This window comes from Microbacterium sp. CGR1 (assembly GCF_051062835.1).
GTDB lineage: Bacteria > Actinomycetota > Actinomycetes > Actinomycetales > Microbacteriaceae > Microbacterium.
In genome coordinates this window covers 2264586-2713733 of record NZ_JAOTPG010000001.1, presented here as the reverse complement: position 1 = coordinate 2713733, position 449148 = coordinate 2264586, and the positions used below count along the sequence as shown (strand labels likewise).

Sequence of the window (449148 nt, the reverse complement as noted above, 5' to 3'; positions counted from 1 at the left end):
TCGAGGTCTTCGAGCTCGACGCGCCAACCCCTGGGCTGCAGCTGTTCGGTGAGACCGCGGCGCACGCGCACGCGCTGCCATCCCTCCGCTACACAGCACCTGAAGAGCACGAAGGCGTCATGCTGTCGGAAGCGGACAAGCGGAAGCTCGAGGAGCTCGTCGCGCCGAAGTTTGAGGCGATCATCCTCGGTGGCATCGCCCCGGAGGGGTACCCAGAGAGCACGCGACTCGTCTTCCAGGACCTCCTGGACTACGACGAGCGTTTCGTAGCCGAACAGAACCGAATCGCAGGGTGGGTCGAGAAGCTCCCGCGCACGAAGCTCCCCAACATCATGGTCGCGACGGCCATGCAGGACATGCTCGAACCTGCGATCGAAGCGGCTCAGGAGTTGGGCGTCGCTCCCGAGGCACTCGTCGAGGCGCAGAACGTCACCCGACTCATCGAACACATGCCTTCACGCTGGGTCGAGATGAAGCTTCGCCACCTCAAGCAGGCCAACCCCCAGAAGCGTTGGGAAGGCAACGACCTGAATGACATCACGGCGTTGGCAATAGCCGTGCCCTACTGCGACGTCGTGGTCACGGAGAAGTTCTGGTCTTCGATACTCAACAACGCCAAGGTGCCGCAGCGCTACGACACCTTGGTCACCCCCAGTCTGCAAGACGTCGTTGACCTGCTCGGGCCCCCGAACTAGCTGCCCGTGGGAGGCGTTCCCTTGGCCGCCGACGCGGCGCAGCGGCATGCCGATATGTAGGAATACAACGTCGTGCCGCCTCGACGCGGGGCTGAAGCGGACTCTATCTTTGGCGCAACTTCATCATCTTGAAGAACCATTGACCGGAGGAAGATCGCAATGTCGAGATTGACCATCAAGAGAAAGTGGGGCGGCATAGCTGCGGCATTGGCAGTCACGGCCAGCATGCTCATTCTCCCCGCACAAGCCGCCTCGGCATGCACCATCAGCCTCACCCACACAGCAAGCAGTGCAAACGTATCGGTCCAGAACGACTGCATCGGTTCGATCGAGAAGGTTCAAGTCCGCCTATACCGCTACTACAACAGCGTGATCAACACGTTCTACGGTGCTGAAGGAACGTGGAGCTCCACGGTGACGAACGGCACTGGCACGCAGGCGGGTCAGGCCTACCGCCAGAAGTCCGCGATCTCGCACAGCTGGTCGGGGTATATCTCGTACACGTCCTGAGTAGCCCACGAAACCAGACGAGTGCAGGTAGGTCGCCGGTTAGCGACCTACCTGCACTCACGTGTCGTCACAGGAGATGACTTGAACTACACCTACACTGACCGGATGCGACTCTCAGCGACGATTCTTGTCGGCGCCCTTGCCCTCGCGGCTCTCGCTGGTTGCACTGCCCCCGAGGCGGCCACGAACCCCTACGGCGATCGGATCGAAGAAGCTCAGAGCCAGGCAACCACCGACTTCGAGAAGCAGGTTTTCGATGATGGGGAACTGACACGGGTCGAGTACGAAGAGGCGGTGAACAGGTACGTCGAGTGCATGGAAGCTCAGTCCGTTCAGATCACACCACTCGAGCAGACCGGCTACTTCGTGTTCAGTACCTCGTCGGACTCCGCCGCCTATGACGCTTCGGACGAGCAGTGTCGGCCGGGAACATTGGAACTCGTCGAGCCTCTCTATGTGGACATGACGATGAACCCGGAGAACCGTCCGTTCACCGAGGTCGTTCGCGAATGCTTGGTTGCCCGGGATGCGATCGATGACGGCTTCACAACGGATGACCTCAATAAGGAGATGTCACGCGGTGGCCCCCTGACCGAGACTGAGGACTACACCACGTGCATAGCCAACCCCTCGTACTCGTCCGATGAAGGGTAGACGCTCAGGCGCACGGTTCTTCGCACTTGGCGCAGTTGCTCTCCTTATAGGCGCACTGGGAGGAGTTGCTGCGTGGACATCACTGCAACCTAGGACGGTAGAAGATGAGCCCCTGTCTAGCCAAATGGTAGTCCTGGAGCAGTATGCTGCCCCAGTAAATGTGTCGCTCAAGCCGGTGTACGGGTCACCTATGAGTCCGCGGCTGTACGCAAGCGGCGTGGTCAGAGCGTTTGATTGCGTCCCCGAATCCCCTTGGATATCAGGTGACTCGAACATCACAATCGATGACCGTACGCTCCGCAATCTCGTGCTCCCAACACCACCGTGGCGTTCCCTCCGCGTTGACGATCGTGGAGACGACGTACAAGAGCTCCAGGAGGCGCTGCGAGGTCTCGGATATGCGATCGACGCCGATGGCGTGTTTGGGCAACACAGTCTCGAAGCGTGGCGCGCGTTCACCAACAATCCGAAGGCTGAGACCGCTGCCCTCGAGGACTTCGTGTGGGTGCCGTCAAACTTCGTGTCGAGCAAGTGCGAGCTGATCCTTGGCGACTCGGTGACAGGCCCCATGTCGCCCGCCTCCGGCGATGCGACAGTCGCCAGATTCTCAATCGTCGGGACAATCCCTGACGCCACGAGTGAACGAGTGGTCGTCGTCGGCTCGGAGCGAGTTTCCGCGTCCGGCTCTGTCATCAGCGATCCGTCCGCGATCGCCACGTTGATGGAACAGCCGGTAGTGATCGCCGCTCTGGAAACAGAGGATGCGGCGGTGGCCGCAACTCTCGAGCTGGTGACCCCGGTTGAAGCCGCGCGCGTGTCCGCGGCCGCGATCATCACTGACGGCGACGAGGTGTGCGTCGCTCACGGCGCTACTACCTATGGCATCACCATCATCGATTCTGCGCTGGGACGCACGATCGTCACATTCGACGGCGAGGTCCCGCGCGAGGTGGATCTAGACCGGCGCATCAATCGGTGCTGACATGCCCGACATCCGCGCCGATGGCCTTGCCTTTCAATACCCGGATCAGCCTCCGCTGTTCGAAGATCTGACGTTTCGCATCGGCCACGGAACGACCGCTCTAACGGGACCATCAGGCTCGGGAAAGAGCACGCTGCTGGGCATCCTGGCCGGCTGGCTGCGCCCGTCGCATGGAGACGTCAGTAATCTTCCGAGCCGAACTCAATGGGTCCTTCAGAGTCCGATCGGGTCGCCGCGCAGGAGCGCCCTGAGTCACGTAGAACTTCCTCTGCTCGCCGCCGGCGCCCTGCTACAAGATGCTTCGGCCGAGGCGTACGACATTCTCGCTCGGGTGGGACTCGACGCCGTGGCAGAGCGACCGTTGCGTCACCTGTCGGGTGGTGAGGCGCAACGGCTGATGCTCGCCCGAGCAATGGCGGCCAAGCCGGAGTTGATGCTCGTCGACGAGCCGACAGCATCGCTCGACGCTACCAGCGCCGCGACCGTGATTGAGGTCATACATGCGCTGGCCGATACCGGCATGCCCATCGTGATTGCCACTCACGACCTGCACCTTGCTGACGCCTGCAGGTCCCGAATCGAGGTACGGCGTTGAAACCGTCGATTTGGTTCCGAGAAGCGATCGAAGACAGCAGGACGGGTGCATCGCGGCCGTGGCTGTGGGGGCTCACCTTCCTCCTTCTGCTCGCGGCAGTGTGCGGCTGGGATATCTGGTCAATCTCTCGGGTGTCCGAGGGAGCGTCAGCTTTCAAGAGCTCAGGATCTTCGATCTGGATCACGGACAGCATCACTGGGATCGATGGTCGCTCCTGCGACGCCCTTGCTTCGTCAGAGGGGGTGGGCCACTCAGGCGCTATGGCCGGCACGGCCAACACCAGACTCCAGATCATGCCGAACACTCCCGTGTCGACCTTCCGCGTGACGCCGGGGTTCGCTGAACTGATCGTCGGCACAGATCTTGCTGTGACTCCGGGCGCGCTAATCTCGCACGACCTCGCCGCGGAGATCCACGCGACTGAGAGCGCAACTTTCGAAAGCGCTATCGGCCCCATCACATTCGATGAGATCTACGAGTACCCGAGTGACGGCCGGCTCGCCAGCCTGCAGAATGCCATCCTCATCGTCGACGATGAAGGCGCGACGTTCGATGCCTGCTGGTATGAGGTGTGGCCCTTTACCGAGACAGCGGCCGGTATCGGCATCATGACGGCGGAGGACCCGTCGGTATCAAAGCAGTCACAGTTGAACTCGCGCAACGGGATCGAGTTTGACCTCACCGCTGAAGTGGAAGGTTTGAAGGTGTGGTTACTCACCTGCGCCACGTTGGTGGTGTCAGGCGCGATGGGTTGGATCGCAACGCGGAGCCGTCGGAGTGAGCTTGCCAGCGCATTGCATTCCACTGTCGCTCGCAGCGATCTCTCCATCATCATCGCGCTAGAGACCCTGATCTGGACGCTCCCTGCCAGCATGCTCGCAATCGGTGCGAGCACGCTGGCAACTTCTCTCCTCCCGCCAGGCCCCGTCCCTATTTCGCCCGCGTCCGTAGGTCTCGTCTCGGCGGCTGTCGCGGGAGCAGTCTCGGGCGCACTGCTCGCGACACTGTCCGTTCGCTCCCACAGACTCTTTGCCTATCTGCGCGACCGTCGGTAGAGGGCGTGTTCGCGTACAGCGGCACCGAGATCTACCACCAGCCACCGTGAAAGCTAGACCGTGACGCTTCCTAGCGAATGGAGCACCTCATTCGCTACTGTTCGCATCTGAACATGAAGCAGGTCTCGCTGGTGCGCGACCTGATCCTCTCCTTGCAGTTCGGCATGGTTCTCGCGAACGAATGTTGGTGATGATTCAAAGAGCGACGTGATGTGCCGACCCGAAAGGTCAACATGGGCACCCCCGTCTTGATTTGCCAGCCCTAGGACGAGTTGCTTTCGAGTGACATGGCCATCGCTGAACTGCACAACCGGCTCCCCCGCCCACCAATCCTCATATGACACCTTCCGGCCATCTGGGCCGAAGTCCAGCGGCATCAGGAACATGGATCCGCCTTCACCAAAAGCCAAGCCATGCAAGGAAGAGCCGAAGGCGTGAGTACCCGGCGGCATCTCGGAGGCAAACGGAATGTAGAAGGACCGCCACTGCATCCCGGACTTCGCGCCCATCTGCATCAGAATGCTGGATCCTCGGCCCTCGTCGTACGAGAGGGTACGGATTGCTGTGGCCATCCGCAGCGCTTCGGCATGATCACCGCAGTCAAAAGCCTTGGCGCTCTTGGCTAGAAATCCTAGATTTTCGCGATATCGGACCGTCAGTGCCGCACGTTCGAAACGCCCGTGGGGCTCGTCATCTTCGACCATACGCTGACAGTTGATCGCTCGGTCGGTCGTCAGAGTGCGCCCGTGAGCGCCGCGATGCCGACCAGCACCGACACCAGTGCGAGAACCAGGGCGATCGCGATCAGCACGGCGTGCACCTTGAGGAACGTCGTGGCCTTGCCGTCGGCATCCCGTGCCCGCGGGTCGGTTGCGACGCGCTTGTAGAAGCGGGGCCACACCAGCACGTTGAAGGCGGCGTTGAGGAAGAGGACGACAGCGAGGGCGATCACCCCTCCACGGTATCGCGGTCGGCATCCCTCCTCCCGCCAGCCGTCGCCCGCCTTCAGGCATCCCGATCTTCCGACGCACCTTCAGGCCCAGACACAGATGCAGGCCCAGATTACAAAAGCAGGCCCAAAATACGGTTTCCGGTCCTGCATCCGTGCGTCCGTCCTCCATTCGGCACGACGCCCGACCCGCCAGCCCGGAGCCCAAACCGATATTCAGGAAAACTGACCGAGTCCATGTATCACCAAACGCTTGCCGTGCTCCTTGATGGTGTGATCACAATGGGACTCATGATCGACGGCGCACCCGACGGCGCCGCCCTCGATCCTGCACCGGACGACGGCGCGGCACGCTGGAGGCGAGCCGCCGACTTCTTCGACGCATGGCGGGACGGCGACAGCCGCGCGATGGACGATCTCGTGCGGTTGATGACGCCTGTCCTCTGGCATGTCGTGCGCGCCTACGGTCTCGAGCGGACGCTCGCCGAAGATGTGATCCAGACGACCTGGCTGCAGCTGGTGCGCGGGCACCGCTCGATCGCCGATCCGAAGGCCGTCTCGGCCTGGCTGACGACCACAGCCCGCCGCGAAGCCTGGCGTGCGGGCAAGGCCCACAACCGACTCGACACGACAGAGGCGGATGCTCTCGACGCATTGCTTCCCGAGCAGGCCTCCGCCGAAGACCATGCCGCCACCGGCGACGAGAACCGCCGACTCTGGACTGCCGTGCAGCGTCTCGCCGAGAGATGTCAGCGTCTGTTGCGCGTGATCGCGTTCGAGGAACGACCGGATTACGCACGCCTCGCCGCCGACCTCGGTATGGCCGTGGGCAGCATCGGTCCCACGCGCCAGCGCTGCCTGGCGAAACTGCGCGACCTGCTCGATGCCCCGACACCACGGCCGGGAGGCACCTCATGAGCGAGAACGACGGCAACAACGGCGGCGACAACCATGAGGATGCCGAGCTCTTCGCGCACCTCCGCTCGCTGTGGCTCGACGTCGACCCGATGCCCGCCGCGCTGATCGATCGCATGATCGCGGCTGTCGCGACCGAGGGCCTGTCGGCGGAGTACGCTCTGCTGACCCTGGTCGACCAGCCGCTGGGCGCGGTGCGCGGAGGCGCGGACGCGCTGACCCTGCAGTTCAGCGACGGCACGACGAGCATCCTCCTGCACGTCACGGGCACCGCGAGCGGCGCGCATCGCATCGACGGCTGGGTCGACACAGCTGCCGGCCTGATCGAACTCGCCCAGGGCGAGCGGATCCGGACGACGTCCGCGAGCGATACGGGCCGCTTCGTGTTCGACGACGTACCCGACGGGCTGACGCTCGTGCGCCTCACCACCACGGTCGGCGACGAGCAGCGCACCCTGTCGACCCCGCAGTTCGAGTTGTGATCCACCGCGGGGCGACCCGCTCACACCGCGGGCCCGCCCGCACACACCGCAGGGCAAGTCCCGCACCTCGCAGGATTCCCCGCATAGGACGCGGGTCCGCCCGCGAGGAGAGGACCGACGATGGAGCAGCCCAAGGGGTGGAGCTGGCAGGACCGAGCGGAGGGGTCGATCCGTCGAGGGACGGCGCTGGATCCGTCCGTCGAGCCGGTCGACGGTGTCCGCGCGTTCCCGACCGCGTATCTGCAGGAGCGTCTGCTGATCACGCAGGACCAGGTCGACAACGGCCAGGAGGCGTACGACGCGGAGATCCGTGAACTGCGGGCGGCAGCCGGATCTTTCGGCTGGAATCTCGACATCGAGTCTCCGGATGCTGTCCGCGCCGCCGACCCGCTGGTCCCCGGCGTACCCGGCTTCCTCCGGGCCCATCTGACGACCCCCGATGAACCCACGCGCGGTGAATCACCCGTGCCACCCGACGCGTGGCGAGTGCTGCAGCGTGCACGGCGCAGTTCGGGAACCCCGATGCCCCGGACCAGCCTCGAGCACGTGCTGTCGATCGACCCCGTGGGTCTCAATCCGTTCAGCCGCACGAATCCCTTCAGCCGCACGAACCCGTTCAGCCGCACCAACCCGGTCCGCGGCGCCGGAGGGGGCGCGGGAGGCAGCGATGACTACCTCGAACCAGGACGCGGCGCGCGTCAGCCGGTCGCATGGCTCGGCCCCGCACCACAGCGCACCGCGGCTCCGAAACGCGGCCGTCGCCCGGTGGTGGCGGTGCTCGACACCGGATGCGGCGTGCACGACTGGCTGCCCGACGACATCGTCACCCGGCACATCGAGCTCGACGGCGTGCCCGTCGGGCTCACGGACGACGCGGACCCCGAGCGCTATCCCGATCTCTACGGACAGCTCGACGGCGAGATCGACGCGGTCGCGGGTCACGGGACGTTCATCGCAGGCATCATCCGGCAGACCGCCCCGGAGGCCGACATCCTGTCGATCCGCATGGCCGGTGCTCTCGGCGTGATCGACGAGAGCACGTTCCTCACGACGGTCGCGCAAGTGGTCGAGCTGCTGCGCCGCCACCGTGAGGACCCGAAGACCGGGCATCCGATCGACGTCCTGAACCTCTCACTCGGGTACTACCACGAGTCCCCGGTCGACGGTCAGTTCAGCAAGACACTCCACGCGCTGCTCACGAAGGCCCGGGAGCTCGGCTGCGTGGTCGTGTGCTCGGCGGGCAACGACGCGATCGATCGGCCGTCGTTCCCGGCATCGCTGTGGCCGTGGCCCGGCGCCGACAACGGCATCCCTCGAGACAAGGATGCACCGCACGTCTCGGTCGGCGCCCTCAACCCCTCGGCCCGCTCGGTCGCACTGTTCTCGAACGTCGGCCCCTGGGTGCAGGTGTATGCGCCCGGCGCTGCGGTGGTGAGCACCTCGCCGGCGTTCGTCGGCGGCGAGCAGGCCGCGACGAGGGCCGACGTCGACGGGCTCCGCCGCGAGACGATCGACCCCGACGACTACCGCGGCGGCTTCGCGATCTGGAGCGGCACGTCATTCGCCGCTCCGTACGTCGCGGGTCGCATCGCGGCGCAGCTCGGCACCGTGCCTCCGCAGGGGGTGAAGGCGGATGCCGCGGCCAAGGCCGTCGCCGCCGTGCTCAAGACGCTGCCGACACCGGTCGAGCGGGGGTAGACGCGGGCGGATCTGAGCGCAGATGCATGCTCAGATCACGGATGCGGTCGCAGACCTTCCCTGAGACCGAACTGACCGGCATTCTGGTTGGATGCCCCTGTCTGCGCGCGAGCTGCACCGGCGCGGCGTCGACGCGGCCAACTCCCGACGGTTCGCTCAGGCGCGGCGCGCTCTTGCTGCGGCATCCGCCCGCACCGATGACGACGACCTGCGCGCCCGCATCGACGGGACTCTGGCATACGTGCTGGCTCAGACGGGCGAGCCAGCCGAGGCCGAGCGACTGTCGCGCGCGGCGCTGTCGCGACCGGGGCTGAGCGCCGAGACCGTCGCCCTCGCGAACGGACAGCTGGGCACCCTGCTCATGCACGGCGGTCGCCTCGACGAGGCGGACGAGTTCCTGACGCGGGCGATCGACGGCCTCGACGACGGGTCGATCGAGAGCGCGAACCTGCTGATGAGCCGATCGATCGTCAGCATGCAGCGCCACCGCCTCGACGACTGCACCGCCGATCTTCAGCGCGCGATCGCCGCCTACGAGGCGCACGACCAGCAGGAGCCGCTCGCCGAGGCGCGCCACAACCTCGGCTACGCCGCGCTACTGGGCGGCGACCTCGTCACCGCACTGGGGCTGATGACGAGCTCGCGCCCGATCCTCGCGGCCACCAGCGACCTCGCCGCGGCGATCAGCGACCTCGACCGCGCCGAGGTGCTGCGCGATGCAGGCCTGACGACCGAGGCCGAGCAACTGCTCGGCGCCGTCGCCGTGCAGTTCGGTGCACAGCGCATGCGGCAGGCCCGCGGCGAGGCCGAGTTCCACCTCGCCCGATCCCTTCTGCGCCACGACGCGCCCTCGGCCGAGCGCGCCGCCGCGACGGCATCCCGCCGGTTCACCGCCCTGGGGAGCGAAGGCTGGGCCGCTCGCGCCGAGGCCGTGCGTCTCGAGGCCCGGCTGCGCGCCCGCCCGACGACGCGGCCCGTGGCCGAGGACTTCGCGCGCACCGCCGCAGCGCTCACTCGGGGCGGCTTCCGCACCGAGGCCGCCGCACTGTCGTTGACGGCACGGCTCGCCGACGGAGGACGGATGCCGCGACTCACCGCCGACGCTCCGACTCCGCTGCGACTGCGGGCCCACGAAGTGCGGGCCGTACGAGCATCCGTCGCGGGCAGGGATGCCGACGCCCGCCGCTTCGCTGCAGAAGGCCTCGACCTGCTCACTGCCTGGCAGCAGTCGTTCGGCGCCCTCGACCTGCAGGCATCCGTGGCGATGCACGGCACCGAGCTGATGTTCACAGGGCTCGCCGCCGCTGCACGATCGCGTGACCCCGAGGTGCTGTTCGAGTGGTCGGAGCGCGCCCGGCATCTGAGCCAGCAGGTCGCGCCCGTGCGTCCCCCGCACGACGCGGACCTGTCGTCGGATCTGGCCGAGCTGCGGATGCTCCGCGCCGACCTGGCCGGGTCAGACTGGACGACCGACGCTCGGGTGCGCGAGCTGCGCGACCGCGTGCGCGACCGGCAGTGGTCCTCGACCGCGGCAGGTGCCAGCCGTGAGCGCCTGGGTCTGCTCGAGACCCAGGCGCGGCTTGACGACGAGACCGCGATCCTCGCCTATGTGTTCACCCGCGACGAGCTGCTGTGCGTCGTGGTGACGGCATCCGGCTCGTCGATCGTCGAGCTGTCACTGCCGCGCATCGAGGCCGCGCTCGACGGACTCCGCGCCGATCTCGATGTCGCCGCCCTCACACAGGCCGGCCCGATGGCGGCCGTCGTGCAGCGGTCGCTCGACGAGAGGTTGCGCCTGCTCGACGACGCCCTGCTCGCGCCGGCGCGCAACGCGTCCGGCGGCGCTGCGCGACTCGCGCTGACCGTGCCCGGCATTCTCGGGGGCATCCCCTGGGCGATGCTCCCGGGCATGGCCGGCACGCCGTTCACCCTCGCGACCTCCGTCTCGCGCTGGCTGGGCGACTCCGACCGGCCCCTCTACTCCGCACCGAGGAGGCAGGCGGGCTTCGCGACCGGCCCCCGCGTCGCGCGCGCCGAGGAGGAGGTGCGCAGGGCGGCAGGGGCCTGGAGCGACGCGACGATCCTGACCGGCGACGAGGCTCGCGTCTCGGCCGTCACCGAGCTCGCCGCGCACGTCGATGTCCTCCACATCGCCGCACACGGACGCCATGCGGTCGACAACCCGCTCTTCTCGGGCTTCGAGCTCGTCGATGGCACCCTGTTCGGCTACGACGTCGACCTGATCCCGCGGGCCCCCGACACGGTCGTGCTGTCGGCCTGCGAGCTCGGTCGGTCCTCCGTGCGGTGGGGCGAGGAGGCACTGGGGATGACGCGGGTCTGGCTGCACGCGGGCACCCGGTGCGTGATCGCGGCCCCGGTGGTCGTGCCCGACGACGTCGCCTGCGAACTGCTCGGAGCGGTGCACACCGAGCTCGCGAACGGTGTCGCGCCCGCCGTCGCGCTGGCCGCGGCATCCGACTCCACCGGGGTGAAGGCGCCGTTCCAGTGCCACGGAAGCGGCCTCTGAAAGTTTTCTCCAGTCGATGTATCAGAACATCGACACCCTGCTCCTTATCTGCAGAAGGTGCCACGCGGAGGGCTTCGGAAACGAAGCGCGAGGGAGGCGCAGTCGAACTGGGGAAACCCTCGTGCACTGGGGAGTGTGAGGGAACGACAGGACACCATCTGCTCCGGGGATGTCGCGAGAGGGGTCGCGGCATCCCCGCAAGGAGTTCAGCAGGAGAAGGAGACCGCGGGATCAGGCGGTCAGCACCTCGTAGCCGGCCGCGCGCAGACTGGCGAGGGATGCGGCGTCCGCGCCGTCGTCGGTGAGGAGAACAGGGAACAGTTCCGAGCCGCCGACGGCCGCGAACGCGACGGTGCCGAGCTTGCTGCTGTCGGTGACGACCACCGCTCGACGAGCACGCTCGGCCATCATCCGGTTAACGGCGGCCTCGCGTTCATCCTGCGTGGTGGCGCCGGCGTCGGCATCCATTCCGTTCACGCCGATGAAGGCGATGTCGAGGCGCACGCCGCGCAGCAGCTGCTCGACGAACGGCCCGACGAGTTCGTAGCTGCGCGAGTGGATGACTCCGCCCGTCACGACGACCTTGATGTCGGGTCGCGTCGCGAGCTGTGCGGCGATGTTCACCGCGTTGGTGACGACGGTGATGCCGGGGCCGGCCGCGAGGTCGTCCCGCGCGGCGAGCGCTGCGGCGATCGCCGTGGTCGTCGTTCCTCCGGAGAGCCCGACGACCATGCCCGGCGCCACGAGTGCTGCGGCGGCGTACGCGATGCTCTCCTTCTGCTGCGAGCGCTGGTGGCTCTTGTAGCGGATGGGCAGCTCATACGCGACGGAATGGGCGACCGCGCCGCCGTGCGTGCGGGTCAGCAGACGCTGCTCGGCGAGCGAGTCGAGGTCGCGGCGGGTGGTGGCGGCCGACGCTCCGAAGCGCTCGACGAGCTCGTCGACGTTGACCTCGCCGTCGGCGGCCAGAAGGTCGAGGATCGCGTTCAGGCGGGCGGCGCGCTTCATGTCACCATCCTGCCCGGTTCGCGCAGCTCACCCCGCCACCTCGGCGGTCTTGAGGGCGAACAGGCGCAGCATCCGTGCGGCCTCTCCGGCGAGCGCGTCACGGGCCGGGCTCAGGTACTTCCGCGAATCGACGAGCTTCTGGTCGGCGTCGAGCGTCGAGCGGACAGCCCGGGTGAAGAAACCGTTCAGGTGCGTCGAGACGTTGATCTTGGTCATGCCCGCCCGCACCGCGTCGGCGATCACGGCGTCGGCGACGCCCGATGAGCCATGCAGCACGAGGGGCACGGGCAGCGCCTGGCGCAGGCGGGCGATGAGCTCGAGGTCGAGGGATGCCGTGCGGGCGGTCATCGCGTGCGACGACCCCACTGCCACGGCGAGCGCGTCGACGCCGGTCGCGGCGACGAACGCGCGTGCCTCGTCGGGGTCGGTGCGCACTCCCGGCGCATGGGCGCCGTCTTTGCCGCCGACCTCGCCCAGTTCGCCCTCGATGTAGACGCCGGCGGCGTGCGCGCGCGCGGCGACGGCCGCGGTGATCGCGACGTTCTCGTCGTAGGGCAGCGCACCGCCGTCGAACATGACCGAGCCGAATCCGAGGGCGATGGCCTCGTCGACGAGCTCTGACCGCTCGGCGTGATCGAGGTGCACCGCGACGGGCGTCGCGGCCCGACGGGCGATCGCGAGAGTCGCCAGTGCGATCGGCTCGAGACCACCGTGGTAGTCGGCGCAGTTCTGTGAGATCTGCAGGATCAACGGCAGCCCCGATTCGGCGGACGCACGCACCAGCCCCTCGGCGGTCTCGAGGTGGATCACGTTGAACGCGCCGATGCCGGTGCCGCGGGTCGCGGCATCCGTCACCAGCTCACGGGCGGAGACCAGGGTCACAGACGTTCCTCTCGAACGGTGGGGATGAAGGGGGCGACGACGAGACGGTCTTCGAGCGCCTCCCAGTCGTCGGAGATCTCGCCGGCAAACGGCATGAGCACGGCGGCGGCCGACCAGGCGGTCGCTCGGCGGAGGATCTTCTCGGGGTCGCGGATGCCGTCGGCGTAGAGCACCGCGCAGGCGGCCACTCCGGCATCGCCGGCTCCGGTCGGGTTGCCGGCGAGCGGCGCGTCGAGGCGCGCGTGCAGCACGTCGGAGGCCGTGACCGCGAGCATGCCGTCGGCTCCGAGCGACAGCAGCACCAGGTCGACGCCGCGCTTGATCAGCGACCGAGCGCCCTCGACGGGGTCGGTGATGCCGGTCGCCTCGACGAGCTCGGCGGCGTTGGGCTTGACGACGGATGCTCCGGCATCCGCCGCGAGCAGCAGAGCGGGGCCCGAGGTGTCGGCGATCACGGGCACGCCCGCATCCCGTGCCGTGCCGATCAGCAGAGGCAGCAGCGTCTCGGGCGCCCCAGGCGGAAGGCTCCCCGAGATCACCAGCACCTGTGCGCCGGGGAGGGCGTCGACGACCTCGCCGAGCAGCGCCGCCCATTCGGGATCGGTCGGGTTCACCCCGCGCTCGTTCACGATCGTGGTGTCACCGAGCTCGTGGTCGACGATCGCGACGCTCTGTCGTGTGGCGCCGACCACCGGCACGAGCCGATGCGGAACACCGCTCGCTCCGAGCTCGGCGGCGAGTTCGACACCGCTGCGTCCGCCCGCCGTCGAGACGGCCAGCACCGACGCGCCCTGGGCGTGGGCGACTCTCGCGACGTTCAGGCCCTTGCCCCCGGCGCGGCTGGCACCGGCATCCGCTCTGTGCGTCTCGCCGAGGGTGAGTCGATCGACGTGCCAGGTGAGGTCGAGCGCCGGATTCGGGGTGACCGTGAGGATCATGCGAGCTCCCTCGCGCGCAGCGCCGCCCCGAGGATGCCGGCGTTGCCCGACAGCTCGGCGGGGACGAGTACGGGGATGCGGTGGAAGCTCAGCCGTTCGGCGAGCCGGGCGCGCAGTTCGTCGAACAGCGCGCCACCCGCGCGGGAGAGGCCTCCACCGATCACGACGGCCTCGGGCGCGACGACCGCGGTCAGCTGGGCGAGTGAGAGCGTGAGGGCGTCGAGCGCCGAGTTCCAGATCTCGGCGGCGATGCGATCGCCGGCCGCTGCACGCGCGATCACGTCCTTCGCGCCGTCGGGCTCGGTGCCTGTCGCCTCGCGATACCGGCGTGCGATCGCGCCCGCGGACGCGACGGCTTCGAGGCAGCCTCGGGCGCCGCACGCGCAGACGGGACCGTCGGCGATCGGCGAGTGGCCGATCTCTCCCGCGTAGCCGCCGGCCGTGTAGGGCTCCCCTCCGACGAGCAGAGCACCTGCGATGCCGGTGCCGATGACGAGCACCACCGAGTTCGAGTACGCGCGGGCACCACCGAGGCGATGCTCCGCCCAGCTCGCGGCACGCACGTCGTGGTCGAACGCCACGGGGAGCCCGAGCTTCGCCGAGGCGAGATCGCGCAGCGGGGAGTCGTGCCAGCCGAGGTTGCTGGCGAAGACACCGAGTCCGGCATCCGCGTCGACGATCCCCGGCACCACCAGCCCGACCGCCTGCGGCACGACGCCGGGGTGGTCGGCCTGCAGTTCGGCGGCGAGCACACCGAGCCGCTCGATGAGCACCTCGGTGCGATCGCCCTCGGCGACCGGAGTGGGCGTGCGCCGCAGGCCCAGGGCCGTGCCGTCGCCGTCGAACAGCGCCGACTTGATGTCAGTCCCCCCGACATCGAACGCGAGCACGGGCGCGCCCGCGCCGATCGTCCGCGCTGCGGCCAGCCGCTCGCCCGACGCATCGCTCACGACATCGCTCACGCCATCGGCGCTGCTCTCCGCATCCTCAGGACTGGTCATCGACTGCTCCGCGGGTGGGTCGGGTCATGCATCCAGGATGACGGATCGCGTGAGGTTGCGCGGCTGGTCGGGGTCGAGTCCGCGGGCCACGGCACGGTCGAGTGCCACGCGGTGCAGACGCACGAGGTCGGCCAGGGGATCGATCGGATGCTGCACGAAGCGCGCACCCGTGGCCTCGACCTGCGCGGCCAGCCCCTCGGGCGCCTCGCCGAACTGCCAGGTGACGCGGCCGGGTGCGGCGATCGCGATCGGTCCGTGGCGATACTCCATCGACGGGTACGACTCGGTCCACGACTGCGACGATTCGCGCATCTTCAGTGCGGCCTCGTGGGCCAGACCCACGGTCCAGCCGCGGCCGAGGAACGAGTACTGCTCGGCGTCGCGCAGCTCGTCGTCATAGTCGGCGGCGAGCACAGCAGCGGCATCCCCGATCGCGCCGGTGAGGTCTTCTCCGAGCGACGCGCGGAACAGCGCGAGAGCGGTGGTGGCGAATCGGGTCTGCACGACCGACTTCTCATCGGCGAAGGGCAGCAGCACGGCCTCGTCGACGAGAGAGACGAGCGGCGAGGTCTCGTCGCCGATCACGCCGATCGTGGGGACGCGGCCCTTGATGCGGTCGACCAGTTCGAGCACCTCGGTCGTCGTACCGGAACGCGTCAGCGCGACGACGGCGTCGTAGCCGCGATCGACGAAGGCCTCGGATGCGGCGAACGCGTCGGTCTCACCCTGACCCGAGGTCTCACGCAGGAACGCGTACGACTGGGCCATGAACCACGACGTGCCGCAGCCGACGACGGCGACGCGGGCTCCGGAGGCGGGCAGCAGTGCCTGCGCATCGCGGAGATCGGCGGCGCGAGCCCAGGTCTCGGGCTGCGAGGTGAGCTCTTCGCGCATGTGTGCGCCGGGCAGAAGTTCGGTCATGACGGGCCCTCCGGACCAGATGTTGCAAGTTTGTGATTGTTTCAATGCTAATTCGATCATAGTATTTCGACACAAGGAAATCTCGCAAGGTTCCTCTTGATTTGTTTATTCTCCTGACAAATAATCGAACAAGTTCCACCGCCCCTCCGGCGACCCGGTCCATGGAGGGTTCTCCGAGCCGACCCGGCTTGACCGATCGCCCAGCCACCCAGGGAAGGCGATCACACGCACCGTCGCGTGAGTTGTGCTTGCGACTGTGCACCACCTACACAGTGAGGAATGCAATACACATGAAGAAGTCACTGCGATTCGGCGCCGTTGCCCTGGCGGCAACCGCCACTCTCACGCTCGCTTCGTGCGGGTTCGGCGGCTCGACCGGCGGCGGTGGAGACGCAGAGGGCGAGACCACTCTCAACCTCCTCGTCCCCAGCTACTCCGACGCCACGAAGGGCCTGTGGGAAGACGTGATCGACGGATTCGAGAAGGAGAACCCCGACATCAAGGTCGACCTCGAGGTGCAGTCCTGGGACAACCTCGAGAAGGTCGTCTCCACCAAGATCCAGGCCGGCGAGGCCCCTGACATCTACAACGGCGGCCCGTTCGCCGGGTTCGTCGGCGACGAGCTGCTCTACCCGGTCGAAGACGTCGTCTCGGAAGACACGTACTCAGACTTCCAGGCCGCCTTCCTCGCGAACGCCGAGGTCGACGGCACCGCCTACGCCCTGCCGCTGATCGCATCGGCGCGTGCGCTGTTCGTCAACAACGCGCTGCTCGAGCAGGCCGGCGTCGAGGCTCCGAAGACCTGGGACGAGCTGCTGGATGCCGCGACCAAGGTGTCGGCACTCGGTGGCGGCGTCGCCGGCTACGGCATGCCGCTCGGTTCCGAAGAGGCGCAGGCCGAGGCGGCCGTGTGGCTCTGGGGCGGCGGCGGCTCGTTCGGCGACGCATCCGAGATCACGATCGACACCCCCGAGAACCTCGAAGGTGCTGAGCAGATCAAGAAGATGATCGACGCCGGCGCCACGCAGGCCGACCCCGGCTCGACGCAGCGCTCGCCCCTGATGGACATCTTCATCCAGGGCAAGATCGGAATGCAGGTCGGCCTCCCGCCGACAGTGGGCCAGATCGAGGAGGGCAACCCCGAACTCGACTACTCCATCGTCCCGATCCCGACCAAGGACGGCTCGCCGTTCACGCTCGGCGTCATGGACCAGCTGATGGCGTTCCAGAACGACGGCGACAAGCAGGAAGCTATCACCAAGTTCTTCGACTACTACTACTCGGCAGACGTGTACGTGCCGTGGGTGCAGGCCGAGGGGTTCCTTCCCGTCACCAAGTCCGGTGCCGAGCAGCTCTCCGGCGAGGAGGCTCTCAAGCCGTTCCTCGACGTGCTGCCCGACGCGCAGTTCTACCCGTCGACGAACGAGAAGTGGTCGGCCACCGACGGCGCCTTCAAGTCGCTGTTCGGCCAGCTGCAGACGAAGTCCGCGCAGGATGTCCTGACCGAGATCCAGGCACAGGTCGACGCGGGCTGATCCCCGCCGACCCTGCCCACACAAGCGACGGAGAGGTTCGGATATTCCATGAGCCAGACGACAGAATCCCCGAACCTCGCGGGGGCGGCCACCGGCCGCCCCCGCACCCCGGGCCGCCGATCGGGTGCCGCCCGCGGCAGGCCCGGTGGGAAGGACCTGCTCCAGGCGCTGCCCTGGATCGCACCGGCCCTGCTCCTCATCATCGGCGTGGTCCTGTTCCCCGCCGGGGTGATGTTCTTCAACTCCACCCGTGACATCTCGCTGTCGGGCCTCGACAAGGGGTCGGTCGGGTTCGACAACTTCGTGACCGTGTTCACGTTCGCGGAGTTCTGGCCGATCATGTTCCGCACGATCATCTGGGTCGTCGCGGTCGTGACCTTCACGGTGCTGATCTCGCTCGGCCTCGCGCAGATCCTGAACAAGGCCTTCCCCGGCCGGCAGATCGTGCGCATGGCCGTCATCGTGCCGTGGGCCGCATCCGTCGTGATGACCACCATGGTCTTCTACTACAGCCTCGAGCCGTACTTCGGGGTCTTCAACAAGTTCCTGTACGACATCGGACTGTCCGACGATGCGGTGGGCTACGGCTGGACCAAGAACCCGGCCACCGCGTTCGCCTGGTCGATCGTGATCGCGATCTTCGTCTCGCTGCCCTTCACGACGTACACGATCCTCGCGGGGCTGCAGACGGTTCCGGCCGACACCCTCGAGGCCGCGAAGATGGACGGCGCCGGAGCCACCCGCACCTATTGGACCGTCGTCGTGCCGCAGCTGCGCAGCGCTCTCGCGGTCGCGATCCTCATCAACATCATCAACGTCTTCAACTCGTTGCCGATCCTGAAGGTGATGACCGGGTCGATCCCGGGCTACGGCGCCGACACGATCATGACGATGATCTTCAAATACATCGAGCTGCAGAAGAAGGTCGACGTCGCCAGCGCGCTGTCGGTCGTGGCCTTCCTCATCGTGATCGTGATCGTCGCGATCTACGTCAAGGCCGTCAAGCCCATGAAGGAGGTCTGATCATGACCCTGACCGAGACCGCCCTCGTCACGACCGCCGGAGACGACGCCGCTCCCCGCATCCCCGGACGCAAGCGCCGCTACACCGAAGATCAGGTCACGCTGCCCCGCGTCATCCTGCGCATGGCCGCCGGCATCCTCGTGCTCGCGATCTTCGTGCTCCCGTACCTGATCATGTTCTTCGGCTCCGTGAAGACGAAGTCGCAGATCCGCTCGGTCGATCCGACCTACCTGCCCATCGAGTGGCACTGGGAGAACTACATCTCGATGTGGTCGACCCCCGAGACACCGCTGCCGTACAACCTGATCTCGACGATCATCATCGCCGTGTTCGCGACGCTGCTCGTGCTGCTCGTCTCGCTGCCCGCCGCGTACTACACCGCCCGGTTCAAATTCCCCGGACGCATGGTCTTCCTGTTCCTCGTGATCGTGACGCAGATGCTCCAGCCGGCCGTCCTCACCTCCGGCCTGTTCCGCCAGTTCACGACCCTGGGACTCGGCGACACGTGGGCGGCGATGATCTTCATCAACGCCGCATTCAACCTGTCGTTCGCGGTGTGGATCATGCACTCGTTCTTCGCCGGCATCCCGAAAGAGATCGACGAAGCCGCGCAGATCGACGGCGCCGGACGCTTCACCGTCCTCTTCAAGATCAACCTGCCCCTCGTCTGGCCGGGCATCGTCACCGCGATCGTGTTCACGTTCGTCGCCTGCTGGAACGAGTTCGCCGCCTCGCTGGTCATCCTCTCCACCGACAAGAACCAGCCGCTCTCGGTCGCGCTGACCAAGTTCGTCGGTCAGTACGAGACCAGCTGGCAGTACGTGTTCGGCGTCTCGATCGTCGCGATCCTGCCCGTCGTCATCCTGTTCATGCTCATCGAGAAGCGTCTCGTCGGCGGGCTCACCGCCGGCAGCGTCAAGTAGAACCGTCGGAACGGATGCGGGGCGCCACCGTCGTGGCGCCCCGCATCGTCGTCTCAGGAGAAGTCCGGCGGGGCGGTCGCTCCACCACGACGGGACCGGCCGGGCCCACCCACCCGGATACGCTGGCACGGCCGACTCCGCCATCCGCGCGGTGCGACAGGGGGGATCACATGACCTGGCAGGATGCGGGGCGCGTCGAGAGGCGACCGACGGACGACGCTCACCCCGGATGGGGATGGGGCGTGGTGCTCGTGCCCGTGGCGGTCGGGCTCGCGGCTCTCGGGCTGTTCTTCATCCGAGAGCTCGACCCCGGGATGGGCACGCTGATCGGCGTCGCCCTCATCGCCTGGGCGGTGTCTCTCGCGATGCCCTTCTTCGTCATCGCCTGGTACGCGGCGCAGGCGGCGTGGAAGGCGTCGCGCGAACAGCGCGGACGAACGTTCGCCGCGCCGTCGCACGCGCTGCGGCGCATCGGGTTCGGCATGCGCTGGAGCTTCCGCGCACGCGGAGTGCTCTTCAATCCCGCCTCCTACGACGGGCCCGACCTTCCGATGCTCGTCGCCGGAAAGATCGTGCACATCCTCGCGATCGTGGTCCTGGTGATCGCCGGGCTCGTCGCCGCCCTCGTCGGCATCGCTTCGCCGCGCTGATCGCGATCCCGCGTCCTCGGAAGCGTCGGTATCGGTCCTTCGATCACGATGCCGGAACGGATGCTGCGCGCAGCTGCGCCGGGCTCCAGCGCACGCCCAGCGCGCTCGACAGCGCCACCTGAGCGACTCCGGTGGAGATCGAGGCATCCGCGTCGGCGTAGCGCACCGGAACGTTCGTGGTGCCCGTGGCGGTGTAGTCGGCCTCTGCCTCTACGAGCCGGAGGAACGGCGCGCCCAGCGCCCGCGCCGGACCGCCGATCACGACCTCGGCCGCGTCGAGCACGGCAGCGATGAGCTTGATCGTGCGAGCCAGCGCCCGCGCCCCGTCGGCCAGCCGCTCCTGATCAGCCACCGCGGCGAGCGCATCGATCGCCTGATCGTCGAGCGCGTCATCGAAGTCAGCACCGAGCATGGCGGTCATCGATGCCACGGATTCCAGGCATCCCTGTCGTCCGCACCGGCACGCCCGCGCGTCACCACCGAACTGCACCTGCACGTGACCGATCTCTCCCGCACGGTCGCGGGGGCCCGGGGCGAGCTCTCCGTCGAGGGTCACCGCCGCACCGATCCCGGTGCCGATGTGGATGAACAGCCGATACCCGGCCGGCTCGTCCTCCCTGGCGGCCTCGGCGATCGCCTCGGCATCCACGTCGTTGACGAGCAGCACCGGAGTCCCGAGCAGCACTTCGAAGCGCTCCGCGAGCGGCACGTCCGTCCATCCCAGTTGCACGCTCTCGAACACCCGGCGTCCGTCAGTGGTGCCCGGCAGCTGCACGCCGGCGACGAGCAGGCGGCCGGCATGGTCGGCCGCGATGTCGGCCAGGGCGGCGTCGAGCACGCGGTCCCGCGACTCGTCGGAGAACGCGACCCTGCGCGTCTCGACCTCGGTGCCGTCGAGCGCGACCAGCGCGATGCGCGCATCGGTCGGCCTGATCACCAGCACGAGGATGAGGTGGTGCCGGGCATCGATGCTCAGGGTGGTCGCCCGCTTGCCGCCGGTGCTGGCTGCCTGGGCGCCCTCCACGATGAGCTGGAGTTCGATGAGTTCGGCGACGAGCGACGACGCGGTCGCTGCCGTGAGACCGGTGGCGCGGGCGATGCCCGCCCGCGTCTCGGAGCCGGGGCTGCGGAACACCAGCTGCAGCGCCCGCCGCAGGTTGGCGCGGCGCACGGATGCCTGCGTGTCGAGTGCGTCGTCGCCGTTCAGCATGGAGCCGGTCCTGTTGTCCGAATCGATTGACAGACCAGGGGTTTCTGCGTACCCTCGGTCATAGTTTATTCAATAAACTTAGTTCGGTCCCCGGGCGGGTGAGTGCTGCACACACTGTCACTCGCCCGGAAGGCCGGATCATCGCCCTTCGGCGGCTTCCGTGTGATGGCGAATCACCTCGGCCACCACGAAGTTGAACCACTTCTCGGCGAACTCGGGGTCGAGGTGCGCATCCTCAGCCAGGGCCTTGAGGCGCGCGACCTGCTGCTCTTCACGACCCGGATCGGATGCCGGCATCTCGTGCTCGGCTTTGAGCTGACCGACCTGCTGCGTGGCGCGGAAGCGCTCGGCGAGCATGAAGATGAGTGCGGCATCGATGTTGTCGATGCTCGAGCGCAGTCGGAGGAGTTCAGCCCGGGGATCTTCGGCGGCGGTCATGCCCCTACTCTACGGAAACACGCGGCAGGACGACCCCACCCCATCCGGGGGATGCCTCCCGGATCGCACCTCGGTCGGACGCTATCGTGAGCACATGAGCCGAGAAGAGCAGGATCCGTCGTCGAGCGCGTCCGCTGACGCATCCGACCCGTCCTCGCAGCCCCAGCAGCCCACCTCGACTCCCGACGCATCCGCCGGAACCGAGGCATCGCCCGGCATGTCAGGGGCCGGCGCATCCGAGCACCCCGCTGCTGTGACGCCCGCTCCCCTCGCGCGGTCCGATTCTCACCCTCCTCGCACGGGGGTCGTCGAGCCGATGACGCCGAGCCGGTCGTTCTGGACCCGCATCGATCGCCCCTTCGTCTTCGGATTCCTCGTGACGCTCGGCGGCCTCGCCGCCATCGTGCTCGGCCTCGCCATGGCGAACCTGTCGACCGTGCTCATCTACATCGCGCTCGCCCTGTTCGCCGCCCTGGGACTCGACCCCACCGTGCGATTCCTCGAGCGACGCGGTCTGTCACGCGCTCTCTCCGTGGTCGTCGCGATCCTCGGACTCATCGTCGTCGCAGGCCTCGTGATCTGGATGGTGCTGCCCGTCGTGATCGAGCAGATCGCGAGCTTCATCCGCTCGGTGCCCGCCATGATCCAGGAGTTCATGCGCAGCGACATCTACGCGACCCTCGAGGATCAGTTCGGCGACCAGTTCGAATCCCTGGTCAACGACGTGCAGAACTTCCTCACCGACCCGGGCAACATCGCCGCGATCGGCGGAGGAGCGCTGCAGGTCGGTGCCTCGATCGCCAGCGCCATCTCGGGAATCATCGTGGTGCTCGTGCTCACGCTCTACTTCGTCGCGACTCTGCCCTCGATCAAGGCAGGGATGCTGCGCCTCGCTCCCGCCCGTGACCGCGCTCGTGCGAGCGACATCACCGACCAGATCACCGACTCGGTCGGCGCCTACGTCATGGGGATGGTCGTGCTCGCGTTCTGCAACGCCGTGCTCACGTTCCTGCTGTACCTATTCCTCGGCCTGCCGTTCCCTCCGCTCATGGCGACCGTCGCGTTCTGCATCACCCTGATCCCGCTGGTCGGATCGGTGATCTTCTGGATCATCGGCAGTGGACTCGCGCTCTTCAGCGACCCCCTCGCTGCTCTCGTGTTCGCTCTCATCTACGTCGTCTACATGCAGATCGAGGCGTACGTCATCACTCCTCGCGTGATGAACAAGGCCGTCGCCGTTCCGGGGGCCCTCGTCGTGATCGGCGCCCTCGCCGGCGGGACCCTGCTCGGGCTGCTCGGCGCGCTCGTCGCAGTGCCGGTCGCGGCATCCATCCTCATCATCATCAAGCAGGTGCTGATCCCCCGGCAGGATGCCCGGGTCTAGACCCTCGGCGACACCGACGCCCGCAGCTCACACGCAGAAGTGCCCGGACCCCTGAGGGCCCGGGCACTTCTCATGAGAGCTGCTCGCGATCAGACGAGGTCGTTGTCCTCGAGCCACTTCTTGGCGATGTCGGCCGACGACTGCTGGTCGACCGTGCTCAGCACGTTGAGTGCGACGAGCTCCTCGCCGGTCAGCTTGGCGCTGATGGCGTTGAGCACGTCCGACACGTCGTCAGCGATGTCGCTCGAGACGATCGGCACGACGTTCGACGAGATGATCAGGTTCTCGGGGTCTTCGAGAGCGACGATCTCCTCGGTCTCGAACGCGGGGTCGGCCGTGTAGATGTCGGCGACCTGGATCTGGCCGGCGAGCAGCGACTCGAGCGTGGTCGGGCCGGTGGCCGAGAACGCCAGGTCGACGCCATAGACCTCCTTGGCCTTAGCCGGGCTGTAGGGACGCTGCTCGAACTCGGGAGCCGCGCCGATCGTGACCTGCGAGGTGACCTTGCTGAGGTCGCCGATCGTCTTCAGGTCGTTCTCCTCGGCGAAGCTCTTGAGCACCGTGTAGGAGTCCTGGTCGGTCGCCTCGGCGAAGTCGAGGGCCGTGAGGCTCTCGGGCAGCGCATCCTGCAGCGCCGCGTAGACGTCGTCGGGGCTGGTGACATCGATCTCGTCGTCCGAGATGTACTCGAGCAGGCTGCCCGTGTACTCGGGGAAGACGTTGATCGCACCCGACTCGACATCGGGCATGTACGCGTCGCGCTGGCCGATGCTGAGCTGCTTCTCGACGTCGAAGCCGGCGGCTTCGAGCGCCTGAGCGTAGATCTCGGCGATGATCTCGTTGGAGTAGTACGCCTGCGAGCCGACGACGATCGTGTCGCCGCTGCCGGAGCCCTCGCTCGAGTCGGACGGCTCGTCGAGCGGGTTGCTCGACGAGCAGGCCGACAGGGCGAGTGCCGCCGCGGCGACAAGACCGACGGCGAAGACAGAGCGCTTGCCTCGTGCTGTGAACATGGACTTTCCTCTTCTCTGGGACTGCTGTGGGGGACTGCTGCTGTGTGGAACTGCTGTGCGGGATGGAGAGATCGGGGCGCTGTCAGGCGGTCGCGGGAGCCGCGGCGGGCGCGAGGTCACGAGACCGACGACGCGTCGGGCGGCCGGCGCGAAGCCCGGCCGGCACAGCGGCATGCTGAGCCGCGGCGAGGAGGAGGTCGACCAGCAACGCGAGCGTGGCCACGAGGATGGCGCCGGCCAGCACCTGATCGAACTTCTGCAACGGGATGCCCTGGATGATGGGCCATCCGAGGCCGCCGAGGTTCACGTAGGCGGCGATCGTGACGGTCGCGATCACCTGCAGGAGGGCCGAGCGGATGCCGCCGACGAGCAGAGGGAGCCCGAGGGGCACCTCGACCTTCCAGAAGATCTGCCAGCCGGTCATGCCCATGGCCTTGGCCGAGTCGATCACGCGGCGATCGATCGCCTCGAGCCCTGTGTACGCGCCCGCGAGCAGCGACGGGATCGCGAGCAGCACGAACGTGATGATCGCTGCTTCGGGAACGCGGAGCACGCCGAGCAGCAGCACCAGCAGGATCATCAGACCGAACGCCGGAATCGCGCGCGCCGCACCAGAGATCGCGACGGCGACCTCGCGCCCCTTGCCCGTGTGGCCGATGAGCCAGCCGATGGGCACGGCGATCACTGCGGCGATCAATACCGAGACGGCGGTGAGCACGAGGTGCTCCGCGAGCAGCTTGGGCAGCGCGTAGTTGCCCGTCCACTGAGCGGGGGCGAGCATCCAGGCGAAGGCCTCGGCGAAGAGATTCATGCGGGAGCTCCCACCGTGACGGGCCGAGCGGCCACCTTGCGTGATGCCGCACGGGTCCACGGCATGAGCGCGCGGCCGGCCAGCAGCAGGAGCAGGTCGATCACGAGCGCGATGATGACGACGGCGATGACACCCGCGAAGACCTCGGCGATGATGCGTCGGTCGAGGCCGTTCGTGAACAGATAGCCGAGGTTGGTCACGCCGATGAGGATGCCGACGGTCGCGAGCGAGATGGTGCTGACGGCGGTCACACGCAGGCCCGCGAGGATCACCGGTCCTGCCAGCGGGAACTCCACGGCCCAGAACCGCCGGAACGAGGCGAACCCCGTGGCGGTGGCCGCCTGTCGCACATCGTCGTCGACCGAATCGAGCCCGTCGGAGACCGCACGCACCAGGATCGCGATCGCGTAGATCGTGAGCGCGATCACGAGGTTCGTCTCGCTTCGGGCCGAGTACCCCGCCACCGAGGGCAGCAGGATCAGCAGTGCGAGCGACGGGATCGTGTACAGCAGCCCGGTGAGCACGATGATCGGTCCGCGCACCAGGCGGAACCGCCAGGCCACCCACCCGAGCGGCAGCGACAGCACGAATCCGAGCACGATCGGGATGATGCTCTGACGCAGGTGCACCAGCGTCAGCTCGAAGATCAACCCGAGGTTGTCGACGACCCAGTTCACGTACGCTCGCTCCGCACAGCGCCGAGAGCGGCGGCATCCGGTCCTGCGAGAGGGCCGTCGGCCTTCTCGGCGTCGGCCACGATCGCCCCCTGGGTGCGGCCCTCGGAGTCGACCACGACGGTGCCGTGCGGTGTCTCCTTGAGATGCAGTGCCCGACGGCCGCGATCGGCTCCGATGAACGATGCGACGAAGTCGTCTGCCGGATTCTCGATGATCTCGCTCGGGCTGCCCACCTGCACGATTCGAGCTCCCTTGTCGAGGATCACGACCTGGTCGCCGAGCAGGAACGCCTCGTCGATGTCGTGCGTGACGAAGACGACCGTCTTGTCGAGCTCGTGCTGCAGGCGCAGGGTCTCCTGCTGCAGGTCGGCGCGCACGATCGGGTCGACGGCACCAAACGGCTCGTCCATCAGGAGGATGTTCGGATCGGCCGCGAGCCCACGGGCGACGCCCACACGCTGCTGCTGTCCGCCCGAGAGCTGGCTCGGGTATCGCTCGGCCAGCGACTGGTCGAGGCCCACCGTCTTCAGCAGCTCACGCGCACGCTCGTGCGCGGGGCCCTTCTTCACACCGGTCAGCCGCAGGACGGTGGCCACATTGTCGATCACGGTGAAGTGCGGCATCAGGCCCGAGTTCTGCATCACGTAGCCGATGCTGCGGCGCAGGGCGACCGGGTCTCCGCCCAGAACGCTCTCGCCGTCGATCTCGACCTCACCCGAGGTCGGTTCGACCATGCGGTTGATCATCCGCAGCAGAGTGGTCTTTCCGCAGCCGGACGACCCGACGAAGACGGTGGTCTTGCGGGACGGCAACACGAGGCTGAAGTCCTTCACGGCGGTCGTGCCGTCGGGGAACTGCTTGGTGACGTTGCGGAACTCGATCATGATTACTCTCCGGTCGATCGATCGACGAGACGGGCGTCAGCGCCTCGGCTGCGGCATACAGAGGTCATGCCGAGACTTCGACCCTCGGGTCGAAGGCGACGAAGCCTGAGAAGTCCTTGCCGACGCGGTCGAAGGCGCTCGGGAACGGAGTCGGGTACGACCAGGCGTAGTCGGTGTGCAGTTCGCCGCCCGCCTGCACCGAGAAGTACTGCGCGGCGCCCTTCCACGGGCACGTGTACGGGGTCGGGCTCTCGACGAGCGCGCCCTCCGTGATCGATGCGGGCGGGAAGTACCAGTTGCCCTCGATGCGCGCGAGATCGCTCTCGTCTGCTTCGGCGATGACGGTTCCTGCGAGTACAGCCTTCATGGTCCTGCCTCCTCGGATGTGGATTCGAGCGTATAAGACGGGTGCGACATCCGTCCCGGGCTTGCGCTCCGGGGCGTCAATATGAGAAACAAACCTGCTCCGGGCATGCCGGACGCTCCCGATCTCTCTCCGTCTGTTCGGAGCGGATGCCAGGACGGATGGTTCGGGCGGTCATGCCGAATCCCGCCCGTAGCCCTCCAGCAGCCGAAGCCAGATCTCGCTGATCGTCGGGTAGGCCGGAACGGCATGCCAGAGCCGTGCGATCGGCACCTCGCCGACGATCGCGACCGTCGCCGTCTGCACCAGCTCGGCGACCTCGGGCCCGACGAAGGTCGCACCGACGATGACGTCGCGCTCCTTGTCGATCACGATCCGCGCCTGGCCCTCGAAACCGTCCTCGTAGAGGCTCGCCCCGGCCACCCCGCCGAGGTCGTAGTCGATCACGGCGACATCGAGCCCGGCTTCGCGCGCCTCGGCTTCGGTCTGACCGACCGATGCGACCTCGGGGAACGAGAACGTCACCTGCGGAGCCGCGGACTTGTCAGCAGTCGCCACGTGCTTGCCCCAGGGCCGATCGTCGACATCCGCGCCCTGAGCACGTGCCGCGATCACATCGCCGGCCGCACGCGCCTGGTACTTGCCCTGGTGCGTGAGCAGCACACGCCCGTTGACGTCGCCGACCGCGTAGAGCCAATCGGAGCCCGGCACACGCAGGGTGTCGTCGACCGTGATCCAGCGCCCCGGCTCGAGGCCCACGACGTCGAGCCCGATGTCTCCGCTGCGCGGCGAACGGCCCGTCGCGACGAGCACCTCCGCCGCGGTGACCGTCGATCCGTCGTCCAGCACGATCGACACCCCGTCGTCGCCGCGCGTGACTCGGGTGGTGCCTGTGTCGGTGCGCACGTCCACTCCGAGCTCCTTCAACCCCGCCGCGACGCGCTCACCCGCGAACGGCTCCATCGTGCCGAGCAGACCGCTGCGGGCGATGATCGTCACCGTCGAGCCGAGGGACGCATACGCCGTCGCCATCTCGACCGCGACCACACCTCCGCCGATCACGACCAGGGACTCCGGCAGCTCCTCGGCGCTGGTGGCCTCGCGGCTGGTCCATGGAGACGACTCGCGAAGCCCCTCGATCGGCGGGATCACCGCATCCGAACCCGTGCTGATAGCGACGGCATGGCGGGCGCGCAGCACGCGGGTGCCGCCGTCGGCATCCGTCACCGTCACCTCGCGCTCGCCCGTCAGGCGTCCGTGGCCTCGAGCCAGGTCGATGCCGGCCGAGTCGAGCCATTTCACCTGTCCGTCGTCCGACCAGTTGCTCGTGAACGAGTCGCGGCGGTCGAACACCGCCCGCACGTCGAGCTTTCCGGTCACCGCCTCCTTGGCTCCTGCGACGTGCTGCGCCGCGCGCAGCGCCTGCCCAGAGCGCAGCAGCGCCTTCGACGGCATGCACGCCCAGTACGAGCACTCGCCGCCGACCAGTTCGCTCTCCACGATGATCGCGGTCAGTCCGTCCTGCACGGCGCGGTCGGCGACGTTCTCGCCCACCGGACCTCCGCCCAGCACGATCAGGTCGTATTCGTCGGTCTTCTCAGCAGTCATGGGGTGCACCTCTCCGTCGACCAGTCTTGCTCAGAAGCAACGCCGAGTCACGGGGTGGTGTTCCGCCGGAGCTTGTGCAAGAGCGCTCCGGGCGCGTCGTGCCGGCTGTGTTCGTCCCGCGCGTCACTCACTCCGAGGGGCGACGCGGGGTGCGAGCACCGCCGCAGCGAGCGCGATGACGCCGGCCAGGGCGAAGACCGCGACGAACGGATCGGCCACCGCCGCGAGCCCGGTGAACAGCACGCCCGTGACCGCGAGCGCAAGGGCGCTTCCGAAGGAGTCGGCCACCGTCATGGCCGCACTGTTGAAGCCCTGGTTCTCGGGCGCCGACATCTCGAGGGTCAGAGCGCTGGTCCGCGGACTCATCAGCCCCATGCCCGCCCCTGCGACGATCCACGCGACGATGATGACGACGACCGGTGCGGTGAGCACCGCTGCGGCGAGCGCGAGCACGACTCCCGCGACGACGAGGAGCGTGCCGATCCGCACGGCCGTGACGCTCGAGAGGCGCACGCCCATGCGCCCCTGCAGGGTGGCGGCGGCCGACCACGCGAGGGCACCGCCGGTGAGGGAGAGCCCCGCGATGGTCGGCGACACCTCGTATCGATCGGTCAGCAGATACGGGATGTACACCTGGGCGCCGAAGAACCCCGCGGCGGCGAGTCCGCGCACGAGCAGCACCGAGGGCAGACCGCGTCGGGCACGCAGGGTTCCCGTGGGCAGCAGCGCCCGGACCGCGACGAGCGCCACGACGACTGCTGCCGCCGCGAGCACGGGGCCGACGCCGGGGACGTCGCCGACGAGATTCAGTCCGAGCACCGCGACCGCGGCGAGCACCGACCATCCCAGCCGACCGAACGCCCAGGGGATCGTGGCATCGCCGTCGCCCGAGAGTCCGCGGAGCGCGGGGACGACCATCAGCAGGGCGGGGACCACGAGGAAGACGACGCCGAGGAACACCCAGTGCCAGCTCCACAGCTCTGTGACGGCTCCGGCGACGGTCGGCCCGACGAGCGACGGCACGACCCAGGCGGCGGCGAAACCGGCGAAGATCGCGGGATGCAGCTCGCGCGGGTAGACCCGGGCGACGACCACGTACAGCGCCACCATCAGCCCGCCGTTGCCGAGGCCCTGGGCGAAGCGCCCGGCGACGAGCACCTCCATGGTCGGTGCGAGGCCTGCGACGAGGAGTCCGACGACGAACAGCGCCACCGACGCGTAGAGCGGGGCGACGGGTCCGCGGCGATCGGCCCAGTTGCCCGCCACGACCATGCCGATCACCCCGGTGGCGAGCGGCCCCGCGAAGGCGAGCGCATACAGACGGTCACCGTCGAGGTCGGCGCTCACCGCCGGCATCACCGTGGTGACGGCGAGGGATTCGAACGCCCCGAGGAACACGAGGGCGCAGGCGCCGATCGTGATCCAGAGGTAGGCGCCGCTCATGATGCCGGGGGCGGCGACCTTCGCGGTCTGCGCCCCACCCGTGTCGATGGTCATAAGCACGACCGTAGAACCTCAACAAAGGTTGAGGTCAAGCGGGATCAGCGGGTGCGCCGGGAAGGAGATCACCCCGCGGGCGTCAGCCCCACGCGCCTTCGCCTTCAGGATCGCAGGCGAAGATCGCGTCCTCGATCGCCTGCGCCGCGGCATCACGCTCGTCTTCCGGCGGATCCTCGCCCGTGATCACCAGCTGCAGCGTCTCGTCGGATATGTCCGACGCGTAGAGCTCTTCACCGATGCAGGGGTAGAAGTCCGGCATGTCGTCGTAGTTGGTGATGCCTTCCGACTGAAAGGTCTGCTCGACCTGCAGCGCGATCTCCTCCGGCGCGGGCCGGTCGCCGCCCGCACCGGCCGAGGGCGATGACGGCGCGGGCTGCGTCGTGGGGGCCGACGGCGCGGGGTCGGCAGGGCCCGCCGAGCCGCCGGGGCCCGCGAGGGTCGCAGCGACGATGACGAGGGTTACCACGGTGCCGACCACCCCGCCCACGATCGAGAGGATCATCCCGACGATCGACGGCCATTTCGCGGCGTTGCGTGCGAACACCCCGATCAGCGAGACCACGAAACCAGCGACCAGAGCGATCAGGCCGATGACGAAGGTCAACGGGATGCAGGCGAGGACCGTACCCACGACGGCGAGCCCGAGTCCGACGAAGCCGAGCACCGGTGCGACGCGCGTGGCCGACTCGGGACGACCGATCTCAGCGCTTTCGTAGCCGGTCATATGGTGCGGTGTCACCTGCCCCGTGGGGGCGACGGTCGCGTCACCAGGGGCGAGGTGCTCTGTCCAACGCGCGCCATCCCACCACCGCTGGCGTCCTGACCCGTCGTCGTACCATCCGGCCGGCATGCTCATGAGTCCCCCTCGTCGATCCACGCCATACCAGGATGCCAGACGCGCGCGATCGCCCCCCGACTGCCGATCTCACGACCCGCGTTTGCAGACGCCGGGTCGGCGCATCGGTGTCAGCGAGTGCGCGTCAGCGGACCGGAAGGAAGTGCGTCGGCGTCGGCGCCTGGGCGGTGCGACGGATGCCGAGCGGCGCCCCCGAGCGCTCATCGAGGTCGAGCAGTGCGACGGTGTCGGAGCGCTGTCCGGCGACCAAGAGCTTTCCCTGGTGCACGAGGTGATGCCGCGGCCAGTCGACGCCGGAGTCGGCGAGCGCGATCGGCTCGAGGCTCTCTCCTCCGCCCCGCACGCGCAGGGCCGCGATCGTGTTGCTGCCGCGGAGTGCCGTGTAGAGGAACTGCGCATCGCGCGTGCGGGCGAGCTCGGCGGGGAAGTCCACGCCGAGCTCGGCGATCGGGCTCGCCAGCACCGACGACGCCACCCCCCACGTGCCGTCTCGGCTCGCGGCGAGCGTGAACACCTCGCACGAGTACTCGGTGACGACGTGCAGATGACCGCTGGGGTGCACGACCATATGCCGAGGACCGGTGCCGAGCGGCAGCACGACCTCGTGATCGAGCGCGAGCCCGCCGGCGGTCTGACGCCAGATCCGCACGAGATCGAAGCCCAGGTCGGTCGTGGCGATGCGGCCGTCGGGCAGGAACGCCGAGGCGTGCGCATGCGAGACACGCGGCTCTCCGCCGGCCGTGAGCTCACCGGAGTACGGGTCGGATGCCGCGGCGGCGACCCCCGCCGGCGCCGACGCCTCGATCGGTTCCCCGAGGAGCGCCGCACGCAGCTCGGCAGCCTTGTTCACGGCATCCGGCACCAGGCGTCCCTGCGCACCGATGCCGATGCGCACCACCCGTCCGTCGCCATAGCAACTCGCGATCAGGGATGATCCGTCGGGCGACACCGCGACGTGGCAGACCGAATCGCCCGCCTCGACGGGCTCCCCGAGCGGCCGCAGCGTCGACTCACCGCTCCGTGAGAAGGCCTGCACCGCGGCATCCCCCTCGAGCGCCGCGTAGATGACGTCGAGGGTCGGATGCTGCGCCAGCCACGAGGGCGACGGGGTCTTCGTGACCGCGCCTCGGTACTCGAGGGCGGTCTGCCTGTCGGCGTCGCCCGCCAGCAGGCCGATGCCGTCGGCAGAGCCCTCCATCGCGGAGCCGTATCCGCCGAGCCAGAACCGGGTCACGTCGCGCTCAGTCGAGCAGGTCGTGACGCACGATGACCTGATCGCGCTCGGGGCCAACCCCGATGACCGAGATGCGGGTGTTGCTCATGCCCTCGAGCGCGATCACGTAGTCCTGCGCGTTCTTGGGCAGGTCGTCGAACGTGCGTGCGGTCGAGATGTCCTCGCTCCAGCCCGGGAAGTACTCGAGCACAGGGGTCGCGTGGTGGAAGTCGGTCTGGTTGACCGGCACCTCGTCGAAACGCCGGCCGTCGACGTCGTAGGCGACGCACACCGGGATCTGCTCGAGGCCCGTCAGGATGTCGAGCTTGGTGAGCACCAGGTCCGTGATGCCGTTGACGCGGGTCGCGTAGCGGGTGATCGGCGCGTCGTACCAGCCGACGCGACGCGGACGGCCGGTGGTCGTGCCGAACTCGAAGCCGCGCGAGCGCAGCCACTCGCCCTGCTCGTCGAACAGCTCGGTCGGGAACGGGCCCGAGCCGACGCGGGTCGTGTACGCCTTGACGATGCCGACGATGCGGTCGAGCGCACCGGGGCCGACGCCCGAGCCGGTCGAGGCGCCACCGGCGGTGGCCGACGACGACGTGACGAACGGGTAGGTGCCGTGGTCGACGTCGAGCATGGTGGCCTGGCCGCCCTCGAACACGACGACCTCGCCGCGGTGCAGCGCCTCGTCGAGCAGGTAGCCGGTGTCGGCGACCATGGGCCGCAGGCGCTCGGCATACGAGAGCAGGTCTTCGACGATCTCGTCGGCCGTGATCGCACGGCGGTTGAAGATCTTCACCAGGAGGTGGTTCTTCTGGTCGAGCGCGCCCTCGACCTTCTGGCGCAGGATGTTCTCGTCGAACAGATCCTGCACGCGGATGCCGACGCGGTTGATCTTGTCTGCGTAGGCCGGGCCGATGCCGCGGCCGGTCGTGCCGATCATGCGCTTGCCGAGGAAGCGCTCGGTGACCTTGTCGAGCGTGCGGTGGTACTGGGTGATGATGTGCGCGTTGGCGCTGACCTTGAGACGCGAGACGTCGATGCCGCGGCCTCCGAGGGCCTCGAGCTCGCTGAAGAGCACCTCGAGGTCGATCACGACGCCGTTGCCGATCACCGGGGTGACCCCGGGCGACAGGATGCCCGACGGCAGCAGGTGCAGCGCGTACTTCTCGTTGCCGACCACGACCGTGTGGCCCGCGTTGTTGCCGCCGTTGAACTTGACGACCCAGTCGGTGCGCTCGCCGAGCAGGTCGGTGGCCTTGCCCTTGCCCTCATCGCCCCACTGGACGCCGACGATAACGATTCCTGGCATGGGTATCCCCCTTGCTTTCGCCGGGTTTGCACCGGCTGATGAGCTGGCCCTTGTCGGGCGACTCCATCCTACCGAAGGGCTGTTTCGCGGCCGTTTCGGGTCTGTGGACGGGCGGGCGAACCCCGCGCGGATGCCGTCGGACCATGCGCACCCCACTCCCGTCGCAGTTCGTGCCGCTCCCACAGGCGCGAGGCGGCACGAAGTGCGACCGGAGCGTTCGGACTGGCACGACGCACGGCGGAGCTCTGACAGAAAAGCGTCGGATGCTGTCGCTCCGGCGCATCGCCGATGTCGGTGGCCGGTGCCAGGATCGAAGGATGCCGAAGACCGGTCGCGTGCAGCGCGACGACAGCCTGAATCCCGCGACGCCCCGCACGCAGGGGCCGCTCGTGCTCGTCGCCGCCCTCGTGACGGTCGTGCTGTGGGCGTCGGCGTTCATCGGCATCCGCGGTGCGGGTCCGCACTTCGACCCCGGCGCCCTGGCGCTGCTGCGCATGGCCGTGGGCAGCGCCGCGCTCGCGATCATCGCGGTGCGGCACGGCATCCGTCTTCCCGAGCGCCGGCACTGGTGGCTGATCGCCGTGTGGGGTGTGGGCTGGTTCTGCGTCTACAACCTCGCGCTCAACGCCGCCGAGCGCACCCTCGATGCGGGCACAGCGGCGATGGTCGTGAACCTCGCACCCCTCATGGTCGTCGTCTTCAGCGGACTCTTCCTTCGAGAGGGCTTCCCGAAACCGCTCATCATCGGCGCCCCGATCGCGTTCCTCGGCGTCGTGCTGATCGGCATGAACTCGTCGACGAGTGAGGGGCCAGACATCACCGGACTGCTGCTCGCACTGTTGGCCGCAGTGATGTATGCCGGATGCACGCTGCTGCAGAAGCGCCTGCTCAGCGCCGGCACCGACGCGACCACGCTGACGTTCCTCGGTGCAGCCGCCGGCACCGTCGCACTGCTGCCCTGGGTGGGAAGCCTGATCGGCGCGCTGCAGACCGCGCCGCTCGACTCGACGCTGTGGGTCGTCTATCTCGGCATCTTCCCGACCGCGATCGCGTTCACGACCTGGGCCTATGTGCTGCAGCGCAGCACCGCCGGGCAGACGTCGGCCACGACCTACATCGTTCCTGCGATCGCGATCCTGATGTCGTGGGCGATCCTCGGCGAGGTGCCGACGCCGCTCATGTTCGTGGGCGGTGCGCTGTGCCTGCTCGGCGTGCTCGTCACCCGGATGCGGTGGGGCCGCCGCGCGCGCTGACCCAGCCGCGCTGAGCAAGCCTCAGCGCGGTGAGACCGACCGGCGCTGACGGATCGACCCGCGCCGCTTGCGTGGCTCCGTGGTCGTCGACCCTGCCGTGCCCTCGCTCATATGCCCCTCCCGGCCGCGCGATGTGCTCTCCCGCTGACGCTATCGACATATCGACATATCGACATATCGGTCTAGCGACGACGACACTTCGTGACCGATAAAGTGTGCGCGGAGGCGAATATGACGACCTGGTGGCCCTTTGCACGACTCGCAGCAGCCGTGCTCGGACTCGCGGCGATCGTCGGGCAGCTCGCCCGCAGCATCCAGAACGCGCTGAACGCCACCACCGAGTGGGGCCAGCACATCCCGACTGTCGCCGCGAACTTCCTCAGCTTCTTCACGATCCTGTCGAACGTGCTCGCGGTGATCATTCTGGCGATCGGCGCGATCTGGGCACTGCGCCACCGCCGCGACACCGCGCCGGAGCCGACGTGGTTCGCGATCGTCCTGGCCTGCGTGAGCACCTACATGATCGTCACCGGCATCGTCTACAACACGCTTCTCCGCAACGTCGAGCTGCCCCAGGGCGTGACCGTGCCGTGGTCGAACGAGGTGCTGCACGTCGTCATCCCGCTGTTCCTCCTGGCCGATCTGCTGTTCGCCCCTCGCCGACAGGCACTCGGCTGGAGCGCCGTCGCCATCGTTGCGATCTTCCCGATCGTGTGGGTCGTCTACACGATGATCCGCGCGAACTTCGTCATCGCCCCCGCCACCGGCGAGGCGTGGTGGTACCCGTACCCGTTCCTCAACCCGCACCTCGTGCCCGGCGGCTACCTCGGCGTCTCGGGGTACATCGTCGGCATCGCGATCGCCATCATCGGCGTCGCGTGCTTCGTGGTCTGGGTCGGCCGCCGGCGCGGCAGCGCGACGGACGCGGCTAGCGGATCGCGCCCTCAGGGCTGAACACCGAGAGCACCGGAGCACTCACATGCTGCGGGGTTGTGGCCACGGCCTCCCGCGGATCGAGAAGTCGACCGGGCACCCGGTCGCCGCGGAGCTCCTCCCGCGTCGACGGCTCCAGTCGATAGAGGCGAAGCGCGAGCCACAGCAGCGTTCCGTCCACGCCCAGCGCTGAGGGGTCGACATCGATCACGCCGCGCCTGCGCGAGAACGGATGACGCCACCGCTCGCGATAGCTGACGGCCCCGGGACGCACGGCGACCTTGAGCACCATCGAGTTGTTCATACCGACGCCGAGGTCGATGCTCTGGATGTCGTCCCAGTGCACTTCGGCATCGAGGTGGAAGGTCGCGGACCCGAGCCCGCGGGAATGCAGGAACAGTCGCCGAGGCTGCCGCAGCGAGATCAGGTGACTGACGATCGGACCGAGCAGCAGCACCGCGAACAGTGCCCAGACGATGCGCCACACACCGCTGACGGTCACCGCCACGACCACGAAGGTCGACGCCGCGGCGAGCGCCGCGACCAGCGTCATCGCGGGCACGAGCTTCGATCCGGGAAGGAGGATCCCCCCGGGGACGCTCGCACTCGCCCGACTGATGTCCTCCGCGCTGACGCGTCGGCGAGACAGGGTCGTGAGCCACAGCGTCACCGCGATCACCCACCAGAGCGCGGGGACGGCGATGAGCACCCCCAGGATCGGGCGCATGGATGCGGTGTCATGCAGATACGTCCAGACACACAGCACAGTGGCGACGGCCGCGAGGATCACGTTCAGCACGAGCACGGCCACCCACAGCGGTCGTCCGATCGCGTACTCGAGCGCACTGCGCGGCATCGTTCTGGGTCGCTTCATCGTTCCCGCATCATCCGAAGATCGAGTGTTCAGCTAACCACGGGTTCATCGCGCCCGCCGATATACGCATCGCCCCCGCGCGCATCCCCGACACATGCAGGCCGGAATCACGAATGCATGGCGCACAGGCCGTTCTGAGCATGCATCCGTGATCTCGACCTGCATCCGTATCCGGGGCGGAGCGGGGAGACCGGATGCGGTTACGCTGGTCGACGGGGGATCGTCGACGCGTCCCCGTGGGAACGAGGAGACACACCGATGAACGAGCCCTACGCGCCCGGCCCCTCCGCAGGTTCGACGCCGCCGCCTCCGCCGGCGCCCTCCACACAGGCCGTGCCCCCGGCTCCGCCCGCCCCCACGACCCGTGCCGCCGCGGCGGCCCCGGCATCCGCGGCGGCCCCGGCATCTGCGGCGGCCGCGGCCCCCGCGGCATCGTCGTCGGCGTCGAAGAAGTCCGAGGCTCCCACCGAGGCCGAGCTCCGCCGTGCGAGCGAGGTGCTCAAGACGGTCTCCGACGCCTACTCCGCGAAGATGGTCGGCCAGGAGCGGCTGCGCATGAGCCTGCTGATCTCGCTGATCGCGGGCGGCCACATCCTGCTCGAGAGCGTCCCGGGGCTCGCGAAGACCACCGCGGCCAGCACGTTGGCCGACACGGTCAAGGCGCAGTTCAAGCGCATCCAGTGCACCCCCGACCTGCTGCCCAGCGACATCACCGGCAACCAGATCTACGACGCCGCGACCGGATCGTTCCGCACGGTGCTCGGCCCCGTGCACGCCAACTTCGTGCTGCTCGACGAGATCAACCGGTCGAGCGCCAAGACCCAGAGCGCCATGCTCGAGGCGATGCAGGAGCACCAGACCACGATCGGCGGCGAGGTGCACCACCTGCCGAAGCCGTTCCTCGTGATCGCGACCCAGAACCCCATCGAGCAGGAGGGCACGTACGAGCTGCCCGAAGCGCAGATGGACCGCTTCCTGCTCAAGGAGATCGTCGAGTACCCGAGTCCCGCCGAGGAGTTCGAGATCCTCGGACGCATCGACTCGGGCGTGCTCGACCCCGACCGTCACGTCTCGAGCGCGATCAGCCTCGACGACGTGCACATGCTGCAGGACGTCGCGAGCCGCATCTACGTCGACCCCGCGATCCGCAACTACATCGTCTCGATCGCCTACGTCACAAGGAACCCCGCGCCCTACATCGGCGAGGACCGCGCCCGCTTCATCAAGTACGGCGCGAGCCCCCGTGCGAGCATCGCCTTCCTGCAGGCATCCCGTGCCCTGGCTCTCCTGAACGGACGCGCTCACGTGCTGCCGGAGGACATCCGGTCGCTCCGCCACCTGGTGCTCCGTCACCGCGTTCTGCTGACCTTCGAGGCCGACGCCGAGGGCATCCGCAGCGAGGAGATCATCGACCAGATCTTCGCGTCCGTGCCCACGCCCTGATCCCGCCATGGCCAGCCTGATCACCCAGGTGAAGAGCAAGCTCTTCATCCACTCGTCGCGCAAGTCGCTGCACGCGCTCGACGGCGCCTACGCGTCGCTGCTGCACGGCCGCAGCCTCGACTTCGAGGATCTGCGCAAGTACGAGTACGGCGATCAGGTGCGTGACATCGACTGGCGGGCCACCGCACGACTGGGCACTCCGCTGGTCAAGAGACACCGTGCGATGCGGATGCACACGATCCTGTTCGTGGTCGACACGGGCAGGTCGATGGCCGCCCTCGCGCACGACGAGAAGTCGAAGAAGGATCTCGCGATCCTCGCGACGGGCGTGCTCGGTGTGCTGGCGCTGCGCCACGGCGACGACTTCTCGCTCGTCTACGGCGACTCCGACCGCGTGCGCCGACGTGCGCCCGGCCGCAGCGAAGGCGCCCTCGAGCACGCGCTGCGCACGATCGACCAGGCGATCGACTCGAGCACCGCATCGAGCGACCGCGACGCCCTGCTCTCGTACGTCACCCGCACGATCTCGCGGCGCATGATCGTCTGCGTGATCACTGACGAGGCCCCCGTCACCGACGAGACCGAGCGGATGCTGCGCCGACTGCGCGTGCAGCACGACGTGCTGTGGCTCACCGTGAGCGACGCCGATCCGGTGCTCGACCACACCACGAACACGATCCGCAGCGACGTCGACAGCATGTGGGAGGTGCCCGACTTCGTGCAGGGCGACCTCGACATCATCCGCGAGCTCACCGCCCAGACCGAAGCCGATGCCGCCCGTCTCGCCGAGGTCCTCAAGCGCATGGAGATCAGCCACAGCGTTCTGGCCGGTCAGGACGACGCCGTCTCGCAGCTGCTGCAGCTGCTGAATCGGAGGTCGAATGCCCGGCTCTGATGAGCTCTACCCTCCGGCCCAGTACGGCTGGGGCTGGATCCTGCTCGCCTTCGGCATCCTGATCCTGCTGATCTCGGCCGCCTGGCTGCTGGTCGCCCTCACGCGCCCTCGTCGCGATCTCACCCTCACGAAAGAGGCGCAGGGGCCGCAGCTGCTCACCACGGATGTGCTGTCGCAGCTGCGCGTGGAGTATCTCGACCGCATCCAGCGCATCGAGGACGACTACCGCGCCCGCACGCTCTCGGCGCGCAACGCGAACCTCGAGTTCAGCCGCGTGGTGCGCACGTTCGTCAACGAGTACAGCGGGCTCGAGGCTCCGGTGCTCGCACTCGACGACCTCGTCTCGCGCGGGGTGCATCCCGCGCTGATCGATGCGATGGGCCGCCACTACTACCCCAGCATCTTCCGTCAGGGTCCCGCGATCGACCCCGTCGCCGGTGCCGAGGCCGCGAGAACGGTGGTGCGCACATGGCACTAGCGAACTGGTGGCTGATCCTCGTCGCCGCGGGCGTCGTGATCGTGGCGATCGTGGTCGGCGTGATCGTCGGGCTGCGCAGCGGCGCGAAGACCGAGGAGCACGAGCGGGCTCGGGTCGCCCGCGCCGAGCGCCTGCGCGCACTGCCGACGTTCCGCACCGCGCTGAACCGCCGAGTGCTCGCGCTGTCGAGCATCCTGCTGCTCGGCGTGGTCGCGGCCCTCTCCGCCGGCGTCGTGTCGGCGCGACCGATGTCGTCGCAGACGATCCAGCCCGTCAACACGAGCCGCGACATCATGCTGTGCCTCGACGTCTCGGGATCCATGAGAGAGGTCGACGTCGAGGTGCTCACGGTCTTCGAAGAACTCCTCGAGGACTTCGAGGGCGAGCGCATCGGCCTGACGATCTTCAACAGCTCGCCCGTGCAGATCTTCCCGCTGACAGACGACTACGAGTTCATCCGCGGTCATCTGCAGAGCATCCGCGAGAGCTTCGACTTCAACGAGTCGATCCCCGAGCACTGGGTCGGCACGCTCAACGGCAACGGCGCATCGCTGATCGGCGACGGCCTCGCCGCCTGCACGATGGCGTTCGACCACCCCGATGACGAACGCTCGCGCTCGATCATCTTCGCCACCGACAACGAGATCAACGGCGCCTCGATCGTGACCCTCGACGAAGCCGCCGCCTACGCCGATTCGATCGACGTGCGGGTGTTCGCGCTCAACCCCGTGCAGGGCAAGGACGCCGACGTCAGCGCCGAGCTCACGAAGGCCGCCGAGGCCACGGGGGGAGCCGCCTACGGACTGCGCGACACCACCACGGTGAGCGACATCGTCGAGCAGGTGCAGGAGCAGGAGGCGACCGAGCTGAAGGGCCAGGCGCAGGTCGTCTGGACCGACACCCCCGACCTCTGGATCGTCATCCTGATGATCTCGATGCTCTCCTTCATCGTGGTGCTGTGGAGGGTGAAGCTGTGATCTTCCAGCCCGTGCTCAACATCTTCCTCCTGGTGCTGCTGTGCGTGCCCGTTGCGACTCTCGCCGTGATCGCCCTGACGAAGGCGAAGGGCCGCGACAAGGCGCTGTGGGTCATGCGGCTCGTGATGCTTCTGGCGTGCTTCTTCATGTTCCTGCGCCCCGGGATCCCCGGCGGGGTCACGCAGACGCTCGCGACGGACACCGACATCGTGCTCGTCGTCGACACCACCGCGAGCATCGTCGCCGAGGACTGGAACGGCGACGAGCCCCGCCTCGACGGAGTGCGAGCCGACGTGCAGACCATCGTCGACGAGTACCCCGGAGCCCGCTTCGCGTTGATCACGTTCGACGCCTCGGCCGACCTGCGGATGCCGCTCACCACCGACACGACCTCGCTCGTGTCGTCGCTCGACGTGCTGCAGCCCGAGGTGACGAGCCAGTCGCGCGGCAGCTCGATCGGCATCGCGAACCAGCTGCTCGCCGACACCCTCGCGAACGCGGCGGCATCCTCGCCCGACCGCTCGCGCATGGTCTTCTACTTCGGTGACGGCGAGCAGACCGTCACCTCGGCGCCCGAGCCGTTCGACGGCAGCGAGAACTTCACGGATGCCGGAGCCGTGCTCGGCTATGGCACGACTGAGGGCGGCCCGATGCAGCTGACCACGGGCAGCCTCGACGGAGCGGGTTCGGGCGAGTACATCGAGTATCAGGGGTCGAACGCCCTGTCGGTGATCGACGAGGGCAACCTCGAGGCGATCGCAGCCGAACTCGGCGTCGAATATCAGCACCGCACCGCGGACACCGAGCTGGAGCTTCCCGAAGCGCCGTCGACCACGACGGACTACGCCGAGTCCGGGTCGGTCGGCAACGTCACCGAGCTCTACTGGATCGCCGCCCTCGTGGTCGTCGCCCTGCTCGGTGTCGAACTCGCGCGGGCCAGCATGCTCGTCGCCCGGCTGCGGTTGCTGCGGGCGCCGTCCGCGAGCACCCGCACCCGCACCCGCACCCGCAGCGAGAAGAACCCCATCGACGGAGGTGCCGCATGACCGACCTGTCGACCCGCGAGGGCGTGGCGCCCTCCGCCGGCCCGGACGACCTGAGGGCGGCCGCCGCGGCGGCGCTGCTCGCGTCGAATCGGCGCCGCCGTCGCATCCGCCGCTGGGTGGCGATCGGCACCCTGCCGCTCACGCTCGCCGCGCTCCTCTTCGTCGGCAAGATCCTGAGCATGTACGCCTTCGCGCATCAGTCGATCACCGCCTATGTCGCCGATGACTTCTCGGGGTCGGAGTCCTCGGCGCGCGGCCAGGAGTTCCTCAACTGGTTCGAGCCCTACAAGGCGCCGTTCAATGTGGGCACGGCTCTCGCCGGGGCCGAGATGCTGCCCGAGGCGCGCGGCAAGCTCGAGGAGTCGCTCGACCTCGCGACCGGCCTCGAGGTCTGCAGCGTGCGCATCAACCTCGCGCTGGTGATCGAGCGGATGGGCGATGCCGCCCGTGCTGACGGCGACGGTGCGGGCGCCGCCGCACTCTACGGCGAGGCTCTCACGGTCACGACCGAGATGCCCGAGGAGTGCAACAGCGACGAGGCGCAGCAGCAGACCTCCGACCCCGACCGCGATCTGCAGGAGAGCAAGGAGGGCCTCGAGGACCGCCTGAAGCAGAAGCAGCAGAGCGAGCAGGAGGCTCCTCCCGAGGAGCAGCAGGGAGAGCCCGAGCCGCAGCCCTCCGAGGACAAGCTCGAAGAGCTCAAGGACAAGCTCGAGCAGGGCACGCAGGAGCGCGATCAGCAGCAGGGCGACGACGGCGGCGGCTCGGGGACGGACAAGCCATGGTGATGGATCACGAGAAGCAGCGCGCGCGCTACGTCGCCGGCACCGAGGGGGCGCCGCCCGTCCCGCCGCCCGGTGGCTACCGCAACGCACGCCGCCAGGCAGGAGCCGTCACACAGCCGCAGTACGGTGCGCCGGCTCCCTCGGCCACGGCCACCGCGTCTGCACCCGAGACGAAGAAGCCGGCGAACGCGCTCGGCTGGATCGCCCTGGTCGTCGGCATCCTGTTCGCGCTGATCCTGCTCATCACTCTCGCCGTCGGCGCGACCGACACCCTCTACGGCGTCACCATGCTCGCTCTGCAGCTCGTGGTCGTCGCCGTGATCATCGGCACCCTGTTCACCTCGCGCGGGCGGACGCTCGCCGCGGTCGCCCTCGGAATCACACTCGTCTTCAACGTCGCCACGGTCGGCGGCATCGGCGCACTGCAGACCTCCGCGTCCGGCAGCTACGACGGCATGAAGAGCGAGGAGCAGAAGCACGAAGAGGCCTACCCCGGCATCAAGGGCACCGATCCGCAGGATGCTCTGCAGCAGCAGTCGCTCGAAGAGGTGAGAGCGGAGGCCGACGGCCTGTTCGCCGAGATCCGCGAGCGCATCACCGCGGAGTACGGGTACGAGTGGGTGCAGGTCGGCGACGAGGACCTGCGTCCGGAGCGCAACGGCTACGGCGGGGAGTCGATGCTCGTCGAGTACACCTCGATCGGGTGGGCGACCACCGAGCCGATCCAGGACTACAGCACCAAGCTCGACGTGATGGCGACGATCGACTCGGTCGTGGCCGAGCACGGACTGCCCCCGCTGTACTCGTTCAACGGCGAGTTCTCGGGCATCGACCCGACGATGATCGCGAAGCTCTACGGCAGTGAGGACCCCCGCGAGCAGCACACCTGGGAGTACTACACCGACAACTACCCCGACCCGATGCGGCTGTACGCCAACATCTACGACCTCTCGAACGATCCGACGGGCGACTTCCTCAAGACGCGCGAGGCGCAGAACGCCCGCACCGGAGAACCGCTCGAGGGCCTGCAGATGGTCGTGATCGCGAGCGCAGTGCTGAGCGAGGGCGACCAGGCGGAGTTCGAGGAGAAGTTGAAGGACTACCCGGGATTCCAGTGAGGTCTGTCGTGGGAATGACACCGCGCGAGGCGAAGGCTGCCGCAGTGTGCCTCAGTATGGAGCAGGCGGAGTGCGGGTGAGAGACAGGATGATGCGCGAGGTCGAGAGACATTGCCGTGCCGCTATGCCCGTAGAGCTCCCGCGCGCCTCATGGGGTGAGGGCTGAGATGGAATCGAACTGTGGCATCTCCGGGGTGTCGTAGCTCGTGGCGTTCGGGTTCGGGATTGCTGCCGTCGCGCTGAGCCCCTGGCTGGTGTTGCGCGCGCGGGCGGCATACCGGGAGGGCCCCGCATTCCAGCGCGGCCTCTGGAATGCAGTGCCTCTCTGGGGAGCAGCGACGACCGGCGTTCTCTGCATGTTCGCCAGCGGGGGTTCATTGGTGGAATGGGTGGACCGGTGCCTCCCTGAGACGGGATGGAACGCTCCCGGAGTCGTGGTCATCGCTCTCGGCATAGCTGTCGCATTACTCGCGATGGTGCGGATGATCCTCGGTCGCATCCGCGTGGGCAGTGGAGTCGAGCGAAACGAGAGCGGCGAAAGCAGCGACGAGAGTCTTCAACAGCAGTCACCAGGCCCTGATTCGACGAAGACCGCCACGAACAAGATGCCCGCCGAATGGCGGCGCGTGATCGTCGCATATGCGCTCACATACGGAGCGGCAGCCATTGTCATCGTCGTAGGCGCCGGACTTGCGTGGTAAGCGTCGAGCGGAGGAGCTACGAGGTCATCGGATCTTCATCTACGCCTCGACGATGCATCCCGAATTGAGCTCGTCCACCCGCTCGACGCGCTCACAGAGTCCCGAGCGAAGTTCTGGCGTCGGGCGTACATAGAAGGCTCGGCCTCTGAGACGGACCACCCCAGCGGGGTGAACGCCGCGTTCTCTTCGGGATTCGGTACAACCACCGGACTAGGGGCGGACTGCGCGGTAATGTTCAACTTCTACTGGTGATGGGTGCGATGGATTCGAGTTGTGTTCCGGCAGGGACAGCGCATCTGCTGGCATTCGGGGCGGGGATCGCTCTAGTCGTGCTCAGCCCTTGGCTGGTGCTGTGGGGGCGGGCTGTGTATCGGGATGGACCTGCGCTCCAACGTTGGGTCTGGAATGCGGGGCCACTATGGGTGCTGTCGACGACCGGTTTCATCGTGTTGTTGGGATTCGGATGGACATTCGCGAGGTGGGGGGATCTGTGCCTCCCGGGTCGCGAATGGAATGCGGTTGGCGTGCTGTTCATCGGGATCGGGGGCGCTACCGCGCTGATCGCGATGGCGCGGATGATCGTCGGCCGCATCCGAGTGGGAAACGGGGCCAGGCAGACCGAGAACAGCGACGAGACGAGCACTCAGCCAGCTCACTCCGTCGAGACCGCTCCGCGCGCTCGCACACGTAACATGCCTGTCGAACAGCGGCGTGTGATCATCACCTACGCGCTTACCTACGCACCAGCCGTCATCGTCACTATCGTGGGCGTCGGGCTCCTGTAGCGCGCGGGACACCGCTTTCAGTTGATTGAGGGCAGGGGTACAGGTAGATCTTGGATCCAGCACAGAGTCCGAGAGTGGCCCATACAAAGGACTACCCGGGGTTCCAGTGATCCCTGTTCGATCTGCCGTTCCGACGGTGCTGATGCGGATTCACGCGGTCATGCGATTCAGTCGGAGAGCGTGAACAGCATGCGGGCGAGCACGTATCTGGCGTGCCCGCGCGACGTCCTCGGGTCGTAGCCGAGGACGTCGATCAGAGCCGTGAGGCGGTCCTGCACGCTGGAATGGTGACGCCCCAACCGCACCGCCGCGGCACGGACGCTCAGCTCGTCGACCACGGCATCGAGCAGATCCCGACTGCGGGGGTCGAGGCGCGCGAGTGCCGCAGCGTCCGGATGCACGTCGCGCGACTCCGCCGCGGTGGCGACCAGCAGCAGTGCACCGAGATCGCCTGCGGCCACGACGGGCTCGGAGTCGGTGGTCAGCCGCGCGGCGATCAGCGCCTCCTTCCACGAGTCGGGGAGGTGCTCCCCGGACCCCGATGTCCCGATGCCCACACGCAGGCCGCCAGCATCCGTCCACACCTGATCCACGGGCGCTCCAGCGGCGACGATCGTCGCCCGGGTCAGGCCGTGCCTCGTCGCGACCACGACGGAGGGATGCTGCGCGGGTGGCGAGGGGTCGGGCGGCGAGGCCACGACCGCCACCGGGCCGACCGGAAGCCGCAGCCTCGCCAGTGCCGCGGCGCGCTCTCCGTCACTGGCGAACTCGCTGATCGCCAATTCGACCGCGCTCCCGGGATCACCTGCACGGCGAGCCCGGAGGATACCGAGCGCGAGAGTGAGACGCTCGAGGATCATCCCATCATTGGTGTGCGGATCGCCCTCGCGCTCGATCCAGACGACGACATCCGGGCCGCTCTCGCGCAGCATCCATCTGCCGCCGGGATCGATCGGGTCGATGCGCACCCCGTCGGCGCGGACGCGGATGATCTGCCGGGGGTCGCGTTGCCCCACCGTGGCGCCGCTCAGCACAGCGGCGCCTCGCAGCATGCTCTCGACCCCGACGGCGCGGGCGATGAGCGTGTCGAAATAGGAGACGACCTTGAGGGTCTCGCTCGCATCCGGGTCGAGGGCGGTGAGCCGCCCCAGCAGATCTTGCATGTCGGGCTCCATCGCGCGGGGCTTCCACCCTACGTGGTCGTCGAGCGACCCCGTAGGGTGCGGGATTCACCCGAGCAGCCGGGTCACCCAGTTGTCGCGAGCGGCCAGCATCGCCTGCGCGACGGCGGCGTGCGGTGCGAACATGTCGAAGCCGTGAAAGCCGCCGGCCCAGACATGAAGCTCTGCCTGCACCCCCGCCTCCCACAGCTTGGTGGCATAGGCCACGTCTTCATCGCGGAACACCTCAGCGCTGCCGCAGTCGATGAAGGCGGGCGGAAGACCGGTCAGATCGGTGGCGCGGGCCGGAGCCGCGTAGATCGAGACCGCCTCCGTGCCCTTGCGCTCGCCGAGCAGAGCGGACCAGCCGGTGATGTTCGACCCTCGGTCCCACACCCCGATCCCGTCGATCTGCTTCGTCGAGACGCTCTCGTCGCGGTCGTCGAGCATCGGGTAGATCAACAGCTGTCCGATGAGTGCAGGGCCGCGACGATCCCGCGCGAGCAGGGCCGTTCCGGCGGCCAAGCCGCCGCCGGCGCTGCCGCCACCGATCAGGATCCGGTTCGGATCGATTCCCAGCTCCGCAGCGTGCTCCGCCGTCCACGCCAGCCCCGCGTAGCAGTCCTCGACCGGGTACGGATCGGGGAACTCCGGGGCCAGCCGATACTCCACCGTCACGATCACGCCGTTGAAGCGCTCCGCCCAGTCGAGGAATCCCACGACTCCCAGCCAGCGGTTGCCGATGATCATTCCCCCGCCGTGCGTGTGGAAGAAGCCCGGCCCTGTACCGGTGCGATCGGCCTTCTCGACCACGGAGACGACGATCTCGTCACCGTCGTGCCCCGCGATCGTCACGTCGCGGCGAGTGAAGCCGCGTTCGTCGAGCACGGCGAAGATCTCATCTTCGCCGCTCACCGGGGACTGCCGCAACAAGGGGATCATCTCGGGGGTCAGCGTCGAGGGCAGCGTGTCTCCGACCAGCGCGAGCGCGGCCTCCAGCTCCGGGTCGAACGGTGGGCGAAGCGTCGTTTCGGTCATCAGAACTCCTTTGTTCTCGGCCGCGGTCACAGCGGCGTTCCGCCAGCCTTCCGGAGGTCCCACCCGAGCGTAACCCGCCAGACGGGGCAGATCCGCGGCCCAGTGGCCGACAGATGGCGGGCGCCCGGCTGAAGCCTGCTGCCTGCTAGGACGCGAGCGACAGCCCCGCGGCGAGCGCGAAGCCCAGCACTGTGGCGAGCCCCGTGACCTGCTTCGCCTTCTCCTGCGCATCCGGCACCATCGAGTCGACGAGCATCACGAGCAGGGCACCGGCCGCGAAGCCGCTCGCCCCGGCGCGGAACTCGTCGCCCGTCGCACTCGCCAGCCCGAAGCCCGCGACGGTCGCCAGTGCGCAGATCACCGAGATACCCGCCCAGAGCAGCAGCACGCGCGACTTCGCCATCCCGCCCTTCAGCAGATCGGCGGCGGAGCCGATCGACTCGGGAAGGTTCGAGACGACGATCGCCACCACCAGGGCGATGCTCACAGGCTCACCGGAGGCGAGTCCGATGCCGAGCACCAGCTGTTCGGGGATGCCGTCGAGCAGCGCCCCGAGCGCGAGAGGAACCCCGGCCCCCGACCCCTGGTTCGTCGACTTCGCGGCACGGGCATCCAGGATCCGGTCGGCGATGAAGTAGGCCAGGGCACCGCCCACGACGCCGACGATGAGCGGGATGGGACCCGCGAGATCCAGCCCCTCCTCCCACAGCTCGAAAGCGATCGATGCCATGAGGGCTCCCGCACCGAACCCGAGCACGATGCCCAGCCAGCGCGGCGGCCAGGTGCGCAGCAGCGCGAGCGCCGCTCCGATGATCAGAGGCGACGCCGCGACGACGCCCCACAGAATCGCTCCGCCCATGTGCCGCCTCCTTCAGGGACACTCTGCCACCGCGCGGGCGGAAACTGCAGAGGCGCGGAGCGCGGTTCAGTCGCTCGGGACGCGATGGATGCCGAGGTCGGTGCGCCCGGGGAGCAGATCCTCCCGAAGCGCTCGGGTTCCGTGATACTCACCGTCGCGGAGCCGGCGGTACGGGCTGCTCGGCGATTCGTCGCGGATCCCGGCGAGCCGTTCGATGAGCCGCGCGCTCTCGCGGTCGATGTCCGCCGATGCCAGCCCGTCGGCATCGTGGACGACGTGCAGGTCGAGCGGCTCTATGCCGGTGTACCAGAGGGTGCCGTGGGTGAGCGGGAACAGCAGCGAGTCCAGGTCTCCGCTCACGCCCCGTTCTCCGATCGAGCGGTCGTCCTCGCCGGCCGTGACGATCACCAGGGCTCGACGACCCGACAGCAGCCCCTCGCCGTACCGCAGGGGAAGACCCGTCTCGGGGTCGGCGGGACCGTACGCGAAGCCGTTGGTCAGCACGCGATCGAACCACCCCTTGAGGATCGCCGGCGGCCCGTACCACCACAGCGGGAACTGCAGCACGACGAGATCCGCGGCCTCGAGCTTGCGCTGCTCCTCGCTCACATCCGACGGCAGCTCGCCCGCCGCGTACGCCTCGCCCATGAGGTCGACGACGCTGCCGTCCCGTCCGAGAGGCTCGCCCAGGTCGGGGGCGGCGAGAACGGGATCGAACCCCTGGCGGTACAGATCGGTGATCTCGACGTCGTGGTCGCGCGACAGCGCCTGCACTCCGTCGCGGAACAGCCGGGCGTTGAACGATTTCTCCTGGGGGTGGGCGTAGATCCAGTGGACGGTCGGGCGTGATGCAGACAACGGAGAGCCTTTCTTCAGCGGGGGTCGAGGATCGGAGGCTTCGGTGCGCGCCTCCAGAGCGGCAGAAGCGCCGCCGCGACGACCAGACCGGTCGCGACGAGAAGCGCGACGACGAAACCGCGAGACCCGGTGATCGAGGCGATCGTGCCGAGCACGGCGATCCCGAGGCCGCCGCCGAGCGCGAAGCCGACCTCCTGGATCGCCCCCACCTGACCGGCGTCGTCTTCGGTGGTCACGTCGAAGAGAGTCGTCGCGGCGAGCGTGGCCGCGACGCCGAATCCCACCCCGACCAGCACGAGCGGGATCGCGACGAGGTCGACCCCGGTCGACAACCAGGCGAGGCCCGCCCCCTGCACCACGAGCGCGAGCACGGTCAGCGTGGGAGACGAGAGCCACCGGAGGAACACCGGGGCGAGCACTCCGCCGAGAGCGATCGCGACCGCCTGCGGAAGGATCGCGATGCCGGCTTCAGCCGCGCTGAATCCCCGGGCATCCTGCAGGTGCAGGCTCACCAAGAGCACGGATGCCGTCGACACGCCGCTGCTCGCCACGATGCGCACGATGGCAGGGCTGAACCCCGGCACACGGAAGAGCCGCATGTCGATGAGGGGTTCGGCGAGGAGCCGCTGGCGACGGATGAAGAACACGAGCGTCACGACCGCGACGACTCCGGCGATGCCGGCGGCCAACGGAGCCGCGAGCACCTCGTGCAGGGCGAAGACGAGGGCTCCGAGGGCGACGATCGACGAGAGGATGCTGAGGACGTCCCACGACGGGGGCCGCGAGCTGCGGGAATCAGGGACGAGCCAGATCGCGAGCACTCCTGCGACGACCGCGAGCGGCACGCTGCCCAGCAGCAGCCAGCGCCACCCCGGACCCTCGGTGACGATGCCCCCGAGCACCGGGCCCAGAGCACTGCCGGCTCCGAAGGTCGCGGTCCACAGCCCGTAGGCCAGCACGCGCTGCCGTGCGTGATAGTGCGCACCGATCGTGGCGACGACGCCCGCCACGACGAACGCCTCCGCGACACCGAGGAGAGCGCGCACGACGATCAGCAGCATCCCGTCCTGGGCGAATCCGCCGACGACGTTGAGCACCGCGAAACCGGCGAGGCCGAACAGCACGATCCGCTTGCGCCCGAAAGAGTCGCCGATGCGGGCGGCGACGATCAGCGTCGCCGCAAGAGAGAGCGCATACACGTCGACGAGCCAGAGCGCGCCGCTGTCGCTGAGGACGAGGTCGCCGCGGATCGCCGGAAGCGCGGTCGACATGCTGCTGATCGCGAGCGCGCCGATCAGGATGCCGAGGAGCAGGGGGATCATGGCGAGCCACGGATGCCGAGTCGTACGAGGTCGAGCGGCTGCCGTGGAGGAGGGGAAGGTCACTGCCTCAGTCTCGCGCCGCAGGTACACTTCAGACAAGTACGGTCATTCAGGGTACATAGTGACCATCTGGATACTATAGGCAACGAAGGGCGGACCCATGAGGGAGAAGACGGAGCGCATCGTCCGTGAGTGGGGAGATGCGTGCGACGCCGAGGTCTCGATCGCGGTCCTCGGCGGGGCCTGGAAGCCCAGCATCCTCAGTCTTCTCGGCGAGCACGAGGTGCTGCGATTCGGTGAGCTCAGCAGACTGCTCGACGAGCCGACCGCCCGCGTGCTGACCCGCCAGCTGCGCGAGCTGGAGGACGACGGGCTGCTCGTCCGCACGGTCTATCGGCAGGTCCCACCCAAGGTCGAGTACCGGCTGAGCGACCTCGGCCATGGATCGATGCCCCTCATCGAGGCACTGACCGACTGGGGCGGCGGATACGCGGCGCACCAGCGTCGCGAACTCGAGCGACTCGCTGCCGAGCCCGAGGCTCTCGACGCGGTCGTCACGCACTGACCCGCATCCCCGTCCGAAACAGCCGACACGCCGCCGATAGACTGGGAACCATGTCCAAGGTCCTCCAGTCACTTCCCGTCGGCGAGCGCGTCGGCATCGCCTTCTCCGGAGGACTCGACACCTCCGTCGCCGTCGCGTGGATGCGCGACAAGGGCGCCGTCCCCTACACGTACACCGGTGATCTCGGTCAGTACGACGAAGACGACATCGAGTCGATCCCCGGCCGCGCACTCGAGTACGGCGCCGAGGCCTCGCGCCTGATCGACTGCAAGACCGCTCTGGTCGAGGAGGGTCTCGTCGCTCTCTCGTGCGGCGCCTTCCACATCCGCTCGGGCGGCAAGACCTACTTCAACACCACTCCTCTCGGCCGCGCTGTCACGGGCACGCTGCTCGTGCGCGCCATGAAGGAAGACGGCGTCGACATCTGGGGCGACGGCTCGACCTACAAGGGCAACGACATCGAGCGGTTCTACCGCTACGGCCTGCTCGCCAATCCGCGCCTGCGCGTGTACAAGCCCTGGCTCGACGCGGACTTCGTCACCGAGCTCGGCGGCCGCAAGGAGATGAGCGAGTGGCTCCAGGCGCACGACTTCCCGTACCGCGACTCGGTCGAGAAGGCGTACTCGACCGACGCCAACATCTGGGGTGCGACGCACGAGGCGAAGACCCTCGAGCACCTGGACGTCTCGCTCGAGACCGTCGACCCGATCATGGGCGTCAAGTTCTGGGACCCGTCGGTCGCGATCGAGACCGAAGACGTCACGGTCACGTTCGAGGCAGGGCGCCCCGTCGCCATCAACGGCGTCGAGTACACCGACCCGGTGGCCCTGGTGCAGGAGGCGAACACGATCGGCGGACGCCACGGCCTCGGCATGAGCGACCAGATCGAGAACCGCATCATCGAGGCCAAGTCGCGCGGCATCTACGAGGCCCCGGCCATGTCGCTGCTCTTCATCGCCTACGAGCGCCTGGTCAACGGCATCCTGAACGAAGACACCCTCGCGACGTACCACGAGCAGGGGCGCCGCCTCGGTCGCCTGATGTACGAGGGCCGCTGGCTCGAGCCGCAGTCGCTCATGCTGCGCGAGTCGATCCAGCGCTGGGTCGGCCTCACGATCTCGGGCTCGGTCACGATCCGCCTGCGTCGCGGCGACGACTGGACGATCCTCGACACCACGTCGCCGAACCTGTCGTATGGCCCCGAGAAGCTGTCGATGGAGCGCGTCGGCGACGCCGCGTTCGGCCCGGTCGACCGCATCGGACAGCTGACCATGCGCAACCTCGACATCGCGGACTCGCGCTCGCGCCTCGAGCAGTACGCAGGTCTCGGCCTCATCGGCGGCGCCACGGGCGAGCTCGTCGGCAGCGTCACCGCTGGAGAATCGCGCGAGATCACGGGTGCCGTCGAGGGCTCGGTCTCCGAGGCCGACGAGAACCTCGCCGACGCGGTCGACACGGCCTCCGAGGGCGCGGCCTTCGACTCCGGCCTCGACTGATCTCTCACTGCTGACGAGGGGGTGGGTGCTTCGGCATCCACCCCCTCTTCTTCTGCGTCCTGCGATCCGCGGCGTGTGCTCCTGTGAGTCCGCCGAGTTATCTTGCACACAACTGTGCACATTAAGTACGATGAGTGCATGACCACCCGTGCTCCCCGCCGCGACTCCGTCGAGAATCGCGCCGGCATCCTCGACGCGGCCCGCGCCACACTCGCCGTCGACCCCCGAGCCTCGATCGACGTGATCGCGCGCAACGCCGGTCTCTCGCGCCGCACCCTCTACGGCCACTTCGACGACCGCGAGGCACTGATCCGCGAACTCATCTCCGTCGGTGCGCAGCGCTTCAACGCGATCGCCGAGTCGGTGACCGACGCCGATCCTCGCCTCGCGCTCGCCCGTCTCGCCGCCCGTCTCTGGCAAGAGGCCGCCCACGTGCAGGTCGCCGCCGCCCTCGCCCTCGACGAGGCGCATGTCGAGCACACCGCCGAGGCCCTCGCCCCGCTGCGCCGCACTGTCGCCGCCCTCGCCGAACGCGGCCAGAGCGACGGCAGCTTCCGCACCGACCTCGCCGCGTCCACGCTCGCGCGGCTCATCGAAGAGGTGGCCCGCACGGTCGTCTCACGCACAGACGCGGCGAGCACCGGCGCCGACAACATCGCCGTCCGCACTCTGCTCAGCATCGCAGGACTCTCCTGGCGCGAGGCTGACGAGCTGCTCACCGCCCACTCCGACATCGTCACCACCCAGGAGGTCAGCGCATGAGAGTTACTCTGCACGACGTCAGCAAGGGCCGCGGCGGCCAGGCGCTGCCGACGACGAGCCTCGAGTTCCACACCGGCGCCGTGCGCTTCGCACTCGCCGAGACCGAACAGCGCCCGAGCGTGCTCGGCCTGATCGCCAGCGGACGGATGAAGCCCGACACCGGTCGCGTCACCGTCGACGGCACGACGAACAACCGGATGCTCCGCCGCGCGGTCGCACTCGTCGACGCCCCCGACGTCAGCGACCCGCACGCCGACATCACGCTCGCCGGGGTCGTCGGCGAGGAGCTCATGTTCGCGGGCGTCGGAGCGACTCCCCTGCATGCCCGCCGTTGGCTCACCCAGCTCGGATTCGGGGAGCTCGCGGGAGTGCCGATCGGCAGCGTCGACCCGGCGGCCCGCGTGCGCATCCTGTGCGAGCTCGCCGTGCTGCGCGAGGGCACCGAGGGCATCGTGCTCGTCTCCCCCGACCGCCATGGCGGCAGCCCCGACGGCTGGTGGCGCATCGCGTCGGAGTTCGCCGACCGCGGCTACGCCATGCTCGTGATCATCGGTGGATCCGCGGCAGTCGCCCTCGAGCGGATGCACGAGCTCGAGGCCATCAACGCCTCAGGCCCCGTGCAGCCCCTCGTGCTCGACGCGCCCGCCGCCGATCCCGACGCCGATGCCCCTGCATCCGACAGCGACGCCCCGGCATCCGACGCCGACTCCCCGACATCCGAGTCGAAGAACCCGGATGAGCCGGTCGACGCAGCGAGCTCTGATGACTCTGGTTCTCCGCACGAAGAGGACCCCCGGTCGTTGAGCGAGGATGCCGAGGCCGACCGCGACGACACACCAGACGACGACGCACCAGACACCGACACCGACACACCCGCAGACACGACCGAGAACGGAGCCGAGCGATGAAGGTTCCCTCCATGATCGCCGCCGAGCTGCGGCGCCTCACCGCCAGCAAGATGGGCATCATCGCCCTGATCGCGCTCGTGTGCGTGCCGATCCTCTACGGCGGTCTCTACCTCTGGGCGAACCAGGACCCGTATGCCAAGTTCCCCGACGTCCCCGTCGCCCTCGTGGTCGACGACGAAGGTGCGGCGACCCCCACCACCGGCACGGATGCTCCGACCGGCGAGACCGTCAACTACGGCGAGGATGTCGCCGAGAACCTCATCGAGGGCAACGCGTTCGACTGGCAGCGCATGTCGGCCGATGAGGCGGCGGATGCTCTCCGCGAGGGCACCGTCGACTTCACCGTCACGATCCCCACCGACTTCTCTGCCGCACTGACTTCCGCCTCGGGCGACGACCCTCACCAGGCGCGCATCGAGCTCGAGACCAACGACGCCAACAACTACTTGGCGTCATCGATGGGCACGCAGGCCGTCGAGAAGATCCGCAGCTCCGTGGCCGAGATGGTCGGCAGCGAGGCAGCCGAGCGGCTGCTCACCGGGCTCAGCGACGTGCGCGACAACCTCGTCACCGCCGTCGACGGCGCGAACCAGCTCACCGACGGCGCGAACACGGCCGCCACGGGCAGCGCGACCCTGGCCGACGGCACGAGCCAGCTCGCGGCCGGCACCTCGCAGCTCGCCAGCGGAGCGACCACCCTCGCGTCGGGTGCGCAGCAGGTGAGCGACGGCAACCGCCAGCTCGCCGACATCGCCGATCGCGCGGGCTCCGCGGTGCAGCAGGCGACGAACGCGCTTCCTCAGGTGCGCGAGGACATCACCACTGTCCTCACCGACCAGGGCCTCACGCCCGAGGAGATCGACCAGGTCCTGACCACCCTCGACCCGCTCGGAACGCGCCTCGAAGAGGGCAACACGACCGTGCAGAACGCGGTCGACAAGGTCGATCAGCTCGCGGCGGGCGCCGCCTCCGTGGCATCCGGCGCTTCGCAGCTCGCTTCGGGCGCGCAGACCGTCGCGACGGGAGCGGCGGCTGCGAACGACGGTGCCGCCCAGCTGCGCGACGGCCTCGGCACGCTCGCCTCCGGCACGGCCGAGCTGCGCGACGGCCTGGCCGACGGGGTCGAGCAGATCCCCGTGTCGACCCCCGAGCTGCGCACCCAGCAGGCCGACACCATCGCCGACCCGGTGAAGGTGTCGAGCGACAAGGTCGCCTCAGCCGAGGACTACGGCGCAGGACTCGCCCCGTTCTTCGCCGCGCTCTCGGCATGGATCGGCATCTACGCGCTGTTCCTCATCGTCAAGCCGATCTCCCGTCGAGCCGTCACCGCCCTGCACTCCCCGATCCGCGTCACCCTGGCGGGCTGGCTGACCCCGGCCATGCTCGGTGCGGTGCAGATGCTCGGCCTCATGGGGATCCTCGCGATCACCCTCGGCTTCACGTTCAACAACCCCATCGGCACGCTCGGGGTCATGATCTTCGCATCGGCGACGTTCGCCGCGATCATCCTGGCGCTCAACGTCTGGCTCGGCTCGGTCGGGCAGTTCCTGGGACTCGTGCTCATGGTGCTGCAGCTCGTCACAGCCGGCGGAACCTTCCCCTGGCAGACGCTTCCCGCCCCCCTCGCCGCCCTCCACCATGTGCTCCCGCTCGGCTACGTCGTCGACGCGATGCGGCAGCTCATGTACGGGGGCAACCTGGGTCGAGCCGGCTGGGACCTGGTGGTGCTGGGCATCTGGCTGGTCGGCGCGCTGCTGCTGGCGGCGATCGGCGTGACGCGGATGACGCACCGGCGCACGCTGCGAGACCTGCAGCCCAGCCTCATCGGCTGATCGGGGTCGCACGAGAACAGTCCCCGGAATCCGAGGGTTGTGGGTAGTATTCCCAGAGTGCGTCCTTGGGACGCGCTCTGGGACTCTCTGGGACTGAGTCCCACCCTGCCTTCCCGAAAGAGTTCTCGAAGATGACAACTGATTCGCCGGAGATCGTCGACCCTGCGCGCCCGTCACTGGGTGCGCGCATCGGCCGCATCGCATTCCTCGTCGTGGCGACGATCGTCGTGATCGCCGTCGCCGCCGCGTTCTTCGTCACGTGGACGATCCAGCGCTCGTTCCCCCAGACTGACGGCTCCCTGCCCCTCGACGGGCTGGAGGCCGAGGTCACCGTGCAGCGCGATGACCGCGGCATCCCCACGATCACCGCCGACTCGACGCACGACCTCTTCTACGCCGAGGGCTTCGTGCACGCGCAGGACCGCTTCTTCGAGATGGACTTCCGCCGCCACGTCACGGCGGGTCGGGTGGCCGAGATGTTCGGGGAGTCGCAGGCAGGGACCGATGCGTTCCTGCGCACCCTGGGCTGGCGCACGGTCGCCGAAGCAGAGGTCGAGGCTATGGACGACGTGACCCGCGGCTACTACGAGGCCTACGCCGACGGGGTCAACGCCTACCTTTCGTCGCGGTCGGGCGCCGAACTGTCGCTCGAGTATGCCGTTCTGGGCATACAGAACCCCGAGTACGCACCCGAGCCCTGGGAGCCCGCGGATTCCGTCGCCTGGCTGAAGGCGATGGCGTGGGACCTCCGCGGCAACGTCGAGGACGAGACCGAGCGGGCGCTGCTCGCGGCGGAACTCTCCTCCGGTTCTGCGGATGCGACAGAGACGCAGGCCACGCTCGACACCCTCTACCCCGCGTATCCGTTCGACGAGCATCCCGTGATCGTCCCCGAGATCTCGACCGTGCCGGCACTCGGGACGGACGCAGAGCCTGCCGCGTTCACCACCGACGAGAACGACGACGAGATGCAGCAGGCCGCCACCACGATCGAGTGGCAGGAGGCGTCCGGCGTGATCGAGGCGGCGAGCATCCTGGTGGGCGACGTCGGAGAGGGGATCGGATCGAACTCGTGGGTGGTCTCGGGCGACCTCACCGAGACCGGAATGCCCCTGCTCGCGAACGACCCGCACCTCGGCGCCTCCCTGCCGTCGGTCTGGTATCAGGTGCAGTTGAAGTGCAGCGAGGTCACCGACGAGTGCCCGTTCGATGTGGGCGGCTTCTCGTTCTCGGGCCTTCCCGGCATCGTGATCGGCCACAACCAGCACGTCGCCTGGGGGTTCACGAACCTGACCACCGACGTCACCGACCTGTACATCGAGCGGATCGAGGGCGACCAGTACTGGCGCGACGGCGCTCTCGTGCCCCTCGAGGAGAGCACCGAGACCATCAAGGTCGCCGGCGGCGACGACATCGAGCTGACCATCCGCTCGACAGTCCACGGCCCGATCATCTCGGGTCTGACCGACGACTTCACCGCGATCGCCGGCGACCCCGAGCCCGGGCTCGCGGCCGGCGGGGCGACGGGGACTGCTCCGACCGGCGACGGCTCCGAGTACGCCGTCAGCCTGCGCTGGACGGCGCTGGATCCCGGCACCGCGGCGACGGCGATCTTCGCCCTCTCGACCGCGCAGGACTTCGAGGAGTTCCGCTACGCCGCGTCACTGTTCGACGTGCCGGCCCAGAACCTCATCTACGCCGACACCGAGGGCAACATCGGCTACCAGACGCCGGGGCGTCTGCCGATCCGCGGTGCGGGAGACGGATGGATGCCGCAGCCCGGATGGGACAGCAGCTACGACTGGACCGGGTTCATCCCGTTCGAAGACCTCCCGGTGTCGTACAACCCCGCCGCCGGGTACATCGTGACCGCGAACAACGCGATCGTCACCGATGACTACCCGTACTTCCTCTCGCGGGACTGGGACTACGGCTACCGCGCGGCGCGCATCGCGCATCTGATCGAACGACAGGCCGCAGCCGGCCCGCTCACCGCAACGGACATGCGCGATATCCAGATGGACAGCGAGATGTGGATCGGCAAGCGCCTGTCGTCCGCGATGGGCGATGTCGACGTGAAGGGCGCAGGGGCCGAGGATGCCGTCGATCTGCTGCGCTCGTGGGATGCCCAGAACGAGGCATCCTCCGCTGCCGCCGCATACGCGAACGTCCTCTGGTCGAACCTCGTGCAGAATCTGTTCGCCGAACGCGACCAGCCCCTTCCGATCGACGGCCAAGGGCGCCTGTTCACCGTGGTGGCCGACCTGCTCGACGACCCCGCCGATCCGCTCTGGACCAACTCGGCCCTCGACGTGTCGAGCAGGGACGAGATGCTCGCGCTGTCGGCCGAAGAGGCCTATGACGAGCTCTCCGCGCTGCAGGGCACGACCGTCAGCGCCTGGAGGTGGGGAGATCTGCACGTCATCACCCTGACGAGCGACACCCTCGGCTCGTCGGGCATCGCGCCGATCGAGATGCTCTTCAATCGCGGGCCGTTCGCCGTGAGCGGCGGCGCCTCGGTGGTGAACGCGACGGGATGGGAGCTCGGCACATCGTACGCGACGACCACGGTGCCCTCGATGCGGATGGTGGTCGATCTGTCGGACTTCGACGCCTCGACCTGGATCCACCTCACGGGGGCCTCGGGGCACGCGTTCGACGAGCACTACATCGACCAGACCGCCGATTGGGCGGCCGGCGTGCAGAAGCCCTGGGCCTTCTCGGAGAAGGCGGTGGACGCAGCGGCCAGGCATACGCTCCTGCTGATCCCGGCGGGGTAGGGCCAGGCGTCGACTCGCCCCTCAGGCAGGCGTGGGTTCGGATGCAGCGGCGCGGCATGCGATCAGCCGGATGCCGACGGCGGCGGCGAGGAAGATCCCCGCGAGCATCACCCATCCCGCGAAGCCGAACGTGATCGCCGTGGCGTTCACGACGATGGGCGACGCCAGTGCACCGAGCGAGAAGCCCATTCCGAAGACGCCCTGGTAGGCACCGGCGCGCACGGGGTCTGCGAGCTCGAAGCTCAGTCCCCAGGCGCCCGCCTGCGACAGGATCTCGGCGAACGTGTGCGCGACCATGCCGACGATGAGGATGACGATTGCCGCCCAGGCGGGCAGACCCGCGGCGAGCGCGTAGACGATGCATGCGGCGACCATGAGCCAGCCGGCGATCATCGTCACCCGGCCCGCGATGCGGACGTCGTGCGTGCCCCGGGAGGCTCGCACCTGAAAGAGCACGACCAGCGCGGTGTTGATGATCAGCAGCACGGCGAAGGTCGCCTCCGGCGCGTTGGTGTTCTCGGTGATCCACAGGGGGACGCCGAGCTCGGCGACACCGAACTGCATGCCGAACACGGCCGACAGACCGCTCAGCAGCAGATAGCGGGGGTCGCGCCACGGCGAGCGGCGGTTCCAGTCCCGGCGCTCCGCCGACGCCGCCGCGGTGGCATGGGTGTCGATCGATCCGGTCTCGGTGTGCAGCACCTTCACTCGCGCGCGAGCCGGCGCGTCGACGGCCGAGGTGAGGCGCAGCAGGGGAAGGGACCCGAGGGCGCAGATCACTCCGGCGCAGGCGATGACCGTGCGGTACGCCTCCGGCGTGCCCAGGGCGAGAGCGATCGCGCCGATGCCGGAGCCCGCGGCGATCGCGAGGTTCGTCACTGTGCGCAGCACGGCTCGGGCGTGCACGCGCTTCTCGGGAGCGAAGCCGCGGGCGATGATCGCCGACCGCGCGGAGTGGCCGAGCGTATCGAAGAAGCCGGCGAGGCTCGCGAGGAGGAGGGCCGAGGCGAAGTCCCCCACGAAGGCGTAGGCGGCGAGCAGAACGCCCCCGGTCAGTTCGAAGCCGAAGGCGAGACGCCGGGCACTCCACCTGTCTGCCAGCCACCCGCCGAGGAACGACGCCACGACACCGCATCCGCTCGACACCGCGAGCACGACAGCGGCCTGCGCGGGCGACAGGCCGATGACCTGCGTGAAGAAGAGCACCGTGACGGCGAGGAAGACGCCGCGGCCGACTCGGGAGACCGAAGTGGCCGTCACCAGCGCCCGCAGGACCGGGTCGCTCATGCCGGCGGACAGGCGGGCGACGACGCTCTTCGTCGCGGCTGTGTCCTCGCCGTCCTTCCCGACCAGGTCGGGATGGGGATCGGGCGAAGACACCCTGTCATCCTCGCACGGCTCCGAGACGCGTCCCCACGGACGCCGGTATGCGATGGGTTAGCGTTGACGGGTGGTCTCCAGCTATCTCGCCCCGAAGGGCACACCTGTCACACTGCTCGAGTTCGACCACGCCGGGGCGACCCTCATCGCGGAGACCTTCGGCGAAGGCGCCCACACCTTCCTGCTGCTGCACGGCATCGGCATGGGTCGCAGCGTCTACCTCGACGTCGTACAGAGGTTGCGCGGCCGGGTCATCGCGCTCGACCTCCCCGGATTCGGCGAGGCCCCGGAGCCCACCCGCACCTTCACCATGGAGCGTCACGCCGATCTCGTCGCCGCCTACCTGCGCCACGCCGGTGAAGGTCCGGTCGTCGTGATCGGGCACTCGATGGGCAGCCAGATCGCGGCGGAGCTCGCCGCACGGCATCCGTCGCTCGTCGAGGGCGTCGTGCTCGCAGGCCCCACGGTGAACAAGGCCGCCCGCAACGTGGCCGCGCAGGCGAGCTATCTGCTGACCGACCTGATCGGCGAGCGCCCCCTCGTGATCTGGCGCGGCGCCCGGGAGTACCTCCGCGGCGGCCCCCACCTGATCCGCAAGATCCGGGCGACCATCGTGCACCAGCCCGAGAAGGCGTTCGCGCGCATCGACCAGCCCGTGCTCGTGCTGCGCGGTGAGAGCGACCCGCTGGCACCGATGAGCTGGTGCCAGGAGATCATCGACGAGATCCCCGGTGCCGACCTGCGGGTGATCCCCGACCACGGTCACGGCACGCTGATCAGCGACTCCGAGCCGGCCGCGCGTCTGATCCAGGGCTTCGCCGACAACCTCTGACCGCACCGACGAGCGCGAGGAGACCCACTCAGCGCAGGGGCGGCGGCGATGTCGGCAGGAGCATCGCGTTGCGGCGCGAACGGGTCAGCAGCAGGGTGAACGCGGCCAGACCTCCGAAGAGGAGGGTCACGATGATGCCGATCGCGATCATGGCTCCCGAGTACGGCCCCTGTTCGATGACCGATCCCAGCACGGAGACGATCAGACCGGCGACCGCGAGCGCGGCCACGCACCACCCGACGATCATCGACGCGAGATAGCCCCGAGGACCGGCGTGCCCGGGGCGAACACCGAACTTCGTGCCGATGTACCAGCTCCACCGGGATCCGGTCCACCAGCGACTGACCTGTGCCGTCATCGGATACCACCCGGCTTCGGGTCCTTCGACCTCACCGGGCAGCGGCTGCACGGCGGCGCCCATGATCGGCGCCGACTGCGGAGCGGAGAGCGTGCGCACGCGGCGCGAGTACGCAGCGCCGACGAACCAGATCGCGGCGGCCGTCAGCAGCAGGACGGGGAGGACGAAGTTGCCGGGGTTCTGCGTGATCAGCGCCGCGCTCAGCTGCAGCATGGCGAGCACGAAGAACAGGATGCCGAGGAAGAACCCCATCTGAGGAGGCTCGACGGCCAGAACGTCGGGCCGAGGACGGCCATCGCGGATGCGATACGGGGACCAGACGGTTCCGTCCCACCAGCGGACGTCCGAGGTTCCCGGCACCTGATACCAGCCCATCCACGCCGCCGTCGGCCCGGACACCGCCGTCGGCGGGATCTCCCGCTCATGTGCGGTCCACTGCACGCCGTCCCACCAGCGCTGAACACCCGGCGTGCCGGCGTCGTACCACCCCTGCGGTGCTGACATCGTCCCCCCTCTTCGACTCTCAGCCCGCGCCGGGAGGAGTCTGCTTCGAGTCTGCGAGCTCGTCGACGACGAGGCTGCGCTCGTCGGTCGTGCCGTTGCGATACGCCTGCCGGCCGACGATGTGCGCCGACAGAGGGGCTGTGGCGAACTGCATGAGCACGATCGGGGCGACGAGGGCGAGGCCCACGAGGATCCCTCCGACCGTGCGCAGCGACAGCGCGATCGCGAGACAGATCAGGATGAGCCCCAGCACCTGGGGCTTGGTGGCGGCGTGCAGCCGAGACGGCACGTCGCGGAAGCGCAGCAGTCCGACGGCGGCCGAGAGGCAGAGCAGGGCACCGAGCAGGATCAATACGAGGACGGCGACGTCGATGACGCCGTCGGGGATGCTGAGGCCGAACACGTTCATGGCGTCGTGTTGTCCCTTCTGGCGACGAACCGGGCGACCGAGATCGACCCGAAGACGCCCACCGCGGCGATGATCAGCAGCACCGGGATGTTGCGGGTATGCCCGTTGATCGCCATCTCGGCGCCGAGCACGCACATGACCTCGGTGAGCAGCACGTCGGAGGCGACGGCGCGGTCGAGGATCGACGGGCCCCGCACGATCCGGATGATCGTCAGGATGGCCGCGATGCCGAAGACGACCATGATCGCCAGCAGGAGGATGTTCATCGGGCACCGCCCTTCTTCGCGCCACCGGCCGAGCCGACGGAACCGCCGGCAGAGGCGGCGCGCGCTGCGCGCTCGTCCGCCTTGAGGGCACGGTACTGCTCCGGGGCGCCGAGCGCACGCACGACCCTGCGCTCCCAGCGGAGCACACCCTCACGCTGCTTCTCGACGTCTGCCAGGCTGCGCACGCCGATCACGTGCAGGTACAGCACCTGGCGGTCGCGATCGGCCTCGACGACGAGAGACCCGGGGACCAGCGACGAGACGACCGACACGTGGGTCATCATCAGATCGTCGGCGTACTTGAGCGGCACGGCGATGATCGCGGCCCCGGGCTGACGCCGGAAGTCGAAGACCTGCACGGTCACCGCGAGCGCGCCCTGCAGCACCGCGAACAGGAACTGCACGACCAGGATCGCGGCGTACCAGACGTTGATGCGCCCCGAGAGTTCGACCGTCGGCAGTCGGAAGACGCGGGTGACGAAGACCGCGACGACGAGTCCCGAGAGGAAAGCGAGCACCGTGAACTGGCTCCACAGCAGCATCCACAGCACGACCAGCCACGCGAGGAACGGAAGCTGCACGCGGATGTCGCGCCAGAAGTGACGGCCGGTCTCGGTGGGGCTCATCCCTCCACCTCGTCTTCCAGCTGGATGAGGCTCACCGGGTCGAGCAGAGCCTCGCCGATGCGGTCGCACAGCGCGTAGAGAGGGCCGGCGAAGACTGTCAGCGCCACGGTGACCCCGACCATCCCGGCCGTCGCGACGGTCATGATCCGGGGGATGCGGCGACGCTCCTGCTGCTCGTCGGCCGCGGGAGCGTTGCCCAGGTACGAGATGCGTCCCTCGGTCTCGGCCGAGTCCTCCTCCTCGCGCCAGAACGCGAGGTTCCAGGCGCGCATCAGCGCGTAGAGGGTGAGGAGCGAGGTGACGATACCGCCGGCGATCAGCACGATCATCAGGGGGGTGCCGACGGATGCCGCCGCCTCGAACAGCGCGAACTTGCCGATGAACCCGGAGAACGGCGGGAGTCCACCGAGGTTGATCGCGGGGATGAAGTAGAGCACGGCGATCACCGGCGCGACCTTGAGCAGCCCCTTCACCCGGAGGATCGACGTGCTGCCCGCTCGACGCTCGATGAGTCCGACCGCGAGGAACAGGGTCGTCTGCACGATGATGTGGTGGACGATGTAGTACACCGTCGCGCCGATCGCGGCGGGCGTCGCTATCGCGAGACCGAAGATCATGTACCCGACATGGCTGACGAGCGTGAACGACAGGATTCGTTTCAGCTCCGCCTGCGCGACGGCGCCGAGCACTCCCACGATCATGGTCGCGAGCGCGATGATCAGCAGCAGGGTGTCGATGCTGTTGTCGGCGAACAGCTGCGTCTCGGTGCGGATGAGCGCGTACACGCCGACCTTCGTCAGCAAGCCGGCGAAGACCGCGGTGACAGGGGCCGGAGCCGTCGGGTACGAGTCGGGCAGCCAGAACGACACGGGGAAGATGGCGGCCTTGATGCCGAAGGCGATCACCAGCATGAGGTGCAGCACGAGCTGCGTCTCTTGCGGGAGCTCGGTCATCCGCTCGGCGATCTGCGCCATGTTCACGGTGCCGAGGGCTCCGTAGATCATCGCGATCGAGGCGAGGAACAGGATCGACGAGACCAGGGACACGACGATGTAGACGGCGCCGGTGCGGATGCGGGACTCGGTGCTGCCCAAGGTGATCAGCACGTAGGACGCGACGAGCAGGATCTCGAATCCGACGTACAGGTTGAAGAGGTCTCCCGCGATGAACGCGTTGAAGATTCCGGCGGCGAGGATCAGGTACGACGGGTTGAAGATCGAGATCGGCGTCTCGTCGGTGCCGTCTGCCGCGCCCTGACCGATGGAGAACAGCAGCACGGCGAGCAGCACGATGCTCGAGATGAGCACCAGGAGCGCGGCGAGCCGGTCGACGTACAGGACGATGCCGAACGGCACCGGCCAGCCGCCGACCGAGACGGCGAGGGGAACACCGGCGTCGACGACGACCAGCAGCACCGCGGCGATGACCGAGACGATGGCCAGGGTCGCGACCGTGACGAAAGCCTGGAGGCGGGGGTTGCGGCCGAAGATCAGCGTGACGGCGGCGCCGAGCAGCGGCAGCGCGACGAGCAGTGGGACGAGGGCGCTCATCGGCGGTCCTCCCCGTCTGTCGTCTCGTCCGACTCGTTGTGCTCGTTCTCGTCCTCGGGCGGAGCCGATTCGTGGGCGAGGGTGGATGCCACGGCATCCGCATCCTCCTCCGCCTCCGGCCCAGCCGCCGCGGGCGCCGGGCGAGGGGCGGTCGGGCGATCAGTCGGCGCGTCGTCGTGGATCGCGGGGTGGTCGCGCATGTGCAGCACGGTGATCGGAGCCGTCTGGACGCCCACGAAGTCGGTGGTGGCCTCGTCGTCGGCGGCGTCGGCCTCGTCGTCCATGAGATCCTCGTCGGCATCGGTGCGCTCGCGGAGCGCGATGTCGGCCTCGTCGTCCTCGACGGTGTCGGCCTGGCCCAGCTGCCAGGAGCGGTAGATGAGCGCCAGGAGGAACGCCGAGACGGCGAACGTGATCACGATGGCCGTGAGCGTCAGGGCCTGCGGAAGCGGATCGCTGAGCTCGCCCTCGGTGCCGAAGAAGGGCGCGTTGCCCGGGACACCCATCACGATCAGCAGCAGGATGTTCGTGGCATTGCCGAGCAGGAGGAATCCGATCAGCACCCGGGTCAGGCTGCGCTCGAGCATCGCGTAGACACCGCAGGCGAACAGCACGGCCATGATCACGATCAGGGTCAGGGAGATGTCCATCAGATGGTCACCCCCCGCTCGCGGAACTCCTGCGCCTGGCGGTCGACCTCTCCGCCGAGGCTGCGCAGCACGTCGAGAACGAGACCGATCACGACGAGGTAGACGCCGATGTCGAAGATGGTCGAGGTGACGAACTCCATGTGTCCGATGCCCGGGATCTCCCACTCCCAGAACGTGCTGGTGAGCGGCGCCATCCCGAAGAACAGCGGAACGACGGCGGTGCCGACGGCGAGGATGAGCCCCGTGCCGAGAAGTCGTCCGGCATCCGTGGGTGCGGCTGCTCCGAGCTCCCAGCGCCCGCCCGCGACGTACCGCATGACGAGAGCCATGCCGGCGACGAGTCCGCCGGCGAAGCCACCGCCGGGGAGGTTGTGCCCGGCGAACAGCAGGAAGATCGACACCACGATGATCGTGTGGAACAGGACGCGGACGATGACCTCGAGGAGGATCGACCGATTCTCGGGCTTCATCTTCTGACCGCCGACGAGCCAGGCACGGGGGCTGCTCTCGTTCTCGGAGGTCTGGAAGCGCACGCCCTCGGTCGTCTCGACCAGGGGGCGGCTGAGCGTGCGACGGCGACGGGCCTTGGGCAGCGTCTTCGTCGCCGAGAGCATGTCGGCCCGGTGCGTGACGAACACCAGCGAGGCGACTCCCGTGGCGGCAAGCACGAGCACCGAGAGCTCGCCCATCGTGTCCCACCCGCGGAGGTCGACGAGCGCGACGTTGACGACGTTCTTGCCGTGGCCGATCTCGTACGCGAGCTTGGGGAAGGCCTCGGAGATGGGATCGGAGACGCGCGACTGCGTCGCCACGATCGCGACGAGGGCCATGGTGAGGCCGACGCCGACGCCGAGGAGCGCCCGAGGGATGCGGCCGACGGATGCGTTGTGCTCACCCATGCGCGCCGGGAGGCGCCGGAGGACGAGGGCGAATGTGACCATGGTCACCGTCTCGACCAGGATCTGCGTGAGCGCCAGGTCGGGCGCGCCGCTCGTCGCGAACAGCACGACCATGCCGAGGCCCGTGATCGAGACGAGCACGACGCCGGTGTAGCGCTTCTGCGCGCGGACGGCCATGACGGCTGCGGCCGCCATCATCGGCGCCACGACCAGCTGCGCCGGCGTGTGCCATGCCGAGAGCTGGAACCGGTCGACGTCGCTCGCCAGCAGCGCCGTGATCTCGGCGGCCACGAAGACGACGAAGATCGTGCCGACGTAGACGGGGAGCGAGCCTCGCTGGGTCAGGGTCGTGCTGAGCACCGAGAGCCGGTCGACTCCCCGCATCACCAGGTAGTAGACGTCTGCCGCGGTGAAGCGGATCAGACGCGCCTTGCGGTCCCACCCGGTGCGCACGGTGAGCAGGAAGAGCCCCGCACCGAGAAGGATCGAGAGGATCGAGATGCCGAGCGCAGGTTCGAGCCCGTGCCAGAGGGCGAGGTGTCCTGGCCCCTCCGTCGCGACGCCCTCCGCATCGAGCCCGGGGGTCGCGGTGAGCGCGTATCCCTGCAGGGCGATGTCGATCGCGGGTGCGCCGATCCCGGCGGCGAGCGTGATGCCGGCGAGGATGATCGGCGCCGAGAGGAAGCCGACCGGCGGGTCTGGCCAGGCGGTGTCCGGCAGGCGGTCGCCGACTGCATCCCGTTTCTTCCAGAAGGCACCCCAGAGGAAGCGGATGCCATATGCCGCAGTGAGAATGGATCCGAGGCTGACGCCGATGATCGCGACGAGGCCCCATGGAGACCCGTGCATCGCGTCGTCGAGGAGCGCGGTGAGCGTCGACTCCTTGGCGACGAAGCCGATGGTCGGGGCGATGCCCGCCATCGAGGCGACCGAGATGAATGCCGCGGTCGCCATGACCGGGGCCTGTCTGCCCACCCCGCTCAGCTCGTCGATGTCTCGGGTCGACAGCTGACGGTCGATCACACCGACGATCAGGAACAGCGCCGACTTGAACAGCGCGTGCCCGATCACGAGCGCAAGGCCGGCCAGGGCGCTCGCCTGCGTGCCGTAGCCGATCACGATCGAGAAGAACCCGAGCTGGCTCACGGTGCCGAAGGCGAGGATGCGCTTGAGGTCGGTCTCGCGCAGGGCCTGGATGCCGCCGATGAGCATCGTGACGATTCCCAGCGAGATGATGATCGGCCGCCAGGGTCCGGTGAACGCGAAGATCGGCGCGAAGCGCGCGATCAGGTAGATGCCCGCCTTGACCATGGCCGCCGCGTGCAGGTAGGCGCTCACCGGCGTCGGAGCCGCCATGGCACCCGGCAACCAGAAGTGGAAGGGGAAGATCGCCGACTTGCTGATGGCTCCGATCAGGAGCATCACCACTGCGGCGTCGACGATGGGCCCGGTCGGGGCGAGCTCGAGGATCTCGCGGATGCTGGAGGTGCCGGCGTCGACCACGAGCAGGACGACCCCGACGAACATCACGAGGCCGCCGAGGGTGGTGACCAGGAGTGCCTGCAGGGCCGCACGTCGGCTGGCCGCGCGGCGGCGGTAGTGCCCGATCAGGAGGTACGAGAGGATGCTCGTCACCTCCCAGAACATGACGAGCATGACCAGGTCGTCTGTCAGGACGAGGCCGTACATCGCGCCGGCGAACCCGAGCAGGACGGCCGCGAACTGGCCGATGCCCGCCGAGTCGTCGTGGAAGTACCACCGGCAGTAGAGCAGCACGAGAGCGCCGACGCCCGTGACGATCAGGGTGAGCACCCAGCCGAGCACGTCCATGTTCATCGACAGGTTGAGCCCGAGCTGCGGGATCCACTCGACCGAGACGAACGGCGTCGGCCCGTCGAGCACCTGAGGGGTGAGGACGAGCGCGTGGACGAATGCCGCTGCGGGAATGAGGGCGGCGATGGCGAATGCCTGGGAACCCAGCCAGCGCACCAGCACGGGCATCACGATGGACCCGAGTAGGAACACGGCGAGGAGCGTCAGCATATACGCGGCTCCTCGAAGCTCGTCGGCCGGGGGTGCGGCGCAGGCGGGCGGGTGTCGATATCCAGTTTACCTTGCAATTCCGGCATTCCGGGCCGCTGTTCCCGCATCCGAATCACGTGAATGATCGGTTTTCCCTGATTTTCCGGGCAGTTTGCGCGATCTGAAATCCGCGATCAGATCATTCGGATGCGTCGGCGGTCCGTCGAGCGAGGGCTGGGCCGAGCCTTTCGTACGAATTCTCGATGTGGGCGCGCATCGCCTCGGCGGCGGCGTGCGCGTCCCGTCGCCGCAGCGCGTCGAGGATCCTCTCGTGCTCGCTCACCGTGTCGGCCTCGAAGTCGTGGCGGAAGTTCAGCCGGTAGAGGTGCATGTGCGAACGCAGCCGGACGATCGCCTCCGAGAGCAGCGGGCTCTGCGCATGCTCGGCGATCAGATGGTGGAAGTGCAGGTCCTCGTCGATGAACCGGCGGTAGTTGCGGAAGCTCTCGTCCTCATCGGGGGCGGATGCTGCACGCATCTGCACGACCGACTCGGCGAGCTCGCTCTCGGTGTCGTCGTCGAGATGCGTCGAGGCGCGACGTGCGGCCTCGGGTTCGAGCAGTTCGCGCATGTCGTAGAGGTCTCGAAGACCCGCCTCGTCGAGCAGAGCTGCGGCGACGTAGCCCTTGAGCGCACGCTTGGCGACGAGGCCCTCGGACTCGAGCCGGGTCAGCGCCTCGCGCACCGGGGTCGGCGAGACGTCGAGATCGCGGGCGACCGCGTCGATGTTCACTCGGGCTCCCGGTTCGATGACCCGGTCCATGAGAAGGCCGAGTACCGCGTCGTACACGTCATCGACGAGGGCGCGGCGCGCCGGGAGCGGCCGCGGTCCGCGTGCCTCGTCGTCGCCGAACATGAGTCTCATCGTACGGGGTGCCCCTCCAGGCCCACGGCCTGCCGCGCGGGGCCGACTTCCTGGCTGATCAGGCCTCGTTCCCGCAGCTCGCCCCAGACGTCGTCCCCGACGGGGCGAGCGACGAGGCCGCTGTTGCGCGCGACCTGCTCGGCACTCGCGCCGCCCATCACGACCGCCCCGACTGCCGGATGCGTCAGCGGGTACTGGGCGGCCAGCTCCGGGAGCGTCCGTCCATGGCGGTGCGCGACGCGCGCGATCGCCTGCGCACGATCGACGACCGAGCGGTCTGCGGGGCCGTAGTCGAAGGTCGAGCCCTGCCCCGGAGCGTCCGTCGCGAGGATCCCCGAGTTGAACACGGCGGCGGCGAGCACCGTCACGTCGCGCTCGTGTGCGGCGGGGAGCAGGTCGTCCGCGGCCGACTGGTCGAGCAGCGTCCAACGACCCGCGATCATCATCACGTCGCCGTCCGTCTCGCGCACGAAACGGGTGGGCATCGCGCTCTGATTCATGCCGGCCCCGAAGGAGCGGATCACACCCTGGTCACGCAGCTCGCTGAGCGCCGGGAACGCACCCTCGAGCGCCTCGCGCTCGTGGCCGTCCGGGTCGTGCACGAGCGCGATGTCGATGCGGTCGAGACCGAGACGCCGAAGCGACTCCTCGATCGAGCGCAGCACACCGTCGCGCGAATAGTCGCGCACCCGACGGTGGTCGGCGGGAACGTCGAACAGGTTGTCGATGTCCGTCCGGCCCGCGGCATCCTGCGGAACCAGGAGTCGCCCGACCTTGGTCGAGACGACGACCTCGTCGCGGGGCAGCGCCCGCAGACTCTCCCCCAGGCGCCGCTCGGCGAGACCGAGCCCGTAGTGCGGCGCGACATCGAAGTACCGCACACCGCTGGCCCATGCCGCGGGAACGATCTCCGGCCATTCCTCTTCGCCGAGCGCCTGATAGAGGTTGCCGAGGGCTGCAGCTCCGTAGGCGACGGGCGGAGCCGCGAGTCCGCCGCGCCCGATGGCGGCGGACTCCGGGGCGGAGACGGGAGGACTCATGCGACGGACAGCTGCCCGAGCGACGGGTGGTCCCAGGCGATCCCGAGTCCCGCATCCGTCGGCGCCCAGCCGCGCCCGTTCTCGATGCGGATCTCGCCGGTCGTGACCGCCCGCAGCTGCGGGATGTGCTCGAGGTACAGGGCGTTGGGGATCGCGCAGACGAGCGACACGTGCAGCTCCATGAGGAAGTGCGGAGCCACAGGGGCGTTGAAGGACTCGGCGAGGTGGGCGATCTTGAGCCACGGCGTGATGCCTCCGACCCTGGCGACATCGGGCTGCACGATCGACGCGCCGCCTCGTTGCAGATGCTCGCGGAAGTGGCCGAGCGAGTACATGCTCTCGCCGACCGCGATCGGCACCGAGGTCGAGCGGGCGAGCAGACGGTGGCCCTCGATGTCCTCCGCCGGCAACGGCTCCTCGAACCAGAAGACGTCGACCTGCTCGAACAGCCGCGCTCGTCTCACGGCTTCCGCCACCGAGAACGACTGGTTGGCGTCGACCATGATGTCCATGCCGGGGCCGACGGCATCTCGCACGGCTCGCAGTCGCTCCAGATCCTGGTGGCCGCGAGGCTTGCCGACCTTGATCTTCACCCCGCCCATGCCTCGCTCCTTCGCATCGACCGCGTGCGCGACCAACTCGTCCGTGCGGAAGTGCAGCCACCCGCCCTCGGTGTCGTAGACCGGGACGGACGGTGAGGCCCCGCCCGCGGCGACCCACAGCGGCAGGCCGGCCCGGCGGGTCTTCGCGTCCCACACGGCGGTGTCGACCGCGGCGAGCGCGAGTGCGGTGATCGGTCCCACGGTGGTCGCGCGGGTGATGCCGAACAATGCGAGCCACACGGCCTCGGGGCGTTCGGCCTCGAGACCGATCAGCGCGGGGAGCAGCGTCTCGCGGAGCAGACTCAGCACGGCTCCTCCTCCGGTGCCGATCGTGTAGCTGTAGCCGGTGCCCTCCGTGCCGTCTTCCGTGCGCAGCCGCACGAAGATCGTCTCCTGCTTCACGAACGTCTGCAGAGCATCCGTCCGCTCGGTCTCGACGGGCAGATCGCACAGCTGCGCCTCGGCGTGCACGATGCGGCTGCCCGCGGTCGCATCCGCCGTGACCTCGAGGAGGCTCCTGGTGGTGTCATGTGTCGTGGTCATCAGCGTCCTCCGAGTCCGCCCAGGGTGACTCCCTTGATGAGCTGCCTCTGCAGCAGCAGCACGAGGATCAACGAGGGGATGACGGCCAGTGTCGACGCGGCCATGAGCAGCGACCACTGCGTGCCGAACTGACCGGTGAACATGCCGAGCCCGAGGGGCACGGTGGCCATGTCCTGTGTGTTGATGATGATCAGCGGCCACAGGTACGAGTTCCAGTAGCCGATGAACGAGAAGACGGCGAGCACGCTGAGCGGGGCGACGAGCTGCGGCAGCAGCACCGACCACAGGGTGCGCAGACGCGAGGCGCCGTCGATCAGCGCCGCTTCCTCGTACTCCATCGGAATGGTGAGGAAGAACTGCCGCATCAGGAAGGTGCCGAAGGCGGTGAAGGCGAACGGGATGATGAGGGCCGCGAAGCTGTCGTTCCACCCCCAGCTGTTGATCATGATGAACAGCGGAACGACGAGCACCTCCTGCGGCAGCACGAGCGTGAGCACGAACAGCAGGAAGAGCTTGTCGCGGTACTTGAAGCGCAGCCGTGAGAACGCGTAGGCCGAGAGCACGGCGACGATCACCGAGAGCAGGGCGCCGAGGATCGCGACGGTCAGGCCGTTGAGGATGAACCGGCCGAACGGCACGACCGTCCAGGCCTCGACGAAGTTCGCCCACCGGATCTCCGAGCCGAAGATCTGCGGAGTCGCCGTGAACACCTCGTTCTCGGGTTTGAGGGCGGTGAGGAACATCCAGATGAAGGGGAACGCGAAGATCAGCGCCACCACGGCGATCGCGGCGGTGTTGAGCCATTCCTTGAGGGATGCGCGGCGCTGGCTCGCACGGCGGGGCAGGCTCACGACGTCACTCATAGTTCACCCACCTGCGCTGGCCCACGAACTGCAGGGCCGTGATGAGCATCACGACGAGGAAGAGGATCCACGCGAGGGCGGATGCATAGCCGAGCCGATCGAAGACGAAACCGTTGCGGTACAGGTAGAGCACGAACGTGTTGGTGCTCTCGCCGGGTCCGCCCTGCGTGAGGAAGAGCGGCTGCACGAACACCTGGAAGGCTCCGATCATCGTCATCGTCGAGCAGAAGAACAGTGACGGCGAGAGCAGCGGGAGGATGATGAAGCGCAGCCGCTGCCACGCCGAGGTGCCGTCGATGCGCGACGCCTCGAGCAGCTCCTTCGGGATCGCGCTGAGACCTGCCGACAGGACGATCACGTTGTAGCCGAACGACTGCCACACCGACATCGCGATCACCGAGGGCAGCGCCCACGCCGAGTCGGAGAGCCAGTTGGGGCCGTCGATGCCCACGGTCGCGAGCATCGAGTTGACGAGACCGTCCTGCGAGAGCAGCAATCGCCACACGAGGGCATTGGCCACCATCGGGGTGATGACCGGCAGGAAGAAGATGACCCTCCATGCGCCGGCCGCCTTCATGCGGGTGTTCAGCCAGAGCGAGATCGTGAGAGCGACGAAGAGGTTCAGCGCGGTGTAGACGATCGCGAAGATCAGCGTGTTGCCGAGCACCGTGTAGAACGTCGGGTCGCGGAAGAGCTTGACGTAGTTCTCGAACCCGATGAAGTCGGGGCTGCCGAACAGCTTCCAGTCGAACAGGCTGATGAACGCCGAGCCGAACAGCGGGGTGAGGATGAAGAGGACGAACCCGATCAGCCCGGGTGCGAGGAATGCGACCGCCACCCAGCCGTCGCCGCGTCCCCTGCGCGGACGGGGCGCCCGCAGGGCGGGAGTGCCGAGGGGCACCCCCGCCGCGCCGGGCATCGGGGAGGAGACCGTGGTCTCTCTCCGCTCGCTCATGATCGCCATCCGCTCAGCCCGCCACCGAGTTCTCGATCGTCTTCATGATCTCCTCAGCGGTCAGCTCACCCCGGTAGCCCTGCACTCCGTACTGGGTCATCAGGGTCTCGACCTGGTTCCAGGTCGAGGTGGTGCGCTGCGGGGTCGCGTCGGCGAGCAGAGCCTCGACGACATCGGCCGCGCCCTCCGTCTTGCCCTCGGCCCATGCGGGGAGCGCCTCGATGCGCGCCGGGACGATGCCGCGGGCCTCGGCCTGCTTCTCCTGCACCGACAGCGAGGTCAGCGCCTCGATCGCCGCGAAGGCCTCGTCGGGACGCTCGCAGTTCGCGGCGATGCCGAAGCCCGAGCCGGCGGTCATCGCGGCGGCCTCGCCACTCGTCGACGGGACGATCGTGACGCCGAGCGTGAAGTCGGCGGCGTCGGCGAAGCTGCCGTACATCCACGGACCCTCGATCAGCATCGGGACCTCGCCCGAGGTGAACGCCTGCTGCGAGACCTCGGATCCGTCGGCGGCCTCGGGCGCCTTGGCGACCTGCTCGACCGACACGAGGTCGAAGAAGCTCTGCACCTGGTCGACGAAGTCGGGGTTGGTCAGGTCGAGCTCGCCGTCTTCGGTGACCGCGGGAACGCCGTCGGCGAGCGACCAGGCATTGGGGATGAAGATGCCGGGAGCGAGCGCGAGGCCCTTCTTCTCTCCGTCGGTCAGTGCCTTGGCATCCGCGATGAACCGGTCGCGCGTGTACTCGGTGCCCGGCAGCTCGAGGCCCGCGGCCTGGAACGCCTCGACGTTGTAGAACAGCACGATCGGCTCGGCGTCATACGGGATCGCTCGGATCGTGCCGTCGACCGTCATGCCGCTGAGCATCGAGGCGTCGATGCTGTCGATGTCGAAGCCGCTCTTCTCGATCAGGTCGTCGAGCGGCATCAGCAGGTCGCCGAGCTCCTGGGCCCTGGCGGCCTGCGTGGTCAGCAGGCAGGGCGGGTTCGAGCCGCTCAGGCGTGTCTTCACCTTGGTCCAATAGTCCGAGAAGCTCGGACCTTCGACCGTGATGTCGAGGTCGGGGTCCTCGGCCTTGGCGCCGTCGATGAAGTCGGCCCACTGCGCCTGATCTCCCTCGCTGGCGGCCCAGGTGTACAGCACGAGAGGACCGCCGGCGTCGCCGCCTCCGCCTCCCGAGCCGCTGGCACAGCCGGCGAGGGTGAGGGCGGTGAGGCCCGCGACGCCGGTCAGGATGACACGCTTCGCGCGTCGGGATGAGAGTGCATTCATTCTGTCTGCCTCCTTCATTGGATGCTGATTCGATGCGATGGGTGAGGGGGTGATGCTTCGGTGTTCGGTCACTCGGGTCATTCGGAGAAGTCGATGGCGATGACGTCGATCAGGGCGCCGCTGGGCGAGGGGGCCACGATGCGCAGCTCGCCGAGGTCGTCGCCCGCCGTGGAGGCCTCGTGCACCTCGAAGCTCGCGTCATGCTGCAGTTCGAGATCGTCGGCGAGTCGGTGCACCCGTGTGATCCTGCGCACCGGGAGGCCGCGCACGATGATCTCCTCGACGGGCAGCGCGGTCAGGTGCAGATAGAGGCGGCCGGCACGGGCGGTCGTGGGTCCATGGAAGTCGATGCCCGTGGTGGGTTCGACGCCGATCACGGACTCGGCGTGCGCCCGCATCCATCCGGCGAACTCCTGCAGCCGCTCCTGCTCGACCGTCGGCAGCGTGCCGTCGGGTCCCGGGCCGACATTGAGCAGCAGGTTCCCGCCTCGGGCGACGACGTCGATGAGGGTGACGAGCAGCGACCGTGCCGACTTCTCGTTGTCGGGCCCCTTGCGCCACGCCCAGTGGTCGCCGATCGTGAGGCACAGTTCCCACGGCCCCGATGGCGGGCTCAGCGGAAAGCCCTGCTCGGGTGTGCGGTAGTCGCCCTGGCCCGGCAGACGGTCATTGATGACGACGTCCGGCTGCAGGTCCTTGATCAGTCGACGCAGACCGGGCGAGGTCCACTCCACCGCGGAGCGCTCCCAGTCTCCGTCGAACCAGAGCAGGTCGATCTCCCCGTAGTTCGTGAGCAGCTCGGTGAGCTGAGCACGCACGTAGTCGAGGTAGCGCCCCCACTCCTCCGGCGAGGACCGACGGTGGCGGTCGGTGGCGTCCGGGGTGTCCGCGAACTCCGCGAGGCCGGCGGCGGGCCAGTGCTCGAGCTTGTAGGGCAGGTCCTCATCGCGGAAAGCCGGATAGTCGGGGTGATTCCAGTCGGGAAGGCTGTAGTAGATGCCGACCTTCAGCCCTTCCGCCCGAACGGCATCGACGAATTCACGCGTGATATCGCGCCCGAAGGGTCCGTGCTCGACGCCGAAGTCCGACTGCTCCGTGAAGAACATGTTGTATCCGGCATGGTGACGGGCGGTGAAGACGACGTAGGTGGCGCCCGCCTCGCGCACGCGCCGGGCGAGATCCGCCGCATCCCACTCCGTGGGGTAGAACGTCGGAGCGGTCGCCTGGTACTCGGCGACGGTCACCGCATCCTCGACCGCATCCTCTCCGGGGATGATCGAGCGCCCGACCAGCGGCCAGGAGATCTCGATCCCCTGCTGCGATGCCTGGTCCCAGTGCACGAAGATGCCGAAGCCCGCGCCGCTGAACCACTCCCCACCGGGAATGCGTTCTGTGGGCCGTCGGAAGCCTGCGTCCGTCATCGAATCTCTCCTTTGAGTTCAAGATTTCCTATAGGATACGTGATAGACGAAACAGTTCACAAGGGTGTGAGAGAAGGTGCCGATCATGGCGATGTTCAAGGCAGATCCCGTCCGTCCCGAGGCGTATCGCGAGTTCGAGCGACCGCTGCCCGAGTGGTTCCGCGGCGCGGCGCTCGGGATCTTCGTGCACTGGGGCCCCTATTCCGTGCCCGCCTGGGCTGAGCCGACGGGCGAGCTCGGAGCGGTGCCGCGGGAGGAGTGGTACGCGCACAATCCCTACGCAGAGTGGTACGCCAACACGATGCGCATCGAGGGCTCCCCGGCGCACGCGCACCACGAACGGGTGCACGGCGGCGCCCCCTATGACGACTTCCTCGACGAGTGGAAGGCAGAGGACTTCGACGCCGACGAGGTGCTCGCGGTGGTCGCTGCGACGGGCGCCGGCTACTTCATCCCGACCACCAAGCACCACGACGGCGTGACCCTCTGGGACGCACCGGGAACAGACGGGCGCAACACCGTCGCGCGGGGCCCGCAGCAGGACCTGATCGGTGCATTCGCCGACGCCACCCGCGCGGCCGGACTCCGCTTCGGCGTCTACTACTCGGGCGGACTCGACTGGCACTTCTCGGGCCTTCCTCCCATCGAGCGCGACGACGACCCCGCCCCCGACGACCTCGCGTACGCCGAATACGCCCACGATCACGTGATCGATCTGATCGACCGCTACCGCCCCGACATCCTCTGGGGCGACATCCGCTGGCCGGACGCCGGGATCGAGCCGGGGCCGAAGAGCCTCGCTCACGCGTTCCGGACGTTCTACGAGCGCGTACCGGACGGCGTGGTCAACGACCGCTGGGGCGAATCCCATTGGGACTTCCGCACCAGCGAATACGTGCACGGCACAGCGGTCGAAGTCGGCGAGGCGTGGGAGAACACGCGCGGCATCGGGCTGTCGTTCGGGCACAACCGCAACGAGACGAGCGAACACCTGCTGTCGGCCCACGAGGCCGTGCGCCTGCTCGTCGACGTCGTCTCGCGCGGCGGCAACCTGCTGCTGAACATCGGACTCGAGGCTTCCGGTCGCATCCCCGAGCTGCAGCGCCGGACCCTCGAGGGCATCGGCGCGTGGAACGCCCGCTACGGACATGCGGTGTTCGGGGCACGCCCCGAACAGCGGATGCGGGCGTCGGACTCCCCGTGGATCCGGTGGACGCGCACGGATGACGCGGTGCACGCCGTCGTCGATGAGAGCGGTCGAGTGCTCGTGCCCGACCCCGACCGGGTCCTCGACGAGGGCACGGCGCGCATCGCCGACCGTGCCGTTGCGGCGGAGCGCGTGGATGGTGGGATCCTGGTCGATGTGGCGGATGCCGCGACCCCCGTCGCGATCTCCTTCCGCCCCCGGGACTGACGAGAGGCCTCTTCATGCGCATCGCCCTGCACTCCGAGATCCGCGACGGCGCGATCGATGACTACCGCACGAACCACGCCCGCATCCCGGATGCCCTCGCTGCGACGTTCGCCCGCATCGGCATCCACGACTGGACGATCTGGCGGTCGGGCCACCGCCTGTTCCACCTCGTCGACTGCGACGACTGGGATGCTGCGGTGGCGGCTCTGAAGGACGACCCCGCAGACCACGCCTGGCAGGCCGACATCGGCCGGTTCGTCGAGGTCTTCCGCGACGCCGACGGCGGCGAAGGCACCGCGCCCCTCGAGCAGATCTGGGATCTGAGGGCTCAGAACGCCTAGCGCAGTGAGAGCTGATCGCGGGTGGGGATGCGGGGTGCACAGCCCCAGCTGAGCACCCCGCAAAGACGCGCCCGCCGGGGGAATGGCGTGCACATCGGGGTGGGGCAGTGTTCCCTACTCTCTGCCGCGCCCTCCACCATGACACCGACCCCCTGCGCAGCGGAAGGGGGGTGAAGATTGCCTGGCTAGAAGTTTCCGGTATCGCTAGCCGCTCGCCGAGCGTGACGACAACGCCGTGGCAGAGTATCCCCGTGACGCGGGTGTGGATGCGGGAACTGATGGGGTGGCTGCTCGCAGCCTCCGTCGCCCTCATCACCGCGGCCACGGTGGCCACTTCCGCACGCGCCGACCTGCTGTTCCGCGACGGGGACTCGCTGATCGTCGCGATGCTCGCCCGTTCACTGCTCGCCGGCGACGACCTCGACTGGGCCATGTCGAGCGTGCTGTTCGTGCCGGAGTCGGCCGCGTTCACCGCACTCGAGGCCGCTCTCCCCCTCGGCGTCAACGATCTGCTGGTCGTGAGCGCGGTGCTGAACCTGCTCACGCTGTACGGTGCCGTGCGCCTGGCCGCCGGACGCACCTGCGACGGCCGAGCGCCGGTGACCTGGTCACTCGTCGCCATCTCGGTGTTCGGCGCCCTGGCGATGACCGAGTCGTCGGCGTCACGCGATGCCCTCGACCTCGCTTCGCTGCAGCTGACCACCACCTACTATTCCGCGACGGTCGTCGCTGCTGTTCTCACCGTCGGCATCGCCCGCCGGATTCTCGATCGCGAGCGGCACAGCCCTCTCCTCCTCGTGTGCCTCGGGGCGGTCGGCCTCGTCTCGACCTTCTCCAACCCGCTGTATGCGCTGTGGACGGCGGTTCCCCTCGGCATCCTGCTCGTCGTCTCCGCACTCAGCCAGGCGCAGCTCACTCGCGCATTGACCATGCTCGCCGTCGTCGCGGGCGGCACCGCATCGGGGCTCCTCGCACGTATGCCGTGTGCGGCATGGATCACGAACACGGGTGCCGGTTACGTGCAGCCCGGCCTCTGGCGAGAATCTCTCGACTACTACGGGCAGCTCCTCGGCGACCGTCTGCAGACCCCGCTCGGCGTTCTCGCGCTGCTGATCACCCTCGCTCTGATCGCCCTCGCCGTCGTCCGAACGGTTCGTGCGGGCGATGCCGGGTCCCGTCTGGTCGCGACTCTCGCGTGGGCGATGCCGTTGGTGGTGGTCGCCGGAGCGATCGCACTCGGAACGCACGCGGCCCGCTACCTGCAGCCCGTCGCCTTCGCCCCCGTGCTCGCGCTGGTCGCCTCCCCTCGTGTGCTTCGCCTACCCGTCGGCGTGCGGCGTCCGGCTGCGGCGATCATCGGGGTGCTGCTCCTGATCGGCGGCGGGCTGAGCATCCCCCGGCTCGCAGATGCCGCGCAGGCGTCGGACGCCGATCTCGCCTGCGTCACGACCTGGGTCGATGAGTCGGGGCGCACCGGTGCCGGTCAGTTCTGGACGGTCCGCCTGCCGAAGCTGCACCTCGACGATCCGTCACGGCTCGTGCAGGTCGATCATCAGCTCAACGGATACGCCTGGCTGGTGAATCGTGCCGACTTCGACGTCGGGAAGGTCTCGTTCCTCGTAGAGGACTCGCAGACGGTGCCCTGGGATCTGCCGGAGCCGATCACCCCCGATGACGTGGTCGATTGCGGCAGGTACTCCATCCTCGACTTCGGCGACGCGACGCTGCCCCTCGGCCCGGCACACAGCTGAAGATCAGCGCGCAGGTGGTGCCGTCGTGGTGCCCTCGCGGAACCGACACGTCAGATGGAGCGTGAGCCCGGGCTCGCCGCGCAGCATGCGGGCGACCTGTTCGCCCGCCGCACGCCCCTTCTCGACGGCGGGTTGCACGCTCGTGGTGAGCACGAGATCGCCGAGGCCGTCGGCGGCGATGCCGTCGAAGCCCGCCACCGACAGGTCTTCCGGCACCCGCAGTCCGAGTTCCTCCGCCGCGCGGACGATGCCGACCGCGAGGAGGTCGCTCTGGGCAAGGACCGCCGTCGGCCGCGACGCGGCATCCGCCAGCAGGATGCGTCCGGCGAGTAGACCCTCGTCGATCAGGCTGCTGCCTGCCGAGATGGCCGGAGCATCCGGGAAGACCTCGCGCATACCTGCGAGGCGATCGATCGTGACGTCGACGGTCGCGGAGTCGATGCGCTCCTGTGTGACAGGGCCCCTCTCACGCCCGGTGTCGAGGGGCAGGGTGACCAGGGCGACGTCGCGATGTCCCAGGTCGCGCAGATGCCGGGCGACATCCGCCGCCGCCGCGGCGTTGTCGAGCGTGATCCTCGGGATCCCCTCGCCCGCATCGCCCTCGATCACGACGACCGGAAGACCGCGGCTGCGCACGATGTCGAGCGAGGCCTTCGTCCGACCGGAGCATCCGATCAGCACGACCGCATCGACCGGGGCGTTCGAGAGCGACGATCCGTCGTCGCCCGGCTCGTCGCGCATGAGCAGGATGCCCGCGCTGAGGTCGGCCATCCCGTCGGTGAGGCCGTCCATCATGGCGGTGGTCACCGGATCCAGGAACGCCGCGCGCAGATGGCCTTCGAGCACCACGGCGACGATGCCGCTGCGTCCGCGGCGCAGCGAGGCGGCGCGCGGGTCGGGTCCGGCGTAACCGAGTTCGGCGGCGACCGCGAGCACCCGCTCACGCGTGGCCGGTGCGACGTTGGCCTTGCCGCTGAACACGACGGATGCGGTCGACGTCGCCACTCCGGCCGCGCGTGCGACATCAGCGATCGTCGCGCGGCGTGTGGTCTCATGACTCGTCATACTCCGAGGATAGCTCCCCCGGTTCCCGTGCATCGAATCGATTCGATATGCTGTCGATCATGGACACGGCTCTCTCCCGATCACAGTACGTGCGCTGGCGCACGGCGATCTTCGCGATCTTCCTCGCCAGCGGTCTGTCGATCGCGACCTGGGCATCGCGTGTCCCCGACATTAAGCTCGCTCTCGAGGTCGACAAGGCACAGGTCGGCATGCTGCTGCTCGGCGCGGGAATCGCGTCGATCATCGGAATCTCGACCAGCCCCGCAATCATGGCACGCACCGGCGCGCGCCTCGGCATGATGGTGTCGATCTTCACCTTCGCGTCCGGCGTGGCACTGATCGGCATCGGCGCCAACGTGCTCGGCTCCTACGCGGTCGTGCTCATCGGCCTGGTGCTGTTCGGACTCGGCAACGGATGCGTCGACGTCATGATGAACGTCGAGGCCACCGCGATCGAGCAGCACTCGGGCAAGACGATCCTCCCCCTCTTCCACGCGTTCTTCAGCTTCGGCACGGTCATCGGGGCCGGGCTCGGCGCCCTCGCCGCACAGCTGCAGATCAATGTCTTCACGCACACCCTCGTCATCGCGGTGCTGATCGCCGCCATCGGTGTCGTCAGCATCGCGAGCGTCCCCCGACGCCAGGAGGCGCTCGACCCGAGCGCGGAGGATGGCGAGAAGCCGCACTGGCGGGATCGGATGCACGTCGCGCTGTCTGCCTGGCGCGAACCGCGCACCTACGCGATCGGCGTGGTGATGCTCGGCATGTCCTTCGCGGAGGGCGGAGCGAACGACTGGCTCGCGCTCGGCGTCGCCGAGGACCACGGCGGCGGAACCGCTCTCGGCGCTGCCGCCCTCGCCACCTTCTCGGTCGCGATGACCGTCGTGCGCGTCTTCGGCGGACCCCTCGTCGATCGGTTCGGCCGCGTGGCGGTGCTGCGCATCCTCGCGGTGGCCGCAGCATCCGGCATCCTGTTGTTCATCCTCGCGCCCAGCCTCCCGCTGGTCTTCGCGGGTGCGGCGCTGTGGGGCATCGGCGCATCGCTCGGCTTCCCGCTCGGAATGTCCGCCGCAGCGGACGACCCCGCGAAGGCTGCGGCGCGAGTGAGCGCTGCCGCGACGATCGGCTACATCTCGTTCTTGGGCGGCCCGCCGGTGCTCGGCTTCATCAGCGAGCACATCGGCCTGTTGAACACCCTGTTCATCCTGGTCGGCCTCGTCGTGCTCTCGGGTCTGTTCTCGGGTGCAGCCCGCCCGCTGCGCCAGGACGAGATGTCGACGCCGCCCGTCGCCGTGACCAGAGAGGTCCGATGAACGGACGGGAGCCCACGTGACATGGCGGAATGCCGAGTCACTCAGGCTCCCGCACCCCGGTACAGCAGAAGGAGTCGACCGGACGAAGTAGGCTCGACGGGTGCGTCTCGTCATCGCCCGCTGCTCCGTGGATTACACCGGGCGGCTCAATGCTCATCTCCCGCTCGCCACACGCCTGCTCGTGCACAAGGGTGACGGGAGTCTGCTCGTGCACTCCGACGGCGGCAGCTACAAGCCGCTGAACTGGATGAGCCCGCCGTGCTCCCTCGCCTCCGAGGAGCCCGGTGAAGAAGAGTCGATCGCCGGCGTCACCGAGGTCTGGCGCGTCACGCACAAGAAGACCGGCGATGCGCTGCGGGTGCAGATCTACGAGATCCTCAGCGACACCACCCATGAGCTCGGCATCGATCCCGGCCTGCAGAAGGACGGCGTCGAGGCCGACCTGCAGCGACTCCTCGCCGAACAGGTCGAACGCATCTCCGACGGCGCGACGCTGGTGCGTCGCGAGTACCCGACGGCGATCGGCCCGGTCGACCTCCTCGTGCGGGATGCCGACGGCGCGGCCATCGCGGTCGAGATCAAGCGCCGCGGCGACATCGACGGCGTCGAGCAGCTCACCCGCTACCTCGAGCTGCTGGGTCGCGACCCGCATCTCGCCCCGGTGCAGGGAGTGTTCGCCGCGCAGGAGATCAAGCCGCAGGCACGTGTGCTCGCCGAGGATCGCGGCATCCGCTGCCTCGTGCTCGACTACGACGACATGAAGGGCATCGAGTCAGGCATCCCGCGTCTCTTCTGAGGCGAGCTGCACAGATGTTCATCGCGGTCGGCCGCACCGTGCACTACCCATAGGCTGGAAAGCATGGCTTCTTCCCCTTACTCCTGCGTGCTCTGGGACGTCGACGGCACGATCGCCGACGCATCGGTCGGCATCCTCCGTCGTCTGAACGTCGCCCTCACCCACTTCGGGCACCCGGCGCCGACGCGCGAGGAGCTGGTGCACTGGATCGGTCCGCCGATGTTCGAGTCGTTCCAGGCACAGGCCGGGATGACGCCGGAGGAGTCCGCCGAGGCCGTGACCTTCTATCGCACGCTCGGCAAGGCCGACGGCTACACGACCGATGTCGCGACCTACCCCGGCGTGCCCGAGATCATCCGTGATCTGCACACCGCCGGTGTGCCCCAGGCGACCGCGAGCTCGAAGCCCGAGATCCAGGTCGACGCGATCGTCGACTTCTTCGAGCTGCGCCCGTACTTCCTCACGACCGTCGGTGCGACGCCCGACGAGTCGACCCTCGCATCGAAGACCGACATCGTGGCCGAGGCCCTGCGTCGGCTCGCCGAGCGAGGTGCGGACGTGTCACGGCCGGTGCTCATCGGAGACCGCCACCACGACGTCGAGGGCGGCAACGCGAACGGCGTTCCCGTGATCTTCGTCGAATGGGGCTTCAGCGACGCGCACGAAGGCGACGAGGCTGCGTTCCGCGCAGCATCCGCCGACGAGCTGCGCGCGCTGCTCCTCAGCTGACCGCCGAGACCGGCCTTCAGAAAGCACAGAACTCCCTGCCAGAGGTCGCAACGAATGCGGACCCCCGGTCAGGGAGTTCTATTGACGTCCGCTCTCAGAGCGGACGGATGTTCTCAGCCTGCAGGCCCTTGGGGCCCTGCGCCACGTCGAACTCGACTCGCTGGTTCTCTTCAAGAGAGCGGTAGCCGGATGACTCGATGGCGGAGTAGTGCGCGAAAACGTCAGCGCCGCCGTCGTCGGGGGAGATGAAGCCGAAGCCCTTCTCCGAGTTGAACCACTTAACCGTGCCCTGGGTGCTCATGTACTGCCTGTTCTGCTGGAAAGAAGCCGACGCAGGATGCCCCGACGTGCTCCACGCTAGTGGAGCACGCGCTGAGCGGAAGTCCCGAGGTCAGCCCGTAACCCAAATGTTGCATGAGCGGTAACCGTCGGTCACACACGGGGCACGCGTCTCTGCATCGAGTGGGCCCGAAAAATGGTGTGGCCCTCACCGCGGGGGGAGCGATGAGGGCCGAAGACGACCGGAGGGTGCGTCAGATTCCAGCCTAACCCCTCCGGCACCCATTTGTCCCCCATATGGGGGACAAATGGGAAAAAAGTCGAAAGACGGGCGATCAGCGGCCCTCTCGAGCAGCCCGTTGGGGACGGAACCGCTCGAGAGGGCCCAATCGCGTGCACGGATCGCCTTTGCCTCTGGGGAAGGCAGCCCGTCATCTGGGGTAGACGGAGACGATCAATCCCCTGTGCACGCACCTTCACACTAGGGGAGCCTGCTCCGCGACGCCATGGGGGTTGACCTCGGGCGATCTCGGTGAAGGCCTTTCGCCCGGTCGCGCGGAGATTCCGCGAGTACCCTGGGTCGGTGACCATGCTGAACAAAGACATGACGCTGTGCATCTCGCTGTCCGCGCGCCCGAGCAACAACGGAACCCGCTTCCACAACTTCCTCTACGAGGAGCTCGGGCTGAACTGGATCTACAAGGCGTTCGCGCCGACCGACCTCGGGCAGGCGATCGCCGGCGTGCGCGGTCTCGGCATCCGAGGATGCGCGGTCTCGATGCCCTACAAAGAGGACGTCATCGCACTCGTCGACCGCATGGACCCGTCGGCGACCGCCATCGACTCCGTCAACACGATCGTGAACGACGAGGGCGTGCTCACCGCCTACAACACCGACTACAGCGCCATCGCCCAGCTGATCGAGCGGAACACCCTCGATCCGTCTTCCTCCGTGCTCCTGCGCGGTTCCGGCGGCATGGCGAAGGCCACGGCCGCCGCCTTCCGCGACGCCGGGTTCTCCCGCGTCACGATCGCGGCGCGCAACGAAGAGCGCGGCCGCGGGCTCGCCGACCTCTACGGGTTCGGCTGGACGGCGGATGCGGATGCAGTGACCGCCGACGTGATCGTCAACATCACCCCCATCGGCATGGCCGACGGCGCTGACGAGCACACCGTGTCGTTCTCGGAGGCGCAGATCGCGGCGGCATCCGTCGTGTTCGACGTCGTCGCTCTTCCTGCCGAGACTCCGCTGATCGCGGCGGGGCGCGCGGCCGACAAGACCGTCATCACGGGAGCCGAGGTCGCGACCCTGCAGGCGCTCGAGCAGTTCGTGCTCTACACCGGCATCCGCCCGACCCCCGAGCAGGTCGCGGCCGCCGAGGAGTTCATGCGGGCGCAGTAAGCACCGCGCCCGCACGACCCGATCGGCTCAGCCGTTGAACTCCGCCGGGTGCGGCCCGGTGCGACCGTCGTTCTCGAGGGCGTCGATCGTCGCGAGTTCCTCGGCCGTGAGCTCGAAGTCGAACACGTCGAGGTTCTGCGCGATACGCGCCGGGGTCACCGACTTGGGGATCACGACGCGCCCCTGCTGCAGGTGCCATCGCAGCACCGCCTGCGCAGGAGTCTTGCCGTGGCGGTCGGCGATCTCGACCACGGAGGCGTCGCCGAGCACGGCGCCCTGCGCGAGGGGGCTCCACGCCTCGGTGACGATTCCCCGCTCGGTGTTCGCCGCGGCGACCGCGCGGTTCTGCAGCGCCGGGTGCAGCTCGACCTGGTTCACGGCGGGCACGATGCCCCCGTCAGAGGCGATCCGCTCGAGGTGCTCGGGTTCGAAGTTCGACACACCGATCGCGCGTACGCGCCCGTCGGCGTAGAGCTTCTCGAGGGCCCGCCACGTCTCGGGGTACGTTCCGAGAGCCGGCGTGGGCCAATGGATCAGGTACAGGTCGAGGTGGTCGAGGCCGAGGCGCTCGAGGGACTCGTCGTACGCGCGGAGCGCGGCGTCGTAGCCGTGGTCGGCGATCCAGACCTTGGAGGTCACGAAGAGATCGCTCCGGTCGATGCCCGATTCGCGGAGCGCTCGGCCGACGCCCACCTCGTTGCCGTAGATCGCCGCGGTGTCGATGCTGCGGTATCCGGATTCGAGGGCTGCGGCGACGGCGGCCGTCGTCTCGGCATCCGGCACCTGGAACACGCCGTAGCCGAGCTGCGGCATCTCGATGCCGTTGTTCAGGGTGACGGTGGGGATGGTCGGAGTCTTCACTGCTGTGTCCTTCATGTTCTGTAGACGGTTCGAAATCGGAGCGTCAGGCGCTGACGGCCTGGAGGGTGCCTGTGGCTGCCGGCGAGGGCCGACGCGCGGTGACCACCGCGATCGCCATCACGACGAGGGCGGATGCCGTGATCGCCGCGCCGATCCAGATGGGTGAGGTGTAGCCGAGGCCCGCAGCGATGCCGAGGCCGCCGGCCCAGGCGCCGAGCGCGTTGCCGACGTTGAACGCACCGATGTTCGCGCCCGAGGCGAGGGTCGGCGCTCCGCCGGCGTAGTGCATGATGCGGCTCTGCAGCCCAGGCACCGTGCCGAATCCGAACGCTCCCATCAGCACGAGAATCCCGATCGTGGCGGGCTGCGACCACGCGAAGAAGCCGAAAAGCACGAGTACGACGACGAGGGCTGCGATGAAGATCAGGAGGGTGCGGTCGATCGAGCGATCGGCCAGGCGGCCGCCGATCCAGTTGCCGGCAACGAGCCCCACCCCGAAGAGCACGAGAAGCCACGGCACGGTGGTGTCTGCGAAGCCCGTGACGCCGGTGAGCGTGTACGCGATATAGGTGAAGGCGCCGAACATGCCGCCGAACGCGAGTGCGGTGACGATGAGTGAGAGCCAGACCTGGCCGGACCGGAAGGCGCGGAGCTCGCTCCGGAGGCTCACCTGCTCGCCGGTGACTTTCGGGGCAGTGACGAGCAGGGCGATGCCGGCGAACGCGATCACGCCGATGGCCGAGATCACCCAGAACGTCGAGCGCCACCCGAACTGCTGGCCGAGGAACGTACCGAAGGGAACGCCGAACACGTTGGCGGCGGTGAGGCCGGTGAACATGATCGCGATCGCCCGCGCCTTCTTCTCGGGGGCGACGAGCTCGGCCGCGACCACCGAGCCGATGCCGAAGAACGCGCCGTGGCACAGGGCGGCGATGATGCGGCCGATCATGGCGATCGTGTAGTCCGGGGCGAGAGCGGTGAGGGCGTTGCCGGCGATGAAGAGCACGATCAGTCCGAGCAGCACGGGCTTGCGCGGAAGTCGCGTCGTGGCGGCGGTGAGGCCGAGGGCGCCGACGACCACGCTCAGCGCATAGCCCGAGATGAGCCATCCGGCGGTGGCCTCGGTGACGCCGAAGTCTGTGGCGACCTCGGGAAGAAGGCCCATGATCACGAACTCGGTGAGTCCGATCCCGAAGGCGCCGATGGCGAGTGCGATGAGTCCGAGTGGCATGGGTGTGCTCCGAAGTCCTCTGCTAAAGTAGTTGCAGACGCGGGATATTGCGTCACGAGGGATAATCATTGCACACGCAAGTATCCCGCGCAAGCAACTACTTCGGAGGTCACTGTGGGCATCTCAGACGACGCAGTCGAGATCCGTGCTCGGGGCTGGCGGACGCTCGCCGCGCTGCACGGCATCATCGAGGCCGACCTCGAGAAGGCGCTCGGCGCATCGGTGGGCCTGTCGGTCGTCGAGTACACCGTGCTCGACGCGCTCAGCAGGCAGGACGGCTGGCACATGCGGATGCAGCAGCTCGCCCGCGCGACGGCGCTGAGCCCGAGTGCGACGACCCGGCTCGTGACGCGCCTCGAAGACCGCGGGCTGCTCACCCGCATCCTCTGCGCCGACGACCGTCGAGGCATCTACACCGAGCTCACCCCGGCCGGCCTGTCGCTCTACGAGCAGGCGCACCCGATCCATGACGACACCCTCGAACGCGCGCTCAGCGATGCGGTGACCCAGCCCGAGCTCGCGCCGGTCGTGCACGCGCTGCAGGGTTCGACGGTCGACGCCTAGTCGCCGAAGATCGGGTCAGGATCCCGTTCGCGCCACGGTGACCTGGATGCTCTTCATGAGCGGCTGATCGCTCTGCACGCTGAAGTCCTTGCGGCCGATCAGCACGTTCATCTCGGGCATGTAGCCGGCGGCACTGCCGCGCGGAAGGTCGTACGGCACGGCACGGAACGCCCGGAGCATCCGCGTCGATCCGTCCTTCGACGTCGACACGATGTCGACGAGGTCGCCCTCGACGAGCCCCCGATCGCGCATGTCGTCCTCGTGCAGGAACACGAGCTCACGGAGGTTCTTCACCCCGCGATAGCGATCGTCGTTCGAGTAGATCGTCGTGTTCCACTGGTCGTGCGAGCGGACGGTCTGCAAGACGAGGGTATCGGCGGACTCCGGGATGACGTCGGGCAGCGGTGCGTGCGAGAACTCCGCACGGCCCGACGGCGTCTGGAACACCCGTTCCCTGGCCGGCTGCGGGATCCGGAATCCGTGCCTGTCGCTCACGAGCTCGTTGAACCCCTCGAAGCCCGGCAGTACTTTCGCCATCACGTCGCGGATGCGGGCGTAGTCGCCGATGTACCAGTCCCACGGAGTGGCGGTGTGCGGCAGGGTCGCCTTCGCCAGCCCCGCGATGATCGCGGGCTCCGACTTCAGATAGGCCGACGCCGGCTGCTTGCGACCCATGGAGAGGTGCACCATGCTCATCGCATCCTCGACCGTGACACCCTGCGGGCCCTGCTCCTGCTGGTCGCGCTCGGTGCGGCCGAGGCAGGGAAGGATCAGCGCCTTCTCGCCGTGCACGAGATGGCTGCGGTTGAGCTTCGTGCTCACCTGCACCGTGAGTCGGCACTTCTCGAGCCCCTGCGCGGTGAACGGGGTGTCGGGCGCGGCCAACACGAAGTTGCCGCCCATCCCGACGAACACCTTCACGCGTTCGTCATGCATCGCCTCGATGGTGCGGACGGTGTCGAGACCCGGATGCCGGGGCGGATCGATGCGGCAGACCTCGGCGAGGCGATCGAGCCAGGCATCCGTCGGCCGGTGGTCGATTCCGCACGTGCGGTTGCCCTGAACGTTGCTGTGGCCGCGGATGGGCGAGGGGCCGGCGCCACGACGGCCGATATTGCCCCGCAGCAGCAGCAGGTTGACGATCTCGCGCACGGTGTCGACGCCGTGCTCGTGCTGGCTGACGCCGAGGCACCAGCTGATGATCGTGCGCTCCGACGCCAGGTACACGGCGGCCGCTGCGCGGATCTGCTCCTCGGTCAGCCCCGACTGGGTGACGAGGTCTGCCCACGGCGTGGCCTCGACCAGCGCGCGGTACGCCTCCACACCCCGGGTCAAGGCACCGAGGAACTCGGAGTCGAGCACCGACGGGTCATCCGCGGCGGCCTCGAAGACCGCCTTCGACATGCCGCGGATCAGTGCGAGGTCGCCCCCGGGGCGCACCTGAAGGTTCATCGTGCTCGTGCCCGTGGCCTTGAATCGCGCCATGTCGACGAAGTCGTGTGGCACGATCGTGCGGGTGGCGCCGGCCTCGACGAGCGGGTTGACGTGCACCACCTGGGCGCCGCGCTTCACGGCATCCGCCAGCGCCGTGAGCATGCGCGGAGCATTGGATGCCTCATTGACCCCGAGCACGAAGAGGGCGTCGCAGTCGTCCCAGTCGTGCATGTCGACTGTGCCCTTGCCCGTAGCGATAGAGGCTTTGAGAGCACGACCGGAGGCCTCGTGGCACATGTTCGAGCAGTCGGGGAGGTTGTTCGTGCCGTACTCCCGCACCATGAGCTGGTACAGGAACGTGGCCTCGTTGCTGAGGCGACCTGATGTGTAGAAAGCCGCTTCGTCGGGGCTGTCGAGCCCCCGCAGCTCGTCGCCGACGAGCGCGAACGCATCGTCCCACGTGATCGGCACATAGTGATCGGTGGCCGCGTCGTAGCTCATCGGCTCGGTCAGGCGCCCCTGATCCTCGAGATCGAAATCCGGCCAGGTGGCGAGCTCGGTGACCGTGTGCTCGGCGAAGAAGCGACGGTCGACGCGCTTGCGCGTCATCTCCCACGTCACATGCTTGATGCCGTTCTCGCAGATGTCGAGCTTCAGGTTGCCGAGATCGTCCGGCCACGCGCAGCCGGGGCAGTCGTAGCCCGATACCGGATGGTTCATCTGCAGCATCGCGAGGGGGCCCGCGATCGGCTCGCGCTGGTCCAGCACCACGCGCCCCACGGACGCCGCGGCTCCCCATCCCGCAGCGGGGTGACCGTACGGCTTGCGCGACCATGCTCGATCGGTGCGGGGGCCGTAGCCTCCCTGGCGCGGTTCGATCGGCATCAGACCGAAGGCGGTTCCCGAGGTTCCCTGGCTATCGAGCACGGCTCGCTCCCTCCGCGGCGGGCTCGGACGCGCCGGTCCCCACGCCGTCGACGCGCACCCGATGCGCGTGCGTATAGATGTTCATCGATCGCCCACGGACGAATCCGACGAGCGTCACCCCCGACTCGTCGGCGAGCTCGGCGGCAAGCGAGGAGGGAGCAGAGACGGCGCTCAGCAGCGGGATGCCCGCCATCGCCGCCTTTTGCACCAGCTCGAAGCTCGCTCGCCCCGACACCTGCAGAATCTGCCGGCGCAAGGGAAGTCGATCGTTCAGCAGCGCCCAGCCGACGACCTTGTCGACCGCGTTGTGCCTGCCGACGTCCTCACGCAGCACGAGCATCTCGCCGGTGTCGACATCGAACAGCGCCGCCGCATGCAGACCCCCGGTCTTGTCGAATGCGGCCTGCTCGGCACGCAGTCGCTCAGGGAACGCCGCGATCCGCTCAGGTTCGATCCGGATGTCGTCCTCGGCGATCGGATGCTGTGACACGGTGCGCACGGCATCGATGCTCGCCTTGCCGCACACGCCGCAGGAGCTGGTCGTGTAGAAGCGACGAGCGGCCTCTGGGTCCGGCAGCGCGACTCCCTGCGCGAAGCTGACGTCGAGCACGTTGTAGGTGTTCTCCTGGCCTCCGGTGCCCGGGCCGCCGCAGTGGATCGCGGAGCGGAAGTCGGATGTCTGCGCGATGATCCCCTCGGACACGAGGAACCCGGCCGCCAGTTCGACGTCGTGCCCCGGGGTGCGCATCGTCACGGCGAGCGGCGCACCCGCGACCCTGATCTCGAGCGGCTCCTCGACGGCGAGCGTGTCGGCGCGACGACTCGCACCCTCGCCGAGGGTGAGTTTCATAATCGGTCTCCGCGTCGTGATCCGCCCCACACGAGCGAGCGTACCTCGCAGGTCGCCGGATCGGGCGGGTCACCGGATCGGGTCGGTCTCGAGAGCAGACGGATCACGAGATCGGACCGATCCGTGATCGTGGGCGCGATACCTGGGTAGCCTAGGCGCATGAGCGCGCCCCGCAACGCACGACGGACACCCGCCGCCCTCGCCATGGCGGCGATCGTCGCCCTGGCATTGACCGCCTGCACCGGCGGTGGCGGCGAGAACGGCACCACGAGCGACGGCGGACAGGGCTTCCCCGACGACGGCTGCACCCACATCGCGGTCGCGACCTCGTCGGAGAAGGTCAACATGCTCGACGAGCTGGCGAAAGCCTTCAAGGACTCGCCCGAGCACAAGGGGCTCGAGACCTGCGCGACGGTGCGTCCGACGAACGTCTCCTCGGGCAACGCGACGCGCTTCCTCACCTCGGGCGACGACTGGCCGAGCGACGACCGGTCACTGTGGCCGACGCTGTGGTCTCCGGCATCCACCGTCTGGACCGACCGGGTCGCGGCAGCCGCATCGACCGGCCTCGTCGGCGAGCCGAAGTCGTTCACCCGCACCCCCGTCGTGTTCGGGATGCCGGAGCCGATGGCCACCGCGCTCGGCTGGCCGAACACCCCGATCAGCATCACGGACCTCGAGAACCTCTGCCAGGACCCCGCCGGCTGGGGCAGCGTCGGCAAGGACATCTGGGGGGCATTCAAGATCTCGAAGACGAACCCGAACACCTCCACCACGGGCCTCTCGACGATCCTCATGCAGTCGTACGAGGCGACCGGCAAGGCCGAGGGTCTCACCTCCGCCGACGTCGAGGCGTCGGCCGACTTCTCCCGCGTGTTCGAGGAGTGCGTCATCCACTACGGCGACACCACAGGCAACGTCCTGTCGACGCTCTACGACGAGACCCAGAACGGCTCGAACGGCTCGGCCTACGTCTCGGCCGTCGCGCTGGAAGAGACCTCCCTGCTCAACTACAACCAGGGAAACCCCGACTCGCACACCGTGCAGCCGGGCGAGACCCTGACCCCGCCGAAGACGAAGCTCGTCGCCGTCTATCCCGCGGGCGGATCGATGTGGTCGGACAACCCGATCACCGTGCTGGGTGCCGACTGGGTGACCGCCGAGCAGCGGACTGCGGGCGAGGCTTTCGCCGAGTTCGTGCAGACCACCGCGGCGCAGGAGATCCTCCCGGATTACGGGTTCCGTCCGCTCGACGAGTCGGTGCCCCTGGGCGACCTGTTCACCGCGAAGTTCGGTGTCGACCCCGCACAGCCCGCAGTCACCCTTCCGAAGCCCGAGGTCGACGTGATCTCGACGGCGATCGACCAGTGGACGCAGGTGCGCAAGCCCTCATCCGTGCTCGAGCTCATCGACATCTCAGGCTCCATGGACGACCCGATCGGCGACGGCCGTTCGCGCCTCGACGGAGCGATCGAGGGCGCGCAATCGACGCTGAACCACTTCCGCTCGACCGATGAGATCGGCGTCTGGGCGTTCACGACCGGCATCTCCTCCGACGAGGGCGAGGGCATCCAGGTGCTCCGCGACGTCAGTGCCCTCGGATCCGATGGCGAGAAGCTCGACTCCTCGCTCGACGACCTCCGGTACGCGCAGCGCAACGGCACGCCTCTCTACGACTCGATCCTGCTCGCCTACGAGGCGATGAGCGAGCGCGCGGAACCCGGGCGTATCAACGCGATCGTCGTGCTGTCGGACGGCGAGGACACCGACTCGAGCATCTCGCTCGACTCGCTCATCGCGAAGATCGGCAAGAGCACGAAGGAGGGCGGTGACGACGCTCCCGTGCGTATATTCCCGATCGCGTATGGAGAGGGTGCCGACACGTCTGCGCTGCAGCGGATCGCCGACGTGACGGGCGGCCAGCTCTTCGACGCCTCGAACGCCGAGCGGATCGACCTCGTGTTCGCCTCCGTGATCAACAACTTCTGAGGGTCGCGATGCCGTTTCTCTCCGCGTCGAACAACCCTTGGATCGATGATGCCGTCCAGGGCATATCCGGGCAGAACATCTACGTCGATCCGGACGTGTCAGGAGGCCAAGCCATAGCCGACGCGCTCTCCGGCGTCGTCCCGGGCGACGGCTCGATCGCGGTGGTCGTGCTCCCCGCGGATGCTGCGCGTGACACCCCGTACAACACCTACATCCTCGATCAGCTCACCGCGGGCTCGAGCCAGAAGACCGTGATCGTCGCGATCGGGGATGACCTGCAGGCGGCGTCTGCGGCGATCCCGAGCGACGACGCGCTGCGGATCGCGAACGAGAATGAGGCGTCGGGTTCGAACCTCCAGGATCAGCTCGTCGAGACGGTGCAGGAGATCTCGGCCGAGACGCCGACCTCATCGGGCGAGGGCGCCTTGGTCGCCAACCCCCTGATCCCGCTCGTGATCGGTGGGGTCGTGCTCGTCGCGGCCGCCGTGACTGCTTTCGGCCTGATCGCCCGCCGCCGACGTCGCACGTCCCCGGCCTCGACGGACCCGGTGCCTGCCGGCATCCGTCTTCGAGTGAACCGTCTGCGCGAACTCCGAGCCGACTACGCCGCGGTGCCGGGCAGCCCCGTCGCTGCCGAGACCGCCGCGGGCATCGACGCCCTCGCCTCGCACGTCGAACAGCTGTTCATCCGCCTCGACGCCAAAGCGGGCGAGGATCAGAGCGTGCTCGCCGAAACCGAGTACTCCGACAAGCTCGCCCGCCTGGTCGCCGCCCTCGATCGCGACTACCTGCTCGACCTGCTGACCCGCCCGGACCTCTGGGATGCCCCCGACGAGCGCATCGCCGAGGTGCGCGAAGCTCTGTCGTCGGTGACCACCCAGATCGTCGACAACATCAAGCAGGTGAACGCCCGCAAGGGACTGCTGTTCCAGGTGTCGCTGGACTCGCTCATCGGTCGCAGCGAGCTGCGCGACTGGGAGCGTCAGTTCAACCAGAACTCCGGGGACTAGCCGGCTCTCGGCGCGTCGGAACTGCCGCGGCGTCGACGACACGACCGTCAACGAGGTGCAGCACCCCGTGCATGCGCGGGAGGTGCACGAGGTCGTGGGTCACGAGCAACGTCGACGTGTTCCGCTCGTCGGTGAGACGAAGGATGAGGTCGATGATCTGAGCCCCGCGCTCCTGATCGAGCGCGCTGGTGGGCTCGTCGACCAGGAGCACGCTCGGATCGTTCATCAGTGCTCGAGCGATGTTGACGCGCTGACGCTGCCCGCCGGAGAGCTGGTGCGGCCTCTTGTGACCGTGCTCGGCGAGGCCGACAGCCGAGAGCAGCTCATCCGCGCGGGAGGCCGTGCGGGAACGATGGCGCCGGCTGTGCGGGGCGCCGAGCTCGTTCATGACGCTCAGCTGCTCACGGGCAGTCAGCGAGGGGATGAGGTTGGGCTGTTGGAAGACGATCCCGATCCGGTCTCGCCTGAGACGCGTGGCCTCGGCTGGGCTGAGAGCCGTGACGTCGCTCCCGTCGATGAGGATCTCGCCGGAGTCCGGGCGCAGAAGGGTGCCGGCGACGGCCAACAGACTCGATTTGCCCGAGCCGCTGGGCCCGGTGATTCCGGTGACGGTTCCGGGGTGGGCGGTGAGGGAGACGCCATCCACGGCGGTCACCCGGGAATCACCGTCGGGAAAGGTCAGGGTGATGTCGTTCAGGCGGATCATCGGTTGCTCCCGAGGGCAGTGAGGGGGTCGGCGGAGGTGACGGAGCGCAGGGCGAAGGCGGCGCCTGCGAGGCCTAGGGCGATCATGATGCCGCCCGGAAGGATCGTCGTGACGGGGCTCAGCAGGAACGGAAGGGCGCTGCCGGCGAGCAGTCCCAGCGCGGTGACCAACCCCAGACCGATGCCGATGCCCACCAGCAGGACGATCAGCGCCTGTCCCAGAGCGTCGCGGATCAGGGATCGCGTGCTCGCGCCGAGCGCCTTCAGGACGGCGACGTCGCCCTTGCGCTGCATGGTCCACACGGTGAAGAAGGCCCCGATGACGAGTCCCGAGATGCCGAAGAGCATGGCCACCATGAGGAGGAGCGATCCGATCTCGGAGCGGAAGGCGCTCAGCGCTGTCAGGGATCCGAGGGTCGTCTCGGAGATCGTGTCGTTCGCCGTGTCCGCGGCATCCCAGTCGGGGGCGCCGGAGACGGCGAGGACCGTGGCGTAGGCGTCGGGGTTCCCCGTGGATGCCGAGTACGCCTGCCAATCGTTCAGAGTCATCTGCACGACCGGGGTATGGCTGTACCAGGCATCCCCCTCGATCGTCTCGACGTCGTAGGAGACACCGGCGATCTCGATCTGCTCACCGACCTTCACGGCAAGCGCATCCGCGGCGGGCACCGACAGGCGCAGCCGCCCGTCTGCGGAAGGCGCGCCGGCATCGAAGCCCGGCTCGACACCGAACACCGCGATCGCGGCACGGGTGTCGTCGGTCTCGGCGCGGGTCTGGCTGATGCCGAGGGGACGCGCATCGGTCACGCCGGCCGTCGCCGCCCAGCCCTTCGCCTGCTGCTCGGTGATGGCGGAGTCCGCGAAGCTGGCCGCGCCGTCGCCGCCCGAGGGGGCGGAGAACACGATGCGATCTGCGGGGAGCGCGAGCACACCCGAGACGTTCTGGATGGCGAGGCCTCCCGTGAGCCCGCTGAGGAACCCGACGAGCAGGGTGATGAGGGCGACGACGGAGCCGATGAGGATGAATCGCCCCTTGGCGAAGCGGAGATCGCGTAACGCGACGAACATGGTGTGGCCCTTCCTGTCGCCGATGCGGCGACCATTCCACTTTCGCCGTCGATGTCGACGTGGTCATCGGCCACCGGGACGGGCTTTCGCGCCCAGGATGAGGACGCCTCGATCGTCCTTTCGGACGATGCCGCGCGCGGTGCGGCGGCGTAGAGTTCGATCCATGGCGCATACCGCTCTGACCCCGGTGTTCGTGGGTCTGCGGACGGGTCTTCACGTTCTCTTCTTCGCTCTGACGGGGGTCGTCATCGCCCGTGCGGTGCTCGACCCGTCGGAGTCGAGCGTCGCCGCGATCGTCCTCGCCGTGATCGTCGCGGCGACATACGCATCGGGGATCCTCCTCACTCGCGTCTCCCGCGGACGACGGCTGATCTCGCTGATCTGGCTGGCCCTGCTCTCGGCGGAATGGCTAGGGCTGCTCTGGGTGAGCGCCGACGCCGCCTACCTCGTGTTCCCGCTGTTCTTCCTGTTCCTCCACCTGCTCGGGCGCTGGGCGGGATCTGCCGCGATATTCGTGTCGACGATCGTCGCGGTCTGCGCACTCGGCATCCGTGGCGGGTGGAGCGTCGGCGGGGTGGTCGGCCCGTTCGTCGGTGCCGCGGTCGCACTCCTGATCGGCCTCGGCTACCAGGCTCTGGCGAGAGAGGCGCAGCAGCGAGAAGCGCTGGTGCGCGAGCTGCTCGCGACCCGTGGACAGCTCGCCGCGCGTGAGCATGAATCAGGCGTCCTCGCGGAGCGCGCCCGGCTCGCCCGCGAGATCCATGACACGCTCGCGCAGGGGCTTTCCAGCATCCAGATGCTGCTGCACGCAGCGGAACGGGCCGACGACACCCGCCCGGGGATCGAGCACATCCGGCTCGCGCGCGAGACGGCCGCCGCGAACCTCGTCGAGGCGCGACGGTTCATCCGCGAGCTGACACCTCCGCAGCTCGACGACCAGACCCTCGGCGGGGCGCTGCGTCGACTGGCCCGAACGCAGTGGGCAACGCAGGGGCTCGACGTGCAGGTGCGGGTGTCCGACACGATCGTCCTGCCCATGCACCTGCAGACAGCGCTGCTGCGCATCACGCAGGGCGCGATCGCCAATGTCCTCCAACACGCTCACGCGACGACGGCGACGGTCACCATCAGCATCGATGGCGACCGCCTCCACTTCACCGTCGACGATGACGGCACCGGATTCGATGCGGAGCTCCCTGAACCGGGGACCGCCGAGAAGTCCGATTCCTTCGGTCTGCGCGCCACCGCCGAGAGGGTGCAGCAGTTGGGCGGCAGGCTCGAGATCGACACTGCGTCGGGGCGCGGAACGACACTCACGGTAGACCTCCCTCTCACGGAGTCCGCATGATCCGCCTCGTGATCGCCGACGACCACCCCATCGTCCGCGCCGGCCTCATCGCCCTGTTCAGTCTCGAAGCGGACCTGGAGGTGGTCGCAGAGGCATCGACACCCGATGAGGCCGTCGCCTGCGCTGAGCGCGAGAATCCCGACGTGGTCCTGATGGACCTGCAGTTCGGCTCGCAGTCCCAGGCCACGGGCGTGGATGCGACGCGACGCATCCGTGCGCTCGAAGCTCCGCCCTACGTGCTCGTGCTCACGAACTACGACTCGGATGCCGACATCCTCGGCGCCGTCGAGGCCGGCGCGAGCGGCTATCTGCTGAAGGATGCCCCGCCACATGAGCTGACCGCCGCGGTGCGCGCGGCGGCCGCCGGAGAGAGCGCGCTCGCGCCGGTGATCGCCTCCCGGCTGCTCGACCGCATGCGCGCGCCGCGCGTCAGTCTCAGCAGCCGCGAGATCGAGGTCCTCGAGCTCGTCGCCGCCGGACGATCGAACAGCGAGGTGGCAGAACAGCTCTTCGTCAGCGAGACGACCGTGAAGTCGCATCTCGCACACATCTTCTCGAAGCTCGATGTCACCTCACGCACCGCCGCGGTCTCGGAGGCCCGCCGGAAAGGCATCCTCCGCTAGACATCGAGCGTCCCGCGAGATCCAGGCCGGATCGAACGCTCACACGGGGGCGAGCGGTTCACCGGCTCCGGCAGGGATCTCCACCATGATCGGATCTCCGGGCTTCACGACACCGCCGGCGAGCACGACGCCCATCACTCCCGCCTTGCGCACCGTGCGACCTTCGGAGTCGGTCCCGACGACCTGCTTCAGCAGACCAGACTTGAAACGATCGATCTGCAGACACGGGTTCCTCAGCCCCGTCACCTCGACCACGGCGTCCGCTCCCAGCCGCAGCAGCGTTCCTCGGGTGAGGGCGAGGAGATCGATCCCCTCGGTGGTGATGTTCTCGCCCAGTTCACCCGGAGAGACATCCGCGTCGACCTCATCGAACAGTTCTCGGTGCATGAGATGAACCTGGCGGAGATTGGGCTGCGTAGGGTCGCGTCGAACTCGGGAGAGATGCTGCACCGTTGCACCGAAATGCGCGTCCCCCTCCACCCCCAGGCCGGCGACGAGGGTGATCGCCTCACGGCGGAGCTTGGTGAAGCGGTGCTCGTCATCACTGCTGACGGAGACGACGTGGGGGGTTGTCATGGGACCAGTCTCCCCCTGCGTGGTGTTCACGCGAAAACCCACGACCGCGGCCGTAAAGACCTCCGGAAACAGCTCGCATCACTCACTGTCGAGGCGACGTCTCCCGAGGCAGAGCGCATCATGTTCTCAGCCGGGCGTTCCGCTGATCGGGAGACGGCGCACACGCGGCCTCAGGCGGCGCCGAGCAGTTCTGTCATCTTGGCGTAGAACGCGGCAGGGTCCCCCGCGAGCGATGCCTTCACCATCGCGCTCCAGTCGTCGACGATCACCTCGATCGAACCGTCCGCAAGGCCGTCGAGCGACTGGCGGGCCACGTCGCGAGGATCGATCTTGGGCCCGTCGTAGTTCGCCATGAGATCCGTGTCGGCGGCACCGAGATGCACGCCCTGCACGAGGGTTCCCTGACCGGCGAGCTCCAGCCGAACCCCGTTGGTCATGTTCCACGCCGCAGCCTTCGCGGCGGCATACCCTCCGGCACCGGGAGACGAGAACCACGACAACGCCGACAGCACGTTCACGACAGCGCCGCCGCCGTTCGCCGAGAGCACGGGGGCGAATTCGCGGATCACGTCGAGGGTGCCCCAGAAGTGGGTGTCCATCTCGCGGCGCAGATCCGGCAGGTCGCCGGTCACCAGGCCGGCACCCGTGGATATCCCCGCGTTGTTCACGACGACAGTCACGTCCTGTGCCACGCCGGCCGCCTCGACGATCGAGTCGTGGTCGAGCAGATCGAGCCGCACCGGCACCACGCGCCGGTCGTCGAAGTCGAGAGTGTCGGTGCGGCGGGCGGTCGCGTACACGGTTCGGGCACCGCGTTCGAGCAGTTCGAGCACGAACTGACGGCCGATTCCGCGGTTTGCTCCGGTCACGAGGGCGATCTGGTCGGTGACGTTCATGGGTTCCTTGCTTCGCTGGGATTCTGCGCTCTCCGGCCCGATCGGGCCGACACCACTACGCTAGAACTTGACGTTGACGTCAAGGTCAAGTGCCAAGTACGAACACGGAGGCAACGGATGCGGATCGGCGAGGTCGCACGTCAGGCAGGGGTCAGCACGAGGGCGCTCCGCTATTACGAAGAGCAAGGGCTGCTCGCCTCGGAGCGCACACCCAGCGGACAGCGCGAGTATGCCGCGTCGGCCGTGGAACGAGTCAGACTTGTTCAGCAGTTCTTCACCGCGGGGGTGCCGAGCCGCACGATCGCGCAACTGCTGCCCTGCGTCGACACCGGACACGGCTCCCCTGAGGCCTTCGCCCTGCTGGCAGCGGAACGCGACCGCATCACCGGCGCCATCGAGGGGCTCACCGCCGCCCGCGATGCCCTGGACCTCATCATCGACATCGCCCACCACCCCACCCCGGAACACTGCCCGGCACTCCGGCATCCAGCGTGGGAACCGCACGTCACCGTCGAGGCTGCCGCAACCAGGCACGCCCGGATCTGAGCTCGCTGAAGGGCCTCAGCGACCAGGGGCGACCGCGGCAGGCGCTCAGATGTCGTAGACGGCGCGTCGATGCGCGACGCGGACGACCGTCACCAGCACCTGCTCATCGATGACCTCGTAGAGAACCCGATAGTCGCCGACTCGGATTCTCCAGGCGTTGTCGTACCCGGCCAGCTTGCGGCATCCGTTTGGACGCGGATCGTGCTCGAGATCGGCCACCCCGCCGAGTATCCGTCTGCGGATCTGCGGGTCGAGCTTGCGGATCTCTCTGGCAGCCGCCGTCGTGAACTCGACCCGAAAGCGCGTCACGCGACTTCTGCGCGCAGTTCATCCAGTGACACCCGCTGACCGTCATCAGCCGCTCGAGCGGCCGCGAACTCGGCGGCGTCGCGGGCGGCTTCGAGCTCTTCGAGCAGCTCGAGGTCATCGACGCTGATCACCACGGCCGTCAGCTTGCCATGACGCGTGACGCCCACGCGCTCTGAGCCGTAAGCGACCCCGCCGAGTACATCGGCAAGGCTGTCACGCAGATCCTTCGACGGTACGCTGCGGGTGATCGTATTCATAGGTCAAGAATATCACTTATGTACATAATGCCGATATTGTACGTCGCTGGCTCACGCCTGCGGCTCCTCTGCGACTCGCCGCGCCTTGCGCGCGCGGCCATCTTGACGAGGTCCACCGGAGAGAGCGTGCGGCCTCTTGTGTCCGTGCTCGGCAAGGCCGACTGCGCGCAGCAGTTCATCCGCGCGGATGGCCGCCCGAGGGTGCGCCGCGTAGCGACGCCCGACGCCACCCACACCATGAGAGGGCAAGAGGAATCAATGCCACCAGCCAGGACGCGGGCCCGCTGAGCGCAATGGTCAGGATCCCCCCTCCCAGGACAGTGAGTCCCGCGCACAGGGACTTCGCAACCAGTTCACCCAGGTAGCGGGTGCCGCCAGATCGGTGCGTCGGGTTCATCAGGGAACCGATACCCAGGTAGTTGGTTATCCTGGCACCCATCGTGACATTCGGTGCCCTGAGCGCCCTGGATTCGCCCCGGCGATCAAGTATTCGGACATTGCCTTTGCGACTGCAACAGGCTTCGGCATCGAAGTGGCAGCAGCGTCGAGATAGAGCAAAACGTACCCCCCTGGGTCATAACCATCGATGACGCCAAGATAAGAAGGATCCTGAACAAAAGCAATATACGATCCGGTCCTCGCATCTCCGAGGTCGGAACCCGTCGGTTCAGGGGGCGGGAGCAGCGGTCGACGCGCGCACGATCAACTGCGACCCCAGCGTCACGACGTCGTCGATCGCGGTGCCGCTCATCGCCTGTAGCAGCAGGTCGACGGCGAGGGCACCGCTGCGTTCGATCGGCATCCGCACCGTCGTGAGCGCGGGGGTGACCGCACCCGCGAGGTCGATGTCGTCGATGCCGACGATGCTGATGTCGGCCGGGCAGCGCTTGCCGAGCTCGAGAAGTCCGGCCTCCAGCCCCAGGGCGACGAGGTCGTTGTAGGCGATCACGGCCGTGGCGCCGCTCGCTGCGGCAGGGGCGGCGGCAGCGCGGCCACCCTGAATGGATGCCGCGTGGTGGCTGAGCCCGGTGAGGCGGATGCCGTGGCGCTCGCACGCCCGGGCGACGGTGTCGGCACGGCGCACATCGGCCCAGGAGCCCCGCGGGCCGGCGGCATACGCGATGTGCGTGTGCCCGAGGGCGGCGAGGTGCTCGATCGCCTGTGCGGGCCCGTGCTCAGGGTCCATCAGCACGCACGATGCGCCGTCGATCTGCCGGTTGACCACGACATAGGGAGTGTCTCCGACGAGTTCGAGAACGTCGGCATCGGGCAGACGAGGGCTGCACAGCAGCATCCCGTCGAGTTTGCGGGCCTGCTCGATCTGCTCGCGCTCGCGGCGCAGGTCTTCATCGGCGTCGAAGAGCACGATGCGGTGGCGGCCGTGCCAGGCCTGCCCCTGGATCGCCTTGAGCAGCGTCGCGTAGACGGGGTTCGAGACGTCGGGGACGACGACCCCGAACGTGCGGGTCGCCGTGGCCGACTGCGATGCGGCGTAGCCGAGCTCTCCCGCAGCCTCGAGCACACGGCCGAGGGTGTTCGGGGCGAGGCGATCCGGCTCCCCGAAGGCGCGGGACGCGGTCGCGATGGACACGCCTGCACGCCGTGCCACATCTGTCAGCGTCGCTGCCATGTCGATCTCCCGCCCTCGCAGGCAATCCTACGATCCTCGCCTCCGATGTAAAACGGCTTGACAAGTTTGTACAAACACTGCACACTGATTTTCATGACGATCAACGCCGATCACCCTCAGCGGTGCGCGGCCCCGAGCGAAGGAGCCACCGCGTGAGCATCCCAGCACCGGCCCTGAGCCGCACCACCTCTGCGACCGCATCCCCCCTGGTCGCCCCGACCGCTGCAGGCATCCTGCACCTCGGACTCGGCAGCTTCCACCGCGCACACCAGGCCGTCTACACGGCAGCCGCCCTGCAGTCAGCGGGCGGCGACTGGGGGATCATCGGCGTCGCCTCGCGTTCACGCTCCATCGTCGACGCGATGCACGCACAGGACATGCTGTACTCGGTCGCGACCATCGCGCCGGGCACCACGTCGCTCACCATCCCGGGGGTGCACACCGACGCGTTCGTCGGCGCCGAGCAGCCCGAGCGCGTGATCGCGCAGATCGCCGACCCCGGCATCCGCATCGTGACCCTCACCGTCACCGAGAACGGCTACAGCTACTCCCCCGCGACCCAGCACCTCGATCTCGACGACGACACGGTGCGCGCCGACCTCCGCGGTGGTGCGGCTCGCTCGACCATCGGCCAGCTCGCCCGAGGTCTGCAGGCGCGTGCCGCGGCCGGCGGCGCACCGATCTCGATCCTCAGCTGCGACAACCTGTCGTCGAACGGCGCCCACACCGAGAAGCTCGTTCGCGAGTTCCTGCACGAGCTGCCGGGCTCGGAGGGCGCAGATGCGCTCGCGTTCCTCGACCGCTCGGTCTCGTTCCCCTCGAGCATGGTCGACCGCATCGTGCCGTCGACGACCGCCGAGCTGCGCACCCGCGTGAGCGCCCTGCTCGGCGCCCGCGACGACATCCCTGTACCCGCCGAGCCGTTCACGATGTGGGCGATCGAAGACCGCTTCGCCGGCGGCCGCCCCGCGTGGGAGGCCGGCGGCGCCGTGTTCACCGACGAGGTCGGGCGCTACGAGCAGATGAAGGTGCGGCTGCTCAACGGCACGCACTCCCTCATCGCCTATCTCGGAGCACTCAGCGGAGTCGGCACGATTCCCGAGGCCATCGGACTCGACGGCATCGAGAGCGCCGCACGCGCGGTGCTGCGTGACGAGTACGAGCCCTCGATCGAGGTGCCGTCCGGCGTCGACATCCGCGCCTACGAGACCGAGCTGTTCGAGCGCTGGGCCAACAGCGCACTCGGTCACCGCACGAGCCAGGTCGGAACGGACGGATCGGTCAAGCTGCGTCAGCGCATTCCCGAACCCGCGCTCCTCGCCCTCGGCAAGGGGGAGATGCCCCACCTGATCGCCCTGACGGTCGCCGGCTACCTGTCGTGCATCGCTCCGCTGCCCGGGTTCGATCCCGGCCTGCACGCCGCCGCGATGACCGACGGCGCCCGCGAGCGCCTGGCGGGCTACGCGGCGAGCGCCCGCAACGGTCGCGAGCTGGCACAGCGCGTGATCGGCGAACTGCACCTGTTCGGTGATGGACTCGGATCTCAGGATGCGTTCATCGCCCGCGTCGGCGAACTCGTCGACATCATCCAGCGAGGCGGCGTCGATGCCGCGATCGCCGATGCCGTCTCGGCATCCCAGACCAGCACGAAGGAGATGCAGCCATGAAGGCTCTCGCCATCCACGGCAAAGACGACATCCGCTGGGAGGACCGCGAGGTTCCGACCCCCGGTGACGGCGAGGTGCGCCTCCGCGTGAACTACGTGGGCATCTGCGGCTCCGACCTGCACTACTACTTCCACGGCGCCAACGGCGAGTACACGATCCGCGAGCCTCTGACTCCCGGTCACGAGCTGTCGGGGGTCGTCGACCTCGACCCCTCGGGGCGCTTGGCTCCCGGCACCCCGGTCACGGTTCACCCCGCGCGCTACGGCCCCGAGGTCCCCGGCCTCGAGGACCGTCCGCACCTGCGCCCCGGCGGCGACTACTTCGGCAGCGCCGCGGCGAACCCGCACCGCCAGGGCGGAGCATCCGAGCTGCTGATCGTCGAAGAGCAGATGATCCGCGTGCTGCCGGCATCCCTCCCGCTCGAGCGCGCAGCCCTCGCAGAGCCGCTCGCGGTCGCGATCCACGCGGTGAACCTCGCCGGTGACATCACCGGCAAGCGGGTGCTCGTGATCGGCGCCGGCCCCATCGGCCTCCTCGTCGTGGCCGCTGCGGTCAAGGCGGGGGCATCGGTCGTCGGTGCCAGTGATGTGCGCGAAGAGCCCCTTGATCGTGCGAAGGCACTCGGCGCGACCGAGGTCTCGCTCGTCGGCCGCGACACGATCGAGAACGAGTCCTACGACGTCGTCTTCGAGTGCTCCGGCGTCGGAGTCGCGCTCACGCAGGCGGTGCGCGCCGCTCGTCGCGCCGGCACCATCGTGCAGGTCGGGATGCTCCCCAATGCCGACATCGGTGTGAACCTCGCCCCGATGCTCGCCAAGGAGCTCACGATCCGCGGCGCCTTCCGCTTCTCCACCGAGATCGACGACGCGGTCGCCCTGCTCGCCGAGTCCGATGCTCTCGACTCCGTCATCTCCCACGTCCTCCCGGCATCCGACGCCGTCCAGGCCTTCGAGCTCGCTCGCGACTCGTCGGCCTCGGCGAAGGTCCTGCTGTCCCTCTAGCCGCATCCCCTCCGCGCCACCCCGCGCACCCCACCTGTTCCTGGTCCGAAGGAGTACCTCCCATGTCAGAACCGCAGACGACGGCCACGGCCGCCGACCCCACCGCGAAGAGGTCGGTCAAAGACCTCGTTCGCGCCGCCATCTCGGGATGGCTCGGCACGGCCCTCGAGTTCATGGACTACCAGCTCTACTCGCTGGCCGCCGCGCTCGTCTTCGCCGACCTGTTCTTCTCGTCCGAGAACCCGGCAGTCGCCGTCGTCGCCGCGATGGCCACCTACGGCGTCGGCTACGTCGCCCGCCCGGTCGGAGCGTTCTTCTTCGCACGCCTCGGCGACAAGACCGGTCGCACGAAGGTGCTGTTCTACACGATCCTCCTGATGGGTCTCGCGACCACCCTCATCGGCTTCCTGCCGACGTACAACCAGGTGGGCGTGCTCGCTCCGATCCTCCTCGTGCTGCTCCGCATCGCACAGGGCTTCGGTGCGGGTGCCGAGATCTCGGGTGCGGGCGTCATGCTCGCCGAGTACGCACCGGCGAAGCGCCGCGGCATCATCGCCTCGCTCGTCGCCCTCGGCACGAACTGCGGCACGCTGCTCGCATCCGGCATCTGGGCGATCCTGCTCGTCGCCTACAGCGAGCAGGAAGTCATCGACTGGGCATGGCGCATCCCGTTCATCGGCAGCGCGATCATCATGCTCTTCGCGATCTGGGTGCGGTTCAACCTCAAGGAGACCCCGGTCTTCGAGGAGCGCGACGACGTCGTCGACGGCAAGGCGCTCTCGCGCGAGGAGACGATCCAGCTCGCCACCGAGACCGGCGACGTGCGCACCCTCGAGGCGATGGAGCGCAAGCCCTGGAAGGCGTTCTCGATCGCCCTTCTGCTGCGCTTCGGCCAGGCCGGCAACTCCGGCATGATTCAGACCTACCTGATCAGCTACATCACCGTCGTGCTGCTGCTCGACCGCTCGATCGGCGTCAACGCCGTGATCGTCTCGTCGCTCGTCGCCTTCATCACCGTTCCGCTGTCGGGCTGGCTCGGCGATCGCTTCGGCCGCAAGCGCATGTACATGATCTGGTCGATCATCGCGCTCATCATCATCGTGCCGACGATGCTCATGATCAGCAGCGGTGTCACGCTGCAGGTCTTCATCGGCTACGTCGTGCTGCACAACCTCGCGGTGATGAGCTTCGCGTCGCTCGAGAACCTCACGCTCCCAGAGCTGTTCGGATCGCGCAACCGCTACACGTTCACGGCCATGGCGCGTGAGATCGCCGCCATCATCGCGACCGGTGCGGGCCCCGTCATCGCCGCCGCGTGGGTGTCGGCAGTCACCGGCTCGTTCATCCCGATCATCATCATGCTCTTCATCTTCACCCTGAGCGCGCTGATCGCCTCGATCTGGATGCCCGAGGTCGCCGGCCGCGACCTGACGGACCCCCGCGACGCGATCTGATCGCCTCGCACATCACGACCAGGGGTGCGGACGCCCGAACGTCCGCACCCCACACCTCGCCCCGCATCTTCAGGAGAACGACATGACCATCGAGATCGTCGACGTCAACATCACCAGCCCCGGACGCAACTTCGTCACGCTCAAGATCACGACCTCCGACGGAATCGTCGGCCTGGGTGACGCCACGCTCAACGGCCGTGAGCTCGCCGTCGCCTCGTACCTCTCCGACCACGTCGCCTCGATGCTCATCGGACGCGACGAGGACCGGATCGAGGACACCTGGCAGTACCTCTACCGCGGCCCGTACTGGCGTCGCGGCCCCGTGACGATGGCGGCGATCGCCGCGGTCGACATGGCGCTGTGGGACATCAAGGCCAAGAAGGCCGGGATGCCGCTGTACCAGCTGCTCGGCGGCGCCAGCCGCGAGGGCGTGCGCGTCTACGCCCACGCCTCCGGCACCGACTACGCGGCGCTCAAGAACGCCATCACCGGCTACGAGGAGCTCGGCTACACCGCGGTGCGCGTGCAGACCGGCGTGCCCGGCCTCGGCCAGATCTACGGCGTCTCCTCGACCGGCCCCGGTGTGCGCTACGACTACGAGCCCGCCAAGCGCTCGGGCGACCGCCCCAGCGAAGAGACCTGGGACACCCGCAACTACCTCAATCACATGCCGGGGATCTTCTCGAAGATCCGTGAGGACTTCGGCACCGACCTGCGCATCCTGCACGACGGACACCACCGGATGTCGCCGATCGAGGCTGCCCGCTTCGCGAAGGACATCGAGCCCTACGACCTGTTCTGGCTCGAGGACTGCACCCCCGGTGAAGACCAGACCGCGCTTCGCCTGGTGCGCCAGCACTCCACGACGCCGCTCGCGATCGGCGAGGTCTTCAACTCGGTCTTCGACTACCAGACCCTCATCACCGAGCGTCTGATCGACTACGTGCGCTCGGCGGTCACCCACACCGGCGGCATCACGGCCATGAAGAAGCTGCTCGACTTCGCCGCGATCTACGGCATCAAGTCCGGCATTCACGGTCCGACCGACATCTCGCCCGTCGGCATGGCTGCGGCGCTGCATCTCGACCTCGCGATCCACAACTTCGGCATCCAGGAGTACATGCCCCACAACGAGCAGACGCTCGAGGTGTTCCAGACATCCTTCACGTTCGACAAGGGCTTCCTGCACCCCGGCGACAAGCCCGGACTCGGAGTCGACCTCGATGAGGATGCCGCGGCCGGCCACGAGTACACCAAGGCGTACCTGCCGGTGAACCGCCTGCTCGACGGAACCGTCCATGACTGGTGAGGTGCGCCGGGTCGCCCTGTCGCCGCGCACGGTCGACTCGCGTCTGATCGTCGTCGCCCGCGCGAAGCGGGCAGAGGACTACGACGCCGTGCTCGACGTGCTCGTCGATGCCGGCATCCGCAGCGTCGAGTTGACGCTGACCACGCCCGGGACGTTCGAGCACTTCCCGCACCTGCTCGCGCGGTTCGGCGACACGATCGACCTCGGCATCGGCACCGTCACGAACACCCTCGACCTGGCACGGGCGATCGAGGTGGGCGCGGCCTACATCGTGACCCCGATCACATCGACCGACTTCGTCACTCAGGCGACGGATGCCGGTGTGCCGATCGTCCCGGGTGGACTCACACCGACCGAGCTGTTCGCCTCGTGGTCTGCGGGCGCCTCTGCGGTCAAGATCTTCCCGGCAGGGCAGGTCGGCCCCTCGTACCTCAAGGACCTGCGGGGGCCGTTCCCCGACCTGGTCGCGGTCCCCTCGGGCGGCGTCGACCTCGCCGGGGCCGAAGCCTGGCTGCGTGCCGGTGCGGTCGCGGTGAGTGTGGGCGGACCGCTGCTCGGCGACGCCTTCGCCGGCGGCGACCTCGTCGCGTTGCGCGAGCGGGCCGCGGCGTTCGTCGAGGTGTGCGCCCGGGACTCCGCGTGAGCATGCCGTCGGTGGTCACTCTCGGCGAGACGATGGCGCTCGTGCGCACGACCGAGATCGGCTCTCTGCGGCATGCGAACTCGCTCGCCTTCGGCATCGGCGGCGCCGAGAGCAATGTCGCGATCGGGCTCGCTCGCCTCGGTGTGCAGAGCTCGTGGCTCGGCCGCGTCGGAGACGACTCCCTCGGCGAGCGCGTCGCCCGGGAGATCCGCGGTGACGGCGTCGATGTGCGAGCGATCGTCGACCCGGATGCCGCGACCGGCCTGATGGTGAAAGAGCGGCCGTCTGCCGCATCCACCGCCGTGCACTACTACCGAGCGGGGTCTGCGGGCTCCCGTCTGCGCCAGGACGATCTGCCCGACGGCTGGGTCGAGGGCGCAGCGCTGCTGCACATCACGGGCATCACTCCCCTGCTGTCGGAGACCGCTCGCGACGCTCTGCACGCGGCGATCGACCGCGCGCGGGCAGGCGGTGCGTTCGTCAGCTTCGACATCAACTACCGCTCGGCGTTGGCGTCGCCCGAGGCAGCCGGCCCTGTGCTCCGGGAGCTCGCGGAGCGGTCCGACATCGTCTTCGGCGGCGAGGAGGAGTTCGCGATCCTGTACCCGGGCGCGTCACCTGCTGAGGCCGCCGCAACCCTGCGGGATGCCGGATGCGCGACGACCGTGCTGAAGCTCGGCCCGGACGGCGCCTCCGTGTTCGCCGAGGATGCGGAGGTCGCGGGCTCCGGGTTCCCGATCACCCCGATCGACACCGTCGGCGCGGGTGACGCGTTCGTCGCCGGATACCTGAGCGGCCTGCTCGACGGGCTCGATCTCGACGCGATCCTGCGCCGCGCCAACGCGTGCGGCGCGATGGCCTGCCTGGTGCCGGGCGACTGGGAGGCGGCGCCCACGATGCGTGACCTCGAGCGCTTCCTCGACGGCGATTCCGACCCGGTGCGGCGGTGATCCGACTCCGCTCGATCGAGGCCGCGCGACCGGGAGCCATCGCCATACCGGAATCCGTCGAGCGCGTTCCGCGGCACCCGCAAGCGACAGCCGGTGAAGGCGCGTAGCCTCGAAGCATGTCGAAAGTCGCTGCATCCCCGTCCGCGGCTTCCGCCCTCCCGGAATCCGACCGTTCGCGCACTCCGCTGTTCGCGCATGCGGCGCTGAACTCCCGTCCGGTCGCTCTGGTCTACCGCGTCCTCGCCCTCGCGATCATCATCACCGGAGTCATACGCCACTCCGACGTGCTGACCGGCGCTCCGAACTGGACGACGCTGCTGTTCTACACGATGGTCAGCAACCTGCTGTGCCTCGTCTGGGTCGCGCTGCTCGTCGTCCGCACGGCGCAGGATCTGGGTCGCCGTGGCCCGGCCGGCACCTCCACGCCGAGCGCACGGGCGAGCGGGGCCGTGATGATGGCGATCACCGTCACGATGCTCATCTATCTGGTCGTCCTCGTGCCGACGAGGTTCGCCGACGGCGACTCCGACATCTTCTCGCTGACCGACAACCTCATCCACATCATCACGCCGCTGCTCGTGATCGGGGACTGGCTGCTCTTCGTGCCGAAGGGGTCGTTCCGGTGGACCGACCCGCTGCTGTGGACGCTGATCCCGTACGCGTACCTGGTGTGGGCCTTCGTCTACGGAGCCGTCGGCGGGGAGTTCACGCCGGGTCAGAAGTATCCGTACCCGTTCATGGACGTCGACGCTCTCGGAATCGGCGGCGTCGCTCAGTGGATCGTGGCGCTGACGCTGGCCCTCATCGTGGTCGGCCTGGTGCTCGTGGTGATCGACCGCGCACTCGCCGCCCTCGCACGGCGCGTCGCCCGCCGCTGACTCGGCTCAGTTGATGATCTCGCCGCGCTCGTCGTCGCGGATGGCGGCCAGCCGCTCCCGCCAGGTGGCGAGTGCCTCGGGCGTCAAGCGCGTCCAGTCGTGCACCTCGCGGATCACGCGCAGCGGCTCACTGCTGCGGTACGACCGGGTCGGGTTGCCCGGGAACTTCTTGTCGGTCACGTTCGGATCGTTCTCGAACTCGCCCGTCACCTCGACCTCGTAGACGCGCGGATCCCGCTCGCCGGGCGCGAGCTCGGCCGCGAGACCCGCGCCATCCGCCACCGCCGTGAAGTAGATGTGGTTCATCACGATCTCGGGGCGATAGTTCGAGTGGAACCCCGCCGTCAGCAGATCGCCCGGTCGCAGATCTGCCTTCGTGCCGTGGAAGAAGGGACCGTCATCCAGTGCGTCGCTCACCGCAGAAGCCTACGACGGCTCCTCGTGCTGCGGAAGGATGCTGCAGTCAGTGACCCGAACGGCGGGTGCCCACACCCGGTTCGTCGTTGTGCACCGACTCGTCGGCCACGGATGACTCCGACGACGGATCTACGCGCACGGCACCGGATCCGCCGGAATCCGCACCGGCCCCTCCCGCAGGAGTGTCGGTCACGTGCCCGGGGTCGTCGCCGTCGCGCTCCTCGATCAGTGCGGCGATGCCCTCCGCAGAGGGTGAAGCCCCGTCCGGAGCGACCGATTCATCTCGGTCGTGCTCGGTGCCGCTCATTCCGTGCCGTCGCGGAGATCGCGCGGGGCGTCTCCCCCGTCGGCATCCGTTTCGTCTGCTGGGTCGAGGTCGCCCTGTCCGTCGTCGCCCAGCTCGGCGTCGAGCGGCTCTTCGCCCTGGCTCTCCGGCTGCGACGTGTCGGTCGGGAACGTGCCGTCGCTGAAGTCGTCGACCGGTGGGATGCCCGGCATGTTCGGGGGGAAGCTGTTGGCGAAAGCGTCGATGTTCGACATGGTGCCCTCCTCTGGTGTCGTCCGAACCACCATCATCCGTGCGAACCGCGGCGAGCGCAGGGCGGTTGACAGTTCTGCTCAGGACGAGGAAGATTCCCGCCCCGCCGACTCATGGGTCGGGGCATGCAGACCGAGCAGGCGCAGCACATCGTCGACCTGTGCGTCGATCTCCGCCGAGGTCGGGGTGTCGACGAGCCCCAGAAGCCGACGACGATGCGGCTCTCCGAGGAGTGCGGCGAAGAGGATTTCCGGCGACACCTCGGCGTTTGTCGGGAGGTGCGCGGCGAGGAAGTCCTGGGCGCGGCGGGGACCGTCGTCGTAGAACTCCGCCGCCAGAGACGGATGCCGGGCAGCAGCGGCGATGATCGCTCGGTGGATGCCGACCGCCTCGTCAGCGAGCAGCTGCACGAGAATCGCTCGACATGCCGATCGCAGATCGGCGACGCCGTCCCCTGCATCGGCGAGGTAGGGATGCTGTCTGCGTATCGCCGCCCGCACGAGGCCTTCGCGATCACCGAACACCCCGTACAGGGTGCGCTTGGCGACGTGCGCCTCAGCAGCGACGCGATCGAAGGTCAGGGCCTCGAACCCCTCCGCGGTGAGGAGTGCGATCACGACGTCGACCACGCGCTCGTCCCGAGCGCTGGCCTCGGCGGCGGAGGGCCGTCCTCGTTTTCCCGTCATAGGCTTACTCTAGCAATAATGCTACGCAACCGTTTCATTAAAGGAGCCATCGTGACCGACCTCATCCACCACATCGCCATCCAGGATGACTGGGAGATGAGCCGAGCGTTCGGCGAGTACTCCGTCGCGACCCGGGGCGTGCACGTCGATGACGCCGGCTTCATCCACGCCGCCACCGCAGAAGGCCTGGATGCCGTGATCGCCGCCCGCTACAGCGACCTCGCCCTGCCGCTGCTCCACATCGCGATCCGCCCCGAGGCCCTGGCCGCGGAGGGAATCGTCGTCGAGTGGGTCGACGGACGCCCTCGCATCCTCGGCGCCCTCCCGATGACGAGCGATGTGGTGGCCTCGGAGACGCTGATCGCGCGGTGATGGCAATCGCGGTGGTCGGGTCTGTCACACTCCGCCGGGTGCGCTCGTCTTAGGAGAAGGACGTGCAGCCGACTCGGATGCGCGCCGCACGACTCCTCGAAAGGCTCCCCATGGACTTCGCCGCAGCTGCCGCCGATCCCGCGTTCCTCGCCATCGTCGGCGGGCATATCCTCGTGCTGTTCCTCGCCGTGCTGCTCACCGTCTTCCGCCGCTACTCGGTCGGCGGGTTCTTCGCCTGGCTCGCGACGATCGCCTCACTGCTGTTCGGCCTGTTCTGGTTCCTCGTGCTCGGCGGCGGGCGCAAGAACTCGCAGGCCGACGAGTCGGTGCAGTTCGCGCTCGACCCGAACGGCGGACTCTGGATCACGCTGTACATCGTGGGCGCGCTCATCGTCGCCTACGCCATGACGTGGATCTGCAAGCGCGGACGCGAGAAGGCCCTGGCGGCGAAGGCCGCACCGATCGACGCCTGACCTCAGACCGCGGTGGACTTCCGCAGGTTGCCGCAAGCTCCCAGCATCCGACTCTAGGCTCGCCGTCGTGGACACCGAGATGACGGTCGTGGAGCGACGGGCCAAGCGCGTCGAGATCACCGCAGAGATCATCACCCTGGTGATCGGCCTGGCGGCGGCAGCCGCCGCGGTCTCGACCCTCTTCCCGGCAGTGCTGACGTGGATCCAGCACCTCCCTCTCGCCGTTCCTGGCGTCATGACGGCCGCGCAGGCGGTCGCCATGGTCTTGGCCGCGTTCGTCAGACGCAGCGACCTGGTCAAGGGAGGGTTCGCTATCCTCCTCGTGATCTGGGTGCCTTTTCTCGGGCAGGTCATCTGGTTCGCCCTGGTCATCCTGCTGTTCAGATTCAGCTGACCGACGCGCCTGACAGTGCGCTCCCGTGAGAGCATCGACCTCAGACCACGACTCGAGGGAGATTTCGGATGCTCGATACGGCAGACAGCGTGAGACTCGGCGGTTCGGGACTCAGGATCTCGAAGGTGGTTCTCGGCTGCATGAGCTTCGGCGCACCGGACCGAGGGGCGCACGGGTGGTCGCTGGACGAGGAGACCAGCCGCCCACTGATCAGGCAGGCTCTCGAAGCCGGGATCACGACGTTTGACACGGCTGACGTGTATTCCGACGGTACGAGTGAGGAGTTCGTCGGCCGGGCACTCGGCGACTTCGCTCGGCGCGACGAGATCGTGATCGCGACCAAGGTGCACGGGCGCATGGGACCGGGCGCGAACCAGGCGGGACTCAGTCGTGCGCACATCCTGTCGGGGATCGATGCGAGCCTGAGGCGACTGGGGACCGACCGCGTCGATCTGTACCAGATCCACCGGTGGGATCCGCAGACGCCGATCGAGGAGACCATGGAGGCGCTGAACGACGTCGTCCGTTCGGGCAAGGCCCGGTATATCGGTGCGTCGTCGATGTGGGCCTGGCAGTTCGCGAAGGCCCAGCACACGGCTGCGCAGAACGGATGGGCGCGGTTCGTCTCGATGCAGGATCAGTACAACCTGCTGCAGCGCGAGGAGGAGCGGGAGATGCATCCGTTCTGCCTCGACTCGGGTGTGGGCGTGCTCCCGTGGTCGCCGCTGGCTCGCGGCAGGCTCACGCGCGACTGGGACGAGAAGACCGCGCGCACCGCGACGGATGCCTTCGGCGCGACCCTGTACCGCCGCGAGGAGGAGTCGAATCGAGCGATCGTGGATGCGGTCGCGCACGTCGCCGAGGCGCGCGGCGTCTCCCGCGCGCAGATCGCGCTCGCGTGGGTCGCGCAGCAGTCCGCCGTCACTGCACCGATCGTCGGCGCGACGAAGGCAAGTCACATCGACGATGCGGTCGCCGCCGTCGGCATCCATCTCGAGGATTCTGAGCTGGAGACGCTGCAGGGCGCGTACACGCCGCGGGAGCCCGAAGGGTTCTGACGCGCGGCCGTCTACTCGATCTGGCCGATGGGCTCGCGCTTCTCGGCCTGGAACTGATCCTCAGCGCGGCCGCGCGCCCAGTAGGCCGAGATCGACAGTCGCTCCCGCGGCACATCGCGCTGCTTGAGCAGGGCGCGGACCTCTTTGATGGTTCCGCGCTCACCGTGCGCGAAGACCCCCGGATGCCCGTCAGCCCACGGCAGGTCGGCGAGAGCGGCGAGCAGCTCGTCGTCGGTCTCGGTCCAGCGCAGAGTCACGCCCGAGGGGACTTCGGGAAGGATGCGGTCCGCGGGATCCGCCACCGTCAGGACGACGTGCCCGACAGCATCCGCCGGCATCGCCTCGATGGCCGAGGAGATCGCGGGCAGCGCCGTGTGGTCGCCGATGAGCAGGTGCCACGGCAGCTCGGGCTCGGGGAGGTAACCACCGCCGGCTCCGCTGACGACGATCGTGTCGCCCGGCTGCGCCTGTCGAGCCCAGGGACCCGCGACGCCCTCGTCACCGTGCACGACGAAGTCGATGACGAGTCGTCGCTCCTCCGGATCGGACGAGCGCACCGTGTAGGTGCGTCGGGTGGGCAGCTTCTCGGGACTCTCCTCGCGCAGCTGCGCCAGGTCGTACGGCGGAGTGAGCGCGTGCTGCGGGTCGGCGAAGAGGATCTTGACGTACTTGTCGGTGTAGACGTTATCGGTGAAGCCCTCGTACCCGTCGCCGCCGGCCGTGATCCGCACCAGGTCGGGGCTGATCTGCTCCACCTGCTCGACGGTGAGCACTGCTTGGCTGGGGGTTCGACGAGGCTGTTCCGGCATTGCGTCTCCTGAGATCACGGAAGGAATTCTTCTCCAGTCTGCCCGCCCCGCAGTGGAGCGGGGTCGAGGATTCCGAGCAACTCGCCGAGCATCCGCCGGCTCAGCGCGTGCGGAAAGCCGCTCGATACTGACTCGGCGTCGCGCCGAACGCGCGGCCGAAATGCTGACGGAAGAGCGCCGTGCCGCCGAAGCCGGCTGTCGCCGCCACTGCATCGATGGGCAGGGTGGTGGACTCCAGCAGTTCCCGCGCCGCACCGAGCCGCTGCTCGAGCACCCACCGCGCGACGGTCGTGCCCGTGTGGGCGCGGAACGCCCGCGTGAAGGAGCTCCGGCTGAGATGAGCTCTGGCGGCGAGCGTGTCGATCGACAGGTCCGCTTCGAGGTTCGCCGCGCTCCAGCGCATCACGTCGGCCAGTGGATCGCCTCCGGTCTCAGGGATAGCACGTTCGATGAACTGCGCCTGTCCGCCTGCGCGATGGGGTGCCGCGACGATCCTCCGCGCGACCCGGTTGGCGACGCGCTGCCCCTGCCTCCGTGCGAGAAGGTGCAGGCACGCATCGATTCCGGCGGTCGCGCCGGCACCCGTGATGATCGGGCCCTCGTCGACGTACAGCTCGTCGGGTGCGAGTGCGACGAGCGGGAACCGTTCGCGGAACACGTCTGCCCATTTCCAGTGCGTCGTCGCCGAACGACCGTCGAGCACCCCGCTGTCGGCGAGAGGGAACGCGCCGAGGCACAGCCCCAACAGCTCGGCTCCGTCATCTCGGGCATCTCGCAGCGCGATCGACAGTTCGTCCGGCGCCGCGCACTCGGGCTCACCCCACCATGGGACGACGACCACATCCGCGCCTCGCACGGCCTCGAGACCATGCTTCACATCGATGTCGAAGTCAGCGGAAGTGCGCAGAGTCCCCGCTCGCAGAGCCGCGACGCGGATCGGCCACGGCTCGATCTCTCCCGCAGGACTCTCGCCGCCCCAGACCAACGAGGGCACGGAGAGATGGAAGGGACTGATGCCGTCGACGGCGATCACGGGCACGCGCGGCGGTGCCATCTCATCTCCTGTCGGCGCATCGGTCACGGCCGATACCGTCGCCTGCTGACCCGAAATCATCTGTTCAGATGAGTTCGGGTCACCCAGACTACAGATGACCACCGAGAAAGGACTCTCAGAATGACCACCTCCGCCACCCTCCGCGCACTCAGCGGCGTCGCCGACCAGCCCGCGGACCTCGCGACCTCGACCGTCGTGCTCGTCGACTTCCAGAACACCTACACGCGCGGCGAGATGGAGCTCGAGGGCTGGGATGCGGCTCTCGATGCCGCGGCCGACCTGCTCGCCCAGGCCCGCGAATCAGGCGCGACGGTCATCCACGTGCAGCACGACGGCGGCTCCGGATCGGCGTACGACATCCGCGAGGACATCGGGGCGATCCATGAGCGCGTCGCTCCGCGAGACGGCGAGGCCGTGGTCGTCAAGAAGGCACCGAACTCGTTCGTGGGCACCGACCTCGGCGACCTCGTCGACGCCGCGGGTCACGAAGACGTCGTGATCGCCGGGTTCATGACCCACATGTGCGTGACCTACACGACCGAGGGCGCGTTCCTGCGCGGCAACCGGCCCACCGTCGTCGCCGCCGCGACCGCCACCCGCAGCCTTCCGTCGGTCGCCGGCGACGTTCCCGCAGAGCAGCTGCACCGCGCGGCTCTCGCCGGCATCGCCGACCTCTACGCCACGGTCGTCCCCACCGTCGCCGATCTCGGGCGCTGACGGAAAGAACGGATGCAGTCACCGCATCCGCTCGGATCAGCCTGCGCAGAGGTCGGTGTCAGCGCTGCGGTTCACGGCATCGACCGGGCGTGACGGTGCGGGGGTGGCCTGCGGCTGGGACGTCAGGTTCTCGTAGTCGGCGCCGAGCAGGAGCTGCACGCCGTCGACGTCGCCGACCGTGACCGTCACGCCGATGCCGAGCTCGGTGGCGAGTGCCTGCGCCGTCGCCTGCGCCTCGGGGGTGTCGGCGGCGACGATCGTCGTGACATCGACGGCCTCCGCATTGGCGAGCCCCGACACCGTGTATCCGTAGGCGGTGGCGTCTTCGGAGACGCGTGATGCCAGACCCGCGACACCCGCGCCGTTGAGGATCTCGATGGGCGCGGTGCGCACCGTCGCATCCGGCTCGACAGCATCCGTCGTGAGCACGACGGGAACGTCATCGACCAGAGCGCGGAAGATGACGTCGGCATCTTCGGTGGGCACGACGCGGTTGGCGTCCTCCGGGGCCTCGGTCGTGGGCATCGTCAGGAAGGTGACGCTGCTCATGGGGACGTTCGCGACCCGAGCGGCGAGGCCGGCGAGATCCGTCAGAGCACCGAGGCCGGGGTCGACCGTCATCGACGAGGTGGCGGCGTCGAGGAACGCGTACAGACGATCGGGGCGCACCAGCACGTCGGACTTGGTCGCCTTCTGCACGATGGCCGAGAGCACCATCTGCTGGTGCCCGAGACGTGCGACATCGCTGCCTTCGGCGAGCGCGTGCCGCGTGCGTGCCAGTGCGAGCGCCTGGGTGCCGTCGATGGACTGCGCGCCGGCGGGCAGATCGAGCTGCGCGTGCCCGTCGTTCAGAGCTTCCGGGAGGCATACGTCGATGCCTCCCATGGCGTCGACGACGCCGATGAAGCCTTCGAAGTCCATCTGCACGAAGTGATCGATCGTCACGCCTGCCAGCTGCTCGACCGCCGCCACAGAGCAGGCGGGTCCGTACTCCAGTGCGGAGTTCAGCATCCCGTAGCCGCCGTCGTAGGATCCCCGCCCGGTGTCCTCGCAGGCGGGCAGGTCGGCCAGTGTGTCGCGCGGCAGCTGCACCGCATCGATCCGCGAGCTGTCACTGGAGATGTGCACGAGAACCATGGCGTCGCTGCGCTGACTGCCGTCATCCTCGCCGAATCCACCCGATGCGAGTGCCCGGGTGTCGGACCCCAGCACGAGGATGTTCAGGTCTCCGGTCGCGAGCTCCGGCTCGCCGTCGCCGTCGTCGGAGCGCAGAGGCGCGGTGCTGACGTTGCCCTGCAGCTGTGCGTAGGCGATCGCCCCGACGGCGACCAGTGCCACGACGACGAGCGCGCTGATCCAGCCGATCACCTTTCCACGCCGACGGCGAGGTCGGATCGCCTGGGGGGAGTCGGGAGTGGGGTCCGGAATCGAGTCGGTCGGGGGGAATTCTGGCCGTCGCACTGGTTCACACCATCATGAGGGGGAGGTGATCTCAAAACGCAGCGCCGGATTCACAGGACCTGTGCGGGGTACTCCAAGGTGCGTTCAGCGGTGCGAAGGTGCTGGAGCGCACATCCCACAACACTTGCCATATTGGAAAGTGACGACTAGCTTTCCAGTATGGAAAGTGAACGGGATGATCCTCACGCCACCCTGGCCCGACTCGACGCCGTGGCGACGACATACACCGACGCGCCCCGCGGTGAAGGGTGGTATCACCTTGTCCTGGGCCTCGGCGCGGGGATCTTCATCGCTTCTCAGGGCCTCCCCCAACCGTGGGCGCTCCTCGTCGCCGTGGCGTTCATTCTCGTCATGCCCGCGTTCATCGCCTGGTGGCGGCGAACCCACGGCTGGTGGGTCTCGGGCTACAACGGCGGCGCGACCCGGTGGGTGACGGCACTGATGCTGGTGGCTCTCGTCGCGACCGGATTCTGGTCGTATCTGAGCACCGACATCTGGTCCAGCATCGCTGCAGGGCTGACCGCGTGCCTCGCTGTCTCCGCGTCCGGCTTCGTCTGGCGTCACCGACTCCGGACGCAGGAGGCGGCATGAGCGGACTCGATCCTGCCATCCACGCAGTCACTCGGCTCGAGCTGTGCGGCCTGCTCGCGCCCGTCGACGACGCGGAGTTCTCGTTCCTGCGTGAGCGGTTGAAGGTCTCCGACTCCGTGCTCTCCAAGCACGCGAAGGCTCTGGAACAGGTCGACTACCTCCGCATCGACAAGGTCACGCGCAACGCCCGTCAGCGCACGCTGCTGTCGCTCACGCCCGCAGGGCGCCACGCCTTTCGGGAGCACGTCGCGGAGCTTCGACGCCTCGCATCGATCGCGGACGCATCGCACGAGGTTGCAGGCTAGATCTCGCCCGCGGGAGAGACTGGAGCGATGAGATCCGCCGAGCCGTTCCGTGAAACCCTCATCGGACCGCGCTGGCTGGCGGTCGCCGGCGCGCTGACACTCGTCTTCCTCGTGGTCGTCACCGCGATCTCAGCGCCCGTCGCGATCGGCCGCGCAGATGAGGTCGGCGCGTGGACGATCGCTCTGTTCGTCGTGGGCTTCTTCCTCATCCTCGCCGCCGGGCTCCTGGCGATCACCCGACGCATCACGATCGCGGTGAGCGATACGCACATCGATGGCCGCCTGACGCCGTTCCGCGTCATCCACTTGCCCCTCTCCGAGGTCGATCGGGTCGAGGTGATCGAGATCACAGTCACCCAGGCCGGTGGCGTGGGCTGGCGCCTCGCGGGCTCGGAGCAGTTCCTGCTGTGGTCTGCAGGCGCTGCGGTCAGGGTGACCACGACAGGCGGGCGCGCGAGGGTGCTCGGAACCGAGCATCCCGAAAAGTTAAGGGCCGCCATCCTGGGCGCTTTGCGCGCGATGCAGGAGTGAAGGGCAGAGAGGGCTCCGCTCCCTCGCGCCACGTAGACTCGCTTCAGGTCAGGAGATCGACCGTGACGTGTGAGGTGAGATCGTGTCGGAACCCGGCGGGCCGAGCGACGGCGAGCTCCTCTTCCGAATCTCACGCGGCGACGAACCGGCCTACCGGATGCTGCACGACCGACACCAGATGCCGGTGTTTCGGCTGTCGCTCGTGCTCATGCACACCAGCCGAGAGGCGGAAGAGGTCGCAGCGACCGCCTTCTTCGAACTCTGGCGACGGCGCGACAAGGTCCGCATCGTCGACGGATCCGTCCTGCCGTGGCTCTTGGCGACCACCTCGTTCGCGGCGAAGAACAGCTTGCGCTCACGCCGCCGGTATCAACGACTGCTGCATCGCATCCCTCACGACGGAGACGTTCCGGATCATGCAGACGAAGTCGCTCGCGCGATGGACTCACTCAAGATCACGGAGAACGTGCGCGAGGCTCTGCGCGAGTTGAACCCGCGCGAAGCGAGTGTCGTGATCCTCTGCCTCGTCCATGAGGTTCCGATCGCTGAAGCAGCCGTCGTTCTCGGCGTTCCGGAAGGGACCATCGAATCGCGATTGTCGCGCGTGAAGACGCGGCTTCGCGGTGAGCTGCATGAGTATGCTCCGAGACCAGAGGAGGCGAACGCATGAGTGACCGGATGCCGCACCACCGGGAAGTGCAAGACCTCCTCATCGAGCAGATGCGCCGCGATCTCGCGCACCCCAAGTGGTGGAACACGATCTGGGGTCGCCTCACGATCGCCGGCGGGATCCTCGCGGTGGCGGGAGCAGGCGTCGCGGCGGTCGTCCTCCTCGAGGAGCGCCCGGTCAGCGAGACCAGTGTCGTGCACTGTCTGGAAGGCCCGTATCGGAACCCCGACGGCACGCTGTCCGGTGCAGCGGCGAGCGTCGCCACACCGGACGGCGTCATCGCCATCGAAGATGCTGAAGCTCTCTGCACTCAGATGTGGGAGGGTGGGGCGTTCGCTGACAACGACGAACTCTCCGCCACACCCACTCCGGGATCAGCGCCCTCGGAATTCACGACCTGCGTCACCGACGAAGGTGAAGCCGCTGTCGTCCCCGGTCGAATCGAGTGCTCGGTCCTCAGGCTTCATCCGTTCCAGGAATAGACACGATCAGTCACCCCCAGGTCCCTGCGGGGCGCTAGACGATGGACGAGGTCTTGCCTGCCAGTGCCCCCATGGTCGCGCAGTAGGGCGTGCATGTCAGCTTGCCGCGTCTTCTTCACTGGCGCTTTCCCCGCTGTTTGTCATCGCCCGCTGCGACGATGAGGATGCGCGGTCATTCTGGCGTGCGTTGGCCACGGTCGCGCTGCTGTTCCTGGGGCCCGCTCTCTTCTACTGGCTGTGGCGCGGCCGGTACTCGTGGTTCGAGGTGGCCGCACTCCGAATCAAGAAGGCCCTACGCGCGTCGATTCAGGACGACGAGGACCGTCTGAGCCGGTTGTCGGCACCTGCACCTGTGGGTGGTCCCCACCGAGGCCACGCCGGTTCTGCGGATATCGTTCCTCGAACTAGGCATCTATGGTGACGGAATCCGCCTACCCCCAAGTCGAATCGGCTTGCGAAAAGAGTCGACGCCGCTACTACTGCGGGAGGTCCCGCGAAACGGAGATGGAGAGGTCGTACGGCATGCCTCATCTATACGCAGTGTGATGCCGCGGGCGGCGACGCAACCTGACTGAGCAGCAGAAGCGGTGGTTAGCCACGAGACCTGACGCATAGGATGAGGCATGGGGATCCGGGGGAACATGACCATCACGCATACCGTGCAGACGACGCGTAGACGCGACGCTCAGCACGCCCGTAGCCGCTCAAGTGACTTCACGCGCACGTCCTGGGTGCTGGAAGGCACTGCAGATGAGCAGGCCTCACAGATGATGGAGCTGATGACATTCCGCCTCCGCGCCGCAGACCGGGCCGCCGCGCAGCTGTCCCGACGCAGGCGCATCCAGGCACTGTTCCTTTTCGGCACCGGCATCGTCTTCGCACTGGTCCTGGGGTGGATTGCGTTGCAAGGCGGGGTCCTCGCCGGTACAGAGGTTGATGCCTCCGCTGGCGCGACGACGTTCAACCTCATTCTCTTCGCGGTGCTCGGCGCCACAGCGGCTGCCGTCGCGGGTCTGAGCCTCTACAACCTCATCCGCCAGCGTCAGCTTGAGGAGGCCCTCCTTGCCGCTCGCCTCCGCGCGTACAGTGAGGCCCGCTCGGTCGCCGCTCGCCGTGCTGTGGCCGCAGCGCAAGAGGCCGCGGCATCGACTCGCCTCCGTCTCGACAGCGAGCTCGCGTCGTGACCTCGGCAGCTCCCGCGTCGTCCAAGACGGACGACGCGGTCCTTCCGCCGCCGTTCGACGATGGTACTGAGCTTGCACTCCAGTCGCCTGACGGGGAGGAGAAGTACCTTTCCCGCGTCTTGGAGATTCGCGCCCAGGTAGAGGCACGCTCTCGACGGCCGTTGAAGGTAAACCCGGAAGTCGTCGCCGAAGCGGAGATCATCGGCCAGCGGTTCAGCGCCGACCTCATTCGCCTCGCGGTCCGCAGAGCACGCACTCACCCGAATGACCGTGTGTTGCTGATGGAAGACCTCGCGTGGGCGCGAAAACTGCTCGTGAACGGGGCGGGTAGTGGCGTCGCCGTCCTCATCTGCACCACCCTGGGCGGTCTCGTCATGGGTGTCGGTGCGCCGATGCTCCTCGGTCCCATCATCACGGAGACAACTGACAAGATGACCGCGGCAACCCTCGGCTGGGGTGGCGGCGGCATCGCCCTCGGCGCGGTGCTGCTGACAGCAGGCTTCGTCATGGCGATCCGCCGCGGCTAGTCGTGCCACACGTCCGCCGGCTGCCGGCTGCCGGCTGCCGAGATCATTCTCAGTTTCGTCCTCGCCAATCGACCTGGACGAGTAGCCGACCGGGGCACTGACAACCGACGACCCCGATTCCTCCCGATGAGAGAGTTCATCGCACCTCTCTCGTCTGCGCTGAAGAACTGCTTGGTCTCGTTCGAGACCACGTCCCCGGACGCCGTCGTTCGTGTGAAAGCTAGCCTGCTCCGCACGGGCTTCGTCGCGAACTACGAGTTCGTGTCCGACGGGCTCCCGACGTTCGAGATGCACAACCCGGTCGCAGACCTCGTCGTTACATCCTTGTTCGCCGAGAAGCGGGACAAGAACCTCGTCGGCCCGATACTCATCATCGTGGGGATCGTGCTCGGCGCCTTCGGGCTCGTGTCCGGCATCCTTACTGCGGTGCTAGTGCATGTCGATGAGACAACTTTCACCTGGATGAGGGACTGGTTCTGTGTGATCTTCGTCTGCCTCCCTGGCGGGGCGGCCTGCGTCGGCGCGGGAGTATCGGCTTCCCTCGACGAGCGAGACTCGCGCGGAAAGCCCTGCGCAAGCGCGGGTTCCGCGATGCTCTCGATGACGAACAGATCCACCACCTGACGCAGGATCCGGTCTAGGAAGAACCAGCGCGCGCAAGCGGAAGAATGCGCGTGACCAGGCTCATCAGGAACATGCCGGGTTTCTCATGCATGCACAGATGTGCCGAGTGTTCGAACCAGATCACGTCCTTCACGGGAGCGTGGACTCCGCGGAACCAGCGCTCCACCGGGCGCGTGGGTGTGGTCCAATCGTGTCGACCAAAAAATTGCACCACCCGCACCTGGATCGTCAACGCCTGCGTCAGGTCGACGTCGATAAGTCCGACAGTACGTGCCGCGCCGTAACATCTTGGCCTACGCCTATGAGGTCGAGGTCCTCGTCCGAATAGTAGGAGAACAACTGCGCGGATCCGAAAAGAAGTCCGGACTCTGAACGGTAGGCGGAGAGACCTCCATAGTGCTGGGCCCATCGCCGGCGGACCGCGATCCTCCCGAGCGTCAACGCGCAGCGCGCTGCACCCTCCCGAGGCTGCGGCTTTCCGTTGTCAACGGAGGGTTCGCGAGTACGGCGAGCAGGACCCAACCACGGTCGCTCACTAGGCAGAGCGCTTCGCGCGGGCCGCTTCACGCCGCGCACGGATGCCGTCGATGTCGACAAGGGTCGCCTGCGCGCGTCCTTCCTCGACCCAGGGACGCAGTCTGAAGGCGGTGATCTGCAACGTTTCGGCGAAGACCACCTGTCCGGCGTCCCTCACGAGACTCATCACCACGCCATACTCTTCGACGAAGACGTCCTGACCGTTGTAGTAGAGAACGGCGTTTGACAGGCCTGACTGGAACGAGTCCCGCAGTCGTTGCTCAACAGTGGTCACCAGCTGGAGAGAGCAGCCGGCGGCGCGAAGCTCCTTGATCGCACGGAGGACCACCAGGTCTTCGACCGTCCAGTATCGCGTCGCACGTTTCCCCGAACCAGCATCCAGCGTCGGCGTGCAGAAGCCCTTGTCCACCCAGTAGTTCAGAGTCGAGGCGGGGATTTTCAGCAGGGCAAGAAGAGTTGGCGTGTCCAGTGCCAGAACTTCTCCCTCCCCAGTCATACACGCCAGAATAATGGTCGAAAACGACTAGTGACAATAACTAGGTTTGTCTTAATGCACGATAGAATGAGAGCGGCAACCAGCCGCGTACTATACAGGTGAACCGCATAGATGTCGCAATAGACTCGCTCGTTGCGACGGCCATACAATGAGTGGTCCCCGGAAGGAGCCGCATGCCCGGCGTAATCGAGAACATGCCCGCTGAAGCCCGCCTCGAGCGCCTGCGCGCACTGGCGGAGGCGATCCTCAGCATCGTTCGAGAGCGAGGGTCGATGACTCTCATCGATGCGCTGAGTGCTACCGCCGCCCGACTTCGGACCGCCGTGTCCCAGGTGAAGCAGGGTCTCAACTATGCGCTCAGCAACAGCATGCTCCGCCTGACCGGCGATGACATGCTGTCGGCTACCGCGTAAGCCATGCCCGCGGAGCTCCCGGCTGCCCGAGGGGCGGCCGGTGACGTCGGCCTGCTCGAACTCAGCGACGGCTCACTCGTCCATCCCGACAGGTTCGACGACCGATACGGACGCGGTGTGCGCGCGCCTCATCTTCGGAGCGAAGATTCGAGGACCGAGACGGAGCGGGACCGCGGCCGGCTCGGATACTCGTCGTCGCTTCGCCGGCTGGCAGGCGTGACTCAGGTCGTGTCCCCCGACCTGGCGGCTGCGCGGATGCACAGCCGGGAATCCCACACCCATAAGGTCGCGCTCGTTGCCCGAGAGCTCGCCGAGCTGGTCGTTCGACGCGCCCGCACAGACCAGGCCGTCGCTTCCCTCATCCACCAGGTCGGCGGACTCGATATCGCCGCGTGCGAGGCTGCCGGCCTTGCCCATGATCTCGGACACGCGCCGTTCGGTCACGCCGGGGAAGTCGAGCTGCACAACCTGCTGCTGGCCCGCACTGACGACGGGTTCGAAGGCAACCCGCAGTCGTTCCGCATCGTCACTCGCCTCGACGGCCGGACTCTGAAGCGGACGGACTTGGATCTCACCAACGTCACGCTCTGCGCGATCCTCAAATACCCGTGGGACAAGGAGGAGGCGTCCACAGACCCCGCCGCACCCACTCAGAAGGTCCAGAGGCCCCCGAAGTACGGTGCGTACGCGGAAGACCGTGCAAAGTTCACCCTCGTGCGAAGCAAGGTCATGGGCGAGGGCGCCGCCACAAACCGTCGCCAGAGCCTGGAAGCGTCCATCATGGACCTCGCCGACGACATCGCCTACGCGATCCACGATCTCGAAGACTTCTGCGCGGCCGGGATGATTGACCTGTACGACGTGCGGCTCAAACTCGAGGACGCACTGGGCGCGGTGTCCGACGTCCACGAGACGAACAAGTTCGAGACGTCCCAGAGCTCCGACCCGTTCACTCTCGCCACCCGCAAGCTCCGCAGCACGTACGACGGACTATTCGACGACACCGAGTTCTACTTCGCCGTCCAACGCACCCGGTCGCTCATCAACCAGGTGATTCAACGCTCCGGCGACGAGGACGGCATGCCCGTCGTTCTCCGTGACTATCTCAGCGGCAAGATCGGCGAGTACTTCTCGACGCTGGAGATCAGCGACGCTCTCCCCTACTCCGAAGCCGCATACGTGCGCCTGAGCAAAGCGTCGTGGCATGAGGTGCAAGTCCTCAAGGTCATCACCCGCCACTGGCTGATCGGGTCCCCACAGATGGGAGTCATTCAGCGAGCGCAGACTCGAGCCATCCGGACTCTCTTCGACAGCCTCGTCAACTGGCTCGAATCTTCCCCGGACGCGGTCACCGTGCCGAAGGCGCTTCATGAAGCCCTCACGAACGCGGGCGTGGACCTGAACCAAGAGGACGTCGGCACACTCGACAATCGCCACTACCGGGCCATTGGTGACTACATCAGTGGCCTGTCGGACTCTGAGGCACTGCTCAGGAGCAACTGGTTCGCAGGGCGCGACATTCCGGGAATGACCGTCGTCGCCGAAGCGTACTGAGCCTGAGCATCCTCGAGGCGTCAGCGAGGACGAGCGGGCTCCAGCCAGTTCTTCGCGAGATCAAGCCACGCGTCAGCGGGAACCCCGTCTGTCAGATGCTCCGCGATCTCTTCCGCGGTCCAATCCGAACCGAACTAGCGGGATAAACGGCCACGAGCCGTCCCAGTACGTTGCCCGGGTGCTTCGACGTCCGGCCGAGTCCCTGAGGATGTGAAGAAAGTCGTCGTGGCGCGGACCGGCCTGAATCACCGGGAACAGGTCCCGATACCTCCAGCTTCGCCACGCCCGACGAAAATCGAACTCGAGGGCCTGCTTCTGACCGTGGACCTCGTCGACGCCCAACATCAGGGCGCCGAGCGCCAGACCTTCCCCGATGATGGTCTGCTGTCTGGCTCTGGTGAGCGACATGATTCGACGATAGGCGACGGGAGCGAATAGCGCCCTCAGAGCAACAGAAAGACCAGGTCTGCGACGAAAAGGGCCCGGCTTCCTGAAAGGAACCGGGCCATCTTCACATCTACTGCTCGCTGTGCGCGAGGGGGGACTTGAACCCCCACGTCCATAAGGACACTGGCACCTGAAGCCAGCGCGTCTACCATTCCGCCACTCGCGCGAGTCTGTCGGGCTCCGAAGAACTCAACTTCCCAAAGATATCACGCGATCCGCCCCACGAAGAAACCGAGGCCGCGCCTGAGCATCCCCTCCGGAGGACTTCTGCTCCACGGGAGGAGAATCTCCCCGGATTCCTCCTCTTCAGACGCAGATCTTCTCCCGAACGGCACACGAAAGACCACCGCGAGACGCCTCCACCAGAGCACCACCGCCTCCCCCACTCCCCCGGAATCTCGGGGTTCTTCCGCCCTGCGAGGGCGTTCACCCAGGACACCTGGCTACGATGTCCCTACCGGTCGGCATGCCAGAGGAGCCCAGTGGGACTACTTGACAGCTTTGAGAAGGGTCTCGAGCGCGCTGTGAACAGCGCCTTCGCGAAGACCTTCCGCAGCGGCATCCAGCCCGTGGAGATCGCTTCGGCCCTTCGGCGCGAAGCGGACACCAAAGCGGCTGTGGTGAGCAGGGACCGCATCATCGCGCCCAACAGCTTCGTCGTGCGCCTGAGCACCGACGACGCAGACCGCATGCTGAGCCTCGGCGGGGCGCTCACGGACGAGCTGCACGCGCTCCTCACGAAGCACGCGAAGTCGCAGGGCTACAGCTTCTCGGGTCCGCTCTCCATCAGCCTCGAGGGTGACGACAAGATCGCCACCGGCACGATCAATGTCAGCTCGGGCACGGTCGAGGGCCGCGTCAACTGGCAGGCCGTGATCGACGTCGACGGACGTCGCCACTCGCTCACCCGCGCCCGCACGGTCATCGGCCGGGGCACGGATGCCGACATCACCATCGCGGACGCCGGATCCAGTCGCAAGCACGTCGAAGTCCTCTGGGACGGCGAGCGCGCCATGATGCGCGACCTCGGCTCGACCAACGGCACCAAGGTGAACGGCGACAAGGTGCGCGAAGCCGCACTTCCCACCGACACCACCATCACCATCGGACGCACCGATCTGGTGTTCCGCATCGTTCCCGTCGCCTCCCCGTCACGCCCGCCGCGGCCGCGTGACGACGACGCGACCCGTGCGTTCGGAGCCCTCTCGTGAGCACTCCCAGTGAACTCGTCCTCCTTCTGCTGCGCATCGGCTTCCTGCTGCTGCTCTGGTTCTTCGTGTTCGGAGTCGTCTACTCGCTCCGAGCCGACCTGTTCGGCATGAAGGTGCGCAAGCTCCCGGCCGAGGCCGCTGCAGCGACGCCGGCGCCCGCACCGGCGCCTGCCGCCGCCCCCACGGCATCGCGCCCCTCTTCGGCGAAGCCCAGCACCGGGCCCGCGACCGTCGCGACCGCCAAGCGGCTCGTGATCACCTCGGGCCCCAAGGCCGGGCTCGAGCTGCCGCTGGGCACCGACACCCTCACGATCGGACGCTCGAGCGAGTCCGCCCTCGTGATCCGCGACGACTACACCTCCAGCCACCACGCGCGCCTGCTGCTCCGGGGCGACAGCTGGGCCATCCAGGATCTCGACTCGACCAACGGCACGTTCGTCGCAGGTCAGCGGGTGACCGGCGGTCCGGTCGGTCTCGCTCTCGGCACCCCGATCAAGGTGGGCGCCACGACCTTCGAGCTGCGAGCCTGACCCCGGCATGGTCTTCGAAGGCTCGAGCGCCGCGATCTCCCACACCGGGAAGGTCCGCTCCAACAACCAGGATTCCGGCTACTCCGGCGCCAACCTCTTCGTCGTCGCCGACGGCATGGGCGGTCACGCCGGCGGTGACGTCGCCTCGAGCATCGCGATCCACCGGATGGAGCCGCTCGACCAGCCGTACACATCGGTCGAAGACGCGCAGGCCTCCCTGCAGGCCGCAGCGACCACGGCCGCCGGCGATCTGATCCGCGCCGCGAAGGACCGTCCAGAGCTCGCCGGCCTCGGCACCACCCTGAGCGCGATCATCATGGTCGACGACTACGCGGTCATCGGCCACATCGGCGACTCGCGCATCTACCTCTACCGTGACGACGTGGTGACGCAGATCACAGCCGACCACACCTTCGTGCAGCGACTCGTCGACTCGGGGCGCATCACCCCCGAAGAGGCCCGCTATCACCCGCGCCGATCGGTGCTCATGCGCGTGCTCAGCGACATGGATGCCGATCCCGAGCTCGACAACTTCGTCATGCACACCCAGCCGGGCGACCGCTGGCTGCTGTGCTCCGACGGTCTCTCGGGAGTCGTCGACGAGGCGCACATCCTCAAGGCGATGCGCATGGGCATGGCGCCGGGGCGCACGGCCGACAACCTGCTGAAGCAGGCTCTCGACGGCGGAGCACCCGACAACGTCACCATCGTCCTCGTCGAGGTCGGCGGACAGCACGCCATGCACTCGGGAACGGCGACGATCGTCGGATCGGCGTCGAACCCCGCCAATGTCTCGGTGCCGCCGGTGCGCGCGCCGCGCGGCAACTGGCTGCACCCAGTGCGTCAGGCCGCGAACGAGCCCAGCCACTTCGAGCCGGCTCCCGAGTACCTCGAGGAGCTCATCGAAGAGGACCGTCGGCGCGCCAAGCGTCGCCGCTTCGGCTGGATCGCCGGGATGCTCGTCGTCCTCGCGATGCTGGTGTTCGCCGCCTTCGCCGCCTACAGCTGGACTCAGACCCGCTACTTCGTCGGCGCCGACGAGGACAGCGTCGTGATCTACCAGGGCGTGCAGCAGAACATCGGACCGATCACACTGTCGACTCCGCTGCGCGACACCGACATCCTGCTCGCGAACCTGCCCCCGTACCAGCGCGACTCCGTCGAGCGCACGATCACCGCCCGGTCGTTCTCCGACGCCGAGGCGATCGTCGCGAGGCTGCAGGCCGGCGCTGATCGCGTCATCGGCGAGACCCCGCTGCCCACTCCCCTGCCGACGCCGACTCCGACGGAGGACGCAGGATGACCACCGACGTCACGGCCGACACCAGCGTCATCAAGGCGCTGAAGCGCATGCGGATGCCGCAGACGCAGCGCAACCGTGAGTTCTGGCTGCTCCTGTTCGCCGTCGCGATCAGCGGCGCGGCCCTCACCCTCGTGCAGCTCGGCGCACTCGGCCTGATCGACCCGATGATCCTCGCGATCGGCGGCGGCCTCGCCGTTCTCGCCTTCGCCGTCCACTTCGTGCTGCGGGCGGTCGCCTCGGCCGCCGATCCTTTCCTGCTGCCGATCGCGACCCTGCTCACAGGCCTCGGCATCGCGATGATCTACCGCATCGACATCGCCAAGTCGCTGACGGGTTGGAACGCGTACTCGACGAAGCAGCTCGCCTGGACCGCCATCTCGCTGGCCGGCGCCATCGCCGTCGTGATCATGCTGCGCAACTACCGGGTGCTGTTCCGGTACACGTACATCTTCGGCCTCTCAGGAATCCTGCTGCTCCTGCTGCCGTTCGTTCCGGGACTCCGCATCCCCGATGCGAACGCCGCGGTGTGGGTGTCGCTCGGCGGCATGTTCGCCTTCCAGCCGGGCGAGCTCGCCAAGATCTGCCTCGCGATCTTCTTCGCCGGCTATCTCGTGCGCACGCGGGAGAGCCTGACGTCGGTCGGCACGAAGTTCCTCGGCATCACCTGGCCGCGCATGCGCGAGCTCGGGCCTGTGCTCGTGGTGTGGGCCATCTCCCTGGGCATCATCGTGATCCAGCGTGACCTCGGCACCGGAACGCTCATCTTCGGCATGTTCGTCGCGATGCTCTACGTCGCCACCGGCAAGACCAGCTGGGTGCTCATCGGTCTCGGTCTCGTCGCCGCGGGCGTCGCGGTCGCGACCCAGATCCTCAGCTACGTGCAGGGTCGCTTCGTGAACTGGCTGTTCCTCTTCGACCCCGACAAGGTCGACCCCGACGGCGCCGGGTTCCAGCCCATGCAGGGGCTGTTCGGCCTCGCGCACGGCGGTCTGCTCGGCACCGGGTGGGGTCAGGGCCGCCCTGACGTCACCCCGCTCGCCCACAGCGACTACATCATCACCAGCCTCGGCGAGGAGATCGGGCTGATCGGGCTCTTCGCCATCCTCTGCCTGTACATGGTGTTCGTGAGCCGCGGAGTGCGCATCGGTCTCGCGGGTCAAGACGACTTCGGCAAGCTGCTCGGCATCGGCCTCTCGTTCACGATCGCCCTGCAGGTGTTCATCATGGTCGGCGGTGTGACCCGGGTCATCCCCCTCACCGGTCTGACCACCCCCTTCCTCGCCGCCGGTGGTTCGTCGCTCGTGGCCAACTGGTTGATCGTCGCGATCCTGCTGCGGATCTCCGACGGCGTCCGCAGCCAACCGAGGGCGGTGATCGGCTGACATGACGAAAGAGCTCCGCCGTCTCAGCATCGTGATGCTGTTCATGTTCATCTCGCTCTTCGCCGCGACCAGCTGGATCCAGGTCGTCGAGGCCGATTCGCTCGCGCAGAACCCCAACAACCGTCGCACGCTGCTCGACAGCTACGAGATCCAGCGTGGATCGATCATCGTCGACGACGTCGCGATCGCGTCCTCGACCCCGTCGGATGACAAATACCAGTTCCAGCGCGTCTACACGGATGCCTCCGTCTGGGCGCCCGTGACCGGGTACTTCAACCCGGCTCTGCAGTCGGCCACCGGCATCGAACGGGCCATGAACGCCGACCTCTCGGGTACCGGGTCGAGCGCGTTCTTCGCCGAGATCGAGCGGATCCTGTCGGGCCAGCCGCAGAGCGGATTCAGCGTCGAGCTGTCACTCGACACCGCCGCGCAGACCGCGGCGTACCAGGCCCTCGACGGACTCAACGGCGCGGTCGTGGCGATCGAGCCGAAGACCGGACGCATCCTCGCGATGGTCTCGACCCCCGGGTTCGACACGAACCAGCTCGCGACCCACGATGCGGATGCCGCGAACGCGACCTACGATCAGCTCGTCGACGACCCCACCAAGCCTCTGTCGAACCGGGCGATCGCCGGCGACCTCAACCCTCCGGGGTCGACGTTCAAGCTCGTCGTGGCCGCCGCAGCATACGCGTCCGGAAACTGGACCCCCGACTCGACCCTGCCGAACCCCGCGCGGTACACCCTCCCCGGCTCCACGAACACCGTGGCGAACGCCTGGGGCGGCACGTGCGGCAGCGGCGACACCGTGACCATCTCCGAGGCCATCCGGCTGAGCTGCAACATCCCGATGGCCGAACTCGCCGTCGAGCTCGGCGACGACGCGATCCGTGAGATGGCGGAGAAGTTCGGCTTCAACAAGAGCTTCTCGACGCCGCTGGAATCCACGCCGTCGAGCTACCCCCGGGCACTCGACGACGCGCAGACCGCGCTCACCGGCTTCGGCCAGGGACAGGTCACCGCGACTCCGCTGCAGATCGCGATGGTCGCCGCCGGAATCGCCAATGACGGCGTCGTCATGAACCCCCGTCTGGTCGACACCGTGATCGGCAACGACCTCTCGGTCGTCAGGGCGTACGACGACTCCGAGTTCGGCCGCGCGTTCGATGGCACGATCGCCGATCAGATCACGGCATCCATGGTCGCCAGCGTCTCGAACGGGGCTGCGCAGGGTGCAAGAATAGACGGGGTCGATGTAGCCGGGAAGACCGGTACGACCGAGAACGGGAACAAGCCTTACACGTTGTGGTTCACCGGCTTCGCGCCGGCGAACGACCCCGAGGTGGCAGTAGCGGTCCTCGTCGAAGACGGCGGTGGACAAGGGCAGTCAGGATCCGGCGACACCATCGCCGCTCCGATTGCAAAGAAGGTCATAGAGGCGGTGCTGGGCAGATGAGACCGACGCAGGGTGTGTCGTTCGGTGGTCGCTACGAGCTGCAGTCGCGTATTGCGATCGGCGGCATGGGCGAGGTGTGGGAGGCGACGGATCACGTCATCGGGCGCACCGTCGCGATCAAGATCCTCAAGGACGAGTACATGGGGGACCCCGGGTTCCTCGAGCGGTTCCGCGCTGAAGCGCGCCACGCCGCACTCGTCAACCACGAGGGCATCGCGAGCGTCTTCGACTACGGCGAGGAGAACGGCAGCGCCTACCTCGTCATGGAGCTCGTGCCCGGCGAGGCCCTGTCGACCGTTCTCGAACGTGACGGCGCGCTGAGCGCCGACAAGACGCTCGACATCGTCGCCCAGACGGCATCCGCCCTTCAGGCCGCCCACGCGGCCGGTCTCGTGCACCGCGACATCAAGCCGGGAAACCTGCTGATCACGCCCGACGGACGCGTGAAGATCACCGACTTCGGCATCGCCCGCATCGCCGACCAGGTGCCGCTGACGGCAACCGGTCAGGTCATGGGCACCGTGCAGTACCTCTCTCCGGAGCAGGCCTCAGGACACCCGGCCTCCCCCGCGACCGACACCTATTCGCTGGGAATCGTCGCGTACGAGTGCCTCGCGGGCAAGCGTCCGTTCACGGGTGAATCGCAGGTCGCGATCGCGATGGCGCAGATCAACGAGCAGGCTCCGCCCCTGCCGCCGACCGTGCCGATCCCGGTGCAGAACCTCGTCATGGCGATGATCGCCAAGAAGCCGGCCGATCGTCCGTCCTCGTCCGCCACGGTGGCGCGCGCGGCCCAGGCCCTGCGTCGCGGTGACCTCAACTCCGCCGCGATCGCCGTTCCGGCCATCGCGACCGGTGGTGTCGCCTCCGACGACGCCACCCGGTTGCTCACTGCTTCGGGTGACGACGGCACGACCCGCATCCTCCCCACGACGGCTCAGCTCCCCACAGGAGAAGAGGCCCCGGAGGACGGCGAGAAGAAGAAGCGCAGCCCGTGGACGTGGCCGCTCATCGCTCTCATCGCCCTGCTGGTCATCGTGCTCGGCGGAACGGTCTTCGCGCTGATGAACCAGGGCGACGGCGACCCGAAGCCGACCGATTCGGCGACGACCAGCCAGACGCCGAAGCCGACGCCGTCCGAGACGCCGACGCAGGAGCCCGAGCAGGTCGACGTCGATGCCCTGGGCCTCGAGGGCATGCAGTGCGAGGCAGCGCGTGCGGCTGCGGTCAACGCAGGTCTGCAGGCCGAGTGCGTCGTCGGCAACACCGTCGCTCCGAGCGCCAACCAGGTCGGGACCGTCGAGTCGGTCATGCCCGGCGGGAACGTGCCCGAGGGCACGCTGCTCACCCTCACGACGTACAAGGAGCAGGTCCAGGTCGGCAAGCCGACCGGAACCCCGACCATCGCGGGCACCGCGACCGAGGGCCAGGCCGTCACGCTCAACTGGCCGAGCTTCGAGTGCCCGTCCGGCACCCCGGCACGCTCCGCCTTCGAGGTGACGCTGACCAATGCGACGTTCTCGGGCGGCAACCCCGGCGAGTCCATCCGCAGCTTCGGTCCGAGCGTGCTGTCGACGCAGATCATCCCCGGCACCGCCGGTCAGAGCATCACGGCCACGTACCGCGTCTTCTGCGGAAGCGACATGCCGTCCGCTCAGTCGGACGCCATGCAGGGCGTGATCATCCTTCCGGCTGCGCCGACTGACGGCGAAGACGAAGGCTGATCCGCCGCACGCAACGTAGTCTGGGACAATTCATCAGGTCGTATCAGGGGGTCAGTACGTGTCGACAGAGCAACGCGTTCTCGCGGGTCGCTACCGCGTCGACGAGCTCATCGGTCACGGTGGCATGGCGAAGGTGTACCGCGGGTACGACCTGACCCTCGGCCGCGCCGTCGCCATCAAGATCCTCGACCCCGAGCTCGCCCGCGACACCGCCTTCCGCACGCGCTTCCGTCTGGAGGCGCAGTCGGCGTCCCGCATGTCGCACCCGTCGATCGTGCGGGTCTACGACGCGGGCGACCCGTCGACCACCGACAGCAGCACGGATGAGCCTCCGTACATCGTGATGGAGCTGATCAGCGGCACCCTGCTGAAGGACATCATCGCGAAGGGCCCCGTGCCCGTCGATGACGCCGTGCGCTACGTCGACGGGATCCTCGAGGCTCTCGACTACTCGCACCGGGCAGGTGTCGTGCACCGCGACATCAAGCCGGGCAACGTCATGGTCACCGACAAGGGCCAGGTCAAGGTCATGGACTTCGGCATCGCCCGAGCCGTGTCCGACTCCTCGTCGACGGTCGCCGAGACCACGCAGATCATCGGCACCGCTGCGTACTTCTCGCCCGAGCAGGCCAAGGGCGAGCCCGTCGATGCACGAGCCGACCTCTACTCGACCGGTGTCGTGCTCTACGAGCTGCTCACGGGACGCCAGCCGTTCCGCGGCGAGTCCCCCGTGGCCGTCGCTTACCAGCACGTCAGCGAGACCCCGGTGCCGCCGACCGAGGTGAACGAGGACTCCCCCGGAGCCCTCGACCCGATCGTGCTGCGCGCGCTCGCCAAGGATCCGTACCAGCGGTATCCGGATGCTGCGCACTTCCGCGCCGCGCTGGACTCTGCGGTCTCGGGCCACGCGCCGAGCCGCAAGGAGCTCGGCGCTCTCACGAGCGAGCTCTACGGCCCCAGCCCGCGTGCGGCGCAGGAGACCGCCCGCTCGCTGCGGCAGCTGAGCACCGACACGACCATGGCGCGCACCCAGTCGGGTCCGCCTGTCGCGTGGATCTGGGCCGGTGTCGCGCTGCTGGCGGTGCTGCTCGCATCCGTGCTCTTCTGGGTGTGGACGATCAGCATGCGCCCCGACGAGATTCCCTCAAGCTCACGTGTCGTGCCGGATCTCGTCAACGTCTCATCCGAGCGCGCTCAGGAAGACCTCGGCAAACTCGACCTCACCGCCAAACTCGTGCTCGAGTCGAGCAGCGACATCGTCGAGGGCAACGTGATCCGCACCGATCCCGAGGGCGGCACAGCCGTCAGCGAGGGCGATTCGGTCACGGTCTACGTCTCGTCGGGCAAGGAGACGGTGGTGGTCCCCGTGTTGGAGGGTCTGTCGCTGTCCGCCGCCAAGGATGCTCTGGCCGCCGCCGGGCTCCAACTCGGCACGGTGATACAACGCAACGACAAGGGTCTCGCTGCCGAGACCGTCATGGAGGCCAGCGAGACCGCCGAGAGCGAGGTCGCGCCGAAGACGGTCGTGAACCTCGTGGTCGCGAGCGGGCGCGTCACGCTGACTGACGTCACCGGCTGGACCATGGAGGCCGCTCAGGCCGAGCTCGAACGCATCGGCCTGGCCGCGAGCCCGGTCGAGCTGACGGACTGCGCGCCGACCAACCCGCCCACCGTGGCGTCGATGTCGGCCGCCCCCGGTGACGTGGCGATCGGGTCGACCGTCGAGCTGCGCTACTGCGTCGCCGCAGGCTGATCAGGTTCGCGACAGCGGACCCAGATCGGCTGAGCGCGCGACGGCATCGCCGTCGCCGCACAACTCGAGCCAGTTGGCGAGCAGCCGGTAGCCACCCTCGGTGAGCACGCTCTCGGGGTGGAACTGCACACCGAGGATGGGCAGCTCGGTATGGGCGAGCGCCATGACGGTTCCGCTCTCGCTGCGGGCGGTGACGATGACGTCGTCCGGGAGAGCCGATTCGGCGAGCGCGAGCGAGTGATAGCGTCCGACGGCGAACGGCGAGGGGATCCCTGCGAACAGCGCCGAGCCGTCGTGGGCGGCCTGCGACACCATGCCGTGCATCAGCTCAGGCGCCTCTGTCACCGGAGTGCCGAACGCCTCGCCGATCGCTTGGTGCCCGAGGCACACGCCGAGCAGCGGGATCCGCATCCGGGCGGCGATGCGCACGGCGTCGAGCGACGCTCCGGCGTCAGCCGGCCTGCCGGGTCCTGGCGAGAGCAGGAGGGCGTCGAACCCGGGGAGCATATCTTCGAGTCCGGCGGCGTCTGTGGCATCCGCCTCGATCAGCGTGACATCGGCTCCGAGCTCGTGAAGGTACCCGACGAGGGTGTGCACGAAGCTGTCGTGGTTGTCCACGACGAGCACGTGGGTCATTCGAGGTCGACCTCGCCCGGCGTGATCAGAGGGCTCACCCAGGGGAACACGAACCAGAACAGTCCGTAGAGCACGGCGGCGATCAGCACGAGCAGGAGGAACAGCTTGAGCCACCACGGACCGGGCAGCAGGCGCCAGAGTGCGGCGTACATGAGTCGTCTCGTTCCGTTCGGCTAGATCGACGGCGCAGCCGGCGGAGGGGGCGGGTCGGTGAGAGCCGCAGGCGGACCTTCGGCGCGAGGCTGGAAGCTCTCGTACACCCCGTAGGCGACGATGCGCTCGGCGAGCGAGTAGAGCGGAGAGCAGGCGGTGAGCGTGATGTACTTCTCGCCGGTCTCGACTCCGGGCATCTGCGGCACGTCGAGGAGGACCTCGGTCTGGGTCGGCTTGACGTACTCGAGTGTGCGGAACCGGTACGTGAACCAGCCGTCAGGCGTCTCGACGACGATCGCGTCGCCGACCTGCAGCTTGTCGAGCTGGTTGAACGGCTTGCCCCAGGTGGTCCGGTGGCCCGCCATGGCGAAGTTGCCGACTTCACCGGGCATCTTCGAGTCCGTGTAGACGCCGATGCCGAGCTTGTCGAGCGTGCGGGCACGGGTGGTGCCGCCGTAGATGCCGACGTTGTACTCGGATCCGAATCGCGGCACGTGCATCTGGCCCAGCAGCTGGGTGTCGGCCGGAGGGGCCGGGATCACCGGCTCGTACATCGTCGTTCCGTCGTCGGCCTCGACGACCGGAGGCAGCTCGGGCGTCGGTCCGCTCGCCCACTCCTGCGAGACCGCTGCACCCTCGTCGTTCTTCTGAGCACTGATGATGATGTCGCCGATCCACATCTGCCACGCGACGAACAGGAGCACCAGCACGCCCGCGGTGAGCAGGAGCTCACCGAGCACGCTCGTGAAAGTGGCGCGCGATCGAGGGCGGCGGCGGTGTGCGCGTCGCTCCCCCGAGACGACGGATGCAGTCATGGCGCGATCTTATCCTCCTGACCTGAAGTCCAGCCCTGGTCGCCCGACTTTCCGTGGGATATATGACTTTTGGGTACACTGTGGGAATGGCACGCGACCGCAAGACCGAAGAACCCGAAGCTCCGCGCAGCGAAGGCGAAGCCGCGCCCAATGCCGTGTGGTTCAAGCCGGTGATGGTCGGCTTCATGCTGCTGGGTCTGGCGTGGATTCTCGTGTTCTACATCTCGGGCATGCAGTTCCCGATTCCGGGGCTGGACAACTGGAACCTCGCGATCGGTCTGGGCATCGCCCTGATCGGCTTCCTCATGACCACTCGCTGGCGCTGACGCCCGCCCCTCTTCTTCAGAAGGCCCCTCTCGCTTCGGCGAGAGGGGCCTTCTTCATATTGTCGTCGAGAGGGTTATCCACAGGTTATCCCCACCCTGGGGAGAATTACACCCATGTTATTCACACCCGTTAACAACCCTGTTAACAACGTTTGATCAGGAGTAAACCGTTGCGATCAGGAACGGGGGCAGGAAGGCGACGATCAGAACCAAGGCCACGACGACCGCTGCGAGCAGCACGATCTGCAGTGTGCGCTGCTCTCGACGACGAGTGCGGGTGAGGATGAACGCGACGAGCGCGCCGACGATCACACCGCCGAGGTGCGCCTGCCAGGCGATGTTCTGTTGGAACACGAACCCGATGACGAAGTTGATGCCGAGGATCACCAGGATCCCGGTCACGTTCGCGCCGATGTGCCGGCCGATGATGAGCAGGGCGGCCATCAGGCCGAAGACCGCTCCAGAGGCGCCGACTGTGGCGCCCGATGGGTCGAGCACGGCGAGCGCCACCGAGCCGCCGAGCCCGCTGATCAGGTAGAGCGACAGGAATCGGACCCGACCGAGCATGGGCTCGAGGCTCTGCCCCAGCATCCACAGGGCGAGCATGTTCAGAGCGAGATGCAGGAACCCGCCATGGGCGAAGACGGCCGTGAGAAGTCTCCACGGCTCGAAGGGAAGGAGCGAGAGATCGGGGTACAGGTACCTCGGGGCGAACAGCAGCTGCTGCGTGAGGAGATCACCGACCCCGGGGATCAGCTGCAGCAACCCGATGAACGACGTGACCGCCAGCAGCACATAGGTGACGATCGGCCGGCCGCTGCGCACGGTGGCTGTCGCGGTGTTGCGCCCGCCCCAGCGGCGCTCGGCCTTCTTCTGGGCCGGAGTGCGGTTCTTGCGCTCCGCGGCCATGCACTCGGGACAGATGACCCCGACGGCTGCCTGTGTCTGGCACTCGGGGCAGATGGTGCGCAGGCACCGCTGGCAGAGCACGAAGCTCTGCCGATCCGGATGCCGGTAGCAGAAGTTGTCGCGGTTGTCCGCGAACTCAGGCGTCGTCATCCGGATCGGCCAGCGTCGGCGTCAGGCCGCGACGATGTCGATCGACTGCAGCACGACCGGCTCGATCGGGCGGTCGCCCGCTGCGGTCGGCACGGCGGCGATGGCGTCGACGACGGCCCTGGAGGCGTCATCGGCGACCTCGCCGAAGATCGTGTGCTTGCCCTGGAGCCAGGGGGTGGGGTCGGTCGTGATGAAGAACTGCGAGCCGTTGGTGCCCTCGGCCTTGCCGGTGATGGCGTTGCGACGCAGGCCCGCGTTGGCCATGGCGAGGATGTAGGGCTCGTTGAAGTTGAGCTCCATGTTGATCTCGTCGTCGAAGTTGTAGCCGGGGCCGCCGACGCCCTGTCCGAGCGGGTCGCCGCCCTGGATCATGAAGTTCGGGATGATGCGGTGGAAGATGACGTCCGAGTAGAGCGCGCCCTCGCCCGGCTTGCCGGTGGCGGGGTCGGTCCAGGACTGGGTGCCGTCGGCCAGGCCGACGAAGTTCTTGACCGTCTTCGGAGCGTGGTCGCCGAAGAGGTTGATGACGATGTCACCGTGGTTGGTGTGCAGGGTTGCGACATGAGAAGCGTGAGCCATGCACCCATTCTCGCAGAGCTTCCCATGAGTTGGCCCGCCACTACCGCTGTTCAGCCCTCGGCGCAAGGGTTCGGCGATTCCCTCCCCCCATCCAGGGTCGCGTGGCAAGATGGGGAACCCGTACTCCAATCGACAGGAGAGCATCGTGAGCATCAGCCGCAAGCGGAAGAAGGAACTGCGTCGTCTTCAGGCCGACGCTAACCAGCTGTGGGAGAACCAGCAGGTCCTGGTCGGCCACGCCGCCGACGTCGCCCGCGAGGCCGGACGCCAGCTCGGCCACTTCGGCCGCGAGCAGGTCGGTCCTGTCGTGCAGGACACCTACAACCGTCGCGTCGCGCCGGTCGTCGATCGCGGGGTGCGCTTCGGCCACCACGTCGTCGATGACAAGGTCGTTCCGATCGTCGGAGGCGTCGTCGGCACCGCACTCACCGCGTGGGACGTCGCGAACGCCAAGCGCGAGGGTGTCGTCAAGAAGGTCAAGAAGGCCACCCAGCCCGAGCCCAAGGGCCCGAGCGTCGGTTCGGTCATCGCCCTGATCCTCGGAGTCGCGGCCGCTGCAGGCGTCCTTTACGCCGCCTGGCAGGCACTGCGCGCCGATGACGAGCTCTGGGTCGCAGACGACCCGCTCTCCGCTCCCGACGCGTGACCTCGACATCGGAGCCCCCGGCCGCTGAGCCGGGTGGTCTCCATGCCCGGGTGAGGGATGCCGCGGCTTCACGCGGCCTCGACATAGAGATTCGTGAGCGGCCCGCCGCTCGCAGTCTCTTCGAGGCGGCGGAGTTGCTCGGCATCCTTCCCTCCGGAATCGTGAAGACGCTCGTCGTCAAGCGATCCGACGACACCTACCTGTTCGCGCTGGTGCCCGGCGGCCGGTCGATCTCGTGGCCCAAGCTGCGTGCGGTCGTCGGTGTCAACAAGCTCCGTCTCCCCGAGCCCGATCTCGCCCTCGCGGCGACGGGCTACGAGCGCGGCACGATCGTCCCGATCGGCAGCACCACAGACTGGCCCGTCTTCGCCGATGAGTCCATCGTCGGACAGCGCATCGCCATGGGCGCCGGAGCACACGGGTACAGCCTCTTCGTCGACGCAGACGACCTGATCGCGGCCTACGGCGCGACCGTCGCCGACATCACGGTGCCCGAAGAGTCCCGCGACTGACCTCCGTCGCGCTCTCTCGTCAGAGGATGCCGGCCATGCGCAGCGCGATGTCGACGAGTTTGACGCGCTGCAGCTCGGCGACAGACTTGCGGGTGAACCACTCGGCCATGTCTGTGGAGCCGTCGGTCTCGTAGCGCAGCTTGCCTCCGCTGACCGTCGCCCGGTAGACGATCCGCAGTGTGTGCAGCGGCTGATCGGACGGGGTCACCCGCTGACTCGCCGGGATCACCCGCGAGTGGATGCCGAGCAGTTCGCCGACTTTGACCGTGTAGCCGGTCTCCTCGCGGAGCTCTCGCCGAACCGCGTCCTCTGGGGACTCACCGGGCTCCAGACCGCCGCCGGGCATCGTCCAGGCGACTCGGCGCCCCTCGATCCAGCGCGCCAGAAGTATGCGTCCGTCGTCATCGGTGACGACCGCGTATGCCGCGACCCGCATGTCCATGCCCTCACCCTAACGCCACGCCCCTGCCCTCACGCGACGTGTGTCGGCGGCCCGCACCGGACGTTCCAGGATCGATCAGGAATCGAGAAGCACTGCGGGCCACCGCATCCGTAGTGTGAGATCCATCGCAGATCACCCCGTGAAAGGAGTCGGCCATGGCTGACAAAGAGAACAACTTCAGTGCCGAAGAACGCGAGGCCATGAAGGAGGCTGCTGCCGACAAGCGCAAGTCGCGTTCGCGTGCGAAGAAGACCCCCGAAGAGGTGCGGGCCGAGGGAGTCGCCGACCTCGAGGCGGCGGTCGCGAAGCTGCCCGATGACAAGGATCGCGAGCTGTCGCTGGCGTTGCACGCCCTCGTGACCGAGGTCGCTCCCGAACTGATGCCGCGCACCTACTACGGCATGCCGGCGTGGGGCAAGGACGGCAAGGTCCTCTGCTTCTTCCAGCCGGCGAGCAAGTTCAAGGTCCGCTACGGCACCTTCGGGTTCGAGCCGATCTCGAATCTCGACGACGGCACCATGTGGCCGACCGCGTACGCGCTGCTCGACCTCACTGCCGCGAACCGCAAGGTCCTCACCGACCGCATCCGCCTCGCTGTGAGCTGAGAGCCGTTTCCGGGCGGCCGCTCGCGCAGTAGCGTGGATGCCGTGAGCACACTGCCGTTCCCCGCCTCCGTATACGCCGCCCGACTCGACCGCGCAGCATCCCTCGCCGCCGACGCCGGTCTCGACGGGATCATCGTGGGCCCCGGGCCCGACCTGCAGTATCTGGTCGGCGTCGAGGGCGACACCATCGAGCGGCTCACCGCCCTGGTGCTCGGACCAGGGCTCGCGCCCACGATCATCGTTCCGCGGATGGAGCTGGCGAAGGTCAGGACCACCGCCGTGGGCGAGCTCGGGCTCGCGGTGTCCGACTGGATCGACGGCGAGAACCCGTACGACCTCGTGGCCGCCGCCCTGGGCGCGGTCACCCGTGTCGGCGTCTCCGACGCGCTCCCCGCGCTGCACGTGATCCCGATCGCCGAGCGGATCGGCGTGCGGGTCGAGCTCGCGACTCCGGTGCTGCGCGAGAGCCGCATGGTCAAGGATGCCGAAGAGATCGCCGAACTGCGCGAGGCGGGCGCGGCCATCGACGCGGTGCACCGGCGGGTCCCCGAATGGCTGCGTGCGGGACGCACGGAGCGTGAGGTGGCTGCCGACATCGCCGAGGCCATCGTGTCGGAAGGACATCGCACGGTCGAGTTCGTGATCGTCGGCTCGGGTCCGAACGGCGCCGACCCCCATCACGAGGTGTCGGATCGGGTGATCGACGATGGCGACGTCGTGGTCGTCGACATCGGGGGAGCGGTGCCCAGCGGATACAACTCCGACAGCACCAGGACGTACGTGGTCGGGACACCCGACAACGACGCCGCCGAGCGGATCGGCGTGCTCGTGCGCGCTCAGCAGGCGGCCGTCGACGCCGCTCGCCCCGGAGCGACGGCGGAGGAGGTCGACGCCGCCGCTCGACAGGTGCTGGCGGATGCCGGACTCGGCGAGGCCTTCCTGCATCGCACCGGCCACGGCATCGGCGTCTCGGTGCATGAGGAGCCGTACATCGCACCGGGTAACGACCTGGTGCTGCGCGAGGGAATGGCGTTCAGCATCGAACCCGGCATCTATTTCGCCGGGGAGTGGGGCGCGCGCATCGAGGACATCGTCGTCGTGACCGCTGACGGATGCGAGCGCCTGAACATCGCGCCGCACGACCTCAGAGCCGTCTGACGATACAGGGGTCGTCGGATCAGCCGCGAAGCGACACCAGCGCTGCATCCACCGACACCAGATCAGCCATCGTCATCGGCTGAGGCGCGGCATCGACCGCCCCCCTCCGCCGCGAGAGCCGTCAATCGTCCGGTGGCCTCGGACTGGCCCCGTCCGCTCACCTGCATCCGCGCGCCCGACTGCCGGGCCTGAACGATGATGTGCCAGGCATCACTGCCGACGTGCGGCGCCGCGGCGAGCGCGCCTCGCAACACCGGCATCCTCCCGACGAGATCCAGGGCGGCGGTCATCGGCGCCGCGCCGAGCGTCAGATACGTGCGGAATCCGCGATCACGGGTCCCGAGGAGCAGGTGGTCGGGAAAGTCCGCGCGCAGATACCGACGGCGCCGCCCGTCCGGACCCACAGCTCGCCTGCTCTCACGGAAGTTGCGCACACTCCCTCCTTCGGGTGGCCCGAAGAGGTCCGCGCCGACGAGTGCAGCGGTCCAGGCCACCGCGCCCGGCCCGTGCTTCTCTCCGGTTCCCAGCATCACGAAGATGTCGATGTCGCCATCCGACTCGGCCGCGAGCGAGCGTGCGAGCACGGTGCTGAGCCCCGGCACGAGGCCGGCTCCGAGGACGACAGGCCCGCGCGCCACGGAGCGCAGCGCGTCGAGGTACGAGCCGGTGGCGGAGATGTCGACCAGGGGGATGCCGTCGATGGCCGCCGCGAGATCTGCCCTCTCCACCCCTGATGCGTTGACGATCACATCGTGATCGGCGGCGATCCGGGTCAGGGGGCGGAGGTCGCCGCGCAGGTCGATGCGCGAACCTCCGGCCTCGGCGCGACCGGCGGACGTGACGTGGTGACCGTGCCTCTGCAACTCTCGGCGGATCACAGAGCCCACCGCGCCGCGGGCTCCGAGCAGCAGAGCCCTCATCGGACCGGCTCGAGAATGTGCGCTGCGATCATGCTCTTCCTCCCTCTACGGCGGTGATCCGCCGACATCCATAGTGTTTCTGCCGAGGACCTGTCACCCCATCAGGTTGCGGATTCTGCAAAGATGACCCGATGGATGCCGAGATCGACGCGACGCTCGCCGCGATCGGCCCGCGTCTGCGTCGGCTGAGGCAGAACCGAGGGCTCACCCTGATGGCGGTCGCCGTACTCACCGGACTCTCCGTCAGTGCGCTGTCGCGCATCGAGACCGGTCATCGCCAGCCCACGCTCGACGCGCTGATCCCCTTGGCGCGCGCCTACGAGGTGACGCTCGACCACCTGATCGCCGCGCCACGGACCGGGGATCCTCGTGTGCACCTCGAGCCGCGGCGTCTCGCGACCGGAGGTGTGGCGGTGCCCCTGACCCGGCATCCGGGAGGGGTGCAGGTGTTCAAGCACGTGCTCGGACCGAGGGAGCCTGCGCTGGTGTCGCACCAGGGCCACGCGTGGATCTACGTACTCGCCGGCCGACTGCGGCTGCTGCTCGCGGCCGACGAGCACGTCCTGGATCCGGGAGAGAATGTCGAATTCGACGCCTCGACTCCGCACTGGTTCGGGCCGGCCGACGCTCTCGCGGTCGAGATCCTGCATATGTTCGGCCCTGAGGGACAGCGTCCCCTCACCCGCATCGTCGATTGAGGTTCCGCTCCGCGCTCGTCAAGACCCTGGAAAGGGCGGCGCGACGGAGGCAGACTGCCCGCATGGCATCCGACAGCGGCGCACCATCCGACGAGAAGACCGGTCCTGAGCGCACAGCCGACGGTCATCACATCATCATCGACGGCCGACGCTGGCGGGCCACCGATCCATCGATCCCCGACGGATTCCGTCAGGAGCTGGTGGACGAGCTCATGGCGGCGCGGCGAGCGGTGAAGTCGTCGGAGGCCGACGCGAGGCGCCGAGTGAACGATGCGAAGACCGCGCTCGGCGAGCGCGGAGCACCGTGGTGGGAAGAGCGGGCGGGTGACGCGTTCGACGAGCGCATCGCGGCAGCCATCCGGTCTCTCACGCGAAAGCGCGAGCAGTCTTCGATCTGCCCCAGCGACGTCGCCCGCACGGTCGGAGGTGAGTCCTGGCGGTCGCTGATGCCCGACGTGCGGCGGGTGGCCGCAGGGCTCGCAGACCGCGATGAGATCGTGGTCACCCAGAAGGGCGAACCCGTGAGCATCAGCGAGGCTCGCGGGCCGGTGCGGATCGTTCGCGGATCCGCGCTCTGAACGGCCATTCCTCGCGCACGCCTGTGGCCGCGGTGTCAGTGCCGCACGGCCGAGGCTGTTCGTCGTAGCGACGCAGACACCGGTCGCGTGACCTCTAGAGGCCCGGCGGCAGCCATCGTGGTGACCGGATCGGGAGTCGCTCCCCTCCTGTGGACGATACGCAGAAGCTCGGTGAACTGATCCGGCGGGACGGACGGATGCTCCGGATGCCACTGGACACCCAGGAACGGCAGCGATTCATGCTCGACAGCCTCCACGACACCGTTATGGGAATGGGCGATGGCGCGCAGCCCTCGCCCGAGCTCATCGACGGCCTGATGGTGCGTGCAGAGCAGCGGTTGCCGGAGCCTCGGCGAGACTGCCCTGAGGTCGTTCAGATCTGTCGCGACGAAGGGATCGGCTCCCATGCTGCGGTGCCCGCCGACATGCTGGTGGAGCGTCCCGCCCAGTGCGACGTTCATGAGTTGCATCCCCCTGCACACCCCGAGCAGAGGACGCCTCGATCGCACCGCCTCCATGACGACGGCGATCTGCGTACGGTCCGCGCGACGCTGGTAGGCGGTGCGCTGAGGCCGGCGGTCGGACTGGCCGTAGAGCAGAGGCTCGATGTCGTCACCCCCGAGGAGCACGATGACATCCGCCTCTCGCGATGCCCTCCTCAGCTGCGGCTCGGGAGCCTCGCCGGCGGCGTGCAACGAGGCCGTCCAGCCCACCCGCTCGATCGCCTGCACGGCCGAGGCGTTGAGGCTGTCGAGGAGTGCCTGATAGGCGGCCGCGGCCGCCTGGCGTCGGGTGCGCACATGGAAGAGGGCGACATGCACGCTCATGCTGCGACCCTCGATGCGGTCATGGTGCTGGTCCCTCCATCACGTACTGCTCTCCAGATAACGCCTCGCGACAATCCCAGGTCAAATACGTTTTCCTCGTCGGATTGATAGCGATTTGCTCGCAATGCGCACGTAACGCCGCGGTAATACATCGCACGTATCGTTCCGAGATGGAACTCCGTCAGCTGCGCTACTTCATGGCTGTCGCCGACGAGCTCCACTTCGGACGTGCGGCGCGTCGGTTGCACATGTCGCAGCCCCCGTTGAGCGTGCAGATCGGGCGCCTCGAGCGCGAGGTGGGTCTGCCTCTGTTCGACCGCAGCACCCGACGCGTGGCTCTGACTCCGGCCGGTCGTCACCTGCAGGAGCGCGCGAGGAGGATCCTCGATGAGGTCGACGCCGTGCGAGCCGAGATGCGCGACTACGTCGACGGGCTCGCCGGCCAGCTCACCGCCGGATTCGTGAGCTCGGCGAACTACACGGTGCTCCCCGAGGTGGTGCGGCTGTTCCGATCGCGTCGCGACCGTGTCGCGCTGTCACTCGTCCCTCTCACATCGGGAGAGCAGATCGACCGGCTACGCGAGGGCACCCTCGACGTCGGCCTCGTGCGAGACGAGTTCCCGCGAGCGGGTGCGCACTCTTCCGAGCTGATCGCCGAAGTCGTGTTCGAGGAGCGCCTCGTGATGTGCGTCCCCGTCACACACCCACTCGCGACCCACTCGGAGGTGACGACCGCGCAGGTGCTCGACGTGCCGATGATCGTCTACCCGCACTCGCTCATGCCCGGCTACGTGGATCGCGTGCACGAGGTCCTGGGGATCGCCCCGGACGCCATGCGGATCGCCGAGGAGGTCGTGCACCAGGAGACGGCACTCGGATTCGTCGCGGCCGGCGTCGGTGCGAGCATCCTTCCGGAATCCGTGCGGCAGGTGGTTCCGCCATCGATCGCCGTGATCCCGCTCGCCGGGTCGCCGACCACGCGGCTACTGGCTGCGAGGCGTGTACGAGCGGATGAGAGCGCGACGTGCGCGGCCTTCATCGAGTGCCTCCACGACGCGGCTGAGGCCCTCACCACCGCTCGACCCGCCTGAGCGGCGAAGCTCAGAGCACGTCGTAGTACCCGCTGTACGGGAAGTCGATGTCACCCGTGTCGCGAGGGTCGTACGCCACGGTCGACACACTGATGGCAACGCGAGTCGTCGGCGTGATGAGAACGCTGACCGCTCTGTTGCCGACGACGACCACATCGACGAATGTGCCGCCCGTTCGCGCGGCCTCCTCGATGCGATGTCGGAGGTCTCCGACATCCTGGTCCTGGGCGAGCAGGTAACTCGTCCCATCGAAGACCACTTCTGTCTGGGTCATCGTCTTCGCGTCGCTCATGCCGGGCAGGCTACGCCGGGGCTCCCGACCTGAGAAGGGGGGTTGCGAACCAGCCGCTCCCGTGAGACGGGAGTCGCTTCACACCCTCTGATCGTCGGACGGCCATGTTCTTCCTAGGACATCCGAGTTGTTAACATATCCATCCACACCTGTGGAATCAGGGGTCAGTTCAGGCGCGCGGTCTCTGCGACGAGGTCGAGCCGATCGAGCAGCACCTGACCGGCGTTGCCCATGACCGTGAACGCATACATCGTCACGACGAGCGCGATCAGAGTGAAGAAGATGACGCCCGGGAGGCTGCGGAGAGAGACCACTGTGATCACGAGGGCGGCCACCGCGCCGCCGATGGCGATCGTCTGCCCCGCGACGGTCGCGAATGCCATCCGGATCGCGCTGTCAGCCGTGAGCGGTCCGTAGCTGTTGAGCAGCGCCGAGATCGCGAACGGGATCACGAACAGGCTCAAGATCAGCACGGCACGACGGCGCACGATCCACCTCCTTCGGCCGGTGGAGGGTTCCGTCGTAGCGCGCACCGATGAGCTCATGCCGTGATCGTATCGTCACCCGTCAGCCGGGTCGGAAACCGCGCATCCGGAGCCGCGGCCGCGTTGTTAACAGGCTTGTCCACACCTGTGGAATGGGGTGCCGACGATCTCCATGAGATGGCGAAGCACGAGCCGCCGCAGAAACGAGAAGGCCCCGCCAATGGCGGGGCCTTCTCGAACTGTCTCAACACAGTGTGGAGCCTAGGAGATTCGAACTCCTGACATCCTGCTTGCAAAGCAGGCGCTCTACCAACTGAGCTAAGGCCCCGTGAGGGAAATATTGAGTTGAGGAGTGGGCCCACCAGGACTTGAACCTGGGACCTCTTCATTATCAGTGAAGCGCTCTGACCGCCTGAGCTATGGGCCCGTCAACCTCCGAAACTTTACCGGAGATTTCCGGAATTACCCAATCGAGGGCGGGGACCCCCACGGATCCCCGCTCTCGAGTGAGGTCAGCTGCCCGGACGGATCGTCACGCTGCCCGCGGAGAGCGAGACGTCGATCATGCGCCGAGTGCCCGAGGACTGGTCGACCTTGGCGTCCAGAGAGCCCGCGCTGACGTCCTGGGTGATCGTGTACGACTCGTCGGGAACCGTGAGGTCGAGTGACCCGGCACTCACGTCGATCGTCGTCTGAGACGGCGCAGAGCCGGTCAGCTCGACGTTGAGGTCTCCGGCGGCGACGGTGAGATCAGCCCGGTCGACGCCGTCGAGTGTCGCGTCTGCACGGCCGGCGCTCATGTCGATCGTGAGACTGCTCGCCGCACCTTCGACATCGAGCGCACCCGCGTTGACGGTGATGTCGAGGGCACCGAAGTCGCCGACCACATCGAGGCTCCCGGCATCGAGGGTCAGCTCGGCATCCAGTGCACTCTCCCGCAGGCTCTCGGGGAGGGTGAGCACGGCCGACTGGTCGTCGCCGAACCAGCTCCCGAACCACCAGCCGAACTCGAACTCGGGGCTGCGCACGACCAGCGAGTCGCCGTCCCGTTCGAGGGTCCATGCCGGTCCGCGACTGTTGGTGACCGCGAGTTCCGCGTCATCGATATCGCCGAACTCGATGCGCATGTTGCCGGCATCCACGTCGAGGTCGATGTCCTGGATGCCCGAGGCGTCCTCGGACAGCACCGAGTCCGTGCCCTCGGTCGACGATGCGACCAGACTGCCGGTCGCGGCGACCGCAGCGGTCGCTCCTGAGCCGATCAGAGCCATGCCGCCCACCACCGCGGTGAGGATCATGACTGCCGTCGCTCCTGACGAGCGGCCTGTGTCACGGTTTCCGGACGCAGAGGGCGCCGGTGAAGGTGCCGCCGCGGGTGTCTGCGCTTGCGGGGCGGAGGCCGGCGGGGGAGTGAGCGGGGTGTGCCCGCCCGGGAAGTCGTCGTTCGTGGTCATCGTCCCACTCCTGTCTGTCCGGTAGGCGTCGTGCCGCCCGTGTTCTCGATGTGCGCGAGCGCCGCCAGCACGCGCCGGTTGCCTGACTCGCCCTGCTCGAAGCCGAGCTTCTGGAAGATCGCGGTGATGTGCTTCTCGACGCTGGCCTCCGAGAGGAACAGCAGCCCGGCGATCGCCTGGTTCGACTTGCCCTCGGCGATGAGCGCCAGCACGGTGCGCTCGCGTTCGGTGAGCCGTTGCATCCGATCGTCTCTGTTGCGCCGCGTGAGCAGCTGCGCCACGACCTCAGGATCGAGCACGGTCGCCCCCTCGGAGAGCCGCTGCACGGAACCGAGGAACTCCGACACATCGGCCACCCGGTCCTTCAGCAGATAGCCGAGCGGCCCGCCCTGGGCCGCGATGAGATCCGACGCGTAGCGCTCCTCGACGTACTGTGAGAGCACGAGCAGCGGAAGCGCGGGGTTCGTCGCGCGGAGTCCCAGAGCCGCCCGGATCCCCTCGTCGGTGAAGGTCGGCGGGAGCCGCACATCGAGGATGCAGAGCTCTGGGTCGGTCTCGGCCACCGCCTCGACCAGGCCCTCGGTGTCGGGGAGTGCCGCGACCACGGTGTGGCCGGCATCCTCGAGCAGTCGCACGAGTCCTTCGCGCAGCAGGACGGAGTCCTCGCAGATCAGGATGCGCATGGCACGTTCACCTCCAGGCTGGTCGGACCGCCCACGGGGCTTTCGAGGCGGAAGGTTCCGCCGGCGGCGAGGATGCGGTTCGCGATGCCGTCGAGGCCACCCCCGGGCTGCACCTGAGCGCCGCCCATGCCGTTGTCCTCGACGCGGGCCCACAGCACCCCGCCTTCACGCAGTCGCACCGTGACTCGCGCCTCACTGGCACGCGAGTGCTTGGCGGCGTTGGTGAGCGACTCGGCGATCGAGAAGTAGACCGCAGCCTCCGCCTCACGGCTGCAGCGTCCGTCCATCCGCACATCGAGGTTCACGGGGATGTGCGACCGACCGGCCAGCGCCGACAGTGCCGCATCGAGACCCCGGTCATCGAGCACGGAGGCGTGGATGCCACGGGCGAGCTGTCGCAGCTCGGTGATGGCGGCCTTGGTCGAGGTGTGCGCCTCGGCGATCAGCTCCTTCGCGGCATCCGGGTCGTTGTCGATCTTCTGCTGCGCGAGGCCCAGCGTCATGCCGACCGAGACGAGCCTCGGCTGGACACCGTCGTGCAGGTCGCGTTCGATGCGGGTGCGCTCCACGTCAGCGGCGCGCACCGCACCCTCCCGCTGCGCGGTGCTGGTGCGCACACGCTCCGTGAGCTCGGCCTCGCGACTGCGGATCACGATGGACAGCGAGAGCACCCGGTGCAGCAGAGCGAGGCCGATCATGCCGGTGATGGATGCGGCGATGCCGAGGATGCCGATGAGCGGCGCCCAGGCCGCGTCGATCCCCCCGCCGCCGAAGGGGCCCATCACGGCGTCGGTACCTGCGAGGGGAGCGAAGCAGATCACGATCGACCACACGAGGGCCCATGCCAGGCGCAGCACGATCCACCCCAGCACCGCGGTGATCGCGAAGTTCGCGAGCGCCCGCCACATGCGGCCGTCGATCGCCTGGCGTCCGAGTGAGCGCAGCCACCCGACAAAGCCGGGCCGATCGCGCGGTCGCCATCGCAGAGGGGCGATCGGCGTCTTGTAGAGCGCCCCGACGCGGGCGACTTCGAACCAGCCGACACCGAAGAGGGCGTAGACGAATCCGACGAGGAGCACGACGCCGACACCCGCGGCGAAGAGCAGCCCGAGGCCGGTACCGAGGAGTCCGGAGAGGGTCGCGAAGATGAAGCCGCCGATGACTCCGATGCCCGCCAGATGCAGGATCGAGAGCAGGATGCGCAGCGGCGGCTTCGAGGCCGTCGCCGGTGGTGGCGTGGCAGTCTGTGTCGTCATGGTTCCAAGGTACGGCGGCGCCGATCGCGCCGACACCGAGGCAACCCGACACCCGGCTTCGGGTTTTCCCTACCGTGCGTCAGGGAACGCAAGAGGGGCGGATGCGATCCGCATCCGCCCCTCTTTCGATCCGGTGGATCAGTTCGACATGAACCCGACGAGCAGTCCGCCCGTCACCTTCACGGCGACGTTGTAGATGCCCGCGATGACCGCGCCGAGCACCGTGAACACGATGAGGTTGAGGATCGAGACGACGGCCGCGAAGGCCATCACCTGCGGGAGACCCGCCACCTCGGAGATGCGCACCGAGTTGTCGGTGATCGTGCCGATGAACTCGTCGGCCTGAGTGAGGATCCCGGTCGCCTGCAGCACGAGGTAGATCAGGAAGAACGACACCATCGTGACGATGGCGAGCGCGACGGCTCCGAGGAACGAGAGCTTCACAGCCGACCAGAAGTCGACGTAGACGAGGCGCAGGCGAACCTGCTTGCCCCCGGTCTTGCGCGTGGACTTCTTCGCCAGCTTGTCGGCTACTGTGCTCATGCGTCTGCTTCCTCAGGGTTCTCGTTCGTCTCGGGGGCGGTGGACTCGGAGTCCACCTCAGCCTCATCCGATTCGTCTTCGTCGGTGAGGCCACGCTCACCGTTGCGGGCGATGGCCAGGATCCGGTCGGCTTCCGTCGTCCGTGCGAACACCACTCCCATGGTGTCGCGACCCTTGGCGGGCACCTCGGCCACGGCAGAGCGTACCACCTTGCCGCTGGACAGAACCACAAGGACCTCGTCGTCGGCAGAGACCATCAGACCGCCCGCGAGAGTGCCCCGATCGTCATGGAGCTTGGCCACCTTGATGCCGAAACCACCGCGGCCCTGGACGCGATATTCCTCGACGGCCGTGCGCTTCGCGTAGCCGCCATCCGTCACCACGAACACGAACTGACCGGGAGCCGCGACCGATGCCGATAGCAGGCTGTCGCCCTCGCGGAACTTCATGCCCTTCACTCCGGCGGTCGCGCGTCCCATCGGGCGCAGCGCATCGTCGGTCGCGCTGAACCTGACCGACATGCCTCGGCGGCTGATGAGAAGGATGTCGTCCTCGGCGTTGACCATGAGCGCCGAGACCAGTTCGTCCTCGTCGTTCAGGCGGATCGCGATGACGCCGCCCTGGCGGTTGGTGTCGTAGGTGTCGAGACGCGTCTTCTTGACGAGTCCGTCGCGGGTCGCGAGCACGAGGTAGTCGGCGACCGCGTAGTCGCGGATGTCGAGCACCTGCGCGATGTTCTCGTCGGGCTGCAGAGCGAGGAGGTTCGCGACGTGCGTGCCCTTCGCGTCTCGGCCTGCCTCGGGGACCTCGTAGGTCTTGGAGCGGTAGACGCGACCCTTGTCGGTGAAGAACAGGAGCCAGTGGTGCGTCGTCGTCACGAAGAAGTGCTCGACGATGTCATCCGCTCGCAGCTGCGCGCCCTTGATGCCCTTGCCGCCGCGGTGCTGCGACCGGTAGTTGTCGCTCCGCGTGCGCTTGATGTACCCGGCGCGGGTGATGGTGACGACCATCTCCTCTTCGGCGATGAGGTCTTCCATCGAGACGTCGCCGTCGAAGCCGTGCAGGATGTGCGTGCGACGGTCGTCACCGAAGCGCTCGACGATTCCCGTCAGCTCGTCGCGGATGATGTCGCGCTGCAGCGACTCATCGGCGAGGATCGCCTGGTACTCGCCGATGAGCCGCTCGAGCTCGGCGGCCTCGTCGAGGATCTTCTGACGCTCGAGGGCGGCCAATCGACGCAGCTGCATGTCGAGGATCGCCTGGGCCTGGATGTCATCGATGTCGAGGAGCTTCTGCAGGCCCTCGTTCGCATCCTGCGTGGTCTGCGATCGACGGATGAGGGCGATGACCTCATCGAGCGCGTCGAGTGCCTTGAGGTAGGCGCGCAGGATGTGCATGCGCGCCTCTGCCTTGGCGAGGCGGAAGCGAGTGCGTCGGACGATCACCTCGAGCTGGTGCGTGATCCAGTGGGTCACGAAACCGTCGATCGCGAGCGTGCGCGGCACGCCGTCGACGATCGCGAGCATGTTCGCGCCGAAGTTCTCCTGCAGCTGCGTGTGCTTGTACAGGTTGTTCAGCACGACCTTGGCGACCGCATCGCGCTTGAGCACGACCACGAGACGCTGACCCGTGCGGTCGGACGACTCATCGCGGATGTCCGCGATGCCGGTGATCTTGCCGTCACGGGCGAGGTCGCCGATCTTCACCGCGACGTTGTCGGGGTTCACCTGGTACGGCAGCTCGGTGATCACGAGGCACGTGCGGCCCTGGATCTCCTCGACGTTGACGACCGCGCGCATCGTGATCGAGCCGCGACCCGTGCGGTACGCCTCCTGCACACCCTTGGTGCCCAGGATCTGCGCGCCGGTCGGGAAGTCAGGACCGGGGATGCGCTGGATCAGTCCTTCGAGCAGCTCCTCGCGGGGGAGACCGGGGTTGTCGAGCGCCCAGAGCGCAGCAGCCGAGACCTCACGCAGGTTGTGCGGGGGGATGTTGGTCGCCATGCCGACCGCGATGCCGACGGATCCGTTGACGAGCAGGTTCGGGAAGCGCGCCGGGAGGACCGTCGGCTCCTGGGTCTGGCCGTCGTAGTTGTCGGTGAAGTCGACCGTGTCCTCTTCGATGTCGCGCACCATCTCGAGCGCGAGCGGGGCCATCTTGGTCTCGGTGTATCGGGGAGCAGCGGCGCCCATGTTGCCGGGAGAGCCGAAGTTGCCCTGGCCGAGAGCCAGCGGATACCGCAGCGACCACGGCTGCACCAGACGGACCAGGGCGTCATAGATCGCCGAGTCACCGTGCGGGTGGTACTGACCCATGACTTCGCCGACGACACGAGCGCACTTCGAGAACGACTTGTCGGGGCGGAACCCACCGTCGTACATGCCGTAGATCACGCGGCGGTGCACGGGCTTGAGCCCGTCACGCACGTCGGGCAGCGCGCGGCCGACGATCACGGCCATCGCGTAGTCGAGGTAGCTGCGCTGCATCTCCGACTGCAGGTCGACCTGGTCGATCTTGCCGTGGTCGTGTGCCGGCTCGGGGCGTACTTCGTCAGTCATGTGTGTTGTCGATTCCGGTCGTTGTCGAACGAATGCAGGCGCGGGGGACGCGTCAGATGTCGAGGAAGCGGACGTCCTTGGCGTTGCGCTGGATGAAGCTGCGTCGCGACTCGACGTCCTCACCCATCAGCACGCTGAAGATCTCGTCCGCTGCGGCGGCGTCCTCGATGGTCACCTGGCGGAGCGTCCGCGTGGTGTGATCCATCGTGGTCTCCCACAGTTCCTTGGCGTTCATCTCGCCGAGACCCTTGTAGCGCTGGATGCCGGCATCCTTCGGGATCCGCTTGCCGTTCTCGAGTCCGTGCTTGAGCAGCGCATCGCGCTCGGCGTCGCTGAACACGTATTCGTGAGGCTGGTTCGTCCACTTGAGACGGTAGAGCGGCGGCATGGCGAGGTAGACGAAGCCTGCCTCGATGAGCCCGCGCATGTAGCGGAACAGCAGCGTCAGCAGCAGCGTGGTGATGTGCTGGCCGTCGACGTCGGCATCCGCCATCAGCACGATCTTGTGATAGCGCGCCTTCTCGATGTCGAACTCCTCGCCGATGCCCGTGCCGAAGGCCTGGATCATCGCCTGGACCTCTTTGTTGCCGAGGGCCTTGTCGAGGCGCGCGCGCTCGACGTTGAGGATCTTTCCTCGCAGCGCCAGGATCGCCTGCGTGTGCGGATCGCGGCCCTGCACGGCGGAGCCGCCGGCCGAGTCACCCTCGACGAGGAAGATCTCGCTGATCGAGGGGTCCTTGCTGGTGCAGTCCTTGAGCTTGTCGGGCATCGCCGCCGACTCGAAGACGCTCTTGCGACGAGCGGTCTCACGGGCCTTGCGAGCTGCGAGACGAGCGGTCGCGGCGTCGATCGCCTTGCGGATCACGTTCTTGGCCTGGATCGGGTTGCGACCGAACCAGTCGCCGAGCTGATCGCCGACGACCTTCTGGACGAAGGCCTTCGCCTCGGTGTTGCCCAGCTTGGTCTTGGTCTGACCCTCGAACTGCGGCTCGCCGAGCTTGATCGAGATGACGGCGGTGAGTCCCTCGCGCACGTCATCGCCCGAGAGGTTGTCGTCCTTCTCCTTGAGAAGGTTGTTGGCCCTGGCGTACTTGTTCACCAGCGTGGTGAGTGCCGCACGGAAGCCCTCTTCGTGCGTGCCGCCCTCATGCGTGTTGATCGTGTTCGCGTAGGTGAAGACGTTCTCGGTGTACGAGGTGGTCCACTGCATCGCGACCTCGAGCGAGATCTTGCGCTCGGTGTCCTCGGACTCGAACGCGATGATCTCGTCGTTGACGACCTCGGCGTGACGCACCTTATTGAGGTACTCGACGTAGTCGACGAGGCCGCGCTCGTAGAAGAAGACGTCGTTCGGCTGCGTGAGCGTCGCCTGACCGTCGACCTCGACCTCGTAGGCCGAGGCGGGGCGCTCGTCGGAAAGCTCGATGCGGAGTCCCTTGTTGAGGAACGCCATCTGCTGGAAGCGCGTGCGCAGCGTGTCGTAGTCGAAGTCCGTGGTCTCGGTGAAGATCTCGGCATCCGGCCAGAAGGTGATCGCCGTTCCGGTCTCGTCGGTGGGCTCGCCCTTCTCCAGCTGCTGCTGGGGCGCACCGCCGTCGGCGAAGCTGTGCCGCCAGACGAAGCCCTTCTGTTTGACCTCGACGTCGAACCTGGTCGACAGCGCGTTCACGACCGAGGAGCCCACGCCGTGCAGTCCGCCCGAGACGGCATAGGCGCCGCCGCCGAACTTTCCACCGGCGTGCAGGATCGTCAGCACGACCTCGACGGTCGACTTCGTGGGGTCGGAGGAGTGCGGGTCGACGGGGATGCCGCGGCCGTTGTCGATCACGCGGACGCCGCCGTCTTCGAGCAGCGTCACGAAGATCGTGTCGGCGTACCCGGCGAGGGCCTCGTCGACGGAGTTGTCGACGATCTCGTAGACGAGGTGGTGCAGACCACGTGGCCCCGTGGATCCGATGTACATACCCGGGCGCTTGCGGACGGCTTCGAGACCCTCGAGGATCTGGATGGAGTCGGCACCGTACTCACCGGGCTGCTTCACCTTGGGCGAGATCTTGTTCTCAGTGCCGGGGGTCTCCCCGGTGGTGGATTCCGTCTCGTCAGCAGGGGATTCAGGCGTCATCAGAGGGCATTCTCCACATCGATATCACGAACTCCCAGTCTAGCGGCTTTTCGTGTCGATATGCGGCTCAGCGGCCACCTGTGGCCCTCTGAGCGTGTCGGACCCCATCTGTGGTGTCCTACCCGTAGGTATCGCGTGGGCCCCGTCCTGGAACGACTCTGGGACCCCATTTCCAGGAGGGTACGTCCGGTCCGATGAAGCGGAGGTTCTCGACACCGGCATCGGGATACCGGCGACCGATCTCGGTGAGGATCGTCCCGCGCATGTACTGGAGATTCTTCGCCCAGGCCGTCGAATCGCACTTCACGGTGAGCACTCCGCGCTCGAGCGAGACCGGCTCGGAGTGCTTCGCCGTGTCGGATCCTGCGAGGTCGGCCCACTGACGCACCAGGTCTTCGCGTGCCAACGTCTTCTGCCATCCGGAGTCCCGGCTGAGCTTGTCGAGCACTGCGCCGAGGGCGCCGGGATCACGTCCAGGGGTGAAAGGGGCGTTGTCGTCGTCGGTGACGATGCGCCGCTTGCGCTTCCACGACTTCGAGCTCGGCGCGAGGCCCCGCAGACGCAGGTACGTGGCGACGGTCTCCGGAGTCTCGGGGGCCGGAACGGCTGCGATGTCAGTCATCGGCCACCTCCCTCTCGTCGCTGATGGTTCCCGCAGAGATCCGCACCACGTGGGCATGGAGAACCTCGGGGATATCCTCCTCCACCGCCGCGGTCACCACCACCTGCTCGTACCCCGCGGTCAGTGCGGCGAGACGCTGGCGGCGATCGGCGTCGAGCTCGGCGAACACATCGTCGAGGATCAGCACAGGGTCGCCGGCGGGGGATTCGCTGCGCAGCAGCTCGGCGGAGGCGAGACGCAGGGCGAGCGCCACCGACCACGATTCGCCGTGCGAGGCGTAGCCCTTGACCGGAAGACCACGCACGCGCAGCACCAGATCGTCGCGATGAGGGCCGGTGAGAGTGAGGCCCCGGTCGAGTTCGTTGGATCGCTTGGCGAGCAGTGCGGCGTCGAACATCTCGGCGATGTCACCCGACGTCTCAGCCGGAGCATCCACCCCCTCTTCGGGATCCGCTCCCCGAACCGAGAGCGCCCAGTCGAGCTGCGGGCGATGGTCTTCACCGGCGATCGCCGCATAGGCCTCGGCCACCGGCTGCTGCAGATCGGTCGCGAGCCGCTGTCGGGCCGTGATGATCTCGGCCCCGAGCGAGACGAGCTTGTCGTCCCACACGTCGAGCGTGCTGAGTCCCTCGCCCTTGATGCCGCGGGCACGGGCGGATTTGAGCAGGGCGTTGCGCTGTTTGAGCACCCGGTCGTAGTCCGCGAGGACCGACGACATGCGCGGGGTGCGCTGGATGAGAAGCTGGTCGACGAAGCGTCGCCGCGCTGAGGGGTCGCCGCGGACGATCTGCAGGTCTTCGGGGGCGAAGAGCACGACGTGCGCGTAGCGGGGGAGTTCGTTGGTCTTCGACGGCGAGCCGTTGATACGGGCTTTGTTCGACCCCTGCTTGTTGAGCTGCACCTCGACGAGCACTCGACGCTCGCCATGTGACAGGCGCGCGCGGATGATCGCGAAGTCCTGTCCCTCGCGGACCATCGGCGCATCGGAGGAGACCCGGTGCGAGCCCAGTGTCGCCAGGAAGACGACGGCCTCCGCGAGATTCGTCTTTCCCTGACCGTTTCGCCCGACGAGGACGTTGGGTCCCTTGTGCAGGGCGAGATCAGCGGTCGCGTAATTGCGGAAGTCGACCAGGCTCAGGTGTTCCACAATCACGGTGTCAGCCTACCTTCGGGGTCTGACATCGAACTCGCGGTCGGGTGCTCGCGCCGAGGCGATCCCCTGAAGTCGCGGAGTGAGATCAGCGCAGCAGGAGGTTCGGCTGCAGCAGGTACTTGAACGAGTCGAGACCGGCCTGATCGACCGAAGTCTGGCTCGTGATCAGCACGGGGCTGAGCTTGTTCGCGTTGTCGCTCGAAGTGAACGTCACGCGCACGAACTCGCTCTTCACAGCGCCGAGTGCCTCGATGAGGTACTGGGGATTGAGGCCGAGAGTGACCTCGTCGCCGCCCGAGAGGATCGCATCGACGGACTCGGAAGCCCTGGCGTGCTCGCTGCCGGAGGCATCCATCGTGACGCCGTCGCTCGAGAACGTGAACCGCAGCGGAGCGGCGCGGTCGAGAACCAGGGACACACGGCGCACGGCCTCGACGAGGTCTGCGGTGTTGACGACCGCGTAGTGCTCGGTCTGCTCGGGGAAGAGGCGGCGGACGGGCGGGAAGTTGCCCTTGATCAGCAGCGATGTGACGGTCTTGTTGCCCGCCGTGAACGCGATGATCTCGCGGTCGCCGGCTCCCGAGAACGCGATCTGGATCGTGCCGGCGTGACCGAAGGTCTTTCCGACCTCGAGGAGCGTACGTGCCGGAACCAGTGCGGTTGCCTCGACGGCTTCGCCGTCCCATGGCACGTCACGGAGCGAGACGCGGTAACGGTCTGTGGCGACCAGGCTCAGCGTGTGGCCGGAGACTTCGAGCTGCACACCGGTGAGCACCGGGGTCACGTCGTCGCGGGATGCGGCGAAGCCGACCTGCGCGATCGCCGTGCCGAAGTCATCTGCCGGAACGACACCGGAGGATCCCGAGACCTCGGGGATCGAGGGATATTCCTCGACAGGCATGGCCGCGAGCGTGAAGCGGGCCGACCCGCAGCTGACGGTGATGCTGCCGTCGTCTTCGACGGCGATCTCGATCGGAGCGTTCGGAAGTCGGCTGGCGATGTCGGAGAGCAGGCGACCGTGAACCAGGATCGTGCCCGGTGTGTCGACGGTCGCCTCGATGGTCGTACGTGCGGACGCCTCGTAGTCGAAGGCTGAGAGCGTGAGGCCTGAGCCGTCCGCTTCGATCAGGACTCCGGCGAGGATCGGCTGAGGATTGCGCTGCGGAAGCAGCTTGACGACGAACGAGACAGCCTCGCTGAAGACATCGCGGTTGACCTGAAACCTCACGGGTGCTCCCTTGTCGTCGTTCTGAGACGTGTCGTCATCGTTCCTGCCGGTGCAGGGCTTCCCATGCTAGCCCCACAGTCGGTCGGATCCCTACGGCCGGGGCGAAGCTCGGGTCTGTCGGAGTTTCCCCACCGTCTGGTGATCGGATCGCCCCTGAATTGAATTAACTCCTTAACGGTGTTAACACCTGTGGATACTGTGGATAACTCGGTGGAAAGCAGACGCGAGTAGGGAACTACACGGTTGTCAGTTGTGGAATCCCTGAGGAATCCGCGGGTGGAGGGGGTCTGCCGGTCGGAGCGCTCTCCCACAGTTATCCACAGGTTCGCCTGTTTCCCACACATTCGTCCCGACCTGAGAGCGATCCATCCACAAGTTATCCACATGTGCAAACTGGCATCTATCCATGCTCGTGGATGCCCCTCAGACGAACGAGAAGGGGGTCGCAGCGTCCCATCGGACCCTGCGACCCCCTTTTTCGAGGCTTCGTGCGCTCAGCGGCGACCGAGCTGCGTGGTGATCTCGGTCACCTGGTTGTAGATCGAACGGCGCTCCTTCATGAGCTCGCTGATCTTCTTGTAGGCGTACATGACCGTCGTGTGATCGCGATTTCCGAACAGCTGTCCGATCTTGGGCAGCGAGAGGCTCGTGCGTTCCCGACAGAGATACATCGCGATCTGTCGGGAGGTCGCGATCTGCTGCGAGCGGCTGGAGCCGTACAGATCGTCGACTGTGAGCTTGAAGTACTGCGCGGTCGCCGTGATGATGTCCGTCGGCGAGATGATGTTGTCCTCGGCGGTGTCGATGATGTCGCGAAGCACCGTCTGGGCGAGAGAGATGTCGAGGGCCGAGCGATTCAGGCTCGCGAACGCCGAGACGCGGATCAGCGCTCCCTCGAGTTCGCGGATGTTGGAGGAGACGACGGTCGCGATGTACTCGAGTACCTCGTCGGGAATATGGAGCGCCTCGCTCTGCGCCTTCTTGCGGAGGATCGCGATACGCGTCTCGAGGTCAGGCGCCTGCACATCCGTGATCAGACCCCACTCGAACCGGCTGCGCATCCGATCCTCGAACCCGGTCAGGTGCTTCGGTGCCACGTCGCTCGTGATCACGACCTGCTTGTTGTGATCGTGCAGGGTGTTGAAGGTGTGGAAGAAGGCTTCCTGAGTCTCGGCACGACCCTGGAGGAACTGGATGTCGTCGATCAGCAGGATGTCGACGTCGCGGTACCTCGCCTGGAAGGCGGCACCGCGGTTGTTCGCGATCGAGTTGATGAAGTCGTTCGTGAACTCCTCACTCGAGACGTACCTGACCTTCACCCCTGCATAGAGGGACTGGGCGTAGTCGCCGATCGCGTGCAGGAGGTGGGTCTTCCCGAGTCCCGAGTCTCCGTAGATGAAGAGCGGGTTGTATGCCTTGGCCGGCGCTTCCGCGACCGCGACCGCCGCCGCGTGAGCGAAGCGGTTGGACTGGCCGATGACGAAGTTGTCGAAGGTGTACTTCGGATTCAGGCGGGATTCGTGGCGGAGCTGTGTCGGCTGCTCCATCGGCGACTCGACCCGGATCTGCTCCTGGCGGCCGTAATCGGCCACTGCGATCGGTGCCGTCGGCTGCTCGGCGAGTTCGTGGTTCACCACGACGCGGTACGAGGTGACCTCCTGGCCGATGTGCGAGAGCGCCTCCATGATCGGGAGGCGCAGGCGCTTGTTGATCTGCGCCGCGGTGAGGTCGTTGGGGACCTCCAGATAGAGCGTCGCTGACATCACGCCGGCGGGGACGGCGAGGCTGAGGAATCCCTGCAGCTGCGGGGTCACCCGGTCATCCGCCTCGAGCAGGTCCTGCACCGTGGTCCAGATCGGAACGTCGGGCTGGGCAGGTGATGACATGACGCTCCGTGCTGGGGGATTCGGAGGGCGTCGAGAACGGCGTCCCCCCTGTGGATAACTTCGGATGCCACGGTAGTCACCGCGGCTGGGAACGGCAACCTGCCTACGGGAATCCGCGCGCGTGTTGCGCATACGTGCATGCCACAGGTTGTGGATAATAGCTGTGCGGATCGTGCCGGAGGTCGAGGTCGAAGCGCGCAGATTTGCTCTGCGCGCCGTCAAGACGTACCCTTAATCGGTTGACTTATGCCTGAATGGCAGATCCCTATGTCTCCGGTCAAATCGATCCCGGTGGCAGCATTCCCGGAGTGATTTCATGAGCAAGCGCACTTACCAGCCCAACAACCGTCGTCGCGCCAAGAAGCACGGCTTCCGCCTTCGCATGCGCACCCGCGCCGGCCGCGCCATCCTGTCGGCTCGTCGCGCGAAGGGCCGCACCGAGCTCTCCGCGTAGATCGCTGTGCTCGCCCGCCCGTTTCGTGTGACCCGCGGGAGCGACTATCGACTGGTCGTTCGACGCGGATCCCGTTGTGGCGGAGCCAAGGTCGTCACCTCGATGCTGGCGACGGGCGAGAGCAGAGCCGCGAGGTTCGGATTCATCATCAGCAAGCAGGTGGGCACCGCTGTGGTGCGCAACACCGTCCGTCGGCGACTCAAAGCCGTCTGTGCGGAGGCGCTTCCGCGGGTACCCGAGGGCACGGATGTCGTCATCCGTGCCCTTCCTGCGTCCGCTACCGCCAGTTACGCCGAGCTGAGTGCCGAAGTGAACCGGTGCCTCGACCGTCTCGGGCAGGCGCGAGCATGACGGCTCTTCCGGCATCCTCGATCGGCACGGGGCACATGCGTGCAGGGGATCTGCTGCGCAGCATCCCGCTGGCGCCGAGGAATGCCGTGCTCGGCTTCCTGGCCGGCTACCGCAAGGTGATCTCTCCGATGTACGGAGATGTCTGTGCCTATTACCCATCCTGTTCCGCTTACGCTGTAGGTGCGGTGCAACAGCACGGCGCTGTGCGGGGAACGATGCTCTCGGCATGGCGCATCCTCCGTTGCAACCCCTGGAGCCACGGCGGCGTCGATGACGTCCGTCCGCACGAACATTTCCGCTATGACCTGACCGCTCACGGTTTCGTCGTCCCTTCCCGAAAGGACTGATCGGTGGGTCTTGACCTTCTGCTCGCCAGCACCACCCCGTCGCCGGCGCCCGCCTCCGGCGGCTTCGACCTGATCGGAACCATCCTCTGGCCGCTCAAGTGGCTCGTCGAGATGGTGCTCGTCGCCTGGCACTGGCTGCTGACCGCGGTCGGTCTTCCTGCGGCGTCCGGACTCACCTGGGTCCTGTCGATCGTCGGTCTCGTCATCGTCGTCCGTGCGGCACTGATTCCGCTGTTCGTGAAGCAGATCAAGAGCCAGCGAAAGATGATGGAAATTGCTCCTGAGCTGCGAAAAGTTCAGGAGAAGTATCGAGGGAAGAAGGATCAGCTCTCTCGTGAGGCCATGAGCCGCGAGACCATGGGGCTGTATAAGAAGCACGGCACGACGCCGATGTCGAGCTGTCTTCCGCTGCTGGTGCAGATGCCGATCTTCTTCTCCCTGTTCAGCGTGCTGAGCGACGTCTCGAAGCACCACAACCTCGGTGTCGGTGGTGTCGGTCTGCTGAATGCAGAACTCACCGAGCAGTTCTACAACGCTGAGCTCTTCGGTGTGGCCTCTCTGCACGAGACACTCGGCAACGCGGTGGACGCTGGCAACACCACGGCGATCGTCATCCTGGTCACGCTGGTCGTGCTCATGATCGCGTCGCAGTTCTTCACTCAGCTGCAGATCATCTCGAAGAACCTGTCGCCCGAGGCCAAGACCGGCCAGGCGTACCAGATGCAGAAGATCATGCTCTACATCCTTCCCCTGGGCTTCATCTTCTCGGGTATCTTCTTCCCCCTCGGCGTCGTCGTGTACTGGTTCATCTCGAACCTCTGGACGATGGGTCAGCAGTTCCTCGTCATCCGTGAGATGCCGACTCCCGGCTCTGAGGCCGCCAAGGCGCGCGAAGAGCGTCTGGCACGCAAGGGCAAGGCGATCGACTCGTCGGGCAAGGTGGTTCCGATGGCCGCATATGAGGCAGAACAGCAGCGGATGCTCGAAGAGGCGGAGCGTGCGAAGGCACAGACTCCCAAGCGTCAGCAGCCCGTGGGCAAGAAGCGTTCGAAGAAGAAGGGGAGCGGTTCGTGACCGACAACGTGACTGAGATCGTGGAGCCCACGGTCGCCGAGCTGGAGAACGAGGGCGATGTCGCAGCCGACTACCTCGAAGAGCTCCTCGACATCGCTGACATCGACGGCGACCTGAACCTCGATGTTCGCCAGGGACGTGCGTATGTCTCGGTCGAGGCCGAGGGTGACGGACTTGCTCTGCTCTCGGCCCCTGACACCGTGCAGGCTCTTCAGGAGCTGACGCGTCTCGCCGTGCAGAGCAAGACTGGTTCGTTCTCGCGTCTGATCCTCGACATCGGCGGATCCCGCGACACCCGCCGCCGTCAGCTTGAGACTCTTGTCAACGCTGCGGCTGCGAAGCTCGATGACGGTGCCACCCAAGCGTCGCTGCCGCCCATGTCGAGCTACGAGCGCAAGCTTGTGCACGATATTGCCGCTGACCAGGGACTTGTCTCCGAGTCGTACGGTGAAGGTGCTGACCGGCACACAGTTCTTCGTCGTCGCTGACGTTTCACGTGAAACATTCGTAGGGATGCTGTTGTGAGTGCTGTCGAGGTGGAGCCCACCGTCGCCGTCGAGCTCTTCGGCGATCGGATCGAGCTGGCCAGGCAGTTCACCACAGCACTCGCAGAGCATGGAGAAGAGCGAGGGCTGATCGGGCCGCTCGAGCTTCCCCGGCTGTGGACGAGACATGTCTTGAACAGTGTTATCGCTGCGCCGCTGTTCCACGGGTCTGTGGCGGACATTGGCTCAGGGGCAGGGCTGCCCGGTATCGTCCTGGCAATCGCACGTCCCGACGTGCAGTGGACTCTCATTGAGCCTATGGAGCGTCGCGTGATCTGGCTGAATGAGCAGGTCGCAGCCCTGGGTCTGGATAACGTCGAAGTCCTTCGTGCTCGTGCTGAAGATGCTCACCGACCCGAGGGCTTCGACGTCGTGACGGCGCGCGCCGTGAGTGCCCTGAAGACCCTGATCCCGCTGACCGCTCCGCTCGTTCGTGACGGGGGAGAACTCGTCCTGCTCAAGGGGATGAACGCTGCGAACGAGATCGACGCCGCACAGAAGCAGATCAAGAAGTTCCGTCTCACGGACGTCCGGGTCGAGGTTCTCGGTGAGGACGTGCTGCCGGAGTCGACCCGTGTCGTGCGGGCCGTGGTTCGCTAGGCAGATCCCGCAGTTCTGGGCGTGGGTTCTAACCGCGCCCACCATTCTGCTGAGCGCGATTCATCGTCGGGTCCTATAACGGCTGTCTATCCGCCGCACGAAGTGCGGTCGTCGCGGTAGCTTATCTCCGCATGGCTCAACGGTGGCGTCGCACTTCGCTGTGTGGTGCAGCGAGTCTCCCCGCGTGCCGTGGTCCCGGTTGTCACCGATGATGTTTCACGTGAAACGCGTTTCCTGAGGACAGGGACTCTACGTCTATAAGCGGGGCCGCGGTCGCCGGGCATCGGTGGTTGACGTTACGAGCAGCCAGCGCGCCGCGGGGTGTGTGCACGTGCGCCCGTTTCACGCACGTGCGGATAGGTCACACCTATGTATGAGAGCGAGGCTCGTGAAGATGATCCGGGCTCCCGGTGCCTGGGTGCCTGGGTGCCTGGGTGTCTGGGTGTCTGGGTGCCTGGGTGTCTGGGGCCAGCGTGGCATGGGTGTCCGAGTGGCATGGGTGAATGCTGCGATGTTTCACGTGAAACGGCCTGCCTCTGTCGAGATCGTCGAGTGGTGCTGGATAGTGCTCGGTGAGTGACGCAGGGACCGGCATCCCCGGTGCATCACTACTAGGTTGAGGAGGATCCGCAGGCGCTCCGCACGCTGCGTCGTTGGAGACCCGGGCGCAGTGTTTCACGTGAAACACCCATCTCTCCGCCCGCCGGCCCGAATGGTAGAGACCGAGTCGTGTGCGCGAAGCGCAGCAAGCACCTCTGCTCGTCGGTGTTTCACGTGAAACGATCCGCGCGCTGGAGGAGATGAGTCTGCGAAGGTTCCTCGATTGCATGGCCCTTGTGGCGGAGTCGTCTCTCCGGTTGGAACCGTGACTACCGTCCTTGCGGGGAGATGGAGCGGGCACCGCTGTCACCTGCGGGGGATGTTGGGGCTGGAGGTGCTGGGGCTATTGGTGTGGCTGTGCTCGGTACAGGCTTGGCGTGTGGGGTTGGTGCAGGTTAGGGGCTGTGGCTGGTGTGTGGAGTCCGTCCCCTGGAAGTTGGTGAGTGGGTGTGCGCGTAGGTTCGTTGGTTTGCAGCGACATTGTGTGGTCGCTTGGAGCTAGGTGACGGCATAGACCTGCACCGCGCAGGGGCAGGGGCAGGGGCAGGGGCAGGGGTGTGGGGTGTGGGGCGTGGGATGTGGGGCATGGGGCTTGGCGCCTGGGACCTGCTGCTTGGTGCTTAGGGACTGGGTCTTGGTGCCGGGGACCTGCTGCTTGGTGCTTAGGGGTGGGGGCTTCGTGCTTGGGGGCTGAGGGGCTTGGGGGGATTGCGCCTCGGCTTGGCCCTCCACGCTTGCGTGGTGGAGGTTTGTGCGGTGGACCTCGAACCTTGGGATTAGCACTTGGGGTGCGACTGGGGCCGGGACCTTCACCCCGGGGCGTTGGGTTGTGGGCCTCGATCCTCTCGGCCTTCGGGCCGGTTGACGGGTAGCCGCGTCGGCCCAGTGTCGGTTCGTGTGTTGGCTGGAAGTGTGGACCGTGGCAGTCGGGCCTGTGGCTGTGGCTGTGCCTGTGCTGTGTTTGTGCTGTGCCTGTGCTTGATAGGGGGACCGGACGCATGCTCCACACAGGGGGCTGGGTTGGTTCCGGGTGGGTGACTGGGCCTTGGAGTCCGGACTCCTACACTCATGAGCGTGTGGCTGTGGCTGTGGCTGTGGCTGCGGCTGCGGAAGGCGGGAAACTGGCGAGGAAGCAATGCGCTTAGGTGCGATAGAGACTCCCGAGTCAGCCCCCCTTCGGCGATCGGGACGGACGGCTGTGCTTTCAGCCCAGGATTCCTCTCGCCAGGCACGGTGACCCTCACCGTCGCCGACGACAAGGGCACGAAGCTATGCGGTGGAGGTGGGAGTGATCCTCGAAGCATCATGATGAGACGAGCCGTGACCCCTTTCGACCCGCATCGGTGTTTCACGTGAAACGCTGAGGTCCCCCGGCACACTGCAGGCCCTCCAGGCCCAGGCGTTGCAAATCGGGAGACGTAGCAGGCATCTCTTAGCCGGTTGGGGGAGAGGAAGCCTGGTCACACGGCTAAACTCGACACCTTGCCTTCGTGGCCGACTGCCTCCCGTAGCGTTCTGTAGGCCATCGGCACGGTAGGGGCGCCAACAGTGCCACGATGTCCCATCGACTCATCTTCTTCAGTTCGCCCACGGGGCGATGAAGCGCATCTCCTCGGGTGGACGGATCGTGCGTGAAGGATGGAGGGCTCCACATCGATGTCGCCGAGGGGCCGCCTGGGGAGCCGTGAAAGTGATTCGCGTGATTGGCCCGAATCATCGCGTGGCAGTGATCATCGCTCCTATGCCCTCCGAGTGACCATCGCGAGCCGCATCTCGTGCAGTAGAAAGCTCGAGCGGGCGGCCGGGAACGAACGCCGGTCTACACTCGCGCATCGCGCGGGCTCACTCACGCATGACAGGGACCCTGATACCGGGCCAGAAAGCGTGTTTCACGTGAAACCTGAGGGCTATGTCGGCAGATCATGAGTGGGGAGCGGGCGTGGGGCTCCGCTTCCACGACCAAAGTGACTATCCCGACGGCCCTCCAGGTGCGACTCGACGACGTGTTTCACGTGAAACACGGATACCGTGGACGAATGGCCCGGGTTCTCATCACAGGAATGTCAGGCGTAGGGAAGTCGAGTGTTGTCGCCCTACTGGGGGAGGGGGGAGTACCGGCGATCGACACTGATTACGGGAGCTGGAAGACCCAGGCTGGCCTGTGGGACGTGGACCGGCTGACTGCACTACTCGAGGAACACCCTGATCTCGTGGTGGCCGGGACCGTCGAGAACCAGGGCTACTTCTACGATCACTTCGATCACGTGGTGCTGCTCTCGGCACCTGAGGCGATCCTCCTCGAGCGCGTACAGCGGCGTGTGACGAATCCCTATGGTTCCACGGAGGGGGGGCGAAGCGAGATCCGTGAGAACCTTCGGTCGATCGAGCCCCTTCTGCGCCGAGGCGCAACACTCGAGATAGATGCGACAAGGCCGCTCGTCGACGTGGCGGGGGAGATCATGTCGCTCGTGCTCCCGTGAATGTTCCACGTGAAACATGGCGCTCAAGACTGCTCGAACACTGCCCTACCCAAAGAGAAGCATCCGGAGCACGGCCGACAGTAAGCAACGTCCGTCACAGCGATTAGAGTGGAACACGGCCCCGAAAGGAGTGGATGTTTCACGTGAAACAGCCCGAAAAGGCATCACCGAAGGACTCCTTCGGGATGGACACGCCGCTCGCGCGGGAACTCGCGGACCTCTCAGCTCGCCGCAGAGTCCTCGAAGCAGTGAACATCGACTTCAGTGGGGATACCCGCATCCTGACGGTCTCGAACCAGAAGGGTGGGGTCGGAAAGACCACCAGCGCTGTCAACGTCGCATCCGCTCTCGCTGGCCTCGGCGCGAAGGTCCTCGTGATCGACCTCGACCCCCAGGGAAACGCCTCCACGGCTCTCGGAGTACCGCACAACGCGGAGACCCCGAGTGTCTATGACGTGCTGATCGAGGAGGTGCCGCTCGCCGAGATCGTGCAGCAGAGCCCCGAAGACGAGAATCTCTTCTGCGCCCCGAGCACGATCCACCTCGCCGGCGCCGAGATCGAACTCGTGGCTCAGGTCGCACGAGAGCACCGCCTGCGCCGCGCACTGGAGGAGTACCTGGTCGACAACCCGATGGACTTCGTGATCATCGATTGCCCGCCCTCGCTCGGTCTCCTCACTATCAACGCGTTCACCGCGGCGAACGAGGTTTTCATCCCCATCCAGTGCGAGTACTACGCACTGGAGGGACTCAGTCAGCTTCTCGGCAGCATCCAGATGATTCAGAAGCACCTGAATCCGGGGCTCCATCTGTCGACGATCCTCTTGACCATGTTCGACGGACGCACGCGTCTGGCGCAGCAGGTGGCTGACGAGGTCCGTACCCACTTCCCCGATCAGGTGCTCGACACCGTCATCCCGCGTTCCGTGCGGGTGTCGGAAGCGCCGAGTTTCGGTCAGACCGTGATCGCCTACGATGGGCAATCCGCCGGCGCTGTCGCCTACCGCGAGGCCGCCGTCGAGATCGCGTCGCGCACCGCGGCGCAGAGCAAGGAGAAATGATGGCGAAGCGCACTGGACTGGGCCGGGGCATCGGTGCCCTCATTCCCACCGCTGATCAGTCCGAGCGTCCCGTGGATGTCTTCTTCCCCGGCGCGAACCTGCGTCCAGCGACGGCGCAGACGAGCGATCAGCCCGCGGCAGAGGATCTCGAGGTCGTCCCCGGCATCCACCTGATCCAGATCGACCCGCAGAAGATCGTCCCGAACCCTCGCCAGCCGCGCACGCACTTCAACCCTGAGGACCTCGCCGAGCTCGTGCACAGCGTTCGAGAGTTCGGCGTGCTGCAGCCTGTCGTCGTCCGTCAGAACAGCGACGGCGAGTACGAGCTCATCATGGGGGAGCGGCGTACCCGCGCGGCTCGTGAGGCCGGACTGGCAGCGATCCCCGCCGTGGTCCGCGAGACCGCCGACGAAGACCTCCTGCGAGACGCCCTTCTCGAGAACCTGCACCGCTCGGAGCTGAACCCTCTCGAAGAGGCCTCCGCTTACCAGCAGCTGCTCGAAGACTTCGGGATCACCCAGGAGGAACTGGCGACCCGCATCGGCCGCTCGCGTCCTCAGATCAGCAACACGATCCGTCTGCTGAAACTGCCGGTACCCGTGCAGCAGCGGGTGGCGGCCGGAGTGCTGACGGCAGGACATGCCCGCGCGATCCTCAGTCTCGACACCCCCGAGGCGATGCAGCGCCTCGCCGACAAGGTCGTGAACGAAGACCTATCCGTGCGCGCGACAGAGGTCGCGGCGAAGACGGAGCCGGCCGCTCCCGGCCGCACGGCGAAGCCCACTCCCGGAGCCCGTCGCGCCTACCTCGACGAGGTCGCCGGCAATCTCGGCGACCGTCTGAACACGCGCGTGAAAGTGTCACTCGGTGCGCGCAAAGGCCAGGTCATCATCGATTTCGCTTCGATCCAGGATCTGAACCGCATTCTCGACGAGATCGGGCAATCGGGGTACGGATCGGCGTGATTCCCCCTCTCAGCGACTGAGCGGTCGTAGACTCGCCAGGTCGCGACGATGAGAGGGATGCCATGTCCAAGCCACTGAATCCAGAGGGTGTCCGTCGCCGAGTCATAGCGGTCAGCATCGCCGCCGCGCTCGGTGGCTTCCTGTTCGGCTTCGACACGGCGGTGATCAACGGAGCGGTCGATGCTCTCGCCGGCACCGTCTCAGGTTTCGACCTCGGAGTCGGCCTCAAGGGCTTCGCGGTCTCATCGGCGCTCATAGGTTGCGCGGTGGGCGCCTGGTTCGCGGGCCCGATCGCGAACAAACGCGGTCGCATCCCGGTCATGGTCGTCGCGGCGGCGATGTTCTTCATCTCCGCGATCGGCTCGGGTCTCGCATTCAGCGTCGTCGACCTCATCATCTGGCGAGTGATCGGCGGCCTCGGCGTCGGTGCAGCATCCGTCATCGCCCCGGCGTACATCGCGGAGGTCTCTCCTGCGGCGATCAGAGGACGACTCGGCTCTCTGCAGCAGCTCGCCATCGTCACCGGTATCTTCGCGGCGCTGCTGTCGGATGCCCTGCTCGCGAACCTCGCCGGCGCGGCGGATCAGCCCCTGTGGGGCCTCACCGCGTGGCGCTGGATGTTCATGGTCGCGGCGATCCCCGCGCTCGTCTACGGGCTCATGTCTCTCAGGCTCCCGGAATCTCCGCGATATCTGGTGCGAAAGGGCGATATGAAGCGCGCTGCGGAGGTCTTGGAGACCGTCACAGGCGCCGTTGACGTCGACGCGAAGATCAAAGAGATCACGAGCACGATCGACACGGAGCGCAAGGAGTCCCTGCGCGACCTCCGCGGCAGCCGCCTGGGCCTGAAGCCGATCGTCTGGGTCGGCATCCTGCTGTCGGTCTTCCAGCAGTTCGTCGGCATCAACGTGATCTTCTACTACTCGACGACGCTGTGGCAGTCCGTCGGGTTCGACGAGTCGAGCGCGCTGCTGACCTCCGTCATCACCTCGGTGACGAACATCGTGGTGACCATCGTGGCGATCCTGCTCGTCGACAAGATCGGCCGCCGCATCATGCTGCTCGTCGGCTCGGTCGGCATGACCGTGACGCTGGGCCTGATGGCGCTGGCGTTCTCGTTCGGCACGCTGGATGCCGAGGGCACGGCCACGCTTCCCGACCCCTGGGCCACGGTGGCGCTGATCTGCGCGAACGGCTTCGTGGTGTTCTTCGGAGCCACCTGGGGCCCGCTCGTCTGGGTGCTTCTCGGAGAGATCTTCCCGAACTCCATCCGTGCCGGCGCTCTCGCGGTCGCGGCGGCGGCACAGTGGGCGGCGAACTTCTTCATCTCGACGACGTTCCCGATCTTCGCCGACATCGGCCTCACGTTCGCCTACGGCTTCTACGCCTTCTTCGCGCTGCTGTCGTTCTTCTTCGTGTACTTCAAGGTTCCGGAGACCAAGGGCAAGGAGCTCGAGGAGATGACCGACGAGCTGAAGGTGGAGCGCCGGGGCACCCGCAAGGCCACGTAGGCTGGAAGCATGACCGAGCACGTTCCCCGTCGCGCCAGCCTGGAAGTGCTGCGAGCAGAGGCGTCGGACGAACTCGCGGTGCTGATTCAGGAACGCCTTCTCAGCGGCGAGGATCCCTGGGAGTTCATGGAGGAACTGCCGAGCGTCGACGAGCTCGTGGTGTACCTCCTGCGGGCCGACAACATCACCGCGAACGACGGGGTGCGTCCCAACGCGGCTCGTCACTACCGGGTGCTCCGCCAGATCGCCCTGGAGTACCCCGAGCTCACACCGGCCGTGTGGGGGCTGCTCGATGAGAAGCAGCGTCACCGCCGCTGGGACCCCACGGTCGCAGACGCGTCCTGAGGATTCCGTCGCTATGCCGCGGATGCTTCTCACCTATGACCCCGCCTGGGCGGATCAGTTCGCGAGCATCGCCTCGGAGATCACCACTCTGTCGGATGCCGACTGGCTGATCGAGCACATCGGATCGACCGCGGTCCCGGGGATGCGGGCGAAGCCCATCATCGATCTGGCGATCAGGGTCCGGGACCTCCAGGACTTCGGTGCGTGCCTGCCCGCGCTGGAGGCCGGAGGATGGCGGCGGGGGAGTGCGGTGCGCACGCATCCCGTCATGATCCGTGAGACCGACGGCGTCCGCACTGCGATCGCGCACTTCTTCGTCGCGGAGGACTGGGATGCAGCGAACCAGCGCATCCTCAGGGATTGGCTGCTCGCACATCCGGATGATGTGGATCGGTACTCGCATGCGAAGTGCGACGCTGTGGCGGCTGAGGCGCGGGGACAATCGGCTTACAACGCCGCGAAGACGCCCGTGATCCAGGAGATCGTCGACCGCGCTCGTGCAGCCCGCGGACTGCCGTCGGTGCCCGTGTACGGCAAGTAGTCGGGGCGGGAGGACACAGAAAAGGCCGCCACCTCCGAAGAGGTGACGGCCCTGAAATCCTGATCAGCCGATGAAGGCTGCGAGATCCTGCTCGAGGGCCGGCTTCGGCTTGGCGCCGATGATGGTCGTCTTGACCTCACCGCCCTGGAACACCTTCATCGCGGGGATGGAGGTGATCTGGTACTTCATCGCCAGCTGCGGGTTCTCGTCCACGTTCAGCTTGAGGATGGTGATCTTGTCGGGGTTGTCCGCCTGGATCTGGTCCAGAACGGGGGCGACCATACGACACGGTCCGCACCACTCGGCCCAGAAGTCCACGAGGACGGGACCTTCGGCCTGCAGAACGTCCTGCTCCCAGGTCGCCTGGCTCGTAGCCTTTGCACTCATCAGAGTTCTCCTTGATTCGAGGTTCGCCTGCTACAACAGCGGGCGAGGTGAAACTGTTCCCGACCGCTCAGGCGGTGATGATCTCGGCGGCTTCCGCAGCCGGGAACTCGACGGAAGCGTCGTCAAAATCCGCGAGGAAGTGCTCGGCATCCAGGGCCGCGACCGTGCCGGATCCGGCGGCGGTGATGGCCTGACGGTAGGTCGGGTCGATGACGTCGCCCGCGGCGAACACACCGGGAACCGAGGTCTTCGACGAGCGGCCGTCGACCCAGATCGTTCCCTCGGCCGTGAGGTCGAGCTTCTCGTGCACGAGGTGCGTGCGCGGGTCGTTGCCGATCGCGATGAACAGACCGTCGAGCGCGAGATCGCTGAGCGTGCCGTCGACCGTGTTGCGCAGCTGGACGCCCGAGACGGAGTCGCCACCGAGGATCTCGGCGACCTCGCTGTTCCACACGAACTCGATCTTCTCGTTCGCGAAGGCGCGCTCCTGCATGATCTTCGAGGCGCGCAGGGAGTCCTTGCGGTGGATGACGTAGACCTTCTCGGCGAAGCGGGTGAGGAACGTGGCCTCTTCCATCGCCGAGTCGCCGCCGCCCACGACAGCGATCGTCTTCTCACGGAAGAAGAAGCCGTCGCACGTGGCGCACCACGAGACGCCGTAGCCCGAGAGACGCTCTTCGCCCTCGATGCCGAGCTTGCGGTACGCCGATCCCGTCGCGTAGATGAGCGACTGGGCCTCGTGCACGGTTCCGCTGCCGAGCGTGACCTTCTTGACGGGGCCGGCGAGATCGAGCTCGGTGACGTCGTCGTAGACGACCTCGGTGCCGAACTTCTCGGCCTGCTCCTGGAACTTCGCCATGAGCTCGGGGCCCTGGATCCCCTCGGGGAAGCCCGGGTAGTTCTCGACCTCGGTGGTGTTCATCAGCTCTCCGCCGACCTCGACCGTGCTCGCGATGAGCAGCGGCTTGAGGTTCGCGCGCGCCGCGTAGATGGCGGCGGTGAATCCGGCAGGACCGGAACCGATGATGATGACCTGACGCATGTGCTCTCCGTCGTAGATGCTGAGACGCCGAAAGACGTTCGACTGCTTCAACCAATGGTAACCGCGCGACATTCCCGCGCGCGGATGCTCAGCGACCGGGCAGGAAGCGGCGCAGCAGGGAGCCGGCGACCTTGAGCTCCGGCGCCCGCAGAAGGGCCAGGATGCCGATGTAGACGACGACCACGGCGACACCGATGATGCACGTGCCGAGGGCCCCGAAGAGCTGGCTCCGGAGCGTCCACCCGTCCTCGCCGCCGAGAAGGAGGAAGACTCCCCATCCGGCCGCGGCCGCGGGGATAGCCGCGAGCGCGAAGCGGCCGATGGACAGCATCCAGGATCCGATCTGCAGCCCGCCGATCTTCCGGTGCAGCAGCCAGATAGCGAGAAGGGTCTGGATCGTGCTCGCGAGCGACTGCCCGAGCGCGACCGCTGCCGCCAGCAGGCTCGCGGGCAGCACGTCGGCGGTGTACAGGAAGGAGGCGAGCAGTGCGGTTCCGACGACGAGGGTGCACTGGAGGATCGTGAACCAGAACGGCGTGCGCGTGTCGTCGTAGGCGTAGAACGTGCGCTGCACGATGAACAGGATCGTCAGCGGCAGGAGCCCGATGAGGTAGGCGATCAGCACCGGCGCGGCCGCGAAGGTCTCATCGATCGATCTCGTGAACACCCGAGAGGCCGGAAGAGTGGCAGCCGCCACGGCAGCGATCGCGGCCATGATGAAGAACACGAGGGTGCGGATGCTGCGACTGATGTCGGCACGCACCTCGTCGTCGCGACCGGCCGCCGCGTGCTCGCTGATCTGCGTGAAGTACGGGGTGCCGATGGACAGAACGATGACCGAGTACGGGAGCATGAAGACGAGCCAGGCGTTCGCCATCACGGTCGTCGAGGCGTCGGTGCCCGACACCGCCGTAGCGATGCTGGTCTGGAAGAAGCCCGCGGCGATTCCTGCGAGAGCCATCAGCAGCGTCCACCCGGCGAGTCGCCCGACCGTGCCGAGTCCAGCGCCTCGCCAGCGGAAGTCAGGGCGCAACGAGAGCCCGGTGCGCCGCCAGAAGATCAACAGCACGAGTGCCTGAAGGATGATGCCGAGCGTCGCCGTGCCGCCGAGCATCGCGGTCATCTCGGGGGTCCAGGCCGCCGCTCTCGTGGGAACGTTGCCGAACAGTGCACCGAGCGCCAGGAAGCCGGCGATCGAGACGACGTTGTTGACGACGGGCGCCCAGGTGAAGGGGCCGAAGATGCGGCGCGCGTTCAGTGTCTCGCCGAGGAGCGCGTAGACGCCGTAGAAGAGGATCTGCGGAAGACACCAGTAGGCGAGCGCGGTAGCGAGAGCCCGCAGCTCCTGCTGCTTCTCGGATGTGGCGAGCCACACCAGACCGGGAGCCGCGATCATGGCGATCGCGGTGCAGATGAGGAGCACGACGACGCCGAGCGTGAACATCTTCGAGATGAACGCCCCACCGCCGTCGGGCTTGGCCGTGGCCTTGACGATCTGCGGCACGATCACCGCTGTCAGCACACCGACCGAGATGAGCTGGAAGACGCTGTTCGGGAGCTGATTGGCCACGGTGAACGCGTCCGCCGCCTGCGAGATCGAACCGAGGACGCCGACCAGGACGATGCTGCGCAGCAGACCGGTCACTCGCGACACCATGGTGCCGGCGGCGATGACGGCGCTCGCGCGGCCGAGACTACTCATTCGACTCCTCGACGGCGTCCTTCTCCGTACCCGCTTCACGGCGGCGACGGCGGACGGTGCGGATGATGCCGAGACCGAGGAGCAGCACGATGAGACCGCCGAACACGGCGAGACCGATCGTCTCCCACTCGGCGCGCACAGAGACGCGCACCGTCTCGGGTGTGCTGATCGCCACCCCGCTGGGGCTCGAGAGCTCCAGCTTCAGCGCGACCTCGCCGCTTCCGACCCGCGCCGAGACGGGAACCTTGACTCTGCTCGTGGTGCCGGGCTGGATCGTCGCGGGGGTCACCGGCTCGACCTCGAGACGAGGATCGCTCGGCTTGACAGACAGGTTGATGTTCACGGGCCAGGGCAGGTCGTTGCGCACCGAGAACGGCAGATCGGCGTTGGCGGAGAGCAGCTGGATCGTGCTCGCCGGCGGGATGTCGACGGCCTCAAGGGTGTCGGTGGTCGCGGTGTTCACGTCGGCGACGGCGTCGTCGAATCCGTCTTCGGTGAGGCCGACCGCCGTCGCCCGCATGATCTGGATGCGCTTGGGGCTCAGCAGCAGCTGTCGGTCGTCGAGGATCGTGGCGAACTCTCCGAGCACGACCTCGCTGTCGAGCATCCGCTGCATTGCCGTGGCGCGGGTCGCGTCCGGTTCCGTGGTGAGCGCAGCGGAGACGGCGGGGGTGGCCAGGACCTCCGCGAGCCCGAAGCCGAGGGTGTCGAACGAGGTGATCGTCTCGTTGAGTGCGTCGGCGGTGCGCGTCTCGTCACGGTCGAGTCCTACGAGAAGAGGTGCGGTCGGATTCGTCTGCGCGGAGAGTGCCAGGTGGGCGCTCGCCTCGGCGAGAGATCGCTGGCGGGCGACCTCGTCGTCTTCGCCTGCCGCGTCCGATAGAGCGGCGGATGCTGCCGCATCCGTGACGAGGGCGGTGCGCTCGCCCACCGTGACGTGGGCATCGTCGGCTCCTCCGACAGCAATCGACGACAGGACGGTGATCGCCTCGCCGCCCATGTATGCGGAGAAGGCGTCGAGGTCGGCGGTCGAGGCATCGCTGCGCGGCCACAGGATGCCGGGGGAGGCGCCCTGGATGACAGAGAGGTCTGCGTCATCCGGCAGTTCAGGGCCGTCGGTGGGCGCCGGTGTGGGCTCGGGGGTCGCGGTGGGCGTCGCTGCGGGAGTCTCATCCGGGAGCGTGAGGAAGTTGCTCGGGCTGAGGAACGGCGCGAGCGTCGTCGGCTGCAGAAGTTCGGGGAGACCGGCCTGGGCCTGCGTCGTGGCGTCCGCGTCGCCGAACTGCAGCGCGAAGCGCTCGTTCGGGAGGGCGTCGAGCTGACGCAGCCATTCGCGTGCGCTCTGAGGCGCGGCGGATCCGAGAGCCCTGATCGCCGCGGGGATCGACGGATCGATCGCGAGGATGGCCGAAGTGCCGCGGACCCCTTCGAGCACCGCGGTGAGTGCGCCGTCCGCAGCGGTGAGGACGGTCAGCTCCTCGGCCGTCAGAAGCGCGCCGCCGACCGGGGTCGCGGTGATCGGCACCATCAGGGCGACCGGCGGGTTCTCAGCAGCGGTGATGACGAGGACGGTCGTCGAGGTCACGGACTCGGCGTCATTCTGAGCATCGGTCTGCGCCCCGCTGAGCGTCGCACGCAGCGGATACACGCCGGGCGCGAGGTCGCCCAGTGCCTCGGGCGGGATCATGAGGCTCGTCGTCACCGATGCTTCGGCGTCGACCGGCGCGGTGAGGTCTGCGCCGAGCGAGTCGAATTCTCCGGGGGCCTCCGAGTCGTCCAGCCACGCCGTGACAGCGGCATCGTCGGTCAGAGGAGTGCGGTTGATCTCCACGGACACCCGCCCGGCCGAGAGAGCCGACTTCGCGTCGTTCTGCACCGTCAGCGATGCCGTCGTCGCGCTTCCGGGCGAGACGGTGCCGCGGACTCCTGCGGACAGCAGCAGCTCGACCGCAGGGGCGTCGTCGGTCTCGGAGTCGCTGGCCGCGAACGCGTTTCCCGCTCCCACGCCGCACATGCCGAGAACGATCGCCGAGATGACGGATCCGCGTGCCAGGTGCTGCAGGCGCGTGCGGAGGCCGTTCTCGGGGGTGGTCGCGGTCATGAGAGTCTTCCTCGGACGCCGGTGATCTCAGGCGTCCGGCGAGTGCTGACCTTGTGATTCTAGGCGGCTGGCTGAATGAGAACCCTGAAGACGCGTAGAGTGACGGCCGTGTCCGCCACCCTCGCCCCCGTTCCCGACCCGCTTCGCAGCTCCGCGCTCGCCGCAGATCTCGACGCCGCCGACCTCCGCTCGGAGCCGCTGCGCCGCCTGTGGGGAGAAGAAGAGGACGACGCCTTGGGCCGCGGGATGCGCGAACCCATCCTGCGCGCGATCGCCGGTGACGACGGTGTGCTCGCGACCCTTGGTCGCCTCCTGGTGCTCGGGATGCCGCAGCCCGTGGCCCCGGTGGCCGCTGCGCTGCCGCGGCTCGGCGTCGATGGCCTGGTCGCTCTGGGCCTCGCGCGCATCGACGGTGACGCGGTCGTTCCCACCGCGCTGCTCCGGCCGCAGTCCTTCGTCGACGCTGACGGGATCGGCGAATGGTGGATCGCCAGCGATCTCGACGAGGTGGCGCTCGACGGTGCGCTGCCCGCAGATCACGTGCTCGGAGTGGGCGGGGCCTCTCGCACCCTCGCCGAGATCATCATGCCGATCGAGGTCGACCGAGCCCTCGATCTCGGCACCGGATGCGGCATCCAGGCACTCCTCGTCGCCCGGCATGCCGGTGCCGTCGTCGCCACCGACATCTCGGCGCGGGCACTCGCCTACGCCGAACTGAACGCTCAGCTGAACGGCGTCTCGAACATCGAGTTCCGACTGGGCAGCATGTTCGACCCCGTCGAGGGAGAGGCCTTCGACCTGGTCGTGTCGAACCCTCCCTTCGTCATCACGCCACGAGCCGAGGGCGTGCCCGAGTACGAGTACCGCGACGGCGGCCTCGTGGGCGACGCGCTGGTCGAGCAGTTCCTGCGCGCTGCTCCGTCGTTCCTCACCCCCGGCGGCGTCGCCCAGCTGCTCGGAAACTGGGAGTCGCGCGGAGCCCAGCGCGAGCTGACCGGCCGCGTCGGCCTCGATCGGGTCTCGTCCTGGGTTCCCGCCGACCTCGACCTGTGGGTCATCCAGCGCGAGGAGCTGTCTCCGCTCGGCTACGCGGAGCTGTGGATCCGCGACGGCGGCACCACCCCGCGAGATGCCGGCTTCACCCCGCTGCTCACCGCCTGGCTCGACGACTTCGCCGCACGCGGAGTCACCGCCGTGGGCTTCGGCTACATCCTGGTGCGGCGACCGGCGGCATCCGGTGAGGGTGCACCGCTGCGTCGTCTCGAGCGCCTGTCGCAGCCCGTGTCGAACGTCGGCGGCGCGCTGCGTTCGGGTCTCGCCGCCCATGACCTGCTCGTCGACGGACTGCCGTCCACCCTCTTCACGGCCCCCGATGTCACCGAGGCCCGTCACCTGCTTCCGGGCAACGACGATCCCAGCATCATCGAACTCCGGCAGGGCGGGGGCTTCGCGCGCACGATCACGGTCGACCCCGCGGTCGCCGCGTTCGTCGGCGCGTGCGACGGAGATCTGACCGTCATGCAGATCGTGGGGGCGCTGGCCGACCTGTTCGAGGTGCCGCTCGTCGACCTGTGGGCCGATCTCGAACCGCGCATCCGTCAGCTCGTGCTCGACGGTCTGCTGGTGTCGGAGGAGTGATGAGGGAATACGCATCCGTGTCTATGCGTTCGAATACACCATGAAGGCTTTCGGATTCCTCTCTTTCGGTCATTACGCCGATGTGCCCGGTTCGGCGACCCGCACGGCGGGCGACATGCTGAAGCAGACCATCGAGATCGCAGAGGGCGCCGACGAGATCGGGGTCAACGGAGCATCCGTGCGCGTGCACCACTGGGCGCGTCAGGCCGCGTCTCCGATGCCGCTGCTGTCGGCGATGGCCGCACGCACGAAGCGCATCGAGGTCGGCACCGGCGTCATCGACATGCGCTACGAGAACCCGTTCCAGTTCGCCGAAGAGGCGGCGGCTCTCGACCTGATCGCCGACGGGCGAATCGCGCTCGGAGTGAGCCGTGGTTCACCCGAGACGGCACTGCGCGGCTACGAGACATTCGGCTTCCACGACGAGGAGGACCCGGAGCGCGGCAGCGTCATCGCCCGTGAGAAGTTCGACCTCTTCCTCCGCGCCATCGACGGAGAGGGCCTCGCTCCCGGCGACCCCCGCATGGTCGGTGCAGGGCGCTACCTCGCGATCGAACCGCAATCGCCGACTCTGCGCGACCACATCTGGTGGGGCTCGGGTTCCCGTGCCACTGCCGAGGAGACCGGACGCAAGGGGCTCAACATGATGAGCTCGACGCTTCTCACCGAGGCGACGGGCGTGCCGTTCCATCAGCTGCAGCGTGAGCAGATCGACCTGTTCCGCAGTGCCTACAAAGAGGCGGGTCACACGGGCACGCCCCGCGTCTCGGTCAGCCGCAGCGTTTTCCCGCTGGTGTCCGACATGGACAGGGCGTACTTCGGCCTGCGCAGCGAGGAGAACGCCGACCAGATCGGCATCATCGACGGCTACCGCTCGACGTTCGGCAAGACCTACGCGGCCGAGCCCGACGTGCTGATCCAGCAGCTGCTCGCCGACGAGGCGGTCATGTCGGCCGACACCCTGCTTCTGACGATCCCGAACCAGCTCGGACCCGCGTACAACCTGCATGTGCTCGAGTCGTTCGCGACCCACGTCGCCCCGGCGCTCGGCTGGAAGCCGAACACCGAGGGCCCCGTGCAGGGAGATCCGGTCTGAGAACCGGATCGTACTGAGAGACCGGAGAAGGGGCGGATGCGCGCAGCATCCGCCCCTTTCCGCATGCCCACCCCTGGCCGTCCGACCCTCGCCGTTGTCGCGATATGCCGATACGCTGGCCGCATGCGTGCGGCTAGAGGCGGACTTCTCGCAGGAGCGATCGTGCTGGTCGCAGCGCGGGTTCCAGGACGGCCTCAACTACTGCGCGCCCGGAGTCGTGGGTAAGCCCTCGTGCACGGGCGACGCGGCGGACGTGCCCACCTGGGACGCCACGACGCAGACGCTCACCGGCAACGCCGCCGCCCTCGACACGAGCGGCGCGGCCGCCTGGTTCGAGCCCAATGTGCCGATCACCTCGCTGACCTTCTCGTTCACGCGCCGCTCCGGGTTCCCGGTGTACCAGACCTGGTTCGCGTCGATCGCGCGCGACATCACCGGTGTGATCTCCGATGTCACCGACGTCCCGCAGCCGCTACCGGGAGCGACCCTCACACTGACCGACGCGAACGGCGACGTCGTCGCGACCACGACCAGCGGTGCGGACGGCAGCTACTCGTTCCCCGGCGTCGTCGCGACGACCGGATACACGGTGCGGGTGACGGCTCCTGCGGGCATGATCCCCGAGGGCGCGACCTCGGCGGCTGTGGATCTCACGACCGCCGACGGTGTCGCCGACTTCACCGTGCGCGACATCATCCCCGTGGCCGTCTCCGGACGAGTCGTCGACAACGACGGCAACCCGGTGCCGGGCGCGACCGTGACGGTCGACGGAGCACAGACCACGACGACGGATGCTCAGGGCAACTACCTCTTCGACGAGGTCGCGGTGGGTCCTCACACCGTCGTCGTCACGCCGCCGCCCGGATACAGCACGACGGATCCGACCGAGCCGCTCGTGGTCCCGCCGGGCAGCGAGGTGCCGATCACCCTCGCGGACTTCGTGCTCGCCGAGAACCCCGACCTGACCGGTGCTGTGCGCGCGAACGGAGCGGGCGTCGCGGGCCTCACCGTGACCGCGACCGGACCCGGCGGGACGACACTCACGACCGTGACCGGTGCCGACGGCAGCTACTCGTTCCCGCGTCTGCCCTCGGGTGACTACGAGATCACCGTCACGACGCCCGACGGATATGTGGCCACAGGGGCGACCTCGCAGAGTGAGACCGTCGCGACGGCGGATGTGGCAGACGTCGACTTCGAGCTGGCCAGGCTCGGTGGGCTCTCGGGTGTCGTGCGCACAGACGGTGGCGCTCCGGTCGCCGGTGCGATCATCACCCTCACCACCGACGAGGGGGACCAGCAGCTCATCACGGATGCCGACGGCGCGTACGGCCTGGGCGGCCTGCCGCCCGGCACCTACACGCTGACGATCACGGCGCCCGCGGGGACCACGATCGTCGGCGCGTCGACGCTCACGGTCGAGGTCACGGCTGCAGGTGAGACCTTCGTCGATCAGGACTTCACGCTCGCCGCGATCGTCGTGACCCCGACGGATCCGCCGACCACGACGCCCACCCCCTCGACGCCGCCGAGCACCGGTGGTGGACGCCTGCCCGGCACCGGGCTGGGACCGGAGACCTTCACGTGGGCCGCCGTGGGCGGAGGCGTGCTGGTGCTCGGAGCAGTGCTGTTCCTCGTCTCGCGTCGCCCCTCGCACCGCGACTGACCTCCCCGCCCGACCGACCAGGTCGGTTCGGAGGGTCGGGAGAAGACAGCATCCCCAGACCCTCTACGGTCAGGAACCCTTCGCCGGGCCGAACAGCTCGTCGCCGTGCTCGTGCAGCAGGCGGTAGGCGTCGGCGAACGTCTCTGGCTCCGGTTCACCCGGCTTGCCGTACTTCGCGAGGAGCAGGCCCAGCAGCCCTCGTGCGGGCGGGGTGAGCGGCTTCATCTGATCCGCCTCTCCCGGCTTCGGTGCACGCTCCTCGGGGTTCGGCGGGGTGTAGGCGGGCGTCGTGACGGGCCAGTCGGCCGGATGCCGGGGCTTGTCGAGGTTCACGGCGTTGAAGAGGGTGTTCGCCGACTGGTCTCGGTCGTTGAGCGGCTTCAGCCCGTGCAGCCGTGAGAGGGTCGCGGTCACCGAGCCGTGATGCATCTCGTCGTGCAGGATCGTGCCGCGTTTCGTGTAGGCCGAGATCGCGATGGCGGGCACCCGGCATCCGAGGCGGTCGAAGGTGAAGCCCATCTCGCCGGCCTCGGTGTCCTTCGTCGGCTTCGTCGCCTGGGGCGGAGGCACGTGGTCGTAGCATCCGCCGTGCTCGTCGAACGTGACGAGCAGCAGGGTATTGACCGCGTTCGAGCCCTTCGGCGACGCGCTGGTGCGGACGGCTTCGTAGATGTCGTGGATGAGCCGGTCTCCGGCCCTGACGTCGGAGATCGCGCTGTCGTACACGGCTTCGCCGTCGACCTCGCTCTCGCGCGGCGACCCGAACGGCGGGTGGAAGTCGTTGTGGTCGTAGACCATGCGCGGCTCGATGAACGCGTAGGCCGGCAGCGTGCCGTTCTTCGCATCCGCGTAGAAGTCCTCCATGGTGCCGAAGTGGTCGGTGCGCCAGTACTTCTCGAGCACGGCGGCGTGCAGCATCCCCGTGAACGAGACGAGCTGCAGCTTGTCGATGTAGATCTTCCAGCTGACCTTCTCGTCTTCGAGACGGTTGAACACGGTGGGCGCCGCCGGGGCGTCGAGCCACTTGCGGTAACCGCCTCCCGCCTGATTGGTGACGAAGCCGTGCGAGGTCGATGCGTGGAAGAACGACCGGTTGCAGAACGTCTGCGACGGCACCCCCGCGAACCAGTGGTCGAACACCGCGAACTCGGACGCGAGAGTGGACAGCACCGGAAGCATCGCCGGCGAGAACGAGCCCATGATGTGGGCCGCCTCGTCGGGCTGCGGCTCCGCCCCCTTGCGCAGCCGACGGAAGTTGATGATGTAGTCCTCGAGGAACCCCGACATCGTGGCCTTCTCGCCATGGGTCGGGGCGTTGAAGGGGGCCGTCATCTGGTCGACGAAGAGATCGGCGTTGTCCTTCGGGTCGACGGTGCCGAAGATCTGCGTGTTGACGTGCGGATACTCCTCGCCGGGGTCGGGATCGGGGAGGCTCATGATCCGGTCGGTGTCGCCGGTGTAGATGTGTGCGTCGACGACCGTGCCGTCGGACGCGGTGTTGCTGTGCGTGCCGAAAGCGAGACCCTCGAACTTCTCGCCCGCAGGCAGCGTGTCCTTCGAGTACAGGTATCCGAGCAGGTTGTCGAAGGAGCGGTTCTCGCCCATCACCACGACGAGGTGGTCGAAGCCGGGCTCGCTGCGCGGCGTCAGTGCGGCGAAGGGGTCGGGGTCGGATGCGAACCCGTTGCGATGGTTGCCGACGTTCGCGCCGATCGCGGCACCGGCAGCACCGCCGACCACCACTCCTGCGAGAGCGGCGCCGCCCATCTTGAGGAACCCGCGCCGGGACGTGTCCGGTGCGGCGGGGGAGGAGTGCTGCTCTTCTGAGGCCACGGTGCCGATCCTAGGACGGGACGGTGCCCGGCGCACGGGTGCGGCATATCGGAATGAAAGGGCGCCGCCGGGACCGAAGTCCCGACGACGCCAGAACAGCGGATGCGGTCTGCTACTCCGCGGACTCGGTGCTGCCCGCGTGGCGGCGGCGCCGCATCGCGAACAGGCCGAGGCCGAGGGCGAGCAGCACGACCGCTCCGACGAGGTACGGCGTGCTGTCGGCACCCGTGGTCGCGAGCGAGCCGTCGATCGCTCCGCCGGTCCCGCCCGGAGTGGTCGCCCCACCGCTCGCGGCAGCGGTCACGGTCACCGGCGAGGTCACCTCGGTGCCGTCGGCGAGGATCACCGCGAGCGTGTGCATGCCTGCCGGGGTGTTCGCCGGGATCGTCAGCGTGCGGCTGAAAGCGCCGTCCGCATCGGCGGTGGCGGTGCCGAGGTCGACAGGGTCGGAGCGCAGCTCGAAGCGCAGCGCGGCATCCGCCTCGAATCCGCTCCCCGAGACGGTGAGCTTTCCGCCGGCGACCACGGATGCGGCACCCAGCGTGACTTCGGGCGCGGCGGGCTCCTCGATCACGGGCGGCGTGACCCCGGCCTCGGTGACCCACTTCTCACCGGCATCCGACTTCGTCACCGTGAAGGTGTCGTAGACCGAGCCGACCGGGAGGTCGGTCGTGGCATCCGGCTGCTTCTCCGCGAGGTATGAGCGGTAGACGAGCTGGTTCTTCGAGACGTCGATGACCTGGTAGGTCGTCACGCCCTGACCGCGCAGCACCTGGGTGGCGCCGTTGTTGGTCCAGACGTTCTTCTCGGGGGTCTCGAGCTCATAGTGCTTCGCACCCGAGTTCGACACGACGTACACGGGGCCCGAGGTCATGCCGGGGGTCTCGGTCGCATCGGTGTTCACGTAGCCGCGTGCGTAGGTGTGGTCGTGGCCCATGAGCACCAGGTCGATGTCGTTGCGCTGGAAGACGGGCAGCCATTCGGCGCGCAGCACCGGCTCGTCGCGACCCTCGGATGCCGAGAACACCGGCTGGTGGAAGGTGACGACGTTCCACTTCGACGGGCTGTTCTGCAGCAGCAGGTCGAGCCAGGCCGCCTGGAAGCGGGTCCACAGCACGCCGATCTGCGTCGAGGGGCACTCGGCGCTCGTGCACGACGGAAGACCCGCAGGGGTGAGGAAGGTGGTGTCGCGGGTCGCGTTCAGGGTGATGAAGCGCACGCCCTGGTAGTCCGTGTAGTACGCGGTCTCGGCGGCGAAAGAGCTCCAGTGGTCGAAGAACGCGCGGTACTGCTGCGCGACCGGGGAGTCGCCCTTCGCGAGGTCGGCGAGCTCGCCGATCGTGCTCGTCGACGGGTTGTTGTGCGGGTACTCGAACGCCGCCTTCCATGCGGTGAGCAGCTTGTCGCCCGAGTACTCGTGGTTGCCGGGGGCGGCCATGACGTTGGTGCGCACGGCCGAGTCCTCCATGCCCTTGAACCAGTTGAGCCACTCGTTCTCGTTGCTCGAGGTGTTGATCAGGTCGCCGGCGTGCACGGATCCGATCGAACGCGGGGCCTGTGCCTCAGCCTGCTTCACGACGCTCGGCCAGGTGGTGTCGAGGCCGATCTGGGCGTCGCCGTAGTAGATGAACTGGAAGTCCGTGGCGCTCGGGTCGGCCGTGCGGAACTCGAACCAGTCGCTCCAGCTGCCGGGGAGACCGACACGGTAGCGGTAGGCCGTCGCCGGCTGAAGACCGGTGACCGTGGCGGAGAAGTGCTTGTTCGGGTTGCCGTTGACGACACCGGCGTCGTAGGCGTCGACTGTGCGCGCCTCGCCGCCGGCCGCCGGGGCGATCTCGACCTGGCCGATGGTGTGCGAGGCGTCGCCCGCGAGCCACGAGAACGACTGCGACACGGCGGGCTGCTCGGTCGGGGTCAGGATCACGCGGGTCGGCGGAGCCACGACGGGCGAGCCGGGGTCCGATGCCTCGACGAGCGTGAGCGACGACATGTCGAAGTAGATGTCGGAGCTGGTCTCGCGGTCCTGGAACAGCGCGACGGCGATGTCGTTCGTGCCGTCGTGCAGCAGCTCGCCCTCGGCGCTGAACGTGCTGGTGAGAGGGTCGCCCCCGCTGTCCCCGGCGTACTCGACGTTGACGGTGTCGGTGATGCGGCCGTCGACGTAGCGCGCGACCTCTTCGCCGTTGATCCAGACGATGATCGCGTCGTCATAGGTGATGGTGCTGCGCAGCGCCGCGACCTGCTCGGCCACGCCCGCCTCGAGCTCGAATGTCGTGCGGAAGAAGTAGGTGGGCACCGCGGGAGCCGCGGCTCCGTCGATGTAGTGGTTCAGCAGCGTCTTCGGGGTGACTGGCCCGACCGGCGCGAGCGCGCCCTTCTTCGCTCCGAACGAGCCGGGTGCCGACTTCCAGGCGCTGTCGTCGTAGTCGGGGAGGGTCCAGTCGCGGAGTGCGGCGGGTGCGGGCGACGGGTCGGATCCGTCGTCGAGGTAGCGCCATGTGGTGTCGCCGGTGATCAGCGAGTCCGTCGGCACGTCGGGCTCGCCGGCGGCGGTCGCGATGGGGGCGACGACGGCGCCGCCGAGCAGGGCGAGGACGGCGGCGGACGCGAGTCCGTAACGCCGCCACCGCACCGCAGGGGTGGGGGAGGTCATGAGTGTCCTTTGTGAGGGTGGGGGTTTCCGTGCTCAGCCGCACGGGGCCCGGCCAGCCCATCGAAGGAGGATGACGCCGGGGTTGCCGCAGGACGACCGGAGGGTGAACGCCGCTACGGTGGGGGCATGAGCTACGCAGGCGAATCGTCGATCGAGGCACGCGTCCGGGCCGTCAATGCCGATTTCGGCAGGCGTCAGACGCGGCTGTTCATCACGTTCGCGCTGATCGAGGGACCGGTTCTTCTGCTGCTCGCGGTCGCGATCTACGGGTTCGAGATCATCGATCCCGAGGTCGGCATCTGGTTCATCGTCGCGATCGCCGTGGTCGGCGGGTTCCTGATGAGCGCTCTGCTCGTGCGGCTGATGCAGGCGCGGGTCCGCGCCATCGCCCAGGCCAAGGGCGAGAACCCTCTGTTCTGACCCCCGGTACGCTGGAACCCATGCTCAACATGGCTGACGGCCTCGACCGTCTCGGCGCGCTCGCCGAGAATCCGGTCGTCCGCACCCTCGCCGATGCGTTCGCGGCGGCGGGTTTCGACCTCGCCGTCGTCGGCGGTCCCGTGCGCGATGCGCTGCTCGGCCGCCCCACGCACGACCTCGACTTCACCACGAACGCGCTGCCCGACGACATCCTGCGCATCATCAAGCCGATCTCGACCGCGCAGTGGGACATCGGCCGTGCGTTCGGCACGATCGGCGCTCGGGTGCAGGGCGAGCAGGTCGAGGTCACCACGTACCGGGCCGACAGCTACGACGGGGTGACCCGCAAGCCGACCGTCGAGTTCGGTGACACGATCGATGCCGACCTGCACCGCCGTGACTTCACGGTCAATGCTATGGCGCTGCTGGTCCCTGCCGTCAAGCTCGTCGACCCGACCGGGGGAGTCGAAGACCTCATCGCCGGAGTTCTCCGCACGCCCGCGGATCCGCAGGTCTCGTTCGGCGATGACCCGCTGCGGATGCTGCGCGCGGCGCGCTTCAGCGCCCAGCTGGGCTTCCGCATCGACGACGCCACATTCGATGCGGTCACCGAGCTCAGAGCGACCCTCGAGATCGTGAGCCCGGAGCGCATCCAGTCCGAGCTCGTGCGCCTGATGCAGACGGAGGACCCGGTGCGTGGCATCCGCGTGCTGGTCGACACCGGCCTGATCGAGGAGTTCCTGCCCGAGGTCAGCGCACTGCGACTCGAGGTCGATGAGCACCACCACCACAAGGACGTCTACGAGCACTCGCTCACGGTGCTCAGCCAGGCGATCTCGCTCGAGCAGTCGCGCAACCCCGGTGCCGATCCCGACGTCGCACTGCGCATCGCCGCGCTTCTGCACGACATCGGCAAGCCGCGCACCCGCAAGCTCGAAGACGGAGGGGTGGTCACGTTCCACCACCATGACGTCGTCGGTTCGCGCATGGCGCGCAAGCGTCTGCAGGCGCTGCGGTTCGACACCGACACGACCGATGCCGTGTCGAAGCTGATCGAGCTGCACCTGCGCTTCTTCGGGTATGCCGAGGGTGCCTGGACGGATGCCGCGGTGCGCCGCTACGTCCGCGACGCCGGTGACCAGCTCGAGCGCCTGCACATTCTCACCCGTGCCGACGTCACCACTCGCAACAAGCGCAAGGCCGGTCGTCTCGCCTCGGCGTACGACGACATCGAGTCGCGCATCGCCGCGCTGCGCGAGCAGGAGGAGCTCGACTCCATCCGCCCCGAGCTCGACGGCAATCAGATCCAGCAGATCCTCGGCATCGCGCCCGGCCGCGAGGTCGGTGAGGCCTACAGGTTCCTGCTCGAGCTGCGTCTCGATGAGGGAGTCATCGGCACGGATGCCTCCGAGCAGCGCCTCCGCGAGTGGTGGGCCGCCCGGGCCTGACTCCGGTCGGGTCGTGCACATCTGCGTGCCCGGATCACACCTGCATGCCCAGACCGCGGATCTCGACCTGCATCCGTGATCTGAGCATGCGTCTGTGCATGCGTCTGTGACCGCGGCACCGGAATATCGCGGGTTCCGTCCGCGGCATCCGGCTCCTACACTGAGGTAACGCTCCACCACCGACGATCGGAGACGCTGTGGCTGCGTCGTGGCAGGTGTCACGTGATGGTCGACCTGAGGCCTCTCGTCTGCTGATCGAGCGTGCGCATGAGGAGCTCATCGCCGGCAATCTCGACGATCATCGCCTGCAGCAGGTGCGTCCGCTCGTCCGTGAATCCTGGGTGCGGTCGTGGCGCGGTCGAGTCGCACCCGAGGCCGCACCGTCGATCGAACTCGTCACAGAAGAGCTCGAGGCCTACCGGCTCGCCCACCCGCTGGCATCCGCGATGGACATGATCCGCGCCCTGCTGCTGCCAGGCACCCCGGAAGAGTCCGGAGTCGTCATCGCTGTCGGCGATCAGGCCGGACGCCTGCTCTGGATCGAGGGCGACCGCCAGCTGCAATCGCTCACCGAGGGCATGGGATTCGTCGCAGGAGCGAACTGGGCAGAGGATGCCGTCGGCACCACCGCACCCGGAACCGCGCTGACGCTCGGGCATTCCGTGCAGATCCGCGGTGCGGAGCACTACAACCGCCTGGTGCACCCGTGGTCATGCACCGCGGCGCCCGTGCGCGACCCCGAGACCCAGCGTGTGCTCGGAGTCATCGACATCACGGGGGGCGACGAGGTCGTCTCTACCCAGGCTCGCCTGCTCGTCGATGCCACGGCACGCGCCGTCGAATCCGAGCTGATGGTCGCCAGGCTTCGGGCACGGAGCGAAGCGCCCCGCCCGACGACGATCTCGTCACGGGCTAAACCGACCACGCGAGCGACGCTGCATGTGCTGGGACGAGACAGGGCGCGGCTCGAGAGCGAGACCGAGCTCGAAGAGTCCGTGATCGAGCTCAGCGCGCGTCATGCCGCGATCCTGCTCATGCTCGCGGTCAACCGCCAGGGGCTGTCCGCCGAGCGGTTGAGCGAGCTCGTCTACGGACCGGAGGCATCCGCCGATACGCTGCGACCCGAGATGGTGCGCCTGCGCAAGGTGCTCGAGAAGCACGCCCCCAGTCTCGTGCCCGAGTCCCGGCCGTACCGGCTGACAGTTCCCCTCGAGACCGATGCGCACGACGTACTCTCGCTGCTCGACCGAGGAGCCCATCGCGTCGCGCTCACCGCCTACCGAGGTCCGGTTCTGCCGGAGTCGACCTCGCCGGGTGTCGAGGAGTTCCGCGAGTCCGTCAGGGCGGCGCTGCGCGAGGCGATGCTGTCGGAGGCGAGCCTCGACGTGCTGCTCGCCTACGCCGAGATCCCCGAGGGGCAGAGGGATGCCGCAGCGCTCCGCCTCGCGCTCGAGATGCTTCCCGCGCGGTCGCCGAAACGCGCGGGGCTGGTCGCGCGGATCGAGCGCCTCGAAGAGGGCTGACCGGCTCGCAACCTCGCGCAACGTTGCGCATTCGGGCGCAACGTCCGCAGACGTACCGTCGGAGGACAGCCGCGCAGCACCGACGCCCGCGGCCCGTCGAAGGAGTTCCGATGACGATCGTCGAAGAAGACGTGTCCACCGCCCCCGCATCCTCCGCGTACGCCGCTCCCGGTCAGCCGGGCGCTCTCGCGACCTACCGGCCGCGGTACGGGCATTACATCGGGGGCGAGTTCGTGGATCCGGTCAAGGGCCAGTTCTTCGAGAACGTCAGTCCGGTCAACGGCAAGCCGTTCACCGAGGTGGGCCGCGGAACCGTCGAAGACATCGACCGCGCCGTCGACGTCGCCTGGAAGGCGTTCGCCACCTGGGGCAAGACCAGCCCCGCAGAGCGCTCCGTCGTGCTCAACAGGATCGCCGACCGCATCGAGCAGCACCTCGAGGAGATCGCCGTCGCCGAGACCTGGGAGAACGGCAAGCCGGTGCGCGAGACGCTCGCCGCCGACATCCCCCTCGCGGTCGATCACTTCCGCTACTTCGCCGGCGTGCTGAGGGCGCAGGAGGGCGGCATCAGCCAGCTCGACGAGAACACCGTCGCGTACCACTTCCATGAGCCGCTCGGAGTGGTCGGCCAGATCATCCCCTGGAACTTCCCGATCCTGATGGCCGTGTGGAAGCTCGCGCCGGCGCTCGCCGCAGGCAACTGCGTCGTCATCAAGCCGGCGGAGCAGACCCCGGCATCCCTGCTGTTCCTCTTCGACATCATCGGCGACCTGCTGCCGGCGGGCGTCGTGAACATCGTCAACGGCTTCGGCATCGAGGCGGGTGCACCGCTCGCGCAGCACAAGCGCATCCGCAAGGTCGCCTTCACGGGTGAGACCACGACCGGTCGCCTGATCATGCAGTACGCATCGCAGAACCTGATCCCCGTGACGCTGGAGCTCGGTGGCAAGAGCCCGAACGTGTTCTTCGAGGACGTCGCCCGCGACACAGCCGACCCGTTCTACGACAAGGCGCTCGAGGGCTTCACGATGTTCGCGCTGAACCAGGGCGAGGTCTGCACCTGCCCGTCGCGGGCGCTCATCCAACGGTCGATCTACGACGGCTTCCTCGCCGACGGACTCGAGCGCGTCGGAAAGGTCGTGCAGGGCAACCCGCTCGACCCGGCCACGATGATCGGCGCGCAGGCGTCGAACGATCAACTGGAGAAGATCCTCAGCTACATCGACATCGGCAAGCAGGGCGGCGCCCGGCTGCTCACAGGCGGCGATCGCGTCGACCTCGGCGGCGACCTCAGCGAGGGCTTCTACGTCGCTCCGACCGTGTTCGAGGGCACGAACGACATGCGCATCTTCCAGGAGGAGATCTTCGGGCCTGTGCTCTCGGTCACCTCTTTCGACGACTTCGACGATGCGATCTCGATCGCGAACGACACGCTCTACGGACTCGGCGCCGGGGTGTGGAGCCGCAGCGGCGACACGGCCTATCGCGCGGGTCGTGCCATCGAGGCCGGTCGCGTCTGGACGAACACGTATCACCAGTACCCCGCGCATGCGGCGTTCGGAGGATACAAGCAGTCGGGTGTGGGTCGCGAGAACCACAAGATGATGCTCGACCACTACCAGCAGACCAAGAACCTGCTGGTCTCCTACGCAGAAGGACCGATGGGCTTCTTCTGAGCTCGACCCCGGGCGGGCGCTGCACCCTCAGCGCCCGCCCGGAACCATCTGCACCCGAACCACCGGCAGGAAGGCACGGACCATGGTGAGCATCGGCACCTACCAGCGGGTCGACGTGACGGATGCCGCGGCATCCCTCGTCCGCGACCTCACCGTGCAGCACGGGCCCCTGATGTTCCATCAGTCGGGCGGATGCTGTGACGGCTCGTCGCCCATGTGCTACCCCGTGGGGATGTTCATCACCGGGCCTGGGGACGTGCTGCTGGGGGCGCTCGACGTGGGGCTCGAGGCCCCAGTCGAGGTCTTCATGTCGGAGTCGCAGTTCGAGTACTGGAAGTACACGCACCTCACCATCGACGTCGTGCCGGGGCGCGGCGCCGGATTCTCGGTCGAGGGGCCGACCGGCATGCGGTTCCTGATCCGCTCGCGGATGCTGAACGACGCGGAGCTCGAGTACTTCGGCCTCGCGCCTTCGGCGGGTTGAGGGGCACCGACGTCGGCCACGGGCCGTCAGTACGTCATGCCCATCGCGGCTCTCACCTCGTCGAGCGTGTCGTCAGCGACGGCCCGCGCGCGCTCATTCCCTTCTCGCAGAACCGCGGCGGCGTCGCCGATCGTGAGCGCCGCCCGGCGTGCACGGTGGCCAGCGAGGAACTCGTTCACAGCCTCGGTGGTCAGGCGCTTGAGCGCACCGGCCCCCGCGCCTCCGACCTCATCCGCGATCTCCTCCGGAGTGCGGTCGAGAACGACCGCGGCCGTCGCGAGCAGACCCGAGACGCCCGGCCGGTTCGTGGGGTCGTAGGTGATGACGCGCTCCGAATCGGTGGGGGCCAGTCTGATGGCTTCGGCGGTCTCGTCTGCGGACATCCCCAGTGCGATGGCGTTGCCGTAGCTCTTCGACATCTTGCGCCCGTCGAGGCCCGGAAGCTCAGGGGTCTCGGTGACGAGCGCGTCAGGCTCGGGGAACACGCGGCCGTATCGCTCGGTGAAGCGACGGGCGATCGTGCGCGTCATCTCGACGTGCGGGAGGTTGTCTTTGCCCACGGGAACGAGGTTGCCTTTGCAGAACAGGATGTCGGCCGCCTGGTGGACGGGATAGGTGAGCAGCAGGCCGCTCAAAGTGCGACCGGACGCGGCGAGCTCGCTCTTCACCGTCGGGTTGCGATGCAGCTCTGCTTCGCTGACCAGGCTCAGGAAGGGGACGAGCAGCTGGTTGAGTGCAGGAACGGCCGAGTGGGTGAAGATCGTGGTCGAGGTCGGATCCAGACCGGCTGCGAGATAGTCGAGAACCGCGCCGTATACGGCGCCGCGCACGTCGCCGGCCGCGTCACGGTCGGTGATCACCTGGTAGTCGGCCAGGATGACGAACGTCTCGACGCCGGCATCCTGCAGACGGACACGTTCGCGAACGGTACCGAAGTAGTGACCGAGATGGAGTCGCCCGGTGGGGCGCTCCCCGGTGAGAACGCGGTATCTCTCGGGGTGCTGCTCGATCGCCCTCCGAAGGTCGGGCATGCGAGCGAGGGTTGCGGCGTACGAGTCCATGATCTGCTCCTGATTCGAAAAGGAGCTGCACGGAACATGGATCCGCGGAGGGTCGCGGGCTGCCGTGCAGCCCGCGCGTCAATGCGTTACGGCTGCTCGTGCAGCCACCACGACGAAACGGTGAAACGCATAGGTCGAGGATAGTGACGTTCGGCGCTCGAGGCGACCGGCAGCGGATTCCCCTGGTTACGCGGAGATGACCCATACGTTGGTCGCACTACGAGAGGCCTGGCACGCGTTGGGCTGAGATCAAGATTTCCGGAATGCAATCCGGCTGAGCCGACGATAAGCGCTCAGTCTGCGTAGACTTGAGTTGCAGGCCCGCCCCACTCTCGTGGACAAGCGGGTCTCGCTGCTTGTCAGGGCAGCTCGATCGGATCTCCGAGCGGATTCAAGTCTCTGAGGTAGTCGTCGTACCAGGTCCACGCGAACTCGTTGCCCGCGTGAGGGTTCAGATGAGTAAACCCGGACCAGGCCACGATGTCCGCGATCTGAGTCCATTGAGACCGTCGAGAACTGTGAAACATCGGATCCCCGATGATCCGACGCGTGGAAAGGCTCAACGCTCGGTGCGCACTGTAGTAGATGGGATCAGTTCCATCCCCGTCCATCCCGAAATCATGCGAAGCGCGCAATTGCGAATCCCACAGGGCGACGAGGGATGAGTACACAGCTTCACGGTCCTGATTGATCGCCCGGTTTCGAAGGGGCGACCTTTTGAAACACACACCGATCTCGATGTGCGGGCAATCGCGCACCGCTTCGAGACATCGCAACGCAACCTCGCGTCCGAAGGGCTTCCACAGCGCCTCACCATTCCTCACGAAGCGAGAAGGCGGTGTGGAGGAGACACGGCCGCGGCCGTTGACGAGCGCAGTCGTGTGCAGTTCCTCTGATGTCGGTATTCCGTAGTCGGCGACAAGTCTCTTGCGAAATGTCAGCCAGTAGGTGAGCACTGAGTCCCAGTGCGCGACTGCGAGTTCGACCCATCCGTAGACGATCCATCCGTCGTCGATATTGCCAGAATCGTCCGCGTAGAACATGTGTGAAATCGGTCCCGCCACCCCGAAAATGTATACGCGTGCCCCGGACGATCGAGCCGCCAGCTAGGGACGGTGGACGAAATACCGGAACTCGGTTTCAGATCCGGCGTCGCGAGACGAGCGCCTGATCCGACTAGCGGGGGAGGCGCGGAACCGCGTCGACCAGGGCGCGCGTGTAGGGGTCCTGCGGGGCGTGCAGCACGGATGCCGTGGCGCCCTGCTCGACGACCCGACCGTTCTGCAGCACGAGCGTGCGGTTGCACGCCGAGGCGATCGCGGTGAGGTCGTGCGACACCATGATCAGAGACAGGCCGTTCTCCCGACGCAGGCGGTCGAGCAGCTCGAGCACCTGCACGCGCGTCGTGACGTCGAGCGCGCTGACCGGCTCGTCGGCGAGCAGCACTCGCGGGCGCGAGACCACGGCCCTGGCGATCGCGATGCGCTGCCGTTGCCCGCCCGAGAACTCGTGCGGATAGCGGCGGGCGGTGTCGGCGGGGAGGCCGACCGACTCGAGCGCCTCGGCGATGCGGCGCTGCGCGTCGGCCCCCGAAGCGAGACCGAGCGAACGCAGCGGCTCGCCGATGATGCGATCGATGCGCTGACGGGGATCGAGCGACGAGTACGGGTCCTGGAAGACCGGCTGCACACTCGCACGGAAGCGGCGCATCTGCGCGCGATCGCGCAACGAGAGCGGTGCTCCCTCGAACAGCACCTGCCCGTCGCGAGGGGCGGCAAGCCCGAGCAGCAGCCGGAGGATCGTCGACTTGCCCGCGCCGGATTCGCCGACGAGGCCCAGCGAGTCGCCCGCGTCGAGGCTCAGCGAGACGTCGTCGAGGACCCGGCGGGATCCGTACGAGAACCCGGCGGCGCGCAATTCGAGAAGGCTCATGCGCCGGCCTTCTTCGCATCGAGGAACGCGTCGAGCGCGCGGGCGCTGTCGACCAGCATCCGCGTGTACGGCTCCGCCGGGCTCTGCAGCACCTGCGCGACCGTGCCCTCTTCGACGACGAGGCCGTCTCGGAGCACGACGATGCGATCGACCATGCGCGACACGACGGCGAGGTCGTGGCTGATGAACAGCAGTGCCATGCCACGCTCGGCGACGAGGCGCTCGAGCAGGGCGAGCACGGCATCCTGCACCGTGACATCGAGGGCCGTCGTCGGCTCGTCGGCGATGAGCAGCTGCGGACGAGCGGCGAGAGCGATCGCGATCGCCACGCGCTGGCGCTGACCACCCGAGAGCTCGTGCGGGTACGCGCGTGCGAACCGCGGTTCCGACAGCGCCACCTCGTCGAGGGCGGCCGCGACGGCGGCGCGCAGCTCGGCACCCCGCAGGCCGAGGTGCCGACGCAGCGGCTCGGCGATCTGGCGGCCGACCCGCATCAGAGGATCGAGCGCGGTGAGCGGCTCCTGGAACACGATCTGGGCGACGGGTCCGCGGAGCGGGCGGAGGTCGGCATCCCGCGCACCGACGACCTGGTGCCCGTCGAGCAGCACCGACCCCGAGGCGACGAGAGAATCCGGCAGGAGTCCGGTGACCGCGAGCGACGTGAGCGACTTGCCTGAACCGGATTCGCCGATCAGCCCCAGGCGCTCGCCGGGCTCCAGCGAGAACGAGACCTCGCGCACCAGGGCTCCGGATCCTGAGCGCACCGTGAGGCCGGTGACGTCGAGAATGCTCATCGGCTCCTCCTGCGGGTCGGGTCGGCGAGGTCGCGCAGGCCATCGGCGAGGAAGTTCACGCCGAGCACGAGCGCGATGATCGCGATGCCGGGGGCGATCGCCCCGACGGGTGCGGTCAGCACCGTGCCCTGGGCCTCCTGCAGCATCCGACCCCACGAGGCGTTGGGCGGCGGAGCGCCGAGCCCGAGGTACGACAGGCTCGCCTCGGCGAGCACGGCGGCACCGAACTGCAGTGCGAGGCTGACGGCGAGGGTCGGCGCGATGTTGGGCAGCACGTGCTGGAAGACGATGCCGAGGACATTCGTGCCGCTGGTGCGCGCTGCGGTGATGTACTGCTCCTGCAGCACGCGGCGCGCCAGGATGCGGGTGAGGCGCGCGACGACCGCAGACATCGCCAGGCCGATGGCCAAGACCGCCGACCAGAGGGACGCTCCCTGAATCGCGACCACGAGCATGGCGAGCAGGAGCACGGGGAACGCGATCACGACATCGAGTCCGGCGGAGAGGGTGTCATCGACCCAGGGGCGGGAGAACGCGGCGATCAGGCCGATCACTGTGCCGAGAACGGCCGCGATCGCGACCGAGCAGATGCCGACGATGAGCGCGATCCGTGCGCCCCACATGAGCTGCGAGAGCAGATCGCGGCCGAGGCGGTCGGTACCGAGGAGGTGCAGGCCGCTCGGTCCTTCGAGGCGACTGCCGCTGGTGTCGGCGAGCGGATAGGGCAGCCAGAACAGCGACACCAGGGCGATGAGCACGATGACGCCGGTGAGCACGAGCCCGATGAGCAGGGTCGCCTTCGGCCGCCTCCGCACGGGCACGGAGTCGGTGATCAGCTGCTCGGCGACGCGGCTCATCGGTTGCCCGAGACGCTCGTGCGCAGGCGCGGATCGATCAGGCGCTGCACGATGTCGGCGGCGAACCCGACGAGCAGCACGAAGAGGGTGCTGACGACGAGGACGCCCTGGATCACCTGGAAGTCGTGCTGCTGGATGGCCGAGAGCAGCAGGCTGCCGAGACCGGGAAGAGTGAAGACGCTCTCGACGACGACCGCGCCGAGCAGTGTGGTGGACAGCTCGATGCCGAGGATCGCGACGACGGGCACAGAGCCGTTGCGCACACCGTGACGCAGCAGGGCCTCGGACATCCCCGATCCTCCTGCCCGCGCGGTGCGCAGGTAGTCGCTGCCGATCACGTCGAGCGTGGCCGAGCGCACGTAGCGGCTGAGGGAGGCGCTCATGACGATCACGATCGTGATCACGGGGAGGGTGAGCGATCGCAGCGCGTCGGCAGGATCCTCCCAGTCGTCGCGCGGGAAGCCGCCGGACGGCAGCAGACCGAGCCCGAGTGCGAAGACCCACACGAGCACGACGCCGACCCAGAACACGGGCACCGCGACGCCGAGCTGCGCGAAGCCGGAGAGCGCGACGCCGTACCAGCGGTCGGACTTCACGGCGGCGGTGACGCCGATCACGAGTGAGACGAGCAGGGCCGCGGTGAACGCGATGAGCGTGAGGGGCAGGGTCACGGCGAGACGAGACGCGATGTCGGGGCCGACTGGACGCGAGCTCAGGAAGGACTCGCCGAGATCGAAGCGCAGCAGCTGACCTGCCCACGTCGAGAACTGCTGCAGCAGGGGCTGATCGGAGCCGACCTGCGCGCGGGCGGCGGCGATCTGCTCGGGGGTGGCGTTCACCGAGAGCAGCGCGTTCGCCGGGTCGCCGGGGAGCAGGCGCAGCAGCACGAAGATCGCGATCATCGCGACGACGAGCGACACCACGAGGAACGCGAAACGGCGGATCAGGTAAGCGAGCATGGCTGTTCAGGATGTGGAGGGGGATGCCGACGCGCGGCATCCCCCTCGCGCGTCAGGACTTGACGATGTCGTAGGCGAAGAACTGCGAGTTCAGGCCGTTGACCGGGTACCCGCTGAGGTCACTCGAGGCGACCACGATCTGCGGGTAGAGGTACAACCATACGCTCGCTGCATCTTCGGCGATCTTCTCGTTGACCTGCTTGAGCAGAGCCGTCTGCTCGTCGGTCGTGGCGGCCTGCTCGGCCTCGGCGACCCACTGCTGCACGTCGGCGTCGTTGTAGCCCCAGTAGAAGTCGGGGTTGCCGTACCAGACCACGTCGCGGTCGTTCACGTGCTCCTGCAGAGTGGCCTCGAAGTCCTGCTCCTTGAAGACCTTCGTGTACCACTCGTCGGCGCTGATCGTGTTGATCTCGACCGTGATGCCGACCTCGGCGAGCTGTGACTGCAGGAACTCCGCCACGGCGGGGTGCGGGTCGTAGCTCGGGGTGTCGAGCGTGAACGTGAAGCCGTCGGCGTAGCCCGCCTGTGCGAGCAGATCCTTCGAGAGCTCGACGTCGTACGGGTTCACGGTCGTGAGGTCCTCGTACCAGGGGTCGGTCGGCGGCACCATCGAACCGATGAGCGTGCCGTAGTCGCCCCAGATGGACTCGAGGAGCTTCTGGGTGTCGATCGCCGAGTAGATCGCCTTGCGCACGAGTGCGTTGTCGAACGGCGCGACCCGGTCGTTGAAGGCGAGCAGCTCCTTCGTGGTCGAGGTGCCCTCGCTCACGACGTAGTCGTCGGAGTCGAACTGCGTGAGCGAGTCGGGGCTCTGCACGCTGGTGATCACGTCGATCTCGCCGGTGACCAGAGCGTTGTTCTCCGCGGTCGCGTCGGTGAAGTACGTGTAGACGACCTCGCCGTTCTTGGCAGGCTCGCCCCAGTAGTCATCCCAGCGCTCGAGGGTCAGGGTCGAGCCCTTCTTCCACTCGTCGAGAGTGTAGGGGCCCGTGCCGTCTTCCTTGCCGGTGATGTCGCCGGCCTCGTCGTTGACGATCCAGACGTAGCTCAGGTTGTAGAGGAACGAGATCGACCGCTGCGACAGCGTGAAGACGACGGTCTGGTCGTCGGGCGTCGCGATGTCGGCGATGGTCTTGAAGCTCGACTTGCGGGCAGAGACCGAGTCCTCGGCGGTGACGGCCTCGATGCTCGACTTCACGTCGGCGGAGGTCAGCGGGTCACCCGAGTGGAAGGTCACATTGTCGCGGAGCGTGATCGTGTAGGTGAGGCCGTCGTCGGAGACCTGGGCGTCTTCGGCGAGCAGAGGCTCGACCTCTCCGTCATCGGTCAGGCGGTAGAGGCCCTCGTAGACGTTGCCGGTCAGCGCCTCGGTCACACCCTGACCGCCACCCTGCGTGTTGCTCAGATTGGTCGGCTCGTACAGCGACCCGATGAAGATGGTGGCGTCTTCGCTCGCGGCGTCGTCTGTGGCGCCCGACGCGCAGCCGGCCACGAGGGTGAGCGTGGCGACGGCACCGAGCGCGCCGAGAATGCGGGTTCTTCTCATGAGTACTCCAGGGTGAGAGTGTGCGGCGTCACGCCGCGTAGATGTCGAAGCCGTCGCGGAAGACGACGTTCTTCTCGCCTGCTCGGATAGGCAGGGGGAAGCGGTTGGATGCCGGCGGCAGCGGGCAGTTGTACTGGGCGCTGAACCCGCACGGCGGCACGAAGGCGCGGTTGAAGTCGAGCACGACGGTGCCCTCGTCGTCTCGCAGCTGCACGAACAGGAAGCGGCCTGACCCGTAGGTCTCGGAGCCGTTCGTCTCGTCGCCGAACACGAGCAGCAGCGTGCCGCCGTCGTCGAATGCGGCGAGGTCGTACTCGCGGCCGTCGAGTGTGAGACGGATGTCACCGGGGACGACGAGATCGCGCGTCCCGCCGTTGTCGCGGATGTGCTCGAAGGACACGCGGCGATCGCCGGACACCGGGGTGAAGTGGCCCTCGAGCACCCACGCGGGGTCGTACTCGTACGTGTCGATGCGGTCGAAGGCGCGGATGGCGGGTGAATCGGCATCCCACACCCGCAGCCCGTGCTCGGCCGCGCCGGTCTCGATGTTCGTGCGCTGGATCGGCGTCACGGTCACTGTGTCGGATGCCGCCTGCTGCTCGGCATCCAGATCGGGCAGATCGCCTGTCCAGCGGGTCTCGATCAGTGCGAGGTTGCCCGTCGCAGACGTGACGGAGGCACGGCGCTCGGCCTGCCAGTGGGTGTGATCTTCGCGTTCAGACATCACCTTCCATTCTCTTGCATGCAGAACGGAGAGGGGCCGTGGCCGTCACTCGGGGTAATGCCCGGGGAGAGACCCTCGCGGAGGATGCACGAATGCCGCCTTCCGAAGGGCCTTTCGGTCCGCATTTCGTGCATCATTTCGCGGGATTCGACCGGTTCGGTCGACTCTCTCCGACGCAATGGAATGCAACGTATGCCGGTATACCATTACTCATATACGCGCAGAGCTGTCAGTCCCCAGCTGACCCGCGCGTGGACGGTTCGACCGTCCTGCGGAGGGAGAGTCAGATCTTCTTCTGATCCCGAGGGGGGATGGGGTGGGAGCGCTGATCCCCAGTCAGCACCCACCCCCACAACCCACCCTCGGGGGTTCCGCTCAGAACGATCTGGACCAGAACCAGAACGCCGCGAAGCCGATCACGACCACGAACGGCAGCCACGGGAAGCTCTTCTTCAGACGTCGCCCCTCGTTCGCGACGCCCGGTGGCGGCGAGAGCAGGCCCACGGGCGGAGCGAACGGCAGCCGTCCGCTCGCCGGTTGTGGCGCAACACTCGAAGCAGCCGCGGCCGCCGCCGGGTACTCGAGCTGCAGCCGTTCGTCGCGCCAGCGCTCCCACTGGTCGAGCTTCGTGATCACCGCGCCCACCGCGCCGAACAGCCACGCCCAGGTCGCCGGGTCGAGCGTCGAAGCCTTGCGCTGCGTGTAGAGGAACAGCCAGTCGTCGACGATCTCGACGTCGAGCTCGGCGGCGTTGTCGATGAACCGGGCCATGATGTCGGGCGTGAACAGATAGAGCGCATCGCGTTCATAGCCCTCGGGGCAGTAGAGCGTGAAGTACCGGTCGAAGTCTGCCTCGAGCGACAGGCGCTGCTCCCGCTGGAACGACGCGGGCAGGTTCGAACCGAAGCCGTTGTTGCCCTTCGCGTCGAGCACGATGTTGGGCAGGGGCACGTCGAGCTTGACGGCGACGTAACCCCAGCGGTGGGTCGTCGAGTTCTTCCCCGACCCGGTCGTGTACTGGTAGTTGCCGAACTCGACGAAGCGGGGCTCGGTGCCGCGCACGAGGTCGGTGGACTCACGGGACCGTCCGAGGCCGAACAGCATGCCCGGCAGGGCGGGGTTCGCGACGCTGGGCTCATACGCCATGCCGTTCGCCCGGGCGAACGCGTCAAGGCGGTAGCGGGCGACGCGAGAACGGCGCCAGCTGACCACGGCGATGGTGATGCCGACAGCCGCCGCTGCGAGGATGCCGAGACCGGCGAACGACGACGCCCCAGGATCGGTGAGCATCGAGACCATCGTCGCGCCGACGAGCGTCACGGCGGCGACGAACACGAGGCCGAAGACCACGATCGCGATGATCGAAGCGGCCGAGACGCCCGAGGACCCGCGCGCGCGGAGTTCGGTCTGGAAGGCGCTGACGGCCCGGGGATCGACGGGGTCGGTCAGCGGGCGGGCGTCGAACGACGGGGCCGACTGCGGGGCGCTCATCGGTTCACCTCGTCGGCATCCCAGGTCAGGTCGGCGTTCTCGGGGATCGAGAAAGCCTCGAGACGCTCGTCGGCGCAGATCGCGGCGACGAGTTCGGCGGACCCCGCGACGATGGTCGAGTCGTAGTCGATCTCGCTCACGAGGGTCCACGCGTGGTCGTCCGGCCACAGGATCGTCGGGCTCTGCGCCGACGGTGGGAAGCCGTGCTCCTCGCCCGGACGGTCGCGCCAAGGTGCGTCGAGCACCCAGTCCGCGCGGGCGAAGTCGCTGACCGCCCCGCGGAACAGCACGTGGTCGCGCCCGGGGAGGCGGAACCGCGGTCCTTCCGAGATCTCGCGTGACAGGATGCCCTCCTGCCAGGTGGGCTTGCGGAAGGCGTTGTTCAGAGGGTCGCGGATGCTGCGGTCGAGCATCGCCTGATGGTTCGGGTCATCGCTGAACGTGAGGAAGGCGCGCGAGGGGCCGTGGCCGAGGAAGCCGACCAGACCACCGCGGCCCTCCCAGAGCGCCGCGAAGCCGGCATCCGGAGTCGTGGTGTGGGAGACGAGGTGCGCGGCGATGATCGACAGCGTCTCCGGGGCGATCTCCCCCTCCATCGGAGCCGTGAACTCGCGACCGTCGGGGGAGAGCCGCAGGTTCCAGTCACCGTCGGTCGGGGTGCGCACGATGCGCTGCCACTGAGCCAACGGGTGCAGGGTCGTGCCGAAGGCGGATGCCGTCTCCGCCCACGTCGCGGGCTCATCGACGTACTGGTCGATCAGGCCCAGGTGCTCGGCCTCCGACATCCGCTCGTACTCCTCGAACGAGGGCACGGGGCGGTCGGGCAGCGAACGGACGATCGCGGGATGCAGGATGCGGGCGTAGGCGGGGAAACCGTGCGGCACGACGTCGTGCATCGTCGCTTTCCACGGATCGTCGAGGCGATCGCGCAGCCAGTCGCCCGCCGAGGTGTCAGAGATCCACTGCATGCGACCCACGGTACCTGCGACGAATCGCTTCACCCGGGGGCGCGGCGGACGGGCAGAATATGCGGAGGAGTGCGCGCGACACGTCGCAGACGGGCGCGTGGAACGAGACGGTTCGGGAGGGCGTCCGATGATCGATGGTGTCTCTGTGGTGTCCGGCGAACGTGTCTTCCGACGGCATCCCGGTCGTGCGTTGGTGAGTGCGGTCCTGCTCTCGGCGGCCCTGTCGGCGGCGGCGCTGTTCATCCTCCCGCAGTTCCTGCCGAGGGGGATGAACATCTCGACCCGCGGAACGATCGTGCTGGTCGTCGCGATCGCTCTGACGCTCCTGATCTTCGGGTCGACCTTCTGGCTGCGCAACACGCGCGTCGTCGTGCGCGCCGACAGTGTCGAGGTCGGGCGCCCGGGGAGCCGCGAGGTGTTCGACCGCGCGACCACCGGCTTCCGCTCGAAGATCACCGAGCACCGCACCAACGGCATCCGCAGCGGCATCACCCGCGCCCTGATCATCCACAACGGCGGCAGGGAGATCACGGTCGAGCTCGCCGGCTTCACGCGCGCGACGTTCAACGATCTGATGGCGATGCTCAATCCGATCGCCTCGCCGCCCACGGCCGACCCTGTCGCCGCAGCGCGGGAGCGAGCCCAGCTGCCCTCGTCGTTCACCGTCGATTCGTCGGGCGAGCGTCGGCTTGTGAGCGGACTGACCATCGGAGCGGTGGTGCTGCTCATCGTCGCCGCGCTCGTGGGCGCGCTCGCCGCGTCGCCCGGCTTCCTCGACGGGGAGCTCTCGGCGCTGGTGCTGGTGGTGCCGCTCGCCGGGGTCGCGGGCATCGGGCTCGCGATCGGGGCGTTCCAGCGTCGGCGCGTGCTGAAGGCGATCCCGGCGCGTATCACGGTGAGTCACCACGGCATCCGCTTCGATGACGTCGACCTGCCGTTCGCGCAGCTGACCCGCATCTGGCTGACTCCGGCGGGCTACCCGGTGCGGCGCATCCGGTTCGAGCGGGCAGCCGGCCGCGCGACCTCGCACGTGCTGGGTTCGCCACGCGTGCAGATGACTCCGGAGTACACGGCCTTCCTGCTCGCGGTGCGGGCCGAGACCGCTCAGCATCCCGAGCTGCTCCGCCTCGACCTCGAATGAGGGGTCAGACGAAACGGTGACGACGATGAGTGCCGCCGCCGTTTCGTCTTGCATCGTTCGCTGCACGGTCGGCCGTGCCAGACGGTTGACGGGCGGTTCTGAGCCCTTCCGGAACGCCCTCCATAATCGGATCATGACGTCCTCCGCATCCATCCCCTCGCTCGACGGCCGCCGCTTCACAATGGTGTCCTCGACCACCTCGGTCGTCGACGCCGACGCCCCCAGCGAGTTCGTCTACCGAGAGAAGGACGGCGCGATCTGGGGTGACTACTCGGGCGACACCGTGACCTTCGGCCGCTTCGTCGGCACCCGCACCGGCGACACCATCTGGGTCTCCTTCGTGCACGTGCTCGTCTCCGACGGCACGGTCGTCACCGGGGACGGCGAGAGCGAGCTCGAACTCACGGATGACGGTCGCATCCGCCTCGTCGAGCACTACGAGATGCACGGGCTGCCCCAGCTCAGCGTCTGCGAAGAGCCCCTCGCCGCCTGAGAACGGTTCCGCGTCAGCGCGGAGGGAGCGTGTCGCGCCCCGGCGTCGCGGGCGTCCAGCGAGTCATGCCCAGCGGCGTCGCCAGGTCGCGCTCGGGAAGATCGCTCGGCAGCAGGTAGGCACGGCGGATCACCTCATCGAGCACCACGACGCTGACGACCGTGCGCACCTCGGGGAGCTGCGCGATGACACCCGTCGTGAACTCGTGCACGCCGCTGACGTCGACCGCGCGGATCAGCAGCATCGCGTCGTGCTCACCGGTCGTGATCGCGCACCACTCGATGTCGGGCATCTCGAGCACGCTCTCGCGGAACGACGCCCACGCCTGAGGGTGCACCGTCACGAAGACCAGGGCACCTATCGACAGGCCGGCCTTGGACTGGTCGACCCGCGCGCTGAAGCCCGTGATGACTCCGTCCTGCATCAGCGATTCGACACGCGTGTACGCGTTCGCCCTCGAGATGCCGACCGTTTCGGCGAGCGCAGCGATCGAGATACGACCGTTATCACGGAGCGTCTCGAGGATTCTGTATCCGATGTCGTCCAATGGGGCGGCACTTCGTCCAGCTTGCTTCACTGCTTCGTCGGTCTTCGTGGACACAATGCTCCTCACGTGCGAACTCTCTGACAGACCGTGATCGTGATCTGCATCATCGCTGGACACATCGTCCCATATGATGCGAATCTGATCACCGGTCGTCCACCCGATGTCGACCAAATCCGATGAACTCCTCGCCCTTGGAGGCCCATATGTCGTCACGTCGCAGCACGTCCGTCATCGCGATCGGAGCCGTCGCGCTCTTCGCTCTCGCAGGTTGCTCCGGTGGCAACTCCGCGAACAACGGCGGTGAGTCCTCGGGCTCGGATTCGCTCGTCATCGACACCGCGTTCTCGATCGAGACCGCCGACCCGGGTCACACCTATGACCCGACCGGCAACATGATCGCGAAGGCGCTCTACGAGACCCTCGTCGACTTCGAAGGCTCCGACGTCTCGACCCCCGTTCCCGGTCTCGCCTCGTGGGAGCAGAACGACGAGGCGACCGAGTTCACCTTCACGCTCGAGGGCGATCGCGTCTTCTCCGACGGCTCGCCGATCGAGGCCAAGGACGTCGTCTTCACCCTGCAGCGCATCCAGGGCATGGAAGACGCCAAGCCGAACTTCCTCCTGGGCGGCCTGACCATCACCGAGGTCGACGAGAAGACGATCTCGATCACCTCTGAGACCCCGCTGCTGCAGCTGCCCGCGATCCTCGCGAACCCGGCTCTCGGCATCGTGAACTCCGATGTCGTGATCGAGAACGGCGGGGCGACCGACGGCTCTGACGGCGCGCAGAAGTTCCTCGACGGCACCTCTGCGGGCTCCGGCCCGTTCGTGCTCGACACCCTCGACCTCTCGTCGCAGGTCGTGCTGACCAAGAGCGACGAGTACAACGGCGACGAAGAGGCCGCGTACGGCCGCGTCGTCGTGCGCAACGTCTCGGAGAGCGCCACCCAGCTCGCGAACCTCAAGGGTGGCGACTCGATGGTCGCGATGGACCTCAACGGCGACCAGGTCTCAGGCCTCGGCGACGGACTGAACGTCGAGTCGGTGCCGTCCGGCCAGACCATCTTCCTGCTGCTCAACCAGTCCGAGGCCGTCGCGGGCGACCTCGCGAACGTCAAGATCGCCGAGGCGATCCGCTACGCACTCGACTACGACGCGCTGCTCGAGCTCGCAGGTGCGGGCGCGGTCCAGGCGACCGGCGTCATCCCTCCCGGATTCGAGGGCGCCCTCGACAGCGGTGTGGAGCAGGACCTCGAGAAGTCGAAGGCCGCTCTGGCGGAGGCCGGCTACACGGGTCAGACCCTGAAGCTGCAGTTCCCGAACGACTACCCGGTCGGCGGCGTGGAGTTCACCCCGCTCGCCGAGCGGGTCCAGGCCCAGCTCGAGGATGCCGGCATCACCGTCGAACTCGCACCGGCGCCGTTCGCCACCGAGCTCGACGCCTACGTCAACGGCACCGAGGGCTTCGGCCTGTGGTTCTGGGGACCGGACTACGCCGACTCCGCGAACTTCCTTCCGTTCGCTCCCGGCCTGAAGGTCGGTCTGCGCGCCGGATGGGCGGCTGAGGCGAACCCCGAGATCGCGGGCATCGCGGCAGGTGCCGCGGCCGCGACCGACGAGGCCCAGCGCAGCGAGGCTTTCACCTCGTTCGCCGAGGCGATGCAGGCCGAGGGGCCGTTCGTGCCGCTGATCGTCCCCGGTCGCAACATCGCCACGGCTGATGCCGTCACCGGCGCCGTGTACAACTCGGTGTGGGAGATGGACATCGCCGAGATCACGCCCGCCGGCTGATTCGGGGCTGACTCATGACGACGGTGGCCGTGCGACGGCAGGCACAGCGTCGCAGGTCGCCGCTCGTCGGATACCTGCTGCGCCGGATCGGCACTTCGCTGCTCCTGCTCGTGGGGGTCACGATCGTGACCTTCGCGCTGACGAACCTCGTGCCCGGCGACCCCGTGTCGGCGGCGCTGGGCGAGGGAGCATCCCAGAACCCCGCGACGCGCGAGGCGTTCATCAAGGAGCACGGCCTCGATCAGCCGCTGTTCGTGCAGTACTTCATCTACATGGGGAACCTCCTCCGCGGAGACCTCGGCACGTCGCTGGTGACCGGTCGGCCGGTCACCAGCGACCTGGCCACGGCGGTGCCGGCGACGATCGAGATCGCGATCGGCGCCATCATCCTCAGCCTCGCGGTGAGTGTCGTGCTCGGCACGCTCGCGGCCTACCGCCGCGGACTCGTCACCGACCAGGTGATCCGCATCGTGACGCTGATCGGACTGAGTGTCCCGACCTTCTGGCTCGCCCTCGTCAGCTTCTACGTGTTCTTCCTCGAACTGCGGATCGCGCCCGGATCCGGTCGCATCTCGCCGTCGATCACCCCGCCGCCCCGCATCACCGGTCTCTACACGGTCGACTACCTCCTCAATGGAGACGGCGTCGGCTTCGCGGATGCTCTCGCCCACCTGGCTCTCCCAGTGATGGTGCTGTCGCTCGTGACGATCGGTCTGCTGACCCGCTTCATCCGCACCTCGGTCCTCGAGGTGCTCGGCAGCGACTACGTGCGGGCTGCCAGGGCGAAGGGCCTCCCGGCGATGCGCGTGATCCTCGACTACGTGCTCCGCGGAGCATCCCTCCCGATCCTCACCGTCGTCGGCGTCGCCTTCGGATCCCTGCTGTCGGGCACCGTGCTCGTCGAGTCGGTGTTCGCGTGGCCGGGCCTGGGCACCTACGCCTACAACTCGGCGGCGAACCTCGACCTCCCCGGCATCATGGGCGTGGGGCTCGTCGTCGGATTCATCTACCTCCTCATCAACTTCGTCGTCGATCTGCTCTACGGCGTCCTCGACCCGAGAGTGAGGATCGCATGAGCCGCATCGACTCGGCATCCGGCCCCTGGCGGTTCCGGTTCCGCTGGCCCCGTGCCTGGCGCACGCCACTCGGCGTGATCGGCACCGTGATCGCGGGCGCCTGGATCATCGTCGCCTTCACCGCGCAGTGGTGGGTGCCGTACGGCCCCAACGCGCAGGTGCTCCCTCGTCTGCAGGAGCCGGGAATCGACACCCTGCTCGGCACCGACGGCAACGGCCGCGACATCTTCTCGCGCCTGATGACGGGTGCGACCGTGAGCCTTCCGCTCGCGCTCATGCTCGTGATCGCTGCGATGATCATCGGCACCGTGATCGGGGCCGTCGCCGGCTACTTCGGCGGATGGGTCGACGAGACGCTGATGCGCATCACCGACCTCTTCATGGCGTTCCCGACGGTCATCCTCGCCATGGTCGTGGCGGCATCGCTCGGCCCGTCGCTGTTCAACGCGGTGATCGCGGCGATCGTCGTCTCGTGGCCGCAGTACTCGCGAGTCACCCGCAGCATCGTGCTCGGACTCCGTGGCCAGAACTACGTGATCGCGGGTCGTCTGCTCGGGCATTCTCCGCTGCGGACACTGTTCGTCGACATCCTCCCGAACATCGCCGGCCCCGTGCTGGTGCTCGCGACGCTCGACATCGGTGCGGCGATCCTGCTGCTCTCGGGCCTCTCGTTCCTGGGTCTCGGCGCACAGCCGCCGACGGCCGAGTGGGGATCCATGATCTCCGCCGCCATGCAGAACTTCGACGCGTGGTGGCTCGGGGTCTTCCCGGGGCTCGCGATCCTCACCGTGGTGCTCGCCTTCAACTTCCTGGGGGACGCGATGCGCGACATCCTCGACCCGACGGCCGAGGTCACGCACGAGAAGCAGGCCGACCACGCCGCGTCGGCGAAGGGGGTGGCAGCATGACCGCGTCTGTCTCGACGAGTGCCCTGAGCATCCGCGATCTGACGATCGATATCGGCCGACCCCTCGTGCACGGCATCTCGCTCGACCTCGAGGCCGGTCGCATCCACGGCCTGGCCGGCGAATCGGGATCGGGCAAGACGCTCACCTCTCTCGCGGTGCTCGGACTCCTGCCGCGGCAGGCGCGCACCGGCGGATCGATCACGCTCGCGGGCGAGGAGCTGGTCGGCATGCGTCGGCGGGCTCTCAACCGCATCCGGGGCAAGCGCATCGCGATGATCTTCCAGGATCCGTCGGCGTCGCTGCACCCGCAGCTGCCGATCGGCCGCCAGCTCACCGACCACATGCGCGTGCATCTCGGCCTGCGCGGCGAGGCCGCGAGGGCCCGGGCCGTCGAGCTGCTCGAGACGGTGCAGGTGTCGAATCCGGATGCCGCGCTCAAGCGCTACCCGCACCAGTTCTCGGGCGGTCAGCGGCAGCGCATCGCGATCGCCTGCGCTCTCGCGTGCGATCCCGAGGTGCTGCTGGCCGATGAGCCGACCACCGCGCTCGACGTCACCGTGCAGGCCGGCATCCTGCGTCTGCTGCGCGACCTCGCGACCGACCGCAACCTCGCCGTGCTTCTCGTCACGCACGACCTGGGCGTCATGAGCGCGATCGCCGACGAGGTGGCCGTGATGAAGAACGGGCAGATCGTCGAGCGGGCCGACCGCGAGACCCTGTTCCGCTCGCCGCAGCACGAGTACACCCGCACGCTGCTCGCCGCGCTGCCGGGGTCGAAGCTCGAGATCGCGGATCCCGACGTCGCGATCCTGGATCCCGTGCTGTCGGATGCTGAGCTGTCGGATGCTGCTGAGGGGGCCAGAGATGAGTGAAGTCGCCGTCCTCGATGCGAAGGACGTGGTCGTCCGCTATCCAGGCAGCCCGCCGGTCGTGGCCGTCGACGGTGTCTCGCTGACCGTCGCGCCGGGTGAGACCGTCGCGCTGGTCGGAGAGTCCGGCAGTGGCAAATCGAGCCTCGCCCGCGCTGTCGTGGGCATCGAGAAGCTCGCCGGGGGAGAGGTGCGGTTCCGCGATGCGCCCGTCACGCCGCTCGGCATCCGCCGTCGCAACGTGGCGCTCACCGGCATCCAGATGGTGTTCCAGGATCCGTCGACGTCGCTGAACCCGCGCCGTCGCGTGGGGGACCAGATCGCCGACGGCATCGCCACCGCCCGTGCACGCGGGGCGGAAGGTTCCACCGTCGAGGAGTGGCTCGAACGTGTCGGGCTGCCGACCGAGGTCGCCACACGCTTCCCGCATCAGTTCTCGGGCGGACAGAAGCAGCGTCTCGCGATCGCCCGGGCGCTCGCGGCACGACCGTCGCTGCTCGTCGCCGACGAGCCGATCTCGGCCCTCGACGCATCGACCCAGACCAGCGTCGCCGGTCTCATGCGCGACCTCGTCGCGGAATCCGGTGCGGGGATGCTGTTCATCTCGCACGACCTCGCCGTGGTCCGACGCATCGCCGACCGCACCTTCGTGATGTTCGCCGGCCGGGTGCTCGAAGCCGGGGCCACCGACCGCGTGTGGTCTGCTCCGCAGCATCCGTACACGCAGGCGCTGCTCGCCGCGATCCCCGAGCCCGACGGTGCCGGCCGCATCCCGATCGCGCCGTCGACGAACGAGCGCACGGTGTGGTCGGAGATCGCCCCGGTCCTCGACTGAGCCGCGCTGGGTCGGTCGGTCGCGCACGCAACGAAGGAGATGTCTCGCAATGAAGGACGGATGCGGCGCATTGCTCCTTCGATGAGTGCGATCTCCTTCGCAACGAGGGTGATCCGCGAGCCCGTGTCCCCGCGACGCACCTCCGGGAGGAGAACTGCGCCAGGGGAGGATGCCTGCGGCTCATCGTTCCTCCCGAGGGCGGGTCTTCCTCCCGAAGGGCAGGCCGAAGTCCTCGCCTGACGCGGAATCAGCCCCCGAACGCACTGCGGGCCGAGGCGATCGCCCCGGCCCGCAGTGTCTGCTCGTGGATCAGAGCGGCGCGACGATGTCCTGCTCGACGTCCCACTCGGTGATCTCCAGCGAGGTCTCGATGGTCTGGCCGGCGGCCTCGGTGGTGCCGGTCGTGGCGAGCACCACGTAGTCGCTCGTGACCTCGAAGGTCACGTCGACGGCCACGCCCTGCGCCTCGGAGGTGCCGGTCAGGAGGTAGACGTCCTGGCCCAGGCGCGTGCCCGTGCCGGTGACGGTGAACTCGCCGGTGAGGGCGCCCGCGGCGGTCGCGGGGTCGGTGTCGGCGGCGGTCTTCGCACCGCTGCTCAGGGCGGCGATGATCGGGTCGCTCGAGTTGGGGTCTGCGACCTGCCACTCGCTCGTGGCCGTCTTGACCCAGGCATCGTCACCGATCACGATCAGCGATCCCATCGGCGTGATGGTCTCGACGGCATCCGTTCCCGGGTTGTACCGGGCGGTGGTGTCCATGCCCAGGATGCTGGTCTTGGCAGCGTAACCGGCGGTGTCGGTCATCGCCTCGGTGATGCAGGCGCCGAGCTCTGCGCCGTCGACGGTCGCGCCTTCGGACAGCTCGGGGCAGTCGGACTCGGGTGCGGTGGTCTCCTCCGCAGCCCCGGTGGGCTTGTCTTCGGCAGGCTCGTCAGAACCTGCGGTACATCCGGTCAGCACTACGGCGGCGGCGAGCATGACGCCGACACCCCACTTGTTCACGCGCATGGCGTTTCCCCCTTCGGTCGTTGTCGTGCATCGCCTGTCGGCACGCACGCATACCAGCATGCCAACTCCGGGGCGATGTGTGTGGAGGCAGCCCGAAGTTTTCTCCGCTACACTGTCAAGGTTGTCTGCCATCAGGCACCCACTCGGGTGGCTCGGCGGATGACGTGCACACACCCTCCTGCTTCCGGGAAAGTCCCGGAAGCCGTTCTAGTCCGAAGGAGGTGGGTAAGTGACGCACCAGTACGAACTCATGGTCATTCTGACCCCCGAGATCGACGAGCGCCAGGTCGCCCCTACGCTCGACAAGTTCCTGAAGGTCATCACCAACGATGGTGGCTCGATTGACAAGGTCGACATCTGGGGCAAGCGCCGTCTGGCTTACGAGATCCAGAAGAAGAACGAGGGCATCTACGCCGTCGTCAACTTCACCGCCACCAGCGCGGCCACGCAGGAGCTCGACCGTCAGCTGAAGCTGAACGAGCAGATCATGCGTACGAAGGTCCTTCGCTCTGAGGAAGCTCAGGCGATGGTCGCTTCGGAGGCCAAGCGGTCTGAAGAGAAGGCTGCCCGCAAGGCCGCCAAGGCTGCGAAGGCCTGAGTCCGATGGCCGGCGAAACAGTCATCACCGTGGTGGGAAACCTCACGGCCGACCCCGAGCTGCGGTACACGCAGAACGGACTGCCGGTGGCGAACTTCACCATCGCTTCGACGCCTCGGAACTTCGACCGCGCCGCCAACGAGTGGAAGGACGGCGAAGCGCTGTTCCTCCGCGCGTCGGTCTGGCGTGAGTTCGCCGAGCACGTGGCGGGTTCGCTGACCAAGGGAATGCGCGTCATGGCGCAGGGCCGTCTGCGTCAGCGCTCCTACCAGGACCGCGAGGGCAACCAGCGCACCGCGATCGAGCTGGAGGTCGACGAGATCGGCCCCTCGCTTCGGTACGCGACTGCACAGGTCACTCGTGCGGCCTCGACCGGTGGCGGCGGCGGTGGCGGCGGACAGTCGCGCCCCGCTCAGCAGCAGCAGGTGTCGGAAGAGCCGTGGTCCACGCCCGGCTCGTCGACCAGCGCAGATGCCTGGAGCACTCCGGGCAGCTTCGGCGACGACACCCCCTTCTGAAACAGGATCTCCGGATGCTTCGGCATCCGTCTCAAAACTAAGGAAAAACAATGGCTGGAAAGTCGAGCGGCGACCGCCGCAAGCCGCGGAAGGGTGGCAAGCCCACCGCTCCCGCGAAGTCGATCCGGGTCGGAGTCATCGATTACAAGGATGTCTCCACCCTCCGTAAGTTCGTCTCGGAGCGCGGCAAGATCCGCGCCCGTCGTATCACCGGTGTTTCGGTGCAGGAGCAGCGTCTGATCGCCACCGCGATCAAGAACGCACGCGAAATGGCGCTCCTGCCCTACGCTGGCGCCGGCCGGTAAGGGGTAACGAGATGGCAAAGCTGATTCTCACGAACGAGGTCGCCGGGCTTGGTAGCGCCGGTGACGTGGTCGAGGTCAAGAACGGGTTCGCCCGTAACTACCTCATCCCCCAGGGCTTCGCTACGGCGTGGACCCGCGGTGGCGAAAAGCAGGTCGCTTCGATCCAGGCTGCTCGTCAGGCGCGTGCGATCCACGACCGCGACGAGGCTGTGGCCCTGAAGAACTCCCTCGAGGGCACCAAGGTGCGCCTGGCCGTCAAGGCCGGTAACGAGGGTCGCCTCTTCGGTTCGGTCAAGACCGATCACATCGCGGATGCTGTCGCAGCCGCGGGTCTCGGCTCGATCGACAAGCGCAAGGTGCACATCCCGTCGGCGATCAAGTCGACCGGTGAGCACGAGGCCACGGTTCGTCTGCACGACGACGTGACCGCAGTCATCACGCTGCAGGTCGTCGCCGCCAAGTAAGGCGCGACGCTCTCGAACGCCCCCTGTCCTTCGGGACAGGGGGCGTTCTGCGTGTGCGGGTCAGACGAGACCGAGCTCTGCGGCTCGGCGGGGGTTCGCTGGCGACGTGCGATCGACGTCGGCTGCACGTGACCACCCTGCGTCATCCATTGCGACGCCACGGGAGCGGATGAGACGCAACGCCTCCTCCACGGCGTCGATGAAGTCACCACCGATGTGCGAACCGGCCACGAGTGAGACGATCACCCGAGCGGAGTCCGGACCGTGCTCACCGACCCAGACGACGACGACGCCGTGCACCGAGAGGGGGCCGATTCGGGTCGTGATCGCGGAGAGGCCGCTTCCCCCGATGAGCACATCGCCCAGGGCTGATCCGCGTCGGTAGACCCGCAGTGCACCAGGGTCGTCTCGCGGCGCATCGGCGCGGAACTGCGAGGTCCGCATCACACGGTCGATCTCGGCGAGAACGGTGTGAGTGGCGGGCGTCGACACGTCGAATGCGTGAGCGCCGTTGACCGCCCACCGCAGACCCTGGGGGCTGCGAGTCACTGGAGCCGCTCCGAAGGGGGAGCCATTCGCGTGTGCGGTCGCGGACTTCTGCGCCGTATCTGAGGCGCGAGTTCCAGCTGACGGTGATCGATCCGCATGGTCACCTCCTGGAGCGAGTCTAGACACGCGACCCCGGTCTCCGGACTGAGTCGCGTGCGAGGGCACGACGGATGCCCCGCGCTGGGGACGCGGGGCATCCGTGAACTGTGCGGCATCGTAGACCGCGGGCTGGGCTGGGGACCCTTGCTCACCGCGTCACGGGATCCGCACACCGACGGTGCCGCATCTCCTCCCCCGAGGATGACGACACCGCCGGGGTCTGGGCTATGCCGTCACGTGGCGACGGCGCAGCATCCCGGCTCCGAGGAGGAGCAGGAGTCCGGCCACCGCGGCGTATCCGAGCGAGGACGAGCCGCCGGTGGCGGCGAGTCCCTGCGCGGATCCGGCTGCGGTCACCGAACCGCCGCTGGTGAGTGCCGCAGAGAGCGTCATTCCCGAGTCGGTGCCCTGGGTCGTTCCGGGGTCCGTTCCCGGGTCTGTCCCGGGGTCCGTTCCAGGGTCGGTTCCGGGGTCCGTGCCGGGATCCGTCCCCGGAGTGGTGCCCGGGGTCGTCACCGTGCTCTCTCCGAGGACGGAGATGGCGTTGCCACCGATCGTGATCGGAAGCGCGATCGGTGCGGTGACCTGGGTGCCGCCGAGGATGCCGTCGTCACCGGTGGTGGTGCCGCCGGTGGTCGTACCTCCTGTGGTCGGTGCGGTGGTGCCGGTGCCGCCGGTGACGGCGCTCTCTCCGAGGACGGAGATGGCGTTGCCGGTGGCGGTCACGGGTGCGGTGACAGGTGCGGTGACCTGGGTGCCGCCGAGGATGCCGTCGTCACCGGTGGTGGTGCCGCCGGTCGAGCCACCGCCTGCGGCGGGTGCTGCGGATCCGGTTCCGCCGGTGACGGCGCTCTCTCCGAGGACGGAGATGGCGTTGCCGGTGGCGGTCACGGGTGCGGTGACGGGAGCGGTGACCTGGGTGCCGTTGCCGATCCCGTCATCGCCCGACGTTGCGGCTCCCGTCGCGGGACCAGTCGAAGCGGCGGGAGTGGCCGGAGCCGTTCCGCCGGTGACGGCGCTCTCTCCGAGGATGGAGATGGCGTTGCCCGAGACGTTCACGGGTGCCGTGACCGGTGCGGTGACCTGGCTGCCGCCGAGGATGCCGTCATCGCCGGAGGTGCTCGTCGCCGTGGTGGGCGATGCGGCGGGGGAGGCCGGAGCCGTTCCTCCCGTCGCCGTGCTCTCTCCGAGGAGCGAGATGGCGTTGCCCGAGACGTTGACAGGCGCCGTGACCGGTGCGGTCACCTGCGTCCCGCTGCCGACGCCATCATCACCCGACGTGGTCGGGGCGACGGAGCCGCTCGTCGGGGCGCTCGAGGAGGCCGGTGCTGCGGCATCCTGTCCGAGAGTCTCGCTTTCGCCGAGCAGTGCGACGGAGTTGCCCGACACGGTGACGGGCACGTCGACGTGCAGCAGGGCCTGGGTGCCCGACAGCAGTCCGTCGATGCCGTTCGTCGTGATCGACGGAGCCGGAGCGGTGGGGGCCGGGGCCTGGGGAGCCTCAGCCGGCACTGCCGGAGCCGCGCTGCTCGACGAGTCGCCGAGCACCGTGATCGCGTTTCCGGTCACCGTGACGGGCAGTGTGACGTCCACGACGGCCTGGGTGCCGGATGCGGCGCCGGAATCGCCGCTCGTGGTGGGAGCCGGAGCGGGCGCAGGAACCGGAGCCGGAGCGGGCGCGGGGGCCGGAGCGGGCGCCGGGGCCGGGGCAGGCTGCGCGGAGGAGTTCCCGAGGATCGAGACCGCGTTGTCGACGATCGTGACGGGCACCGAGATCGGTGCAACCGCCTGAGTGCCCGAGAGAAGACCGTCTTCTCCCGAGGTGTCTGCCGCATTGGCGGCCGTCGCGCCGAGCAGGGTGATCCCGCCGGCGAGAAGCGTGCCCCACAGGGCCCGCTTGATGAAAGTACGCATGATGACCTTCTCCTGACTGAGTTGGGTGTGTCTGGATGGGTGCACGCGAAAGAGCGAGTGCGCGCGCAGCACGGCATCTGTCGTTCACAAGGAACGACCGGACAACCCGTCAGTCAGGAGAGACGTCGGTGTCGGCGACCAGAGACGTCGGCAGGACGTCGTCGGGTGCACCGGGGGTGCGTTCCACAGCACGGAACGCGGCAACTCCCACGTCGCTGAGACGCGCGTGGGAGAGAGCGGATGCTCCGCCGGAGCCGGCAGAGGAAGACGGCACCACCGGCGCGCCGACGGGCGGCGTGATGGGCGCGGTGTCGCCGGATTCGGGCGCACTCGTGGCCGGGGCAGCGGGGGGAGCCACCGGCAGAAGAGCGGATGCTGCGGAGGCACCGGATGTCTGCGCGCGAGTGGGCGCAGGGGCGGCCGGAAGCGTTGTCACGGGACTGCCTGCACCGGTGATGGAACCGAGGAGATCCACGCCGGGAAGCAGGGGGCCGTTGTTCTCGGAGTGGTCAGGGTCGAGGGCGGTGAGCACGGGAGGAACGGTGTTCTCCACCACTCCGCCGACCAGGTCGGTCGTCGCGTCGACGACACCGACGACGTCACCGAGCAGCGTGTTGACGCCGAGTTCTTCGATCAGATGTCCGACGCCCGGGAGGGCTGCGAGAGCATCCTGCACCGGAGTGACGATCTGAGAAGCCGGAGCATCGGTGAGCAGATCAGTGACCGGAGTGACCACGGCCTGCGCGGTGTCGGTGACCGCGTCGATGACGGGAGCTGCGGCGGGCCCCACGACGGGGACCTGCGTGATCGTCTCGGAGACGTGCTCGACGACCGGGGGAGCGGCCTGCTGCACCGGTGCGACCACCTGGGTCACGACGGGTGCGACCACCTCGGTGACGACCGGCTGCACGACCTGTGTGACGATCGGCGAGGTCACGGCGTTGACGGTGTCGCCGACCGTCGAGACGGTCTGGCTGACGAGCGACGTGACTCCGTCGAGCAGGGGAGCGTCGGAACCCTCGTCGGCGTGCGCGGCGGATCCTCCGGTGAGGACGGTGATGGCCGCCCACGCGAGCGCGCCCACGCCACCCCAGAGGGCGATGGCCGGAAGGCCGTGCCGGGTTGCCTGAGCGTTCACGTCGACTTCCCTCCCCCGAGAGACGATCGTTCGTTCGATGCACATCGCGTCGAGTGGGGGCGACGATACTCCCGGTATTCCGGCATGTCTAGAGTGATCTGCTGGAAAACGCTGACATCGAGCCACATTTCCGGGGGTTGCGGAGTGTGACGCGCCCGGTGAAATCTCGGCTTGACTTTCCCCAGGTTCTACACATCCCGTACCGGATTCGATGAACCTTCAATGCGCAGTTGAAGCACTTTCCCATCCACAGGGTGGGGAAACTGAAAAGCCCAGGTCGGGGGGATAAAGAAAAGTCAGTTTCGAGGTAGTCCACCGGGTTATCCACATGTGTTCTGCACAGACTCTCCGGACTTGTTCGCACGCTTTCCACAGAGTTATCCACAGGCTGTGTTGCGACCGAAAACCCTCGCTCGTAGCGTGGTGCAGCGACCCGATGTCGGAAGCACCTGGTTTGCTGCGCAGAAGGCTTCGAAAAGGGCCGCGACTGCGCAGCACGAGACCCGGGCACCACCTCAGCCCCATCACGCTCGTCGCATCGAAGGGAACACTGTGTCGATCGCTGACATCTCCGAGGATCGCCTCGGCAGCAAGCGTCCGCCCGAGCGGACCCCTCCGCACGACCTCCTGGCGGAGCAGAGCGCGCTCGGTGGAATGCTGCTGTCGAAGGATGCCGTCGCAGATGTGATCGAGACGCTCAGGGGCGCCGACTTCTACATCCCCAAGCACGAGCTGATCTTCGAGGCGATCCTCTCGCTCTACTCGCACGGCGAGCCGACCGACGTCGTCGCCGTCACCGACGAGCTCATCAAGACGGGCGAGCTCAGCCGCGCCGGTGGGGCCGACTACCTCCACACGCTCACCTCGATCGTCCCCACCGCGGCCAACGCCGGCTACTACGCGGGCATCGTCTCGGAGCGTGCGATCCTTCGCCGTCTGGTCGACGCCGGTACCCGCATCGTGCAGCTCGGCTACGACGGGCAGGGTGACGCGACCGACCTCGTCAACAACGCCCAGGCCGAGATCTACTCGATCACGGGCTCGGAAACCACCGAGGACTACGTCCCCCTGCAGATCGCGGTCGACGCCGCGCTCGAAGAGATCGAGGCGGCCAGCGGCCGCGACGGATCGATGACGGGCGTCCCGACCGGCTTCAAGGAGCTCGACGAGCTCACCAACGGCCTGCATGGCGGACAGATGATCGTCGTCGCCGCTCGACCCGCCATGGGTAAGTCGACGCTCGCGCTCGACTTCGCACGCGCGGCCTCGATCGGCCACAACCTCCCCTCGGTCTTCTTCTCGCTCGAGATGGGCAAGAGCGAGATCGCGATGCGTCTGCTCAGCGCCGAGGGCCAGATCCCCCTGCAGAACATGCGAAAGGGAAACCTCGATCCTCGCGACTGGACGACGGTCGCGGCGACCCGAGGGCGCATCAACGACGCGCCGCTCTACATCGACGACAGCCCGAACATGACCCTGGTCGAGATCCGCGCGAAATGCCGTCGGCTCAAGCAGCGCGAGGGCCTGCGCATGGTCATCATCGACTACCTGCAGCTGATGACATCGGGAAAGCGCGTCGAGTCCCGTCAGCAGGAGGTCTCCGAGTTCTCCCGAAGCCTCAAGCTCATCGCCAAGGAGCTGCAGGTTCCGGTCATCGCGCTCTCGCAACTGAACCGTGGTCCCGAGCAGCGCCAGGACAAGAAGCCCGCCATCAGCGACCTGCGTGAGTCCGGCTCGATCGAGCAGGACGCCGACATGGTCATCCTGCTGCACCGTGACTCGGTCTACGACAAGGACGTGCGTCCTGGCGAGGCCGACCTGATCGTCGCCAAGCACCGTAACGGTCCGACCGCGACGATCACCGTGGCCTTCCAGGGCCACTACTCGCGCTTCCACGACATGGCGCCGGGCGGCGACTTCAACTGATGGACATCCACGACCTCGCACGGGCCGTGGATGACGGAGCGACGGTCCCCATCTGCTTCGAGCCGTGACTCATCAGAGCGTCGTTCGCCGAGAGTGTCAACGAGGACTATGCGTGAACGATCGTACGCTCGTGCGTTTATTCACGGTAAGTTGGCCCGTTGAGGGGGTCCGATGATCAACCAAGTGACGATTGAACGCATCGAATCGCTTCGCGCCCGCTATCGGGATCTGACCTCGCGGCACCCGGGGGCGCTCGCGCAGATCGCACGGGGTGAGACAGCGGAGTCCGTTCATCAGTCGAACGCGATCGAGAACTCCACCCTCACGCTCGAGGACACCGAGCGGATCCTCGCCGGGGGCCTGCCATCCGCGGCGCACGACCTTCGAGAGGTGTTCGAAGCGAGCAATCTCGCCGGCGTCACAGAGGATCTCCTGAATCCGACAGTCGAGGACGCAGGCGGCACGATGACCGTCGATCGCATCCTCCGCTGGCACGGTTCTCTCCTGAGGGGCATCCGCGATGACGTCGCGGGACGGTTCCGGCAAGGAGACGAGTGGGTACGGGTCGGCAGTCATCTCGGTGCGAATCCTCTGTTCGTGAGGGACCTCGTCGACCGGGCCCTCGATCGATACGTGACCGGCCCGCCGGTGAATGACATCGAGAGGATCGCCTGGTTCCACTGCGAGTTCGAGGTGATCCATCCGTTCGTCGACGGCAACGGGCGCATCGGTCGTGTCCTGATGAATCACCAACTACTCGGGCAGGGGCTGCCGCCCGTCATCGTCCGGGCGCGGAACAGGCGCGTCGAGTACTACCCGGCGCTCGACGCGTACTCTCGCGCGAATCGCCACGACGAGATGACGAGGTTGCTCGCGCTGCTGGTGCTGGAGGCGCTTCACAAGCGCATCTCCCTCCTCACCAGTCCAGAGGTCATCCGGCTCTCGCAGTGGGCGCGAAATGTCGGGATGCGTGGCAACGTCGCGGCGAACCGCGCCAAACGACAAACGCTTCCCGCGTTCAGGGTGAGGGACAGATGGATGATCGCTGCTGATCATCGCGACTGAATCCAGGGGATGGACGGGACGCCCCCACCACGGGGGAGGCGGCAGAAAGGGCGCCCCATCCGATGCCGTCATATGGGCGGCACCCCAGCTGTCGCGTTACAGCGCGACAGAGCTGTGACGTAAGCGTGACACCAGCGAACGCCTCGCGCAAGCCCTATTGTCGACCGGTATTTCGGGCAGCGGACAGGGGGGCGCGATCACGCCGTCCGCGATTCAGGCGAGCGCCTCGGCGTGACGACGAAGCCCTCGGCGGTTCGAGACGTCGAGCTTGCGCATGATCCGGTGCATGTGGCTCTCCACGGTGCGCACGCTGAGCACCAGGCGGGAGGCGATCTCAGCGTTCGACAGCCCGCTCGCGGCGAGGCGCCCCACCTCCTTCTCGCGATCGGTGAGCGTGACCGCTGTCGCCCCGAACCGCGCGAGATCGAAGTTCCGCCCGGGGTGGCGCGCGCGGATCCGCTCCTCTCGTTCGAGTGCCTGCCGCTGCCCTGAGTCGTCACCGGCCTCGGAGTACCACGTCCGTGCGAAGCGACAGGCGGACAACGACGTTCCGGTGAGTCCCCGAGCATCCAGCTCATCGGCTGTCGCCAGGATCGTTCGCGGGTCGTGATCCACCAGTGCCGTCACGAAGGCGGCTTGGGCGGCGAGCCCGGTGGCCTCCGGCACTTGCGTCAGGTGCGCCAGTGCGACTGCGAGTCGCGCCGGCGTCGGCTCGAGCTCGACCGCAGAGAGCTCCGCGGTGAGCCCGGCCAGGCGTGCACCGCGGTTCCAGAGGGTCCCACCCGAGCGGGCGAGCAGCTCGGCCGCCTTCTGAGTGTTCCCGTCGAAGGCGAGCAGCTGCACCTGTGGCCAGGCGCGGCTCTGTCCGGGAAGAGGGCCGTCTTCGGCTCCGAGCTGCTCCAGGTCGGCCGCGAGCCGCTCACCGGTCGTGAGCTGACCCCGGCGGATGGCGACCACAGCGGCGATCGCCAGCAGCGACAGCTGCACGCCGGGCGGCAGGGGCGAGGGTTCTCCGGCGGAGAAGATCACCTCGAGCAGGTCGTCGACCGCCGCATGGTCGCCGGACGCCAGATGGCAGAGCGCCGCGGCCGTGCCGAAAGCGCGCACCGCGTCGATGTCGAGATATCCGTGCGCCTCGTCGAAGCCGCGCTGCAGCACGTCCAGAGCTCCGCTCGCGTCGCCCTGACCGAACAGGGCCATTCCGAGGAGCACCCGCGGTGTGTGCCGCTGCTCTTCGTTGTCGAGATCCTCGATGAGCGTGTTCACACGCAGGGCGTCGGTGAAGCGTCCGAGGCTCACGAGCACACTCATCTGCGTCTCGAACATCACCAGCTTGACCGTCGAGGGAAGCTCGTCCGAGACCTCGAGGCGACTGCTGAAGTCGTCGGGTACCGCGCCGAGATTCGCGAGCAGTTGCACCTCGACCGCCCGCAGCATCCCGGCATGCATGCCGACGGCGGAGGCATCCTCCCGCAGGTGCGCGACAGCGCGATCGAGGTCGTTGTCGACGTAGGCGGTCCACTCCGCCTTGAGGGCGGCGAACTCGGCGCGACTCGCGTCATCGCCGAAGCGAGCATCGGGAGACGAGAGGATCTCGGCGATCACATCCCTCACCTTCGCGGTGTGCGTGTGCATGAGAGCGCGGATGTAGCGGACTGCGCTGGCAGCCGTCGGGTTGGCCTCCCATTCGGCGGCCGTGACGATGCGTCGTGCGCGGGCGCGCTCCTGCAGCAGGCGGACGAACAGAGCATCCTGACCGCTCGCGGTCGTGGGTGAGGACTGCGAGTCGGTGAGCACCGACCAGACCGATTCTGGCGTGCTCAGCTGCCGCACGATCTGCCCCGTGAGCCGTGTGCGTCGCGCGGTGAGCGGCTCATGCCGGAAGAACTCGACCAGCAGAGGCGGCATCACCGCGACGAGCTGCCGGTCACCGCTGGGGATGAACGTGATCATCCGGCGTTCCTCCAGCAGCTCCAGGGTTCCCCAGTCGACGAGTTGGCTGGCGGTGTCGATGTCGGCGACGCCGACGATCGCGATGATCTCGAGGGCGTCGCGCGTCGCATCGTCGAGGCTCTCGAGGTGCGCCTCCAGCACGGCGCGCAGACCGCTGCTCCACAGGTCTCGGGTCGCGGTCCATTCGCCGCCGCGCAGCACGAGGCGCTGCTCGCGGATGGTCGCGTCGACGAGACTCAGCGCGAGACCGATGTTGCCGCCCGACTTCGCGAAGATCCGGCTCATGGTGCTCGCCTCGATCGGGTGCGCGAGGTACGTCTCGAGGGCCGTCTCCATCTCTTCGAAGCGCAGCGGCGTCATGTCGATCACATACGACGGCTCGAGGGTCGATGCGGGAAGACCGCTCGGTGTGTGTCTGGCACGCAGACCCTGCAGGCGCGACAGGACGATCGGCACCCCGTATTCGCGTCGCACGGACTCGGCGACGCCCCACGACGACTCGTCGAGGTCGTCCCAGTCGTCGAGGAAGAGCACCGACCGCGAGGCGCGGAGCGCCTGCCGCAGCGAGTCGGCCGTCTCATGGAGATTCGGACCCGGCCGCTGCGTGCTGGTCGCACCGATGCCGGCGAGATGCAGAGCGGCGAGCGGATGCTGGCGCAGCGAGGCGATCCCACGCACCGAGACCACCGTCCACTCGTCCTGTTCCACCCGGGCGCGCAGTGCCTTGAAGAACGCGCTACGACCCGACCCTCTGCTGCCGACGATATCGATGCTGACGCCGGCCTGGATCAGGTCGACTGCTGCGGCGAGACTCTCTTCGCGACCGACCACCATGAGTTCCCGCCTCCTCACGTGCTGTACCTATGCAAAACGTACTCTCCTGGACTCCGCAGAGATAGGCGCACCGGCGGCGGCCGATGCGGCCGCCCTGCCAGCTCTGATCCTGTCGCTCCGAGCCCCCGAAGATCACGGTGAGCGCGCCGCGTACGCGGGGGGAGCGCCGAGCTTGCGTACTTCCGGGCGCGCCAGAGCAGAGGTTGTGGTGCAGGGCAGTACCCGGACGGCCGGTACTGAGCATCCGCGATACCGAATCCTCAGGTCTGCGCGCATCCACTACGCAAGGGACAGCGAGGGCCACTGAGATCGACGCGGCCGAGTGCTGACGTGACCGGAATCCCGGTCTCCGGCAGGCTGCGGACCGCAGTCTTACAGTCACCGCCCATCTGCGCACATCGTGCCCCGCGGTCCTACCCCTCCCGAGAAACAGCGTGACGTCAGCGCGCGCCCGAATACATGGAGACGACAACCGTGAGCGAGAGCCCTCGATTACCAGGCCGTCGAACGCTGCGCCGGCGGCGCCGGATGGCGTGGCGCGTGCGTGTCGCTGCCGCGGTCACGGCATGCCTCGGCCTGATCGCCGGTGCTGTCGTGGTGGCGGGGCCCGCGATGTCCGCACCGAGCCATGAGCTCGTGATCACCAGCATCGCCTTCTCGGGGATCGATCAGACGCCCGGCGACGGCGTCTGCAGGACCGCCGCGGGAACCTGCACCCTTCGCGCGGCGCTGGAGGAGTCGAACGCCCTGAAGGGCGCCCCCGGTGACGTGGTCATCACCGTGCAGCCCGGTCTCAGCGGCACGATCCGCCCTGTCATGACGCGCTCCGCCGCGAACTGGATGCAGACGTCCGCCGTGTCGAACTGGGACGACGGTGCCTTCTATCGCATCACCGCACCGGTGACCGTCGACCTCGACAACCGTCTTTCCATCATCCCCACATCGGAGTCGACGGAGGGGGCGGCGTTCGAGATCGCAGGGACGGATGTGGTGCTGAAGAACTTCACGAACATCCTCTCCAGCGGCACCTCGATCGTGATGAGCGAGCAGGCGAAGCGAGTCAGCCTCACGGGCGGTTCGACCGTGACGAAGGAGAACTACTACCCCGAGCGCTTCGTGGTCTACCGCCAGGGTGCGAGTGACATCTCGGTGAGCGACTACTCGCTGCAGGGGTTCTTCCATGAGGGCCAGCAGACCTCGGGGCTGTTCCTGTTCAACGCCACGACGACGACGCCGATGAAGAACATCACCATCTCGCGCGTCTCGGTGAACTACACCTCCGGCGGCACGTGCAACGGATCCGACGGCTCCGGCTGCCGCACCAACCTGACCACCTTCTCGCCGCGTGACTCCAATGTCGTGCTCGACGGGTTCTCGTTCCAGGACTCTGTGGTGAAGAACCTCAACGGGGCCACAGGGTTCAAGTTCTCGAACGGCGGCAACTCGGGCGTCCGGCTGTCGAACCTGACGATCTCGGGCAACAAGTTCCTCAACTCCACCGGCGACGGGTCGGGAGACGAATACGCATTCATCACCCTTCCTCCGGGCACGCTCAGCGGTGAGAACCGGATCTCGCGCAACGACATCGTGCGCGCGGCCTCGGGCCAGAGCATCGCGATCCGCTGGGATGGACTGACCCGCAGCGGCACGGTGCCGAGCGGACTCAGCATCACCGACAACTTCATCGACGGCTACGACTCCAGCATCCGACTCTCGCGCAGCGGTCTGACGACCGTCTCGGGGAACACGTTCGGAACCCGATCGGGCTCGCAGGGCCGGCCTGCCACGAGTGAGGAGACGGGTGACGGGGGCGCACTCCTCGTCGACAACAACGGCACGGACTCCAACCTGTCGGTGGCGACCTGGTTCCCGACGTCGAACGCTGCGGTGGTCGCCGCTCCGTCGAGCACCGCGCTGGTCGCGGCGCCGCGAGCCGGGTTCACCGGAGGGACGTGTGCGGCGGAGTTCGCCGTGCAGAGACCGGTGACCGGGCAGAACATCCCCACCGGACCCGTCTCGCTCGACCTCTACTGGACGGCCGATCGCACCGCAGAGATCTACCTGGGGCGCGTGACCGGAGTGACGGCGGCCACGGCATCCGTCGCTGTGTCGTTGCCCGTCGGACCGCAGGCGCTCGCCGGCGCCACCGCGCCCACCTCTGCGCAGGCCGTGAACGCCACGACCGGTGACGTCTCGGGGTTCGTGCGCGTGCAGACGCACGGCGAGACCACGCCGCAGCTCACCTCCTCGCAGTTCAGCCGCACGGTCGCCGTGACAGGGAACTGCCGGCCGAGTCTCGTGCTCGAGCAGGCGGCAGGTCAGAACGACCCCACGATGAGCCGGGATCTGCGCTACCTGCTCACGTCGTCGTTGCCCCTGGATCCGTCGACCGTCACCCCCGATGACGTCCACCTGAACGCCACCGCCACAGCGGAGACCATCGACACGGCGCGGATCGCCCCTCGAGTCGTCTCCGTGACGCCTGTCGCAGGGAAGAACGGGCTCCAGTTCGAGGTGGTCGCGCGAGTCGACGACTCTGCCGCCGTGTCTGCGAGCATCGCTCCCGGGCGTGTGACGTCGACCTCCGGGCTCACCAACACCGCGGCCGCGATCTCGGCAGATGCCGGCATCACCTTCCTCAATCCGCTGCAGGTGACAGCGCCCCGCTTCACCCTCGTGACAGGCGAGAAGAAGGGCAAGACGTATGCCCTGATGCTCCGTGCGGGCGCTCCGGTGCCGACGGCATCGGTGACGTTCTCGTCGCAGATCGACGCGGTGGGTGTCGAGAACGGCGTCCACCTGTCGACCGATGCGCCGGTCATCGCCCCCGGTGGCCGTTCGTCCGAGCCGGTCGTGGTGAAGGCGAGTGCCGGAGATGTCCGGGCCAACACGAAGGCCACGATCGCGGCGACCGTCGCGTCGAGCGACACGAACTACGACGGGCTGGCCGTGCCGTCGGTGAACCCTTTCCTGTTCGCCACCGATCCGACGATCGACATCGAGAAGCGCGCGTTCGCCGCGGTGACGGATGCCTCGACACCCGCGACGATCGAGCAGACGGGGACTCCGGTGCTCACCGGTTCGAGGCTCGTCGACGGGCAGGCCGTGTGCTTCGTGTACACGGTGACGAACCGCTCGGCGGATGACTGGGTCACGAACCTGCACGACATCCTCGTCACGGACTCCGACCTGCGTCTCGGCACCGACGGTCTCATCGGCTCGATCTCGCAGCTCCCGATCGGGGACAGCAAGAAGGTCGCCGCGTGCGGCACGATCTTCTCGAACGGCACCGCTGACGGGTGGCGCCGATGATCGCGGTCGACGCGCCGCCCCGCGCGAGGCGGGCGCCCCTTCTCGTCAGTGCCGTCGCGGTGGCGGCGCTGACCGCCGCCGCGATCGGTGCCGGAACGTACGCCCTGTGGTCGTCTGAGGACACGTTCTCGGGCTCGCTGTGGCGGGCGGGTGATCTGGCCATGACGACCGAGGCCGCGTCGTGGCGGCAGATAACCCCGGGCGTGACCGAACCCCGATCCGGAGAGTTGACGAGCACCCCGCCCGACTTCTTCACGATGCCGGGCGACGTCATCGAGATCACCCAGCCTCTCGAGACCTATCTGTGCGGAGAGAATCTGGCCGGTGCCCTGAGCGTCGAGTTCGCGTCGCCTCTCGAGGTGCAGGCGCAGGTGGACGCGGGCGACGTCGCCGTGACGCTGCGTGTGGAGGATGCCGAGGGCGACGTCGTCGCGACCGGCTCTCCCGACGGCGGGCCGCTGGCCGTGCCCGGACTCGTCGGATCACCGCAGGGCGAGACCGACCGGTGGACCGTGGTCGTGAGGGTCGACGTGCGCGGTGACTACGTCTGGACGGACAGCGACGTGCGCAGCGCCGCCGGCATCTGGGCCGCGGGCGATCTGATCGTGCGCCTCGATCAGGTGCGGGAAAGCGGGGCCGGAGCATGAGGCGGCGTACGGTCCTCTCGCTCACCGTCGCGATCGCCGGTGTGATGGCTTTCGGCGCCGTCTCGACCGCGCACGCGCTGTGGACCACGAACGATGCCGTGGTCGTGCCCGAGCTGCGCACGGGGGCGGTGACCTTCGGAGCGTCCGCCGAGTCGCAGCGAGTGCTGTCGGAGTCGGGCGATCCGGTGGAGATCACCCTGCCGGGCAGTGAGATCGCCACGGTGCTCGATCAGGGCGGTCTGCGGACCGAGCCGGTGATCTGGCGATTCCAGGTGTCCGGTGCTGCCCTCGGCATCGCCGGGCTCGACTACGACGTCACGATCGGCCCTCAGGTCTGGGGCGATGGCCGCACCGCCGACCTGATCGACGGCTCCGCCGAGGACGGCACGCTGCTCGCGGACTCGACGGTCCGGATCTATCCGGCGGGCCTCGGCGACGACTGCTCGGTGATCCCCGAGGGTCCCGATGGTGCCGAGGCCGCGGCGAACATCCACCTGACCGATGCCGTCGATCGGACGCTTCAGGAGCCTGCGACCAATCCCACCGGCACTGAGATCGGCCAGACGTGGTGCGTCGCGATGCTCTGGAACCACCGAGCGGACGGCCTCTACGTCTCGGAGGCGAGCGCCCACGGAATCGCCGTCGACGGCAGCGAGAACCGCGACTTCGACACCTGGGAGGCCGCAGTCGCGTTCCCGGCGTCGCTGAACGCCATCGGGGTCTACGACCACATCGCGTGGGCGGAGGGCACCGGTGACGACGGCACCCTCTCGCGCGACGACTCGTCGTGGAGCGGAACAGTGCACCCCGACCCTGCGGGGGAACCAGGTCTCGTCATCCGCATCGACCCGCGCGTGACCAACGCGAACCCCGCCGTCGCACCCGGCGACCGCTCCACGCGGTAGCCCAGGCATCCACCATCCCGCCGGCCGGACCAGACGTCCTGTCGCGCGACACCCGACCACCATCACAAAGGAGCACTCGCATGAGTACCGAAAACCCCCAGATCATCGTCGTGACCGAAGAGAAGAAGAAGCGCCGCGGCGCACTGCTCCTCGTCGCCGGCGGCGCCGCGGCCCTGCTCGCGGGCGGATCGACGTTCGCCCTGTGGACCGCGACCGACGGCTTCAGCGGAGGACAGATCACCGCCGGTGACCTCGACGTCGTGCAGACCGCTGACACGACCTTCTGGGATGTGTCCGCAGACCGCGACGACGCGACCGCCACCGTCACGGGTACCGATGGATCGCAGCTCGGTCACGCTCTCTCCCCGACGGATGCGTCGACCTGGCGCATCGTTCCCGGTGACAAGGTCGCTGCCTCGTTCTCGGCCGACGTGACCCTGGAGGGAGACAACCTCGTGGGTCGGCTGGCACTCGACGGCCCGGCGCTCAACGAGTACGACATCACGGGCATGACCTACACCTACGAGGTCTACCAGGACGGTGCGCTCGTGCAGACCGAGACCGCACTGCCCGTCACGGCAGACGCGACCCTTCTCTACCTGTCGGCACCCGTAACCGGACAGGACGCGGGTCTCGAAGACGCGAACGGCACCACGGTGCTCTCGATGGCCGCAACCACGGAGGACCTGACGGTGGTCGTCTACGGGACCTTCTCGTCGACGGTCACAGACCGCACCGACGTCACCCTGGCCGACACGCTCTCGGGCCTGAACCTCAGGCTCGAGCAGGTTCGCGACACCGGCGAGCAGTTCTAAGCACCCCGGCAGGGAGGCGCCCCACAAACGGGGCGCCTCCCTCGACCACCACCCGACCGATGAGAGACGGACGCATGCGCACCGCCGGCAGGATCCAGAAGAGCTGGTACGAGTCGCCCTGGCGCATCGCCGGGCGAGCCGTGTCGCTCGCGTTCGTCGTGACGGTGGTCGCGCTCATCGCCGCACTCCTCGTGGTGCCGCGAGTGGCCGGGGGGTCCTCGCTCACCGTGCTCACCGGTTCCATGGAGCCGACCCTCGCGCCGGGCGACGTCGTGGCCGTGCGAGGCGTCGCTCCCGATCGGGTGTGCACCGAGATCGGCGTCGGCGACATCGTCACGTTCCTGCCGGAGCCGGGGAGTCCGGCGCTCATCACCCACCGGGTCGTGGGCAAGACCGTCGGCACGTTCGACGACGGCACCGACTGCCGCCTCATCACCCAGGGCGATGCGAACTCGGCGGCGGATGACCCTGTCTCGCCTGAGCAGGTGCGAGGCTCATTCCTCTACAGCCTCCCCACGGTCGGATGGGTGCGCCAATGGGTCTCCGAGAACCTCATGGTGCTCGGCATCGCGCTCGCCGCAGGTCTGCTCGGGTACGGCCTCTGGAGCACGTTCAGGAAGCCGCGGACCCGCGTGGTCATGACCTCGGGGTCGGGCGGGGTCGCTGCGGTATCCGCTCCCGCCCCCGCAGCCGAACCATCGCCCGACGACCTGCGGGTTCGGGAACTCGATCTCCGCGAGCGTGAACTCGCGGTCCGCGAGCAGGAACTCCAGCTCGCACGACTGCGACTGCTGCCGTTCGACGAGCACTCCTTCCGAGAGCTGCTGCCGACCACGACGAATCCCGAGAGAGACCAGTGATGCCGTACCCGCACCCCGCACCCTCGACTGCGCACCCCGCATCCGGAGATCTCGACGACCTGCTCGCGGACTCTCGTCGGCGGAACCGCCGGGCGTCGTTCGTCTCGTGGATCCTCGCTCTCATCCTCTTGCTCACGCTGGCGGGCGTGCTCTCGGCCGCGGGTGTGCTGCCGCCCTTGCCGTCGGGCGAGCCGACCCGGATCGCGGTGACGGGCGGCTCAGCAGACGCGGCGCCGGCGCCGGCATCCGACGATCGGATCGAGCCGTGGGATGCCGTCGCGACGGCCACCTGGGACGGCGCGGCGACGCACCTGGACTGGTCGGGCCACTCGTACTCCACCGCCGAGGCCTCGTTCGTCGGCGACCGGGTCGCGTCGCCCGGCGACCGCACGCGACGCACACTGCTGCTGACGAACTCCGGTCCCTCCCGTGCCGACCTGGCCGTGTCGCTGCGACTCGGCGAGTTCGTGCCCGAGGGCGCCTCGAATCCTGACCTCGCTGACGATGTCGAGCTGTTCTGGAACGTGGGCGGCGTCGAGGGGCAGCATTCCTACTCCGCTCTGCGTGACCGATCCGCGGGCGTCGTGGAGATCGCGCAGGTGCAGGTCGCTCACGGTGAGACGGTGGCCGTGGAGATCGGCTTCGAGCTTCCGCCATCGACGACCCAGCACCGCAACGAGGGGAGCGAGTCGACGGAGCTCGCCTTCGACGTGGTCGCGACGATGTCGGGGGACGTCTACGCCCAGCCCCAACGCCTGGCGGCCACCGGCGCGGACTCCCTCGTGCTCTTCGGCATCGCCGCGGGGCTGTTGATGCTGCTCGGCCTGCTCCTCGTCGCCCGTCCTCGTCGCCGGTGCGACGACTGCTCGAGAACCATCGGCAGACGGGAGTCGTGGACCGATCTGACGCGCCACGATGTCGGCCGGTATCGAGTGTGCCCGGACTGCGCAGAGCTGCACAGGGCGCTGGCCGCCGTGGCGTGAGGAGCCGCGACTACATGCGCGGCGGGTTCAGCGGCAGCCACTCCTCCAGCGTCGTCTCGAAGATGTGGGCGCCCTCGACCGGGATGAGGGTGCGCTCCTCGATCTGCGCTCCGTAGTACGGGGCGCTGTCATCGCGGACCACCGTGCGGGCATCGCCGCGGAACGTGAGCGCCCGGCGTGCGAACTCGTCCATGCCGAAGGCTTCAGGGCCCGCGATCTCGATGTCGCCGGTCGGCTCACCGGCCGCGGCGCGGGCCACGGCGGTGGCGACGTCCTCTGCGGCGATCGGCTGGATGAGTGCTCCCGGCAGCGTCACGGTGTCGCCCTCGGTCGAGATGTCGGCGATGCTGCCGACGAACTCGAAGAACTGCGTGGCGTGCACGAGGGAGTAGGCGATACCGGAGTCGCGGATGAGCTTCTCCTGAGCGACCTTCGCAGCGAAGTATGCGATGTTCTGCGGGCGGTTCGTGCCGACGATCGTGAGGGCGACGTGGTGCCTCACGCCGGCCGTGGCCTCGGCGGCGAGCAGATTGCGCGTCGACGTCGTGAAGAACTCGAGCACGTCCTCCGGAGCGAACGACGGCGAGTTCGAGACGTCCACGACGACATCCGCGCCGACCAGCACGTCAGCCAGCCCTTCGCCGGTCAGGGAGTTGACGCCGGTGTTCGGTGACGCGGCGACGGCGTCGTGGCCGTGCTCGGTCAGCTTCGTGACGACCTTCGAGCCGATGAGGCCGGTGCCTCCGATGACGACGATCTTTGCCATGTCCAAGCCTTTCGTAGAGGTGACACCGGGGTGGCGTCTGTCAGGTATGACCGCGCAGCGGCCGCGGGTGTGACGCGGCGGCGTCTCAGACGACGGCGGGTGTCCGCACGCGCCAGTCGTGGTACTTCGTCGGCGCGATCGTCGCCGTGGCCTCGGGGAGCAGGTCGCGCGCGGCGAGGTGCGCGCCGAAGTAGGTGCCGAGAGCATCCGCGACCACTTCGCGCTCGTCCTGACGCGCCCGCAGGTCGAGGGCTGCGAGCTCCGCGAGGCTGAACACCTCGGGCCCGCCGAACTCGATCATCCCGAAGCGGGGCTCGGCGAGTGCCGCCTGCGCCACGGCGGTCGCGACGTCGTCGGCAGCCATGGGCTGCACCAGCACATCGGCGACGTGCGCGGCACCTTCCCGCAGGGCGTGATCGGTGATGTTGCGGATGAACTCGAAGAACTGCGTCGCGTGCACGAGGGAGTATGGACGACCGGATGCCGCGATCAGGCGCTCCTGCTGCTCCTTGGCGATGAAATACCCCCTTGGGCCCGCGCGAGGCGATCGGTGCCGACCACGGAGAGCGCCACGTGATGGGCGACGCCCGCCGCTTCGCCGTAGCTGAGCAGGTTCATGGTGGAGGTGTAGAAGAACTCCTGGGCCGCGGCCTCGTCGGTGTACGACGAGTTCGACACGTCGACGACGACGGCCGCCCTCGAGAGGGCGTCGTCCAGTCCTTCTCCGGTGAAGGAGTTCACCCCGGTGGCGCGCGATGCGACGACGATGTCGTGCCCTGAATCGCGCAGGCTGCGCACGACCCTGGTGCCGATCAGTCCGGTTCCGCCGATGACCGTGATTCTCATGTCGCTCCTGTGATCGATGGGATGACGCGGGGCCCGCGCCTACCTGTTCTGACCGGTGAGGTGCGTCGGATGTGACGGGATGCGCGTCGTTCGTCACAGATGCGTCGTCCCTTCGGTCATCACTGATGACGGATGCCGAAGTCGCACCGTCGTGCTCGGAGGGGATGCGGTGATGCGGCAGGCAGTGGAGAGTGAACACGTGACGGCGATGACGGAAGACGGCGGGCGGGACGGCGACCTCGACACTGCGGTGCAGATCTTCGCCGCGCAGCGGCGGCGGCTGTTCGGCATCGCCTACCGGATGCTCGGCACGGTGGCCGACGCGGAGGACATCGTGCAGGAGACATGGATCCGCTGGCAGAACACCGACCGGATGCAGGTGAAGGAGCCTGCCGCCTTCCTGTCGACCGTCACCACCCGGCTCTCGATCAATGTGCTGCAGTCCGCCCGCGCGAAGCGGGAGACCTACATCGGCCCGTGGCTGCCCGAACCGGTGAACACCGACGACGACCCCGCCCTCGGCGCCGAGCGTGCGGAGGCGCTGCAGTTCGCGATCCTTCTGACCCTCGAGAAGCTCACGCCCACCGAGCGTGCGGCGTACATCCTGCGCGAGGCCTTCGACTATCCGTATCCACGCATCGCCGAGGTCGTCTCGTCGAGTGTGGTCAGTGCGCGGCAGCTGGTCAGCCGCGCCCGCGCTCATCTGACCTCGGCCACGCAGACCGAGGTCGAACCCTCGCACCAGCGCCGGCTGCTCGAGGCGTTCCTCACCGCGGCCCAGAAGGGCGACGCGCAGGAGCTCGAGAAGCTGTTCGCCGACGACGTGGTCAGTTACACCGACGGCAACGGGGTGAAGCTCGCCGCGAGGATCCCGGTGATCGGACGGGGGCGGGTGGCGAAGTTCGTCGCGGCGTTCGCGCATCACTTCTGGGCGGGCAAGACCATCGACTGGGTCTCGGTCAACGGTCAACCGGCGGCGACGCTCACCGAGGACGGCGAGGTCACGACGATGGTGACCGTCACGACGTCCGGCGACGGCATCGAGCAGCTGCTCTGGGTGATGAACCCGCAGAAGCTCGGACACGTCACCGCGGTCGGCGCATGACACGCAGGCAGTACCCGGCGTGGGTGCGCCGGCGACGTCGTGGAGCCGCAGACGGGACGATCATGCACGACCTGGCGATCGCGTTGACGGCCGGCGACCGGCCCGGCATCCGCGCGATGCTCCGGTTCGACGTCGTTCTGGTCGTCGACAGCGGCGGTCTGATGCCGGAGTCCTCGACCCCCGTCGAGGGGCGTGCTGCAGCATCCGCCCGTCTGGTGGCCCTGCTGACGGCAGAGACTTCGGCGACCCTGGCGTCGATCAACGGTGTTCAGGGGCTCGTGCTCCTGCGAGACGGTGCGGTCGTCGCAGCGATCACCGCAGAGAGCCGTTCGAGGCTGCTGTCGAACGTCTGGGTCGTCTGCAATCCCGACAAGCTGAGGCACTGGAACCGGGGATCCGACGGCTAGAGGGCGATGTCGTCGGACGCGGTGAGGGGGATCCACTCGGTCGATCGGATGCTGCCTCGACGAAGCACGTCGGCATCGGACAGCCCTCCGAGGTCGACGCCGGAGATCCGCGAGACCTCGGCGACCGGAACCTGGAACGTGCGGAAGGCCCCCAGTGGCGGCGCGGCGACGAGGCCGCGGCTGATCTTCACGAGGTCGGTCTGATCGAGGACGAAACCGGCGGATGCCAGGCCGTCGGGCCCCTGCCACGCGGCCACCTTCCAGAATCGGAGGGGGATGCGGATGCCGCGATACGCAGGATCGTCGTCCGCGAGCACGGGTGCGGTGAAGACCGAGAGGCGCTGATCGGTGGTCTCGGCATACTCGATCACGTGGTCTTCAAGACCCAACCAGAGCTCTTTCGACTGGTTGAACCCGGCCGCCTGGGGAGCCGCATTCGGATAGAAGAACGTGGCTTCGGTCGCCGCGCGTGCCTCGGAGGCATCGCCCCAGCCGGGGTCGCGCCGCCGCACGAGGTGGCCGCGGTCGAGATCGTTGCGTGCGTAGACCTCGGGACCGGTCTGCCGGTCGGCGTCGACCCGGGGGTCGAGACGCCACTCGCCGGTGCGCGGCAGCTCGCGCAGCAGCGCACCGTCGATGTTCACACCCGTCACGACCGCCAGCCGGCGGGAGGTGTCGAGCAGCACCGTGAAGCGCGGGTACGTCAGCTCGGTCGCATCCTGCGCCGGCTGAGGCAGGGGGATGCGCGTCGGAAGGAAATCGAGGTCGTATCCGTCTGTCATACCGACATATTGCCTTGCGTCGCCGACATCGGGGCCGGCATCGACGAGGGGGTTGTCGCGCGCAGCGACGCCCCTTCCCGATCGTCTCGGGAAGGGGCGTCGGCATTCATCGACTCACGGGGTCGGCATGCCGCCGTTGACGTTGAGCGTCTCGCCGGCGACGTAGCTCGACTCCGCGGAGGCGAGGAACACGTAGGCGGGCGCGAGCTCCGCAGGCTGACCCATGCGCCCGAGCGGGGTGTTCTCGCCGAACTCGTCGAGCTTCTCCTGCGGCTGTCCGTCGCTGGGCTGCAGAGGCGTCCAGATCGGACCCGGCGCCACGGCGTTCACACGGATGCCCTTCGGTGCGAGCTGCTGCGCGAGCCCCTTCGTGAACGCGTTGATGGTCGCCTTGGTCGAGGCGTAGTCGACGAGGATGTCCGACGGCGAGTACGCCTGGATCGACGTGGTGTTGATGATCGCGGAACCAGCCGGAAGGTGCGGGAGCGCCGCCTTCGTGATCCAGAACATCGCGTACACGTTGGTCTTGAACGTGTCGTCGAACTGCTCGTCTGTGATGTCGGTGAGCGACTCCTGGTAGACCTGCTTGCCGCCGTTGTTGACGAGGATGTCGAGGCCGCCCAGCGCTCCGACCGCCTCGGCGACGAGCGTGCGGCAGTACTCGGGATCCCGCAGATCGCCGGGGATCGTGGCGACGGTCGCGCCGGCATCGCGCAGGATGCCGGCGATGCGCGCCGCATCCTCTTCCTCCTCCGGAAGGTATGAGAGCGCGACATCCGCACCCTCGCGTGCGAACGCGATCGCGGTGGCCGCTCCGATGCCGGAGTCGCCGCCCGTGATGAGGGCCTTGCGACCGGTCAGGCGGCCGGTGCCGCGGTAGCTGTCCTCGCCGAGGTCGGCCTTCGGCGCCAGATCCGCATCGAGCCCGGGTTCTGGCATGTGCTGCTTCTGGGGCTCGATGTCGGAGTAGAGCTCTGCGGGATTCACGAAGGTGTACTGGTCACGAGACATAAGGGTTCCTCTCGGTCGCGGGTGGGGGTATGGCTCCAGCGTGCGCCGACGTCGCGATCTCGACCAGCGCCTTGCGCCTCGAGGCCCTGGTCGCTAGGGGCGGGGAGGGGTCGACCCGCTCGAGCGCCGGGAGTAGCCTCGCCGCATGGGCCGACTCATCTACTCCATGATCACGTCGCTCGACGGGTACGTCAGCGGGCCCGACGGCGGGTTCGACTGGGCGCTCGACGAGGAGCTGCACGACTTCATCAACAGGCAGTTCGCCGACGTGGGCACCTACCTCTACGGGCGGCGCATGTACGAGACGATGGTCTATTGGGAGACCGCGCATCTCGAACCCGATCAACCGCAGGTGGGGATCGACTACGCGCGCGTGTGGCAGGCGGCCGACAAGGTGGTGTTCTCGACGACCCTGGCGGAGGTCTCCAGTGAGCGCACGCGTCTCGAGCGCTCTTTCGATCCCGCGGCGGTCGAACGATGGAAGGCCGAGTCCGAGGGTGATCTGACGGTCGACGGCCCGACCCTGGCGGAGACGGCGATCCGTGCCGGACTGGTCGACGAGTTCGGACTGTTCATCGGTCCAGGGATCGTCGGAGGAGGCAGGCCGTTCTTCCCCGAGGGGGTGCACGTCGATCTCGAACTGCTCGAGGATCGCCGGTTCAGCAGCGGCGTGATGTTCTTGCGCTATGCGACGAAAAGACCGTGAACGGTAGCGGTCTCAGGGGCGGACGCGCACCGTTCGGCCCTCGAAGGTGACGAGGTCGCCGTCGTGCAACTGACGCCCACGACGGCGATCGACCTCGTCGTTCACCCGCACGAATCCGTCGATCACGACCTCCTTGGCGTTGCCGCCGGAGTCGAGAAGCCCTGAGAACTTCAGGAACTGGCCGAGGCGGATCATCTCTCCGCCGATGGAGACGTCGTCGATGCGGCCGGAATTCGTCATGACTGAAATGGTAGCCGCCGCAGACGCGTCGAGCCGCCGACCCCGAGGGGCCGGCGGCTCGAAGAACGACGCGGACGCTCAGTCGTCGATGTCGGTGCCGACGACGGCGTAGTCCGCACTGAAGTCGATGTCGATCGAGCGGTTGTCGCTCGTGAGCACCGAAGCGTCGTAGGGGCTCACGCTGTCGTTGTCGGCGTCGAGGTCGGTGATCATCCCGTCGGCCTCTGCCAGCGCTGCGTCGACCAGAGCGCGGATGGCCGCCTCGTCGAGCGTGTGGGTCGGAGCGGAGTCGTCGTCGTCCTGTTCGGTCGAGACGACGGTCGTCGCGAGGTCGGCGTCCACGCGGACCTCGGTCTCGCTGCCGTTCGCGGCGGTCAGCTGGACCTCCCACGTGCCGTCGCGCTTCGCGTCGATGGAGGTGACGTCACCCTCGGCTGCTCCACGAGCGGCGTCCGCGATCGCGACGAGCTCGTCGGCCGAATCGGTGCCGATGCCGGTGACGGGGCCTCCGCCCTGCGGTGCGCCCTGCTGGTCGTCGCGGTCGCCGCCACGGTCGTCACCGGGCTGGCCTCCGCGATCATCCGAGTCTCCGCGCGGGCCGTCGGAGATCGACGGACGGTCGTCGTCGTCACCGAACTCGTCGCCGACGGCCGCACCCAGGGCCACGCCGCCTCCGACGAGGACGACGGCTGCGGCGATCCCGCCGCCGATCAGGAGAGCGCGCTTGCGTCCGGGCTTGGCGGGGGCGGCCGGAGCGGATGCCGGAGCGGCCGTTGAGTCCGCGGCGAGCGGCGCGACGGGCACGGTCTCGGCGTCGTGGGCGGGAGCCGCCTGAGGGGCAGGCGGTGCGGGCGGCGCCGGCGGGGTCGGGTTCGACGGGAGGTTCTCGGGCGTCTGGTCGGGGGTCGGGTTCTTGTCGTTCATGTCTCGATGCTCTCGCGCCGGTGCTGAAGCCACCCTGAAGCCTCCTGAAGCGATCTTCAGGAACGGGATCCGAGATCCGCGGAGAACGGACTCAGCCGCGGATCGCGCTGGCGACGTCGGGGAAGGATGCGGGAACGTAGCCGCCGTGCGCCTGCTCGCCGTGCACGAGCTCTCCCGTTCCGGTCTCCGCACTGCCGAGAACACTCCAGGGGTCGACGATGCGGACGTCGTGACCGTCGAGATGCAGGCGCCGGACGCCTTCGAGCAGCATCCGCTTGGCGATGTCGTTGGCGCGCTGAACCCGGTCGAGGTCGACGATCACGGGGTCGTCGCCTTCGGGCTCTTCCGCGAACCCCCGCAGCACGCGCTCAGCCTCCATGAAGTGCAGGTCGCCGGCGATCTCATGCACGGTCGCGCCGTCGTGCTCGACCCGGCGCGACACGGAGCGGGCCACGTCCGTCGAGGTCATCAGGTGCAGGCCGAGATCGTGGTTCATGCGCTCGAACATGCGCACGCCACGGGTGCTGTTGCCGTGCGGGTCGAGTCGCGGCGAGAACACGGCGATGCCGACCTGCCCCGGCAGCACCCCCATCAGGCCGCCTGCGACGCCGCTCTTCGCGGGGATACCCACCGAGGTCAGCCAGTCGCCCGCCGAGTCGTACATGCCGCAGGTGGTCATGACGCTCAGCACCTGCCGGTTGATGGCGGGGTCGATCACCTGTTCGCCGCCCGACGTGCGGCCCCCGGCGGCGAGCACCGACCCCATGCGGGCGAGGTCGCGCACCGTGACAGACACAGAGCACTGCCGCGTGTAGCCGCGCACCACATCCGCCGGGTCCGCGTCGAGCGTGCCGACCGTGCGCAGCATGTAGGCGAGCGCCATGTTGCGGTCGGCCGATGACAGCTCGGAGGCGAAGACGTCCTCAGCGATGGAGAGCCGGCGACCCGCGAGACGGCTGTAGAGGTCGAGGATGCGCTCGGTGCGGGCATCCGCATCGGCCCCCTGCACGAGCGCGTGGGCGGCGATCGCACCCGCGTTGATCATCGGATTCCGCGGGCGACCGGTCTCGGGCTCGAGGGAGATCTCGTTGAACGCGTCTCCCGAGGGCTCGACGTCGATCCGCTCGAGCACGCCGTCGAGGCCTTGGTCGGCGATCGCGAGCGCATACGTGAACGGCTTCGAGATCGACTGGATCGTGAACTCCACCTCGGCATCCCCCGCGACGTAGACCTCCCCGTCGAGCGTCGCCACCGCGATCGCGAGCCGGTCGGGGTCGGCGTGCGCGAGCTCGGGGATGTACGACGCCACCTCACCCGCGTCCGCCCCGCACGACTCGAGCAGCAGGTGGAGGTAGTCGATCATGGGGGTCTGCATATCGACCATGCTCCCACGCGATGCTCCGGCGGCTCCCGGCCGCCAGGTGTGCTCAGGCCGACAGGGGGAGTGTGACGACGAACCGGGCGCCGCCCCATCGGGAGGCATCGACGGACACGGTGCCGCCGCTGGCCGTCGCGATGCCGTGGACGATGGCCAGGCCGAGGCCGCTGCCTCCGGCATCCCTGCTGCGTGCTTCGTCGAGCCTCACGAAGCGCTCGAAGATCCGCTCGCGCTCGTCTGGGGGAACGCCCGCGCCGTCATCCTCGACGGTCACGAACACGTGAGCATCCTGCGGGATGACGCTGATGGCCACGTGCCCGGCGCTGTGCCGCGCGGCGTTGTCGGCGAGGTTGCGCAGCAGCTGGCCGAGAAGCCGCGGATCGCCCTCGACGCGGGCCGCGCTGATGCCGGAGCTGTCGACCTCGATGCCGCGCGAGCGCAGCCTCCGCACCTCGCCCAGGGCGAGATCATCGAGGTCGACGGCCTCGTCATGCGTGCCGCCGCCCTCGTCGAGCCGAGCGAGCAGCAGCAGGGACTCCACGATGCCCTGCAGACGCAGGCCCTCGTCCGAGACGACCTCGGCGAGTTCTCCGATGCTGGTCGTGGCCGGATGCGCCTGCGCGAGCTCGGCATGCTGGCGGATCGTCGCGAGGGGCGAGCGCAGCTCGTGCGACGCGTCCGAGACGAAGCGGCGCTGGGCTGTCGCCGAGGCGTCGAGGCGATCGAGCATCCGGTTCATGGTGGTCGCGAGTGCCGCGATCTCGTCAGCCGACCCGGGGACCTCGACCCGATTGTGCAGGTGCTCGGCGGTGATGCCGTCGACCTCTTGGCGGATGCGCGTGACCGGCCTGAGAGCTCGACCCACGACGAGCCACGTCGTGACCGCGACGAGAACGAGGAGGAGGGGGACGGCGACCGCGAGCAGCACGACGACGGTCGACAGCGTCTCGTCGTCGTCTTCTATGGGCACGGCCAGGACCAGGGTCTCGTCGTTCTCGAGGTCGTCCGAGACGACGAGCATCGGCGTGCCGTCGATCGTCACCGTGAGCGCATGGTCGGCGATCGGGAGCGCACTCGATCCCAGATCGTCGCGGGCGTCCTCGCTTGCCGAGCGGATCGAGCCGTCCGCCCCGATGATCTGCACGAGTTCGTCGTCGAGGGTGTCGATGCCGCGGCCCCCGCCCGGACCGCCACCTGGTCCGTCCAGGCGCTCGGTCAGCTCGTCGAGCCGCTGTTCGGCGGCGCGCTCGGCGCTGGCATGGATGCTGGAGCTCAGGATGCCGTAGAACGAGACCGCCCCGATCAGCAACGCGGCGGCCACCACGAGCGTCGCGCCGAGGGTCGTCCGCGCACGCACCGACTTCCACGGGCGGCTAGCCACCGTCGGCCGCCAATCGGTAGCCGGCACCGCGGATCGTCTCGATCGCCTCGCGTCCGAAGGGCTTGTCGAGCTTGCGGCGCAGGTGCCCGACGTAGACCTCGACGATGTTCGGGTCTCCGTCGAAGTCGTCGTCCCAGACGCCCTCGATCAGCGCGCGCTTCGACAGCACCTGGCCGCGGTGGCGCATCAGGTACTCGAGCACGGCGAACTCGCGGGCGGTCAGGGTGACGGGCGTCTCGCCGCGCCAGACGTGGTGCGACGAAGGGTCGAGCTTCAGGTCTCCGGCCTCGAGGACAGCGGGGCGGGCGACGGCACCACGACGCACCAGCGCACGGATGCGGGCGACGAGGATCGCGAACGAGAAGGGCTTCGTCACATAGTCGTCGGCGCCCGTCTCGAGGGCCTCGACCTGATCCCACTCGCCGTCCTTGGCGGTGAGCATGAGCACGGGCGTCCAGTTCTCTTCGGCACGCAGCGCCTCGCACACCTTCCAGCCGCTCATGCCGGGCATCATGAGGTCGAGCACGATCGCGTCGTATCGGGTCTCACGCGCACGCCACAGCCCGTCGACGCCGTTGTTCGCGACGTCGACCGCGAAGCCCTCGGCCTCGAGTCCCCGGCGGACCGCGTCGGCCAACCGCACCTCGTCGTCAACCACCAGGATCCGCATTCCTCCAGTGTGGCGGGCGCACGCTGAATCCGCGCTGAAGCGAGGTCGTGGCGCGCGAGGAGCGCGGTTGCGGGCACGCGGGAGAGGGTTGGCTCGCGTGCATCCCTGTGGTTGCATGAGGCTATGACCGGAATCCGGGGGGACAGGTCGAGAGGTGCACGGCTGCTTCTCGTCATCGCTGCGACTGCGCTGCTCGTGGGGTGCGCGTCGGCGGGCCCCGCACCGCTCGGAGCACCACTGTCGGAATCGCCGACTCCCACCCCGACCGCAGCCTGCCCGCAGGTCGAGGGCGTCGATCTGCCGCCGGACTGCGCGCCGTACGACCCCGACAATGCGATGGCTCAGAACGAGCGCTATCGCGACCGGGTGGATCTTTCGGATGACAGCCGTGCGGCGGCCGAGAAGCCGGCGAACGACGTCCGCACGGCGCTCGAGACGTTGCGCACCTCAGGAGACCTGTCTGTCACGGCAGTGGAGGATGCGATCGCGTCTGCTGGCCTCACCGACATCCAGACGCTCGGCGACGAACGAGCGGTGGCGTTCGGAGCAGCCGCGCCACAGGGCGGGTGCATCTTCGGAGAGGTCTCTGCCGACGTGCTCACGGTCGATATCGGCGGCGTCATCATGGATGGCGGCTGCCTGCCGGCCGTGGGCCACTGACCGCGACCGACCGGCAGCGCCTGCCCCGCTCAGGCATCGGTCCGGAATCCCGCGGCCTTGTGCGTGCCGTCGCAGAACGGCTTGATGGTCGAGAGCCCGCAGCGGCAGAGCGCCACCGTGCGGCGTGTGACCTCGATCGGCTCGCCGTCGGGTGACTCGAACACGGCGGCGCCGCGTACGAGCAGCGGACCGTCGGGGTAGGCGGTGATGGTTACGGCATCCTCGCGCGCGCTCATCGATCCGCCCTCGGTCGCAGCGACGATTCGCCGCGCATCCAGGAGTCGAGCATGTGCCCCGCCGCCCATCCGTCGACGGTGAGGCAGGCGGATGCTCCGAACATGATGTCAGGCAGCAGCTCGGGGTGATCCTCGGCCAGCCCGCCCGCGAGGTCGCGCGCCGCGATCTGCTCGTGCACGGCATCCGCCTCGACGTGCTCGTCGAAGTAATCGGTGACGTCTGCGGTGAACCCGAGGCGCCGCAGGCCGTCGGCGTACAGGCGATTGGGGATCGACGACGTCATCTCGAACGCCGCGAGATGGCCGACGATGGCGCCGACGAGGCGGCGGTTGAGGCCGAACATCGACATCGAGTTGAGCGAGGCGAGGGTGATCGCCGGAACGTCGTCGACGTAGCCGCCGTAAGTGTCGTCGAGGCCGGCGCCGCGCATCGCCCGAGCGAAGATCGTCGCGTGCACCCGGTCGGGTCGCCCTGCGCCGTACTCGTCGGATTGGATCTCGACGAGCGCCGCCTTCGCCCTGCCGCTGAGACGGGGGATGGCCCAGGAGTGCGGATCGGCCTCACGCAGCGTGTAGATCGAGCGCTGCATGAAGAACTCGTGCATCTGCTCGTCCGTCGCCTTCTTCGCGACGTAGCGCGACAGGCTCGGGCCGGTGTCGGCTTCGGCGAGGGCGAACAGGGCGCGCCCCACTGCATCCACGGTCGGCTCGGGGAGCTCGGGCATCGGCACCGACGCTCGCAGCGCCTGCTCGAACGCCCGCTCGAGCAGCCCCCTCGTCGCGATCACTGCGGTGTCCCATTCGAGGGTCGGGTCGAGGTCGGGCAGCGAGCCGTACGACGACGCGTAGAGCACGAAGAGGGCGAGCTGAATGTCGTCGTCGCGCACGACGTCGGCGCTCGCCGCGAGCGCGTACTCGGCGCGGGCGCCGAGATCGCCGCCGTCGCCTCCGGTCAGTCGGCGGATGACGGCATCGCTGAGCGGACCGCGCGCGGTGATGCCGTGGAGGGCGGACGGAGTGACTGCTGGCGCGGACATGAAGAAGCTCCCAAAGATCGGATGCTCGCAGTCTCGCCCCGGTTCCGCCCACCCGTGAAGGGTCTTGACGGCGACGCTCGGATGCCTCAGCATCCGCCCCGTGCCGTTCAGCGCTGAGCTCAGCGCTCAGCGCTCAGCTCAGACGTGCGGTGACGTCCGCACCCCCGCCTAGGCTGGAACCATGAACAAGAACTCGCTCTGGACCATCGTCGGCGTCGTCCTCGCCGTGGTGATCGCCTGGTGGATCGTGAGCGCGCTGTTCTCGATCCTGTGGTTCATCGCCAAGCTCGCGATCGTGCTCGTCGTCGCGGTCGTGGTGTTCCTGGTGCTGCGAGGACTCTTCAGCTCGAAGGCCGAGTAGCGCCCGGGAGCGCCGGTCAGGCGACCGGAGCCTTCGCGCCGATCCGGTAGCGGGCTGCGCGATGCGTGTCCTGCACGCGATCGCCCTTGCCCTGCAGCTTGTTGCGCAGCGTGCCCGGCGTGTACTCGTTCGGGTAGACGCCGCGTTCGCGGAGCACCGGGATGACGTGCTCGATCACGTCCTGCCACGTGCCGGGGGTGACCGCATAGGCGAGGTTGAACCCGTCGATATCGGTCTCCTCGACCCACGACTGCAGTTCGTCGGCGATCTCGACTCCCGAGCCCACGATGGTGGGGCCGAGGCCTCCGATCGCGTTGTGGCGGCCGAAGTCGCCGACTGTCCACTCGCGTCCGAGGTCGGCCTCCTCCTTGAGGTGCTGCAGCACCGACTGGATCGCGTTCGACTCGACGTTGCCCACGGGCTCGTCCTCGGCGTACTGCGAGAGGTCGACACCCATCCAGCCGGACATGAAGGTCAGCGCGCCTTCGGGGCTCGCGTATGAGAGGTACTCGGCGTGCTTCGCCGCGGCATCCTCGCTCGTCGCCCCCGTGATCACGGTGAGCAGCGTGTAGATGCGGGCGTCGTAGCGGTCGCGCCCGGCGTCTTCGAGCGCGTCGCGGATGCGCTTGACGGTGCCGGCGAGCACCTCTTTCGAGGGAGCGGCGACGAAGATCGCCTCCGCATTCTCCGACGCGAAGCGCACGCCGCGGGGGCTGGCCCCCGCCTGGTAGATCACGGGGGTGCGCTGCGGCGACGGCTCGGAGATGTGGATGCCGGGAACGCTGAAGTGCTTTCCCTCGTGGCCGATCGCGTGCACCTTCGACGGATCGGTGAAGATGCCGCGCTCACGGTCCTCGACGACCGCGTCGTCTTCCCACGACCCCTCCCAGAGCTTGTAGAGCACCTCGACGTACTCGTCGGCATGGTCGTAGCGGTCGTCGTGAGCGAGCTGGTCCTCCTGGCCCATGTTGCGGGCGGCGCTGGGCAGGTAGCCGGTCACGACGTTCCAGCCGACGCGGCCGTTGGTCAGGTGGTCGAGGGTGCTGAGTCGACGCGCGAAGGGATACGGGTGCTCGAAGGCCGTGCCGGCGGTGATGCCGAATCCGAGGTGCTCGGTGACCGCGGCCATGGCGCTCACGAGCAGGATCGGGTCGTTCACCGGAACCTGCGCGCCGTTGCGGATAGCCGCCTCGTTCGTGCCGCCGTAGACGTCGTAGGTGCCGAGCACGTCGGCGATGAAGATGCCGTCGAAGGTCGCGCTCTCGAGCAGCTTCGCGAGGTCGGTCCAGTACGAGATCGTGTTGTACTGACGCGAGCGGTCGTCCGGATGCCGCCACAGACCTGACGACTGGTGGGCGACGCAGTTCATGTCGAAGGCGTTGAAGCGGATCTGACGGCTCATGCCGTCAAGCAAACCCGTCGATCGACCGCCCGGCCAGTGTCGGCGACACGTGCCGACACATTCGCGACGGGTCCGCCTTCAGTCCCGGTCGCGGTCGACGGTCTTCACCGTGGAGGTGATCGGGCGAGGGTCGGGCATGATCGTCTCGACCTGGGGTTTCGCATTCGCCTGCGCGCGGCACCAGACCACGAAGCCGACCGCGGTGAAGACGCCGTAGAACACGTACATCAGGCCGGTGGCGTAGAAGCCCGAGCTGAACAGCAGCGGCACGCCGACGACGTCGACCGCGATCCAGATGAGCCAGAACTCCGTCCACCCCTTGGCCATGCCGTAGGTGGCGAGCAGGGATCCGACGAAGGTCCACGCGTCGGCCCAGACGGGCTCCCACGATCCGAGTGCGCGGAAGAGGGGAGTGAGGGCGATCGTGCCGATCACCATCACGAGCACCAGGCCGATGCGGGCGCTGTTCGGAGCCCACCGAGGGGTCACTCGTCCGCCGTTCGAGGCCGCCTGGCGCCAGCGCACCCACCCGTAGATCGCGACGATGATGAACATCACCTGACGACCGGCCTGGCCGAGCAGGTGCGGCAGCTCATGGTCGGGGTTGAGGATCGACCCGAGGAACACGGTGAGCAGCAGCAGGTTGCCGACGATGCCGACCGGCCACGCCCAGATCTTGCGCTGCATGCCGCCGAGCGCGCTGGCGAGGCCGAAGATGTTGCCGACCACCTCGCGGATCAGCAGCACCTGGCCGCCCGGAAGCACCCACTGCGAGTTGAAGGCGTCGGCGAGCCAGAGCAGGGCGTTCATCGGATCTCGTCGGGGAAGGGGCGCTCGTCGAGCACCAGCTGCAGGAACGTGAGGTCGAGCCAGCGGTCGAACTTGGCGCCGACCTGCGGCATCCGCCCGACCTGCATGAAGTCGAGGCGCTTGTGCATGATGATCGAGCCCGTGTTGCTGCTCTCGATCGCGGCGACCATGACGTGCTTGCCGAGCGTGCGGGCGCGGTGGATGAGCTCGATCATCAGCGCCTTGCCGATGCCGCGACCGCGCTGACCGTCGCGCACGTACACCGAGTGCTCGACCGTGTGGCGGTAGCCGCTGTGCGGGCGCCAGTCGCCGAACGTCGCGTATCCGAGCACGCCGGATGCGTCGACGGCGACGAGCACCGGGTAGCCGCGAGCGGTGCGCTCCGCGAGCCAGGCGGTGCGGTCCTCGACCGTGACCGCCTCTTCGTTCCAGATCGCGGTGGTGTTCAGCACCGCATCGTTGTGGATGGCCGTGATGGCCTCGAGATCGGCGGTCTCGGCATCCCTGATCTGGTGATCGCTCATCGGGTCTCCTGCATCTGCGCTCGGGTGCGCACTGGACGACGGTAGCAGGATGCCGGGGCGGGGGATGCGGGAGACTGGCGACATGTCTCTCGCTGAAACGGTCCGCGACCGCATCGTCCGTGCGATCGACGACGAGCAGCTGGGTGCCTACGGGCTTCATGTTCGCATCGGTCACGAGTCGGCCCAGCATCGCTGGCGCAGCGATGATCGGGTGAACCTGTACTCGGTGTCGAAAGGTGTGAGCGCGCTCGCCGCCGGGATCGCCGTCGATGAGGGCATCCTGGCGCTCGACAGCCGAGCCTGTGACGTGCTGAACGTGCCCGCACCCGGTGCAGGCGGCGAAGCGGTGACGCTGGAGCATCTCCTCTCGATGACGAGCGGAATCGACTTCGAGTGGTTCGGTGACCAGGAGGTGCCCTGGCCCGACCTCGCCCACGAGATGCTCGCTCGTCCGAGCCGAGGTCCTGGCGAGCACTTCCAGTACTCGGATGCCAGCACCTACGTCGCCATGAGGATGCTCGGCGCAGTCGTCGGCGATGTGCGGGACTGGTTGATGCCCCGGCTCTTCCAGCCGCTCGACATCCACAACCCGCAATGGTCGAGATGTCCGCTCGGATGGATCGTGGGCGGAAGCGGGCTCGAACTGCGCACGGAGGAGCTGGCTCGGATCGGCCGCGTCCTGCGGGATCGGGGGCGCTTCGGGGATGAACGCATCGTGAGCGGGCGGTGGGTCGACCGGATGCACTCCGACTGGGTCGCCTCGGGGGCACGGGGCCTCTACTCCTCGTACGGACTCGCCGCGTGGCGCGGGCCGCGCGAGGGCTGGCGGCTCGACGGGCGATACGGGCAGTACGTCTTCATCGACGACGCTGCGGATGCGGTCGTCACGATCACGGCGCACGAGGAGAAGAGCGATCAGCGGCTCGTCGAGATCGCGGCTGACGCCGTCGCCGATGGATCCGTCGTCGCGGGATCCGTCTCGGTGGACGCCCGCGCGAGGCCGTGACGCGAATGTCTTCTCGTGGGTTCAGCCGCGCAGCCAGTACGACAGCTTGGCGGGGTTGAGAACGATCCACATCTGCGTGATCGCGCCGGAGTCGACGTGCACGTTCATGACCGAGACCACCTCGCCGTCTTCCCGGAACACGAAGCCGAGGCCATCGCCGAACTGCTGCTGCTCCATCACCATGGTGGGGCGCTTGGCGGCGATGCCCAGCAGGAAGCGCGCGACATTGTCGGCGCCGCTCACGACGTTGCGGGCGGCGCTGACCACGCCGCCGCCATCGCTGCGCAGTTCGACGTCGGGGGCCAGATAGCGCAGCAGTGGGGCGATCTCACCCGAGTTCGCCGCCTCCTGGAAGGCCCGCACGACGCGGTCGTGTTCGGCCCGTGGAACTGCGGCGACCCTGTTCTCGCGGACGTGTCGACGAGCGGATGCCGCGAGCTGGCGCACCGCGGTGGAGGAGCGGCCCACGGCCTCGGCGATCTCGTCGAACGGCACGGCGAAGACGTCATGCAGCACGAAGGCGACGCGCTCGGCGGGTGTCATCGCCTCGAGCACGACGAGCAGCGCGGTGGAGACGTCGTCGTCGAGGGTGATGCGGTCGAGGGGATCCTCCGACCTCGATGCCGTGCGCGACCCGATCGCTCCGGCGAACAGCTCGGCCGGAACAGGCTCCGGCAGCCACGGCCCGACGTACTGCTCGCGCCGGCGCCGGGCCGAGCCGAGAAGGTCGAGGGCGACGCGTCCTGCGACGGTCGTCAGCCAGCCCGCCGGATTCGCTATCGCCTCGCGCTCGGTCTCGGTGAGGCGGTACCAGCGCAGGTACGTCTCCTGCACGACATCCTCGGCATCCGCCAGCGTTCCCGTCATCCGATAGCCGAGAGCGAGAAGGCGTCGCCGTTCGCGGAAGACGTCGTCGAGCTCGTCGTCCATGCTGTCTCCTTCGGGGTGTTGCGCGTGCGCGGGCGCCTTCGCAGGATATGACGATGCGAGGTCGCGAAGTGTGAGGCCTCACATTCTCGGATTCCGTCCCGTCATCTCTTGCAGAGGGATGCGGCGGACGCACCCCTGTGCGGGCCCGTGAGCTCGAACGGAGAGGAAGTCGGATGAGGATCGCAGTCGCAGGAGGAACGGGTGTGGTCGGTCGGCACGCTGTCGAGGCCGCGCGGGCTGCGGGGCACGATGTCGTCGTGCTCTCGCGTGCGAAGGGTGCCGACGTGGCGACCGGTGTCGGCCTCGTCGACGCGCTGCAGGGGGCGGATGCCGTCATCGACGTCACGAACACGACCACACTGTCGAGGGTGAAGGCGGTCGTGTTCTTCGAGACGGCGACCCGCAATCTGCTCGACGCAGAGGCGAGGGCGGGCGTCGGGCATCATGTCGCGCTGTCGATCGTGGGGATCGACGGGATCGACTCCTCGTACTACGCGGGCAAGCTGGCGCAGGAGCGGGCGGTGGCTGCCGGGTCGGTGCCGTTCACGATCGCTCGGGCGGCGCAGTTCCACGAGTTCGCGGGGCAACTGCTCGCGCGCATGTCGGGTCCGCTCGCCGTGATGCCGAAGCTGTTGATGCGGCCTGTGGCGGCGCGCGAAGTCGGGGAGCACCTGGTGCGGGTCGCCTCGGGGGCGGCTGTCGGGCGTGCGCGCGATCTCGTCGGGCCGCGCGATGAGGTTCTCCTGGATGTGGCGCGAAGGCAGCTGGCGTTCGACGGGGAGCGGCGGCGGGTGCTGGGTGTGCGTCTGCCCGGCGCGTACGGCAAGGGGCTGGCATCGGGATCGTTGCGTGGCGGGCCGGATGCGTTGCAGGGTGTGGCCACGTTCGACGAGTGGCTGGGCAGTGAGGACCATGTGCGTGAGGAGTGAGGCGCGCCTTCGATCTCATGTCGGCATACCGACCGAGATTCGAACATATCTTCTAAACTGTAGCTATGTCGAATCCCCGCCTGGCGCCGCTGCTCGAGGCCATCGAGCGCCTCGGCGATGCCTGGGCGGATGCGGAGAGGGGCGTCGATCTGTCGCGGGTCGAACTGATCGGGGCGCATCGTGCGGTAGGTGAGGTGCAACGCTGTCTCGACGGACTGCACGCCGAACTCGCCGCGGCGATCGCTCACGAATCCCGACCGGAGCTCGGACCCGACGGGCTCGCGAAACAGCAGGGATACCGGAGCGCGGCGGCGATGATCGCCGCGACGACCGGCGGGTCGCCGGGCGATGCGAAGCGCCTCATCACGGTCGGGCAGGCGGCAGCACCGCGCACGAACCTGTTGGGCGAGGCGCTGCCGGCGAAGTATCCCGCGCTGGCGACAGCGCTCGCCGCAGGGGAGATCTCCGTGGCCGCTGCCGCGATCATCGTCGCGCTGCTCGAACGCGTGCGCCTCAAGGTCGGGTCGGCCCGGGTCGAAGAGGCCGAGCGGCTGCTCGTCGAGCGCGCCGCCGGGATGACGCTCGACGATGTGCGCACGCTCGTCGCGCGCGCCGAGGCCTGGCTCGACCCCGACGGCGTGGCTCCGAAGGAGCGAGAGGCGCGCGATCGCCGGTCGCTGACCATGTTCGAGCGTGACGGCTCCCTGCACCTGAACCTGCAGACCGACATCGCGTCTGGCGCGCCCATCAAGGCGGCGATCCAGGCGTACGTGACGGCGACCTTCCAGGCGCGGATCACCGCGCCCGACCCGGGTGCGCCCGACGCCGATCGTCGCACGGTGGCGATGATCCAGGCTGACGCGCTCGCCGCCATCTGCGAGCACGCGATCGCGTGCGACAACGGAGGAATGCCCGCCACCGGTGCGACCGTGGTGGTGCGCGTGAACCTCGACGACCTCACCGCAGGGCTGGGCACCGCGGCGATCGATGGCAGTGACCGTCCCGTGAGCATCACGACCTGTCGCAGGATGGCCGCGGGCGGCGGGATCATCCCGGTCGTGCTCGGGTCTGAGGGCGAGATCCTCGACTGGGGCCGCGAGAAGCGACTGTTCACACGGGCGCAGCGCCTGGCTCTCGTCGAGAGGGATGGCGGGTGCGCGATGTGCAGTCTTCCGCCTCAGATGACCAAGGCGCATCACCTGAGATGGTGGCAGCGCGACACGGGGCCGACCGATCTGAACAACGGAGTGCTGTTGTGCGAGTCGTGTCACCACCGCATACACGACAACGGGTGGGAGATCCGCATCGAAGGCGTCGGTGTCGCCGCGCGAGTGTGGCTCATCCCGCCGCCGCACGTCGATGCGGCGAGGACTCCTCGCCTCGGGGGGAGGGCCCGCTATGACATCGCAGCCTGAGGGCGCTTCTGTGGCGTCGGCGTCAGAGTCGGCGTCAGACGTGCACGTCGGCGGGCGATTCCTCGCCCTCGTGGAAGCTCGGCTTCTTGCCGATCAGGCGTCCGATGCCCAGGATGACCCCGACGATGATCAGTCCGGCGATCAGTCCGGCGATGGCCGAGATCAGGGTGTCGCCGATCCAGACGATGACTCCACCGGCCGGCTCGAGGAAGTGCTCGATGCCGTGCAGGATGTCTGCTCCGAAGTGCACGCCGACCTCACCGAGGTTGACGAGAAGCAGGTGGCCACCGACCCACAGCATCGCGACGGTGCCCAGAATGCTGATGAAGCGGAACACGCCGGGCATCGAGCGCACGATCCGCGTTCCGGTGTGACGCACGCGCTTCGACGGGTTCTTCGCCATCTTCAGGCCGATGTCGTCGATCTTCACGAGCAGCGCGACCGCGCCGTAGACGACGCCGGTCATGATCAGGGCGATAACCGCGAGGATCGCGAGGGTGGTCCAGATGTCGAGGCCGGCCTCGAGGTTGGCGAGCGAGATCAGCATGATCTCGGTCGAGAGGATCAGGTCGGTGCGCACCGCACCCCAGACGAGCTTGTTCTCGTTCCGATCGCTCTCGTCGGCGTGGCCGTGCTGCACACCGAACCACTCGAGCACCTTCTCGGCACCCTCGAAGCACAGGTACGCACCACCGAGGATGAGGAGGTACGGAAGCACCCACGGGGCGAACGCCGTCAACAGCAGCGCGATCGGGATGATGATCACGAACTTGTTCGCGAGAGATCCGACGGCGATCTTCGCGACCACCGGCAGTTCGCGAGCGGGAGTGATCCCCTGCACATACTGAGGGGTCACGGCGGCGTCATCGATCACGACGCCCGCAGCCTTGGCAGATGCCTTCATCGCCGCGCTGAGAATGTCATCGACGACGGCGAGCAGTCCAACAGACATGTGCGTCTCCCTGTGGTGTGTGTGGCTGAGCAACTCTATCCACTTCCGCGAAACTCACAGCCCGCTCACAGTCCTGCGGGACCAAATCCGGGGTGCCGCTGGTTCTTCTCTATGACGCTGCAGCCAGCCGCGTCGGACAAGGAGTCAGATCATGTCGAACGAGTACAGCAAGACCCCCGAGGCCGTCAGCGACCTCACGCATCTGCAGTACGAGGTCACGCAGGAGGATGCCACCGAGCCTCCCTTCCGCAACGCGTACTGGAACAACCACGACGACGGCATCTACGTCGATGTCGTCTCAGGTCAGCCGTTGTTCGCATCGACCGACAAGTTCGAGAGCGGCACCGGATGGCCGAGCTTCACCCGCCCGATCGAGCCCGACGCCGTGACCACTCGCACAGACCGTACGCTGTGGATGAAGCGCACCGAGGCGCGATCCAGCGGTGCCGACAGCCACCTGGGTCACGTCTTCGACGACGGGCCACGCAACGCCGGAGGCCTGCGTTACTGCATGAACTCCGCAGCCCTCCGCTTCATCCCGGCTGACAGCCTGGAAGATGAGGGGTACGGTCGCTACCGTCACCTCTTCGCCACCCCGAACACTGAGGAGAACTCATGACCGACACCGGAACCATCACCCGCACCCCCGGGACCGAGACCGCCGTGCTCGCCGGCGGCTGCTTCTGGGGCATGGAAGACCTCATCCGCCGCCAGCCCGGCGTGCTCGACACCCGTGTCGGCTACACCGGCGGCAGCAACGACCACGCGACGTACCGCAATCACCCCGGTCACGCCGAGGCCGTGGAGATCGTCTTCGACCCCACGAAGACGACGTATCGCGACATCCTGGCGTTCTTCTTCCAGATCCACGACCCGTCGACCAAGGACCGTCAGGGCAACGACATCGGATCGAGCTACCGCTCGGCGATCTTCCCGCTCACGCCCGAGCAGGAGACCGTCGCCCGCGACACGATCGCCGACGTCGACGCCTCGGGTCTGTGGCCGGCCAAGGCCGTCACCACGATCGAGCCCGAGGGCCCGTTCTGGCAGGCCGAGGAAGAGCACCAGGACTACCTGATCAAGTACCCCAATGGCTACACCTGCCACTTCCCGCGTGCGGGATGGGTGCTGCCGAAGCGCGAGCAGAGCGCCGCGGTCTGAGTCCGATCAACTGTCTGCGAGGAAGGCCAGTGCTGCTTCCTTGAAGGCGCGGGATCCCGGAGCGTTGAAGTGATTACGATCCGGGATCTCGAAGAATCTGCCCTGAGGTGCGGCTGAGGCGAGCGCACGGGATCCCTCGATGATCGCGTCCTTCGACCCCGTCGCGAACAGGATCGGGCCGGCCGGCGCATTCGCCGGATCGGGATCGATCGTCCGTGACGACCGCATCCCCTCGGCCAGCGCCACCAGGGCCGCGAGATCATTGCCCGGCACGCGCTCGGTCAGCGCGATGTAGTTCTGCGTCGTCGGGTCCGACACCGGTGTGCCGTCTGCCAGGTACGCGCGCACCTGATCGAGATCGAGACGGGCGAGAGGGATGCCGTCCGGCACACCGCCCAGCACCGCGCGGCCGATGCGATGCGGCAGATCGCGCACGACCTCCCACCCGACCCGTGCTCCGAGCGAGTACCCGACGTAGACGGCTTCGTCGACGAGATACGTGTCCATGACCGTCTCGACATCGGTCGCCAGAGTGCGGATGCCGTAGGCGTCGGCCTGATGCGGCTTCTCGCTGAGGCCGTGGCCGCGCTGATCGAGCGCGAGCACCCGATAGCCGGCCCTGGTGAGCTCGCGCACCCACCCCGTGAGAACCCAGGTGTCGCGGGCGCTCGACGCGAAGCCGTGCACGATCACGACCACTGGGGCGTCGAGGTCACCCCACGTGTACGTCGCGAGGCGAGTGCCGTCAGCGGCGTGCACCTGCTGGGGTTCGGGCATGTTGGTCAGGTCGGAGAGAGGGACGGCCACGGCATCCATTGTCCTCCTGCTCCGGGGGCGGATACGCCGAGACCCACCGGCCCCAAGGGGACGATGGGTCTCGGCTGTCAGCGGATGCGACTCAGAAGCGAGCGCGCAGCGCGTCACCCAGCGACGCGTCGACGTTCGTCCAGTACTGGAAGAAGCGCTCACGGATCGCGTCGATCGTGATGCCCTGGCCCTGACCGGTCAGCGTCTCGAGGAAGCGAGCGCGCTGCTCGTCGTCGAAGACCGTGCGGTACAGGGTTCCGGCCTGGCCGAAGTCGTCGTCGTCCAGGTGCAGGGTCGCAGCGGCGCGGATCAGCTCGCCGTCCGACTCCCAGCTCGCCTCGACACCGGCTGCGGGATCGGCGGTCGGACCGCCGGCTGCGCCGTACGAGTTCGGCGTGTAGACACGGTGCTCGGCCGGGTTGAACTTGTACTGCATCTGGCCTTCGTGCATGTAGTTGCGCACCTCGGCCGCATGCGGCTGGTTGACCGGCAGCTGGTTGTAGTTCGCACCGATGCGGTAGCGCTGAGCATCCGAGTACGCGAACACGCGAGCCATGAGCATCTTGTCGGGCGAGATGCCGGTGCCGGGCACCTGGTTGCCGGGCGAGAACGCGGCCTGCTCGATCTCGGCGAAGAAGTTCTGCGGGTTGCGGTCGAGCGTGAACGTGCCGACCTTGATGCGCGGGTAGTCCTTCTTCGACCAGGTCTTCGTCAGGTCGAACGGGTTGAAGCGGTACGTCTTGCCCTCGTCGTACGGCATGATCTGCACGTAGACGTCCCACGAGGGGGCATCGCCGCTCGCGATCGCGTCGAACAGGTCGCGACGGTAGTAGTCGGCATCCGATCCTGCGAGCTTCTCGGCCTCTTCGGCGCTCATCGCCTCGACGCCCTGCTTCGACAGGAAGTGGTACTGCACCCAGAAGCGCTCTCCGGCGGCGTTGACCCACTGGTAGGTGTGCGAGCCGTAGCCGTTCATGTGGCGCCAGCTGCGGGGCAGGCCTCGGTCACCCATGAGGTAGGTGACCTGGTGGGCGGACTCGGGCGAGAGGGTCCAGAAGTCCCACTGCATGTCGGCGTCGCGCAGACCCGAGTCGCCGAGGCGCTTCTGCGAGTGGATGAAGTCGGGGAACTTCATGGCGTCGCGCAGGAAGAACGTCGGGGTGTTGTTGCCGACGATGTCGAGGTTGCCCTCGGGCGTGTAGAAGCGCAGCGCGAAACCGCGCACGTCGCGCCAGGTGTCGGGGGAGCCCTGCTCGCCGGCGACCGACGAGAAGCGCAGCAGAGTCTCGCTCTGAGCGCCGGGCTGGAAGGCCGCTGCGCGGGTGTAGGCCGAAACGTCTTCGGTGACGGTGAACGTTCCGAATGCTCCGCCGCCCTTGGCGTGCGGGTTGCGCTCCGGCACGCGCTCGCGGTTGAACGAGGCCAGCTTCTCGACGAGGTAACGGTCGTGCAGGACCGTGGGGCCGTCGGCGCCGACGGTGAGCGAATGCGCGTCGCTGGCGACGGGCGTTCCCGTCTGCGTCGTGGTCGCAGGTGTGGTCGATGGGTCGGTCATGTTCTTCTTCTCCTTCTGCACGCAGGTACGACAAGCACCCCGGCTGCCCGGGTGGGACGTCGGATGCTACTGCGCGGCGTTCTGGCAACTGGGGCACAGGCCCCAGAAGGTGACTTCGGCTGTTCGGACGGTGAATCCCCCCGCCGAAGACGGGGTGAGACACGGCGCTTCGCCGACGACGCAGTCCACATCGCCGACCGCACCGCACCGGGTGCAGACGACGTGATGGTGGTTGTCGCCGATGCGCCGTTCGTAGAGCGCCGCGGAGCCTGCCGGTTCGATCCGGCGGAGCAGGCCCGCCGTCGTCAGGTCCGCGAGGATGTTGTGCACCGACTGGATCGACGTCGTCGGAAGCACCTCGGACACGGCGCGGTAGACCCGTTCCGCATCCGTGTGGGCCATGGATTCCATCACCTCGAGCACAGCGACGCGGCCCGCGGTCGCCCGCAGCCCCGCATCGCGAAGCGCGGAGTCGAGGTCGGTGTCCATGCCTCGACTATACCTGCTGTTTTTAGTTATTCAAAAGATCGGCGTGTCGGCGGAGGCGGTTGCGCGCTCCGGGCAGAACCGTAGCGTGGAGGGATGGACACGAGACGAGCGGCGACGATCGGACTGATCCTGGCGGCGGGTGTGGCGCTCGCCGGATGCACGGGGGAGCCCGTCGCATCACCGACCGGATCACCCTCCCCGTCGACTCCCGCTCCCACGCCCACTCAGAACGCGGCTGACGCCGACGAAGCACTGCTCCCGATGCCCGTCGACGAGATCAGGGACTGGGCCGAGACTGCGGTGCCGAACACCGGTGACAACGGCCCCAGTCCGATATTGTCCGGATGGCTGAGCGAGAACACCTCCGCTCACCACGTGACCGACCTGACGACTCAGGCGGCGGGTGCCTATCAGGCGCAGCTCGCCTGCCGAGGCGACGGCATCCTCACGCTCACGGCCGGCGAGCTCGACGCGGAGCCCTCTGCCGAGCCGATCGTCTGCGCGAATGAGACGATCGCGTTCGACATCACCACCGCGGCCACCGGGATGCAGATCGTGATGGACCTCGACGGCGATCCGACGATCTACGCCCTGTCGCTGAAGCAGATCAGCTGAGCCGAGGTCGTGGGCGTCAGGACTCTGAGGGCACGAGGGGCAGTTCGAGGCCGTAGTTCCACGTCAGGATCGCCGGCTGCTCTCGGTAGAAGCTGAGCACCGACACCGATCCGGCATCCAGCGTGATCTGAGCGCCGAAGCGCGGAGCCAGTCGCAGGTAGACCGCGGTGAGGATGCGGAGGAAGTGCCCGTGCGCGACCAGCGCCACATCACCTTCGGTCAACGCCGGCAGCACGCGGGTGAGCACGCGGGAGGCGCGGGCCGCGACCTCTTCGACGGTCTCTCCCGGCGTCGCGCCGCGGATCACACCGTGAGTGAAGGCACTCCAGTCGTAGCCCAGCTCTTCGCGGATGTCCTTCGTCGTGCGACCCTCGTATCCGCCGTAGTCCCACTCGACGAGCAGCGGATCGACCTCGGCGTGCAGCCCCGCGAGCTCGGCGGTGCGCCGGGCACGCTCGAGCGGTGAGCACAGCACGAGAGAGAAGTCGTAGTCGGCGACCAGCTGTCCCGCGCCGCGGGCGAGATCCTCGCCTCGCGCGGTGAGCGGGATGTCAGTGAGGCCGGTGTGCAGGCCCGCCTTCGACCATTCCGTCTCTCCATGGCGCAGGAGCACGAGCTTTCCCTGCGGATTGTCGGGCGCGGGGTGATCGGGCAGCGGGTCGTATTCGGGGATCGCGGGCACACCGCAACCGTAGTCCGGTGACCCGGAACCCGTCACCGGGTGATCGTGAACCCGCCTCCGCGCACCCGCACCTGGCCACCCTGTACGGCCTGACCGCGCTGCGATCCGTCGGCGTCGTACGAGCGTCCCGCACCACCGGCGAGAGGCGCGACCCGCTGATCGCGGCGGCCCCCGTTGGCGTAGAGCACCGCGGCACCGGAGGTCGTCGCGTAGACGGCCGAAGCGACCGCAGGCTGGATCACCAGGGCATCGAGCCGCACGTCACCGCGGCTCGTGCAGCGCACGGTCACCGCCTCGGACGGCAGGTCTCCGCCGAGCAGCTGGGGAACCAGCATCCCGTCGGCTTCGGTGAGGCCTCGATCGCCGGTTCCACCGGCGGGGGTGCGTGCACTCCAGAGCCGCTTGCGACCGCGGAACACCTCCCACACGGCTTCTCCGGCATCCGCAGCCTGGCGCCAGATGAGCCCGTGCAGGATGCCGCCGGCCTCGGTCACGTCGAACTCGACGGACTCGCCGGCGGGCACCCGTACGTACGCGGCGCCAGAGAGGTTGCCCTCTCCGATCCACGCGCCGCCCTCGGGGCGCACGATCTCGCAGCCCGCCGAGAGTCGAGCGTTCTCGGCGTCGATCACCCGCAGCCCCGAGAACGAGGACAGTCCGGTGATAGACGTCGCGATGCGGGCGATGTCGCGGTTCGCATCGAGCAGGAGCATCGTGAGAAGCCCGTGGATCGTGGATTCCGCACCGGAGTTGCGATTCACGCGGCCGTCGGTCTCGACGCCGTCGAATGTCACGCCGGTGGCGGGATCGTAGACCGGGATGCCGGCGGTGTTGGCCCCGAAGAACCAGCCCGCCGCGAGCCCTGCGAGCACGCGCAGTCCCTCCCCTCCGACAGTCGCGGCCTGCACGGCCCCGGCGACGCGACCGTGCGCGCCGTAGGCGATCTGCGCTTCGGCGGGCAACGGCGCCCACGCGTTGTGCGGCCCGCCCGAGGCGAGCACCTGCGGCGTGAACGTGCCGGCATCCGCGACGGCCGCGGCCCTCCAGTCGCGCCGACGCAGCAGCGCTCCGGCCCTGGCCAGGGCCTCGGGCGCAGCCGCACCCCACGCGTGCCAGAACCCGAGCGACCCGGTCCACGGCAGCACGGCGCCGAACGGCCAGCCCTTCGACGGATCGGTGGCCATCGCGCCCACACCCTCGCCATAGGTCTGCAGGGCCTGGCGGCTGCGCGCATCGCCTGCCTCGGTCGCGGCGGCGAGCCCGAGCATCGCCTCGGCCGTGGCATCCGCTCCGCCGGCGATCAGCCAGGCGGGCAGATCCTTGCCGTCGCTGCGCACCCACTGTCCGGCGCGCGACAGCGATTCGCGACCGAGAGCATCGAGGGCGAGATGCAGGCGCTCGAGCAGGAACGCCGCGAAGGCGGCATCCTCCCGGCGGAACGCGGCATACCCCTCGCCGAACGCCCACACCGTGCGGGCGAGCCAGTACGACTCCGCGGAATCCGAGGGGTCGGGCAGCTCGACGGGGATCGCGCTGGGGTTCAGCGTGCCGTCCTCCTGCTGCCACAGCACGACGCGGCCGGCGTTGTCGCCGCTCGTCGTCTGCAGGAACGCGAGCGAGCGCAGCACATCACGCGCCTCGTCTCGGCTCTGCGGGTCGCCGGTCGCCGTCCAGTCCCGAAGGAACACGATGGCCGCGCGGGCGATGTCGTCGGCGTTGTACGCGCCCTGCGTCCAGTACCCGGTGACAGCGTCCCGCGTGCCGCCGCCGACCGGGCGGTATCCGCCCGCGCCGTCGGTGTCGGCATACGTCCACGGCGCGAGCACGCGCGGTGAGGCCTCGATGCCGAACGTGGTGTGCGTGGCACTCGCGACCACGGGCACCTCGGCGAGCAGGAACCGCAGGTGGGCGAGGTTCGTGAGTCGCGCACCGCGCGCGGTGTCCAACGGTGCGGAGCCCCAGGGGCGAAGACCGGCGGATGCCGTGGCCTGCGCGGTGTGGGCGTCGAAGGGCAGCAGCGCGAGCGCCGAGCCGGCGGCCGCCGCGGTCAGGAACGTGCGTCGGGAGAGGGACATGGTCTCATTCCTCGTTCGTATCTCTCAGTGCGCGACCCCAGGGCTGGGCCGGGTCGTGGATGGCGACGGCCAGTGTCGTGTCGGACTGCCCGTAGTAGGCGAACCACTTCTCCTGGAACTTGACGAGCCCCTCGACGAACGTCACGTTCGACACCAGGCCGTGCGTGTCCTCGAACGTCTGCGGCCGCAGCCACGGCTCCTGGAGCCGGGCGATCACCTTCGTCGGCTCGTCGGGGTCGATCGCGAACTGGCCGCAGCGGTAGTCGACGTCGACCGAGCCGTCCTCGTGCACCGTGCGGGTCGCCCCGTTCGTGAGGAACACCAGCAGGCCGTTGTCGGCCAGCACCGGCGAGGTGCCGATCTCGACGAGAGCCTCGTCCCACGTGCCGGGCGTCGGGGAGTACATCGGCTCGGTGTCGGCGGTTCCGGGCGTCCAGTGGATCAGGTCGTCGCTGGTCGCCCAGTAGATCGCTCCCTCGCCGAAGTACATCCACCACTTCCCGTGCATCTTCTGCGGCACGATGACCCCGGCCTTCGACCAGTTGAACCCGCGCGGGTCCATGGTCTTGAACGTGTCGAAGTCGTCGAACAGCGGACCGTGCTTGGTCCAGGTGCGCAGGTCGGTCGAGGTCGCGAGACACAGCTGGGCGCTCCGCCTGTCCCATCCGGTGTAGGTCAGATAGTACGTGCCGTCGATCAGCGCGATGCGCGGGTCCTCGCATCCGAAGCGCTCGTAGTCCTCGGAGGGGGAGAGGATCGGTGCGTCCTCGCGGGTGAAGTTCACGCCGTCCTTCGACCGCGCGATGCCGATGTGCGACACGATGTCGTCGGCGTGCGCACGGTACAGCAGCACGACCTCGTCGCCGTCGACGATCGCCGCCGGGTTGTAGAGGTTCGCCGATTCCCAGCTGTCGCCTTTCGGTCGCAGGATCGGGTTGGCCTCGTAGGGGGTGAACGGGCCCAGGGGGAAGGTGGCTCCGGAGAACATGGATGCCTTTCTGGCTAGCCTTTGACGGCCGCGCCGAGGTCGGTGGCTCGGAAGAACCGCTGGAAGACGACGAACAGGATCACGACGGGGAACGCCAGCGCTGTCGCACCGGCGAGGATCGCGCCGTTGGGGTTCGCCGTGGACTGCGCGACGTTGGAGATGTAGTTCGCGAGGGACACGGCGAGCGGTTGCAGCGACGAGTCCTTCGTGATGAGGAACGGCCAGAGGAACTCGTTCCACGGACCGATGAAGGTGACGAGCACGACGGTCACGAGCACCGGTTTGATCAGCGGGATCGCGACCGACGTCAGCAGGCGGATCTCTCCCGCGCCGTCGATGCGCGCCGCCTCGAAGATCTCCACGGGCAGCGCCTTGAAGAACTGCACGAAGATGAACACCGCCGTCGTGTTGATGAGGAACGGCAGGATCATGCCCAGGTACGAGTCGCCGAGCCCGTAGCTGCGGGTGATCTGCACGTAGAGCGGGATCATCAGCAGCTGGAACGGCACCATCTGGACGAGCAGCATCAGCACCCAGATCACGCCGCGACCGCGGAAGTCGAGCCTGGCGATCGCATAGCCCGCGAGCAGGCCGAACACGACGGTCCCCAGCAGCACGCCGGCGGTGAAGATCAGCGAGTTGAGCAGCGAGCCGACCAGGTCGATGCGCGAGTCGATCGCGACGAAGTTGTCGACGGTCCACCCGGATGTCGGGAAGAGCTCGTTCGGCGAGTTCGTCGGGTTCTCCTGGAAGGCGCCGACCAGCATGAAGTAGAACGGGAAGGCGAAGCCGATGGCCGCGACCGTGAGCAGCACCAGGCTCAGGATGCGGGGGAGCGAACGCTTGCGTCTCATGGTCATCGCTCCCTGGTTGCGCGGTTGGCGGCGAGCGACAGAATCCCGACCAGGATCACGAGGATCATGCCGATCGCAGCCGCGGTGTCGGGGTTCTGCTGCTGGATGCCCAGCTGGTAGATGAGCAGCACGGGTGTCGAGGAGGCGCCGTCGGGGCCGCCGCCGTTCGTGAGCAGGTACGGCTCGGTGAAGAGGTTCGCGCCGGTGATGATCGAGAGGATCAGCACGAGCGTTGTCGCATTGCGGACGCCGGGGATCGTGACGTTCCAGAAGCGCGAGAACGCACCGGCGCCGTCGGTCTCGGCCGACTCGTAGAGCTCCTTGGGCACGTTCTGCAGGGCTGCGAGGTACAGCAGGATGTAGAACCCCAGCTGCTTCCAGGTCACGTACAGCGCGATCATCGGCATCGCGAGGCCGCTGTTCACCAACCACGACGGGTCGGGGGCGAGCGGGCCGAGGATGGTGTTGATCAGCCCGTTGCCCGAGAACAGCAGCATCCAGACGCCGACGAGCGAGACGCTCGCCGTGAGGTACGGCACGTAGAACGCCACCCGGTAGGCGGCGACCCAGCGGATGCCGGTGTTCAGCGCCGCGGCGAGCACGAGCGAGAGCACGGCGGTGAGCGGCACGTTGATGACGAGGAAGATCAGCGTGTTGCGGAACGAGCCGAGCACGCGCGGGTCGGTGAGCACGGTGACGAAGTTGTCGAAGCCCACGAAGGGGCGCTCGACCTCGACGTTGGGGGCGGTGAAGAAGTAGTCGTGGAAGGCGATGTAGATCGCGAACCCGAGGGGGTACGCGAAGATCGCGATCACGAAGACGAAGTACGGCAGCGCGAACAGCGCGCCGAGCGGTTGCGCGCCCAGCAGTCGGGTGCGCAATCGCCCCCTGGGTGGCCGTCCCGCGGACGGGGCCGGGGCAGCAGTGCCCCCGACCACGTCCGCGACGGCGTCGTCTCGGAGCGTCATGGCCGGTTCATCACTCGGCGACGAGGTCGTCGATCTTCGTCGCGGCGGTCTTCAGGAAGTCGCCGATCGACTCCTTGCCGAAGATCACGGAGGCGGAGTACTCGTCGCGGAAGGCCTGCCAGGCCTCGACGGAGTTGGGGATGCTGGGCACATCCGCCGTCGCCTCGGCCTGCTCGGCGAAGGCCACGTAGTTCGGGTTCGCGTCGAAGTAGTCGGCGTACGTGCCGGTGAGGTCGGTGCGCATCGGCATCTGACCGGTCGCCTCGAGCAGCTGTCCGTCGCTCTCGACGCTGGTGGAGAACTTCAGGAACTCCCACGCCGTGCCCTGGTTCTCGCAGGCGGTGAACATCGAGACGCTCTTCGAGTCGGCGAAGGTCGTCGGGTTCTCGCGGCCGTCGCTCGTGGGCACCGGCATGAAGCCGACGTCGACGGTGTCGGCGTACGACGGGATCGCCCAGGGGCCCGCGAGCTGCATGGCGGTGGTGCCCGCAGACATGGCGTCGTCGGTCGATGCCTCGTTCGGGGCGAGCTTCTCGTCGTAGAAGGTCTTCCAGAACTCGGCGACCTCGCTGCCGGCATCCGAGTCGAACGTCGACTTTCCGTCTTCGACGAGCATCGTGCCGTCGGTCTCGGCGAGGTAGAGCGGGTAGAAGTCGAACCACGGCTGGTAGAACTCGCTCGTCGGCGCCGGCCAGATGGCGCTCTGCACGCCCGATGCGACGATCGCGCGGGACCCTTCGAGGAACTCGTCGTACGTGGCCATCTGCGGGTCTTCGGGGTCGATGCCCGCGGCCTGGAACAGCGCCTTGTTGTACATCACCATCACGGGATTCGACTTCCACGGCAGCTGGTAGAAGCTGCCGTCGGTGGCGTATGAGTCGACCTCGCCGCCTCGGTCGGTGATGTAGTCGCCGCCGCCCTCCATGGTGCTGAGGTCGAAGAGGCCGCCCTGCTTGACCCAGCCCGACACGGCGGCCGGAGCCACGTTGTAGACGAGACAGGGCGCGGTGCCCGCGGTGATCGCGGCGGTGATGGCCTCTTCCGACGACGAGCCCGCGGGGATCTCCTGGGCGTTGACCTTCTCGTCGGGGTGCTCGGCGTTCCAGGCGTCGACGACGGCGGTGCCCCAGGCGACCTCCTGCTCGTTGTTCGACAGCCAGATGTCGATGGGGCCGGTGGAGTCGGCCGAGCCTTCGCCGCCGCCCCCGCCTGCCGAGCATCCGGTGACGACGAGCGCTGCCGCTCCTAAGAGCGCTGCTGCGCGGATCTTCTTCTTCATGGTGTCCTCCTTGACGCGATGGTTCGGGTGATCGTCTAACGGGTGGTGCTCTCCCGGAAGTGCACGATGTTGCAGTCGACGACCTCGGTGCGCGGTTCGGCGCCCAGGATGTCGGCCAGCAGCAGGCGGGCTGCCGCGCGTCCTCGCGCGGCGGGCCCGGACGAGACGCTCGTGAGAGCGGGGGAGAGGTGGGCGGAGAGATGGTCGTCGTCGAAGCCGGCGATCGCGAGATCGCGGGGGATGCTGAGCCCGCTCGAGCGTGCGAACGACAGGCCGGCGATCGCCATGGTGTCGTTCGAGTACAGGATGGCGGTCGGGTGGTCAGGCAGGTCGAGCAGCTCGGCGGTGCGGGCGCGGCCGCTGGCGGCGGTGAAGTCGCCCTCGCGCAGCAGCTCGTCTCCTCCGACGGCGTCGACGTAGGCATCCGCGCGCACCCGCGAGTGCACGTAGTCGAGAGGACCGGCGACATGCGCGATGCGCTCGTGACCCTCGCTGCGCAGGTGCGCGATGATCTCGCGGATCGGCTCCGCGTCGTCGGTGCGGACGCACGAGAACCGGGTCGGCCGCTCGTAGGCGCCCACCAGCACGGCGGGCAGCTCGAGTTCTTCGAGCAGCGGCACGCGCCAGTCGTCGGTGCGCAGGTCGAGCAGCAGGGCGCCGTCGGCGCGCCCGTGGCTGAGAGCGCGGTAGGCGCGCTCCTCGGCGGCGCGGTCGGGGACGACATGCAGGATCAGCCCGGTCTCGGTCTCGGCGAGCACAGACTCGACGCCCGCGATGAAGGCCGGGAAGAACGAGTCGTTCGCGATGACCTCAGGGTCGCGGGCCAGGACGACGGCGACGGCATTGGCCTTCTGCGTGGCCAGAGCCCTGGCGCTCTGGCTCGGAACCCAGTTCAGCTTCTCGGCAGCAGCGAGGACCTTGGCCCTCGTGTCATCGGAGATGGGCCGCTTGCCGCTCAGGGCGTGCGAGACGGTGGCCTTGGTGACGCCGGCCTCGCGGGCGACGTCGGCGATCGTCGTGCGGCTCATGCCACCTCCTCGTGGAACATCGGGCGATCGTCGGCATCCGGTCTGGCAGGATCTAACCGGTTTGACGATTGCGGGTGAAGCGAGTGTAAACCGGTTTGACGACCGTGGTCAAGACCTCCCGGATCACCGCGCCGGAGATCGGGGGTCGCTCACGCCGCGGTGGCGTCGTGCCCGTCGGACCAGTCCAGGACGCGCGTGCCGATGAGGGTGAGCCATCGAGACGGCTCGCCTTCGGCCGCATCGACGGCGAACCAGGTCCGCCCTCGCAGCGGGCTGCCCTGCAACCAGGTGCCGTCAGCCTCGCGGGCACCTCGCACGAGCCGGACCGCTTCTCGGATCCGCGGGTCGGGCGATGTGCCATCGGTCAGAGCCGCGTCGCGGAAGTGATCGAGCGCCGTCAGAGCGCTGTATCGATATCTGCTGGGGTAGACGAAGTGGGTCACGAAGTCGTCGACGAGCTCTCCGGTGGAGGCGCGGAACGCCAGCTGCCTCCGCAAGAGATACTCCTCGCCGGCATGCCGAGTGGACCGCAGCGATGTGTCGCCGGTCGACTGCTCGTACGAGAGCATCCCGCGGACGGCGTTGAGTGTCGAATGGAACGATGACCGCACCGAGTCGCCCTCTTCGGCCTCGCAGTTCCACCCGCCATCGGCGAGCCGGTGCTCAGGGAACCAGCGAACGAGCCGCGAGACGTCGGCTCCCAGCCATGCCCCGTTCGCGAGGGTGAAGGCGTTGATGCACACATCGACCTCGCCGCCCCAGAACGGCATGTCGTCGTACTCCCACCGGCAGTTGCGTGCGAGCCGCTCAGCGGTGTCGCCGAGTGCGACGGCGTCGACGCCCCACTCCCGCAGCTGGTTCAGCGACCAGCTCGTCGCCGTCCACGGTTGTCCCGGCTGCTCCGCCTCGTCGGTGCCGAAGAAATCGCCGGGGAAGTGCGCGCCGCCATCCCAGCGCCCGTCGGGATCCTGTGCGGCGAGGAGGGCGGCCCCGAATCCTTCGGTCGAGACCCGCGAGCGTGTGGACCGCCACACGTCGGCCGGCGCGTGGAGCACGTCACGCTCCACCTGCCAGCGCACCGACGGGTCCGAGTCGAGCAACCACGCCATCACCTCTGTCGTCATCGCCATGCGTGCACGCTACTCTCCGACCCTCGCCGGCCGTAAGCCCGGTGGATGCGAGACGGTGCCGCTCAGACGAACGTGACGGTCTGCTGCAGGCGGGTGCGCACGTCGAACAGCTCGTTGCCGCCGATCGCCCTGGCGCCCGGAACTCCCTGACGCAGCACCATCGACAGCGCGCTGCGCCGCACGACGACGACGGGCACTCCGCGGCTGCTGCCGAGGGGCGTGACGGCCTGCGCCAGATCGTCGTCGGGGAGCACGACGATCACTCCGCCGAACTTCACCCGAGCGGCCTTGGCGACCGTGCGCATGCGCGAGAGGGCCGCGGTGACGGGCGCGCGGGTGCCGAGGCTCGGGCCGGTGATCTCACCGCGCCGGAATCCGACGACTCCGCCGAAGTCCTCTGACATCACCGCGTACAGTCCCGACGGGCTGAGCACCACGTGGTCGAGCTTGTCGTCGGCATCGGCGCTCGTGGCGACGTCGTGCCAGACGGTGAACCCCATGCCGAGGGCGCTCACCGTGCGGGCGGTCGCCTCTTCGGCCAGCGCATCGGCGAGCAGTCGTCGCAGGTCTCGCGGTGCCGAGCGCACGAGCGCGGGGTCGTACGGATCGGGAACCTCGACGCCGCGGCCCACCCATTCGCGGATCAGCGAGAGGTAGCGCTCACGTCGCCAGCCGCCTGGGTGGCCGTACGAGCGCGCCCGCGGGCGTGTGTCGGTGCGCGTCGGGGACTGCGGGCGCCATCCGCTCCATTCCGGCTCCGAGGGGATGCCGGGATGCGCGCCCGAGCGGCGGTCGTAGGCGGCGCGACTCTCGATGGTGCCGACGAGTTCCCACGCGCGCTGCACCTGGATGAACACGGCGGCGTCGCCTCCGGTGTCCGGGTGGGTCTCGCGCAGACGCAGTCGATACGCGCGCCGCAGCTCGACATCGTCGACCGACGGGTCCACACCGAGGATCTCGTAGGCAGAAGCCGAGAGCGGGCTGTCGAACATCGCTCTCCTTCCGAGATCGCGGCATCCAGAATATCCGGCTGCCGTTGTGGATCAGCCGTGGCGGACGGGATCAGCCAGGCACGTCGACGATGCGCTCGCCGCCGATTACGGGCACGACGGCTCCGGCGGAGGCCGCGGCGATGTCGTCCGCGAGCCTGTCGAGCTCGTGTGCAGGAACCCAGGCCTCGAGCGTCGCCAGCGCCCCGTAGCGAGGTTCGCCGAGCGTCGCGCCGTGGTGCAGCACCCAGTCGCGCAGCAGGTTGTCGAAGCGACCGGCGTCCGCGTGTGCGACCTCCATCGTGATCCGGGTGAGCGACTGCCGCCGCACGACCGCCGCGAGGTCGAGGGCCTCCGAGACCGCCGAGGAGTACGCCCGCACCAGGCCGCCGGCGCCGAGCTTCACACCGCCGAAGTAGCGGGTGACCACCGCCACGACATCCGTGAGCTCGCGGCGGCGCAGCACCTCGAGCATCGGCACCCCGGCTGTTCCCGAGGGCTCGCCGTCATCCGACGACCGTGCTTGATCGCCGAGCAGACCGGTCACCATCGCGGTGCAGTTGTGCCTGGCATCCCACCACTGCTTGCGGAGGCGGGCGATCACGGCGTCCGCCTCCTCGACCGACCCGACCGGCTCGACGGTCGCGATGAACCGCGACTTCTTGATGACGAGCTCGTGCTCCACAGGCGCGGCGATCGTGGCCGGGTAGGTGCGGGCGGAGGTCATCCGCCCCAGACTACCCAGCCACCATGCGTGCTCAACGGTCGACGAACGACATCTGCTGCGGGTTGTAGCGGTCGCCCTGCACACCGACACGGGCGGCGAGCTGGTCGAGATCCGCCATCTCGTCGGCCGAGAGTGCGACGGCCGTCGCTCCCGCATTCTCGGCGATCCGCGAGGTGCGCCTCGTGCCGGGAATGGGGACGATGAATGGTTCGCGGGCGAGCAGCCAGGCCAGCGCGATCTGGCCTGACGATGCCTCCTTCGCCTCCGCGAGAGAAGTGACGTGACTCACGAGGGCCTGGTTCGCGGCCCGATTCTCCTCACTGAAGCGCGGGATCGTGCCGCGGATGTCCCCGTCTGAGAACGAGGTCTTCTGGTCGACCGTGCCGGTGAGGAATCCCTTGCCCAATGGGCTGAACGGCACGAAGCCGATGCCGAGCTCGGCGAGAGTGGGAAGCACCTCGTCTTCGGGGTCACGGGTCCACAGCGAGTACTCGCTCTGCACTGCCGTGACCGGCTGCACCGCGTGCGCGCGGCGGATCGTCGAGGCGGATGCTTCGGAGAGACCGAAGTGACGCACCTTGCCCTCGGCGATCAGCTCGCCGACGGTGCCCGCGACGTCGTCGATCGGCACATCGGGGTCGACACGGTGCTGGTAGAAGAGGTCGAGCACGTCGGTGCGGAGGCGTCGCAGCGACTCGTCGGCGGCGCGGCGGATCTGCTCGGGGCGGCTGTCGAGCCCGACGCTCTTGCCGTCTTCGATGCGCCAGCCGAACTTCGTCGCGATGACGACCTGGTCACGGATCGGCTCCAGCGCCTCACCGACCAGCTCTTCGTTGACGTAGGGCCCGTAGACCTCCGCCGTGTCGAAGAACGTCACGCCGAGGTCGAGCGCCGAACGCAGCACGGCGATCATCTCGCCGCGGTCGCCGGGGTTCGGGCCGTAGCTCTGCGACATCCCCATGCAGCCGAGTCCGACAGCCGAGACCTCGAGCCCCTGTCCGAGTGTGCGATTGTGCATGTCGAGTCCTTTCGTCAAGGCCGACGCTACGCCCGCTGACGGCGCTGAGGGAGGGCCTGTCGGAACCTCCCTCAGACACCGTCCGAACCGTCGCGACTACTCCGCGGAGTCGTCGCGCAGGTATGCGATGTGAGCCGCATGGCGCGTCAGGTGGTTCTGCGATCTGCGTACGAACAGCCAGGCCACGAGCAGCAGCACGAACCAGATCGGCGTCACCAGCAGCGCGGTCAGCGTGTCGGGCTGGGTCGTGAGCGCCCAGAGGATGAACACGAAGAACGCGAGCACCACGTAGACCATGAAGACGCCGCCGGGCATCCTGAAGGTCGACGCCGCGACCTTCTCGGGGCGCCTGCGCCGGTAGACGAGGTAGCTGCAGAGGAAGATCGTCCAGACGAACATGAAGCACACGGCAGACACCGTCGTGACCATGTCGAAGGCCGTGCCGATGTCGTCGCCCGCATAGAGCAGCACGACGCCAGAGAACAGCAGGATGCACGACAAGAACAGAGCGTTCTGAGGTACTCGGCGCTTCGAGAGGCGCCCGAAGATGCGCGGGGCGTCGCCGTCCTTCGCGAGGCCGAACACCATGCGCGAGGTCGAGTAGATGCCCGAGTTGGCGCTCGACATCGCCGAGGTCAGCACGACCAGGTTCACGACGGTCGCGGCGATGCCCAGGCCCGCCAGGGCGAACATCGCGATGAAGGGGCTCTCGCCCGCGACGTATTCGGTCCACGGGGTGACGGCCATCAGGATCACGAGCGCGCCCACGTAGAACAGCAGGATGCGGATCGGGATCGCGTTGATCGCCTTCGGCAGGTTCTTCTCGGGGTCCTTGGTCTCGGCCGCCGCGGTGCCGACGAGCTCGACGCCGACGAACGCGAACACCGCGATCTGGAATCCCGCCACGAAGCCCATGAAGCCGTGGGGGAACATGCCACCGTGATCCCACAGGTTGCTGAAGCTCGCGGTGCCGGCGTCGTGCTGGAAGCCGGTGAAGATCATCACGAGTCCCGTGATGATGAGTGCGACGATCGCGATGATCTTGATCAGCGCGAACCAGAACTCCATCTCGCCGAACGCGGCGACGGTGGGCAGGTTCAGCGCGAGCAGGATGACGATCACGAGCACGCCGGGGATCCACAACGGGATGCCGGGGAACAGCGCATCCGTGTATCCGGCGATCGCGATCACGTCGGCGACACCGGTGACGACCCAGCAGAACCAGTAGGTCCATCCGGTGAAGAAGCCGGCCCACGGGCCGAGCAGGTCGCTCGCGAAGTCGCTGAAGGACTTGTACTTGAGATTCGACAGCAGCAGCTCGCCCATCGCCCGCATGACGAAGAAGAGCATGAAGCCGATGATCATGTAGACGAAGATCACCGAGGGGCCGGCGACCGAGATCGTCTTGCCGCTGCCCATGAAGAGGCCGGTGCCGATCGCTCCGCCGATCGCGAGCAGCTGGATGTGCCGGTTGCTGAGAGCCCGTTTCAGGTGCTGCTCGTCTCCATCGGCGGCTCCGTCCACCCCGACGGTTCCTTCCGTGTTCTGTGTCGTCATCGCTCGAACCTCCGGTGTTCCGTGCCGCGACCCGCTGCGGCATCCTTCCGACCGTACTTGCCGATCGGGGATGGCAGTTAACCGAATCGATTCGATATCCTGGTTCGACCCCCGATCATCCCCCAGTTCTGCGAGCCGCTTCCTTCATGGCCACCTCTCTCACCACGGGCCGCCCGTGGCGTGTCATCCTCTCGTTCTCGATCCCCCTGCTGCTCGGCAACGTCGTGCAGCAGATGTACCAGTTCGCCGACGCCGTCGTCGTCGGGCGCCACCTCGGCGTCGAGTCCCTCGCGGCCGTCGGGGCCACCGGCAGCCTGCTCTTCCTGCTGATCGGCTTCGCCTGGGGTCTGACCAGCGGCTTCGCGATCCCGATCGCCCAGGCGTTCGGCGCGGGCGACGGCGCTGCCGTCCGGCGATCGGTCGCGACCGGCGTGATCCTCACCGGCATCACGAGCGTCGTGCTCACGATCGTCGCGCCTCTGATCGCCGCCCCCGTGCTCTCTCTGCTGCAGACGCCGGCCGAGCTCATGCCCGAGGCGACGATCTTCACGCAGATCAGCTTCATCGGCGCGAGCGCGACGATGTTCTTCAACTACCTCTCGGCGATCATCCGGGCGATCGGCGACTCGCGCACGCCCCTGATCTTCCTCACGGTGTCGTGCGCGCTCAACGTCGGCCTCGTCGTCCTCATGGTCGGCCCCCTCGAGTGGGGCGTCGGCGGAGCGGCCCTCGCGACGGTCGTCGCCCAGGCGGTCTCGGTCGCGCTGTGCCTCGAGTTCGTGCGTCGTCGCCTGCCGATGCTGCACCTGCGCCGCGCCGACTGGCGGGTCACTCGCGACGACTTCCGGGAGCACCTGCGCCTCGGGCTCCCGATGGGCTTCCAGGCGTCGATCATCGCGATCGGGACGCTCGTGGTGCAGGTCGCCCTCAACACCCTCGGCTCCGAGGCGGTCGCCGCCTACACGACTGCATCGCGGGTCGACGGTCTCGCCGTGGCCTTCCTGTCATCGCTGGGTCTGGCGTCGTCGATGTACGCGGCGCAGAACCTCGGCGGGCGCCGGCCCGACCGCATCCGCCGGGGAGTGATCGAGGGCACCTGGATGGCGATCGCCGCAGGTCTCGCACTCGGAGCGCTGATCATCGCGTTCGGTTCGCCCATGGTGCGCCTCTTCGTCGGAGAGGGGTCGGACGAGGTCGTCCGGCTCGCGCACCTCATGCTGATCATCAACGGGTGTGGATACTGGGCGCTCGGCGTCCTGTTCGTGCTGCGTGGCGCGCTGCAGGGGCTCGGCCACACGCTCATCCCCACGGTCACCGGGGTGGTCGAGCTCGTGATGCGGGTGGGCGCCGCTCTCGTGCTCGGCGCGCTGATCGGCTTCGAGGGCGTGGCGCTCAGCAACCCGCTCGCCTGGCTCGGCGCGATCGCCCTGCTGGTCCCCGCGTACGTGCGAGCCCATCGCGACCTCGGCCGGATGCCGGTGGATCCCGTCGAGTCGACCGAGACGTCGGCGATGGCGATCATCGGACCGACCGACGGCTCGATGGTCGTCGACGCGGTCGTCACCCAGCCGGTGCGCGTGATCAGGACGTCGCGTTTCGCGAGGTTGAAGCGCCGCTGAACGACGCGTCACAGTTGCGGAACATCATCCTTGAGATGGATGCCCGATATGCCGACACTTCGTAGTGTGGGTAGCACGGAGATTCCGTTTGACCGGGGGGTCGTGATGACGTCATCAAGAGTGGCAAACGAACTGGCATCGATACTGGTGCCGATCGGAGTGGTGGGAGCCGTGATCGCGGCTCTGTGCGCGATCGTCGCAGGAGTCGCGATCATGCGCGGCGCCGCGGGGCTCGCCGGCGGAGCGGTGGGTCTGTGGATCCCGAGTGCGATGCTCAGCTCCACCGCGTCCTTCGCGAGCCAGTGGACGCCGCTGCTCGTGTCCGGCGTCGTGCTCGCCGCGATGCTCGTGATCGGCGCCGTGGTGCGAGCCATCGTGAGCGCCGGGGAACCGGCGCGTCAGGCCGCCCGAACGGCACGGGCTCAGTCCCTCGCCGATGCGCCCGAGCCGCTGCCCGCACGGCGCACGACGGCGACGGCGCCGAGCACCGGCTCGCAGCCCGCACTCGCCGGCTGAGCCCGCGCCGGCTGAGCCGCGGGCGCGGGCTCAGCGGTAGTCGCGGTCGCGGTGCTGCCCGGACTCGTCGCCTGACGTCACGCGCTCGGCTTCTCTGGCGCGGAGCTCGACGCGGCGGATCTTGCCCGAGATCGTCTTGGGCAGCTCAGGTACGAACTCGATGATGCGCACCCACAGGTGCGACGAGAGCCGGTCGTGGGCGTACGCGAAGATCGATCGTGCGGCGTCGGCCTCGGCATCCACCGCGTCCGTGCGCAGGCACACGTAGGCCTTCGGCACCGCCAGTCGCGTCGGGTCGGGGCTGGGGATCACCGCGGCCTCGATCACGAGATCGTGCTCGAGCAGCACCGACTCGAGCTCGAACGGCGAGATCTTGTAGTCGGATGCCTTGAACACGTCGTCGGCGCGACCGATGTAGGTGAGGTAGCCCTCGGCATCCCGCTGAGCGATGTCACCGGTGTGGTGGTAGCCGCCGACGCGCGACTCGGCCGTCTTCTCGGGGTCGTCGTAGTACCCCGCCATGAGCCCTGCGGGCGGGTGCGCGAGGTCGAGTGCGATCTCGCCTTCGGATTCGGCGAGCTCTCCGGTGGCGGGGTCGAGCAGCACGACCGGGTAGCCGGGCAGCGGGCGGCCCATCGATCCGACCTTCACGACCTGACCGGGGGAGTTGCCCACGCAGGCCGTCATCTCGGTCTGCCCGAACCCGTCGCGGATCGTGCCGCCCCACGCCTCGCGCACGCGGTCGATGACCTCGGGGTTCAGGGGTTCGCCGGCGCCGACGAGCTCGCGCGGAGGATGGGTGAGGCGCGCGAGGTCGGCCTGGATCAGCATGCGCCACACGGTGGGCGGCGCGCAGAAAGTCGAGACGTGGTGCGTGTCCATCACCTGCATGAGGGCGTTCGCGTCGAAGCGGTCGTAGTTGTAGACGAACACGGTCGCCTCGGCGAGAAAAGGCGAGTAGAAGCTCGACCAGGCGTGCTTCGCCCACCCGGGCGACGAGATGTTGAGGTGCACGTCGTCGGGCCGGACACCCAGCCACCACATGGTCGACAGGTGTCCGATCGGGTACGAGACGTGGGTGTGCTGCACGAGCTTCGGTCGGCTGGTCGTGCCGCTCGTGAAATAGAGCAGGGCCGTGTCGTCGGCGGGTGTCGCGGCATCCGGCGCGAACGTCGTCGGCGCGGTGGTCGAGTCGGCGAAGCGCGTCCACTCGGAGGGGATGCCGTCACTCACCCCGATGCGCAGCACATCGGCGTCGATGTCGGCGATGCGCTCGGCGAGCGAGCCCAGGGTCACGATCGCGCGGGCGCGGCCGTGCTCGACGCGGTAGGCGAGGTCGGATGCCGAGAGCAGCGTCGAGGTCGGGATCGACACCGCGCCGATCTTCGTGATCGCGAGCATCACCTCCCACAGCTCGATCGTGTTGCCGAGCATCACGATGACGTGGTCGCCTCGACGGATGCCGAGGCCGATCAGCCACGCGGCGACCTGGTCTGAACGCGCGGAGAGGTCGCCGTAGCTCCACGACTCGAGGCTGAGGTCGGCCGAGACGATCTGCACGGCCGGGCGGTCGGGGGTTTCGCCCGCGACGACGTCGAACCATTCGAGCGCGAAGTTGAACTCGGTGGGCGTCGGCCAGGAGAATCCGTCGCGCGCTGCGGCGTAATCGGTGGCGGTCGCGAAGAGGAAGTCGCGCATCTCGCGGATCGCGGTCGTGGCTGCGGTGGCGCTGCGGCTCATTCGGGGCTCCCTTGCTCGACGGACGACTCCATCTTCGGGCATGTCGGCGGCCGTCGCTTGTTGACTCACGGCCAACGGATCTTGTGGTGTTCCAACAAGAAACTGAATCCCATCATCGATGGAACGTGGTTCCACGGCGCAAAGCTGTGCGTGACCTGAGAACCACGCCCATACACTCGCCGGTGGCAACGACGCCACTGACCCCGGGAGTTCTCAATGACGAGTGCAAAGCCCCACGCGCACGGAATCGGCATGCGCATCGCCGTGATCGTGCTCAGCCTGCTGCTGGCCGCGATGGTGATCCTGTTCTTCCTGACCACCGGCAAGATCGCGGCCGGTGCCGCCGAGCTCGCCGACGGCACGACCATCGCTCGAGACGGGTCGGCGGATCTCGCAGCCGGTGCCGTCGACCTCTCGTCCGGAGCTGACAAGCTGGCCTCCGGCACGCAGGAGCTCGCCGCAGGTGCGGACAGCGCCCATGTCGGTTCGGAGAAGGTCGCCGCGGGTGCGCAGAGCGCCTCGACCGGAGCCGCCGCGCTCGCCACCGGCGCCGACACGCTGGCTGCCGGAGCATCCACCGCCGCAGACGGCGCAGCCCGCCTCAGCGCGGGAGCGCTGTCGGCACTGACCGGGGCGCAGCGGCTCGAGGCCGGGCTGACCCGAGCGGATGCGGGTGCGCAGACCGCGCTCGACGGTGCCAGGCAGGTGTCCGACGGGGCGCAGCAGGTCGACGCGGGAACCCGCTCGGCGCTCGAGGGCGCTCAGCAGGTCTCGGCGGGTGCGCAGAAGCTCGACACGGGCGCGAACTCCCTCGTCGCCGGGTCGCAGGACCTCACGACGGGCGCGCAGAAGGTCGACGCCGGAGCGCAGAGCGTGCTGAGCGGTGCGACGAGCCTCGCGGCGGGCGTCAACGGCGCTCACCTGGTCGCCGGGCAGGTCCTCACCGGCGCGAACCAGCTGAACTCCGCTCTCACCGCCGCGGTCACCCCGCAGCTCCGGGCGCTGGCCGACCCGTCGGCCGCCTCCGCGATCACGGCGGCCGCCAACGGTGCGCCCGCGAACTCGCAGCAGCTGGCCGACGCGCTGGCGCAGCGCGCGGCGGCAGACCCGGCCGACACGCAGCTCCAGGAGCTGGCGGCGCTCGCCGCCGGAGTCGACGCGCAGGTCGACGGGATCGCGGGTGCAGCAGCGGCCGCTCCCGTTCTCGCGCAGGGCACGATTCAGGCCGCTGCCGGCGCACAGAAGGTCGCAGGCGGTGCCAATGCGCTCGTCAACGGCGACGTGGCGCAGGGATGGCCGGGCACCGTCGCTCTGGTCGATCCCGCCGCCGGAGCCCCGGCATTCGTGAAGGGCGTCCAGCAGTTGAAGGACGGCACCTCGACCCTTGCCGCAGGCGCATCCGCTTTCGAGTCCGGCGTGGGAACCCTCAAGTCGGGCACGGCTGATCTGTCGGCGGGAGCGCAGACGCTCGCGAAGGGTGTGCAGCCGCTGAGTGCGGGCGCGACCCGGCTGTCCGGAGGCGCGCTTCAGCTGGCCGCGGGACTGCAGCCGCTGAAGGCCGGCACGGCAGATCTCTGGGCGGGTGCCGACCGGCTCTCGGCGGGGCTCGAGACGCTCTCGACGGGCGCGACCACCCTGCGCGACGGATCCGTGCGGCTGGGCTCGGGGGCGATCGCCCTCGACGAGGGAGCCACCAAGCTCGCGGAGGGAACCGAGACCCTCAGGATCGGATCATCCGAGCTCAGCACCGGTGTGGGGGAGCTGTCGGAGGGTGCGGCGACCGTCGCCGCAGGCACGGGCGAACTGGCCGACGGCGGTGACCGCCTCGAGGCGGGTGCCTCGGATCTCGCAGACGGCAACGGCCTGATCGCCGACGGCTCGGGCACGCTCGCGACCGCCACGGCCGGCGCAGCCCCGTCGATGCTGCCCTGGATGCTCGGTATCGCCCTCGTCGGACTCATCGCGCTGGGCTTCTGGATCGGCCACCGCGTCAGCCACCGCCGCGCGACGGACTGACTCACCCGCCCTGCCGTGGTGCCGCGCGCACGACGCGCGCTGAGAAGGAGATCTCTCGTTCAGAAGGACCCGATCCGTCGGATGATCCTTCGATACGAGAGATCTCCTTCGCTGTGCGCGCCCGGTGTGAAGCGCTACGGCAGGCGGATGGTCCCCGTCGCGAGGCGCTCGGTCGGCATCCGATCGCGGTTGTAGGTGATCTCGCTGTAGCCGTGCGGGGTGGGCATCCCGTCGTCATCCAGGCTCACGAACACGATCTTCTCGATCGTGAGGATGCGCTTGCGGGTGATCATGTTGCGGGCGACGGCCCGCATGGTCAGAGACGTGGTGCCGAAGTGGGTCGCCTGCAGGCCGATCTCGATCAGGTCCCCCTGCACCGCTGACGCCTCGAAGTTGATCTCCGAGATGTGCTTGGTCACCGCACGGTAGTTGCCCAGCTGCACGATCGCGTAGATCGCCGCCTCCTCGTCGATCCACTTCAGCAGGCTGCCGCCGAACAGCGAGCCGTTCGCGTTGAGGTCTTCGGGGCGCACCCACTTGCGGGTACGGAAGTTGATGCCGTCCTCGGACCACTGCCACTCGGGTGTCTTCTGCTTCGCCATGATCCGAGGGTAGGAGCCTCGTGAGTCGGGGGTGTTACGCGAGTGTGCCGGCTCGATCTTCCGCGGGCCGATCTGCTCTCGGCTGATCTGCCCGGGGCGGATACCCGCCTGAGGCGGAGCGACGCGGCGGATGCTGAGGTCATGAGCGAAGACAACACCCTCCCGCAGTTCGGCCCCGAAGCCCGCCGTGCGCTGTTCCACGAACGCGTCCTGGTGCTCGACGGCGCACTCGACGACGACAACGGCACGCTGCTGATGACGCAGCTGCTGACCCTCTCGGCCGAGGATCCGACCACCGACATCGCCCTCTGGATCCACTCGCCCGGCGGTTCGGTTCCGTCGATGCTCGCGATCCGCGACCTGATGACGATGGTGCCGAACGACGTCTCGACCCTCGCGCTCGGGCTCGCGTGCAGCGCCGGACAGTTCCTGCTGTCGGCCGGCACGAAGGGCAAGCGCCGCGCGCTGCCGCATGCGCGCATCCTGATGCATCAGGGGTCTGCGGGCATCGGCGGGTCGGCGGGCGAGATCGAGACGCAGGCCGACGATCTTCGGCACATGCGCGACACGGTGCTCGGTCTGATCGCCGACGACACGGGGCAGCCCGGAGAGCGCATCTTCGAGGACTCGCTGCACGACCGCTGGTACACGGCGACGCAGGCGAAGGACTACGGGTTCATCGACGAGATCGTCGCTTCTCTCGGCGACCTCATGCCGCGTCGCCGGGCCCGCGTCGGTCTGGGGGCGAGCGCATGAGCGGCTACACGATCCCGAACGTCATCGCGCAGCATCCACGAGGCGATCGGGTGATGGACGTCTATTCGCACCTGCTCGCGGAGCGCGTCATCTATCTCGGCACCGGGATCGATGCGGGAGTCGCGAACGCCCTCATCGCGCAGCTGCTGCATCTGGATGCCGACAGTCAGGATTCCGGCATCCAGTTCTACATCAACAGCGAAGGCGGCGACCCGGGGGCGGCGCTCGCGATCTACGACACGATGCAGCACATCCGCCCCGCCATCGCGACGACCTGCGTCGGGCAGGCGATCGGGCCGGCGGCCCTGCTCGTGGCCGCCGGAGCGCCGGGGCAGCGAGCCGCACTCGCTCACGCCCGCATCGTGCTGCATCAGCCCGCGGGGCAGTCACGCGGCGCGATCCCCGACCTGATCCTCGCGGCGGACGAGGTCGTGCGTGTGCGCTCGGACATGGAGTCGATCCTCGCCAGGCACAGTGGGCGCTCGCTGAGCGAGCTGCGCGCCGACACCGATCGTGACCGTGTCTTCACGGCATCCGCTGCCCTGGACTACGGACTGATCGACACCGTGCTGGGCGAGCGGGCCGGCTGACGGGCCAGCCCGTCAGGCGGCGAGGGCGAAGGTCCCACGGGTGACGGACACCGCAGCGGATGCCGGAGCCGCCGTCGCCTGGCGCAGCTCGTCGGCCACGGCGCTCGTCAGTTCGATCAATGAGGTGTCGAGGGCGCCTGCGATCGCAGCGATCATCTCGCTCGACGGCTCCTTGAGTCCTCGCTCGACCTCCGACAGGTACTGAGGTGAGACTCCCGCGTTCTCGGCCGTCTCGGTGAGGGTCTCGTCGCGGTCGTGTCGTCGCCGTCGCAGCTGATCGCCGACGAGGTGGCGCCACAGGGGCTCGGGATCGCTCGGGCGAGGGCGGGAAGCTCGGGCAGGACGAGGTGCGCGGGAGAACGGGACGAGGTCGGCCATGCCTCACGATAAGCCGCCGTCAGCGGGTGATTCGAGTCGTTCTGCTCAGAGCAGAAAGCCCCGCGTCGACGAAGCGCTTCAGCCCAGCGGCAGGGCGCCGTCGTCGACGACCTTGCGCATCACGAGCGTCGAGCTGACCCGCTGCACGCCGGGGAGAGCGGTGAGCTGCTCGTCGTACAGGCGCTGGAAGTGCTCGAGGTCCGCGGCGACGACGCGCAGCAGGTAGTCGGGGTCGCCGAACAGGCGGTGCGCCAGGGTGATGTTCGGGATGCGGGCCACAGCCGTCTCGAACGGGATGATCGAGTCTCGATTCGCCTCTTTCATCGTGACGAAGACGAGGGTCTCGAAGCCCAGACCGAGAGCCTGGGGCGACAGGGTCGCGTGGTATCCGGTGATGACTCCGGAGCGCTCGAGCTCGCGCAGTCGGCGGTGACAGGGAGAGACGCTGAGTTGCACCCGCTCCGCGAGCTCCGTGATGCTCAGGCGCCCATCGCGCTGCAGCTCGGCAAGGATCTTCCGGTCGATCGCGTCCATGCTCAAGATTCTTGCGCAGAATGGCTCCCGCCGTGCAAACAACGCAAACACCTTCCGTCGGTTCCTTCCTAGAGTTGCCTCCGCAGCGCAGGAACGACGAAAGAGAACAGTCATGGCACTCACCGCGATCACCGCCTTCTGGGGTGTCTCGATGCTGTTCGTCGTCACTCCCGGGGCCGACTGGGCCTTCGCGATCTCGGCCGGGCTGCGCCGTCGAGCAGCTCCCGCGGTCCTGGGGATGCTGTCGGGCCACGTGCTCGCGGTGATCATCGTCGCGGCCGGAGTCGGGGCGCTCGTCGCCCGATATCCGCTCGCACTCACCGTGCTCACCGTCGCCGGCGCGTTCTACCTGGTCTGGCTCGGCATCGGCACCCTGCGTGCACCCGCCGTGATCCGCGAAGGCGCCGAACTCGTCGAGGCCTCACCCGGCAGATGGATGCTGAAGGGATTCGGGATCAGCGGCCTGAACCCCAAGGTGACCCTGCTGTTCCTCGCCATCCTTCCCCAGTTCACCGCGGCTGATTCGACGTGGCCGCTCGCGGTGCAGATCGTGGTCCTCGGTGCGGTGCATCTGGTCGGCTGCGCCGCGGTGTACTTCGCCGTCGGATTCGGGGCGGGGTCGGTTCTGCGGGCTCGTCCGACCGCGGCGCGCATCGTGAGCATCGTGTCGGGCATCGCGATGATCGGCATCGGCGTGGTCCTGCTCGTCGGACAGCTGGTTCGATGACGACGTTCTACGATCCGATGGTGACCGCATATTTCGAGCGCCTCTCCGACAGTGCCTTCCGCGCCACCGGGGAGGTGCAGGGAGCCTGGAACACGGCGGAGCAGCACATCGCTCCGACGATCGGACTCCTCGCGCACCTCGTCGAGTCGCATCGCGACGCGCGCCGGGACGACGCGCTCGTGCTCGCCCGCGTCTCGTACGACATCCTCGGGGTGCTGCCGATCGACGTGGTCGAGGTCGACATCCGCGTCATCCGCCCCGGTCGCACGATCGAACTGGTCGAGGCGACGCTGACCCACGGCGGACGACCGGCCGTGATCCTCCGCGCCTGGCTGATGCAGACCGCCGACACCACGGCGATCGCGGGTGGCGCGCTACCGGTCATGCCCCCGCTCGACTCCCATGCCGAATGGCAGGCGGGCGCGGTGTGGCCGGGCGCCTTCGTGCGTTCAGGCGCCTTCCGCCACCACGAGGAGTCGCCGGGACGGGCATCGGCGTGGGTGCGACCGCATCACCCGCTGCTCGCGAGCGAGACGATCAGCCCGACGGCGCGTGCCCTCGGGGTCGTCGACCTCGCCAACGGCATGACCCCCCGCGTGCCGGTCGGGTCGGCGTTCTACCCGAACGTCGACCTCACGGCCCACCTGTTCCGCGAACCGGACGACGGCTGGATCGGGCTCGACACGACGGTGACGTTCGGCGCTCACGGGGTCGGCGTCACACACTCCGTGCTGAACGACGCGGCAGGGCCCTTCGGCGTCTCCGTGCAGAGCCTGACCGTGCGGCCGGTCGCGCCGCGGGACTGAGCGCAGGCGTCAGGCCTCGGCGCGATCAGACACCTCGGAGTCGGTGCCGGAAGACGCGGATGCCGCAGCATCCGTCGCCGCCCAGCTGGCGAGCATCCGCAGCTTCTCCTCGGACGCTGACCCCGGCTCCGCCGTGTAGGTCGACATCTGAAGCCCGGGGTCGGCCGGCAGCTCGAACGCCTCGTAGGTGAGTTCCATCTCGCCGACGACGGGGTGATTGATGCGCTTGACCCCGCTGCGGTGGAAGCGCACGTTGTGCGCGGCCCACAGGGTGCGGAAGCGCTCGCTGCGGGTCGACAGCTCGCCCACGAGATCGGTGAGCTTGCGGTCGAACGGGTTGCGCCCCGCCTCGCCGCGCATCGCGGCGACGAGCTCCTGGGTGTTGCGCTCCCACTCGGGGTAGAACTCCTGCGCCGCCGGATCGAGGAACGCGAAGCGGGCGCTGTTGGGAACCGGAGTCGTGAACAGCGGGGCGTAGAGCGCGCGGCCCAGCGCGTTCGCCGCGAGGTAGTCGAAGTAGTTGTTGCGCACGATCGCGGGCGCTTCCGTCATCGCGTCGAGCAGGCGCAGGATGCTGGGACGCAGCGTCTCGACCTTCTTGCGCGGCTTGCGGGCGACCGGTGACGCGTTGGCCGTGCGGGCGAGGTCGAACAGGTGCGCCGTCTCGGCTTCGTCGAGCTGCAGGGCCCGGGCGAGCGCGTCGAGCACGCTGTCGGAGACTCCGGACAGATCGCCGCGCTCGAGACGGGTGTAGTAGTCGACGCTGACGCCGGCGAGCAGCGACACCTCTTCGCGCCGAAGCCCGGGTACGCGGCGGTTGCCGCCGTATGCGGGCAGGCCTGCCTGGTCGGGGGTGATGCGGTCGCGCCTCGACGAGAGGAATTCGCGCACCTCGTTGCGGGTGTCCATGTCTTCGACGGTACGCCCCTACACGGAAGGAAGGGAGGTACTGGCAGGCTCTCCCTCTGCGCCCCAGACCTGATCGGCGTCAGAGGGCCGCAGTCACACCCGGGAGCAGCTTGGCCGCGATCGCGCCGAGCTGCTCCCGCTCGGCTTCGGTGAGCGGGTCGAGGATCAGCTCGCGGATCTGCGCCACATGGACGGGGGCAGCTCCCCGCAGGAGCTCGCGACCGGCATCGGTGAGTGCCGCTGTCAGGGTGCGCTTGTCGCTGCTGCACGAGGTGCGCGTCACCCAGCCGCGTTCTTCGAGCGAGTCGATCGCGTGGCTGAGCCGCGAGCGACTGAGCCCGGCGATCTGCGCGAGCTCGGTCATCGGGATCGCGCGGTCGTCCTGGCCCGCCAGCGTCACGAGGATCGCGTAGTGCGAGTGCTTGAGCCCGGTCTCGGCTTTCAGCGCGCGGTCGAGCACCTGCGGCAGCAGCTGCACGAACCGGATGGTCGGCAGCCACGTCTGCATCTCGGTGTCATCGAGCCGTCGGTCGCTTGCAGGGCGCTCGCTCACGACGCTGTCGCCCATCACGCGGCGGAGAGATCGAGTGTGTGCGAGGTGTGGTCGCGCTTGGCCTCGAGGTAGCGGTGGTTCGCATCCGACAGGTGCACGCCGGTGCGGACCTGCTCGGTGACGCGGATGCCGAGGGACTCGAGCTGCGCCGCCTTGTCGGGGTTGTTGCTCAACAGGCGGATGCTGTCGGCGCCCACCGTCTGCAGCATCTGCGCCGCGACCGTGTAGTCGCGCTCGTCTTCGCCGCGACCGAGTGCCACGTTCGCCTCGTAGGTGTCTAGCCCCGCGTCCTGCAGAGCGTACGCGTCGAGCTTGGCGTACAGGCCGATGCCGCGTCCCTCCTGGCGCAGGTAGAGCAGGAATCCGCCCTCCTCGGCGATGCGCTCGACGGCTTCGCGCAGCTGCGGTCCGCAGTCGCAGCGTTCCGATCCGAACACATCGCCGGTCAGGCATTCGCTGTGCGGGCGCACGAGAGGAGCATCCCCGCCGTCCGTCATGCGCTCGAGGGCGCCCTTCCAGTCGCCGAGGCCCAGGAGGAGGTGCTCCCGGCCGTCGACCAACCCGTCGAACGTCACGACATCCGCTGCGGTGGAGAACCCGTCGGCGAAACGCATCGGCACGCGCACGCGCGTGCGCTCCGACGCGACCGGAACGACGGTTGAAGTTTCAATCATGTGGGGTGAAACGCGATGTGCGCGCGTCTATTCCCACGAGGGGTGTTTTATCAGAGCCTCCCGCGGGCTGGACATCGGGAGTTGACTGGAACCACAACACCGAAGGAGCACCACTCATGCGTGGAGTAGTCATGTACGCACCCGGCGACGTTCGCGTCGAGGACCGCGAGAAGCCGACCATCACCCGTCCGACCGATGCCGTGATCCGGATCGCCGCGACCTGCATCTGCGGATCCGACCTCTGGCCCTACCGGGGAGCGAACGAGGTCGATCACGACCCGATGGGTCACGAGTACGTCGGCATCGTCGAGGAGATCGGCGCCGATGTGAAGACCGTGAAGGTCGGCGACTTCGTCGTCGGTTCGTTCATGGCCTCGGACAACACCTGTGAGATCTGCCAGGCCGGGTACCAGTCCCGCTGCGTGCACGTCGTGCCGATGGGCGCCTACGGAACCCAGGCCGAGTACTCGCTGATCCCGCACGCCGACGGCACGCTCGTCGCGACGCCGGGGCAGCCCGACGCCGATCTGATCCCGTCGCTGCTCGCGGCATCCGACGTGCTGGGCACCGGCTGGTTCGCCGCCGTCGCCGCAGAGGTCGGACCCGGCAAGACCGTCGCCGTCGTCGGCGATGGAGCGGTGGGTCTGCTCGGCATCCTCGCTGCCCGTGAACTCGGCGCCGAGCGGATCATCGCGATGAGCCGCCACGCCGACCGCCAGGCGCTGGCACGCGAGTTCGGCGCGACCGACATCGTCGAGGAGCGTGGAGACGAGGGCGTGGCCCGCATCAAGGAGCTCACGAACGGGCTCGGCGCGCACTCGGTGATCGAGGCGGTCGGCACGCAGGAGTCGATGATGCAGGCCATCCGCGCGACCCGCCCCGGCGGTCACGTCGGATACGTCGGCGTCTCGCACGACGTCGCGCTGCCCGGTGAGGAGCTCTTCTTCTCGGGCGTGCACCTGCACGGCGGCCCGGCTCCGGTGCGCCGATTCCTCCCCGAGCTGATCCAACTCATCTGGGACCGCAAGATCGACCCCGGCAAGGTGTTCGACCTCACGCTTCCGCTCGAGGAGGCCGCCGAAGGCTATCGCGCCATGGATGAGCGCCGCGCCACCAAGGTCCTGCTCACGGTCTGACCCGGCCGGCGAGAGCCCGACCCCGCGACACCCGATCCTGCGACACCCGATCCTGCGACAGGAGAGAAGACATGCACATCGAAGACCGCATCCCGACCGTGAAGAACCCGCCCGAGTGGTTCACGGGCGACGTCTGGCTCGACCCGATCATCGCCCCGCACGATGAGGACCAGCGGATGTCGGGAGGACTCGTCCGGTTCGCACCCGGTGCCCGCACGGCCTGGCACTCGCACGCGCGCGGCCAGTACCTGCGGGTCACCGAGGGCACCGCGCTGTGCGGTACGCGCGACGGCACCGTCGTCGAGGCGCGGCCCGGCGAGACGATCTACACGCCGCCGGGGGAGGAGCACTGGCACGGCGCCGCCGAGGACTGCTTCATGCAGCACCTCGCTCTTCTCGAGGGCGCTGACGACCCGAGCGAGACCACGACATGGCTCGAGCACGTCACCGACGAGGACTACCGCCGGCGCTGAGCCGCTAGTCGGCCGCCGGCGTCGTTTCGGATGCCCTGTCGCGGCGGCGCACGAGCTTGAGCTCACTGGCCAGGATGCCGAGCACGACGAGTGCGCCGCCGATCAGCGCCGTGACGGGCAGGCGCTCGCCGGCGATGCGGCCGATCGCGGCCGCCCACACCGGCTCGCCCGCGTAGATGATCGTGGCGCGGGTCGGCGAGACCGACTTCTGCGCCCAGTTCATCGTGAGCTGGATGATGCAGCTCGCCGCCCCGAGCCCGATCGCGCAGCCGACCCAGATCCATGAGAACTCGGGCAGCCCCTCCCCGACGACCGGCATCGTGAGGATGCCGAGCACTCCCGCGGTGAGGAGCTGGATGATCGTGATCCGGCCGAGGTCGATCCTGCCGGCGAACACGCTGATCAGGATGATCTCGGCCGCGATCGGCAGGGTGCTGATCATGGTGAGGATCTCACCCGACCCGAGGGTCAGGGCGAACGCATCGGGGCCGGCGATGAGCATCAGCCCGAGAAAGGCGAGACCCGCCCCGACGAACGCCATGGCCGGTGGGCGCTTGCGGAACACCGCCCACTGGGCGAGCGGCACGAGCGGGATGTACATCGCGGTGATGAAGGCGGACGTGCTCGAATCGATGGTCTGCAGCCCGACGGTCTGCAGACCGTAGCCGAGATAGATCATCACGCCGATCGCGACGCCCGCACCGATGTCGCGCCAGCGGATGCCTCGCAGCACCCTGCGGAAGATGACGACGCTGATCAGCCCGGCGACCAGGAACCGGATGCCGACGAAGAACCAGGGTCCCGAGTGCTGCATCGCCCAGTGCACGAGCAGGAAGGTACTGCCCCAGACCGCCGTCACGGCGATGAGGGCGACCTCCTGCCGACGCAGGCTCATCCAGCGGAATCGAGTGGACATGCGGTCCTTTCTCGACGCGGCCGGATCGAGCCTAGCGCCGCCGTCGCATCCGCTTCGAATCGCCGGAGCGGCCCGATATGACGACAGAATGCGGTCGGGTGCGCGATTCGCAGTCGTCTCGATAGCCTCGCCTCATGAGCAACTTCGTGAGCGTCGACGAACTGAACGAGCTGCGGGCGTCCGAGACGCCGGTCCGAGTGATCGACGTGCGCTGGCGGCTCGACCGCCCCGACGGTCACGCGGACTATCTCGGGGGCCACATCCCCGGTGCCGTCTACGTGCCGCTCTCGACCGAGCTCGCGACGCACGGGGAGCCGTCGGAGGGGCGCCACCCCCTGCCTTCCACGCAGACCCTGCAGGATGCTGCGCGCCGCTGGGGCGTGAACCAAGGCGACGTCGTCGTGGCCTACGACGATGCGAAGGGGCTCAGCGCCTCGCGCGCATGGTGGCTGCTGCGACAGGGCGGCGTCGACGTGCGCGTGCTCGACGGCGGCATCCGCGCCTGGACGGCGGCCGGTCAGCCGGTCGCGACCGATGACGTGGAGGTCGAGCCCGGAGACGTCGTCCTCGACGAGATCGGGGCCGACGCGATCTCGATCGACGAGGCGGCGTCATTTCCCGAGGTCGGGGTGCTGCTCGACGTGCGCGCTCCCGAGCGGTATCGGGGTGACCACGAGCCGCTCGACCCGATCGGCGGGCACATCCCCGGGGCGCTCAACGTACCTATGGCGGCTCATCTGAACCCCGAGGGCAAGATCCTCGACGTGCACACCCTGCAGGCGACCTTCGCGGCCGTCGGCGTGACCGAGGGAACGCCGGTGGCGGCGTACTGCGGCTCCGGCATCACGGCGGCGCATACCGCTCTGGTGCTCGACGAGGCCGGCATCGAGGCGAAGGTGTTCCCCGGGTCGTGGAGCCAGTGGTCCAACACCCCCGGACGCGCGGTCGCCGTCGGCGAGCAGCCCGGCTGACCTCAGCGGCCGAGCGGCGCCGGCATCGGTCGTCAGCGGCCGTCGGCGTAGGTCCAGGAGACTCCGAGGAGTCCGGGGCCGAAGGCCCGACGCACCTGATGCACGGAGTTTCGGCCCTCGAGCGACAGCTCCGTCGTCTTGACGCCGGACGGGGTCTCGGCTCGTTCCTCGATGCGATCGGGCACGGCGTCCGGGTGGAACCGGGTCCAGACCAGCAGCTCCCGGCATTGCCGAGCCACGGCGTGACCCGTCTCGCGCTGCGGCGGATAGCCCGGCGGGTACTGGACGGACCACTCCACCATCGACGTGCTCGGCGCGGTCAACGGCACGTCGAGCTCGAACAGCACGCCGTGCACCTCGCCGTTCGGGTGCGAGTAGCGGGCGGCGATCCGGCCACCGGCCACGGCGTCGATGATCGGCGCGGGGGTGCTGACCCCGGGCGTCATCTCGAGGAACGGGATCGAGGCTACCGTGCCGACGGTCGACTGCACGATGCTGCGCGTGATCGAGTACGAGACGTTGCCGTCGGCATCCACGTCCGTCACCGAATGCGTGGTCAGCTCGCGAGAGGTGTCGGGGTACTCGGCGCCGAGGGCAGCGAAGGCATCCTTCACCGCCTGCTCGAGTTCCTGCTCGTCGAGCGGGAACTGATTGGGTCCGAGCGGGCCCGTGCGGTTGGTGGTGCCGAGCAGTGCGGTGAGAGAGCCGGGCTCGAGGTGCAGCAGCTGCTCGATGTCGCTGAGCGCCGCCATCGACTGGGCGCCCTCCGGCCGACGGGCGCCGGAGCGCCAGTAGCTGAGGGTCGCCATCGACACGCTGTTTCCGCGGGCGCGCAGCTGTTCGTGCAGTCGCGCCAGGGTCAATCCACGTGCATTGATCGCGTCACGGAAGGACGCTGCGAATACATCGGCATATCGGCGGATGCCACTTTCCATACTCATCACAGCACCCCCTCCGGTATGTGAAGAATCGAGCCCTAAAGTGAGCATACGACCACACCGGCATCGCGTAGGGGACGAGATGCTATTTCTGGGGTCAGCTGGGCAGAACAGTCGTGGGCAGGGTGCCCGACCTCACGACCGATCAGCCCATAACGTGGTGTCGCCCCCGTCGCCGCGTTCTGTCGCGGGGCCTGATGATCGATCTGGGGAGATCCATCGGGCCCCGCGAACACCTCTCTCCCGGCGTCCGCTCCCACTCCGCGCCCCCGCGTAGACTGGGAGGAACACCCCGGAGGACTCTGGATCGTCATGTCTGCCCCTGCCCGCGCGTTCACCGTGCGTCACCTTCAGCTGCTGCGCGCGCTCTTCGCCGCCGCCGCTGCCGTGATGATCACCTTCTCGCCCGACCACTCGGCGGCCGTCGGTCTCTCCGTCTTCAGCGGCTTCGTGCTGACGACCGCCCTCGTCATGATCGTCGCCGCCTGGCTCGTGTTCCCTGCCGGGCAGCGCTGGCCCTCGGTCGTCCTGGCGATCCTGGGCTTCGCCGCCGGCATGACGGCGGGAGTGCCCGCCTGGCGCACCGACGACGTCTTCTTCGTGGTCGTGATCGCCTGGGCGGTGGCCACCGGAATCCTCGAGCTGGTCGTCGGCCTGCGCGGACGTCGCACGGGCGACCCCACGGCACGTGACTCCATCACCCTCGGTGCGTTCGGTCTGCTGCTCGCCGCACTGCTGCTTGCGATCCCCGCAGGTTTCGTGCAGCCCTATGCGATCAAGGGCGCAGGCGAGTTCGAGCTCACCGGCATCATCTTGGGCGTCGGCATGTTCGGCGGGTACGCCGCCATCGTCGCCGTCTTCCTCGGCATCGCCGGGCTCACCCCGAAGCGCGCCGACGCCGTCGCCGACTCCGCAACTACCGAGAACGACCCGGCCCCCGCCGGGCACGGAGGAGACCGATGAGCGACGACAAGCCCACCCGGCGCGACATCCTGCGCCCCCTGCACCTGCTGGGCATCGCCCTCGGCTGCGGTGTCTTCGCCGCGATCGTGACGCTCGTGTCGACCGGAGCCTTCACCGCGCGAGTGAACAGCGCCATCGCGAACGGCACCTACGACGGCCTCACCCCGATCGCCCTCGGCCTCGTGGTCGGTGGTGGCGCGTTCATCGTCACGCTGCTGTTCCTGGCGATGCTGATCCTCGTGGTCGATCCTGCCGACGTCACGAAGACCGTCGACCGTCCGGTGCTCTACGACCCCGAGACGCCCGACGAGCCCGAGTCCGACAAGCCCGGTCACGGCGCTTCCTCCTGACTCGCACCGCTCGTTCTGGCTCGCAGCCGAGGGATCTCCGGCATCCGTCCGGAATAGTCCCTGCGCCCGAGCGCTTGTGCCTGTAGTGACTGCCTCGATCGACCGCGCCTCCATCGGACTCCGCTCGACCCGCGGTCCCGTGCTCGGTGCGCTCATGCTCGCGACCGGGCTCATCGCGATCGATGCGACGATCCTCGCGACGGCGGTGCCCAGCATCGTCCGCGATCTCGGCAGCTACCAGCAGTTCCCGTGGCTCTTCTCGGTCTACCTCCTCGCGCAGGCGGTCAGCGTGCCGATCTACTCGCGCTTCGCCGACACCGTGGGGCGCAAGCCCATCATCCTGCTCGGTATCGGCCTCTTCCTGCTGGGCTCCGTGCTGTCGGGGTTCGCGTGGAGCATGACCTCCCTGATCATCTTCCGCATCATCCAGGGCCTCGGCGCCGGGGCGGTCGCACCGATGTCGATGACCATCGTCGGCGACATCTACACGGTCGCCGAGCGCGCCAAGGTGCAGGGATACATCGCCTCGGTCTGGGCGATCTCGTCGGTGGTCGGCCCCGCACTCGGCGGGATCTTCGCCCAGCTCGACGCATGGCGCTGGATCTTCTGGGTCAACATCCCGCTGTGCCTGATCGCCGGATGGATGCTGCTGCGCAAGTACCACGAAGAGAAGCAGACCCAGCGGCATCGCATCGACTATGCCGGAGCCGTGCTCCTCACGATCGGTCTCACCGGACTCATCCTCGGGATGCTGGAGGGCGGCAACGCGTGGGCGTGGCTCTCCGTGCCCAGTGCGATCTGCTTCGGTCTCGGTGTGCTGGCCCTGATCGCGTTCGGCCTCGTCGAACGGCGGGCCGCTGAGCCGATCGTCGACCTGCGGCTGGCTGCGCGCCCGCTCATCCTCACGACCACGATCGTCTCGCTCGGCATCGGCGCACTGATGACGGGCGTCACGAGCTTCGCACCGGCCTACCTCGAGGGATCGATCGGCATCGCCCCGCTGCTGTCCGGTCTCGCGGTCGCGGCGCTGACCCTCGGGTGGCCGCTCGCCGCCGCGAACTCCGGACGCCTGTACCTGCGGATCGGGTTCCGCCGCACGGCGCTCATCGGCATGTCGATCACGGCCGTCGCGGCGATCGCTCTCGCGGTCGTCTCACCCTGGCCCAACCCGTTCTCGATCGCGGCTGTGGCCTTCGTGCTCGGCTTCGGTCTGGGGTGGAGCGCCGCCCCGACGCTCATCGCCGCTCAGGCCTCGGTCGGCTGGGGCGAGCGCGGAGCCGTCACCGGCATGAACGCCTTCGCCCGTTCGGCGGGAAGTGCGCTCGGAGTGGCCGTGTTCGGGGCGATCTCGAACTCGGTGATCGCACAGGGCGCCGGCCCCGAAGACCCGGCGACCATCATCTCTGCATCCGTCTGGGTGTTCATCGCCGCAGCTATCGTGGCCGTGCTGACGCTGATCGCGGCCGCGTTCATGCCGCGCGACTCCGCCGGAGCGCACTCCGGAGAGCCCCGCCCGTAGCGGTGAACCTACTTCGCGAGCTGCTCGGCGATGCCCGTGTAAGACGCGGGGGTCAGAGCCAGCAGACGCTGCTTCGCGGCATCCCCGATCTCGAGCCCTTCGACGAAGGCCGCGAGGTCGGCTGCGCCCACACGGTGTCCGCGGGTCAGTTCCTTGAGCAGCGCGTAGGGGTCGGTGATCGACGAGCGACCGGCGACGACCTCGGCGCGGATGACGGTCTGGATCGCCTCGGCGAGGACCTCCCAGTTCACGTCGAGGTCGGCGAGCAGCACGTCGCGCGACAGCGAGATCGCGTTCAGTCCGCGGCGCAGGTTGTCGATCGCGAGCAGCGAGTGCCCGAATGCGACGCCGATGTTGCGCTGCGTCGTCGAGTCGGTGAGGTCGCGCTGCAGACGGCTCGTCACGAGCGTCTGCCCGAGGGAGGCCAGCAGCGCACCCGAGATCTCGAGGTTGGCCTCGGCGTTCTCGAAGCGGATCGGGTTGATCTTGTGCGGCATGGTCGACGAACCGGTCGCTCCCGCGACGGGGATCTGCGCGAAGTAGCCGAGCGAGATGTAGGTCCAGATGTCGGTGGCGAGGTTGTGCAGGATCCCGCCGGCGTGACGGATGCGGTCGTACAGCTCGACCTGCCAGTCGTGCGACTCGATCTGCGTGGTCAGCAGGTTGAAGCCCAGGCCGAGGCCCTCGATGTACTCGCGAGAGATCGTGGGCCAGTCGGCGTCGGGGTCGGCCGACAGGTGCGCCGACCACGTGCCGGTCGCACCCGAGAACTTGGCGAGGTAGTCGGATGCCGCGATCTGGGCGCGCACGCGCTCGAGACGCCACGCGAAGACGGCGATCTCCTTGCCCATGGTCGACGGGGTGGCGGGCTGCCCGTGGGTGCGCGAGAGCATCGCGGCGTCGGCGTGCTCGGCTGCCAGCTCACGGAGCTTCGCGATCACGACGTCGAGGGCGGGGAGCCAGACCTCTTCGACCGCACGCTTCACGGTGAGCGCGTAGGAGGCGGAGTTGATGTCCTCACTCGTGCAGGCGAAGTGGGTGAGCTCGGCGATCGAGTCGAGCCCGAGGGTGCTGAGCCGATCGCGCACCAGGTATTCGATGGCCTTGACGTCGTGCTGGGTGACGGCTTCCTTCTCGGCGAGCCAGTCGATCTCGGCCTGACCGAAGTCGCGGTACAGGGCGCGCAGGCGCTCCTTGTCGGCATCCGAGAGGGGGCTCGTCTCGAAGAGCGAGCGGTCGGTGAGCGCGATCAGCCACTCCACCTCGACCTCGACGCGGGCACGGTTCAGGCCCGCCTCCGAGAGGAAGTCGGCGAGGCCGGTGACGGCGCCGCGGTAGCGACCGTCGAGGGGGCTCAGGGGCTGCGGCGGGAGCGAAGGCTGGAAAGTCAGGGGAGTCCTCCTGATCGGGCCCCGGGCGTGCGGGGCGTGCGGGGCTGGCGAAGAGCCGGCTCGAGCTGGCGGAACAGCCCGCGAGTCGCCGTCTCAATCATACCGAGCACCGAATCGAACATCTCGGGGCCGGCGTAGTAGGGGTCTGGCACGTCCTGGCTGGGCGCTTCCGGGTCGAACGCGAGCAGCAGGGTGACCTTGCCCTCTTCGTCTTCGTTGTGTGCCCATTCGCGGAGGATGCGCTCGTGGGTGCGGTCGAGCGCGACCACCAGGTCGTTGTCCGAGAACGAGGCGAAGGTGAACTGCTTCGCGCGGTGGAGCGAGCCGTCGTAGCCGCGGCGGCTGAGGGAGTCGAGCGTGCGATGATCCGCGCGTTCACCGACATGCCAGTCGCCCGTGCCGGCGCTGCGCGACACGATACGTGAACCCAGACCCTGCCGCTCCGCGAGTTCGCGGAACACCACCTCGGCCATCGGAGAGCGGCAGATGTTCCCCGTGCACACGAAGATCACGCGGAAGGGATCCGGGGATGTCACCGTCCTATTCTGCCGGTCGCCGACCGATCGCGCGACGCCCGCGTCGTGTGCGACGGCCGCGACGTTCTCGTTCTGCACGGATGGCGGTGAAGGCGGGATGCTCACGATCGCTGCGATCGCGGGCATCGCCGGCCCTTCCAGGTGACACGGATCGCGGATGCTGAGCGCATGTACTCTTTTGCACTCGCACAGACCGGCGCCGCTGAGAGCCTGTGGGCGAAAGCCCAGGCCGTGGCCGCTCTCGGCACCGCCGTCGATGCGCTCGACGACGTCCGCGCATCCCTCGCTGTCCTCGCATCCGACACCGACTGGCATTCCGACGGAGTGCGCGCGATGCAGGAGTCGCTCGACGACCTGCGGGCGAGCACCCGGGTCGAGGCGTCCGAGGCGCGCAGCCGCGAATCCGAGGTCGAGCGGGCGGATCTCTCGTGACCGGGTTGACGATCGACCACGGCGGAGCGATCGCGGTCGACCCCGACGCGCTCCGCGACGTCGCCCGACGCATCGAGGGCGTCGCGTCACGCTACGACGATGCGCGCTCCGCGCTCATGCGCGCCTATCGGGTCATCCTCGACACCCCGGGCTTCAGCGCGCAGGTCGACACGGTCGAGCTGTGGTCGTCGGGGCAGCGCGTGGCTCGCCTTCATTCGGAGTGCCAGAAGACCGCGACGTCCACGCTGCTCATGGCCGACACGTACGAGTACGTCGAACTGCGCGCCGAAGCCGAGATGCTGTCGCACACCGATCCGAGCACCGCGCAGCGACTGATGCGACGCGCCGATCGGCTGGCGGCATCCGACGATCGCATCGCGGGCCTTGCCGAGAACCTCATCATCGAGTGGCGCGCGGAGCGCTTCGAGGGGCTGGTGGGAAACATCGTGACGCCCTCCATCTATGACGACGTCTTCCGCACTGCGGCGCTGGTGGGGCTCACCTCGGGCTTCGGCAAGGTGCTCCCCGGCGAGACGCTGAAGGGCACGGCCGATCGGGTCTCGGTCGCGCCGGTGAAGACCTCGACGCCCACCGGCGCGCCGACGGGCGTCGCGGGGGCGCTGGGACGCATGCCTGTCACCTCGGGGGCGCAGATCGCTGTCGAGAAGTACTCCTTCGCCGACGGCAGCACGAAGTACGTCGCCTATCTGAAGGGGACGCAGAGCGTCGGATGGGGAGGCAAGGAGCCGTGGGACCTCAAGTCCAACGTCGAGCTCTACACAGAGCAGGATGCCGCGTCATATCAGGCCACGCTCGAGGCCCTGGAGGCGGCGGGAGCCGAGCCCGGTGACGAGGTCGATGTCGTCGCGCACTCTCAATCGGGAATGATCACCGCGCATCTCGCGATGGAGAGCGGGTACGACGTGCAGATGCAGATCACCGCCGGGAGCCCGGTCGAACCCACCCTCGACGATGACCAGATGATCATCCAGCTCAGGCACACCGACGATCCTGTCCCGGCGCTCGCGGGTGGCGGTTCGCCCGAGGGCACGGGATCGGCCGACAGCATCGTCATCTCGACCCAGGGCAACCCGGGTGACACGCTCGAGGACTTCGTCGTCGACTCTCACCACCTCGACACGTACATCGAGACCGCGGAGGAGGCCGACGCCTCGAACGATCCCCGGATCGACGCGGCGGACGAGTTCTGGCGGGAACTCGACTCGGCCGAGGTGATCGAGCGCACCGAGTACCACGCCGAGCGCGACGGATGATCGCCCGCGAGTGGGTGCAGTCAGTCGCGGCGCTGCTTCTTGCTCTGCGGGCGCAGGATGAAGCCGAAGACGCCGTTGATCAGCGAGATGATCAGAGCCGCGAGGACGCCCCACCAGAAGCTGCCGACGGTGAGGCCCCAGCCGAAGCCGCTCGTGATCCAGGCGGTGAGCCACAGCAGGAAGCCGTTGATCACGAACCCGATGAGGCCCACCGTGACGATGTACAGCGGGAACGCGACGATCTTGACGACGGTGCCGATGATCGTGTTCACGAGCGCGAAGATCGCGGCGACCGCGAGCAGGGTCAGCACCAGCTGCAGGGTCTCACCCGGCGCGAACGCTTGGATCTGCACCTGCAGGGCGGGGATCAGCGTCACGACCCAGAGGGCGAACGCGTTGACGACGACTCGGATGATGAAGCGCATAGTCAGCCCAGTCTCCCATGCGCTCCGCCAGAGGGGCGGTGGAATCTAGACTCATGCTTGTGACCGACCCGATCCTGCCGCGCATCCGTCCCGCCATCGCCGCCCTCGCGCCGTACCGCCAGGGCAAGCAGGCAGGGCCAGACGCCTTCAAGCTCTCCAGCAACGAGAATCCCTTCGAGCCGCTGCCGTCGGTCGCCGCCGCGCTGCAGCACACGACGCCGATCAACCGCTACCCGGACGCGACCGCCGGACGGCTCCGCGAGCGGCTCGGCGCGCGCTACGCCGTCGAGCCCGACCAGGTGCACGTGGCCGCCGGCAGCGTGTCGATCCTCCAGCAGCTGATCCTCGCGACCGTGTCGGTCGGTGACGAGGTCGTCTACGCCTGGCGCTCGTTCGAGGCCTACCCGAGTCTGCCGCTCGTCGCCGGCGGCACCGGGGTGCAGGTCCCGGTGACGGCAGACGGACGCCATGACCTCGACGCGATGGCGGATGCCGTCACCGACCGCACCCGCGCGATCATCCTGTGCACGCCGAACAACCCCACGGGTCCGATCATCACGAGCGACGAGTTCGCGACGTTCGTCGAGCGCGTCCCCACCGACGTCCTGATCATCCTCGACGAGGCCTACGCCGAGTTCGTCACCGCCCCCGGCGCTGTCGACGGCCTCGAGGAGCGCGTGTTCGAACGGCATCCGAACGTCGTCGTGCTGCGCACCTTCTCGAAGGCATACGGACTCGCGGGTCTGCGCATCGGCTACGCGATCGGCCACGAGAAGGTCCTCGATGCCGCTCGCACCACCGGCATCCCGCTCTCCGTCACCTCTGCCGCCGAGAACGCCGCCATCGCGAGTCTCGACGCCGAGGGCGAGCTGCTCGAGCGGGTCGCCGTGATCGTCGAGCGCCGCACGCGCCTGCTCGAGGGTCTCCGGAGGCAGGGCTGGGACGTGCCCGACTCGCAGGCCAACTTCGTCTGGCTCCCCACCGGTGAGCGCACCGTCGAGGTCGCCGCGGCGTTCGTCTCGGCCGACCTCATCGTGCGTCCGTTCCCGGGCGACGGCATCCGCATCTCGGTCGGCGAAGAGGAGTCCGTGGCGCGCGTGCTCGACGTCGCCGCGACCCTGCTCTGAGGGGCTCCATCCCGCCATTTCTCCGGGTTCCCGGCAGATGCGAGGACGTCCTAGGTATGCGTGACCGGGCATGCGCGCGGCGGTAGCGTGGCACCGTGACCTCGTCAGAGACTGAACTCGTCCGCGTCCTCGATCAGGACGGCCGCTACACGCCGAGCGCGGCTGCTGAGCAGTACCTGCCGCTGATCGAGGCGATCAGCGACGCCGAGCTCGAGCAGTTCTACCGCGACATGGTGGGCATCCGCGCGATCGACACCCAGGCGACCAACCTGCAGCGTCAGGGGCAGCTCGCTCTGTGGCCGCCGAGCCGTGGGCAGGAGGCCGCTCAGGTCGGATCCGCCCGTGCCGCCCGCGCTCAGGACACGATCTTCCCGTCGTACCGCGAGCACGCCGTGACGCGCATCCGCGGCGTCGACCCCGTCGACATCATCAAGCTGATGCGCGGTGTCTCGCACGGCGGCTGGGATCCGACGGACCCCAAGAACGGCAACACCCGCCTCTACACGCTCGTGCTCGGCTCGCAGGTGCTGCACGCCACCGGCTACGCCATGGGACTGAACTTCGACGGGCGCTCGGGAACCGGCGACCTCGACACCGACGAAGCCGTGATCGTCTACTACGGCGACGGCGCGTCGAGCCAGGGCGACGTGCACGAGGCGATGGTCTTCGCCGCCAGCTACCAGTCGCCGACCGTCTTCTTCCTGCAGAACAACCACTGGGCGATCTCGGTGCCCGTGTCGACGCAGTCGCGCGTGCCGCTCGTCGAGCGCAGCGCCGGCTACGGCATCCCCAGCGTCCGGGTCGACGGCAACGACGTGCTCGCCAGCTACGCCGTCTCGCGCCTGGCGCTCGACGAGGCGCGCAGCGGCAAGGGTCCTCGTGCCATCGAGGCCGTGACCTACCGGCTCGGAGCGCACACCACCAGCGACGACCCCACGAAGTACCGCGGCTCCGACGAGGAGCAGTCGTGGGCCGAGCGCGACCCGATCGACCGCATGCGCGCGTTCCTCGAGAACAGGGGAGCGGCAGGGCAGTTCTTCGCCGACGTGGATGCCGAGGCCGCTGACGCCGCGGAAGACCTGCGCGCCCGGAGCGTCGAGCTCGGACCGCCGACCGCAGACAAGATCTTCGACCACGTCTACAGCGAGCCGCATCCTCTGATCGCGGAACAGAAGGCCTGGCACAGGCAGTACGAAGCATCGTTCGAAGGGGACGGCAAGTGACTCTCGAGACGATGCCTCTCAGCAAGGCACTCAACGCGGGCCTCCGCAAGGCGATGGAAGACGACGCCAAGGTCCTCCTCATGGGCGAGGACATCGGCAAGCTCGGCGGTGTGTTCCGCGTCACCGAGCACCTGCAGCGCGACTTCGGCGACAAGCGCGTGCTCGACACCCCTCTCGCCGAGTCGGGGATCGTCGGCACGGCGATCGGGCTCGCGATGGCCGGGTTCCGTCCCGTGATCGAGATCCAGTTCGACGGTTTCGTGTTCCCGGCGTTCGACCAGATCACGACGCAGCTGGCCAAGCTCACCAACCGGCACGAGGGCAAGCTGAGCCTGCCGATCGTGATCCGCATCCCGTACGGGGGCCACATCGGCGCCGTCGAGCACCACCAGGAGAGCCCCGAGGCGTATTTCGCGCACACCCCGGGTCTGCGCGTGGTCTCGCCGTCGACGCCCAACGACGCCTACTGGATGATCCAGGAGGCCATCGCGTCGAACGACCCCGTGATCTTCATGGAGCCGAAGAGCCGGTACTGGCAGAAGGGCGAGGTCGAGCTCGACGGCTCGGCCGCTCCACTGCACTCGTCCCGCGTCGTGCGCACGGGCTCGGACGTCACTCTCGTCGGACACGGAGCCATGGTGACCACTCTGCTGCAGGCGGCGGCGCTCGCCGAAGCCGAGGGCACCAGCTGCGAGGTCGTCGACGTGCGTTCGCTGTCACCCATCGACTACGAGCCGATCCTGAACTCGGTGCGAAAGACCGGACGCATGGTCTACGCGCAGGAGGCGCAGGGCTTCACGAGCATCGGCAGCGAGGTGGCGGCGACCGTCATGGAGCGCGCCTTCTACGCGCTCGAAGCCCCCGTGCTGCGCGTCTCGGGCTATGACACCCCCTTCCCGCCCGCGAAGCTCGAGGGCACCTACCTCCCGGATGCCGACCGCATCCTCGAGGCCGTCGACCGTTCCCTGGCCTACTGACCTCGCCGTTCCGAAAGGACCGAAATGAGCACGCAGAACTTCAACCTCCCCGACGTGGGCGAGGGCCTGACCGAGGCCGAGATCGTGGCGTGGAAGGTCGCGCCGGGTGACACCGTCGCCATCAACGACGTCATCTGCGAGATCGAGACGGCCAAGTCGCTCGTCGAGCTGCCCTCTCCGCACGCGGGCGTCGTCGGTGAGCTGCTCGCCGCCGAGGGGGCGACAGTCGAGGTCGGATCCCCGATCATCACCTTCGTGACGGAAGCCGCCGCGGGCGCAGCCCCCGCGGTCGCCGTCGCGCCCGCACCCGAAGAGGGTGGCGGCTCGGTGCTCGTCGGCTACGGCACCGGCGGCGGTGCCACGTCCCGTCGCAAGCGTCCGGCCGAGCGCCCGGTGCGCTCGTCGGTCGGTGTGATCGCGAAGCCCCCGATCCGCAAGCTCGCCCGCGACCTGGGGGTCGACCTGACGACCGTCACGCCCACCGGCGCCGACGGCGAGGTCACGCGCGACGACGTCATGACCCACGCCTCGCAGGCGAGTGTGTTCCGCAACATCGAGACGCCCGAGTGGGGGGCCGTGCGCGAAGAGACCGTGCCCGCGCCGCAGAGCACCCCGGCCGGACTCGCCCGGGGAGTGTCGGCAGCGCCAGCATCCGCTCCGGTGTCCGACGACCGCACCGAGTCGATCCCGGTCAAGGGCGTACGCAAGGCCACGTCGTCGGCGATGGTGCAGAGCGCCTACTCGGCCCCGCACGTCACCGTGTGGAAGGAGATCGATGCGAGCCGCACGATGGAGCTCGTGAAGCGGCTCAAGGCATCGCCCGACTACGCCGACATCCGCGTCTCGCCGCTGCTGATCATGGCTCGCGCCGTCATCTGGGCCGCTCGTCGCACCCCGATGGTGAACGCCGCGTGGATCGAGACCGAGGGCGGCGCCGAGATCGCCGTGCGCCACTATGTGAACCTCGGCATCGCCGCGGCCACGCCTCGCGGCCTGCTCGTGCCGAACATCAAGGACGCGCAGGACCTCAGCATGAAGGACCTCGCCCGCGCCCTCAACAGGCTCACGCTCACTGCCCGCGAGGGCAAGACGAGCCCCGCCGACCAGCAGGGCGGCACGATCACGATCACCAACATCGGTGTGTTCGGGATGGATGCCGGCACGCCGATCATCAACCCCGGCGAGGCCGGAATCGTCGCGATGGGCACGATCAGCCAGAAGCCGTGGGTCGTCGACGGCGAGGTGCGCCCCCGGTGGGTCACCACCGTGGCGGGATCTTTCGACCACCGCGTGATCGACGGCGACGGCATGAGCCGGTTCATCGCCGACGTGGCATCGGTTCTCGAGGAGCCCGCGCTGCTCGTCGAGTGACCCGGACAGCGCGGGGATACAGTGGCAGCAGAACCGCGACGACCGGCCCCCAGTAGAACGGACTCCCAGCGGATGAAGATCGAACCGACTGCCATCACTCTCGGAACCTCGGGCCTCGGCCGACACTCGGAGCCGGGGTCCGCCGAGGAGAGAGCGGCCGTCGAGGTCGCCATCGACCTGCTCACGAGCCGACACGGGTTCGTGGACACGTCGAACAACTACGCGGCCGGTCGCTCCGAGGCCGTCCTCGGCATCGCGCTGCGCGAGCTGGGGCTGGATGGTTCGCGGGTCATCTCGAAGGTCGATCAGGACCCGGAGACCGGGGTCTTCGACCGCGACCGCGTCCTCCGCTCGTTCGAGGAGACGACCGCGCGACTCGGGGTCGACCGGCTTCCGCTGCTGCACCTGCACGACCCGTACTCGGTGTCGTTCGAGGAGTCGATCTCCATCGGGGGTGCGGTGCAGGGGCTCATCGAACTCCGCAGCGCCGGCGTGGTGGACGCGATCGGTGTGGCGGCGGCTCCCGTCCCGATGATGGCGAAGTACGTCGAGACGGGGGTGTTCGACGCCGTGCTGATCCACAACCGATTCACGCTCGTGGATCACTCGGCTGAGACGGTGTTCGCCGACGCCAAGGCACGCGGCATGGCCGTGTTCAACGCCGCGCCGTTCGGCTCGGGACTGCTCGTCAAGGGGCCGCATCCCGGTGCGAAGTACGCCTATCGGCCTGCCGGTGAGGAGCTGCTGGAGTGGACCGAGCGGTTGCAGCGCGTGTGTGAGGAGCACGGAACATCGATGGCTGCCGCAGCACTGCACTACTCGCTGCGGTCCCCGCTGATCGATTCCACGGTCGTCGGGGTGTCGTCACCGTATCGTCGCGAGCAACTCGACGAGCTGGTGCAGGCGGACGTCCCGGAAGGCCTGTGGGGCGCCATCGAGAGCCTGGGCGCGGCGCCTTCGCCGGTGGATGACAGCGACTACGCCTGAACTCTGTCGCCGTTCGGCACCTCGATCGCCGGCCCGAGCGCGCGGAGCCGGTGACGACGCTCGATCGCCTGCCCCGCGTACGACGCGGCGACGATGAGCCCGGCACCGAGCAGGCCGACGGCCCCGACACTCTCCCCGGCGAGCACGAGTCCGACCAGGAGCGCCCAGACGGGCTCTGTGCCCATGAGGATGCTGGCGCGCGTCGCAGAGGTGCGCCGCACCGCCCAGAGCTGCACGACGAACGCGAACACCGAGCACATCAGTCCGAGGAAGAGGACGTTTGCCCACCCCGATCCGTCGAGTCGCGCGACGGCCGCGGGCAGTTCCGGCCCTGCGACCAGGGATGCTGTCGCCGCGCAGACGATGAGCTGCACCAGGACGACGGCGAGCGTGCTGTCTCGGCGATCGCGGGTGAGTCTGGCGCTCGCCGTCACGTGAAACGCGCGCACGACCGCCGCCGCGATCACCAGGGCGTCGCCCGCGGTCGGCATCCGCAGTCCGCCGTCCGACACGAGAAGGGCGACCCCCACCACGGCCGCGACGGCGGCGACGAAGTACGCGCGCGGAAGCCACGACCGCGCGGCGAGGCTCTCGAGCACCGGGGTGAACACGAGCGCGAGGCTGATGAGCAGCCCGGCATTGGTCGCCGACGTGAGATGGACGCCCCAGGTCTCGAGTCCGATGATGGCGGCCTGGGAGAGGCCGAGGAGGACGGCGACGGCAAGCCCGCGGCCCCGCGGCATCCGTTCCCTGCGCACCGCGCAGATCACGCCGAGAGCGACCGCCGCGACGAGGAACCGGAGGGCGACCGCAGAGGCGACGCCGGTCTCGAGAGCCAGACTCTTGGCTGACATGAAGCTCGCGCCCCACACCGCCGCCACGGCGATGAGCAGGACGTCGACGAGCAGATCGCGAGAGGGACGACGAGGCATGAGTCCACACTCTCGTCGTTCTCGATGAAGACCCAGATGCAGTTCGTTGATTCTCTTTTAAGGTTGGCCTTATGGATCCGGATCATCTTCGACTGCTTCGGGAACTTCGCGACCGAGGCAGCGTCACGGCCGTCGCTGCCGCTCTCGGGGTGTCGGCGTCAGCGGTGTCACAGCAGCTCGCGACTCTGCAGTCGACGGTGGCTCTGCCGCTCACCGTGCGTCGAGGTCGCGTCCTGGTCCTGACCGCGGCGGGGGAGGCGCTGGCTGCGGCGAGCACGCGCGTCGATGAGGCGTTGACCGCGGCCCGCGATGCGATCGGGGCGCTCCTCGAAGCGGGCGACCGACCGGTGCGGGTGTCGTCGTTCACCAGCGCAGGCCTCGCCCTGTTCGGGCCGCTGGTGCGAGAACTCGGAGGCACTCAGGCGGTCCACCTCGCAGATGAGGACGTGGCGCACCGGGACTTCCCCGGCCTGACGGCCGACTACGACCTCGTGATCGCACATCGGCTCGCGCACGACGCTCCGTGGCCGGCCGACCGGGTCGTCGCGATCCCGCTGATCGATGAACCGCTCGACATCGCGCTGCATGCCGAGCATCCGCTCGCGGAGCGTGCTCAGATCGACCTCGACGATCTGGTCGACGAGGACTGGGTGTCGGTGCATCAGGGCTTCCCGCTCGCCGGCGTGCTCGATCATCTGGCGGCACGGGCCGGGCAGCCCTTTCGCATCGCACACCGCATCAACGAGTTCTCGGTGACGGCCGAGCTGGTGCGCGCCGGGGCGGCGATCGCCATCATGCCCCGCACGACCGCCTCGTCTCTGGCCGTAGACGGGCTCGTGCTGCGGCCGCTGGGCGGCATCGAACTCGTGCGTCACCTCGACGTGCTCGCGAGGCCGGACGCGCTCGCCTACACGGCGGTCAGGCGCGTGCTGCGCGCCCTGCAGAATGTCGCCGCGCGCGTGCAGAGCGACTCGTTCCGCTCGCCGCGCTGACGTTGCCCCGACGAACGCCGAGAGGGCTCCGGCTACGGCCGACGCAGGTCCGCGAGGGGAGAGACGAGCTGGGCCGGCACGCAGCCTGAGGCGCGCCCAAAGCCCACCGGCTGCATGTCGCGAACTCGGGAGCATCAGTCGATAGATCACCAATTGGGGTGTCAGACACACCCCCAATTGGATTCAACAGTGGAACGAACCGCGGCTCAGAGCCCTCCGGAAGCCGCGGCGTCCGCGTGCTGCTGCACCCGGACTGCTGAGTTCAGGTAGAGAGCGGCCAGAACTAGCGCCACTCCGCCACCGATGATAGCGAGCGGCGGATTCGGTGAAGCGGACGCTCCGAAAACCGCGGCGAGGCCCTGGATGAAGAACAACGCGGTGAGCAGTATGCCGCTGCCTCGCGTGCTGGTCATCTTCCACCAGGGGCGTGGGGCGTGGGATTCTCCGGCGCCACGGAAGGTTCGAGCCGCCACGACGACGGCTGCCACGAGAGTCACTGTCGCCCACGCGAACCCGAGCTCATAACTGATAGCTGCGAGCGGGATCATGGTGAGCGTGATCCCGACGATGACGATGAGCAGGTACCCGACCTTGGCTCCCGGTGTCTTAATGCGCATATGGTCCTCCTGGCTTACGGTACTGCTGTGTACGTCGTGTAGCTGCAGTAGTTGAATCCGCAGTTGTAGTACGTCACCTTGAGCCTCCACTTATTCCAGTACGCCTTCTCGACCTGAGCAGCAGGAGCGAGTCCCAGGCAAGCGATACTGGCCGGCCACGGAATCGGTGCGACGCTGCATGCGCTGCTGAGGCCCTTGAGCCCGTTATACATCGTGACGACTTGGGCCCTGCTGAGGTAGCTGACGTATGTCGTGTATGTCGGATCAGCGACTACGGGATACGCGAAACTGCTGTCGTGGTCGACGACCTGCGTAAGGGTCTGACCATCCAGCTCGTAGCGAGTTGGTACATCCTTGCCGCTTGAGTCTTTCGCCCACGGCGCAGCGAAGCTTCCCAGGACCTCGCCGGTTGCGTCATCGATCACAGCCGCGCCACCGTCCCGCAGAACAAGGCTCGAAGCCTCGGGAAGATCGATCCGGTAGCCGAAGCGCGACGGCGCAGCCGCACTATCGATCACGGTCGCGACCTGTACTGAACCTGTGTCGTGCACGAGAACGACGCTGCTCGTCTAATTCCCGTTGTCGTATGTCACAGTCCCAGGATCTGTTGAAGAACCAGAGCTGGCCTTGTCAGCGAACGGAAGACCAATCGTCGCCACCCCTTCACCCGCCGAAATGGACACACCATCGGCGGCAGCCGTGGACACCTCGACCTCAAGCTGGTCGAGAGTTACGGTGCTTTCCCCACCGGTAATTAGCGGGGAATCGATCGCGGCCGCCACATCAGTCGGGGCGACCTTCGCAACCAGGTCAACCGCGGATTCCTCATCCGCGATCGCGACCGGAGCGATCCACATAGCCGACAACAGCACCGCTGCCCCTGCCGCAACACCAACACTGAGCTTTCTCATTCGAACCTCCTACGTCAGTCGCCACACAACACTGAGTGGCACTCCGGACCGCAGTTGCCCCTCACCGGAATCGCAGTCGACAATTCGGGGGGCACCCGACAGTTGGCCCTGCAACCTAAACTGCGAGGACTCGTCAGCAGAGTCCTTCGCTGGGGCGTCCTCAATACGGCAACGGCCCTGTCGGGCGTCGATCTGGTCCGGCACGTCGACGTGCTGGCACGGCCGGATGCTCTGGCCCACACGGCGGTCAGGCGCGTGCTGCGAGCGCTGCAGGATGTCGCCGCGCGCGTGCAGCGCGACTCGCGCTAGGCCGGTCGGAGTTCTGCGAGGGGAGAGACGAGCGCCGTGGCGGGGTCCCAGTGCCGCACGCTGTGCGCTCGACCATGGATGTCGCCCTCGACCAGGTCGAGCGCCACCGCGAGGTCGGCGACGCGCAATCTGCGTGCGAGGGCGACGTGCGGCATCCACTCGCCGGGTGCGGTGTGCGGGGCGTCGTCACCCGGCCTGACCGCGGCCAGGATCGTCTCGCGGAGGCCGATCAGTTCGGAGGTGGGCACGATGCTCCGCGCCAGCACGCGCCGCTCGCCGGTTCCGAAGAGCAGCGGAGCGCCCAGCGTGATCGGGAACGACGGGATGCTCGCGAGGGCATCCGGGTCCACAGTCGGCAGGCCGACGCGCGCGACCAGCGTGATGTGAGGGCGGTTGCTCGCCGAGGTGTGCCCCGCCAGGCTCGACAGGCCGCGCGCGGCGAGAGCATCCCATTCGGCCCGGACGGCTGCGTCGGCGGCGGGGTCGAGCAGCAGCTCGATCGAGGAGGGGGACTGCCGCGGTTCCGGTTCTCGCACGGTCCTCAGCTCACCGCGCTGAGGCGCCGTTCCGCGAGGAGCGGCACCGCCACTTCGCGCGCTGCCATGCGAGCCGTCGCGACGGCACCGATCGACACGACCTCGGCACCGAGCGTCGAGGCGAGGATCTCGGGCGCCGGCAGGTGCAGCTGTGTCGGCAGCACCTCACGTGCGGCCGTGAGCACGGGCGCGATGCTCTCAGCGACCCCGCCGCAGACGATCACGCGCGCCGGGTCGTACATGCTGCCCAGCACGCCGACGACGCGGGCGAGCGTCGCGCCGACGCGTGAGGTCGCGAGCAGCGCATCGGCGTCACCGGCGGATGCCGCGGTCAAGACGGTCCGCGGATCGATGCGGTCCTCACCTGCGAGCCGCCCGATCGCCGACTCGCGAGAGATCTCGCCGCTCTCCACGCCCGCGCGCACCTGGTCCTGCAGCGCATAGCGAAGTCCGAAGGCAGACCCGACGCCGACGATGTGGTCGAACACGACGCCCTCGCCGACGCCGCCGTGCGCGCCATGCAGCACGTGGCCGTCCACGACGACGCCGCCGCCGAACCGCTCGCTCGCGAGCAGGGCGACGTAGTCACGGCATCCGACCGCAGCCCCCGCCGAACCCTCGGCGATCGCGGCGAGCTGCGCATCGTTCTTGATCTCGACCACGGGCGCCCAGTCGGCCAACGCCTCGGCGAGCCCCGGGTTGGTCCGCTCCCAGAAGCCGTCGGGGTGCGGCGGCGAGATGCCGGCCCTGTTGACGGGAGCGGCGACGCCGACGCAGATCGCGAGGATCTCGGTGCGCTCGACGCCTGCCTCGTCGAGCGCGAGCTGCATCTGTCCGAGGACCGTCGCGCGTCGAGCAGGCGCGGACTGGCCGGAGTCGAGGTCGGTGCGGTGGTGCACGAGGGTGCGCTCGAGCGGGTCAGAGATCGTGACCGCGAGGTGGGTGTCTCCGGCATCCACCCCGACGACGACGCCGAGATCTGATGCCAGCACGAAGCGTCGAGCGGGGCGCCCCGCGCGGTAGCTTCCGGCCACCCGGGCGTTGGGGAGCTCCTGCAGCACCGCGGCGCTGACGAGGGTGTCGATGGCGTCGATCGCGGTCGAGCGCGTCAGCGTGGTGGTCGCCATCGCCTCGGTCGCGGTGAACTCGCCGGCGGCCCACGCGAAGTCGAGGATGGCGCCGACGCTGGCTCGTCCGGTGCCCAGACCTGCGGATACTTCGGTCATGGGTCTTGACCTCACTCTCGTTCAGATGAGAGAGTACCGTTCATCGAAGTAAATTCGCTCACTAGATTTAGTCTGCGGATCTACCGGACGAAAGGACAACGGTGTCTGTGAAACCACCACGCCCGGCGCAGATCATCGCCGGTGCGGCCGCTCTCGCCCTGGTCGGGGCCGCCCTCACCGGCTGCTCGACGGCCGGCGGAACCGAGACCATCCGCTTCACGTTCAGCAAGCGAGAGGCGATCGAGTTCATGACCGAACTCGTCGCGCAGTACAACTCCTCGCAGGACAAGGTCCGCGTCGAGATCGACACCTCGGGTGTCGACGTCGTCTCGGCCAGCTTCGTGCGGGGCAACCCGCCCGACATCATGCTCGCCAACTACAACTACGAGATCGCCCGGTTCGTGCAGCGCTGCGCGCTCACCGATCTGTCGGGCACCGAGGCCGCCTCGACCATCCGCGACGACCTCCAGCCGCTCCTGGAGCAGTACGGGTCGTGCGAGGGTCGCACGAGTGCGCTGCCGTACTCGGTGATGGGCGCCTCGGTCATCTACAACAAGGAGATCTTCGCGCAGCAGGGGCTGGAGGTCCCGCAGACCTGGGACGAGCTCCTCGCGGTGTGCGACCAGCTCAAGCAGGCGGGCATCGACCCGTTCTACGCCACCTTCAAGGACGACTGGACGGTCGCGCAGGGCTGGTACGACTACACCGCCGGCGGCTCGGTCGACGTGATCGACTTCTTCGACACGCTCGCCACCGAGGGCACCGAGGTGGGCCCCGACTCGGAGGTCTCGTTCGAGAAGGACTTCGCCGAGCCGATGGATCGAATGATGACCCTGGTGCAGAACTACACCAACGCGGATGCCGCGAGCCGGGGCTACGGCGACGGCAACCTCGCCTTCGGCAAGGGCGAGGCCGCGATGTACCTGCAGGGACCGTGGGCGTTCAGTGAGATCGAGAAGACTGCGCCCGACCTCGAACTCGGCACCTTCCCGCTGCCGATGACCGACGACCCCGCCGACCTCGGCGTGCGCGTCAACATGGACCTCGCCGCGATGATCCCCGAGGGATCGCGCCACCAGGAGGCCGCCCGCGACTTCCTGGAGTACCTGTTCCTGCCCGAGCACATCGAGGAGTACAACGCCTCGCAGCTCGGCTTCACCCCGACGAAGGACGCTCCGGCGCCCGATGACCCGCGGGTCGAGGGCATGGTCGAGTACTACGACAACGGGCAGATCTACCAGGGCCCTTCGGTGCTCGTGCCCCGCACCCTTCCGGTCTTCAACTACGCGCAGGCGATGGTGCTCGGCGCGTCCACGACCTCCACGTTGCGCACCATGGATGCCGACTGGGCCAGGATCGCGTTCCGCGCGCCCATCCCGTCGACCCAGGACAACGCCTCCGGTGAGGACTCAGCATCCGGCGAGACAGAGGAGTCCACGCCATGACGAACACCGCTCTGCCCAATCCCGCGGCGACTCCCGCCGCGGCGAACATCACGAAGCCCAACACCCCGACGACCGACACCACGGCGATCGTCACGGGCGGCACCCGCAGGCTCGGTCGTCGCACCCGCAAGGTCGAGCCGATCTACTACCTGTTCCTGCTGCCGACGCTCGTGATCTTCACGCTCGCGATCACGGTTCCGGGCGTCATGGGCATCTTCTTCAGCTTCACCGACTCCATCGGCATCGGCGAGTGGAGCTTCAACGGGCTGACCAACTACATCGCGATGTTCAGCGACCCGGCCATCCTGCAGAGCTATCTGTTCACGTTCGGCTTCTCGATCGCCACGGTGATCGTCGTCAACGTGGTCGCGTTCCTGCTGGCGGTCGGCCTGACCTCCCGCATCCGCTTCAAGACCGGGCTCCGCACGATCTTCGTGATCCCGATGGTGATCTCGGGCATCATCATCGCCTACGTCTTCAACTTCCTGTTCTCCAACTCGCTCCCGGCGGCGGGCGCGGCCACCGGCATCCCGTGGCTGTCGACCAGCCTGCTCGCGAACCCCGATCTGGCGTGGGTCGCCATCGTGATCGTGACCGCCTGGCAGGCCGTGCCCGGCACGCTGCTCATCTACATCGCGGGCCTCCTCTCAGTGCCCGGCGAGGTGTACGAAGCCGCGAGCATCGACGGGGCGAACAAGACGCAGCAGCTGTTCCGCATCACCCTGCCGCTCGTCGCGGGATACGTGGTGATCAACGTGATCCTCGGATTCAAGGGCTTCCTGAACGCCTACGACATCATCGTCGGACTCACCAACGGCGGACCCGGAACCTCCACCCGCAGCGTCGCGATGACGATCATCGCGGGCTTCAACGGCGGCGACTACGCCTACCAGATGGCCAACGCGACGATCTTCTTCATCGTCGCCGTGCTCATCTCCCTGCTGCAGCTCTCGCTGACCCGCGGAAGGAACGCACTCTGATGTCGACGCAGACACTCACCACCATCCCCACCTCGGGCAAGAAGCCGCGTGTCCGCATGGAGCGCGTCAACTGGTCGGGCACGATCATCCTGATCCTGTGCGCCGTCACCGTGCTGCTGCCGCTCTACGTGACGATCTCGATGGCCTTCAAGACCACGGGCCAGGCGGTCGACGGCAACGCCTTCTCGCTGCCGGCTCCGTTCAGCATCGACGGCTTCGTCGAGGCGTGGAACCTCACCAAGTTCCCGGTCGGCGCCGGCATCTCGCTGCTCGTCACGGCCGGAACGGTCATCGCGACCATCGTGCTCGCCGCGTTCGCCTCGTACGCGATCGTCCGCAACTGGGACCACCGGCTGTTCCGCTACTCGTTCTTCTACCTGCTGGCTGCGATGTTCATCCCGTTCCCCGTGGTCGCACTGCCGCAGATCCAGCTGACCGGATGGGTGGGGCTCGACAACCCGTTCGGCGTGATCATCCTCGCGACGATGTTCCAGCTGAGCTTCAGCGTGCTGCTGTTCACCGCGTTCCTGCGGTCGATCCCGATCGAGCTCGAGGAGAGCGCCCGCATCGACGGTGCCACGACGTGGCAGACGTTCTGGCAGCTGATCTTCCCGCTGCTCGCGCCGATGAGCGCGACGGTCGGCATCTTCGCCTTCCTCTACGCGTGGAACGACTTCATGATGCCGTCGCTGATCATCTCCGACCCGGCGCTGCAGACGCTCCCGGTGCGGCAGAACCTCTTCCAGACCCAGTTCAGCAACAACTACAACGTGTCGTTCGCCTCGTACCTGATGGCGATGGCCCCGGCGATCCTGGCGTACCTGTTCACGCAGCGCTTCGTCATGGAGGGCGTCACGCAGGGCGCCGTCAAGGGCTGACACCTCTCACACCGCAGACCGCAACACGAAGGAGCAATACCCCTCATGACCGATGCGCTTCTCACCGAGACCCGCGACGACACGACGGCAGCATGGTGGCGACAGGCCGCCGTCTATCAGATCTACCCCCGCAGTTTCGCGGACGCGAACGGCGACGGACTCGGCGACATCCCGGGCATCGTCTCGCGGGCCGACTATCTGCGCGACCTCGGCATCGACGCCGTGTGGCTCAGCCCGTTCTATCCGTCGGCCCTCGCCGACGGAGGGTACGACGTGGCCGACTACCGCGACGTCGACCCCCGCCTGGGCACGCTCGAGGACTTCGACGACATGGTCGCGGCACTCCACGAGCGCGGTATCCGCGTGGTGGTCGACATCGTGCCGAACCACTCGTCGGATCTGCACGAATGGTTCCAGGAGGCGCTCGCCGCAGGCCGCGGCTCGGCCGCCCGCGAGCGCTACATCTTCCGTGAGGGTGCGGGCGAAGACGGCTCCGAGCCCCCGACCGACTGGACAGCCGCGTTCGGCGGCTCGGCGTGGGAGCGGGTCGACGACGGGCAGTGGTTCCTGCACAGCTTCGCCCCCGAGCAGCCCGACCTCAACTGGGATCACCCCGAGGTACGCGAGGACTTCCTGAAGACCCTGCGCTTCTGGTCGGACCGTGGGGTCGACGGCTTCCGCATCGATGTGGCGCACATGCTCACGAAGGACCTCAGCGAGCCGCTGCCGAGCACCGCTGAGCTCGAGCTGCTGCCGCATGACGGCAACCACCCGCTGCACGACCGCGACGACGTGCACGAGGTCTACGCCGAATGGCGTCGGGTCTTCAACGAGTACGACCCGCCCCGCACAGCCGTCGCCGAGGCGTGGGTCAGCACTCCCGAGCGTCGTGCCAAGTACGCGTCGGCCGAGGGTCTCGGGCAGGCGTTCAACTTCGACCTGCTCGTCGCCGACTTCGACGCGACGCAGTTCCGCACGATCATCACCGACAACCTCGCGCAGGCGCGCTCCACCGGATCGTCGACGACCTGGGTGCTGTCGAACCACGACGTCACCCGGCACGCGACCCGCTACGGGCTCGCTCCGCTAGCTGGTCGCACCGGGGTCAAGCAGGGTGTGGAGTGGGTCGCCGCCGGTGGGCCCGACGACCAGCTCGACCGTGAGCTCGGTCTTCGCCGGGCCCACGCGGCGACCCTGCTGCTGCTCGGCCTGCCCGGCAGCACCTACCTCTACCAGGGCGAGGAGCTCGGCATGCAGGAGGTCGCCGAGATCGGCCCGGACGACCGCCAGGACCCCGCGTTCTTCCGCGGGGCGGAGTTCGACGGGCTCGGACGCGACGGATGCCGTGTGCCGCTGCCGTGGACGGCATCCGGTTCCTCCTTCGGCTTCGGAACCGGCGACGCGCACCTGCCGCAGCCCGAGTGGTTCGCCGATCACGCGGTGGACGTCGAGGCGGCCGACCCGTCGTCGACGCTGTCGCTGTACCGCGAGGCGCTGCGCCTGCGTCACGAACTGCAGACCGACGAGAGCCTCGAATGGATCGAGACGGGGCGCGCCGACGTGCTGCGCTTCGCGCGTCCGAACGGTTGGCAGATCGTGACGAACTTCGGCACCGAGGAGTTCGACCTCGGGGCGGATGCCGCGGATGTCGTGATCGGCACGGTGGTCGACGGCGCTCTGCCCGGCGACTCGACCGTCTGGATCGCGCCGGGCCTGATCGGCTGAGCCGGCAGGGCGGCGAACGGCCGATTTGATAATGGTTCTCATTAGCGTTTAAAGTGGGAACATGAAGAAGCCGTTCGTCGCCCTCGCCCTCGCATCCGTCGCCGCACTCTCGCTGGCCGGATGCTCCACGACCCCCGCGGCGGGCGAGGGCGACAGCGGCACGGTCACGGTCGCCGCGAGCACCAACGTCTACGGTTCGCTCGCGGCCCAGATCGGTGGCGATCGCGTCGACGTGACCTCGATCATCACCTCGGCGACCCAGGACCCGCACTCGTACGAGGCCTCGGCCCGCGACCGCCTCACGGTGCAGAAGGCCGACCTGGTGATCGAGAACGGCGGCGGCTACGACGCGTTCATCGACACGCTGCTGCAGGATGCGGGAGACCCGCACGTGGTGACGGCCGTCGAGTTCTCGCACGACTTCCCCGGCAACGAGGGCCACGAGGGCCACGAGGGCGAAGAGGGCGCGACCGAAGAGGACCACGACCACGATCACGCCGAAGGCGAAGAGGGTCACGAGGGTCACGACCACATCGAGGGCTTCAACGAGCACGTCTGGTTCGACCCGCACACGATGATCCACGTCGTCGAGGCCATCGCTGAGGAACTCACCGAGCTCGACCCCGACGGCGAGGCGGACTTCACCGCGAACGCCGACGAGATCGTCGCCGACCTCGAGGGCTTCGAGGCCGACCTCGAGACGCTCAAGACGGATGCCGCCGGAGCGAACGTGCTCATCACCGAGCCGGTGCCGGGCTACCTCGCCGAGGCCGCCGGACTGACCGACGTCACGCCCGAGGGCTTCGCCGAATCGGTCGAGGAGGGCAGCGATGTCGCCCCCGCGACCCTGCTCGAGACCCTCAACGTGATCGAGGCGGGAGACGTGCGCGCGGTGCTCACGAACGCGCAGACCGGTGGCGCCGAGACGCAGCGCGTCGAGGATGCCGCAACGGCTGCCGGCATCCCGGTCGTGGCCTTCACGGAGCTGCTCCCCGAAGGATCGTCGTACTCTGAGTGGATGAGTGACGCGATCCAGAGCCTCGCCGACGCGCTCCAGTCGTGAGCGCCGCCGCCGACGCGCGGGCAGGAGCCGAGACGACGCACCCTGTGCTCGAGGTGCGGGGAGCCGCTTTGCAGCGTGGCGACAGGGAACTGTGGTCGGGCCTCGACCTCACGGTCGACCCCGGCGAGTTCATCGCCGTGCTCGGGCCGTCCGGGTCGGGCAAGACCACGCTGCTGCGCAGCATCCTGGGCCTCCAGCCGCTGTCGGCCGGCGAGATCACCATCGCGGGCGGGCCCGTGCGCAAGGGCAACCCGCGCATCGGATACATCCCGCAGCAGCGCTCGCTCGCCCCGGACACGAGCATGCGGGCGCGCGATCTGGTGGCGCTCGGAGTGCAGGGCAGCCGGTTCGGCTTCCCTGTTCCTCACCGCGGCGACAAGGCCAAGGTCGACGAGCTGCTCGCCTCGGTCGGGGCCTCGCACTACGCCGACCGTCGGGTCGGACTGCTCTCGGGCGGTGAGCAGCAGCGACTGCGCGTCGGGCAGGCACTGGCCGACGAGCCGAGCCTGCTGCTGTGCGACGAGCCGCTGTCGAACCTCGACCTCGCGAACCAGGTCGCCGTCACCGACATCATCGACCGGCAGCGCCGTGACCGCGGCGCAGCAGTGCTGTTCGTGACGCACGACATCAACCCGATCCTCGGCCGCGTCGACCGCATCCTCTACATCGCCGGAGGCCGCTTCGTGCTCGGAACGCCCGAAGAGGTGCTGCAGACACGCGTTCTGACCGAGCTCTACGGCACTCCGGTCTTCGTGCTGCGAGCCGGCGACCGACTGGTCGTCGTCGGGGTTCCGGATGCCGAGCCCCACCACGAGCACGCGCACGACCACGACCACGGAGGTGCGGCATGAACGTCATGACCGGCATCGTCCAGGCGGTCGACTGGAGCGACGTCTTCTCGTTCCAGGACTACGGCGAGCTCGTCGCCCTGCTCGCGAACTCGATCATCGCGGGCGCGGTGCTCGGCATCGTCGGCGGACTCATCGGCGTCTTCGTGATGCAGCGCGACCTCGCGTTCGCGGTGCACGGAGTCAGCGAGCTGTCGTTCGCCGGTGCGGCCGCAGCCCTGCTCTTCGGCGGGAGCGTGGTGGTCGGATCCCTCGGCGGTGCGCTCGTCGCGGCGATCCTCATCGGCATCCTCGGATCCAAGGCCCGCGACCGCAACTCGATCGTGGGCGTCCTCATGCCGTTCGGCCTCGGCCTCGGCATCCTGTTCCTCTCGCTCTACGACGGGCGCAGCGCCAACCGCTTCAGCCTGCTCACCGGGCAGATCGTCTCGGTCTCGAGCCCCGACCTCGGCTGGCTGCTCGGCATCAGCATCGTCGTGCTGCTCGGACTGCTGCTCATGTGGAACCCGCTGCGCTTCGACTCGCTCGACCCCGAGTCCGCCGCCGCCCGCGGCGTGCCCACGCGTGCGGTGAGCCTGCTGTTCATGGTTCTGCTCGGTCTGATCGTCGCGGTCAGCGTGCACATCATCGGCGCACTGCTCGTCATGGCACTGCTCGTGACACCCGCTGCCGCCGCCATGCGCATCACCGCGGGGCCGGTGGCCGTGCCGCTGCTCGCGGCGCTGTTCGGCTTCGTGTCGGCCGTCGGCGGCATCCTGCTCGCGCTCGCCGGCACCCTGCCGGTGAGTCCGTACATCACCACCCTGTCGTTCACCATCTACGTCGTGTGCTGGATCGTCCAGCGCGCCCGCGGCGGAGTGCGCCGCGTGCGCGCCTGACGCTCCCAGGGCCCGGCAAGGGCGGCGCACCTAGAATCGTCGGTATGGCTCAGCGGAACACCTGGCAGCGCGAACGCGTGCGCGAAGCTCTCGCCGACGCGCGCGGTTTCGTCAGCGCGCAGAATCTGCATGCCTCGCTCCGCGACGACAACACCGGCATCGGCCTCGCCACGGTCTACCGCGCGCTGGCCGGACTCGCGGCATCGGGCGATGCCGATTCGCTGCAGAGTCCCGAGGGAGAGGCGCTCTACCGCGCCTGCACGACCCAGGGCCACCACCACCATCTGATCTGCCGCAACTGCGGGCTCACGGTCGAGATCGAGGCCACCGACGTCGAGCAGTGGGCGCACCGCACCGCCGCTCTGCACGGATTCACGGATGCCGCGCACGTCGTCGACATCTTCGGCCTGTGCGCCTCCTGCACCAACAAGCGCGACGCCGAAGAGGCAGCGAACGCGTGACCGCCCAGGCCGCCCCACGGACGGTGCACGCGCACCGACCCTCCCGATCCCCGCGCTCGCCGTGGATCGGGGTGGCGCTCGGCGCCGCGATCGTGGCCGCGCTCTTCCTGGTCGACCGGTTCCTGCCGACCCTCTACACCGCCTCCCTGCCGAACCGCGCCCAGGATGGCCTGACGCTCGCGCTGAGCGTGCTGATCGAGGCCCTGCCGTTCGTGATCCTCGGCGTGCTGCTGTCGATCGTCGTGCAGGTGTGGCTTCCCGCCGACGTCATCCACCGCTGGCTCCCGAAGCGCGCCTGGGCGCGCCGCGCCGTGCTGTCGCTGCTCGGCATGCTGATCCCGGTGTGCGAGTGCGGAAACGTGCCCTTCGCCCGCGGCCTGATGATGCGAGGACTCGCCCCCGCCGAGGCGCTGACCTTCCTGATCGCCGCGCCGATCGTCAACCCGATCGTGATCCTCACGACGCACGCCGCGTTCGGCTTCGACGACGGCATCCTGGTGGCCCGCTTGATCGGCGGCTACCTGATCGCGAACCTGATCGGCTGGATCTACAGTCGTCACCCCTCGCCCGACTCCCTGCTCACGCAGCGCTTCATCGACACGTGCGACCGCGTCGCCCACGAGCCGGGCACCCCGGTGCGTCGGAGCCTCACGCAGTTCCTCGTCGAGCTGCGCGCGGTGATGCCGGCGCTCGTGATCGGCTCGGCCCTCGCCGGGGCCGTGCAGGTGCTCATCCCTCGCGATGTGCTGCTGGCGATCGGATCGAACCCGGTGCTGTCGATCCTGGCGATGATGGCCCTCGCCATGACCGTCGCGATCTGCTCCAACGTCGATGCGTTCTTCGCGCTGTCTTTCGCTTCGACGTTCTCGTCGGGCGCGCTCGTGGCATTCCTGCTCGTCGGTCCACTGGTCGACGTCAAGATGCTCGCGCTCATGCGCACGACCTTCACGACCCGCACGCTCGTCGGCATCGTGGGCGTCGTGCTGTTCGCCGCCTTCGCGATCGGGATCGGGGTGAACGTCTTTGTCTGAGCGCACGCACACGCACACCGATCACGAGCCCTCCCGCGCCCGCGCCCGCGCCCGCGCCCGCGCCCTCGGCTCGCGCTGGCTCGGCATCGGCCTCGCCACCGTCATCTCGGTCGTCACTCTCGGACTCGGGCTCACCGGTCGGCTCAATCTCTACATCAGCCCCGAGTCGGTGTGGTTCGCGTGCGCCGCGGCCGTCGTCACTCTCGCGGGCGCCATCTGGTCGTGCACGCTGCCGCTCGGCGAAGAGGGCGATCACGGACACGACCACGGCGACGCCCACGACGAGGATGCACCGGCCGCACCCCGCCGGACTCTTGCCGTCGTCGGCACGGTCACGGGTGGGGTCGTCGCCTCCGGGGTGGTCCTCGCCGCCCTCGTGCTGCCGCCGGCATCGCTGTCGGTCGAACTCGCGATGTCCCGGGTCGGCGAGCAGACGGCGCTGTTCGCAGGCGCCGACGACGTGACCCTCGGAGTCGCCGACACCTCGACGTTCGGTGTGGGCGACTGGGCGAGCGTGTTCGCGACGGCGACCAACACCGCCGCCTACGACGGCAAGACGGTCACGCTGACCGGATTCGTGACCCCCACGGATGCCGATGAGGTCAACCTCACGCGCCTGGTCATCACGCACTGCGTCATCGACGCGCAGCCGGCGACCCTGCCCGTGACGATCGATGCGGGCGAGTTCGACACCGGCCAGTGGGTCGAGGTCGAGGGCACGATCAAGGCGGATGCCGACGGATCGCTGCACGTCGAGCCGAGCTCGGTCACGCCGATCGACGAACCGCAGGATCCGTATGAGTACTGACGACGAGCACCCCGAGGTGCCGGCGGCGCCTCGCACGCGCGCCGAGATGCGCGCCGCCCGCGAGGCCGAGGCCGCGGCGGCTTCCGCGTCGAATGACGACGGCGGAGCCGACCGCGACGACACCCGCCCCGCGGCGCGCCCGAAGGGTGACGAGCGGCCGACGCGTTCGACCTTCGTCCCGCCGGATGCGGACTCGACGACGACGTTCGCGGCTCACTCCTCGACCGACTACGTGCCCCCCGCTCCCTCTGCGACCGATGAGTCATCCCCGGCACCGGAGAAGCGGAAGTCGGCAAAAGCGCCGAAGCCCGCGAAGGAGCCGAAGCCCGCCAAGGAACCGAAGCCCGCGAAGGAGCCGTCGGCCCCTCGCGACCGCCGATTCCTGCTGGCTCTCGGCGCCGTGCTCGGCATCCTCGTGCTGGTCGGCGCCGGACTCGGCGCCGTCAGTCTGACCCAGGGGCCGCGCATCACCGAGGTGCAGGTGAACCCGACCGAGGCGATCGAGACCTCGGGCAGTCGCGTCATCCTCACGGCGAACCAGTCGCTCGCCGCGATCGACGAGTCTCAGGTGACGGTCGAGCCCGCAGTTCCCTTCACCCTGGATGCGGCGGGCCGCGGCATCGGCATCCGCTTCACCGTGCCGCTCGACGACGACACTGACTACACCGTGAGCGTCGCCGACGCGGTGGGCGCCGGAGGCGGACCGGCAGCGACCCTCACGACGAGCTTCTCGACTCCCGCGTCGAGCATCTTCCTGCTGCGCCGAGACGTGGAGGGCAAGGACACGATCTTCCGCACCGATCTCTCGGGCGAGGAGGCCGTGCCGGTGTTCACCGCCGACAGCATCAACGACTTCCGTGCGACGTCGTCGCAGCTCGTCGTCTCGCTGGAGGAGGACGAAGGCTCGAAGCTGCTCGTGATGGACCGCGAGGGCAAGAATCAGCGCGAGCTGCCGCTCCCCGGGGTCGGCTACGTCGGCGCGATCCAGGTCTCGGACCGCGGCGGACTGGTCGGCTACAGCTACTCCGACAAGGAGCTCAGCGACACCGAGGGGCGCGCGAGCGTGCTCGTCACCCAGTCGCTCAGCGGCGACGACGAGCCCGTGGTCACCGAGGTCGGCGGCAAGGAGGCGAACATCTTCGTCTGGCAGTTCGTGCCTGACAGCGCCGCCGTGCTGTTCATCGACTTCGACGGCGCGCTGTCGCTGGTCGACCGCTCGACGGATGCCGGTGTGCAGTCCCTCGGGCTCGCGACCACCATCCAGGGCGTCTCCCGCGGCACATACACGGCGATCGTCGAGCGACTCGACGGCTCGGTCGTCGAGCTGAACCTCACCGACGGCACCGAGGTGCCGCTCGAGGCGTCCGATCCCGATTACGGCACGGCGACGACGATCACGCCCTTCCCCGGAGGCACGCTGCGCCACGTCGTCGCGCGGGCTGCCGACGGCATGCCGACGGGGCAGGCCGTCGTGCGGGTCGACGACGACGGGAAGGCGACCCCTCTGGTCGAGGTCGATTCGACGGATTCGATCCTGCAGGCATGCGCCTCGCCCAGCGGGCAGTACGCCGCGGTCGTGATCGCTCCCGACCTCGCAGACAACCCCTACGACCAGATGCTGCTGCCCCTGCCGCAGAACCTCGAGACGCACCTGCTCGACCTGCGCACCGGCGACGAGGTCGTGGCCCTCACCGGCTTCGACGCCTCGTGGTGCCAGACGGCTCCCCAGTTCTAGGCGCCATGTCGTCGGATCCGCTGCACCGCGCCACCCGCGCTGAGCTGGGCGGGCTGGCCGTCGATGTCGCCCCGCTGCTGCTCGGGGCGGAGCTGCGCACTGTCGTCGCGGACTCCGAGGTCCGCCTGCGGCTCACCGAGGTCGAGGCGTATCACGGGCACGGCACCGGACCCCGGGCCGACCCGGGTTCGCACGCGCGCATGGGCCGAACAGCGCGCAACGCGACGATGTGGGGCGAGCCGGGGCACTTGTACGTCTACCTCAGCCACGGCATCCACTCGTGCGTCAATGTCGTGTGCGGGCCGGAGGGCCAGGCGGGCGGAATCCTGATGCGCGCCGGCGAGGTGCTCTCCGGAGTGGATGCCGTCGCCGTGCGCCGTCACGCATCGACACCCCTCACGAAGACGGCGCTGCGCGACCTCGCGCGCGGCCCCGGCCGTCTCGGTCAGGCGGTGGGGCTGCGGCATCCGATCCACGACGGCATCGACGCGATCACCGGCGAGGAGTTCGAGGGGGCCCGCGCCGAGCTGTGGCTGCGCGACGACCCGGTGGTCGAGGTCGCGACAGGGCCGCGCGTCGGGGTCGGGGGCATCGCCGGCACCGAGGCGTTCCCGTGGCGCTTCTGGATCGCGGGCGATCCCACCGTCTCGCCGTTCCGCTGGGGGAGGGGCGCTCAGGCCGAGTCTCTCCACACGACCGGCGTCGGCAGCATGATCCCCGCGCGCGGACGCTGATCGTCGCGCAGCTGCGCGAGCACGGATGCCGCGGCGGCCGCGCCGAGTCCTTGGGCCGGCTGGTCGACCGTCGAGAGCTGCGGTGTGGTGCGGGTCGCCCACGTGCTGTTGTCGAAGCCGACCACGCCCACGTCTTCCGGAACGCGTCGCCCTGCTTCGCGGAGCGCCCACATGGCGCCGGCCGCCACCGCGTCGGAGGCGGCGAACACCCCGTCGATGTCGGGCACGCGCTCGAGCAGTCGGGTCATCGCCGCAGCGCCGTCGGCGTATGAATACAGCGGCACCTCTTCGACGAGGGTCGGGTCGAAGGCGGAGCCCAGCGCGTCGGTGAATCCGGCGAGGCGATCGGTGCCCGAGTCGCGGTCGAGGGCCGCGGCGATCATGCCGACCCGCGTGCGCCCCGTCGCCAGGAGGCGTGAGGTCACAGCCTGTGCGGCACCGCGGTTGTCGACGCCGACCCAGGCGGCGTCGACGTCGGGCGGGTGGCCGACGTAGGTCACGGGCAGGTCGAGTCGCATGACGGCCTTGGTGATGGGATCCTGCGCACGGGCCGAGACGATGACGGCGCCGTCGACGAACCCGCCGTTCAGGTAGCGAGCGACGCGTTCGGTGTCTCGGACGGAGTCCACGACGAGACACACCATTTGGTAGTCCGCCTCGGACAGCGTCTCGTTCGTGCCGAGCATGATCGCGCCGATGTTCGGGTCCTCGAGGAACAGCGCGTGCGGCTCGTGCACGATGAACGCGATGGCCTGAGTGCGCTGGCGCACGAGGTTCTGCGCGGCGGTGTTCGGCACGTAGCCGACCTCGCGGATCGCGTTTTCGATGGCGGTGCGGGCGGAATCCGACACGTAGCCGCCGTTGATGACGCGGCTGACGGTTCCCCTGGACACCCCGGCCACACGCGCCACGTCGTGCACGGTGCTGCGACGACGGGCGGAAGTGCTCATGATCCACAGCCTAGCGACCCGGACTTGACGGGATTCGCCGCGACATGCGACGATGTGTGCACGTTCACAGAAATCCCGATCGCTGCTCTCATGCCGCGGACTGTGCACGTGCACACATGAACCGCAAAGGAGCGTCACCGATGGCCGCCGCTGTGTCCGACCGCATCGCCACCCTCTCCGCAGGGCGCGGCCTCGTCTTCGGATGCGACTACAACCCCGAGCAGTGGGACCGCAGCGTCTGGCCCGAAGACGTGCGTCTCATGCAGCAGGCCGGCGTCGGACTCGTCGCGATCAACATCTTCGGCTGGTCGTCGATCAACCCGGCCAGGGGAGTGTGGGACTTCACCGCGCTCGACGAGATCATCGGGCTTCTGCACGCCGCGGGCATCCGCATCAACCTCGGCACCGGCACGGCCTCGCCCGCACCGTGGCTCACCGCGCAGCACCCCGAGATCCTCCCGGTCGGCGAAGACGGCACGGTCTTCCAGCAGGGCGGTCGCCAGGGGTACTGCCCGAGCTCGCCGCTCTTCCGCGCCTACGCCGCGGAGGTCGTCACCCGGGTCGTCGAGCGGTACGGCGACCACCCCGCCGTGTCGCTCTGGCACGTGTCGAACGAGCTGGGCTGCCACAACGCGCTCTGCTACTGCGACACGAGTGCCGAGGCGTTCCGCGGCTGGCTGCGCGACCGCTACGACCACATCGACGCGCTGAACCGCGCGTGGGGCACGACGTTCTGGAGCCAGCGCTACAGCGACTTCGACGACGTGCGCGTGCCAGCGCAGGCGCTCTCATTGCGCAACCCGGGGCAGATCCTCGACTTCCAGCGGTTCAGCTCCGACGAGCAGCTTTCGCTCTACCGCGCCGAGGCCGCGATCCTGCGCGAGCGCAGCGACGTGCCGGTCACGACCAACTTCATGGTCACCGCGCACATCCGCAACCTCGACTACTGGACGTGGGCGGGGGACATGGATCTGATCGCCAACGACCACTACCTCGACCGTCGCCTCGACGACGCGCGGGGCGAGCTCTCGTTCGCCGCCGACCTGACCCGCGGTCTCGCCCAGGGTGCGCCCTGGCTGCTGATGGAGACCTCGACCGGCGCCGTGAACTGGCAGCCGTACAACCTCGCCAAGGCTCCCGGAGAGATGCAGCGCAACATCGCCGCGCACGTCGCCCGTGGCGCCGACGGCGTCTGCTTCTTCCAATGGCGCGCGTCGACCCAGGGCGCCGAGAAGTACCACACGGCCCTCGTGCCGCACGCGGGCGAGGACTCCGACCAGTGGCGCGAGGTCGTCGAGCTCGGCGGACTCCTCGATCGTCTCGGCGAGGTCGCGGGCACCCGCGTCGCCGCCGACGCCGCACTGTTCTTCTCGTGGGAGAGCTGGTGGGCAGCCGAGAACGAGGGCCGCCCGAGTGAGGCGCTCACCTACCTCGGCCAGGTGCACGCGGCGCACGCGGCTCTGTCGGATGCCGGCATCATCACCGACGTCGTGCGCCCGGGCAGCGACCTCGACGGCTACCGCCTGCTGATCGTCCCCGCACTGCACCTCATCAGCGATGTGGATGCCGCCGCCATCGCTCACGCGGTCGAGAACGGCGCGACAGCACTCATCACGTTCTTCAGCGGCATCGTCGACGAGGAAGACCGCGTGCGCACCGGCGGCTACCCCGGCGCGTTCCGCGATCTGCTCGGCATCCGCTCGGAGGAGTTCTCGCCCCTTCGCCCCGACGAGATCGTCACCCTGACCGACGGCACGACGGGCACGGTCTGGAGCGAGCGCCTCAAGACGACGGATGCCGAGGTCGTCGCGTCCTTCGTCGACGGACCTGCCACCGGCCACCCCGCGATCACCCGCCGCGTGGCGGGCGCGGGTGAGGCCTGGTTCCTCGGCACGCAGCTCGCCCGTGACGACTACAGCCGCCTCGTCGCGCAGCTCGCGGCATCCGCGGGCGTCCCCCCGATGCCCGGCGCGGGTCGCGACATCGAGATCGTCCGACGCACCGGCGGCGCCGGCAGCTTCCTGTTCGTCATCAACCACGGATCCACGGATGCCGAGATCCCGGCATCCGGTCACGATCTCGTCACCGACGCTCCCGCCACCGGCCTCGTGCCGGCCGGCGCGGTCCGCATCATCAAGGAGGATGTATGACCACCACGCTCACCGCTCCGGCGGTCGCCTCGGCGCCGAGTGCGCCCGGCCGCCGCCGACGCATCCCGCACAAGGGCGCCATCGCGTTCCTGATCGTGCCGTTCGGCGCGCTGTTCGCGCTGTTCTACGTCGTACCGATCGCCTACGCGTTCTGGCAGTCGCTGCTCGTGGTCGAGCGCGACGGTACCTTCGGCAAGGCCGAGCAGGTGTTCGGCGGCTTCGCCCAGTACGTGCTCGTCTTCCAGAACGAGGCTTTCTGGGCCTCGATGGGGCGGATGCTCACGTTCGGCGTCGTGCAGGTGCCGGTCATGCTCGGCCTCGCCCTGCTGTTCGCGCTGCTGCTGGACTCGCCGCTCGTGCGGGGCAAACGCTTCTTCCGCCTCGCGTTCTTCGTGCCGTACGCGGTGCCGGGCGTCATCGCCGCGATCATGTGGGGCTCGCTGTTCTCGCCCAACCTGTCGCCGTTCACCGCCATCACGAAGCAGATCGACTTCCTTGGAGCCGACCTCGTGCTGTGGTCGATCGCGAACGTCGTCACCTGGGTCTACGTCGGCTACAACATGCTGATCATCTACTCGGCGCTGCTGTCGATCCCGCAGGAGCTCTACGAAGCAGCGATCCTCGACGGCGCCGGCCAGTGGCGCATCGCCTGGTCGATCAAGATCCCGCTGGTGCGCCCGGCGATCGTCATGACCGCGATCTTCTCGATCATCGGCACCCTGCAGCTGCTCGCCGAGCCCCAGGTGTTCCGCTCGTTCAGCTCGGCGGTCACCAGCACGTTCACGCCGAACATGACCGTGTACGCCACAGCATCCATCCCGAACACCAACCTGGCGGCCGCCTTCTCGGTCGTGCTCGCCGTGACGACCTTCGTGCTGTCGTTCGGATTCATGAAGTACATGCAGCGCAAGGAGCAGAACGCATGAGCACCATGACGATCGTCGCCCCCGGTCGGGGCTCGCGCGCCAAGGCCCCGCGGGGCAAGGGCGCGCGCGAATCGGGCATCTCCCGTACCGGCGCCATGCTGATCATGGCCGTGTTCACGGTCTACTTCCTGCTGCCGCTGTGGTGGCTGCTCGTGGCCTCGAGCAAGGACACGGGCGACATCCTGACCACCGCTCCGCTGTGGTTCGCCGACTTCCATCTGCTCGACAACATCGCCGAGCTCTTCACCTACCGCGACGGCATCTACCTGCGCTGGCTGATGAACTCGGTGCTCTATGCGGCACTCGGCGGTGCCATCGCGACCCTGCTCGCCGCGATGGCGGGCTACGCGCTGGCGAAGTACCGGTTCCCGGGCCGCGACCTCATGTTCGACATCGTGCTCGGCGGTGTGCTGGTGCCGGCGACGGCCCTCGCGCTGCCGCTCTTCCTGATCTTCAGCCAGGCGCAGCTGACCAACACCTTCTGGTCGGTGTTCCTTCCCTCGATCGTGAGTCCGTTCGGCGTGTATCTGGCCCGCATCTTCGCGGCCTCCTCGGTGCCCGACGAACTGCTCGAGGCGAGCAGGCTCGACGGTGCGGGCGAGATCCGCACGTTCTTCACCGTCAGCATCCGCCTGATGACCCCCGCTCTGGTGACGATGTTCCTCTTCCAGTTCGTGGCCATCTGGAACAACTTCTTCCTGCCGATGATCATGCTCCGCTCCGAAGACCTCTTCCCGGTCGTCTTCGGCCTCTACAACTGGAACAACCAGCTGAACCAGCTGCCAGAACTCCGCGGTCTCGTGCTGATCGGCGCTCTGCTGTCGGTCATCCCGCTGATCGTCACATTCCTCCTGCTCCAGCGCTTCTGGCGCAACGGACTGGGCGCCGGCGCCCTGAAGTGAGCAGGAAGCCGACCGGACCGACCGGGCGGCACACCACCCGCACCACACACCCGCATCACCCCCATCGCATCCACGAAAGGATCGAAATGCAGCATTCGAAGATGAAGGCAGCCGCTGTCATCGCCATCTCGGCGTTCGCGCTCGCCGGTTGCTCGGCTTCCGGCGGAGACAGCTCCGGCTCCGGCGATGCCGCCGCCTGCACCCCGGCCGACGGCGACGTCACCCTCGAGTTCACCTCCTGGATCCCCGGCATCGAAGACGTCGTCGAGATCTGGAACGAGGCCAACCCCGAGATCCAGGTCGACGTGCAGACGGGCCCGAACGGCAACGGCGGCACGTACCAGAACTTCTTCAACCAGATCAAGGCGGGCGACGCCCCCGACCTCGGCCAGATCGAGTACGACGCCCTGCCGAACTTCCTCGTGCAGGACGGCCTCGAAGACCTCAGCGCTTGCGAGGACGTCGTCGCCGCCGAGGACCAGTTCGTGGACTGGGCCTGGGGACAGGTCACGCTCGGCACCGAGGGCGTCTACGGCGTTCCGCAGGACACCGGCCCCATGGCGCTGTTCTATCGCGCCGACCTGTTCGAGCAGAACGGCATCGCGATCCCCACCACGTGGGACGAGTACCGCGACGCCGCCGTGAAGATCCGTGCACTCGGCGGATACATCACCAACTTCTCGCAGTCGGACATCAACCAGTTCGCCGGCTTCGCCTGGCAGGACGGCGCGCAGTGGTTCTCGAGCGACGATGAGGGCTGGACGGTCTCTATGGCCGACGACGCCACCACCACGGTCGCGGACTTCTGGCAGAGCATGCTCGACGACGACCTCGTGGCCACGGTTCCCGCCTGGACCGACGAGTGGAACAACGCCTACAACTCCGGGGACGTCTGGACCTGGAACTCCGCCGTCTGGGGTGCCAACTCGATCTCGAGCGGCGCACCCGACACCGCGGGCAACTGGGCCGTCGCCCCGCTGCCGCAGTGGGAGGTCGGCGGCACCGCTGCGGGCAACTGGGGCGGCTCGTCGACCGCTGTCCTCAAGGGCAGCGAGCACGTTTACGAGGCGGCCAAGTTCGCGCTGTGGCTCAACACGTCGGATGAGGCGCTGACCGCGCTCGCCGAGGCGGCCAACCTCTACCCGGCAACCACCGCGGGGCTGAAGCTCCCCGTCTACGCCGAGGGCGTCGAGTTCTACGGCGGACAGAAGATCTACGACGTCTTCGCCGAGGCCGCCACCCAGGTCTCGCCCGACTTCGCGTGGGGCCCGACCATGACCCAGACCTACTCGGACGTGTCCGACGGGTTCAAGGCCGCGGTCTCGGGCAGCGGCACGCTGCTCGACGCGATCGAGAAGGGTCAGACGGCCACCGTCGACGCGCTCAAGGCCGCGTCGATCCCCGTCAAGGAGTAATACCCCTCGGAGGCCCGCCCGTATGCTCACGGGCGGGCCTCCCTTTTCGTCTGTGACCCGTCTGGAGCGGCAATGAGCGAACTCGTCCACCTGACCTCGGCCGGCGTGAGCGTCGTCATCGACACGACGAGCGCGCGGCTGCTGCACTGGGGCGCGGCGCTCGAACCCGCCGACATTCAGGCGCTCGCTGCGTCATCGACCGGCTCGGTGACGTTCAGCTCGTTCGACGCTCCGCGGGTCTTCCCGTTGCTCGCCGTCGAGGCCGACGGGTGGTCGGGAGCACCCTCTCTCGCCTGGCATCGCGGTGGTCTGCACAGCGCCCCGCTGCTGTGGTCGACCGGCTGGCGGTCGACCGCGACGTCCTTGCGGGCGGAGTTCGCGGATGCCGCTGCCGGCGCATCCGTCGTCCTCGATCTCGAGCTGGATGCCGTCGGCGTGCTGACCGCGCAGGTCTCGGTGACGAGCACTGCCGGCGAGCAGGCCGAGCCGCTGGACCTGCTGGCCGCTCGCATCCTGCTGCCGATCCCCGCGCATGCGACCGAGGTGCTCGACCACACCGGACGCTGGACCGGCGAGCGGCACCCGCAGCGGGGCGCGCTGCGGCACGGCGCGCACCTGCGTCAGGTGCGCCGCGGTCGCGGCGGGCATGACGCTCCCTACCTGACCGCGATCGGCACCGACGGGTTCGGCTTCCGCACGGGCGAGCTCTGGACCGCGCACGTCGCATGGAGCGGCGACCTCGAAGTCGGGGTCGAGAGACTCCCCGAGGGTGCAGGCGTGCACGGCGCGGTGCTGGGCGGGGGAGAGCTGCTGCTCCCCGGCGAGATCCGGCTCGCAGAAGGTGAGACCTACGTCTCTCCGCGGGTGTTCCTCACTTACGGCGAGAGCGGGCTCGACTCGGTGTCCGCGCGCCTGCATCAGACGGTCCGCGCGTTCTCCGCGCACCCCACGGCGCCGCGTCCTCTGGTTCTGAACACCTGGGAGGCCGTCTACTTCGACCACGATCCGGCGAAGATCGTCGAGCTCGCCGACGCCGCGGCATCCGTCGGCGTCGAGCGGTTCGTGCTCGACGACGGCTGGTTCCGCGGCCGCCCAGACGACCGATCAGGCCTCGGCGACTGGTTCATCGACGACGCCAAGTGGCCCCAGGGCCTCCGCCCGCTCGCCGAGCACGTGCACGGGCTCGGCATGCAGTTCGGTCTCTGGTTCGAACCCGAGATGGTGAACCCGGTGTCCGACCTCGCCGCGCAGCATCCGGACTGGGTGCTGCAGGCGTCTCCGGACTCGTCCACCTGGCGGCACCAGAAGGTGCTCGACCTGGCGAACCCGGATGCCGCGGAATACCTGCTCGAACGCCTCGATGCCCTGGTCGCGGAGGTCGGCGTCGACTTCATCAAGTGGGACCACAACCGCGACCTGCACGCGGCGGTGTCGCCGCATACCGGACGTGCATCGGTGCACGCCCAGACCACCGCCTTCTACGCGCTGCTGGATGCGCTGCGCGAGCGGCATCCCGGGCTGGAGATCGAATCGTGCGCGAGCGGAGGTGCCCGCGTCGACCTCGGTGTGCTGCAGCGCACGCAGCGCGTGTGGGCCTCGGACTCGAACGACCCCGTCGAGCGCCAGCGCATCCAGCGCTGGACGGGAACTCTGGTGCCGCCGGAGGTCGTCGGCTCGCACGTCGGTCCGCCGATCGCCGAGACCACGCACCGTGCGGCATCCCTGCCGTTCCGCATGACGACAGCGCTGTTCGGTCACGCCGGCATCGAGTGGGACATCACCGGATGCACCGACGACGAGCGCGCGGCGCTGGCGCGCTGGACCGCGCTGTACCGCGAGCTGCGTCCGCTGCTGCACTCGGGAGTCACGGTGCGCAGTGACGAGGTCGACGCCGAGACCCTGCTGCACGGCGTCGTCGCGGTCGACGGTTCACGCGCGGTGTTCGCGTGGGTGCGTCTGGGCGCCTCGGTCGATGCCTTCACGCCCCGCACCCGCATCCCCGGACTGCAGTCGGGGGAGCGGTACCGGGTGCGCGTGCGCGAGGACCTCGGAGCGGTGTCGCGCCACCAGGTCGCAGACCCCGCCTGGCTGGATGCCGGGATCGAGGCCACCGGCGCGTTCTTCGAGTCGGTCGGCGTGCCCCTGCCGCTGCTGGCACCGGGAGCTGCGCTGCTGCTCGAGGCCGTTCGAGTCTGAACGGGTCGTTCGGGTCTGACTCGGGGTCATGCTAAACTGACTCTTTGTCTGCGCACACTCCTGTGCGTAGTTCGCGTGCTTCCCCCTCTTCCACCGAGAGATCGGCGATGCGGGGTGGCGCGCAGACAAGGGATCTTGGGTGAGGCCGTCCGGCCTCACGGTATAGAAGGAGTCACATCATGGCAGCAGTGTGCCAGGTGACAGGAGCTGTTCCCGGCTTCGGTCACAACGTCTCGCACTCGCACCGCCGGACGAAGCGTCGCTTCGACCCGAACGTGCAGAAGAAGACCTATTTCGTCGCTTCGCTCGGTCGTAAGATCACGCTCAACGTGTCCGCCAAGGGCATCAAGGTGATCGACGTCCGCGGCATCGAGAACGTGGTCAAGGACCTCCAGGCGAAGGGTGTGAAGCTCTAATGGCCAAGAAGGCTCAGGACGTACGTCCGATCATCAAGCTGCGCTCGACGGCAGGTACGGGTTACACGTACGTGACGAAGAAGAACCGCCGCAACACCCCCGACCGCCTCGTGCTCAAGAAGTACGACCCGGTCATCCGTCAGCACGTCGAATTCCGAGAGGAGCGTTGATCAATGGCTAAGAAGAGCAAGATCGCTCGCAACGAGCAGCGCAAGGTCATCGTCGAGCGTTACGCAGAGCGTCGCGCCGAGCTGAAGAAGACCCTGGTCGACCCGAACGCCACCGACGAGGCCCGCGAGGCCGCACGCGTCGGCCTGCAGAAGCTGCCGCGCAACGCGTCGCCGGCTCGCGTGCGTTCGCGCGACGTCATCGACGGACGCCCCCGCGGTGTCCTCACGAAGTTCGGCATCTCGCGTGTCCGCTTCCGTGACATGGCACACCGTGGCGAGCTGCCCGGTGTCACCAAGTCGAGCTGGTAAGTCTCAGCAGACAAGCCGAAAGGGGCGAGGATCTTCGGATCCTCGCCCCTTTCGCTGTCCCCGGGCGGTGGATCTCTTCGCTTCCGAGCGTCGTCGCCAGACAATGAAATATTAATACTTGGCCTTATTGAAATATTAATGTATTCTTGGGGTATCAGCCACCCGCTGATCCGTCGGACGGAGAGTTCTGAGCCGGCGCACGCGACACCGTCGCGACGACCTACCGAAGGAACCCCATGACCATCCCGAACTCCTCCGCGCGCCACGCGCCGCGACCACGCGCTACCTCCGGTGCCGCAGTCGCGATCGGCATCGCCATCGCGGCAGCATCCATCATCGGCTTCGCCGCACCCGCGTCCGCGGCGGCCTCCGCCTCCGATGACGCCACGGCCGACTCCCTCACGGCGGCGGCCATCGTTGCCCCCGCTGAGGACGCACCGGTCGAGGCCGAAGCTCCGATCGACTCGTCCTCCGAGGCCCCGCTTCCGACCGAGTCGGATGTCGAGACCCCCGTCGACGCAGAACCGCCTGCGAGTGACGTGCCCGCTGACCCGGCCCCCGAGATCCTGCCGGTGGACGAGCACGCATTCGTCGCCGCCCCCGTCTTCGATACCCCCTCGATGGCGATCGGACCGACGGCGGCCGTCACCGGAACCGGTGTCGTCGGAGCCACGGTGCACGTGTCGATCTATCAGGGCGCCCTGATCGGCACTGCCGTGGTCGCTGAGGACGGTAGATGGAGCGTCATCCCGACAACGCCCCTCGCGCACGGAATCAATCGACTCTCGGCATATCAGAGCTCAGTCGACGGAGATTCGATGAACCTCGGCGGCATCGTGCTCGTCCACGCACTCGTCGACCCGCCGACCGCCGTCGGTCCCGAGGGCGAGCAGAACCTCAGCGAGCCCGTCGAGCTCGTCGGCACGGGAGAGCCGGGCGCGACCATCGAGGTGCGCGATGACGCCGGCACCGTCGTGTGCTCCACGACCGTCGAAGCCGACGGCACTTGGACCTGTGTCATCCCCGCTCTCGAGGATCGTGACCAGGATCTCTCCGTCACCCAGACCGACCGCGTCGGCAATGTCAGCACGCCGGTCGCCGTCAGCATCCACAAGACTTCCGCTCCGGGCCCCCAGCCCGGTGACGGATCCGCGCCGGAGACGGGCCCCCAGCCCGCATCCGGAGCTGCTGCCGATCCGATCTCCCCATCGGATGCGTCTGCGCCCTTGACGGCGCCGGCGCGGGCGGCGGCGTTGGCTGCCACGGGCGGTGAGGTCGACGGCATCCTTCTGGGTGCCGGTGGACTCCTGCTCGTCGCCGGCATCCTGTCTCTCGCGATTCCCCGTCGCAGAGTGCAGTAAGCCGTCAGACAGCCGGGAGGGGCGAGGGTCTTCGGATCCTCGCCCCTTTCGTATTTCTGCGGGCGTGCCGCCGCGCCGCCCATCGCTTCGGGACTCTCTTCGGTCGCTCGCGACGCGGGAGATCTCACGTTGCGAAGGACCCTGCAGTGGATTCCGTCCTTCAGTGCGCGCGTTCTCCTTCGCACCAGTAGTCCTGCACGGGAGGACCTGCAGCTGCGGCTTTCACAGCATCCGCAGTTCTGGCGATGAATGGGCCACTGCATCGAGCAAGATCAGCGGATGGATGCGATCGCGGAACTGGAGAGGAGAGGGGGCGTCGCGCGCGTCGTCAGCCTGCGGGCCGCGGGGGTGAGCGACCATGCGCTTCGACGAGCCAAGGATGCCGGCGCTGTCACTTCTATCCGTCGAGGTTGGGTCGCGTTGCCTGTGGCTGATGCGGCCATCGTTGGGGCGGCCGCACGGGGACTCGTCCTCAGCTGCGTCACCGGTGCCGAGCGCAGAGGTCTCTGGGTCCCGAGGAAGTCGCCGTTGCACGTCGCGGCGAGTCCGCACGCCGCGCGCCTGCGGGTGCCATCGAAGGTGGTGGTCCACTGGTCGCGGCCGGTGGTGCCGCGTGACCCTGACGAGGTCGTCGACAACGTGGTCAACATCCTTTCGTTGGTCGCTCAATGCCAGCCGCTCGAGACCGCATTGGTGATCTGGGAGTCTGCGCTGAACAAGAGACTCCTCGACCGTGCACTTCTGGAGGCGTTCGATCTCCCGCCGGCAGCTCGCGAGCTCCTGGTTCGAGTCCGTCCGTTCTCAGACTCCGGGCTGGAGACCATCGTCGTGAGTCGGTTGCGCTGGTTGAACGTGGCGATGCTGCCTCAAGCCTGGGTGCATGGTCATCGCGTCGACCTTCTGATCGGCGAACGGCTGGTGGTGCAGATCGACGGTGCGACCCATACCGGCGCTCAGCGCACGAGTGACATCGAACACGATGCGCAGTTGATGCTTCGCGGATACCACGTGCTCCGGTTCAGTTACGAGCAGATCATGGACAGATGGCCCGATGTGCAGGCTGTGATCATGGAAGCCATCGCTCAGGGCAGGCATCGTGCCTGAGGCTCGCTCACAACGCAGGAGAACTCACGCAATGCAGGACCAGATCTTGCATCAGGCCCTGCATTGCGTGAGTTCTCCTGCAGAAGAAGCGTGCGCCGGCGAGTCCTCCCCGAAGAGCCGGCGGGTCAGGAGAGGGGGCGGGCGCCCCGGAGGGCCAGCACCCCACCATCAGACGGATGCTGTCGCGTGCGCCACCGCCCAGGTGAGTGCATAGTCGGCGATCTCCTCCCATCCGTCCTGGCTGACGAGGCGGTGGGTGCGGCCCGAATACTCCTTGCGCTCCACGATCGCGGGGCTGCCGGTGGAGCGGTACTTCTTCTCGATCGCGCGGACGATGGCCGGGGGCACGACGTGGTCGATCTCACCGGCGATCAGCAGCAGTGGGGCGCGGTCGGCGCGTGCGTAGTCGACGTGGGTGACGCCGCCCTTCTCGTCGAGCACCGAGGTCACGCCCTCGAAGAACACCCGGTTGTAGGAGTTCACGGCGTACTCCTCCCAGCGGGCGTCGGATGCTGCGCGCGACAGGTCGTTGCCGAACGTGAAGTGGAAGTGGCGCTTCGACAGCGGCTTCGCGCCGTTGCGGCCGAACGGGTTCGACAGGATCGGCGTTCCGGTCCAGAGCGTCGAGAGGGGGAGCGCCGTGACGCCGGCGGTCTGTCCGGGGGCGACGCCCACATATGCGGCGCCGAGTCCGCGGTCGGCGAGCATCTGCGTGAGCACGCCGCCGAAGGAGTGGCCCATGATGATCGGCTTCACGGGGAGCGCGCGGATGATGCGCTCGTAGTTGTCGGCGATCTGCTTCAGGCCGATGCCCTTCAGTGCCGACGGGTCGCGACGGATGTCCTCGACCGAGCGGTCGTCGATGCCGGGCCAGCCGGGAACGATCACTTCATGGCCCTGGGCCCGGAAGTGCTCTGCCCACGTGTTCCAGCTCTTGGGGGTCATCCAGAGTCCGTGGATGAGGACGATCGGGGTCTTCTCGGTGCTGCTCATTGTCTCTTGTCCTTTTCCTGCCCCCGCCTTCTGCGAGTGCGTTACGCTGATAGTAGACCGAACGTTCTATCTACTGCAACCTATTCCCCGAAACTCAGAAGTCGTGGTTCGGATCCCGCGCTTCGGATGACACGATGAGAGGGATCATCATGGACACCAGCACTCGCACGACGACGACCATCGACATTCCGAAGCGGCCCAGCGCAGCCCGCACGCGGCTGATCGACAGCGCGACGAAGCTCTTCTACGAAGAGGGGATCCACGCGGTCGGCGTCGATCGGATCATCGAGGAGGCCGCCGTCACCAGGGCCACCCTCTACAAACAGTTCGGCGGCAAGGAGAATCTCGTCCTCGCCTACCTGCGCAATGAAGACGAGATGCTCCGGGCGATGTTCGCCGAGGCCGGCGCCGAGGTCGCCGACCCCGCCCAGCTGGTCGATGCGGTGATCGAGGGCATCGCGGCCGACATCCGCCTCCGGCACACGCGGGGATGCCCCTTCATCAACGCGGCGGCGGAGTACCCGGATGCCGAGGGCGCGGTGCGCCAGCTGATCGAGGAGCACCGGGAGTGGTTCCGTTCTACCCTGCAGGGCGTCGCAGAGCTGGCAGGTCTCGACGGCCCCGCCGAGGTCGCGGCCTCGCTCGTGCTGCTGCGCGATGCGGCCCTCGTCGGGGGGTACCTCGACGGAGAGGACCGGGTCGCTCCGGCCTTCGAGCGCACCGCTCGCTCCGTGGTCGCCTCTCACAGAGCCGGGTGAGGCCCGTCGGCGTCTGATCGCACGCCCGAAACGAGCGCCGGAGAAGCCGCCACACGAGTCACATTCGTCACTTCTGCACCACGACACGCCGCCGAAAAGCCCAAAACCCGCGAAATGACGCGGAAATGTGGGTGGTGGTTGATACATTCAAGGCGGTCACTCGACCAACGGAGGGCATCAGCCCCCCGAACACCAACGATGCGACGGGAACCTCGTCGCTGGAGGATGACATGGCTGACAAGTCCATCACCAAGACCGAGCTCGTCGCGAGCATCGCTTCCGCCACCGGCCAGAGCCAGGCCACCGTCTCCGGTGTCCTCGACGCGCTGTTCTCCTCGGTCTCCGACGCTGTTGCCAAGGGCAGCAAGGTCTCGATCCCGGGCTGGATCTCGTTCGAGCAGGTCGCGACCGCAGCTCGTACGGGCCGCAACCCCCAGACCGGCGCCGAGATCAAGATCCCGGCCGGCCACCGCGTCAAGGTGACCGCTGGTTCCAAGCTCAAGGCTGCCGTCAAGTAAGACCGCACCTCTTCGAAGGCCGCTCCCGATCAGTCGGGGGCGGCCTTCGTGCGTTCTCCCCGATGAGGCGGCTTAGGCTTGTGGTGTGAGTGCCCGCGCCGTGCAGACCCCGACCAGCTCCGCGTATCGCGCGGGCGGAATCGGCATCCTCCTCGCGGCCGCACTGATCGGCGTGCTGATCGCCCTCGCGTTCGGCGGGGGAGCGGCGCCACTGCTGCTGCAGGACCCCGGTCCTTTCGTGCGGTGGGCCACCCCGATCGCCAAGCTCGTCATGAACATCGCGTCGGCGGCGATGCTCGGCTCACTCGTGCTCGCGCTCTTCGCGCTGCGCAGCGAGGAGAAGTCTTTCGACCTCGCGCTCAACACGGCCTCCATCGGAGCCGCCGTCTTCACGGTCACGGCCGGCATCGGCGGCTTCTTCACCTTCATGGCGGCGTTCAACCCGCAGCTGAGCGCCGAGCGCGAGTTCGGCCAGCAGCTCGGCCGCTTCCTGCTGGAGCTGCCGCTCGGACAATCCTGGCTGATCACCACGATCATGGGCTCGGTCATCACGGTGCTCGCGTTCGCGTGGCGCACCTGGACTCCCACGCTCATCACGGCCCTCCTGGCCGCGGCATCCTTCCTGCCGCTCGCGACGCAGGGGCACTCGGGTGAGCTGTCCGGTCACAACATCGCGGTCAACTCGATCCTGCTGCACACGATCGGCGCCGCCGTCTGGCTCGGCGGTCTGCTGCTCGTCGTGATCCTGCGCGGCCGCTCGGGCGTGGGCACCGCTCAGCTCGTCAGCCGCTACTCGAGCCTCGCCGTCGCCGCCTTCGCCGTCGTCGCCATCTCGGGACTCACCCGTTCGTTCGTCGCCCTCGGCGACATCTCGCAGCTGTGGACGCCGTACGGCATGATCCTGCTCGCGAAGGTCGTGCTGCTGGGCGCCATGGGCCTGCTCGGCGCCTGGTACCGCATCCGCCTGATCCCTCGTCTCGAGGGCGCGAACGCCTCGCGCTGGTTCTGGATGCTGGTGCTGTGCGAAGTCGCACTCATGGGGCTGGCCTCGGGTGCCGCCGCCGCGCTCGCGCGCACCCCTCCGCCCACGGGCGAGGAGGCGGCCTTCGTGCAGACACCGGCCGAGAACCTCACCCGCTCGCCGTTGCCTCCGGAGTTCACGATCGACCGCTGGTTCACGGCATGGGACATCGACGTGCTCTGGCTGGTCGCCGCGGGCTTCGGTCTGTTCCTCTACCTCGCCGGCGTCCGTCGCCTGCGGCTGCGAGGCGACCGCTGGCCGATCCACCGCACGATCTTCTGGGTGCTCGGCATGCTGATGCTCGTCTGGGTCACGGGTGGGCCGATCAACGCGTACCAGGAGTACCTCTTCAGCGTGCACATGCTCGGGCACATGATGCTGTCGATGGCTATCCCGCTGCTGCTGGTCTCGGGCGCGCCGATCACCCTGGCGCTGCGTGCGATCCACAAACGCGACGACGGCACCCGCGGTGGTCGCGAGTGGATCATGTGGGCGGTGCACTCGCCGTTCTCGCGGGTCGTCACGCATCCGTTCGTCGCGGCCGGCATCTTCATCCTGTCGCTGTGGGCCTTCTACTTCACCGACCTCGTGCGCTGGTCGATGTTCGAGCACCTCGGGCACGAGTGGATGGTCGCTCACTTCCTGATCTCGGGCTACCTGTTCGTCATGAGCCTGATCGGGGCCGACCCGGTGCCGTACCGTCTGCCGTACCCCGGCCGCCTCATCACCCTCATCGCGATCATGGCGATGCACGCCTTCTTCGGCATCGCGATCATGATGCAGGAGGGGCTGATGGTCGCCGACTGGTTCGGCGCGATGGGGCGCACCTGGGGGGCGACGCCGCTCGATGACCAGTACATCGGTGGCGGCATCGCCTGGTCGATCGGTGAGATCCCCACCCTGATCCTGGCCATCACGGTGGCGATCCAGTGGAGCCGCGACGACACGAAGGTGCAGAAGCGCCGCGACCGGCATGCCGACCGCACGGGTGAGGCCGAGCTCGAGGAGTACAACGCGAAGCTCGCGGCTCTGGCCGAGCGCGACCGGCGCGAGGCCGAACGCCAGGCACGCTGACGCGACCGAGGCGACTCAGCCGGTCGACTGCTCGTCGGGCGATCCGACGCGGATCGAGGCCGAGCCGTCGGGGAGGATCGTGATCGATCCGTTGACCTGGAACGCGACGTCCTCGGACACCTTCTGCACGGAGCCGTCGAACAGCGATCGGATCTCCACCTCGACGTGCGCCACGGCATCCGTCGGGGGGATCTTCCAGTGTCCGCCGTCGGGGACGACGGTGACCTGAGGCTGGTTCGCGATCGACCACTCCGGCAGCGAGGCGATGCGGTTGGAGACCTGCAGCCCGAACGGGCAGGCGGTCGGCTGCAGCACCTGCTGCGACGTGCACGCGGTGAGGAACTCCTCGACGCGCTGCTGCACGACCGAGACGAAGTCGGCCGTGGGCGTGGTCTGCACATCGACCGGCGTCGTGGCGAGCGGGGTGTCGGCGAGGACGCCGACACCGTCGGAGTCCGAGATCGCGGTGTCGACGGTCACCGAGTACAGCCCCGGCGTGAAGACGAGCAGCGGGAGCGGGTCGAGCGGTGCCGCGTCGGCGCCGGCGAACGACACCTGCCGTCGGTCGACCTCGAAGCCGTTCACCGCGAACTGGTCCGCGCCGCGCAGGGTCAGCTCGACCACCGCGAGCGGGCTGTCGGTGAAGCGCCAGTTCGGCGTGACCCCGGCCCAGCCGTCCTGCTCGACCGTGAAGGTCGTGACACCCGAGTGCTCGGCCGCCTTGTACGAGACGGTCACGGCGGTCCTGTCGCCGTCGGACTTCTCGGACACCACCTCGACGTCCGTGAGCGGAGCGAGCGACGCATGGCGGAGCAGAGCCTCGGATGCCGTGGCGCCGATGCCCGCCGCCTCGAGCGTCTCGCGGTCGACCGCGACACCGGGGATGCGGAGAGCATCCGCCGCACGTCCCTCGGAGAGGAGGTCGAGGTAGCGCACCACGAAAGCGGACGGTCCGTAGAACTGCCGGTACAGCGTGGCCCCGCCCGCGCCGAGAGCGGCGACGAGCAGCAGACCGATGACCGAGAGCAGCGCGAGGTCGGCGACGAGGCGCGAACGCCGGGGCGCCTTCGTCTCGACCTGCTGCATGGCGTCAGTCTAGGAGGGCGGCCTGGGACGGAGCCGAGCATGGCGTCGCCCTGTGACAGGGCTGTTGGGCTGTGTCCGTCGGATGCCTTGCCTCAGCGCCACGTAGCATGGGGGAGCGCGTGTTCCGCGTGCGCTTTCCGCCGTCGTCCCGTGTGAGAGATCCGTGTCGCTTCCCGCCCTGTCCGAAGAGCAGCAAGAGCTGTTCCGGCTGATCGAGGACACCGGTGAGCACGTCTTCATCACCGGGCGTGCGGGCACCGGCAAGTCGACGCTGCTGCAGTACTTCTCGTGGAACACGAAGAAGCAGATCGCGATCTGCGCTCCCACCGGCGTCGCCGCCCTGAACGTCGAGGGGCAGACGATCCACTCGCTGTTCCGGCTGCCGATCGGGCTGATCGGCGACTCGGACATCGACCAGAACGACAACACCCGTCGCATCCTGAACGCGATCGAGACGCTCGTGATCGACGAGATCTCGATGGTGAACGCCGACCTCATGGATGCGATGGATCGTTCTCTGCGCCAAGCGCGGGGCAAGCGCGGCATCCCCTTCGGCGGAGTGCAGATCGTCATGTTCGGCGACCCGTATCAGCTCGCGCCCGTGCCGCCGCGGGGTGACGAGCTGCGCTACGTGAAGGATCACTACCGCTCGTTCTGGTTCTTCGACGCCAAGGTCTGGGCAGGATCCGCCGGGGGCGAGGCTCCCGACGACGACGGCGGTCTCTTCGCGGTCGACACCCGTGCCGAGCTGCACGTGCGCGAACTCGTGCAGATCCATCGCCAGTCGGATGACGGGTTCAAGGCGATGCTGAACGCCGTGCGCTACGGGCGGGTCACCGCCGAGATCGCGGGCGTGCTGAACACGCAGGGTGCTCGCACGCCCCCCGACCCCGAGCCGGGGGAGGTGCCGATGATCACGCTCGCCACCCGCAACGACATCGTGAACACGATCAACAGTCGGCACCTGGCCGCTCTGCCCGGCAAGGAGCAGACGGCGCGGGCCGAGGTCAGCGGCGAGTTCGGAAAGGGCGAGGCCTCGTTGCCCGCCGAGTCGGAGCTGAAGCTCAAGATCGGCGCGCAGGTGATGTTCCTGCGCAATGACACGTCGATGTCGGGCGAGCCGCCGCGCTGGGTGAACGGCACGATCGGCACGGTCGTCCGCATCCTCGGCGAGACGGTGCGCGTCGAGATCGACGGCGAAGAGGTCGATGTCGACCCCGCCGTCTGGGAGCGCTTCCGCTATTCGTACGAGCCGAGCACCAAGAAGCTGTCTCGCGACGTGGTCGCGGAGTTCACGCAGTTCCCGCTGCGTCTCGCGTGGGCCGTCACGATCCACAAGTCGCAGGGCAAGACCTACGACCGCGCGATCATCGACCTGGGCTCGGGCGCCTTCGCGCCGGGGCAGACGTATGTCGCGCTCTCGCGGCTCACCTCCCTCGACGGGCTCTACCTGTCGAGGGCGCTGCGACCGAGCGACATCCGGGTCGACGAGGACGTGCGCCGCTTCATGCGCGACGCGTGGCTCGCAGCATCCACCCCCGAGGTCGGCAAGGGCTGAGGCGAGACCCCTCAGGCCGCGACGCGGGCGCGGTCGAGATCTTCAAACAGCTCGGTGTTGAAGCGGTAGGCGAGGAGGACCTCGTCGATCACGCGCTCGCGCTCGGCGTCGTCCCACGGAGCGGCGTCGAGCTGCTCGCGGTAGACGTCCTTGAACGCGGACGGGTCGGCGATGTCGTCGAACAGGTAGAACCCGATGCCGTTGGTCTCGAAGCCGAAGCGACGTGCCATCACGCGTCCGATGAAGATGCCGCCCGAGAGGTCGCCGAGGTAGCGCGTGTAGTGGTGCGCCACGAAGCCGCCGGCCCACGTCGCGCCGACCTGGCGGATGCGCTCGACGTAGCGCTGTGTGGTGGGGAGGGCTGTGATCTCGTCGCGCCAGTCGGCGCCGAGCAGGAACTCGAGGTCAGCCTCGAGCGCGGGGAGGCGGGTCAGCTTGTCGCTGATGAAGACGGATGCCACGGCGTCCTGGCGCATGCGGTCACCGGCCGACTCGAGTGCCTCGTAGATGAAGTAGTGCTGTGCGACGAGCGCGATGTAGTCCTCGCGAGAGCCCTCGCCCTTGAGCAGGTCGGACATGAAGCCTGCGCCCTCGCTGCGCGAGTGCGAACCGGAGGAGCGCTCACGGAGGGCGGCGGAGAAGGACAGGATCTCGGACATGTGCCAAGTGTAAGGGTTGCCTTACCTCTGGCGAAACCCCGGGATCTCAGAGCGTCACGCGTGCGGGCGCGGCTCCACCCCGAGCTTCTCGCAGGCGAGGTCGTAGAGCGCGACGACCTCACGGCGCACGGCGGGCCGATCGCTGATCGCGCCGGAGGGCCACGCGACGCGCAGCTCCGACGGGACCCCGGCGCGGGTGATCTCCCAGACGCCGCCGTCACCGTCGAGGCCCGTCATCACGGCATCCGTGATCTCGCCGCCGCCGGCAGGCGAGAAGGCACGCGTGATCAGCAGGTTGTCGTCGGTGTGGTCGCCGTTCATGTGGCGCAGGATCGCGGAGACGACGTCGGCATCGAAGATGTGGGGCATGATGATCACCCTAAACGGGCCCTGACGATGCGATCTTTCAGGAACGGCGTTCTAGACTCGGGAGACACGTCTTCCGGGGGTCCCCTTTCATGCAGCTTCTCTCGTCGCGCAGGTTCCGCGCAGCAGCGGCCGGCGCAGCCGTGCTCGGGCTCTTCCTCACCGGATGCACATCCGATCCGGAATTCAGCTACGAGCCGCCGGCTCAGGTCGACGGCGCTCTGCCCGACGACACTGTCGCCGCCATGGAGGCGGCCGTCACCAATGCGCTCACCGCCTCGGGTGCGTCCGGTGCCGTGGTCGGCGTCTGGGCTCCGTGGAGCGGCAAGTGGGTGACCGGGATCGGCACGCAGGATCCGGGCGCCGGTGACGAGATCAGCACGGACATGGCGTTCCGCGTCGCCGACGTGACTCGCCTCATGACCTGCGACGTGCTCTACGGCCTGGTCGACGACGGGATCGTCGACCTCGACGACCCCGTGCCGGACTACGTCTCGGGTGTCCCGAACCTGCAGGACCTCACCCTGCTCGACCTGTGCAACGGCACGTCCGGTCTCGGCTCGTCCGAGGCCACCGCCAAGTCGGCGTGGATGAACACCCCCGAGCGCGTGTGGGCTCCGCTCGAGCTCGCCTCATACGGACTCGGTGCCGCGCGAGGCGCCGCGCACACCACATACTCGAACTCCGACACGGCGTACCTGCTCCTCGGCCTCGCTCTCGAGCGCGCCTCCGGCATGTCGGCGTCCGAGCTGATCGCCGAGTACGTCGCCGAGCCGCTGGGTCTCGCGAACACGTCGCTGCCTGCTGCCGCGGCGGCACCGCCCTCCACAGGGCCGGTCATGAACGGTCACTACCTCTCGCCCGTCGAGGGCGGCTACAACTGCGCTGCGCCCGTCGACATCACGACGCTCTCGTCGAGCTCCGGGTTCACCGACTCCGGAGTGGTCTCGACGATCGAGGACCTCGGCCGCTATGCGCAGGCGGAGGCCACGCTGCGCACCGAGCAGACGCCTGACCGCTTCGCGAGCCCGCTCCCGGTCGCTGCGGACACGCCGTCGTGGCTGCAGGCCACCGGCGGAGCAGTCCTCGTCGGCTCGATGGTCGGTCAGTACGGCTGGACCCCCGGGTACCAGACCGCCGCCTACTCCGACCCGGCTACCGGATTCACGGTCGCGGTGTCGCTGAACGACTCGACCACGGCCGGCACGACCGCCGCGTACCTGGCGTGGGAGCTCGCGGCCATCGCCTCCAAGGCGCCGGCGGCCGAGGGGCAGACCGCTCCGGAGTTCGGTCTGCCGTTCACCGCCGAGCAGTACCACGAGGCCATCACCGCATCGGCGATCCCCTGCGTCGCACCCGCTGAGGGCTGAGACCGGGCGTCGAGCCGCGGCCCGGCCCGACCGGACGGAAGGGAAGCCGATGGCGATCATCGACAACGCGATCTACGTCGACGGTGTCCGCACCGAGAACCCTCGCAGCCTCAGCGAGACCTTCGAGGCGATGCGGGAGCGCGGCGGACTGAGCTGGATCGGGCTGTACCGTCCGAGCGAGGCCGAGATCCGCGAGGTGGCCGACGAGTTCGGCATCCATGCCCTCGTCGTCGAGGATGCGCTGTCGGGTCATCAGCGGTCGAAGCTCGAGCGCTATGGCGATGTGCTGTTCATGGTGCTTCGCTCGGCGCGCTATCTCGACGCGGCCGAGGAGGTCGAGTTCGGCGAGATCCATGTGCTCGTCGGCACGGACTTCGTCGTCACGATCCGTCACGCGGAGTCGCCGGATCTCGGGCGGGTGCGTCGTCGCCTCGAAAGCGATCCCACCCTGCTGAAGCTCGGCCCCGAGGCCGTGCTCTACGCGATCCTCGACGAGGTCGTCGATGAGTATGCGCCGGTTCTTGCGGGCCTCGAGAACGACATCGACGAGATCGAGAGCCAGCTCTTCGAAGACGGGGTCGACGCGACACAGCGGATCTACGAGCTGGGGCGTGAGGTCATCGACTTCCAGCGGGCGGTGCAGCCGTTGGCGGGGATGCTCGATGCCCTGTTGCGCGGCTCTGCGAAGTACCAGGTCGACGAGGAGCTGCAGCGATACCTGCGCGACGTGCTCGACCACACCCTGCGCGTCTCGGAGCGCGCGAACACGTTCCGCACCGTGCTCGACAACGCGCTGACCGTCGAGTCCACGATCGTGGCGCGGCGTCAGAACGAGGAGATGACGCGGATGACGGAGCTGAGCATCCGTCAGAACGACGAGGTCAAGAAGATCTCGGGCTGGGCGGCGATCCTGTTCGCGCCGACCCTCGTCGGCACCGTCTACGGCATGAACTTCGACCACATGCCCGAGCTGCACTGGGCGTTCGGGTATCCCATGGCGATCGCGCTGATGGTGGGGATGGGCTTCGGGCTCTACTGGGTCTTCAAACGCAAGGGCTGGCTGTAGCCACTCGATTCCGGGCGCGCCGAACGTCGCCAGGGTTGATTCTCGCGAGTTCACGAGTAAAGTGCAACTAGTTACAGAAAGTGCTTGGAAAACGCTATCCCCTCGGCTACCGTCGGTGTAGCCGACGAGAGTCCGGCACGAATCAAGGGAGATCACATGCACAACGCAATGACGCGGACGGCACGAAGCCGCCTCCTGCTGGTGACCGCGGGCCTCGCGACCTCTGCTCTCGCGCTCGCCGGTTGCGCCGGTGGCGATGGTGACGCGGGAGCGTCGGAGGACAAGACCACGATCCGATTCCTGTACGCCACGGGAGACGAGACCTGGAACGGGGTGGTCGACCAGGTGGTCACCGCCTTCAACGAGCAGAGCGACACCACCGAGGTCAAGCTCGACCCGCTGCCCGCCGGATCCGATTACGCCACCGCGCTCAAGACCGTCGATGCCACCGGCAACTGGCCTGCCGTCGTGGACATGCGCGACACCCTCACCTACGTCAACGCCGGCAAGCTCGCCCCCGTGCCCGAAGAGGTCACGGCGCTGCTCGAGCCCGACGCGTTCGCCCCTGCCGAGGACGGCAACGTCTACACCGTGCCGTCCAGCGCGCTCAACGGCGAGCTCGGCATGAACATCGTCTACAACAAGACCTACTTCGAGGAGCACGACCTCGAGGTGCCCGAGACCTACGACGACTTCATCGACCTGCTCGAGGAGATCAAAGCCAATGGCGACGTGCCGCTCGCCACCGCCGCCGCGGAGGTGTGGCCCTCCGACCAGCTCTGGAAGCCGCTCGCCGCACCGGTGTTCGCCGAGTACAGCGACGAAGGCGGGTTCTGGAACGCGGCAGCTGCGGGAGACGCCTCTGTGGCCGACCTGAAGGCTCCGCTCGAGGAGCTCAAGATGATCATGGACGACTACGTGCTGGAGGGCTGGCAGTCCACCGCGGACGCGCAGACCACGACGCTCCTGGTCAACGAGCAGGCGGTCATGGCGACCTCGTCCGCCGGGCTCGGACGACTCATGGACATCAACAAGGTCGACCCGGAGTTCGACGCCGGGCTGTTCATCATCCCCGACGAGGACGGCAACCTCAACGTCCTCAAGAACAGCGTGATCGGCGACACAGCCGGCGGTCTCGCGATCTCGTCTCAGGCCGCGGAAGACGAGGACGAATACGCGTCCGCCGTCGAGTTCCTCGAGTACTTCTACTCCGTCGAGGCCGCCGACCTGATGGAGGCGAGCGGGTGGATCTCGCCCAACATCCTCAAGTCCGATGAGGTCACCCGCAACGACACCATCCCCGGAGCCGAGGACTTCTTCGCCCTGCTCGAGAACCCGAACCTCGTCTGGTACGAGAACTCCCCGACGCTCAGCACCTTCAGCTCGGTCAACACCTTCTTCCGTCAGTCCCGCATCGAGATGCAGGACGGCCAGACCACGATCGACGAGACGATCGCGAAGGTCCAGGCGGAACTCGACACGCAGGTCGCCGCAGCCGGTTGAGCCACGGCGCCGGGGCGCGGACCCGACCGCGCCCCGGCTTCGGCGAACGGCGATCGATCAAGGAGAGAACATGAGTGCACACACCGAGGTCAGAGTGAGACCGCGATTCGGACGAGGGCGTCTGGCCATGCTGGGCTTCGTCATCCCCGCGCTGGTGATCTATCTCATGATGGTGATCGTCCCCTCGCTGCAGACTCTGCAGCTGAGCCTGACCGACTGGGACGGCATCAGCGACGGCTACGACTACGTCGGCATCCGGAACTATGAGGACATCGTCGCGAGCGGCCGCTTCTGGAACGCGGTGCGCAACACCCTGATCCTCGGACTCGGCTCCGCCCTGATCATCAACGTGATCTCGCTCGCCGTGGCCCTCATGCTCGACAAGCTCAACCATGCCCAGGGCTTCTTCCGCACGGCCGTGTACCTGCCGGCGCTCGTCAGCGCCTTCATCATGGCGACCATCTGGAAGTACCTGCTCAACTACAACTTCGGCTCCGTCAACACGGTGCTGCGCGACATGGGCCTCCCCGAGTGGGCCCGCGACTGGCTGGGTGACAGCAGCATCGTGATCTGGGTCATCCTGTTCATCACCTGCTTCACGCTCGGTGGCAACACGACGCTGATCTACCTCGCGAACCTGCAGTCGGTGCCGCAGGAGCTCATCGAGGCCGCGCGCATCGACGGCGCGAGCGGCGCCAAGGTCTTCTGGAACGTGACCTGGCCGATGATCGCCGGCGCCGTCACCGTCAACATGACGCTCGCGATGATCGCAGGCTGGGTCATCTTCGATCAGGTGCTCGTGCTCACCTCAGGAGGCCCCGGGTTCGTGAGCGAGACCATGGCCTTCTTCATCTACAAGGTCGGCTTCGGCGAGTACCGGGCCGGATTCGGTTCGGCGGCCGCCGTCGTGCTCTTCATCGTGGTGATCGTGAGCACCGTCGCCGCGAACGCCTACATGCGCAAGAGGGAGATCCAGGCATGACCGAGACGATGACCCAGGTCACCATGAAGATCGAGCCGGAGGCGCGCCCTGCGGGGATCGCTCGCATCCCACGCCCGCCGCGCGTGCGCCGGGAGAAGAAGAAGTGGTCGATCGGCGAGATCATCGTGATGGTGGTGCTCAGCATCCTGGTGCTGATCGTCGCGTCTCCGGTGATCTACGCGCTGCTGAACTCGTTCCGCTCGTACGCCGAGATCACGAAGGATCCGATGGGCCTGCCCACATCCTTCGCGTTCGACAACTACGTCACCCTGTTCCAGCAGACCGACTTCCTCGAGGCGGTGCTCAACACCCTCATCATCACGGTCGGCACCGTCGTGATGCTCATCATCATCGTGCCGATGGCCGCCTACGGCATCGAGCGGATCGGCGGCCGCACCTCGCGGTTCCTGTACGTGCTGTTCATCGCCGGACTCATGATCCCCTTCCAGGTGCGCATGATCCCGCTCGTGAAGGGCTTCGACGATGTCGGCCTGTACAGCACGCTGCTCTCGGTGATCCTCGTGCATCTCGGAGGGGCGGCGAGCTTCGGCATCCTGCTCTACTGCAGCTTCATCAAGGGCATCCCGATCGAGGTCGAAGAGGCGGCGCACGTCGACGGCGCGGGCCGCCTGCGCACCTTCTGGCTCATCGTCTTCCCGATGCTCCTGCCGGTCACCTCGGCCTTCGTGATCATCCAGGCACTCGGACTCTGGAACGACTTCTTCATCCCCCTGGTGTTCCTCGACTCGTCGTCGGCCGGAACCATCAACGTCGCGATCAACCGCATGGTGGGTCTGCTCACCTCTCAGTGGCAGCTGATCTACACGGGAGCGATCCTCGCCATCGTCCCTTCGGTCGCGATCTTCGCCGCCTTCCAGCGCTACTTCATCAAGGGCATGTCGGTCGGGGCGGTCAAGGGATGAGCACCGTGACCACTTCGCGACTCGGCCGTCTGCTCGGCTACGACGGCGTCATCGCGACGTTGCTGCTCGGCGCGTTCCACTACTTCCTCGTATCGCTGTCGTTCGTCATCTGCCTCGTGCCCCTGCTCGTCTTCCAGTCGCTCGTGGGCTGGCAGGCCACCCACATCGCGCTCTGGCTGGGCGCTGCCGCAGTGCTGCCCGTCGCCCCGGCGCTGCACGGACTGACCACGGCCGCCGCGGCGCTGCTCGACTCTGAGACGCACGTGGCGCAGACCTTCTGGCGGGCTTTCGCGGATGCCGTGCGCCACCGCTGGGGTTCGGCTCTGGCGCTCAGCGCCGCTGCGCTCGTGCTCGGCTACGACATCGCCCTGCTCGGGGCGGATGCCGGTGTGCTGCTGGGCGCGGTCGCCGTGGCCGCCGTCGTCGCCGCGATCGTGGTCGCAGCCGCGTTCCTCTCGGACTCGCCCCTGCGCGGCGCCGCATATGCGCTCGCCGCCGCACGGATCGTCCTGCAGCGCCCTCATCTGGCTCTCGTCTGGCTGCTCCTCGCGGCTCTCGCGGGTCTCGCCACCTCGCTTCCGGTGATCGGCGCGGTCGCGTGGCTGTCGACGCCGGCTCTCGCCGCGGTGGCCGCCACGATCTGCACCCGCACGCTCGGCTTCGATCGCGCCCGTGAGCGGGTGGGCGCATGATCGCCCGCATCGGCGGATTCACGATCGCGGCGGGAACTGACGGCCCGGCGTCCCTCGCGGCCGGCGACGGCCACCCCGCACCCCTCGTCGAGATCTTCACCGCCGCAGAGCAGCGTGCGCGCACGAGTCAGGCCTACGTGCGCTCGGCTCTGGGGGCTCGACTGCGCATCGAACGGATGGATGCCGCACCGACGGATGCCGACCCCGACACGGTCACGCTCGTGCAGCGCGACGCGCTCACGGGGCTCGAGGTCACGAGCGTGCTCGCGCTCTCGGGCACGGCCCTGCGCGTGCAGCACACACTGCGCGGCACCGCGTCGGCGCCGGTCGTCATCACCGCGGTCAGCTCGGCCAACGTCGGATTCGGCGCGGGCCCGCATGCGGGGGAGCAGTACGACCTCCTCACCGCGCGCAGCGAATGGCTGGCGGAGAACCGCTGGCACCGTCGTGCCCTGACCGACGAGCTGCCTCCGCTGTCGCTGCCGATCCACGCGCAGGACGGCCGGGGCCACGCGACTCTGACGAGCCATGGCGCATGGTCGACCGGCGAACACCTGCCTGTCGGCGCCCTCGTGCACCGGGACGGCTCGGTCATCGCCTGGCAGATCGAGAGTGGCGCCGGCTGGCATGTCGACCTCAGTCAGGGGATCGAAGGTCTGGCCCTCTCACTGCTCGGCCCCACGGATCTCGAGCACCAGTTCGCCCGTGTGCTCTCGCACGGCGACGAGTTCCTCACGGCGCCGGTCGCGCTCGCCGCGTCGGCGCAGGGATTCGAGGGGGCGATCGCCGCGCTCACCTCGCATCGCCGAGCGATCCGCCGCGTCGACGGTCCCGACCTGCCGATCGTCTACAACGACTTCATGAACACGCTCATGGGGCAGCCCTCGTCCGAGGCGCTGCGCCCGCTGATCCGCGCCGCCGCCGAGGCCGGGGCAGAGGTCTTCTGCATCGATGCGGGCTGGTTCGCCGACCCCGAGATCGGCGACTGGTGGGACACGGTCGGCGAGTGGCGGGAGGCCCCGAGCCGGTTCGACGAGGCAGGGCTCCGCGGCATCATCGACGAGATCCACGCTGCGGGCATGCGCTCGGGACTCTGGCTCGAGCCCGAGGTCGTGGGGGTGACCAGTCCTGTCGCGAAGACGTTGCCGGACGACGCCTTCTTCCAGAGGTTCGGTGTGCGCGTGCGCGAGCACGACCGCTACCACCTCGACTTCCGGCACCCCGCGGCGCGGGCGCACCTCGACGACACGGTCGATCGGATCATCCGAGAGTACGGCGTGAGCTTCCTGAAGCTCGACTACAACATCAACCCCGGTGCCGGCACCGAGTGGCAGGCCGCAGCGGCCGGAGACGGCCTGCTGGGCCATATCCGCGCCGTCGGCGACTGGCTCGACGACGTGCAGAGACGGCATCCGGAACTCCTGATCGAGAACTGCTCGTCGGGCGCGATGCGGGCCGACTACGCGTTGCTGTCGCGCACACACCTGCAGTCCACCACCGACCAGCAGGATTTCCGTCTCTATCCGCCGATCGCGGCATCGGCGCCCGCGTCGATCCTTCCGGAGCAGGCGGGCAACTGGGCGTACCCGGCGAGCGAAATGACGGATGCCGAGACGGTGTTCACCCTCGTCACCGGCCTGAGCGGCAGGCTCTATCTCTCGGGCTTCCTGGGAGAGCTCGGCGCATCGCAGCGGGCGCTCGTCGCCGAGGCCGTCGGCCTGCACAAGACCGTGCGCGGCGGGCTGGCTGCGACCGATCCGTTCTGGCCGCTCGGCCTGCCCGCGTGGGATGACGACGTCGTCTGCCTGGGCCTGCGGGGAACCGAGCAGTCGTTGCTCTTCGTGTGGGACAGGTCGGAGGAGCCGCGCTCGTTCACGATCCCCGGAGTCCACGGAGTCGAGACCCTCTTCCCCGCGGGATCCTCCGTCGACGGCTGGGTGATCGACAGCGCCGGCGACGGCATCTGCATCGCCACGGGGCCGGGACTCGGCGCCCGCGTGCTCCGCGTCCGGCCCGACATCGAGGGGAGCGACGCATGAGCGGCACGATCCGCACCGGCGAGCTCTTCACCGACGGCCGCGCCCGCATCGCGCAGCTGCACGGCATCGGCATTCAGCGCGTCGGGCCGCACTGGTACGCCTGGGGTGAGGACAAGACCGCCGGCGACCGATTCACGGCGGTGGCCTGCTACCGCTCGGCCGACCTCGCGACCTGGGAGTATGTCGGCGACGCGCTCGCCGCCGACTCGGGAGACCTGGCACCGGACCGCATCGTCGAACGGCCCAAGGCGCTGCGCCGCCCGGACGGGCGCTGGGTGCTGATCGTTCACATCGACAGCGCCGACTACTCGGACGCGAGGGTCGGCTTCGCGATCGGCGATGCGCCCGAGGGGCCGTACGAATATCTCGGCAGCGAGCGACCGCTCGGCAACCTCAGCCGAGACATCGGCGTCTTCCAGGAGGGCGGCGTCGGCTATCTGCTCTCGGAGGACCGCGACAACGGTCTGCACATCTATCGGCTTCGCGACGACCACTGCGGAGTCGAATCGATCGTGGCGACGCTGCGCCAGCAGGATCGCCCCGAGATCGGGTACGAGTCGCCGACGCTGGTGCGTCACGAGGGGCTGTACTACCTGTTCGGATCCGACCTCACGGGCTGGGACCTGAACGACAACAAGTACGCGACCGCCTCCGCGCTCGAGGGGCCGTGGTCGCCGTGGCGGGACTTCGCCCCGACCGGCAGCCGCACGTTCGATTCGCAGGTGAGCGTCGTGCTGCCGGTCGACGGCGGCCACGTGTACATCGGCGACCGCTGGGATCGTGACGACCTGGCCTCGTCGGCGCCGATCTGGCTGCCGCTGCGGGTCGAGGAGGGTCGTGCCGAGCTGAGCTGGCGCGACGACTGGAGCATCGAGGAGCTGAAGAAGTGAACGCCCGACCCCGCGCGATCGTCGCGATGAATCCCCCGGCATTGGCCGAGAACCTCTTCGGCCCGCACCGGGCCCGGCTCAGCGCGCTGGTCGATGTGAGCGCCGACGTGCTCACCGACTTCGAGAGCGATCACGCCTCGCACCTGATCAGCGAGGCCGAGATCCTGCTCGCCGGCTGGGGATGTCCGCAGGTCGACCGCGACATGCTCGAGCGGATGCCGAACCTGCGCGCCGTCGTCTTCGCCGGTGGCGCCGCCAGCGCGGTGCTCGACATCGTGGAGGCCGCGCGCCGGGGCATCGTCTTCACGAACGCCGGCGAGGGCAACGCGCAGGCTGTCGCCGAGTACACCGCGGCGACCATCGTGCTCGCCGGCAAGCGGGCGAGGTATGCCGAGCAGATCTACCGCGAGGGTCGCGCCTTCGTCGACCGCGAGGCCGATCTGATCGACAGTGGCAACTTCGGACGCACGGTCGGGCTCGTCGGCGCCTCGCGGATCGGACGTCGCGTGGCTCAGCTTCTGCAGGCGACGGACGTGCGCGTGCTGATCTACGATCCGTATGCCTCGGAAGAGGAGATCGTGGCCCTCGGCGGGCTCAAGACCACACTCGATGATCTGCTCGCGGCCTCCGACATCGTCTCGCTGCACGCCCCCGCGACTCCCGAGACCGAGCACATGATCGGCGCTCACGAGCTGGCCACCATGCGCGACGGCTCGGTGCTGATCAACACGGCTCGAGGCTCGCTGATCGACCATGACGCGCTGCGCACGCATCTGCGCGCGGGGCGGATCGACGCGATCCTCGACGTGACGGAGCCGGAGCCTCTCGCCGCCGATGACGAGCTGTGGATCCTGCCCAATGTCACACTCACCCCGCACATCGCGGGCGCCACCGGAAATGAGCTCCACCGACTCGGGCGTGACGTGATCGACGAGGTCGCCCGCTTCGTCGCGGGTGAGGCGTTCGTCGGCTTCGAGCGGGTGCCGGGGGTCGTGTGATGGCCGTCGTGCGCAATCCGATCCTCCGGGGGTTCAACCCCGACCCGTCGATCGTGCGGGTAGGAGACGGCTACTTCATCGCCACCAGCACGTTCGAGTTCCACCCCGCGGTGCGCATCCATCACTCCACCGACCTCGTGCACTGGACGGTCCGCGGGCATGCGCTCGACGAGGGCTTCGACCTCCGGGGCGTGCCCGACTCCGGGGGTGTGTGGGCGCCGAGCCTCTCGCATTCGAACGGCCTGTTCTGGCTCGCGTACTCGGTGGTGCGGTCCGTGGACGGCGACGACAAGGACATCGACAACTACCTCGTGACCGCCGAGAGCATCGACGGTCCGTGGAGCGCGCCGGTGCATCTGGGCTCACGCGGGTTCGACTTCTCGTTCTTCCACGACCCCGACGGCACCCACTGGATCGTCGGGGTGCAATGGGATCAGCGGCCGGAGCATCCGTCGTTCGGCGGTCTCGTGCTCGAGCAGTATCTGCCTGATGAGAGCCGCACCTCGGGCACGGCCATCGTGATCCATCAGGAGTCGACGCTGGTGGAAGGTCCCAACCTCTACCGCATCGGCGACTGGTACCACCTGCTGATCGCCGCGGGTGGCACCGGATGGAACCACGCCATCACGGTGGCGCGCTCGCGCGAGATCGCCGGACCCTACGAGCGTGACACGCAGCCGTTCGTGCTGACCAGCCGTGACGCCCCCGGTCTGCCCTTGCAGAAGGCGGGTCACGGCGAGCTCGTGCAGACGCCGAGTGGCGAGTGGATGCTGGTGCATCTGGCCAGCCGGCCGACTCTGCACCTCGGTGAGAGGTACAGCACGCTCGGGCGCGAGACCTGCCTGCAGCGGGTCGTGTTCGACGAGAAAGGCTGGCTGCGGCTGGCGCAGGGCGGGCATCATGCCGCGCTCGAGCTCGAGGTCGAGGGACAGGGCGTCGGCCGCCCCGTCGCGTCGGGGTTCGCTGAGTCTTTCGATGCCGCGCAGCTCGACAGCCGGCGCTGGTCGACGCTGCGCACAGCGCTCGATCGAGACACCGCCGACCTGACCGCGCGACCCGGATGGCTACGGCTGCGTGGCGGGCACTCGCCGGCATCCGTCTTCGATCAGTCGATGATCGTCACCAGGGTCGAGGAGCATCGGGCCACGTTCGAGGTCACGGTGGACGCCGAGTCCACCAGCACCCGTGAGCTCGCCGGAGCGATCGCCTGGTACGACCGCAGCGGCTGGATCTGGCTGCAGCTGGGGTGGGATGCCGACAACGGCCGGCACGTCCGCGTCGTGGTCAGAGACGGGGCGCGCACCACTCGCTCCGCGCCGGTCGCACGGCCGGATGGGGACGTGCGGATGCGGCTGATGCTCGACGGACCCGACCTCCGGTTCGCCGTAGCCGCGGTCGGCGATGATCACTGGACCGACGTACCCGGCGTCCACCCGGCCTGGACTCTGTCGGACGACCACGGCGATCGGCTGCGGTTCACCGGCCTGTTCTTCGGCGTGCGCGCGGACGATCTCGACGGCCGCGGGTGGTCTGCCGACTTCACCGACGTGTCTCTCAGATACGGCGAGACCGATTCGGCGGGGGAGGACTGACCCGCACTCCTCCGAACCCCTGACCGTCGCGAAGTTCCTGCTCCTGCATGCCCTCGCGCCGTCGCTCGACGGCGCCGTCACGGAAGAGAGATCGATGAAGATCGAACAACGCAGTATCCGCAAGACGGTCGGTGCGCTGACCGCCGGGGTGATCGCCCTCAGCGGCGCGCTCCTCGTCGCACCGCCGGCCACCGCCGCAGCTCCGGTCTCGACCACCCTGCAGACGGCCGCGCCCGAGATCGTCGAGACGGTCAGCGACGCCGGATTCGCGCATCCGGGGATCGGCTTCACCGCCGACAACCTCGAGAACATGCGCACCCAGGTGCTCGCCGGGGTCGACCCGTGGGCGAGCTACTACGACGCGATGGTCGACACCCGGTACGCCGCGATCGACTACCGCGTCGAGAACGCGCAGCCCGGCACCGACATCCCGAAGAACGACGCGTACGCGAGCGTCGGAATGCGCTCCATGGCGCAGCGCGACAGCATCGGCGTGATGACCCAGGCGCTCGAGTACGTCGTCACGGGTGACGAGCAGTATCGCGCGAACGCCCTGCACGGACTCCGAGCATGGAGCGGCCTGGACGCCGCGAAGTACGAGTACTTCGCCGACGCTCACATCCACACCGGGGTACCGCTCTACTACATGCTGATCGCGGCCGAGCTGATCCGCAGCACCGAGCCTGCGAACGCCGCCCTCGACGGGTACGATCTGCGGTGGACCGACACCGACGAGCAGCGCATCGAGGACAACCTGGTGCGACCGGTGCTCGACACGTTCCTGTCCTCGAAGAACCGCCTGTGGAACCAGCACCTCTACGGCGTGATCGGCATGATCTCGGCGGCGATCTTCCTCGACGACGCCGATCTCTACGCCGAGCGGGTGGAGTGGTTCACGGTCAACGCGGGCTATGAGAGCGAGCACGACCTGTACGGCGGGAACGTGAACGGATCGCTGGAGCAGCTGTTCCGCGAGATCCCGGCCGATGCTCCCGGCAATACGACCGGCCAGCCGTTCGTGCAGCACATGGAGATGCTCCGAGATCAGGCGCACGGTCAGGGCGACGTCGACATCTTCGTCGCCCTCGCCCGGATCGTCGACGCGCAGGGCACGAAGGTCGATCCGACCGCAGGCACCGTGTCGGAATCGGCGGATGCCGTCTCGCCCTACGACTTCCTCGACCACCGCATCCTCGACGGCGCCGACACCTTCTACGCCTTCATGATGGGCGAGGAGGTGCCGTATATCCCAGCGAACGAGGGCGGCGCGATCTCGCAGGCGTATCGCGGTCGCCTGCAGGATCCGCTCAGCGAGGCTTACCTGCAGTACCGCTACGTCGCCGACGTCGATGTCGCCGCCGAGGCGCCCCATGTCGCGGAGCTCTACGAGCAGCGGGACGGTCCGCTCTACTACTACGGCACCGGTGTCCAGAACTTCTGGAACGACCGGGGATCCGATTACACCGGAGCCGAGTACTGGGTGGCCTTCCCCGAGGAGCTCGCCGAGGTCGACGGAGCGGCGGCTCCGCTGGCAGACAGCGCCGAACTGTCGGTGCGCACCTTCGGCACGCCCCTCGGTGATGGAGCAGTCCGAGACGAGGTCGACGGCACGTCCTTCATCCGACTCGATGCCGGTGCCGATGACGCGAACCTCGCGATCAGGCGGGCGATCTGGGGCGACCGGGCTGCCGCGCAGCCGCTCGTGGCCGTGAAGGTGCGAAGCTCCGGCACCGCACGACTGCTGGCCTCACGCACCGCGGAGGAGCAGCCGTTCGCCGAGATCGTCGTCCCCGACACTGAAGGTGAGTGGCGTTACGTCTGGCTGGATCTGGCGCTCACGAAGACGCCGGCTGCCGTGGGCGAGAACATCCTGTTCCTCCGGGCGACCGGGTCTGACGCGAAGATCGACGTCGCGGGGCTGCTGGCGCAGGCGAACGGCGTGATCACGCCGCCGGTGTTCGCGGACGCTCCCGAGCTCGATGCGGTGCTCGTCGCGGGCGAGCAGTGGCGGCGCGCCGTGCAGACCACGGATGCCACCGGCGAGACCGTGACCCTGACGCTGCAGGACGCCCCGTCAGGCATGGTCCTGCAGGGAAGCGAACTGAGCTGGTCGCCCGCTCAGCCGGGGGTCGCGCAGATGACCCTCGCGGCGTCGGACGGCACGACGACGACGGCACTGCCCGTGACGATCACGGTCGCAGAGAGCCGGGATGCCGCGATCGACGAACTCGTCGGACGCGCGGGCGAGAGCGACGAGTACACCTCGGCGAGCTGGGCGCGATTCGTCGAGGCGCGCACGCACGCGGAGCAGGGAGTGCAGGGCGCGGATGCCGCAGCCTTCGCAACCCTTCTCGACGGGCTCGGTGACGCTGTCTCAGGTCTCGTGGTGCTCGACCCTGTGCTGGCGGACGGCACTCTCGACTATCGGGGACTCGTCACGGCTCCGCCGCTCACGGCGGCACAGCTGACCGCGATCACAGATGGCGACAACCAGACGAGCTGGGGCGACCAGCGTGTTCCGAGCATCGTGTTCGACTTCGGGTCGGCTTTCCGCGTCGGCGCCGAGCGCTTCGGTATCCAGGCCAGGGACACATTCCCGAACCGTGCTGAGGGGACGAACGTCTACGGCTCCGACGACGGCGCGACGTGGACGCTGCTCACCGAGCATCCGAACGTGGGCCAGGACTCGTCGATCGAGTGGATCGACGTGCGCGACGAGGTGCAGGGCCAGCCGTTCCGATTCCTGAAGTTCCAGGTGGACGAGCCCGGTGTGCCGTCCGATCCCGCATATCCGGGGATCTGGAGCATCGCCGACATCCGCATAGACGGCTCCCGCATCGAGGCTGTCGGATCGATGGACACCGTATCGCTCTCGTCGCCGGACGCCGTCGCAGGACGCATCGTGCCGGGAGACGGCGTCGAGGTGCGTATCTCCGGCCCCGCAGGCAACACGGACGTGGCCGTGACGGTGCTCGGCGCTCCCGCCACCGTGACGTCTCCCGCAGCGGGCCAGTGGGTCGCGACGGCCACGGTGCCCGAGAGTGCTCAGCGCGGGGCACGGGTCGACTTCGCCGTCGACTTCACCACTGCCGACGGACAGAATGCCGACACGATCCACGCCACCACCGACGGATCGAGACTGTTCCTCTCGAGCGACAGCGGACGCATCGACTCGGCGTTCCGCGACGCGACGGTGCTGCGCCCCGACGGAGTCGTCGACGCCGCGTGGACGCAGTACACGGCGAGGATGCTCGACGGCGACCCTGCGACGCACTCCGACACCCGGCTGAACGCCGGACTCTACGGCAACGTGTGGGATTTCGGCCCCGACACGACCGTGTCGCTGAGCGGGGCGGAGCTGCTCGTGCGGCAGGACGGCTACGGCACCTCGCGCATCGCCGACATGCGGCTGGAGGGTTCGAACGACCTGCAGACGTGGACTCGGCTGACGCCCGCGATTCCGGCGAAGACCCTCGACTGGCAGCAGTGGACGGTGAGCGACGACACCTCGTTCCGGTACATCCGACTCGTGAACGGTCAGATCCTGAACGTGGCCGAGCTCGTCGTGTTCGGCGTGGCGTCGACGGCTCCGGCCATCCCGGTGTGGGATCCGGCGGCGGTCTACGGCGCGGGTGATGAGGTGTCGCACGGCGGAGCCGTCTTCACGGCGCAGTGGTGGACGCGGAACGAGCAGCCCGGCAGCTCCGTCACCGGATCGTGGATGCAGCAGGGCGCAGTCGTTCCCGCGGCAGGAGACGCCGTGCAGGCGTGGACGGCGTCGTTCGTCTACGTCGGCGGCGAGACCGTCGCGCACGACGGGCACACGTTCAGGGCGAAGTGGTGGACCCGCAATCAGGAGCCGGGCGATGTCAACGGCCCGTGGGAGGATCTCGGCGCCTACTGACCGATGGCGGAGCGGGGCGGTCGGTTCTCCGATCGCCCCGCTCCGTCGTGCTGCGTGATCCCCGCGTCTGCGGGAACGGGATGCCTCAGTCGCGGACGGGGCCCGTCGATCCGCGGACGATCAGCTCGACCGGCAGCACGGCGGGCCCCTCGTAGGCCCCGCCGACGGCGATCCGACCGGCGAGCTCGCCCACGTCGTGGAAGGGCGCGCGCACGGTCGTGAGCGACGGTGTCAGATCGGCGACCAGCTGCATGTCGTCGAATCCGACCACCGAGATCTGCCCGGGGATCGCGATGCCTCCGGCGTGCAGTGCGCGGCACACGCCGACCGCCATGACATCGGTCTGGCAGACGATCGCCGTGATCTCCGGGTGTTCGTCGAGGAATGCGACCGTGGCCGCCGCCGCGTCGTCCGAGGAGTTGCCGCTCTGTACGGTCAGCTCGGGATCGAACTCGATGGCGGCGCCTGAGAGTCCGTCCTGGTAGCCGAGGAAGCGCTGGTGCGGCGTGGTCATGTCGTCGAGCGAGCCCACGAAGGCGATGCGGCGATGTCCGAGCCCGACGAGGTGCTCGACGCCGGTGCGCACCCCTCCGCGGTGGTCGTAGTCGATCGACGCGATGTGGGGATGACCGGGTAGAGCGGCACGCCCGCACAGGATCAGTCGGGCGCCCACGCGTGCGAGCGTGTCGGAGTACCGCTGCGCGCGCCTCTCGAACTCCTCCGTCGCGGGGGTCGAGCCGACGAGGAGCACGGCGGCGACCCGCTGCTCGCTGAGCGTCTCGATCAGTGCGGCCTCCCGATCGACGTCACCGCCGGTCGTGCACATCGTGAGCAGGTGGCCGTTCGCGGTGGCGACGTCTTCGGCGCCACCGGCCATGGTGGCGAAGGTCGGGCCGACCATGATGCTCGACACGAACGCGATGCTCCGCCGACCGACGCCCATCATCGAACGAGCGAGTCCGTTCACGACGTAGCCGAGCTCCTCGGCGGCGGCGAGCACGCGGGCATGGCTCGCGGACTTGCCTGCGGCCCGGCCGGCGAGCACGCGGGAGGCGGTGGCACGGGAGACATCGGCGAGGCGGGCGACGTCGGCGAGGGTGGCTCCACCGCCGCGCTCCGGACCCGGCGACGCGTTGCGGCGCGCGGGCGGTTCATCGGCGATGGTCGTGGTCACAAGGGAAAACCTATCGCGACGATGCGGATACGGAGCCGCAACCCGCAACTAGTTCCGCCTCGCCCTGTCGCCGCCGGTGCTCCGAGCCGGCTCGCAGATACGCTGGGGCCATCCCCGCCGATGTGTCTGGAGACCTGCTGTGCCCGTCGAACGTCGTCCCCGTCCCCGCATCGCCGCGGTGCTCTCCCTCGCCGCAGTCCTGGGCGCCGCGCTGTTCGGAGGGGGCGTCGCCCCTGCATCCGCCGCCTCGCCGTCAGCCGTGACCGCGGTCTCGGTCGCCCCGTATGAGGCGGCCAACCCCCTGGTGCCGTCGGCCGCTCTGCCCTTCCTGGCGGTGACGGTCGAGTTCGAGCGCGAGATCGCGGCCGCGGGTGAGACGTTCGACGTCCGCACCCCCGCGGGGACCAGGGCGGTGCTCACGACCGGTGCGACGGTGACGGATGCCGTGGGCGGAGCGCCCCTCGTCGATGTGACGGTCGCCGAATCCGGGGCGACCGGCGATCTCGTGCGAGGCACGTTCACCCCGGCTGCCGCGGATGCCGTGAGCGTCACCGGGTCGTTCACGTTCTTTCTGCAGGTGGTCGGCTCGGGCATCCTCGATGCGGCCGGAGGCGTCTACTCGGCGGAGTTCGAGAGCGACGGCGCTGTTTTCCGCACGGATGTGCCGTACGGCACGGCGCTCGATCTGTACGAGCGGACGGGCGGCCACTGGGTGAGCGGTGCGACTGCCGCCTCACCCGCGCGATTCGTCGTGCAGGCGAAGGCGATCGGCGACGAGGCCGCCGCCGACTTCGGCGGGCAGTGGGTCGCGGCCGGCACCGAGGAGGTGCCTCCGTTCGGGGCCACGGTCGCGGACTGCTCGGCCACCACCCTGCGGGTGTTCGACGAGGACCCCGGCCCCGTGAACGTGCCGGTCGAGGGCGGGACTCTGCTGACCGAGGGCGTCGACTACAGCGTCGACTGCGACGACACCTTCGACGGTCAGCCGATCGTCAGCGCGACGATCCCCACGCCGGAGCAGGGGAAGTTCTATGTGCTGTCCTCCGCGAGAGACGCGACGGGCGGGTCGACGTGGTTCCCGGTCGACAACACCGCCATCCCGGAGGTGGCGCGCCAGGTCGCGCTCTATTCGGCGGTCGGGGCGGTCAGCGATGCGTCCCGTGACCCCTCGCACCCCACGCAGAAGAGCACTCTGCTGCTCTACACCGGGCGCACCGCAGGAACCGCGGTCACCGTCGCGGCGGCGCCAGGGCTCGCCCTCGAGGCCTCGGCCGAGCCGGATTCCGGTGCCGAGGTGCACCCCGGCGACCGCATCCGCTATCGGATGACCCTGACCAACACGGGCAACGTGCTGCTCACCGATGCCACGCTGGCCGCCGACCTCGCCTCGCTGCTGCGCTCGGCGGGAGTCGACGGCGCGTTCCAGGCGAGCGTCGGAGAGGCGCGATTGGAGGGCAGCGTGCTGCGCTGGGTCGGCGCGCTCGCCCCCGGCGAAGCCGTGACGGTGTCGTTCACCGCGCTCGTGCGCGTCGGGGGAACGGTCATCGACGTCGACATCGCCGCCGAGAGCCCCGGCGCGCGAGGCGGTGCCGTAGCGACCGCGCCGCAGTCGTTCGAACACGAGGTCATCGCGGACGCGCCGACGGAGTCACCGACTCCGACGGACCCGTCGAGCGGTGCGCTCGCCGTGACCGGCGCCGACAGCTCGGGCGCTGCTGCGCTGGGCGGGATGCTCGTGCTCGCGGGCGCGGTGGTGAGCATCGTCGCGGCTGCCCGCCGCCGCACCGCCTCGCGTTCGTGAGCGCCGGCTAGTCCCGAGGCTCGGCCTCGGTCTCGTCTTCGGTCTCGACGCCGGGGCCGGGGCCCGGGCGCACCGCGGCATCCGGAGCGATGTCGATGCGCGTGTTGCCGTCGTGCTCCGACACCTCGATGCGTGGTGCGGCGTCGGCCTCGGTGGCATCCGGTGCCGCGGTCAGCTGATCGTGACGCTTCTCTTCGCTCGTCATGGCGTCGTCGGGGGTCTGGTCAGGCGTGCTCATTGTTCTCCTCGGGGGTGTCGGTGGTGTCGGTGGTGTCGGACGAGGGGTTGCGCGACGCGGAGCGCCTGCGGCTCCACCGTGCGAGCAGGTAGAGCACTCCGCCGACGGCGAGCAGGATCGCGCCGAATAGCCAGACGACGGGGCGCTGCTGGGTCAGAAGCAGGAGGCACGAGCCGATGCCGAGCACCGGGATGACGGTCCAGATGCGGAAGTGGTCGTGCTCGACTTTGTCGCGCCGCAGCACGAGCACCGAGACGTTGACGCTGAGGAACACGAACAGGAGCAGCAGCACGACCGTCTCGGCGAGTGTCGCGAGGTCGCCGACCAGGGTCAGCCCCATCGCGACGAGAGTGGTGGTGAGGATCGCGACCCACGGCGTCCTGCGATTCGGCAGCACACGGCCGAGCACCGACGGCAGCAGGTTCTGCTCGGCCATGCCGTAGGTCAGACGGCTCACCATGATCATCGTCAGCAGCGCGCCGTTCGCGACGGCCACGAGGGCGATCAGGCTGAACAGCCAGGAGGGGATGCTCGCGCCCGCTGCCTCGACGACCGAGAGAAGCGGACCACTCGACTCCTGCAGCTCCGATGCGGGCAGCGCGATCGAGCTCGCCACTCCCACCAGCACGTAGACCGCACCGGCCGTGAACAGCGCGCCGAACAGGGCTCGCGGGTAGGTGCGGCGCGGATTCTTGACCTCTTCGATCATGTTGGCCGAGGTCTCGAAGCCGACGAAGGAGTAGTACGCGATCACCGCTCCGGCGAGCACGGCCATGGCCGCAGGGGTGCCCTCGGGGGTCTGGGTCAGTCGCGAGGCGTCGCCGCCTCCTCCGGCCACGAAGATGCCGACCACCGCGATCACGATCACGAGGCCGCTGAGCTCGATCGCCGTCATCACGAGGTTCGCGCCGAGCGACTCACGGATGCCGCGGGCGTTGAGCGCGGCCACGACGGCGAGGAAGACGATAGCGACGGGAATGGTCGGCAGGTCGAAGAACGTGCCGAGGTAGTCGCCGGCGAAGGCGATCGCGAGACCGGCCGCGCTCGTGACGCCGGCCGCCAGCATGCTGAATCCGACGAGGAACGACACGACCGGGCTGTGGAACGCGCGCTCCGCGAACACCGACGCCCCGCCCGCTCGCGGGTACTTCGTGACGAGTTCCGCATACGACCCGGCGGTGAGCAGGGCGAGCAGCAGCGCGAGAAGCAGCGGCGCCCACAGCATCCCGCCGACCTTCTCGGAGAGCACGCCCATCAGCGCGTAGATTCCCGCGCCGAGGACGTCGCCCAGGATGAAGGCGAACAGGAGGGGGCCGGTGATGGCGCGACGCAGCCGCGTGGGCTCCTCCTGCGTCTGGGCGGTGTCGGAGGTCATCATCGAACCCTAGGGAGGCGCTGGTCTGCCGGCGACTGGGTTGACAGGCACGAACCCGGCACTCAGGAATTTCACAGAAAGCCCGCGAGGCGCGCGGCGTCTGTGCGCGCGTGCTCGCTATATTCAGTCTCGTCATTGGAGGGTGCGTCAGCCGGAGTGCGCGGGCGGGCGAGGTTGTTGCCTTCCGTCGGATTCCCAGAAAAGACCACACTCATGACCGGTACTCCTCGTAAGGCGCTCGCAGAAGCGCTCGCGACCTTCCTCTTCGTCCTCAGCATCATCGCCGCGGTGAACAGCGAGAGCCCGCTGACCCCGCTCGCGATCGGCTTCACCCTGATGGTGCTCGTCTACTCGACGGGTCACATCTCGGGTGCCCACCTCAACCCGGCCGTCTCGGTCGGTGTCTTTCTGCGCGGCGGCCTGAGCGTCGTCGACCTCATCGCCTACCTCGTGGCGCAGTTCGTCGGTGGTGCGCTCGCCGCGCTGGCCAGCCTCGCCGTATGGCCCGCCGGTGGCGAGGCCGTCGTCATCGAGGTCGGCCCGGCGTTCTTCGTCGAGGCGCTGTTCACGCTAATCCTCGTCTGGGTCGTGCTCAACACGGCGACCTCGAAGGACACCGAGGGCAACTCGTTCTACGGGCTCGCGATCGGTGCCACCGTGTTCATCGGTGCGGCGACCGTCGGCTCGATCTCGGGCGGCGGCTTCAACCCGGCCGTGGCGCTCGGCCTCTCGGTCGGAGGCTACTTCGACTGGGCCTCGCTGTGGCTCTACATCGTCGCCCCGGTCGTCGGTGCGGTCATCGCGGCACTGCTCTTCCGTGTGCTCAACACGGACGACGCGAAGAAGGTCGGCGCGTAACACCCCTCTGCGAACGCCGCGTCCTCTCCGGAGGGCGCGGCGTTCGTGCGTTCGGGAGCGCCGGCGCCGGCATCGGAAGTCATCCGTTCGGGGGATGCCGAGCCGCGAAGCTCCGTCATAGCGTGGATCCATGCTGATCGTCGAAGAACTCCACATGCTGCTTCTCCGGCCTGATGGTCGCGTCGAGAGCGCCGTGAGCGTGAACCGCCTCTACGGAGAGATCGCCGCCGTCATCGTCGACCTCGCCCTGCACGGACGCGTCGTCGTCTCGGAGGGCAAGAACCCGACCGTCGAGGTCGTGTCGACCGAGCCGACGGGCAATCCGATCCTCGATGCGACGCTCGCTCGTCTCGTGCCGCTGAGCGGCAAGCGTCTGCAGTCGCTGGTCGCGCGCCCGAAGCTCGATCCGCTCGAGGTCATCGTGGAGTCGCTGGTCGTGCAGGGCGTTCTCGTCCGCGGAGAGCGCGGCTTCTTCGGGTGGGGGTCGGCCCGCACGCCCGAGTCGGACCCAGCTCCTGAGGCGGTGCTGCGTTCGCGGCTCGCCGCCGTGATCGCCGGCACGGGGGTGCCGACGCAGGCCGACCTGGCGCTGCTCTCGATCCTGCAGAACCTCAATGCGGCCCACGGGATCCTGCGCGACCAGTGCGAAGGGATGTCCGCGCGCGACCTCAAGCGGCGGATCGAGGATCTCACTGCGGGCTCGGCCGCAGGGGATGCCGTGGCCAAGGCCGTCAACGATGCGATCACCGCCGCGATGGTGGCCATCATGACGCCGACGATCGTGGCCGCCACGATCACCTGACGCCCGTCAGCGCAGTACGGACGCCCGCTCGGCGAGCTCCTGGATCACGGGATTCGCATCGCGGGAGTCGACGACGACGCCCGCGACGGAGTCGAGATCGAGCACCGGGAAATGGGATGTCGCGCCGATCTTCTCCTCGCTGCCGAGTACGAACGTCTGCGCGCAGCGGGCGGCGATCGCCCGCTTGGTGACCGCATCGTCGAGGTTGCCGGTGGTCAGGCCGCGCGCCGCGTCGATGCCCGTCACCCCCAGGAAGAACAGGTCGGCGGCGAGGTGCTGCACGGCTTCGATCGCGAGAGGGCCGCTCGCGACCATCGAGAATCGTGCGAGCTCTCCGCCGATCATCACGATGCGGGCGTCGGAGTGCTCAGCCACGGCCAGGGCGATCGCGGGACTCGGCGTGATGACCGTGAGGTCGGCGCCGCGGGGGAGCATCCGGGCCATCGCCAGGGTCGTCGTGCCGGCATCCAGCACGATCGTCGAGCCGGGCGCGATCAGCTCGACAGCGCGTCGGGCGACTCGCTCCTTGCTGTCCGTCGCGAGGGACGTCCGCTGATCGACGGGTCTGTCGGCGAGCGGCACCGGCAGGGCCCCGCCGTAGACGCGCACCATCTCGCCGGCATCCGCAAGCTCGCGGAGGTCGCGTCGGATGGAATCCTCCGAGACGCCGAGGTCGAAAGCGACATCCTTCGCGACCACGCGGCCGTCTCTGCGGAGGATCTCCCGCAGGTGATCCTTGCGCTGTGCGCCCAGCATCCGACTCCTCAGAACTCGATCTTTCACGAAGTTGCACGTTCTTGCACGGTTAACGCTACAGTCTTCCGCATGACAACTCCACTCCTGATCCTGATCGCCGGCCCCTATCGCTCGGGCACTCACGGCGACCCCGCACTCATCGCCCGCAACCTCGAGCGCCTCGAAGAGGCCGCAGCGCCCATCCACCGTCTGGGACACGTGCCCATGATCGGCGAATGGGTCGCCCTGCCGATCCTCCGCGGGATGGACGAGGCGGATGCCGCCGACGGCGACGTCATGTACGAGACCGCGCACCGCCTGCTGCAGCACTGCGATGCCGTGCTGCGTCTGCCCGGCGACTCGGCCGGTGCCGACAAGGACGTCGAGATCGCGCTCGAGCGCGGACTGCCCGTGTACCGATCGATCGACGAGATCCCGGTGCGGGAGGGCATCGCGGCGTAGTCTGCAGCCGCGAGGGCGGAGAGGGTGCGGGAAGCCGGCCCCCTCCGCATTGCCCGCTTCCGTCCGATGCCGTAGATTGCCGAGTAAGCGCTTTCCCACCGATGAAGACGGATCACGCGACTGAGAGGCAGACATGACGAGGGCATCTGAAGACGGCCTCCCGTTCGACCGCACTCACTTCGACTACTCGCCGTGGTCGTTCTGGACGGATGCGTCCGACGAGCAGAAGGAGCGGCAGCTCGCGTTGCAGGCCGCTCTCGTCGGCGCCAGGCGAGATCACGTCCTGGGCGATCGCACCTTCATCTCGGAGCTCGCGGCCGTGCAGACCGACAGCCTCGACCTCGGCGACCGCACCTACATCGCCGCGAACGCCTACGTCACCGGAACGGTGCGCACAGGGAGGGACTGCACGATCAACCCGTCGGCGATCGTCAGGGGAGACATCCGGATGGGGGATGCCGTGCGGATCGGCGCCTTCGCCTCGATCATCGGCTTCAACCACGGCTTCGCCGACACCGAGGTCGAGATCTTCCGCCAGCCGCTCACCAGCCGGGGGATCATGATCGGCGACGACGTGTGGATCGGGTCTCACGTGACGGTCCTCGACGGGATCACGATCGGCGAGAAGTCCATCCTCGCCGCGGGTGCGGTCGTCACGAAGGACGTGCCGGCCGGGGCGATCGTCGGCGGCAACCCGGCACGGGTCATCCGTTCGCGGTTCGCACCGACAGCACAGGGGGCGCCGCACCCGGTGGCGCCGAAGCCCGAGCCCGAGCCCCTGGCCGGCCGGCTCGCGCGCTTCGCGAGCGCTGCGCGCGAGCAGGCCCCCGCCATCCTCGCCCGCTCGTGGAATCCGCACCTCGCCGACGGACTCTTCGCCGACAGGCCGGATGCCGCACCGACCGTGCGCGCGCAGTGCGACGCGATCGAGATCAGCTCGCTGCTGCTCGGCCGGGCTCCGGATCAGCTCCCTGTCGACGCCCAGATCGCCCGGCTGCAGTCGTATCAGGACCCCGCGACCGGTCTCGTCCCGAGCCTGGGCGCCGACGGCCGGATCGAGACTCCCGCGCCCGGGCTGGATCTGAACGACGGCGAGGCCGCGTATCACGTCGAATGCGTCGGGTACGCGCTCGACCTGCTCGGTGCCCGATTCCCGCACGCCATCCGCACGGTCGCCGAGATGTCGGGCGACGACGTGGTCGGGTTCCTCGGGAGTCGATCGTGGCGCAGTCGGGCATGGGGTGCCGGCCACGACGTGGATGCGCTCGGAACAGCGCTGCTGTGGAACCTCGACCACGGCGAGCGAGGCGCGTTCGAGGCGTACTTCGGTTGGCTGCTCACGCACGTCGACTCGGCGACCGGCATGTGGGGTCGCCCGCGGGCGGAGGACGGTCTGTTGCAGATCGTGAACGGCTACTACCGGCTGACGAGGGGCAGTTTCGCCCAGTTCGGGATCCCGCTGCCCCACGCCGAACGTGCGGTGGACACCGTGCTCGCGCACACGAGGGATGCGCGGTTCTTCGAGCCGGAGAGCCTCACCGCCTGCAACGTCCTCGATGTCGCGCATCCGCTCTGGCTGCTGCGCCCGCAGGTCGGCTCCTATCGATCCGCCGAGATCCGCGCGCTCGCCTCGAGCCTGCTCGACTCCGCCCTGGGCAACTGGGTCGACGGAGAGGGATTCGGCTTCCAGGCCCCCTCGTCGGCGAGTGGGCTCACGGGTCCCTCGGCACCGGGGCTTCAGGGCGCCGAGATGTGGCTCTCGATCGTCTGGCTCCTCGCCGACCTGCTCGGGGAGTCTGACGCTCTGGAGTACCGGCCCCGTGGCATCCACCGCCCGGAACCCGCGCGGGGGATACCGCTCGACTGAGCCATGCGCGCCGCACCGTCATCGCGGGCGGTGCCTGCGTCGGCGTCAGGTGCGAGTCACGCGTTCGGAGACCGCCTGGCGGCGGAGCTCCGAGGGGCTCACCCCGTTGATCGAGCGGAACTGGCGCGAGAAGTAGAGGGCGTCGTCGTATCCGACCGCCAGGGCGACCTCAGAGATCGGCGACTCCGTGGTGATGAGCAGCTCCCGCGCTCTCGCGCTGCGCAGACGCTTGAGGTAGTCCTTGACCGATGTGCCCACGGAGCCGCGGAACAACGCAGAGAAGTGGGAAGGGCTCAGACCCGCCATCGCGGCGAGTTCGGGCACGGAGAAATCCGTGTCCAGGTTGGTGCGCAGGTAGTCCTGCACCTGCCGGATGCGGTCGCTCGTCGCCGCCGTTCCCCGCAGGGCGCTCGAGGTGATCGCGGCGAGCATCCGCCACGCCGCTCCGGCCGCGGTGAGGAGCATGGGCAGCGTCTCGTCCTTCTCGAGGGCGCTGAGTGCCTCATCGAGCGACTCGACCACGGCGAAGACATCGTGGAGTTCGACGATCGGTCCACGGCCCTCGCCGAGGATCGTGTCGACGAAGTCGTCGACGTCGGAGCCGGTCACGTGCGCCCACCAGATCGTCCAGGGGTCATGCTCGTCGGCGCGGTACCGGTGGCGAACGTCCCGGGGGAGCACCACGGCGGACCCCCGCTCGACCCGCACGGGTTCGCGGTCTCCCCACTCGACCCAGCCGGCGCCGTCGGTGCAGACCATGATGATCGTCTCCGGGGCGCCCGCCGCGCGCACGCGCCCGTGCTGTGCCGCGCGGGGAAAGTACCCGACATCAGTGACCAGCAGTCGCCGGACGATGGGCTGGCTCTGGGCCGCACGCACCGTCGGGCGCGGGATGACCCGGAGGCGCTGGCCCAGGAATCCCTCGTGCACGTACACCGCCGCGGCATCCTTCCTCGGGCTGATCGGCGTTTCGTCTATCGGCGATCGCATCCAGGGAACTCTTCCATGGATCACTTCGGCACGCCAAGCATCGTTTCATCCATGTCGGAACGGGGAATCGTTCTTCTGCTCCTCGCCGGCCGGCCCGTAGTCTCTCGGGAGCGCTCGCCACCCGTGTCGAAGGAGAACCATGACCGCGACGTCGACTGCTCGGACCATCCGGCTCCGCGACGACCGGCCGCCGCTCGTCGAACCGGCCATGAGCAACACAGAAGACCCGCACGAGCGGCTGCGTTTGACCAGCCGGTGGATCGAGGTCGACGGAGTTCGCACGGTGCCGGTGACCGGCGAGCTGCACTTCAGCCGGATTCCGCGCAGGCGGTGGGAGGAGCAGCTGCGGCTCCTCGTCGCATCCGGACTCACCTCGGTGTCGACCTATGTGTTCTGGATCCACCATGAGCGCGAACGCGGTCGGGCGCGGTTCGACGGAGATCTCGATATCGCGGCGTTCCTCGAGACCGCCGAGCGGGTGGGTGTCGACGTGATCCTGCGCATCGGGCCCTGGTGCCACGGCGAGGTCCGCAACGGCGGGCACCCGGATTGGGTGGCCGCCGCCCTCGGCGATCGAGCCCGGACGAACGACCCGGAGTACCTCGCCCTGGTCCGCGACTGGTACGGGAGGATCGCGGAGCAGGTGCGGCCGTTCTGCGGTCCGGACAGACCGATCGTCGGCATCCAGCTCGAGAACGAGCTCCACGACCAGCCCGATCACATCGCCGCGCTGAAGGTCATCGCGCAGGAGTCCGGGCTCTCGGCTCCCCTGTGGACGGCGACGGGGTGGGGCGGTGCGATCCTGCCGGCCCACGACGTCTTCCCGCTGTACAGCGGCTACGCCGACGGCTTCTGGGCAGGGCAGGGCTCCACCTGGGACGACAGCTTCCGTGATCACTTCCGGTTCGCCCACATCTGGGACGATCCCGGCGTGGGCGGCGACTTCCGCGAGGAGGGCACCGAGATCGTGGTCCGGCCGATCGACCCCGAATTCCCTCCGTCGACGTGCGAGCTCGGTGGAGGCATGGCGACGGCGTATCACCGGCGACCGATCGCGCGCGGGCGGGACATCGCCGCCCTCGCCAATGTGAAGATCGGCAACGGCTCGGCCTGGCAGGGGTTCTACATGTACGCGGGAGGCGTGAACCCCGAGGACGGTCTGCAGGAGAGCCTTGCCACCGGCTACCCGAACGACCTGCCGCGTTTCGACTACGACTTCCAGGCCGCGTTCGGCGCCACGGGTCGCCCCGGCCCGAGCCTGGGCGTGCTCCGCGACCACAACGCCTTCCTCGCCGCCTTCGGCCCACGCCTCGCCGACACATTCAGCTCGCTCCCCGACGACGCCCCTGTCGACGTGCACGACCTCGACTCGCTGCGCTGGGCGGTGCGCGGCGACGGCGCCGGCGGATTCCTCTTCGTGAACACCCATCAACCGCATGAGCCCCTGTCGGCGGTGCCCGGGGTGCAGTTCCGCATCCCGTTCGCCGACGGTGAGCTGGTGGTCCCCGACCGGCCCGTCGACATCCCGAGCGGGGTGATCGGTCGCTGGCCGCTGCGGATCGACATCGCGGGAGTGCGGCTCGAATGGGCCACGGCATCCGTCGCCGGGATCGTCGAGGGGGAGGTGCCGACGCTCGTCCTCCGGGCGCACGACGGCCTCGACGCTCGCCTGCAGTTGGGCGAGGGATCCCGCGCCCGCCTTCGCGGGATCGAGGTCGATGCCGCGGCGCCGCTCGATCTCGCCCCGGGCGATGTCCTCGTGGTCGATGGTGCCCTGCGCGTGCTGGTCGTCGATGAGGAGAGAGCCGAGCGCCTCTGGTACCTCGGTGCCGACCTGGTGGACTCGACGGATGGCGTGTGGCGGGAGGCCGGTGACCTCGTGGTGCGCGCAGAGCGCAGCCCGACGGCGCTCGTCTGGAGCGGCGAGGATTTCGAACCGCTCGACCTGCGCACCGACGCGCACCCCGGCACCACTCGACTGACGATCGAGCAACTGCGCCCCGTGGGGGATGCCCCCGCGCGCTACGGCGAGTCGATGGGCAGATCGGCTGCGCCCGACGACGGACAGTTCGACGAGGTCGCCGGTGTCTGGCGGATCGTGCGTCCCGAACCGCGCGACCGATCGGCGGGCGACCTCGTCGAGCTCGTCGTCGACTGGGAGGGTGATGTCGCGCAGCTCCGCGCTGACGGCGTGGTGATCGGGGATCGCTTCTGGGACGGATCGGCCTGGCGCATCGACATCACCGAGATCTCCCCGGATGCCGATCTCACCCTGCACATCGCGCCGGTCGCGGCGCACAGCGTGATCGACTTCGATGCGTCGGTCCGCGAACGCGTCGATGCGGCGGGAAGCCTCGGGACGGTCATCCGCGCCGAGCACATCGTGTCGTCGCGCTGGACCTCGGCTCTCTGAGAAGGAGAACGGATCATGCCCACCCCCACCACCGCTCCCGTCGAACACTCCCACGCGGAGCTCGTCCTTCCCGAGGTCCCTGCCGCGCTGCAGGCGGAGCTGGATGCCGGCCGCGCGGTCGCCTGGTACGAGACGGTCGAGATCGACACGTACGAGCCCGATGCGCCGTCGACGTATCCGATGTACCTCGACCAGCGGGTCTACCAGGGATCCAGCGGCCGCGTGTATCCGCTGCCGTTCGTCGAGCGGATCGCGTCGACCCCGGTGCGTCGCCGCTGGAACGCCGTGCACATCGAGAACGCCTACCTCCGGCTGATGATCCTGCCCGAGCTCGGCGGACGCATCCACGTCGCCTACGACAAGACGACCGGATACGACTTCTTCTATCGGAACAACGTCATCAAGCCCGCCCTGGTCGGCCTGACGGGTCCGTGGATGAGCGGCGGGGTCGAGTTCAACTGGCCCCAGCACCACCGTCCTGCGACGTTCCTGCCGGTCGAGTCGACCATCGAGCGCCACGACGACGGCAGCGTCACGGTGTGGTGCAGCGATCACGACCCCTTCGCCCGGATGCGCGGCACGCACGGCATCCACGTGGGCGCGACCAGTTCGACCGTGCGGGTCGATGTGCGACTCCACAACCGCACGAGCATCGCGCAGACCTTCCTCTGGTGGGCGAACGTCGCCGTGCGGGTGCACGATCAGTACCAGTCGTTCTTCCCCGAGGACGTGCGCCACGTCGCCGACCACGCGCGTCGCGCCCTCACCGGCTACCCGCAGGCCGACCGCCCGTACTACGGCGTCGACTACCGGGAGCGCGCCCGCCGTAACCCGGGTGCCGACCGCATCGACTGGTACCGCAACATCCCGGTGCCGACGTCGTACATGATCGTCGACACCGAGCACGAGTACTTCGGCGGGTACGACCATGACGCCCAGGCGGGGTTCGTGCACTGGGCCGACCGCCGCGTCGCACCGGGCAAGAAGCAGTGGACATGGGGGGATGCGCCCTTCGGTCACGCGTGGGACCGACTGCTCACGGATGCCGACGGACCCTACGTCGAGCTCATGGCCGGCGTCTACACCGACAACCAGCCGGACTTCAGCTGGCTGGCGCCGGGGGAGACCAAGCGCTTCAGCCAGTACTGGTACCCGATCCCCGGGATCGGCGTCGCGCATCAGGCGTCCGCCGACGCGGCGATCCATGTCGACCGGGACGACGAGCTCGTCGTGAAGGTGGCGGTGACGTCGCCGCAGGCGGGCGCACGTCTCGAGATCCGCGACGCCGACGGCATCCTCCTCTCGGAGCACACGGCCGACCTGGTTCCGGGAGACGTGTGGAAGGCGGAGTCCGGCATCCCGTCGGCATCCGGGCTTCGCGTGACCCTGCTGGCGGCGTCCGGTGCGACTCTCGTCGCCTGGCACGAGACGTCGATCGACGAGGACGACGAGCCCTGGACCGCCTCAGCCCCGCCCGCACCCGCCGACGTCGACAGCAACGACGAGCTCTACCTGATCGGGCTGCACCTGGTGCAGTACCGGCATCCCAGCCGCTCGCCCCTGCCGTACTGGGACGAAGCGCTGCGCCGCGATCCCTCCGACGCCCGAGTGCTCACCGGACTCGCCGAGCTCGCGTACCGCGCAGGCTCCTACGACCGGGCGAAGGACTTCCTCTCCCGTGCGCTCGCGCGCATCAACGCCCGCAACGCCAATCCCCGGCACGCGGACGCCCTCTATCTGCTCGGTCTGGTCGAGCAGCGTCGAGGCGACGCCGCCGCTGCACGGCGTGCCTTCGCGAAGGCGTTCTGGGATGCGGCCTTCGTCGCGCCCGCAGGGCTTGAGATGGCGCGACAGTCGGCGCAGGCGGGCGACCACGCCGCGGCCCTGCACGATCTCGACGAACTGGATGCCGTGGCCTCCGACGACCGCAGACGCGGCGCGCTGCGAGTGGTGCTGCTGAGAAGACTCGGCCGAGGTGCCGACGCCGAGGCGGCGCTCCGGCGGCTCCGCGCCGAGGACCCCCTCGACCCGCTGCTCGGCTTCCTCGACACGGGTGCTCTGCCCGGTGACGGTCGCACCTTCCTCGACATCGCCGGCGAACTCGCGCGGGCCGGAGAGGCGGATGCCGCACTGTCTGTGCTCGACGATGCCACCCGCGTGCGACCGAGCGCGGCAGGAAACGTCGCACCGCTCGCCCGCTACCACCGTGCAGCGATCCTCGACCGGCTCGGCCTCACCCAGGATGCCGCGCGCGAGCGTGCCGCGGCCAGGGACTCGGATCGGCGCTGGACCTTCCCCGCGGGGCTCGACGACCACGATGCGCTCGTGGCGGCGCTCGCCGCGGAGCCGGATCCGGTGGCGGCGAGCCTGCTGGGTGCCCTGCTGTACGACGCGGGGAGGCGGGAGGAGGCACTCGCGCTGTGGGAGCGGGCGATCGAGGGTGGGCTCGACGATCCCATCGCGCATCGCAACGCGGGGTTGGCGAGCTACAACGTGGCGCACGACGACGACCGCGCCGTGGCGCACTACGAGCGGGCTGTGGCCCTCGATCCGGGCGACGCGCGGCTGCTGTTCGAGCGCGACCAGCTGGCTGTCCGACTCGGAGAGACCGACATCGAGCGGCGGCAGCGGCTCGCCGAGCGGTTCGACGTGGTGGCATCCCGCGACGACCTCGTCGTCGCCTACGCCGATCTCCTGGTGAGGACGGGATCCGCCGCGGAGGCGCTCGCCCTTCTCGAGAGCCGTGTCTTCCAGCCGTGGGAGGGTGGGGAAGGCCAGGTGCTCGGTGCGTGGGATCGGGCTCGCGAAGCCCTCGGTCTGCCGCAGGGAGAGCCGCCGCTGAGCCTCGGTGAGGGGCGACCGGCGTACACGCCGCCGGTCGCGCGGCATGCCGACGGCGAGGTCGACTACTTCGCGACGAGCCTGCCCGACCTGCTGCTGTTCTCGCGAAGCTGAGTCGCCGGCTAGGACACCGGGACAGCGCCGGTCACGACGACGATCTTGCCGGTCGCGTGTCCCTCGATCGAGCGGGCGTACGCGTCGCGCACGTCGTCGAGAGGGTGCACCGAATCGATCGGCAGCTCGATCGTGCCGTCGGCCAGCAGCGCGGCGATCATCGCGAGCTCGGCGGTGCCGGCGGCGGCTCCGCCCACTCCGCGCACCGGATGCCGCCGGCGGGCCTCGTAGTCGGCGACGGTGTTGATGCGTTCGGGCGGTACCCCGAGATCGAGCGCGAGGTCGACCGTGCCGTGGCCGACGGTGTCGAGCGCGACCGTCGGCCCATCGGGGGCGGCGGTGCGCACGGCATCCGCGAGTCCTTCTCCGTAGGTGAGGGGCTCGATGCCGAGTCGGCGCAGCAGCTCATGATTGCGCGGGCTCGCGGTGCCGAGCACCCTCGCTCCCCGCGTCACGCACAGTTGCGCGGTGAGGATGCCGACTCCGCCAGCGGCCCCGCTCACGAGCACCACATCGGAAGCGCCGATGTTCTGCGACTCGACGCTCGCGACAGCGGTGCGGCCGACCACGTTGAGAGCGCCGACGACGACGAGGGAGAGCGCGTCAGGAACGCGCACCAGGAGGCCCGGATCGATCACGAGGTGGTCGGCCTGCGCGTGAAATCGCAGTCCGCCGAAGACGCGGTCGCCGACAGTCCACCCTTCGACGTCGGCGCCGACCTGGTCGATGATGCCGGAGAAGTCGTACCCGTTGCCGGAGGGGAGCGCGCGCTCGTACGGATCGTGCATCGGGCGCCCGCTGAAGAGCTTCCAGTCGACCGGGTTCACGCCCTCAGCCGCGACCCGCACCCGCACCTCGTCGCGCGCGGGGCGGGGGATCGGCCGCTCTTCGATCTCGAGCACTTCGGGCCCGCCGAACCGGCGGAACACGACCCTTCTCGACGAAGACTCCACAGCGTCAACGGTCATGCGCCCAGCCTAGAAGGCGCAGCGCTCGGGAGGGCCGGACCGTTGCCACCCCGGCCGACTCCCTGTGAGACTGGGGCGATGACCGACGGCCTCGAGTTCCCCCGCCATGTCTTCGACGCGCTCGGCGCTGATCCCATCGCGTGGGAGGACCGCATCGGTGGTGCGATCCGCGTGGTCGAGAAGCGACCGGACGGCGGTCCGATCACGATCATGACCTCGGGTGCCTCTCTGATGCCCACGGACTCGGGCGAGCGCGTCGAGCTGGCGGTCGAGGTGCTCGACGGCCAGCAGGGCGCCGCGCGCGTGGCACTCGGGATCGTGTGCGACGACATGGCGACGAACCGGCGGGTGCCCCCGGTCGGTGCCCCGTGGCGCAACAGCGACCCGTTCCTCACCGGCACCCGGATCTCGGCGATCATGGTGACGCCGTCGCGCTGGGGCGCATCGTTCGACGACGTGCGCGCCGATGACGGAGCGGTGGTCGGGCACGTCCGCACCCTCCGGATGCTCACGGATGCCGAGGCGGCGTTCGCCTCGGCGAAGGGGTGGGATGCACTTGTCGCGGAGGCCGGATCTGCGGATGCCCTGCTCGACGTCACGCGCGACGACACCGTCTCGTCTCCGGGGCTGGCGGGCAACGCCCCCGTCTTCCTCTCGAAGCTCCATGCCGAGCATCCGCCCCGCTGGATCACGTTCACGGGCAGCGACCTGCAGTCGGTCACGGGGCTCGAGTCCGAGGAGTACATGAACGACTCCGCGAATCACGAGGTGTGGTCGGTCGATTCGTTCGTCGCCCGCTTCCCGTGGGTCGCGGCCTTCGTGCGTGAGGCGAAGCCGGGGCAGACCGGCCTGTTCACCGACGCCTCGGGAGCATACGTCCTCGAAGACGACTAGCGCGTCTCCACCGCCGCACGGCTAGACCGTGAAGCGCACGCCGGCCAGATGCTCGGTAACCGACCACAGCTCGGCTCCCACGTCGACCGAGCGCACCTGCGCGCTCGCGGTCACCCGCTTCGGTGCGCCGCGGAACTCGAGCAGACCGCCGGGACCCCAGTAGTCGCCGCCGGTGGCGTCGGCCGCGACCGCCGCATGCACGATCGGCGCGGCTCCGGCATCCTTGCCCTGCACGAGGGGACGGCTCAGGGAGGCGAACGCCCGCGCCGCGCCCGAGACGTCGGCGAGGCCGTCGCGGTGCGGGGTGAGCGGATCCACCGCGTAGCCGGGGTGGGCGCAGAGCGCGGAGCGCGCCGTGCCTCGCCAGCGGCGGTTGAGTTCGAACGCGAACGCCATGAGCGCGGCCTTCGAGCGGCCGTACTGGCGCAGCGATGCTCCGGTCCACGGCTCTGAGAGCGTCGCCGGGTCGATGTCGGCGAAGCGATGAGCGAGCGAGCCGACCGCAACGACCCGCGCATCGTCGGCGAGCACGTGCCCGAGCTGAGCGAGCAGAGCGAAGTGCCCGACGAAGTTCGTGCCCACCATCAGATCCAGTCCGTCGGCGGTGCGGGCGTCGTGATCCGCCGCCTTGACCCCCGCGTTGCAGATCACGGCGTCGACGCGCTCGTCGAGCGACGCGGCGGCCGCCCCGATGCTCGTGAGCGAGCCGAGATCGAGGGAGAGGATGCCGAGATCCGCGCCCGGCGCATGAGCGCGGATCGAGGCGGCGGCGACCTCTGCGCGTTCAGACGACCGGCATCCGAGCAGTACCCGTGCGCCGTGTGCGGCGAGGATCTCGGCGCACCAGTATCCGATGCCCGCATTCGCCCCGGTCACGAGGATCGTGCGGCCGTGCAGGTCGGGTATTCCCGTCGCTGAGGAGGTCATGCTCTCCAACCTAGGCCGCGTTCTCGGGGCACTCGAAAGAATTCTTCGACGAATCTGTGACGAATCCCCGCCCCCGCACGTCCTATCTGTGAGCGACCAACACGCTCCCGGTGAGGCCATCAGGTCTCGCAGCCGGCACCCCGTGAGACGAAGGACAAGTCATGGCAACTCAGGACCAGAACACCCCCGCCAGCCCCGCTGAGAAGGAACTGGCACAGACTTCCGCCGCGCCGAAGTCGGCAGCATCCACCTCGCGCGTGGACCGCTCCTCCAGCTTCTCGACGTCGCGGATCCCCGCTGACGCGGATGCCGCGGGCAAGACCACCATCGCCGACGGCGTCGTGGCCAAGGTCGCCGGCATCGCCGCCCGTGAGGTCGCCGGCGTGTACGCGCTCGGTGGCGGTGGAGCACGCGCCTTCGGCGCCATCCGCGACGCCGTCAACGCCACCGACCTCTCGCAGGGCGTCAAGGTCGAGGTCGGCGAGACGCAGGCCGCCGCAGACCTGACCATCGTCGTCGAGTACCCCGCCCCCATCCAGGAGGTCGCGAACAACGTCCGCGCCGCCGTCGCCGGAGCGATCAGCCGCCTCGTCGGTCTCGAGGTCGTCGAGGTCAACGTCGAGGTCAACGACGTCCACGTGCCCGGCGACGACAACCACGAGAACGAGGAGTCGCGCGTCTCATGACCCCCACCACCACGGGCGCCCTCGTCGGTGCCCTCCTCGCCCTCGCTGCGCTGATGTTCGGATTCTGGGGCTTCCTGCTCATGGCTCTGTTCGCCGGCATCGGGGCACTCATCGGTCGGATCGCCTCCGGCAAGCTCGACGTCCGCGGCCTCGCGGACGCCTTCACCGGGCGGCGTACCTCCTGATGCGCGCCGACCAGCACCTCGCCGCCGGTGGCGGCCCCGAGCGGGCCGCCACCGAGGCCACCGTCCCTGGTCGCGTCGACGTGAAAGAACGCGTCTACCGCACGGTCACCGAACAGGCGTCCGCAACCCTGATCGGTGTCCCTCGCGGTGACGTGAAGGTCGACGTGACCGAACACCCCGGCGGGATCGCGGTGCGCATCGCCACACCGCTTCCCGTCCCGGATCTCGACGACACCGTCGCGATCTCCCAGAGCGTCCCCGTGCTCGATCGGGCCCGCCAGCTGCAGGAGCAGCTCCAGCGGAACCTGACCGATGTCCTCGGACGCGACGTCACCCGCATCAACCTCACCATCACCGGTGCGACCATCCCCGAGAGGAGACGAGTGCGATGAGCACCCCGGTTCTTCGTCGCGTCGTCCGACGCGAGACGCATTCACCGCGCACAGTCGCGATGTTCGTGGCGGTCATCCTCCTCATCCTCGCCCTGGCCTACATCGGGCTCGAGATCGTGCTGAGCCTCGCCGCCCAGCCCGCACTCCTGCTCGGTCCCGCCGCGGCCGGTGGATGGCTGGTCGGTCTGCCCACCGCGCAGCCCGCCGGCCTCGTGATCGCCGGCAGCGTCGTACTCGCCCTCATCGGGATCGTCTTCCTCGTGCTCGCCCTCACTCCGGGCCGCCTGTCGAAGCACACCCTCGAAGCGGGCGACCGGGCGGTCGTCGTCGACAACGGCGTGATCGCGAGCGCTCTCGCTCAACACCTGTCTGAGGAGACGGGCCTCGCCCGTGACAACATCACCGTCGGTGTGGGCCACCGCGGAGTCGACGTCACCGTGCGCCCCGGCGCCGGCATCCCGCTCGACAAGGGCGCGGTGAAGTCCGCCGCCGAAGCCGAGCTGCAGACGTACCGGCTCACCAGGAGCGTCCGTACCCGGGTGCGCATCGAGCGCCCCACCGAGCAGGAGGACGAGCTGTGAACAACACGAACCGCGCGCTGAACCGCGTACTGCTGCTGATCATCGGGCTGCTGTTCCTGGCCCTCGGCGCCGTCGGCATCGCGATCATGAGCTGGCCCACCGCGACGGACATCTGGACGTCGGCCGGTGAGAACGCCCGCTCCTGGCTCGACCAGGCGATCGCTGCCACCGCCATCGCCGGCGGCAGCCTCTCGTGGATCGGAATCGGCGCCGTCGTGGCGATCCTCGTGGTCGTCGTGCTGCTGATCCTCGCGCTCACCAGCATCGCCGGACGCCGCTCGAAGACGGCCTTCCGCTCCACCGGTGCGCAGAACCCGCTCGGTCGGGTCACCGTCACCGAGTCCTTCGTGTCGGATGCCGTGAAGAACTCGCTCGCGACGAGGGACGAGATCCTCTCGACCCAGGTCACAGCGAACGACATCCGCAACACTCCGGTGCTGCACGTGGCGGTCACGCCGCGGCAGAACACGGACCCGCGAGAGGTCGTCGATCACATCGATCGGCTTCTCACCAACCTCGCCACCCTGACCGGCCGTGACACCGAGACCTACGTCTCGATCCACACCGGGCTCCGTGCGCGTCTCGCCCACGACCAGCGTCGACTGTCCTGAACACCGGTCGTCGCACTCACTCTCAGGAAGCAGGAACCAGCATCATGCGAAACAAGATCCTCCTCATCGGCGCCGTGGCTTTCGTCGCCTACATCCTGGGCAGCCGATCGGCGACCGTGCAGGTGAACAAGGGCGAGTCGGTCCGGCATCAGCTCGTACGGATGTGGAACGACCCCAAGGCGAAGAAAGAACGAGCCAAGACCGCCAAGAAGGCGGCCAAGGCCGCGGAGAAGGCGCTCGACAAGGTTCGACGCTGACATCCGTCCACACACTTATCGTCGGTCGCGAAGAGCAACGGCGATAAGACGGCGGGAATCCTCCCGCTGCCAACGATCACCCTCACGAAAGGAGCTCCTCATGGGACTCGATGACAAGATCAAGAACGCCGCTCAGGACATCGCCGGCAAGGCGAAGGAAGCGATCGGCAACGCGACCGACAACGACAAGCTCGCCGCCGAAGGCAAGGCCGACCAGGTCAAGGCCGACGCGAAGAAGGCCGGCGAGAACGTCAAGGACGCGTTCAAGAAGTAAGACCCCCGGCGCGGGCGGGTGGAGGGTGATTCACACCTCCACCCGCCCGTTGCTGTGTGCGCGGGGGCCGGCGTGAGACGATGCCGGAATGGATGCCGGGACGGATGCCGCCGCCGAGAAGGAACTGCGGGAGCTGCGGGCTCGCGCGTACGGCCCTCATGCCGACATCGCGACCGACCCCGCCGCTCTGCGCCGGTTGCAGGAGCTCGAATCATCCCGCGCGGCCGCCTCCGCGCGTCTCCGCGGACGCGGGTCGACGGCCATCGACGACTCCGCGGCAGCAGCCGAACTGCACCTCGTGATCCCGGCCGTCGACGACTCCCGCGCGAGCGACGACCTCATCGACAGGCTGGGTGACGACTCGTTGTGGGACGACCGCACAGCGACCGAGGACACCCTGCCTCCGACCGGTTGGCCGGCGTCCCTGGCGAGATGGCGGATGCCGCTGTGGGTGGCATCGGTCGTGGCGGCCGCTGCCGTGGCCGCCACTGTGACCTTCGCCCTGACGTCGATGCCGTCTGTCTCGTCATCGGCGGGGGCGCCGCAGGTCGAGACCCTCGAGCTGACCCGCACCGGAGCGGTGCCCCCGGGGTGGTTCGGGGCGGAGACAGACGTCGCGGCCGCCGAGTTCTTCGGTCTGACGGTCTTCGAGAGCCCGGGGTGGGTCTCGGAGTCGGGCGACCGCTCGTCGGAGAACCGCTGCATCTCGGTCGTCAGGACGGTCGATGTGCCGGACGAGGGAGCGGACGACGGGTCGTCGTCGATCAGCGGACCGATGTACGCGGCATGCAGCATCGGCGCGTTCCCGGCTGAGGTCGTCGTACCGATCGACGAGGAGATGCCGGACCAGCTGATCGAGCGCTATCCGTCGGCCGTGGCATTCCAGTTCGTGCTCGACGGCGATCGCGTCGGAGTCTTCCTCGACACGGGCGAGGAGTAGCGGTCGACCGCGCGATCGGGCCGACGAGCTGGGCGTGTGCGGCGTGGGGACGTGGCCGCGTTGGCGTCGTCGCTCAGGGAGGGGCACGCGGAGGTCGTCGCGAAGCTGCCCTATCACGTGGACGCATTGCGCCAGGCGGGTGGGGGAGCGGTGGTGCCGGCGACGAGCGGCATGCTCGCCTCGGCAGACCACTGAAAGCACCCTCGATGGGCTGTTCTTCCTGGCAGCACTGATCGCCGCTCCGAAGGACACGCTCTACCTGTTCTCGAGGAAGGCAGAGGATCCGCGGCCCCCGCTCGTGCTCCCCGATGAGGTCGAGAACATCTGCCGCATCCCCGACTGGTACAGCCACTGCAGGGGCCGAGGAATCATGGTGGTGACGATCCTGCAGATCATTCGTCGGTCAAACGGGGGCTGCAGCGATGAGCTGGTCTGGGGCACGTAATGATTCTGGGCCTGCCACGTCCCTATAGGAGAGCTGAGCGACATGACGTTGGTACGATCGCTGGTTGTTGACGATTCGGGGGGATCAATGAGTACGCGAATTCATCTTGATTTCGGAGGCGTAGGCGCGGTGGCCTCGTCGCTTCAGGAGCTCACGTCCGGTTCGGCGGATGGCATCGGCTTGGATCTCTCGGCAATGCGCAGCGATCTGGTTACCTCGGCCGGCAGAGCGTTTATCGAAGGGTGGTCAGACGCACTCATCATCTTCGATCTCACGAGCTCGGGATTGGCCATCGGCGTCGACGAGACAATGAAAGACTTCCTCGCCGCCGAACGGGCCCACGTCGATTCCCTCACGACTTCGATTGGAGCGCTGGACCAGTGACCGGCAACTGGACCGACCTGGATCCTGGCGCCGGCGACACGTCTGCCTGCGCGACTGCAAAAGAGTGGACCGACGCACAGCTGACGGATCTGACGAACGCACAGACAACCGTGACGACGATCCTGCGGGATCTCGATAATTCCTGGATAGGAGACAGCGCGACAGCATTCCGCTCCCGCCTCGAGGTGTTCAGAAAGCGCCTCGAGGACTCCGCTCAGGCAATGGAAACTGCGGGGAAAGCGATCCTCGCCTACGGCGACGCCGTGGAAGAGATCGCCCGCAAGGCCGAGCCTCTGAAATCGGATCTCGCGGCCGCCCAGGCAACCCTCAACGGAATCTTCGATGACGTGACCTTCGACCGCTACACGAACGACGGAGCCGGAAGCCGCTTCACCGCAGAGCAGCAAGCTCGCAAGGATGCCAACACGGCCGCCGCCGCACTGCAGGGCCTCGCTGATGATCGGCGCGACGCTGATCTGCAGGTAGCCGCGGCGCTTGCAACTACGGCATCCATTGCCTGGGATGCTCTCGACGGGACGATCGACCCCATCACCGGCACGAAGCGGGACGCGACGAACGAGCAGGTCATGGACCTGTTTGAACACTTCCGGACAGGCGACGAGCGCGGCGAGGTTCTTACTGACGACGACATCTTCGTTCGAAAATTGAAGACCAGCGAGCACATCCAGTCTGTACGAGAGCAGGTGCTGCAGGACCTCCGAAACGGTGTACTCGCCCCAGACAGCCCCGGGGTCTACGATCGGCGCATCAGCGACAAGCCGCAGGTTCTTCTTGGAGACCTGGGCAACTTCTCATCACTAGTGCTCACCGGAACAATCCCGAACGACCTTCTCAGTTGGCAGAACATGCCGGAGTCATTCCTCGGCTCTTATGGCCTCGAGGTCCGTGCCGGAGCGCCACAGACCGATGGAGGCGTCGAGGTGACCTTCGTGATCAACAATGACACCTCCATCGACTCAGCCACCCGGATTCCGGGCACCGGTGGAGCCCATATACCTGGCCCGTTCGAGGCCATGTCGGAGGCAAATGCTAGAAATGGCGAATGGGCCACCCATCACCAAACCATCGTCTGGACCGAAAAGGTGTACCCATGACCTCACGAGTACTCCCACGTGCACGACTCATGATCGCGAGCGTCGCTCTCCTCACAGTCATCGGCCTCACGGGTTGCACGCAGAGTGAACCGCTCACGTCGCCCGTCGGAGAGTGGGTCGCCGTCGATGACGACAGCGGAACTCTCACCATCCGGGAAGATGGCACCTTCACCATCACCGACGCCTCCTACAATCCCATCCAGGCCCACGACGCCGACGACGACTACAACGCCTCCGGAACCTGGCAGATCCTTCGCGATGATAGGGAACTCAAGCTGGACTTCAAGGAAGCAACTGAAGGAGACTCCGCCAAGCAGACAAGCGGACTCTTCGCTCCCTTCTCGTCAGGGGCAATTCGTTTCCACGATCCCGACGAGATCCTGGATATCGAGTTCAGACTATCCAGCGAGACTGTCGACTAGATCACTACACGAAGACGCTCTGAGAACCTGTAGAGCGCTCGATGTCGGAACCGATGGCTACGATTCGGGGATTGCCCAGTCGACCCCGGAGACCATCTTGAGCAGCTGGAAGCTGCTCGCTGGGCGCGCCCAACAAGGCGTGACCATGATCTTCCTTGGGCCGCGCACGCGTCCTGGTCGCTTCTGAATGCTGTGCGTGCGACCTTCAGCGGAATCGGCTACGGATCCGCCACTCTCCTCACGCGCAGCCTGTGGGCGGGCATCCTCGCCCACGCCCTGTACAACAGGGCAACAGCTATTGGGTAGGTCCGGGGCGCGCCAACAAGCATTCGAGCGTGCTGCCCCACGCGGAGCCCCAGACGAACGCCCGTGAGCTCTTCGAGCTGGTCCCACACGCTCTCCGCGAGCTCGGCGGGAGGCGTGTGGGGCTTCCCGTCGGTCGATGCCCTCACCGAGGCGCTCGCGGTCGAGACGCTGGAGCGCATGGTCCTGATCGCCAGGGCGGCGGCCGAGCATCCGGACACCGAGCGCGCTCTCGCCACGCTCCTCGCCCGAAGGACTGGCGACGCGTCAGCCGAGCGGGTTGTCCGCCAGCTTGCGGACGACGCCGCCCTCGACCAGCCGGTGTGCCGCGGTGTGCGGCTTGCGTGCCGCCTGGTCGACGACCCCGGTGCCGAACTCCTGAGCGAGGTCGAGACGCGGGTACGCGTCGAGGACCTCGCGGATGAAGGTCTCGGTGAGCGCATCGGGTCGAGCGCCCGAGATGTCGAGACCGGTCGCGATCTCGAGCAGGTATCCCTCGAGGTCGAGGTCGGGATTGACGGCGGGCCAGTTGTGGCGCACGATCACCTCGAGTGCGCGCTGACCCCGGTGCTCGTCCCATCCGGCGCCCCGGGTGAGCGCGACAGCCACGTGGCCTCCGGACTCCTCATACGAGCGGAGCACGTTGTCGAACTCGGGAACCAGGCCGATGTCGTGCAGCACGGCGGCGACGTAGAGGAGTTCGTGGTCGATGTCCGTCCGGTCCTCGACGACCGCGAAGGCCTCGGCCCACAGCCACGACCGCAGCACATGATTCAGCATCGTCGGCGAGTGGTACTGCGTCGCGAGAGAGAGGGCGGCGCGGGCCGCTGCGGAGTCGGGCTGCTCGAGCGAGGCCAGCGTCAGGTGGTCGGGTGTCGCGTTCTCACTCATGCCGGTCAGCGTATCGCTGCGGCCGCTCGCGACCAGAACGTTGGATGTCACTCGGATGACACAATGACGGGATGCAGCTGCACACGGCGACCTCCGGCTCAGGCGAGCACCATGTCGGACTGATCCACGGCCTGGGAGCCGACGGCACCACGTGGCAGCCGCTGATCGATCTGATGCTCGCCACGGGCAGATGCACCGTGACGACCGTCGACCTGCGGGGGCACGGGCGCAGCGACCGGGCGTCGTCGTACACACTGGGCGAACTCGCCGACGACGTCGTGGAGTCGCTGCCGCAGGGGTTGCACAGCGTCGTCGGGCACTCGCTGGGTGGCGCGGTGCTCGTCCGCGCGGTCGAACGGCTCAGTCCGCAGCGCGCGATCTACCTCGACCCCGGCTTCGGCCTCGCGCTCCCCACCACAGGCCTCGCCGGCCGTGCCTTCTGGGCGGTTCCGGTGCTCACCCTGGGGGTCGTCGGTGCGCGGCAGGCCCGGCGCAGCGCGTCGCAGCGAGCCGTCTACCCCGAGAGCATCCGGGAGTCGATGAAGGAGAGTCAGCGGCGCTTCGACTCGAAGATGGCGATCGGCGTGTTCCGCGAGATCGCGTTCCACCCGGTCGCGATCGCAGCTCCCTCGGTGCCGTCGACGATCGTGCTCTCCGACGAGTCGCCCGCCGTGCTGTCCGACGCGATGGCGGCCGGGCTCGAACGCGAAGGCTGGGACATCCGGCGGATCTCCGGCATCCATCACGACATGCACCTGGAAGATCCCGAGCGGGTGCTCGGAATCCTCGCGGACGTGCTCTGAGACGTGGACCCCGCGCCGCTCGAGTGATCGGTTTTGTCCATTTGTCCGAAACCTGACAATCACGCTCTTACAGTGGCGACGTCGCTGAGACGATGAACGCAGGCGAAGTCGCCTCCGTGGCTGCCCCACCATGAGGTGCGCGGGCAGCCGGCGTCCGCGGCGCGAGACATGGAGGATCACTGCAATGACGCACACCGCACGCCTTCTGGGCATCGCCGCCGCCGGGGCGCTGGCCGTCGGAACACTCGCCGGATGCTCGAGCCCCGGGGCTGACGACGCCGCATCCGGACCGGTCACGCTCGAGATCGCCTGGTGGGGCAACGACACCCGCGCGGCGATGTACAACGAGGCGATCGATCTGTTCGAGGCCGAGTACCCCGACATCACCGTGAAGTCGACGTTCGGAGACTTCTCGTCGTACTGGGATTCCCGTTCGACGCAGGCCGCTGCCCGTGACCTGCCCGACGTGATGCAGTTCGACCAGGCCAACCTCGTCGAGTACGGCTTGAACGGTGCACTGCTCGACCTGTCTCCCTATGTGGGCGAGCAGGTCGACGTCTCCGGCATGGACGACGTCGTCGTCGAGGCCGCCACGATCGACGGCACGCAGTACGGCGTGCCCATCGGCACCGGCACGCTCGGACTCTTCGTCAACCCCGCCGTCGTCGCCGCCTCCGGTGTCGAGCCACTCGACCCGGACTACACGTGGGATGACCTGAACGACTGGATCGCCGAGGTCACCGAGGCCGGGGTCACCACACCCGACGGCAAGCCCGCGTTCGGGGGCTTCGATCAGGGCCTGACGATGTGGTTCTTCATCCAGTGGCTGCTGCAGCAGGGCGAGGAGCCGTTCGAGGAGGACGGATCGTTCGCCTTCACGAAGGACGACGTCAAGGAGTACCTCGACTCCACCACGACGCTGCGCGAGTCGGCCGCCTACTTCCCGCCGTCCCGCGGCACCGAGATCTCGCCCGCCGACGGGTTCGCGATCGGCGAGGCCGCGAGCACGCTCACGTGGGACAGCTTCTTCTCGCGCTACACCGACGTCGAGGGTCTCGAGACCCTTCCGGTCCCGAGCGGCGACGACGGCGAGAAGGCCGTGTTCTACACCGTGCTCCATCTGGCTGGTGCGGCCAACACCGAGCACCCGGAGGAGACGGCGCTGCTGCTCGACTTCCTCGCCACCGACCCCGAGGTCTCGAAGGTCTTCGGCACTTCGAGGGGCGTTCCCGCCGATTCGGGTCAGCTCGAGGCGCTCGACTTCCCGGCGGACTCGCTCGAGGCGAAGTCGCTCGCGTACCGGGAGTCGCTGGAGGAGTACGACACGGTGAGCACGCCCACCCTGCCGGCGTCGTTCGCGACACTCGAGGCCACCTGGGTGAGCCTCAACGAAGACCTCATGTACGGCACGATCACGGTCGACCAGTTCGTCGAGCGGTGGTGGGCCGAGGCCGAGGCGATCGGCTGACCGGCCACCACACACGTCGACGGAGGGCGGCGATGCGAAGTTCTCGCATCGCCGCCCTCCGTCGTTCTCGTGCGGGGCTTCGGACGCAGTGGGCGTCGATCGCGGGGCTCAGGCGATGGTCGCGAGGTCGCGGTGCCGCACCTCGAAGTCGAGCTCTCCCGAGGTCACGAACCGCTCGATCTCGTCGACGGTCTGACTCCCCATGCGCCGCAGCTCGTTGCCGAGCGATCCGGCGATGTGCGGGGTCAGCGTGACGCCGGGAGCGGAGAAGAGCGGATGCTCGGCGGGCAGCGGCTCCGGGTCGGTGACGTCGAGCACCGCCCGCAACCGGCCCGCCGTGAGCTCGGCGACGAGCGCATCGGTGTCGACGAGAGACCCCCGGGCGGTGTTGATCAGCGTCGCGCCGTCGCGCATGGTCGCGAGTTCGGCCGCACCGAGCATCCGGTAGGTCGCGGGGAGTGAGGGAGCGTGCAGGCTGACGATGTCGCTCACCCGCAGCAGATCGTGCAGTGACACGAGCGTGGTTCCCCGCGCTGCGGCATCCGCCGGAGTGAGCGAGGGGTCGTAGAGAACGGTGGTGACGTCGAACGGGCGCAGCAGGTCGAGCACGCGGCGTCCGATGCGGGAGGCGCCGACGATGCCGACGGTGATCCCGTAGGCGCCGACATCGTCGCGGGGGCGGGCGAGCGCCATGTCGCGGGTGGCGCGATAGGAGACGGCGGATTCCAGCGCGTTCTTCGCGCTGAGCAGGATCATCGCGAGCGTGTACTCGGCCACCGGGACGGCGTTCGCGTCGGCGCTGCTCGAGACGCGGATGCCGCGCTCCCACAGTTCGGGCGACACGATCCGCTTCACGGTGCCCGCCGAGTGGAAGACGGCTCGAAGACGGGGCAGGGCCTCGAGCATCCGCACGTCGAGCTGCGGTGCACCCCACCCGGTGATCAGGATCTCAGTGGCTGCCGCCGCGCCGAGAGCCTCGGGGTCCTCGGGGGCGAGGAGGCGTTCGTCGAGATCGACGAGCGCTCGCAGCCGGGTGAGGCTCTGGGGCGCGAAGAGCTGGGGGATGAGGGCCGCGTCATCGAGGGCGAAGGTCGCGATCGGGGAGCTCATGCGCGCACCTCCCCGCCGGTCGGCACGACGTCGACGGTGCCGTCGGCCCAGCGGATCCGCAGTTCGGCGTGGTCGACATCGATCCCCGACAGCACCGAGGGATCGTCGACCGCGGCGTCGTCCTGCGCCGAGCCTGCCAGCACGACGAGCGCGGCCACGAACCCTCCCGGTGGCGCTGCGGTCGACTGCTCGGACCACGGGGTCACCGACGATGTCGCGAACGGGTTCGAACCGCGGCGCACCTCGACGCCACTGGCGTCGAGGCCGTGCACCGGAATCACGGCTGTCGTGAGCCCGTCGGCACGCGAGGCGGATGCGGTCCGCGATCGCCCTGCGAGAGCAGCGGTGTCGGCGTCGGTGTCGGGGGCGGGGTCTTCGACGGGCAGCGGCCACCCGCCGAAGCGGAAGCGCCAGGGGCCCGGGTCCACGGGCCACGCCGAGTCGCCGTCGAGCGCGGCGGCCGGGTGCGGATCCGTCGTCGGCGGCGTCCACCAGGCAAGCCGCAGTTCATGGATGCCGTGCACGACCGAGGCTGTGTGCACGACGGGTCCGCGGCGCAGCGACGCCCAGGCGGCGGCATCCGCGTTCTCCGTGTCGAGCCAGTGCACGCGCGAACGTGACACGGCGACCGTCTCGGTCAGGTGCACGCGTTCTATGGCGTCGCGGTGCGAGGGCCTGCCGAGGGAGTCGAGAAGGGCCACGTGGGAGTCGAGGGGCGCGGCGATCGCCTCGGGCGACAGCTCGGGCGAGGTGACGTTCGAGTACGCCACGCGCTGGTAGAACGGGTTGTCGGTGCGCACCCCTCCGGCGGGGCCGCGGAACCCGTCGGAGCCGTGGTTCAGCACCCGCACGATGCCGTCGTCCGCCGAGTTCACGACGAGCCAGCCGGGGGCGGCGAGAGATCGCGTCGTGACCCGTTCACGGTCGACCGGGGCCGGAGCGGCGTCCCACTCCTCGTGACCATCCGGCAGCAGGAGTCCCAGGAACGCCTTGCTGGCCCAGTAGGGAGACGAGCCGCTCGTGTAGAGCTGGCGCAGCGGCAGGAACTCGTGGTGCCATCCGATGGGGAGCAGCCCGTTCGCGTCGACGGCGCCCGCGTCGAGGAAGTGCGACACGACGTCGGTCGCGAGGGATCGCGTGGTGCCGGAAGGGAGCGGGCTCACGCCGGCGATCGCGGCCGACCAGAACGGTGCGAGGACTGCGAAGCGGTAGGTGAGGGAGCGTCCCTGCAGAAGTGGCGCGCCACGTGATCCGACGAGATCCTTCGCCTGATCGACGAAGGAGGCGAGGCGTTCCCGGTGCATCGGCGAGAGGGACTCGCCACGGATGCGTGAGTGCAGCAGCGGGTAGACGTGCCAGGCCCAGCCCGCATAGTGGTCGAAGCTCTGTCTGACCCCCGTGGGGCCCGCACCGTCGGAATACCAGCCGTCGCCGATGTAGAGCCTCTCGGCGATGTCGGCGTTGCGATCGAGGTCGTTCTGATCCCACGGGCCGCCGACCTGCGCGAGGAACGCCTCGATGACGTTCTGGAACCAGATCCAGTTGTTCGTGTAGCCCGCGGTGCCCACGATCCCGGCGAGCCAGTCGACGATCTGCTGACGCTCCCTGTCGGCGAGCGTGTCCCACAGCCAGGGGCGGGTCTCAGAGAGCGCGATCGCGATGGATGCCGCTTCGACGACAGCCTGCCGCCGTTCGGCGATCGTGGGCCAGCGCTCGGGACTCGACGGGTCGACACCCGCCAGGAGGCCTGCGCGGAAGCGGTCGAGGTGCCGGTGCGGATCGTCGCCCCCGGCGCCGCGCACGCGGAACGAGGCGAGCAGGAAGGTCCGCGCGAAGCCCTCCATCCCGTCGCTCCAGGGGCCGGAGGCGCTCGACGGGCCGGGCAGTCGGACGAGCGATCCGAGAGGTGAGGCGTGCGACGAGGTCGCGAGGAGCAGTGAATCCGCAAGATCCTGCCAGGACCGGCGACTGCCGTCGAACCGCGGGTTGGAGTCGTCGTGCATCACCGTCACCCTCCGATCGTGCACTACGCTCCTGTACTCACGAGATACTTCGGACAATTTCGATCAACCTGCGACAACGTGAGGGTTGGCGACTCGACGCGAGGGCGCGGAGATGACGGCACAGAACCTGTTACCGAGAGCGCGGCATGAGCATCTGCTCCGCCAGCTCGACCTGCACGGCAGCGTCAGTGCGGCGCAGATCGCCGACGAGCTGGGAGTCGCGCAGGTCACGATCCGCCGCGACATCCTGGAGCTCGAGAAGTCCGGACTGCTGGCGCGGGTGCACGGCGGTGCGATCGGGGTGTCGGCTCCGGCGACGCCGCAGTCGGCTCGCACCGACATCGGCGTCGTGGTGCCGAGCTCGGTCGGGCACTTCCCGGTGATCGTGAAGGGGATGGATGCGGCGTCTCACGCGGTGCACGCACGGCTGATTCTCGCGACGTCGCAGTACCGGCACGACCTCGAGCGCCGACAGGTCGAGCGGCTCGTCGAGCTCGGCGTCGACGGGATCATCCTCGCGCCGACCCTGCGCGGCCGCACCGAGACCGAACTCCTCGACTGGGTGCGCACGATCCCCGTGCCGGTGGTCTTCCTCGAGCGCCGGCTGCGTTCCACGGGGCTCGCCGCATTCGACAGCGCGCGCACCGATCATGCGGGCGGTGCCGTGCTCGCTCTCGAGCACCTCGCGGCTCTCGGCCATGTGCGGGTCGCGCTCGCGCTGTTCGACCGCACGCCCACGGCACCGCTCATCCGTGAGGGCTACATGCGCGCCGTCGCCGACCTCGGTCTCGGGAACGCACCCGAGGTGGCGCTCCCGAAGGACGACCTGGACGATCTCGACGAGGCGCTGGCCCGACTGCTCGACAGCTGTGCGGCGACCGGCACGCGCGCGGTGCTCGTGCACACCGACGTGCATGCGGCTCGTCTCGTCGAGATGGCGGCGGACGCCGGCATCCGCGTTCCCGAGGACCTCGCGGTGATCGCCTACGACGACGACAGTGCCGCGCTGGCGCTGGTGCCGCTCACCGCGGTGACCGCTCCCGGTCGGGATCTCGGTCAGCAGGCCCTGCGCACCCTGATGGATCGGATAGCAGAGGACCGCGACGAACGCTCGGCCCCGCGGCACCTCATGATGCTGCCCGGGCTGACGGTGCGCAGCTCCTGCGGCGCGGTGAGGTGACTGACCTAGGGTGAGGGGGTGCAGCCCTCACCCGACCGCGACGCGACAGTGCGCACGCGTCGCCGTCGACTTCTGGCCGCCGCTGTCCTGGTGATCCTGGCCGGGCTCGCCGTGCACGTGCTCGGCAGCGGCCCGGTGGCGGACTTCACGGGCGATGCCCTCTACGCCGTGATGATCTACCTCGTCATCGCCGCTGTGTTCGCGCGCGCCGCCTGCTGGGTGATCGGCGCCGTCGCAGTCGTCGTCTGCACCCTGATCGAGCTGTTCCAGCTCACGGGTATCCCCGCAGGGTGGGCAGAGGCCTTCTGGCCCGTGCGACTGGTGCTGGGCGCCGGCTTCGACGCGCGCGACCTCATCGCCTACGCGGTGGGCGCGATCACAGCGACGGTCTGCGATCTGGTTCTCAGGCGGCGCTCTCCCGCACCGCGGGCCGGGTGAGACGCGGGATCAGCGACGGAGTGTTCTCGCGGTACTCGACGTAATCGGCGCGGTCGCCCCACTTCTTCTCGGCGCGTGCCTCGAGAAGCGGGATGCCGCTGACTCGCGTGAGCAGCAGGATGACGAACAGCGGCGACAGGATCGCGACCCACTGCCACCCGGCGAGCACGGGTGCGGCGGTGAGGAAGACGCCCACCCAGAGCACGATCTCACCGAAGTAGTTGGGGTGACGCGAGCGCGACCACAGGCCGGTGCGGATGAACTCGTCCTTGTTCGTCGGGTCGGCGCGGAACGCCGACTTCTGCGCGTCGGCGACGATCTCGATCACGAGGCCGAGCGCCCACACGATGATTCCCACGACGGTCAGCCATCCGATGGGGGCTCGCGCACCGGCATCCGTGCTGATCGCGATCCACGCCGCGGCCGCCGTGATCGACACCCACGCGCCCTGGATCACCCACACCTGCAGGAAGCGCACGGGCGAGCCCTTGATCTCGTCGAAGCGCCCGTCGGACCCGGCCTTGTGCACGCGCATGGCGAGGAACGATCCGAGGCGCGCGGCCCACAGGATGACCATCGCCGCGAGGATCCAGCTGCGGGCATCCGGCATGGGCGTCAACAGCACGAGGGCGACGGAGATCGCCAGGAACGTGAGGCTGCCGGTGAGGTCGAAGAACCGCTCGGTGCGCAGGATCATCGCCGGGATGAAGGCGAGGATCTGGATCGCGTACGCCGCAGCGACGGCGAGGGCGAACAGCGGGATGCCGCCGAGCGTCGCACCGCCCTGGCTGCCGGCGAGGGCGACGAGCGCCCCGATGACGAGCGCGACGATGATCGCGATGAGCGAGGCGCGCGAGGACTTGGGCTTCGTGGGGGTGGGGGAGGACATCGTGCTCTTTCCGGTTCTCAGAGGTAAAGGTCTTCGACGGTGGCGCCGGCGCGATCGAGCACCACGCTCCGCTTGAGTTTCATGGTGGGCGTGACCAGCCCGCGGTCTTCGAGGTCGGCGAAGACCACGCTGAAGCGACGCACCTGCTCGCTGCGTGCCACCAGCGCGTTCGCGGCGTCGACCACACGCTGCAGGTGGGCGCGGAGCGCGGGGTCGGTCACCTCGCGGATGTCGGGCTGGGTGACGGCGGGGATGCTGGTGCCCGCAGCCGCCGCCCAGGCCAGGGTCTGCTCGGGGTCGAGCACGAGCAGCGCCGAGAGGTACGGCTTGCCCTCGCCCACCATCACTGCATGCGAGACGAGCGGATCGGCTTCGACGGCGCTCTCCCAGCGGGTCGGCACGATCGTCTTGCCGTTGGAGGTCACGATCACGTCTTTGAGTCGGCCCTCGAGAATCAGCCGGCCCTGGTCGTCGAGACGCCCGAGGTCGCCGGTGCGGAAGAAGCCGTCGACGAAGGCGCCCTCGTCGTGGGCCGGATTGCGATAGCCGCCGAAGACGCCGAGGCCGCGGGCGAGCACTTCTCCCTCGTCGCTGATGCGCACCGTGAGCCCCGGCAGAGGAGAGCCGACGCTGCCGGAGGAGATCCGTCCGGGTAGGTTGCCGGTCAGGGGTGCGGTCGTCTCGGTGAGGCCGTAGCCCTCGATGACGGGAACCCCGATGCCGCGGAAGAAGAGCGAGAGCTCGGTGTCGAGCGCGGCTCCGCCCGACAGGATGTAGCCGACCCGTCCGCCCATGACGGTGCGGAGGCGCCGGTAGAAGAGCGCGTCGAAGAAGCGGTGACGCAGACGGAGCCCGCGGTCCCTCGGCACATGCCGGCCGGCGTCGACGCGCTCGGCACGACGGCCCCAGGCGATGGCCGTCGAGCGGGCCTTCGCCCATACCGCCGAGAGCTTCTTCTCGGCGGCCTTGTCGCCAGCGGCCGCCTGGATCTTCTGCAGCACGCGCGGCACGACGACCAGGAAGGTCGGGCGCAGCGTGTCGAGGGTGGCGACGACCGTCGAGGGGTCGGACAGGTGCGCGATGCGCATGCCGCTGGCCAGGCAGATCAGCTGCAGCCCGCGTGCGAGCACGTGCGCGAGCGGCAGGAAGATGACGGTGTTCCCGCTCTCGTTCACGATCTCGTGGTACGCGGCGGCGATGTTCAGCACCTGCCCGAGGAAGTTGCGGTGCGTGAGCACGACGCCCTTGGGCTCGCCGGTCGTGCCCGAGGTGTAGACGATCGTCGCGGGGTCGTCCTGCGAGGCAGAGGTCCTGCGCGCTTCGAGCTCTTCGTCGGTGACGTCGACGCCGCGCGCGACCAGGTCGATGAGAGCGCTGGGCGAGGCGACATCCATCGTCCACGCGCCGAGCGTGACGGCATCCGTCTTCGCGAGTGCCGCCTGCAGAAGAGACGCGTGCTCCGTGGTGCCGCCGATCGCGAGACGTACTCCGGCGTCTGCGATGATCGCGTCGACCTGGGACGCAGAGGAGGTCTCGTAGATCGGCACGACGACGGCGCCGGCGAACCAGGACGCGAGGTCGGCGACGGCCCACTCGTAGCGCGTCGGCGCCATGATCGCGATGGGGTCGCCGGCCTGCACGCCCGAGGCGATGAAGCCCTTCGCCAGGGCGCGCACCTCATCAGAGAAGGCCTGCGTCGTGATCGGTCGCCAGGGCGCTGCGGCATCCGCTCCTGCGACCTCGAAGGCGACGTGGTCAGGAGCAGCGGCGACGCGTGCGACGAGCAGGTCGGTGACGTTGCGGTACCCGTCGAGGTCTGCAAGCGGCGGGGTCGATGACTCGATCATCGGGGCTCCTCTCGGGCGCGCGGGAACGGCCCATCTTCTCCTGTTCGGAGCCGAGGAGGAATCGGATGGGAGACGAGTTGCCCTATCTCGGCCCGTAGTCTGCGTCGGACAGCTAGATGGGCGCCTCAGAGACAGGGGATCGAACCGGTGACGACGACTTCGACGACGGGCAGTTCATCGACGACGCCCACGGCATGGCGCGGGCGTCGCGTCTGGATCACCGTGGGTGCAGTCGCGCTTGCGATCGGTGGTTACCTGACCGCGGCGGCGCTGGTATCCGGCGCCAGTGATCCGTCCGAGACGGTGAGCTCATACCTCGCGGCGATCGCCGACGGTGATGCGTCTGCCGCCGCGCAGATCGTCGACCCCGACGAATCCGGCACCGATGCGGCGTACCTGACCGATGACGTCCTCGGCGCCGCCACCGAGCGCATCGAGGTGGTGTCTGTCACCACGACCACGCGGGAGGGCGACACCGCGGAGGTGACGGCGGTGATGGAGCTCGCCTCACAGACCTTCACCCATACGTTCACGATGACGAGGGATGCGGGTGCCTACTGGCTGCTGCAGCCGGGATGGCGCCCGGACGCGCCGCTGACGGTCGAGGCGACCGTGGCCGTGCGGGACGGCATCTCCCTCACGGGTGTGGAGCAGGTCGATCTCGGCGGGACCGAACTCGAGCTTGCCGTGAAAGACGTCGCCGGAGTGTCTGCGAACTCCAGGTCGGAGCCGGTGCAGGTGTATCCCGCCGTCTATGACCTGACCGGCCCCGACCTGGGTGACTATTTCACCGTCGCGCCCGATGAGATGGCAGCCATCCCGCCGGCAGCGACGGCCGAACTCTCGGTGGCGGCGACTGAGGCGCTGCAGACGGCTCTGCTGGATGCGGCGAACGTCCAAGCAGACGCCTGTGTCGAACCTGGAACCTCGGCGGATGCCGCCTGTCCTCTGCTCCTGAGGCAACAGGACCCATCGACGACCGGGGTCATCCAGGCGCCGTACAACGTGACCTTTCGCACCGACCACCGATTCATGGTCGACGTGATCTTCTGGTACCGCCCGGAGGGGGGAACCTCGTCCGGGACCGGCACGACCGACTACACGACCGATCTCATCGGCACGTACTCGGTCGACGGCGACGACGTGACGGTCGAGTTCATCCCCTGGGACGGCCTCTGACAGCTCTGGAAGTCACATATGGATGTCACTTTCAAAGCCATTCCGGACGGCTGACCTTCTACGGTGCTGCTCTCCGGACTGGAACTTCTGCAGATCCTCAGAGGACGCGCAAATGTCCGTTCCGCAGCTACTCCAGACAAGCCAAGAACTAAGAGCCCGTTCCGAGGGTGTTTCGTCCCCATGGTTCGAGGCCGTATCACTCGTTCGCGCAGCTTTGGGCGTGGTGTGGGGATCGACGTTGCGTCGCAGGTGGCAATGGTTCGGCCGGGCAACGACCTCCAAGTCGATCTCCACAGCGTCGGCGGGCTCGTGATTCGTTTTCCACCTCGCCGCTGACGTCGTGACCGACCTTCCCCGCGACTCACACGACGATGGATCTCTTGGGCAGGCCACCAGTAGTCGCTTTGAGGTTTACGGAGCACGTTCAGACTTTGCCGCACAACGGGCGGCTGTCGCCAAAGGCGTGAGCGCGAGACTAGAGACGGCGGCAGGGTAGGGGCGGGTGAAGCGAGGATGAATTTGCTCGTTTATGGGCATTCGAGCAATTGCTGAATCCTAGGTTTATGCATGGAGGGTACCCCACATGCCTAGAAACACCCGTCGTCACGCGCGCCCGCGCGCCGGTCGAATTCGTCCCCTGATCGCAGCGCTGCTCGGTGCAGTTCTGGCGGTCGGAGGCGTGCTCGTCGCCCCGCTCGGAGCATCCGCCGCCGGACCCGCCGTGCTCTCCATCGAGGTCACTCCGGTGAATCCCACAAGCGGAGAGGTCGTCACGGCGACGGGGTACAACCAGCAGAACAACCGGCTCGGCTACCGCATCGCGTATTCGTGCTCGGTGGCCGAGTGCACCGATGCCGTCGTCACGCTGCCGGCAGTGGCGCTCGACCCGACGTACGGGACTTTTCGCATCCACCGCTATGAGACTTGGACCCCGCCGGCGGGCGGCGGCGCGACCATCACGAACAGCCCGGCGGCCGGTGTAACGGTGCGTCTCGGGAACGTCGCGGCGGGAACGTCGTCGACCTTCCTCGTGCAGTATGTGCGCGACATCGATGCGAGCGCGCCCGGCGCCGCGGCTCCCGCGTACTTCCCCGACGGCTACGAGATTCAGAACTCCGCGACGATCACGTCGCCCAACGCGGTGGCCCCTGCGACGGATGCTGCTCCTCCGGTCACCTGGCAGATCGGGCTCCCGACAGCGCCCAGCATTGTGAAGACGGGGCCCGCGACGGTGCGCCCAGACACCGACATGACCTACACGGTCGCCATGTCGGACGGATGCTTCAGCAACCGCGGCTCCGGGCGCTGGACCGCAGCGGGCAACTTGCTCTGCGCCGAGAGCTACACGGTCGTCGACCGTCTTCCCGCACAGGCGCAGTTCGTCAGCGCCGGCGACGGCGGCGTCTATGACGCGGCCAGCCACACCGTTACCTGGACCAAGTCCGGAGCTACTGCCGCGGGCGGCTGGGCAGTCGCCGCGACCGGCGGCTGGACGTTCGGATACGGCTACAACCCGCGGACGGTGACCGTGAGATATCCCGCGAGCGCTTTCCCCGAGGCCGCCGGTGGCGTGGACTTCATCGCACCCGTAACCAACAACGTCGACGTCAGCGTCACCTATCTCGACGACGCGTCGACCACGAAGACCGCGACGAACAGCTTCCGTCACGAAGTCGTGCGCAGCACCCCCTTCGGACGCGCCGAGCAGACCAAGATCGGAAACGCGGACCAGGACATCAACGGCTCCCGCTGGGTCAACGTGCCACCTGACACGACCGGACTCGTCTGCCCCGCGAGCGGCCGCGACGACTGGAACCGCATCTGCTCACCCGGTCAAGCGCTGGCTCCCTTCGCTACCCGCACCGACCGGTTCTGGCAGGTGGACACCTACAACCGAGGCAACGTCGCCGGAGTGGCCACCGTGGTCGACAACGACCTGGGCAATTCGTCCGTGCGCGTGACCCGTATCACCACCTCGGGCGGCACAACCCTCCCGACCATCACGTACACGCACACCGACGGGGTGAACTCGACGCCGACCACGGTCACCGCCGCGAGCGTCACCGCGCCGGCCGGTCGCTGGATCACCTCGGCGACGGTCACCTCCGGCTCGCTCGCCGGCCCGAATCTTCTGCCCAGCGGCACGGCGGGAACGCTCTTCCGCGTCAACTACGGGTATGACCTCCCCGTCGGAAGCGCTCTCTTCACCTGGCGAAACTCGGCGACCGGCACGATGACCTACCCGGGCAACCCGGAGATCGCGCCCATCACGATGTCGTCGAACGCAGCCGTCATCTTCCGGGAGACCCCGAAGGTCGCTGCTGCGGCTCCGGCCTTCAATGCCGGGTTCGTCGGCGTACCCGTCGTCGAGGGAGGCGGTCAGGCCGTGCCCGGCGGCAGGGTCACCTTCGGTGTCACGGGGGCGACCTCGAGCATTCCCGCCGACCGCAACGTCTCGCCTCAGTACGTGTTCATCGCGCCCGTCGGGTGGAACGTACTTCCGAACTCCGCGAGCTTCCCCGCCGGGGCCGTTCCGCCTGGCGTGAGTTTCACCTACAAGAACGTCACCATCGCCGGTGCGACACGCCAGGCCGTCATCGCCTCGTGGCCGACAGGTGCGACATTCGGGGCGAACGCCACGTGGCCGACTATGACCGTTGCCGCGAGTCCGACCTCCGCGGTAGTCGCCGGGACGAACAGCCAGGCCACCGTCTGGGCCGGTGATTCCCGCAACGCCTTCGACGCGAACGCCACGACGTGGGGCGGAAAGGTCGTCGACACCACCGACATCGACGGTGACGGAAACACGGCCGAGGCATTCGCCTCGAGCTCGACGACCGTGACCGTCAGTGGCGCAGCGAGACTCGACGTGATCAAGGAGATCTGTGTCGTGAACGCTGACGACAGCTGCGACTGGATCTCCAATCCGGATGTCGTCGTGGGCGTGGACCCGGACGCCAGCGACATCCGCTACCGCGTATCCCTGGTGAACTCCGGCAACACGGTGCTCTCCGGCATCGTCGCCTACGACGTGCTCCCGCACCTCGCCGACGGCCGCGGCAGCACGTTCGCCGAGACGCTGAACACACTCACTTCGCAGTCCGCGAACACGACACTCACATACTCCGGATCGACGAACCCCTGCCGCCCTGAAGTCCTGGCGGAGAACGCCGGCTGCGCACCTGGCTGGACGGGCACCGCGACAGGCGCCAGCGCAATCCGCGCGCAGGTCACCGGCACGCTCGCTCCGGGTGCCTCGACGCGTTTCGAGTTCACAGCGAACGTCGTGCCAGGGGCTCCCGCCGACGCCATCGCCTGCAACTCGGTCGCGATCGACAGCAACAGCACTCTGCCCGCCGAACCGCGCCCAGTGTGCGCCACAACGCAGGAGGCCGACCTTGAGGTCGCAGTCCCCGATCGTCTGCCGCTGCAGGCCGGTCGGCCCGGCGTGGTGCCCTTCACGATCACGAACCTCGGCGGTTCGGAGGCGGCTCCTGCGAGCGTCGACATCGAGGTTCCGGCCGGCATCCGCATCACGAGCTTGACCCCCGCTGGCTGGGTCTGCGAAGCAGACGACGTGGACGCCGACGGGTCGGTCCTCGGACCGGTCACGCTCACCTGCGACCCCGTGACGGCCGAGGGCGCGTCGCGGATGCTCGCGATTGACGAGCCGAACGCGCTGAACCTGCCGGCGGTCATTCCGGATGACGAGCTGGTCGGCGAAGAGACGTGCTTCGACGCCGAGGTCTCCGGCCTCATGGCCGACCCCGTCGATGCGAACAATACCGATGAGGCCTGCTTCGTCGTCGCCCAGGGTGAGAGCCTGATCGGCCTGACGAAGGACGACGGGCGCGACAGTGTTGCGATGGGCGAAGAATTCACCTACACGATTGACGTCGCCAACCTGCTGACCGGCGAGGCCGTCACAGACGTCGTCATCACCGACGATCTTCCCGAGACTCTGGCGTTCGTTTCGGCGAGTGCCGGGGGCGCGGTCACCTCGCAGGGTGAGGCGGATGCCGACGGTCTCCGCCCTGGAGGGATCGTCACCTGGAATCTTGCATCCCTCGCCGCAGCCGGCGTGATTGGCGACGGTGAGACCGCAACCGGAGCCGCCGGTTCGACGCAGACGCTGACCGTCACGGTGCGCGTCGTGCAGGCCGCCGAAACGAGCAGCGAGATCACGAACGAGGCGAGCGCGGCGACAAACGACCCCGCGCTTCCGGACGTCACCCTGACAGCATCCGATGACGACACCGACGACCTGGTCCGCACCGCCGCCATCTCGCTCGAGAAGACGGCCGACGTCGAGACCGTCAGCGCGGTCGGCGAGGAGATCACCTACTCGTTCCTCGTGACCAACACCGGCGATGTCTCGCTTACTGAGATCGACGTGGCTGAGACCGCGTTCACGGGCTCAGGAACGGCGCCGGAGGTCATCTGCGGCGAGGGCGGTGTCTCGCTCGCTCCCGGCGACGACTGGACCTGCACGGCGACCTACGCGGTGACCCAGGCCGACCTTGATGAGGGGTCGGTGTCCAACACCGCTATGGCGTCCGGCACGGCGCCCGCGGGTGTCGAGGCACCGGCGTCCGCGCCGTCGACCGAGGTCGTCACGGTCGATGCCGCGCCGTCGATTGTGCTCGAGAAAACCGTCACGTCCGACACGGTTCGTTCCGCCGGCGACGTGGTCGACTACGAATTCGCGGTGACCAACACCGGCAACGTGTCGGTCAGCGACGTCGCAATCACCGAGACCGCGTTCACCGGGACGGGCGACGATGTCGTGGCGGTCTGTGAAGGCGCCACCGTCGCCCCGCAGCAGACGGTCGTCTGCACCGCCTCCTACGACGTAACCCAGGCAGACGTGAACACCGGACGCATCGACAACACGGCCATCGCCGGTGCGGTCGCCGCATCCGGAGATGAGGTGGCAAGCGATCCGTCGTCTGTCGCTGTCGTCATCGGCGCCGAACCGAGCATCTCCGTGGTCAAGTCGGCGACGCCGACCGACCTCGTCGTCGACCAGGAGGTCACCTACTCCTTCGTCGTGACCAACACGGGCAACGTGTCGCTGCAAGATGTCGAGGTGCTCGAAGGTGCCTTCACCGGAACGGGCGAGCTCTCCGCCGTCGACTGCAATGACGCGGACACGACGCTCGACCCCGACGAGCAACTGATCTGCGAGGCGACCTACGTCATCACCCAGGACGACGTCGATGCCGGTGAGCTGTCGAACACAGCGACCGCGACGGGTCTCGCTCCGGGCGGCCCGATCTCGTCCGATCCGTCGACGGTCGAGTTGCCTTTCGAACGGCTCCCGGACCTCGCGGTAGTGAAGTCGGCGGACGTCGACGGTCTCACCGCCGCAGGCGAGAAGATCGAGTACAGCTTCCGCGTGACGAACATCGGCAACGTGACGGTGACTGACGTCGAGGTGATCGAGCAGGACTTCTCCGGAGCCGGGGAGCTGTCCGACGTCACCTGTTCCGTCACCCGGCTCCTGCCCGGCCAGCGCGTCGACTGCACCGCGACGTACGAGGTCACCCAGGAGGACATCGATGCGGGCGAGCTTACGAACACCGCCAGCGCCACCGCCAGCGCGCCGGGTTCCGACGGGCCGATCACGGCAGACCCGTCCACCCACTCGCTCGCCTTCACCGGACCGATGGCTCTAGCCCTGACGAAGACCGGCACCGCGGTCGATGTCGACGGTGACGACCGCATCACGGTGAAGGACCGCATCCGCTGGTCGTTCTCGGCCACCAACGAAGGGGCTGCGACCCTGTCGGGGCTCGTGGTCTCCGACCCGATGGCCGGCACTATCCAGTGCGACGTGGACACTCTCGCACCCGGGGAAAGCGTCGACTGCGCGGCTACGGCGGAGTACCAGATCACGGCCTCCGACGCGACCGCAGGCGAGGTGCTAAACATAGCCACCGCATCCGCGAGCGGAGTGGGTGCGGCCACGGTCTCGTCGGCCGAGGCGCAGGCCGTGGTCGAGGTCGGCGTCGTGGCGCCGCCCGCTGCGGGCGGCCTCGCCACCACCGGCAGCGATCCGCGCATCGCCGTACTGCTCGGACTCTTCGCCCTGCTGATCGGTTCCGGAGTCATCGCCGCCGCCCGCAGCCGCCGTGAGGACGCCGCGAAGGCATAAACCGCCGTTCCGCGAAAGCGTGCCGGGCGGTCGTCTTCCTCGATGACCGCCCGGCATTCTCCTGTGGTGCGGGAGCGCGATGTACGAAATCACCCGACCGGATCGCGGCGACGATGACACGTCCAGTTCCGACGCCGCCCAGCGACAGGGCTGACTCAGACCAACATCGGTCGCGTCCGGCCGCACTGCCGGTGGTCCGACCACGTGCTTCCAGGTAGGAGAATTGAGAAGGAACGAAACTGGCAGAGCAGAGAGGTGCCGCGGTAGGCGGCTAGGTCCTGACCTGATGGGAAACGACACAGCAGTCATTGAGCGGGCGCAGTCCATCGCGCTGGCAGTGCGAGAAGCGTGCGTCGCCCAGGACTGGTCGGAAGCGGTCACACTTCTCGATGAGCACTGGGGTTTGCTCCTCGACGAGCGACGAGACGACCTTGACAGCGCTCTTCGCAGCATCCCCCTGAAAGCCTTCCGTGGCAATCCCGGCGCATCGGCTATCCGAGACCTGAGGATGCACACCGCTGCAGATTCGGTTGAGCGAATGCTCGGCCCGTCCCCTGCGATACCGGACGCTCATGACGAGGAAGCACTCGATGACCTCGCTCGCTCCGAGATCGCGCTGAAGATCCTGAGTGTTGCCAGTTCGCGGATGATCGCCTACCGCGTTCGTGGCCACATGGGACGAGCAAACGAGCTCGCAATGCTTGTCGAGCGCCTCGCCCAGATCGCGGATGTGCATCAGCCGGCACTGGTACACGAGCGTGTCCCCACGGCCCTGCTTCAGGTGGGGATAACGCAGGGGCTCGCTAATGATGTCGGGGCCGCTGCCGTAACCCTCGCGGATGCGTACGACCGCAGCCCCTCATCGAGAGCGCATCATGTCGCTCGGGATGCCGCTGGCAAACTCGCGCTCTTCTCCGCCATCCAGGGCGACTATGACGTCGCGACACGATGGATCGAACGCCACAACGATGCACCTACAGTCGTCGGGTGGCAGCGTTCGCGGGTGGACCTCACGGCGAACGCTGCGCAGTGCCTCATTGCGACAGAGTTGCTTGACCGCGAGGCGGCAGATGCGGCCCTCACGCAGATGGAGCGGCCGGCGAACTCAGAGCACAGTTGGGGCCCGCTGGTCGCCTACGTCACTGCCCGGCACGCGCTCGTATGGGGAGACCGCTTGCGGGCACTGGAACTCCTCAGGCAGGCATGGGACAGATTCACGCCATGGTTAGGCGCAGACTCGACGATGGCGCCGCTGCTTCGCCATGCCGAAATCCAGCTGCGGCTGTCGATCCGGCAGGGCCACCGAACTCAGCAAGCTTCAGAACTCGGCGTTCAGCACCCTCTCGCGCTCACATCGCAGGCGCATATCGCGTTGCTCGAGGGGCGGTTCGATGAAGCAATCCAGGTCGCAGCGAAAGCTTCCGCGACCGCGCGATGGTCCCGGGTGCGGATGGAGAGCCTGGCCATCCAAGCAACCGCCTATCTTCGCCTGGGTCGTCGACCCGCTGCGCAAAGCGCCTATGACAACCTTGTCGCGGCGATGACCTCAACCGGGGGCAGGCTCGTCGCGCTCGTGCTCAGTTCGGAAGACCACGCCGCTCTCGGAGGCAAAGCGCGCCCTGGCCGAGCGCTGGTGCTCGACCGAGAAGTCTTCGCGTCCGTGACCGAACCCGTGAAGCTGACGCGCCAGCAGAGGATAATTCTCGACCGGCTCGACTCCGGAGTCACCATTCGAGAGATCGGCGCAGAGCTTCATCTCTCATACAACACCGTGAAGACTCATCTTCGCGCGCTTTACACCCGCCTTGGAGCGTCATCACGAGACGAAGCCCTTGCGCGAGCCCGGGAAGAGGGGCTCCTGTAATGGTGGATCGTCAGTCACCCCAAGTGGTGTCCTCGTCCGGTCCACACGCGAGAAAGTTCTAGGCATGCAGCGCCTTCGTTCGAGCACACTGAGTACGCGGGTCCTGCTCATCTGCGGGACTCTCGCCTCGGTGCATGCCCTACTGCACTTCGCGACAGTAGCGTGGCTGACCCTGCTCGCTCCGGCATCGCCACCGCTCTACGCGCTCGTGGCCAGCGTCCACGGGCTCACGCCGTTTCTCGCTCGGCGCATCACTCGTGCTCCCGGAAGCGCGACCATCACGGCCGGCATCGCTGGAGTGATCGTGTCCGCAACGAGCCCATCGGGCTTGATACTTCTCGTTCCGTTGCTGGCAACGGGGCTCACCATCGACCTGGTCGTGGGCCGGTCGGATACCTATTCCTCCTTTGCCCGACGAGGCGAGCGGCGATTCGTGCTTGCTGCTGCACTGCTGGGCGTCATCCTCTTTGCACTGTCACTGATTGTCTTCTCGCCGGAGCATGTGACCCCCGCGTTGCTGGTTGGAACTTTCATCAGCCGAATCCTGGGCGAGGTCGTCGTCGCGGTCGCCTCCGGGTATATCGCTCGCGCGCTTTACCGTGCTGGCGCGGGACGGTCTCAGGTCGAATCCCATCCACCACCACGTCGGAACGCCCCCTCGACTTAACTGCGGACCGAATGTTTCGGCCGCGGTCAGGGCTGGACCCTGCTCGACATCTGGGCGAACCGCACCGAGGGCTACGCCGTCATGTGCCGGACTACAGAGTTCCCAGTCTGAAGTTGCTCAAGAATGTCCGGAATAGCTCTGGAAATCACATGTGGAGGGGCTGACGGGAATCGAACCCGCGCTATCTGCTTGGGAAGCAGAAGTTCTGCCATTGAACTACAGCCCCGTACCCGCATCCGAGGAGCGGGTGAACGCAAGCCTACCTGTCCGGTCCGTCATGGCCAAAGTGTCGGCGGCGAACGACAACTAGGCTGGGGCCGTGCTTCTCAGCGACCGCGACATCAGAGCAGAACTCGCATCCGGCCACATCGGCCTGGATCCGCATGAGCCGGAGATGATCCAGCCGTCGAGCATCGACGTGCGCCTGGACCGCTACTTCCGTCTCTTCGACAACCACAAGTATCCGTTCATCGATCCGTCGGTCGATCAGCCGGAGCTCACGCGGCTCATCGAGGTCGACCCCGACGAGCCGTTCATCCTGCACCCCGGCGAGTTCGCGCTCGGCGCGACCTTCGAGCAGGTCTCGCTGGCGGATGACATCGCGGCACGTCTCGAGGGCAAGTCGTCGCTCGGTCGCCTCGGCCTCATCACCCATTCGACCGCCGGGTTCATCGACCCCGGGTTCACGGGGCATGTCACGCTCGAACTCGCGAACGTCGCGACGCTGCCGATCAAGCTGTGGCCGGGCATGAAGATCGGCCAGCTGTGCTTCTTCCGGCTGACCTCACCTGCCGAGAACCCGTACGGTTCCGGCCCGTACGGCAACCGCTATCAGGGCCAGCGCGGGCCGACGGCATCCCGGTCGTTCCAGAACTTCCACAAGACGGACGTCGGCACGACCGACGTCGGAGCCGTAGGAGGCTGACATGAGCGGTGACAGCAGAGATCCGTACGACCCGTCGGAGGATGCTGCCGTCCCACCGCCTCCGCCCGAGTCGTCGGTTCCGGATGCGGTGATCCCGCCGCCTCCGCCCGAGTCGTCGGTTCCGGATGCGGTGATCCCGCCGCCTCCGCCCGAGTCGTCGGTTCCGGACGTCGTGATCCCGCCCCCTCCGCCGGAGGCGATGCTTCCGACATCGCGTCGGTCGAGGCCGAAGCCGGCGATCCTCACGGGCGACCAGCCGGCCCCGGTCGCCGAGGACTGGGCGCAGCCCTCTGTCGCGCCGGAGGTGCCGACTTCCGGCGGATATCGCGCACTGACCTTCGTGATCTTCGCGTTCCTGCTGCTGCTCCTCGCCGCGGGGGTCGTCGGCGCGGTCTACCTCGGGGTCACGACACTCGGCCTGTCGGCCGTCGACCCCTCTTCCGTCGTGCACGCAGCGGCGCCCTGGACCGCCTGACGTGGGCGACCTCACCTACGACCGCGAGGTCGATGCGGCCTACGCCACGATCGGGCGGCCGATCCGGCCAGGCGAGGCCGTCCGGCAGGTGCCTGTCGCGCTGCCCGACGGCATGTCCGGCGAACTCATCCTCGACTTCGATCGCGACGGTCATCTGCTCGGGGTCGAGATCCTCGGAGCATCCGCGCTGCTCCGTCCGGAGGATATCCGCGGCCGTTGACGTGGCGCGGTCACCACGGGGGCCGGCCCGCCGGCACGCCCCTACGCAGGAATGCCCCGCCTGACCAGGGTCAGACGGGGCATTCGGCGATCGGATGCCGTCAGGCGTCGCGACCTCGGGAGAACCCGGCATCGAAACCGCGCTCATAGGCGTGCTGCGCCGCGCGTGCGGTGCGGTGGTCGCCGTGACGCGGGCCTCCGTGCCGGCCGTGAGCGTGATCGCCGTGGCGGCCGTGCTCCCCGTGGTGGCCCTGTTCGTCGTGGCTGTTGCCGTGGCTATTGCCATGGCTGTTGCCGTCCGCGAAGCGGTCGTGCCCCGGGTGGCCGCGGTGTCCGCAGTCGTGGCCGGCGAACTCGGCATCCGCTCCGCTCTCGTGCTCGCCGTCGAATCCGGGTGCGAAATCGCGACCGCGTCCGAAGGGGTGGCCGTGGCGACGGCCGAAACCGCGCCCGGGGCCGGAACCTCGAGCGGAGCCGGGCCCGAAGCCGTGTCCGAACCCGCGAGGGCCGAAGCCGTGGCGACGGCCGCGTCCACGGGGAAGAGGTGTCTCCTCGTCCCAGCCGAACGCGCGGGCGATCTGCTCGAGCGAGGCGAGGGTGGTGGTGAGGTCGTCGGGGGAGACGGCGTCGGTGACCTTCGCGCGGATGCCGTCGACGATGCCGCCGAGGCGTTCCTTGGCGGCGCGACCGTCGTCGGTGAGCGTCCAGCCGTCGCCATCGGCGACGACCCATCCGCGCTCGACGAGGTCGTGCAGCTTGTGGGCGTTCAGCGGACGGCGCGCAGGCGCCGTGCCGTCGATCACGTTGAGGATCCGCCAGTCGCGGCGGCTCGCCTGCTCGCTCTCGAAGGCCGAGGCGAACTCGGCGGCCATCAGGCGGTCGACCGCCTTGATCCAGAAGCCGAACGGGCGGGGGGTGTTTTCTGTGTTCTGAGTGTCAGAGGTGTTCATGAGGTGATTCCTTACATGTCATGGAGCATGTGCTTGTCACTATGCATGTATATGTAGTGTGACATGCAGTCCCGATGCATGTCAAGTCGCATGTAAAATCGATTCGTGAGCGCCGAAGAGAACGACCCCGCCGAGGCCATCGCCCGCGCCCTGTCCCGACTGCGCGGACGTCGTCCGGGCGAACGCGGTCGCGGCCCCCGAGGAATGGGTGGGCCCCACGGCTGGCACGGTGGCCCCCACCCCGATCACTTCGAGCAGGGATCTCACGGTCATGGGCATTCGGAGCATCCCGGCATGCCGCCGTGGATGAACGACCCGTCCGGACGCTTCGGGGGGCCGGCCCGGCTGCGGATGCTCGAGGCGCTCGCCGCGGCATCCACGCCCTTGAGTGTGAGCGACCTCGGCGCGGCGATCGGCGTGGATCAGCCGCGCGCCTCGCGACTCGTGCAGCAGGGGGTCGCGCACGGTTTCGTTCGGCGTGAAGCGGATCCCGACGACGCGCGACGCACGCGCATCGCCCTGACGGATGAGGGGCGCAGGCTCGCTCGGGGCATGCGGGGAGAACGACGAGAAGCGCTGGGAAAGGCGCTCGCGGCGTTCACTGAAGACGAGCGGGAGCAGCTCGCGAAACTGCTGAACAAGCTCGCTGACAACTGGGGGAGCTGAGCGCCAGGCCGGCGTCTCGATGGTTATCGTGGCGTTCGCGATCGGCATTCCGGAACGCTGCTCCGGTGTTCCGGAATATGCTTCTGATCTGGTCGAAAAGCGGCTGATTCTGCGCTTCGAATGTCGGTGGCCCCGAGTTGGATGGAGGCATGTCATCCCGCATTCGCACCCTTGTCGATCAGGTCGTCGCAGACCTCGATCGGGTGCTGTCCGACGATGCGCTCGCGGGGTTGTCCGACGCGGAACGGGTAGAGGTGCTGCAGGCGGCCGGCGCGGCGTTCCGGCGGGTCGAGGCCGTCGTGGTCGAGACGATCGCCTCGACCGATGCGGTGGACTTCCCGCATTCCACGGGCTGCCGCACACCGAATGAACTGCTGCAGCGCACCCTGCTGACAGACGTGCGCGGGGCGTCGCGGGTCGAGAAGGTCGTCGCCCTCGTCCGACGGAACATGAACCTGGTGTCCGGCGATCGACTGCCTGCGCGGTGGCCGGCGTTGAGAGAGGCGATGCTCGACGGCGCGATCGGAGTCGCGGGCATGCTCGCGGCGACCGAGCCGCTCGAGAAGGTGTCGTACCGCATCAGTGTCGATGATCGGCTCGAGGCCGACATGTGCCTTGCCCGGGCGGCCCGAGGCATCAGACCTGATCCTGAGGGCGGCCCTGATGCCGAGGTCCAGGGGCCGGCGCCCACTCTCGAAGAGCTGAAGCTGCTCGCCGAGACTCTGGTCGCGCTGCTCGACCCCGACGGAGACGAACCCGGCGACGAGCCCACCCGTCGACGGGGGATCACGCTCGGGCGGGTGCGTGACGGCCTGCGTTCGATCAAGGGATATCTGACGCCCGAGGTCGCCGCGCAGCTGGAGCTGATCCTCGATGCGCAGAACAACCCCAAGGGCGACGGTCCGCCGATGCCGGGCGTGGTGTTCACGCAGGGGGAGGGCGCTGCCGACGAGAGCGATGCCGACGAGAGCGGCCCCGACCAGGGTGGCCCCGACCAGGGCGACCGCGAAGAAGATCCGTTCAACTCGGATCCGCGCAACGTCATCGACGACCGCACTCCCGCGCAGAAGCGGCATGATGCTCTCGCCGCGGCCTTGGCGATCGCCGCCCGCCACCGAGACATGCCCATGCTCGGCGGTGCGGGTCCGGTACTGGTCGTGACTGTCGATGCGAAGGACCTCGAGAACAACACCGGGCGCGCGAGTGTCAGCGGTGCGTGGGGTCAGCTGCCGGTGAGCGTCGCCGCGCACGTCGGATGCTCGGGGACCATTCAACGGGTGCTCACGGATGAGGGGCGGATCATCGGGATCACGACCACGGATCGGGTCTTCACGGTGCATCAACGGCGGGCGATCATCGCCCGCGACAAGGAGTGCCTGATTCCGGGCTGTCATGTTCCGGCGTCGTGGTGCGAGATCCACCACGTGACAGAGCATGCGAGGGGTGGTCCTACGCATACGGACAACGGTGTGCCGTTGTGCTGGTGGCATCACCGAAGTCTCGGCACCTCGGGGTGGGAGATCCGGATGGAGGAGGGTCTTCCGCAGGTGCGGGGTCCGCGGTGGTGGGACCCCGACCAGCGATGGCGCACCCCACGACTCAGCTCTTCCGTGCAGCGGCGAGAGTCGAGGCGAACGCGTGGCGCGAGGCAGGCGCAGAGCCCTCCTCTCTTCGCGCACGCAGGATGACGCGGCTACTGCGGCTACTGCGGCTGCTCGGGCGCGCCTGCACCAGCGCCAACACCGGTGCCAGCGCCCGTGCCGAAGGCGAGCGATTCCTCGTCGTCGACGGAGAGGGACAGCACCACGGTCTCGACGACCTCGTGCGCCTCGATCTGCTGCTCGATCTCGCGCAGACGTCGGGCGACATCATGTTCCCGGGCGTCGCCGGCCAGGTCGACTTCGGCGACGATGAACAGCCGGTTCGGTCCGACGTATTCGATGTGCAGGTAGGTGAGGCGCTGGATCTGCGGCGAGCCGAGCAGCGCGCGCCCCACGCGGTCGCGCAGCTCCGGCGACGCGTTCGAGCCGACGAGGAATGCGATGTTGCGTCCGATCAGGATGACGGCCACGACACCGAGCAGGATTCCCACGAGGATCGATCCCACAGCATCCCAGGCGGCGACCCCGGTGATCTGATGCATCGCGATCGCACCGGCGGCGAGGACGAGCCCGATCAGGGCGGCCATGTCCTCGAAGAACACCGCGCGCAACGTCGTATCGCTGGTGTCGAGCACATAGTCCCAGGTCGACGATCCGCGCTCACGCGCGAGCCGTCGCGACTTCACCATCGCCTGCGTGAACGACGCGCCCTCCAGCACGAATGCGATGCCGAGCACCGCGTACGCGACGGCGGGGCTCTCGACCGGTCCGGTCTCGGACAGCTCCTGCACGCCATGCATGATCGACACGATCGACCCTGCGGTGAAGATCCCGAACGCGGCGATCAGCGACCAGACGAACGCCGCGCGACCGTAGCCGAGCGGATGCCGCTCATCCTTCGCGCGTGCGCCGCGGCGGTCGGCGATGAGGAGGAAGATCTCGTTGCCGGCATCCGCCCAGGAATGCGCGGCCTCTGCCACCATCGACGCCGACGACGTGAGCACCGCCGCGACGGTCTTGGCGATCGCGACGAGGATGTTGGCGAGAAAAGCGATGATGACCGTCACGCGGTCAGGCTACTCCTGCGGTCACGACGTACGGGCGAGCGGCGTCTTCTCACCGGCCTCGACCGCGAACGGCAGCCAGTTCTCGACCGGCGCCAGCGGGCACGGCGAATAGTCCGTGTACGCGCACTGCAGATTCCGCGCCCTGTTGAAGTCCAGGATCACGCGACGGTCGCCTCCGCTCGGCAACGTCACCGCGAGAGTCCGACTCGCCCCATACGTGGTGACGCCGCTCGTCGAATCGCGGAACAGCAGCACCGCGGCATCCGGCCCCTGCCCGATCAGCGTGACGGTGGACTCGATGCCGTCTACGGTGAATCGCACCCTGCCCGGCGTCGCATGCACGTGCTCGATCGACGGGATCGCCGCCGCGATGTCGATGTCGCGCAGCGGCTCCGGTTCGAACACCCCCTCGACCACCCAGCGCTCGTCGGGTGCGAAGGTGGGCGTGCCGGCGTACTCGGTGCGCAGCGCATGCTCCGGATGCAGCGGCCGCACGATGTCCCGGCCGCCGCGCTTCGAGACCTCGACCACGGCGTCCTCGAAGCGAGCCCGATGGAACGTGCGCTCGTCGATCACGCCCCATTGGTGCACCCCGCGCACCGCGACGCCGTCGAGATCGAGCACCTGTCCGGCGTCGAGCTGCACGATCACGCCTTCAGGGCCCGTCGTCCAGGTGCCCGGCACGTCGTCGAAGCGCTGCGGCTCCTCGCTCAGCAGGTTGAAGCTCGTGTACGCGAGAAAGCTGTGCGGGGTCCGCCGCTGCGCCTCGATCCCGTCGTGCCAGTGCTGCCACTCCTGCACAAAGTCCAGGGTGGGCGCAGGGTTCGTCGTGGTGTCGGTAATCGTCATCTCTGTCCTCCGGTCCGATGCGATGTGCGGCTCACAGTAGCCAGCGCGGCTTCGGCGGCGGCGCCCGCTGTCGGCCCGTGTCGTCCGGTGACGCCGCATGACGCTCGCAGAAGTTCTGTGACACCGCAGACCCGTGCGCCGCGGGCGAGGCGAATGATGATCTGCATTCCCGACCCAGCCTGGAGGTTCCCCATGGTCGCCCAGAACGAGATCAGCCGCGGAGAGCGGCACGTCGACACGGTGCTGCTCGCACACGGCACCCCGCCGCAGGAGGTCGAGGTGCTCGTCGTGGGCGCAGGGCCCTCGGGTCTCGCGACCGCTCTCGAGCTCAACCGGCAGAAGGTCGACGTCGCCGTGGTCGATGCCGCGACCTCGTTCCGCCTGATCCGCGCGGGGGCGATGGGCCACAGCGCCCGCACGGTGGAGTTCTTCCAGCAGTGGCGCGTCGAGGACCGCATCCGCCGCGGCTGGACCTTCCCGCCCGAGTGGAACCTCGGCACGACCTTCCGCACCTCCCTGATCGGCCACGACCTCACCCGCCCCGGCACCCCGACCGGACGCCCGGGCTTCACCGGCCGCACCGAGAACCCGTACTCGCTGGCCGAGTCGCTGCGCCGCCCGCAGACCGCCCTGCAGCAGGCGTTCCTCGACCAGCTCGCCGAACTCGACGTGCCCGTGGCCGGCGGATGGCGTCTGCTCTCGCTGCTCGAGAGCGATGCGCGCGACGCGCAGGGTGCCGCAGCACGTGACGGCATCATCGCGACCGTCGAGCATGTCGAGACCGGGGCTGTGCGTCGCATCCGTGCGAAGTACGTGGTCGGTGCCGACGGTGCCCGCAGCACCGTGCGCACCCTCGCGGGGATCGAACGCGACGGCGCCTATGCGACAGATCGTCACTTCCGCTTCGTGGTGCGCACCTCGGGCGACTACGCCGGCCGTGACCCCTTCCCGAGCGCCGTGAACGTGATCGTGAACGGCATCCACTCCGGTTTCCTCGCAGCTCTCAACGAGACCGACTGGCGTGTGTATGCGGGCCCGTATCCGCTCGAGCACACCCCCACGGAGGAGGAGCTGCTGGCGCTCGCCCGCGCGGCCTTCGGCTCTGATCTCCCGCTGCAGGTCGTCGACGTGACCCCGTACTTCAAGAGCACGAGGCTCGCGAAGACCTTCCGGCAGGGTCGAGTGCTGCTCGTCGGCGATGCCGCCCACGTGCGCACGCCGGGCGGCAACCTCGGCGAGGGCTTCGGCGACGTCTTCAACCTCGGATGGAAGCTCGCGGCGGTGCTCCGCGGCACCGGCGGAGACGCCCTGCTCGATTCCTACGACCGCGAACGTCGCCCGCACAACGCCCGTGTCGGAGCCTCGGCCAAGGCGCGCGCCGACCGCACCGAACGCAACGTCGACGAGGCCAGGCTCCTCGGGTTCCCGGCAGACGACGACACGAGTCCCGAGGCCGAGGAGAGGCGCGACCGCATCCGCGAGATCCTCGCCCAGGGCCAGCGTCGCGATGTCGGCGTCTACTTCGACGAACGCTACGACGACTCCCCGGTGATCGCCTACGAGCCCGATCAGGCCGCGACAGAGACGCCCTGGGATGCCGGCGTCTACGTGCCCGGCGGTCGCCCGGGGCATCGTGCGCCCAACGGCATCATCGACCCGTACGGGGTCACTCTCTACGACCGCATCGGCGGCGACGTGGCTCTGCTGGTGCTGTCCGACGACGTCTCCGCGGTCTCCGGATTCACCGAGGCGGCGAGGCAGCGGGCCATCGGCCTCGAGGTGATCCACCTCCCCGATGCCGGCGCCCGCGAGCTCTACGGCGCCCCGTTCGCACTCGTCAGACCCGACCACCACGTCGCGTGGCGAGGCGTGGACGCATCGGATGCCGCCGCAGTCCTCGACCGCGTCTACGGGCGCATCCCCGGCCGCGAGACGCTCGCATCGGCCGCCGTCGCCGCTCTGACGACCCCCTGATCCACCCCTCGCCGAAGTCCTCCGACGACGACATGTGACGTCAGGTTTCGTCGCCGGAACCTTTGTGACACCGCCCTGTCGTCACCCGCCTGACCCGCGTCAGGATGGCCACCACCCGCACCGAGACATCCCCGACACCGCAGAACGGAACAGCTCATGACCCGCAGATTCACTCGACTTCGAACCGCAGCCGCCGCGCTGCTCGTGGGAGCCCTCGCGCTCACCGCGTGCGCAGCGACTCCGGCGTCGAGCAGCTCGGAAGACGAGGGCGGCGAGTCCGTCCTCCGCTGGGCCGCGACCCTGCCCGCCCACTGGGACCCGATCGTGCAGGGATCCGGATTCGGCTTCAACCTCACCGCACTCGCCTACGCCTCGCTCACCGAGATCGACGAGAAGGGCGAGGCGGCCCCCGGGCTCGCCGAGAGCTGGGACTACAACGCCGAGGGCACGGCGGTCACGTTCCATCTGCGTGAGGGGCTCGTCTTCCAGGACGGCGAGCCGCTGAACGCCGAAGCCGTCAAGCTCTACATCGAGCGGGCCAAGACGCAGGAGAACTCGGCGCTGTTCGGCGATCTGACCTCGATCGAGTCGGTCACGGCCGACAGCGAGACCGACGTCACGGTGCACCTCAATCAGGTCGATCACCAGATCCCGCTGCTGCTGGGCAAGCGCACCGCGCAGATCACCAGCCCGGTCGCCGCCGAGGACCCGGCGAAGCTCGACCAGTGGCCCGTCGGCGCCGGCCCCTTCACGGTCACCGAGTACGTGCCGGAATCCCACATCTACTTCGAGAAGAACCCCGACTACTGGGACGCCGACAACATCCACATCGATCGTGTCGAGCTCTCGACCGCTCCTGACCCGTCGACCCTGGTCGCCTCGATCCAGACCGGTGTCTACGACTTCGCGTACGGCCTCGCCCCGGCGCAGTACGACGCCGCGACCGATGCGGGTCTCGACGTCGCGACGCACCCCGTGTACTCGGCATCGAACCTCAGCCTCAACATCAACAAGGCGCCGTTCGACGACCCGGCCGTGGTCGACGCCGTCCGCCATGCGATCGACCGCGACGAGCTCGTCGAGAAGGTCACGTTCGGCCTCGGCTATGCCACCACGCAGCCGTTCCCCGAGGGCTACATCGCCTACGACGACGAGTCCGAGGACCTGTGGCCGTACGACCCCGAGGAGTCCAAGAAGATCCTCGCGGATGCCGGCTACGAGCCCGGTGAGATCGTCGTCGACTTCGTGGTCAGCGCGGATGCCGTCATCAACGAGGTCATCCAGGCGCAGCTCGCCGCTGTCGGCATCACCGCCAACATCACGGTGGCTCCCGACTGGGCGACGCCTTTCTTCGCGAAGGACCTCGTGCTCTCGACCTACGGAACGACCGGACGCGAATCCCCGGTGCAGACGCTGACGGCGCACTTCGGCAAGGACGGCCCGCTCAACCTCTCTAGCCCGTATGTTCCCGAGGGCTTCGACGAGGCGATCAAGGTCGCCCGGGAGACGCCGCTCGACTCGCCGGACTACGCCGAGAACCTGCAGGACGCCACGCGTGCAGGACTCCAGAGCGGCGCCCTCGTCTTCACGGTGGGCACACCCACGCTCATCGTGAAGTCGCCGAAGGTCTCGGACCTGCCTCAGATCCCGGGGCAGATCAGCCTGACCGGCGTCACCATCAGCGACTAGCGGATGCCGCGGGCCCCCTGCCGCACTGCAGGGGGCCCGCACTCGACCTGCCGACAGCAGAAGAACAGACAAGACAGGAAAGGAGCGCAGCATGACAGCCCTCGCCTCCGCCCCCGTGCAGAAGCCCGGTGCCGTGACCGCGAACGCCGCCGGCACACCGCTCCGCGCCGGCGCGCACCTCGCGACCGCGGGTCGCCTCATCGGCCATACCGTGATCGTGTTCGCGACGGTCTTCCTGTTCGCGACCTTCATCACCTTCGCGCTGCAGGGGCTCAGCGGCCTCAGCCCGGCGCACCTGCAGCTCTCGGAGTCGGCCACCCCCGAGCAGATCGCCGCCCTCGAGCACCAGTGGGGCCTCGACCGGCCGTTCATCGTGCAGTACCTCGACTGGTTCAGCGGCATCCTGCGGGGCGACCTCGGCAACAGCTGGTACAACGGCGCCCCGGTGGCCGACCTCCTCGTCTCCCGTGCCGCGATCAGCCTGTCGGTCGCCGGCCTCGCGCTGGTCATCGGCATCGTGTTCGGATTCGGGCTCGGAGTGCTTGCCGCGGCCTACCCGACCAGCATCCTCGACCGCTCCATCACCGGCTTCACGACCGTCATCTCGGTCATGCCCTCATTCGTCGTCGGCATCGCGCTCGTCGCGGTCTTCGCCGTGACGCTCGGCTGGTTCCCGTCGGCCGGGTACATCCCGCTCGAACAGGGCGGCGTCGGGCTCTGGCTCTGGCACCTGTGGCTGCCCGCCATCGCCCTCAGCTTCGACACGGTCGCCGACCTCGCCAGGCAGATGCGCGTCGGTCTCATCCAGGCCTACCGTGAGAACTTCGTCACCGGGGCGCAGATGCGGGGCCTCAGCTCTCGCCGCATCTTCTTCGTGCACGCGCTGCGCAACGGCGCGGGCCCCGCTCTCACGGTGCTCGGCATGAAGTTCCCTGCGCTCCTCGGCGGCGCCGTGGTCACCGAGGCGATCTTCGGTCTCGCCGGCTTCGGCAAGTTCGCCGCCGACTCCGCCAACCGCGGTGACGTCCCGGCGGTGCAGGGAGTGCTCGTGATCGCGATCGTCCTGGTCGTGGTCTTCAACCTCATCGTCAACCTGCTGCTGGTGCGGCTCAACCCCGCATCGGCGAGAGGAGTCTGAGATGATCCGTCGCATCCTCGCGCTGCCGGCCGGCCGTTTCGCCGTGGCCTTCCTCGTCTTCATCGCGATCCTCGCTTTCGCCGGGCCTCTGCTGGCGCCGTACGACCCGCTGCTCGGCACTCCCGAAGTGCTCGCGCACCCGTCGGCGGCGCACTGGCTCGGCACCGACTACCTCGGTCGTGACGTGCTCAGCCGCATCCTCGCGGGTGCCCCCATCAGCGTGTTCGGGGCCGTGCAGGTCGCGGTGATCGCGCTGTTCGCGGGCGCGATCCCCGGCATCCTCTCGGTCTACCTCGGCCGGGTGTTCGAGTGGCTCACCCTGCGATTCGTCGACACCCTCATCGCGCTGCCGTTCCTCGTGTTCGCGGTCGCGGCGACGGCGCTGCTCGGCAACGGCATCCCGCAGGCGATGCTCACGGTCGGCATCCTCGTCTCCCCGCTCTTCTACCGGGTCTCCCGCGCGGCGACGCTGAGCGTGGCGAAGTCGCAGTACGTCGAGGCGGCGATCCTCTCCGGTGCGCGCAGCGGCTGGATCGTCCGCACGCACGTGTGGTCGAAGGTGCTGCCGCCGATCGCGATCGCCACCGCCAACACACTGGGCGTCGGCTTCGTGATCGTGTCGAGCCTGACGTTCCTCGGCATCGGCATCCAGCCGCCCGCCCCGTCGTGGGGAGGGGTGCTCGCGAGCGACCTCGGCTACCTCACCCAGCGCCCGTACGCGCCGATCTTCACGACCGTGCTGATCATGCTCTCGGTGTGGGCGTTCAACCTGCTCGCCGACGTCATCCGCGACGTCGCGGGAGAGTCCGGACGCACCCTGCTCACCGAGAGGGATGCCGCGCGCAGCCGCCGCATCCGCCATGCCCACGACCGCAAGAACCCGCCGGCATCCGCATCCGCGGACGCCCTCGCCGGAAGGAGCTCGTCATGACCATCACCGCGACCGAGACCGCACCCGCACCCGCAGCAGCGGCGAGCGCGGAGGGCGACAGCGTCCTGCGCCTGCACGACGTGCACATCGCCCACCGTCACACCGGCGACGAGCTCGTCCGAGGGGTGAGCTTCGACCTGCGCCCCGGACGCGTCGTCGGGATCGTCGGCGAGTCCGGCAGCGGCAAGACGCTGACGTGCCGGGCGATCCTCGGCATCCTGCCCAGGCTGTTCGAGGTCTCGCACGGCCGCGTCGAGCTGTTCGGTCGTGACATCGCCGGCCTGACGGCGCGCGAGTGGGAGAAGCTCCGCGGTGTGAGCATCACCGCCGTGTTCCAGGACCCGGGGTCGTACCTCAACCCCTCGCTGCGGGTCGGCCCGCAGATCGCCGAGGCCCTGCGCGTGCGCGGGGGACTGAAGCGCCGAGACGCGAAGCGCCGCACGATCGCGCTGCTCGACGACGTGCGCCTGCGCGACCCCGAGCTGATCTACCGCAGCTACCCGCACGAGCTCTCCGGCGGCATGCTGCAGCGGGTGCTGGTCGCCTCCGCCATCTCGCTCGAGCCGCGGATCCTGATCGCCGACGAGGTCACCACCGCGCTCGACGTCACGGTGCAGGCCGAGATCCTCGACCTCCTCACCGACCTCACCGAGCAGCACGGACTCGCGCTCATCGTCGTCTCGCACGACCTCGCGGTCATCGCGCAGACCTGCGACGACGTGCTTGTGCTCCGTCAGGGAGAGGTCGTCGAGCAGGGGCCGGCGAAGCGCCTCCTGTTCGAGCCCGAGCACGAGTACACCCGCCTCCTGATCGACGAGCACAACACCTACGGACTCGACCGCTTCCGCCGCGTGGAGGCGACCCATGCCTGAGCAGAGCGCACCAGGGCCGGAGCAGAGCCTCGCAGGGAAAGAGCAGAGCCTCGCCGGGAATGACCAGAGTCCCGCGATCCGCATCGACGGTCTGCAGGTGTCGTACGGCACCGGCCGGCACCGCGCGCAGATCATCCACGACGCCACGTTCGAGGTGGGAGTCGGGGAGTCCGTGGGCATCATCGGCGAGACCGGGTCGGGCAAGTCGACGATCGCCAGGGCCGTGGTCGGTCTGGTTCCGGCTCGAGCGGGCAGCGTGCACATCGGCGGTGAGGAGGTCACCGCGTTCGGTGCGCGGCAGTGGCGCGAGTTCCGTCGCCGGGGCTCGATCCAGTACGTGTTCCAGGATCCGCTCCGCGCGCTCGACCCCGATCTCACGATCGGCGAATCGCTGACCGAGCCGCTGCGACTGCAGCGTCGGCTGTCGAAGGAGCAGATCCGCGACCGCATCGACTACCGCCTCGAACAGGTGCGACTCGACCGCGACCTGCTCGTGCGCTTCCCCGGGGAGCTCTCGGGAGGGCAGCGTCAGCGCGTGCTGCTGGCCAGGGCCCTCGCCACAGAGCCGCGCGTGCTGATCCTCGACGAGCCGGTGAGCGCATTGGATGCCGCGAACCGGGTCTCGATCCTCGAGATCCTGAACGACCTGCGCGCGGCGGGCACCTCGCTCGTCTTCATCTCGCACGACCTCGGATCCGTCGCCGGTGTGACCGACCGCGTCGTGGTGCTCTACCGCGGCGAGGTCGTCGAGGTGGGGCGCACCGAGGACATCGTGAACGACCCGCAGCATCCCTACACCCGACTGCTCGTCGGCTCCGCGCCGAGCCTGCATGCCGGCGCCATCGACCGCGAAGAGCGCGCGCGCCTGCGCCAGGTGCTCGACGCCAGCTGACGGCATCCCCCCCCGACCGCGCGACCAGCCCCCAGACCACCCAGGAGACGGACATGACCGAACGCAAGCTCAAGATCGCCCTCAGCGTGTACGGGGTCGGCGGCCCCGGCCAGCACAGCCTCTGGAAGGATCCGCGGATCCCGGCGAACGCGTCGATCGACATCGACTGGTACATCGCGAGGGCGAAGCAGGCCGAGGCCGCGCTGTTCGACGCGCTCTTCATCGTCGACAGCCAGTTCATCAACGCGACCTACCCCGCGCACTACCTCAACCGCCTCGAACCGCTCACCCTGCTGTCGGCCGTCGCGACCCACACGAAGAACCTCGGCCTGATCGGCACGGCCAGTTCGACGTACAACTCGCCGTTCAACCTGGCCCGTCGATTCGGATCGCTCGACCACATCAGCCACGGCCGCACCGGCTGGAACGTGGTGACGAGCTTCGACACCGGCACCTCGCGCAACTACGGGCTCGAGGAGCACCTCGACTACGCCACCCGCTACGGCCGGGCGCTCGAAGCCGTGCAGGTCGTGCGGGGACTGTGGGATTCGTATGAGGACGACGCATTCATCGCCGACGTCGAGAGCGACCTCTTCCTCGATCCCACGAAGCTGCACCCCCTGAATCACCGGGGCGAGCACTTCCGGGTCGACGGGCCGCTCAACCTCTCGCGCTCGCCGCAGGGCCAGCCGGTCATCTTCCAGGCCGGCATCTCCGAGGAGGGCAAGACGCTCGCAGGCGAGGTGGCCGAGGGCATCTACGCCCCCGGCGAGGACATCGAGTCCGCCCGCGCCTATTACAAGGACGTCAAGGGCCGCCTCGCACAGCACGGCCGGCACTGGGACGACCTGGTGATCCTGGTCGGTGCGACTCCGGTCATCGCATCGACGGATGCCGAGGCGCACCGCCTCGCCCGCGAGATCCACGAATCCGACAACGACTTCGACCGCAAGCTCGCGGCATTCGGGCGGGCGTTCGGCGCGTACGACTTCTCGCAGCACGACCTCGATGCCCCGTTCCCCGACGTCAGCGCCCTCGCCGAGAAGGGCGGGCGCACGCGCTCGGCGGCGATCGTCGAGCGGGCCGCCGACGGAGGCCTCTCGCTGCGCGAGACGGTCGAGGAGTTCACGCAGTACTCGCCGTCGCCGTTCATCGGCAGCCCCGAGACCGTCGCCGACACGATCCAGGACTGGTTCCTCGGCCGCGCGGCCGACGGACTGAACCTGCGGGCACGCACGCCGGACGACATCGACACCTTCACGTCCGAGGTGCTGCCGATCCTGCAGCGCCGGGGGCTCTTCCGCACCGAGTACGAGGCCGACACGCTGCGCGGAAATCTCGGACTGCGGGTGCCTCAGAACCGCAACACGGCCGATGCCTCGGCATCCGCCCTCGTCGAAGCGTAGGAGAGAAGGACATGGCAGACAGGAAGCTCAAGCTCGGACTCGTGCTCACCGGATCCGGGGGCCCCGGCAACCACAATCTGTGGTTGGACCCCGAGATCCCCGCGAACGCGAGCGTCGACATCGACTGGTACATCGAGCACGCGAAGAAGGCCGAGGAGTCGAAGTTCGATCTGGTGTTCATCGTCGACAGCCAGTACATCACCCCGGATTCGCCCCCGCACTACCTGAGCAGGCTCGAGCCGCTCACGCTGCTGTCCGCCCTCGCCACCCACACGAAGCGGGTGGGCCTGGTGGGAACACTCACCACGTCGTACAACGCGCCGTTCAATGTGGCGAGGCGCTTCGCGTCGCTCGACCACATCAGCCACGGCCGGGCCGGGTGGAACGTCGTCACCAGCGGCGATGCCGGGACGGCGGGCAACTACGGCCTCGACGAGCACTACGACTACGACACCCGCTACGGGCGGGCGAGCGAGCACGTCAAGCTCGTGCAGGCGCTGTGGGACTCGTACGAGCCCGACGCGCTGCCGCGGGATCGCGCGACCGCGCAGTTCCTCGACCCGTCGAAGCTGCACGCGCTCAACCACCGGGGCGAGCACTTCTCGGTCACGGGTCCGCTGAACATCGAGCGGCTGCCGCAGGGGGCGCCGGTGATCTTCCAGGCCGGCGACTCCGAGCAGGGGCGCGACCTCGTTGCGGAGGTGGGGGAGGGCATCTTCACGCACGCGGCCACGCTCGCCGGGGCCCAGGCGTTCTACGACGACATCAAGGGCCGGGCGGTGTCGAAGTACGGCCGCCGCCCCGAGGACCTGGTGATCCTGCCGGGTGTGGGTGTCGTGATCGGCGACACCGACGACGAGGCGGGCGAGCTCGAGCAGCACTACCGGTCGAGCGATCACTCCTTCGCGCAGGCGCTGGGGGAGTTCGGCCGCTCGTTCGGATGGCACGACTTCCGTCAGTACGACCTCGACTCCGCGTTCCCGCAGGACGTGCTGCGGTACGCGCAGAACAGCTTCCGCACGCAGGCCGAGCGGATCGTCGCCCACGCCGTCGAGGCGAAGCTGACGCTCCGCGAGACGGTGCAGCTGAGCCTGCGCCGTGACCGCGGCCCGTTCGTCGGAACGGCCGAGACCGTGGCCGACCGCCTGCAGGAGTGGTTCGAGGCCTACGGGCTCGACGGGTACAACATCCACGCCGGGCACCCGGCGCAGCTCACCCGGTTCATCGAGGAGGTCGTGCCGATTCTGCAGCACCGCGGCGTCTTCCGCACCGAGTACGAGAGCGACACGCTGCGCGGGAACCTCGGGCTGAAGACGCCCGAGAACCGCTACGCCGCCGCCCGCGCGGAGGAGGCGGTCTCCGTCTGACCCGGGTGCTCAGGCGTTCTGCGTGGCCTTGACCGGCAGCAGCAGGAGGAAGCCCGCGATCAGCACGATCACGATGCCGAGGATGCCGTAGGACGTCGACCCCGAGAGCACGATCAGCAGGGTCCACGCGCCGGATGCCATCCAGCTCGCCGCCCGCCCGGTCGTGGCGTAGAGGCCGAAGATCTCGCCCTCACGCCCGGCTGGGGTGATGCGGGCGAGGAACGACCGCGACGCCGCCTGTGCGGGGCCGACGAACGCGCAGAGCAGCAGACCGCCGATCCAGAACACGATCGTGCCCGCATCCACCAGGAAGAACACGGCGAGGCCTGCGATCACCATGGACGCGAGCGAGATGAGGATGATCCGCTTCGGGCCGAAGCGGTCGTCGTAGCGTCCGGCGATGATCGTCGAGACTCCCGCGATGAGGTTCGCCGCGATGCCGAAGATCACGAGGTCGAGGAAGGCGAAGTCGAACACCTGGCTGGCGATGACCGCGCCGAACGCGAAGACCCCGCCGAGTCCGTCGCGGAACACGGCGCTCGACAGCAGGAACCAGAAGGTCTGGCGGGTCTCGGGGTTGCGGTAGAGGCCCGTGACGTCCTTCACGAGCAGTCCGTACGACGCGAAGAAGCCGACCTTGCGCTCGGGGCGGCCGAGTGAGGGTTCCGGCACGTTGAGGAAGATCGGGATCGAGAAGACGATCGCCCAGATCGCGCAGCCGACGGCGATGATGCGGAACGGCAGGCCGCCGTCCTCGGGCAGGCCGAACCAGTCGAGCATGTAGAAGACGACGACGAGGACGAGCGCGATGATGCCGCCGATGTAGCCGAACCCCCAGCCGAGGCCCGAGATGCGCCCGACGGTCTTCGGGTTCGCGATGCCGATGAGCATGGCGTTCGAGTTCACGGCGGCGATCTCGCCGAACACGGAGCCGGCCGAGATCAGCGCGACGCCGAGCCAGAACAGCGCAGGAGTCGGCTCGACGAACCACAGCCCGAACATGCAGGCGATGAGGGCGCCGGTGCCGATCCCCAGCCAGAGCTTCTGACGCCCCGCGGCATCCGCTCGCTGGCCGAGCACCGGTGCGATGAGAAGGATCGCGATTCCGGCGATCGTCGACCCGAGGCCGAGTCCCGAGGCGAGGTCGGCCTCGGCGGCTTCGCGGATCGGGTCCTTCGCGTCGAGGCCCGCGATCGATGTCGGCAGGAACGCCTCGGTCGTCAGATACAGAGCAGTGAAGATGAAGGTGAGGATGACGGTGTTGAAGGGCTGCGTCGCCCAGTCCCACAGCGCCCACGAGTAGACCTGCTTCTTGGGGGCCGGTGTCTCGCCGCGCAGGTCGAGGCCGATGACTCCGACCGCGCCGCTGTTGGCCGTGGCAGCGGGCTCGGGCACCGCGCCGCTCTGCGGGGATTCGCTCATGCTCGAAGTCTGGCGGCGCGGGGTGAACGGACGGTGACGGCGCGCCGCGCGGCGGTTCTGCCCCTCATACCAGAGGCGCCCCTCCGGTACGGTCGAGGCATGTCGACGACGCAGGCGGTGCCTCGCGACATCCCCCGCGCCGTGCCTCGCACCGTCGTCCTGTTCGAGGGCCGCAGCGACAGCCTCGCCTTCATCGCGCTGGCACGGCGACGAGACCTCGGCATCGCCGGTCTCGACCTGGTCGACCTCGACGGCATCACGAATCTCCGCAAGGCCCTGACCGCGCTGCGGGCGGAGTCGGATGCTCCGCGCATCCTCGGCCTGTACGACGCAGCAGAGGGGGACTACGTCGCGAAGATCCTGGTGGATGTCGGCGTCATCGCCGACGGCGCATCTCCGAGCGACGCCGGCTTCTACGGCTGCGAACGCGACCTCGAAGATGAGGTGATCGCGGCGGCCGGCCCCGAGCTGGTGCTGGACACGCTGGCGGCGCGGGGCGAACTCGCCCGCTTCCAGGTGTTCCAGGGGCAGCCGGCACAGCGCGAGCGCACCATCGACGAGCAGCTGCATCGCTTCGCCGGCACGGCCGCCGGCAGGAAGGCCCGCTTCTCGGCCGACGTGATCGACGCGCTGCCGCTCGAGCGGATGCCGCGGCCCCTAGACGACCTGCTCGACGCGGCCCTCGGTCGCGGCTGACAGCGCTCACGCATACGACGCCGCGAGCATCTCGGCGAAGAGCTCTTCGGCATCCCGCTCGACGCGGCGGCGGGTGAACCAGTCGCAGATGTTGACGCAGTCGCGGTGCAGCAGGTCGAGTCCCTGCGGGTTCGCGATGATGTCGACGATCTGCGGCAGGTCGATCACGCGCACCCGTCCGTCGTGCACGAGCAGGTTGTAAGCCGAGAGGTCGCCGTGGGCGAAGCCCGCCGCGGCGAAGATGCGCATCAGGTCGACGATCTGGTCGTAGAGATCCGCCAGCTCGGCGCGGTCGCTGCGCACCGCCGCCAGCCGGGGAGCGGCGACCCCGTCCGCATCGCCGATGAACTCCATGAGCAGCTCCGTGCCGTTGACCTGCACGGGGTAGGGCACGGGCGCGCCGAGCTCCCACATGCGGCACAGCGCATCGAACTCCGCGAACGACCACTGCAGGGCGGCGACCGCCCGGCCGTGCTCGGACTTCTTGGCGAGCGCCCTGGTGTCGCGGGTGTTCCTCGTGCTGCGGCCCTCGGTGTAGACGCCCGAGCGGTGGAAGCTGCTGTGATCGGTGTCGCGATAGCGCTTGGCGGCGAGCAGCGTGCGCTGGGCGGGGTCGTCCGGCACCGCCCGTTCGAGCAGGAACACGTCGGCCTCCTTGCCGGTCTTGAGGATGCCGAGCTCGGTGTCGAGCGCGCCCGCGCTCGTCACGACCCAGGCCGGCCACGGCAGGGGGCCGCGCTCCGACGGGGTGATCGCCGGCCACGTGGTCCAGCGCTGGTCGTCACCGGGTTCGACATCGGCGAACGTCGGGACGGATTCGAAGGGAGACGCGTCGAACGTCGACGGGGCCGACGAACGGGGGAAGAGGCGGGAAGAGGATGCTTCAGAAGAAGCGAAGAGATCAGACACGGTGTGGCTCCGAGAGAGGGAGGCCACCGCGGATCAGGAGCGGGCGGCCTCGAGAGGAAGGAAGTCGGCGAGGGGCGCGACAGAGACGGCGTTCATGTCATCCACTCCTCTCGCTGGGGCCTTCCGGGAGAACCCCGGTGCGTCGTCGAGCCTAGAGGTCTCGGGCGGATGCTGTCCAGACCCGATCCGGACGAATGGTCGGATGCCGTGGACGCCGCGTCGGGTGCGCCAGCCCGGCGACTGAGAGTCTTAACGCATGACCACGACCGCGCCCGTACCCGTGACGACCGCCCGCACCGAGAGCATCCGCTACGGCGGGCTCATCGTGCTGATGCTGATGGGCTTCCTGCTCGTCACCGCGGAGTTCCTGCCCAACGGCGTGCTCACCGAGATGGCGGACGCGCTCGGCGTCACCCCCGGTCAGGCCGGGCAGACGGTGACCGTCACCGCTCTCGTCGGCCTGATCGTCGCACCCACGGTCGGCCTGATCTTCCCGCGCCTCGACCGCCGGTCGCTGCTCATCTGGATGGCGCTCGCCGCCGCCGCGTCGAACCTGATCGTCGCGATCGCGCCGAACCTCATCATCGTCCTGCTCGCACGGTTCCTGCTGGGGGCGGCGATCAGCGCGTTCTGGGCGATGTCCATCACGGTGGCCGTGCGGCTCGCGGGCCCCGAGCACCTCGGACGCGGCGTCATGTTCACCTCCGCCGGCGTCTCGCTCGCGACGGTCGCTGGTGTGCCGCTCGGCGTCATGCTCAGCGAGATCGTCGACTGGCAGACGGTGTTCGCGATCGCGGGTGTGCTCATGGTGCTGCTGGCCGTGGCTCTGCGGTTCATGCTGCCATCGGTCCCGGCCGAGCAGGCGTCCAGCATCCGTCTGCTCGTCGACACCCTGCGTCGCCCCGGCATCGGGCTCGGCATGGTCGGGCACGTGCTCGTGGTGCTCGGGCACTTCCTCGCCTACACCTACGTGCGGCTGGCGCTCGAGCGCATCCCCGAGGTCGAGCCGTCGACGATCATCCTGCTGCTCGCCCTCTTCGGAGTCGGCGGCCTCGCCGGCAACCTCGGGCTCGGATTCTTCATCGACCGCACCTTCGCGTTCTTCGCGGTGTTCGCCCCGCTGGTGATCGCTGCGTCCGTGCTGTCGATGATCTTCCTGTCGGGGTCGGTGCTCGGCATCGGAATCGTCGTGCTCGTGTGGGGCTTCTTCTTCTCGTCGTGGCTGCTCGTGATCAACACGTGGGTGGGGCACCGCACGCCCGACCGGCTCGAAGCCGGCGGCAGCCTGGTCGTCGTCGGATTCCAGGGGGCGATCACGATCGCAGCCGGCCTCGGAGGACTGCTCGTCGACACCCTCGACGTCGAGGTCGTCTACGTCCTCGGGGCCATCTCGCTGCTGGTCGGCGCCGTGCTCTTCGGAATGTCGAATCGCCGGAGCATGGCCGCGGCGGCGCTCGCCTGAGCGCGTCCGGCTGGAGCGAACCGCGGCGCTGCGGTCAGGCCGGGACGGCGGTCAGCTCGGACGCTCGCCAGGCAGACGGGGTCAGGCCGGTGCGGCGTCGGAACGCGCGGCTGAAGCCCTCGTCCGAGGCGTAGCCCAGCTCGCGCGAGGTCTCGCTGACGGATCGGCCGGCGCTCAACATCCGCTTGGCCGTGTCGATGCGCACTTCGGTGACGTAGTCGGCGGGGGAGCGGCCTATCGCGCTGCGGAATCGCTCCGCGAAGACGGAGCGCGACATCGCCCCGACGCTCGCGAGACGCTCGACCGTCCACTCGCGGCCTGGCTGCTCGTGGATCGCCTCGACGACGCGGTCGAGGAACGGATCCTTCGAGACCGTCGGCCATCCTGCAGGGGCGCAGCCGTTCGCGGCCCAGGCGCGGATGACGCTGAGCAGCACGGTCTGCGCCATCATGCGGCAGATCACGGGGTCGCCCTGTCGAGCCGGGCACGTGGCAGGGTCCGTGGGACCCATGCTTCCGGCGAGTGCGGCGGCCGCGGGTTCCAGCGCTGCGAACGACATGACGGTGATCGGATCGGGAAGAAGCGCGGCGATCATCGCGGCACTGTCCGAGAACTCCAGGTCGACGACCACGAGGTCGGTGACACCGTCGGCTTCGAGGGCGATCGACGCACGCCCGAGCGTGAGGAACGCATCTCCGGCGACCAGGTTCGCGTGCAGAGGTCGGTCGTCCACTGCGATGATCTGCGCTGTACGGTCGACGTCGAGGCGGCATCCCGTAGTCAGCGGCGGGTGCCCATGCACCGAGCCGGCCGCGATGTACACGAGGGTGGCAGCGCCTGCGGGGATCGGCAGGATTCCTCCGGCGGCGAGCGGCACGCGTCGAGCGATGCCCACGCGCAGGTCGACGGAGTCGAGCACCTGCCCGAGGGCTGCGGAATCGACGGTCACCATGCCTTCGGCAACGCTCAGGGGCGCACAGCTATTCCGGATACGCTGGAAGGACCCCCACCCGAGGAGTCCCGTGTTCCGCACACCCGACCGCCTGTTCCGAGTCCTCGCGATCGCGGAGGCGATCACCTGGACCATCCTCATCTCGGCGATCATCGCCCGCGCTGTCGGCGCGCCCGGCATCGTCGTGACGGTGGGGGGAGGCATCCACGGCTTCGTCTTCCTCGCGTACGCGGCGACCGCCGTGCTCGTCGCGCTCAATCAGCGCTGGCACCTGGGCGTCGCGATCCTCGCCGTGGTGAGCGCGATCGTCCCCTACGCCACGATCCCGATGGAGATCTGGCTGCACCGCACCGGGCGGCTGGCCGGCGACTGGCGGCTGGAGCAGACCGCCGACCCGCGCGACGCCCGCTGGTACGACAGGCTCATGCGGTGGTTCCTGCGCCGTCCGTGGGTGCTCGCGATCCTGCTCGTCGTGGGAATCGTCGCGCTGTACGTGATCCTGCTGCTGGTCGGCCCGCCCGGCGGCAAGTGACGCCCGACGGGCATCACTGCACGACGACGGCGTTCTTGTCGATGACCTCGGCCATCGTCGCGTCGATGTCGCCACCCGTGCAGTCGACGATCACGTAGAGCCCGACGCCGGTCGCGGTGAAGGCTCGCGCGGCCATGCTCCACTTCCGCTCGCCGGCTTCGCCCTCGACCTGCCGGTTCTCGACGTCGGCGTTGCCGCCGATCTGATAGCTGAAGGCGCCGGTCGTGGAGAGCGGGGTGATGGCCGCCGCATCCGCCTCGCCCAGGATCACGGCGAGCATCGCGTCGGAGCTGACGCTGTCATCGCCCGCGACCGTCGGCACATCGGGGATCAGGCCCTGCCAGAACTGCGCGGTGCACGTGTCGTCGATCGTGCCGTAGGTCCAGCCGCCGTTTCCGTCGTCAGGCTTGACGATCTTCCAGCCGTCGTCGACCACGAAGCCGTCTCCCCACTGGATGTAGGCCGTGGTGGGCAGATCGGCCCCCGCAGCGAAGGTCAGCGATGAGGGCAGGTCTCCGGACGGCTGCTCCGTCGGGCTCGCGGTGGGGGCGGGGTCGGGGCCGTCGCCGTCGGGGGTGTTCACGGGGATCTGCGCGTACAGGCATCCGCTGAGCGGCAGCACGGCCAGCGCGACCACGGAGGCTGCGGCGAGGCGGACGAGCGGCGAGACCTGCGAGATGCGCGTCATGCCGGTCAGCCTAGCCGGGGCATGCGTGCGCGTGGCAGGGCGCCGTCGAGGGTCGACCGCCGTCGGGCTGTCAGTGCGCGGATGCGATGCCGACGGCATCCTGCACCATCACCGATGCGACCCGCGCCCCCGCACCCGCCGCGACGATGAGCTGCTGCGGGCCGGGGATCGCCGCATCGCCGGCGGCGTAGAGCCCCGGGATGTCGGTGCGCCCCGAGCGGTCCGTCACGAGATGCCCGTCGTGATCGATCGACGGCGCGAAACCGCGCAGGAACGACAGATCGGTCTCCCACTCCGGCCGGACGAACCCGCCCTCGACCGGGATGACGGATCCGTCATCGAGCGTGATCGCCTCGATGCGGCCGCGATCGCCGACGAGTTCGGCGATCGGACGCCGCACGATCGCGACGCCCGCCGCGGCCAGCTCGGTCTCCTGCGCGGTCGTCACGGTGTCGGCGCCGAGCGTGAAGACGGTGAGATCCTCGGTCCAGCGGGCGATGAGCCGGGCGCGGTCGGCGAGGTCGTCGGTCGTGCCGATGAGCGCGAGTCGTCGCCCGCGCATCTCCCACGCGTCGCAGGCTGCGCAGCTGAACAGGCTGATGCCGTAGAAGCCACGGAGGTTCGGCACGTCGGGGAGGGTCTCGCGAAGCCCGGTGGCGAGCAGCACCGAGTGCGCGGTGACGATGTCCGTCGGATCCTTGCGGCCGATGGACGCCGTGAACCGGGGGCCGGTCCCGTCTGCCGCGTCCGCTCTCGACAGGTCGAGCACCCGCACGCGGGTGCGCACCTCGATGTTCGGGTAGGCGACGAGCTCCTCGCGGGCGATGCGCCGCAGCTCGTGCGGGGGCACTCCGTCGCGCGTGAGGAAGCCGTGCGAGTTCAGCGTGGCGGCGTTTCGAGGGCGGTCCGCGTCGACGACGAGCACGCGCATGAGGGAGCGTCCGAGGTTGAGGGCGGCGGAGAGCCCGGCGGGGCCACCGCCGATCACGAGCACGTCGTAGGCGTCCGTGTCAGTCATCAGTGCCCTTCTGTCGCGTCCAGTCTGCCATCTCGCGACTGAGGGTCACCTAACTCGGGGTGCGACCGCGGCTGGGCACGGAGTTCCGCCACGTGCGGAGTGCGAGCAGGACGCCCCGGTCCAGCCCCGCCGACCTCGACCATTCCTCGAGATCCAGCGACTCGTAGGCGTCGGCGAACGCGGACTCCGGGGTGTGGCCGAAGCGCGTCAGCACGGCTCGGCGTTCCTCGGCGTGCTGTGATCTGCTGCGGAGCGCCTCCATCCTGGTCGCGTTCACGAACGAGATCGCGTAGTCACGGCGCGCGGCCTCTGTCGTCACGTCGAGAGCGCGCAGCAGCATCATCGCGACGAGACCGGTGCGGTCCCATCCGGCCGCGCAATGGAACAGGATGCCGCCGGGGCGCGCCGTCGCGATCGCCCGCAGCACCCCGACCATCCGGTGGGGCAGATCGGTGAGATGCGGGCCGTAGTAGAGGGGAGTGCCCCAGCGGCCGTCGGCCTCGAGCGGCTCCCAGAAGGCGCGTTCGTCCCCGTCGAGATCGACGGTCACGAGGTCGATGTCGTCAGGTGCACCGGGGGTGCGTTCCTCCGGTCGGCGCAGGTCGATCACTGTGGTGACTCCGCGGTCGCGAAGGCGATCCCATCCTTCGGGCGACACGAGATCAGGAGCGTCGGAGCGGATGAAGACGCCATGCGGGGTGACGCTGCCGTCGTGGCGCAGCATGCCACCGAGGTCGCGCGCGTTCGCCAGGCCGGGGATGACGAGGGGTGGGTGGCTCACGCGGGGATTCTCGCACGGGGGCCTGATCCGGCACTCGGAATTCAAAGTTGAGCCAGTTCATATCAACTTTGTTTGACAGCATCCCGAGGTCGGAGTACAGTTGAGTCATCGCGACTCAGGTTTCCCTGATCGCCCCGGATTTCCAGACCACATCAACCTCAGCAACAAAGGAGAATCACATGGCACGTGCTGTTGGAATCGACCTCGGTACGACGAACTCCGTCGTCAGTGTCCTCGAGGGTGGCGAGCCGAAGGTCATCGCGAACGCCGAGGGCTTCCGCACGACCCCCTCGGTGGTCGCATTCACGAAGGACGGCGAGGTGCTCGTCGGCGAGACCGCGAAGCGCCAGGCCGTCACGAACGTCGACCGCACCATCGCATCCGTCAAGCGTCACATGGGCACCGACTGGACGTTCGACGTCGACGGCAAGAAGTGGACGCCGCAGGAGATCTCCGCGCGCATCCTCCAGAAGCTGAAGCGCGACGCCGAGTCCTACCTGGGTGACACGGTGACGGACGCCGTCATCACGGTCCCCGCGTACTTCAACGACGCCGAGCGTCAGGCCACCAAGGAGGCCGGCGAGATCGCGGGCCTCAACGTCCTGCGCATCATCAACGAGCCCACCGCCGCAGCTCTCGCATACGGACTCGACAAGGGCAAGGAGGACGAGCTCATCCTGGTCTTCGACCTCGGTGGTGGAACGTTCGACGTCTCGCTGCTCGAGGTGGGCAAGGATGACGACTTCTCGACCATCCAGGTGCGCTCCACCGCGGGTGACAACCGCCTCGGCGGTGACGACTGGGACCAGCGCCTCGTCGACCACCTGATCAAGCAGTTCAAGGAGACCACGGGCGTCGACGTCTCGGGTGACAAGATCGCCCTGCAGCGTCTCAAGGAGGCTGCGGAGCAGGCCAAGAAGGAGCTCTCCTCCTCGACCAGCACGAGCATCAACCTCCCATACCTGTCGCTGACCGAGTCGGGCCCCGTCTCGCTCTCCGAGACGATCACCCGCGCAAAGTTCGAGGACCTCACCAAGGACCTGCTCGACCGCACCAAGAAGCCCTTCGAGGACGTCATCCGCGAAGCCGGCATCAAGGTCGCCGACATCGACCACATCGTGCTCGTGGGTGGATCCACCCGCATGCCCGCCGTCGCCGAGCTCGTCAAGCGCGAGACCGGCAAAGAGGCGAACAAGGGCGTCAACCCCGATGAGGTCGTCGCCGTGGGCGCCGCCCTCCAGGCCGGCGTCCTCAAGGGTGAGCGCAAGGACGTCCTGCTCATCGACGTCACCCCCCTCAGCCTCGGCATCGAGACCAAGGGCGGCATGATGACCAAGCTCATCGAGCGCAACACGGCCATCCCGACCAAGCGCAGCGAGACCTTCACCACGGCAGACGACAACCAGCCGTCCGTCGCGATCCAGGTCTTCCAGGGCGAGCGCGACTTCACCCGCGACAACAAGCCGCTGGGAACGTTCGAGCTCACCGGAATCGCGCCGGCACCCCGTGGCATCCCGCAGATCGAGGTCACGTTCGACATCGACGCCAACGGCATCGTGCACGTGTCCGCGAAGGACAAGGGCACGGGCACCGAGAAGTCGATCGTCATCTCGGGCGGCTCGTCGCTGTCGAAGGAGGACATCGAGCGCATGGTGCGCGAGGCTGAGGAGCACGCGGCCGAAGACAAGGCACGCCGCGAGGCCGCCGAGGTCCGCAACCAGGCCGAGACGCTCGCGTACTCGATCGACAAACTGATCACCGAGAACGACGACAAGCTGCCTGAAGACGTCAAGACCGAGGTCAAGGCCGACGTCGACGCTCTGAAGACGGCTCTGGCCGGCGAAGACGACGAGGCCGTGAAGACCGCGTTCGACAGGCTGAACCAGTCGCAGGGCAAGATCGGCGAGGCCATCTACGCACAGTCCCAGGCAGAGGGCGCTCCGAGCGCCGACGCCGCGGGCGAGGCTCCGGCCGATGACAGCTCCTCCGACGAGGACGTCATCGACGCCGAGGTCGTCGACGACGAGGACGAGAAGAAGTAATCATGACGGACAAGAACTTCGAAGGTGACGACGAGGTTCGCAGCGAGGGGTCGGATGCTCAGGCATCCGGCCCCGCGCCGCAGAACCCCGACTCGCGCGAGGCCGCGGCCGCGGAAGGATCCGACGAGACGCCGGTCGACGGTGCACCCGACGATCTGACGGTCGACGACATCCTCGGCGCCACCCAGACCGGCGAGGCCGCGGCAGAGGATGCCGTGCTCGCCGACCTGGAGTCGACGCTGCTGAACGACCTCAAGCGCCTCCAGGCCGAGTACGCCAACTACCGCCGCCGCACCGAAGAGCAGCGCCAGGTCGAGATCGAGCGCGCGAAGGGCGAGGCTGCCAAGGGCCTCATCCCCGTGCTCGACGATCTCGACCGCGCTGCCCAGCACGGTGACCTGGTCGAGGGCACGCCCTTCGCCGTCATCGCCGGCAAGGTGCGCACGGTTGTCGAGCGGCTCGGTGTCGTCTCGTACGGCGAGAAGGGCGAGGAGTTCGACCCGCAGCGCCACGAGGCGATCTTCCAGCAGCCCACGCCGGGCGCCGACAAGACCACGGTGCTCGAGGTCGTCGAGGTGGGTTACCGCCTCGGTGATGTCGAGCTGCGTCCCGCGAAGGTCGTCGTCGCCGTACCTGCAGAGTAGGTGATCGATGGCTAGCCAGGACTGGTTCGACAAGGACTTCTACAAGACCCTCGGGGTCTCGAAGGATGTCAGCGACGCCGATCTCAAGAAGACGTACCGAAAGCTCGCTCGCAAGTATCACCCCGACTCCAATCAGGGTGACGAGAAGGCCGAGGCGAAGTTCAAAGAGGTCAGCGAGGCGTACTCGGTGCTCTCTGACGCGGAACAGCGCAAGGAGTACGACGAGATCCGCGCGATGGGCTCGGGTGCACGTTTCACGGCGGGCGGCACGGGCGCAGGCGGCTTCGAAGACGTCTTCAGCCGGTTCGGGCAGCAGGGGCGCGGGCAGCAGCAGTCCGCCGACTTCGAGGACATCTTCGCGATGTTCAATCAGGGTCAGGGCGGCTCGTTCGGCTCCGGCCGGTTCGGGCAGACCTCCGGCGGGTACCGAGGCTTCGGAGGGCCCCAGAAGGGCGCTGACGTCACGGCGCGCACCACGCTCGACTTCGCCACCGCCGTGCAGGGTGAGACCATCAGCCTGCAGGGCGACGACGGCAAGCCGTTCAAGGTGAAGATCCCCGCCGGTGTCGCCGACGGTCAGAAGATCAGGCTCCGCGGACGCGGCCGCCCCTCGCCCGACGGTGGCGAGAACGGCGACGTCGTGGTGCAGATCGCGGTACGACCGCATCCGGTGTTCACCCGTGAAGGGCTGAACCTCCGCGTGGTCGTGCCGGTGACGTTCACCGAGGCCGCGCTCGGCGCGACCATCGAGGTCCCGACGCTCGGCGGCGACACGGTCAAGCTGCGCGTCGCCCCCGGCACCCCGTCAGGACGCGTGCTGCGCGTCAAGGGACGCGGCGTGACCACAGCGAAGGGCACGGGCGACCTGCTCGCCGAGCTGCAGATCGCGGTGCCGTCGCACCTCGACGAGGCCGCTCGCGAGGCGCTGGAGAAGTTCCAGTCCCTCGAACCCGCCGAGAACCCGCGGGCCGACCTCATGGCCAAGGCCCGACGGTAGAGAAACCGCGATGAGAGCGATGATGACGAACGCGAACACCGAGGAAGAGGTGATCCACAGTGGCTGACCAGCGCATGGATGCCGACACCCCGGTGTTCGCGATCGCCGTCGCCGCCGAGCTCTCGGGTATGCACCCGCAGACTCTGCGACAGTATGACCGCATCGGACTCGTGGTGCCCGGTCGCACATCCGGCGGCTCGCGCCGCTACTCCACCCGCAACATCGAGCAGCTCCGCGAGGTCGCCCAGCTGTCTTCCGAAGGCATGAGCCTTCCGGCCATCGCGCGACTCCTCGATCTGGAGGATGAGAACCGGATGCTGCGGCGCCGCGTCGTGGAACTCGATGCCGCCCTGCGAGCCGAGCGAGAGAGTCGCCCCGGTGTCCGTGTGTTCGCCGCCGGTGCATCGGGTGTCATCCCGATGCCGAACGGCCGCCGCATGCGCCGCTCTGCCGAGGTCGTCCTCTGGCATCCGGGTGGCGGAAGGGACTGACCTCCCGCTCGACTGCAGCTAAGACGACCGCCACACCTTCGTTGCGAGGTTCGAGACCTCTTTGTCGAGGGCGTCGAATCGATGGTCGAGTATGTCGATGCGACCGTTCAGATGCGCATCGAGCGCTTCGATCTGGCCGGACAGTTTTCCATCGAGCGCTTCGATCTGGCCGGACAGTTTTCCATCGAGCGCTTCGATCTGGCCGGACAGCCTTCCGTCGAGCGCTTCGATCTTGCCGGTCAGCGTTCCCTCGAGGCGGCCGATCTCGGCGCGCACCACCCTGCCGAAATGGGTCGTCACGAGGGTGAAGCCGCCCAGGAGCGCGGCGCCGAAAACCCCTATGAGGGTCCAGACCTGAGGCTCGTTCATCGTCATGACTCCATCCTGTGAGCGTGGCGCCAGAATGGCAGTGTTGTGTCCTCTGGCACCGTCTGCCCGCGCCCGATCCCGCGGGGCTGAGGACAGCTCGAAGGCGATGCGGGATGGTGCAGAAGGGGTCGCCGCACCCGCGTATCCATCCGCGCGCGGTATCGTTGCGACACGATGAGGATGACGCGTCGCACACTGCTGATCGGCGCCGGAGCCGGTGTCCTGGGAGTCCTGTTGGCCTCCTGCACGCCCGAGCCGGCGCCGTCACCCACGCCCGACCGCTCGCCGACCCCGAAGCCGACGAGCGACGCGATCAGCCCGGCGGCGTTCGCCCGCAGCTCGTGGTCGACCGACCCGTTCGCGCTCGGCGCCGCGAGCTTCACGCCGGTGGGCACCCAGGCGACCGCCCGCGACGCGCTGGCCGAGCCGATCGATGACCGCCTGTTCCTGTCGGGCGAGGCGACCGACTCGGAGGCTCCCGGCACGATGGCCGCCGCGCTCCGCTCGGGTGAACGGGCTGCCGAGCAGCTCCTGCGCGCGGCAGACGCGGGTGAACGCGTCGCGGTCATCGGCGCGGGACTCGCCGGTGCGATGGCCGCCTCTCGGCTCGTCGCCGAGGGGCTGCAGGTCACGGTGTTCGAGGCGCGCGACCGCGTCGGAGGCCGCATCCACTCGGTCGTCGACGACAAGGCCTGGCCGTTCCCGGCGCAGCTCGGAGGCTGGCTCTTCGGCGCCTCCGACAATGCCCTGCTCGACTCCCTGAACGCTCTCGACATCCGCACCGCGCCGATCGCCGGGTCGCTGTGGCGATCGAGCGAGGGCGATGTCGGTGCGGTGTCCGCCGAGCCCGTGCAGGCCGCCATCGCCACGGCCCAGCAGGGATTGACCGATACCTCGCTCGAGGATGCTCTCATCGCTGCCGGCGTCGATCCGACCGAACCCGGGCTCGCGGCCCTGCTCGCCTCGATCTCGGCATCGTCCGGGGCCGACGCCGACGACGCCTCGACCTGGTTCCCGCCTCCTCTCCCCGCCGACGAGTACAGCGCCCCTCTCGGAGATCTGACCCCCGTGATCGAGGGCCTGCTCGAGGGCGCCAAGCTGAGCCTGTCGTCGCCGGTCGGTCGGGTCGCGTACGACGAGGCCGGGGTCAGCCTCGGCATCGCCTCGGGAGAATCGCTGTCGTTCGACCGGGTGCTCATCACGGTGCCGCTCGGCGTGCTCAAGAGCGAGGGGCTGCAGTTCGCCCCCGCGCTGCCGTTCGGCCACCGCGGCGCGATCGACGACCTGGGCATGGGGCGCATCGAGACCGTGTGGCTGCGCTTCGACGATCCGCTCACCGCGGCGGCCCCGCCGGCGGAGGGCGAGACGGAGGGCGAGGCGGATGCCGCCGCCGAACCCACGATCTGGCATGTCGTCGGCGGCGACGTGTCGATCCGCACCTGGATCAACCTCGCTCCGGCGACCGGCGAGAACATCGTGGTGGGTCTCGTCGGGGGAGATGCGGCGGCGGACTTCGCCGAGCTCGACGACCAGAAAGCGCTGGAGGCGGCCATCGCGTCGCTCGCGCCCTTCCTGTCGGCGCCTGCCTGACCGGCATCTCGGCACGCCCGGCTCAGACCTCAGCCCTCAGGCCCCGCCCTCAGACCTCCGGGCGCGCGTGCCCTCGCCGCTGCATCCTGCTGACGAGCACGATCACGGTGGCGACCAGCGCGAAGATCGCCAGTGCGATGCCGCTGGTGATCAGAAACTCCGGCGGACCCGACACCTGCCGAGGGTCGAGGAAGTAGTAGGGGTACCAGCCCACCGAGGGGCCGCGCCACAGCGTCACGCCACCCCAGGCGAGCGGGAACGCGAGCGCCGTCGGCACCACCCACCACGGCACTCCGCGATGCCCCGGCGTGAGCACCCAGGCCAGCGCCGTGCACGCGGGCAGCCAGAAGTGCAGCACCTGATCCGACCACGGCACGTCGACCCGGATGCCGCGGAGACCTGCCTGCCAGACGATCAGCGCGAAGGCGAGTCCGGCGGTGATCGTCCAGGTGAGCACGAGAGCCAGCGACACGGTGAACCACCGCGGATCGGTCGCGCGGATGAAGGCCAGTACCGCTCCGATCAGCAGCACCACGACGAGTGCGCAGTTGGACTGCACGGTCAGGTAGGCGAAGAAGTTCTCGCCGGCGATGGTCCGCGAGCTCAGCCCCCAGAACAGGCGGTGCACGAGTGCAACCGTGCAGACGGTGGCTGTGACCAGGCGCAGCACGCCGAAGAGCGATCGTGCCCTCACCTTCGCCCCTGCCCCTTCCCGGCTGCGCCCATCGTGTCGTCCCGAGCGCGAACCGCGCCATCCGGCGAGTCTACGGAAGCCCGCGGGGGCGGGGGCTGCGGCGACCCGCATTCAGGAGATGGAAAAGTGCTCTTCCTAGCGTGAGAGCAGGGATCGCCCCTGCTCCGCGCCTGGCGCGCGGTGTCCTGCCACGAAGGAACATCTCCTCATGACGAACACCACCGCCCCCTCTGCCGCCACCTCGCTCGGACTCCTCGTCCTCCGCGTCGTGGTCGGCGCCGTCTTCGCCGCTCACGGAGCGCAGAAGATCTTCGAATACACGATCCCCGGAACCATCGGCAGCTTCGCCGGCATGGGAGTGCCTCTGCCCGAGATCGCCGCACCCGTCGTCGCGTTCATCGAGCTGATCGGCGGAATCCTGCTGGCGCTCGGCCTCTTCACGCGCCCCGTCGGCATCCTGCTCGCCGCCGACATGGTCGTGGCGCTGTTCGCCGTGCACCTTCCCGCCGGTCTCTGGGTCGGCGAGGGCGGCTACGAGTTCGTCGCCGTGCTCGGCGTCGCCGCGCTCGCGCTGGCGTTCACCGGCGCCGGGCGCTTCTCGCTCGACGGCGCGTTCCTGCGCGGTCGTGTGCCGGCCTGGCTCAGCTGACCGCGAGGCCGTGCTCGGCGGGAGTCGAGAGAGGGAGCGCCGTCGCGGCGCTCCCTCTGCTGTCTCACCCGTGTGTATCCTGTCAACAGTTAACAGGAGGTCACCGTGACAGAGACCGTCAAGCGCGGGGAGTCCCTCGGCGCGCAGGTGGCGCAGGTGCTGCGCCAGCGCATCGTCCGCGGAGAGCTGGCACCCGGCGCGCGCATCACCGAGGAGGCGCTCGCCGAGGAGTTCTCGGTGAGCAGAGGGCCGATCCGCGACGCGCTCACCCAGCTGAGCTTCGAGAAGCTCGTCGAGGTGCAGCGCCCGCGCGGCGTGTACATCACCGGACTCTCGCAGGACGACGTCGATCAGCTGTACAGCCTGCGCGGCGCTCTCGAGCAGCTGGCGCTCTCGCGGGCCATGAGGGTCGATGACGACGCGCGCTGGGCGGCGATGGCTGCCGCCGTCGCGCGGATGGGAGCTGCGGCCGACAGGGGGGACCACGCGGCCTTCGTCGCCGCCGACCTCGAGTTCCACTCGGAGATCTACGTGCTGGCAGACCACCCCCGTCTGCAGGGTGCCTGGAGCCAGTACCTGCCGACCTTCGCTTCCCTCCTCGAGGTCACGATCAACCACGACGACGATCTCCACGAGTCGTCGGAGGATCACGTGAAGCTGATGGACGTGATGCGCTCCGGCTCGCCGGAAGAGGCGGCCGCGGTGCTGACCGCGCACCTCGACGGCGCGCGCGATCGGATGCTGAGCGAGCTCGCCGACCGGCCGGCCTGATCGAGGACCGTCGGGCCCGACTCGATCAGCACGTCCGCGATCCTCGCTTTGAGTGTTGACTGTTAACAGTCAACACTGCTACGTTCAAAGCGTCGACAACAAGGTCGACCCACGTAGAGGAGCAAAGATGCCCCGCATGCGCATCACCCGGGCGGCCGCCGCGATCGCGGCCGTCGCCGCCACCGCTCTCGTCCTGTCGGCCTGCACCAAGGTCGAAGAGGGTGAGGATGCGGCATCCGCCTTTCCCGAGAACGACATCCGCCTGATCATCCAGGCCAACCCCGGCGGCGGATCCGACCTGTCGTCCCGCGCGCTCGCCACCGAGCTCGAGGGGATCCTCGGCGTCAGCGTCATCCCCGAGAACATGCCGGGCGCCGCAGGCGCGCTCGCGATGGAGTACGTCGGCGCCCAGGACCCGGACGGCTACGTGATCGGCTTCGCTCCGGTCGAGATCGCGATGCTCAACACCACGCAGAGCGCGAACGTGCTGCCGGAGGACTTCGACCTCCTCGGCCAGATCATGCTCGCCCCCGGCGTCATCACGGTCGGTGCGAGCAGCGGCATCGAGTCGCTCGAAGACCTCGTCGCCCAGGCGAAGTCCGGGGCCGTCACGGTCGCGAACTCCGGCGCCGGCTCGATCTGGGAGGCCGCGACGATCGGCCTCGGCGATGCGACCGACTCGACCTTCACGCCGGTGCCGTATGACGGTGGAGCGACCGCCGTCGCCGCCGCGGCCTCCGGCGAGACGGTGGCAGCCGTGTCGGGTCTCGGTGAGGCACTCGCGCAGGGTGAGGCCGTGCGCATCCTCGGCGTCATGAACGACGAGCGCCACCCGGATGCCGAAGACGTCCCCACGGTCGACGAGGCGATCGGCGAAGACGTGGTCTTCGGCGGCTGGGGCGGCATCTACGCCCCGAAGGGCCTGCCGGACGACGTGAAGAGCGAGCTGGAGGCCGCCGTCAAGGAGGCCGTCGAATCCGACACCTACCAGCAGTTCCAGAAGGACGCCGGAAACCTCGTGGTCTACCGCGACTCGGCCGAGTGGACGACGTTCGTCGACGAGCAGTTCGACCTCTTCAAGGACCTCCTGGGCTGACCGGCCCGGGAACGCGGGGCCGGTCTCATCACCGGCCCCGCACCATCCCCGCCGCACGTCAGACCAGGGAAGGAGAACCATGTCCCACGCCGAGTCCACCCCCGCAGCCGAGCAGGTCGAGCGGGTCGAGCAGGACGAACATCAGGGCGCACCCGCATCCCGACCGCTCGAGATCGTCTTCGGGATCGTCTCCCTGGCCTTCAGCGCGGGCTACCTGTTCCTCACCACGCAGATCCCGCTGCGCCGTGAGGCGCTCCCCGGCCAGATCGACGCCCGCTTCTGGCCGATGGTCATCGCCGTCACGGCGGTCGTCATCTCCCTCGCCATCCTCGCGATCGCGATCACACGACCCGCTCCCGGCCGTGAGGATCTCGACCGCATCCAGCCGGGTGGCACAGTGCGCGTGATCGCCACCCTCGCGATCGCCTCGGTGTTCATCGCCGTGTGGTCGCTGGGATCCGTCATCCTCTTCGGCTACCGCATCGAGGTCTTCCCGATCGCCGCAGCCGTGCTGATGGCCGCCCTCATGCTCCTCTACGGTCACCGCCGCTGGCTGAGCCTGATCATCTACTCCGTCTCCGTCACGGCGTTCGTCTACGTCGTGTTCGGCATGCTCCTGAGGATCCCGCTGTGAACGCGCTCATGGAGGGGCTGAACTCGCTCCTCGACATCTCGATCCTGCTCTACATGCTCGTCGGCCTCCTGCTCGGCTTCATGGTCGGCGCCTTCCCCGGCATCACCGCGACCATGGCCGTGGCGCTCGCCGCCGGATTCACGCTCACGCTCGAGCCCGTGCAGGGCCTCGCCGTCCTGCTGACCATCTACGTCGCCGCCAACTTCGGCGACCGGGTGCCCTCGATCCTCATCAACACCCCCGGCACGCCCGCATCGATCGCGACCACGCTCGACGGCTATCCGATGGCCAAGCAGGGGAGGGCAGGACTTGCGCTGACGATCTCGGCGATCGTCTCGGCCGTCGGCATCCTCGCCTCTCTCGTGCTGTTCGCGGTCGCCGCCGTGCCTATCGCGAGCTTCGCCCGCGACTACTTCAAATCTCCCGAGCTCTTCGCACTGGTCGTCTTCGGCATCTCGATCATGATCGGCATCTCGTCGAAGTCGATGCTCAAAGGCATCCTCGCCGGTCTCTTCGGGCTCATGCTCGGCACCGTCGGAACGTACGCCGCCACGGCCGACCAGCGCTTCACGTTCGGGGTGCTCGAACTGGTCGAGGGCGTCAACTTCATCGCCGTCATCATCGGCCTCTTCGGCATCGCCGAGCTCTTCGACCAGCTGCTCACCTACCGCAAGAGCAACGTGCGCCCCATCTCGAGCCTCGGGCGCTGGTGGCCGAACCGCGCGGAGCTGAAGCAGAGCGGTCGTGCGACCGCCGTCGGCGGCGCGGTCGGCCTCGGCGTCGGTCTCATTCCGGCGGCGGGTGGCGACATCGCCGGCCTCATCGGCTGGGAGCGTGCGCGCAAGGCGTCGAAGCACCCCGAGATGTTCGGCAAGGGATCGATCGAGGGCGTCGCCGCCTCCGACACGGCCTCCAGCGCGACGCTCGGCGGCTCGCTCACGACCACGATGGCGCTCGGCATCCCCGGCGACTCGGTGATGGCCGTGATGATCGGCTCGATGATCATCTGGGGCATCACCCCCGGGCCCACGCTCTTCACGAACCGCCCCGACCTCGTGGTCTCGATCGTCGGCATCATGCTCGTCGCGACGCTGCTCTCGCTCGGCCTGAGCCTCGTGCGCATGAAGGGCATGGTGAAGCTGCTCGACGTGCCGCAGCCGTACCTGTGGAGCGGCATCCTGATCTTCTGCATCATCGGCACCTACGCCACCTCGAACAGCCTCTCGACCGTGGTCACGATGCTCGTCTTCGGCGTGATCGGAGTGCTGCTCAAGCGGATGCAGGTGCCTGCCGGCCCGATCGTGCTCGGCCTGCTGCTCGGCCCGCTCGCCGAAGAGAACCTGGCGCGCACTCTGGCCATCCTGCCGACCCGTCCGTTCTTCGAGGTCGTGAGCCCGATCGCGATCGTGCTGCTCGCTCTCGCCGTGCTGTCGATCGTGATGCCGGCCATCCGTGCCGCCCGCACACCCCGTGCCGAGCGCGCGTCGCTGGAGGACTCGATCCTCCAGGCCGAGAGCCGCGAGCAGATCGAGAAGGCGCACGGCGAGCTCGCCGCCGACCCAGACCTGCTCACCTCCACCGTGCGCAACGTCGACACCTCAGCCCGCGCCGCCCGCCGGGCTCGCAAGAACTCCAAGGAGAACGAGAAGTGACCCGCTACGACATCCTCACCGCCGTGCCCACCGCCTTCCACAGCGACGGCGCACTCGACCTCGAGGGGTCGCGCGCGATCTTCCGCTTCGTCGCCGAGTCCGGGAACGAGGGCGCATTCGTCCTCGGCACGACGGGCGAGTTCCCCGCCGTCGATGCGACCGAGTTCGAGGCGATCGTCGAGGCGGCCCTCGCCGAGCTGAAGGACCGGATGCGGGTCGTCGTGCACGTGGGCCAACCCAGCACGTTCGAGGCGCTGCGCCTGGTCGAGATCGCAAAGGGGCTCGGCGCGACGGAGTTCGCCGCCCTCACCCCGTACTACCTCAAGGCCACGGACGACTCGATCTTCGACTACTTCGCGGCGCTGTCGGAGGCGGTCGGCGACGGTCGGCTCTACGTCTACATCTATCCTGCCCGCAGCGGCAATCCCGTCTCGGTCGAGCTGCTCGCGCGCCTCGCCGAGCTGCCCAACATCGTGGGTGCCAAGATCAGCGAGCTCTCACTCGACGAGATCGCCGCCTACCGCGCCGCGGTCCCCGCCGACTTCGATCTGTACACCGGTGCCGACCGCGACCTGATCGCGGCGGTGCAGGCGGGCGCACAGGGGGTCGTCTCGGGGGTCTCGTCGGTCACGCCGAAGCCGTTCCGCGCCCTGGCCGACGCCGGTCGCTCGGGAGATGCCGACGCGATCGCCGCCGCCCAGGCCGCGGTAGACGACGTCGTCTCGCTCATCGGCGGGGACATGGCGCGAATGAAAGAGGCGTACCGGGTGCTCGACGTCGTCGACACGCACTGCCGCATGGCGATCGCCGAGCCGACCGATGCCGAACGCCAGGCCGTCGCCCAGGTGGTGGCCGCGCACCGCTAGGGAGTCGGCCGGAGAGACAGGGAGGGGCGACGGCGTGGCTTCGGTCGGGCCGCCTTCTCCCTGCCGGTCGTTCTCATAGCCGACACGAGGGAGGATGGAGTCATGTCCGTCAACCCGTACGACTCCCGGCCATGGCTCGATTCCTATGCGGAGGGTGTCCCCGCGGACATCGAGACCCCGTCTCAGACGCTGACCGAGATGATGGCGGCGAGCGTCCGGACGTTCGCCCGACGACCGGCTCTCGAGTTCTTCGGCGCCGTCACCACCTACCGCGAGCTCGGTGATCAGATCCTGCGCGCCGCCGAAGGGCTGCGACGTCTCGGCGTGCACAAGGGTGACCGCGTGGCGCTCGCGCTCCCCAACTGCCCGCAGCACGTCGTCGCCTTCTATGCGGCGCTCCGCCTCGGCGCGATCGTCGTGGAGCACAACCCGCTCTACACGGCCAGGGAGCTGCGGCACCAGTTCGAGGATCACGGCGCCAAGGTCGCGATCGTCTGGGACAAGACCGTCGACACGATCGCGGACTTCCCCGCCGATCTGCGGATCGAGCACATCGTGAGCGTCGACTTGACGGAGGCCATGCCCGCCTCGCAGCGGTTCCTGCTGCGGCTGCCGATCCCGAAGGCACGAGCATCGCGGGCCAAGCTGACCAGCACGCCGAAGGCGCGCAGAGCGCTGCCCTGGAAGAAGCTGATCGACCACCGCGCGCTCTCCCGCCGCGTCGACGCCCCGACTCTCGACGACACCGCGCTGCTGCAGTACACGAGCGGGACGACGGGTGTCCCGAAGGGAGCGATCCTCACCCACGCGAATCTGCGAGCCAACGCGATGCAGGGTCAGGCCTGGGTGCCGGGGCTCGTCGCCGGCGAGGAGACGTTCTACGGGGTGCTGCCGCTGTTCCACGCGTACGGCATGACGCTGTGCCTGACGTTCGCCATGAGCATCGGCGCGAAGCTGGTGCTGTTCCCGACGTTCGACCTCGACCTCGTCACGAAGGCGGCGCGCACGAGTCCTGCGACCTTCCTCCCTGCCGTGCCGCCGATCTACGATCAGCTGGCGCGGGCGGCATCGCGTGGCACGATCGACCTGTCGACGGTCAGATTCGCGATCTCGGGCGCGATGAGTCTGCCTGTGGCCACGGTGCAGCGCTGGGAGGAGGCGACCGGCGGCCTCCTCGTCGAGGGCTACGGCATGACCGAGAGCTCGCCCGTCGCGCTCGGCAATCCGATGGGGCGCAGTCGCCGCCCCGGAACCGTGGGCGTGCCCTTCCCGAGCACGGAGATCCGTGTGGTGGATCCGGCGGACACCGACACCGACGTTCCCGTGGGCGAGCGGGGAGAGCTTCTCGTGCGCGGCCCGCAGGTGTTCCAGGGATACTGGCGCCGACCGGGAGAGACCGCCGACGTGCTGCTCGCCGACGGGTGGCTGCGCACGGGCGACATCGCCGAGGTGTCGGCCGACGGGTTCGTGACGATCGTCGACCGCCTGAAGGAGCTCATCATCACCGGCGGGTTCAACGTGTCGCCGACCGAGGTGGAGGATGCGCTCCAGGCGCACCCGGACGTGGTCGCGGCCGCCGTGGTCGGTCTTCCGCGCTCCAGCGGCGGCGAAGAGGTCGCAGCTGCCGTGGTGCTCCGAGACGGCGCGACGCTCGACGCCGGCGCCCTGCGCGACTTCTGCCGCACGAGGCTCACGCCCTACAAGGTCCCCAAGCGCATCGTCGCGATGGACGATCTTCCGCGTTCGCTCATCGGCAAGGTGCTGCGTCGTCAGGTGCGGGATCGGATGCTCGGGGGCTGAGGCGCGGGCGCGGGGGCGTCTTTCGCCGCTGCACCTGAAATCGGTTACAGTGTGCCGATGGCCACGATCTACGACGTCGCTCGACTCGCGCAGGTCTCTCCGGCCACCGTCTCCCGGGTGTTCAACGGCACCAGCGTCTCCGATGAGAAGGTCGCGGCGGTGCGCCGTGCCGCGGAGCAGCTGAGCTTCACGCCCAACCGCACGGCCCGCAACCTGCGTCGGCAGAGCTCCGAGGTCATCGCCCTCGTCATCCCGGACATCGAGAATCCCTACTTCACCGAGATGGCTCGCGGGGTCGAGGACGTCGCCTCCGAGGCCGGGTACTCCGTCGTGCTGTGCAATTCCGACGCGCAGGTCGAGAAGGAGGCGGCGTACCTGCGGATCGCGATCGCCGAGCACATGTCGGGAATCATCATCGCGACCGCCGATGAGCACTCCGACCTCGAGGGCGTCCTCGCGACCGGTCGGCCGGTCGTGGCGGTCGACCGCAGCACCACCTACGACATCGACGGCGTCGTCATGGCGAACAGGGCGGCTGGCGCTTCGGCTGCGAAGGACCTGCTCGATGCCGGTTACCGTCGCATCGCCTACATCGGCGGGCCGGAGCACATCGACACGGCGGCCGAGAGAGCTGCCGGATGGCGGGCGGCGCTGAGCGCCGCGCATCCGGACCTCGACCTCGACGAGCTCGAACGCTTCGCCACGTTCCGCGTCGACGGGGGACGCACGGCGATGGAGGACCTCCTCGCGCTTCCCGAGCCGCCGGATGCCGTCGTGGCCGGGAACAACCTCATCGGCGTCGGTGCGATCCAGGTGCTGACGGAGCGCGGGTTGACCCCACCAGAGGTCGGTGTCGCGGTGATCGGCTCGCTGCCCTTCACCACTCTGTCGCCCACGGCGGTGACCGTCGTGCGGCTGCCCGCCCGCCACATGGGAGTCACGGCGGCGCGGATGCTGCTGGAACGCATCGGCGGCGACGACCAGCCTTCGCGCACGGTGGTGCTGAGGAACGAGATCCAGCCGGCCAGCGTCGTCAGGGCCTGACGGGACGCTGGCCCAGCCGGGGCGCTACTGCGACCGCCAGAAGCGGGTCGCGATGTTCGTGAGCTCGGTGTCGAGGTCGTCGACCTTGCCTTCGACGCGTGTGAGCCGGGTGTCGAGGGAGTCGAGCCGCACATTCACGACCTCGAAGCCGGCGCGCATCTCCGCTCGCAGCCCGCCGATCTCGGCGTGGACCTCGCTGCGTAGGCCACTGAACTCGCCGCGCAGCCCTCCGAACTCGCCGCTCAGACCGCCGAACTCGCCGCGCAGACCGCCGAACTCGCCGCGCAGCCCTCCGATCTCGGCACGCAGCACCCGATTGAACTGCGTGGTCATCAGGGTCATGCCTCCGAGCATCGCGGTGGCGAAGATCCCGATCATCGTCCAGGCCTGCGGATCGCTCAATTCCATACCCCATTGTTCGTCGAGGGACTCAGGATGTCACCGCCGGTCGGTGCTGTATGCCGGAGTGCCCGCGCATCGTGCACAACTCGCGTGTGCGCTGACCGGTGCAGAAGTGATCAAGACAGGGCCTGCCTTGTGCCATGAAATCGATTTCGCGTACAGTGGCAGGACACGTGCATCAAGGAGGACGCGAGTCATGACCTACACCCTGCCCACACCGGCATCCCGACCGGCATCCGCGCCGAAGACCGCGTATCTGATCGCCTCGGGCGACCTGCGCGAAGCGGCGAACACCGGCGGCTGGCCCGTGCAGGTGGAGCTCGAGGCGGGCGTCACCGGCGTCTTCGAGGATCTGGGCTGGACCGTCATCCGCGCCAACGACGTCGACCCCGCGACCGGGCACGGCTTCATCTCGAGCCAGCGCATGGGCCTCGAGGTCTTCAAGAACATCCCGACGGATGCTCCGCTCATCGTCGCCGAGGCTGTGTGGCAGTACTCGCACCACGTGCTCGCTGGGCTGCGCACGCACGAGGGCCCCATCCTCACCGTCGCGAACTTCGCGGGCGACTGGCCCGGACTCGTCGGCCTGCTCGGCCTGAACGCCGGCCTCACCAAGATGGACAAGCCCTACTCGTCGATCTGGTCGGTCGACTTCACGGACGACTGGTTCACGGCCGGCATCAAGGAGTGGACCGAGACCGGTGCGATCACGCACGACGCCTCGCACGTGCGTCCCCTTCCCGAGCTGCCCGACAGCCCCGAGAAGGCGCTGGGGGAGGCGCTCGCCGCCGAGCTGCTCGCCGAGAAGGCCATCATCGGCGTCTTCGACGAGGGCTGCATGGGCATGTACAACGCGATCTTCGACGACGAGCTGCTGAACCGCACCGGCATCTACAAAGAGCGCCTCTCGCAGTCGGCGCTCTACGCAGAGATGCTGAACGTCACCGAGGACGAGGCCGATTCGGCCTACACGTGGCTCACGGACGCGGGCATGACGTTCCGCTATGGCGAGGATGCCGAGACGGAACTCACCCGTGAGCAGGTGCAGTGGCAGCTGAAGATGTACATCGCCGCCCTCCGCATCGCCGACGACTTCGGGCTCGACGCGGTCGGCATCCAGTACCAGCAGGGTCTCAAGGACCTGGTGCCGGCATCCGACCTCGCCGAGGGCATCCTGAACTCGACCGAGCGCCCGCCGGTGACCTCGCGCGACGGCTCGCGCGTGCTGCACGAGGGCCGCGCCTTCCCGCACTTCAACGAGGCCGACGAGGGCGTCGCGGTCGACGCGCTCGTCACCGATCGGGTGTGGCGCGCCATGGGTCTGGTGCCCGACAACACGCTGCACGACGTGCGCTGGGGCGAGGACTTCGACGGGCAGTTCGTCTGGGTCTACGAGATCTCGGGATCGGTGCCCGCCTCGCACCTGGGCGGCTGGCAGAACGCCGAGGGATGGCGTCAGGGACACGTCTTCTTCCCCGCGGGCGGCGCCACGATCAACGGCGTCTCGAAGCCGGGCGAGATCGTGTTGTCGCGCGTGTTCATCGCCGACGGCATCCTGCAGGCCGACATCTTCCGAGCCTCGGTCGTCGAGCTGCCCGCCGAGGAGACCCAGCGGCGCAAGGATGCGACGAACCCCGAGTGGCCGATCGCGCACGTGGTGCTGCACGGCATCTCGCGCGACCAGTTCATGGCCCGCCACAAGGCCAATCACGCGCAGCTCGTCTACGCGCCGGATGCCGAGACGGCCGACAAGGCCCTCATCGCGAAGGCGGCGATGTTCGCGGGAATGGGCATCAAGGTCAACCTGGTCGGAGACGTCACGATCTGAGCGAGCGGGCTGCGGGCTTCGGGCCTGCGGATCGTTACAGTGAGGGGATGAACCCGGCGAGACGCGTGACGATCACCGACATCGCGCGGCTCGCCGGGGTCTCGCCCGGGGCGGTCTCATTCGCTCTGAACGGGCGCCCGGGGGTGAGTGCCGAGACGCGCGCCCGCATCCTCGAGGTCGCCGCGCAGCACGATTGGCTGCCCAGCTCGACGGCTCGGGCGCTGGCGGGTGCGCGTGCCGGAGTCATAGGATTCGCGGTGAACCGGCCCGCACGCACACTGGGCGCCGAAGCCTTCTTCACCGATCTCATGGCCGGCGTGCAGTCGGCTCTCGCGCCGCATCGTCTCGCGCTGCAGACGGTGCTCGTGCCGTCGATCGACGACGAGATCGCGACCTATCGGCGCTGGCGCAGCTCGCACCAGGTCGACGGGGTGGTCGTGATCGATCCCCGTGACGATGATCCGCGGATGCCGGTGCTGCGCGATCTCGGCCTACCCGCCATCGTGATCGGCAGCGTCCGTTCCGAGCCCGGACATCCTGCGACTCTGCAGGTCGACGACCGGCGAGTCGCGCACACGCTGTTCGCGCACCTCGTCGATCTCGGCCATCGCCGTATCGCCTACGTCTCGGGCCCGGCCGAATTCCAGCACACCAGGCTGCGCTCCGAGGCTCTGTCGCAGCTGGCCGCCCGGGGAATAGCCGGTGCGGTGATCCCGACCGACTCGTCACCGGCCGCGGCGTCCGCCGCTCTCGTCCGGCTGCTCGCGGACGAGGCGTCGCCGAGTGCCGTCGTCTTCGACAGCGATGTGATGGCCATCGCGGGCCTCCGCGCCGCGCAGGAGCGCCGCATCGCCGTGCCCGCTGATCTGTCGATCGCCTCGTTCGACGATTCGACGGTGGCCGCACTCGTGCATCCGTCGATCACGGCCATGACGAGAGACACCTTCGGACTCGGAGCGGATGCCGCGAACTTCCTGATCGAGCAGATCGCCGCGCCCGGGCCGTTGCCCGACCGCAGCGGCTCGGTGCCTCTGCTGACAGAGCGCGAGAGCACGGCGCAGGTGGGCTGAGCCCGGGGCGCGCCGGCGGTTTCCGGCTACTCCGCCCGGTGCTCGACCACCGTGTTCTGCGACTCGTACGACCAGGGCTCGACGGCCGGACGGACGAGTTCGGTGATGCCCCGCGCCGCGAGCACGGTCGGATCCGCGGCATCCTTCGAGGTGATGAACGCGGGGTCGGCTCCGGCCTCGCACGCGTCGACCCAGGCCTGGAAGATCGAGCCGCCGGGGCTCATGGCGCCTCGACTGACGGGAGTCTCGGCCTCGTCGACCTCGACGACGATCCCGAGGGTGCGCGTCGGCGTCTCGCGTCGTTCCCGCAGCTCGGGGATCAGCTCGGCGAACCGGCGTCCGATCGGCTTCGCCTCGCCGTTCTGATCGACCAGCCCCAGCGTGTACTCGAGCTCGGGGAAGTCCGCGAGACTGCGGCTCACATCGTGCGAGCACCACCAGGTGACACCCCAGAGATCGTCGGTGCGCGCGACCGAGCGCAGGGTGGCCTCGAGGAAGTCGGGGGTCTGCTCCGGCGTCAGGCAGTTCGAGGGGGCGCCGACCTCCTGCAGCCAGATCGGCTTTCCGGGTTCGGTGGTGAACGCGCGGGCGAGCTCGATCATGTACTCGGCGTGGCGATCGGATGCGACGGAGCGGCCGCCGTACTTCTGCGCCGTGCCGTTGAAGATCCACGAGTGCACCGTCGTGATGTCACCGAGTCGCGAGGCGAGCGCCGGGGTGAACCCGTGGCCGTCCATGTACCAGGCGGCGTCGTACTCGCTGTGCACGTGCTGTTGCCTCGGCGCCGAACTGTGGGCTGCATCCAGAAGCGTGGTGATCCAGTTCGCCGCCTCGGCCTCGGTGACCGGCCACGGCGAGGGGTGGGTCCGCGCCGAGAACTGGTTCGTCTCGTTGCCGAGCGTGAAACCGAGGAAGTTGTCGGCGTCGCCCAGCCGCTCGCCCAGACGTGTGACGAGTTCGGCCTGACCGCTCAGGGCATCGGGATGGGTGAACATGTTCTTGTCGTGCCACGTGAACAGCCACGACGGGATGAAGTCGAAGCTCGACAGATGCCCCTGGATCACGTCGACGCTCGCGTCGAGTCCGAACTCCGCGGCGACGTCGACCACCGCACGCACGTCGTCGACGGCTTCGGCACGGATCAGAGTGCGGTTCGGCTGCAGCACCGTCCACAGCGGGAAGATCCGCAGATGATCGAGGCCCAGTTCGGCGAGAGAGGCGAAGTCCCGGCGCACCTCGTCGAGGTCGAGCGACATCCACGCGTGCATCCACTGGGAGCGGGGCGTGTAGTTGGCGCCGAAGCGAAGAGGGGCGGTGGAGGAGGGCATCGCTGTCCTTTCGGGGTCGGTGCACAGACTCTAACGCGATTCGGCTCTCGCAGCTATATCGCTTTAGTAAAATAGGCTGAGAAACCCGGCTTCGATGGAGAACACCGCATGCATGATGGCACCTCGCTCACCGTAGGCCGCGTCAGGCGGGTGCTCGACGAGCGCATCCGCCCGGCGATCCACTCGGCATCCGTGCCGCTGGAGGTGGAGGTCAACGAGCTGCCGGGGGAGCCGATCAGCCCGAGTGCCGGGCTCGCGCTCGACTTCTCACCCGCGTCCGTCCCGAGCGCGTGGGGTCCGGCCTGGTCGACCACGTGGTTCCGGCTCTCGGGCCGTGTCCCCGCAGATTGGGCGGGCCGCCGCGTCGAGGCTCTGATCGACCTCGGCTTCAGCGATCACATGCCCGGCTTCCAGTGCGAGGCGCTCGCCTACCGCCCCGACGGCACGCCGGTGAAGAGCATCAACCCGCGCAACCAGTGGCTGCCGATCACCGAGACGGCGCGCGGCGACGAGCCCGTCGAGCTCTACCTCGAGGCGGCGGCCAACCCGGTGCTGCTCGACCACCACCCCTTCCTGCCGACGCAGGAGGGCGATATCCGCACCTCGTCGCGTGAGCCGCTGTATCGCACCCGCCGCATCGATCTCGCCGTCTTCGAGCAGGAGGTGTTCGAACTGTCCCTCGACCTCGAGGTGCTGTTCGAGCTGCAGGCCGAGCTGCCCGAGACCTCTCCTCGTCGCATGCAGATCCTGCAGGCCATGGACGACGCCCTCGACGCCCTCGACCTTCAGCGCATCGCGCAGACGGCATCCGATGCCAGGGCCCGTCTCGCCCCTGCCCTCGCGGCGCCCGCGGAGGCGAGCGCTCACCGCATCTCGGCGATCGGTCACGCGCACATCGACTCGGCCTGGCTGTGGCCGGTGCGCGAGACGATCCGCAAGGTCGCTCGCACCACCTCGTCGATGACGACGCTCATCGACGAGCAGCCGGACTTCCTCTACGGCATGTCGAGCGCGCAGCAGTACGCGTGGCTCAAGGAGCACCGGCCCGAGGTCTGGGAGCGCGTCAAGGCGGCCGTCGCCGACGGGCGCTTTCTGCCGCTCGGCGGCATGTGGGTCGAATCCGACACCGTGATGCCGTCGGGTGAATCGCTCGTGCGCCAGTTCTCATACGGCCAGCGGTTCTTCGAGCGCGAGTTCGGGATCCGCTCGAAGGGCGTCTGGCTGCCCGACAGCTTCGGCTACTCCCCGGCCCTGCCGCAGCTCATGCGCCGCGCAGGATTCGAGTGGTTCTTCACACAGAAGATCTCGTGGAATCAGCAGAACGTGTTCCCGCACCACAGCTTCCTGTGGGAGGGGATCGACGGGTCGCAGGTCTTCACGCATTTCCCGTCGATGGACACCTACAACTCGCAGCTCAGCGGCATGGAGGTCGCCAAGGCCTCGCGCCAGTTCAAGGAGAACCGGGTGACCTCGCGGTCGATCGCCCCGGTGGGCTGGGGCGACGGCGGTGGTGGCACCACGCGCGAGATGACCGGCAAGGCGAAGCGCCTCGAGAACCTCGAGGGCAGTGCGAAGGTCGTGTGGGAGCATCCCGACGCCTTCTTCGACGCGGCCCGCGCCGAGCTTCCGAATCCCGCCGTGTGGGTGGGCGAGCTCTACCTCGAGCTGCACCGTGGAACCCTCACCAGCCAGCACGCCACGAAGGCGCTGCACCGCTGGGCCGAGCACGCCCTCGTCGAGGCCGAGCTGTGGGCGGCGACGGATGCCGTGCGCACCGGCGCCGCATACCCTCGTGCCGAGTTCGACCGCCTGTGGGAGACCGTGCTGCTGCACGAATTCCACGACATCCTGCCCGGCACATCCATAGCGTGGGTGCATCGTGAAGCCGTCGAGGTGCTCTCCGGGGTGCTCTCGGACGCACAGGATCTCGCGGATGCCGCCCGTCGATCGCTCGCGGGCGAGGGAGAGCGCGAGCTGCGGTTCGTGCCGAACTCGGTCGGCGGTGGGCGCGCACTGGGGGCCGCGTTCGTCGAGGCGCGCACTGCGGCTCCCGTCTCGCTCTCGGAGGAGGTCGGCGGATGGCGGCTCGAGAACGAGCTCGTCTCGGTGCTGATCTCCGCCGAGGGGCTGATCGTCTCGGCGGTCGACAAGGCATCCGGTCGCGAGGCCGTGGCCGAGGACCGCGCGGCGAACCTGTTCCAGCTGCACCAGGACTTCCCGAACATGTGGGATGCCTGGGACATCGACAAGTACTACCGCAACAGCGTCGAGGACCTCACCGGGGTCGCCTCGATCTCGGCATCCGTCGTCGATGGTACGGCTTTGGTCACCGTGACCCGGTCGTTCTCCGCATCGACGATCGAGCAGACGATCGTCCTCGCTCCCGACTCCCGCACGGTTGCGTTGCGGTGTGACATCGACTGGCACGAGACCGAGAAGCTGCTCAAGCTCGCGTTCCCGCTCGACATCCAGGCCGCGCACACCGAAGCCGAGACGCAGTTCGGATACCAGTCGCGCGTGACGCACACGAACACGAGCTGGGAGGCGGCGAAGTTCGAGACCTCGATGCACCGATTCGTGCTGGTGCGCGAGCAGGACTTCGGCGTCGCTCTCGTGAACGATTCGATCTACGGCTACGACACGTCACGCGAGGTGTCGGATGACGCGGTCGCCACGACCGTGCGGCTTTCGCTGCTGCGGGCGCCGCGGTTCCCCGACCCCGACACCGATCACGGTCACCACACGATCGAGGTGGGCTTCGTGATCGGAGCGGATGCCGCGCTCGCGACGGCCGAGGGGATCACGCTCAACAGCCCGGCGACGCTCGTGCGCGGCGCCCGCGAGGTCGACGCGCTCGTAGCGGTGGAGGGCGAGGGCATCGTCGTGTCGGGGGTGAAGCTCGCGGACGACGGATCCGGCGATGTGATCGTGCGGGTCTACGAGGCGCTCGGGCGGCGCGTGGCGGGCTCGGTGGTCGCGGACTTCGACCACCGCGAGATCCGCGAGGTGTCGCTGATCGAGGATGCGCTCGACGAGGCGCGCATCGGTGGCGAGCTGAGACTGCGACCGTTCGAGGTGCGGACGCTACGCATCGTCCGCTGAGTCGCGTGCGCTTCTGACCCTGCATGTGGCAGTCGGCGTGACGCAGGCCATTGTGGCGGTCGCTGTGCAGGGAGGACTATAGGCGAATGGTCACCCTCGACGATGTGCGCGAGATCGCGCTCGCGCTCCCCGGCGTGACCGAGCGACCTGGCGGTCATACGGGGGAGCCGTCGTGGCGTCTGCCGAGCGGGCAGATCGCGTGGATCCGCGGGCCCAGCAAGGTGGACCTCCGCCAGCTCGCCGACCTCGGACTCGAGTGGCCTGAAGGTCCGGTGCTCGGTGTGCGGGTGGCGAGCCTCGAAGAGAAGGCGGCGCTGCTCGCGGCGGAGCCCGACGGGCTGTTCTCCATCCCTCATTTCGACGGGTACCCGGGGCTGCTCGTGCAGCTCGACACCGTCGAGAAGGACCGCCTCGCCGAGATCATCGCGGATGCGTGGCTCGTGCGTGCGCCGGTGCTCGTCGCGAAGCAGTGGCTCGCGGAGCGCGGGCTGGACTGATCAGGCCGCTGTCAGGAACGGCCGATGCCTCGCCCGGTGTCCCCCGTCAGGGCTGCAGTGCGCCAGTGACGGTCTGCATGGCCGTGGTGCCGTCTGCCAGGGACTGCCGATGATCAGGGTGGTCGCGGAAGAAGATGAGGACAGCCGCGACGGCTGCCGGATCCGAGCCGAGACGATGCGCGTCGATGATCGCGGGCATCTGATCGGCGACCGAGATCGCCAGTTTCGGGCCGTGCAGTCCGACGACGTCGACGGTGCCGATCTGGTCCCACGACGCCTCGATCGACGCAGACCCGCGCACACCGTGCAGACCGCGTTCGTCGACGACCAGACCGAGGGGCGTACGCAGGGCCATGAGTTCCCGCCCGAGCCCGACCAGGGAGACCATGCCGAGGGCGTACGGTCCCCATTCGAGGAGCCGGCCGTCCATCGTCGGGAGGCCGAGCGTCCGGACGAGAAGGTTCGTGAGGGCGGGGAGCATCCCGATCGCGGGGACGAGCCAGAGGGCGACGCGGACGCGGACAGCAGGCGTGAAGCGCAGCGGGCCGGTCGTCGCGATCCGCACGAGGCGTTCGCGCAGCGATCGCGCCCAGAGGGAGAGGGCGACGGCCAGCATCCCCGTGTAGACCGCGAGCGACAGCATGACGAGCCGGAAGCCGGCTTGATCGTCGACGATCGCGAGCAGCAGGGGCACGAGTGCGAGGATGCCGAGGAGCGCCAGCGCCGCAGTCGGAAAGCGGCCGTTCGGATGCACGGACCGCGAGCCGTCGACGATGCGCACGGATCTGGCGGCCGTCCTCATCGGCATCTGTTCAGGCATCTCGTCCCCCCCCGGGCCATCCGAATGCGGTCGATCCTGACCGCAGACTTCCGTCTCAGACTGCCATGAGGAACGGCCGAGCTGCGTCGAGGAGCGCACGTGGGTCGTCGGCCCAGAGCCTGATGCGGTCGACCCGATGCGTCCCACCCTTCGGAGCGAGACCGGGGAGGCGGATCGCGACCAGGCGCTCGAGCTCGATCTCGATGTTGGTCTCGTCCTGCATCCGCTCGGCGTACTCCGTGCCGACGATGCGCGGTTGCTTGGGTTCGTCGACGCGGCGATCGATCGCGATCGACGCGATGTCGGCCCAGGTGACCGGCACATCGACTTCGAGGCCGCTGCGCACGCGGATGCCGTCGGGGCCGACGGAGTGAGGGCGCATGAGCATCGCGCAGAGCAGTCCGACCATCCAGGTGACGCCCCAGATGCCGAGCACCAGCAGCGTGATCCGCACGGCCGGCCACGGGTGGACGATCAGGTCGAGGATCGGGATCTCCACTGCGGAGAGGCCGATGAAGATGAACAGCACGGTGAGCACGGGGCGGTGATAGCCGACTCCGGTGCCGCCCCTGGGGACGGCCGGACGACGGGCGATCGCCCGCGCGATGCTCGAGTAGACGCGGAGCTCCGCGATCCACGCGCGATGGAGGAAGTTCAGGATGCGCGCGAGCGGCGTCGGGGTGTGGGTGGTGTCATCGCGCAGTTGCTCGGTCATGGGGTGCCGCCCGGTGCCTGTGCCTGTGTCTGTGTCTGTGTCTGTGTCTGTGTCTGTGTCTGTGCCTGTGTCTGTGCCTGTGCTGGTGTCTGTGCGCTCGCCGCGGAGGTGACGAGGGTCTCGAGATGCGCGATGACGGCTGCCAGGCCGCGCTCGACGGTGGCCCGATCGTCGGGCGCGATCGCGTTCAGCAGGGTCTCGTTGAGCTGGGCGTGCTCCTCCTGCATCCGCGCCATGGTCTGGACGGCGGTCGGCGTGAGCTCGACCAATACGGCACGGCGATCGGAGGGGTGCGGCGTGCGACGGACGTGGCCGGAATGCTCCAGTGCGTCCACGAGAGCGGTGATGTTGCGGGGAGTCACCTCGCAGAGGGTGGCGAGGGCTTGCTGGGTCGACGGGCCGGCGTGCTGCAGGACCCAGAGAAGGTGCACTCGGGTCGGTGTGAGATCCGTGCCGGCGAACGCACGGGCCATGTCCTTCTGGAACAGATCGGCGATCTGGAGGAGGCGGTCAACGAAGAGGGGTTCCATGGCTGTTACCTTACTACATTGTTACCTATGTTCACTATGCCTGATTGCGGGCGTGCGTGGCTCGCGTTGTGTCATTCTGGGAGACTGGAATACGCCTCTGATCTGGGGTAAAACGGGGCAGTTTCGGGTCTTGAATGTCGGTGGTCCCGGGTTGACTTACGGGTATGAACAGCACCGTGGAGCTTTTGGATCGGGTCATCGCCGACCTCGACACAGTGCTGTCCGGCGATGCGCTGGCCGGGTTGACGGACGCGGATCGGGTCATGGTGTTGCAGGGCGCGGGTGCGGTTTTCCGCCGTGCGGAAGCGGTGATCGTGGAGACGGTGGCGACGGGTGATGCAGTCGACTTCCCGCACTCGGCCGGGTGTCGGGGTTTGAACGAGTTGCTGCAGCGGACGGTGCGGGTCGATGTGCGGGGAGCATCCCGGGTCGACACGGTCGTCGACCTGGTGCGGCGCCCGGTGAGTCTGTCGGGGGAGAGGATGCCGGCCCGCTGGTCCGAGTTGCGGCTCGCGCTGCTGGATGGGGTGGTCGGGGTGGCCGGGTTCCTGGCGGCGACGGGTCCGATCGAGCGGGTGTGGGATCGCCTCACGGTCGATCAGCGGTTGGCGGCGGATGTCGCGTTGGCCGGGTGTGCGCGCGGACACGGACTCGTGGCCGACGATGACCCGGATGCTGACGATCTGGAGGGGGTGCCGGGTCCGGCGCCGACGGCGCAGGACTTGAAGGCGCTTGCGGAGGATCTCGCGTCGATGTTCGACCCGGATGGCGAAGAACCGAAGGATGAGGACTCGAAGCGTCGTCGGGGCGTCACGATCGGCCGTCTCAAGGAGGGCGTGCACGCGATCCGCGGGTATCTGACCCCCGAGGTCGCGGCGCAGTTGCAGCTGATCATCGACGCGATCCTCAACCCGAAAGGTGACGGCCCACCGATGCCCGGGGTGCATTTCGCCCCCAGCGACGGCGCGGATGCTGACTCTGACGTCGACGTCGACGTCGACGCGGATGGTGACGCAGGCGGTGGCGGTGCGGATCCGTTCAACTCCGACCCGCGGTGTGTGCTCGATGATCGCACGGCGGCGCAGAAGCGCCATGATGCTCTCGCAATGGTGTTTACGATCGCGGCCCGTCACAAGAACATGCCCACGCTCGGTGGTTCATCACCGGTCCTGGTCGTGAACGTCGATGCGAAAGACCTAGCCGGCGGAGCGGGCGGTAATGGCGGGTGGGCGACGATCCCGGGATCCGGCGCCCACGTGCCGGTCTCCGTCGCCGCGCACGTCGGATGCACCGGCACGATCCAACGCGTCCTGTTCGACGAAGGCCGGATCATCGGCATCACCACCACCGACCGCATCTTCACCGTGCACCAACGCCGGGCGATCATCGCCCGCGACAAGGAATGCCTGATCCCCGGATGCCATGTGCCGGCGTCGTGGTGTGAGATCCACCACGTCACCGAACACGCGAGGGGTGGGCCGACGCATACGGATAACGGTGTGCCGTTGTGCTGGTGGCATCACCGATCCCTCGGAGCCTCCGGGTGGGAGATCCGGATGGACGAAGGTGTCCCGCAGGTGCGGGGTCCGCGGTGGTGGGACCCCGACCTCAGATGGCGCACCCCACGACTCAGCCTCCCGCGGATTGCGGACGTTCGTGCTGCCCCGCTGCGGGTCTGAGCGTGATCAGGCGGGATCGAACAGGTTCAGATGCAATCGAGTGCGTTCAGGCCGGTCCGAGACGCAGCACCTCGGGAGACTCGCCCCCGGTCAGCTCGTCGGCGATGCGGATGCTGCGTGCCAGATCGTCGAGCGCGCCGTCGAGAGTGCCGAAGCGTTCGCGTTCGCTGCAGACCGCGGTCAGCGTCACCAGATGGGTGCCGGTGTCCCAGGTGTACGTCGCGAACGGAGGGCTCGCAGGCGACGGGGGCATCGACACCACGAGCTTCTCGCCCGCACCCAACCACCGACTCGAGAACGACACGGTGTCGTCGTAGTCCATCGGCATGGATGCGCGAGCGATGCGCACCTCGGGGGTCAGCGCCTGCACGGTGGCCATCGCGACGACGAGCTCCGGATCGGCCTTCCACGTCCACACGAGCACACGACCGGCGGCCCTGCGCATCAGCAGAGGAGCAGCCTGACTCATCGCCCACGCACCGAACCGAGATCCCGGCCGCTCCGTGACGC

At 68.2% G+C, this 449148-nt stretch carries 440 protein-coding genes, 4 tRNA genes and 3 pseudogenes (2 of these 447 running past the window's edge); 256 read left to right on the top strand and 191 right to left on the bottom strand.

What is annotated here, in order from left to right:
- The 6 genes from OD997_RS13450 to OD997_RS13425 form a co-directional block, all read left to right on the top strand.
- A protein-coding gene (locus OD997_RS13450; protein WP_434332016.1) for a hypothetical protein crosses the window boundary here: on the top strand, positions 1-695 show its 3' portion. Its footprint begins 289 nt before the window's first position; 695 of the gene's 984 nt are visible here — the last part of the coding sequence; its start codon lies beyond the left edge, outside the window; it ends in the stop codon at positions 693-695.
- Between the two features lie 159 nt (positions 696-854).
- Positions 855-1205, top strand: coding sequence for a hypothetical protein (locus tag OD997_RS13445; protein WP_434332015.1), 351 nt, complete (start codon positions 855-857; stop codon positions 1203-1205).
- Between the two features lie 81 nt (positions 1206-1286).
- Positions 1287-1859: a hypothetical protein gene (locus OD997_RS13440; protein ID WP_056310706.1), complete on the top strand. Its 573-nt coding sequence runs from the start codon at positions 1287-1289 to the stop codon at positions 1857-1859.
- Positions 1860-2049: 190 nt separating this feature from the next.
- A complete protein-coding gene (locus OD997_RS13435) occupies positions 2050-2841 on the top strand; it encodes a peptidoglycan-binding domain-containing protein (RefSeq protein WP_157521035.1) in 792 nt (263 codons plus the stop codon).
- A gap of 1 nt (position 2842) precedes the next feature.
- A complete protein-coding gene (locus tag OD997_RS13430; protein ID WP_434332014.1) occupies positions 2843-3436 on the top strand; it encodes an energy-coupling factor ABC transporter ATP-binding protein in 594 nt (197 codons plus the stop codon).
- Between the two features lie 293 nt (positions 3437-3729).
- Positions 3730-4491, top strand: coding sequence for a hypothetical protein (locus tag OD997_RS13425; RefSeq protein WP_157521036.1), 762 nt, complete (start codon positions 3730-3732; stop codon positions 4489-4491).
- A gap of 53 nt (positions 4492-4544) precedes the next feature.
- On the opposite strand, the gene OD997_RS13420 is transcribed toward OD997_RS13425, so the two are convergent.
- A complete protein-coding gene (locus OD997_RS13420) occupies positions 4545-5195 on the bottom strand; it encodes a hypothetical protein (RefSeq protein ID WP_434332013.1) in 651 nt (216 codons plus the stop codon).
- 29 nt (positions 5196-5224) lie between these two features.
- On the bottom strand, positions 5225-5443 hold the full coding sequence (locus tag OD997_RS13415; RefSeq protein ID WP_056310717.1) for an SCO4848 family membrane protein: 219 nt from the start codon (positions 5441-5443) through the stop codon (positions 5225-5227).
- A gap of 288 nt (positions 5444-5731) precedes the next feature.
- Between OD997_RS13415 and OD997_RS13410 the strand changes: the two genes are divergently transcribed.
- From OD997_RS13410 to OD997_RS13395, 4 genes are all read left to right on the top strand, one after another.
- Positions 5732-6358 carry an RNA polymerase sigma factor gene (locus OD997_RS13410; protein ID WP_434332012.1) on the top strand — a complete coding sequence of 209 codons (627 nt, stop codon included), beginning with the start codon at positions 5732-5734 and terminating at the stop codon, positions 6356-6358.
- The gene (locus OD997_RS13405; RefSeq protein WP_434332011.1) at positions 6355-6837 is read left to right on the top strand and encodes a hypothetical protein; all 483 of its coding nucleotides are present in this window, start codon (positions 6355-6357) and stop codon (positions 6835-6837) included. The genes OD997_RS13410 and OD997_RS13405 overlap by 4 nt, the downstream gene beginning before the upstream one ends.
- A 120-nt stretch (positions 6838-6957) precedes the next feature.
- Entirely contained in the window at positions 6958-8535 is a 1578-nt protein-coding gene (locus OD997_RS13400; protein WP_434332010.1) for a S8 family peptidase, read from the top strand.
- 91 nt (positions 8536-8626) lie between these two features.
- Entirely contained in the window at positions 8627-11062 is a 2436-nt protein-coding gene (locus tag OD997_RS13395) for a CHAT domain-containing protein (RefSeq protein WP_434332009.1), read from the top strand.
- A 231-nt stretch (positions 11063-11293) separates the two neighbouring features.
- Here OD997_RS13395 and OD997_RS13390 read toward each other — a convergent pair whose 3' ends face one another.
- Genes OD997_RS13390 through OD997_RS13370 form a run of 5 tightly spaced genes read right to left on the bottom strand, consistent with a single transcriptional unit; the run spans position 11294 to position 15812 of the window.
- Positions 11294-12070 carry a DeoR/GlpR family DNA-binding transcription regulator gene (locus OD997_RS13390; RefSeq protein ID WP_434332008.1) on the bottom strand — a complete coding sequence of 259 codons (777 nt, stop codon included), beginning with the start codon at positions 12068-12070 and terminating at the stop codon, positions 11294-11296.
- A 27-nt stretch (positions 12071-12097) separates the two neighbouring features.
- Positions 12098-12952, bottom strand: coding sequence for a class II fructose-bisphosphate aldolase (locus OD997_RS13385; protein WP_434332007.1), 855 nt, complete (start codon positions 12950-12952; stop codon positions 12098-12100).
- Positions 12949-13890 (bottom strand): 1-phosphofructokinase family hexose kinase, encoded by a 942-nt coding sequence (locus tag OD997_RS13380; protein WP_434332006.1) that lies wholly within the window; start codon positions 13888-13890, stop codon positions 12949-12951. Before OD997_RS13380 ends, OD997_RS13385 begins: the two co-directional genes overlap by 4 nt.
- Positions 13887-14891 carry an ROK family protein gene (locus OD997_RS13375; RefSeq protein ID WP_434332005.1) on the bottom strand — a complete coding sequence of 335 codons (1005 nt, stop codon included), beginning with the start codon at positions 14889-14891 and terminating at the stop codon, positions 13887-13889. The genes OD997_RS13380 and OD997_RS13375 overlap by 4 nt, the downstream gene beginning before the upstream one ends.
- Before the next feature lie 24 nt (positions 14892-14915).
- Entirely contained in the window at positions 14916-15812 is an 897-nt protein-coding gene (locus OD997_RS13370) for an SIS domain-containing protein (protein WP_434332004.1), read from the bottom strand.
- 290 nt (positions 15813-16102) lie between these two features.
- Here OD997_RS13370 and OD997_RS13365 point away from each other — a divergent pair, with 290 nt between their 5' ends.
- The 4 genes from OD997_RS13365 to OD997_RS13350 all read left to right on the top strand — a co-directional run bounded on the left by OD997_RS13365 (position 16103) and on the right by OD997_RS13350 (position 19943).
- Complete coding sequence (locus OD997_RS13365; protein ID WP_434332003.1) at positions 16103-17347, top strand: extracellular solute-binding protein; 1245 nt, start codon at positions 16103-16105, stop codon at positions 17345-17347.
- Between the two features lie 48 nt (positions 17348-17395).
- Complete coding sequence (locus tag OD997_RS13360) at positions 17396-18370, top strand: carbohydrate ABC transporter permease (protein ID WP_056511201.1); 975 nt, start codon at positions 17396-17398, stop codon at positions 18368-18370.
- Between the two features lie 2 nt (positions 18371-18372).
- Positions 18373-19293: a carbohydrate ABC transporter permease gene (locus OD997_RS13355; RefSeq protein WP_431074838.1), complete on the top strand. Its 921-nt coding sequence runs from the start codon at positions 18373-18375 to the stop codon at positions 19291-19293.
- Positions 19294-19463: 170 nt separating this feature from the next.
- Entirely contained in the window at positions 19464-19943 is a 480-nt protein-coding gene (locus tag OD997_RS13350) for a hypothetical protein (RefSeq protein ID WP_434332002.1), read from the top strand.
- Positions 19944-19986: 43 nt separating this feature from the next.
- Here OD997_RS13350 and OD997_RS13345 read toward each other — a convergent pair whose 3' ends face one another.
- A complete protein-coding gene (locus tag OD997_RS13345; RefSeq protein WP_434332001.1) occupies positions 19987-21153 on the bottom strand; it encodes an ROK family protein in 1167 nt (388 codons plus the stop codon).
- A gap of 138 nt (positions 21154-21291) precedes the next feature.
- Positions 21292-21591: a chorismate mutase gene (locus OD997_RS13340; RefSeq protein WP_042541193.1), complete on the bottom strand. Its 300-nt coding sequence runs from the start codon at positions 21589-21591 to the stop codon at positions 21292-21294.
- Positions 21592-21685: 94 nt separating this feature from the next.
- Between OD997_RS13340 and OD997_RS13335 the strand changes: the two genes are divergently transcribed.
- On the top strand, positions 21686-22975 hold the full coding sequence (locus OD997_RS13335; RefSeq protein WP_434332000.1) for an AI-2E family transporter: 1290 nt from the start codon (positions 21686-21688) through the stop codon (positions 22973-22975).
- 89 nt (positions 22976-23064) lie between these two features.
- On the opposite strand, the gene OD997_RS13330 is transcribed toward OD997_RS13335, so the two are convergent.
- The 10 genes from OD997_RS13330 to OD997_RS13285 all read right to left on the bottom strand — a co-directional run bounded on the left by OD997_RS13330 (position 23065) and on the right by OD997_RS13285 (position 33216).
- Complete coding sequence (locus OD997_RS13330) at positions 23065-23988, bottom strand: ABC transporter substrate-binding protein (RefSeq protein ID WP_056511215.1); 924 nt, start codon at positions 23986-23988, stop codon at positions 23065-23067.
- 82 nt (positions 23989-24070) lie between these two features.
- On the bottom strand, positions 24071-24799 hold the full coding sequence (locus OD997_RS13325) for an ABC transporter permease (protein ID WP_056511217.1): 729 nt from the start codon (positions 24797-24799) through the stop codon (positions 24071-24073).
- On the bottom strand, positions 24796-25476 hold the full coding sequence (locus OD997_RS13320) for an ABC transporter permease (RefSeq protein ID WP_056511220.1): 681 nt from the start codon (positions 25474-25476) through the stop codon (positions 24796-24798). The genes OD997_RS13325 and OD997_RS13320 overlap by 4 nt, the downstream gene beginning before the upstream one ends.
- Positions 25473-26360: an ABC transporter ATP-binding protein gene (locus tag OD997_RS13315; RefSeq protein WP_082477901.1), complete on the bottom strand. Its 888-nt coding sequence runs from the start codon at positions 26358-26360 to the stop codon at positions 25473-25475. The genes OD997_RS13320 and OD997_RS13315 overlap by 4 nt, the downstream gene beginning before the upstream one ends.
- A gap of 64 nt (positions 26361-26424) precedes the next feature.
- Positions 26425-26727, bottom strand: a complete 303-nt coding sequence (locus OD997_RS13310) for a DUF427 domain-containing protein (RefSeq protein ID WP_056511225.1) — start codon at positions 26725-26727, stop codon at positions 26425-26427.
- Positions 26728-26898: 171 nt separating this feature from the next.
- Positions 26899-28332, bottom strand: coding sequence for a dihydrolipoyl dehydrogenase family protein (locus OD997_RS13305; protein ID WP_434331999.1), 1434 nt, complete (start codon positions 28330-28332; stop codon positions 26899-26901).
- Positions 28333-28455: 123 nt separating this feature from the next.
- Positions 28456-29829: an MFS transporter gene (locus OD997_RS13300; protein ID WP_434331998.1), complete on the bottom strand. Its 1374-nt coding sequence runs from the start codon at positions 29827-29829 to the stop codon at positions 28456-28458.
- 82 nt (positions 29830-29911) lie between these two features.
- The gene (locus OD997_RS13295) at positions 29912-30688 is read right to left on the bottom strand and encodes a DUF2510 domain-containing protein (RefSeq protein ID WP_200933981.1); all 777 of its coding nucleotides are present in this window, start codon (positions 30686-30688) and stop codon (positions 29912-29914) included.
- A 124-nt stretch (positions 30689-30812) separates the two neighbouring features.
- Positions 30813-31922, bottom strand: a complete 1110-nt coding sequence (locus OD997_RS13290; RefSeq protein ID WP_434331997.1) for a lactonase family protein — start codon at positions 31920-31922, stop codon at positions 30813-30815.
- A 7-nt stretch (positions 31923-31929) separates the two neighbouring features.
- Positions 31930-33216, bottom strand: a complete 1287-nt coding sequence (locus OD997_RS13285) for an adenylosuccinate synthase (RefSeq protein WP_434331996.1) — start codon at positions 33214-33216, stop codon at positions 31930-31932.
- A gap of 317 nt (positions 33217-33533) precedes the next feature.
- Here OD997_RS13285 and OD997_RS13280 point away from each other — a divergent pair, with 317 nt between their 5' ends.
- Entirely contained in the window at positions 33534-34469 is a 936-nt protein-coding gene (locus tag OD997_RS13280; protein ID WP_434331995.1) for a DMT family transporter, read from the top strand.
- 231 nt (positions 34470-34700) lie between these two features.
- On the top strand, positions 34701-35423 hold the full coding sequence (locus tag OD997_RS13275) for a Pr6Pr family membrane protein (protein WP_434331994.1): 723 nt from the start codon (positions 34701-34703) through the stop codon (positions 35421-35423).
- Here OD997_RS13275 and OD997_RS13270 read toward each other — a convergent pair.
- Positions 35398-36276 carry a hypothetical protein gene (locus OD997_RS13270; RefSeq protein ID WP_434331993.1) on the bottom strand — a complete coding sequence of 293 codons (879 nt, stop codon included), beginning with the start codon at positions 36274-36276 and terminating at the stop codon, positions 35398-35400. The genes OD997_RS13275 and OD997_RS13270 overlap by 26 nt on opposite strands.
- 258 nt (positions 36277-36534) lie before the next feature.
- Between OD997_RS13270 and OD997_RS13265 the strand changes: the two genes are divergently transcribed.
- The 9 genes from OD997_RS13265 (at position 36535) to OD997_RS13225 (ending at position 44504) form a co-directional block, all read left to right on the top strand.
- Entirely contained in the window at positions 36535-37719 is a 1185-nt protein-coding gene (locus OD997_RS13265) for an AAA family ATPase (protein ID WP_434331992.1), read from the top strand.
- A 7-nt stretch (positions 37720-37726) separates the two neighbouring features.
- Positions 37727-38614 (top strand): DUF58 domain-containing protein, encoded by an 888-nt coding sequence (locus OD997_RS13260; RefSeq protein ID WP_056310773.1) that lies wholly within the window; start codon positions 37727-37729, stop codon positions 38612-38614.
- The gene (locus OD997_RS13255; protein WP_434331991.1) at positions 38601-39092 is read left to right on the top strand and encodes a hypothetical protein; all 492 of its coding nucleotides are present in this window, start codon (positions 38601-38603) and stop codon (positions 39090-39092) included. Before OD997_RS13260 ends, OD997_RS13255 begins: the two co-directional genes overlap by 14 nt.
- Entirely contained in the window at positions 39083-40069 is a 987-nt protein-coding gene (locus OD997_RS13250) for a vWA domain-containing protein (RefSeq protein WP_235560723.1), read from the top strand. Before OD997_RS13255 ends, OD997_RS13250 begins: the two co-directional genes overlap by 10 nt.
- A complete protein-coding gene (locus OD997_RS13245; protein WP_434331990.1) occupies positions 40051-41115 on the top strand; it encodes a vWA domain-containing protein in 1065 nt (354 codons plus the stop codon). The genes OD997_RS13250 and OD997_RS13245 overlap by 19 nt, the downstream gene beginning before the upstream one ends.
- Positions 41112-41903 carry a hypothetical protein gene (locus OD997_RS13240; protein ID WP_434331989.1) on the top strand — a complete coding sequence of 264 codons (792 nt, stop codon included), beginning with the start codon at positions 41112-41114 and terminating at the stop codon, positions 41901-41903. The genes OD997_RS13245 and OD997_RS13240 overlap by 4 nt, the downstream gene beginning before the upstream one ends.
- Positions 41897-43018, top strand: coding sequence for a hypothetical protein (locus tag OD997_RS13235; protein ID WP_434331988.1), 1122 nt, complete (start codon positions 41897-41899; stop codon positions 43016-43018). The genes OD997_RS13240 and OD997_RS13235 overlap by 7 nt, the downstream gene beginning before the upstream one ends.
- A 206-nt stretch (positions 43019-43224) precedes the next feature.
- Entirely contained in the window at positions 43225-43719 is a 495-nt protein-coding gene (locus OD997_RS13230; protein WP_434331987.1) for a hypothetical protein, read from the top strand.
- Positions 43720-44141: 422 nt separating this feature from the next.
- Entirely contained in the window at positions 44142-44504 is a 363-nt protein-coding gene (locus tag OD997_RS13225; protein ID WP_434331986.1) for a hypothetical protein, read from the top strand.
- A gap of 167 nt (positions 44505-44671) precedes the next feature.
- Here OD997_RS13225 and OD997_RS13220 read toward each other — a convergent pair whose 3' ends face one another.
- From OD997_RS13220 to OD997_RS13200, 5 genes are all read right to left on the bottom strand, one after another.
- Entirely contained in the window at positions 44672-45667 is a 996-nt protein-coding gene (locus OD997_RS13220; protein ID WP_434331985.1) for a hypothetical protein, read from the bottom strand.
- Between the two features lie 66 nt (positions 45668-45733).
- Complete coding sequence (locus tag OD997_RS13215) at positions 45734-46702, bottom strand: alpha/beta hydrolase (RefSeq protein WP_434331984.1); 969 nt, start codon at positions 46700-46702, stop codon at positions 45734-45736.
- Between the two features lie 145 nt (positions 46703-46847).
- Positions 46848-47561: a ZIP family metal transporter gene (locus OD997_RS13210; protein WP_434331983.1), complete on the bottom strand. Its 714-nt coding sequence runs from the start codon at positions 47559-47561 to the stop codon at positions 46848-46850.
- A gap of 66 nt (positions 47562-47627) precedes the next feature.
- Positions 47628-48419, bottom strand: a complete 792-nt coding sequence (locus OD997_RS13205; protein ID WP_434331982.1) for an NAD(P)H-dependent oxidoreductase — start codon at positions 48417-48419, stop codon at positions 47628-47630.
- A gap of 14 nt (positions 48420-48433) precedes the next feature.
- Positions 48434-49804, bottom strand: a complete 1371-nt coding sequence (locus OD997_RS13200; protein WP_434331981.1) for an MFS transporter — start codon at positions 49802-49804, stop codon at positions 48434-48436.
- 97 nt (positions 49805-49901) lie between these two features.
- Between OD997_RS13200 and OD997_RS13195 the strand changes: the two genes are divergently transcribed.
- From OD997_RS13195 to OD997_RS13170, 6 genes are all read left to right on the top strand, one after another.
- Complete coding sequence (locus OD997_RS13195) at positions 49902-50306, top strand: winged helix-turn-helix transcriptional regulator (protein WP_434331980.1); 405 nt, start codon at positions 49902-49904, stop codon at positions 50304-50306.
- Positions 50307-50356: 50 nt separating this feature from the next.
- Positions 50357-51802, top strand: coding sequence for an argininosuccinate synthase (argG, locus tag OD997_RS13190; RefSeq protein ID WP_434331979.1), 1446 nt, complete (start codon positions 50357-50359; stop codon positions 51800-51802).
- Between the two features lie 138 nt (positions 51803-51940).
- The gene (locus tag OD997_RS13185) at positions 51941-52564 is read left to right on the top strand and encodes a TetR/AcrR family transcriptional regulator (protein WP_434331978.1); all 624 of its coding nucleotides are present in this window, start codon (positions 51941-51943) and stop codon (positions 52562-52564) included.
- The gene (locus OD997_RS13180) at positions 52561-53472 is read left to right on the top strand and encodes a hypothetical protein (RefSeq protein ID WP_434331977.1); all 912 of its coding nucleotides are present in this window, start codon (positions 52561-52563) and stop codon (positions 53470-53472) included. The genes OD997_RS13185 and OD997_RS13180 overlap by 4 nt, the downstream gene beginning before the upstream one ends.
- A complete protein-coding gene (locus OD997_RS13175) occupies positions 53469-55304 on the top strand; it encodes a YhgE/Pip family protein (RefSeq protein WP_434331976.1) in 1836 nt (611 codons plus the stop codon). The genes OD997_RS13180 and OD997_RS13175 overlap by 4 nt, the downstream gene beginning before the upstream one ends.
- Before the next feature lie 131 nt (positions 55305-55435).
- Positions 55436-58084 carry a penicillin acylase family protein gene (locus OD997_RS13170; protein ID WP_434331975.1) on the top strand — a complete coding sequence of 883 codons (2649 nt, stop codon included), beginning with the start codon at positions 55436-55438 and terminating at the stop codon, positions 58082-58084.
- A gap of 21 nt (positions 58085-58105) precedes the next feature.
- Here the strand turns inward: OD997_RS13170 and OD997_RS13165 are convergent, their stop codons facing one another.
- The gene (locus tag OD997_RS13165) at positions 58106-59464 is read right to left on the bottom strand and encodes an MFS transporter (RefSeq protein ID WP_434331974.1); all 1359 of its coding nucleotides are present in this window, start codon (positions 59462-59464) and stop codon (positions 58106-58108) included.
- A 70-nt stretch (positions 59465-59534) separates the two neighbouring features.
- Here OD997_RS13165 and OD997_RS13160 point away from each other — a divergent pair, with 70 nt between their 5' ends.
- On the top strand, positions 59535-60296 hold the full coding sequence (locus tag OD997_RS13160; protein WP_434331973.1) for an alpha/beta fold hydrolase: 762 nt from the start codon (positions 59535-59537) through the stop codon (positions 60294-60296).
- A gap of 28 nt (positions 60297-60324) precedes the next feature.
- Here the strand turns inward: OD997_RS13160 and OD997_RS13155 are convergent, their stop codons facing one another.
- From OD997_RS13155 to OD997_RS13090, 14 genes are all read right to left on the bottom strand, one after another.
- A complete protein-coding gene (locus OD997_RS13155) occupies positions 60325-61158 on the bottom strand; it encodes a DUF2510 domain-containing protein (RefSeq protein ID WP_434331972.1) in 834 nt (277 codons plus the stop codon).
- A 19-nt stretch (positions 61159-61177) separates the two neighbouring features.
- On the bottom strand, positions 61178-61567 hold the full coding sequence (mnhG, locus tag OD997_RS13150; RefSeq protein ID WP_056310809.1) for a monovalent cation/H(+) antiporter subunit G: 390 nt from the start codon (positions 61565-61567) through the stop codon (positions 61178-61180).
- Complete coding sequence (locus tag OD997_RS13145; protein WP_434331971.1) at positions 61564-61833, bottom strand: monovalent cation/H+ antiporter complex subunit F; 270 nt, start codon at positions 61831-61833, stop codon at positions 61564-61566. Before OD997_RS13145 ends, mnhG begins: the two co-directional genes overlap by 4 nt.
- Positions 61830-62459 (bottom strand): Na+/H+ antiporter subunit E, encoded by a 630-nt coding sequence (locus tag OD997_RS13140; protein ID WP_434331970.1) that lies wholly within the window; start codon positions 62457-62459, stop codon positions 61830-61832. The genes OD997_RS13145 and OD997_RS13140 overlap by 4 nt, the downstream gene beginning before the upstream one ends.
- Positions 62456-64009 (bottom strand): Na+/H+ antiporter subunit D, encoded by a 1554-nt coding sequence (locus OD997_RS13135; RefSeq protein ID WP_434331969.1) that lies wholly within the window; start codon positions 64007-64009, stop codon positions 62456-62458. Before OD997_RS13135 ends, OD997_RS13140 begins: the two co-directional genes overlap by 4 nt.
- Entirely contained in the window at positions 64006-64659 is a 654-nt protein-coding gene (locus tag OD997_RS13130; protein ID WP_434331968.1) for an NADH-quinone oxidoreductase subunit K, read from the bottom strand. The genes OD997_RS13135 and OD997_RS13130 overlap by 4 nt, the downstream gene beginning before the upstream one ends.
- A complete protein-coding gene (locus tag OD997_RS13125) occupies positions 64659-67601 on the bottom strand; it encodes a Na+/H+ antiporter subunit A (RefSeq protein WP_434331967.1) in 2943 nt (980 codons plus the stop codon). Before OD997_RS13125 ends, OD997_RS13130 begins: the two co-directional genes overlap by 1 nt.
- Before the next feature lie 178 nt (positions 67602-67779).
- Positions 67780-68496 (bottom strand): GntR family transcriptional regulator, encoded by a 717-nt coding sequence (locus tag OD997_RS13120; RefSeq protein WP_434331966.1) that lies wholly within the window; start codon positions 68494-68496, stop codon positions 67780-67782.
- 5 nt (positions 68497-68501) lie between these two features.
- The gene (locus tag OD997_RS13115) at positions 68502-69545 is read right to left on the bottom strand and encodes an aldo/keto reductase (RefSeq protein ID WP_434331965.1); all 1044 of its coding nucleotides are present in this window, start codon (positions 69543-69545) and stop codon (positions 68502-68504) included.
- Entirely contained in the window at positions 69542-70690 is a 1149-nt protein-coding gene (locus OD997_RS13110) for a mandelate racemase/muconate lactonizing enzyme family protein (protein WP_434331964.1), read from the bottom strand. Before OD997_RS13110 ends, OD997_RS13115 begins: the two co-directional genes overlap by 4 nt.
- Positions 70690-71553, bottom strand: a complete 864-nt coding sequence (locus OD997_RS13105; protein WP_434331963.1) for a carbohydrate ABC transporter permease — start codon at positions 71551-71553, stop codon at positions 70690-70692. Before OD997_RS13105 ends, OD997_RS13110 begins: the two co-directional genes overlap by 1 nt.
- Positions 71546-72508 carry a carbohydrate ABC transporter permease gene (locus tag OD997_RS13100; RefSeq protein WP_434331962.1) on the bottom strand — a complete coding sequence of 321 codons (963 nt, stop codon included), beginning with the start codon at positions 72506-72508 and terminating at the stop codon, positions 71546-71548. Before OD997_RS13100 ends, OD997_RS13105 begins: the two co-directional genes overlap by 8 nt.
- A gap of 13 nt (positions 72509-72521) precedes the next feature.
- A complete protein-coding gene (locus tag OD997_RS13095) occupies positions 72522-73778 on the bottom strand; it encodes an ABC transporter substrate-binding protein (RefSeq protein WP_434331961.1) in 1257 nt (418 codons plus the stop codon).
- A gap of 77 nt (positions 73779-73855) precedes the next feature.
- Entirely contained in the window at positions 73856-75199 is a 1344-nt protein-coding gene (locus OD997_RS13090) for an alpha-L-fucosidase (protein WP_434331960.1), read from the bottom strand.
- A gap of 85 nt (positions 75200-75284) precedes the next feature.
- Here OD997_RS13090 and OD997_RS13085 point away from each other — a divergent pair, with 85 nt between their 5' ends.
- From OD997_RS13085 to OD997_RS13075, 3 genes are all read left to right on the top strand, one after another.
- Complete coding sequence (locus OD997_RS13085; protein ID WP_434331959.1) at positions 75285-76613, top strand: alpha-L-fucosidase; 1329 nt, start codon at positions 75285-75287, stop codon at positions 76611-76613.
- Between the two features lie 14 nt (positions 76614-76627).
- A complete protein-coding gene (locus tag OD997_RS13080) occupies positions 76628-76954 on the top strand; it encodes an L-rhamnose mutarotase (protein WP_434331958.1) in 327 nt (108 codons plus the stop codon).
- Between the two features lie 251 nt (positions 76955-77205).
- Positions 77206-78705: a hypothetical protein gene (locus tag OD997_RS13075; protein ID WP_434331957.1), complete on the top strand. Its 1500-nt coding sequence runs from the start codon at positions 77206-77208 to the stop codon at positions 78703-78705.
- A gap of 3 nt (positions 78706-78708) precedes the next feature.
- Here the strand turns inward: OD997_RS13075 and OD997_RS13070 are convergent, their stop codons facing one another.
- On the bottom strand, positions 78709-79770 hold the full coding sequence (locus OD997_RS13070; RefSeq protein WP_434331956.1) for a LacI family DNA-binding transcriptional regulator: 1062 nt from the start codon (positions 79768-79770) through the stop codon (positions 78709-78711).
- A 59-nt stretch (positions 79771-79829) separates the two neighbouring features.
- On the opposite strand from OD997_RS13070, the gene OD997_RS13065 reads away from it, so the two are divergent.
- The 3 genes from OD997_RS13065 to OD997_RS13055 all read left to right on the top strand — a co-directional run bounded on the left by OD997_RS13065 (position 79830) and on the right by OD997_RS13055 (position 82608).
- On the top strand, positions 79830-81083 hold the full coding sequence (locus tag OD997_RS13065) for an MFS transporter (protein WP_434331955.1): 1254 nt from the start codon (positions 79830-79832) through the stop codon (positions 81081-81083).
- Between the two features lie 100 nt (positions 81084-81183).
- On the top strand, positions 81184-81879 hold the full coding sequence (gene nucS / locus OD997_RS13060; RefSeq protein ID WP_434331954.1) for an endonuclease NucS: 696 nt from the start codon (positions 81184-81186) through the stop codon (positions 81877-81879).
- Positions 81880-81942: 63 nt separating this feature from the next.
- Positions 81943-82608 carry an HAD hydrolase-like protein gene (locus OD997_RS13055; protein WP_434331953.1) on the top strand — a complete coding sequence of 222 codons (666 nt, stop codon included), beginning with the start codon at positions 81943-81945 and terminating at the stop codon, positions 82606-82608.
- Positions 82609-82702: 94 nt separating this feature from the next.
- Here OD997_RS13055 and OD997_RS13050 read toward each other — a convergent pair whose 3' ends face one another.
- Positions 82703-82909 carry a cold-shock protein gene (locus tag OD997_RS13050; RefSeq protein WP_042540947.1) on the bottom strand — a complete coding sequence of 69 codons (207 nt, stop codon included), beginning with the start codon at positions 82907-82909 and terminating at the stop codon, positions 82703-82705.
- 561 nt (positions 82910-83470) lie between these two features.
- Between OD997_RS13050 and OD997_RS13045 the strand changes: the two genes are divergently transcribed.
- On the top strand, positions 83471-84289 hold the full coding sequence (locus tag OD997_RS13045) for a shikimate 5-dehydrogenase (protein WP_434331952.1): 819 nt from the start codon (positions 83471-83473) through the stop codon (positions 84287-84289).
- Positions 84290-84316: 27 nt separating this feature from the next.
- Here the strand turns inward: OD997_RS13045 and OD997_RS13040 are convergent, their stop codons facing one another.
- Positions 84317-85165, bottom strand: coding sequence for an aldo/keto reductase (locus OD997_RS13040; protein ID WP_434331951.1), 849 nt, complete (start codon positions 85163-85165; stop codon positions 84317-84319).
- 28 nt (positions 85166-85193) lie between these two features.
- Positions 85194-86381 carry an MFS transporter gene (locus tag OD997_RS13035; protein ID WP_434331950.1) on the bottom strand — a complete coding sequence of 396 codons (1188 nt, stop codon included), beginning with the start codon at positions 86379-86381 and terminating at the stop codon, positions 85194-85196.
- A gap of 114 nt (positions 86382-86495) precedes the next feature.
- Here OD997_RS13035 and OD997_RS13030 point away from each other — a divergent pair, with 114 nt between their 5' ends.
- Positions 86496-86945 carry a MarR family winged helix-turn-helix transcriptional regulator gene (locus OD997_RS13030; RefSeq protein WP_431074895.1) on the top strand — a complete coding sequence of 150 codons (450 nt, stop codon included), beginning with the start codon at positions 86496-86498 and terminating at the stop codon, positions 86943-86945.
- A gap of 15 nt (positions 86946-86960) precedes the next feature.
- Here the strand turns inward: OD997_RS13030 and OD997_RS13025 are convergent, their stop codons facing one another.
- Together OD997_RS13025 and fdhD are read right to left on the bottom strand one after the other, a co-directional pair.
- Complete coding sequence (locus tag OD997_RS13025) at positions 86961-89306, bottom strand: FdhF/YdeP family oxidoreductase (protein ID WP_434331949.1); 2346 nt, start codon at positions 89304-89306, stop codon at positions 86961-86963.
- On the bottom strand, positions 89296-90186 hold the full coding sequence (gene fdhD, locus OD997_RS13020; protein WP_434331948.1) for a formate dehydrogenase accessory sulfurtransferase FdhD: 891 nt from the start codon (positions 90184-90186) through the stop codon (positions 89296-89298). Before fdhD ends, OD997_RS13025 begins: the two co-directional genes overlap by 11 nt.
- Before the next feature lie 129 nt (positions 90187-90315).
- Here fdhD and OD997_RS13015 point away from each other — a divergent pair, with 129 nt between their 5' ends.
- Together OD997_RS13015 and OD997_RS13010 are read left to right on the top strand one after the other, a co-directional pair.
- Positions 90316-92145, top strand: a complete 1830-nt coding sequence (locus tag OD997_RS13015; RefSeq protein ID WP_434331947.1) for a substrate-binding and vWA domain-containing protein — start codon at positions 90316-90318, stop codon at positions 92143-92145.
- Between the two features lie 8 nt (positions 92146-92153).
- Positions 92154-93155, top strand: coding sequence for a hypothetical protein (locus OD997_RS13010; RefSeq protein WP_434331946.1), 1002 nt, complete (start codon positions 92154-92156; stop codon positions 93153-93155).
- Here the strand turns inward: OD997_RS13010 and OD997_RS13005 are convergent.
- Positions 93133-93861: an ABC transporter ATP-binding protein gene (locus OD997_RS13005; RefSeq protein WP_434331945.1), complete on the bottom strand. Its 729-nt coding sequence runs from the start codon at positions 93859-93861 to the stop codon at positions 93133-93135. The genes OD997_RS13010 and OD997_RS13005 overlap by 23 nt on opposite strands.
- Positions 93858-94928 carry an ABC transporter permease gene (locus tag OD997_RS13000; RefSeq protein ID WP_434331944.1) on the bottom strand — a complete coding sequence of 357 codons (1071 nt, stop codon included), beginning with the start codon at positions 94926-94928 and terminating at the stop codon, positions 93858-93860. The genes OD997_RS13005 and OD997_RS13000 overlap by 4 nt, the downstream gene beginning before the upstream one ends.
- Positions 94929-95091: 163 nt before the next feature.
- On the opposite strand from OD997_RS13000, the gene OD997_RS12995 reads away from it, so the two are divergent.
- Positions 95092-96276, top strand: a complete 1185-nt coding sequence (locus OD997_RS12995) for a sensor histidine kinase (protein ID WP_434331943.1) — start codon at positions 95092-95094, stop codon at positions 96274-96276.
- Positions 96273-96899, top strand: a complete 627-nt coding sequence (locus OD997_RS12990; RefSeq protein WP_434331942.1) for a response regulator transcription factor — start codon at positions 96273-96275, stop codon at positions 96897-96899. The genes OD997_RS12995 and OD997_RS12990 overlap by 4 nt, the downstream gene beginning before the upstream one ends.
- A gap of 39 nt (positions 96900-96938) precedes the next feature.
- Here OD997_RS12990 and OD997_RS12985 read toward each other — a convergent pair whose 3' ends face one another.
- A complete protein-coding gene (locus OD997_RS12985) occupies positions 96939-97475 on the bottom strand; it encodes an MOSC domain-containing protein (RefSeq protein ID WP_434331941.1) in 537 nt (178 codons plus the stop codon).
- Positions 97476-97645: 170 nt separating this feature from the next.
- Complete coding sequence (locus tag OD997_RS12980; protein WP_434331940.1) at positions 97646-98371, bottom strand: SDR family oxidoreductase; 726 nt, start codon at positions 98369-98371, stop codon at positions 97646-97648.
- A gap of 117 nt (positions 98372-98488) precedes the next feature.
- On the opposite strand from OD997_RS12980, the gene OD997_RS12975 reads away from it, so the two are divergent.
- Positions 98489-98917, top strand: coding sequence for a MerR family transcriptional regulator (locus tag OD997_RS12975; protein WP_434331939.1), 429 nt, complete (start codon positions 98489-98491; stop codon positions 98915-98917).
- A gap of 45 nt (positions 98918-98962) precedes the next feature.
- Here OD997_RS12975 and OD997_RS12970 read toward each other — a convergent pair whose 3' ends face one another.
- The 3 genes from OD997_RS12970 to OD997_RS12960 all read right to left on the bottom strand — a co-directional run bounded on the left by OD997_RS12970 (position 98963) and on the right by OD997_RS12960 (position 101113).
- A complete protein-coding gene (locus OD997_RS12970; RefSeq protein WP_434331938.1) occupies positions 98963-99226 on the bottom strand; it encodes a type II toxin-antitoxin system RelE family toxin in 264 nt (87 codons plus the stop codon).
- Complete coding sequence (locus tag OD997_RS12965) at positions 99223-99483, bottom strand: type II toxin-antitoxin system prevent-host-death family antitoxin (RefSeq protein ID WP_210096507.1); 261 nt, start codon at positions 99481-99483, stop codon at positions 99223-99225. The genes OD997_RS12970 and OD997_RS12965 overlap by 4 nt, the downstream gene beginning before the upstream one ends.
- Positions 99484-100150: 667 nt before the next feature.
- Complete coding sequence (locus OD997_RS12960; protein WP_434331937.1) at positions 100151-101113, bottom strand: LacI family DNA-binding transcriptional regulator; 963 nt, start codon at positions 101111-101113, stop codon at positions 100151-100153.
- Positions 101114-101265: 152 nt separating this feature from the next.
- Here OD997_RS12960 and OD997_RS12955 point away from each other — a divergent pair, with 152 nt between their 5' ends.
- The 7 genes from OD997_RS12955 (at position 101266) to OD997_RS12925 (ending at position 109015) form a co-directional block, all read left to right on the top strand.
- On the top strand, positions 101266-102780 hold the full coding sequence (locus OD997_RS12955; protein WP_434331936.1) for a mannitol dehydrogenase family protein: 1515 nt from the start codon (positions 101266-101268) through the stop codon (positions 102778-102780).
- Positions 102777-103781 (top strand): L-idonate 5-dehydrogenase, encoded by a 1005-nt coding sequence (locus OD997_RS12950; RefSeq protein WP_434331935.1) that lies wholly within the window; start codon positions 102777-102779, stop codon positions 103779-103781. Before OD997_RS12955 ends, OD997_RS12950 begins: the two co-directional genes overlap by 4 nt.
- Before the next feature lie 62 nt (positions 103782-103843).
- The gene (locus tag OD997_RS12945) at positions 103844-105235 is read left to right on the top strand and encodes an MFS transporter (protein ID WP_434331934.1); all 1392 of its coding nucleotides are present in this window, start codon (positions 103844-103846) and stop codon (positions 105233-105235) included.
- Positions 105236-105317: 82 nt separating this feature from the next.
- Positions 105318-106544, top strand: a complete 1227-nt coding sequence (manD, locus tag OD997_RS12940; RefSeq protein WP_434331933.1) for a D-mannonate dehydratase ManD — start codon at positions 105318-105320, stop codon at positions 106542-106544.
- Positions 106534-107187, top strand: a complete 654-nt coding sequence (locus OD997_RS12935; RefSeq protein WP_434331932.1) for a bifunctional 4-hydroxy-2-oxoglutarate aldolase/2-dehydro-3-deoxy-phosphogluconate aldolase — start codon at positions 106534-106536, stop codon at positions 107185-107187. Before manD ends, OD997_RS12935 begins: the two co-directional genes overlap by 11 nt.
- Before the next feature lie 2 nt (positions 107188-107189).
- On the top strand, positions 107190-108137 hold the full coding sequence (locus OD997_RS12930) for a sugar kinase (RefSeq protein ID WP_434332381.1): 948 nt from the start codon (positions 107190-107192) through the stop codon (positions 108135-108137).
- A 116-nt stretch (positions 108138-108253) separates the two neighbouring features.
- A complete protein-coding gene (locus tag OD997_RS12925; protein ID WP_434331931.1) occupies positions 108254-109015 on the top strand; it encodes a Pr6Pr family membrane protein in 762 nt (253 codons plus the stop codon).
- Between the two features lie 6 nt (positions 109016-109021).
- Here OD997_RS12925 and arr read toward each other — a convergent pair whose 3' ends face one another.
- From arr to OD997_RS12905, 4 genes are all read right to left on the bottom strand, one after another.
- Entirely contained in the window at positions 109022-109432 is a 411-nt protein-coding gene (arr, locus tag OD997_RS12920; RefSeq protein ID WP_434331930.1) for an NAD(+)--rifampin ADP-ribosyltransferase, read from the bottom strand.
- A 46-nt stretch (positions 109433-109478) separates the two neighbouring features.
- Complete coding sequence (locus OD997_RS12915; protein ID WP_434331929.1) at positions 109479-109739, bottom strand: hypothetical protein; 261 nt, start codon at positions 109737-109739, stop codon at positions 109479-109481.
- Positions 109736-109972, bottom strand: a complete 237-nt coding sequence (locus OD997_RS12910) for a hypothetical protein (protein ID WP_434331928.1) — start codon at positions 109970-109972, stop codon at positions 109736-109738. Before OD997_RS12910 ends, OD997_RS12915 begins: the two co-directional genes overlap by 4 nt.
- 78 nt (positions 109973-110050) lie before the next feature.
- Positions 110051-110656: a TetR/AcrR family transcriptional regulator gene (locus tag OD997_RS12905; RefSeq protein WP_434331927.1), complete on the bottom strand. Its 606-nt coding sequence runs from the start codon at positions 110654-110656 to the stop codon at positions 110051-110053.
- 51 nt (positions 110657-110707) lie between these two features.
- Between OD997_RS12905 and OD997_RS12900 the strand changes: the two genes are divergently transcribed.
- The 4 genes from OD997_RS12900 to OD997_RS12885 all read left to right on the top strand — a co-directional run bounded on the left by OD997_RS12900 (position 110708) and on the right by OD997_RS12885 (position 112953).
- Positions 110708-111028: a DUF952 domain-containing protein gene (locus OD997_RS12900; protein WP_434331926.1), complete on the top strand. Its 321-nt coding sequence runs from the start codon at positions 110708-110710 to the stop codon at positions 111026-111028.
- Between the two features lie 62 nt (positions 111029-111090).
- Positions 111091-111501 (top strand): hypothetical protein, encoded by a 411-nt coding sequence (locus OD997_RS12895; RefSeq protein WP_434331925.1) that lies wholly within the window; start codon positions 111091-111093, stop codon positions 111499-111501.
- 67 nt (positions 111502-111568) lie between these two features.
- Positions 111569-111895: a hypothetical protein gene (locus tag OD997_RS12890; RefSeq protein WP_434331924.1), complete on the top strand. Its 327-nt coding sequence runs from the start codon at positions 111569-111571 to the stop codon at positions 111893-111895.
- Positions 111896-111963: 68 nt separating this feature from the next.
- Positions 111964-112953, top strand: a complete 990-nt coding sequence (locus tag OD997_RS12885) for an aldo/keto reductase (protein WP_434331923.1) — start codon at positions 111964-111966, stop codon at positions 112951-112953.
- A gap of 11 nt (positions 112954-112964) precedes the next feature.
- Here the strand turns inward: OD997_RS12885 and OD997_RS12880 are convergent, their stop codons facing one another.
- The gene (locus OD997_RS12880; protein ID WP_434331922.1) at positions 112965-113762 is read right to left on the bottom strand and encodes a siderophore-interacting protein; all 798 of its coding nucleotides are present in this window, start codon (positions 113760-113762) and stop codon (positions 112965-112967) included.
- Between the two features lie 100 nt (positions 113763-113862).
- Positions 113863-114816 carry a GlxA family transcriptional regulator gene (locus OD997_RS12875; protein ID WP_434331921.1) on the bottom strand — a complete coding sequence of 318 codons (954 nt, stop codon included), beginning with the start codon at positions 114814-114816 and terminating at the stop codon, positions 113863-113865.
- 120 nt (positions 114817-114936) lie between these two features.
- On the opposite strand from OD997_RS12875, the gene OD997_RS12870 reads away from it, so the two are divergent.
- Positions 114937-115533 carry a cysteine hydrolase family protein gene (locus tag OD997_RS12870; RefSeq protein ID WP_434331920.1) on the top strand — a complete coding sequence of 199 codons (597 nt, stop codon included), beginning with the start codon at positions 114937-114939 and terminating at the stop codon, positions 115531-115533.
- Between the two features lie 36 nt (positions 115534-115569).
- On the opposite strand, the gene OD997_RS12865 is transcribed toward OD997_RS12870, so the two are convergent.
- A complete protein-coding gene (locus OD997_RS12865) occupies positions 115570-116901 on the bottom strand; it encodes an LCP family protein (protein WP_434331919.1) in 1332 nt (443 codons plus the stop codon).
- A gap of 252 nt (positions 116902-117153) precedes the next feature.
- Between OD997_RS12865 and OD997_RS12860 the strand changes: the two genes are divergently transcribed.
- From OD997_RS12860 to OD997_RS12825, 8 genes are all read left to right on the top strand, one after another.
- Positions 117154-117585, top strand: a complete 432-nt coding sequence (locus OD997_RS12860; protein ID WP_434331918.1) for a hypothetical protein — start codon at positions 117154-117156, stop codon at positions 117583-117585.
- Positions 117582-117890: a transcriptional regulator gene (locus OD997_RS12855; RefSeq protein ID WP_434331917.1), complete on the top strand. Its 309-nt coding sequence runs from the start codon at positions 117582-117584 to the stop codon at positions 117888-117890. Before OD997_RS12860 ends, OD997_RS12855 begins: the two co-directional genes overlap by 4 nt.
- Before the next feature lie 27 nt (positions 117891-117917).
- Positions 117918-118421: a hypothetical protein gene (locus OD997_RS12850; RefSeq protein WP_434331916.1), complete on the top strand. Its 504-nt coding sequence runs from the start codon at positions 117918-117920 to the stop codon at positions 118419-118421.
- 82 nt (positions 118422-118503) lie between these two features.
- Positions 118504-119091 (top strand): RNA polymerase sigma factor, encoded by a 588-nt coding sequence (locus OD997_RS12845; RefSeq protein WP_434331915.1) that lies wholly within the window; start codon positions 118504-118506, stop codon positions 119089-119091.
- Entirely contained in the window at positions 119088-119573 is a 486-nt protein-coding gene (locus tag OD997_RS12840) for a hypothetical protein (RefSeq protein ID WP_434331914.1), read from the top strand. The genes OD997_RS12845 and OD997_RS12840 overlap by 4 nt, the downstream gene beginning before the upstream one ends.
- Before the next feature lie 779 nt (positions 119574-120352).
- Complete coding sequence (locus OD997_RS12835) at positions 120353-120757, top strand: hypothetical protein (protein WP_434331913.1); 405 nt, start codon at positions 120353-120355, stop codon at positions 120755-120757.
- Positions 120754-121284 (top strand): hypothetical protein, encoded by a 531-nt coding sequence (locus tag OD997_RS12830; RefSeq protein ID WP_434331912.1) that lies wholly within the window; start codon positions 120754-120756, stop codon positions 121282-121284. The genes OD997_RS12835 and OD997_RS12830 overlap by 4 nt, the downstream gene beginning before the upstream one ends.
- Before the next feature lie 126 nt (positions 121285-121410).
- A complete protein-coding gene (locus OD997_RS12825; RefSeq protein WP_434331911.1) occupies positions 121411-121908 on the top strand; it encodes a hypothetical protein in 498 nt (165 codons plus the stop codon).
- A gap of 535 nt (positions 121909-122443) precedes the next feature.
- On the opposite strand, the gene OD997_RS12820 is transcribed toward OD997_RS12825, so the two are convergent.
- On the bottom strand, positions 122444-122941 hold the full coding sequence (locus OD997_RS12820; protein WP_434331910.1) for a MerR family transcriptional regulator: 498 nt from the start codon (positions 122939-122941) through the stop codon (positions 122444-122446).
- 173 nt (positions 122942-123114) lie between these two features.
- On the opposite strand from OD997_RS12820, the gene OD997_RS12815 reads away from it, so the two are divergent.
- Together OD997_RS12815 and dgt are read left to right on the top strand one after the other, a co-directional pair.
- On the top strand, positions 123115-123354 hold the full coding sequence (locus OD997_RS12815; protein ID WP_434331909.1) for a hypothetical protein: 240 nt from the start codon (positions 123115-123117) through the stop codon (positions 123352-123354).
- A gap of 3 nt (positions 123355-123357) precedes the next feature.
- Complete coding sequence (dgt, locus tag OD997_RS12810; protein WP_434331908.1) at positions 123358-124908, top strand: dGTP triphosphohydrolase; 1551 nt, start codon at positions 123358-123360, stop codon at positions 124906-124908.
- Positions 124909-125438: 530 nt separating this feature from the next.
- On the opposite strand, the gene OD997_RS12805 is transcribed toward dgt, so the two are convergent.
- Positions 125439-125521, bottom strand: a tRNA-Leu gene (locus tag OD997_RS12805).
- A 316-nt stretch (positions 125522-125837) separates the two neighbouring features.
- On the opposite strand from OD997_RS12805, the gene OD997_RS12800 reads away from it, so the two are divergent.
- From OD997_RS12800 to pknB, 7 genes are read left to right on the top strand one after another with little or no spacing between them, the layout of a single operon-like run.
- On the top strand, positions 125838-126566 hold the full coding sequence (locus OD997_RS12800; protein ID WP_434331907.1) for an FhaA domain-containing protein: 729 nt from the start codon (positions 125838-125840) through the stop codon (positions 126564-126566).
- The gene (locus OD997_RS12795; RefSeq protein ID WP_434331906.1) at positions 126563-127096 is read left to right on the top strand and encodes an FHA domain-containing protein FhaB/FipA; all 534 of its coding nucleotides are present in this window, start codon (positions 126563-126565) and stop codon (positions 127094-127096) included. The genes OD997_RS12800 and OD997_RS12795 overlap by 4 nt, the downstream gene beginning before the upstream one ends.
- A 7-nt stretch (positions 127097-127103) precedes the next feature.
- Complete coding sequence (locus OD997_RS12790; RefSeq protein WP_434331905.1) at positions 127104-128399, top strand: PP2C family protein-serine/threonine phosphatase; 1296 nt, start codon at positions 127104-127106, stop codon at positions 128397-128399.
- Positions 128396-129781 carry an FtsW/RodA/SpoVE family cell cycle protein gene (locus tag OD997_RS12785; RefSeq protein ID WP_434331904.1) on the top strand — a complete coding sequence of 462 codons (1386 nt, stop codon included), beginning with the start codon at positions 128396-128398 and terminating at the stop codon, positions 129779-129781. Before OD997_RS12790 ends, OD997_RS12785 begins: the two co-directional genes overlap by 4 nt.
- 1 nt (position 129782) lies before the next feature.
- Entirely contained in the window at positions 129783-131237 is a 1455-nt protein-coding gene (locus OD997_RS12780) for a peptidoglycan D,D-transpeptidase FtsI family protein (protein WP_434331903.1), read from the top strand.
- Entirely contained in the window at positions 131234-132961 is a 1728-nt protein-coding gene (locus OD997_RS12775; RefSeq protein ID WP_434331902.1) for a protein kinase domain-containing protein, read from the top strand. Before OD997_RS12780 ends, OD997_RS12775 begins: the two co-directional genes overlap by 4 nt.
- Positions 132962-133019: 58 nt before the next feature.
- Positions 133020-134714 (top strand): Stk1 family PASTA domain-containing Ser/Thr kinase, encoded by a 1695-nt coding sequence (pknB, locus tag OD997_RS12770; RefSeq protein WP_434331901.1) that lies wholly within the window; start codon positions 133020-133022, stop codon positions 134712-134714.
- Here pknB and OD997_RS12765 read toward each other — a convergent pair whose 3' ends face one another.
- The 3 genes from OD997_RS12765 to OD997_RS12755 are packed head-to-tail and all read right to left on the bottom strand — an operon-like array spanning position 134715 to position 136318.
- Complete coding sequence (locus OD997_RS12765; protein WP_434331900.1) at positions 134715-135350, bottom strand: anthranilate synthase component II; 636 nt, start codon at positions 135348-135350, stop codon at positions 134715-134717. It lies immediately after the preceding gene.
- Complete coding sequence (locus tag OD997_RS12760) at positions 135347-135502, bottom strand: hypothetical protein (RefSeq protein ID WP_434331899.1); 156 nt, start codon at positions 135500-135502, stop codon at positions 135347-135349. Before OD997_RS12760 ends, OD997_RS12765 begins: the two co-directional genes overlap by 4 nt.
- 21 nt (positions 135503-135523) lie before the next feature.
- Positions 135524-136318: a class E sortase gene (locus OD997_RS12755; RefSeq protein ID WP_434331898.1), complete on the bottom strand. Its 795-nt coding sequence runs from the start codon at positions 136316-136318 to the stop codon at positions 135524-135526.
- Positions 136319-136404: 86 nt separating this feature from the next.
- Between OD997_RS12755 and OD997_RS12750 the strand changes: the two genes are divergently transcribed.
- A complete protein-coding gene (locus OD997_RS12750) occupies positions 136405-136644 on the top strand; it encodes a cell division protein CrgA (RefSeq protein ID WP_056310927.1) in 240 nt (79 codons plus the stop codon).
- Between the two features lie 156 nt (positions 136645-136800).
- Here OD997_RS12750 and OD997_RS12745 read toward each other — a convergent pair whose 3' ends face one another.
- Both OD997_RS12745 and OD997_RS12740 read right to left on the bottom strand, forming a co-directional pair.
- A complete protein-coding gene (locus OD997_RS12745) occupies positions 136801-137703 on the bottom strand; it encodes a rhomboid family intramembrane serine protease (protein WP_431074940.1) in 903 nt (300 codons plus the stop codon).
- Positions 137704-137724: 21 nt separating this feature from the next.
- A complete protein-coding gene (locus OD997_RS12740) occupies positions 137725-138282 on the bottom strand; it encodes a peptidylprolyl isomerase (protein ID WP_434331897.1) in 558 nt (185 codons plus the stop codon).
- A 145-nt stretch (positions 138283-138427) separates the two neighbouring features.
- Here OD997_RS12740 and OD997_RS12735 point away from each other — a divergent pair, with 145 nt between their 5' ends.
- Together OD997_RS12735 and OD997_RS12730 are read left to right on the top strand one after the other, a co-directional pair.
- On the top strand, positions 138428-138928 hold the full coding sequence (locus tag OD997_RS12735) for a hypothetical protein (protein WP_056312058.1): 501 nt from the start codon (positions 138428-138430) through the stop codon (positions 138926-138928).
- A 50-nt stretch (positions 138929-138978) separates the two neighbouring features.
- Positions 138979-139440 (top strand): aminoacyl-tRNA deacylase, encoded by a 462-nt coding sequence (locus OD997_RS12730; RefSeq protein WP_434332380.1) that lies wholly within the window; start codon positions 138979-138981, stop codon positions 139438-139440.
- A 19-nt stretch (positions 139441-139459) separates the two neighbouring features.
- Here OD997_RS12730 and OD997_RS12725 read toward each other — a convergent pair whose 3' ends face one another.
- Complete coding sequence (locus OD997_RS12725) at positions 139460-139882, bottom strand: NUDIX hydrolase (RefSeq protein WP_434331896.1); 423 nt, start codon at positions 139880-139882, stop codon at positions 139460-139462.
- A 155-nt stretch (positions 139883-140037) separates the two neighbouring features.
- On the opposite strand from OD997_RS12725, the gene OD997_RS12720 reads away from it, so the two are divergent.
- Both OD997_RS12720 and OD997_RS12715 read left to right on the top strand, forming a co-directional pair.
- On the top strand, positions 140038-140487 hold the full coding sequence (locus OD997_RS12720) for a hypothetical protein (RefSeq protein WP_434331895.1): 450 nt from the start codon (positions 140038-140040) through the stop codon (positions 140485-140487).
- A gap of 42 nt (positions 140488-140529) precedes the next feature.
- Entirely contained in the window at positions 140530-141645 is a 1116-nt protein-coding gene (locus tag OD997_RS12715; protein WP_434331894.1) for a M24 family metallopeptidase, read from the top strand.
- 62 nt (positions 141646-141707) lie between these two features.
- Here OD997_RS12715 and OD997_RS12710 read toward each other — a convergent pair whose 3' ends face one another.
- Entirely contained in the window at positions 141708-142565 is an 858-nt protein-coding gene (locus OD997_RS12710; RefSeq protein ID WP_434331893.1) for a hypothetical protein, read from the bottom strand.
- A 131-nt stretch (positions 142566-142696) separates the two neighbouring features.
- Between OD997_RS12710 and OD997_RS12705 the strand changes: the two genes are divergently transcribed.
- Positions 142697-143263, top strand: coding sequence for a helix-turn-helix domain-containing protein (locus tag OD997_RS12705; RefSeq protein WP_434331892.1), 567 nt, complete (start codon positions 142697-142699; stop codon positions 143261-143263).
- A 62-nt stretch (positions 143264-143325) separates the two neighbouring features.
- Entirely contained in the window at positions 143326-143841 is a 516-nt protein-coding gene (locus tag OD997_RS12700) for a DUF3253 domain-containing protein (protein WP_434331891.1), read from the top strand.
- 35 nt (positions 143842-143876) lie between these two features.
- Here OD997_RS12700 and OD997_RS12695 read toward each other — a convergent pair whose 3' ends face one another.
- Entirely contained in the window at positions 143877-144668 is a 792-nt protein-coding gene (locus OD997_RS12695; RefSeq protein WP_434331890.1) for a gamma-glutamyl-gamma-aminobutyrate hydrolase family protein, read from the bottom strand.
- 170 nt (positions 144669-144838) lie between these two features.
- Between OD997_RS12695 and OD997_RS12690 the strand changes: the two genes are divergently transcribed.
- A complete protein-coding gene (locus OD997_RS12690; protein WP_434331889.1) occupies positions 144839-145759 on the top strand; it encodes a LysR family transcriptional regulator in 921 nt (306 codons plus the stop codon).
- A gap of 10 nt (positions 145760-145769) precedes the next feature.
- Here the strand turns inward: OD997_RS12690 and OD997_RS12685 are convergent, their stop codons facing one another.
- The 14 genes and pseudogenes from OD997_RS12685 to dnaA all read right to left on the bottom strand — a co-directional run.
- A complete protein-coding gene (locus OD997_RS12685; RefSeq protein WP_434331888.1) occupies positions 145770-146051 on the bottom strand; it encodes a hypothetical protein in 282 nt (93 codons plus the stop codon).
- A 164-nt stretch (positions 146052-146215) separates the two neighbouring features.
- A complete protein-coding gene (locus OD997_RS12680) occupies positions 146216-146539 on the bottom strand; it encodes a hypothetical protein (RefSeq protein WP_434331887.1) in 324 nt (107 codons plus the stop codon).
- A gap of 252 nt (positions 146540-146791) precedes the next feature.
- Positions 146792-146864, bottom strand: a tRNA-Ala gene (locus OD997_RS12675).
- Positions 146865-146889: 25 nt separating this feature from the next.
- Positions 146890-146963, bottom strand: a tRNA-Ile gene (locus OD997_RS12670).
- An 85-nt stretch (positions 146964-147048) separates the two neighbouring features.
- Positions 147049-147990 carry a DUF4097 family beta strand repeat-containing protein gene (locus OD997_RS12665; RefSeq protein WP_434331886.1) on the bottom strand — a complete coding sequence of 314 codons (942 nt, stop codon included), beginning with the start codon at positions 147988-147990 and terminating at the stop codon, positions 147049-147051.
- Positions 147987-148673 (bottom strand): LuxR C-terminal-related transcriptional regulator, encoded by a 687-nt coding sequence (locus OD997_RS12660; protein ID WP_434331885.1) that lies wholly within the window; start codon positions 148671-148673, stop codon positions 147987-147989. The genes OD997_RS12665 and OD997_RS12660 overlap by 4 nt, the downstream gene beginning before the upstream one ends.
- Positions 148661-149929: a sensor histidine kinase gene (locus OD997_RS12655; RefSeq protein WP_434331884.1), complete on the bottom strand. Its 1269-nt coding sequence runs from the start codon at positions 149927-149929 to the stop codon at positions 148661-148663. The genes OD997_RS12660 and OD997_RS12655 overlap by 13 nt, the downstream gene beginning before the upstream one ends.
- 138 nt (positions 149930-150067) lie before the next feature.
- Positions 150068-150472, bottom strand: coding sequence for a DUF3566 domain-containing protein (locus tag OD997_RS12650; RefSeq protein ID WP_056310959.1), 405 nt, complete (start codon positions 150470-150472; stop codon positions 150068-150070).
- On the bottom strand, positions 150469-153030 hold the full coding sequence (gene gyrA / locus OD997_RS12645; RefSeq protein WP_434331883.1) for a DNA gyrase subunit A: 2562 nt from the start codon (positions 153028-153030) through the stop codon (positions 150469-150471). The genes OD997_RS12650 and gyrA overlap by 4 nt, the downstream gene beginning before the upstream one ends.
- 52 nt (positions 153031-153082) lie before the next feature.
- On the bottom strand, positions 153083-155152 hold the full coding sequence (gyrB, locus tag OD997_RS12640; RefSeq protein ID WP_434331882.1) for a DNA topoisomerase (ATP-hydrolyzing) subunit B: 2070 nt from the start codon (positions 155150-155152) through the stop codon (positions 153083-153085).
- A gap of 118 nt (positions 155153-155270) precedes the next feature.
- A complete protein-coding gene (locus OD997_RS12635) occupies positions 155271-155774 on the bottom strand; it encodes a DUF721 domain-containing protein (protein WP_056511574.1) in 504 nt (167 codons plus the stop codon).
- On the bottom strand, positions 155767-156927 hold the full coding sequence (gene recF / locus OD997_RS12630; protein ID WP_434331881.1) for a DNA replication/repair protein RecF: 1161 nt from the start codon (positions 156925-156927) through the stop codon (positions 155767-155769). Before recF ends, OD997_RS12635 begins: the two co-directional genes overlap by 8 nt.
- Before the next feature lie 85 nt (positions 156928-157012).
- Positions 157013-158155, bottom strand: a complete 1143-nt coding sequence (gene dnaN / locus OD997_RS12625) for a DNA polymerase III subunit beta (protein WP_434331880.1) — start codon at positions 158153-158155, stop codon at positions 157013-157015.
- Positions 158156-158649: 494 nt separating this feature from the next.
- Positions 158650-159924, bottom strand: a pseudogene (gene dnaA / locus OD997_RS12620) (chromosomal replication initiator protein DnaA); the annotation flags it as partial.
- A 433-nt stretch (positions 159925-160357) separates the two neighbouring features.
- On the opposite strand from dnaA, the gene rpmH reads away from it, so the two are divergent.
- The 12 genes from rpmH to OD997_RS12560 all read left to right on the top strand — a co-directional run bounded on the left by rpmH (position 160358) and on the right by OD997_RS12560 (position 170915).
- On the top strand, positions 160358-160495 hold the full coding sequence (gene rpmH / locus OD997_RS12615) for a 50S ribosomal protein L34 (RefSeq protein WP_056310970.1): 138 nt from the start codon (positions 160358-160360) through the stop codon (positions 160493-160495).
- A 6-nt stretch (positions 160496-160501) separates the two neighbouring features.
- Positions 160502-160846 carry a ribonuclease P protein component gene (gene rnpA, locus OD997_RS12610; protein ID WP_434331879.1) on the top strand — a complete coding sequence of 115 codons (345 nt, stop codon included), beginning with the start codon at positions 160502-160504 and terminating at the stop codon, positions 160844-160846.
- Complete coding sequence (gene yidD, locus OD997_RS12605) at positions 160843-161193, top strand: membrane protein insertion efficiency factor YidD (protein ID WP_434331878.1); 351 nt, start codon at positions 160843-160845, stop codon at positions 161191-161193. The genes rnpA and yidD overlap by 4 nt, the downstream gene beginning before the upstream one ends.
- A gap of 3 nt (positions 161194-161196) precedes the next feature.
- Entirely contained in the window at positions 161197-162267 is a 1071-nt protein-coding gene (gene yidC, locus OD997_RS12600; protein ID WP_210096442.1) for a membrane protein insertase YidC, read from the top strand.
- Positions 162264-162755 (top strand): protein jag, encoded by a 492-nt coding sequence (locus OD997_RS12595; RefSeq protein ID WP_434331877.1) that lies wholly within the window; start codon positions 162264-162266, stop codon positions 162753-162755. The genes yidC and OD997_RS12595 overlap by 4 nt, the downstream gene beginning before the upstream one ends.
- A gap of 33 nt (positions 162756-162788) precedes the next feature.
- Positions 162789-163412, top strand: coding sequence for a 16S rRNA (guanine(527)-N(7))-methyltransferase RsmG (rsmG, locus tag OD997_RS12590; RefSeq protein ID WP_434331876.1), 624 nt, complete (start codon positions 162789-162791; stop codon positions 163410-163412).
- A gap of 2636 nt (positions 163413-166048) precedes the next feature.
- Positions 166049-166492: an AAA family ATPase gene (locus OD997_RS12585; protein ID WP_434331875.1), complete on the top strand. Its 444-nt coding sequence runs from the start codon at positions 166049-166051 to the stop codon at positions 166490-166492.
- A 134-nt stretch (positions 166493-166626) separates the two neighbouring features.
- Complete coding sequence (locus OD997_RS12580) at positions 166627-167553, top strand: ParA family protein (protein WP_434331874.1); 927 nt, start codon at positions 166627-166629, stop codon at positions 167551-167553.
- On the top strand, positions 167553-168518 hold the full coding sequence (locus OD997_RS12575; protein WP_434331873.1) for a ParB/RepB/Spo0J family partition protein: 966 nt from the start codon (positions 167553-167555) through the stop codon (positions 168516-168518). Before OD997_RS12580 ends, OD997_RS12575 begins: the two co-directional genes overlap by 1 nt.
- A gap of 62 nt (positions 168519-168580) precedes the next feature.
- Complete coding sequence (locus OD997_RS12570) at positions 168581-170029, top strand: sugar porter family MFS transporter (RefSeq protein ID WP_056310987.1); 1449 nt, start codon at positions 168581-168583, stop codon at positions 170027-170029.
- Between the two features lie 9 nt (positions 170030-170038).
- A complete protein-coding gene (locus tag OD997_RS12565; protein ID WP_434331872.1) occupies positions 170039-170374 on the top strand; it encodes a tryptophan synthase subunit alpha in 336 nt (111 codons plus the stop codon).
- A 13-nt stretch (positions 170375-170387) separates the two neighbouring features.
- Positions 170388-170915: a GrpB family protein gene (locus OD997_RS12560; RefSeq protein ID WP_434331871.1), complete on the top strand. Its 528-nt coding sequence runs from the start codon at positions 170388-170390 to the stop codon at positions 170913-170915.
- A 63-nt stretch (positions 170916-170978) separates the two neighbouring features.
- Here OD997_RS12560 and trxA read toward each other — a convergent pair whose 3' ends face one another.
- The 4 genes from trxA to OD997_RS12540 form a co-directional block, all read right to left on the bottom strand.
- Positions 170979-171302: a thioredoxin gene (gene trxA, locus OD997_RS12555; RefSeq protein WP_042541543.1), complete on the bottom strand. Its 324-nt coding sequence runs from the start codon at positions 171300-171302 to the stop codon at positions 170979-170981.
- A 67-nt stretch (positions 171303-171369) separates the two neighbouring features.
- The gene (gene trxB / locus OD997_RS12550; protein WP_434331870.1) at positions 171370-172344 is read right to left on the bottom strand and encodes a thioredoxin-disulfide reductase; all 975 of its coding nucleotides are present in this window, start codon (positions 172342-172344) and stop codon (positions 171370-171372) included.
- Between the two features lie 88 nt (positions 172345-172432).
- Complete coding sequence (gene murJ, locus OD997_RS12545) at positions 172433-174046, bottom strand: murein biosynthesis integral membrane protein MurJ (protein WP_434331869.1); 1614 nt, start codon at positions 174044-174046, stop codon at positions 172433-172435.
- On the bottom strand, positions 174039-176147 hold the full coding sequence (locus OD997_RS12540) for a DUF6049 family protein (RefSeq protein WP_434331868.1): 2109 nt from the start codon (positions 176145-176147) through the stop codon (positions 174039-174041). The genes murJ and OD997_RS12540 overlap by 8 nt, the downstream gene beginning before the upstream one ends.
- A 75-nt stretch (positions 176148-176222) precedes the next feature.
- On the opposite strand from OD997_RS12540, the gene OD997_RS12535 reads away from it, so the two are divergent.
- The 3 genes from OD997_RS12535 (at position 176223) to OD997_RS12525 (ending at position 180547) form a co-directional block, all read left to right on the top strand.
- Complete coding sequence (locus tag OD997_RS12535; RefSeq protein WP_434331867.1) at positions 176223-177785, top strand: class I SAM-dependent methyltransferase; 1563 nt, start codon at positions 176223-176225, stop codon at positions 177783-177785.
- 40 nt (positions 177786-177825) lie between these two features.
- A complete protein-coding gene (locus OD997_RS12530; RefSeq protein WP_434331866.1) occupies positions 177826-178881 on the top strand; it encodes an LLM class flavin-dependent oxidoreductase in 1056 nt (351 codons plus the stop codon).
- A 127-nt stretch (positions 178882-179008) separates the two neighbouring features.
- Positions 179009-180547 carry an MSCRAMM family protein gene (locus OD997_RS12525; RefSeq protein ID WP_434331865.1) on the top strand — a complete coding sequence of 513 codons (1539 nt, stop codon included), beginning with the start codon at positions 179009-179011 and terminating at the stop codon, positions 180545-180547.
- A 69-nt stretch (positions 180548-180616) separates the two neighbouring features.
- On the opposite strand, the gene OD997_RS12520 is transcribed toward OD997_RS12525, so the two are convergent.
- Positions 180617-182380 (bottom strand): alkaline phosphatase family protein, encoded by a 1764-nt coding sequence (locus tag OD997_RS12520; protein ID WP_434331864.1) that lies wholly within the window; start codon positions 182378-182380, stop codon positions 180617-180619.
- Positions 182381-182492: 112 nt separating this feature from the next.
- Positions 182493-185033: a fibronectin type III domain-containing protein gene (locus OD997_RS12515; RefSeq protein ID WP_434331863.1), complete on the bottom strand. Its 2541-nt coding sequence runs from the start codon at positions 185031-185033 to the stop codon at positions 182493-182495.
- 126 nt (positions 185034-185159) lie between these two features.
- On the opposite strand from OD997_RS12515, the gene OD997_RS12510 reads away from it, so the two are divergent.
- The 5 genes from OD997_RS12510 (at position 185160) to OD997_RS12490 (ending at position 190584) form a co-directional block, all read left to right on the top strand.
- Positions 185160-185453: a hypothetical protein gene (locus OD997_RS12510; RefSeq protein ID WP_434331862.1), complete on the top strand. Its 294-nt coding sequence runs from the start codon at positions 185160-185162 to the stop codon at positions 185451-185453.
- A gap of 20 nt (positions 185454-185473) precedes the next feature.
- Complete coding sequence (locus OD997_RS12505; protein ID WP_434331861.1) at positions 185474-186901, top strand: CCA tRNA nucleotidyltransferase; 1428 nt, start codon at positions 185474-185476, stop codon at positions 186899-186901.
- 197 nt (positions 186902-187098) lie between these two features.
- The gene (locus OD997_RS12500) at positions 187099-188424 is read left to right on the top strand and encodes a GAF domain-containing protein (RefSeq protein WP_434331860.1); all 1326 of its coding nucleotides are present in this window, start codon (positions 187099-187101) and stop codon (positions 188422-188424) included.
- 110 nt (positions 188425-188534) lie between these two features.
- Positions 188535-190100, top strand: a complete 1566-nt coding sequence (exaC, locus tag OD997_RS12495; RefSeq protein WP_434331859.1) for an acetaldehyde dehydrogenase ExaC — start codon at positions 188535-188537, stop codon at positions 190098-190100.
- 82 nt (positions 190101-190182) lie between these two features.
- The gene (locus OD997_RS12490; RefSeq protein ID WP_434331858.1) at positions 190183-190584 is read left to right on the top strand and encodes a DUF779 domain-containing protein; all 402 of its coding nucleotides are present in this window, start codon (positions 190183-190185) and stop codon (positions 190582-190584) included.
- A gap of 26 nt (positions 190585-190610) precedes the next feature.
- Here the strand turns inward: OD997_RS12490 and trpS are convergent, their stop codons facing one another.
- The 10 genes from trpS to OD997_RS12440 all read right to left on the bottom strand — a co-directional run bounded on the left by trpS (position 190611) and on the right by OD997_RS12440 (position 200916).
- Positions 190611-191645: a tryptophan--tRNA ligase gene (gene trpS, locus OD997_RS12485; RefSeq protein ID WP_434331857.1), complete on the bottom strand. Its 1035-nt coding sequence runs from the start codon at positions 191643-191645 to the stop codon at positions 190611-190613.
- 359 nt (positions 191646-192004) lie between these two features.
- Positions 192005-192709, bottom strand: a complete 705-nt coding sequence (locus OD997_RS12480; protein ID WP_434331856.1) for a DUF3800 domain-containing protein — start codon at positions 192707-192709, stop codon at positions 192005-192007.
- Positions 192710-192821: 112 nt separating this feature from the next.
- On the bottom strand, positions 192822-193577 hold the full coding sequence (locus OD997_RS12475; RefSeq protein ID WP_434331855.1) for an ABC transporter ATP-binding protein: 756 nt from the start codon (positions 193575-193577) through the stop codon (positions 192822-192824).
- The gene (locus OD997_RS12470; RefSeq protein WP_434331854.1) at positions 193574-194371 is read right to left on the bottom strand and encodes an ATP-binding cassette domain-containing protein; all 798 of its coding nucleotides are present in this window, start codon (positions 194369-194371) and stop codon (positions 193574-193576) included. Before OD997_RS12470 ends, OD997_RS12475 begins: the two co-directional genes overlap by 4 nt.
- Positions 194368-195228, bottom strand: a complete 861-nt coding sequence (locus OD997_RS12465; protein ID WP_434331853.1) for an ABC transporter permease — start codon at positions 195226-195228, stop codon at positions 194368-194370. The genes OD997_RS12470 and OD997_RS12465 overlap by 4 nt, the downstream gene beginning before the upstream one ends.
- Positions 195225-196187, bottom strand: coding sequence for an ABC transporter permease (locus OD997_RS12460; protein ID WP_434331852.1), 963 nt, complete (start codon positions 196185-196187; stop codon positions 195225-195227). The genes OD997_RS12465 and OD997_RS12460 overlap by 4 nt, the downstream gene beginning before the upstream one ends.
- 52 nt (positions 196188-196239) lie before the next feature.
- Positions 196240-197733 (bottom strand): ABC transporter substrate-binding protein, encoded by a 1494-nt coding sequence (locus OD997_RS12455; protein ID WP_434331851.1) that lies wholly within the window; start codon positions 197731-197733, stop codon positions 196240-196242.
- Between the two features lie 28 nt (positions 197734-197761).
- Positions 197762-198457 carry a DUF1684 domain-containing protein gene (locus OD997_RS12450; RefSeq protein WP_434331850.1) on the bottom strand — a complete coding sequence of 232 codons (696 nt, stop codon included), beginning with the start codon at positions 198455-198457 and terminating at the stop codon, positions 197762-197764.
- Between the two features lie 375 nt (positions 198458-198832).
- Positions 198833-199948 (bottom strand): hypothetical protein, encoded by a 1116-nt coding sequence (locus OD997_RS12445; protein ID WP_434331849.1) that lies wholly within the window; start codon positions 199946-199948, stop codon positions 198833-198835.
- The gene (locus OD997_RS12440; protein WP_434331848.1) at positions 199945-200916 is read right to left on the bottom strand and encodes a hypothetical protein; all 972 of its coding nucleotides are present in this window, start codon (positions 200914-200916) and stop codon (positions 199945-199947) included. Before OD997_RS12440 ends, OD997_RS12445 begins: the two co-directional genes overlap by 4 nt.
- A 127-nt stretch (positions 200917-201043) precedes the next feature.
- Here OD997_RS12440 and OD997_RS12435 point away from each other — a divergent pair, with 127 nt between their 5' ends.
- Together OD997_RS12435 and OD997_RS12430 are read left to right on the top strand one after the other, a co-directional pair.
- On the top strand, positions 201044-202057 hold the full coding sequence (locus OD997_RS12435; protein ID WP_434331847.1) for a hypothetical protein: 1014 nt from the start codon (positions 201044-201046) through the stop codon (positions 202055-202057).
- Positions 202058-202190: 133 nt separating this feature from the next.
- Positions 202191-202550, top strand: coding sequence for a hypothetical protein (locus OD997_RS12430; RefSeq protein WP_434331846.1), 360 nt, complete (start codon positions 202191-202193; stop codon positions 202548-202550).
- A 13-nt stretch (positions 202551-202563) separates the two neighbouring features.
- Here the strand turns inward: OD997_RS12430 and OD997_RS12425 are convergent, their stop codons facing one another.
- On the bottom strand, positions 202564-203151 hold the full coding sequence (locus OD997_RS12425; RefSeq protein ID WP_235559958.1) for an Lrp/AsnC family transcriptional regulator: 588 nt from the start codon (positions 203149-203151) through the stop codon (positions 202564-202566).
- 149 nt (positions 203152-203300) lie between these two features.
- Between OD997_RS12425 and OD997_RS12420 the strand changes: the two genes are divergently transcribed.
- From OD997_RS12420 to OD997_RS12400, 5 genes are read left to right on the top strand one after another with little or no spacing between them, the layout of a single operon-like run.
- Entirely contained in the window at positions 203301-204887 is a 1587-nt protein-coding gene (locus tag OD997_RS12420) for an ABC transporter substrate-binding protein (RefSeq protein ID WP_434331845.1), read from the top strand.
- 14 nt (positions 204888-204901) lie between these two features.
- The gene (locus tag OD997_RS12415) at positions 204902-205963 is read left to right on the top strand and encodes an ABC transporter permease (protein ID WP_056311041.1); all 1062 of its coding nucleotides are present in this window, start codon (positions 204902-204904) and stop codon (positions 205961-205963) included.
- The gene (locus OD997_RS12410; RefSeq protein WP_056311043.1) at positions 205960-206871 is read left to right on the top strand and encodes an ABC transporter permease; all 912 of its coding nucleotides are present in this window, start codon (positions 205960-205962) and stop codon (positions 206869-206871) included. Before OD997_RS12415 ends, OD997_RS12410 begins: the two co-directional genes overlap by 4 nt.
- Positions 206868-207743 carry an ABC transporter ATP-binding protein gene (locus OD997_RS12405; RefSeq protein ID WP_434331844.1) on the top strand — a complete coding sequence of 292 codons (876 nt, stop codon included), beginning with the start codon at positions 206868-206870 and terminating at the stop codon, positions 207741-207743. Before OD997_RS12410 ends, OD997_RS12405 begins: the two co-directional genes overlap by 4 nt.
- Entirely contained in the window at positions 207736-208575 is an 840-nt protein-coding gene (locus OD997_RS12400; RefSeq protein ID WP_434331843.1) for an ABC transporter ATP-binding protein, read from the top strand. Before OD997_RS12405 ends, OD997_RS12400 begins: the two co-directional genes overlap by 8 nt.
- A gap of 309 nt (positions 208576-208884) precedes the next feature.
- On the opposite strand, the gene OD997_RS12395 is transcribed toward OD997_RS12400, so the two are convergent.
- Positions 208885-209583, bottom strand: a complete 699-nt coding sequence (locus OD997_RS12395; protein WP_434331842.1) for a hypothetical protein — start codon at positions 209581-209583, stop codon at positions 208885-208887.
- Positions 209584-209812: 229 nt separating this feature from the next.
- Here OD997_RS12395 and rpsF point away from each other — a divergent pair, with 229 nt between their 5' ends.
- From rpsF to rplI, 4 genes are read left to right on the top strand one after another with little or no spacing between them, the layout of a single operon-like run.
- Positions 209813-210181 carry a 30S ribosomal protein S6 gene (gene rpsF, locus OD997_RS12390; protein ID WP_434331841.1) on the top strand — a complete coding sequence of 123 codons (369 nt, stop codon included), beginning with the start codon at positions 209813-209815 and terminating at the stop codon, positions 210179-210181.
- Between the two features lie 5 nt (positions 210182-210186).
- A complete protein-coding gene (locus tag OD997_RS12385) occupies positions 210187-210699 on the top strand; it encodes a single-stranded DNA-binding protein (RefSeq protein WP_056311050.1) in 513 nt (170 codons plus the stop codon).
- 50 nt (positions 210700-210749) lie between these two features.
- Positions 210750-211004, top strand: a complete 255-nt coding sequence (gene rpsR / locus OD997_RS12380; protein ID WP_042541518.1) for a 30S ribosomal protein S18 — start codon at positions 210750-210752, stop codon at positions 211002-211004.
- A gap of 11 nt (positions 211005-211015) precedes the next feature.
- On the top strand, positions 211016-211468 hold the full coding sequence (rplI, locus tag OD997_RS12375) for a 50S ribosomal protein L9 (RefSeq protein ID WP_311245627.1): 453 nt from the start codon (positions 211016-211018) through the stop codon (positions 211466-211468).
- Between the two features lie 60 nt (positions 211469-211528).
- Here rplI and OD997_RS12370 read toward each other — a convergent pair whose 3' ends face one another.
- The 3 genes from OD997_RS12370 to OD997_RS12360 all read right to left on the bottom strand — a co-directional run bounded on the left by OD997_RS12370 (position 211529) and on the right by OD997_RS12360 (position 215168).
- Positions 211529-212017: a hypothetical protein gene (locus OD997_RS12370; protein ID WP_434331840.1), complete on the bottom strand. Its 489-nt coding sequence runs from the start codon at positions 212015-212017 to the stop codon at positions 211529-211531.
- A 324-nt stretch (positions 212018-212341) separates the two neighbouring features.
- A complete protein-coding gene (locus OD997_RS12365) occupies positions 212342-214030 on the bottom strand; it encodes a chaplin family protein (RefSeq protein ID WP_434331839.1) in 1689 nt (562 codons plus the stop codon).
- Between the two features lie 109 nt (positions 214031-214139).
- Entirely contained in the window at positions 214140-215168 is a 1029-nt protein-coding gene (locus tag OD997_RS12360; RefSeq protein ID WP_434331838.1) for a hypothetical protein, read from the bottom strand.
- Between the two features lie 552 nt (positions 215169-215720).
- On the opposite strand from OD997_RS12360, the gene dnaB reads away from it, so the two are divergent.
- Positions 215721-217094, top strand: a complete 1374-nt coding sequence (dnaB, locus tag OD997_RS12355; RefSeq protein ID WP_434331837.1) for a replicative DNA helicase — start codon at positions 215721-215723, stop codon at positions 217092-217094.
- A 183-nt stretch (positions 217095-217277) separates the two neighbouring features.
- Complete coding sequence (locus OD997_RS12350) at positions 217278-218159, top strand: Fic family protein (protein ID WP_434331836.1); 882 nt, start codon at positions 217278-217280, stop codon at positions 218157-218159.
- A 213-nt stretch (positions 218160-218372) separates the two neighbouring features.
- Here the strand turns inward: OD997_RS12350 and OD997_RS12345 are convergent, their stop codons facing one another.
- Positions 218373-220946, bottom strand: a complete 2574-nt coding sequence (locus tag OD997_RS12345; RefSeq protein WP_434331835.1) for a helix-turn-helix transcriptional regulator — start codon at positions 220944-220946, stop codon at positions 218373-218375.
- A 540-nt stretch (positions 220947-221486) separates the two neighbouring features.
- Here OD997_RS12345 and OD997_RS12340 point away from each other — a divergent pair.
- The 6 genes from OD997_RS12340 (at position 221487) to OD997_RS12315 (ending at position 228468) form a co-directional block, all read left to right on the top strand.
- The gene (locus tag OD997_RS12340; RefSeq protein ID WP_434331834.1) at positions 221487-224258 is read left to right on the top strand and encodes a hypothetical protein; all 2772 of its coding nucleotides are present in this window, start codon (positions 221487-221489) and stop codon (positions 224256-224258) included.
- On the top strand, positions 224255-224905 hold the full coding sequence (locus OD997_RS12335) for a SipW-dependent-type signal peptide-containing protein (protein WP_434331833.1): 651 nt from the start codon (positions 224255-224257) through the stop codon (positions 224903-224905). Before OD997_RS12340 ends, OD997_RS12335 begins: the two co-directional genes overlap by 4 nt.
- Positions 224902-225810 (top strand): hypothetical protein, encoded by a 909-nt coding sequence (locus tag OD997_RS12330; RefSeq protein ID WP_434331832.1) that lies wholly within the window; start codon positions 224902-224904, stop codon positions 225808-225810. Before OD997_RS12335 ends, OD997_RS12330 begins: the two co-directional genes overlap by 4 nt.
- Before the next feature lie 80 nt (positions 225811-225890).
- Entirely contained in the window at positions 225891-226625 is a 735-nt protein-coding gene (locus OD997_RS12325; RefSeq protein ID WP_434331831.1) for a SipW-dependent-type signal peptide-containing protein, read from the top strand.
- A gap of 74 nt (positions 226626-226699) precedes the next feature.
- Positions 226700-227485 (top strand): signal peptidase I, encoded by a 786-nt coding sequence (locus tag OD997_RS12320; protein WP_434331830.1) that lies wholly within the window; start codon positions 226700-226702, stop codon positions 227483-227485.
- A complete protein-coding gene (locus OD997_RS12315) occupies positions 227485-228468 on the top strand; it encodes a hypothetical protein (RefSeq protein WP_434331829.1) in 984 nt (327 codons plus the stop codon). The genes OD997_RS12320 and OD997_RS12315 overlap by 1 nt, the downstream gene beginning before the upstream one ends.
- 10 nt (positions 228469-228478) lie before the next feature.
- Here OD997_RS12315 and OD997_RS12310 read toward each other — a convergent pair whose 3' ends face one another.
- From OD997_RS12310 to OD997_RS12300, 3 genes are all read right to left on the bottom strand, one after another.
- The gene (locus OD997_RS12310; protein ID WP_434331828.1) at positions 228479-229234 is read right to left on the bottom strand and encodes an SDR family oxidoreductase; all 756 of its coding nucleotides are present in this window, start codon (positions 229232-229234) and stop codon (positions 228479-228481) included.
- An 85-nt stretch (positions 229235-229319) separates the two neighbouring features.
- Positions 229320-229694, bottom strand: a complete 375-nt coding sequence (locus OD997_RS12305) for a hypothetical protein (protein WP_434331827.1) — start codon at positions 229692-229694, stop codon at positions 229320-229322.
- A 29-nt stretch (positions 229695-229723) separates the two neighbouring features.
- Positions 229724-230080 carry an SDR family oxidoreductase gene (locus tag OD997_RS12300; protein ID WP_434331826.1) on the bottom strand — a complete coding sequence of 119 codons (357 nt, stop codon included), beginning with the start codon at positions 230078-230080 and terminating at the stop codon, positions 229724-229726.
- A 208-nt stretch (positions 230081-230288) separates the two neighbouring features.
- Between OD997_RS12300 and OD997_RS12295 the strand changes: the two genes are divergently transcribed.
- Together OD997_RS12295 and OD997_RS12290 are read left to right on the top strand one after the other, a co-directional pair.
- Positions 230289-231185, top strand: a complete 897-nt coding sequence (locus tag OD997_RS12295) for an RNA polymerase sigma-70 factor (protein WP_434332379.1) — start codon at positions 230289-230291, stop codon at positions 231183-231185.
- Positions 231182-231592: a hypothetical protein gene (locus OD997_RS12290; protein WP_434331825.1), complete on the top strand. Its 411-nt coding sequence runs from the start codon at positions 231182-231184 to the stop codon at positions 231590-231592. The genes OD997_RS12295 and OD997_RS12290 overlap by 4 nt, the downstream gene beginning before the upstream one ends.
- On the opposite strand, the gene OD997_RS12285 is transcribed toward OD997_RS12290, so the two are convergent.
- Entirely contained in the window at positions 231589-232374 is a 786-nt protein-coding gene (locus OD997_RS12285) for a DNA/RNA non-specific endonuclease (protein WP_434331824.1), read from the bottom strand. The two genes, OD997_RS12290 and OD997_RS12285, sit on opposite strands and share 4 nt — an antisense overlap.
- A gap of 114 nt (positions 232375-232488) precedes the next feature.
- Positions 232489-233385: an SDR family oxidoreductase gene (locus OD997_RS12280; RefSeq protein ID WP_434331823.1), complete on the bottom strand. Its 897-nt coding sequence runs from the start codon at positions 233383-233385 to the stop codon at positions 232489-232491.
- 145 nt (positions 233386-233530) lie between these two features.
- Here OD997_RS12280 and OD997_RS12275 point away from each other — a divergent pair, with 145 nt between their 5' ends.
- Positions 233531-234091, top strand: coding sequence for a dihydrofolate reductase family protein (locus OD997_RS12275; RefSeq protein WP_434331822.1), 561 nt, complete (start codon positions 233531-233533; stop codon positions 234089-234091).
- Between the two features lie 12 nt (positions 234092-234103).
- Here OD997_RS12275 and OD997_RS12270 read toward each other — a convergent pair whose 3' ends face one another.
- The 5 genes from OD997_RS12270 to OD997_RS12250 form a co-directional block, all read right to left on the bottom strand.
- Positions 234104-234331, bottom strand: a complete 228-nt coding sequence (locus OD997_RS12270; protein WP_056311088.1) for an RNA-binding S4 domain-containing protein — start codon at positions 234329-234331, stop codon at positions 234104-234106.
- 78 nt (positions 234332-234409) lie between these two features.
- Positions 234410-235255 carry a hypothetical protein gene (locus OD997_RS12265; protein ID WP_434331821.1) on the bottom strand — a complete coding sequence of 282 codons (846 nt, stop codon included), beginning with the start codon at positions 235253-235255 and terminating at the stop codon, positions 234410-234412.
- 91 nt (positions 235256-235346) lie between these two features.
- A complete protein-coding gene (locus OD997_RS12260) occupies positions 235347-236639 on the bottom strand; it encodes a glutaminase (RefSeq protein WP_434331820.1) in 1293 nt (430 codons plus the stop codon).
- A gap of 43 nt (positions 236640-236682) precedes the next feature.
- Positions 236683-238014: a sensor histidine kinase gene (locus OD997_RS12255; RefSeq protein ID WP_434331819.1), complete on the bottom strand. Its 1332-nt coding sequence runs from the start codon at positions 238012-238014 to the stop codon at positions 236683-236685.
- Positions 238007-238684, bottom strand: a complete 678-nt coding sequence (locus OD997_RS12250) for a response regulator transcription factor (protein ID WP_056311091.1) — start codon at positions 238682-238684, stop codon at positions 238007-238009. Before OD997_RS12250 ends, OD997_RS12255 begins: the two co-directional genes overlap by 8 nt.
- A 123-nt stretch (positions 238685-238807) precedes the next feature.
- Here OD997_RS12250 and OD997_RS12245 point away from each other — a divergent pair, with 123 nt between their 5' ends.
- On the top strand, positions 238808-239344 hold the full coding sequence (locus OD997_RS12245; protein ID WP_434331818.1) for a hypothetical protein: 537 nt from the start codon (positions 238808-238810) through the stop codon (positions 239342-239344).
- A gap of 29 nt (positions 239345-239373) precedes the next feature.
- Here OD997_RS12245 and OD997_RS12240 read toward each other — a convergent pair whose 3' ends face one another.
- Both OD997_RS12240 and OD997_RS12235 read right to left on the bottom strand, forming a co-directional pair.
- Positions 239374-239580 (bottom strand): CDGSH iron-sulfur domain-containing protein, encoded by a 207-nt coding sequence (locus OD997_RS12240; protein ID WP_434331817.1) that lies wholly within the window; start codon positions 239578-239580, stop codon positions 239374-239376.
- Positions 239577-240617: an iron-containing redox enzyme family protein gene (locus OD997_RS12235; protein WP_434331816.1), complete on the bottom strand. Its 1041-nt coding sequence runs from the start codon at positions 240615-240617 to the stop codon at positions 239577-239579. The genes OD997_RS12240 and OD997_RS12235 overlap by 4 nt, the downstream gene beginning before the upstream one ends.
- 181 nt (positions 240618-240798) lie before the next feature.
- On the opposite strand from OD997_RS12235, the gene OD997_RS12230 reads away from it, so the two are divergent.
- Entirely contained in the window at positions 240799-240978 is a 180-nt protein-coding gene (locus tag OD997_RS12230; RefSeq protein WP_201470617.1) for a hypothetical protein, read from the top strand.
- Between the two features lie 16 nt (positions 240979-240994).
- Here OD997_RS12230 and OD997_RS12225 read toward each other — a convergent pair whose 3' ends face one another.
- From OD997_RS12225 to OD997_RS12215, 3 genes are all read right to left on the bottom strand, one after another.
- Positions 240995-242380 (bottom strand): LLM class flavin-dependent oxidoreductase, encoded by a 1386-nt coding sequence (locus tag OD997_RS12225; RefSeq protein WP_434331815.1) that lies wholly within the window; start codon positions 242378-242380, stop codon positions 240995-240997.
- A gap of 78 nt (positions 242381-242458) precedes the next feature.
- Positions 242459-243190 carry a nicotinamide riboside transporter PnuC gene (gene pnuC / locus OD997_RS12220; protein ID WP_434331814.1) on the bottom strand — a complete coding sequence of 244 codons (732 nt, stop codon included), beginning with the start codon at positions 243188-243190 and terminating at the stop codon, positions 242459-242461.
- The gene (locus OD997_RS12215) at positions 243187-243714 is read right to left on the bottom strand and encodes a GNAT family N-acetyltransferase (protein ID WP_434331813.1); all 528 of its coding nucleotides are present in this window, start codon (positions 243712-243714) and stop codon (positions 243187-243189) included. Before OD997_RS12215 ends, pnuC begins: the two co-directional genes overlap by 4 nt.
- Before the next feature lie 82 nt (positions 243715-243796).
- Here OD997_RS12215 and OD997_RS12210 point away from each other — a divergent pair, with 82 nt between their 5' ends.
- Complete coding sequence (locus tag OD997_RS12210; protein WP_434331812.1) at positions 243797-244720, top strand: serine hydrolase domain-containing protein; 924 nt, start codon at positions 243797-243799, stop codon at positions 244718-244720.
- Positions 244721-244741: 21 nt separating this feature from the next.
- Here OD997_RS12210 and sigJ read toward each other — a convergent pair whose 3' ends face one another.
- A complete protein-coding gene (gene sigJ, locus OD997_RS12205; RefSeq protein ID WP_434331811.1) occupies positions 244742-245650 on the bottom strand; it encodes an RNA polymerase sigma factor SigJ in 909 nt (302 codons plus the stop codon).
- A gap of 173 nt (positions 245651-245823) precedes the next feature.
- Here sigJ and OD997_RS12200 point away from each other — a divergent pair, with 173 nt between their 5' ends.
- Together OD997_RS12200 and OD997_RS12195 are read left to right on the top strand one after the other, a co-directional pair.
- Complete coding sequence (locus tag OD997_RS12200; RefSeq protein ID WP_434331810.1) at positions 245824-246579, top strand: SDR family oxidoreductase; 756 nt, start codon at positions 245824-245826, stop codon at positions 246577-246579.
- A gap of 65 nt (positions 246580-246644) precedes the next feature.
- Positions 246645-247994 carry a DUF222 domain-containing protein gene (locus OD997_RS12195; RefSeq protein WP_434331809.1) on the top strand — a complete coding sequence of 450 codons (1350 nt, stop codon included), beginning with the start codon at positions 246645-246647 and terminating at the stop codon, positions 247992-247994.
- Positions 247995-248028: 34 nt separating this feature from the next.
- Here OD997_RS12195 and OD997_RS12190 read toward each other — a convergent pair whose 3' ends face one another.
- Complete coding sequence (locus OD997_RS12190; RefSeq protein ID WP_434331808.1) at positions 248029-248946, bottom strand: DUF808 domain-containing protein; 918 nt, start codon at positions 248944-248946, stop codon at positions 248029-248031.
- Positions 248947-249097: 151 nt separating this feature from the next.
- Here OD997_RS12190 and msrB point away from each other — a divergent pair, with 151 nt between their 5' ends.
- Positions 249098-249565: a peptide-methionine (R)-S-oxide reductase MsrB gene (gene msrB / locus OD997_RS12185; RefSeq protein ID WP_434331807.1), complete on the top strand. Its 468-nt coding sequence runs from the start codon at positions 249098-249100 to the stop codon at positions 249563-249565.
- Positions 249562-250107 carry a peptide-methionine (S)-S-oxide reductase MsrA gene (gene msrA / locus OD997_RS12180; RefSeq protein ID WP_434331806.1) on the top strand — a complete coding sequence of 182 codons (546 nt, stop codon included), beginning with the start codon at positions 249562-249564 and terminating at the stop codon, positions 250105-250107. Before msrB ends, msrA begins: the two co-directional genes overlap by 4 nt.
- A gap of 6 nt (positions 250108-250113) precedes the next feature.
- Here the strand turns inward: msrA and OD997_RS12175 are convergent, their stop codons facing one another.
- Together OD997_RS12175 and OD997_RS12170 are read right to left on the bottom strand one after the other, a co-directional pair.
- On the bottom strand, positions 250114-250923 hold the full coding sequence (locus OD997_RS12175; RefSeq protein WP_434331805.1) for an alpha/beta fold hydrolase: 810 nt from the start codon (positions 250921-250923) through the stop codon (positions 250114-250116).
- Between the two features lie 82 nt (positions 250924-251005).
- A complete protein-coding gene (locus OD997_RS12170) occupies positions 251006-252469 on the bottom strand; it encodes a catalase (protein WP_434331804.1) in 1464 nt (487 codons plus the stop codon).
- Here OD997_RS12170 and OD997_RS12165 point away from each other — a divergent pair.
- Positions 252401-252745, top strand: a pseudogene (locus tag OD997_RS12165) (hypothetical protein); the annotation flags it as partial. The gene OD997_RS12170 and the pseudogene OD997_RS12165 overlap by 69 nt on opposite strands.
- Here the strand turns inward: OD997_RS12165 and OD997_RS12160 are convergent.
- A pseudogene (locus OD997_RS12160) lies at positions 252665-252958 on the bottom strand (Fur family transcriptional regulator); the annotation flags it as partial. The pseudogenes OD997_RS12165 and OD997_RS12160 sit on opposite strands and share 81 nt — an antisense overlap.
- 93 nt (positions 252959-253051) lie before the next feature.
- Between OD997_RS12160 and OD997_RS12155 the strand changes: the two are divergent.
- Positions 253052-253573 (top strand): hypothetical protein, encoded by a 522-nt coding sequence (locus OD997_RS12155; protein ID WP_434331803.1) that lies wholly within the window; start codon positions 253052-253054, stop codon positions 253571-253573.
- A gap of 16 nt (positions 253574-253589) precedes the next feature.
- Here OD997_RS12155 and OD997_RS12150 read toward each other — a convergent pair whose 3' ends face one another.
- The 12 genes from OD997_RS12150 to cycA form a co-directional block, all read right to left on the bottom strand.
- On the bottom strand, positions 253590-254246 hold the full coding sequence (locus OD997_RS12150) for a histidine phosphatase family protein (protein WP_434332378.1): 657 nt from the start codon (positions 254244-254246) through the stop codon (positions 253590-253592).
- A 41-nt stretch (positions 254247-254287) separates the two neighbouring features.
- Complete coding sequence (locus OD997_RS12145) at positions 254288-256330, bottom strand: hypothetical protein (protein WP_434331802.1); 2043 nt, start codon at positions 256328-256330, stop codon at positions 254288-254290.
- A gap of 4 nt (positions 256331-256334) precedes the next feature.
- On the bottom strand, positions 256335-257318 hold the full coding sequence (locus OD997_RS12140; protein ID WP_434331801.1) for a glycoside hydrolase family 130 protein: 984 nt from the start codon (positions 257316-257318) through the stop codon (positions 256335-256337).
- 14 nt (positions 257319-257332) lie between these two features.
- Entirely contained in the window at positions 257333-258172 is an 840-nt protein-coding gene (locus tag OD997_RS12135) for a carbohydrate ABC transporter permease (RefSeq protein WP_311246151.1), read from the bottom strand.
- A 2-nt stretch (positions 258173-258174) separates the two neighbouring features.
- Entirely contained in the window at positions 258175-259140 is a 966-nt protein-coding gene (locus OD997_RS12130) for a carbohydrate ABC transporter permease (protein ID WP_434331800.1), read from the bottom strand.
- A 10-nt stretch (positions 259141-259150) separates the two neighbouring features.
- Entirely contained in the window at positions 259151-260419 is a 1269-nt protein-coding gene (locus tag OD997_RS12125) for an extracellular solute-binding protein (protein WP_434331799.1), read from the bottom strand.
- A gap of 35 nt (positions 260420-260454) precedes the next feature.
- The gene (locus OD997_RS12120) at positions 260455-261447 is read right to left on the bottom strand and encodes a LacI family DNA-binding transcriptional regulator (protein ID WP_434331798.1); all 993 of its coding nucleotides are present in this window, start codon (positions 261445-261447) and stop codon (positions 260455-260457) included.
- Positions 261448-261596: 149 nt separating this feature from the next.
- A complete protein-coding gene (locus OD997_RS12115) occupies positions 261597-262577 on the bottom strand; it encodes a squalene cyclase (RefSeq protein WP_434331797.1) in 981 nt (326 codons plus the stop codon).
- A gap of 62 nt (positions 262578-262639) precedes the next feature.
- Positions 262640-263569, bottom strand: a complete 930-nt coding sequence (locus tag OD997_RS12110; protein WP_434331796.1) for a DnaJ domain-containing protein — start codon at positions 263567-263569, stop codon at positions 262640-262642.
- 70 nt (positions 263570-263639) lie between these two features.
- Positions 263640-264293, bottom strand: coding sequence for an IMPACT family protein (locus tag OD997_RS12105; protein ID WP_434331795.1), 654 nt, complete (start codon positions 264291-264293; stop codon positions 263640-263642).
- 31 nt (positions 264294-264324) lie between these two features.
- Complete coding sequence (locus tag OD997_RS12100; RefSeq protein WP_434331794.1) at positions 264325-265311, bottom strand: aldo/keto reductase; 987 nt, start codon at positions 265309-265311, stop codon at positions 264325-264327.
- A gap of 96 nt (positions 265312-265407) precedes the next feature.
- Entirely contained in the window at positions 265408-266868 is a 1461-nt protein-coding gene (gene cycA / locus OD997_RS12095) for a D-serine/D-alanine/glycine transporter (protein WP_434331793.1), read from the bottom strand.
- A gap of 146 nt (positions 266869-267014) precedes the next feature.
- On the opposite strand from cycA, the gene OD997_RS12090 reads away from it, so the two are divergent.
- Together OD997_RS12090 and OD997_RS12085 are read left to right on the top strand one after the other, a co-directional pair.
- Entirely contained in the window at positions 267015-268487 is a 1473-nt protein-coding gene (locus OD997_RS12090; protein WP_434331792.1) for an MATE family efflux transporter, read from the top strand.
- Between the two features lie 120 nt (positions 268488-268607).
- Entirely contained in the window at positions 268608-269003 is a 396-nt protein-coding gene (locus OD997_RS12085) for a hypothetical protein (RefSeq protein ID WP_434331791.1), read from the top strand.
- 30 nt (positions 269004-269033) lie between these two features.
- Here OD997_RS12085 and OD997_RS12080 read toward each other — a convergent pair whose 3' ends face one another.
- Positions 269034-270743: an AMP-binding protein gene (locus OD997_RS12080; RefSeq protein WP_434331790.1), complete on the bottom strand. Its 1710-nt coding sequence runs from the start codon at positions 270741-270743 to the stop codon at positions 269034-269036.
- Positions 270744-270959: 216 nt separating this feature from the next.
- On the opposite strand from OD997_RS12080, the gene OD997_RS12075 reads away from it, so the two are divergent.
- A complete protein-coding gene (locus tag OD997_RS12075) occupies positions 270960-272759 on the top strand; it encodes a hypothetical protein (protein WP_434331789.1) in 1800 nt (599 codons plus the stop codon).
- 134 nt (positions 272760-272893) lie between these two features.
- Here OD997_RS12075 and OD997_RS12070 read toward each other — a convergent pair whose 3' ends face one another.
- Positions 272894-273361, bottom strand: coding sequence for an acyl-CoA thioesterase (locus OD997_RS12070; protein ID WP_434331788.1), 468 nt, complete (start codon positions 273359-273361; stop codon positions 272894-272896).
- A gap of 141 nt (positions 273362-273502) precedes the next feature.
- Between OD997_RS12070 and OD997_RS12065 the strand changes: the two genes are divergently transcribed.
- Both OD997_RS12065 and OD997_RS12060 read left to right on the top strand, forming a co-directional pair.
- Positions 273503-274117, top strand: coding sequence for a ClpP family protease (locus tag OD997_RS12065; protein WP_434331787.1), 615 nt, complete (start codon positions 273503-273505; stop codon positions 274115-274117).
- On the top strand, positions 274114-274707 hold the full coding sequence (locus OD997_RS12060; RefSeq protein ID WP_434331786.1) for a ClpP family protease: 594 nt from the start codon (positions 274114-274116) through the stop codon (positions 274705-274707). The genes OD997_RS12065 and OD997_RS12060 overlap by 4 nt, the downstream gene beginning before the upstream one ends.
- A 12-nt stretch (positions 274708-274719) precedes the next feature.
- Here OD997_RS12060 and OD997_RS12055 read toward each other — a convergent pair whose 3' ends face one another.
- Complete coding sequence (locus OD997_RS12055) at positions 274720-275085, bottom strand: helix-turn-helix domain-containing protein (protein ID WP_434331785.1); 366 nt, start codon at positions 275083-275085, stop codon at positions 274720-274722.
- A gap of 78 nt (positions 275086-275163) precedes the next feature.
- Positions 275164-275619, bottom strand: coding sequence for an Lrp/AsnC family transcriptional regulator (locus OD997_RS12050; RefSeq protein ID WP_434331784.1), 456 nt, complete (start codon positions 275617-275619; stop codon positions 275164-275166).
- Positions 275620-275731: 112 nt separating this feature from the next.
- Here OD997_RS12050 and OD997_RS12045 point away from each other — a divergent pair, with 112 nt between their 5' ends.
- Entirely contained in the window at positions 275732-276346 is a 615-nt protein-coding gene (locus OD997_RS12045; RefSeq protein WP_434331783.1) for a LysE family translocator, read from the top strand.
- Positions 276343-277152, top strand: a complete 810-nt coding sequence (locus OD997_RS12040; protein WP_434331782.1) for a thioesterase family protein — start codon at positions 276343-276345, stop codon at positions 277150-277152. The genes OD997_RS12045 and OD997_RS12040 overlap by 4 nt, the downstream gene beginning before the upstream one ends.
- Positions 277153-277161: 9 nt before the next feature.
- On the opposite strand, the gene OD997_RS12035 is transcribed toward OD997_RS12040, so the two are convergent.
- From OD997_RS12035 to OD997_RS12025, 3 genes are all read right to left on the bottom strand, one after another.
- A complete protein-coding gene (locus OD997_RS12035) occupies positions 277162-278061 on the bottom strand; it encodes a helix-turn-helix transcriptional regulator (protein ID WP_434331781.1) in 900 nt (299 codons plus the stop codon).
- Positions 278062-278140: 79 nt separating this feature from the next.
- A complete protein-coding gene (locus OD997_RS12030; RefSeq protein ID WP_434331780.1) occupies positions 278141-278614 on the bottom strand; it encodes a MarR family winged helix-turn-helix transcriptional regulator in 474 nt (157 codons plus the stop codon).
- Positions 278615-278628: 14 nt separating this feature from the next.
- Entirely contained in the window at positions 278629-279288 is a 660-nt protein-coding gene (locus tag OD997_RS12025; protein WP_434331779.1) for a GTP cyclohydrolase II, read from the bottom strand.
- A 116-nt stretch (positions 279289-279404) separates the two neighbouring features.
- Between OD997_RS12025 and OD997_RS12020 the strand changes: the two genes are divergently transcribed.
- Together OD997_RS12020 and OD997_RS12015 are read left to right on the top strand one after the other, a co-directional pair.
- Entirely contained in the window at positions 279405-280424 is a 1020-nt protein-coding gene (locus OD997_RS12020) for a zinc-dependent alcohol dehydrogenase family protein (RefSeq protein WP_434331778.1), read from the top strand.
- A gap of 71 nt (positions 280425-280495) precedes the next feature.
- Positions 280496-280897 carry a (R)-mandelonitrile lyase gene (locus tag OD997_RS12015; RefSeq protein WP_434331777.1) on the top strand — a complete coding sequence of 134 codons (402 nt, stop codon included), beginning with the start codon at positions 280496-280498 and terminating at the stop codon, positions 280895-280897.
- A 4-nt stretch (positions 280898-280901) separates the two neighbouring features.
- On the opposite strand, the gene OD997_RS12010 is transcribed toward OD997_RS12015, so the two are convergent.
- A complete protein-coding gene (locus OD997_RS12010) occupies positions 280902-281813 on the bottom strand; it encodes a DMT family transporter (protein WP_434331776.1) in 912 nt (303 codons plus the stop codon).
- Between the two features lie 134 nt (positions 281814-281947).
- On the opposite strand from OD997_RS12010, the gene OD997_RS12005 reads away from it, so the two are divergent.
- Positions 281948-282784 (top strand): sulfurtransferase, encoded by an 837-nt coding sequence (locus OD997_RS12005; RefSeq protein WP_434331775.1) that lies wholly within the window; start codon positions 281948-281950, stop codon positions 282782-282784.
- A 32-nt stretch (positions 282785-282816) separates the two neighbouring features.
- Here OD997_RS12005 and OD997_RS12000 read toward each other — a convergent pair whose 3' ends face one another.
- Positions 282817-283725, bottom strand: a complete 909-nt coding sequence (locus OD997_RS12000) for a hypothetical protein (RefSeq protein ID WP_434331774.1) — start codon at positions 283723-283725, stop codon at positions 282817-282819.
- A 309-nt stretch (positions 283726-284034) separates the two neighbouring features.
- On the opposite strand from OD997_RS12000, the gene OD997_RS11995 reads away from it, so the two are divergent.
- The 3 genes from OD997_RS11995 to OD997_RS11985 all read left to right on the top strand — a co-directional run bounded on the left by OD997_RS11995 (position 284035) and on the right by OD997_RS11985 (position 286554).
- Positions 284035-284685, top strand: a complete 651-nt coding sequence (locus tag OD997_RS11995) for an acyl-CoA synthetase (protein ID WP_434331773.1) — start codon at positions 284035-284037, stop codon at positions 284683-284685.
- On the top strand, positions 284682-285035 hold the full coding sequence (locus tag OD997_RS11990) for a hypothetical protein (protein WP_434331772.1): 354 nt from the start codon (positions 284682-284684) through the stop codon (positions 285033-285035). The genes OD997_RS11995 and OD997_RS11990 overlap by 4 nt, the downstream gene beginning before the upstream one ends.
- Before the next feature lie 85 nt (positions 285036-285120).
- The gene (locus OD997_RS11985; protein ID WP_434331771.1) at positions 285121-286554 is read left to right on the top strand and encodes an MFS transporter; all 1434 of its coding nucleotides are present in this window, start codon (positions 285121-285123) and stop codon (positions 286552-286554) included.
- An 8-nt stretch (positions 286555-286562) separates the two neighbouring features.
- On the opposite strand, the gene purB is transcribed toward OD997_RS11985, so the two are convergent.
- A complete protein-coding gene (gene purB, locus OD997_RS11980) occupies positions 286563-287945 on the bottom strand; it encodes an adenylosuccinate lyase (RefSeq protein ID WP_434332377.1) in 1383 nt (460 codons plus the stop codon).
- Positions 287942-288418: a low molecular weight protein-tyrosine-phosphatase gene (locus tag OD997_RS11975; protein WP_235559995.1), complete on the bottom strand. Its 477-nt coding sequence runs from the start codon at positions 288416-288418 to the stop codon at positions 287942-287944. Before OD997_RS11975 ends, purB begins: the two co-directional genes overlap by 4 nt.
- Before the next feature lie 231 nt (positions 288419-288649).
- Here OD997_RS11975 and OD997_RS11970 point away from each other — a divergent pair, with 231 nt between their 5' ends.
- Both OD997_RS11970 and OD997_RS11965 read left to right on the top strand, forming a co-directional pair.
- Positions 288650-288913, top strand: coding sequence for a hypothetical protein (locus OD997_RS11970; RefSeq protein ID WP_434331770.1), 264 nt, complete (start codon positions 288650-288652; stop codon positions 288911-288913).
- Positions 288910-290187 carry a hypothetical protein gene (locus OD997_RS11965; RefSeq protein ID WP_434331769.1) on the top strand — a complete coding sequence of 426 codons (1278 nt, stop codon included), beginning with the start codon at positions 288910-288912 and terminating at the stop codon, positions 290185-290187. Before OD997_RS11970 ends, OD997_RS11965 begins: the two co-directional genes overlap by 4 nt.
- Before the next feature lie 20 nt (positions 290188-290207).
- Here the strand turns inward: OD997_RS11965 and OD997_RS11960 are convergent, their stop codons facing one another.
- The gene (locus OD997_RS11960) at positions 290208-290612 is read right to left on the bottom strand and encodes a phage holin family protein (RefSeq protein WP_434331768.1); all 405 of its coding nucleotides are present in this window, start codon (positions 290610-290612) and stop codon (positions 290208-290210) included.
- 59 nt (positions 290613-290671) lie between these two features.
- Here OD997_RS11960 and OD997_RS11955 point away from each other — a divergent pair, with 59 nt between their 5' ends.
- The 5 genes from OD997_RS11955 (at position 290672) to OD997_RS11935 (ending at position 296297) form a co-directional block, all read left to right on the top strand.
- Positions 290672-291739, top strand: a complete 1068-nt coding sequence (locus tag OD997_RS11955; protein WP_434331767.1) for a histidinol-phosphate transaminase — start codon at positions 290672-290674, stop codon at positions 291737-291739.
- A 95-nt stretch (positions 291740-291834) separates the two neighbouring features.
- Entirely contained in the window at positions 291835-292962 is a 1128-nt protein-coding gene (pdhA, locus tag OD997_RS11950) for a pyruvate dehydrogenase (acetyl-transferring) E1 component subunit alpha (protein ID WP_434331766.1), read from the top strand.
- 11 nt (positions 292963-292973) lie between these two features.
- Positions 292974-293939 carry an alpha-ketoacid dehydrogenase subunit beta gene (locus OD997_RS11945; protein WP_434331765.1) on the top strand — a complete coding sequence of 322 codons (966 nt, stop codon included), beginning with the start codon at positions 292974-292976 and terminating at the stop codon, positions 293937-293939.
- Positions 293940-293963: 24 nt separating this feature from the next.
- Positions 293964-295310 (top strand): dihydrolipoamide acetyltransferase family protein, encoded by a 1347-nt coding sequence (locus OD997_RS11940; RefSeq protein ID WP_434331764.1) that lies wholly within the window; start codon positions 293964-293966, stop codon positions 295308-295310.
- Between the two features lie 72 nt (positions 295311-295382).
- The gene (locus tag OD997_RS11935) at positions 295383-296297 is read left to right on the top strand and encodes an aldo/keto reductase (protein ID WP_434331763.1); all 915 of its coding nucleotides are present in this window, start codon (positions 295383-295385) and stop codon (positions 296295-296297) included.
- On the opposite strand, the gene OD997_RS11930 is transcribed toward OD997_RS11935, so the two are convergent.
- Positions 296288-297229, bottom strand: a complete 942-nt coding sequence (locus OD997_RS11930) for a DMT family transporter (RefSeq protein ID WP_434331762.1) — start codon at positions 297227-297229, stop codon at positions 296288-296290. The genes OD997_RS11935 and OD997_RS11930 overlap by 10 nt on opposite strands.
- Positions 297230-297300: 71 nt before the next feature.
- Between OD997_RS11930 and OD997_RS11925 the strand changes: the two genes are divergently transcribed.
- Positions 297301-298221: a LysR family transcriptional regulator gene (locus OD997_RS11925; protein ID WP_434331761.1), complete on the top strand. Its 921-nt coding sequence runs from the start codon at positions 297301-297303 to the stop codon at positions 298219-298221.
- A gap of 206 nt (positions 298222-298427) precedes the next feature.
- On the opposite strand, the gene OD997_RS11920 is transcribed toward OD997_RS11925, so the two are convergent.
- The 5 genes from OD997_RS11920 to OD997_RS11900 all read right to left on the bottom strand — a co-directional run bounded on the left by OD997_RS11920 (position 298428) and on the right by OD997_RS11900 (position 301820).
- Entirely contained in the window at positions 298428-298838 is a 411-nt protein-coding gene (locus tag OD997_RS11920; protein ID WP_311245987.1) for a hypothetical protein, read from the bottom strand.
- A gap of 14 nt (positions 298839-298852) precedes the next feature.
- Entirely contained in the window at positions 298853-299389 is a 537-nt protein-coding gene (locus tag OD997_RS11915; RefSeq protein ID WP_434331760.1) for a hypothetical protein, read from the bottom strand.
- Positions 299390-299407: 18 nt separating this feature from the next.
- A complete protein-coding gene (locus tag OD997_RS11910) occupies positions 299408-299749 on the bottom strand; it encodes a hypothetical protein (RefSeq protein WP_434331759.1) in 342 nt (113 codons plus the stop codon).
- A 305-nt stretch (positions 299750-300054) separates the two neighbouring features.
- Positions 300055-300594, bottom strand: a complete 540-nt coding sequence (locus OD997_RS11905; protein ID WP_434331758.1) for a 2'-5' RNA ligase family protein — start codon at positions 300592-300594, stop codon at positions 300055-300057.
- A gap of 5 nt (positions 300595-300599) precedes the next feature.
- Positions 300600-301820: an ROK family protein gene (locus tag OD997_RS11900; RefSeq protein ID WP_434331757.1), complete on the bottom strand. Its 1221-nt coding sequence runs from the start codon at positions 301818-301820 to the stop codon at positions 300600-300602.
- A 101-nt stretch (positions 301821-301921) separates the two neighbouring features.
- Here OD997_RS11900 and OD997_RS11895 point away from each other — a divergent pair, with 101 nt between their 5' ends.
- From OD997_RS11895 to OD997_RS11840, 12 genes are all read left to right on the top strand, one after another.
- Positions 301922-303265 carry an ABC transporter substrate-binding protein gene (locus OD997_RS11895; RefSeq protein ID WP_434331756.1) on the top strand — a complete coding sequence of 448 codons (1344 nt, stop codon included), beginning with the start codon at positions 301922-301924 and terminating at the stop codon, positions 303263-303265.
- Complete coding sequence (locus OD997_RS11890; RefSeq protein ID WP_434331755.1) at positions 303262-304245, top strand: carbohydrate ABC transporter permease; 984 nt, start codon at positions 303262-303264, stop codon at positions 304243-304245. Before OD997_RS11895 ends, OD997_RS11890 begins: the two co-directional genes overlap by 4 nt.
- Positions 304245-305123, top strand: a complete 879-nt coding sequence (locus tag OD997_RS11885) for a carbohydrate ABC transporter permease (protein WP_210096254.1) — start codon at positions 304245-304247, stop codon at positions 305121-305123. The genes OD997_RS11890 and OD997_RS11885 overlap by 1 nt, the downstream gene beginning before the upstream one ends.
- A 45-nt stretch (positions 305124-305168) precedes the next feature.
- Positions 305169-306848: a glycoside hydrolase family 13 protein gene (locus OD997_RS11880; protein WP_434331754.1), complete on the top strand. Its 1680-nt coding sequence runs from the start codon at positions 305169-305171 to the stop codon at positions 306846-306848.
- A 61-nt stretch (positions 306849-306909) separates the two neighbouring features.
- On the top strand, positions 306910-307911 hold the full coding sequence (locus tag OD997_RS11875; RefSeq protein WP_434331753.1) for a metal ABC transporter solute-binding protein, Zn/Mn family: 1002 nt from the start codon (positions 306910-306912) through the stop codon (positions 307909-307911).
- A complete protein-coding gene (locus tag OD997_RS11870) occupies positions 307908-308762 on the top strand; it encodes a metal ABC transporter ATP-binding protein (RefSeq protein WP_434331752.1) in 855 nt (284 codons plus the stop codon). Before OD997_RS11875 ends, OD997_RS11870 begins: the two co-directional genes overlap by 4 nt.
- Before the next feature lie 5 nt (positions 308763-308767).
- Entirely contained in the window at positions 308768-309637 is an 870-nt protein-coding gene (locus OD997_RS11865; protein WP_056312103.1) for a metal ABC transporter permease, read from the top strand.
- A gap of 44 nt (positions 309638-309681) precedes the next feature.
- A complete protein-coding gene (locus tag OD997_RS11860; RefSeq protein ID WP_056311218.1) occupies positions 309682-310098 on the top strand; it encodes a Fur family transcriptional regulator in 417 nt (138 codons plus the stop codon).
- Complete coding sequence (locus tag OD997_RS11855; RefSeq protein ID WP_434331751.1) at positions 310095-311129, top strand: permease; 1035 nt, start codon at positions 310095-310097, stop codon at positions 311127-311129. The genes OD997_RS11860 and OD997_RS11855 overlap by 4 nt, the downstream gene beginning before the upstream one ends.
- A complete protein-coding gene (locus OD997_RS11850) occupies positions 311122-311937 on the top strand; it encodes a TIGR03943 family putative permease subunit (RefSeq protein WP_434331750.1) in 816 nt (271 codons plus the stop codon). Before OD997_RS11855 ends, OD997_RS11850 begins: the two co-directional genes overlap by 8 nt.
- Positions 311927-313672: a hypothetical protein gene (locus tag OD997_RS11845; RefSeq protein WP_434331749.1), complete on the top strand. Its 1746-nt coding sequence runs from the start codon at positions 311927-311929 to the stop codon at positions 313670-313672. The genes OD997_RS11850 and OD997_RS11845 overlap by 11 nt, the downstream gene beginning before the upstream one ends.
- Before the next feature lie 5 nt (positions 313673-313677).
- On the top strand, positions 313678-314406 hold the full coding sequence (locus OD997_RS11840) for a DNA-3-methyladenine glycosylase (protein WP_434331748.1): 729 nt from the start codon (positions 313678-313680) through the stop codon (positions 314404-314406).
- Here OD997_RS11840 and OD997_RS11835 read toward each other — a convergent pair.
- Positions 314346-315356, bottom strand: coding sequence for a LacI family DNA-binding transcriptional regulator (locus tag OD997_RS11835; protein ID WP_434331747.1), 1011 nt, complete (start codon positions 315354-315356; stop codon positions 314346-314348). The genes OD997_RS11840 and OD997_RS11835 overlap by 61 nt on opposite strands.
- A 140-nt stretch (positions 315357-315496) precedes the next feature.
- Between OD997_RS11835 and OD997_RS11830 the strand changes: the two genes are divergently transcribed.
- The 10 genes from OD997_RS11830 (at position 315497) to OD997_RS11785 (ending at position 326305) form a co-directional block, all read left to right on the top strand.
- Positions 315497-317506: a beta-galactosidase gene (locus OD997_RS11830; protein ID WP_434331746.1), complete on the top strand. Its 2010-nt coding sequence runs from the start codon at positions 315497-315499 to the stop codon at positions 317504-317506.
- Positions 317503-318432 (top strand): carbohydrate ABC transporter permease, encoded by a 930-nt coding sequence (locus OD997_RS11825; protein ID WP_434331745.1) that lies wholly within the window; start codon positions 317503-317505, stop codon positions 318430-318432. The genes OD997_RS11830 and OD997_RS11825 overlap by 4 nt, the downstream gene beginning before the upstream one ends.
- Positions 318429-319334, top strand: coding sequence for a carbohydrate ABC transporter permease (locus tag OD997_RS11820; protein ID WP_434331744.1), 906 nt, complete (start codon positions 318429-318431; stop codon positions 319332-319334). The genes OD997_RS11825 and OD997_RS11820 overlap by 4 nt, the downstream gene beginning before the upstream one ends.
- Positions 319335-319420: 86 nt before the next feature.
- Entirely contained in the window at positions 319421-320749 is a 1329-nt protein-coding gene (locus OD997_RS11815; RefSeq protein ID WP_434331743.1) for an ABC transporter substrate-binding protein, read from the top strand.
- 72 nt (positions 320750-320821) lie between these two features.
- Positions 320822-322945 (top strand): alpha-galactosidase, encoded by a 2124-nt coding sequence (locus tag OD997_RS11810; protein ID WP_434331742.1) that lies wholly within the window; start codon positions 320822-320824, stop codon positions 322943-322945.
- Positions 322946-323124: 179 nt separating this feature from the next.
- On the top strand, positions 323125-323361 hold the full coding sequence (gene rpmB / locus OD997_RS11805) for a 50S ribosomal protein L28 (RefSeq protein WP_042540533.1): 237 nt from the start codon (positions 323125-323127) through the stop codon (positions 323359-323361).
- A complete protein-coding gene (gene rpmG / locus OD997_RS11800; RefSeq protein ID WP_017203558.1) occupies positions 323361-323531 on the top strand; it encodes a 50S ribosomal protein L33 in 171 nt (56 codons plus the stop codon). The genes rpmB and rpmG overlap by 1 nt, the downstream gene beginning before the upstream one ends.
- Before the next feature lie 3 nt (positions 323532-323534).
- Positions 323535-323840 (top strand): 30S ribosomal protein S14, encoded by a 306-nt coding sequence (gene rpsN / locus OD997_RS11795; RefSeq protein WP_017829734.1) that lies wholly within the window; start codon positions 323535-323537, stop codon positions 323838-323840.
- Between the two features lie 236 nt (positions 323841-324076).
- Positions 324077-325201, top strand: coding sequence for an Ig-like domain-containing protein (locus OD997_RS11790; protein WP_434331741.1), 1125 nt, complete (start codon positions 324077-324079; stop codon positions 325199-325201).
- Between the two features lie 528 nt (positions 325202-325729).
- Entirely contained in the window at positions 325730-326305 is a 576-nt protein-coding gene (locus tag OD997_RS11785) for an endonuclease domain-containing protein (protein ID WP_434331740.1), read from the top strand.
- Between the two features lie 168 nt (positions 326306-326473).
- Here the strand turns inward: OD997_RS11785 and OD997_RS11780 are convergent, their stop codons facing one another.
- Positions 326474-327298: an alpha/beta hydrolase gene (locus OD997_RS11780; protein ID WP_434331739.1), complete on the bottom strand. Its 825-nt coding sequence runs from the start codon at positions 327296-327298 to the stop codon at positions 326474-326476.
- Positions 327299-327447: 149 nt separating this feature from the next.
- Between OD997_RS11780 and OD997_RS11775 the strand changes: the two genes are divergently transcribed.
- The 3 genes from OD997_RS11775 to OD997_RS11765 all read left to right on the top strand — a co-directional run bounded on the left by OD997_RS11775 (position 327448) and on the right by OD997_RS11765 (position 330669).
- On the top strand, positions 327448-328056 hold the full coding sequence (locus OD997_RS11775) for a TetR/AcrR family transcriptional regulator (protein WP_434331738.1): 609 nt from the start codon (positions 327448-327450) through the stop codon (positions 328054-328056).
- A gap of 230 nt (positions 328057-328286) precedes the next feature.
- Positions 328287-328574, top strand: a complete 288-nt coding sequence (locus OD997_RS11770) for an HU family DNA-binding protein (RefSeq protein WP_042541574.1) — start codon at positions 328287-328289, stop codon at positions 328572-328574.
- 85 nt (positions 328575-328659) lie between these two features.
- Positions 328660-330669 carry a cytochrome c oxidase assembly protein gene (locus OD997_RS11765; protein WP_434331737.1) on the top strand — a complete coding sequence of 670 codons (2010 nt, stop codon included), beginning with the start codon at positions 328660-328662 and terminating at the stop codon, positions 330667-330669.
- 15 nt (positions 330670-330684) lie between these two features.
- Here OD997_RS11765 and OD997_RS11760 read toward each other — a convergent pair whose 3' ends face one another.
- On the bottom strand, positions 330685-331755 hold the full coding sequence (locus tag OD997_RS11760) for a hypothetical protein (protein WP_434331736.1): 1071 nt from the start codon (positions 331753-331755) through the stop codon (positions 330685-330687).
- A gap of 163 nt (positions 331756-331918) precedes the next feature.
- Here OD997_RS11760 and OD997_RS11755 point away from each other — a divergent pair, with 163 nt between their 5' ends.
- Entirely contained in the window at positions 331919-333313 is a 1395-nt protein-coding gene (locus tag OD997_RS11755; RefSeq protein ID WP_434331735.1) for an ATP-dependent DNA helicase, read from the top strand.
- An 11-nt stretch (positions 333314-333324) separates the two neighbouring features.
- On the opposite strand, the gene OD997_RS11750 is transcribed toward OD997_RS11755, so the two are convergent.
- Together OD997_RS11750 and OD997_RS11745 are read right to left on the bottom strand one after the other, a co-directional pair.
- Positions 333325-333972, bottom strand: a complete 648-nt coding sequence (locus OD997_RS11750) for a heme oxygenase (biliverdin-producing) (RefSeq protein WP_311245963.1) — start codon at positions 333970-333972, stop codon at positions 333325-333327.
- 54 nt (positions 333973-334026) lie between these two features.
- Positions 334027-334341, bottom strand: a complete 315-nt coding sequence (locus OD997_RS11745) for a DUF2470 domain-containing protein (RefSeq protein WP_434331734.1) — start codon at positions 334339-334341, stop codon at positions 334027-334029.
- 89 nt (positions 334342-334430) lie between these two features.
- Between OD997_RS11745 and OD997_RS11740 the strand changes: the two genes are divergently transcribed.
- The 11 genes from OD997_RS11740 (at position 334431) to OD997_RS11690 (ending at position 350297) form a co-directional block, all read left to right on the top strand.
- Positions 334431-335708 (top strand): serine hydrolase domain-containing protein, encoded by a 1278-nt coding sequence (locus tag OD997_RS11740; RefSeq protein ID WP_434331733.1) that lies wholly within the window; start codon positions 334431-334433, stop codon positions 335706-335708.
- A 49-nt stretch (positions 335709-335757) separates the two neighbouring features.
- Complete coding sequence (locus OD997_RS11735; RefSeq protein ID WP_434331732.1) at positions 335758-336774, top strand: magnesium and cobalt transport protein CorA; 1017 nt, start codon at positions 335758-335760, stop codon at positions 336772-336774.
- Positions 336775-336930: 156 nt separating this feature from the next.
- Positions 336931-338277, top strand: coding sequence for an ABC transporter substrate-binding protein (locus OD997_RS11730; RefSeq protein WP_434331731.1), 1347 nt, complete (start codon positions 336931-336933; stop codon positions 338275-338277).
- 70 nt (positions 338278-338347) lie between these two features.
- Positions 338348-339259, top strand: a complete 912-nt coding sequence (locus OD997_RS11725; RefSeq protein WP_434331730.1) for a carbohydrate ABC transporter permease — start codon at positions 338348-338350, stop codon at positions 339257-339259.
- Positions 339256-340182: a carbohydrate ABC transporter permease gene (locus OD997_RS11720; protein WP_434331729.1), complete on the top strand. Its 927-nt coding sequence runs from the start codon at positions 339256-339258 to the stop codon at positions 340180-340182. Before OD997_RS11725 ends, OD997_RS11720 begins: the two co-directional genes overlap by 4 nt.
- Before the next feature lie 5 nt (positions 340183-340187).
- Positions 340188-340874, top strand: a complete 687-nt coding sequence (locus OD997_RS11715) for a hypothetical protein (RefSeq protein ID WP_434331728.1) — start codon at positions 340188-340190, stop codon at positions 340872-340874.
- Positions 340871-342913 carry an alpha-galactosidase gene (locus tag OD997_RS11710; RefSeq protein WP_434331727.1) on the top strand — a complete coding sequence of 681 codons (2043 nt, stop codon included), beginning with the start codon at positions 340871-340873 and terminating at the stop codon, positions 342911-342913. The genes OD997_RS11715 and OD997_RS11710 overlap by 4 nt, the downstream gene beginning before the upstream one ends.
- Positions 342910-343803: a family 43 glycosylhydrolase gene (locus OD997_RS11705; protein ID WP_434331726.1), complete on the top strand. Its 894-nt coding sequence runs from the start codon at positions 342910-342912 to the stop codon at positions 343801-343803. The genes OD997_RS11710 and OD997_RS11705 overlap by 4 nt, the downstream gene beginning before the upstream one ends.
- The gene (locus tag OD997_RS11700) at positions 343800-344801 is read left to right on the top strand and encodes a hydroxyacid dehydrogenase (RefSeq protein WP_434331725.1); all 1002 of its coding nucleotides are present in this window, start codon (positions 343800-343802) and stop codon (positions 344799-344801) included. The genes OD997_RS11705 and OD997_RS11700 overlap by 4 nt, the downstream gene beginning before the upstream one ends.
- Positions 344801-346393: a family 43 glycosylhydrolase gene (locus OD997_RS11695; RefSeq protein ID WP_434331724.1), complete on the top strand. Its 1593-nt coding sequence runs from the start codon at positions 344801-344803 to the stop codon at positions 346391-346393. Before OD997_RS11700 ends, OD997_RS11695 begins: the two co-directional genes overlap by 1 nt.
- 94 nt (positions 346394-346487) lie before the next feature.
- The gene (locus OD997_RS11690; protein ID WP_434331723.1) at positions 346488-350297 is read left to right on the top strand and encodes a carbohydrate-binding protein; all 3810 of its coding nucleotides are present in this window, start codon (positions 346488-346490) and stop codon (positions 350295-350297) included.
- 85 nt (positions 350298-350382) lie between these two features.
- Here OD997_RS11690 and OD997_RS11685 read toward each other — a convergent pair whose 3' ends face one another.
- A complete protein-coding gene (locus OD997_RS11685; protein WP_434331722.1) occupies positions 350383-351471 on the bottom strand; it encodes a LacI family DNA-binding transcriptional regulator in 1089 nt (362 codons plus the stop codon).
- A 139-nt stretch (positions 351472-351610) separates the two neighbouring features.
- Here OD997_RS11685 and OD997_RS11680 point away from each other — a divergent pair, with 139 nt between their 5' ends.
- On the top strand, positions 351611-353272 hold the full coding sequence (locus OD997_RS11680; protein WP_434331721.1) for a DUF7507 domain-containing protein: 1662 nt from the start codon (positions 351611-351613) through the stop codon (positions 353270-353272).
- 7 nt (positions 353273-353279) lie between these two features.
- Here the strand turns inward: OD997_RS11680 and OD997_RS11675 are convergent, their stop codons facing one another.
- Both OD997_RS11675 and OD997_RS11670 read right to left on the bottom strand, forming a co-directional pair.
- Complete coding sequence (locus OD997_RS11675; RefSeq protein ID WP_434331720.1) at positions 353280-353510, bottom strand: multidrug transporter; 231 nt, start codon at positions 353508-353510, stop codon at positions 353280-353282.
- Positions 353497-354885: an APC family permease gene (locus tag OD997_RS11670; RefSeq protein ID WP_434331719.1), complete on the bottom strand. Its 1389-nt coding sequence runs from the start codon at positions 354883-354885 to the stop codon at positions 353497-353499. Before OD997_RS11670 ends, OD997_RS11675 begins: the two co-directional genes overlap by 14 nt.
- 213 nt (positions 354886-355098) lie before the next feature.
- Here OD997_RS11670 and OD997_RS11665 point away from each other — a divergent pair, with 213 nt between their 5' ends.
- Complete coding sequence (locus tag OD997_RS11665) at positions 355099-355743, top strand: MIP/aquaporin family protein (RefSeq protein ID WP_434331718.1); 645 nt, start codon at positions 355099-355101, stop codon at positions 355741-355743.
- 130 nt (positions 355744-355873) lie between these two features.
- Positions 355874-356545, top strand: a complete 672-nt coding sequence (locus OD997_RS11660) for a GOLPH3/VPS74 family protein (protein WP_434331717.1) — start codon at positions 355874-355876, stop codon at positions 356543-356545.
- 6 nt (positions 356546-356551) lie between these two features.
- Here the strand turns inward: OD997_RS11660 and OD997_RS11655 are convergent, their stop codons facing one another.
- Entirely contained in the window at positions 356552-357301 is a 750-nt protein-coding gene (locus tag OD997_RS11655; RefSeq protein ID WP_434331716.1) for a DeoR/GlpR family DNA-binding transcription regulator, read from the bottom strand.
- A gap of 69 nt (positions 357302-357370) precedes the next feature.
- On the opposite strand from OD997_RS11655, the gene OD997_RS11650 reads away from it, so the two are divergent.
- Together OD997_RS11650 and OD997_RS11645 are read left to right on the top strand one after the other, a co-directional pair.
- Positions 357371-357742, top strand: coding sequence for a DUF4406 domain-containing protein (locus OD997_RS11650; RefSeq protein WP_434331715.1), 372 nt, complete (start codon positions 357371-357373; stop codon positions 357740-357742).
- A 133-nt stretch (positions 357743-357875) separates the two neighbouring features.
- Positions 357876-359609 carry an acyltransferase gene (locus OD997_RS11645; RefSeq protein WP_434331714.1) on the top strand — a complete coding sequence of 578 codons (1734 nt, stop codon included), beginning with the start codon at positions 357876-357878 and terminating at the stop codon, positions 359607-359609.
- 45 nt (positions 359610-359654) lie between these two features.
- On the opposite strand, the gene OD997_RS11640 is transcribed toward OD997_RS11645, so the two are convergent.
- Positions 359655-360599, bottom strand: coding sequence for a helix-turn-helix domain-containing protein (locus tag OD997_RS11640; RefSeq protein ID WP_434331713.1), 945 nt, complete (start codon positions 360597-360599; stop codon positions 359655-359657).
- A 139-nt stretch (positions 360600-360738) separates the two neighbouring features.
- Here OD997_RS11640 and OD997_RS11635 point away from each other — a divergent pair, with 139 nt between their 5' ends.
- On the top strand, positions 360739-363012 hold the full coding sequence (locus tag OD997_RS11635) for a beta-galactosidase (RefSeq protein WP_434331712.1): 2274 nt from the start codon (positions 360739-360741) through the stop codon (positions 363010-363012).
- A gap of 15 nt (positions 363013-363027) precedes the next feature.
- Positions 363028-365967 (top strand): DUF5107 domain-containing protein, encoded by a 2940-nt coding sequence (locus OD997_RS11630; RefSeq protein WP_434331711.1) that lies wholly within the window; start codon positions 363028-363030, stop codon positions 365965-365967.
- An 8-nt stretch (positions 365968-365975) separates the two neighbouring features.
- Here the strand turns inward: OD997_RS11630 and OD997_RS11625 are convergent, their stop codons facing one another.
- On the bottom strand, positions 365976-366935 hold the full coding sequence (locus tag OD997_RS11625) for an NADP-dependent oxidoreductase (RefSeq protein ID WP_434331710.1): 960 nt from the start codon (positions 366933-366935) through the stop codon (positions 365976-365978).
- Positions 366936-367013: 78 nt separating this feature from the next.
- Between OD997_RS11625 and OD997_RS11620 the strand changes: the two genes are divergently transcribed.
- Complete coding sequence (locus OD997_RS11620) at positions 367014-367829, top strand: suppressor of fused domain protein (protein ID WP_434331709.1); 816 nt, start codon at positions 367014-367016, stop codon at positions 367827-367829.
- A 21-nt stretch (positions 367830-367850) separates the two neighbouring features.
- On the opposite strand, the gene OD997_RS11615 is transcribed toward OD997_RS11620, so the two are convergent.
- Complete coding sequence (locus OD997_RS11615) at positions 367851-368756, bottom strand: SDR family NAD(P)-dependent oxidoreductase (RefSeq protein ID WP_434331708.1); 906 nt, start codon at positions 368754-368756, stop codon at positions 367851-367853.
- A 161-nt stretch (positions 368757-368917) separates the two neighbouring features.
- Here OD997_RS11615 and OD997_RS11610 point away from each other — a divergent pair, with 161 nt between their 5' ends.
- The 14 genes from OD997_RS11610 to OD997_RS11545 all read left to right on the top strand — a co-directional run bounded on the left by OD997_RS11610 (position 368918) and on the right by OD997_RS11545 (position 375354).
- Complete coding sequence (locus OD997_RS11610; protein ID WP_434331707.1) at positions 368918-369442, top strand: Asp23/Gls24 family envelope stress response protein; 525 nt, start codon at positions 368918-368920, stop codon at positions 369440-369442.
- Positions 369439-369627 carry a DUF2273 domain-containing protein gene (locus tag OD997_RS11605; protein ID WP_042541587.1) on the top strand — a complete coding sequence of 63 codons (189 nt, stop codon included), beginning with the start codon at positions 369439-369441 and terminating at the stop codon, positions 369625-369627. Before OD997_RS11610 ends, OD997_RS11605 begins: the two co-directional genes overlap by 4 nt.
- Positions 369627-370019 carry a hypothetical protein gene (locus OD997_RS11600; protein WP_056311292.1) on the top strand — a complete coding sequence of 131 codons (393 nt, stop codon included), beginning with the start codon at positions 369627-369629 and terminating at the stop codon, positions 370017-370019. Before OD997_RS11605 ends, OD997_RS11600 begins: the two co-directional genes overlap by 1 nt.
- Positions 370016-370600, top strand: coding sequence for a DUF6286 domain-containing protein (locus OD997_RS11595; RefSeq protein ID WP_434331706.1), 585 nt, complete (start codon positions 370016-370018; stop codon positions 370598-370600). Before OD997_RS11600 ends, OD997_RS11595 begins: the two co-directional genes overlap by 4 nt.
- Entirely contained in the window at positions 370597-371211 is a 615-nt protein-coding gene (locus OD997_RS11590; RefSeq protein ID WP_434331705.1) for a hypothetical protein, read from the top strand. Before OD997_RS11595 ends, OD997_RS11590 begins: the two co-directional genes overlap by 4 nt.
- A 44-nt stretch (positions 371212-371255) precedes the next feature.
- Positions 371256-371468, top strand: coding sequence for a hypothetical protein (locus tag OD997_RS11585; RefSeq protein WP_341955746.1), 213 nt, complete (start codon positions 371256-371258; stop codon positions 371466-371468).
- A gap of 100 nt (positions 371469-371568) precedes the next feature.
- Entirely contained in the window at positions 371569-371742 is a 174-nt protein-coding gene (locus tag OD997_RS11580; protein ID WP_053098095.1) for a CsbD family protein, read from the top strand.
- 88 nt (positions 371743-371830) lie between these two features.
- Positions 371831-372682, top strand: a complete 852-nt coding sequence (locus OD997_RS11575) for a hypothetical protein (RefSeq protein WP_434331704.1) — start codon at positions 371831-371833, stop codon at positions 372680-372682.
- Positions 372683-372718: 36 nt separating this feature from the next.
- A complete protein-coding gene (locus OD997_RS11570) occupies positions 372719-372877 on the top strand; it encodes a hypothetical protein (RefSeq protein ID WP_434332389.1) in 159 nt (52 codons plus the stop codon).
- Positions 372822-373127, top strand: a complete 306-nt coding sequence (locus OD997_RS11565) for a TraM recognition domain-containing protein (protein WP_434331703.1) — start codon at positions 372822-372824, stop codon at positions 373125-373127. Before OD997_RS11570 ends, OD997_RS11565 begins: the two co-directional genes overlap by 56 nt.
- Before the next feature lie 42 nt (positions 373128-373169).
- Positions 373170-373511, top strand: coding sequence for a hypothetical protein (locus OD997_RS11560; RefSeq protein WP_434331702.1), 342 nt, complete (start codon positions 373170-373172; stop codon positions 373509-373511).
- Positions 373508-374626: a WXG100 family type VII secretion target gene (locus OD997_RS11555; RefSeq protein ID WP_434331701.1), complete on the top strand. Its 1119-nt coding sequence runs from the start codon at positions 373508-373510 to the stop codon at positions 374624-374626. The genes OD997_RS11560 and OD997_RS11555 overlap by 4 nt, the downstream gene beginning before the upstream one ends.
- The gene (locus tag OD997_RS11550) at positions 374623-375048 is read left to right on the top strand and encodes a hypothetical protein (RefSeq protein WP_434331700.1); all 426 of its coding nucleotides are present in this window, start codon (positions 374623-374625) and stop codon (positions 375046-375048) included. Before OD997_RS11555 ends, OD997_RS11550 begins: the two co-directional genes overlap by 4 nt.
- A 105-nt stretch (positions 375049-375153) precedes the next feature.
- Positions 375154-375354 (top strand): CPBP family intramembrane glutamic endopeptidase, encoded by a 201-nt coding sequence (locus tag OD997_RS11545; protein WP_434332376.1) that lies wholly within the window; start codon positions 375154-375156, stop codon positions 375352-375354.
- Positions 375355-375618: 264 nt separating this feature from the next.
- Here the strand turns inward: OD997_RS11545 and OD997_RS11540 are convergent, their stop codons facing one another.
- A complete protein-coding gene (locus tag OD997_RS11540) occupies positions 375619-376242 on the bottom strand; it encodes an HD domain-containing protein (RefSeq protein WP_434331699.1) in 624 nt (207 codons plus the stop codon).
- A 71-nt stretch (positions 376243-376313) separates the two neighbouring features.
- Between OD997_RS11540 and OD997_RS11535 the strand changes: the two genes are divergently transcribed.
- Positions 376314-377045, top strand: a complete 732-nt coding sequence (locus OD997_RS11535) for an alpha/beta fold hydrolase (RefSeq protein ID WP_434331698.1) — start codon at positions 376314-376316, stop codon at positions 377043-377045.
- Positions 377046-377229: 184 nt separating this feature from the next.
- On the top strand, positions 377230-378513 hold the full coding sequence (locus OD997_RS11530) for an ABC transporter substrate-binding protein (protein ID WP_434331697.1): 1284 nt from the start codon (positions 377230-377232) through the stop codon (positions 378511-378513).
- A gap of 108 nt (positions 378514-378621) precedes the next feature.
- Here the strand turns inward: OD997_RS11530 and OD997_RS11525 are convergent, their stop codons facing one another.
- Both OD997_RS11525 and OD997_RS11520 read right to left on the bottom strand, forming a co-directional pair.
- Complete coding sequence (locus OD997_RS11525; RefSeq protein WP_434331696.1) at positions 378622-379623, bottom strand: hydroxyacid dehydrogenase; 1002 nt, start codon at positions 379621-379623, stop codon at positions 378622-378624.
- A complete protein-coding gene (locus tag OD997_RS11520) occupies positions 379620-381626 on the bottom strand; it encodes a DUF2264 domain-containing protein (protein WP_434331695.1) in 2007 nt (668 codons plus the stop codon). Before OD997_RS11520 ends, OD997_RS11525 begins: the two co-directional genes overlap by 4 nt.
- Positions 381627-381738: 112 nt before the next feature.
- Between OD997_RS11520 and OD997_RS11515 the strand changes: the two genes are divergently transcribed.
- Positions 381739-382806 carry a substrate-binding domain-containing protein gene (locus tag OD997_RS11515; RefSeq protein WP_434331694.1) on the top strand — a complete coding sequence of 356 codons (1068 nt, stop codon included), beginning with the start codon at positions 381739-381741 and terminating at the stop codon, positions 382804-382806.
- An 18-nt stretch (positions 382807-382824) separates the two neighbouring features.
- Positions 382825-383244 carry a DUF2809 domain-containing protein gene (locus OD997_RS11510; protein WP_434331693.1) on the top strand — a complete coding sequence of 140 codons (420 nt, stop codon included), beginning with the start codon at positions 382825-382827 and terminating at the stop codon, positions 383242-383244.
- Here the strand turns inward: OD997_RS11510 and OD997_RS11505 are convergent.
- Positions 383210-384133 (bottom strand): DUF1295 domain-containing protein, encoded by a 924-nt coding sequence (locus tag OD997_RS11505; RefSeq protein WP_434331692.1) that lies wholly within the window; start codon positions 384131-384133, stop codon positions 383210-383212. The two genes, OD997_RS11510 and OD997_RS11505, sit on opposite strands and share 35 nt — an antisense overlap.
- 17 nt (positions 384134-384150) lie before the next feature.
- Positions 384151-385980 (bottom strand): AMP-dependent synthetase/ligase, encoded by a 1830-nt coding sequence (locus OD997_RS11500; protein ID WP_434331691.1) that lies wholly within the window; start codon positions 385978-385980, stop codon positions 384151-384153.
- A gap of 147 nt (positions 385981-386127) precedes the next feature.
- On the opposite strand from OD997_RS11500, the gene OD997_RS11495 reads away from it, so the two are divergent.
- The 4 genes from OD997_RS11495 to OD997_RS11480 all read left to right on the top strand — a co-directional run bounded on the left by OD997_RS11495 (position 386128) and on the right by OD997_RS11480 (position 395847).
- On the top strand, positions 386128-387159 hold the full coding sequence (locus OD997_RS11495; RefSeq protein ID WP_434331690.1) for a hypothetical protein: 1032 nt from the start codon (positions 386128-386130) through the stop codon (positions 387157-387159).
- A 583-nt stretch (positions 387160-387742) separates the two neighbouring features.
- Entirely contained in the window at positions 387743-393316 is a 5574-nt protein-coding gene (locus OD997_RS11490) for a DUF7507 domain-containing protein (protein WP_434331689.1), read from the top strand.
- Between the two features lie 286 nt (positions 393317-393602).
- Positions 393603-395180, top strand: a complete 1578-nt coding sequence (locus OD997_RS11485) for a response regulator transcription factor (protein ID WP_434331688.1) — start codon at positions 393603-393605, stop codon at positions 395178-395180.
- 64 nt (positions 395181-395244) lie between these two features.
- On the top strand, positions 395245-395847 hold the full coding sequence (locus OD997_RS11480; protein WP_434331687.1) for a hypothetical protein: 603 nt from the start codon (positions 395245-395247) through the stop codon (positions 395845-395847).
- Positions 395848-395999: 152 nt separating this feature from the next.
- Here the strand turns inward: OD997_RS11480 and OD997_RS11475 are convergent.
- Positions 396000-396073: transfer RNA gene (locus OD997_RS11475), tRNA-Gly, on the bottom strand.
- A 93-nt stretch (positions 396074-396166) separates the two neighbouring features.
- Here OD997_RS11475 and dcd point away from each other — a divergent pair.
- Genes dcd through OD997_RS11460 form a run of 3 tightly spaced genes read left to right on the top strand, consistent with a single transcriptional unit; the run spans position 396167 to position 397467 of the window.
- Positions 396167-396772 (top strand): dCTP deaminase, encoded by a 606-nt coding sequence (gene dcd, locus OD997_RS11470; RefSeq protein WP_042536862.1) that lies wholly within the window; start codon positions 396167-396169, stop codon positions 396770-396772.
- A gap of 1 nt (position 396773) precedes the next feature.
- Entirely contained in the window at positions 396774-397247 is a 474-nt protein-coding gene (locus tag OD997_RS11465) for a hypothetical protein (RefSeq protein ID WP_434331686.1), read from the top strand.
- 1 nt (position 397248) lies between these two features.
- On the top strand, positions 397249-397467 hold the full coding sequence (locus tag OD997_RS11460) for a DUF2283 domain-containing protein (RefSeq protein WP_434331685.1): 219 nt from the start codon (positions 397249-397251) through the stop codon (positions 397465-397467).
- Positions 397468-397567: 100 nt separating this feature from the next.
- Here the strand turns inward: OD997_RS11460 and OD997_RS11455 are convergent, their stop codons facing one another.
- Entirely contained in the window at positions 397568-398416 is an 849-nt protein-coding gene (locus OD997_RS11455) for a MarR family winged helix-turn-helix transcriptional regulator (RefSeq protein WP_434331684.1), read from the bottom strand.
- A gap of 105 nt (positions 398417-398521) precedes the next feature.
- On the opposite strand from OD997_RS11455, the gene OD997_RS11450 reads away from it, so the two are divergent.
- Entirely contained in the window at positions 398522-399082 is a 561-nt protein-coding gene (locus OD997_RS11450; RefSeq protein WP_434331683.1) for a MarR family winged helix-turn-helix transcriptional regulator, read from the top strand.
- A gap of 149 nt (positions 399083-399231) precedes the next feature.
- Positions 399232-400770, top strand: coding sequence for a DUF222 domain-containing protein (locus OD997_RS11445; RefSeq protein ID WP_434331682.1), 1539 nt, complete (start codon positions 399232-399234; stop codon positions 400768-400770).
- Positions 400771-400784: 14 nt separating this feature from the next.
- Here OD997_RS11445 and OD997_RS11440 read toward each other — a convergent pair whose 3' ends face one another.
- Complete coding sequence (locus OD997_RS11440; protein WP_434331681.1) at positions 400785-401750, bottom strand: cation diffusion facilitator family transporter; 966 nt, start codon at positions 401748-401750, stop codon at positions 400785-400787.
- Positions 401751-401771: 21 nt separating this feature from the next.
- On the bottom strand, positions 401772-402599 hold the full coding sequence (locus OD997_RS11435) for a DUF1684 domain-containing protein (RefSeq protein WP_434331680.1): 828 nt from the start codon (positions 402597-402599) through the stop codon (positions 401772-401774).
- Positions 402600-402791: 192 nt separating this feature from the next.
- On the opposite strand from OD997_RS11435, the gene OD997_RS11430 reads away from it, so the two are divergent.
- The 8 genes from OD997_RS11430 to OD997_RS11395 all read left to right on the top strand — a co-directional run bounded on the left by OD997_RS11430 (position 402792) and on the right by OD997_RS11395 (position 412868).
- Complete coding sequence (locus OD997_RS11430) at positions 402792-404573, top strand: FAD-dependent monooxygenase (protein WP_434331679.1); 1782 nt, start codon at positions 402792-402794, stop codon at positions 404571-404573.
- 156 nt (positions 404574-404729) lie between these two features.
- Positions 404730-406262, top strand: a complete 1533-nt coding sequence (locus OD997_RS11425; RefSeq protein WP_434331678.1) for an ABC transporter substrate-binding protein — start codon at positions 404730-404732, stop codon at positions 406260-406262.
- A gap of 91 nt (positions 406263-406353) precedes the next feature.
- Positions 406354-407400: an ABC transporter permease gene (locus OD997_RS11420; RefSeq protein WP_434331677.1), complete on the top strand. Its 1047-nt coding sequence runs from the start codon at positions 406354-406356 to the stop codon at positions 407398-407400.
- Between the two features lies 1 nt (position 407401).
- The gene (locus OD997_RS11415) at positions 407402-408331 is read left to right on the top strand and encodes an ABC transporter permease (protein ID WP_434331676.1); all 930 of its coding nucleotides are present in this window, start codon (positions 407402-407404) and stop codon (positions 408329-408331) included.
- A complete protein-coding gene (locus OD997_RS11410; protein ID WP_434331675.1) occupies positions 408328-409203 on the top strand; it encodes an ABC transporter ATP-binding protein in 876 nt (291 codons plus the stop codon). The genes OD997_RS11415 and OD997_RS11410 overlap by 4 nt, the downstream gene beginning before the upstream one ends.
- Positions 409196-410095, top strand: a complete 900-nt coding sequence (locus OD997_RS11405; protein ID WP_434331674.1) for an ABC transporter ATP-binding protein — start codon at positions 409196-409198, stop codon at positions 410093-410095. The genes OD997_RS11410 and OD997_RS11405 overlap by 8 nt, the downstream gene beginning before the upstream one ends.
- A 53-nt stretch (positions 410096-410148) precedes the next feature.
- Positions 410149-411501: an NtaA/DmoA family FMN-dependent monooxygenase gene (locus tag OD997_RS11400; RefSeq protein WP_434331673.1), complete on the top strand. Its 1353-nt coding sequence runs from the start codon at positions 410149-410151 to the stop codon at positions 411499-411501.
- An 11-nt stretch (positions 411502-411512) separates the two neighbouring features.
- On the top strand, positions 411513-412868 hold the full coding sequence (locus OD997_RS11395; protein ID WP_434331672.1) for an LLM class flavin-dependent oxidoreductase: 1356 nt from the start codon (positions 411513-411515) through the stop codon (positions 412866-412868).
- Between the two features lie 9 nt (positions 412869-412877).
- Here OD997_RS11395 and OD997_RS11390 read toward each other — a convergent pair whose 3' ends face one another.
- Entirely contained in the window at positions 412878-414290 is a 1413-nt protein-coding gene (locus OD997_RS11390; RefSeq protein ID WP_434331671.1) for an MFS transporter, read from the bottom strand.
- Between the two features lie 99 nt (positions 414291-414389).
- Here OD997_RS11390 and OD997_RS11385 point away from each other — a divergent pair, with 99 nt between their 5' ends.
- Positions 414390-414986, top strand: coding sequence for an ATP-dependent endonuclease (locus tag OD997_RS11385; protein WP_434331670.1), 597 nt, complete (start codon positions 414390-414392; stop codon positions 414984-414986).
- 6 nt (positions 414987-414992) lie between these two features.
- Here OD997_RS11385 and OD997_RS11380 read toward each other — a convergent pair whose 3' ends face one another.
- Positions 414993-415895, bottom strand: coding sequence for a serine protein kinase RIO (locus OD997_RS11380; protein WP_434331669.1), 903 nt, complete (start codon positions 415893-415895; stop codon positions 414993-414995).
- Positions 415896-416151: 256 nt separating this feature from the next.
- On the opposite strand from OD997_RS11380, the gene OD997_RS11375 reads away from it, so the two are divergent.
- Complete coding sequence (locus tag OD997_RS11375) at positions 416152-417357, top strand: MFS transporter (protein WP_434331668.1); 1206 nt, start codon at positions 416152-416154, stop codon at positions 417355-417357.
- Between the two features lie 34 nt (positions 417358-417391).
- Here OD997_RS11375 and OD997_RS11370 read toward each other — a convergent pair whose 3' ends face one another.
- The gene (locus OD997_RS11370; protein WP_434331667.1) at positions 417392-418309 is read right to left on the bottom strand and encodes a helix-turn-helix transcriptional regulator; all 918 of its coding nucleotides are present in this window, start codon (positions 418307-418309) and stop codon (positions 417392-417394) included.
- 70 nt (positions 418310-418379) lie between these two features.
- Here OD997_RS11370 and OD997_RS11365 point away from each other — a divergent pair, with 70 nt between their 5' ends.
- Positions 418380-418841, top strand: coding sequence for a DUF3817 domain-containing protein (locus OD997_RS11365; RefSeq protein WP_120494448.1), 462 nt, complete (start codon positions 418380-418382; stop codon positions 418839-418841).
- Between the two features lie 13 nt (positions 418842-418854).
- Here the strand turns inward: OD997_RS11365 and OD997_RS11360 are convergent, their stop codons facing one another.
- The 3 genes from OD997_RS11360 to OD997_RS11350 form a co-directional block, all read right to left on the bottom strand.
- Entirely contained in the window at positions 418855-419529 is a 675-nt protein-coding gene (locus tag OD997_RS11360; protein WP_434331666.1) for a hypothetical protein, read from the bottom strand.
- A gap of 70 nt (positions 419530-419599) precedes the next feature.
- Complete coding sequence (locus OD997_RS11355) at positions 419600-420547, bottom strand: NAD(P)/FAD-dependent oxidoreductase (protein WP_434331665.1); 948 nt, start codon at positions 420545-420547, stop codon at positions 419600-419602.
- A 49-nt stretch (positions 420548-420596) separates the two neighbouring features.
- The gene (locus OD997_RS11350; protein ID WP_434331664.1) at positions 420597-421328 is read right to left on the bottom strand and encodes a tyrosine-protein phosphatase; all 732 of its coding nucleotides are present in this window, start codon (positions 421326-421328) and stop codon (positions 420597-420599) included.
- Positions 421329-421507: 179 nt separating this feature from the next.
- Here OD997_RS11350 and dnaK point away from each other — a divergent pair, with 179 nt between their 5' ends.
- From dnaK to OD997_RS11330, 4 genes are read left to right on the top strand one after another with little or no spacing between them, the layout of a single operon-like run.
- Positions 421508-423370: a molecular chaperone DnaK gene (gene dnaK / locus OD997_RS11345; protein ID WP_434331663.1), complete on the top strand. Its 1863-nt coding sequence runs from the start codon at positions 421508-421510 to the stop codon at positions 423368-423370.
- 2 nt (positions 423371-423372) lie between these two features.
- Positions 423373-424014, top strand: a complete 642-nt coding sequence (locus OD997_RS11340; RefSeq protein WP_056311413.1) for a nucleotide exchange factor GrpE — start codon at positions 423373-423375, stop codon at positions 424012-424014.
- Positions 424015-424021: 7 nt separating this feature from the next.
- A complete protein-coding gene (locus OD997_RS11335; RefSeq protein ID WP_056311415.1) occupies positions 424022-425011 on the top strand; it encodes a DnaJ C-terminal domain-containing protein in 990 nt (329 codons plus the stop codon).
- A gap of 59 nt (positions 425012-425070) precedes the next feature.
- Positions 425071-425502 (top strand): heat shock protein transcriptional repressor HspR, encoded by a 432-nt coding sequence (locus OD997_RS11330; RefSeq protein WP_056311417.1) that lies wholly within the window; start codon positions 425071-425073, stop codon positions 425500-425502.
- An 18-nt stretch (positions 425503-425520) separates the two neighbouring features.
- Here OD997_RS11330 and OD997_RS11325 read toward each other — a convergent pair whose 3' ends face one another.
- Positions 425521-425877 (bottom strand): hypothetical protein, encoded by a 357-nt coding sequence (locus OD997_RS11325; protein ID WP_434331662.1) that lies wholly within the window; start codon positions 425875-425877, stop codon positions 425521-425523.
- A 174-nt stretch (positions 425878-426051) separates the two neighbouring features.
- On the opposite strand from OD997_RS11325, the gene OD997_RS11320 reads away from it, so the two are divergent.
- Positions 426052-427461 carry an FAD-dependent oxidoreductase gene (locus tag OD997_RS11320; protein ID WP_434331661.1) on the top strand — a complete coding sequence of 470 codons (1410 nt, stop codon included), beginning with the start codon at positions 426052-426054 and terminating at the stop codon, positions 427459-427461.
- A 49-nt stretch (positions 427462-427510) separates the two neighbouring features.
- On the opposite strand, the gene OD997_RS11315 is transcribed toward OD997_RS11320, so the two are convergent.
- Entirely contained in the window at positions 427511-428155 is a 645-nt protein-coding gene (locus OD997_RS11315) for a Pr6Pr family membrane protein (RefSeq protein ID WP_434331660.1), read from the bottom strand.
- A 208-nt stretch (positions 428156-428363) separates the two neighbouring features.
- Here OD997_RS11315 and OD997_RS11310 point away from each other — a divergent pair, with 208 nt between their 5' ends.
- The 8 genes from OD997_RS11310 to OD997_RS11275 all read left to right on the top strand — a co-directional run bounded on the left by OD997_RS11310 (position 428364) and on the right by OD997_RS11275 (position 436667).
- Complete coding sequence (locus OD997_RS11310) at positions 428364-428804, top strand: DoxX family protein (RefSeq protein ID WP_434331659.1); 441 nt, start codon at positions 428364-428366, stop codon at positions 428802-428804.
- A gap of 105 nt (positions 428805-428909) precedes the next feature.
- Entirely contained in the window at positions 428910-429575 is a 666-nt protein-coding gene (locus OD997_RS11305) for a GntR family transcriptional regulator (RefSeq protein WP_434331658.1), read from the top strand.
- 127 nt (positions 429576-429702) lie between these two features.
- A complete protein-coding gene (locus OD997_RS11300; RefSeq protein ID WP_434331657.1) occupies positions 429703-430671 on the top strand; it encodes a tripartite tricarboxylate transporter substrate binding protein in 969 nt (322 codons plus the stop codon).
- Positions 430672-430750: 79 nt separating this feature from the next.
- Positions 430751-431305 (top strand): tripartite tricarboxylate transporter TctB family protein, encoded by a 555-nt coding sequence (locus tag OD997_RS11295; RefSeq protein WP_434331656.1) that lies wholly within the window; start codon positions 430751-430753, stop codon positions 431303-431305.
- Positions 431302-432957: a tripartite tricarboxylate transporter permease gene (locus tag OD997_RS11290; protein ID WP_434331655.1), complete on the top strand. Its 1656-nt coding sequence runs from the start codon at positions 431302-431304 to the stop codon at positions 432955-432957. The genes OD997_RS11295 and OD997_RS11290 overlap by 4 nt, the downstream gene beginning before the upstream one ends.
- Positions 432954-433823 (top strand): dihydrodipicolinate synthase family protein, encoded by an 870-nt coding sequence (locus tag OD997_RS11285; RefSeq protein ID WP_434331653.1) that lies wholly within the window; start codon positions 432954-432956, stop codon positions 433821-433823. Before OD997_RS11290 ends, OD997_RS11285 begins: the two co-directional genes overlap by 4 nt.
- Before the next feature lie 102 nt (positions 433824-433925).
- Complete coding sequence (locus OD997_RS11280) at positions 433926-435623, top strand: long-chain-fatty-acid--CoA ligase (protein WP_434331652.1); 1698 nt, start codon at positions 433926-433928, stop codon at positions 435621-435623.
- Between the two features lie 57 nt (positions 435624-435680).
- The gene (locus OD997_RS11275) at positions 435681-436667 is read left to right on the top strand and encodes a LacI family DNA-binding transcriptional regulator (RefSeq protein WP_434331651.1); all 987 of its coding nucleotides are present in this window, start codon (positions 435681-435683) and stop codon (positions 436665-436667) included.
- Positions 436668-436691: 24 nt separating this feature from the next.
- Here the strand turns inward: OD997_RS11275 and OD997_RS11270 are convergent, their stop codons facing one another.
- Positions 436692-437075: a hypothetical protein gene (locus OD997_RS11270; protein ID WP_434331650.1), complete on the bottom strand. Its 384-nt coding sequence runs from the start codon at positions 437073-437075 to the stop codon at positions 436692-436694.
- A 190-nt stretch (positions 437076-437265) separates the two neighbouring features.
- Between OD997_RS11270 and OD997_RS11265 the strand changes: the two genes are divergently transcribed.
- Together OD997_RS11265 and OD997_RS11260 are read left to right on the top strand one after the other, a co-directional pair.
- On the top strand, positions 437266-438897 hold the full coding sequence (locus OD997_RS11265; protein ID WP_434331649.1) for a fucose isomerase: 1632 nt from the start codon (positions 437266-437268) through the stop codon (positions 438895-438897).
- 47 nt (positions 438898-438944) lie between these two features.
- Entirely contained in the window at positions 438945-439967 is a 1023-nt protein-coding gene (locus tag OD997_RS11260; protein WP_434331648.1) for a LacI family DNA-binding transcriptional regulator, read from the top strand.
- A 26-nt stretch (positions 439968-439993) separates the two neighbouring features.
- Here OD997_RS11260 and OD997_RS11255 read toward each other — a convergent pair whose 3' ends face one another.
- On the bottom strand, positions 439994-441295 hold the full coding sequence (locus tag OD997_RS11255; RefSeq protein WP_434331647.1) for a glycoside hydrolase 5 family protein: 1302 nt from the start codon (positions 441293-441295) through the stop codon (positions 439994-439996).
- Between the two features lie 108 nt (positions 441296-441403).
- Here OD997_RS11255 and OD997_RS11250 point away from each other — a divergent pair, with 108 nt between their 5' ends.
- Positions 441404-444397 carry an alpha-mannosidase gene (locus OD997_RS11250; RefSeq protein WP_434331646.1) on the top strand — a complete coding sequence of 998 codons (2994 nt, stop codon included), beginning with the start codon at positions 441404-441406 and terminating at the stop codon, positions 444395-444397.
- An 86-nt stretch (positions 444398-444483) separates the two neighbouring features.
- Positions 444484-444894, top strand: coding sequence for an MmcQ/YjbR family DNA-binding protein (locus OD997_RS11245; RefSeq protein ID WP_431075263.1), 411 nt, complete (start codon positions 444484-444486; stop codon positions 444892-444894).
- A gap of 46 nt (positions 444895-444940) precedes the next feature.
- Here the strand turns inward: OD997_RS11245 and OD997_RS11240 are convergent, their stop codons facing one another.
- Genes OD997_RS11240 through OD997_RS11230 form a run of 3 tightly spaced genes read right to left on the bottom strand, consistent with a single transcriptional unit; the run spans position 444941 to position 446959 of the window.
- Entirely contained in the window at positions 444941-445714 is a 774-nt protein-coding gene (locus OD997_RS11240; RefSeq protein ID WP_434331645.1) for a hypothetical protein, read from the bottom strand.
- A 55-nt stretch (positions 445715-445769) separates the two neighbouring features.
- On the bottom strand, positions 445770-446429 hold the full coding sequence (locus tag OD997_RS11235) for a hypothetical protein (protein ID WP_434331644.1): 660 nt from the start codon (positions 446427-446429) through the stop codon (positions 445770-445772).
- Entirely contained in the window at positions 446426-446959 is a 534-nt protein-coding gene (locus tag OD997_RS11230; RefSeq protein ID WP_434331643.1) for a MarR family winged helix-turn-helix transcriptional regulator, read from the bottom strand. The genes OD997_RS11235 and OD997_RS11230 overlap by 4 nt, the downstream gene beginning before the upstream one ends.
- 164 nt (positions 446960-447123) lie before the next feature.
- Here OD997_RS11230 and OD997_RS11225 point away from each other — a divergent pair, with 164 nt between their 5' ends.
- Complete coding sequence (locus OD997_RS11225; RefSeq protein WP_434331642.1) at positions 447124-448638, top strand: DUF222 domain-containing protein; 1515 nt, start codon at positions 447124-447126, stop codon at positions 448636-448638.
- A gap of 46 nt (positions 448639-448684) precedes the next feature.
- On the opposite strand, the gene OD997_RS11220 is transcribed toward OD997_RS11225, so the two are convergent.
- Positions 448685-449148 carry the 3' portion of a hypothetical protein gene (locus tag OD997_RS11220; RefSeq protein ID WP_056311474.1) on the bottom strand. Its footprint extends 127 nt past the window's final position, so only the last 464 of its 591 coding nucleotides appear in the window; its start codon lies beyond the right edge, outside the window; it ends in the stop codon at positions 448685-448687.

What these genes read in the sequence shown, in the direction of transcription:
- OD997_RS13445 (WP_434332015.1), top strand. Translation starts at nt 855, where the DNA reads ATGTCGAGATTGACCATCAAGAGAAAGTGGGGCGGCATAGCTGCGGCA.
- OD997_RS13435 (WP_157521035.1), top strand. Translation starts at nt 2,050, where the DNA reads ATGAGTCCGCGGCTGTACGCAAGCGGCGTGGTCAGAGCGTTTGATTGC.
- OD997_RS13430 (WP_434332014.1), top strand. Translation starts at nt 2,843, where the DNA reads ATGCCCGACATCCGCGCCGATGGCCTTGCCTTTCAATACCCGGATCAG.
- OD997_RS13425 (WP_157521036.1), top strand. Translation starts at nt 3,730, where the DNA reads ATGCCGAACACTCCCGTGTCGACCTTCCGCGTGACGCCGGGGTTCGCT.
- OD997_RS13420 (WP_434332013.1), bottom strand. Translation starts at nt 5,195, where the DNA reads ATGGTCGAAGATGACGAGCCCCACGGGCGTTTCGAACGTGCGGCACTG.
- OD997_RS13410 (WP_434332012.1), top strand. Translation starts at nt 5,732, where the DNA reads ATGATCGACGGCGCACCCGACGGCGCCGCCCTCGATCCTGCACCGGAC.
- OD997_RS13405 (WP_434332011.1), top strand. Translation starts at nt 6,355, where the DNA reads ATGAGCGAGAACGACGGCAACAACGGCGGCGACAACCATGAGGATGCC.
- OD997_RS13400 (WP_434332010.1), top strand. Translation starts at nt 6,958, where the DNA reads ATGGAGCAGCCCAAGGGGTGGAGCTGGCAGGACCGAGCGGAGGGGTCG.
- OD997_RS13395 (WP_434332009.1), top strand. Translation starts at nt 8,627, where the DNA reads ATGCCCCTGTCTGCGCGCGAGCTGCACCGGCGCGGCGTCGACGCGGCC.
- OD997_RS13390 (WP_434332008.1), bottom strand. Translation starts at nt 12,070, where the DNA reads ATGAAGCGCGCCGCCCGCCTGAACGCGATCCTCGACCTTCTGGCCGCC.
- OD997_RS13380 (WP_434332006.1), bottom strand. Translation starts at nt 13,890, where the DNA reads ATGATCCTCACGGTCACCCCGAATCCGGCGCTCGACCTCACCTGGCAC.
- OD997_RS13375 (WP_434332005.1), bottom strand. Translation starts at nt 14,891, where the DNA reads ATGACCAGTCCTGAGGATGCGGAGAGCAGCGCCGATGGCGTGAGCGAT.
- OD997_RS13370 (WP_434332004.1), bottom strand. Translation starts at nt 15,812, where the DNA reads ATGACCGAACTTCTGCCCGGCGCACACATGCGCGAAGAGCTCACCTCG.
- OD997_RS13365 (WP_434332003.1), top strand. Translation starts at nt 16,103, where the DNA reads ATGAAGAAGTCACTGCGATTCGGCGCCGTTGCCCTGGCGGCAACCGCC.
- OD997_RS13360 (WP_056511201.1), top strand. Translation starts at nt 17,396, where the DNA reads ATGAGCCAGACGACAGAATCCCCGAACCTCGCGGGGGCGGCCACCGGC.
- OD997_RS13355 (WP_431074838.1), top strand. Translation starts at nt 18,373, where the DNA reads ATGACCCTGACCGAGACCGCCCTCGTCACGACCGCCGGAGACGACGCC.
- OD997_RS13350 (WP_434332002.1), top strand. Translation starts at nt 19,464, where the DNA reads ATGACCTGGCAGGATGCGGGGCGCGTCGAGAGGCGACCGACGGACGAC.
- OD997_RS13345 (WP_434332001.1), bottom strand. Translation starts at nt 21,153, where the DNA reads ATGCTGAACGGCGACGACGCACTCGACACGCAGGCATCCGTGCGCCGC.
- OD997_RS13340 (WP_042541193.1), bottom strand. Translation starts at nt 21,591, where the DNA reads ATGACCGCCGCCGAAGATCCCCGGGCTGAACTCCTCCGACTGCGCTCG.
- OD997_RS13335 (WP_434332000.1), top strand. Translation starts at nt 21,686, where the DNA reads ATGAGCCGAGAAGAGCAGGATCCGTCGTCGAGCGCGTCCGCTGACGCA.
- OD997_RS13330 (WP_056511215.1), bottom strand. Translation starts at nt 23,988, where the DNA reads ATGTTCACAGCACGAGGCAAGCGCTCTGTCTTCGCCGTCGGTCTTGTC.
- OD997_RS13325 (WP_056511217.1), bottom strand. Translation starts at nt 24,799, where the DNA reads ATGAATCTCTTCGCCGAGGCCTTCGCCTGGATGCTCGCCCCCGCTCAG.
- OD997_RS13315 (WP_082477901.1), bottom strand. Translation starts at nt 26,360, where the DNA reads ATGATCGAGTTCCGCAACGTCACCAAGCAGTTCCCCGACGGCACGACC.
- OD997_RS13310 (WP_056511225.1), bottom strand. Translation starts at nt 26,727, where the DNA reads ATGAAGGCTGTACTCGCAGGAACCGTCATCGCCGAAGCAGACGAGAGC.
- OD997_RS13305 (WP_434331999.1), bottom strand. Translation starts at nt 28,332, where the DNA reads ATGACTGCTGAGAAGACCGACGAATACGACCTGATCGTGCTGGGCGGA.
- OD997_RS13300 (WP_434331998.1), bottom strand. Translation starts at nt 29,829, where the DNA reads ATGACCATCGACACGGGTGGGGCGCAGACCGCGAAGGTCGCCGCCCCC.
- OD997_RS13295 (WP_200933981.1), bottom strand. Translation starts at nt 30,688, where the DNA reads ATGAGCATGCCGGCCGGATGGTACGACGACGGGTCAGGACGCCAGCGG.
- OD997_RS13285 (WP_434331996.1), bottom strand. Translation starts at nt 33,216, where the DNA reads ATGCCAGGAATCGTTATCGTCGGCGTCCAGTGGGGCGATGAGGGCAAG.
- OD997_RS13280 (WP_434331995.1), top strand. Translation starts at nt 33,534, where the DNA reads ATGCCGAAGACCGGTCGCGTGCAGCGCGACGACAGCCTGAATCCCGCG.
- OD997_RS13275 (WP_434331994.1), top strand. Translation starts at nt 34,701, where the DNA reads ATGACGACCTGGTGGCCCTTTGCACGACTCGCAGCAGCCGTGCTCGGA.
- OD997_RS13270 (WP_434331993.1), bottom strand. Translation starts at nt 36,276, where the DNA reads ATGAAGCGACCCAGAACGATGCCGCGCAGTGCGCTCGAGTACGCGATC.
- OD997_RS13265 (WP_434331992.1), top strand. Translation starts at nt 36,535, where the DNA reads ATGAACGAGCCCTACGCGCCCGGCCCCTCCGCAGGTTCGACGCCGCCG.
- OD997_RS13260 (WP_056310773.1), top strand. Translation starts at nt 37,727, where the DNA reads ATGGCCAGCCTGATCACCCAGGTGAAGAGCAAGCTCTTCATCCACTCG.
- OD997_RS13255 (WP_434331991.1), top strand. Translation starts at nt 38,601, where the DNA reads ATGCCCGGCTCTGATGAGCTCTACCCTCCGGCCCAGTACGGCTGGGGC.
- OD997_RS13250 (WP_235560723.1), top strand. Translation starts at nt 39,083, where the DNA reads ATGGCACTAGCGAACTGGTGGCTGATCCTCGTCGCCGCGGGCGTCGTG.
- OD997_RS13240 (WP_434331989.1), top strand. Translation starts at nt 41,112, where the DNA reads ATGACCGACCTGTCGACCCGCGAGGGCGTGGCGCCCTCCGCCGGCCCG.
- OD997_RS13235 (WP_434331988.1), top strand. Translation starts at nt 41,897, where the DNA reads ATGGTGATGGATCACGAGAAGCAGCGCGCGCGCTACGTCGCCGGCACC.
- OD997_RS13220 (WP_434331985.1), bottom strand. Translation starts at nt 45,667, where the DNA reads ATGCAAGATCTGCTGGGGCGGCTCACCGCCCTCGACCCGGATGCGAGC.
- OD997_RS13215 (WP_434331984.1), bottom strand. Translation starts at nt 46,702, where the DNA reads ATGACCGAAACGACGCTTCGCCCACCGTTCGACCCGGAGCTGGAGGCC.
- OD997_RS13210 (WP_434331983.1), bottom strand. Translation starts at nt 47,561, where the DNA reads ATGGGCGGAGCGATTCTGTGGGGCGTCGTCGCGGCGTCGCCTCTGATC.
- OD997_RS13195 (WP_434331980.1), top strand. Translation starts at nt 49,902, where the DNA reads ATGAGGGAGAAGACGGAGCGCATCGTCCGTGAGTGGGGAGATGCGTGC.
- argG (WP_434331979.1), top strand. Translation starts at nt 50,357, where the DNA reads ATGTCCAAGGTCCTCCAGTCACTTCCCGTCGGCGAGCGCGTCGGCATC.
- OD997_RS13185 (WP_434331978.1), top strand. Translation starts at nt 51,941, where the DNA reads ATGACCACCCGTGCTCCCCGCCGCGACTCCGTCGAGAATCGCGCCGGC.
- OD997_RS13180 (WP_434331977.1), top strand. Translation starts at nt 52,561, where the DNA reads ATGAGAGTTACTCTGCACGACGTCAGCAAGGGCCGCGGCGGCCAGGCG.
- OD997_RS13175 (WP_434331976.1), top strand. Translation starts at nt 53,469, where the DNA reads ATGAAGGTTCCCTCCATGATCGCCGCCGAGCTGCGGCGCCTCACCGCC.
- OD997_RS13170 (WP_434331975.1), top strand. Translation starts at nt 55,436, where the DNA reads ATGACAACTGATTCGCCGGAGATCGTCGACCCTGCGCGCCCGTCACTG.
- OD997_RS13155 (WP_434331972.1), bottom strand. Translation starts at nt 61,158, where the DNA reads ATGTCAGCACCGCAGGGGTGGTACGACGCCGGCACGCCGGGTGTTCAG.
- mnhG (WP_056310809.1), bottom strand. Translation starts at nt 61,567, where the DNA reads ATGAACGTGTTCGGCCTCAGCATCCCCGACGGCGTCATCGACGTCGCC.
- OD997_RS13145 (WP_434331971.1), bottom strand. Translation starts at nt 61,833, where the DNA reads ATGAACATCCTCCTGCTGGCGATCATGGTCGTCTTCGGCATCGCGGCC.
- OD997_RS13140 (WP_434331970.1), bottom strand. Translation starts at nt 62,459, where the DNA reads ATGAGCCCCACCGAGACCGGCCGTCACTTCTGGCGCGACATCCGCGTG.
- OD997_RS13135 (WP_434331969.1), bottom strand. Translation starts at nt 64,009, where the DNA reads ATGAGCGCCCTCGTCCCACTGCTCGTCGCGCTGCCGCTGCTCGGCGCC.
- OD997_RS13130 (WP_434331968.1), bottom strand. Translation starts at nt 64,659, where the DNA reads ATGGACATCTCCCTGACCCTGATCGTGATCATGGCCGTGCTGTTCGCC.
- OD997_RS13125 (WP_434331967.1), bottom strand. Translation starts at nt 67,601, where the DNA reads ATGCTGACGCTCCTCGCCGTGTTCCTACTCGGGTCCATCGTGATGCCC.
- OD997_RS13120 (WP_434331966.1), bottom strand. Translation starts at nt 68,496, where the DNA reads ATGTTCGGCGACGACGAGGCACGCGGACCGCGGCCGCTCCCGGCGCGC.
- OD997_RS13115 (WP_434331965.1), bottom strand. Translation starts at nt 69,545, where the DNA reads ATGAGTCCTCCCGTCTCCGCCCCGGAGTCCGCCGCCATCGGGCGCGGC.
- OD997_RS13110 (WP_434331964.1), bottom strand. Translation starts at nt 70,690, where the DNA reads ATGACCACGACACATGACACCACCAGGAGCCTCCTCGAGGTCACGGCG.
- OD997_RS13105 (WP_434331963.1), bottom strand. Translation starts at nt 71,553, where the DNA reads ATGAGTGACGTCGTGAGCCTGCCCCGCCGTGCGAGCCAGCGCCGCGCA.
- OD997_RS13100 (WP_434331962.1), bottom strand. Translation starts at nt 72,508, where the DNA reads ATGAGCGAGCGGAGAGAGACCACGGTCTCCTCCCCGATGCCCGGCGCG.
- OD997_RS13095 (WP_434331961.1), bottom strand. Translation starts at nt 73,778, where the DNA reads ATGAATGCACTCTCATCCCGACGCGCGAAGCGTGTCATCCTGACCGGC.
- OD997_RS13090 (WP_434331960.1), bottom strand. Translation starts at nt 75,199, where the DNA reads ATGACGGACGCAGGCTTCCGACGGCCCACAGAACGCATTCCCGGTGGG.
- OD997_RS13085 (WP_434331959.1), top strand. Translation starts at nt 75,285, where the DNA reads ATGGCGATGTTCAAGGCAGATCCCGTCCGTCCCGAGGCGTATCGCGAG.
- OD997_RS13080 (WP_434331958.1), top strand. Translation starts at nt 76,628, where the DNA reads ATGCGCATCGCCCTGCACTCCGAGATCCGCGACGGCGCGATCGATGAC.
- OD997_RS13070 (WP_434331956.1), bottom strand. Translation starts at nt 79,770, where the DNA reads ATGACGAGTCATGAGACCACACGCCGCGCGACGATCGCTGATGTCGCA.
- OD997_RS13065 (WP_434331955.1), top strand. Translation starts at nt 79,830, where the DNA reads ATGGACACGGCTCTCTCCCGATCACAGTACGTGCGCTGGCGCACGGCG.
- OD997_RS13055 (WP_434331953.1), top strand. Translation starts at nt 81,943, where the DNA reads ATGGCTTCTTCCCCTTACTCCTGCGTGCTCTGGGACGTCGACGGCACG.
- OD997_RS13050 (WP_042540947.1), bottom strand. Translation starts at nt 82,909, where the DNA reads ATGAGCACCCAGGGCACGGTTAAGTGGTTCAACTCGGAGAAGGGCTTC.
- OD997_RS13040 (WP_434331951.1), bottom strand. Translation starts at nt 85,165, where the DNA reads ATGAAGGACACAGCAGTGAAGACTCCGACCATCCCCACCGTCACCCTG.
- OD997_RS13035 (WP_434331950.1), bottom strand. Translation starts at nt 86,381, where the DNA reads ATGCCACTCGGACTCATCGCACTCGCCATCGGCGCCTTCGGGATCGGA.
- OD997_RS13015 (WP_434331947.1), top strand. Translation starts at nt 90,316, where the DNA reads ATGAGCGCGCCCCGCAACGCACGACGGACACCCGCCGCCCTCGCCATG.
- OD997_RS13010 (WP_434331946.1), top strand. Translation starts at nt 92,154, where the DNA reads ATGCCGTTTCTCTCCGCGTCGAACAACCCTTGGATCGATGATGCCGTC.
- OD997_RS13005 (WP_434331945.1), bottom strand. Translation starts at nt 93,861, where the DNA reads ATGATCCGCCTGAACGACATCACCCTGACCTTTCCCGACGGTGATTCC.
- OD997_RS13000 (WP_434331944.1), bottom strand. Translation starts at nt 94,928, where the DNA reads ATGTTCGTCGCGTTACGCGATCTCCGCTTCGCCAAGGGGCGATTCATC.
- OD997_RS12995 (WP_434331943.1), top strand. Translation starts at nt 95,092, where the DNA reads ATGGCGCATACCGCTCTGACCCCGGTGTTCGTGGGTCTGCGGACGGGT.
- OD997_RS12990 (WP_434331942.1), top strand. Translation starts at nt 96,273, where the DNA reads ATGATCCGCCTCGTGATCGCCGACGACCACCCCATCGTCCGCGCCGGC.
- OD997_RS12985 (WP_434331941.1), bottom strand. Translation starts at nt 97,475, where the DNA reads ATGACAACCCCCCACGTCGTCTCCGTCAGCAGTGATGACGAGCACCGC.
- OD997_RS12980 (WP_434331940.1), bottom strand. Translation starts at nt 98,371, where the DNA reads ATGAACGTCACCGACCAGATCGCCCTCGTGACCGGAGCAAACCGCGGA.
- OD997_RS12975 (WP_434331939.1), top strand. Translation starts at nt 98,489, where the DNA reads ATGCGGATCGGCGAGGTCGCACGTCAGGCAGGGGTCAGCACGAGGGCG.
- OD997_RS12965 (WP_210096507.1), bottom strand. Translation starts at nt 99,483, where the DNA reads ATGAATACGATCACCCGCAGCGTACCGTCGAAGGATCTGCGTGACAGC.
- OD997_RS12960 (WP_434331937.1), bottom strand. Translation starts at nt 101,113, where the DNA reads ATGGCAGCGACGCTGACAGATGTGGCACGGCGTGCAGGCGTGTCCATC.
- OD997_RS12950 (WP_434331935.1), top strand. Translation starts at nt 102,777, where the DNA reads ATGAAGGCTCTCGCCATCCACGGCAAAGACGACATCCGCTGGGAGGAC.
- OD997_RS12945 (WP_434331934.1), top strand. Translation starts at nt 103,844, where the DNA reads ATGTCAGAACCGCAGACGACGGCCACGGCCGCCGACCCCACCGCGAAG.
- manD (WP_434331933.1), top strand. Translation starts at nt 105,318, where the DNA reads ATGACCATCGAGATCGTCGACGTCAACATCACCAGCCCCGGACGCAAC.
- OD997_RS12935 (WP_434331932.1), top strand. Translation starts at nt 106,534, where the DNA reads ATGACTGGTGAGGTGCGCCGGGTCGCCCTGTCGCCGCGCACGGTCGAC.
- OD997_RS12930 (WP_434332381.1), top strand. Translation starts at nt 107,190, where the DNA reads ATGCCGTCGGTGGTCACTCTCGGCGAGACGATGGCGCTCGTGCGCACG.
- OD997_RS12925 (WP_434331931.1), top strand. Translation starts at nt 108,254, where the DNA reads ATGTCGAAAGTCGCTGCATCCCCGTCCGCGGCTTCCGCCCTCCCGGAA.
- OD997_RS12915 (WP_434331929.1), bottom strand. Translation starts at nt 109,739, where the DNA reads ATGAGCGGCACCGAGCACGACCGAGATGAATCGGTCGCTCCGGACGGG.
- OD997_RS12910 (WP_434331928.1), bottom strand. Translation starts at nt 109,972, where the DNA reads ATGTCGAACATCGACGCTTTCGCCAACAGCTTCCCCCCGAACATGCCG.
- OD997_RS12905 (WP_434331927.1), bottom strand. Translation starts at nt 110,656, where the DNA reads ATGACGGGAAAACGAGGACGGCCCTCCGCCGCCGAGGCCAGCGCTCGG.
- OD997_RS12885 (WP_434331923.1), top strand. Translation starts at nt 111,964, where the DNA reads ATGCTCGATACGGCAGACAGCGTGAGACTCGGCGGTTCGGGACTCAGG.
- OD997_RS12880 (WP_434331922.1), bottom strand. Translation starts at nt 113,762, where the DNA reads ATGCCGGAACAGCCTCGTCGAACCCCCAGCCAAGCAGTGCTCACCGTC.
- OD997_RS12875 (WP_434331921.1), bottom strand. Translation starts at nt 114,816, where the DNA reads ATGGCACCGCCGCGCGTGCCCGTGATCGCCGTCGACGGCATCAGTCCC.
- OD997_RS12870 (WP_434331920.1), top strand. Translation starts at nt 114,937, where the DNA reads ATGACCACCTCCGCCACCCTCCGCGCACTCAGCGGCGTCGCCGACCAG.
- OD997_RS12860 (WP_434331918.1), top strand. Translation starts at nt 117,154, where the DNA reads ATGGAAAGTGAACGGGATGATCCTCACGCCACCCTGGCCCGACTCGAC.
- OD997_RS12855 (WP_434331917.1), top strand. Translation starts at nt 117,582, where the DNA reads ATGAGCGGACTCGATCCTGCCATCCACGCAGTCACTCGGCTCGAGCTG.
- OD997_RS12850 (WP_434331916.1), top strand. Translation starts at nt 117,918, where the DNA reads ATGAGATCCGCCGAGCCGTTCCGTGAAACCCTCATCGGACCGCGCTGG.
- OD997_RS12840 (WP_434331914.1), top strand. Translation starts at nt 119,088, where the DNA reads ATGAGTGACCGGATGCCGCACCACCGGGAAGTGCAAGACCTCCTCATC.
- OD997_RS12835 (WP_434331913.1), top strand. Translation starts at nt 120,353, where the DNA reads ATGACATTCCGCCTCCGCGCCGCAGACCGGGCCGCCGCGCAGCTGTCC.
- OD997_RS12825 (WP_434331911.1), top strand. Translation starts at nt 121,411, where the DNA reads ATGAGAGAGTTCATCGCACCTCTCTCGTCTGCGCTGAAGAACTGCTTG.
- OD997_RS12820 (WP_434331910.1), bottom strand. Translation starts at nt 122,941, where the DNA reads ATGACTGGGGAGGGAGAAGTTCTGGCACTGGACACGCCAACTCTTCTT.
- OD997_RS12815 (WP_434331909.1), top strand. Translation starts at nt 123,115, where the DNA reads ATGCCCGGCGTAATCGAGAACATGCCCGCTGAAGCCCGCCTCGAGCGC.
- dgt (WP_434331908.1), top strand. Translation starts at nt 123,358, where the DNA reads ATGCCCGCGGAGCTCCCGGCTGCCCGAGGGGCGGCCGGTGACGTCGGC.
- OD997_RS12790 (WP_434331905.1), top strand. Translation starts at nt 127,104, where the DNA reads ATGGTCTTCGAAGGCTCGAGCGCCGCGATCTCCCACACCGGGAAGGTC.
- OD997_RS12785 (WP_434331904.1), top strand. Translation starts at nt 128,396, where the DNA reads ATGACCACCGACGTCACGGCCGACACCAGCGTCATCAAGGCGCTGAAG.
- OD997_RS12780 (WP_434331903.1), top strand. Translation starts at nt 129,783, where the DNA reads ATGACGAAAGAGCTCCGCCGTCTCAGCATCGTGATGCTGTTCATGTTC.
- OD997_RS12775 (WP_434331902.1), top strand. Translation starts at nt 131,234, where the DNA reads ATGAGACCGACGCAGGGTGTGTCGTTCGGTGGTCGCTACGAGCTGCAG.
- OD997_RS12765 (WP_434331900.1), bottom strand. Translation starts at nt 135,350, where the DNA reads ATGACCCACGTGCTCGTCGTGGACAACCACGACAGCTTCGTGCACACC.
- OD997_RS12760 (WP_434331899.1), bottom strand. Translation starts at nt 135,502, where the DNA reads ATGTACGCCGCACTCTGGCGCCTGCTGCCCGGTCCGTGGTGGCTCAAG.
- OD997_RS12755 (WP_434331898.1), bottom strand. Translation starts at nt 136,318, where the DNA reads ATGACTGCATCCGTCGTCTCGGGGGAGCGACGCGCACACCGCCGCCGC.
- OD997_RS12750 (WP_056310927.1), top strand. Translation starts at nt 136,405, where the DNA reads ATGGCACGCGACCGCAAGACCGAAGAACCCGAAGCTCCGCGCAGCGAA.
- OD997_RS12745 (WP_431074940.1), bottom strand. Translation starts at nt 137,703, where the DNA reads ATGACGACGCCTGAGTTCGCGGACAACCGCGACAACTTCTGCTACCGG.
- OD997_RS12740 (WP_434331897.1), bottom strand. Translation starts at nt 138,282, where the DNA reads ATGGCTCACGCTTCTCATGTCGCAACCCTGCACACCAACCACGGTGAC.
- OD997_RS12725 (WP_434331896.1), bottom strand. Translation starts at nt 139,882, where the DNA reads ATGGACATGCGGGTCGCGGCATACGCGGTCGTCACCGATGACGACGGA.
- OD997_RS12720 (WP_434331895.1), top strand. Translation starts at nt 140,038, where the DNA reads ATGGCTGACAAAGAGAACAACTTCAGTGCCGAAGAACGCGAGGCCATG.
- OD997_RS12710 (WP_434331893.1), bottom strand. Translation starts at nt 142,565, where the DNA reads ATGAGGGCTCTGCTGCTCGGAGCCCGCGGCGCGGTGGGCTCTGTGATC.
- OD997_RS12705 (WP_434331892.1), top strand. Translation starts at nt 142,697, where the DNA reads ATGGATGCCGAGATCGACGCGACGCTCGCCGCGATCGGCCCGCGTCTG.
- OD997_RS12700 (WP_434331891.1), top strand. Translation starts at nt 143,326, where the DNA reads ATGGCATCCGACAGCGGCGCACCATCCGACGAGAAGACCGGTCCTGAG.
- OD997_RS12695 (WP_434331890.1), bottom strand. Translation starts at nt 144,668, where the DNA reads ATGAGCGTGCATGTCGCCCTCTTCCATGTGCGCACCCGACGCCAGGCG.
- OD997_RS12690 (WP_434331889.1), top strand. Translation starts at nt 144,839, where the DNA reads ATGGAACTCCGTCAGCTGCGCTACTTCATGGCTGTCGCCGACGAGCTC.
- OD997_RS12685 (WP_434331888.1), bottom strand. Translation starts at nt 146,051, where the DNA reads ATGAGCGACGCGAAGACGATGACCCAGACAGAAGTGGTCTTCGATGGG.
- OD997_RS12665 (WP_434331886.1), bottom strand. Translation starts at nt 147,990, where the DNA reads ATGACCACGAACGACGACTTCCCGGGCGGGCACACCCCGCTCACTCCC.
- OD997_RS12660 (WP_434331885.1), bottom strand. Translation starts at nt 148,673, where the DNA reads ATGCGCATCCTGATCTGCGAGGACTCCGTCCTGCTGCGCGAAGGACTC.
- OD997_RS12655 (WP_434331884.1), bottom strand. Translation starts at nt 149,929, where the DNA reads ATGACGACACAGACTGCCACGCCACCACCGGCGACGGCCTCGAAGCCG.
- OD997_RS12650 (WP_056310959.1), bottom strand. Translation starts at nt 150,472, where the DNA reads ATGAGCACAGTAGCCGACAAGCTGGCGAAGAAGTCCACGCGCAAGACC.
- gyrA (WP_434331883.1), bottom strand. Translation starts at nt 153,030, where the DNA reads ATGACTGACGAAGTACGCCCCGAGCCGGCACACGACCACGGCAAGATC.
- gyrB (WP_434331882.1), bottom strand. Translation starts at nt 155,152, where the DNA reads ATGACGCCTGAATCCCCTGCTGACGAGACGGAATCCACCACCGGGGAG.
- OD997_RS12635 (WP_056511574.1), bottom strand. Translation starts at nt 155,774, where the DNA reads ATGACTGACATCGCAGCCGTTCCGGCCCCCGAGACTCCGGAGACCGTC.
- rpmH (WP_056310970.1), top strand. Translation starts at nt 160,358, where the DNA reads ATGAGCAAGCGCACTTACCAGCCCAACAACCGTCGTCGCGCCAAGAAG.
- yidD (WP_434331878.1), top strand. Translation starts at nt 160,843, where the DNA reads ATGACGGCTCTTCCGGCATCCTCGATCGGCACGGGGCACATGCGTGCA.
- OD997_RS12585 (WP_434331875.1), top strand. Translation starts at nt 166,049, where the DNA reads ATGGCCCGGGTTCTCATCACAGGAATGTCAGGCGTAGGGAAGTCGAGT.
- OD997_RS12580 (WP_434331874.1), top strand. Translation starts at nt 166,627, where the DNA reads ATGTTTCACGTGAAACAGCCCGAAAAGGCATCACCGAAGGACTCCTTC.
- OD997_RS12575 (WP_434331873.1), top strand. Translation starts at nt 167,553, where the DNA reads ATGGCGAAGCGCACTGGACTGGGCCGGGGCATCGGTGCCCTCATTCCC.
- OD997_RS12570 (WP_056310987.1), top strand. Translation starts at nt 168,581, where the DNA reads ATGTCCAAGCCACTGAATCCAGAGGGTGTCCGTCGCCGAGTCATAGCG.
- OD997_RS12565 (WP_434331872.1), top strand. Translation starts at nt 170,039, where the DNA reads ATGACCGAGCACGTTCCCCGTCGCGCCAGCCTGGAAGTGCTGCGAGCA.
- OD997_RS12560 (WP_434331871.1), top strand. Translation starts at nt 170,388, where the DNA reads ATGCCGCGGATGCTTCTCACCTATGACCCCGCCTGGGCGGATCAGTTC.
- trxA (WP_042541543.1), bottom strand. Translation starts at nt 171,302, where the DNA reads ATGAGTGCAAAGGCTACGAGCCAGGCGACCTGGGAGCAGGACGTTCTG.
- trxB (WP_434331870.1), bottom strand. Translation starts at nt 172,344, where the DNA reads ATGCGTCAGGTCATCATCATCGGTTCCGGTCCTGCCGGATTCACCGCC.
- murJ (WP_434331869.1), bottom strand. Translation starts at nt 174,046, where the DNA reads ATGAGTAGTCTCGGCCGCGCGAGCGCCGTCATCGCCGCCGGCACCATG.
- OD997_RS12540 (WP_434331868.1), bottom strand. Translation starts at nt 176,147, where the DNA reads ATGACCGCGACCACCCCCGAGAACGGCCTCCGCACGCGCCTGCAGCAC.
- OD997_RS12535 (WP_434331867.1), top strand. Translation starts at nt 176,223, where the DNA reads ATGAGAACCCTGAAGACGCGTAGAGTGACGGCCGTGTCCGCCACCCTC.
- OD997_RS12530 (WP_434331866.1), top strand. Translation starts at nt 177,826, where the DNA reads ATGAAGGCTTTCGGATTCCTCTCTTTCGGTCATTACGCCGATGTGCCC.
- OD997_RS12515 (WP_434331863.1), bottom strand. Translation starts at nt 185,033, where the DNA reads ATGACCTCCCCCACCCCTGCGGTGCGGTGGCGGCGTTACGGACTCGCG.
- OD997_RS12510 (WP_434331862.1), top strand. Translation starts at nt 185,160, where the DNA reads ATGAGCTACGCAGGCGAATCGTCGATCGAGGCACGCGTCCGGGCCGTC.
- OD997_RS12505 (WP_434331861.1), top strand. Translation starts at nt 185,474, where the DNA reads ATGCTCAACATGGCTGACGGCCTCGACCGTCTCGGCGCGCTCGCCGAG.
- exaC (WP_434331859.1), top strand. Translation starts at nt 188,535, where the DNA reads ATGACGATCGTCGAAGAAGACGTGTCCACCGCCCCCGCATCCTCCGCG.
- OD997_RS12490 (WP_434331858.1), top strand. Translation starts at nt 190,183, where the DNA reads ATGGTGAGCATCGGCACCTACCAGCGGGTCGACGTGACGGATGCCGCG.
- trpS (WP_434331857.1), bottom strand. Translation starts at nt 191,645, where the DNA reads ATGGACTCGTACGCCGCAACCCTCGCTCGCATGCCCGACCTTCGGAGG.
- OD997_RS12475 (WP_434331855.1), bottom strand. Translation starts at nt 193,577, where the DNA reads ATGAGCCTTCTCGAATTGCGCGCCGCCGGGTTCTCGTACGGATCCCGC.
- OD997_RS12470 (WP_434331854.1), bottom strand. Translation starts at nt 194,371, where the DNA reads ATGAGCATTCTCGACGTCACCGGCCTCACGGTGCGCTCAGGATCCGGA.
- OD997_RS12465 (WP_434331853.1), bottom strand. Translation starts at nt 195,228, where the DNA reads ATGAGCCGCGTCGCCGAGCAGCTGATCACCGACTCCGTGCCCGTGCGG.
- OD997_RS12460 (WP_434331852.1), bottom strand. Translation starts at nt 196,187, where the DNA reads ATGCTCGCTTACCTGATCCGCCGTTTCGCGTTCCTCGTGGTGTCGCTC.
- OD997_RS12455 (WP_434331851.1), bottom strand. Translation starts at nt 197,733, where the DNA reads ATGAGAAGAACCCGCATTCTCGGCGCGCTCGGTGCCGTCGCCACGCTC.
- OD997_RS12450 (WP_434331850.1), bottom strand. Translation starts at nt 198,457, where the DNA reads ATGTCTGAACGCGAAGATCACACCCACTGGCAGGCCGAGCGCCGTGCC.
- OD997_RS12445 (WP_434331849.1), bottom strand. Translation starts at nt 199,948, where the DNA reads ATGAGCGCCCCGCAGTCGGCCCCGTCGTTCGACGCCCGCCCGCTGACC.
- OD997_RS12440 (WP_434331848.1), bottom strand. Translation starts at nt 200,916, where the DNA reads ATGCAGTGGATCTCTGACACCTCGGCGGGCGACTGGCTGCGCGATCGC.
- OD997_RS12435 (WP_434331847.1), top strand. Translation starts at nt 201,044, where the DNA reads ATGATCGATGGTGTCTCTGTGGTGTCCGGCGAACGTGTCTTCCGACGG.
- OD997_RS12430 (WP_434331846.1), top strand. Translation starts at nt 202,191, where the DNA reads ATGACGTCCTCCGCATCCATCCCCTCGCTCGACGGCCGCCGCTTCACA.
- OD997_RS12420 (WP_434331845.1), top strand. Translation starts at nt 203,301, where the DNA reads ATGTCGTCACGTCGCAGCACGTCCGTCATCGCGATCGGAGCCGTCGCG.
- OD997_RS12415 (WP_056311041.1), top strand. Translation starts at nt 204,902, where the DNA reads ATGACGACGGTGGCCGTGCGACGGCAGGCACAGCGTCGCAGGTCGCCG.
- OD997_RS12410 (WP_056311043.1), top strand. Translation starts at nt 205,960, where the DNA reads ATGAGCCGCATCGACTCGGCATCCGGCCCCTGGCGGTTCCGGTTCCGC.
- OD997_RS12405 (WP_434331844.1), top strand. Translation starts at nt 206,868, where the DNA reads ATGACCGCGTCTGTCTCGACGAGTGCCCTGAGCATCCGCGATCTGACG.
- OD997_RS12400 (WP_434331843.1), top strand. Translation starts at nt 207,736, where the DNA reads ATGAGTGAAGTCGCCGTCCTCGATGCGAAGGACGTGGTCGTCCGCTAT.
- OD997_RS12395 (WP_434331842.1), bottom strand. Translation starts at nt 209,583, where the DNA reads ATGCGCGTGAACAAGTGGGGTGTCGGCGTCATGCTCGCCGCCGCCGTA.
- OD997_RS12385 (WP_056311050.1), top strand. Translation starts at nt 210,187, where the DNA reads ATGGCCGGCGAAACAGTCATCACCGTGGTGGGAAACCTCACGGCCGAC.
- rpsR (WP_042541518.1), top strand. Translation starts at nt 210,750, where the DNA reads ATGGCTGGAAAGTCGAGCGGCGACCGCCGCAAGCCGCGGAAGGGTGGC.
- rplI (WP_311245627.1), top strand. Translation starts at nt 211,016, where the DNA reads ATGGCAAAGCTGATTCTCACGAACGAGGTCGCCGGGCTTGGTAGCGCC.
- OD997_RS12365 (WP_434331839.1), bottom strand. Translation starts at nt 214,030, where the DNA reads ATGCGTACTTTCATCAAGCGGGCCCTGTGGGGCACGCTTCTCGCCGGC.
- OD997_RS12345 (WP_434331835.1), bottom strand. Translation starts at nt 220,946, where the DNA reads ATGGTGGTCGGTCGCGAAGAGAGTCTCGCCGCAGCAGTCGACCTGATC.
- OD997_RS12335 (WP_434331833.1), top strand. Translation starts at nt 224,255, where the DNA reads ATGATCGCGGTCGACGCGCCGCCCCGCGCGAGGCGGGCGCCCCTTCTC.
- OD997_RS12330 (WP_434331832.1), top strand. Translation starts at nt 224,902, where the DNA reads ATGAGGCGGCGTACGGTCCTCTCGCTCACCGTCGCGATCGCCGGTGTG.
- OD997_RS12325 (WP_434331831.1), top strand. Translation starts at nt 225,891, where the DNA reads ATGAGTACCGAAAACCCCCAGATCATCGTCGTGACCGAAGAGAAGAAG.
- OD997_RS12320 (WP_434331830.1), top strand. Translation starts at nt 226,700, where the DNA reads ATGCGCACCGCCGGCAGGATCCAGAAGAGCTGGTACGAGTCGCCCTGG.
- OD997_RS12315 (WP_434331829.1), top strand. Translation starts at nt 227,485, where the DNA reads ATGCCGTACCCGCACCCCGCACCCTCGACTGCGCACCCCGCATCCGGA.
- OD997_RS12310 (WP_434331828.1), bottom strand. Translation starts at nt 229,234, where the DNA reads ATGGCAAAGATCGTCGTCATCGGAGGCACCGGCCTCATCGGCTCGAAG.
- OD997_RS12300 (WP_434331826.1), bottom strand. Translation starts at nt 230,080, where the DNA reads ATGAGAATCACGGTCATCGGCGGAACCGGACTGATCGGCACCAGGGTC.
- OD997_RS12295 (WP_434332379.1), top strand. Translation starts at nt 230,289, where the DNA reads ATGACGGAAGACGGCGGGCGGGACGGCGACCTCGACACTGCGGTGCAG.
- OD997_RS12290 (WP_434331825.1), top strand. Translation starts at nt 231,182, where the DNA reads ATGACACGCAGGCAGTACCCGGCGTGGGTGCGCCGGCGACGTCGTGGA.
- OD997_RS12285 (WP_434331824.1), bottom strand. Translation starts at nt 232,374, where the DNA reads ATGACAGACGGATACGACCTCGATTTCCTTCCGACGCGCATCCCCCTG.
- OD997_RS12280 (WP_434331823.1), bottom strand. Translation starts at nt 233,385, where the DNA reads ATGTCTCGTGACCAGTACACCTTCGTGAATCCCGCAGAGCTCTACTCC.
- OD997_RS12275 (WP_434331822.1), top strand. Translation starts at nt 233,531, where the DNA reads ATGGGCCGACTCATCTACTCCATGATCACGTCGCTCGACGGGTACGTC.
- OD997_RS12270 (WP_056311088.1), bottom strand. Translation starts at nt 234,331, where the DNA reads ATGACGAATTCCGGCCGCATCGACGACGTCTCCATCGGCGGAGAGATG.
- OD997_RS12265 (WP_434331821.1), bottom strand. Translation starts at nt 235,255, where the DNA reads ATGAACGACAAGAACCCGACCCCCGACCAGACGCCCGAGAACCTCCCG.
- OD997_RS12260 (WP_434331820.1), bottom strand. Translation starts at nt 236,639, where the DNA reads ATGGTCGATATGCAGACCCCCATGATCGACTACCTCCACCTGCTGCTC.
- OD997_RS12250 (WP_056311091.1), bottom strand. Translation starts at nt 238,684, where the DNA reads ATGCGGATCCTGGTGGTTGACGACGAGGTGCGGTTGGCCGACGCGGTC.
- OD997_RS12245 (WP_434331818.1), top strand. Translation starts at nt 238,808, where the DNA reads ATGACCGGAATCCGGGGGGACAGGTCGAGAGGTGCACGGCTGCTTCTC.
- OD997_RS12240 (WP_434331817.1), bottom strand. Translation starts at nt 239,580, where the DNA reads ATGAGCGCGCGCGAGGATGCCGTAACCATCACCGCCTACCCCGACGGT.
- OD997_RS12235 (WP_434331816.1), bottom strand. Translation starts at nt 240,617, where the DNA reads ATGTCCGCGCCAGCAGTCACTCCGTCCGCCCTCCACGGCATCACCGCG.
- OD997_RS12230 (WP_201470617.1), top strand. Translation starts at nt 240,799, where the DNA reads ATGAACAAGAACTCGCTCTGGACCATCGTCGGCGTCGTCCTCGCCGTG.
- OD997_RS12225 (WP_434331815.1), bottom strand. Translation starts at nt 242,380, where the DNA reads ATGAGCCGTCAGATCCGCTTCAACGCCTTCGACATGAACTGCGTCGCC.
- pnuC (WP_434331814.1), bottom strand. Translation starts at nt 243,190, where the DNA reads ATGAACGCCCTGCTCTGGCTCGCCGACGCCTTCAACTCGCAGTGGGTG.
- OD997_RS12215 (WP_434331813.1), bottom strand. Translation starts at nt 243,714, where the DNA reads ATGAGCGATCACCAGATCAGGGATGCCGAGACCGCCGATCTCGAGGCC.
- OD997_RS12210 (WP_434331812.1), top strand. Translation starts at nt 243,797, where the DNA reads ATGTCTCTCGCTGAAACGGTCCGCGACCGCATCGTCCGTGCGATCGAC.
- sigJ (WP_434331811.1), bottom strand. Translation starts at nt 245,650, where the DNA reads ATGGACGACGAGCTCGACGACGTCTTCCGCGAACGGCGACGCCTTCTC.
- OD997_RS12200 (WP_434331810.1), top strand. Translation starts at nt 245,824, where the DNA reads ATGAGGATCGCAGTCGCAGGAGGAACGGGTGTGGTCGGTCGGCACGCT.
- OD997_RS12195 (WP_434331809.1), top strand. Translation starts at nt 246,645, where the DNA reads ATGTCGAATCCCCGCCTGGCGCCGCTGCTCGAGGCCATCGAGCGCCTC.
- OD997_RS12190 (WP_434331808.1), bottom strand. Translation starts at nt 248,946, where the DNA reads ATGTCTGTTGGACTGCTCGCCGTCGTCGATGACATTCTCAGCGCGGCG.
- msrB (WP_434331807.1), top strand. Translation starts at nt 249,098, where the DNA reads ATGTCGAACGAGTACAGCAAGACCCCCGAGGCCGTCAGCGACCTCACG.
- msrA (WP_434331806.1), top strand. Translation starts at nt 249,562, where the DNA reads ATGACCGACACCGGAACCATCACCCGCACCCCCGGGACCGAGACCGCC.
- OD997_RS12175 (WP_434331805.1), bottom strand. Translation starts at nt 250,923, where the DNA reads ATGGATGCCGTGGCCGTCCCTCTCTCCGACCTGACCAACATGCCCGAA.
- OD997_RS12170 (WP_434331804.1), bottom strand. Translation starts at nt 252,469, where the DNA reads ATGACCGACCCATCGACCACACCTGCGACCACGACGCAGACGGGAACG.
- OD997_RS12155 (WP_434331803.1), top strand. Translation starts at nt 253,052, where the DNA reads ATGGACACGAGACGAGCGGCGACGATCGGACTGATCCTGGCGGCGGGT.
- OD997_RS12145 (WP_434331802.1), bottom strand. Translation starts at nt 256,330, where the DNA reads ATGTCCCTCTCCCGACGCACGTTCCTGACCGCGGCGGCCGCCGGCTCG.
- OD997_RS12140 (WP_434331801.1), bottom strand. Translation starts at nt 257,318, where the DNA reads ATGTTCTCCGGAGCCACCTTCCCCCTGGGCCCGTTCACCCCCTACGAG.
- OD997_RS12135 (WP_311246151.1), bottom strand. Translation starts at nt 258,172, where the DNA reads ATGAGACGCAAGCGTTCGCTCCCCCGCATCCTGAGCCTGGTGCTGCTC.
- OD997_RS12130 (WP_434331800.1), bottom strand. Translation starts at nt 259,140, where the DNA reads ATGACGCTCCGAGACGACGCCGTCGCGGACGTGGTCGGGGGCACTGCT.
- OD997_RS12125 (WP_434331799.1), bottom strand. Translation starts at nt 260,419, where the DNA reads ATGAAGAAGAAGATCCGCGCAGCAGCGCTCTTAGGAGCGGCAGCGCTC.
- OD997_RS12120 (WP_434331798.1), bottom strand. Translation starts at nt 261,447, where the DNA reads ATGAGCCGCACGACGATCGCCGACGTCGCCCGCGAGGCCGGCGTCACC.
- OD997_RS12115 (WP_434331797.1), bottom strand. Translation starts at nt 262,577, where the DNA reads ATGGCGATGACGACAGAGGTGATGGCGTGGTTGCTCGACTCGGACCCG.
- OD997_RS12110 (WP_434331796.1), bottom strand. Translation starts at nt 263,569, where the DNA reads ATGTTCGACAGCCCGCTCTCGGCTTCTGCCTACGAGATCCTCGGTGTG.
- OD997_RS12105 (WP_434331795.1), bottom strand. Translation starts at nt 264,293, where the DNA reads ATGACCTCCGCCCGCACCTACCCGGCCACGATCGCCGCGCCTGTGGAG.
- OD997_RS12100 (WP_434331794.1), bottom strand. Translation starts at nt 265,311, where the DNA reads ATGCACAATCGCACACTCGGACAGGGGCTCGAGGTCTCGGCTGTCGGA.
- cycA (WP_434331793.1), bottom strand. Translation starts at nt 266,868, where the DNA reads ATGACGACACAGAACACGGAAGGAACCGTCGGGGTGGACGGAGCCGCC.
- OD997_RS12090 (WP_434331792.1), top strand. Translation starts at nt 267,015, where the DNA reads ATGGCCACCTCTCTCACCACGGGCCGCCCGTGGCGTGTCATCCTCTCG.
- OD997_RS12080 (WP_434331790.1), bottom strand. Translation starts at nt 270,743, where the DNA reads ATGAGCCGCAGCGCCACCGCAGCCACGACCGCGATCCGCGAGATGCGC.
- OD997_RS12075 (WP_434331789.1), top strand. Translation starts at nt 270,960, where the DNA reads ATGACGAGTGCAAAGCCCCACGCGCACGGAATCGGCATGCGCATCGCC.
- OD997_RS12070 (WP_434331788.1), bottom strand. Translation starts at nt 273,361, where the DNA reads ATGGCGAAGCAGAAGACACCCGAGTGGCAGTGGTCCGAGGACGGCATC.
- OD997_RS12065 (WP_434331787.1), top strand. Translation starts at nt 273,503, where the DNA reads ATGAGCGAAGACAACACCCTCCCGCAGTTCGGCCCCGAAGCCCGCCGT.
- OD997_RS12060 (WP_434331786.1), top strand. Translation starts at nt 274,114, where the DNA reads ATGAGCGGCTACACGATCCCGAACGTCATCGCGCAGCATCCACGAGGC.
- OD997_RS12055 (WP_434331785.1), bottom strand. Translation starts at nt 275,085, where the DNA reads ATGGCCGACCTCGTCCCGTTCTCCCGCGCACCTCGTCCTGCCCGAGCT.
- OD997_RS12050 (WP_434331784.1), bottom strand. Translation starts at nt 275,619, where the DNA reads ATGGACGCGATCGACCGGAAGATCCTTGCCGAGCTGCAGCGCGATGGG.
- OD997_RS12045 (WP_434331783.1), top strand. Translation starts at nt 275,732, where the DNA reads ATGGCACTCACCGCGATCACCGCCTTCTGGGGTGTCTCGATGCTGTTC.
- OD997_RS12040 (WP_434331782.1), top strand. Translation starts at nt 276,343, where the DNA reads ATGACGACGTTCTACGATCCGATGGTGACCGCATATTTCGAGCGCCTC.
- OD997_RS12035 (WP_434331781.1), bottom strand. Translation starts at nt 278,061, where the DNA reads ATGGACACCCGCAACGAGGTGCGCGAATTCCTCTCGTCGAGGCGCGAC.
- OD997_RS12025 (WP_434331779.1), bottom strand. Translation starts at nt 279,288, where the DNA reads ATGATTGAAACTTCAACCGTCGTTCCGGTCGCGTCGGAGCGCACGCGC.
- OD997_RS12020 (WP_434331778.1), top strand. Translation starts at nt 279,405, where the DNA reads ATGCGTGGAGTAGTCATGTACGCACCCGGCGACGTTCGCGTCGAGGAC.
- OD997_RS12015 (WP_434331777.1), top strand. Translation starts at nt 280,496, where the DNA reads ATGCACATCGAAGACCGCATCCCGACCGTGAAGAACCCGCCCGAGTGG.
- OD997_RS12010 (WP_434331776.1), bottom strand. Translation starts at nt 281,813, where the DNA reads ATGTCCACTCGATTCCGCTGGATGAGCCTGCGTCGGCAGGAGGTCGCC.
- OD997_RS12005 (WP_434331775.1), top strand. Translation starts at nt 281,948, where the DNA reads ATGAGCAACTTCGTGAGCGTCGACGAACTGAACGAGCTGCGGGCGTCC.
- OD997_RS12000 (WP_434331774.1), bottom strand. Translation starts at nt 283,725, where the DNA reads ATGAGTATGGAAAGTGGCATCCGCCGATATGCCGATGTATTCGCAGCG.
- OD997_RS11995 (WP_434331773.1), top strand. Translation starts at nt 284,035, where the DNA reads ATGTCTGCCCCTGCCCGCGCGTTCACCGTGCGTCACCTTCAGCTGCTG.
- OD997_RS11990 (WP_434331772.1), top strand. Translation starts at nt 284,682, where the DNA reads ATGAGCGACGACAAGCCCACCCGGCGCGACATCCTGCGCCCCCTGCAC.
- OD997_RS11975 (WP_235559995.1), bottom strand. Translation starts at nt 288,418, where the DNA reads ATGGCCGAGGTGGTGTTCCGCGAACTCGCGGAGCGGCAGGGTCTGGGT.
- OD997_RS11970 (WP_434331770.1), top strand. Translation starts at nt 288,650, where the DNA reads ATGTACTCTTTTGCACTCGCACAGACCGGCGCCGCTGAGAGCCTGTGG.
- OD997_RS11960 (WP_434331768.1), bottom strand. Translation starts at nt 290,612, where the DNA reads ATGCGCTTCATCATCCGAGTCGTCGTCAACGCGTTCGCCCTCTGGGTC.
- OD997_RS11945 (WP_434331765.1), top strand. Translation starts at nt 292,974, where the DNA reads ATGCCTCTCAGCAAGGCACTCAACGCGGGCCTCCGCAAGGCGATGGAA.
- OD997_RS11940 (WP_434331764.1), top strand. Translation starts at nt 293,964, where the DNA reads ATGAGCACGCAGAACTTCAACCTCCCCGACGTGGGCGAGGGCCTGACC.
- OD997_RS11935 (WP_434331763.1), top strand. Translation starts at nt 295,383, where the DNA reads ATGAAGATCGAACCGACTGCCATCACTCTCGGAACCTCGGGCCTCGGC.
- OD997_RS11930 (WP_434331762.1), bottom strand. Translation starts at nt 297,229, where the DNA reads ATGCCTCGTCGTCCCTCTCGCGATCTGCTCGTCGACGTCCTGCTCATC.
- OD997_RS11925 (WP_434331761.1), top strand. Translation starts at nt 297,301, where the DNA reads ATGGATCCGGATCATCTTCGACTGCTTCGGGAACTTCGCGACCGAGGC.
- OD997_RS11920 (WP_311245987.1), bottom strand. Translation starts at nt 298,838, where the DNA reads ATGCGCATTAAGACACCGGGAGCCAAGGTCGGGTACCTGCTCATCGTC.
- OD997_RS11910 (WP_434331759.1), bottom strand. Translation starts at nt 299,749, where the DNA reads ATGAGAAAGCTCAGTGTTGGTGTTGCGGCAGGGGCAGCGGTGCTGTTG.
- OD997_RS11900 (WP_434331757.1), bottom strand. Translation starts at nt 301,820, where the DNA reads ATGACCGAAGTATCCGCAGGTCTGGGCACCGGACGAGCCAGCGTCGGC.
- OD997_RS11890 (WP_434331755.1), top strand. Translation starts at nt 303,262, where the DNA reads ATGACGAACACCGCTCTGCCCAATCCCGCGGCGACTCCCGCCGCGGCG.
- OD997_RS11885 (WP_210096254.1), top strand. Translation starts at nt 304,245, where the DNA reads ATGTCGACGCAGACACTCACCACCATCCCCACCTCGGGCAAGAAGCCG.
- OD997_RS11880 (WP_434331754.1), top strand. Translation starts at nt 305,169, where the DNA reads ATGACCGATGCGCTTCTCACCGAGACCCGCGACGACACGACGGCAGCA.
- OD997_RS11875 (WP_434331753.1), top strand. Translation starts at nt 306,910, where the DNA reads ATGAAGAAGCCGTTCGTCGCCCTCGCCCTCGCATCCGTCGCCGCACTC.
- OD997_RS11865 (WP_056312103.1), top strand. Translation starts at nt 308,768, where the DNA reads ATGACCGGCATCGTCCAGGCGGTCGACTGGAGCGACGTCTTCTCGTTC.
- OD997_RS11860 (WP_056311218.1), top strand. Translation starts at nt 309,682, where the DNA reads ATGGCTCAGCGGAACACCTGGCAGCGCGAACGCGTGCGCGAAGCTCTC.
- OD997_RS11845 (WP_434331749.1), top strand. Translation starts at nt 311,927, where the DNA reads ATGAGTACTGACGACGAGCACCCCGAGGTGCCGGCGGCGCCTCGCACG.
- OD997_RS11840 (WP_434331748.1), top strand. Translation starts at nt 313,678, where the DNA reads ATGTCGTCGGATCCGCTGCACCGCGCCACCCGCGCTGAGCTGGGCGGG.
- OD997_RS11835 (WP_434331747.1), bottom strand. Translation starts at nt 315,356, where the DNA reads ATGAGCACTTCCGCCCGTCGTCGCAGCACCGTGCACGACGTGGCGCGT.
- OD997_RS11830 (WP_434331746.1), top strand. Translation starts at nt 315,497, where the DNA reads ATGGCCGCCGCTGTGTCCGACCGCATCGCCACCCTCTCCGCAGGGCGC.
- OD997_RS11825 (WP_434331745.1), top strand. Translation starts at nt 317,503, where the DNA reads ATGACCACCACGCTCACCGCTCCGGCGGTCGCCTCGGCGCCGAGTGCG.
- OD997_RS11820 (WP_434331744.1), top strand. Translation starts at nt 318,429, where the DNA reads ATGAGCACCATGACGATCGTCGCCCCCGGTCGGGGCTCGCGCGCCAAG.
- OD997_RS11815 (WP_434331743.1), top strand. Translation starts at nt 319,421, where the DNA reads ATGCAGCATTCGAAGATGAAGGCAGCCGCTGTCATCGCCATCTCGGCG.
- OD997_RS11810 (WP_434331742.1), top strand. Translation starts at nt 320,822, where the DNA reads ATGAGCGAACTCGTCCACCTGACCTCGGCCGGCGTGAGCGTCGTCATC.
- rpmB (WP_042540533.1), top strand. Translation starts at nt 323,125, where the DNA reads ATGGCAGCAGTGTGCCAGGTGACAGGAGCTGTTCCCGGCTTCGGTCAC.
- rpmG (WP_017203558.1), top strand. Translation starts at nt 323,361, where the DNA reads ATGGCCAAGAAGGCTCAGGACGTACGTCCGATCATCAAGCTGCGCTCG.
- rpsN (WP_017829734.1), top strand. Translation starts at nt 323,535, where the DNA reads ATGGCTAAGAAGAGCAAGATCGCTCGCAACGAGCAGCGCAAGGTCATC.
- OD997_RS11790 (WP_434331741.1), top strand. Translation starts at nt 324,077, where the DNA reads ATGACCATCCCGAACTCCTCCGCGCGCCACGCGCCGCGACCACGCGCT.
- OD997_RS11780 (WP_434331739.1), bottom strand. Translation starts at nt 327,298, where the DNA reads ATGAGCAGCACCGAGAAGACCCCGATCGTCCTCATCCACGGACTCTGG.
- OD997_RS11775 (WP_434331738.1), top strand. Translation starts at nt 327,448, where the DNA reads ATGGACACCAGCACTCGCACGACGACGACCATCGACATTCCGAAGCGG.
- OD997_RS11770 (WP_042541574.1), top strand. Translation starts at nt 328,287, where the DNA reads ATGGCTGACAAGTCCATCACCAAGACCGAGCTCGTCGCGAGCATCGCT.
- OD997_RS11760 (WP_434331736.1), bottom strand. Translation starts at nt 331,755, where the DNA reads ATGCAGCAGGTCGAGACGAAGGCGCCCCGGCGTTCGCGCCTCGTCGCC.
- OD997_RS11750 (WP_311245963.1), bottom strand. Translation starts at nt 333,972, where the DNA reads ATGTCCGAGATCCTGTCCTTCTCCGCCGCCCTCCGTGAGCGCTCCTCC.
- OD997_RS11745 (WP_434331734.1), bottom strand. Translation starts at nt 334,341, where the DNA reads ATGCCCCACATCTTCGATGCCGACGTCGTCTCCGCGATCCTGCGCCAC.
- OD997_RS11740 (WP_434331733.1), top strand. Translation starts at nt 334,431, where the DNA reads ATGCAGCTTCTCTCGTCGCGCAGGTTCCGCGCAGCAGCGGCCGGCGCA.
- OD997_RS11735 (WP_434331732.1), top strand. Translation starts at nt 335,758, where the DNA reads ATGGCGATCATCGACAACGCGATCTACGTCGACGGTGTCCGCACCGAG.
- OD997_RS11730 (WP_434331731.1), top strand. Translation starts at nt 336,931, where the DNA reads ATGCACAACGCAATGACGCGGACGGCACGAAGCCGCCTCCTGCTGGTG.
- OD997_RS11725 (WP_434331730.1), top strand. Translation starts at nt 338,348, where the DNA reads ATGAGTGCACACACCGAGGTCAGAGTGAGACCGCGATTCGGACGAGGG.
- OD997_RS11720 (WP_434331729.1), top strand. Translation starts at nt 339,256, where the DNA reads ATGACCGAGACGATGACCCAGGTCACCATGAAGATCGAGCCGGAGGCG.
- OD997_RS11710 (WP_434331727.1), top strand. Translation starts at nt 340,871, where the DNA reads ATGATCGCCCGCATCGGCGGATTCACGATCGCGGCGGGAACTGACGGC.
- OD997_RS11705 (WP_434331726.1), top strand. Translation starts at nt 342,910, where the DNA reads ATGAGCGGCACGATCCGCACCGGCGAGCTCTTCACCGACGGCCGCGCC.
- OD997_RS11695 (WP_434331724.1), top strand. Translation starts at nt 344,801, where the DNA reads ATGGCCGTCGTGCGCAATCCGATCCTCCGGGGGTTCAACCCCGACCCG.
- OD997_RS11690 (WP_434331723.1), top strand. Translation starts at nt 346,488, where the DNA reads ATGAAGATCGAACAACGCAGTATCCGCAAGACGGTCGGTGCGCTGACC.
- OD997_RS11675 (WP_434331720.1), bottom strand. Translation starts at nt 353,510, where the DNA reads ATGAGCACGCCTGACCAGACCCCCGACGACGCCATGACGAGCGAAGAG.
- OD997_RS11670 (WP_434331719.1), bottom strand. Translation starts at nt 354,885, where the DNA reads ATGACCTCCGACACCGCCCAGACGCAGGAGGAGCCCACGCGGCTGCGT.
- OD997_RS11665 (WP_434331718.1), top strand. Translation starts at nt 355,099, where the DNA reads ATGACCGGTACTCCTCGTAAGGCGCTCGCAGAAGCGCTCGCGACCTTC.
- OD997_RS11660 (WP_434331717.1), top strand. Translation starts at nt 355,874, where the DNA reads ATGCTGATCGTCGAAGAACTCCACATGCTGCTTCTCCGGCCTGATGGT.
- OD997_RS11655 (WP_434331716.1), bottom strand. Translation starts at nt 357,301, where the DNA reads ATGCTGGGCGCACAGCGCAAGGATCACCTGCGGGAGATCCTCCGCAGA.
- OD997_RS11650 (WP_434331715.1), top strand. Translation starts at nt 357,371, where the DNA reads ATGACAACTCCACTCCTGATCCTGATCGCCGGCCCCTATCGCTCGGGC.
- OD997_RS11645 (WP_434331714.1), top strand. Translation starts at nt 357,876, where the DNA reads ATGACGAGGGCATCTGAAGACGGCCTCCCGTTCGACCGCACTCACTTC.
- OD997_RS11640 (WP_434331713.1), bottom strand. Translation starts at nt 360,599, where the DNA reads ATGCGATCGCCGATAGACGAAACGCCGATCAGCCCGAGGAAGGATGCC.
- OD997_RS11635 (WP_434331712.1), top strand. Translation starts at nt 360,739, where the DNA reads ATGACCGCGACGTCGACTGCTCGGACCATCCGGCTCCGCGACGACCGG.
- OD997_RS11630 (WP_434331711.1), top strand. Translation starts at nt 363,028, where the DNA reads ATGCCCACCCCCACCACCGCTCCCGTCGAACACTCCCACGCGGAGCTC.
- OD997_RS11625 (WP_434331710.1), bottom strand. Translation starts at nt 366,935, where the DNA reads ATGACCGTTGACGCTGTGGAGTCTTCGTCGAGAAGGGTCGTGTTCCGC.
- OD997_RS11620 (WP_434331709.1), top strand. Translation starts at nt 367,014, where the DNA reads ATGACCGACGGCCTCGAGTTCCCCCGCCATGTCTTCGACGCGCTCGGC.
- OD997_RS11615 (WP_434331708.1), bottom strand. Translation starts at nt 368,756, where the DNA reads ATGACCTCCTCAGCGACGGGAATACCCGACCTGCACGGCCGCACGATC.
- OD997_RS11610 (WP_434331707.1), top strand. Translation starts at nt 368,918, where the DNA reads ATGGCAACTCAGGACCAGAACACCCCCGCCAGCCCCGCTGAGAAGGAA.
- OD997_RS11605 (WP_042541587.1), top strand. Translation starts at nt 369,439, where the DNA reads ATGACCCCCACCACCACGGGCGCCCTCGTCGGTGCCCTCCTCGCCCTC.
- OD997_RS11600 (WP_056311292.1), top strand. Translation starts at nt 369,627, where the DNA reads ATGCGCGCCGACCAGCACCTCGCCGCCGGTGGCGGCCCCGAGCGGGCC.
- OD997_RS11595 (WP_434331706.1), top strand. Translation starts at nt 370,016, where the DNA reads ATGAGCACCCCGGTTCTTCGTCGCGTCGTCCGACGCGAGACGCATTCA.
- OD997_RS11585 (WP_341955746.1), top strand. Translation starts at nt 371,256, where the DNA reads ATGCGAAACAAGATCCTCCTCATCGGCGCCGTGGCTTTCGTCGCCTAC.
- OD997_RS11580 (WP_053098095.1), top strand. Translation starts at nt 371,569, where the DNA reads ATGGGACTCGATGACAAGATCAAGAACGCCGCTCAGGACATCGCCGGC.
- OD997_RS11575 (WP_434331704.1), top strand. Translation starts at nt 371,831, where the DNA reads ATGGATGCCGGGACGGATGCCGCCGCCGAGAAGGAACTGCGGGAGCTG.
- OD997_RS11560 (WP_434331702.1), top strand. Translation starts at nt 373,170, where the DNA reads ATGACGTTGGTACGATCGCTGGTTGTTGACGATTCGGGGGGATCAATG.
- OD997_RS11550 (WP_434331700.1), top strand. Translation starts at nt 374,623, where the DNA reads ATGACCTCACGAGTACTCCCACGTGCACGACTCATGATCGCGAGCGTC.
- OD997_RS11540 (WP_434331699.1), bottom strand. Translation starts at nt 376,242, where the DNA reads ATGAGTGAGAACGCGACACCCGACCACCTGACGCTGGCCTCGCTCGAG.
- OD997_RS11535 (WP_434331698.1), top strand. Translation starts at nt 376,314, where the DNA reads ATGCAGCTGCACACGGCGACCTCCGGCTCAGGCGAGCACCATGTCGGA.
- OD997_RS11530 (WP_434331697.1), top strand. Translation starts at nt 377,230, where the DNA reads ATGACGCACACCGCACGCCTTCTGGGCATCGCCGCCGCCGGGGCGCTG.
- OD997_RS11525 (WP_434331696.1), bottom strand. Translation starts at nt 379,623, where the DNA reads ATGAGCTCCCCGATCGCGACCTTCGCCCTCGATGACGCGGCCCTCATC.
- OD997_RS11520 (WP_434331695.1), bottom strand. Translation starts at nt 381,626, where the DNA reads ATGCACGACGACTCCAACCCGCGGTTCGACGGCAGTCGCCGGTCCTGG.
- OD997_RS11515 (WP_434331694.1), top strand. Translation starts at nt 381,739, where the DNA reads ATGACGGCACAGAACCTGTTACCGAGAGCGCGGCATGAGCATCTGCTC.
- OD997_RS11505 (WP_434331692.1), bottom strand. Translation starts at nt 384,133, where the DNA reads ATGTCCTCCCCCACCCCCACGAAGCCCAAGTCCTCGCGCGCCTCGCTC.
- OD997_RS11500 (WP_434331691.1), bottom strand. Translation starts at nt 385,980, where the DNA reads ATGATCGAGTCATCGACCCCGCCGCTTGCAGACCTCGACGGGTACCGC.
- OD997_RS11490 (WP_434331689.1), top strand. Translation starts at nt 387,743, where the DNA reads ATGCCTAGAAACACCCGTCGTCACGCGCGCCCGCGCGCCGGTCGAATT.
- OD997_RS11485 (WP_434331688.1), top strand. Translation starts at nt 393,603, where the DNA reads ATGGGAAACGACACAGCAGTCATTGAGCGGGCGCAGTCCATCGCGCTG.
- OD997_RS11480 (WP_434331687.1), top strand. Translation starts at nt 395,245, where the DNA reads ATGCAGCGCCTTCGTTCGAGCACACTGAGTACGCGGGTCCTGCTCATC.
- OD997_RS11465 (WP_434331686.1), top strand. Translation starts at nt 396,774, where the DNA reads ATGAGCGGTGACAGCAGAGATCCGTACGACCCGTCGGAGGATGCTGCC.
- OD997_RS11455 (WP_434331684.1), bottom strand. Translation starts at nt 398,416, where the DNA reads ATGAACACCTCTGACACTCAGAACACAGAAAACACCCCCCGCCCGTTC.
- OD997_RS11445 (WP_434331682.1), top strand. Translation starts at nt 399,232, where the DNA reads ATGTCATCCCGCATTCGCACCCTTGTCGATCAGGTCGTCGCAGACCTC.
- OD997_RS11435 (WP_434331680.1), bottom strand. Translation starts at nt 402,599, where the DNA reads ATGACGATTACCGACACCACGACGAACCCTGCGCCCACCCTGGACTTT.
- OD997_RS11430 (WP_434331679.1), top strand. Translation starts at nt 402,792, where the DNA reads ATGGTCGCCCAGAACGAGATCAGCCGCGGAGAGCGGCACGTCGACACG.
- OD997_RS11425 (WP_434331678.1), top strand. Translation starts at nt 404,730, where the DNA reads ATGACCCGCAGATTCACTCGACTTCGAACCGCAGCCGCCGCGCTGCTC.
- OD997_RS11420 (WP_434331677.1), top strand. Translation starts at nt 406,354, where the DNA reads ATGACAGCCCTCGCCTCCGCCCCCGTGCAGAAGCCCGGTGCCGTGACC.
- OD997_RS11415 (WP_434331676.1), top strand. Translation starts at nt 407,402, where the DNA reads ATGATCCGTCGCATCCTCGCGCTGCCGGCCGGCCGTTTCGCCGTGGCC.
- OD997_RS11410 (WP_434331675.1), top strand. Translation starts at nt 408,328, where the DNA reads ATGACCATCACCGCGACCGAGACCGCACCCGCACCCGCAGCAGCGGCG.
- OD997_RS11405 (WP_434331674.1), top strand. Translation starts at nt 409,196, where the DNA reads ATGCCTGAGCAGAGCGCACCAGGGCCGGAGCAGAGCCTCGCAGGGAAA.
- OD997_RS11400 (WP_434331673.1), top strand. Translation starts at nt 410,149, where the DNA reads ATGACCGAACGCAAGCTCAAGATCGCCCTCAGCGTGTACGGGGTCGGC.
- OD997_RS11395 (WP_434331672.1), top strand. Translation starts at nt 411,513, where the DNA reads ATGGCAGACAGGAAGCTCAAGCTCGGACTCGTGCTCACCGGATCCGGG.
- OD997_RS11390 (WP_434331671.1), bottom strand. Translation starts at nt 414,290, where the DNA reads ATGAGCGAATCCCCGCAGAGCGGCGCGGTGCCCGAGCCCGCTGCCACG.
- OD997_RS11385 (WP_434331670.1), top strand. Translation starts at nt 414,390, where the DNA reads ATGTCGACGACGCAGGCGGTGCCTCGCGACATCCCCCGCGCCGTGCCT.
- OD997_RS11375 (WP_434331668.1), top strand. Translation starts at nt 416,152, where the DNA reads ATGACCACGACCGCGCCCGTACCCGTGACGACCGCCCGCACCGAGAGC.
- OD997_RS11370 (WP_434331667.1), bottom strand. Translation starts at nt 418,309, where the DNA reads ATGGTGACCGTCGATTCCGCAGCCCTCGGGCAGGTGCTCGACTCCGTC.
- OD997_RS11360 (WP_434331666.1), bottom strand. Translation starts at nt 419,529, where the DNA reads ATGACGCGCATCTCGCAGGTCTCGCCGCTCGTCCGCCTCGCCGCAGCC.
- OD997_RS11355 (WP_434331665.1), bottom strand. Translation starts at nt 420,547, where the DNA reads ATGACTGACACGGACGCCTACGACGTGCTCGTGATCGGCGGTGGCCCC.
- dnaK (WP_434331663.1), top strand. Translation starts at nt 421,508, where the DNA reads ATGGCACGTGCTGTTGGAATCGACCTCGGTACGACGAACTCCGTCGTC.
- OD997_RS11340 (WP_056311413.1), top strand. Translation starts at nt 423,373, where the DNA reads ATGACGGACAAGAACTTCGAAGGTGACGACGAGGTTCGCAGCGAGGGG.
- OD997_RS11335 (WP_056311415.1), top strand. Translation starts at nt 424,022, where the DNA reads ATGGCTAGCCAGGACTGGTTCGACAAGGACTTCTACAAGACCCTCGGG.
- OD997_RS11325 (WP_434331662.1), bottom strand. Translation starts at nt 425,877, where the DNA reads ATGACGATGAACGAGCCTCAGGTCTGGACCCTCATAGGGGTTTTCGGC.
- OD997_RS11320 (WP_434331661.1), top strand. Translation starts at nt 426,052, where the DNA reads ATGACGCGTCGCACACTGCTGATCGGCGCCGGAGCCGGTGTCCTGGGA.
- OD997_RS11310 (WP_434331659.1), top strand. Translation starts at nt 428,364, where the DNA reads ATGACGAACACCACCGCCCCCTCTGCCGCCACCTCGCTCGGACTCCTC.
- OD997_RS11300 (WP_434331657.1), top strand. Translation starts at nt 429,703, where the DNA reads ATGCCCCGCATGCGCATCACCCGGGCGGCCGCCGCGATCGCGGCCGTC.
- OD997_RS11295 (WP_434331656.1), top strand. Translation starts at nt 430,751, where the DNA reads ATGTCCCACGCCGAGTCCACCCCCGCAGCCGAGCAGGTCGAGCGGGTC.
- OD997_RS11280 (WP_434331652.1), top strand. Translation starts at nt 433,926, where the DNA reads ATGTCCGTCAACCCGTACGACTCCCGGCCATGGCTCGATTCCTATGCG.
- OD997_RS11275 (WP_434331651.1), top strand. Translation starts at nt 435,681, where the DNA reads ATGGCCACGATCTACGACGTCGCTCGACTCGCGCAGGTCTCTCCGGCC.
- OD997_RS11270 (WP_434331650.1), bottom strand. Translation starts at nt 437,075, where the DNA reads ATGGAATTGAGCGATCCGCAGGCCTGGACGATGATCGGGATCTTCGCC.
- OD997_RS11265 (WP_434331649.1), top strand. Translation starts at nt 437,266, where the DNA reads ATGACCTACACCCTGCCCACACCGGCATCCCGACCGGCATCCGCGCCG.
- OD997_RS11260 (WP_434331648.1), top strand. Translation starts at nt 438,945, where the DNA reads ATGAACCCGGCGAGACGCGTGACGATCACCGACATCGCGCGGCTCGCC.
- OD997_RS11255 (WP_434331647.1), bottom strand. Translation starts at nt 441,295, where the DNA reads ATGCCCTCCTCCACCGCCCCTCTTCGCTTCGGCGCCAACTACACGCCC.
- OD997_RS11250 (WP_434331646.1), top strand. Translation starts at nt 441,404, where the DNA reads ATGCATGATGGCACCTCGCTCACCGTAGGCCGCGTCAGGCGGGTGCTC.
- OD997_RS11245 (WP_431075263.1), top strand. Translation starts at nt 444,484, where the DNA reads ATGGTCACCCTCGACGATGTGCGCGAGATCGCGCTCGCGCTCCCCGGC.
- OD997_RS11240 (WP_434331645.1), bottom strand. Translation starts at nt 445,714, where the DNA reads ATGCCTGAACAGATGCCGATGAGGACGGCCGCCAGATCCGTGCGCATC.
- OD997_RS11235 (WP_434331644.1), bottom strand. Translation starts at nt 446,429, where the DNA reads ATGACCGAGCAACTGCGCGATGACACCACCCACACCCCGACGCCGCTC.
- OD997_RS11230 (WP_434331643.1), bottom strand. Translation starts at nt 446,959, where the DNA reads ATGGAACCCCTCTTCGTTGACCGCCTCCTCCAGATCGCCGATCTGTTC.
- OD997_RS11225 (WP_434331642.1), top strand. Translation starts at nt 447,124, where the DNA reads ATGAACAGCACCGTGGAGCTTTTGGATCGGGTCATCGCCGACCTCGAC.